420 protein-coding genes, 6 tRNA genes, 2 pseudogenes and 1 riboswitch (1 of these 429 only partly in view) are annotated in these 456603 nt (G+C 62.8%); of the genes and pseudogenes, 261 read left to right on the plus strand and 167 right to left on the minus strand.

Annotation, left to right across the window (positions count from 1 at the left end):
• Positions 1-132 precede the first annotated feature (132 nt).
• Positions 133-597, plus strand: coding sequence for a carboxymuconolactone decarboxylase family protein (locus tag IB277_RS00005; protein ID WP_034797125.1), 465 nt, complete (start codon positions 133-135; stop codon positions 595-597).
• 96 nt (positions 598-693) lie between these two features.
• Here the strand turns inward: IB277_RS00005 and IB277_RS00010 are convergent, their stop codons facing one another.
• Both IB277_RS00010 and IB277_RS00015 read right to left on the minus strand, forming a co-directional pair.
• Positions 694-1329, minus strand: a complete 636-nt coding sequence (locus IB277_RS00010; RefSeq protein ID WP_034797123.1) for a YitT family protein — start codon at positions 1327-1329, stop codon at positions 694-696.
• Positions 1330-1435: 106 nt separating this feature from the next.
• Positions 1436-2389: a methyltransferase gene (locus IB277_RS00015; RefSeq protein WP_060607105.1), complete on the minus strand. Its 954-nt coding sequence runs from the start codon at positions 2387-2389 to the stop codon at positions 1436-1438.
• A gap of 162 nt (positions 2390-2551) precedes the next feature.
• On the opposite strand from IB277_RS00015, the gene IB277_RS00020 reads away from it, so the two are divergent.
• From IB277_RS00020 to IB277_RS00030, 3 genes are all read left to right on the plus strand, one after another.
• Positions 2552-2818, plus strand: coding sequence for a DUF6460 domain-containing protein (locus IB277_RS00020; RefSeq protein ID WP_034797119.1), 267 nt, complete (start codon positions 2552-2554; stop codon positions 2816-2818).
• A gap of 2 nt (positions 2819-2820) precedes the next feature.
• Positions 2821-3324, plus strand: a complete 504-nt coding sequence (locus IB277_RS00025) for a CAP domain-containing protein (protein WP_090295008.1) — start codon at positions 2821-2823, stop codon at positions 3322-3324.
• A 308-nt stretch (positions 3325-3632) separates the two neighbouring features.
• Positions 3633-4988, plus strand: a complete 1356-nt coding sequence (locus IB277_RS00030) for an MATE family efflux transporter (RefSeq protein ID WP_090295006.1) — start codon at positions 3633-3635, stop codon at positions 4986-4988.
• Here IB277_RS00030 and IB277_RS00035 read toward each other — a convergent pair.
• On the minus strand, positions 4964-6049 hold the full coding sequence (locus IB277_RS00035; protein ID WP_060522330.1) for a quinone-dependent dihydroorotate dehydrogenase: 1086 nt from the start codon (positions 6047-6049) through the stop codon (positions 4964-4966). The two genes, IB277_RS00030 and IB277_RS00035, sit on opposite strands and share 25 nt — an antisense overlap.
• Positions 6046-6393: a DUF952 domain-containing protein gene (locus IB277_RS00040; protein WP_034797103.1), complete on the minus strand. Its 348-nt coding sequence runs from the start codon at positions 6391-6393 to the stop codon at positions 6046-6048. Before IB277_RS00040 ends, IB277_RS00035 begins: the two co-directional genes overlap by 4 nt.
• A gap of 169 nt (positions 6394-6562) precedes the next feature.
• On the opposite strand from IB277_RS00040, the gene IB277_RS00045 reads away from it, so the two are divergent.
• Together IB277_RS00045 and IB277_RS00050 are read left to right on the plus strand one after the other, a co-directional pair.
• Positions 6563-6982 carry a hypothetical protein gene (locus IB277_RS00045; protein ID WP_034797089.1) on the plus strand — a complete coding sequence of 140 codons (420 nt, stop codon included), beginning with the start codon at positions 6563-6565 and terminating at the stop codon, positions 6980-6982.
• Between the two features lie 81 nt (positions 6983-7063).
• The gene (locus tag IB277_RS00050; RefSeq protein WP_034797087.1) at positions 7064-7714 is read left to right on the plus strand and encodes a response regulator transcription factor; all 651 of its coding nucleotides are present in this window, start codon (positions 7064-7066) and stop codon (positions 7712-7714) included.
• Between the two features lie 62 nt (positions 7715-7776).
• Here IB277_RS00050 and IB277_RS00055 read toward each other — a convergent pair whose 3' ends face one another.
• The gene (locus tag IB277_RS00055) at positions 7777-11280 is read right to left on the minus strand and encodes a PAS domain-containing hybrid sensor histidine kinase/response regulator (RefSeq protein ID WP_090295005.1); all 3504 of its coding nucleotides are present in this window, start codon (positions 11278-11280) and stop codon (positions 7777-7779) included.
• 261 nt (positions 11281-11541) lie between these two features.
• Here IB277_RS00055 and mscL point away from each other — a divergent pair, with 261 nt between their 5' ends.
• A complete protein-coding gene (gene mscL, locus IB277_RS00060; protein ID WP_034797082.1) occupies positions 11542-11970 on the plus strand; it encodes a large conductance mechanosensitive channel protein MscL in 429 nt (142 codons plus the stop codon).
• A 205-nt stretch (positions 11971-12175) separates the two neighbouring features.
• Entirely contained in the window at positions 12176-13342 is a 1167-nt protein-coding gene (locus IB277_RS00065) for a pyridoxal phosphate-dependent aminotransferase (RefSeq protein ID WP_060607088.1), read from the plus strand.
• A 32-nt stretch (positions 13343-13374) separates the two neighbouring features.
• Here IB277_RS00065 and IB277_RS00070 read toward each other — a convergent pair whose 3' ends face one another.
• From IB277_RS00070 to IB277_RS00105, 8 genes are all read right to left on the minus strand, one after another.
• The gene (locus tag IB277_RS00070; RefSeq protein ID WP_034797078.1) at positions 13375-13683 is read right to left on the minus strand and encodes a chorismate mutase family protein; all 309 of its coding nucleotides are present in this window, start codon (positions 13681-13683) and stop codon (positions 13375-13377) included.
• A 451-nt stretch (positions 13684-14134) separates the two neighbouring features.
• Positions 14135-15139, minus strand: a complete 1005-nt coding sequence (gene cydB, locus IB277_RS00075) for a cytochrome d ubiquinol oxidase subunit II (protein ID WP_192370658.1) — start codon at positions 15137-15139, stop codon at positions 14135-14137.
• A complete protein-coding gene (locus IB277_RS00080; protein WP_134885723.1) occupies positions 15129-16556 on the minus strand; it encodes a cytochrome ubiquinol oxidase subunit I in 1428 nt (475 codons plus the stop codon). The genes cydB and IB277_RS00080 overlap by 11 nt, the downstream gene beginning before the upstream one ends.
• 271 nt (positions 16557-16827) lie before the next feature.
• On the minus strand, positions 16828-17997 hold the full coding sequence (locus IB277_RS00085) for a M20 aminoacylase family protein (protein WP_192370660.1): 1170 nt from the start codon (positions 17995-17997) through the stop codon (positions 16828-16830).
• 1 nt (position 17998) lies between these two features.
• Positions 17999-18823, minus strand: a complete 825-nt coding sequence (locus tag IB277_RS00090) for an ABC transporter permease (RefSeq protein ID WP_034797068.1) — start codon at positions 18821-18823, stop codon at positions 17999-18001.
• Complete coding sequence (locus IB277_RS00095; RefSeq protein ID WP_034797065.1) at positions 18820-19545, minus strand: ABC transporter permease; 726 nt, start codon at positions 19543-19545, stop codon at positions 18820-18822. Before IB277_RS00095 ends, IB277_RS00090 begins: the two co-directional genes overlap by 4 nt.
• A gap of 104 nt (positions 19546-19649) precedes the next feature.
• Complete coding sequence (locus tag IB277_RS00100; RefSeq protein ID WP_034797062.1) at positions 19650-20432, minus strand: transporter substrate-binding domain-containing protein; 783 nt, start codon at positions 20430-20432, stop codon at positions 19650-19652.
• Positions 20433-20468: 36 nt separating this feature from the next.
• On the minus strand, positions 20469-21242 hold the full coding sequence (locus IB277_RS00105) for an ABC transporter ATP-binding protein (protein WP_034797059.1): 774 nt from the start codon (positions 21240-21242) through the stop codon (positions 20469-20471).
• Positions 21243-21527: 285 nt separating this feature from the next.
• Here IB277_RS00105 and IB277_RS00110 point away from each other — a divergent pair, with 285 nt between their 5' ends.
• From IB277_RS00110 to IB277_RS00145, 8 genes are all read left to right on the plus strand, one after another.
• Positions 21528-22151, plus strand: a complete 624-nt coding sequence (locus IB277_RS00110; protein WP_060581878.1) for a TetR/AcrR family transcriptional regulator — start codon at positions 21528-21530, stop codon at positions 22149-22151.
• Positions 22152-22168: 17 nt separating this feature from the next.
• Positions 22169-23359 carry a pyridoxal phosphate-dependent aminotransferase gene (locus IB277_RS00115; RefSeq protein ID WP_090294999.1) on the plus strand — a complete coding sequence of 397 codons (1191 nt, stop codon included), beginning with the start codon at positions 22169-22171 and terminating at the stop codon, positions 23357-23359.
• Positions 23356-24963, plus strand: coding sequence for a 5-guanidino-2-oxopentanoate decarboxylase (locus IB277_RS00120; protein ID WP_034797049.1), 1608 nt, complete (start codon positions 23356-23358; stop codon positions 24961-24963). Before IB277_RS00115 ends, IB277_RS00120 begins: the two co-directional genes overlap by 4 nt.
• 165 nt (positions 24964-25128) lie before the next feature.
• Entirely contained in the window at positions 25129-25536 is a 408-nt protein-coding gene (locus IB277_RS37950; protein WP_246812690.1) for a hypothetical protein, read from the plus strand.
• Between the two features lie 111 nt (positions 25537-25647).
• The gene (gene secD / locus IB277_RS00130) at positions 25648-28188 is read left to right on the plus strand and encodes a protein translocase subunit SecD (protein WP_090294997.1); all 2541 of its coding nucleotides are present in this window, start codon (positions 25648-25650) and stop codon (positions 28186-28188) included.
• A gap of 513 nt (positions 28189-28701) precedes the next feature.
• Positions 28702-28914 carry a hypothetical protein gene (locus tag IB277_RS00135; RefSeq protein ID WP_034797039.1) on the plus strand — a complete coding sequence of 71 codons (213 nt, stop codon included), beginning with the start codon at positions 28702-28704 and terminating at the stop codon, positions 28912-28914.
• Between the two features lie 233 nt (positions 28915-29147).
• On the plus strand, positions 29148-29600 hold the full coding sequence (locus IB277_RS00140; protein ID WP_034797035.1) for an Rrf2 family transcriptional regulator: 453 nt from the start codon (positions 29148-29150) through the stop codon (positions 29598-29600).
• 144 nt (positions 29601-29744) lie between these two features.
• A complete protein-coding gene (locus IB277_RS00145; protein ID WP_192370662.1) occupies positions 29745-30755 on the plus strand; it encodes an SIS domain-containing protein in 1011 nt (336 codons plus the stop codon).
• A gap of 36 nt (positions 30756-30791) precedes the next feature.
• On the opposite strand, the gene IB277_RS00150 is transcribed toward IB277_RS00145, so the two are convergent.
• Positions 30792-31316 (minus strand): Lrp/AsnC family transcriptional regulator, encoded by a 525-nt coding sequence (locus IB277_RS00150; protein WP_034797032.1) that lies wholly within the window; start codon positions 31314-31316, stop codon positions 30792-30794.
• Between the two features lie 48 nt (positions 31317-31364).
• On the opposite strand from IB277_RS00150, the gene IB277_RS00155 reads away from it, so the two are divergent.
• Positions 31365-32552 carry an MFS transporter gene (locus IB277_RS00155; RefSeq protein WP_060607073.1) on the plus strand — a complete coding sequence of 396 codons (1188 nt, stop codon included), beginning with the start codon at positions 31365-31367 and terminating at the stop codon, positions 32550-32552.
• Positions 32553-32573: 21 nt separating this feature from the next.
• Here the strand turns inward: IB277_RS00155 and IB277_RS00160 are convergent, their stop codons facing one another.
• From IB277_RS00160 to IB277_RS00180, 5 genes are all read right to left on the minus strand, one after another.
• The gene (locus tag IB277_RS00160) at positions 32574-33902 is read right to left on the minus strand and encodes a capsule biosynthesis protein (protein WP_090294994.1); all 1329 of its coding nucleotides are present in this window, start codon (positions 33900-33902) and stop codon (positions 32574-32576) included.
• Between the two features lie 13 nt (positions 33903-33915).
• Positions 33916-35508: an LTA synthase family protein gene (locus IB277_RS00165; RefSeq protein ID WP_110818527.1), complete on the minus strand. Its 1593-nt coding sequence runs from the start codon at positions 35506-35508 to the stop codon at positions 33916-33918.
• Positions 35509-35605: 97 nt separating this feature from the next.
• The gene (locus IB277_RS00170) at positions 35606-36445 is read right to left on the minus strand and encodes an SDR family oxidoreductase (RefSeq protein WP_090294991.1); all 840 of its coding nucleotides are present in this window, start codon (positions 36443-36445) and stop codon (positions 35606-35608) included.
• An 84-nt stretch (positions 36446-36529) separates the two neighbouring features.
• Positions 36530-37945, minus strand: a complete 1416-nt coding sequence (locus IB277_RS00175) for an aminotransferase class I/II-fold pyridoxal phosphate-dependent enzyme (RefSeq protein WP_060522318.1) — start codon at positions 37943-37945, stop codon at positions 36530-36532.
• Entirely contained in the window at positions 37942-45453 is a 7512-nt protein-coding gene (locus tag IB277_RS00180; protein ID WP_110818526.1) for a type I polyketide synthase, read from the minus strand. The genes IB277_RS00175 and IB277_RS00180 overlap by 4 nt, the downstream gene beginning before the upstream one ends.
• A 408-nt stretch (positions 45454-45861) precedes the next feature.
• Between IB277_RS00180 and IB277_RS00185 the strand changes: the two genes are divergently transcribed.
• The 3 genes from IB277_RS00185 (at position 45862) to pncB (ending at position 49178) form a co-directional block, all read left to right on the plus strand.
• On the plus strand, positions 45862-47049 hold the full coding sequence (locus IB277_RS00185; protein ID WP_034797015.1) for a polysaccharide biosynthesis/export family protein: 1188 nt from the start codon (positions 45862-45864) through the stop codon (positions 47047-47049).
• A 179-nt stretch (positions 47050-47228) separates the two neighbouring features.
• Positions 47229-47828 carry a bifunctional nicotinamidase/pyrazinamidase gene (gene pncA, locus IB277_RS00190; protein WP_110818592.1) on the plus strand — a complete coding sequence of 200 codons (600 nt, stop codon included), beginning with the start codon at positions 47229-47231 and terminating at the stop codon, positions 47826-47828.
• Positions 47829-47873: 45 nt separating this feature from the next.
• The gene (pncB, locus tag IB277_RS00195; RefSeq protein WP_034797014.1) at positions 47874-49178 is read left to right on the plus strand and encodes a nicotinate phosphoribosyltransferase; all 1305 of its coding nucleotides are present in this window, start codon (positions 47874-47876) and stop codon (positions 49176-49178) included.
• A gap of 310 nt (positions 49179-49488) precedes the next feature.
• On the opposite strand, the gene IB277_RS00200 is transcribed toward pncB, so the two are convergent.
• Entirely contained in the window at positions 49489-50223 is a 735-nt protein-coding gene (locus tag IB277_RS00200; RefSeq protein WP_090294988.1) for a DNA helicase, read from the minus strand.
• Between the two features lie 325 nt (positions 50224-50548).
• Positions 50549-50623: transfer RNA gene (locus IB277_RS00205), tRNA-Thr, on the minus strand.
• 151 nt (positions 50624-50774) lie between these two features.
• On the opposite strand from IB277_RS00205, the gene IB277_RS00210 reads away from it, so the two are divergent.
• From IB277_RS00210 to IB277_RS00255, 10 genes are all read left to right on the plus strand, one after another.
• Complete coding sequence (locus IB277_RS00210; protein WP_371589643.1) at positions 50775-51026, plus strand: hypothetical protein; 252 nt, start codon at positions 50775-50777, stop codon at positions 51024-51026.
• Between the two features lie 261 nt (positions 51027-51287).
• Positions 51288-52580, plus strand: coding sequence for a UDP-N-acetylglucosamine 1-carboxyvinyltransferase (gene murA, locus IB277_RS00215; RefSeq protein ID WP_060522281.1), 1293 nt, complete (start codon positions 51288-51290; stop codon positions 52578-52580).
• A gap of 106 nt (positions 52581-52686) precedes the next feature.
• Positions 52687-53127, plus strand: a complete 441-nt coding sequence (locus IB277_RS00220; protein ID WP_034797590.1) for a DUF2948 family protein — start codon at positions 52687-52689, stop codon at positions 53125-53127.
• A gap of 43 nt (positions 53128-53170) precedes the next feature.
• Positions 53171-54475: a histidinol dehydrogenase gene (hisD, locus tag IB277_RS00225; protein WP_060522280.1), complete on the plus strand. Its 1305-nt coding sequence runs from the start codon at positions 53171-53173 to the stop codon at positions 54473-54475.
• Positions 54472-54948, plus strand: a complete 477-nt coding sequence (locus IB277_RS00230; protein ID WP_034797007.1) for a UPF0262 family protein — start codon at positions 54472-54474, stop codon at positions 54946-54948. The genes hisD and IB277_RS00230 overlap by 4 nt, the downstream gene beginning before the upstream one ends.
• Positions 54949-54962: 14 nt before the next feature.
• Positions 54963-55430: a low molecular weight phosphatase family protein gene (locus IB277_RS00235; protein ID WP_034797006.1), complete on the plus strand. Its 468-nt coding sequence runs from the start codon at positions 54963-54965 to the stop codon at positions 55428-55430.
• A 271-nt stretch (positions 55431-55701) separates the two neighbouring features.
• A complete protein-coding gene (infA, locus tag IB277_RS00240; RefSeq protein WP_004435948.1) occupies positions 55702-55920 on the plus strand; it encodes a translation initiation factor IF-1 in 219 nt (72 codons plus the stop codon).
• Between the two features lie 147 nt (positions 55921-56067).
• The gene (locus tag IB277_RS00245; protein WP_034797002.1) at positions 56068-56688 is read left to right on the plus strand and encodes a Maf-like protein; all 621 of its coding nucleotides are present in this window, start codon (positions 56068-56070) and stop codon (positions 56686-56688) included.
• Positions 56657-56905, plus strand: coding sequence for a DNA gyrase inhibitor YacG (gene yacG / locus IB277_RS00250; RefSeq protein WP_051659366.1), 249 nt, complete (start codon positions 56657-56659; stop codon positions 56903-56905). Before IB277_RS00245 ends, yacG begins: the two co-directional genes overlap by 32 nt.
• A 341-nt stretch (positions 56906-57246) precedes the next feature.
• Positions 57247-57322: transfer RNA gene (locus IB277_RS00255), tRNA-Phe, on the plus strand.
• A gap of 78 nt (positions 57323-57400) precedes the next feature.
• On the opposite strand, the gene IB277_RS00260 is transcribed toward IB277_RS00255, so the two are convergent.
• Positions 57401-58300: a LysR family transcriptional regulator gene (locus tag IB277_RS00260; protein WP_034796999.1), complete on the minus strand. Its 900-nt coding sequence runs from the start codon at positions 58298-58300 to the stop codon at positions 57401-57403.
• Positions 58301-58398: 98 nt separating this feature from the next.
• On the opposite strand from IB277_RS00260, the gene IB277_RS00265 reads away from it, so the two are divergent.
• From IB277_RS00265 to IB277_RS00295, 7 genes are all read left to right on the plus strand, one after another.
• Complete coding sequence (locus tag IB277_RS00265) at positions 58399-59469, plus strand: 4-oxalomesaconate tautomerase (RefSeq protein WP_090294987.1); 1071 nt, start codon at positions 58399-58401, stop codon at positions 59467-59469.
• A gap of 54 nt (positions 59470-59523) precedes the next feature.
• Positions 59524-60504, plus strand: coding sequence for a tripartite tricarboxylate transporter substrate binding protein (locus tag IB277_RS00270; protein ID WP_244546723.1), 981 nt, complete (start codon positions 59524-59526; stop codon positions 60502-60504).
• A 1-nt stretch (position 60505) separates the two neighbouring features.
• Positions 60506-61027: a tripartite tricarboxylate transporter TctB family protein gene (locus IB277_RS00275; protein ID WP_082566601.1), complete on the plus strand. Its 522-nt coding sequence runs from the start codon at positions 60506-60508 to the stop codon at positions 61025-61027.
• A 1-nt stretch (position 61028) separates the two neighbouring features.
• Positions 61029-62534: a tripartite tricarboxylate transporter permease gene (locus tag IB277_RS00280; protein ID WP_034796995.1), complete on the plus strand. Its 1506-nt coding sequence runs from the start codon at positions 61029-61031 to the stop codon at positions 62532-62534.
• Positions 62535-62731: 197 nt separating this feature from the next.
• Entirely contained in the window at positions 62732-63778 is a 1047-nt protein-coding gene (locus IB277_RS00285) for an acyltransferase (protein ID WP_034796993.1), read from the plus strand.
• A gap of 177 nt (positions 63779-63955) precedes the next feature.
• On the plus strand, positions 63956-65719 hold the full coding sequence (locus tag IB277_RS00290) for a flagellin (RefSeq protein ID WP_192370665.1): 1764 nt from the start codon (positions 63956-63958) through the stop codon (positions 65717-65719).
• Between the two features lie 255 nt (positions 65720-65974).
• Positions 65975-66196, plus strand: a complete 222-nt coding sequence (locus tag IB277_RS00295) for a hypothetical protein (RefSeq protein ID WP_090294984.1) — start codon at positions 65975-65977, stop codon at positions 66194-66196.
• A gap of 105 nt (positions 66197-66301) precedes the next feature.
• Here the strand turns inward: IB277_RS00295 and IB277_RS00300 are convergent, their stop codons facing one another.
• From IB277_RS00300 to IB277_RS00330, 7 genes are all read right to left on the minus strand, one after another.
• Positions 66302-67549 carry a glycosyltransferase family 2 protein gene (locus tag IB277_RS00300; RefSeq protein ID WP_089043372.1) on the minus strand — a complete coding sequence of 416 codons (1248 nt, stop codon included), beginning with the start codon at positions 67547-67549 and terminating at the stop codon, positions 66302-66304.
• 470 nt (positions 67550-68019) lie between these two features.
• Positions 68020-68406, minus strand: a complete 387-nt coding sequence (locus IB277_RS00305) for a DUF930 domain-containing protein (RefSeq protein ID WP_043613096.1) — start codon at positions 68404-68406, stop codon at positions 68020-68022.
• A 121-nt stretch (positions 68407-68527) separates the two neighbouring features.
• A complete protein-coding gene (locus IB277_RS00310; RefSeq protein WP_034796972.1) occupies positions 68528-68989 on the minus strand; it encodes a YbaK/EbsC family protein in 462 nt (153 codons plus the stop codon).
• Between the two features lie 89 nt (positions 68990-69078).
• Positions 69079-69267 carry a hypothetical protein gene (locus IB277_RS00315; protein ID WP_034796970.1) on the minus strand — a complete coding sequence of 63 codons (189 nt, stop codon included), beginning with the start codon at positions 69265-69267 and terminating at the stop codon, positions 69079-69081.
• 127 nt (positions 69268-69394) lie between these two features.
• Positions 69395-69649 carry a GlsB/YeaQ/YmgE family stress response membrane protein gene (locus IB277_RS00320; RefSeq protein WP_034796969.1) on the minus strand — a complete coding sequence of 85 codons (255 nt, stop codon included), beginning with the start codon at positions 69647-69649 and terminating at the stop codon, positions 69395-69397.
• A gap of 156 nt (positions 69650-69805) precedes the next feature.
• Positions 69806-71101: an L-rhamnose catabolism isomerase gene (gene rhaI, locus IB277_RS00325; protein WP_110818523.1), complete on the minus strand. Its 1296-nt coding sequence runs from the start codon at positions 71099-71101 to the stop codon at positions 69806-69808.
• A gap of 14 nt (positions 71102-71115) precedes the next feature.
• Positions 71116-73215: a bifunctional rhamnulose-1-phosphate aldolase/short-chain dehydrogenase gene (locus tag IB277_RS00330; RefSeq protein WP_110818522.1), complete on the minus strand. Its 2100-nt coding sequence runs from the start codon at positions 73213-73215 to the stop codon at positions 71116-71118.
• 203 nt (positions 73216-73418) lie between these two features.
• Between IB277_RS00330 and IB277_RS00335 the strand changes: the two genes are divergently transcribed.
• From IB277_RS00335 to visR, 20 genes are all read left to right on the plus strand, one after another.
• Positions 73419-74231: a DeoR/GlpR family DNA-binding transcription regulator gene (locus IB277_RS00335; RefSeq protein ID WP_034796966.1), complete on the plus strand. Its 813-nt coding sequence runs from the start codon at positions 73419-73421 to the stop codon at positions 74229-74231.
• Positions 74232-74348: 117 nt separating this feature from the next.
• A complete protein-coding gene (gene rhaS, locus IB277_RS00340; protein ID WP_060522260.1) occupies positions 74349-75338 on the plus strand; it encodes a rhamnose ABC transporter substrate-binding protein in 990 nt (329 codons plus the stop codon).
• Between the two features lie 266 nt (positions 75339-75604).
• Positions 75605-77101, plus strand: coding sequence for a sugar ABC transporter ATP-binding protein (locus tag IB277_RS00345; protein WP_110818591.1), 1497 nt, complete (start codon positions 75605-75607; stop codon positions 77099-77101).
• The gene (locus IB277_RS00350) at positions 77098-78078 is read left to right on the plus strand and encodes an ABC transporter permease (RefSeq protein WP_089043323.1); all 981 of its coding nucleotides are present in this window, start codon (positions 77098-77100) and stop codon (positions 78076-78078) included. Before IB277_RS00345 ends, IB277_RS00350 begins: the two co-directional genes overlap by 4 nt.
• A complete protein-coding gene (locus IB277_RS00355) occupies positions 78078-79082 on the plus strand; it encodes an ABC transporter permease (RefSeq protein ID WP_060522257.1) in 1005 nt (334 codons plus the stop codon). The genes IB277_RS00350 and IB277_RS00355 overlap by 1 nt, the downstream gene beginning before the upstream one ends.
• A gap of 7 nt (positions 79083-79089) precedes the next feature.
• Positions 79090-79404, plus strand: coding sequence for an L-rhamnose mutarotase (gene rhaM / locus IB277_RS00360; RefSeq protein WP_034796960.1), 315 nt, complete (start codon positions 79090-79092; stop codon positions 79402-79404).
• Between the two features lie 4 nt (positions 79405-79408).
• Positions 79409-80797 carry an FGGY-family carbohydrate kinase gene (locus tag IB277_RS00365; RefSeq protein WP_192370667.1) on the plus strand — a complete coding sequence of 463 codons (1389 nt, stop codon included), beginning with the start codon at positions 79409-79411 and terminating at the stop codon, positions 80795-80797.
• 689 nt (positions 80798-81486) lie between these two features.
• Positions 81487-83103, plus strand: coding sequence for a globin-coupled sensor protein (locus tag IB277_RS00370; RefSeq protein ID WP_110818519.1), 1617 nt, complete (start codon positions 81487-81489; stop codon positions 83101-83103).
• Between the two features lie 41 nt (positions 83104-83144).
• Complete coding sequence (locus IB277_RS00375) at positions 83145-83438, plus strand: STAS domain-containing protein (protein ID WP_034796954.1); 294 nt, start codon at positions 83145-83147, stop codon at positions 83436-83438.
• A gap of 4 nt (positions 83439-83442) precedes the next feature.
• Positions 83443-83808, plus strand: coding sequence for a response regulator (locus tag IB277_RS00380; RefSeq protein ID WP_025425897.1), 366 nt, complete (start codon positions 83443-83445; stop codon positions 83806-83808).
• Between the two features lie 19 nt (positions 83809-83827).
• Positions 83828-86119, plus strand: coding sequence for a chemotaxis protein CheA (locus tag IB277_RS00385; protein WP_034796950.1), 2292 nt, complete (start codon positions 83828-83830; stop codon positions 86117-86119).
• Between the two features lie 5 nt (positions 86120-86124).
• On the plus strand, positions 86125-86595 hold the full coding sequence (locus IB277_RS00390; protein ID WP_090294973.1) for a chemotaxis protein CheW: 471 nt from the start codon (positions 86125-86127) through the stop codon (positions 86593-86595).
• Positions 86592-87500 carry a protein-glutamate O-methyltransferase gene (locus IB277_RS00395; protein ID WP_090294972.1) on the plus strand — a complete coding sequence of 303 codons (909 nt, stop codon included), beginning with the start codon at positions 86592-86594 and terminating at the stop codon, positions 87498-87500. The genes IB277_RS00390 and IB277_RS00395 overlap by 4 nt, the downstream gene beginning before the upstream one ends.
• Positions 87497-88555, plus strand: a complete 1059-nt coding sequence (locus IB277_RS00400; RefSeq protein ID WP_110818518.1) for a chemotaxis response regulator protein-glutamate methylesterase — start codon at positions 87497-87499, stop codon at positions 88553-88555. The genes IB277_RS00395 and IB277_RS00400 overlap by 4 nt, the downstream gene beginning before the upstream one ends.
• Positions 88555-88944 carry a response regulator gene (locus IB277_RS00405; protein WP_025425902.1) on the plus strand — a complete coding sequence of 130 codons (390 nt, stop codon included), beginning with the start codon at positions 88555-88557 and terminating at the stop codon, positions 88942-88944. Before IB277_RS00400 ends, IB277_RS00405 begins: the two co-directional genes overlap by 1 nt.
• A complete protein-coding gene (gene cheD, locus IB277_RS00410; protein ID WP_034796938.1) occupies positions 88941-89495 on the plus strand; it encodes a chemoreceptor glutamine deamidase CheD in 555 nt (184 codons plus the stop codon). The genes IB277_RS00405 and cheD overlap by 4 nt, the downstream gene beginning before the upstream one ends.
• 73 nt (positions 89496-89568) lie before the next feature.
• Entirely contained in the window at positions 89569-89961 is a 393-nt protein-coding gene (locus IB277_RS00415; protein WP_034796935.1) for a hypothetical protein, read from the plus strand.
• A gap of 359 nt (positions 89962-90320) precedes the next feature.
• Positions 90321-91997: a flagellar basal-body MS-ring/collar protein FliF gene (fliF, locus tag IB277_RS00420; RefSeq protein WP_192370669.1), complete on the plus strand. Its 1677-nt coding sequence runs from the start codon at positions 90321-90323 to the stop codon at positions 91995-91997.
• 842 nt (positions 91998-92839) lie between these two features.
• Complete coding sequence (gene visN / locus IB277_RS00425) at positions 92840-93580, plus strand: transcriptional regulator VisN (protein WP_034796931.1); 741 nt, start codon at positions 92840-92842, stop codon at positions 93578-93580.
• 12 nt (positions 93581-93592) lie between these two features.
• Positions 93593-94339 carry a transcriptional regulator VisR gene (gene visR / locus IB277_RS00430; protein ID WP_060522253.1) on the plus strand — a complete coding sequence of 249 codons (747 nt, stop codon included), beginning with the start codon at positions 93593-93595 and terminating at the stop codon, positions 94337-94339.
• A 106-nt stretch (positions 94340-94445) separates the two neighbouring features.
• Here visR and IB277_RS00435 read toward each other — a convergent pair whose 3' ends face one another.
• The 6 genes from IB277_RS00435 to motA form a co-directional block, all read right to left on the minus strand.
• A complete protein-coding gene (locus tag IB277_RS00435; protein WP_043613045.1) occupies positions 94446-94886 on the minus strand; it encodes a hypothetical protein in 441 nt (146 codons plus the stop codon).
• 5 nt (positions 94887-94891) lie between these two features.
• Positions 94892-95968, minus strand: a complete 1077-nt coding sequence (gene flhB, locus IB277_RS00440) for a flagellar biosynthesis protein FlhB (protein WP_034796927.1) — start codon at positions 95966-95968, stop codon at positions 94892-94894.
• A gap of 198 nt (positions 95969-96166) precedes the next feature.
• The gene (fliG, locus tag IB277_RS00445; protein WP_034796925.1) at positions 96167-97198 is read right to left on the minus strand and encodes a flagellar motor switch protein FliG; all 1032 of its coding nucleotides are present in this window, start codon (positions 97196-97198) and stop codon (positions 96167-96169) included.
• Between the two features lie 29 nt (positions 97199-97227).
• The gene (fliN, locus tag IB277_RS00450) at positions 97228-97836 is read right to left on the minus strand and encodes a flagellar motor switch protein FliN (protein ID WP_034796923.1); all 609 of its coding nucleotides are present in this window, start codon (positions 97834-97836) and stop codon (positions 97228-97230) included.
• 60 nt (positions 97837-97896) lie between these two features.
• Entirely contained in the window at positions 97897-98832 is a 936-nt protein-coding gene (locus tag IB277_RS00455; protein WP_034797578.1) for a FliM/FliN family flagellar motor switch protein, read from the minus strand.
• Positions 98833-98836: 4 nt separating this feature from the next.
• Entirely contained in the window at positions 98837-99715 is an 879-nt protein-coding gene (motA, locus tag IB277_RS00460; RefSeq protein WP_034796921.1) for a flagellar motor stator protein MotA, read from the minus strand.
• A 182-nt stretch (positions 99716-99897) separates the two neighbouring features.
• Here motA and IB277_RS00465 point away from each other — a divergent pair, with 182 nt between their 5' ends.
• The 14 genes from IB277_RS00465 (at position 99898) to fliP (ending at position 109639) form a co-directional block, all read left to right on the plus strand.
• Entirely contained in the window at positions 99898-100677 is a 780-nt protein-coding gene (locus IB277_RS00465; protein WP_060607036.1) for a DUF1217 domain-containing protein, read from the plus strand.
• 2 nt (positions 100678-100679) lie between these two features.
• Positions 100680-101405 carry a flagellar basal-body rod protein FlgF gene (gene flgF / locus IB277_RS00470; protein WP_034796916.1) on the plus strand — a complete coding sequence of 242 codons (726 nt, stop codon included), beginning with the start codon at positions 100680-100682 and terminating at the stop codon, positions 101403-101405.
• An 18-nt stretch (positions 101406-101423) separates the two neighbouring features.
• The gene (gene fliI / locus IB277_RS00475) at positions 101424-102815 is read left to right on the plus strand and encodes a flagellar protein export ATPase FliI (RefSeq protein ID WP_034797576.1); all 1392 of its coding nucleotides are present in this window, start codon (positions 101424-101426) and stop codon (positions 102813-102815) included.
• Positions 102815-103369, plus strand: a complete 555-nt coding sequence (locus tag IB277_RS00480) for a hypothetical protein (protein ID WP_060581897.1) — start codon at positions 102815-102817, stop codon at positions 103367-103369. The genes fliI and IB277_RS00480 overlap by 1 nt, the downstream gene beginning before the upstream one ends.
• 179 nt (positions 103370-103548) lie before the next feature.
• Positions 103549-103929, plus strand: a complete 381-nt coding sequence (gene flgB, locus IB277_RS00485; RefSeq protein ID WP_034797574.1) for a flagellar basal body rod protein FlgB — start codon at positions 103549-103551, stop codon at positions 103927-103929.
• A 5-nt stretch (positions 103930-103934) separates the two neighbouring features.
• Positions 103935-104354: a flagellar basal body rod protein FlgC gene (gene flgC, locus IB277_RS00490; protein ID WP_034796910.1), complete on the plus strand. Its 420-nt coding sequence runs from the start codon at positions 103935-103937 to the stop codon at positions 104352-104354.
• Positions 104354-104695 (plus strand): flagellar hook-basal body complex protein FliE, encoded by a 342-nt coding sequence (locus IB277_RS00495; protein ID WP_034796908.1) that lies wholly within the window; start codon positions 104354-104356, stop codon positions 104693-104695. Before flgC ends, IB277_RS00495 begins: the two co-directional genes overlap by 1 nt.
• A gap of 11 nt (positions 104696-104706) precedes the next feature.
• Positions 104707-105495 carry a flagellar basal-body rod protein FlgG gene (gene flgG, locus IB277_RS00500; protein WP_034796905.1) on the plus strand — a complete coding sequence of 263 codons (789 nt, stop codon included), beginning with the start codon at positions 104707-104709 and terminating at the stop codon, positions 105493-105495.
• Between the two features lie 17 nt (positions 105496-105512).
• On the plus strand, positions 105513-106022 hold the full coding sequence (gene flgA, locus IB277_RS00505; protein ID WP_060581898.1) for a flagellar basal body P-ring formation chaperone FlgA: 510 nt from the start codon (positions 105513-105515) through the stop codon (positions 106020-106022).
• The gene (locus IB277_RS00510; protein ID WP_043613025.1) at positions 106019-107134 is read left to right on the plus strand and encodes a flagellar basal body P-ring protein FlgI; all 1116 of its coding nucleotides are present in this window, start codon (positions 106019-106021) and stop codon (positions 107132-107134) included. The genes flgA and IB277_RS00510 overlap by 4 nt, the downstream gene beginning before the upstream one ends.
• A complete protein-coding gene (locus tag IB277_RS00515) occupies positions 107131-107670 on the plus strand; it encodes a MotE family protein (RefSeq protein WP_089043329.1) in 540 nt (179 codons plus the stop codon). Before IB277_RS00510 ends, IB277_RS00515 begins: the two co-directional genes overlap by 4 nt.
• A complete protein-coding gene (gene flgH / locus IB277_RS00520) occupies positions 107667-108380 on the plus strand; it encodes a flagellar basal body L-ring protein FlgH (RefSeq protein WP_034796898.1) in 714 nt (237 codons plus the stop codon). The genes IB277_RS00515 and flgH overlap by 4 nt, the downstream gene beginning before the upstream one ends.
• Before the next feature lie 18 nt (positions 108381-108398).
• Positions 108399-108893: a flagellar basal body-associated FliL family protein gene (locus tag IB277_RS00525; protein ID WP_060522250.1), complete on the plus strand. Its 495-nt coding sequence runs from the start codon at positions 108399-108401 to the stop codon at positions 108891-108893.
• A gap of 8 nt (positions 108894-108901) precedes the next feature.
• Entirely contained in the window at positions 108902-109639 is a 738-nt protein-coding gene (gene fliP, locus IB277_RS00530) for a flagellar type III secretion system pore protein FliP (RefSeq protein ID WP_034796894.1), read from the plus strand.
• 211 nt (positions 109640-109850) lie between these two features.
• Here the strand turns inward: fliP and IB277_RS00535 are convergent, their stop codons facing one another.
• Positions 109851-111764, minus strand: a complete 1914-nt coding sequence (locus IB277_RS00535; protein WP_090294969.1) for a glycosyltransferase family 41 protein — start codon at positions 111762-111764, stop codon at positions 109851-109853.
• A gap of 369 nt (positions 111765-112133) precedes the next feature.
• Here IB277_RS00535 and IB277_RS00540 point away from each other — a divergent pair, with 369 nt between their 5' ends.
• The 22 genes from IB277_RS00540 to IB277_RS00645 all read left to right on the plus strand — a co-directional run bounded on the left by IB277_RS00540 (position 112134) and on the right by IB277_RS00645 (position 132616).
• Entirely contained in the window at positions 112134-113075 is a 942-nt protein-coding gene (locus tag IB277_RS00540; RefSeq protein ID WP_064816979.1) for a flagellin, read from the plus strand.
• 289 nt (positions 113076-113364) lie between these two features.
• On the plus strand, positions 113365-114306 hold the full coding sequence (locus IB277_RS00545; RefSeq protein WP_064816980.1) for a flagellin: 942 nt from the start codon (positions 113365-113367) through the stop codon (positions 114304-114306).
• 377 nt (positions 114307-114683) lie between these two features.
• Positions 114684-115658: a flagellin gene (locus IB277_RS00550; RefSeq protein WP_034800723.1), complete on the plus strand. Its 975-nt coding sequence runs from the start codon at positions 114684-114686 to the stop codon at positions 115656-115658.
• Between the two features lie 451 nt (positions 115659-116109).
• Positions 116110-116763 (plus strand): hypothetical protein, encoded by a 654-nt coding sequence (locus IB277_RS00555; RefSeq protein WP_060584339.1) that lies wholly within the window; start codon positions 116110-116112, stop codon positions 116761-116763.
• Positions 116760-118031, plus strand: coding sequence for a MotB family protein (locus IB277_RS00560; RefSeq protein WP_060516531.1), 1272 nt, complete (start codon positions 116760-116762; stop codon positions 118029-118031). Before IB277_RS00555 ends, IB277_RS00560 begins: the two co-directional genes overlap by 4 nt.
• Before the next feature lie 5 nt (positions 118032-118036).
• Entirely contained in the window at positions 118037-119338 is a 1302-nt protein-coding gene (motC, locus tag IB277_RS00565) for a chemotaxis protein MotC (RefSeq protein WP_034800729.1), read from the plus strand.
• Positions 119335-120750, plus strand: a complete 1416-nt coding sequence (locus tag IB277_RS00570; protein ID WP_110818517.1) for a flagellar hook-length control protein FliK — start codon at positions 119335-119337, stop codon at positions 120748-120750. The genes motC and IB277_RS00570 overlap by 4 nt, the downstream gene beginning before the upstream one ends.
• Positions 120701-121258, plus strand: coding sequence for a transglycosylase SLT domain-containing protein (locus IB277_RS00575; RefSeq protein ID WP_034800733.1), 558 nt, complete (start codon positions 120701-120703; stop codon positions 121256-121258). Before IB277_RS00570 ends, IB277_RS00575 begins: the two co-directional genes overlap by 50 nt.
• 269 nt (positions 121259-121527) lie before the next feature.
• Complete coding sequence (gene rem / locus IB277_RS00580; RefSeq protein WP_034800735.1) at positions 121528-122199, plus strand: transcriptional activator Rem; 672 nt, start codon at positions 121528-121530, stop codon at positions 122197-122199.
• Positions 122200-122290: 91 nt separating this feature from the next.
• Complete coding sequence (locus tag IB277_RS00585; protein WP_034800738.1) at positions 122291-123502, plus strand: flagellar hook protein FlgE; 1212 nt, start codon at positions 122291-122293, stop codon at positions 123500-123502.
• A 23-nt stretch (positions 123503-123525) separates the two neighbouring features.
• Complete coding sequence (flgK, locus tag IB277_RS00590; RefSeq protein ID WP_060516524.1) at positions 123526-124983, plus strand: flagellar hook-associated protein FlgK; 1458 nt, start codon at positions 123526-123528, stop codon at positions 124981-124983.
• A 2-nt stretch (positions 124984-124985) separates the two neighbouring features.
• Complete coding sequence (locus tag IB277_RS00595) at positions 124986-126032, plus strand: flagellar hook-associated family protein (protein WP_090294962.1); 1047 nt, start codon at positions 124986-124988, stop codon at positions 126030-126032.
• Positions 126033-126066: 34 nt separating this feature from the next.
• Positions 126067-126414: a flagellar biosynthesis regulator FlaF gene (gene flaF, locus IB277_RS00600; RefSeq protein ID WP_034800744.1), complete on the plus strand. Its 348-nt coding sequence runs from the start codon at positions 126067-126069 to the stop codon at positions 126412-126414.
• Positions 126411-126860, plus strand: coding sequence for a flagellar biosynthesis repressor FlbT (gene flbT, locus IB277_RS00605; RefSeq protein ID WP_034800746.1), 450 nt, complete (start codon positions 126411-126413; stop codon positions 126858-126860). Before flaF ends, flbT begins: the two co-directional genes overlap by 4 nt.
• A complete protein-coding gene (gene flgD / locus IB277_RS00610) occupies positions 126851-127261 on the plus strand; it encodes a flagellar hook assembly protein FlgD (protein WP_034800748.1) in 411 nt (136 codons plus the stop codon). Before flbT ends, flgD begins: the two co-directional genes overlap by 10 nt.
• Positions 127262-127268: 7 nt before the next feature.
• Complete coding sequence (gene fliQ, locus IB277_RS00615; RefSeq protein WP_034800750.1) at positions 127269-127535, plus strand: flagellar biosynthesis protein FliQ; 267 nt, start codon at positions 127269-127271, stop codon at positions 127533-127535.
• Positions 127536-127666: 131 nt separating this feature from the next.
• Positions 127667-129754, plus strand: coding sequence for a flagellar biosynthesis protein FlhA (flhA, locus tag IB277_RS00620; RefSeq protein ID WP_034800753.1), 2088 nt, complete (start codon positions 127667-127669; stop codon positions 129752-129754).
• Positions 129751-130503: a flagellar biosynthetic protein FliR gene (gene fliR / locus IB277_RS00625; RefSeq protein WP_034800756.1), complete on the plus strand. Its 753-nt coding sequence runs from the start codon at positions 129751-129753 to the stop codon at positions 130501-130503. Before flhA ends, fliR begins: the two co-directional genes overlap by 4 nt.
• A 4-nt stretch (positions 130504-130507) precedes the next feature.
• Positions 130508-130921 carry a hypothetical protein gene (locus tag IB277_RS00630; RefSeq protein WP_090294960.1) on the plus strand — a complete coding sequence of 138 codons (414 nt, stop codon included), beginning with the start codon at positions 130508-130510 and terminating at the stop codon, positions 130919-130921.
• Between the two features lie 80 nt (positions 130922-131001).
• Positions 131002-131556 (plus strand): rod-binding protein, encoded by a 555-nt coding sequence (locus IB277_RS00635; protein ID WP_090294958.1) that lies wholly within the window; start codon positions 131002-131004, stop codon positions 131554-131556.
• Between the two features lie 125 nt (positions 131557-131681).
• Positions 131682-132050, plus strand: a complete 369-nt coding sequence (locus IB277_RS00640) for a hypothetical protein (protein WP_034800762.1) — start codon at positions 131682-131684, stop codon at positions 132048-132050.
• Positions 132050-132616 (plus strand): hypothetical protein, encoded by a 567-nt coding sequence (locus IB277_RS00645; protein ID WP_060601879.1) that lies wholly within the window; start codon positions 132050-132052, stop codon positions 132614-132616. The genes IB277_RS00640 and IB277_RS00645 overlap by 1 nt, the downstream gene beginning before the upstream one ends.
• Before the next feature lie 67 nt (positions 132617-132683).
• On the opposite strand, the gene IB277_RS00650 is transcribed toward IB277_RS00645, so the two are convergent.
• Entirely contained in the window at positions 132684-133673 is a 990-nt protein-coding gene (locus tag IB277_RS00650; protein WP_090295131.1) for a glycosyltransferase family 2 protein, read from the minus strand.
• 140 nt (positions 133674-133813) lie between these two features.
• Here IB277_RS00650 and IB277_RS00655 point away from each other — a divergent pair, with 140 nt between their 5' ends.
• From IB277_RS00655 to IB277_RS00665, 3 genes are read left to right on the plus strand one after another with little or no spacing between them, the layout of a single operon-like run.
• Entirely contained in the window at positions 133814-135061 is a 1248-nt protein-coding gene (locus tag IB277_RS00655) for a glycosyltransferase family 4 protein (RefSeq protein ID WP_244546721.1), read from the plus strand.
• Entirely contained in the window at positions 135058-135873 is an 816-nt protein-coding gene (locus IB277_RS00660; protein ID WP_244546720.1) for a WecB/TagA/CpsF family glycosyltransferase, read from the plus strand. Before IB277_RS00655 ends, IB277_RS00660 begins: the two co-directional genes overlap by 4 nt.
• Before the next feature lie 11 nt (positions 135874-135884).
• Positions 135885-136763, plus strand: coding sequence for a DUF6492 family protein (locus IB277_RS00665; protein ID WP_060584341.1), 879 nt, complete (start codon positions 135885-135887; stop codon positions 136761-136763).
• A gap of 15 nt (positions 136764-136778) precedes the next feature.
• Here the strand turns inward: IB277_RS00665 and IB277_RS00670 are convergent, their stop codons facing one another.
• On the minus strand, positions 136779-138053 hold the full coding sequence (locus tag IB277_RS00670) for a lipopolysaccharide biosynthesis protein (RefSeq protein ID WP_090294957.1): 1275 nt from the start codon (positions 138051-138053) through the stop codon (positions 136779-136781).
• Between the two features lie 260 nt (positions 138054-138313).
• Here IB277_RS00670 and IB277_RS00675 point away from each other — a divergent pair, with 260 nt between their 5' ends.
• Positions 138314-140329: a GumC family protein gene (locus tag IB277_RS00675; protein ID WP_090294955.1), complete on the plus strand. Its 2016-nt coding sequence runs from the start codon at positions 138314-138316 to the stop codon at positions 140327-140329.
• A 251-nt stretch (positions 140330-140580) separates the two neighbouring features.
• Complete coding sequence (gene folD, locus IB277_RS00680) at positions 140581-141480, plus strand: bifunctional methylenetetrahydrofolate dehydrogenase/methenyltetrahydrofolate cyclohydrolase FolD (protein ID WP_034800773.1); 900 nt, start codon at positions 140581-140583, stop codon at positions 141478-141480.
• A gap of 48 nt (positions 141481-141528) precedes the next feature.
• Here folD and IB277_RS00685 read toward each other — a convergent pair whose 3' ends face one another.
• Entirely contained in the window at positions 141529-142560 is a 1032-nt protein-coding gene (locus IB277_RS00685; protein WP_034800775.1) for a substrate-binding domain-containing protein, read from the minus strand.
• Between the two features lie 294 nt (positions 142561-142854).
• Here IB277_RS00685 and IB277_RS00690 point away from each other — a divergent pair, with 294 nt between their 5' ends.
• From IB277_RS00690 to IB277_RS00720, 7 genes are all read left to right on the plus strand, one after another.
• Positions 142855-144213: an ABC transporter substrate-binding protein gene (locus tag IB277_RS00690; RefSeq protein WP_192370672.1), complete on the plus strand. Its 1359-nt coding sequence runs from the start codon at positions 142855-142857 to the stop codon at positions 144211-144213.
• A gap of 189 nt (positions 144214-144402) precedes the next feature.
• Positions 144403-145416, plus strand: coding sequence for a carbohydrate ABC transporter permease (locus tag IB277_RS00695; protein WP_060516515.1), 1014 nt, complete (start codon positions 144403-144405; stop codon positions 145414-145416).
• Position 145417: 1 nt separating this feature from the next.
• Complete coding sequence (locus IB277_RS00700) at positions 145418-146563, plus strand: carbohydrate ABC transporter permease (protein WP_089044685.1); 1146 nt, start codon at positions 145418-145420, stop codon at positions 146561-146563.
• A gap of 28 nt (positions 146564-146591) precedes the next feature.
• The gene (locus IB277_RS00705; protein WP_371589640.1) at positions 146592-148244 is read left to right on the plus strand and encodes an alpha-glucosidase family protein; all 1653 of its coding nucleotides are present in this window, start codon (positions 146592-146594) and stop codon (positions 148242-148244) included.
• A 49-nt stretch (positions 148245-148293) separates the two neighbouring features.
• A complete protein-coding gene (locus tag IB277_RS00710) occupies positions 148294-149382 on the plus strand; it encodes an ABC transporter ATP-binding protein (RefSeq protein WP_060516511.1) in 1089 nt (362 codons plus the stop codon).
• Between the two features lie 228 nt (positions 149383-149610).
• Positions 149611-150018, plus strand: a complete 408-nt coding sequence (locus tag IB277_RS00715) for a hypothetical protein (protein ID WP_034800789.1) — start codon at positions 149611-149613, stop codon at positions 150016-150018.
• Positions 150019-150095: 77 nt separating this feature from the next.
• The gene (locus IB277_RS00720; RefSeq protein ID WP_090294950.1) at positions 150096-150461 is read left to right on the plus strand and encodes a GFA family protein; all 366 of its coding nucleotides are present in this window, start codon (positions 150096-150098) and stop codon (positions 150459-150461) included.
• Positions 150462-150520: 59 nt separating this feature from the next.
• Here the strand turns inward: IB277_RS00720 and edd are convergent, their stop codons facing one another.
• The 5 genes from edd to IB277_RS00745 all read right to left on the minus strand — a co-directional run bounded on the left by edd (position 150521) and on the right by IB277_RS00745 (position 157554).
• Positions 150521-152341 (minus strand): phosphogluconate dehydratase, encoded by a 1821-nt coding sequence (edd, locus tag IB277_RS00725; protein ID WP_034800791.1) that lies wholly within the window; start codon positions 152339-152341, stop codon positions 150521-150523.
• A gap of 195 nt (positions 152342-152536) precedes the next feature.
• Positions 152537-153235: a 6-phosphogluconolactonase gene (gene pgl / locus IB277_RS00730; protein ID WP_090294949.1), complete on the minus strand. Its 699-nt coding sequence runs from the start codon at positions 153233-153235 to the stop codon at positions 152537-152539.
• Between the two features lie 8 nt (positions 153236-153243).
• Complete coding sequence (gene zwf / locus IB277_RS00735) at positions 153244-154719, minus strand: glucose-6-phosphate dehydrogenase (protein WP_060516507.1); 1476 nt, start codon at positions 154717-154719, stop codon at positions 153244-153246.
• Between the two features lie 96 nt (positions 154720-154815).
• On the minus strand, positions 154816-156102 hold the full coding sequence (locus IB277_RS00740) for an FAD-binding oxidoreductase (protein ID WP_090294947.1): 1287 nt from the start codon (positions 156100-156102) through the stop codon (positions 154816-154818).
• A gap of 15 nt (positions 156103-156117) precedes the next feature.
• Positions 156118-157554, minus strand: a complete 1437-nt coding sequence (locus IB277_RS00745; RefSeq protein ID WP_034800800.1) for a glutamine synthetase family protein — start codon at positions 157552-157554, stop codon at positions 156118-156120.
• A 123-nt stretch (positions 157555-157677) separates the two neighbouring features.
• Here IB277_RS00745 and IB277_RS00750 point away from each other — a divergent pair, with 123 nt between their 5' ends.
• The 3 genes from IB277_RS00750 (at position 157678) to IB277_RS00760 (ending at position 162123) form a co-directional block, all read left to right on the plus strand.
• A complete protein-coding gene (locus IB277_RS00750) occupies positions 157678-158862 on the plus strand; it encodes an NAD(P)/FAD-dependent oxidoreductase (protein ID WP_090294945.1) in 1185 nt (394 codons plus the stop codon).
• Positions 158863-159096: 234 nt separating this feature from the next.
• Positions 159097-159243 carry a hypothetical protein gene (locus IB277_RS00755; RefSeq protein WP_089044690.1) on the plus strand — a complete coding sequence of 49 codons (147 nt, stop codon included), beginning with the start codon at positions 159097-159099 and terminating at the stop codon, positions 159241-159243.
• Positions 159244-159597: 354 nt separating this feature from the next.
• On the plus strand, positions 159598-162123 hold the full coding sequence (locus IB277_RS00760) for a methyl-accepting chemotaxis protein (protein WP_192370674.1): 2526 nt from the start codon (positions 159598-159600) through the stop codon (positions 162121-162123).
• Positions 162124-162213: 90 nt separating this feature from the next.
• Here IB277_RS00760 and IB277_RS00765 read toward each other — a convergent pair whose 3' ends face one another.
• On the minus strand, positions 162214-162417 hold the full coding sequence (locus IB277_RS00765) for a hypothetical protein (protein ID WP_090294944.1): 204 nt from the start codon (positions 162415-162417) through the stop codon (positions 162214-162216).
• Between the two features lie 89 nt (positions 162418-162506).
• On the opposite strand from IB277_RS00765, the gene IB277_RS00770 reads away from it, so the two are divergent.
• Positions 162507-163388 (plus strand): LysR family transcriptional regulator, encoded by an 882-nt coding sequence (locus IB277_RS00770; RefSeq protein WP_060583999.1) that lies wholly within the window; start codon positions 162507-162509, stop codon positions 163386-163388.
• Between the two features lie 64 nt (positions 163389-163452).
• Here the strand turns inward: IB277_RS00770 and IB277_RS00775 are convergent, their stop codons facing one another.
• From IB277_RS00775 to aceA, 3 genes are all read right to left on the minus strand, one after another.
• Positions 163453-164562, minus strand: a complete 1110-nt coding sequence (locus IB277_RS00775) for a helix-turn-helix transcriptional regulator (RefSeq protein ID WP_192370676.1) — start codon at positions 164560-164562, stop codon at positions 163453-163455.
• A 269-nt stretch (positions 164563-164831) separates the two neighbouring features.
• On the minus strand, positions 164832-165071 hold the full coding sequence (locus IB277_RS00780) for a hypothetical protein (protein ID WP_034800815.1): 240 nt from the start codon (positions 165069-165071) through the stop codon (positions 164832-164834).
• Positions 165072-165191: 120 nt separating this feature from the next.
• Positions 165192-166481, minus strand: coding sequence for an isocitrate lyase (gene aceA, locus IB277_RS00785; RefSeq protein ID WP_192370679.1), 1290 nt, complete (start codon positions 166479-166481; stop codon positions 165192-165194).
• A gap of 228 nt (positions 166482-166709) precedes the next feature.
• Here aceA and IB277_RS00790 point away from each other — a divergent pair, with 228 nt between their 5' ends.
• A complete protein-coding gene (locus tag IB277_RS00790; protein ID WP_060601926.1) occupies positions 166710-168119 on the plus strand; it encodes a short-chain fatty acyl-CoA regulator family protein in 1410 nt (469 codons plus the stop codon).
• Here IB277_RS00790 and IB277_RS00795 read toward each other — a convergent pair.
• Positions 168113-169081, minus strand: a complete 969-nt coding sequence (locus IB277_RS00795; protein WP_176960279.1) for a fatty acid desaturase family protein — start codon at positions 169079-169081, stop codon at positions 168113-168115. The two genes, IB277_RS00790 and IB277_RS00795, sit on opposite strands and share 7 nt — an antisense overlap.
• A gap of 335 nt (positions 169082-169416) precedes the next feature.
• Here IB277_RS00795 and IB277_RS00800 point away from each other — a divergent pair, with 335 nt between their 5' ends.
• From IB277_RS00800 to IB277_RS00815, 4 genes are all read left to right on the plus strand, one after another.
• Entirely contained in the window at positions 169417-170511 is a 1095-nt protein-coding gene (locus tag IB277_RS00800; RefSeq protein WP_034800823.1) for a polyamine ABC transporter substrate-binding protein, read from the plus strand.
• A gap of 104 nt (positions 170512-170615) precedes the next feature.
• On the plus strand, positions 170616-171758 hold the full coding sequence (locus tag IB277_RS00805) for an ABC transporter ATP-binding protein (protein WP_176960278.1): 1143 nt from the start codon (positions 170616-170618) through the stop codon (positions 171756-171758).
• A 4-nt stretch (positions 171759-171762) separates the two neighbouring features.
• A complete protein-coding gene (locus IB277_RS00810; protein ID WP_034800826.1) occupies positions 171763-172674 on the plus strand; it encodes an ABC transporter permease subunit in 912 nt (303 codons plus the stop codon).
• Between the two features lie 3 nt (positions 172675-172677).
• A complete protein-coding gene (locus tag IB277_RS00815) occupies positions 172678-173496 on the plus strand; it encodes an ABC transporter permease subunit (protein ID WP_090294938.1) in 819 nt (272 codons plus the stop codon).
• A gap of 78 nt (positions 173497-173574) precedes the next feature.
• Here the strand turns inward: IB277_RS00815 and IB277_RS00820 are convergent, their stop codons facing one another.
• Positions 173575-175392 carry an AsmA-like C-terminal region-containing protein gene (locus IB277_RS00820; protein WP_090294936.1) on the minus strand — a complete coding sequence of 606 codons (1818 nt, stop codon included), beginning with the start codon at positions 175390-175392 and terminating at the stop codon, positions 173575-173577.
• Positions 175393-175578: 186 nt separating this feature from the next.
• On the opposite strand from IB277_RS00820, the gene IB277_RS00825 reads away from it, so the two are divergent.
• Complete coding sequence (locus tag IB277_RS00825; protein WP_090294935.1) at positions 175579-177531, plus strand: acetoacetate--CoA ligase; 1953 nt, start codon at positions 175579-175581, stop codon at positions 177529-177531.
• Between the two features lie 287 nt (positions 177532-177818).
• Here the strand turns inward: IB277_RS00825 and IB277_RS00830 are convergent, their stop codons facing one another.
• Complete coding sequence (locus tag IB277_RS00830) at positions 177819-179501, minus strand: iron ABC transporter permease (RefSeq protein ID WP_090295126.1); 1683 nt, start codon at positions 179499-179501, stop codon at positions 177819-177821.
• Positions 179502-179593: 92 nt separating this feature from the next.
• The gene (locus IB277_RS00835) at positions 179594-183292 is read right to left on the minus strand and encodes an ATP-binding protein (RefSeq protein WP_192370681.1); all 3699 of its coding nucleotides are present in this window, start codon (positions 183290-183292) and stop codon (positions 179594-179596) included.
• A gap of 230 nt (positions 183293-183522) precedes the next feature.
• Here IB277_RS00835 and IB277_RS00840 point away from each other — a divergent pair, with 230 nt between their 5' ends.
• Together IB277_RS00840 and IB277_RS00845 are read left to right on the plus strand one after the other, a co-directional pair.
• Positions 183523-183972, plus strand: coding sequence for a phasin (locus IB277_RS00840; RefSeq protein WP_034800834.1), 450 nt, complete (start codon positions 183523-183525; stop codon positions 183970-183972).
• A gap of 189 nt (positions 183973-184161) precedes the next feature.
• A tRNA-His gene (locus tag IB277_RS00845) sits at positions 184162-184238 on the plus strand.
• Between the two features lie 49 nt (positions 184239-184287).
• Here IB277_RS00845 and IB277_RS00850 read toward each other — a convergent pair.
• Positions 184288-184488, minus strand: coding sequence for a hypothetical protein (locus tag IB277_RS00850; RefSeq protein WP_060516485.1), 201 nt, complete (start codon positions 184486-184488; stop codon positions 184288-184290).
• Positions 184489-184736: 248 nt separating this feature from the next.
• Here IB277_RS00850 and IB277_RS00855 point away from each other — a divergent pair, with 248 nt between their 5' ends.
• Complete coding sequence (locus IB277_RS00855) at positions 184737-186500, plus strand: adenylate/guanylate cyclase domain-containing protein (RefSeq protein WP_060584011.1); 1764 nt, start codon at positions 184737-184739, stop codon at positions 186498-186500.
• Between the two features lie 31 nt (positions 186501-186531).
• On the opposite strand, the gene IB277_RS00860 is transcribed toward IB277_RS00855, so the two are convergent.
• The gene (locus IB277_RS00860; RefSeq protein ID WP_034800840.1) at positions 186532-187413 is read right to left on the minus strand and encodes a LysR family transcriptional regulator; all 882 of its coding nucleotides are present in this window, start codon (positions 187411-187413) and stop codon (positions 186532-186534) included.
• A 128-nt stretch (positions 187414-187541) separates the two neighbouring features.
• Between IB277_RS00860 and IB277_RS00865 the strand changes: the two genes are divergently transcribed.
• The 3 genes from IB277_RS00865 (at position 187542) to IB277_RS00875 (ending at position 191408) form a co-directional block, all read left to right on the plus strand.
• Positions 187542-189038: a CoA-acylating methylmalonate-semialdehyde dehydrogenase gene (locus tag IB277_RS00865; RefSeq protein ID WP_034800841.1), complete on the plus strand. Its 1497-nt coding sequence runs from the start codon at positions 187542-187544 to the stop codon at positions 189036-189038.
• Between the two features lie 233 nt (positions 189039-189271).
• Entirely contained in the window at positions 189272-190363 is a 1092-nt protein-coding gene (locus IB277_RS00870; RefSeq protein WP_090294932.1) for a YjgN family protein, read from the plus strand.
• Positions 190353-191408, plus strand: a complete 1056-nt coding sequence (locus IB277_RS00875; protein ID WP_090294930.1) for a M48 family metallopeptidase — start codon at positions 190353-190355, stop codon at positions 191406-191408. The genes IB277_RS00870 and IB277_RS00875 overlap by 11 nt, the downstream gene beginning before the upstream one ends.
• 80 nt (positions 191409-191488) lie before the next feature.
• Here IB277_RS00875 and IB277_RS00880 read toward each other — a convergent pair whose 3' ends face one another.
• A complete protein-coding gene (locus tag IB277_RS00880; RefSeq protein ID WP_370689548.1) occupies positions 191489-192508 on the minus strand; it encodes a Fe(3+) ABC transporter substrate-binding protein in 1020 nt (339 codons plus the stop codon).
• Between the two features lie 213 nt (positions 192509-192721).
• Between IB277_RS00880 and rirA the strand changes: the two genes are divergently transcribed.
• Complete coding sequence (gene rirA, locus IB277_RS00885; protein ID WP_034801384.1) at positions 192722-193186, plus strand: iron-responsive transcriptional regulator RirA; 465 nt, start codon at positions 192722-192724, stop codon at positions 193184-193186.
• Between the two features lie 64 nt (positions 193187-193250).
• Here rirA and IB277_RS00890 read toward each other — a convergent pair whose 3' ends face one another.
• Together IB277_RS00890 and IB277_RS00895 are read right to left on the minus strand one after the other, a co-directional pair.
• Positions 193251-193706, minus strand: a complete 456-nt coding sequence (locus IB277_RS00890; RefSeq protein WP_090294929.1) for a response regulator — start codon at positions 193704-193706, stop codon at positions 193251-193253.
• A gap of 10 nt (positions 193707-193716) precedes the next feature.
• Positions 193717-194430 (minus strand): helix-turn-helix transcriptional regulator, encoded by a 714-nt coding sequence (locus IB277_RS00895; RefSeq protein WP_051659566.1) that lies wholly within the window; start codon positions 194428-194430, stop codon positions 193717-193719.
• A gap of 647 nt (positions 194431-195077) precedes the next feature.
• On the opposite strand from IB277_RS00895, the gene IB277_RS00900 reads away from it, so the two are divergent.
• The 8 genes from IB277_RS00900 (at position 195078) to IB277_RS00935 (ending at position 202617) form a co-directional block, all read left to right on the plus strand.
• Positions 195078-196673 (plus strand): ABC transporter substrate-binding protein, encoded by a 1596-nt coding sequence (locus IB277_RS00900; protein ID WP_034800843.1) that lies wholly within the window; start codon positions 195078-195080, stop codon positions 196671-196673.
• Positions 196674-196877: 204 nt separating this feature from the next.
• A complete protein-coding gene (locus IB277_RS00905; RefSeq protein ID WP_034800844.1) occupies positions 196878-197882 on the plus strand; it encodes an ABC transporter permease subunit in 1005 nt (334 codons plus the stop codon).
• Positions 197883-197892: 10 nt separating this feature from the next.
• A complete protein-coding gene (locus IB277_RS00910) occupies positions 197893-198801 on the plus strand; it encodes an ABC transporter permease subunit (protein WP_034800846.1) in 909 nt (302 codons plus the stop codon).
• Positions 198802-198803: 2 nt separating this feature from the next.
• Positions 198804-199646, plus strand: a complete 843-nt coding sequence (locus tag IB277_RS00915) for an ABC transporter ATP-binding protein (protein WP_082566271.1) — start codon at positions 198804-198806, stop codon at positions 199644-199646.
• A complete protein-coding gene (locus tag IB277_RS00920; RefSeq protein WP_034800847.1) occupies positions 199643-200473 on the plus strand; it encodes an ABC transporter ATP-binding protein in 831 nt (276 codons plus the stop codon). The genes IB277_RS00915 and IB277_RS00920 overlap by 4 nt, the downstream gene beginning before the upstream one ends.
• A 180-nt stretch (positions 200474-200653) precedes the next feature.
• Complete coding sequence (locus IB277_RS00925) at positions 200654-201001, plus strand: RidA family protein (protein WP_060516475.1); 348 nt, start codon at positions 200654-200656, stop codon at positions 200999-201001.
• A 177-nt stretch (positions 201002-201178) separates the two neighbouring features.
• A complete protein-coding gene (locus IB277_RS00930) occupies positions 201179-201349 on the plus strand; it encodes a hypothetical protein (protein WP_089044705.1) in 171 nt (56 codons plus the stop codon).
• A 137-nt stretch (positions 201350-201486) separates the two neighbouring features.
• Entirely contained in the window at positions 201487-202617 is a 1131-nt protein-coding gene (locus IB277_RS00935; RefSeq protein WP_370689547.1) for an AI-2E family transporter, read from the plus strand.
• 18 nt (positions 202618-202635) lie between these two features.
• Here IB277_RS00935 and IB277_RS00940 read toward each other — a convergent pair whose 3' ends face one another.
• Entirely contained in the window at positions 202636-203433 is a 798-nt protein-coding gene (locus IB277_RS00940) for a response regulator (RefSeq protein ID WP_034800852.1), read from the minus strand.
• 188 nt (positions 203434-203621) lie between these two features.
• Here IB277_RS00940 and IB277_RS00945 point away from each other — a divergent pair, with 188 nt between their 5' ends.
• Positions 203622-203840 carry a NepR family anti-sigma factor gene (locus IB277_RS00945; RefSeq protein WP_060584014.1) on the plus strand — a complete coding sequence of 73 codons (219 nt, stop codon included), beginning with the start codon at positions 203622-203624 and terminating at the stop codon, positions 203838-203840.
• A 46-nt stretch (positions 203841-203886) separates the two neighbouring features.
• On the opposite strand, the gene IB277_RS00950 is transcribed toward IB277_RS00945, so the two are convergent.
• Complete coding sequence (locus tag IB277_RS00950) at positions 203887-204135, minus strand: glycine zipper domain-containing protein (RefSeq protein ID WP_034800856.1); 249 nt, start codon at positions 204133-204135, stop codon at positions 203887-203889.
• A 491-nt stretch (positions 204136-204626) separates the two neighbouring features.
• Between IB277_RS00950 and IB277_RS00955 the strand changes: the two genes are divergently transcribed.
• Together IB277_RS00955 and IB277_RS00960 are read left to right on the plus strand one after the other, a co-directional pair.
• Positions 204627-204950, plus strand: coding sequence for a hypothetical protein (locus IB277_RS00955; protein ID WP_034800858.1), 324 nt, complete (start codon positions 204627-204629; stop codon positions 204948-204950).
• Positions 204951-205011: 61 nt separating this feature from the next.
• On the plus strand, positions 205012-205209 hold the full coding sequence (locus tag IB277_RS00960) for a CsbD family protein (protein WP_090294925.1): 198 nt from the start codon (positions 205012-205014) through the stop codon (positions 205207-205209).
• A 106-nt stretch (positions 205210-205315) separates the two neighbouring features.
• On the opposite strand, the gene IB277_RS00965 is transcribed toward IB277_RS00960, so the two are convergent.
• Positions 205316-205510 (minus strand): hypothetical protein, encoded by a 195-nt coding sequence (locus IB277_RS00965; RefSeq protein ID WP_060584342.1) that lies wholly within the window; start codon positions 205508-205510, stop codon positions 205316-205318.
• Between the two features lie 224 nt (positions 205511-205734).
• Between IB277_RS00965 and IB277_RS00970 the strand changes: the two genes are divergently transcribed.
• The 3 genes from IB277_RS00970 to IB277_RS00980 all read left to right on the plus strand — a co-directional run bounded on the left by IB277_RS00970 (position 205735) and on the right by IB277_RS00980 (position 207876).
• Complete coding sequence (locus IB277_RS00970) at positions 205735-205899, plus strand: DUF1328 domain-containing protein (protein ID WP_034800864.1); 165 nt, start codon at positions 205735-205737, stop codon at positions 205897-205899.
• Between the two features lie 155 nt (positions 205900-206054).
• Positions 206055-206558, plus strand: a complete 504-nt coding sequence (locus IB277_RS00975; protein ID WP_082566270.1) for a TIGR00645 family protein — start codon at positions 206055-206057, stop codon at positions 206556-206558.
• Positions 206559-206622: 64 nt separating this feature from the next.
• Positions 206623-207876 carry an FAD-binding oxidoreductase gene (locus IB277_RS00980; RefSeq protein WP_034800866.1) on the plus strand — a complete coding sequence of 418 codons (1254 nt, stop codon included), beginning with the start codon at positions 206623-206625 and terminating at the stop codon, positions 207874-207876.
• Positions 207877-207950: 74 nt separating this feature from the next.
• Here the strand turns inward: IB277_RS00980 and IB277_RS00985 are convergent, their stop codons facing one another.
• Positions 207951-208745, minus strand: coding sequence for a 3-oxoacyl-ACP reductase family protein (locus tag IB277_RS00985; protein ID WP_082566269.1), 795 nt, complete (start codon positions 208743-208745; stop codon positions 207951-207953).
• A 51-nt stretch (positions 208746-208796) separates the two neighbouring features.
• On the opposite strand from IB277_RS00985, the gene IB277_RS00990 reads away from it, so the two are divergent.
• On the plus strand, positions 208797-209414 hold the full coding sequence (locus IB277_RS00990) for a TetR/AcrR family transcriptional regulator (RefSeq protein ID WP_034800870.1): 618 nt from the start codon (positions 208797-208799) through the stop codon (positions 209412-209414).
• A gap of 127 nt (positions 209415-209541) precedes the next feature.
• Here IB277_RS00990 and IB277_RS00995 read toward each other — a convergent pair whose 3' ends face one another.
• A complete protein-coding gene (locus tag IB277_RS00995; protein WP_110818590.1) occupies positions 209542-209967 on the minus strand; it encodes a hypothetical protein in 426 nt (141 codons plus the stop codon).
• Between the two features lie 252 nt (positions 209968-210219).
• On the opposite strand from IB277_RS00995, the gene IB277_RS01000 reads away from it, so the two are divergent.
• Positions 210220-211359, plus strand: a complete 1140-nt coding sequence (locus IB277_RS01000; RefSeq protein WP_034800872.1) for a fumarylacetoacetate hydrolase family protein — start codon at positions 210220-210222, stop codon at positions 211357-211359.
• Positions 211360-211395: 36 nt separating this feature from the next.
• Here IB277_RS01000 and IB277_RS01005 read toward each other — a convergent pair whose 3' ends face one another.
• From IB277_RS01005 to IB277_RS01040, 8 genes are all read right to left on the minus strand, one after another.
• Positions 211396-211644 (minus strand): hypothetical protein, encoded by a 249-nt coding sequence (locus IB277_RS01005; RefSeq protein ID WP_034800874.1) that lies wholly within the window; start codon positions 211642-211644, stop codon positions 211396-211398.
• Positions 211645-211770: 126 nt separating this feature from the next.
• A complete protein-coding gene (locus IB277_RS01010; RefSeq protein WP_034800877.1) occupies positions 211771-212034 on the minus strand; it encodes a hypothetical protein in 264 nt (87 codons plus the stop codon).
• Positions 212035-212058: 24 nt separating this feature from the next.
• Positions 212059-212547 (minus strand): hypothetical protein, encoded by a 489-nt coding sequence (locus IB277_RS01015; RefSeq protein ID WP_034800879.1) that lies wholly within the window; start codon positions 212545-212547, stop codon positions 212059-212061.
• Positions 212548-212564: 17 nt separating this feature from the next.
• Positions 212565-213776 (minus strand): hypothetical protein, encoded by a 1212-nt coding sequence (locus IB277_RS01020; protein ID WP_110818515.1) that lies wholly within the window; start codon positions 213774-213776, stop codon positions 212565-212567.
• Positions 213777-213838: 62 nt separating this feature from the next.
• Complete coding sequence (locus IB277_RS01025) at positions 213839-214597, minus strand: TfuA-like protein (protein WP_034800884.1); 759 nt, start codon at positions 214595-214597, stop codon at positions 213839-213841.
• Positions 214587-215753, minus strand: coding sequence for a YcaO-like family protein (locus tag IB277_RS01030; RefSeq protein WP_110818514.1), 1167 nt, complete (start codon positions 215751-215753; stop codon positions 214587-214589). The genes IB277_RS01025 and IB277_RS01030 overlap by 11 nt, the downstream gene beginning before the upstream one ends.
• 6 nt (positions 215754-215759) lie before the next feature.
• On the minus strand, positions 215760-218738 hold the full coding sequence (locus tag IB277_RS01035) for an AAA family ATPase (protein ID WP_110818513.1): 2979 nt from the start codon (positions 218736-218738) through the stop codon (positions 215760-215762).
• Positions 218739-218951: 213 nt separating this feature from the next.
• Positions 218952-219025: transfer RNA gene (locus IB277_RS01040), tRNA-Gln, on the minus strand.
• A 317-nt stretch (positions 219026-219342) separates the two neighbouring features.
• Here IB277_RS01040 and IB277_RS01045 point away from each other — a divergent pair.
• The 4 genes from IB277_RS01045 (at position 219343) to IB277_RS01060 (ending at position 224113) form a co-directional block, all read left to right on the plus strand.
• Complete coding sequence (locus IB277_RS01045; RefSeq protein WP_060516471.1) at positions 219343-220932, plus strand: Ppx/GppA phosphatase family protein; 1590 nt, start codon at positions 219343-219345, stop codon at positions 220930-220932.
• Positions 220929-221666 (plus strand): RlmE family RNA methyltransferase, encoded by a 738-nt coding sequence (locus tag IB277_RS01050; protein WP_034800892.1) that lies wholly within the window; start codon positions 220929-220931, stop codon positions 221664-221666. The genes IB277_RS01045 and IB277_RS01050 overlap by 4 nt, the downstream gene beginning before the upstream one ends.
• Before the next feature lies 1 nt (position 221667).
• Positions 221668-222048: a VOC family protein gene (locus tag IB277_RS01055; protein WP_090294905.1), complete on the plus strand. Its 381-nt coding sequence runs from the start codon at positions 221668-221670 to the stop codon at positions 222046-222048.
• A gap of 298 nt (positions 222049-222346) precedes the next feature.
• Positions 222347-224113: a penicillin-binding protein 2 gene (locus IB277_RS01060; protein ID WP_034800896.1), complete on the plus strand. Its 1767-nt coding sequence runs from the start codon at positions 222347-222349 to the stop codon at positions 224111-224113.
• Positions 224114-224164: 51 nt separating this feature from the next.
• On the opposite strand, the gene IB277_RS01065 is transcribed toward IB277_RS01060, so the two are convergent.
• Positions 224165-225574: a DHA2 family efflux MFS transporter permease subunit gene (locus tag IB277_RS01065; RefSeq protein WP_034800899.1), complete on the minus strand. Its 1410-nt coding sequence runs from the start codon at positions 225572-225574 to the stop codon at positions 224165-224167.
• 186 nt (positions 225575-225760) lie between these two features.
• Between IB277_RS01065 and IB277_RS01070 the strand changes: the two genes are divergently transcribed.
• The 5 genes from IB277_RS01070 (at position 225761) to IB277_RS01090 (ending at position 231150) form a co-directional block, all read left to right on the plus strand.
• Entirely contained in the window at positions 225761-226747 is a 987-nt protein-coding gene (locus tag IB277_RS01070) for an MBL fold metallo-hydrolase (RefSeq protein ID WP_244546717.1), read from the plus strand.
• Positions 226748-226951: 204 nt separating this feature from the next.
• Positions 226952-228454: an IMP dehydrogenase gene (guaB, locus tag IB277_RS01075; protein ID WP_034800902.1), complete on the plus strand. Its 1503-nt coding sequence runs from the start codon at positions 226952-226954 to the stop codon at positions 228452-228454.
• A gap of 83 nt (positions 228455-228537) precedes the next feature.
• On the plus strand, positions 228538-228954 hold the full coding sequence (locus IB277_RS01080) for an MAPEG family protein (RefSeq protein ID WP_090294904.1): 417 nt from the start codon (positions 228538-228540) through the stop codon (positions 228952-228954).
• Between the two features lie 142 nt (positions 228955-229096).
• The gene (gene adhP / locus IB277_RS01085) at positions 229097-230125 is read left to right on the plus strand and encodes an alcohol dehydrogenase AdhP (RefSeq protein ID WP_060602043.1); all 1029 of its coding nucleotides are present in this window, start codon (positions 229097-229099) and stop codon (positions 230123-230125) included.
• A 149-nt stretch (positions 230126-230274) separates the two neighbouring features.
• Positions 230275-231150: a dienelactone hydrolase family protein gene (locus tag IB277_RS01090; RefSeq protein ID WP_034800909.1), complete on the plus strand. Its 876-nt coding sequence runs from the start codon at positions 230275-230277 to the stop codon at positions 231148-231150.
• Between the two features lie 12 nt (positions 231151-231162).
• On the opposite strand, the gene IB277_RS01095 is transcribed toward IB277_RS01090, so the two are convergent.
• Positions 231163-232074, minus strand: coding sequence for a hydrogen peroxide-inducible genes activator (locus tag IB277_RS01095; RefSeq protein WP_060602049.1), 912 nt, complete (start codon positions 232072-232074; stop codon positions 231163-231165).
• Between the two features lie 183 nt (positions 232075-232257).
• Between IB277_RS01095 and katA the strand changes: the two genes are divergently transcribed.
• Positions 232258-233742 carry a catalase KatA gene (katA, locus tag IB277_RS01100; protein ID WP_090294900.1) on the plus strand — a complete coding sequence of 495 codons (1485 nt, stop codon included), beginning with the start codon at positions 232258-232260 and terminating at the stop codon, positions 233740-233742.
• A gap of 91 nt (positions 233743-233833) precedes the next feature.
• Here katA and IB277_RS01105 read toward each other — a convergent pair whose 3' ends face one another.
• Positions 233834-234784, minus strand: a complete 951-nt coding sequence (locus tag IB277_RS01105) for a LysR substrate-binding domain-containing protein (protein ID WP_034800917.1) — start codon at positions 234782-234784, stop codon at positions 233834-233836.
• A 207-nt stretch (positions 234785-234991) separates the two neighbouring features.
• Here IB277_RS01105 and IB277_RS01110 point away from each other — a divergent pair, with 207 nt between their 5' ends.
• Positions 234992-235288 (plus strand): DUF1127 domain-containing protein, encoded by a 297-nt coding sequence (locus tag IB277_RS01110; protein WP_034800920.1) that lies wholly within the window; start codon positions 234992-234994, stop codon positions 235286-235288.
• Positions 235289-235589: 301 nt separating this feature from the next.
• Here the strand turns inward: IB277_RS01110 and IB277_RS01115 are convergent, their stop codons facing one another.
• The 6 genes from IB277_RS01115 to IB277_RS01140 all read right to left on the minus strand — a co-directional run bounded on the left by IB277_RS01115 (position 235590) and on the right by IB277_RS01140 (position 242164).
• Positions 235590-236420, minus strand: coding sequence for a DUF937 domain-containing protein (locus IB277_RS01115; RefSeq protein WP_090294898.1), 831 nt, complete (start codon positions 236418-236420; stop codon positions 235590-235592).
• Positions 236421-236546: 126 nt separating this feature from the next.
• Entirely contained in the window at positions 236547-237920 is a 1374-nt protein-coding gene (locus IB277_RS01120) for a glutamate--cysteine ligase (protein WP_034800925.1), read from the minus strand.
• A 243-nt stretch (positions 237921-238163) separates the two neighbouring features.
• Positions 238164-238901 carry a 16S rRNA (uracil(1498)-N(3))-methyltransferase gene (locus IB277_RS01125; protein ID WP_090294897.1) on the minus strand — a complete coding sequence of 246 codons (738 nt, stop codon included), beginning with the start codon at positions 238899-238901 and terminating at the stop codon, positions 238164-238166.
• 11 nt (positions 238902-238912) lie between these two features.
• A complete protein-coding gene (locus IB277_RS01130) occupies positions 238913-240418 on the minus strand; it encodes an inorganic phosphate transporter (protein ID WP_060584345.1) in 1506 nt (501 codons plus the stop codon).
• A gap of 137 nt (positions 240419-240555) precedes the next feature.
• Entirely contained in the window at positions 240556-241062 is a 507-nt protein-coding gene (locus tag IB277_RS01135; protein WP_060516578.1) for an NUDIX hydrolase, read from the minus strand.
• 313 nt (positions 241063-241375) lie between these two features.
• A complete protein-coding gene (locus IB277_RS01140) occupies positions 241376-242164 on the minus strand; it encodes a FadR/GntR family transcriptional regulator (protein ID WP_244546716.1) in 789 nt (262 codons plus the stop codon).
• Positions 242165-242451: 287 nt separating this feature from the next.
• Between IB277_RS01140 and IB277_RS01145 the strand changes: the two genes are divergently transcribed.
• Complete coding sequence (locus tag IB277_RS01145; protein ID WP_034800929.1) at positions 242452-243726, plus strand: DUF3422 family protein; 1275 nt, start codon at positions 242452-242454, stop codon at positions 243724-243726.
• A 72-nt stretch (positions 243727-243798) separates the two neighbouring features.
• On the opposite strand, the gene IB277_RS01150 is transcribed toward IB277_RS01145, so the two are convergent.
• A complete protein-coding gene (locus IB277_RS01150) occupies positions 243799-244695 on the minus strand; it encodes a LysR family transcriptional regulator (protein WP_192370683.1) in 897 nt (298 codons plus the stop codon).
• A 106-nt stretch (positions 244696-244801) separates the two neighbouring features.
• Between IB277_RS01150 and IB277_RS01155 the strand changes: the two genes are divergently transcribed.
• From IB277_RS01155 to glcF, 4 genes are all read left to right on the plus strand, one after another.
• Complete coding sequence (locus tag IB277_RS01155; protein WP_060584051.1) at positions 244802-246241, plus strand: FAD-linked oxidase C-terminal domain-containing protein; 1440 nt, start codon at positions 244802-244804, stop codon at positions 246239-246241.
• Positions 246238-247449, plus strand: coding sequence for a glycolate oxidase subunit GlcE (gene glcE, locus IB277_RS01160; protein ID WP_089044717.1), 1212 nt, complete (start codon positions 246238-246240; stop codon positions 247447-247449). The genes IB277_RS01155 and glcE overlap by 4 nt, the downstream gene beginning before the upstream one ends.
• Positions 247450-247480: 31 nt before the next feature.
• Entirely contained in the window at positions 247481-247861 is a 381-nt protein-coding gene (locus IB277_RS01165) for a membrane protein (protein WP_034800937.1), read from the plus strand.
• Between the two features lie 111 nt (positions 247862-247972).
• A complete protein-coding gene (gene glcF / locus IB277_RS01170; RefSeq protein ID WP_110818512.1) occupies positions 247973-249268 on the plus strand; it encodes a glycolate oxidase subunit GlcF in 1296 nt (431 codons plus the stop codon).
• Between the two features lie 66 nt (positions 249269-249334).
• Here the strand turns inward: glcF and IB277_RS01175 are convergent, their stop codons facing one another.
• Both IB277_RS01175 and IB277_RS01180 read right to left on the minus strand, forming a co-directional pair.
• The gene (locus tag IB277_RS01175; protein ID WP_034800943.1) at positions 249335-250030 is read right to left on the minus strand and encodes a L,D-transpeptidase; all 696 of its coding nucleotides are present in this window, start codon (positions 250028-250030) and stop codon (positions 249335-249337) included.
• A gap of 191 nt (positions 250031-250221) precedes the next feature.
• The gene (locus IB277_RS01180) at positions 250222-250995 is read right to left on the minus strand and encodes a L,D-transpeptidase (protein WP_110818511.1); all 774 of its coding nucleotides are present in this window, start codon (positions 250993-250995) and stop codon (positions 250222-250224) included.
• 256 nt (positions 250996-251251) lie between these two features.
• Between IB277_RS01180 and IB277_RS01185 the strand changes: the two genes are divergently transcribed.
• Entirely contained in the window at positions 251252-251896 is a 645-nt protein-coding gene (locus tag IB277_RS01185; protein ID WP_060602071.1) for a DNA-3-methyladenine glycosylase I, read from the plus strand.
• A gap of 60 nt (positions 251897-251956) precedes the next feature.
• On the opposite strand, the gene IB277_RS01190 is transcribed toward IB277_RS01185, so the two are convergent.
• The gene (locus IB277_RS01190) at positions 251957-252343 is read right to left on the minus strand and encodes a DUF305 domain-containing protein (protein ID WP_034800951.1); all 387 of its coding nucleotides are present in this window, start codon (positions 252341-252343) and stop codon (positions 251957-251959) included.
• Positions 252344-252451: 108 nt separating this feature from the next.
• Entirely contained in the window at positions 252452-252880 is a 429-nt protein-coding gene (locus IB277_RS01195; RefSeq protein WP_034801425.1) for a hypothetical protein, read from the minus strand.
• A 440-nt stretch (positions 252881-253320) separates the two neighbouring features.
• Between IB277_RS01195 and hisS the strand changes: the two genes are divergently transcribed.
• The 6 genes from hisS (at position 253321) to IB277_RS01225 (ending at position 261852) form a co-directional block, all read left to right on the plus strand.
• A complete protein-coding gene (hisS, locus tag IB277_RS01200) occupies positions 253321-254832 on the plus strand; it encodes a histidine--tRNA ligase (protein WP_060584058.1) in 1512 nt (503 codons plus the stop codon).
• Between the two features lie 5 nt (positions 254833-254837).
• A complete protein-coding gene (locus IB277_RS01205; RefSeq protein WP_110818510.1) occupies positions 254838-255980 on the plus strand; it encodes an ATP phosphoribosyltransferase regulatory subunit in 1143 nt (380 codons plus the stop codon).
• A complete protein-coding gene (gene hisG / locus IB277_RS01210; protein ID WP_043618363.1) occupies positions 255977-256672 on the plus strand; it encodes an ATP phosphoribosyltransferase in 696 nt (231 codons plus the stop codon). The genes IB277_RS01205 and hisG overlap by 4 nt, the downstream gene beginning before the upstream one ends.
• Positions 256673-256818: 146 nt before the next feature.
• Positions 256819-257526, plus strand: coding sequence for a glutathione binding-like protein (locus IB277_RS01215; protein ID WP_060584061.1), 708 nt, complete (start codon positions 256819-256821; stop codon positions 257524-257526).
• Between the two features lie 87 nt (positions 257527-257613).
• Complete coding sequence (locus IB277_RS01220) at positions 257614-258837, plus strand: FAD-dependent oxidoreductase (protein WP_192370685.1); 1224 nt, start codon at positions 257614-257616, stop codon at positions 258835-258837.
• Positions 258838-259053: 216 nt separating this feature from the next.
• Positions 259054-261852: an EAL domain-containing protein gene (locus IB277_RS01225; protein ID WP_192370687.1), complete on the plus strand. Its 2799-nt coding sequence runs from the start codon at positions 259054-259056 to the stop codon at positions 261850-261852.
• A 118-nt stretch (positions 261853-261970) separates the two neighbouring features.
• Here IB277_RS01225 and IB277_RS01230 read toward each other — a convergent pair whose 3' ends face one another.
• From IB277_RS01230 to groES, 3 genes are all read right to left on the minus strand, one after another.
• Positions 261971-262420 carry a hypothetical protein gene (locus IB277_RS01230; RefSeq protein WP_034800963.1) on the minus strand — a complete coding sequence of 150 codons (450 nt, stop codon included), beginning with the start codon at positions 262418-262420 and terminating at the stop codon, positions 261971-261973.
• Positions 262421-263050: 630 nt separating this feature from the next.
• Entirely contained in the window at positions 263051-264691 is a 1641-nt protein-coding gene (gene groL / locus IB277_RS01235) for a chaperonin GroEL (RefSeq protein ID WP_034800965.1), read from the minus strand.
• Positions 264692-264753: 62 nt separating this feature from the next.
• Entirely contained in the window at positions 264754-265050 is a 297-nt protein-coding gene (gene groES, locus IB277_RS01240) for a co-chaperone GroES (RefSeq protein ID WP_004675403.1), read from the minus strand.
• 433 nt (positions 265051-265483) lie between these two features.
• Between groES and IB277_RS01245 the strand changes: the two genes are divergently transcribed.
• The 5 genes from IB277_RS01245 to IB277_RS01265 all read left to right on the plus strand — a co-directional run bounded on the left by IB277_RS01245 (position 265484) and on the right by IB277_RS01265 (position 271829).
• A complete protein-coding gene (locus tag IB277_RS01245; protein ID WP_034800971.1) occupies positions 265484-266332 on the plus strand; it encodes a TIGR01459 family HAD-type hydrolase in 849 nt (282 codons plus the stop codon).
• Positions 266333-266345: 13 nt separating this feature from the next.
• Positions 266346-267332: a bifunctional riboflavin kinase/FAD synthetase gene (locus tag IB277_RS01250; RefSeq protein ID WP_034800973.1), complete on the plus strand. Its 987-nt coding sequence runs from the start codon at positions 266346-266348 to the stop codon at positions 267330-267332.
• 244 nt (positions 267333-267576) lie between these two features.
• Positions 267577-270486, plus strand: coding sequence for an isoleucine--tRNA ligase (gene ileS / locus IB277_RS01255; RefSeq protein WP_090295116.1), 2910 nt, complete (start codon positions 267577-267579; stop codon positions 270484-270486).
• A 127-nt stretch (positions 270487-270613) separates the two neighbouring features.
• On the plus strand, positions 270614-271234 hold the full coding sequence (locus IB277_RS01260; protein ID WP_060516427.1) for a hypothetical protein: 621 nt from the start codon (positions 270614-270616) through the stop codon (positions 271232-271234).
• A gap of 115 nt (positions 271235-271349) precedes the next feature.
• A complete protein-coding gene (locus IB277_RS01265; protein WP_090294884.1) occupies positions 271350-271829 on the plus strand; it encodes a GNAT family N-acetyltransferase in 480 nt (159 codons plus the stop codon).
• A 15-nt stretch (positions 271830-271844) separates the two neighbouring features.
• Here the strand turns inward: IB277_RS01265 and IB277_RS01270 are convergent, their stop codons facing one another.
• Positions 271845-272294, minus strand: a complete 450-nt coding sequence (locus IB277_RS01270; RefSeq protein WP_089044722.1) for a nucleoside deaminase — start codon at positions 272292-272294, stop codon at positions 271845-271847.
• A 73-nt stretch (positions 272295-272367) separates the two neighbouring features.
• On the opposite strand from IB277_RS01270, the gene IB277_RS01275 reads away from it, so the two are divergent.
• The 3 genes from IB277_RS01275 to IB277_RS01285 all read left to right on the plus strand — a co-directional run bounded on the left by IB277_RS01275 (position 272368) and on the right by IB277_RS01285 (position 275975).
• A complete protein-coding gene (locus IB277_RS01275; RefSeq protein ID WP_034800981.1) occupies positions 272368-274443 on the plus strand; it encodes a pseudouridine synthase in 2076 nt (691 codons plus the stop codon).
• Between the two features lie 6 nt (positions 274444-274449).
• Complete coding sequence (gene rsmD, locus IB277_RS01280) at positions 274450-275010, plus strand: 16S rRNA (guanine(966)-N(2))-methyltransferase RsmD (protein ID WP_060516422.1); 561 nt, start codon at positions 274450-274452, stop codon at positions 275008-275010.
• A gap of 83 nt (positions 275011-275093) precedes the next feature.
• Positions 275094-275975, plus strand: coding sequence for a patatin-like phospholipase family protein (locus tag IB277_RS01285; RefSeq protein ID WP_060529841.1), 882 nt, complete (start codon positions 275094-275096; stop codon positions 275973-275975).
• Positions 275976-276043: 68 nt separating this feature from the next.
• Here IB277_RS01285 and IB277_RS01290 read toward each other — a convergent pair whose 3' ends face one another.
• A complete protein-coding gene (locus IB277_RS01290; RefSeq protein ID WP_034800989.1) occupies positions 276044-277879 on the minus strand; it encodes a monovalent cation:proton antiporter-2 (CPA2) family protein in 1836 nt (611 codons plus the stop codon).
• A gap of 147 nt (positions 277880-278026) precedes the next feature.
• On the opposite strand from IB277_RS01290, the gene IB277_RS01295 reads away from it, so the two are divergent.
• From IB277_RS01295 to lpxK, 6 genes are all read left to right on the plus strand, one after another.
• A complete protein-coding gene (locus IB277_RS01295; RefSeq protein WP_034800992.1) occupies positions 278027-279373 on the plus strand; it encodes a TldD/PmbA family protein in 1347 nt (448 codons plus the stop codon).
• Positions 279374-279457: 84 nt separating this feature from the next.
• Positions 279458-280273, plus strand: a complete 816-nt coding sequence (locus IB277_RS01300; protein ID WP_034800994.1) for a 3'(2'),5'-bisphosphate nucleotidase CysQ — start codon at positions 279458-279460, stop codon at positions 280271-280273.
• A gap of 60 nt (positions 280274-280333) precedes the next feature.
• The gene (locus IB277_RS01305; RefSeq protein ID WP_034800996.1) at positions 280334-280570 is read left to right on the plus strand and encodes a DUF4170 domain-containing protein; all 237 of its coding nucleotides are present in this window, start codon (positions 280334-280336) and stop codon (positions 280568-280570) included.
• Positions 280571-280661: 91 nt separating this feature from the next.
• Positions 280662-281975, plus strand: a complete 1314-nt coding sequence (gene waaA, locus IB277_RS01310) for a lipid IV(A) 3-deoxy-D-manno-octulosonic acid transferase (protein ID WP_110818509.1) — start codon at positions 280662-280664, stop codon at positions 281973-281975.
• A gap of 24 nt (positions 281976-281999) precedes the next feature.
• Positions 282000-282704: an HAD family hydrolase gene (locus IB277_RS01315; protein ID WP_110818508.1), complete on the plus strand. Its 705-nt coding sequence runs from the start codon at positions 282000-282002 to the stop codon at positions 282702-282704.
• 214 nt (positions 282705-282918) lie between these two features.
• Positions 282919-283959: a tetraacyldisaccharide 4'-kinase gene (gene lpxK, locus IB277_RS01320; RefSeq protein WP_110818507.1), complete on the plus strand. Its 1041-nt coding sequence runs from the start codon at positions 282919-282921 to the stop codon at positions 283957-283959.
• A gap of 53 nt (positions 283960-284012) precedes the next feature.
• On the opposite strand, the gene IB277_RS01325 is transcribed toward lpxK, so the two are convergent.
• Both IB277_RS01325 and mutL read right to left on the minus strand, forming a co-directional pair.
• Positions 284013-284246: a DUF2093 domain-containing protein gene (locus tag IB277_RS01325; protein ID WP_034801006.1), complete on the minus strand. Its 234-nt coding sequence runs from the start codon at positions 284244-284246 to the stop codon at positions 284013-284015.
• A 90-nt stretch (positions 284247-284336) separates the two neighbouring features.
• Positions 284337-286154, minus strand: a complete 1818-nt coding sequence (gene mutL / locus IB277_RS01330; protein WP_060516411.1) for a DNA mismatch repair endonuclease MutL — start codon at positions 286152-286154, stop codon at positions 284337-284339.
• Between the two features lie 381 nt (positions 286155-286535).
• Between mutL and IB277_RS01335 the strand changes: the two genes are divergently transcribed.
• Positions 286536-288254, plus strand: coding sequence for a response regulator (locus tag IB277_RS01335; RefSeq protein WP_110818506.1), 1719 nt, complete (start codon positions 286536-286538; stop codon positions 288252-288254).
• Positions 288255-288517: 263 nt separating this feature from the next.
• A complete protein-coding gene (locus tag IB277_RS01340) occupies positions 288518-289864 on the plus strand; it encodes a bifunctional diguanylate cyclase/phosphodiesterase (RefSeq protein WP_246802652.1) in 1347 nt (448 codons plus the stop codon).
• A gap of 6 nt (positions 289865-289870) precedes the next feature.
• Here IB277_RS01340 and IB277_RS01345 read toward each other — a convergent pair whose 3' ends face one another.
• Positions 289871-290809, minus strand: a complete 939-nt coding sequence (locus IB277_RS01345) for a LysR substrate-binding domain-containing protein (RefSeq protein WP_060584079.1) — start codon at positions 290807-290809, stop codon at positions 289871-289873.
• A gap of 92 nt (positions 290810-290901) precedes the next feature.
• On the opposite strand from IB277_RS01345, the gene IB277_RS01350 reads away from it, so the two are divergent.
• Positions 290902-292452 (plus strand): trimethylamine methyltransferase family protein, encoded by a 1551-nt coding sequence (locus tag IB277_RS01350; RefSeq protein ID WP_110818589.1) that lies wholly within the window; start codon positions 290902-290904, stop codon positions 292450-292452.
• An 85-nt stretch (positions 292453-292537) separates the two neighbouring features.
• Positions 292538-293104 (plus strand): annotated as a pseudogene (locus IB277_RS01355) (N-methylproline demethylase); the annotation flags it as partial.
• A gap of 75 nt (positions 293105-293179) precedes the next feature.
• Here IB277_RS01355 and IB277_RS01360 read toward each other — a convergent pair.
• A complete protein-coding gene (locus IB277_RS01360) occupies positions 293180-293818 on the minus strand; it encodes a PRC-barrel domain-containing protein (RefSeq protein WP_110818504.1) in 639 nt (212 codons plus the stop codon).
• Between the two features lie 357 nt (positions 293819-294175).
• Here IB277_RS01360 and IB277_RS01365 point away from each other — a divergent pair, with 357 nt between their 5' ends.
• The gene (locus tag IB277_RS01365; RefSeq protein WP_192370689.1) at positions 294176-295270 is read left to right on the plus strand and encodes a hypothetical protein; all 1095 of its coding nucleotides are present in this window, start codon (positions 294176-294178) and stop codon (positions 295268-295270) included.
• A gap of 63 nt (positions 295271-295333) precedes the next feature.
• Here the strand turns inward: IB277_RS01365 and IB277_RS01370 are convergent, their stop codons facing one another.
• The 5 genes from IB277_RS01370 to IB277_RS01390 form a co-directional block, all read right to left on the minus strand.
• Positions 295334-297058 carry an IlvD/Edd family dehydratase gene (locus tag IB277_RS01370; protein ID WP_192370691.1) on the minus strand — a complete coding sequence of 575 codons (1725 nt, stop codon included), beginning with the start codon at positions 297056-297058 and terminating at the stop codon, positions 295334-295336.
• 96 nt (positions 297059-297154) lie between these two features.
• Positions 297155-298039, minus strand: coding sequence for an SMP-30/gluconolactonase/LRE family protein (locus tag IB277_RS01375; protein WP_192370693.1), 885 nt, complete (start codon positions 298037-298039; stop codon positions 297155-297157).
• A complete protein-coding gene (locus IB277_RS01380) occupies positions 298039-298674 on the minus strand; it encodes a 2-dehydro-3-deoxy-6-phosphogalactonate aldolase (RefSeq protein WP_112975945.1) in 636 nt (211 codons plus the stop codon). The genes IB277_RS01375 and IB277_RS01380 overlap by 1 nt, the downstream gene beginning before the upstream one ends.
• 15 nt (positions 298675-298689) lie before the next feature.
• Positions 298690-299607 (minus strand): 2-dehydro-3-deoxygalactonokinase, encoded by a 918-nt coding sequence (locus tag IB277_RS01385; protein ID WP_060584091.1) that lies wholly within the window; start codon positions 299605-299607, stop codon positions 298690-298692.
• On the minus strand, positions 299607-300377 hold the full coding sequence (locus IB277_RS01390) for an SDR family NAD(P)-dependent oxidoreductase (protein ID WP_192370695.1): 771 nt from the start codon (positions 300375-300377) through the stop codon (positions 299607-299609). The genes IB277_RS01385 and IB277_RS01390 overlap by 1 nt, the downstream gene beginning before the upstream one ends.
• Positions 300378-300531: 154 nt before the next feature.
• On the opposite strand from IB277_RS01390, the gene IB277_RS01395 reads away from it, so the two are divergent.
• The 12 genes from IB277_RS01395 to IB277_RS01450 all read left to right on the plus strand — a co-directional run bounded on the left by IB277_RS01395 (position 300532) and on the right by IB277_RS01450 (position 312527).
• Positions 300532-301350, plus strand: a complete 819-nt coding sequence (locus IB277_RS01395) for an IclR family transcriptional regulator (RefSeq protein ID WP_060516565.1) — start codon at positions 300532-300534, stop codon at positions 301348-301350.
• Between the two features lie 195 nt (positions 301351-301545).
• Positions 301546-302286: a LuxR family transcriptional regulator gene (locus IB277_RS01400; RefSeq protein WP_034801035.1), complete on the plus strand. Its 741-nt coding sequence runs from the start codon at positions 301546-301548 to the stop codon at positions 302284-302286.
• Positions 302287-302428: 142 nt separating this feature from the next.
• Positions 302429-303202 carry a LuxR family transcriptional regulator gene (locus tag IB277_RS01405; RefSeq protein ID WP_051659571.1) on the plus strand — a complete coding sequence of 258 codons (774 nt, stop codon included), beginning with the start codon at positions 302429-302431 and terminating at the stop codon, positions 303200-303202.
• A 460-nt stretch (positions 303203-303662) separates the two neighbouring features.
• On the plus strand, positions 303663-304826 hold the full coding sequence (locus IB277_RS01410) for an Mrp/NBP35 family ATP-binding protein (RefSeq protein ID WP_034801037.1): 1164 nt from the start codon (positions 303663-303665) through the stop codon (positions 304824-304826).
• Between the two features lie 362 nt (positions 304827-305188).
• The gene (locus tag IB277_RS01415) at positions 305189-306166 is read left to right on the plus strand and encodes a magnesium transporter CorA family protein (protein WP_112770490.1); all 978 of its coding nucleotides are present in this window, start codon (positions 305189-305191) and stop codon (positions 306164-306166) included.
• 16 nt (positions 306167-306182) lie between these two features.
• Positions 306183-308084, plus strand: a complete 1902-nt coding sequence (locus IB277_RS01420; protein ID WP_192370697.1) for a potassium transporter Kup — start codon at positions 306183-306185, stop codon at positions 308082-308084.
• A 345-nt stretch (positions 308085-308429) separates the two neighbouring features.
• Entirely contained in the window at positions 308430-309551 is a 1122-nt protein-coding gene (locus tag IB277_RS01425; RefSeq protein WP_060516388.1) for a cell wall hydrolase, read from the plus strand.
• Between the two features lie 300 nt (positions 309552-309851).
• Complete coding sequence (locus IB277_RS01430) at positions 309852-310211, plus strand: AtpZ/AtpI family protein (RefSeq protein WP_034801042.1); 360 nt, start codon at positions 309852-309854, stop codon at positions 310209-310211.
• Positions 310212-310271: 60 nt separating this feature from the next.
• Positions 310272-311024, plus strand: a complete 753-nt coding sequence (locus IB277_RS01435; RefSeq protein WP_043620932.1) for a F0F1 ATP synthase subunit A — start codon at positions 310272-310274, stop codon at positions 311022-311024.
• Between the two features lie 82 nt (positions 311025-311106).
• On the plus strand, positions 311107-311334 hold the full coding sequence (locus IB277_RS01440) for a F0F1 ATP synthase subunit C (RefSeq protein WP_025426100.1): 228 nt from the start codon (positions 311107-311109) through the stop codon (positions 311332-311334).
• Between the two features lie 76 nt (positions 311335-311410).
• A complete protein-coding gene (locus IB277_RS01445) occupies positions 311411-312028 on the plus strand; it encodes a F0F1 ATP synthase subunit B (protein ID WP_034801046.1) in 618 nt (205 codons plus the stop codon).
• Positions 312029-312041: 13 nt separating this feature from the next.
• Complete coding sequence (locus IB277_RS01450) at positions 312042-312527, plus strand: F0F1 ATP synthase subunit B (protein WP_034801048.1); 486 nt, start codon at positions 312042-312044, stop codon at positions 312525-312527.
• Between the two features lie 299 nt (positions 312528-312826).
• Here the strand turns inward: IB277_RS01450 and IB277_RS01455 are convergent, their stop codons facing one another.
• A complete protein-coding gene (locus IB277_RS01455) occupies positions 312827-313477 on the minus strand; it encodes a ribonuclease HII (protein WP_060584097.1) in 651 nt (216 codons plus the stop codon).
• Positions 313478-313698: 221 nt separating this feature from the next.
• Complete coding sequence (locus IB277_RS01460; protein WP_034801053.1) at positions 313699-314856, minus strand: PA0069 family radical SAM protein; 1158 nt, start codon at positions 314854-314856, stop codon at positions 313699-313701.
• A gap of 175 nt (positions 314857-315031) precedes the next feature.
• On the opposite strand from IB277_RS01460, the gene IB277_RS01465 reads away from it, so the two are divergent.
• Positions 315032-315553 carry a glycosyl transferase gene (locus IB277_RS01465; RefSeq protein ID WP_090294855.1) on the plus strand — a complete coding sequence of 174 codons (522 nt, stop codon included), beginning with the start codon at positions 315032-315034 and terminating at the stop codon, positions 315551-315553.
• 292 nt (positions 315554-315845) lie between these two features.
• Here IB277_RS01465 and moaB read toward each other — a convergent pair whose 3' ends face one another.
• The 4 genes from moaB to IB277_RS01485 form a co-directional block, all read right to left on the minus strand.
• Positions 315846-316388 carry a molybdenum cofactor biosynthesis protein B gene (gene moaB / locus IB277_RS01470; protein ID WP_090294853.1) on the minus strand — a complete coding sequence of 181 codons (543 nt, stop codon included), beginning with the start codon at positions 316386-316388 and terminating at the stop codon, positions 315846-315848.
• A 1-nt stretch (position 316389) separates the two neighbouring features.
• Entirely contained in the window at positions 316390-317301 is a 912-nt protein-coding gene (locus tag IB277_RS01475; RefSeq protein ID WP_090294851.1) for a 4-(cytidine 5'-diphospho)-2-C-methyl-D-erythritol kinase, read from the minus strand.
• A 7-nt stretch (positions 317302-317308) separates the two neighbouring features.
• The gene (locus IB277_RS01480) at positions 317309-319144 is read right to left on the minus strand and encodes a tetratricopeptide repeat protein (RefSeq protein WP_060516379.1); all 1836 of its coding nucleotides are present in this window, start codon (positions 319142-319144) and stop codon (positions 317309-317311) included.
• 160 nt (positions 319145-319304) lie between these two features.
• Positions 319305-320321 (minus strand): polyprenyl synthetase family protein, encoded by a 1017-nt coding sequence (locus tag IB277_RS01485; protein WP_060516377.1) that lies wholly within the window; start codon positions 320319-320321, stop codon positions 319305-319307.
• Positions 320322-320428: 107 nt separating this feature from the next.
• Between IB277_RS01485 and IB277_RS01490 the strand changes: the two genes are divergently transcribed.
• From IB277_RS01490 to IB277_RS01515, 6 genes are all read left to right on the plus strand, one after another.
• On the plus strand, positions 320429-320650 hold the full coding sequence (locus IB277_RS01490; protein WP_034801069.1) for a DUF2007 domain-containing protein: 222 nt from the start codon (positions 320429-320431) through the stop codon (positions 320648-320650).
• A gap of 11 nt (positions 320651-320661) precedes the next feature.
• A complete protein-coding gene (locus IB277_RS01495; protein WP_060584101.1) occupies positions 320662-321432 on the plus strand; it encodes a tRNA1(Val) (adenine(37)-N6)-methyltransferase in 771 nt (256 codons plus the stop codon).
• Positions 321433-321605: 173 nt separating this feature from the next.
• On the plus strand, positions 321606-322472 hold the full coding sequence (locus tag IB277_RS01500) for a S49 family peptidase (RefSeq protein ID WP_110818499.1): 867 nt from the start codon (positions 321606-321608) through the stop codon (positions 322470-322472).
• Between the two features lie 34 nt (positions 322473-322506).
• Complete coding sequence (locus tag IB277_RS01505; protein ID WP_034801076.1) at positions 322507-322698, plus strand: membrane protein; 192 nt, start codon at positions 322507-322509, stop codon at positions 322696-322698.
• Positions 322699-322823: 125 nt separating this feature from the next.
• Positions 322824-323780 (plus strand): glycine--tRNA ligase subunit alpha, encoded by a 957-nt coding sequence (locus IB277_RS01510; protein ID WP_060516372.1) that lies wholly within the window; start codon positions 322824-322826, stop codon positions 323778-323780.
• On the plus strand, positions 323777-324343 hold the full coding sequence (locus tag IB277_RS01515; protein ID WP_090294847.1) for an AAA family ATPase: 567 nt from the start codon (positions 323777-323779) through the stop codon (positions 324341-324343). Before IB277_RS01510 ends, IB277_RS01515 begins: the two co-directional genes overlap by 4 nt.
• On the opposite strand, the gene IB277_RS01520 is transcribed toward IB277_RS01515, so the two are convergent.
• The gene (locus IB277_RS01520) at positions 324336-324533 is read right to left on the minus strand and encodes a hypothetical protein (protein WP_034801082.1); all 198 of its coding nucleotides are present in this window, start codon (positions 324531-324533) and stop codon (positions 324336-324338) included. The two genes, IB277_RS01515 and IB277_RS01520, sit on opposite strands and share 8 nt — an antisense overlap.
• Before the next feature lie 247 nt (positions 324534-324780).
• Here IB277_RS01520 and IB277_RS01525 point away from each other — a divergent pair, with 247 nt between their 5' ends.
• The 6 genes from IB277_RS01525 to IB277_RS01550 all read left to right on the plus strand — a co-directional run bounded on the left by IB277_RS01525 (position 324781) and on the right by IB277_RS01550 (position 332060).
• A complete protein-coding gene (locus IB277_RS01525) occupies positions 324781-325329 on the plus strand; it encodes a LemA family protein (protein WP_034801085.1) in 549 nt (182 codons plus the stop codon).
• A gap of 72 nt (positions 325330-325401) precedes the next feature.
• Positions 325402-326673 carry a 3-phosphoshikimate 1-carboxyvinyltransferase gene (locus IB277_RS01530; RefSeq protein ID WP_090294845.1) on the plus strand — a complete coding sequence of 424 codons (1272 nt, stop codon included), beginning with the start codon at positions 325402-325404 and terminating at the stop codon, positions 326671-326673.
• A 109-nt stretch (positions 326674-326782) separates the two neighbouring features.
• Positions 326783-328723: a DUF2207 domain-containing protein gene (locus tag IB277_RS01535; RefSeq protein WP_089044745.1), complete on the plus strand. Its 1941-nt coding sequence runs from the start codon at positions 326783-326785 to the stop codon at positions 328721-328723.
• Between the two features lie 112 nt (positions 328724-328835).
• Complete coding sequence (gene glyS / locus IB277_RS01540; protein WP_060516363.1) at positions 328836-331001, plus strand: glycine--tRNA ligase subunit beta; 2166 nt, start codon at positions 328836-328838, stop codon at positions 330999-331001.
• A 112-nt stretch (positions 331002-331113) separates the two neighbouring features.
• Positions 331114-331494: a cupin domain-containing protein gene (locus IB277_RS01545; protein WP_090294844.1), complete on the plus strand. Its 381-nt coding sequence runs from the start codon at positions 331114-331116 to the stop codon at positions 331492-331494.
• Positions 331495-331556: 62 nt separating this feature from the next.
• Positions 331557-332060, plus strand: coding sequence for a DUF523 domain-containing protein (locus IB277_RS01550; RefSeq protein ID WP_110818497.1), 504 nt, complete (start codon positions 331557-331559; stop codon positions 332058-332060).
• A gap of 118 nt (positions 332061-332178) precedes the next feature.
• On the opposite strand, the gene IB277_RS01555 is transcribed toward IB277_RS01550, so the two are convergent.
• From IB277_RS01555 to IB277_RS01575, 5 genes are all read right to left on the minus strand, one after another.
• Positions 332179-332700: a plant virulence effector HPE1-like domain-containing protein gene (locus tag IB277_RS01555; RefSeq protein ID WP_089044748.1), complete on the minus strand. Its 522-nt coding sequence runs from the start codon at positions 332698-332700 to the stop codon at positions 332179-332181.
• A 105-nt stretch (positions 332701-332805) separates the two neighbouring features.
• Positions 332806-334077: a phosphoribosylamine--glycine ligase gene (purD, locus tag IB277_RS01560; RefSeq protein WP_090294841.1), complete on the minus strand. Its 1272-nt coding sequence runs from the start codon at positions 334075-334077 to the stop codon at positions 332806-332808.
• 108 nt (positions 334078-334185) lie between these two features.
• Positions 334186-336555: a bifunctional diguanylate cyclase/phosphodiesterase gene (locus tag IB277_RS01565; protein WP_060584114.1), complete on the minus strand. Its 2370-nt coding sequence runs from the start codon at positions 336553-336555 to the stop codon at positions 334186-334188.
• On the minus strand, positions 336552-337592 hold the full coding sequence (locus IB277_RS01570) for a PotD/PotF family extracellular solute-binding protein (protein ID WP_090294839.1): 1041 nt from the start codon (positions 337590-337592) through the stop codon (positions 336552-336554). The genes IB277_RS01565 and IB277_RS01570 overlap by 4 nt, the downstream gene beginning before the upstream one ends.
• A 172-nt stretch (positions 337593-337764) precedes the next feature.
• Positions 337765-338961, minus strand: a complete 1197-nt coding sequence (locus IB277_RS01575) for an MFS transporter (RefSeq protein WP_192370700.1) — start codon at positions 338959-338961, stop codon at positions 337765-337767.
• A 109-nt stretch (positions 338962-339070) separates the two neighbouring features.
• On the opposite strand from IB277_RS01575, the gene IB277_RS01580 reads away from it, so the two are divergent.
• From IB277_RS01580 to ubiA, 3 genes are all read left to right on the plus strand, one after another.
• Positions 339071-339886 carry a helix-turn-helix domain-containing protein gene (locus IB277_RS01580; protein ID WP_034801113.1) on the plus strand — a complete coding sequence of 272 codons (816 nt, stop codon included), beginning with the start codon at positions 339071-339073 and terminating at the stop codon, positions 339884-339886.
• Positions 339887-340056: 170 nt separating this feature from the next.
• Positions 340057-340863, plus strand: coding sequence for a MipA/OmpV family protein (locus tag IB277_RS01585; protein WP_051659573.1), 807 nt, complete (start codon positions 340057-340059; stop codon positions 340861-340863).
• A gap of 74 nt (positions 340864-340937) precedes the next feature.
• On the plus strand, positions 340938-341897 hold the full coding sequence (gene ubiA, locus IB277_RS01590) for a 4-hydroxybenzoate octaprenyltransferase (protein WP_192370701.1): 960 nt from the start codon (positions 340938-340940) through the stop codon (positions 341895-341897).
• 401 nt (positions 341898-342298) lie between these two features.
• Here ubiA and IB277_RS01595 read toward each other — a convergent pair whose 3' ends face one another.
• On the minus strand, positions 342299-342865 hold the full coding sequence (locus tag IB277_RS01595) for a DUF6101 family protein (protein ID WP_034801118.1): 567 nt from the start codon (positions 342863-342865) through the stop codon (positions 342299-342301).
• Between the two features lie 343 nt (positions 342866-343208).
• Between IB277_RS01595 and IB277_RS01600 the strand changes: the two genes are divergently transcribed.
• A complete protein-coding gene (locus tag IB277_RS01600) occupies positions 343209-345683 on the plus strand; it encodes a DUF1217 domain-containing protein (RefSeq protein WP_034801120.1) in 2475 nt (824 codons plus the stop codon).
• Between the two features lie 69 nt (positions 345684-345752).
• Here the strand turns inward: IB277_RS01600 and IB277_RS01605 are convergent, their stop codons facing one another.
• From IB277_RS01605 to IB277_RS01615, 3 genes are all read right to left on the minus strand, one after another.
• On the minus strand, positions 345753-347186 hold the full coding sequence (locus IB277_RS01605) for an FAD-binding oxidoreductase (protein WP_060516349.1): 1434 nt from the start codon (positions 347184-347186) through the stop codon (positions 345753-345755).
• A gap of 144 nt (positions 347187-347330) precedes the next feature.
• On the minus strand, positions 347331-348305 hold the full coding sequence (locus IB277_RS01610; RefSeq protein WP_090294836.1) for an L-threonylcarbamoyladenylate synthase: 975 nt from the start codon (positions 348303-348305) through the stop codon (positions 347331-347333).
• 77 nt (positions 348306-348382) lie between these two features.
• On the minus strand, positions 348383-348982 hold the full coding sequence (locus tag IB277_RS01615; RefSeq protein WP_034801127.1) for a DUF6656 family protein: 600 nt from the start codon (positions 348980-348982) through the stop codon (positions 348383-348385).
• A gap of 317 nt (positions 348983-349299) precedes the next feature.
• A riboswitch (cobalamin riboswitch) is annotated at positions 349300-349501 on the plus strand.
• A gap of 103 nt (positions 349502-349604) precedes the next feature.
• Here IB277_RS01615 and IB277_RS01620 point away from each other — a divergent pair.
• Entirely contained in the window at positions 349605-350849 is a 1245-nt protein-coding gene (locus IB277_RS01620) for an aromatic ring-hydroxylating dioxygenase subunit alpha (RefSeq protein WP_110818496.1), read from the plus strand.
• Position 350850: 1 nt separating this feature from the next.
• The gene (locus IB277_RS01625) at positions 350851-351945 is read left to right on the plus strand and encodes a hybrid-cluster NAD(P)-dependent oxidoreductase (protein ID WP_034801131.1); all 1095 of its coding nucleotides are present in this window, start codon (positions 350851-350853) and stop codon (positions 351943-351945) included.
• A gap of 108 nt (positions 351946-352053) precedes the next feature.
• Here the strand turns inward: IB277_RS01625 and IB277_RS01630 are convergent, their stop codons facing one another.
• On the minus strand, positions 352054-353205 hold the full coding sequence (locus IB277_RS01630; protein ID WP_176960275.1) for a glycoside hydrolase family 25 protein: 1152 nt from the start codon (positions 353203-353205) through the stop codon (positions 352054-352056).
• A 78-nt stretch (positions 353206-353283) separates the two neighbouring features.
• Between IB277_RS01630 and IB277_RS01635 the strand changes: the two genes are divergently transcribed.
• Positions 353284-353538, plus strand: a complete 255-nt coding sequence (locus IB277_RS01635) for a hypothetical protein (protein WP_143034205.1) — start codon at positions 353284-353286, stop codon at positions 353536-353538.
• 83 nt (positions 353539-353621) lie between these two features.
• On the plus strand, positions 353622-354050 hold the full coding sequence (locus tag IB277_RS01640; RefSeq protein WP_034801454.1) for a BA14K family protein: 429 nt from the start codon (positions 353622-353624) through the stop codon (positions 354048-354050).
• Positions 354051-354181: 131 nt separating this feature from the next.
• Here the strand turns inward: IB277_RS01640 and IB277_RS01645 are convergent, their stop codons facing one another.
• Complete coding sequence (locus tag IB277_RS01645; protein WP_090294832.1) at positions 354182-354616, minus strand: VOC family protein; 435 nt, start codon at positions 354614-354616, stop codon at positions 354182-354184.
• Positions 354617-354692: 76 nt separating this feature from the next.
• Positions 354693-355682 (minus strand): transporter, encoded by a 990-nt coding sequence (locus IB277_RS01650; protein ID WP_090294830.1) that lies wholly within the window; start codon positions 355680-355682, stop codon positions 354693-354695.
• A gap of 289 nt (positions 355683-355971) precedes the next feature.
• Between IB277_RS01650 and IB277_RS01655 the strand changes: the two genes are divergently transcribed.
• From IB277_RS01655 to mcpU, 3 genes are all read left to right on the plus strand, one after another.
• Positions 355972-357753: an acyl-CoA dehydrogenase gene (locus tag IB277_RS01655; protein WP_090294829.1), complete on the plus strand. Its 1782-nt coding sequence runs from the start codon at positions 355972-355974 to the stop codon at positions 357751-357753.
• Between the two features lie 11 nt (positions 357754-357764).
• Positions 357765-358517 (plus strand): crotonase/enoyl-CoA hydratase family protein, encoded by a 753-nt coding sequence (locus IB277_RS01660; protein ID WP_090294827.1) that lies wholly within the window; start codon positions 357765-357767, stop codon positions 358515-358517.
• A 378-nt stretch (positions 358518-358895) separates the two neighbouring features.
• Positions 358896-360974 (plus strand): methyl-accepting chemotaxis protein McpU, encoded by a 2079-nt coding sequence (mcpU, locus tag IB277_RS01665; RefSeq protein WP_246812702.1) that lies wholly within the window; start codon positions 358896-358898, stop codon positions 360972-360974.
• A gap of 127 nt (positions 360975-361101) precedes the next feature.
• On the opposite strand, the gene IB277_RS01670 is transcribed toward mcpU, so the two are convergent.
• The 7 genes from IB277_RS01670 to IB277_RS01700 form a co-directional block, all read right to left on the minus strand.
• Complete coding sequence (locus IB277_RS01670) at positions 361102-362352, minus strand: class I SAM-dependent RNA methyltransferase (protein WP_034801145.1); 1251 nt, start codon at positions 362350-362352, stop codon at positions 361102-361104.
• Positions 362349-363119 carry a TlyA family RNA methyltransferase gene (locus tag IB277_RS01675; RefSeq protein WP_060584131.1) on the minus strand — a complete coding sequence of 257 codons (771 nt, stop codon included), beginning with the start codon at positions 363117-363119 and terminating at the stop codon, positions 362349-362351. The genes IB277_RS01670 and IB277_RS01675 overlap by 4 nt, the downstream gene beginning before the upstream one ends.
• Before the next feature lie 138 nt (positions 363120-363257).
• Positions 363258-365171, minus strand: coding sequence for a 1-deoxy-D-xylulose-5-phosphate synthase (gene dxs, locus IB277_RS01680; RefSeq protein WP_176960274.1), 1914 nt, complete (start codon positions 365169-365171; stop codon positions 363258-363260).
• A 246-nt stretch (positions 365172-365417) separates the two neighbouring features.
• On the minus strand, positions 365418-366341 hold the full coding sequence (locus IB277_RS01685) for a pirin family protein (RefSeq protein WP_060516327.1): 924 nt from the start codon (positions 366339-366341) through the stop codon (positions 365418-365420).
• Positions 366342-366506: 165 nt separating this feature from the next.
• Positions 366507-366758 (minus strand): exodeoxyribonuclease VII small subunit, encoded by a 252-nt coding sequence (locus tag IB277_RS01690; RefSeq protein ID WP_034801154.1) that lies wholly within the window; start codon positions 366756-366758, stop codon positions 366507-366509.
• Positions 366759-366760: 2 nt separating this feature from the next.
• A complete protein-coding gene (locus IB277_RS01695) occupies positions 366761-367690 on the minus strand; it encodes a histone deacetylase family protein (RefSeq protein ID WP_060516323.1) in 930 nt (309 codons plus the stop codon).
• A 62-nt stretch (positions 367691-367752) separates the two neighbouring features.
• Entirely contained in the window at positions 367753-368724 is a 972-nt protein-coding gene (locus IB277_RS01700; protein WP_090294788.1) for a zinc-dependent alcohol dehydrogenase family protein, read from the minus strand.
• 16 nt (positions 368725-368740) lie between these two features.
• On the opposite strand from IB277_RS01700, the gene IB277_RS01705 reads away from it, so the two are divergent.
• A complete protein-coding gene (locus IB277_RS01705) occupies positions 368741-369142 on the plus strand; it encodes a thioesterase family protein (RefSeq protein ID WP_034801160.1) in 402 nt (133 codons plus the stop codon).
• A gap of 188 nt (positions 369143-369330) precedes the next feature.
• On the opposite strand, the gene IB277_RS01710 is transcribed toward IB277_RS01705, so the two are convergent.
• Genes IB277_RS01710 through IB277_RS01730 form a run of 5 tightly spaced genes read right to left on the minus strand, consistent with a single transcriptional unit; the run spans position 369331 to position 373870 of the window.
• Entirely contained in the window at positions 369331-370512 is a 1182-nt protein-coding gene (locus IB277_RS01710) for a thiolase family protein (protein ID WP_090294786.1), read from the minus strand.
• Entirely contained in the window at positions 370490-371986 is a 1497-nt protein-coding gene (locus tag IB277_RS01715) for a class I adenylate-forming enzyme family protein (protein ID WP_110818492.1), read from the minus strand. The genes IB277_RS01710 and IB277_RS01715 overlap by 23 nt, the downstream gene beginning before the upstream one ends.
• Before the next feature lie 4 nt (positions 371987-371990).
• The gene (locus IB277_RS01720; protein WP_060584143.1) at positions 371991-372554 is read right to left on the minus strand and encodes a biotin transporter BioY; all 564 of its coding nucleotides are present in this window, start codon (positions 372552-372554) and stop codon (positions 371991-371993) included.
• Between the two features lie 36 nt (positions 372555-372590).
• Positions 372591-373196 carry an energy-coupling factor transporter transmembrane protein EcfT gene (locus IB277_RS01725; RefSeq protein WP_110818491.1) on the minus strand — a complete coding sequence of 202 codons (606 nt, stop codon included), beginning with the start codon at positions 373194-373196 and terminating at the stop codon, positions 372591-372593.
• A complete protein-coding gene (locus tag IB277_RS01730; RefSeq protein ID WP_192370703.1) occupies positions 373190-373870 on the minus strand; it encodes an energy-coupling factor ABC transporter ATP-binding protein in 681 nt (226 codons plus the stop codon). Before IB277_RS01730 ends, IB277_RS01725 begins: the two co-directional genes overlap by 7 nt.
• 132 nt (positions 373871-374002) lie before the next feature.
• Between IB277_RS01730 and IB277_RS01735 the strand changes: the two genes are divergently transcribed.
• From IB277_RS01735 to IB277_RS01745, 3 genes are all read left to right on the plus strand, one after another.
• A complete protein-coding gene (locus IB277_RS01735) occupies positions 374003-375199 on the plus strand; it encodes a winged helix-turn-helix domain-containing protein (RefSeq protein WP_034801172.1) in 1197 nt (398 codons plus the stop codon).
• A gap of 136 nt (positions 375200-375335) precedes the next feature.
• A complete protein-coding gene (tldD, locus tag IB277_RS01740) occupies positions 375336-376751 on the plus strand; it encodes a metalloprotease TldD (protein WP_034801178.1) in 1416 nt (471 codons plus the stop codon).
• Between the two features lie 6 nt (positions 376752-376757).
• Positions 376758-377414, plus strand: coding sequence for a hypothetical protein (locus tag IB277_RS01745; RefSeq protein WP_090294779.1), 657 nt, complete (start codon positions 376758-376760; stop codon positions 377412-377414).
• Between the two features lie 25 nt (positions 377415-377439).
• On the opposite strand, the gene IB277_RS01750 is transcribed toward IB277_RS01745, so the two are convergent.
• The gene (locus IB277_RS01750; RefSeq protein ID WP_090294778.1) at positions 377440-378717 is read right to left on the minus strand and encodes a D-alanyl-D-alanine carboxypeptidase family protein; all 1278 of its coding nucleotides are present in this window, start codon (positions 378715-378717) and stop codon (positions 377440-377442) included.
• 245 nt (positions 378718-378962) lie between these two features.
• Here IB277_RS01750 and IB277_RS01755 point away from each other — a divergent pair, with 245 nt between their 5' ends.
• Complete coding sequence (locus tag IB277_RS01755) at positions 378963-379994, plus strand: polysaccharide deacetylase family protein (protein ID WP_090294823.1); 1032 nt, start codon at positions 378963-378965, stop codon at positions 379992-379994.
• A 33-nt stretch (positions 379995-380027) separates the two neighbouring features.
• Here the strand turns inward: IB277_RS01755 and IB277_RS01760 are convergent, their stop codons facing one another.
• Both IB277_RS01760 and pdxH read right to left on the minus strand, forming a co-directional pair.
• Complete coding sequence (locus IB277_RS01760) at positions 380028-380519, minus strand: GNAT family N-acetyltransferase (protein WP_110818489.1); 492 nt, start codon at positions 380517-380519, stop codon at positions 380028-380030.
• A gap of 120 nt (positions 380520-380639) precedes the next feature.
• A complete protein-coding gene (gene pdxH / locus IB277_RS01765; protein WP_082566261.1) occupies positions 380640-381329 on the minus strand; it encodes a pyridoxamine 5'-phosphate oxidase in 690 nt (229 codons plus the stop codon).
• 72 nt (positions 381330-381401) lie between these two features.
• On the opposite strand from pdxH, the gene IB277_RS01770 reads away from it, so the two are divergent.
• The 4 genes from IB277_RS01770 to IB277_RS01785 all read left to right on the plus strand — a co-directional run bounded on the left by IB277_RS01770 (position 381402) and on the right by IB277_RS01785 (position 384824).
• Positions 381402-381854 carry an RT0821/Lpp0805 family surface protein gene (locus IB277_RS01770; RefSeq protein WP_034801195.1) on the plus strand — a complete coding sequence of 151 codons (453 nt, stop codon included), beginning with the start codon at positions 381402-381404 and terminating at the stop codon, positions 381852-381854.
• A 219-nt stretch (positions 381855-382073) separates the two neighbouring features.
• Positions 382074-383165, plus strand: coding sequence for a DnaJ C-terminal domain-containing protein (locus tag IB277_RS01775; RefSeq protein WP_090294775.1), 1092 nt, complete (start codon positions 382074-382076; stop codon positions 383163-383165).
• A 208-nt stretch (positions 383166-383373) separates the two neighbouring features.
• The gene (fabI, locus tag IB277_RS01780) at positions 383374-384192 is read left to right on the plus strand and encodes an enoyl-ACP reductase FabI (protein WP_034801205.1); all 819 of its coding nucleotides are present in this window, start codon (positions 383374-383376) and stop codon (positions 384190-384192) included.
• Positions 384193-384239: 47 nt separating this feature from the next.
• Positions 384240-384824: a histidine phosphatase family protein gene (locus IB277_RS01785; RefSeq protein ID WP_034801207.1), complete on the plus strand. Its 585-nt coding sequence runs from the start codon at positions 384240-384242 to the stop codon at positions 384822-384824.
• Positions 384825-384976: 152 nt separating this feature from the next.
• Here the strand turns inward: IB277_RS01785 and IB277_RS01790 are convergent, their stop codons facing one another.
• Entirely contained in the window at positions 384977-385237 is a 261-nt protein-coding gene (locus IB277_RS01790; protein WP_034801209.1) for a DUF1344 domain-containing protein, read from the minus strand.
• 296 nt (positions 385238-385533) lie between these two features.
• On the opposite strand from IB277_RS01790, the gene IB277_RS01795 reads away from it, so the two are divergent.
• From IB277_RS01795 to ribB, 3 genes are all read left to right on the plus strand, one after another.
• Positions 385534-388713: an EAL domain-containing protein gene (locus tag IB277_RS01795; RefSeq protein ID WP_110818488.1), complete on the plus strand. Its 3180-nt coding sequence runs from the start codon at positions 385534-385536 to the stop codon at positions 388711-388713.
• A gap of 114 nt (positions 388714-388827) precedes the next feature.
• Positions 388828-389925 carry a chorismate synthase gene (gene aroC / locus IB277_RS01800; protein ID WP_034801213.1) on the plus strand — a complete coding sequence of 366 codons (1098 nt, stop codon included), beginning with the start codon at positions 388828-388830 and terminating at the stop codon, positions 389923-389925.
• 39 nt (positions 389926-389964) lie between these two features.
• Positions 389965-391065, plus strand: a complete 1101-nt coding sequence (ribB, locus tag IB277_RS01805; RefSeq protein ID WP_060516306.1) for a 3,4-dihydroxy-2-butanone-4-phosphate synthase — start codon at positions 389965-389967, stop codon at positions 391063-391065.
• A gap of 130 nt (positions 391066-391195) precedes the next feature.
• Here the strand turns inward: ribB and IB277_RS01810 are convergent, their stop codons facing one another.
• On the minus strand, positions 391196-391726 hold the full coding sequence (locus IB277_RS01810) for an invasion associated locus B family protein (protein ID WP_034801218.1): 531 nt from the start codon (positions 391724-391726) through the stop codon (positions 391196-391198).
• Positions 391727-392092: 366 nt separating this feature from the next.
• On the opposite strand from IB277_RS01810, the gene coxB reads away from it, so the two are divergent.
• The 13 genes from coxB to rnhA all read left to right on the plus strand — a co-directional run bounded on the left by coxB (position 392093) and on the right by rnhA (position 402049).
• Positions 392093-392974 carry a cytochrome c oxidase subunit II gene (gene coxB, locus IB277_RS01815; RefSeq protein ID WP_034801222.1) on the plus strand — a complete coding sequence of 294 codons (882 nt, stop codon included), beginning with the start codon at positions 392093-392095 and terminating at the stop codon, positions 392972-392974.
• 20 nt (positions 392975-392994) lie between these two features.
• Positions 392995-394683 carry a cytochrome c oxidase subunit I gene (gene ctaD, locus IB277_RS01820; protein ID WP_034801224.1) on the plus strand — a complete coding sequence of 563 codons (1689 nt, stop codon included), beginning with the start codon at positions 392995-392997 and terminating at the stop codon, positions 394681-394683.
• A 98-nt stretch (positions 394684-394781) separates the two neighbouring features.
• Positions 394782-395738 (plus strand): heme o synthase, encoded by a 957-nt coding sequence (locus IB277_RS01825; protein WP_034801469.1) that lies wholly within the window; start codon positions 394782-394784, stop codon positions 395736-395738.
• On the plus strand, positions 395738-395878 hold the full coding sequence (locus IB277_RS01830) for a hypothetical protein (protein WP_043619862.1): 141 nt from the start codon (positions 395738-395740) through the stop codon (positions 395876-395878). The genes IB277_RS01825 and IB277_RS01830 overlap by 1 nt, the downstream gene beginning before the upstream one ends.
• 11 nt (positions 395879-395889) lie before the next feature.
• The gene (locus IB277_RS01835; protein WP_110818487.1) at positions 395890-396483 is read left to right on the plus strand and encodes a cytochrome c oxidase assembly protein; all 594 of its coding nucleotides are present in this window, start codon (positions 395890-395892) and stop codon (positions 396481-396483) included.
• 64 nt (positions 396484-396547) lie between these two features.
• Positions 396548-397426 (plus strand): cytochrome c oxidase subunit 3, encoded by an 879-nt coding sequence (locus tag IB277_RS01840; protein ID WP_034801236.1) that lies wholly within the window; start codon positions 396548-396550, stop codon positions 397424-397426.
• Between the two features lie 99 nt (positions 397427-397525).
• Positions 397526-398014: a murein L,D-transpeptidase family protein gene (locus IB277_RS01845; RefSeq protein ID WP_110818486.1), complete on the plus strand. Its 489-nt coding sequence runs from the start codon at positions 397526-397528 to the stop codon at positions 398012-398014.
• A complete protein-coding gene (locus IB277_RS01850; RefSeq protein WP_034801241.1) occupies positions 398011-398394 on the plus strand; it encodes a DUF983 domain-containing protein in 384 nt (127 codons plus the stop codon). Before IB277_RS01845 ends, IB277_RS01850 begins: the two co-directional genes overlap by 4 nt.
• Complete coding sequence (locus IB277_RS01855; RefSeq protein ID WP_110818485.1) at positions 398363-399130, plus strand: SURF1 family protein; 768 nt, start codon at positions 398363-398365, stop codon at positions 399128-399130. The genes IB277_RS01850 and IB277_RS01855 overlap by 32 nt, the downstream gene beginning before the upstream one ends.
• A 54-nt stretch (positions 399131-399184) precedes the next feature.
• Positions 399185-399550: a DUF1304 domain-containing protein gene (locus tag IB277_RS01860; protein WP_090294771.1), complete on the plus strand. Its 366-nt coding sequence runs from the start codon at positions 399185-399187 to the stop codon at positions 399548-399550.
• Positions 399551-399553: 3 nt separating this feature from the next.
• The gene (ispH, locus tag IB277_RS01865; protein ID WP_090294769.1) at positions 399554-400564 is read left to right on the plus strand and encodes a 4-hydroxy-3-methylbut-2-enyl diphosphate reductase; all 1011 of its coding nucleotides are present in this window, start codon (positions 399554-399556) and stop codon (positions 400562-400564) included.
• A 40-nt stretch (positions 400565-400604) separates the two neighbouring features.
• Complete coding sequence (locus IB277_RS01870; protein ID WP_034801252.1) at positions 400605-401585, plus strand: homoserine kinase; 981 nt, start codon at positions 400605-400607, stop codon at positions 401583-401585.
• A complete protein-coding gene (rnhA, locus tag IB277_RS01875) occupies positions 401582-402049 on the plus strand; it encodes a ribonuclease HI (RefSeq protein ID WP_034801253.1) in 468 nt (155 codons plus the stop codon). Before IB277_RS01870 ends, rnhA begins: the two co-directional genes overlap by 4 nt.
• A 49-nt stretch (positions 402050-402098) precedes the next feature.
• Here the strand turns inward: rnhA and IB277_RS01880 are convergent, their stop codons facing one another.
• Positions 402099-402584, minus strand: a complete 486-nt coding sequence (locus IB277_RS01880) for a peroxiredoxin (RefSeq protein WP_090294767.1) — start codon at positions 402582-402584, stop codon at positions 402099-402101.
• Between the two features lie 73 nt (positions 402585-402657).
• Positions 402658-403500, minus strand: coding sequence for a protein-disulfide reductase DsbD domain-containing protein (locus IB277_RS01885; protein ID WP_090294765.1), 843 nt, complete (start codon positions 403498-403500; stop codon positions 402658-402660).
• Positions 403501-403669: 169 nt separating this feature from the next.
• On the opposite strand from IB277_RS01885, the gene IB277_RS01890 reads away from it, so the two are divergent.
• Positions 403670-404275, plus strand: a complete 606-nt coding sequence (locus IB277_RS01890; protein WP_034801471.1) for a YqgE/AlgH family protein — start codon at positions 403670-403672, stop codon at positions 404273-404275.
• A 115-nt stretch (positions 404276-404390) separates the two neighbouring features.
• On the opposite strand, the gene IB277_RS01895 is transcribed toward IB277_RS01890, so the two are convergent.
• The 4 genes from IB277_RS01895 to thrC form a co-directional block, all read right to left on the minus strand.
• The gene (locus tag IB277_RS01895; RefSeq protein WP_034801269.1) at positions 404391-407300 is read right to left on the minus strand and encodes an EAL domain-containing protein; all 2910 of its coding nucleotides are present in this window, start codon (positions 407298-407300) and stop codon (positions 404391-404393) included.
• Complete coding sequence (locus IB277_RS01900) at positions 407300-407911, minus strand: GNAT family N-acetyltransferase (protein WP_090294764.1); 612 nt, start codon at positions 407909-407911, stop codon at positions 407300-407302. Before IB277_RS01900 ends, IB277_RS01895 begins: the two co-directional genes overlap by 1 nt.
• Before the next feature lie 306 nt (positions 407912-408217).
• Positions 408218-409519, minus strand: a complete 1302-nt coding sequence (locus tag IB277_RS01905; protein ID WP_034801274.1) for a pitrilysin family protein — start codon at positions 409517-409519, stop codon at positions 408218-408220.
• 16 nt (positions 409520-409535) lie between these two features.
• Positions 409536-410936 (minus strand): threonine synthase, encoded by a 1401-nt coding sequence (gene thrC, locus IB277_RS01910; RefSeq protein WP_060584171.1) that lies wholly within the window; start codon positions 410934-410936, stop codon positions 409536-409538.
• A 281-nt stretch (positions 410937-411217) separates the two neighbouring features.
• Between thrC and IB277_RS01915 the strand changes: the two genes are divergently transcribed.
• On the plus strand, positions 411218-411769 hold the full coding sequence (locus IB277_RS01915) for a hypothetical protein (RefSeq protein WP_034801474.1): 552 nt from the start codon (positions 411218-411220) through the stop codon (positions 411767-411769).
• 68 nt (positions 411770-411837) lie between these two features.
• Here IB277_RS01915 and IB277_RS01920 read toward each other — a convergent pair whose 3' ends face one another.
• Both IB277_RS01920 and IB277_RS01925 read right to left on the minus strand, forming a co-directional pair.
• Positions 411838-412944: an ABC transporter substrate-binding protein gene (locus IB277_RS01920; protein ID WP_034801278.1), complete on the minus strand. Its 1107-nt coding sequence runs from the start codon at positions 412942-412944 to the stop codon at positions 411838-411840.
• Between the two features lie 228 nt (positions 412945-413172).
• A complete protein-coding gene (locus tag IB277_RS01925; RefSeq protein WP_034801280.1) occupies positions 413173-413868 on the minus strand; it encodes an HAD family hydrolase in 696 nt (231 codons plus the stop codon).
• Between the two features lie 180 nt (positions 413869-414048).
• Here IB277_RS01925 and IB277_RS01930 point away from each other — a divergent pair, with 180 nt between their 5' ends.
• A complete protein-coding gene (locus IB277_RS01930; RefSeq protein ID WP_060603882.1) occupies positions 414049-414717 on the plus strand; it encodes a GntR family transcriptional regulator in 669 nt (222 codons plus the stop codon).
• A 20-nt stretch (positions 414718-414737) separates the two neighbouring features.
• Here IB277_RS01930 and IB277_RS01935 read toward each other — a convergent pair whose 3' ends face one another.
• Positions 414738-415418, minus strand: a complete 681-nt coding sequence (locus tag IB277_RS01935; protein ID WP_090294762.1) for a helix-turn-helix transcriptional regulator — start codon at positions 415416-415418, stop codon at positions 414738-414740.
• Between the two features lie 93 nt (positions 415419-415511).
• Between IB277_RS01935 and IB277_RS01940 the strand changes: the two are divergent.
• The 4 genes and pseudogenes from IB277_RS01940 to IB277_RS01955 all read left to right on the plus strand — a co-directional run bounded on the left by IB277_RS01940 (position 415512) and on the right by IB277_RS01955 (position 418158).
• Positions 415512-415832: pseudogene (locus IB277_RS01940) on the plus strand (NIPSNAP family protein).
• Between the two features lie 3 nt (positions 415833-415835).
• The gene (locus IB277_RS01945) at positions 415836-416186 is read left to right on the plus strand and encodes an antibiotic biosynthesis monooxygenase (RefSeq protein ID WP_090294761.1); all 351 of its coding nucleotides are present in this window, start codon (positions 415836-415838) and stop codon (positions 416184-416186) included.
• 199 nt (positions 416187-416385) lie between these two features.
• Entirely contained in the window at positions 416386-417516 is a 1131-nt protein-coding gene (locus IB277_RS01950) for a site-specific DNA-methyltransferase (RefSeq protein ID WP_034801293.1), read from the plus strand.
• Between the two features lie 240 nt (positions 417517-417756).
• The gene (locus tag IB277_RS01955) at positions 417757-418158 is read left to right on the plus strand and encodes a YkvA family protein (RefSeq protein ID WP_090294759.1); all 402 of its coding nucleotides are present in this window, start codon (positions 417757-417759) and stop codon (positions 418156-418158) included.
• A 57-nt stretch (positions 418159-418215) separates the two neighbouring features.
• On the opposite strand, the gene IB277_RS01960 is transcribed toward IB277_RS01955, so the two are convergent.
• The 3 genes from IB277_RS01960 to mutY form a co-directional block, all read right to left on the minus strand.
• The gene (locus tag IB277_RS01960; RefSeq protein ID WP_090294758.1) at positions 418216-419148 is read right to left on the minus strand and encodes a hypothetical protein; all 933 of its coding nucleotides are present in this window, start codon (positions 419146-419148) and stop codon (positions 418216-418218) included.
• A gap of 98 nt (positions 419149-419246) precedes the next feature.
• Positions 419247-419864, minus strand: coding sequence for an HAD family phosphatase (locus IB277_RS01965; RefSeq protein WP_034801299.1), 618 nt, complete (start codon positions 419862-419864; stop codon positions 419247-419249).
• A gap of 59 nt (positions 419865-419923) precedes the next feature.
• Positions 419924-421012, minus strand: coding sequence for an A/G-specific adenine glycosylase (gene mutY / locus IB277_RS01970; RefSeq protein ID WP_210336564.1), 1089 nt, complete (start codon positions 421010-421012; stop codon positions 419924-419926).
• 92 nt (positions 421013-421104) lie between these two features.
• Here mutY and IB277_RS01975 point away from each other — a divergent pair, with 92 nt between their 5' ends.
• From IB277_RS01975 to IB277_RS01985, 3 genes are all read left to right on the plus strand, one after another.
• Positions 421105-421611 (plus strand): DUF721 domain-containing protein, encoded by a 507-nt coding sequence (locus IB277_RS01975; protein WP_060516289.1) that lies wholly within the window; start codon positions 421105-421107, stop codon positions 421609-421611.
• Positions 421612-421832: 221 nt separating this feature from the next.
• Entirely contained in the window at positions 421833-422669 is an 837-nt protein-coding gene (locus IB277_RS01980; RefSeq protein ID WP_090294755.1) for a DsbA family protein, read from the plus strand.
• Between the two features lie 105 nt (positions 422670-422774).
• Complete coding sequence (locus IB277_RS01985; protein ID WP_090294753.1) at positions 422775-426236, plus strand: chromosome segregation SMC family protein; 3462 nt, start codon at positions 422775-422777, stop codon at positions 426234-426236.
• Position 426237: 1 nt separating this feature from the next.
• Here IB277_RS01985 and IB277_RS01990 read toward each other — a convergent pair whose 3' ends face one another.
• Together IB277_RS01990 and IB277_RS01995 are read right to left on the minus strand one after the other, a co-directional pair.
• Positions 426238-428007, minus strand: coding sequence for a caspase family protein (locus tag IB277_RS01990; protein WP_110818484.1), 1770 nt, complete (start codon positions 428005-428007; stop codon positions 426238-426240).
• A 59-nt stretch (positions 428008-428066) separates the two neighbouring features.
• Complete coding sequence (locus tag IB277_RS01995; RefSeq protein WP_162731934.1) at positions 428067-429947, minus strand: caspase family protein; 1881 nt, start codon at positions 429945-429947, stop codon at positions 428067-428069.
• A 317-nt stretch (positions 429948-430264) separates the two neighbouring features.
• Here IB277_RS01995 and ppdK point away from each other — a divergent pair, with 317 nt between their 5' ends.
• Positions 430265-432931, plus strand: coding sequence for a pyruvate, phosphate dikinase (ppdK, locus tag IB277_RS02000; protein WP_034801313.1), 2667 nt, complete (start codon positions 430265-430267; stop codon positions 432929-432931).
• Positions 432932-432980: 49 nt separating this feature from the next.
• On the opposite strand, the gene IB277_RS02005 is transcribed toward ppdK, so the two are convergent.
• Complete coding sequence (locus tag IB277_RS02005; RefSeq protein ID WP_034801317.1) at positions 432981-433253, minus strand: hypothetical protein; 273 nt, start codon at positions 433251-433253, stop codon at positions 432981-432983.
• A 349-nt stretch (positions 433254-433602) separates the two neighbouring features.
• On the minus strand, positions 433603-434181 hold the full coding sequence (locus IB277_RS02010; protein WP_246812692.1) for a hypothetical protein: 579 nt from the start codon (positions 434179-434181) through the stop codon (positions 433603-433605).
• A gap of 72 nt (positions 434182-434253) precedes the next feature.
• Here IB277_RS02010 and IB277_RS02015 point away from each other — a divergent pair, with 72 nt between their 5' ends.
• A complete protein-coding gene (locus IB277_RS02015) occupies positions 434254-435162 on the plus strand; it encodes a DUF1499 domain-containing protein (RefSeq protein WP_090294749.1) in 909 nt (302 codons plus the stop codon).
• Between the two features lie 25 nt (positions 435163-435187).
• Here the strand turns inward: IB277_RS02015 and IB277_RS02020 are convergent, their stop codons facing one another.
• The 4 genes from IB277_RS02020 to IB277_RS02035 are packed head-to-tail and all read right to left on the minus strand — an operon-like array spanning position 435188 to position 437488.
• Positions 435188-435784 (minus strand): DUF4166 domain-containing protein, encoded by a 597-nt coding sequence (locus tag IB277_RS02020; protein WP_162731933.1) that lies wholly within the window; start codon positions 435782-435784, stop codon positions 435188-435190.
• 11 nt (positions 435785-435795) lie between these two features.
• Positions 435796-436248 (minus strand): thiol-disulfide oxidoreductase DCC family protein, encoded by a 453-nt coding sequence (locus IB277_RS02025; protein WP_089045184.1) that lies wholly within the window; start codon positions 436246-436248, stop codon positions 435796-435798.
• A 2-nt stretch (positions 436249-436250) separates the two neighbouring features.
• Positions 436251-437174, minus strand: a complete 924-nt coding sequence (locus IB277_RS02030) for an MBL fold metallo-hydrolase (RefSeq protein WP_090294746.1) — start codon at positions 437172-437174, stop codon at positions 436251-436253.
• Positions 437175-437191: 17 nt separating this feature from the next.
• On the minus strand, positions 437192-437488 hold the full coding sequence (locus IB277_RS02035; RefSeq protein ID WP_089045186.1) for a cupin domain-containing protein: 297 nt from the start codon (positions 437486-437488) through the stop codon (positions 437192-437194).
• Positions 437489-437691: 203 nt separating this feature from the next.
• Between IB277_RS02035 and IB277_RS02040 the strand changes: the two genes are divergently transcribed.
• Together IB277_RS02040 and IB277_RS02045 are read left to right on the plus strand one after the other, a co-directional pair.
• A tRNA-Gln gene (locus tag IB277_RS02040) sits at positions 437692-437766 on the plus strand.
• Positions 437767-437889: 123 nt separating this feature from the next.
• Positions 437890-438072 carry a YegP family protein gene (locus IB277_RS02045; protein WP_034801332.1) on the plus strand — a complete coding sequence of 61 codons (183 nt, stop codon included), beginning with the start codon at positions 437890-437892 and terminating at the stop codon, positions 438070-438072.
• 63 nt (positions 438073-438135) lie between these two features.
• Here IB277_RS02045 and IB277_RS02050 read toward each other — a convergent pair whose 3' ends face one another.
• Complete coding sequence (locus IB277_RS02050) at positions 438136-438573, minus strand: hypothetical protein (protein WP_034801335.1); 438 nt, start codon at positions 438571-438573, stop codon at positions 438136-438138.
• 318 nt (positions 438574-438891) lie between these two features.
• Here IB277_RS02050 and IB277_RS02055 point away from each other — a divergent pair.
• Positions 438892-438968: transfer RNA gene (locus IB277_RS02055), tRNA-Pro, on the plus strand.
• 210 nt (positions 438969-439178) lie between these two features.
• On the opposite strand, the gene IB277_RS02060 is transcribed toward IB277_RS02055, so the two are convergent.
• Positions 439179-440111, minus strand: coding sequence for a ribose-phosphate pyrophosphokinase (locus IB277_RS02060; protein ID WP_034789183.1), 933 nt, complete (start codon positions 440109-440111; stop codon positions 439179-439181).
• Between the two features lie 289 nt (positions 440112-440400).
• Between IB277_RS02060 and IB277_RS02065 the strand changes: the two genes are divergently transcribed.
• Together IB277_RS02065 and IB277_RS02070 are read left to right on the plus strand one after the other, a co-directional pair.
• Positions 440401-440814 (plus strand): hypothetical protein, encoded by a 414-nt coding sequence (locus IB277_RS02065; RefSeq protein WP_034789415.1) that lies wholly within the window; start codon positions 440401-440403, stop codon positions 440812-440814.
• Positions 440815-441170: 356 nt separating this feature from the next.
• The gene (locus tag IB277_RS02070; protein WP_090294741.1) at positions 441171-442007 is read left to right on the plus strand and encodes a glycosyltransferase family 8 protein; all 837 of its coding nucleotides are present in this window, start codon (positions 441171-441173) and stop codon (positions 442005-442007) included.
• A 68-nt stretch (positions 442008-442075) separates the two neighbouring features.
• Here the strand turns inward: IB277_RS02070 and IB277_RS02075 are convergent, their stop codons facing one another.
• The gene (locus tag IB277_RS02075; protein WP_034789185.1) at positions 442076-442255 is read right to left on the minus strand and encodes a hypothetical protein; all 180 of its coding nucleotides are present in this window, start codon (positions 442253-442255) and stop codon (positions 442076-442078) included.
• Between the two features lie 490 nt (positions 442256-442745).
• On the opposite strand from IB277_RS02075, the gene IB277_RS02080 reads away from it, so the two are divergent.
• Positions 442746-442889: a hypothetical protein gene (locus IB277_RS02080; protein ID WP_090294740.1), complete on the plus strand. Its 144-nt coding sequence runs from the start codon at positions 442746-442748 to the stop codon at positions 442887-442889.
• A gap of 130 nt (positions 442890-443019) precedes the next feature.
• Here IB277_RS02080 and cysN read toward each other — a convergent pair whose 3' ends face one another.
• From cysN to IB277_RS02100, 4 genes are all read right to left on the minus strand, one after another.
• Positions 443020-444525 (minus strand): sulfate adenylyltransferase subunit CysN, encoded by a 1506-nt coding sequence (gene cysN / locus IB277_RS02085; protein ID WP_192370705.1) that lies wholly within the window; start codon positions 444523-444525, stop codon positions 443020-443022.
• Positions 444525-445478 carry a sulfate adenylyltransferase subunit CysD gene (gene cysD, locus IB277_RS02090; protein ID WP_060516276.1) on the minus strand — a complete coding sequence of 318 codons (954 nt, stop codon included), beginning with the start codon at positions 445476-445478 and terminating at the stop codon, positions 444525-444527. The genes cysN and cysD overlap by 1 nt, the downstream gene beginning before the upstream one ends.
• Before the next feature lie 43 nt (positions 445479-445521).
• Positions 445522-446280 carry a phosphoadenylyl-sulfate reductase gene (locus IB277_RS02095; protein WP_034789190.1) on the minus strand — a complete coding sequence of 253 codons (759 nt, stop codon included), beginning with the start codon at positions 446278-446280 and terminating at the stop codon, positions 445522-445524.
• Between the two features lie 231 nt (positions 446281-446511).
• The gene (locus IB277_RS02100; protein WP_192370706.1) at positions 446512-448425 is read right to left on the minus strand and encodes a methyl-accepting chemotaxis protein; all 1914 of its coding nucleotides are present in this window, start codon (positions 448423-448425) and stop codon (positions 446512-446514) included.
• 382 nt (positions 448426-448807) lie between these two features.
• Here IB277_RS02100 and IB277_RS02105 point away from each other — a divergent pair, with 382 nt between their 5' ends.
• Both IB277_RS02105 and IB277_RS02110 read left to right on the plus strand, forming a co-directional pair.
• Positions 448808-449197, plus strand: a complete 390-nt coding sequence (locus IB277_RS02105; RefSeq protein WP_034789195.1) for a DUF6152 family protein — start codon at positions 448808-448810, stop codon at positions 449195-449197.
• Positions 449194-449673: a DUF6644 family protein gene (locus tag IB277_RS02110; protein WP_090294736.1), complete on the plus strand. Its 480-nt coding sequence runs from the start codon at positions 449194-449196 to the stop codon at positions 449671-449673. The genes IB277_RS02105 and IB277_RS02110 overlap by 4 nt, the downstream gene beginning before the upstream one ends.
• 8 nt (positions 449674-449681) lie before the next feature.
• On the opposite strand, the gene IB277_RS02115 is transcribed toward IB277_RS02110, so the two are convergent.
• The 6 genes from IB277_RS02115 to betI all read right to left on the minus strand — a co-directional run.
• Entirely contained in the window at positions 449682-450317 is a 636-nt protein-coding gene (locus IB277_RS02115) for a flavodoxin family protein (RefSeq protein WP_060516274.1), read from the minus strand.
• 165 nt (positions 450318-450482) lie between these two features.
• Entirely contained in the window at positions 450483-451376 is an 894-nt protein-coding gene (locus IB277_RS02120; RefSeq protein ID WP_060516273.1) for a sigma-70 family RNA polymerase sigma factor, read from the minus strand.
• Between the two features lie 219 nt (positions 451377-451595).
• Positions 451596-453245 carry a choline dehydrogenase gene (gene betA / locus IB277_RS02125; RefSeq protein ID WP_110818481.1) on the minus strand — a complete coding sequence of 550 codons (1650 nt, stop codon included), beginning with the start codon at positions 453243-453245 and terminating at the stop codon, positions 451596-451598.
• Between the two features lie 229 nt (positions 453246-453474).
• Positions 453475-454938: a betaine-aldehyde dehydrogenase gene (gene betB, locus IB277_RS02130; RefSeq protein WP_034789204.1), complete on the minus strand. Its 1464-nt coding sequence runs from the start codon at positions 454936-454938 to the stop codon at positions 453475-453477.
• A 1-nt stretch (position 454939) separates the two neighbouring features.
• Complete coding sequence (gene betC / locus IB277_RS02135; protein ID WP_060603930.1) at positions 454940-456475, minus strand: choline-sulfatase; 1536 nt, start codon at positions 456473-456475, stop codon at positions 454940-454942.
• A protein-coding gene (betI, locus tag IB277_RS02140; protein ID WP_034789209.1) for a transcriptional regulator BetI crosses the window boundary here: on the minus strand, positions 456472-456603 show its 3' end. 471 nt of this gene lie beyond the right edge of the window; only the last 132 of its 603 coding nucleotides appear in the window; its start codon lies off the right edge, out of view — the gene reads right to left on this strand; its stop codon occupies positions 456472-456474. Before betI ends, betC begins: the two co-directional genes overlap by 4 nt.

Genomic DNA, 456603 nt, shown 5'->3' on the forward strand with positions numbered 1-456603 from the left:
GGACGGCCCTGTCCAGCGGAACGAAGACCATTGAGCCGATCGGCAAAAAGGCCGGTCAGAACAAAACCGAACCCAAGGAAAGCCGCCAACTCAAGGCGTTCTGCCCCTTGCGTTCTTTCATTGGAGAAGTCCATGCAGCCGCGTTTCAACTTCGTTCAAGCCGCTCCCGATGCCTACAAGGCCGCGGCCGCCTTCGACAGCTACATCGTCAAGGAATCCGGCCTGGAGCCGCGGCTGATCCACTTGATCAAGCTGCGCGCCTCGCAGATCAACGGCTGCGCCTATTGCATCGACATGCATGTGAAAGAGGCGCGCCACACCGGTATGAGCGAGCAGTGGATTCACCTGATCTGCGCCTGGCGGGAATCGCCGATCTATGACGCGCGTGAGCGCGCCGTGCTCGCTTGGACGGAATCGCTGACCAACCTTGCCCAGACCGGCGCACCCGACGCGGATTTCGAGCCGCTGCGCGCGCACTTCAGCGAGGCTGAAATCACCAAGATCACCATGGCGATCGGCGTCATCAATGTCTGGAACCGTGTCGCTGTCGGCCTGCGCTCGCAGCATCCGGTCGATCAGCCGGTCAAGGCCGCCTGATATCGCGTGAGGAACCTCCAGCTAGCCCCGAGGTCCGCTTCGGGGCTAGCTGCTCTGCATCCTAGAGCATCCGCGTTCAGATGAACGTACGGCGTTCTAGAGCGCGATGTAACGATCGGCGCGGTGGTTGATGGCCACGAACAGGTTCAAGACGACAGCACCGAGCACCGACCAGGCAACGACGGTGGGCGAAGTCACGCCGAAGGCGAAGACGAGCACGACCATGTCGATCGCAAGCTGCACGAGGCCGGCGCGAATGCCGAAGCGCTCCTGCAGATAGATGCCGAGAATACCGACGCCGCCGAGGCTGGCGCGGTGGCGGTAGAGCGCAAGCAGGCCGTAGCCGAGCAGAAGTCCGCCGAGCAGGGCCGCCCAGGCTGGCTGGATCGTGCCGATCTGGAAGAGGCGCGACTGGATGTCTGTCAGGAACGAGGTCACGCCGATGGCGATGAAGGTTTTGACCGTGAAGGCCGGGCCCAGCCGCTTCAGCGAAAGATAGAAGAACGGCAGGTTGAGCAGGAAGAAGGCGAGGCCGAAATTGATGCCGAAAGCATAGTGCAAAAGGAAGGCGACGCCCGCCGTGCTGCCGGTCAAAAGGCCGGCGCTTGCGAGGAAATAGAGGCCGAGCGCCGCAATCAGGCTGCCGGTAAAGATGCCTTGCAGGTCCTCGACGGCGGAGTGCCGGGTCGGGCTGGTGTTCCAGAGACCGAAAACGCTGCTGATCTGGGCCATGGCAAATCCTCGATTGCGATGGCTTGAGCAATGCTGCAATGCACAACAACAATCAAGAAAAATATGTCAGTTATGCTGACCTATTTTTGCGACTCTGCCTTGCGTTTTATGCAGGCTTGCGCGCCAGGAACAGGATGCCGAAGACTGGCTCTCCCGCATCCATGCGGATGACCGTGTGCTCCATGGCCACAAGCTCCAGTCCATGCGTTGCGCAGAGGCCGCGGACATAGGTCTCGCTGTGAGCGTAGCGCAGCGACGGCCGCAGCAGGAACTCCTCCCCATCGCCGGCGTCCTCCACCGAGAACGCAAAATGGCCCTGAGGGGCGAGCAGGCGCGTGGTGATGTCGAAGACACTGTCGAGATTGCCGAGATACATGAGAACGTCGGCGGCGCTGACGAGATCGGCTCGGGCGGTGGCGAAGTTGCCGAAGATGCCGGAAACCTCCGGCGAAAGAGAGAGATCGGCGCGCGCCAGCCGATCGTAGGTGGATTTCGCCTCGGCCTTGGCGAGCATATTGATGGAGATGTCGAAACCTTCGAGGAACTGTGCCTGATCCCGGATGCGCTCGCCGAAGAGGCCGGTGCCGCAGCCGAGATCCGTCACATGCTCGAAGATGAGGCCTCCCGTGTGGCTTTGCCCGATATGACTTTGAATGAGGGCTGCGAGCTTCTGCGGCACGGTGTAGCCGAGCTTTTCCACCAGGGCCTTGTCGAAGCGATCGGCATAGTCGTCGAAGAGGCGCTCGACATAGAGGCTCGGGGGCTGTTCGGGCATGGCCGCAGCGCCAAGCAGAGCCAGTTTGAGGCCGGCGCCGAAGATATCCTGGGGGCTGAGCGCCAGCGTTTTCCTCAGCGCTTCGATCGCCGCCTCTTTCCGGCCAGATTTTTCTTCATAGTCCGCGAGCCGAAACCAGCCGGCTGCCCAGTTGGGTGCCTGTTCCAGCGCTTGCGCCATGAGTTCGGCCGCACTTGCGGGCTCGCCGCCCTCGGCAAGCATTTTTGCGTAGTCGGCGCGGCGGTCGGCGATCAGGTCGCCGGAGGAGAGCTGGTTGAGCGTCATCAATGTGAGATGTTGGTTGCGATTAGCGCTTCTGACGCCGGATGCCGCAAAATACAAGCGGAATCTGGCGCGATCGGAAGCGCGGGCCGTGCCCGCCGGGGCCGGTGACTTGCGACGTTGCCGATCGCGGCTTATGTGAAGACAAACAGGAGAAGTTCGCTGATGTCGGACGGAATGAACAGATTCTTGGGTGACTCGCCGCTGCGTGTGCTGGTCAAGCTCATCGTGGTGTCGATCCTCGTCGGCTTCGTGATGAGGATGTTCGGTTGGTATCCGACCGATATCTACTTCGCCGTCCGCAACTTCCTGCTCGACCTCTGGTACACCGGCTTTGCAGCGCTTGGTCGGGTCGGCGACTATCTGCTGCTCGGCGCCGTGATCGTTGTGCCGGCCTTCGTCATCCTGCGCGTCCTGAACTTTCGGCGTTGACGATGCAGGACCGCCTTCTTCTGATCGAACGCCGCGGCCTGCTGCGTGCGACCGCCATCCTCTCGCTCAGCGCACTTGCCGGCTGCACGACGTCCAAGGTGCTGATGCCCGAAAGCGGCACCGGCAGCGACCAGACCGCAGCGAGCCTCGGTTATGTCAACAAGCTGCGCAAGGGTAAGGGCCTGACCGAGCTCGTCGCCGACCATGCGGCGTCCGTCGCTGCGATGAACCAGGCGGCGCGCATGGCCAAGGCCGGCAAGATGCAGCACCTGATCGGCTGGAACGACAGTTTCTACGACCGCATGAAGGGCCAGGGCGTGACGCTTCCGGCCGCCGAAAACATCGCCGTGGGCCAGGACGATGCCGAACGCGCCTACGACGCCTGGTACAGGTCGCCCAAGCATCTCGAAAACATGCTCGGCAATTACCGTGGCCTGGGCGTTGCCGTCGCGCAGAACGCAGCCTCCGGCAACCGTCCGTTCTGGGCGATGGTACTTTCGGGCTGATAGCGTCCGCATTCGTATGGAACTGCGCCCCTCATCCCCCTGCCCGGACAATCTCCCCGCAGGCGGGGAGTAGGAGGCTTGCCGCGCCCTTCCAATCCACTGTGACTGATATCCGGACTTTCCTTCGATCGATGCCGGGGGTGACGTTGCGTTCGCCACGTCCCTCTCCCCGCTTGCGGGGGAGAGGGCTAGGGTGAAGGGCTCTTGCCGCATTGGGACGTTTTCGCCGAGCTGCACGACGCGCTTGCATCCCCCCATGCTCATTCCCTAAAACGGTCATCTCTCACCTACCACGCCCGGACCGTTCGATGACCGCCTCTTCCGCCTCGCCGAGCGACGCTGCCGGCCCGTTCCATGTCACCCATCGGCTGATCCTGGCGATCGCGTTGCCGATGACGCTCGGCTTTCTGACTACGCCCTTGCTAGGCCTCGTCGATACCGCCGTTGTCGGCCGCATGGGGCAGGCAACCTTGCTGGCGGGCCTTGCCGTCGGCGCCATCCTGTTCGACCTGATCTTCACCAGCTTCAACTTCCTGCGGGCAGCGACCACGGGTCTGGTTGCCCAGGCCTATGGCCGCGGCGACCGGCGCGAGCAGCAGGCGGTGTTTTGGCGATCGCTGATCATTGCGCTCGTTTGCGGCACGGTCAGCCTGCTCGTTTCGCCGGTGCTTTTGTCCGGTGGCCTCTGGCTGATGGGACCGGAGCCGGAGGTGGCTGATGTCACCAGCACCTATTTTCTCTGTCGCATCCTTTCGGCACCGGCGGCGCTTGCCAATTACGCCATCCTTGGCTTCGTGCTCGGCCGCGGCGAAGGCACCATCGGGCTGATGCTGCAGACGCTGATCAACGGCATCAACATCGTGCTGTCGATCCTGCTCGGCCTGGTGTTCGGCTGGGGTGTGATGGGAGTGGCGCTCGCAACCGTTACCGGAGAGGTGATCGGCGCGCTCGTCGGCTTTGCCATCGTCTGTGGACGCTTCGACCGCAAGGATGCGCCAAGCTGGGCCGAGATCTTCGATCGCGAACGGCTGAAGCCGCTCTTCGGCCTCAACCGCGACATCATGATCCGCTCGTTCCTGCTGCTGGCCGCCTTCACGCTGATGACCCGCATCGGCACCGCCTTCGGGCCTGTGACGCTTGCCGCCAATGCGGTGCTAATGACGATCTTCCTCGTTGCCGGCTACTATCTCGACGGCCTTGCCAATGCGGCGGAACAGCTCATCGGCCGCTCGATCGGCGCCCGTTACCGCCCGGCCTTCGACCGTGCGCTGCGGCTGACGGCCGCCTGGTCGCTGGGGCTTGCACTGGTGACGACCGTTGCCTTCCTGCTGTTCGGCGGCAGGCTCATCGATCTTCTGACGACGGCCCCGGATGTTCGCGCGGCGGCTTACGAATATCTGCCCTGGGCGGCAGTGACGGCGATGACCGGCGCGCTCGCCTTCCTGATGGACGGCGTCTTCATCGGCGCCACCTGGTCGCGCGAGATGCGCAACATGATGCTGGCGGCCTTTGTCGGTTATGCCGCAGCGCTCGCTGTGCTGGTCCCCGCCTTCGGCAATCATGGCCTGTGGGCGGGGCTCAACCTGTTCCTGTTGATGCGCGGGCTGTTCCTCTTGTCGCGGATCCCGATGAAGGCGCGTCAGACGTTCCTGCCGGCCCAGTAGTCGAGACGGCTGTCGCGGATATCGCGGATCGAGGTGAGACGCTCGCGCTCACAGAGATCCGAGAGGCCACGTACGATGCGGCCCGGCAGGGCAGGGCCCTCATAGACCATGCAGGAATAGAGCTGAACCAGATCGGCGCCGGCGCGGATCTTTTCGGCCGCGGTTTCGGCCGAGCTGACGCCGCCAACGCCGATGATCGGCAGCTTCGGGCCGACACGCTTGCGCATGCGGGCAAGCACCGCCGTCGACTTTTCAAACAGTGGCTTGCCCGAGAGGCCACCGGACTCCTTCGCTTGGGCCTGATCCTTGAGGCCGTCGCGCGAAAGCGTCGTGTTGGAGACGATCAGGCCGTCGAGATTGTGTGCCAGCACTTCGGCAGCGATATCGTCCATGCCTTCTTCGGTGAGATCGGGCGCGATCTTCAGGAAGACGGGAACACGGCGATTGCTGCGCAGCGCCTCTTCGTCACGCGCGGCAAGCACCGCCGACAACAGGGCGGCGAGACTTTCGCGCGCCTGCAGGTCGCGCAGACCCGGCGTGTTCGGCGAGGAGATGTTGGCGGTGAAATAGCGGGCGACCGAGTAGAACGTATGGATGCCGCTGACATAGTCGGCGATGCGGTCGGCGCTGTCCTTGTTGGCGCCGATATTGACGCCGATCAGCGCATCGCGCGAACAGGCCTTCAGCCGCGCCAGCGCTGCGCCATGGCCTTCATTGTTGAAGCCGAGGCGATTGATCACCGCTTCGTCCTCGACCAGGCGGAAAATGCGCGGCTTGTCGTTGCCTGCCTGCGGCTTCGGCGTGACGGTGCCGATCTCGGTGAAACCGAAGCCGATCTTCAGAAGTGCTTCCGGCACCTCTGCATTCTTGTCGTAGCCGGCCGCCATGCCGATCGGGTTCGGAAAAACGATGCCAGCGACTGTCTGCGCAAGCCGCTTGTCGGCCCTGGCGGGACAGTTCGGTACGAGCCCGGTCTTCAGCGCCTTGATCGAAAGGCCGTGCGCGGCCTCCGGATCGAAGAGGAAAAGGCCGCGGCGGGCAAGGCTGGTCAGCGGGTTCATGCATCAAGTTCCGGGAAGATATGCGCGCCGTCGGCGCCGAGCGGCAGGGGCTTTTCCCAGAGAACGGCCGACAGGAAGAGGGGGGCATAGAGATGTGGGAAGAGGGCGCCGCCGCGCGAGGGTTCATAGACCAGCTCTTCGCCAAGTGCGTCGCCGTCGACGGCGACCAGAAGCAGGCCTTCCTGTCCCTCGAAGTAGCGCGCTGCCGTCTCGACCACCTGTTCACCGGTCGAAAAATGGACGTAACCGTCGGCGAGATCGACCGGCGCGCCGTCGAAGCGCCCGCTGCGCTTGGCTTCCTGCCACAGCAATGCCGGAACGATTTTGTAGATGATGGAACTCATGGTGCCCGTCTGTCCCCGTAATCTTCTGTCGTGGCCTTGCCGTAAATATCGGCGATTGTCCATCGCAGAAGGACGACGATTCGCGCATAATCGGCGGTGAAGACCGATTTCGCTCTTCTCGTTCGCGCACATGTGATGTTCCGACAAGGATCGTAACGGAGAAGATGTCATGAAAAACGCTGCTGCCATACTTCTGTTCGGTACCGGATTGGCTCTGGCCGGCGGCGCCAGCGCGCAGGATCCGTCCCCCGGACGCTACAGCATGCAGAAGTCCGACACCGGTATCGCCCGGCTCGATACCCAGACCGGCGAGGTATCGCTCTGCCAGGAGAAGGACGGCCAGTTGGTGTGCCGCATGGCCGCCGACGAGCGGGCCGCTTTTGAACAGGAGTTGGACCTCCTGACGAAGCGGGTCGATGCTTTGGAAAAGGCGGCCAAAGCCGGTGAAAGTGTCGCAAAACAGGACCTTCCGGCTGAGGAAGAGATTGACCGGGCAATGGGCATCATGGAAAGAATGATGCGTAGGTTCATGGATATCGTGAAGGATCTCGAAGGCAGCGACCCCGCTCAGGAGCCGCAGAAGACCTGAGTTTCCGGATCGGCCATGCGGGATGCGGATCGGCGCGTGGGGGCGTGCAGATTTCAGCCCGGGCTCTTGGGAGGGAGCAGCATGACACCGGACATGACCATCATCATCGCGGACGACCATCCGCTGTTTCGGGGCGCAATGCGCCAGGCACTGAGCGGCGTGGACGGCGCGCCCGCCATCGTCGAGGCCGGCGATTTCGCAGCCGCGCGCAAGGCGGCGGCCGACAACCCTGACGCCGATCTCATGCTGCTCGACCTGACCATGCCCGGCGTCAGCGGGCTTTCCGGTCTGATCGCACTTCGCGCCGAATTTCCGAGCCTGCCGGTCATGGTGGTTTCCGCCCATGACGACCCGGCGACGATCCATCGCGCGCTCGATCTCGGCGCGTCCGGCTTTCTTTCGAAATCGGCCGGCATCGAGGAAATCCGCGAGGGGATCGAGAAGGTGATGGCCGGCGAGGTCTTCGTTCCCGCGGGCTACGACCAGGCTCAGGAATACGAACCCGAGGTCGCCGATCTGCTCCAGCGCCTGCAGACCTTGACGCCGCAACAGTCCCGCGTGCTCAGTATGCTCGGCGAGGGCCTGCTCAACAAGCAGATCGCCTACGAACTCGGCGTCTCCGAGGCGACGATCAAGGCGCATGTCTCGGCGATCCTGCTAAAGCTCAATGTCGACAGCCGCACCCAAGCGGTCATCCAGCTTTCGAAGATCGGCACCGTCGCCGCCGCCTGATGCGGCCGGCCTTGGCTTTGTGATTTCTCTCGTCCCAGGCGGCCCCACAACGTGGGAGCCGTTCATTCCGCAGCCGTTCGTGCCGCCGTCGAAAGTTGCGTCAGCCAGGCGCGCATCGCCGCCGGGCGCACCGGCTTGTTCTGGATCGCGATGCCGTCACGTTCGGCCGCGGCGCGCACTTCCGGCGAGCGGTCGGCCGTCACGAGCAGCGCCGGCGTCGCTTCGCCGGTCGATGCCCGAATGCGGGCGACCGCCTCGATGCCGGTCCCGTCGTCGAGGTGATAATCGGCGATGACGGCGTGTGGCTTCTCGCCGGGCTCCACGCCGAAATCTGAACAGGCAGAAAGCGATTCCGCCGTACTGACGATACAGCCCCAACCTGACAGCAGCACCCGCATACCCTCGAGGATCCGCGGTTCGTTGTCGATGCAAAGCACCCGCAGGCCGTTCAGCGCCTCGCTTGCCTTGCTCTGTGGCACCGGACGGACAGCGACCCGTTCGCCGGCGCTGGCATCAAGTGGCAGGGTCACCTTGAAGCCCGTGCCCTTGCCGGGCGTCGATTGCAGGCTGACGGGATGGTTGAGCACGCGCGAGATGCGGTCGACGATCGAAAGGCCGAGCCCAAGACCGGACGCCGTACGGGCGCCTTCGTCGAGCCGGGCGAATTCCTTGAAGACGGTGCGGAACTTCGACTGGGGAATGCCGATGCCGGAATCGAGCACCTCGATCGTCGCCATGGCGCCATGTCTGCGCACCCCGACGAGCACCTTGCCGGCCAGGGTGTATTTGATCGCGTTGGAGACCAGGTTCTGGACGACGCGGCGCAGCAGGTTCGGATCGCTGCGCACGACGAGCGATGTCGGCATGATAATGAGTTCGAGATCCTTGGCCCGCGCCATCGGGGCGAAATCCGTCTCGATCCTTCTGAGCAGCTCGTTGAGCGGAACGGACTGTATCCGCGCCTTCATGGCGCCGGTGTCGAGGCGCGATATGTCGAGCACGGCACCAAGGATGGCCTCGACCGATTCCAGCGAGGAATCGATGTTTTCGACCAGCGTGCTGTTGTCGGACTCGCCGAGCCGCTCGACGAGCGACGAGGAATAGAGGCGGGCGGCGTTCAGCGGCTGCAGGATATCGTGGCCGGCGGCGGCGAAGAACCGCGTCTTGCCGATATTGGCCTCTTCCGCGGCCGCGCGCGCCTCGGCGAGCTCCCGGTTCACCCGGGTCAATTCGCCGGTGCGCTCGGCCACGCGCAGTTCCAGTGTCTCGTTCGCCTGCTTCAGCGCCATGTCGGCGGCGACGCGCTGGGTGATGTCGGTATAGGTGGTGACGATGCCTTTGTCGGGCATGGCGTTGGTGCGCACTTCGATGATGCGCTCGCCGTTGCCCAGTTCGAGCAGGAAGGGTTTGTCTAGCGTCAGGAAGTTGGCGACCAGCCCCTTTTCCTGATCCTTGCGAATATCGCCGCGCTTGGTGAGGATCGAGACGATATCGGCAAGCGGGAAGCCGACCTGGCCGGCTGCCTCCGGCAGGTCGAGAAGCTGGCGGAAGCGCCGGTTCCAGATGATCAGGTTGTTGGCGTTGTCGAAGACGGCGATGCCCTGGTCCATCTGCGAGAGCGCAGTCTGCAGCATATCCTGATTGTATTGCAGCGCCTCACTCGCCTGGTCGAGCAGCCAGGCCGTCTCGGACGATGTGTCGTCGCCGCGCTGCAGCGCCAGGGAAAGCACCAGCCGGGCGGAGGACGAGCCGATGGCGCTGCCGAGCAGTTGCTCGGAGAAATGCACCACGGCCATGTCGGCTGGCGCATTGTCGTCCAGCCAGCGGCCGGTCTGGCGCTCGTACGTATGGAACGAGCGCTGCATGCGCTCAGCACCCATGTAACGGGCGATCGTCGCCTTGAGGTCGCGCACCGTGACCTTGGTCTTGCGGCCGCGAAAGGCGCCTTCGGTTCGCGACCGCCGGGTGATGAACACGCCGGCCTGGAAGCGTTCGATCGGCTTCGGTGTGCGGGTCAGCGATCCGAGAACATAGGTGGCGCAGTTGACGAGCAGGCTGAGCGCCGTCGCGTTGACCAGCGGGTCGGCGTTGGGGCCGGAGAAGAGGTCGGTGAACGGCAACAGGAAGCTTAAGATCGTCGTCGCCACATGGGAATTGTCGGGTCCGCCGAGGCTCGGCAGGAAGAGCAGATAGGCCCAGACGAGGAAGCCCGAGACCATGCCGGTGATCGCGCCGCGGGCATTCGCCTGTCGCCAGATGAGGCCGCCGAGCAGCGCTGGCGCCATCTGCGAGATGGCGACGAAAGACAGAAGGCCGAGCGAGGCGAGGCCGGCGCTGATATCGGCGGAGCGGTAGTAGCCATAGCCGAGCAACAACACCACGAAGATCGCCGAACGGCGAATGTTGAGCAGCGTTCCCGCGAGGTTTTCCTGCAAGCCGCCGCGCTGGCTGAGGTTGCGGCGCAGGAACACCGGCATGACGATATCGTTGGAGATCATGATCGACAGTGCCACGGATGCGACGATCACCATCGCGGTCGCTGCCGAAAAACCGCCGATGAAGGTGATCAGCGTCAGCACCGGCAGGCCGTTGGCGAGCGGCAAGGTCAGCAGGTAGAGATCCGCGTCGCCGGAACCGGAAAAGGTGAGGATGCCGGCTATCGCGATCGGCAGCACGAAGAGATTGATGCCGATCAGGTAGAGTGGAAAGAGGATGCCCGCGGTGCGAAGCTCGCCTTCGGTGCGGTTCTCGACGACCGTCACGTGGAACTGCCTGGGCAGCATGATGATCGCGAAAGCCGACGTGACGATCAACAGCACCCAACGGGCGATAGGGGTCTCGTAGGAGAGCGCCGACTGCACGGCGGGGCTCTCTGCCGCCAGCGACCACAGGTGAGCCGGTCCGTTGAAGATGACGAAGACGATGTAGAAGCCGGCGGTGACGAGTGCCACCAGCTTGACCAGCGATTCCATCGCGATCGCAAGGATCAGGCCGTCCTGATGCTCCGTTGCGTCCGTATGGCGCGTGCCGAAGACGATGGCGAAGCAGGCGAGAAACAATGTGACGAGCAGGGGAAGATCGACGTAGCTCTGCCCGGCGCCGATGCCGTAGTCGCTGGTGTTGATCATCGCTGCGACCGAGCTCGAAATCGCCTTCAGCTGCAGCGCGATATAGGGAATGGCGCCGACCAGCGAGATCAGCGCGACGATGGCGGCCACCGCCGGGTTCTTGCCGTAGCGGGCGGCGATGAAGTCGGCGACGGAGGTCAGCTTCTCGGTTTTGGCAAGGCGGATGATCTTGCGGATCAGCGGCATGCCGAGCGTGAACATCAGGATCGGGCCGATATAGATGCCGGTGAACTCGAGTCCGCGTTCGGCAGCAAGGCCGATGCCGCCGAAATAGGTCCAGGAGGTGCAATAGATGGCAAGGCTCAGCGCATAGACGAGCGGTCTGCCCTTCAGCGCAGCGCTGTTCCTCCTGGCCCGCCGGTCGCCATAGCTAGCCACTGCAAACAGCAGCAGCAGATAGGCGAAGGCCGAGGCAAAGATGACCGAACCCGAAAGCATGCCTCATTCCTCCAGGGCGGAGCATAGGACAAGTCCGCCGGGTTGAGAATTGCCTGCCGCATGAGTCTTAAGTTCAAGGCTCGACACGAGAAATCGGTGTACAGCACAGGCTGCCTTCCCGTTCCTGCTCCATCCGCTGCCAATTGACCAAAGGCAAAGAAAGGTTTTCTCGCTGCCCGCTTTGGTTTAGTTTCCGTAAACGCTTGCAGCGCGGGACAGCGCCGCCAGCCGTTTTCAAACGGGGATAATACGGAGAGATTTATGCTGAATGAGTTCAAGGAGTTTATTGCCCGCGGGAACGTGATGGATCTCGCGGTCGGTGTCATCATCGGCGCCGCCTTCAACAAGATCGTAACGTCGGTCGTCGAGGACCTGGTGATGCCAATCGTCGGTGCGCTGACCGGCGGCGGTTTCGATTTCTCCAATTATTTCCTGCCGCTCTCGGCGAACGTGACGGCGACGTCTCTCGCCGCCGCCCGTCAACAGGGTGCCGTCTTTGCCTATGGCAACTTCATCACCGTGCTCATCAACTTCCTGATCCTTGCCTGGATCATCTTCCTGATGATCAAGGCGGTGAATCGCATGCGCGCTTCGATGGAGAAGAAGAAGGACGAAGCACCGGCCGCGCCCCCGCCGGAAGACATTCTGCTTCTCGGTGAAATCCGCGACCTGCTGAAGCAGCGCGCGTGATTTTCCTCGCGGCCCTGGCTTCGCCGGGGCCGCGAAACATCACAAAAATCGATAAACCGGTCAGATAAAGTCGCGTGATCGCCTTGGCGAAAGCGGCTAGAAGCAACGGGCAAGCTGGAGCGGTCCATGTCGCTCTAGTCCATTGGAATCTTTCACGATGATCTAAAGGCCGCGGCCTTTAACGTCGTGCATCCGGAGCCCGCCGATGACCATCCTCAGCACCATCAGTCCCCGTGCGCTTTCGGCACCTGAAAGCGGCATCGTCGAGGTGGTGAACTATGCACGCGGGCGCGATGGCCTGATCCCGCTGTGGGTCGGAGAAGGCGACCTGCCGACGCCTGCCTTCATCAGCGACGTTGCGCGCGATGCGCTTGCCGGCGGCGAGACCTTCTACACCTGGCAGCGCGGTATCCCGCCGCTGCGCGAGGCACTGTCGCGCTACTATCAAAGGCGCTTTCAGAAGTCGCTTTCGCCCGAGAATTTCTACGTCGTCGGCTCCGGCATGCAGGCGATCAAGCTCTCGATCGAGGCGATCGCCTCGCCCGGCGACGAGATGGTGCTTCTGACGCCGGCGTGGCCGAACTTTGCCGCCGCCGCCGATCTCTCCGGCGTTCGCCCGGTCTCGGTGGAGCTTCGTTTCGAACACGGCAAATGGCAACTCGATCTCGATCGGCTGCAGGCGGCGATCGGTCCGAAGACCAAGGCGCTGTTCATCAACACGCCGTCGAACCCGACCGGCTGGACCGCGACCCGCGAGGAGTTGGCCGCGATCCTGACGCTGGCGCGCAGGCAGGGGCTCTGGATCATCGCCGATGAGATCTACGCGCTCTATTATTATGGCGGCGCCCGCGCGCCGTCCTTCCTCGACGTGATGGAGGAAGGCGACCGCATCCTCTTCGTCAATTCGTTCTCGAAGAACTGGTCGATGACCGGGTGGCGTGTCGGCTGGATCGTGGCTCCACCCGCGATCGGCCAGGTTCTCGAAAACCTGGTGCAGTACTCGACCTCGGGTGTCGCCCAGTTCATGCAGCGCGGTGCCGTCGTGGCGCTCGACGAGGGCGACGCCTTTGTTGATGCCAATGTCGCCAAGGCGGCGGAGAACCGGGACGTCTTCTGCGACGCGTTGATCGCCACCAACCGGGTGGAAACGCTCAAACCCGACGGCGCGCTCTATGCGTTCCTGAAGATCGACGGCGTCACGGATTCGCGCGCGGCAGCGATCGACATCGTCGACAAGACCGGCGTTGGCCTGGCGCCGGGAACGGCGTTCGGCGACGGCGGCTCGCTGTTCATGCGCGCCTGCTTCCTGCGTGATCCGGGCCACGTGAAGGAAGCGGCGGACCGTCTCCAGGGTTACATTCTCGGGCGCTGACGGCCGTAGATTGAAAGAGCGAGGCGGCGACGTTATTCGTCGCCGGTTTCGCCAAGCAGCTTCTGCTCATGAGCGATCGCGTGGCCGATCAGCCGCGCCCAGATGTCTTCGTAAAAATCAGGATCGAGGTTGACGCGCGCAGCGTTCTTGCGGGCATTCTCGCGCACTTCCATCACCCGCGCCGGAATGTCGGCCTTCAGTTTCAGCGGCGCCTTGATCTCGGCCGCGCGGTCAATATAGCCCCAGCGCTCGGCAAACAGCGCCATCAGCGCCTGGTCGAGACGGTCGATCTCGGCACGCACGTCGGCCATGGTTTCGCATTGCGCGGGGGTTTTCTGCATCTGTCTCGTCCAATTGCCTGGATGCGGCCAAGCGCGGGCCCAGGATGTTCGAGCGTCCCTCGGCTCTCAGCAAGCGGGGCGCTTCTGCGGCGCACTGCTAACAAACGGCGAGCTATCTTGGAAGGGGCAACAGGGTCGCAGCCGGCGACCCTTGAGGTGGTCACCTCAGCAGGCGATCGCTTTGCAGGGGAGGAGGGTGCGGTCCTGTCTCCGTCTGCGGCGATCGCCTGCTGACGTGTTAAGGGAAGTTAGCTGGCCAAGCTTGAGCGAGGCTTTTTAGAACGGGATGAGGAAAAGTGTCTGCGGTTTTCCGCCCGCATCCCGCTCCAATGGATCGACTACGTTCCGATCATCAGCTTGATCGCAAGGCCGACGAGGGTGACGGCCGCCACCCCCGCGCACCAGAGGCCAACGAACCAGAGAAGCTTGCGGCCGGTTCCTGTTTCGCTGGTCAATGGTAGCCCTCCTCCGGATCGACCTTGCCGCGGAAGACCCAGTAGGAATAGGCGGTGTAGGCGAGAATGATCGGCACCAGCACCAAAGCGCCGGCAAGCAGGAAGGAGAGGCTTTCCTCAGGCGCGGCCGCGTCCCAGATCGTCAGCGAAGGCGGCACCATATAGGGGTAGAAACTGATGCCGATGCCGGCATAGCCGAGCACGAAGAGGCCCAGTGCGGCGATGAACGGCCGGCTGTCGTGGCGCTTGCGGATACCCGTGATCAGCGCATAAAGGCAGCCGAGAACGAGCGCCGGCACGATGACGCTGAAGATCGCCGTCGGATAGCCGAACCAGCGGTCCAGATACTGCGGCTCCAGGAACGGCGTCCACAGGCTGACGATGCCCATGGCGGCGACGGTGGCGAAGGAGCATTTGAGCGCGAGGTCGCGGGCCCGGTCGGCAAGGTCGCCGTGGGTCTTCATCACAAGCCAGGTGGCGCTGAGCAGCGCATAGCCGACGACGACGGCGATGCCGGTCATGATCGAGAACGGCGTCAGCCAATCCCACCAGCCGCCGACATAGGCACGGTTCTCGACCGGGATGCCCTGGACGAGGGCGCCGAGCGTGATCCCTTGCGCGAAGGCGGCCAGCATCGAGCCGCCGGAGAAGGCCCAGTTCCAGAGATATTCGGCCCGCCGCGTGCGCCAGCGATACTCGAAGGCGACGCCGCGGAAGATGAGGCCGATCACCATGGCGATGATGGGCGCGTAAAGTGCGGGCAGGATGGTGGCGTAGGCCAGCGGAAACACCGCCATCAGGCCGCCGCCGCCAAGAACCAGCCAGGTCTCGTTGCCGTCCCAGACCGGGGCGACGGAATTCATCATCACGTCACGGTCGTGCTTCTCCGGGAAGAACGGGAAGAGGATGCCGACACCGAGGTCGAAGCCGTCGAGAATGACATAGGCGAGCACCGCAAAGGCGATGATGCCGGCCCAGATGAACGGCAGATCAAACTCCATGATGGCCTCCCTTGGTGTTCGCATGGCTGCTGTGGATGGCGGGGCCCGGCATGATGCCGGAACTGCGCAATGGTCCTTCGCCGAGTTCCGGCATCGGATCGCGCGGCAATCGCGCCATCAGCCGGAGGATGTAGAAGGTGCCGGCACCGAAGACGAAGAAATAGACGATGATGAAGGCGATCAGCGAGGCAGCGACCGCGGGTGCCGCGATCGGCGCCACCGAGTTTGCCGTCAGCAGATGGCCGTAGACGGTATAGGGCTGACGGCCGACTTCGGTCGTGACCCAGCCTGCGAGCACGGCGACGAAGCCGGCGGGCCCCATGGCGATCGCGGCACGGTGCAGCCAGACATTGCTGTCGAGCGTGCCGCGATAGCGACACCAGAGCGACCAGAGCCCGATGCCGAGCATGGCGAAGCCGATGCCGACCATCACCCGGAATGACCAGAACACGATACCAACAGGCGGGTGAAGTTCTTCCGGGATCGTATCGAGACCGGCAAGCGGCGCGTTCAGATCATGCTTCAGGATGAGGCTCGAAAGCTTCGGGATCTCGATCGCGTAATCGACGCGCTTTTCAGGCGAGTTCGGAATGCCGAAGAGGATGAGCGGCGCGCCGTCCGGATGGCTCTGGTAGTGCCCCTCCATCGCCATCACCTTGGCCGGCTGGTGCTCCAGCGTGTTGAGACCATGCATGTCGCCGGCGAAGATCTGGATCGGCGCGACAATCGCCGCCATCCACATTGCCATCGAAAACATCTTTCGCGCCCGCCGCGGCGCCGTCTTGCGGATGAGGTGCCAGGCGCCGCACGCGCCGACGACGAAGGCGGTCGTGAGATAGGCCGCCAGCACCATGTGGGTGAGGCGATAGGGGAAGGAGGGGTTGAAGACGATCGCCCACCAGTCGACCGGGACGAACTGGCCCGCCTCGTTCATCGCGAAACCGGCCGGCGTCTGCATCCACGAGTTCGCCGAAAGGATCCAGGTGGCCGAGATCAGCGTGCCGACGGCGACCATGACGGTTGCCAAGAAATGCAGCTTCGGCCCGACGCGGTTGAGGCCGAACAGCATGACACCGAGGAAGCCCGCTTCGAGGAAGAAGGCGGTCAGCACCTCGTAGCCCATCAGCGGCCCGATGATCGGCCCGGCCTTGTCGGAAAAGACGCTCCAGTTGGTGCCGAACTGATAGGACATGACGATGCCGGAAACGACGCCCATGCCGAAGGCGACGGCAAAGATCGTCTTCCAGAAATTGAAGAGTTCGAGATAGACCTCGTCCTTCTTCCACAGCCACAACCCTTCGAGCACCGCGAGGTAACTCGCAAGCCCGATGGAAAAGGCGGGGAAGATGATGTGGAAGGAAACGGTGAAGGCGAACTGGAAGCGAGCGAGCAGGGTCGCATCGAAACTCTCAAACACGGGCGCAATCCTTTCAGACACGCGGATGCGACGCCTCACGGAAGCGTAGGCCGCAATGCTCTGGCTGCTGCATCATTTGTCCGGTGACCGATCGTCGATCAGGGAACCTGTCTTGGCCTCTGGCCGAGGCAAATCCTGGGGTTGCACCGGCTTTTCAGCATGCACTTGAATCTGCGCCAAATTTGCCAAACGTCAATGACAGCGCGTCCGCCACGTTGTCACACTGCGGCAATGTTGCGCTGCGGCATATTGGCGAAAGGTGAGCGGGATATCAGCGGCGCGCGAGATAGGCCTCGGCCAACTCCGTCCAGAAAGCCGCGCCGATCGGCAGCAGGTCGTCGTTGAAGTTGTAGCCGGGGTGATGCAGCGGCCTGTCGTCGTCGCTGACCTTCGAGCCGAGGAAGAAGTAGGTCCCCGGCCGCTCCTTCAGCATATAGGCGAAATCCTCGCTGCCCATGAAGGGGCGGGCGAGATCGACCACCTTGTCGGCGCCGGCGAAGCGGACCGCGAGATCGCGGACGAAGTCCGTCTCGGCCTTGTGGTTGATCGTCGCATCGTAGCTGCGCTGGTAGTCGACGGTCGCGCGCATGCCGAAGCTCGTCGCCTGCGCCTCGGCGATCATGCGGATGCGGCGTTCGAGTTCGTCGCGCACATCGGGCTCGAATGAGCGGATACCGACGACGATCTCGGCGCGTTCGGGAATGATGTTGCTGGCCGAGCCCGCATGGAAGGCGCCGACGGTGACCACAGTCGGATCCATCGGATGGATGTTGCGCGAGACGATCGATTGCAGCGCCATGACGATCGAGGCGCCGCAGACGATGGGATCTGCTGTTTCCTGCGGCTCCGCGCCATGCCCGCCGCGTCCATGCACGGTGATGCGCGCCTCGTCGACGGCGGCCATGATCGGGCCTTCTCTAAGGGCGAACTGGCCGAAAGGCAGACCCGGCTCGTTGTGAAGCGCGAAGACGGCGTCGCAGGGAAACTGATCGAACAGGCCCTCGTCCATCATGATCTTGGCGCCGCCGAAATTCTCCTCGGCCGGCTGGAAGATCAGGTGGATCGTGCCGTCGAAATTGCGCCGCTCGGCAAGCGCGCGGGCAGCACCCAGCAGCATCGTCGTGTGGCCATCGTGGCCGCAGGCATGCATGAGGCCCGAGGTCTTGCTGGCATAGTCCAGCCCGGTTTCTTCCAGGATCGGCAGCGCATCGATGTCGGCGCGGATGCCGATCGAGCGCTTGCCGTTGCCGTTCCTGAGCGTGCCGACGACACCGGTTTTCGCAAGCCCCGTCGTCACCTCGTAGCCGAGACTCTCCAGGTATTTCGCAATGAAGGCGGAAGTACGCGTCTCCTCCAGTCCGAGTTCCGGATGCGCATGCAGGTTGTGGCGAATGGCGACGAGTTCCGGCATGGCGTTGGTGATCGAGGGGGAAAGCTTCATGTCAGGCACCGCGGGTTGGTATGCGATTTTCGAAGGTGCGGAAAGCCACCACCAGAATACCGGTGAGGCACATGTAGATGAGCGCGAGCAAAAGCAGCGGCTCGTAGGTGAGGAAGGTTTCCTGCCGCACCTTGGAGATGACCGCATAGACGTCGACGACAGTCACGGTCGCGACAAGTGGCGTCGATTTCAGCTGCAGCACCGTTTCGCCATTGAGCGTCGGCAGAGCCCGATGGATGGCGCGCGGCAGCCAGATGCGGCGGAACATCGTCCAGCGGCCCATGCCATAGGCCTTCGCCGCCTCAAGCTCGCCGTTCGGAACGCCGGCAAAAGCGCCGCGCATGACTTCGCCCTCATAGGCCGCAAACGAAATGGTCAACGCCGCCACGCCATAGGGCCACGCTTCGCGCAGGTAAGGCCAGAGGAAGGACTGGCGGATCGCCGGAAACTGCGGGAACAGCGAGCCGAGACCGTAATAGAGCAGCCAGAGCTGCAACAGCAGCGGCGTGCCGCGGATCACGGTACAAAACACCTTGGCCGGCAGTTTCAGGAACCAGGGGCCGGTGACCTGCACGAGGCCGATCGGCACCGCCAGCAGGAAGCCGAGGATGGCGGTGCTGAACAGCATCATCAGGCTGACGAGGATGCCCCAGCCAAGCCGTGGCAGGTAGCGCGGCAGCCAGTCCCAGCGCATGAAGACGGCGACGGCGACGACGAAGGCGGCAAAGACCAGCATCATGAGGATGCGGTGCGGCAGGAAGAAGCTCTTCGCCGTCGGCAGGTCTTCGGGCGTAAACGCAACGGCGTGGGTGGTTTCGTCGGTCATCGGCTCTCCGCAAAACCGCGTCGGGCATGGCGTTCGAGCATGCCGATGAAGACGTTGGAGATGAGCGTCAGCGCCAGGTAGAGCGCGCCAGCCGCCAGGAAGAACAGGAGATAGGCCTTGGTCGTGCCGGCCGCCTGGCGGGTGACCAGAGTCAACTCGCTGAAGCCGACGACCGCGAGAAGGGCCGTGTCCTTGGTGGCGATCAGCCAGAGATTGGAGAGGCCGGGAATGGCATAGGGCAACATCGCCGGCAGGGTGATGCGGCGCAGAACCATGGCCGGCGACATGCCATAGGCGCGCGCCGCCTCGATCTGCCCGGCGGGCACCGCCTTGATCGCGCCGCGCAACACTTCGGTCGAATAGGCACCCTGGACGACGCCGATGACGAAGATGCCGGCCATCAGGCCGCTGATGTCGACCGGGCCAACCGAGAACAACGCCAGAACCTGATTGAGCAGGTCGGTGCCGGCATAATAGAGCAAGAGGATCAGCACCAACTCGGGCACTGCACGCACGACCGTGGTGTAGCATTCGAGCAGATCGCGCAGGACCGGGCCGCCATAGAGCTTGCCGAATGCACCGCCGATGCCGAGCGCCAGGCCGAGCGTGAAGCCGCCGACGGCGATCTGGATGGAATTGAAAAAGCCTTGCAGCAATACGCCGCCCCAGCCGGGTGCTGAAAGCGAGAGCAGGCCCCAATTGATGAGGGAATCCGCAGCCATGCGTCGTCGAGCTCCGATGGCGCCGGCCGGCGATCGCTGCAGCGCTGCGGTCTTTGTCAGACGCGACAAGCGCTGCGACGGTTCGATCGCCGGCCGATCGCGCCTTATCCGCCGTAGATGTCGAAGTCGAAGTACTTCTTCGAGAACGTATCGTAGGTGCCGTTGTCGCGGATCGCCTTGATGGCGGCGTTGATCTTGTCCTTGAGCTCGGTTTCGCCCTTGCGCAGGCCGACGCCGACACCCGGGCCGATCACGGCGACGTCTTCGGCAACGTCGCCCTTGTATTCACAGCATTCCTTGCCCTGGTCGGTCGCCAGAAACGCCTTGAGCGCGATGGCATCCGCCTGCACCGCATCGAGGCGGCCGGCAGCGAGGTCATTGTTGGCCTCATCCTGCGTCTGGTATTCCTTGACCTCGACGCCCGCCGGCGCGAAGTGCTTGGCGGCATAGGCCTGGTGGACCGTCGAGACCTGGACGCCGAGCGTCTTGCCCTTCAGCCCTTCCGGCGAGGAGTTCATCTCGACGCCCTTGGTGCCGATGATGCCGGTCGGGGTGTTGTAGTACTTGTCGGAGAAATCGATGGTCTTCAGGCGCTCGTCGGTGATCGACATCGAACTGATGATCATGTCGATCTTCTTCGACGTCAGTGCCGGGATGATGCCGTCCCAGGCAACCGGCGTCAGCACGCATTCGAGCTTGGCCTCGGCGCACATTGCGTTCATGAACTCGACTTCCCAGCCTTCCCATTTGCCGCTGGCGTCAGGCGCTGTGAACGGCGGATAGGGCTCCGCTGCGACGCCGACCTTCAGCGCTTCCGCCGACGCCGCGACGCCGCCGCTCACGGCGATCGCCGCCGCAACGGCCAGGACTTTCAATGCCTTCTTCATGCTGTTCCCCTTTTTGGTTGTTTAGCATTCAGGAATTCAGTGAATGGAACTGATGAACTTCTTGAGCCTTTCCGATTTCGGTGCGCCGAAGATCGCCTCAGGCGGGCCCTGTTCTTCGATCACGCCGTTGTGGAGGAAGACGATGTGGTTGGCGACGTCGCGCGCAAACTTCATCTCGTGGGTGACGAGGATCATCGTGCGCTTTTCGCGCGCGAGGTCCCCGATGACAGTGAGAACTTCGCCGACCAGTTCGGGATCGAGTGCCGAGGTCGGCTCGTCGAAGAGCATGACGAGCGGCTGGATGGCAAGCGCCCGGGCGATCGCGGCACGCTGCTGCTGGCCGCCGGAAAGGAAGGCCGGGTAGGCGTCGCGTTTCTCGTAGAGGCCGACGCGTTTCAGCAGGGTTTCGGCGGTTGCGACCGCTTCCGCCTTCGGCTTGCCGAGCACATGGATCGGGGCCTCGATGACGTTTTCAAGGATGGTCATGTGCTGCCAGAGATTGAAGCTCTGGAACACCATGCCGAGCTGGCTGCGGATGCGCTGGACCTGTTTGCGGTCCTCCGGCACCAGGCCGCCGCGACCGTCGGATTTCATCCGGATCTTTTCGCCATGCACGCTGACGCTACCGGCGGAGGGGAGTTCGAGGAGGTTGATGCAGCGAAGGAAAGTGGATTTGCCGGAACCGCTGCCGCCGATGATGGCGATCACGTCGCCCTGCTTCGCTGTGAGCGAAACTCCCTTCAGCACTTCCAATGGCCCGAAACGCTTGTGCAGGTCAGTGACCGCGATTGCCTGGGCCGCATCCGTCATCGGCGCGCCGCTCCCATGGCTCTGCGAGCTTTTTCTGTCAGCATCGAAACAGTTCCCCTGTCGTCTTCCGTACGGCATCTTTGGCCTGTCACGGGTTTTTGTTGGCCGGCATGGTTGCACTTGTGCCGCTATTGTTCAAGCGTATAATAATAGACGTCGTCGATTTTTTGACGCCCGCCGATCGTTCGATTTCCCGAAGGAGCCGCCCATGCTGCCGTTATGGCCGAAGCCTTTGCCGACCGCGCCTGAACAGCATTTTGGGCCGGCTCGAGAGCAGAGTGCCGCATGAACAGACGCAGTTTTCACCGCGCGCCGGAAGGCGAGCGCCGCCAGGAATTGATCGAAGCGACGCTCGACTGCATCTCGGAATTCGGGCTGAAGGGCGCAACCGTACGGCAGATCGCGATCCGCGCCGGGGTGACCGCCGGGCTGGTGCGCCACTACTTCGAATCGAAGGACCAGATGGTTGCCGAGGCCTATCGCGCCGTCATCGCCTCGCTCACCGAAAAGGCGAGCAAGGTCGAGGGCGATCCGGAAACCCGGCTCCGGGATTTCATCGCGATCAACCTCACCGAGCCGGTGGCGGACAGCCGCAGCATCTCGCTCTGGGCCGCCTTCATCAGCCAGGTCCGGGTCGATCCGGTGCTGTCGGAGATCCACCGCGAAGGCTATCTCGCCTTTCGCAATTCGCTGCAGGAACTGCTTGCCGATTTCCTTGCGACCAAAGGCAAGCCGGCCGACGCCGAAACCTGCCGGGCCTTCGCCATCGCCATCAACGGGTTGGTCGACGGCCTCTGGGTCGAGGGCTGCCTTGCCGGCGATCTCTTTCGCGAAGGCGAGCTCGTCGCCATCGCCATGTCTTCGGTCGAAGCGCTGCTCGGCACGAAGATCGGAACTGCAAAACAATGAAAACGGGAGAAAGCACCATGCGCTACGCGTCCATCACCGAACGTCTTGCCGATCTTGGTTCGGGCAAATGGTCGCTGCATATCCGTGCCCGCCAATTGAAGGCGAGTGGTGCCGACATCATCGAACTGACGATCGGCGAACCGGATCTTCCGCCGGACCGCGCCCTGCTCGATGAATGCCAGCGCGCGATGAATGCGGGGCGCTATCGCTACTCCAACGGCCGCGGTGAACCGACGGTCGTGGCGGCCGTCGCGGAGAAATACCGTCGTCGCCGTGCCGATGTGACGAACGAGAACGTGCTCTGCTTCCCCGGCACGCAGACGGCTCTCTTCGCCGTGATTCTCGGGTTGGCGGAGGCCGGCGATGCCGTTCTCGTCGGCGATCCGCTCTATGCGACCTATGAAGGCGTGATCCGCTCGACCGGCGCGCATCCGGTGCTGGTGCCGCTGAAGCCGGAATTCGGCTTCCACATGCAGGCCGAAGATCTGGAAAAAGCGATCACACCGGAGAGCCGCGTGCTGCTGCTGAATACGCCACACAATCCGACCGGCGCCGTGCTGACGGCGGAAGAAATTGCCGCGATCGGCGAGGTCGCGCGCCGTCACGATCTCTGGATCGTCTGCGACGAGGTCTATGAGGAGCTGGTGTTCGACGCCGTCTTTGCCTCGCCCTTCGACAATCCGGATCTCGCCGAACGCACGATCGTCGTCTCGTCGATCTCCAAGTCGCACGCCGCGCCCGGCTTCCGCAGCGGCTGGGCGGTCGGCCCGGTCGAGTTCACCGAGCGGCTGCTGCCGGTCTCCGAAACGATGCTTTTCGGCACGCAGCCCTTCATCGCGGACATGACGGCCTATGCCCTGACGCATGACATCGATACGGCGCGCCGGATGCGCTTGTCCTACAAGTCGCGGGCAGAGCAGATCGTCGCCGGCCTTGCCGGGGCGCCCGGCATCGAGGTGTTCGCGCCGGAAGCCGGCATGTTCATCTTGATCGATGTTTCCGGAACCGGTCTCGACGGCGATGCGTTTGCCTGGGCGCTGCTCGAAGAAGAGGGGGTTGCCGTCATGCCCGGATCGTCCTTTGGCGATGAAGCACAGAACTATCTGCGCGTCAGCCTGACCGTGCCCGATGGTGCCATCGACGAGGCCTGCCGCCGCATCTCCGCACTTGCCGAGCGGGCCAGCCTGCGCAAGGAGCGCTGCGCATGACCATGGAAAGAACGGTTGGAGAAGTCCTGGTCGACCTGCTCGAGGCCAATGGCGTCGAGGTGGTTTTCGGCATTCCCGGCGTGCACACGGTCGAGCTCTACCGGGGCCTCGCTGCATCGAAGATCCGCCACGTGACGCCACGGCATGAACAGGGCGCCGGCTTCATGGCCGACGGCTATGCCCGCGTCAGCGGCAAGCCGGGCGTTGCCCTCGTCATCACCGGGCCCGGCCTCACGAACACCATCACGGCGATGGCGCAGGCGCGCCAGGATTCGATCCCGATGCTGGTGATTTCAGGCGTCAATCGCCGCGATTCGCTCGGCCATGGGCGCGGCCTGCTGCACGAGCTGCCCGACCAGCACGGCATGATGAAGACGCTGGCGCTCTATTCGCACACGCTCCTCAATCCGGAAGACCTGCCTTTCGTCGTCGACCGCGCCTTCTCGGTGCTCGTCTCCGGTCGGCCGGGACCGGTGCATATCGAGATCCCGACCGACGTGATGTCGGCGAAGATCACGCCGCAGGCGCTGCGGCCGGCAACGGCCACCCGACCGCGCTCCGACAGCGAGACGCTGCAGCGCGCGGCGATCCTCTGCGCCGACGCCTCGCGCCCGGTCATCATCTGCGGCGGCGGCGCCCTGACGGCGGAGGCGGAAGTTGCGGAGCTTGCCGAAAAGATCGGTGCGCCCGTCGTCACCACTGTCAATGCTCGCGGCATGTTCTCGGGCAGTCCCTTGAGGGTTCCTGCGAGCCCCAGCCTGAAGGCGGTGCGGTCGCTGCTGAAGGAGGCCGACCTGGTGCTGGCGCTCGGCACCGAAATGGGCCAGACCGACTACGACATGTATGCCGATGGCGGCTTTCCGGCCCTGCGCAACCTGATCCGCACCGACATCGATGCGGCGCAGCTCGCGCGCGGGCCGCATGCGGCGCTCTCCATCCTCTCCGGCGCCAAGGCGGCGACGGCGGGCATCCTCGCCTTTCTCCCCGGTCATGCTGCGAAGGATGGAGCGGGACGGGCCGAAACGGCGCGGAGGGCGGCGCTGAAGGAACTGACGCCGAAGATGCGGGCCGAGATCGGCATCATCGACACCATCTACAAGTCTCTGCCGGATTGCACCGTCGTCGGCGACTCGACCCAGGCCGTCTATGCCGGCAACCTCTACTGTGATGCACCGCGGCAGCGTAGCTGGTTCAATTCGGCGACCGGTTACGGTTCTCTGGGCTATGCGCCGCCAGCAGCCGTCGGTGCAGCCGTCGCCGATCCGTCTCGGCCGGTCGTCTGTCTCGTCGGCGACGGTGGCTTCCAGTTTTCGCTCGCTGAAATCGGGTCTGCCGTCGATGCGCAGGCGCAGGTCATCTTCCTCGTCTGGAACAATGACGGCTACCAGGAAATCGAAAGCTACATGGTCGATGCCGGCGTTACGCCGGAGGGCGTCAAGCCTTCGGCGCCGGACTTCCTGATGGCGGCGAAGGCCTATGGCGTCGAGGGACGGCGGCTTGCTTCCGTCGCCGATCTCTCACAGGCGCTCGCCGAGGCGGCGAAGCGCAAGGGACCGTCGCTTATCGAGATCCACGAGCGGCGAACGAGCGGCATCACGGCCTGAGCAACGACAACCACGAAACGGGCCGGATTTGACTTTTCCGGCCCGGAATGGTGTTAAAGGCGCCCATGCTCGATTCCGGCCACGTTCTCTAGGTAAGGTCGGGCATTCGGGCTCAATTTTCGTCTCGCTGGCGTGCAATCGCCAGGGAAAGGGACCGCGTCCTCGATGGACCGCATGGGTGGTGGCAGCAAGAACATACAGGCCGGCCGGCTTCTCGCTGTGCTGTGGCTGTTCTGCGCCTCCTTCGCAATGCAGGTCATCTCGGTCGGACAGAGCATCCCGTCCCGTTCGGCCTCCGGTGCCCAGACCGGCAACGTCACCGACACCGGTTCGACTGACCGTCCCGCCGCCCGGCAACTCTCGCGGGCGACACCGCTTTCAGACCTTCGGTTTACGGCCGAGCGCAAGGACGCCAAGTCCGCGGCCGATGATGGCTTGCCGGCGCTCTTGCCGGCATCGCTCGAACTCGAACTTCCCCGTTCGTCGGACGGGCGGATTTTCCGCGAGTTCGCTGCGTATCTTGGCGGGGCCTCGAACCCTGGCCCCCATATTCGCGCGCCTCCCGGCGCCTGATCCACAACGCGGATTTTGGCTGGCTGGCGGCTTCGGCTGCAGCTCTGCCCTTTATGAAACAAGCCCTGACGACGCGCCCCGTGCCCGCGCAGGCTCTTCTGGAACCACAACATGCGTACATCGAAATGGGCGATTCTCGTCTATGTCGTCGTGATCATCTTCGGATGTATCGCGGCGCTTCCGAACGTGCTGACGCCGGCACAACGTGAACAATTTGCAGGCTGGCTGCCGGTCAAGCCGGTAACCCTCGGCCTCGACCTCAAGGGCGGCTCGCACCTCGTGCTCGAAGTCGATGCTGCCGGCCTTCGCAAAGCTCGGCTCGAAACCCTGCTTGACGATACGCGCCGGGCGCTCCGCGCCGAGCGCATCTCGGCCTCCTCGGCCCGCATCGCCGGCGATACCGTTACCGTGAAGATCGAAGATCCGGCCGACCGCGAAAAGGTTCTGCCGAAGCTGAAAGAGCTGGCGGCCCCTGTCGGCACGCTTGGTTTCGGCGGCGCGGCTTCCGATATCGAGGTGACCGAGAACGGCGACAGCATCAACATCGCGATGACAGAGGCCGGCCTTGCCGACCGCACCACCAAGGCCGTCGAACAGAGCCTCGAGATCATCCGCCAGCGCGTCGACACCGTCGGCGTTGCCGAGCCGCTGATCCAGCGTGTCGGTTCCGACCGCATTCTCGTCCAGCTTCCGGGCCTCGAGGATCCGACGGCACTGCGCCAGCTCTTGGGCTCGACCGCGCAGATGAGCTTCCACATGGTGGACCAGACCGTGGATCCCAACCAGCCGGCGCCGCGCGGCGTCGACATTCTGCCGGGCGCCCACGACAACAACAAATATGCGGTCGAAAGCCGCGTCGCGATTTCGGGCGAGCGCCTGGCCGATGCCAAGGCCGGCTTCGACCAGCGCACCAACGAACCGATCGTGTCCTTCACCTTCGACACGCTCGGTGCCCGCCAGTTCGCGGAAATCACCCAGGCTGCCGTCGGCCGGCCCTTCGCGATCGTTCTTGACGGCAAGGTCCTGACGGCTCCTGTTATCCGCGAGCCGATCATCGGCGGCAACGGCCAGATCAGCGGCAACTTCACCGCACAGGAAGCGACCGTTCTGTCGGCGCTGCTGCGCTCCGGCGCGCTTCCGGCACCGCTCACCGTTATCGAGGAACGCTCCGTCGGCCCGAACCTCGGTTCCGACTCGATCCGCATGGGCATCTACACCGGTCTTGCCGGCTTCGCGCTCGTCGTCACCCTCATGGTCGTGCTCTACGGCGCCTGGGGCATGATCGCCAATGTCGGCCTGGTGCTGCACACGATCCTGACCATCGCGCTTCTCGCCATGCTCGGCTCGACGCTGACCTTGCCGGGTATAGCCGGTATCATTCTCGGCATCGGCATGGCGGTGGACGCCAACATCCTGATCAACGCGCGTATCCGTGAAGAAACGGAAGCGGGTGCCGGCGCGATGAAGGCGCTCGATATCGGCTTCAACAAGGCCTACGCGACCATCATCGATAGTAACGTCACGACGCTTTCGGGCACCGTGCTCTTGTTCGCCTTCGGCTCCGGCCCGGTCAAGGGATTTGCCGTCACCATGATGCTCGGCATCATCATCTCGATGTTCACCTCGATCACCGTCGTTCGCCTGATGATGCGTGAGGTCGTCGTCCGCCGGAAGATGAAGAAGCTCGAGATCCCGTCGCTGTTCGGCAAGGTTCCGAAGCTTCCGTCCTTCTCCTTCATGAAGGGCCGCTTCGTCGCCATCGGCATGTCCGCCTTCCTGTCGGTCAGCTCCGTCGTGCTGTTCTTCACGCCGGGCCTCAACTACGGCATCGACTTCGTCGGCGGTATCCAGGTCGAGACCACCTCGAAGAACACGCTCGACCTTCCGACGCTTCGCCACAATCTCGAAGCGCTCAACATCGGCGAAGTGGCGCTGCAGGAATTCGGCCAGGACAAATCGGTCCTGATCCGCGTCCAGCGCCAGCCGGGCGGCGAGCAGGAGCAGACCGTAGCGCTCAACCGCATCAAGGATGCCGTCGTCCAGACGATCCCGGACGCGAGCTTCGAGCGAACCGAAGTCGTCGGTCCGACCGTCAGCACCGAGCTTGCCCGTTCGGGCTTCCTCGCCGTTGGCCTCGCGATGGTGGCGATCCTGCTTTACATCTGGTTCCGCTTCGAATGGCACTTCGCCGTCGGCGCGATCGCGGTCCTCTTGCTCGACATCACCAAGACGATCGGCTTCTTTGCGCTGACAGGCATCGACTTCAACCTGACGGCCATCGCCGCGCTCCTGACGATGATCGGCTACTCGGTCAACGACAAGGTCGTGGTTTATGACCGCATGCGCGAGAACCTCAGGAAGTACAAGTCGATGCCGTTCTCGGATCTCATCGACATGAGCATCAACCAGGTGATCGCGCGATGCATCTTCACCTCGATGGCCACGGCCTTCTCGCTGGTGCCGATGGCGATCTGGGGCGGAGATGCCGTCAAGAGCTTCGCCTGGCCGATGATCTTCGGCGTGATCGTGGCAACGACCTCGTCGATCTATATCGGCGGCCCGATCCTGCTGTTCCTCAATCGCTGGTGGAAGGATCGCGAAGCATCCCGCGGTGGCACAACCACGCCGCAGGCGGGCACGCCTGCTGCCTGACATCCGGCACTGGAACACAAAACGTGAAGGGGCGGCCCGACGGGCCGCCCCTTTTTTGTCCGAATGTGCTGTCTTTATCCACCCGTGCCTTGCAGACTGATTCTTCGCTTCCTAAATAGCGTAGGTCTCCGGGTCCGGAACGGGTGGATGGATTTTGCGTACATCGCCCCTTGAATTTAAAGGGTGAAGAAATTTTTTCTGCGTCTTCATCTTTTTAATTGACGGAATTGGTAGATTATTCTAGTTTGCCACTACGTGAACGCGGGGAGTCCGCCTCACGGTTGTTCATCGAACGCTCCGGCATTGCTGATGCCGGGCCAGCCAAAGGAGTGTGACATGTCCGAAACCGTCTCGACCGCCGCCTTCTTCGGCACGCGTCTCCTTTGTCGCGCAACAGAGAAAAAATGGCTCATTCGCAATCTTTGCCGAATGTGACCTTCGAACCCCTCGAACTTTATCTTTTGCCGAAATTGAAAGTTTCCGCGCCGACAGCGTGGATGGAGCGTTATTTGTATGAGCAAGCAGGTTATCGAATTTGGCGGCGAAGCCGTCGGCGTTGTTGTCCCGGATGAAGATCGCTTCAAGTTCCTGGCGGTGAAGTATCACGTCTGGGACCTGGACGCGAAGCGCTTCGGCTCGGCCGATGAAGCGCGCGCCGCAATCCGGCAGCTGTTGGCCCACCAGGCCGTCCAGGCCAAGCGGCAGAACCACAGCGCCGCTGCCTGAAGCCGCACTTGAAGCGGATGAGAAAAGCCGGTTTCGGCTTTTCTCCCGCATCCACCGCGAAGACATCCGCAAATCTTGCCGCATCGGCCGCACGCAATTGCCCGCGACATCGGTCAATTCCCCACTATAATTATATGTTGGCAGTACGTTTCTTGTGCTATGCCAATATATATTTGCATTTGCGCGGATGATTCCCGTTTTCTGGGGTGCCGCCGCAGGGAAAGCGTGCCGGAATGCTGACGAAGAAGGGAAAGTACGGCCTGAAGGCCTTGGTCGATCTTGCTCGGCTGGAGCCGGGGGAAACTGCCTTCATTACCGAGATCGCGCAGCGCAACAATATTCCCAAGAAGTTCCTGGACACGATCCTGCTTGAGCTGCGCAACGCCGGCATGCTGCGCTCGAAAAAGGGGCCCGGCGGCGGCTACTCGCTCTCGCGGCCCGCTTCGGAAATCCGTATCGGTCACGTGATCCGCACGCTGGACGGGCCGCTTGCGCCGATCCGCTGTGCGAGCCGCACGGCCTACGAGGTCTGCGAAGATTGTAACGATCCCGAGACCTGTCAGGTGCGGGTATCGATGACGACGGTCCGTGATGCCGTTGCCGCCATTCTTGATTCGATGACGCTCGAAGAATTCGCGGCCGACAAGTCGATGCCGCTGGAAATGGAAGAAAAGCGCGCCGGCTGACGAAAACGCCGCGGTTCACGCCAGTTTTCCCCCGAACTCTGCTTCCAAGACTTGGTTTGCCAAGAAAAAGCGCTTATCTGCCGTCAATGGTCTGGCGGGCAAATTCGTGCCTGTTGCTTAAGTCTTCGCAGAATTGGGGTCATCATGGGTTTGAGACATGCATCGGCGGATGATCGCACTGCACTTGCGGCTTTGGAGTCGATCGGCCGGACGCTGACGACCGCGATGGCCGGCATCAGGGCGCTGGCGGACCAATTTGGCGCTGACGAAGTTTTTGCGCGCAGCGTCGTCGAAGCCGTCGAACTGATCGGCGAAAGCCAGGGGCGCGTCGTCGTCTCCGGCGTCGGCAAGAGCGGCCATATCGGCCGCAAGATTGCAGCCACGCTGGCATCGACCGGAACATCCGCCTACTTCGTGCACCCGACCGAAGCGAGCCATGGCGACCTCGGCATGGTCACCTCGCAGGACGTGCTGATCCTGCTCTCCTGGTCGGGCGAGACGGCCGAGCTTGCCAACATGCTCACCTATGCCAAGCGCTTCAACGTGCCGATCGTCTCGATCTGCGCCAACCGCGACAGCGTGCTTGCCCGCAACTCGGAAGTGCCGATCGTCTTGCCGAAGGTTCAGGAAGCCTGTCCGCACGGCCTCGCGCCGACGACCTCGGCCATGCTGCAACTCGCCATCGGCGACGCGCTCGCCATCGCGCTTTTGGAGCGGCGCGGCTTTTCGGCCGAGGATTTCAAGACTTTTCATCCGGGCGGCAAGCTCGGCGCGCAGTTGCGGCTTGTTCGCGAGCTGGCGCATGACGGCGCCCAGATGCCGCTTCTCAGCGTCGGACGCCCGATGAGCGAGGCGCTGATCGAGATGTCGTCCAAGGGTTTCGGTGTCGTCGGCATCATCGACGATGGCGGCAAGCTGGCCGGCGTGATCACCGACGGCGACCTGCGTCGTCACATGTCCGGCGACCTGCTGCTGCAACCGGTCGAGGCGGTGATGTCGCGCAATCCGCGCGTGATCCGCGGCGACTTGCTTGCAAGCGGCGCCATGGAATTCATGCAGCAGCATAAGGTGACCGTGCTCTTCGTCGTCGACGACGGCGGGGCGCCGGTCAGCATCCTGCATATTCACGACCTGCTGCGCGCCGGCGTCGTCTGAGACTGCCAAGGCGGCCCTCCGCCTGGCGAGAGCAGCCTACCCCTTCACCACGGCGGGCCAGTCGCTCGTCGTGCCCGGCTGCACCGGCCGTTCCAGATAGGTGGAAAGCACCACATAGCTGCGCGTCGCCTTGACGCCGGGCGTGTCGTAGAGCCGCGCCAGAAGCCCTTCGAGCGCATGCGTGCTTTCTGTGCGCACCTTGAGCAGCATGCAGGTGTCGCCGGCGACCGAGTGGATCTCTTCCACTTCAGGGCATTCCTCGATCGCAAGCAGCGCCTGCGTCTTGCCCCAGCCGGTCGTGTCGACATGGACGAAGGCAAGCAGCGTCTTTCCGACCGCGTCCGGATCGATGAGCGCCGACACGCGGCGGATCGCGCCCGAACGCCGGAGCCGCTTCACCCGTTCATGCGCCGCCGGCGGCGAAAGTCCGACGCGTTCGCCAAGCTCGGCATAGCTTGTGGTCGCGTCCTCGACGAGGACGCCTAATAGTTTTCGGTCCATCGCGTCGAGGTCGCGCTCCGGCGGACGCTTCCGCCGAACGTCATCTGTATTTTGGTCCATACCGAGAATTCCTCTTGTTGCTGAATTTCATTCTGCAAAAATGGAGGAATGACGAACATCAATCAACAAATTTCGCCAGATTCGATCGACAGGACCTCGATCGACAGGGCGCGCATCCCGCCCTTCGCCTATGTCCTGACCGTCTGCATCGGCGTCATCGGCTCCAACTCGCTGGCGCTTGGACCAATCGCGCCGGAGGTGGCGCGGAGCCTCGGCACGGATGTTCCATCGGTAATGGTCGCTTCGGCCGCCTTCGGACTAGGCACGGCCGTCAGCGCCATCTTCCTTGGCCGCTTCATCGACCGGTACGGCCCTCATCGCATTCTGGCTGCCGCGCTGTTGCTTCTGGCCGCCGGGCTCACCGGTAGCGCGCTTGCGCCCATGCTGGCGTTCCTGGTCGCCGCCCAACTCGTTGTCGGCGTCGCCACCGGCATTGCGCTTCCGTCGATCTACACGCTGGCCTCGGTCATCGCGCCGGCCGGACGGGAGAGCGAGACGATCGGCCTGGTGCTGACCGGCTGGACGCTCAGCATGGTGGCCGGCGTGCCACTATCGGCAGCGATTGCTGACTTCGGAGGATGGCGCGCCGTTTACTTCGTCGTTGCCGTAGCCACACTGGTTGCTTGCGCTGCCGTCAGGCTCGCGCCGGTGCGGGAAGGTCTGGCCGGCAAGACGACGTCGCCGCTCGCGGCGCTTGGCGTGCGTGGCGCCGGACCGCTGTTGATCGCCTGTGCCGCCTTCATGGCCGCCTTCTACGGCGTTTATGCCTATATCGGCGAACACCTGCACGCAGCGCTCGGGTTGCCCCTCAGCGCCAATGGCCTCGTGGCCGTTTCCTACGGCTTCGGCTTCGGTGCGGCGGCACTACTCGACCGGCTGATCGACCGCTTCGGCGCTGGCAGGTTGCTGCCTCTGATTTTTCTCGTCGTCGCCGGCGTCTATGCGGCGATGGCCGCCGTGAGTAGCTCCTACACGGCCATGCTGGTCGTCGTCTTTTTCTGGGGCCTTGCCAACCATTTTGGTCTCAACGTGCTGATCATGCGGCTGACGGGGCTCGATCCCACAAGGCGTGGCGCGATCATGGGGCTGAACAGCGGCGTCACTTATCTGTCGCTCTTTTTGGGAACGCTTGGTTTCGGCGTGGTTTATGGCGGGGCTGGTTTTTCCGCGCTGCCCTTGGCCGCGGCCGGCCTGATGCTGGTCGCCGCAATCGCCGCAGCGCTCGCGCCGCGCTAGGTCCCCGCGATGTGAAAACGGCTACCCTTGGCGGGAAGCGGAAGGCGCGCGTTTCGCAGGCCTTTGGCGCGGCGCGGGGTCAATAAAGGCGCCAGGTTCGTTGAGGCTGCTTTCGTTCAGCCGCCGGGCAATCGCTTCCGCGCCGGCATCGGTTCCGGCGCGGGAATAAAGGTTGCCGCGCACCTGGATCGACGCGGCAAGCAGGCGGAACATTGCGACACTAAGTTCAGGCTCCGGCGCCTGGGGCGCCTGCCAGAAACCGTCGAGTGGCTGCTGGTCGGTCAGACCGGCAATATCGAAGACGGCAGTGCCGAGCACCTTGACCGGCCGCCCCTGCTTCAGGGCGTGCAATCCGGCCGTCGAATTCACCGTGACCATGCCGGCGCTCGCCTCGCCAAGCGTATCGAGATTTCCGCCGTCCAGGTAGACGACGCGCCCGCTCAGGCCAAGCGCCGCTGCTCGCTGCTCGATGAAGCTGCGCCACGGGATCAGGTCGTTGTCGAGCGGATGCACCTTGAAGACCAGGCGTGCATTCGGCGCGGCAAAGGCGCCGAACGAGGTCAGGACGTCAGCGATTGCATCCTTCTGGCTGTGGAAGGGCGAATGCGCCCTGAGCTGAAAGTCGGTTTCGAGCTGAAGCGGATAGACGAAGTAGGGGGCATCGTCCGAAAGGAGCTTCGTAACGGTCGCCACCGCTTCCGCGCTGCGCCGTTTTTCGGATAGCAGCCGGCGCACCCAGCCGGCGTATTCGGCGAGCGGATGGAAAATCCCGTGACGGCGGTAGTGCGGAAACAGGAACCAGAAAAAGACGTTCGGCAGATTGTAGAGCAGATCGTAGCTTGCATCGGCGAGGAACGTCTGGCTGTAGCGCTTGCGCCAGTCCGGCTCCGGCAGGTTTGACGCTGCCGAAAGGATCTGACCGGCGTCGTTCGGAAAATGGGAGTTCGACGACATGCCGTTGCGCTCGAGCGTCAGCCAGTCCGGCCGCAGATAGCCCATTTCGACAATCGCGACACTGACGCCGGCGTGCCGGGCGACGGCGGTGGCCGCCCTGTGGTAGGGCCGCTCTTCGCCGAGAAACAGCATATCCGTGACGCCGTGGGCCGCGATGAATGCCTCGAGATAGCCGGGCCAGGCGGCCGCCGTGCCGCGATAGTTGAAGCCGCCCTTGCGGCGCCAGAAGATCTGGTCGCCGACGTTCAGATTGATCCTCAGGCAGCGGTGGCCGAGGGCTTCGAGCCGGTCGGCGATCTTGCGGAAGATCGGCGAGGAGGGGCCCTGCAGGAACAGGAAGACCCGCTGTCTCGGCCGTGCGGCCCCACCGGCCGATGTCGTCGAAGAGTTCTCCATCCGCAGACCACCGCTAGCGCAGCGTATCCTTTCTCAGGTTCGCGTGGTTGAGAAGCGCCTCGATCAGGTTCCAGGCCTCGACGCTGCTCGGTTCGGCCGGCTTATGGGACGACCGCTTCGCCTTGGCGAGCGGCACGATCAGATAGTCGGTGCGCGGATCCGGGAAGGGGTCGGCGAAGGATTTGAGCAGCGGTGCGTGATCGCCGTAGAAGACGAGCCAGACCGGACGGTCGAGCTTGTCGAGGTGTTCGCTCAATGTGTTGAGCGCCGCATCGGACTGCTCGAGGATGGCCAGATAGATGTCGACGGGATTGGTGAGGTCGCCGACGCGGCCCGGCTCCCATGGACCGTGATTGGCCATGGATGCGACGAAGATGAAGCCGCTTTCGTCTTCGGGCAGCTTCTCGCTTGCGTCGATCACCTTCGCCGCGAGCTTCTCGTCGGAGACGTAGGGTCCGTCTCGCTCTGGGCGATGGTCGAAACCGTCGAGCATCGTCAGCTTGGAGAAGCCGAGCTGCGGCATCGCCTTGTGCCTGAGGAAGAAGGTCCGGTCATAAGGATGGATGAAGTGGGTATTCCAGCCGGCACGCTTCAACTTTCCGGGCCAGACGACGTCGGCATAGTGCGATGCGCGCAGATAGGGATAGCTGGCGTCGACATGAATATCGTCGGGCACCAGGCCGCTGATCACGGCGAATTCGGTGCGCAGCGTATAGCCGCCTTCGAACACGCTGCTGAGCCGGCCCCACTGAACCGCCTCGCGCCGCAGCCGGTCGAGCGTCGGCAGTTTCAGCGTATCGACGCCGAAGTGCCGCATGTCGATGAAGGATTCCGATTGCCAGACGACGATCAGCGGCGAGCCGTCGTCACCGATCAGATCCTGCACGGCGGCCCGGACGATCTTGGAGAGATCCGCGACGATCTTTTCGCGACGCACACCGAGCCAGATGATGAAACGGAAGACGACCGAGCCGAAGGTACCGAAGCGCACCGTGTTCATCTTGACGTCGAGGACCTTGAGCAGCCGCTGTACCAGCGCGGCCGTCGGGCGGTTCACCGGGCCGTAGAAGAGCAGGAGCCAGGGACCATAGGCGATGCCGAGCATCACGAGGATCCAGAAGGCATTGCCCCGGTCCGGCAGAATCGCCGGCTCGAAATACATGTAAAGGCCGGAAACGCCAAAGACGTAGAGGAAGGCGACGGTCCAGAAGACGACGTTCAGTGAGCTCGCATAGAAGATCGTCTTGTACTTGAACACGTCGACGACCAGCGCGATGTCGGAAAAGATCAGCGGTTCACGGATGAACTTGAACTTGGCGCGGGAAATGCCGGTGAAGATGATGAAGAAGCTCATCGTGCCCGCCGCCGCATAGAGCGGACGCCAGGATCCGGCGAAGAAACCGGCAAAGACCAGAGCGATGACAGGCAGGCGGGCAAGCACGTCGATCACGTCCTGCGTGCGTCCGAAAGGCGAAGGATTGGCGCGCCGCTCCCGCTTCGGCAGAGCGAAACGGTCGGTGAAGAAGATCACCGCGCAGGACAGCAGATAACAACTAAGCGTCAGTGTTATCGGATAGTCGTGCAGCTGAAAGGGAAGCAACGCCAAGCGGAAACCTTCATGTCTTCATGCCGGCCGATGCCGCTTTATGCGGCACAGCGTCCGCCCGACACTTAGATCTTATCGATGCTAGGTACAAGCACCGTCAGGTCCGGTGCTCGGACACTCCACGATTATGCGTCGCCGTGTTGCCGCACCGCACAATCGCCCGGTCGAACCACCAGTTGAGCAGGGGACGAACGGCGGGAGCGAAGCGTCCAAGTAGAAACAATGTCGTGCCGAAATAGACTTCGAACCGGCCGCGGTCTGTTCCCTTGACGATCCGCTTGGCCACCGCTTCGGCCGGCCAGGGCCGGACCGTGCCCATGATCCTGGCGGCTTCCGGCGGGCGAGCCGCCAGCTCGCGCTGAAACTGCGGCGTTTCCGTATCCGGCGGAAAACAGACGGAAACACTGACGCCGTGCGGACGGGCTTCTGAACGCAGCGCCTGGGCGAAGCCGTGCACGGCGAACTTGGAGGCGCAATAGGCCGAATAACCATAGATGCCGAGTAGCCCTGCGCCGGACGAGATCATCATGATCCGGCCCCGACGGCGCCGCTTCATGCTGTCATAGACCGCCCGGACCGCATGCACCGTGCCGGAGAAGTTGGTGTCCATCTGCTGCCGGAACGAAGCGCTGTCGAGCTCCTCGAACCGGCCGGGTTCGACAATGCCGGCCGATGCTACCAGGATATCGCAGGGGCCGAAGGCCTGTTCGCACCGACGGATGGCCGCTTCGACATCGTTTTCCACCGCGACGTCGGCGGCCTCGATCCGGATGCTGTCGGCGTTCGCCCCACTGGATGCGATAAGTTTTGCCTGCGCGCCTTCCAGGAGGCCACGGGAGCGGGCAATCAGCGAGAGGCGCGCCCCGCGCGCCGCGTAGATCGATGCGACCGCAAATCCGATACCGCTCGAGCCACCGGTAATGATCACATGCGCCATGCTGGTATTCCGCTCCAGAGTTCGGGAGAGTGCGAAGCGGCTCTGCTTCCGCGACCACCTGACCCGGCAGCAAATGCGATCGGGTCAGCGCGCCGAGAGCGCTTTCATCATCTGGTCGATGTCGATGCCGCCAAGGCCGAAGTTGCGTTCGGTAAGGTCGGCCAGACGCTCGGCCGTGAGTGTTACCGTGCGCCGGATCTGCTCTTCCGTGTGGTCGCTGGTGATGAAGAAGCGCAGCCGAGCCAGGCCTTCCGGGACCGCCGGGTGGATGATCGGCAGCGCATTGACCCCTTCGGCAAGCAGGTCGTTCGACAGCTGCACCGCACGCAGGGAATCACCAACCAGAACCGGAACCACGGAAAATCCGCTGCTGAGGCCGGTGTCGAGCCCCGCTTCCTTGGCAAGCTTGAGGAAGAGCGCGCCGTTGCGGCGCAGCGCCGCCGTGCGCGTCGGCTCCCGTTCCAGCACCTCCAGGCTTGTGGTTGCCGCGGCCGCCAGCACCGGCGCAAGGCCGACGCTGTAGACGAAGCCGCCGGCCGATGCCTTCAGCACCTCGACCAGCGCTTCGCTGCCGGCGATGTAGCCGCCGCAGCTCGACGTGGTCTTGGAGAGCGTGCCCATCCAGATGTCGATCTCGCGGGGATCGACGCCGAAATGCTCTGCAAGCCCGCGGCCGGTCTTGCCGAGAACGCCGAGCGAATGCGCTTCGTCGACCATCAGCCAGAAGCCGTATTCGGCCCGGAGCTTCAGAAGCGCCGGCAGGTCGGCGACATCGCCGTCCATCGAGTAGATGCCCTCGACGATGACCATGATGCGGCGATAGTCGCCGGCGACGGTGCGTAGCACGTGTTCGAGGTCGGCGACGTCATTGTGCTTGAACAGGCGTCGAGTCGCGCCCGAGAGCTTGACGCCGGCAAGGGCGCTGTTGTGGATGAACTCGTCGTGGACGACGAGGTCCTTCGGTCCCATCAGGCAGCTGATGGCGGCGACATTGGTGAGATAGCCGCTGACGAAGCAGACGGCGGCATCGACGCCATAGAAGCCGGCGATCTTCTCTTCCAGCGCCACATGCACCGGGCGCTCGCCGGCGACGAGGCGGCTCGCCGAGGCGGAAATGCCGAAGGTGCCGATGGTATCGCGTGCCCGCGCAAGCACCTCCGCATGGCGATTGAGGCCAAGGTAGTCATAGGAGGCGAAGTTGATCAGCTTCCGGCCGTCGATGACGGTGGTCGCGCCCGCCGCCGTCTGGTGCGCACGATAGAATGGATTGGCGATGCCGAGCTGCTCGCTTGCGAACTTCTGGGTCATCACCTGCTTGTATTCCGGCAGGTCTTCGAAACGGGCCTGCTGCCGGCGCGCCGGCGGCGGCATCTCCCGCTCCGAGCGCGCCATGCGGTTGCGCTCGGAGGATTGATGCGTGTTTCTCATCCGGTCCAGCAGGTTCTCTTTGAGGCTGCTGGTCATCTTGGATGCGCCTGGACCGTTTCCGTTCGTGCTCATTGGCCTTGTGCTTTTTCCTTCGCCGTTCCGACGTGCCGCTGCGCAAGTTCGCTGACAATCTTGTCGTCGGCGGGCTCGGCATCGTCGCTCTGGTCGCGCTTGCTCACCTTCTCATAGAGCTTGCGGGCGACATCGCCAACCGTCGTGTTGTCGGCGACGCCGCTGAGCGGCATGTCGAAGCCGGTGTTCTGCTGGAAGCTCATGCCGAGTTCGACGGCCATGAGGCTGTCGAGCCCGATTTCCTTCAGAACCTTGCTGCGCGTGACCGTATCCTTCGATACGCGCAGGATTGCGGCGATTTCGCCGGCGACGAGGTCGAAGAGAATGTCTTCGGCTTCCTGTGGCGACTTGCCCTCGATCATCGCGACGAGGTCCATCTTGGTGCCTTCGCCGCCCGTCGCATGCTGGTCGGCGCTGCGCAGGATGACTTCGAAGAGCGCGTTCTTGGCGACAGGCAGATTGCGTGCCGCCGACCAGTCGATCTCCGAGATCATCACGGTTGCCGCATCGACGGTGCCTGGATCGAAGGCCAGGTGGCTCTCGACCATGTCGAGTGCCGTCTGCGCCTTCAGCGCGGTCTTGCCGATGCGCTTGGCGAGGATGTCGTTCACATCCGTGTTCTGGACCAGATAGCCCCTGTCGGCGATGGCGCCGAACCCGACGGCGAGACCCGCAAGGCCGCGTGCGCGACGGGCGCGGGCGAGACCTTCGAGATAGCCGTTGGCCGCGACGTAATTCGCCTGTCCGGGGTTGCCGACGAGTGTCGTCGCCGACGAGAACAGGATGAAGTTGTCGATCTTGTCGTTGCTGGTCAGTTGATCGAGAACCGCGGCACCCTTGGCCTTGGTGTCGATGACCGGCCGGTTTCGCTCGCGGTTGAGGTTGCTGATCAGCGCGTCGTCGAGCACCATTGCGGCATGGACGATCGAGCGCAGCGGTGCCACTGCGCGCAACGTCTTGAGCAGGCGCTCCGTCGCTGCCGGATCGGTGACGTCGCAGGCATGAACCGTGGCGGATACGCCAGCCTTCGTCCAAGCTTCGATCATTGCCGTCGTTTCGGCGTCCGCCAGGCCGCGGCGTGAGCAGAGCGCGACCTTCGTCGCACCCTTTTCGACGAGCCAGTTGGCGGCAGCCAGGCCGAAACCGCCGATGCCGCCGACGACGAGATGCATGCCGTTCGGATCGACCTTCATGCCGCCATGCGGACGCTTGGCAACGCGGTGCGTGCCGGCGACCGGAGGAAGCACGACGATCTTGCCGATATGCCCGGCATTCTGCATCAGTCGGAAGGCGTTGCCGATCTCGTCGAAGTCGAAGGCGCGATAGGGAAGCGGCGTCAGCTTGCCGTCTTCGAACAGTGCTCCGATCTCGGTGAAGATCCGCTTGGTCAGCTTCGGCTGATTGACCAGCAACTGGTCGGCGTCGATGCCGAAATAGCTGACATTGCGGCGGAACGGCCGAAGGCCGATCTTGCTGTCGGCGTAATAGTCGCGCTTGCCAAGTTCAAGGAAGCGGCCAAAGGGCTTCACCAGCGCCAGGCTCTGCTCCATGGCCTCGGCGAACAGCGAGTTGAGCACGAGATCGACGCCTTCACCGCCCGTCACGGCGCGAACGTCGTTGACGAAATCGAGCGAACGGGAATCGAAGACGTGATCGGCACCCAGCATCGACAGGAAGCGACGCTTCTCGCGCGATCCTGCCGTGGCGATGACCTTGGCGCCCTTCAGCTTTGCGACCTGCAGCGCGGCAAGGCCGACGCCGCCGGCGGCGCCATGGATGAGGATCGTTTCGTCAGGCTGGATCCGGCCAAGCTCGACCATCGCATAATAGGCAGTCAGGAACGCGACCGGAACCGTCGCCGCGGCGACGGGGCTGACCGATTGCGGCAACCTGGCGACGCCGGCGCGCGAAACGACCGCGTGGGTCGAGAAGGCGGAGGATGCAATCGCCATGACGGCATCGCCCACGGCGAGGTCATCGACGCCGTCGCCGACCGCGACCACGTGGCCGGAAAGCTCCATGCCGATCGTCGCGCCTGCGAAGCCGTCTTCGAGCGCCTCTTCCGGCAGAAGGCCCATCGCCCACATTACGTCGCGGAAGTTGAGGCCGGTGGCTGCGACCGCGACGACGACTTCACCCGGGCCTGCCGAGGGGATGTCGCTTTCTTCCCAGACGATGCTGCCGACCTGAGAGCTGACGCGCTGGCGGATGGTTGCAGCCTTGAAGTCAGCCGTTGCCGCGTGCGCATTGTCGACTGGGCCAGGCACGGCGCGGATCTCCGAAAGCGCAGCGCCAGCCTCGCCTTCGAGCAGCCATTCGCGGTTTACTCCCATCGCGCCAAGCAGCGGCAATGCCGCAGCCATCTCAGCATCCGTCGTCGGTGAACCGTCGATGTCGAGCGAGTGGACGTCGAGGAACTCGTATTCGTTCTGAAGCACGCGTGCGAAAGCCCAGAGGCCGGCATTGACGCCGTCGCTTGCGACCGCCGCGCCGACCGTCCGGCTGGCGATCGGTGCGCCGCCCGGCGCGACAAGCACGAGACGGGGCCGTTTGTCGTCCGCTGGCTCCGTACCGCCGATATGCTGGCGCAATGCTTCGGCAAACGTGCCGAGCGCGAGGATCTGTGTTTGTAGAGAGGCGGAATCGTCGGTGCGCGACGCGGCCGCCGGCAAGGCAAGGAAGACTGCCCGAAGCGGTTGGCCCCCCAGCGTCTCGAGGGCTGGCAGGAGCGCGGCCTTGTCCGCAGCCGCGTCGCCGGTCAGGCTGACGCGAATGGCTGAACCAGAGGGCTCGCGCTGTTCGTGCCCCGCGATCTCCAGCAGCAGGTGGGGGACGGATGCCGGCACCGCCGCGTCTGCGGCAGCAGTTGCTGCGCCACGTGCTTCGAGCAGGATGACGTTGCCGCTTGCACATTCGCGGTCGGCAATGTCGGTGTCCCGCAGGTCGAGATCGTCGAGGCATTTCTGCCAGTGCGGCGCCGCCGCGAGGTTGCCGATCGGAAACTCCGCCGTCTGGCTGCGCGCGAACCAGCCCTCGGACAGGCCAAGCGCGAAGTCGTTGAACAGCGATGGCGCGCTGACCGCGGCAATCAGCCCACCCGTAGGGCGCAGTGCCGTGCGCAACGCTGTGCGAACCGCCACATCGTCCTCGATCAGGCCGTAGAACCCGTCGGACGCGCTGACAGCAAGATCGAAGGCCGCAAGCGTCGCGAGTTCGCCCTTCTTGAGGATGTGTACATGGGCGTCGTTTTCGAAGGCTAGCTCAAGGCCGCGCTGGGCGTTATCGCGAGCTTCGAACACGGTGAGGCTTGCACCATGCTTTTCGGCAAGAGTGGCCAGACGCTTAGTGAAACCGGCGGATACGCTGCCGAGTTCGACGATGCGCAGGCGCGCTCCGGCGGACTGTGCCGATAGGGCCGTTTCGAGAGCCTCCAGCACGAAGGCCATGCGCTGGCGGCTTGCCTCCGAATGAACCGCCTGATGGTCGATCGTGGCGTCGCTGATGAAGCTCGATCCCGAGGCCGCTTCGTCGCCCGCATGCAAGGCGTCGATGCGGGCAAGGGCTTCCGCATAGGCGTTATTGATCAGCACGGCCTCGACGGCGCGGTCAGGCCGTTCGCCGTAAAGCTCGCTCAGAATTTCAGGCACGCTCGGCAGGTTGAATTCCTGCGCGACGGTCCACACACCATCCTTGTGCTCACAGAGCCCGGCATCTTCGAGCACGTAGAGGCAGCTCGTCAGAAAACACTGGAAGGCGAAATCGCCAGGCAGATTGCCGCCCTGGATCGTGGAACGCCCCTTACCGAGCTTGAGGGCGATCTCCTGGCAGGCGCGGTAGATCGCGGCATTGAAGAGCAGCGTCGCATTGTCGACACCAGCCTCGCCGGGGGCCGGCATTGCGATCGATACCGGCACAAGGCTGTTGCGCAGAAGGCCTGGCAGGGCGACTTCCGATTGTACTGCCTCGTAGTGAAAGGACAGCGCATCGAGCGTCTTGTGCTTGCGCAGATAGGTGCGGCGGAAACGGCAATCCTCGAAATGCGCGATCGGCTCGCCCGACTGGCCGAAGAAGTGGAACTTCGCCTTGATCGAATTGGTGCTGACGCGTTCAATTTCGATCATCGCGCGCGCGATCGGCAGGCCGCCATTGACGACACGAACCGAACCGAAGCGGACGGGAATATAGGGTGCGCCACTCTTGTCGCCGGTGAATCGGTCGAAGAGCGCGACCAGCCCGTGGAAGGTCGCATCGACCGAGATCGGGTTCAGGGCATAGCTGACCAGCGGGTGTCCGGTGGCTTCGGCCGTCTTCAGCTCGACATCGACCAGGCGGTCGCCATAGGCAACCGCTTTTGCGAGCAGCTGGAAGCGAGGACCGTAGTCGAGGCCGAATTGCCGCGCCGTCTCATAGGCGCGACCCGGTGCCACCGTTGCCGTCTTGGCGAGGCCTGCGAGCGACGGATAGGCGCGGTCCCCGGCCGGCAGCGGCTTGCGGCAGCGGGCAACCGCGTGCACGGCCCAGTCGTCTTCCGACAGCCGTTCACGCGAGCGGATTTCGAGGTCGCCGGTCTCTGGCGAAAGGACGGTCGACAGCTCCATGATTTTTGTGTCGCTGAGTTCCAGCGGCCGGACGATTTCGAGATTGGTGATCTCGACTTCTTCGCTGCCATAGAACTGCTGTGCCGCAGCAACGGCGATCTCGATGAAGCCGCTGCCCGGCAGGATCGCCTTGCCGTCCACCACGTGTTCGGCAAGATCCGGGAAGAGATGGGCGTCGATATGGTTTTTCCAGCTGCCGCTGTTCGGATCGCTGCGCCAGCCGGTCAGGCGGTATGGTCTGGCAATCCGGCCGAACAGGTCGGTGGCATCAGTTGTTGCCGCTGGGCGCAGTTCGACGGGCTCGAAGGGCAGGCTTGGCAGGGCGATCGATGCATTGCGCTTGCCGAATACCCGGGTCGTATCCACGACGGCGCCGTGCGCAACGGCACGTGCCATCGCGGCCGAGATCGGATCCTGGCCGCTTTCGGCGACGTCCCTGAGCAGCGTGGGCACCACCATGCCGGGGGCTGCTGCCTGCTTGATCGTCTCCTTGACGTAGGACGACAGGATCGGGCGCGGCGAAATCTCGATGAACAGGCGGCAGCCCATTTCGATCGCGGCTTCCGCAGCCGCCTGGAAGCGGACCGGCTCGCGAACGTTCTTCCACCAGTATTCCGGATCGAGCTGCGTGCCCTCGAGCGCGGCACCCGTGACCGTCGAAAGATAGGCGAGTTCGGTGCGGCGCGGTGCGATATCGGGGATGTCCGAGAGGAAGGCATCCTTCGCCCGATCGATGATCGGATGATGGAACGGATAGTTGATGTCGAGGATCTGGACCGGGATCTTCGCCTTGCGGGCGGCATCGCGGAAGGCCGAGATCTGGTCGGCCGGGCCCGAGATCGTCACGGAATTATGGGCGTTGACCGCAGCAACGCAGAGTTCGTCAAGGCCGCGAGCCTCGGCAAAGGCGCGAGCAGCCTCTTCACCGAGCATGACGGCCGCCATCGTGCCGTGGCCGGCAAGCAGGTCCTGATGCAGCGAACGTTTCGCAACGATCGAAACGGCATCGACGAGCGACAGCGCGCCAGCGGCATAGGCCGCGGCGATTTCGCCGACGGAGTGACCGAAGACGGCGACCGGCTTGATGCCCATGGCAACCAGCGAATCCGACAGGGCGGCCTGCACCGCAAACAGCAGCGGCTGGGCGATCTTCGTGTCGGCAAGCTTCTTGTCGAGATCAGGATCGGTCAGGAGATCGGTGAGCGCGATGTCCGAGTGGAACTTGAACAGCGCGCTGACCGAGGTGAAACACTGGCGGAAATGCAGGTTTTCGCGGAAGGCTTCCACACCCATGCCCGCCCATTGCGAGCCGTTGCCGGAGAACACGAACGCGACCTTGGCGTCGCGAACGACGGCCTCGCCTACCTCACCGATATCCGAGCCGGGCTTTTCCAGGTGGCTGGCGATCGCACGGACGATATCTTCGGGCTGGTCGCTGCGAGCGGCAAACCGATGGCGCATATGGGTGCGGTTGGCACCCGATGCGGCGATCATCGCACGGGCTTCACCCTTGGAAGCATGCGCGAAAGCGGTCTTGTAATCCTTGAGAAGGGCTTCCAGGCTCGACTGCGTATGAGCGCTTGCGAGGAACACATGTCCCGAAGACGACGGGTTTGCGGCCTTTTCATCGGCGGCCGGTTCAGGATCGCTGATAACGACGTGCGCATTGGCGCCGCCGAAACCGAACGAGTTGATGCCGGCAAGACGCGCGCGTTTGCCGCGCAGAAGCTCGATCGGGTTTGCCGTGACACGGACGTTCAGGCCGTCGAAATCGATATGCTCGTTCGGCGTGTCGAAGTGCAGCGAAGCCGGCAGGTAGTTGTTCTCAAGCGCCATCATGGCCTTCAGCATGCCGAAGAGGCCAGAGGCGGGTTCCGTATGGCCAATGTTCGACTTGATCGAGCCGATCGGCACAGGCGCCCGGCGCTTGGCACCGATGACCGTTCCGATCGACCAGACTTCCGCCGGGTCGCCGACCTTGGTGCCGGTACCGTGGCCTTCGACGAAGGCCACCTGATTGGCGTCGATGCCGTTTCCTTCGTAGATCGCTCTCAGCAGGTTGGCCTGGGCTTCGCGCGACGGCAGCGAAATGCCGTTGGTGCGGCCGGCCGAATTCACGCCGGTCGCGACGATGCGCGCATAGCTGCGGTCTTTCTCGCGGCGCGCCCGGTCGGAACGGCGCAGCACGAAGACCACGCCGCCTTCGGCGCGCACGTAGCCGGCGCCGTCGTTGTCATAGGCGCGGCAGAGGCCTTCCGGCGACAGCATGCGTGCCTGGGCGAAGCCGACGAAGGGCAGGGGGTGGGCAAGGATGTTGACGCCGCCGACGATCGCCGTGTCGATCTCCCCGGCGTTGAGCGCCCGCATCGCCTGGTCGAGGGCGACCAGCGAGGAGGAACAGGCGGTGTCGACCGTCATGCTCGGGCCGCTGAGGCCGAAGATGTGCGAGATGCGGTTGGAGACGATCGACAGGGTGTTGCCGGTCATGAAGTACGGGCCAGCCGCGGCCGGATCCTCGACCGTCAGATTCGCATGGTCGAGGCTCGATGCGCCGATATAGACACCGACGTTTTCGCCGTGCAGCGACGTCGCCGAGATGTTGGCGTCTTCAAGCGCCCGCCAGGCGAGCTGGAGCAGCACGCGCTGCTGCGGGTCCATATACATGGCCTCGCGCTGCGACATGCCGAAGACGGCCGGATCGAAATCATAGAGTTGATCCAGCACGCCGGCCGCGAAGGAATAGGTCTTCCCCTGCGTGCCCATGACGGGATGCCAGAATCGCGCCACGTCCCAGCGATCCGATGGAATGCTGGTGACGGTGCACTTGCCCTGACGTAGAAGTTTGAACAACGCCGAGGGCGATTCTGCTCCAGGGGCGAGGCATGCACGCCCAATAATCTCAACAGCCATGTATGATCGAACGCTCTAAAATGCCGTTAAAGTTGCACCTGCGATTGCGCGGCGGAAGTTGAATTGCAATCGCCAATCGTCATGCTTGCGGGCTATCCCCAGCTATATTCGTTCCGCCTCATTAGTCAGCTTTTAACTTAAAGTCCCTAGCTTTCAACCCCAAAGACTGAAGATATACACGCTGTCAACGCCAGTCCAAGTCGGATTGGGCGACAAACCACGCTCAAGGTATCGAAGGTATGACCAGAAAGACGCGGGCTCAAATAAATTGCCCGTCTTGGTCTTGAGGTGACTTGTTGTGGGACGGCGATTGTGCTTTTCAGAGACCGGCGAAATTCCCTGCCGGGGGATGATGCGGCGCGGAACCATGAGCAAAATCATGGCTGTGCCGAATGTGGAGTGTCGTAGTTGAAACGAGTCAGTGCCCTTCTGCTTTGTTCCGCCCTCGTCGGGTGCCAGGCTGTGCCTGGTGAAGGGCCGCTGGCCGGAGCGATCGTCAAGGACGCCGGCCAGTCAGGCGCCGAGATCGGCCGCCAGAATGCAACGGTTTTCGACATCGTCGATGTGGACGGACGCTCCGCGCGTCTCGTTTCCGACTATGTCTCCTCGACGCTTAATCGCCGTTTCGGCATTGGCGGCGGTGTTGGCCGCGTCGTCATCGGCGTTGGCGACCAGCTTAAGGTCTCGATCTTCGAAGCCGGCAGCGACGGCTTGTTCTCGACGCAGGACTCCAAGCAGACGAGCATCGATCTCGTCGTTCAGCCGGATGGCAAGGCTGCCATCCCCTATGTCGGCCCGGTCAAGTTTGCCGGCCTGACACTGGAGCAGGCGCGCCAGGAAATTCTGGAAGCGCTGAAGCAGAAGGCCGTAGAGCCCGACGTCATCGTCACGAGCATGAGCACCGCATCGCGCAACGTTACGGTTTCGGGTGCCGTCGGCAAATCGTCGGTGGTGCCGCTGAGTCTCGTCGACGAAACGATCAATGAGGTCATCGCCAAGGCCGGTGGCCCGGTCGCGCAGCCATATGAAACCTTCGTCACATTGGTGCGCGGCAAGAAGACCGGAACGGTTCTCCTCAAGTCGATCATCGAGAACCCGTCGGAAAATATCCACGTCAAGCCGGGCGACCAGATCTTCGTGACGCGCGATCCGCGCCGCTTCACGATCCTCGGTGCGGTCAAGGCCAACCAGCGCGTCGAATTCGGCGCCAACGATCTCAATCTGCTCGAGGCGATGGGCCTTGCCGGCGGTGGCTCGGACTACACGCTCGACATGAAGGGCTATTTCATCTTCCGTTACGAAGAGCCTGATGTGGTCATGAGCCTGCTCGGTCAGCAGCGTTTCAACGAAATGCTGCGTAAGGGCATGAAGACCGACAGCGTGGGGCGCTACCCGATCGTCTACCGCTTTGACATGAGCAAGCCGGACAGCCTGATTGTCGGCCAGACCTTCCCGGTCAAGAACCGCGACGTCATCTATGCCTCGCGTCACCCGTCGGTCGATTTCTCGAAGTTCCTGAACTTCGTCGCCCAGCCGGTCGGCATCGCCAATTCCGGCTTCTCGATCGCAGATAACATCAACAATCTCGGAAACTGATCGTTTTCGATCGCATTTGTTCGAGGGCGTCGGCCATGGCCGACGCCCTTTTTGCTTATCTGCCCTTCCGATCTCGGAAGCCTGCGGAACTGGCTTGTCGTCGCTCAAATTCTGTGATTGATCTTGGACTTAAATCGATTTTGGTGATCGATAAGCAGTTGATCGTCCAGAGGTGAATGATGGCGGATAAAGCGTTGATCGTCGTGGATGTGCAGAACGATTTCTGCCCGGGCGGAGCGCTTGGTGTTGCGGGCGGCGACGAGATCGTGCCGATGATTAACGGGCTGATCGGCCGCTTCGAGCATGTGGTTCTGACCCAGGATTGGCATCCCTCCGGCCACTCCAGCTTTGCCTCCAGCCATCCCGGCAAAAATCCCTTCGAAATGATCGCCATGCCCTATGGCGCGCAAACGCTCTGGCCGGATCATTGCGTGCAGGGCAGCGCCGGTGCCGATTTCCATCCGGCGCTCGAATGGACCCGCGCTGAACTTTTGATCCGCAAGGGTTTCCGCGCGCAAATCGACAGCTATTCCGCCTTCTTTGAAAACGACCGCCGGACGCCGACCGGCCTTTCCGGCTATCTCAGGGACCGCGGCATCAAAAAGGTGACGCTCTGCGGGCTCGCGACCGATTTCTGCGTCGCCTTCTCCGCGCTCGACGCGGTGGCGCAGGGGTTCTCGACCACGGTCGTTCTCGAAGCCTGTCGGGGCATCGACCTCAACGGCTCGCTTCATGCCATGGTGACGCGTATGCGTGATGCCGGTGTCGAGCTGAACTAACCGAGATGATCTAGCCTCGCCCAAGAGGAAGGAGCAATTTCACCGATGACGAAGACCGATATCGCCAGGCGCGTCTACAATCATGCCTGGAAACTCGACCCGATCGTACGCAGCCTGCTGGACACGGATTTTTACAAGCTCCTGATGCTGCAGATGATCTGGCAGCTCTATCCGGATGTCGATGCGACCTTCTCGCTGATCAACCGCACGAAGACGGTGCGGCTCGCCGACGAGATCGATGAGCAGGAACTGCGCGAGCAACTCGATCACGCGCGCGAACTGCGTTTCTCCAAGAAGGAAATGATCTGGCTTGCGGGTAATACCTTCTATGGCCGCAAGCAGATCTTCTCGCCGGAGTTTCTCGCCTGGCTCGCCAAGTTCCGCCTGCCGGATTATGAGCTGAAACGCAGCGACGGCCAGTTCGAGCTGACCTTCCGCGGCCGCTGGGCAGAGACCACCATGTGGGAGATCCCGGCGCTGGCGATCATCAACGAGCTGCGCTCGCGCTCGGCGATGAAGGGCCTCGGTCCCTTTACCCTCGATGTGCTCTATGCCCGCGCCAAGGCCAAGATGTGGTCCAAAGTCGAGCGGCTGCGGCAGTACCCTAACCTCAGGATCTCCGATTTTGGCACGCGCCGCCGCCACAGCTTCCTTTGGCAGCGCTGGTGCGTCGAGGCGTTGAAGGAAGGGATTGGCAGTTCGTTCTCCGGGACCAGCAATGTCTTGCTCGCCATGGACAACGATCTGGAGGCGCTTGGTACCAACGCACACGAATTGCCGATGGTGGCCGCGGCCCTTGCCCGCAACGACAAGGAACTGGCCGCCGCCCCCTACAAGGTGCTGCAGGACTGGAACCAACTCTATGGCGGCAATCTCCTGATCGTGCTGCCCGATGCCTTCGGCACAGCGGCGTTCCTGCGTGACGCGCCGAAATGGGTGGCGGACTGGACGGGCTTTCGGCCGGACAGCGCGCCGCCGATCGAAGGTGGCGAAAAAATCGTCGCCTGGTGGAAGAAGATGGGACGGGATCCCCGGGAAAAGCTGTTGATCTTCTCCGATGGTCTCGACGTCGACACGATCATCGAGACGTACCGCCACTTCGAGGGGCGCGTGCGCATGAGCTTCGGCTGGGGCACCAACCTCACCAATGATTTTGCCGGTTGCGCGCCGACGGAAATCAGCGGCCTCAGTCCGATCTCGATCGTCTGCAAGGTCAGCGAGGCCGATGGCCGGCCGGCGGTAAAACTCTCCGACAATCCGCGCAAGGCGACCGGTGACCCGGCCGAGGTCGAGCGCTACCTCAAGTTCTTCGGCTCGCAGGATTTCGTGGAGCAGGCGGTCAAGGTCTAACCGCCAAGTAACGCCAAGTACGAAACGAGCGCATCAAAAAAAGAAACCGGCAGGAGCCGGTTTCAAAAGGGGATCAAAGATGTTGCGATTGTCCATCATCGCAATATCAAATCTGGCAGTGGAATCTTAAGGTTGCGTTAATATGCCAACCTGCCGTTGCATTTTGCTTCTCTAGAATACGAACATGTAGAGAAGGATGATGACGATGAGCGGCACGCCCATAAGCCAGAGAACGATACCTTTCATTGAGAAGCCTCCGCGTTGCTGCCTTTGAAACGTTAACGCAGCATCGGGAAATACGTTCCGCGTGTCAGCGAGGGAGGCTCTCGTTTCGGTTTATCGCCAGCAGCCTCGCTTCGCCCTTGTTCAAGAAGTAGGCCTTGTCGAAAAGCCGGAGATCGACGGGGTTCGGCATCCGGATATCGTCCAGGTCCGGAAGTGGTTTCACGGCGGCTTCGAAGGATCGATCGATCTGCGAGATGAAGATGATGATCAGCCCGCGTTGCCGCGCGAATGCCCTCAATTTGCGCACCTGATCGCCAAGTGCGGGATTGTCACGTCGCTGATCGAGAAGCTGGAGGTAATCGACGACCACCAGCGTGCCGGGATCGGCCTTGGACAGCTTGCCGACGATATGGTCGGCGCTGATCGTGTCGGAGCAATCGATCTCGAACAGCGGGGCAAACCGGCCATGGTCGGCCCTGATGGCCGCAAAACGCTCGATGACGTCCGTCACGGTATATTCCAGTGTGAAGAAGTAGGCGCGATGGCCGGCCCTCATCGCCTCTACGGCAAGCTCGAGGCTCTTCAGCGTCTTGCCCTGGCCGGGGCGTGCGGCGAGGACCACGAGATCTCCGGGAGCGAGCCGGGCAAGCATACTCGCCGCGGTGCCGGCAGTCGCTTGTCGTGCCGCAAGCAGGCTCCAAGTGGAGTAGCCCTCCTGAACGGCAATGCGATCAAGCGCTTCATGGAGCGGGATGGCTTCTTCACGGCACAGGCGTTTCGCCCTGCGTTTCAAATGGTAGATCGGTGCAGTCAGTTTCATCGGCAACCTCCTGGTACGAGCGATCGTCGCAGTCCCTCCTTGTGCGCATTGCCCCAACAGTCGGTTCGATGATGAGAGTGCCCGGTATGAAATCTACTTTCCCAATCGGAGGGGGGAGGCGTGGGCGCGCCCGAATCGCAGCATAACGCAGATGGCAGCAGGCGAAAATTGCATCCGATGAGAAATTCTGCGGCCTGGGGCGCGTCTTTCGCGGGCGCCGTAGATCCTGCTCGTTTGGGGCGATAGGACAGGCGAAAACATTCGCAGACCGCAAAAGCACGCGGTGCTACGAGCGAGTATCAATTTGATTTCTTTAAGAGAAAACTGGTGCTGCTAGAGAGATTTGAACTCTCGGCCTCTCCCTTACCAAGGGAGTGCTCTACCCCTGAGCTATAGCAGCATCTGGCGGCCGGTTCGTGTGTCAGCCGCATCAAGCGAGGGGGCTATTGCCATAGCTCAGCGGCGAGTGCAAGCCGCAATTCGAAGTTTTTCGCGAAGAGCTGTGAGAAAAGTCACCGGTGCTTCCGAAGACCCTGGTTTTGCGCTATGGCATGGGCATGCAAACAGACGACGAAGAAGGCGGCAAAGCCGTGCCTCCGCCTGACGAACGGCAGGCGGATGGCAAGGTGCGCCAGAAAAAGATAAAGGATACGACCGAGGCGGACCTGAAAAAGGCGCGTCTTGCCAGGACCTTGCGCGACAACCTCATGCGCCGCAAGCAGCAGATGCGGGCGCGCCGATCTGGCGCTGCCGATGACGTCAGCGGTCTTCCTGCCGCAAAAACGGACGAATCCCAAGATTAGTACGGGCAGGAAGCGGCATCGCCGCTTCGTTCTCAATTTGCCGGTGGCATCTCCATCGGCGTTCGATTGCACAGGTCCGTTAAATCGGGACCGATCGCGGGGGAAAACTGTGCAGCGACCTAAATGTTACAGCGCCAGGCGTCCGAAGGGATGCGCGGCGTTCAAGGCACTTCTAATTTCGCGGCGTCTCCACTAAAGAGGCGCCTTCAGACAACATCGGATTATTTTGGAAAGGCGGGCCAAGCCCGTTCGAGAGGCCTCATGGATCGCATCAGGATTGTAGGCGGCAACAAGCTCAACGGCGTCATCCCGATTTCGGGCGCCAAGAATGCGGCCCTGCCGCTGATGATTGCGTCGCTTCTGACCGACGACACGCTGACGCTCGAAAACGTGCCGCATCTGGCCGACGTCGAGCAGCTGATCCGTATCCTCGGCAACCATGGCGCGGATATCTCCGTCAACGGTCGCCGCGAGCGCCAGGGCGAGAGCTACGCCCGCACCATCCATTTCACCTGCCGCAACATCGTCGACACGACCGCCCCTTACGAGTTGGTCTCGAAGATGCGCGCGAGCTTCTGGGTTATCGGCCCGTTGCTTGCCCGTGAAGGCAAGGCGCGGGTATCGCTGCCGGGCGGTTGCGCCATCGGCACGCGTCCGGTCGATCTCTTCATCGAAGGCCTGCAGGCGCTTTCCGCCAACATCGAGATCGACAGCGGTTACGTCAACGCGACGGCGCCGGCTGGCGGCCTGATCGGCGCGCGCTACACCTTCCCGAAGGTGTCGGTCGGCGCCACCCATGTGCTGATGATGGCAGCGACGCTTGCCAACGGCACCACGGTGCTCGGCAACGCCGCGCGCGAGCCTGAAGTCGTCGACCTCGCCAACTGCCTGAACGCCATGGGCGCCAAGATTACCGGCCAGGGAACCTCGACGATCACCATCGAGGGCGTTCGCTCGCTCTCCGGCGCCCGTCACCGCGTTCTTCCCGATCGCATCGAGACCGGCACCTACGCCATGGCCGTTGCCATGACCGGTGGCGACGTCATCCTCGAAGACACCGACATGGCGCTGCTCGACACGGCGCTGGAAGCGATCCGCCGCGCTGGCGCCGAGATCACCGAGACCAACAGCGGCATCCGCGTCGTGCGCAACGGCGCCGGCATTAAGCCGGTCGATATCGTCACTGATCCCTTCCCGGGCTTCCCGACCGACCTGCAGGCGCAGTTCATGGGTCTGATGACCATGGCGAAGGGCACCTCGCACATCACCGAGACGATCTTCGAGAACCGCTTCATGCACGTGCAGGAACTCGCCCGTCTCGGCGCCAAGATCTCGCTTTCCGGCCAGACGGCGAAAATCGAGGGCGTCAGCCGCCTGAAGGGCGCGCCTGTCATGGCGACCGACCTTCGCGCCTCCGTCTCGCTCGTCATCGCCGGCCTAGCCGCCGAAGGCGAGACCATGGTCTCGCGCGTCTATCATCTCGACCGCGGCTTCGAGCGGCTCGAAGAGAAGCTTACCCGGTGCGGCGCGCACGTCGAGCGCGTCAGCGACTGATTTGAACGGTTGCGCCTGATACCGTTGCGGTTTCAGGCGCAACATCCTATGTCCATTTCAATTGTGGCACGGCAAGATGTGCGGCGAAACGAAAGGAATGGATGGCATGACCGGATTGAAGCTGCTGGCGCTCGACGAGGAGGATCTCGCTGTCGTCTCCGCCCACGTCCAGGATGCCGTGTTCAAGGTTTCGGGCCTGGAATACGACGCGCGTCGCAAGCAGTTTTCTCTCATCGTCAACCGCTTCGTCTGGGAGACGGCCGATGGCAAGCGCCGCTCCTTTGAGCGCCGGCGTGCGGCTCTCCTCTTCAAACGTGTGAATGCAGTGCGCTCCGTCGGCTTCGACCGGCGTGACGGCGAGGCGGTGCTCGATCTGCTGACGCTGAAGTTCGCGCTGCAGGGCGAGGGGCCGGAAGGCACGCTGGAGTTGGTTCTGGCTGGCGACGCCTCGATCGCGCTTGACGTCGAATGCATCGAAACGCAGCTTGCGGATACCGGCGGGGCGTGGGAAACCGCTTTCAAGCCCAAGCATCCCGAAGGCGCTTGACGCTGATCGACCCGACCGACACTGGCATACAAGGACGTCCCCTTTGGCAATCAGGCTCAATTTTCTCGACGGTGACTTCGAACAAAAGTTCGCGGCATTCCTGACGACCAAGCGAGAGGTGTCCGAGGACGTCAATGCGGTGGTCAAGGCGATCATCGACGACGTGCGGGCACACGGTGACGCGGCGCTCGCCGAATACTCCAAGCGTTTTGATGGCGTCGATTTCCAGACGACGCCGATGGCGGTCAGCGCCGCCGAGATCGATGCGGCGATCCAGGCGGTCGAGCCGGAAGTTCTCGGCGCGCTAAAGGTCGCCGCCACCCGCATCGAGGCGCACCATGCCCGCCAGCGCCCGAAGGACGATATCTACCAGGACGCCATGGGCGTCGGCCTCGGCTCGCGCTGGACTGCGGTCGATGCCGTCGGCCTCTATGTGCCCGGCGGCACCGCGAGCTATCCGAGCTCGGTGCTGATGAACGCGCTGCCGGCAAAGGTTGCCGGCGTGTCCCGCATCGTCATGGTGGTGCCGGCAACCGGCGGCAAGATCAACCCGGCGGTGCTGGCTGCTGCACGCCTTGCCGGCGTCGAGGAAATCTACCGCATCGGCGGCGCGCAGGCTGTGGCCGCCCTTGCCTATGGCACCGAGACGATTGCACCGGTTGCCAAGATCGTCGGCCCGGGCAATGCCTATGTGGCTGCGGCCAAGCGCCAGGTCTTCGGCACGGTCGGCATCGACATGATCGCCGGCCCCTCCGAAGTGCTTGTTATTGCCGACAAGCACAACGATCCGGACTGGATCGCAGCCGATCTCTTGGCCCAGGCCGAGCACGATGTCGGCGCCCAGTCGATCCTGATCACCGACGATGCGGATTTCGGCCAGGCGGTCGAGAGCGCGGTCGAGCGGCAGCTGAAAACGCTGCCACGCGCCGAAACGGCGTCGGCAAGCTGGCGCGATTTCGGCGCCGTCATCCTCGTGCCCGATCTTGAGAAGGCCGTGCCGCTCGCGAACCGCATCGCTGCCGAACACTTGGAGCTGGCGCTTGCCGACCCCGAACCGATGGTGGCCAAGATCCGCAACGCCGGCGCGATCTTCGTCGGTCGCCACACGCCCGAGGTCATCGGCGACTATGTCGGCGGCTCCAACCACGTGCTGCCGACCGCCCGCTCCGCGCGCTTCTCCTCCGGCCTTGGCGTGCTGGATTACATGAAGCGCACGTCGATCCTGCGGCTTGATGCCGAACAATTGCGGATCCTCGGACCGGCGGCCATCGTGCTGGCAAAATCCGAAGGCCTTGAGGCCCATGCGCGCTCCGTCGCCATTCGCCTCAATCTCGGGGACGCTGGATGAAGGCGGACCGCAACCAGCGTCTCTGCGATGTCGTTCTGGACGAGACCATCGGCCGCTCGACCCCTGACGTGGAGCATGAGCGCGCGGTTGCGATCTTCGACCTGCTCGAAGAAAACCTGTTCGAGCCGGTCGGCCATCCAGGCGGCCCCTATAAGCTCAATCTCTCGCTCGTCGACGCCAAGCTCGTCTTTGCGATCTCGACCGACAAGGGCAGCGACGTCGCCACCCATATTCTGTCGCTGACGCCGTTCCGCCGGATCGTGAAGGACTACTTCATGATCTGCGAAAGTTACTACGAAGCGATCCGCTCGGCGACGCCGAGCCAGATCGAGGCGATCGACATGGGGCGCCGCGGCATTCACAACGAGGGTTCGCAGACGCTGATGGATCGCCTCTCCGGCAAGATCCGGCTGGACTTCGATACCGCCCGCCGCCTGTTCACGCTCGTCTGCGTGCTCTACTGGCGCGGGTGAGGGCGACGACCGGCATGGCGGGAACCGAGGCTCAGCGCTTGAAAATGCCCCGCTCGGTCCTCTTCATGTGCGGCATGAACGCTATTCGCTCGCCGATGGCCGAAGCGCTCGCCAAGGCGGCGCTGCCGGCCGGAACCTATGTCGCCTCCGCCGGCGTGCGGCATGGCGAACGCGACCCCTTCGTCGACGTGGTCATGGCCGAAGTGGGCCTGAGCCTCGGTCGCCACCAGCCGCATACGCTCGATGAACTCGAGGATGACTATTTCGACCTTATCGTCACGCTGGCGCCGGAGGCGCATCACAAGGCGCTCGAATTGACGCGCTCCATGGCCGTCGACGTGGTCTACTGGCCGACGCCGGATCCGACGGTGGCTGCCGGCACGCGCGAGCAGATCGTCGATGCCTACCGCGCCGTGCGCGATCACCTGTCGACGCTGATCAATCATCGGTTGATCGGCTCCAGGAAGTCGGAAGACGCTTGAGAGTGTTGCGAAAAATCCCCGCGCGGTCCGCAGTCTCCGTCGCTTCCATGCCGGCGTAAATCTCGATCGATTTAAGACTAGAGACATGGAGCGGTACGAAGTGCTATAGCGGCTTCGCGCTTCTGATCCGACGCGCGGCACAGTAGCCCGTCACAAAAGCGCAAAAGCCGGTCTTAGATGGTTCACAAATCCTCGTCGATTGTGTAGTTTCCGGCGAATTTTTCGGGATACCTGACGGTTCCCTAAACAAAGATAGAAAGAACAGTCCTACATGGCGAAAGAAGAAGTCCTTGAATTTCCGGGCGTGGTCACCGAATTGCTTCCGAATGCGACCTTCCGCGTGAAGCTCGAAAACGAGCATGAGATCATCGCTCACACTGCCGGTCGTATGCGCAAGAACCGCATTCGCGTGCTTGCCGGCGACAAGGTTCTCGTTGAAATGACCCCGTACGACCTTACCAAGGGCCGTATCACCTACCGCTTCAAGTAAGCCGCTCCGGCTCTTAGCAATTCCTGGAGCATTTCCGCTTCTACTTCGAATCGCGAAAACGCTCTAACCTTTGGTTGGATTGCAATTCCAGACGTAAACCGCCTATCGCATTTTGCTGGAATTGCTTTGGAGTGACGGCTCGTTCCGATGACAGTGGCCAAGAAACTGATACTTGCGTCCGGTTCGCCGCGTCGCGTCGAGCTTCTGGCGCAAGCCGGCATCGAGCCCGCGCGCCTGATGCCGATGGATCTCGATGAGACGCCGAAGCGTGCCGAACATCCGCGTTCGCTCGCAAGGCGCCTGTCGGCCGAAAAGGCGCGAGCGGCGCTTGCTGCAGTCAAGGGCGAAGCCGGCTGGGACGGAAGCTACATTCTGGCAGCCGATACGGTCGTTTGCGTTGGCCGCCGCATCCTGCCGAAACCGGAACTCGTCAGCGAAGCCTCGAGCGCGCTGCATCTTCTTTCCGGCCGCAGTCATCGCGTCTACACCGGCGTCTGCCTGATCACCCCGGACAAGACCGTGCGCCAGAAGGTCGTCGACACCAAGGTGCGCTTCAAGCGCCTGTCCGGTTTCGATATCGAGAGCTATCTCGCCTCGGGCCAATGGCGCGGCAAGGCGGGCGGCTACGGCATCCAGGGCATCGCCGGCAGCTTCGTGGTCAAGCTCGTCGGCTCCTACAGCAACGTCGTTGGCCTGCCGCTTTACGAAACCGTCAGCCTGCTTGTCGGCGAAGGCTATGACGTGCACAATCGTTGGCTGGAAGGCTGAACGAGTGACCGACGAAACGAAGAAAAGCGCTTCGAACGTTGCGCCCCTGCGTGCACCGCGCCCGTGTCCGGAATGTGGCCGGCCGTCGCATCGGGAACACTATCCCTTCTGCTCCGACCGCTGCCGCAACGTCGACCTCAATCGCTGGCTCTCCGGCTCCTACGCTATTCCGGTCGCCGACGACGAGGCGAAGGCCGACGACGGCGACGACCGCTAGGCGTACCGCTGCGGCCGGACCCGCCGGTCCGGCTTTTCCTTCCCCGCATCCTCTTTGCCGCGAACGACGCCTCGAAGATCCTCGCGCGTCACCGGGTGCGGGCGATCATCTTTTTCGGCTTCCAACGGCCACTTTCCACGAAAAATGGACCAGGGAGAGGATGCGATCTCTCTGAAACTCCTCGCTTTTTCGGCGTTTCGATTGTCCACAGGATTTCGGTCAAAAAACTTTCATTTGGCGCTGGACACCGCCGAACAAGATGCTATAACCCCGCTCGTTCCCGGGGCAAACACAAGCGCCCCGATGGTTCCGAAAGGAGCCGATGCCCGAAACGGCAGGATGCCCGGATAGCTCAGTTGGTAGAGCAGCGGATTGAAAATCCGCGTGTCGGTGGTTCAAATCCGCCTCCGGGCACCATTCTTTCTTCTCGAAGATCTTGGTTCCTTCAAGCGCTGCCGTGTCGTTTCCTTGCGTCCGCTGTGCGGCTGCGCTCCTTCAATACGTCGTCCACTCCTGCACCAACATCTCGCGAAAGCGGATGGCGGCCGGTGATAGTCTGCCGCCGCGGCGTTCGACAAGGCCGATGGTGCGGCTGACGGTGGGGGCGGTCAGCGGCACGGTGGCGATAACAGGGTGTTCGACCTGGGGTGTGGCCAGCCGCGGCATCACGGAGATGCCGAGGCCCGCCTCGACGAGGCCGAGCGAGGTCGAGAGGTGGTTGACCTCGTAGAACCAGTTGAGCTGCACCTGGGCCGTTGTCAGCGCCCGGTCGAGCACGGCACGGTTGCCGCTGGTCTTGCTGACGCCGATGAGCGGGTGGCCGGTCAGATCCGCCCAGGTCAGTTGCTTCGAGGTCGCCAGCGGATGATCGCGGCGGCAGGCGAGCACGAACGGGTCGTCGACGAGCGGCGTGAAGCTGAGATCAGGGCGCGCCGCCCCAGTGATGTTGATGCCGAATTCGACCTCGCCGTTGGCGACCGCATCAAGCCCCTCATTGGCCGAGAGATCGAGGATTCGGAAGCGGATGCCCGGGAATTTCTCGTTGAAGGATTGCACAACCCTGGGAAGAAAATAGAAGGCCGCGGTCGGGACCGAGGCGATGGTGACCTGGGCGCGGTGTCGCCCACCGAGGTCGCTGATCGAGAGGATCGATTCCTCGAATTCGTCGACCAGACGCCTGACCAGTGGCAGAAGCTCCCGCCCGACCTGCGTCGGCGCCACGTGCCGGGTCGTGCGTTCGATCAACTGCGCGCCGACGGAGGCTTCAAAGCCCTTGATCCGCCGTGAAAGCGCAGGTTGTGAAAGATTGAGCTGGCGGGCAGCTTCGTTGAACGAGCCGAGGTCGAGTACGGCGAGAAAAGCCTTGAGGTCGAGGAATTCGAAATTATTGCGCATATCGGAATAATTACGCCATTCTTTGCATTTCACAACAGATTTGATCCGTGAGATCCCTCCGATCAGCCGGTTGCGGCCGGTTCGAAGGAGCATGCGGAATGGATGACTTGATCAGGATACCCTGCGTGATGATGCGCGGCGGAACGTCGAAGGGACCGTTTTTTCTGTCTCGCGATCTTCCGGCTGATCCCGTCGAGCGCGACCGCCTGCTGATCGAAATCATGGGCTCCGGCCACCCGCTGCAGATCGACGGTCTCGGCGGCGGCAACTCGCTGACGAGCAAGGTCGCGATCGTCGGTCCGTCGAGCCGTCCGGAAGCTGATGTCGATTATCTCTTCGCCCAGGTGAAGGTGCTGGAGCGCAGCGTCGATACGGCGCCGAACTGCGGCAACATGCTCTCGGCCGTCGGCCCTTTCGCCATCGAGGCCGGCCTGGTTCTGCCGACCGGCGACGAAACGGTCATCAAGGTTCACAACGTCAACACCGGCAAGATCATCGACGCCCGCATTCAGACCCCCGGCGGCGCGATCGCCTATCAGGGAGAGGCCGCCATCGACGGCGTGCCGGGCAAGGCCGCCCCTGTCTATCTGGCCTTTCGCGATGCGATCGGCGCCAAGACCGGCCGACTGCTGCCGAGCGGCAAGGCGACCGATGTCATTCTCGGTCTTGAAGTGACGCTGCTGGACGGCGCAACGCCGGTGGTGATCATCACCGCGGAGGATATGGGCTACAGCGGCTCGGAGCCCGCTGCAGCTTTCGACGCCGATACGGATTTCATGGCCCGGCTCGAGGAAATCCGGCGGGAGGCCGGAAGGCTGATGGGGATGGGGGATGTCAGCCAGTCGGTTCTGCCGAAGCCGGTGCTGATCGGGGCGCCCGCGAACGGCGGCGATCTGGCCGTACGCTATTTCACGCCCGCCAATTGCCACACCGCGCTTGCAACGACCGGTGCCGTAAGCCTCGGTTTGGCGGCAACGATCCCGACCGGCCTGGTGGGTCGGCGTTTTCCGGAGCTTTCGCTGCCGGCGACGCTCGCCTTCGAGCACCCGACCGGTGAACTGCGGGTAAGGGTCGAGAAGGCCATAGGAGACAATAGCCCGACTGTGTCTGTGATGCGCACCACGCGTCGGCTGTTTGAAGGTGCGGCTCTTGTTCGCAAAGACGCTTAGGGTCTTGCAGAGCAACGTGTCGCGAATGCATTAACGAACTGGGAGGAGAACAAAATGCCCATGAAATTTACCCGTCGCGTCGCCCTGGCCCTGTGCGGGGCCGCCATGACCATGTCGGTCGCAGCCCCTGTGATGGCGCAGGAAGCCTATCCGTCCAAGCCGATCACGCTGGTGGTTTCCTATGCCGCCGGCGGCGGCACAGATGCCATCGCCCGCGTCTTTGCCGCGCGGCTTGAAAAGGCGCTCGGCGGTCGCGTCATCGTCGAAAACCGGCCGGGTGCCGCCGCCAACCTTGGAACCGAAGTCGCCGCTGCGGCTGATCCCGACGGCTACACCCTGCTGATCGGCAATCAGGGCCCGATGGTCGTCAACCCGCATATCTTCAAGCTGAAGGCCGATCCGGGCACGGACCTCGATCCGATCGCGATGATCGCGGATGCGTCCCTCGTCGTCGTTGTCGGACCATCACTCAAGGTCAACACGCTCGGCGAACTGGTCGAGGCGGCCAAGTCCGGCGAACTGGTCTATGGTTCGGCCGGCAACGCCTCGGCCAGCCATCTCGGCGCGCTGCTGCTCGGCCAGACCGCCGGCATCAAGGTCAGGCACGTTCCTTACAAGGGCGCAGGCCCGGCGGTGAACGACCTCGTCGGCGGCCACATTGACTTCATGGTCACCACCATTCCCTCGGCGATCGGGCTGATCGAGAGCGGCACGCTGAAGGCGCTTGCCGTCACCGGCGACAAGCGCTTTGCGAGCCTGCCGGATGTGCCGACCGCCATTGAAGCCGGCGTTCCGGGCTACACGGCCTCGGCCTGGTATGGCCTCGTCGGTCCGAAGGGCATGCCGGCGGACGTAAAGTCGAAGCTCGAGGCGGCGACGACCGAGACGCTCAGCGATGCCGACGTGCTCGACAAGCTGAAGAACGACGGCGCCGTGCCGTCCTCCATGGGCCCCCAGGCCTTTGCCGATTTCATGGCCAAGGAGCGCGCGCGCTGGGGCGACGTGGTGAAAGCGGCCGACATCAAGGTCGAGTAAGATGGAAGCCACGTCCACGAACACTGAAACCGAGCCCTCCGCGGGAGGGCTCGGCCGGGAGAGGCTTGCCGGCATCGTGCTGGTCGGCCTCGGCGGGCTTGGCCTGTGGGCCGGCTCCGATCTGCCCTTCATGACCTCGGAAGGCGTCGGCTCGGGGCTGATGCCGCGGCTGCTTTCCCTCGTCATCCTGGGGCTCGGGCTCCTGCAACTGGTGCTGAGCCGAAAGGATCCGGGGCCTTCGACCGGCCGCTGGGCGATCCGCGAGACGATCCCCGTCATCCTCGGCGTCGTTCTCTTTGCCGTTACGGTGCGTGGCTATCATCTCGGTCCGGTTACCATTCCTGGTCTCGGCCTCTCGATCGCCTGTCCGCTGGCGGTCGTCGCTTCCGGCCTGGCCGCGCGCGATGCGCGCCTTGGCGAACTTCTTGTCTTTGCCGCCGTGCTAACAGCCTTCTGCATCGGCCTCTTTCGCTATGCGCTCGGGCTTTCGGTTCCCGTTGCGCCCTGGCTTCTAGGATACTGAGATGCTGGACGTCTTTATCAATCTCGGCCTCGGCATGACCGTGGCGTTCACCCTGCAGAACATCGCGCTCTGCTTCATCGGCTGTCTCATCGGCACGCTGGTGGGCGTGTTGCCCGGCGTCGGCCCGGTTGCCACAATCGCGATCCTGCTGCCGGTCACCCTCTCGCTCGATCCGACCGGCTCGCTGATCATGCTCGCCGGCATCTATTACGGCGCCCAGTACGGCGGCTCGACCACGGCGATCCTCGTCAACATTCCCGGGGAAGCGACCGCGGTCGTCACCGCCATCGACGGCCACAAGATGGCCCAGAAGGGCCAGGCGGGGCTTGCGCTCGGCCTGGCGGCGATCGGTTCGTTCTTTGCCGGCACGGTTGCCACCATCGTGATTGCCGCTCTCGGCGTTCCGATGACGCGCATGGGCCTTCTCTTCGGCCCGACCGAGTATTTTTCGCTGATGATCATGGGCCTCGTTTTTGCCGTCGTGCTGGCGCACGGTTCGCTTCTGAAGGCGGTTTCGATGATCCTCATCGGCGTGCTGCTCTCCTGTGTCGGCGCCGATATGGAAACGGGTCGCGAGCGCATGACCTTCGGCCTTGAAATGCTCCAGGACGGCATCGAATTCGTCGTGCTGGCCATGGGCATCTTCGGCTTCGGCGAGATCTTCAAGAACCTTGCCGATCCGGAATCCCGCGATGTCGTGCGCAGCCGCATCGGCCGCCTGTGGCCGACGCTGAAGGAGCTGAAGGATAACTTCCCGCCGATCCTGCGCGGCACCTTCCTCGGCTCTGTCCTTGGCGTTCTGCCGGGCAACGGCGCGATCCTCGGCCCCTTTGCCAGCTATGCGGTGGAAAAGCGTATGTCGAAGCGGCCGCAGGACTTCGGGCATGGCGCACCGGCGGCCGTCGCCGGCCCGGAAAGCGCCAACAATGCCGGCGCGCAGACCTCGTTCATCCCGCTTCTCACCCTCGGCCTGCCGCCGAATGCGGTGATGGCGCTGATGGTGGGCGCGATGATGATCCAGGGCATCGTGCCCGGGCCACAGGTGATCGAGCGCAATCCGGAACTGTTCTGGGGGCTCATCGCCTCGATGTGGATCGGCAACCTCATGCTGGTCATCATCAACCTGCCGCTGATCGGTCTGTGGGTGAAGCTGCTGCGCGTGCCCTATCGCCTCCTGTTTCCGGCCATCGTCTGCTTCTGCTGCATCGGCCTCTACTCGATCGCCAACGATGCGGCCCAGGTAATGATGGCCGCCCTGTTCGGGATCATCGGCTACGCCCTCTACAAGCTCGAATTCGAGCCTGCGCCGCTGGCGCTAGGCTTCGTGCTGGGCCGCTTGCTAGAGGAGAAGCTGCGCCAGTCGCTGATTATCTCCGGCGGCAGCCCGCTGACCTTCCTGCAATCGCCGCTGTCGGCAATTCTGCTGGCGATCGCCGTCATGGCGCTTGTGATCGCCATCTCGCCGTCGATGCGGCGAAACCGCGACGAGGTCTTCAAGGAAGCCTAAGGGTTGCTTCTAAACGTTGGAAAGGCCACGGGCACGCCGCGCCCGTGGCCTTTCTGTTTTCGGGCAGGCGCGCGAGGTATCGTCGCCGATCGGTCAAGAACATCGCTCCTCTTCACAAGTGCGCGGAAGCGGCGTAATCTCCAAGGATATTCTTAAGTAGAAATAATTTAAGTAATAGATCCTGCGGGGACAAAGGAATGGCTGCGACGGGAGCGCGCGGCGACAGGCGGGAGCAAATTGACGGGCTTCGCGTGATCGCCATGACGGGGGTATTGTACGTTCATTACTGGAACGAGCATCCCACACTTGAATCTGTTCGAGTTTCACTCTTCTTCATCATCAGCGGCTTCTTGATCGGGGTGATCCTGCTGTCGGCAAAAGACACCCAGGCAACGATCAACGTCACCAATTTCTACATTCGCCGCTCGCTTCGCCTGCTCCCGGCGCTGTTCCTGATGCTGTTCGTGGCGGCACTGTTCAACATGGATGGCATACGCAACAGCCTGGCGTGGCACACGTTTCAGATGTCGAGCCTGTATTTCGCCATCACCCAGGACTGGGAGCCCTGGGTTGCCGCGCATCTCTGGAGCCTCAACATCGTCGAGCAGTTCTACCTTACCGCTCCGCTGATCATCATCTTCCTGAGCCGGCGGCATATTTTCGTGGCCTATGTCCTCATCTTCACGATGTCGGTGATCGCCCGAACCTATAGCGACGAGCTCGGTCTTCTCGCCTGGTCAAACATCGTTCTTGCCTTTGACCCGGTGGCGGCAGGGGCGATCCTGGCGCTGGTCAAGGACAATGCCGATGTGCGGGCGGTTCTGACGAGCAAGCTCAACAACCTCGCGTCTGTCGCGATCATCGCGTCGCCTCTCTTCGTCGGTTTCAAGTTCGGCCATTCGGAAACCTATAAGTTGCTTTGCATCTACGCGCTGGCCTCGATCGTTCTGAGTTCCTACATCGGATACAAGGGCGTGTCGGCCTATCTCCTGGCAAACCCCGTCACGCGCTTCCTCAGCCGCGTCAGTTACGCGACCTATGTGTACCACATGGCGCTCTGGTGGCTGGTCGCCGAACAGTGGCCGGCGCTCTACAGGGCGGGGCCGATGACGTTCCTCATCATGAGCACCATCACGGTCATCGTCGCGACGATTTCCTGGCATCTGGTGGAAAAGCACTTCGACGCCCTGAAAGCCTTGTTCCCCGTAACCCAACCGGTGCCGCTGGCGGCCGAGCGTGCCTGACCCCGCCTGCAGGGCGAGGAGCAAGGGCGCAATTATTGCCAACCATCGGAAGGGCTGACGCAATATTTGCGCCCCGAGGCGAGGTTTCTTAAGTCGGTGTTAACCACGTATTTGGTTGTATCGCCACAATCACAGCGGCCCATGAAGGGCATTTTTCAATTTTAAGATGTCACTAATATGGTCAGCATTCTCACGAACGCTGGAGCGATTTCTGCGCTCCAGACTCTGCGTACGATTAACTCCGACATGGCTCAGGTCCGCGGGCAACTGAACTCGGGCCTGAGAATTCAGACGGCGGCCGACAACGCCGCCTATTGGTCGATCTCGACAACCATGCGCTCCGACGCCAAGGCCGTGTCTGCGGTCCAGGACGCGCTCGGGCTGGGAGCGGCCAAGGTCGAGACGGCCTATGCGGCGATGGATGCCGTTACCGGTATTCTCAGCGAGTTCAAGGCCAGGCTGGTGACGGCGAGGGAGCCCGGCGTCGACAAGGGCAAGCTCCAGAAGGAGCTCGACCAGCTCAAGCAGCAGATCCTGAGCATCGTGGATTCGGCGAGCTTCAGCGGACAGAACTGGCTGAGAACCAATGTCTCCGACATCTATGACAGCGATCTGAATCGCACGTCCGTCGCCTCCTCGTTTTCGAGAGACGCCCGAAACGGCGTGTCGCTGAACACGGCCGACTTTTTCCTGCGGGACTCCTCGCTGTTCAACAGCACCGGCGGCGGCATCCTGCAGGCCGACACGCGGGATCTGAGGACCGTCGGCGGGATCCGCTTCGTGACCTCGGTCGATGTCGACGGCTACACCACCAACAGCAACTACAACAACCGGGCGGGCCAGGCTGGCGAATTCGTGTTCCATTTCACGGGGCCGCTCAGTTTTTCGAACGCGGGCGACAAGATCACGTTTGACGTCATCGTCGACAAGGACAGCAGCTCTCAAGGTCTCTCGCTGCCGCTACACGCCGGAAAGACGACCTCGGTCACCGTCGATCGCACCACCGTCGATACGGTGCTCGGCGCCGCTGCCAACGGCGTGATATCGGACTACACGCAATATGCAGCAGTGCTCGACCACGCGGTCAAGCAGGCGGGGGCCGGCGCCACGGTCAAGACATATAGACACCCCTATGAGCCTTACGCCCCCATTATCAATCAAATCGGCTTCATGACACAGCAGAATTCCGGCCTCGACGGGTCCTATGTCGAGGTCGCCAATCTGGTCGTCAGCACGTCGAGCGGCGGCGGAGCTGGTCTCGTTGAAAACTCGGATTTCGGCGAGCGCGGATCGGAGATGACGCTGACGTTCGAGCAGTTCGAGGTCTACAAAGACGTCGTCGTATCCTTCAATTTTTCGGTGAACGGCGAAGCTCCCAGCACCCATTCCTTCGACCGCAATCAGGTGAACGCGCTGCTGGGCAAGGATACCGGCAAGATCGAAACGGTCGACGAGATGGTGACGGTGCTTCAGTCGCTCATCACCCGGCCGAACACCATCATTCAGAACAACGGCTCAGGCGGCATCCTGATAAAGTCCGATCCGGCCGTCGATCGGAAATCCGGTGCCGGAACCTTTATCGGCTTCACCAACATTGACGTGAACATCGAACCGATCGCCCGCAGAAACTTCCTTGACGTCGATATCGCGGCCAACCCGCAATCGGTCGATTCCTATCTCCACTACATCGAAGTCGTCCTGCAGCGGACCATCGACCGTGCAGCGGCGCTCGGTTCGCTGCTGTCGCGCATCGACATGCAAACGACCTTCGCTCAAACGCTGATGGCGACGATCGACAAGGGGGTCGGGCGCCTGGTGGATGCCGACATGAACGAGACATCGACGCGGCTGAAGGCCTTGCAGTCGCAGGAGCAGCTCGGCATTCAGGCTTTGCAGATCGCCAACTCCAACGCTCAGAACATCCTGCAGCTCTTCCGCTGAGACAAGCCGCAGAGGTGGATTTGGAGGGCGCGATTAAGAGGGGAAAATATCGTCGGCTCTGCCGACCTGGCTTCGACTGACCCCGGAACTTAACCCAGCCGAGACTCCTCGGCTGTCACCTGCGTTACAGGCGTGTCGCAGCTTCTGCCTATTCTGGCGCCCGGGAGGACCTGAGCGGCGCAGTTCGTCGCCGCACAATTTAGGCCGCGACGTCCGGAAAAAACGGGGGCGCGGCCGGGTCAACGAGGATTAGACATGCGTAAACTTGCGACACTCTCTCTGGCAGCTTTGGTGACTGCGACGGTCGCCGTGGTCGGCGTTGCTCCGGCATTTGCCGGCGGAAGCTACTACAAGGGCGTATCGACAACGCCCATCAACGAAGGCCACAAGAGCGAGAAGTACAACCCTGAGGCCAAGGTCGTGAACCGCCCACCGCCGCGCAACGGCGCCTATTACAAGGGCATCATGCGCAAGTAATGCGGTATCCGTGGGGCGTGCGTGGTCAAGCGGCCTTTTTGCCCGTCGCGCTACCCGGCATAACCTGCGAAACAAACGAGGGCGCCAGCGGCGCCCTTTTATATTTTAAAGCAGAACGTGGTTGAGGATGTCGCTTTCGCTGACCACTAGGTTCGGCAGGTGCCCCTTGCGAAGATAGTGCTTGCGATCGCTGTCGGCCGTGACGAAGACGGCAGTGCGGGCAATTTCGTCCGGCGTGAGTTCCGTTGTACCGGGAACGACGGCGATATGGGAGCGCAGGCCAAGGTCACGCAACAGCTCTTCGATCGCACCATGGTCTTCGACGCCGTGCAGCACCAGACGATCGATCTCGGCGACCGCGTTCGTGTGCCACATCACCGTCTGCAGGGCGACCATGAGCGGCAGAACGCCCTTTGATCGCTGCAGTTCGGGATGGTGTTCGAAGCCGCCGAGCATCAGGCGGGTATAAAGCTCATAGGCGCGGATGTAGTCCTTCTTCGCGAGCCACATGCGCAGGGCGACCGTCATGCGCAGCATGGTGAAATCCCTCACCTGCGCATCGAGATAGGCCCGGCGCTCCGGTGTTAGCCGCACCGCGCCGCGCTTGGCACCGGAATAGAGGAAATATTCAAGGCCGCCGCGGTAGCTGTCCCAGGCGGTGAGCACGTCGGCATGGCCGGCTTGCGGCCGGTCGCGAGCAATCTTCGAACGGGTGACCTGTCGGTAGAACGGCTTTCTCAGGAAGGCGACGGCGCCCTGCTCCAGAAAATGGGCGAGATAGGCGAAGGCCCAGTAGGCGAAGTTCCTGGGCACCCAGGCCGACCGTAGTGCCGACGCCCGGTAGATGCCGATTTCCGGAAACACGTGTCGCTCGCAGAGGAAGTCGAACACTTCCTCTGAAGCGCGCTTCTTGAACTTCGTGTCCTTGTCGACGATGTAGAACGGCGGATCATCGCGCTCCTCGACTTCGTCATGCGTGTACCAGGGCGCGTAGCAAGCGGTGACTTCCGGATTGAGATCCAGGTAGCGGATCGCCTCGCGCATGCCTTCGTTGATCAGGATGTCGTCGTCGGCGAGATAGAGCACATATTCGCCGGTCGCGCGGCTGAAGGCGCTGACGACGTTGGCGCCGGAACCGTAGTTTTCCGCCTGCCTGAGGTAGCGGATCGGCAGGCCCTTGGCGATGAAACGCTCGGCCACGTCGCGCGTGTCGTCCGTAGACGCGTTGTCGGAGATGATGATCTCGTACTTATAGGAGAATTGGTAAAGGTCGACGAAATAGGCGAGCGACTTCTCGAGAAAGGCTGCGCGATTGTAGGTTGGAATGCAAATGCTCAGCTTAACCTGGCTCACGCGCCTCTCCATGGTGCTTTTCTCGCGCGGTTTCCAGTCTCTTCGGACGTTGCCGTTGCCCGCATCGCCAGCCCTGGCGCTGCCCGCACGGCGCAGGTGTCCCGCGCATACAGGGAACGCCCCCTGCACATTCCTTATTCCGCTTCGATCTTGTGTGAGCCTTGTCTTGGATAGGCGATGTCGGCCCCCTCTCGGCGCCGGTCGAGCGCAGTTAACGCTTTGTTAACCATGCTGGCGCACTCTCGGATCAGGCTCACGCCGCCCCTTGTGCGACGGACCGGAGCTGCCGGACGGGATACGCCGTCGCGTTCGTTCCGATGGAGCCGAGGTAAGGGTGTACGATATGGCAGAGCACATGATGAAAATGCTGATGAGCATCATGGCCGCGCTCTCGTTCGGCTCCCTGCTCTTTCTCGTGGCCATCCTCTAGGGCTCTCTGCCCTCAAGGCCACCGCGTCCTTCGACGCCTGTCAGGGATAAAGGTAGAATTCGTCCCAGCTCTCGTGCGGCACAAGCTCACCGATCTTGTATTCGAAGGACAGGACATCCAGGTGCTCGGCGTCGGTGCGGCACTTGAACTTCAGCTTGTACCATTCGCCCTTGCTGCGGAACACAGCGCCCGGCGCCTTCATCTTGTCTTCCTTCACGACCGGTTCGGCGAAAGTATAGGCAATCACCTTGTCCGGTTTGAAGCTCGACTTGTCGGCGTTGATGCGCTCCATCGCTTCGGTGTCGCAGCGCTGCTCCAGGCGGGTCTGGGGGTCGAGCTTCTCGAACTGACGTACCAGGGACTGATCCATCGCCAGCGCCGGGGAGAATGTGGCGGCGAAGACGAGCGGGTACGCGAGTAGCTTCATGCTTGACGGACTCCTGGGAACGGAAAGGACCAACCCGGCAAATCACTGCCGGGCGCGCGCTTGCGGTTTCAGTTAAGCTTTGTGGCCATTCCAAGGCATGCCCCGTATCCGCAACGGCAAACTACGCTTCCGATACGTCGATCCACTCGGCGCCGGTCAGCTCGGCGATGCGGGTCGGGCTGATGTGCACAGCCGCATTGGTGGCACCGGCGGCCGGCACGACGATGTCGTAGGCCTTGAGCGACAGGTCGCAATAGATGCTGTGCGGCTTGGCGAGACCGAAGGGGCAGACGCCGCCGACCGGGTGGCCGGTCTCGGCTTCCACCTCGTCGAACCCAAGCATGCGCGCCTTTGTGCCGAAGCGGGCCTTGTACTTCTTGTTGTCGAGGCGGGCGTCGCCACGCGTGACGATCAGGATCACGTCGTCGCCGACGCGAAGCGCCAGCGTCTTGGCGATCTGGGCGGGCTCGACGCCGTGGCCCTCGGCCGCAAGAGCAACCGTGGCGGTGCTTTGTTGTAGCTCGATGACGTCGATATCTGGGGCGTGCTGGGAGAAGAAGTCTTTGACGGAGGTCAGGCTCATGGCGAACAGTTCACGTTATTGAAAAGGCAAGGGGCGGCCGCCGCGGCGCAAGGAGCGCTAGGGTCCTTCGTGCCGGGCGCGCAAATCTCTCAATCGTCGTTGGAAGCGTCAAGGTCTTCCGGGCGCAGACCTTCCTGCTGCGGTGGCAGGTAGCCGTGATTGGTGAACCAGTTTTCGAGGATCGCGATGATCGCCTGATCCCGTGTCTGCATTCCCGGGTGATCCGCAATGAACGACTTGAGCGCCGTTTCGATCTTGTCGGTGTAAAGAGCGTTCATGCTCGCCTCCGTCTGGCTATGTGCGATGTCCCGTCCAGCAGATCACAGTGCTACAGCCCCCTTCGCGCGTCCAGATGGAACGGCCGGGGATATCCCGGGCGCGAAGGGTACTGCGGCCGGCGATGGGTCAGGCCTGTTTGACGATGCGGATCAGCACCAGAAGGATGACGGCACCGATCGTCGCGTGCAGGATCGCTGAAAGGATGCCGGTGCCGAGGCTGATGCCGATCGCCGGAAAGAGGAAGCCGGCGATGAAGGCGCCGATGATGCCGACGACCATATTGCCGATGAGGCCGAAACCGCCGCCCTTGACAATGAGGCCGGCGAGCCAGCCGGCGACCGCGCCGACGATCAGGAAGACGAGAATGCTTTCAATGCCCATGAACGGGTCCCTTTCCGTTGAATCTCCAAGGGAAAGATAGATCAGGAATTGAAATCAGATAGGGGGCAATTTCATCGCGCAGCGATTTTTTGAGCTGTCGAGCGTGGGATGCGGCGCCGGGCCTCAAATGGCAGCCCGGCGCGGCTCGTTTCAGTGTCAGACGATACCGCCCCCGCCGCCGGCAACGGCCGGGCGCTCAGCCGCGACTTTCGCGCGGTAACCGCTCTTGCGATAGGCCGCGACAGGTGCGATTGCACCGCCGCTTTCGAGACGCGCCATCGCGAGAATAGGCTCGACGTCGGTGCGGAAGGCTACCTTCAGCGTCTCGCTCGCCATCAGCGCGTCGTTGTCGTCCTGGTAGCCCGCGAGCGCCTGGCGGTCGACAATCAGCGCCTGGGCATAGGCGCGGCAGACCTCGGTGGCACTCGTCATCAGGCTTTCGATCGGGTCGGTGACGTTGTGGCTCTGGTCGAGCATGTGCGCCGGCTCGAACCCCTTGGCCTTGCGGGTCTCCGCATCGACGAGTTCGTTGAAGACGAGGAACAGCCGGTAGGGATCGATCGAACCGGTGTCGAGATCGTCGTCACCATACTTCGAATCGTTGAAGTGGAAGCCGCCGAGCTTGCCGAACTGGATGAGGCGGGCGACGATCATCTCGATGTTGACGTTCGGCGCATGGTGGCCAAGGTCGACGAGGCAGAAGGCCTTGGGGCCGAGCTCCTGGGCGATCAGGTAGTTGCTGCCCCAGTCCTGGACGACGGTCGAATAGAAGGCCGGCTCGAACATCTTGTGTTCGGTGTAAACGCGCCAGTCATCCGGCAGCGCCGCGTAGACCGATTTCATCGCGTCGAGATAACGCTCGAAAGCACGGGTGAAATTGCTTTGGCCGGGGAAGTTGGAGCCGTCGCCGACCCAGACCGTCAGCGCCTTGGACCCAAGCTGCTGGCCGATCTCGATGCATTCGAGATTGTGCTCCACCGCTTGAGCGCGCGTGGCGGCGTCGGCATGCGACAGCGAGCCGAACTTGTAGGAATGTTCCTGGCCCGGCGCGTCTGAGAAGGTGTTGGAGTTCATCGCATCGAAACCGAGGCCGAGCGACGTGCCCTTCTCTTTTAGTTTGGAAATGTCGCTCACCTTGTCCCAGGGGATATGCAGCGAGACGGTCGGCGTCGCCCGGGTCAACTGCTGGATGACCGCGCAATCCTCGAGCCTGTCGAAGATGTTGCGCGGTTCGCCCTTGCCGGGGAAGCGGGCAAAGCGCGTGCCGCCGGTGCCGACACCCCAGGAAGGGACGGCAACACCGTAGGCGGCGACCTTCCGTTTGATCTCGTCGATCGCGATGCCGCGCCGGCTGAGCCTTTCGCCGAGGCTCTCATAATCCCGGCGAAGTGCGGTGAGCCGGCTTTCGTTCTCGGCCTCGACGGTCGCCTGGCTGATCATGGTGGTCGTCATGAAACTCTCCTCGATCAGCGGGTGAAGGACTGGGCGTTGCCCGCGTCGACATTGATGATGTTGCCGGTCGATTTCGCCGACATGTCGGAGGCGAGGAAATAGATCGCCTCGGCGATATCCTCGGGGAAGACGCTGAGCTTCAGCATCGAGCGCTCGCGATAATGCGCCTCGAGGTCGTCCACATCCATCTTGTAGGCGGCGGCGCGCTGTTCCTTCCACTCGCCAGTCCAGATCTTCGAGCCGCGCAACACCGCGTCGGGGTTCACGACGTTGACGCGGATCTGCGCGCCAGCCCCTTCGAGCGCCAGGCAGCGGGCGAGGTGGATTTCGGCCGCCTTGGCGGTGCAATAGGCAGATGCGCCGGGGGAGGCGGCAAGACCGTTCTTGGAGGCGACGAAGACGACGTTGCCGCCGGCCTTCTGCTGGCGGAAGATGCGGAAGGCTTCACGCGAGACGAGGAAGTAGCCGGTCGTCAGGATGTCGATGTTCTTGGTCCAGAGCGCCAGCGTCGTGTCTTCGATGGCGGCTGACGAGGCGAGGCCGGCATTGGAGACCAGGATATCGAGGCCGCCGAAGGCGAGCAGAGCGTCGGCAAAACCGCCCTCGACCGCAGCTTCGCTGGTGACGTTCATGCTGACGGAGCGGACGAAATCCTTGCCGTAGCGCTTGGACAGTTCGCCTTCGGCCGCCGCAAGCGCGGTCTCATCGATATCGGCGAGCACGACGCAGGCGCCTTCCTGCATCAGCCGGTTGGCCGTCGCCTTGCCGATACCGCCGGCGCCGCCGGTAACGAGCGCAATGCGGCCGGCGAGGCTCTTCGGCTTCGGCATGCGCTGCAGCTTTGCTTCCTCCAGCAGCCAGTATTCGATGTCGAAGGCTTCCTGTTCCGGCAGGCCGACATAGGTGGAAACGCCGGAGGCGCCGCGCATGACGTTGATGGCGTTGACGTAGAACTCGCCGGAGATGCGGGCGGTAGACTTGTCCTTGGCAAAGGTGATCATACCGACGCCGGGCACGAGATAGACGACCGCGTTCGGGTCGCGCATGGCGGGGCTGTCTTCGTGCTTGCAGCGCTCGTAGTAGGCCGCATAGTCGGCGCGATAGGCGGCGATCGCTTCGGGCAGCGCTGCCAGCGTCTTGTCGACATCGGGACTGGCCGGATCGAAATCGACCACCAGCGGCCGGATCTTGGTGCGCAGGAAATGGTCGGGGCAGCTGGTGCCAAGAGCGGCCAGCGGCTTCAGATCCTTCGACGTGACGAAATCGAGCACGGCCTGGCTGTCGTCGAAATGGCCGACCTTCTTCTCGTCGGCGCTGATCAGCCCGCGGATGACCGGCATCAGCTTGCGGGCGACGTCGGCGCGGGCGGCCGCGTCGAGCGCCGGCTTCACCGCGCCGCCAAAAGCAGGCTTGGTGTTCTCGGCCTCGAACCAGGCGATCGCCTTGTTGATGATCTCGACCGTCGTCTCGTAGGCTTCTTTCGCCGTGTCGCCCCAGGTGAAGAGGCCATGGCTTTCAAGCACCACACCGCGTGCGCGCGGGTTTTCCAGGCAGAACTTTTCCAGCCACAGGCCGAGCTCGTAGCCCGGGCGTTTCCACGGCAGCCAGCCGATGTCGTCGCCGAAGATCTTTGCCGTCAGCTCGCGGCTGTTCTTGGCCGCGGCAATCGCGATGATTGCGTCGGGATGCATGTGGTCGACATGCTTCTTCGGCACGTAGGCATGCAGCGGCGTGTCGATCGAGGCGGCTCGTGGATTGAGGTTGAAAGTGCAGTGCGGCAGGTAGCCGACCATCTCGTCTTCGAACGCGACACCGCGATAAATCGACTTCAGCGCGTTGAGCTTTTCCATGTAGAGAGTGGCAAAACCGTCGAGCTTGATCGTTCCGACGTCGCCGCCCGAACCCTTGACCCAGAGCACCTCGACCGTGCCGCCCCCAAGCGGATCCTTCTCCATCACCTTGGCCGAGGTATTACCGCCGCCGTAATTGGTGATGCGCTTGTCGGAGCCGAGCAGGTTGGAGCGATAGAGCAGGCGCTCGGATTCGCTCATGCCGGCAGCCTTTGCCTCGTCCCAAAGGTTTGCAAGTCGCGCACCCTGCTGCTTGTCGAGCATCTCGAATTTCCTCCCGGTCTGATATCGCGCGGCTTGGCGACCGCGCAGAGATGTGGTTGGCATCAGATCACAGGACTTGAGCGTTAAAGTCAATCAAAAACGATCAAGTTCGCGCATGCCGCGATGCACAATGAAAAAATATGATTGTTTGTGATTGACAATGGTCGATCGTGATGGAAGCATGAACGCCATCGGAGGAACGCATGCACGAGAAAGAAAGACACCGGATCATTCAGTCGGCGGTTCAGGAAAAACCCGTCGTCACCGTCCAGGAACTGGTCGATCTGACCGACAGTTCCGAGGCGACGATCCGGCGCGATATTGCAGCCCTCCACGTGCAGAAGAAGCTGCGACGGGTGCGCGGCGGCGCCGAGGCGATCAATCCGCCACAATTCGTCGGCCTTGCCGGTCGTCCGTTCAAGGTCAACGAGGGCCTGCACGCCCGCGAAAAGCAGGCGATCGCCAAGGAGGCGGTGGCGCTCTGCGAGGATGGCGAGCCGATCATCATCAATGGCGGCACCACGACCTTTCAGATGGTGCATTTCCTCAGCAATCGGCGAATGCAGGTTTTCACCAATTCCTTCCCGATCGCCGAGCATCTTTTGAAGCATTCGAAGAACACGGTGATGCTGTCGGGCGGCACGATCTACCGCGAGCAGAACATCATCCTCAGCCCCTTCGACAATGACGTGACGCGCAATTTCTATGCGCGCCGCATGTTCATGGGGGCACAGGGCTTAGGCCCGCTCGGCCTGATGGAGGCGGATCCGCTGTTGATCCAGGCGGAGCAGAAACTGATCGACCAGGCCGACGAACTCGTCGTGCTGGTGGACTCCTCGAAGTTTCACAAGCGGTCGAGCCTCATCCTTTGCGGGCTGAAGCGGATCGCCACTGTCATTACGGATTCGGGCATCGAGGACAGGCATGCCGCGATGCTTGAAAATGCCGGTGTGCGGCTGGTCGTTGCCAGCTCGAGAGCCGGCACAGATGCGGAGAACATGTCCTCGTCCGCCTGAGGGGTGGGCGAGGAGAGGGGAAGGTGACGCTCACGGCCGGAGGGGCCGGGGCATCGCCAATGGAGGAAATCGCGCCGGTGACGCTTGTCGCGTGCCGGTCATTGGGAGGAAATGAGCATGAAAATCCTGAAGTCACTGATGGTCACGGCCGCCGTTTCGCTGGCGCTGATGGCCAATGCCGCGCATGCGGAAAACAAGAAGATCGCGCTCGTGGTCAAGGCGCTCGGCATCGGCTTCTTCGAAGCCGCCAACAAGGGCGCGCAGGAAGCCGCCAAGGAGCTGGGCGACGTCGAGGTGATCTATACCGGCCCGACGACGACGACCGCCGAAGGCCAGATCGAGGTGATCAACTCGTTGATCGCCCAGAAGGTTGACGCCATCGCCGTTTCCGCCAACGACACCGACGCCCTCGTTCCGGCGCTGAAGAAGGCGATGGATCGCGGCATCAAGGTCATCTCCTGGGACTCAGGCGTCGCCAAGGATGGCCGCCTGATGCACCTGAACCCGTCGTCGAGCCCGCTGATCGGCAACATGATCATCAAGCTCGCCGCCGACAACCTGCCTGAGGGCGGCGATGTCGCGGTGCTTTCAGCAACGGCGACCTCGACCAACCAGAACACCTGGATCGCCGAGATGAAGAAGGTCCAGGGCAACTACAAGGGCATCAATGTCGTCGCGACCGTTTATGGTGACGACCTCGCCGACAAGTCCTATCGCGAAACGCAGGGCCTTATTCAGTCCTATCCGAACCTGAAGGCGATCATCGCGCCGACCTCGGTCGGTATCGTTGCCGCCGCCCAGGCCGTCACCGACGCCGGCAAGATCGGCCAGATCAACGTCACCGGTCTCGGCCTTCCCTCGGAAATGGCCGGCCACGTGAAGTCGGGCGCCTCCAAGTCTTTCGCGATCTGGAACCCGATCGACCTCGGCTACTCCGCAACGATGGTCGCCTACGACCTGATCAACGGTGCCGAAGCCAAGCCGGGTGCTGAACTGAAGATGGGCCGCATGGGTGCCGTCAAGCTCGACGACAACAACGAAGGCGCGATGGCCGACCCGTTCGTCTACGATGCCAAGAATGTCGAGGAATTCGCCAAGATCTTCTGATCCGGCGAAAGCCCCTCATCCGCCTGCCGGTCCCTTCTCCCCGCTTGCAGGGAGAAGGGACAAGCGGCAACGGTTTGCCCCCCTTCCCGACGAGGAGGGAAGAGAGCGGCATGCCCGAGCCTTCTCACCGCATGCGGGGAGAAGGTTAGGGTGAGGGGCAACCCGCGCGGGCGGATACGAGGGCATACGAGGCCCGAACGACTTCGCGTTATCGAAACGACTGAATGGTGGACTGTCTCTTGCTGCAGGATACGCTCACATCGCGGATGAAGCCCGCCATTGCGCTCGAAGGGATCTCGAAGTCCTTTCCCGGGGTGAAGGCGCTCTCTGATGTTTCGCTGGCGCTCTATCCGGGGTCGGTGACCGCGCTGATCGGCGAAAACGGCGCCGGGAAATCGACGCTGGTGAAGATCCTGACCGGCATCTACCAACCGGACGAGGGCACGATCTCCGTCGGTGATCAGGAGGTTCATTTCCCGACGGCGCTGGCGGCCGCACGCGCCGGCGTCACCGCGATCCATCAGGAAACCGTGCTCTTCGATGAGCTCTCGGTCGCGGAGAACATTTTCCTCGGCCACGCCCCGCGCAATCGCTTCGGGCTGATCGACTGGAAGAAGCTCAATGCCGATGCGCGTGCCTTGCTTTCGCGCGCCGGTGCCGATCTCGATCCGACCATCCGCCTGCGCGATCTCGGTATCGCCAAGAAACATCTGGTCGCGATCGCCCGCGCGCTGTCGATCGATGCGCAGGTGGTGATCATGGACGAGCCCACGGCCGCCTTGTCGCACAAGGAAATCCACGAACTCTATGCCCTCGTCGAACGGCTGAAGGCAGACGGCAAGGCGATCCTGTTCATCAGCCACAAGTTCGATGAAATCTTCCGCATCGCCGACCGCTACACGGTGTTTCGCGACGGAACGATGGTCGACGAAGGGCTGATCGCCGATGTCAGCCAGGACGAACTGGTGCGCCTTATGGTTGGCCGCGCTGTCGGTTCGGTTTACCCGAAGAAGGACGTGGCGATCGGCGAACCGGTGCTCACGGTCTCCGGTTACCGCCACCCGACCGAGTTCGAGGACATCAACTTCGAGCTTCGCCGCGGCGAGATCCTCGGCTTCTACGGCCTGGTCGGCGCCGGCCGTTCCGAGTTCATGCAGTCGCTGATCGGCGTCACCCGGCCATCGGCCGGTGCTGTCCGGCTCGATGGCGAGGTGCTGGTGATCCGCAGCCCGTCCGAAGCGATCCGGGCTGGCATCGTCTATGTGCCCGAAGAGCGCGGCCGCCAGGGTGCGATCATTGGCCTGCCGATCTTTCAGAACGTCACGCTGCCGTCGTTGTCGCGCACCTCGCGCTCGGGCTTCCTGAAGCTTGCCAACGAGTTCGCGCTTGCCCGCGAATATACCACGCGCCTCGACCTGCGCGCCGCCTCGCTCGATCAGGATGTCAGCACGCTTTCGGGCGGCAACCAGCAGAAGGTCGTGATCGCCAAGTGGCTGGCGACGAAGCCGAAGGTGATCATTCTCGATGAGCCGACCAAAGGCATCGACATCGGCTCCAAGGCCGCCGTGCACGCCTTCATGAGCGAGTTGGCGGCACAGGGCCTGAGCGTCATCATGGTCTCCTCGGAAATCCCGGAGATCATGGGCATGTCCGACCGCGTCATCGTGATGCGCGAGGGGCGGATCGCCGGGCGCTTCGAGCGCGCCGAACTGACGGCGGAAAAGCTGGTGCGTGCCGCCGCCGGCATTCAGGAGGCCGCGTGATGGCAAACATCCTCAGGAATCGCGAACTGCTGCTGGTCGGTGCGATCGCCGTGCTGCTGGCGCTGATCACCTGGCGTTTCCCGCCCTTCGTCGCGCCCGCGAACCTCGGGCGTGTCTACAACGACACGTCGATCCTGATCATTCTGGCGCTTGGCCAGATGGCGGTGATCCTGACGCGCTGCATCGATCTTTCGATGGCCGCCAACCTCGCGCTCTCGGGCATGGTGGCGGCGATGCTGAACGCCGCCTTTCCGGGCCTGCCGATCCCGCTGATCATCCTTGCGGCAGTTGCGCTCGGCACTTTGCTCGGCATGATCAACGGCGCGCTCGTCTGGAAGCTCGACATTCCGCCGATCGTCGTAACCCTCGGCACGCTCACCATCTATCGCGGCCTGATCTTTCTCTTGAGCGGCGGCAAGTGGATCAATGCCCACCAGATGAGCGACGCCTTCAAGGCATTGCCGCGCGACGAGCTCTTTGGTTTTCCGGTTCTCTCCTGGCTCTCGCTGGTGATGATCGCGCTCGTTTTCCTGCTGATGAGCCGCACGGCGCTCGGACGCGCCTTTTATGCGGTCGGCGGCAATCCGCACGCGGCGGTCTATACCGGCATCGACGTCGGCCGCACCCGCTTCTCGGCCTATTGCCTATCCGGCGCGCTTGCCGGGCTCTCGGGTTATCTTTGGGTGTCGCGTTATGCCGTCGCCTATGTCGACATCGCCGCCGGCTTCGAACTCGACATCATCGCGGCCTGCGTCATCGGCGGCATATCGATCGCCGGCGGCATCGGCACGGTAGCAGGCGCGGTGCTCGGTGCGCTGTTCCTTGGCGTGATCAAGAACGCCTTGCCGGTCATCAATATCTCGCCCTTCGCCCAATTGGCGATTTCGGGCATGGTCATCATTGTCGCTGTTGCCGTCAACGCTCGCGCCGAGCGGCGCAAGGGCCGCGTCATCTTGAGAAAGGCGGAGGCTGTCTGATGGCCGAGACCCACCTTACCCCACGACATATCCCCGATCGGCTGGAAGGCCGCGGCGCGCGCCTGCTGAAGAGCTGGGAAAGCCTGCTGCTTGTCGTCGCCTGCCTCATCTTTCTCGGCAACTCGCTGGCCTCGCCCTACTTCCTCGACCCGTGGAACCTCTCGGACGCGACCTTCAACTTCACCGAAAAGGCGATGATTGCCTTCGCCATGGCGCTGGTGATCATTTCCGGCGAGATCGATCTGTCGGTGGCCTCGATCATCGCGCTCGCCTCGACGGCGATGGGCTATGCCGTGCAACTTGGCTTCGACACGCCGGCGCTGGTGGTGATCGGTCTCTCTGTCGGGCTTCTTTGCGGTGCGATCAACGGCCTCTTGATCACCGGTCTCGGGTTGCCCTCGATCGTGGTGACCATCGGCACCATGAGCCTCTTCCGCGGTCTTTCCTTCATCATCCTCGGCGACCAGGCTTTCACCGGTTATCCCGACAGCTTCTCGTGGTTCGGCCAAGGCTATGTCTGGTGGGTGTTCTCCTTCGAGTTCACGCTCTTCGTTTCCCTCGCGGTCGTCTACGGCGTCGTCTTGCACAAGACAAATTTCGGCCGCGCGGTCTATGCCATCGGCAACAATCAGACGGCGGCGCTCTTCTCCGGCATCCGCGTTGCGCGCATCAAATTCATCCTCTTCCTCCTGACCGGGTTGATGGCCGGGCTTGCCTCGATCTGCCTGACCTCGCGCCTCGGCTCGACGCGCCCGTCGATCGCGCTCGGCTGGGAGCTGGAGGTGGTAACGATGGTGGTACTCGGCGGCGTCAACATTCTCGGTGGCTCCGGCACCATCCCGGGCGTCGTGCTGGCCGCCCTGATCATGGGTATGGTGACCTTCGGTTTCGGCCTGCTCAACGTGCCGGGCATCGTCATGTCGATCTTCATCGGCCTGCTGCTGATCTCGGTGATCGCGCTCCCCATTCTCTGGCGGCGCGCCCGTCAGCGTCTCGCACATTGAGGATCCGATGGAAAAATACGCGTTCCGTATGCGCCTGAACCCAGGCATGGCCGCCGAATACAGGGCGCGGCACGATGCCATCTGGCCGGAACTGGCCACCCTGCTGAAGGAGGCCGGCGTCTCCGACTACTCCATCCATCTGGACGAGGAGACCAGTCTGCTTTTCGGTGTGCTCTGGCGGACCGACGATCACCGCATGGCCGACCTGCCGTCCCATCCCATCATGCAGAAATGGTGGGCCTATATGGCCGATATCATGGAAACCCATGGCGATAACGAACCGGTGGCGGTGCCGCTGACGACCGTTTTCCATTTGGACTGAAAAGATGCGGGTTGTTGGCGTTATCGATATCGGCAAGACCAATGCCAAGGTCGCAGCCGTTGATCTCGACCGTTTCGAGGAGATCGCCGTCCGCAAGACGGCGAATGCGGTGCTGACTGATGGTCTTTATCCGCATTTCGATGTCGAGCGTCTCTGGGCCTTCCTGCTCGAAAGCCTCGCGTCACTCCATGCCGAACACGTCTTCGAGGCGATCTCGATCACCACCCACGGCGCGACCGCCGTCGTGCTCGACGCATCAGGCAACCTGGCGCTTCCGGTGTTGGACTATGAGCACGCCGGTCCCGACAGCCTCGCCGCCGAGTATGATAATGTCAGGCCGCCCTTTTCCGAGACCGGCTCCGCGCGCCTGCCGATGGGCCTCAATGTCGGCGCCCAGCTCTATTGGCAGCAGAAGACCTTTCCCGACGACTTCGCCAGGGTCGCCTCGGTCCTCACCTATGCGCAATATTGGACCTATCGACTGACAGGTACGCTCTGTAACGAGCTGACCTCGCTCGGCTGCCACACGGATCTCTGGAACCCACGGGCAGGGACATTCTCGTCTCTTGTCGAAAGCCAGGGCTGGACGCCCCTCTTCGCACCGGTGTTGAAGGCGAGCGATATCGCCGGAACGCTACTGCCAGAGCTTTGTTCGGCAACGGGCATTGCATCAGGGACCCCCGTCTATTGCGGCATTCACGATTCCAACGCCTCGCTGCTGCCGCATCTCCTGACACGTACCTCGCCCTTCTCGGTGATCTCAACCGGCACCTGGGTGGTGATGCTTGCGGTCGGTGCCGAGGCGAAGGTGCTCGATGAACACCGCGACACGCTGATCAACGTCAACGCGCTTGGCGATCCCGTACCCTCCGCCCGCTTCATGGGCGGCCGCGCCTTCCAGCTTCTGTTGGGGGAGGGGGCGCCCCCTGTGTCGCCGCAAACGGAAGAGGCCGTGGCCGGGGCCGGCCACATGCTGCTGCCGTCCATTCCCGAGGGATCCGGTCCCTTTCCGGCCGCAAAAGCGATCTGGACGACGGACGAACGGGAGCTTGGCCCCGCCGAACGCTTTGTCGTCGTCTCGTTCCATCTGGCGCTGATGACAGCCACCTGTCTCGACCTGATCGGCGCGCGCGGCGATATCGTCGTCGAAGGGCCCTTTGCTTCCAACAGGACCTATCTGCGCATGCTCGCCGCAGCGACGGGCCGGCCGGTCTTTGCCGATCCCCACAATATCACGGGTACGAGCCTCGGTGCTGCGTGTCTGGTTAAGGGATCCGCGGTCAGGACCGGGGTCGAGCCGCTTGCGGGCGAGATCGCGGAGAGCCTCGCCGCCTATGCGCAGGCATGGCAAAAGGCGACGCAGGACCATGTGTGCAAAGAAAAGCGGCCGTAGAACATCCGTCCCCGGCCGCAGAGATGCCTGGTTGTGTCAGTAAGAGACGGGCTAAAGCCCGATCAAAACACAGAGCTGCGCTTTGCCGACCGGTTGTGCTCGATGTTGAGCACGATCGATACTGCCATCATTGTCAGGATTGCTGTGAGTGCGGCGCCAATGCCAAGAACAATCATTGTTCGTTTCCTGTAAGCGCATCGTCATGATGTCGCTTTGCGTGATGCGAAGGTTTCTTCGCGCATGCAGCGCCCACTTCACTTTCGCTTCGATACGCGAGCGCAAGTCGAAGCACAATTCTAAACTCTTGTGATTGAGAACCTGTTGGTTTCGGGCGTGTTTATTACAGTTTTGTTGCAGCGCAAAAATGGCACGTGAAAACACCCTGTGAATTTTAGTGATTCCGATTAGAGGCGAGGGACCGTTAACCTTCAAGCAAGGAATTAACCATAAACATGGTCCCACACGTCGGAATGGGATAATTCACAAGTCTCCTCAAGGCATGATGCCGCCCCGCCGTACCGGTTCCGGTCCGGTATCCATTCTTCACCGAATTTACTTGCGGGATGAACGACAGCAGACGCTTTTCGGCGGAGGCTGATCTCATCGATGTGGCGTGCACGTCCGGTGGACCGTGGCTCTCCCTGATGCTCCCCAGGCAAGTTCCGAACGTGCAGCACCGGGGATCAGCGTTGAGGCAGGAAGCATCGTCAGAACAGGCAAAAAAGGGCCAGGCAGGCAGCCTGCTGGAGCGCCTGCGCTTTGCCGGGCTCGACGACGAGAGCTGCAACCGCGTCCGCGATCACAGGCAAAAGCTTTCTCCCCGGATTGATCAGGCGCTTCGCGACCTCTTCCAGCGCCTCCAGACCTATCCGGACGCCGCCCGCCATTTCGACAGCGACCGCCAGATCGACCGCCTTCAGGATCTTCAGTCGTCGCACTGGAACGTGCTGACCGACGCACGCTTTGACGGGCTTTATGCCGAGCGCATCAAGGTGCTCGCAGACACCGCAAGCCGCATGGGCCTCGACCCGCGCTGGCAGATGGCAAGCCATGCCGTCGTGCTCGAACATCTCATCGTCGGACTGATCGAAGACGCCTGGCCGCGATCCTTCCTGCCGATGGGCAAGGCGCGCCGCCGCGAACTTTGCGAGCTCGTCGCCGCTCTGGTGCGCACGACCTTCGTCGACAGCGAGATCGGCGTTTCGCTCCGCTTCAACGCCCTCCGCCAACAGCACCAGCGGCAGCTCGCCGAGCAGCGCAGCGCCGACGAGCTGGAGGTCAAGGCACTCTTCGGCGACTTTGCCGAAGGCGTGAGTCAGGGTGATCTCGGCGCGCGGTTGCCGGAAACGGCGGTCGAAGCCTATCAGCCGATCGTGGCGAGCCTGAACGCGGCACTCGAACAGATCCAGCAAAGTCTTCAGGCCTCCGATCAGCGCAGCCAGGCTGCCGGGGTACTGGTCGACCGCATGCGCGACGGCGCGACAGCTTTCACGGACAAGGCGAGCGCTGAAGCCGACGCGCTTTCCGGGCAGCTTGCCGTGCTCTCCGACATGGCCGGACGCATGGCGACCGGTTCGGGTCGGATCAGCGCCACGGAAACGAAGGCCAACGAGACCCGCATTGCCGTCGAGCGCAGCGGCGAGATCGCCGGCCAGGCGATTTCCGCCATGGCTGACATCGAGGCGTCGGCCGAAAAGATTGGCCAGATCATCGGCGTCATCGACGAGATCGCCTTCCAGACCAATCTTTTGGCGCTCAACGCCGGCATCGAAGCGGCGCGCGCCGGCGACAGCGGTCGCGGTTTTGCCGTCGTCGCTCAGGAAGTGCGTGCGCTGGCACAGCGCTCCGGCGAAGCGGCGCGCGAAATCAAGCAGCTCGTTTCCGGCACCAAGGCGCAGGTCGAGACCGGCGTCGAGATTGTCGGCCGCACCCAGGACGCGATCAGCAGCATCGTCGAGCAGGTCACGTCGATCAATTCCGCCGTCTCCGGCATCGCCCGCGAGGCGGAGCAGCAGGTCGGCGACCTCCGCGGCGTCGCGACCGAGATCGGCACGATCTCCAGGGGTGTCGAGGCAAGTGCCGCGCTGGCCGGCGAAACCGTCCGTTCGTCGGACGATCTTCATACGGTCATCGTCGAGCTCGGCGAGACCATCCGCCAGTTCCGCCTGGAGCGTCGCCATCCGGCCGCATCGGCGCGTGCCGGCCGCGAGCCCTTCCGTCACACATCCGCCGTCGTTGCCGAAGAGTCGGCCGCACCGTTGTTTGACGACGGGCTGCAGCGGCAGCTCGCCGGTTGGCAGCGCTGATATCAAGGGCAGTAGAGAGTTAGCAGTCGAGGAAGACAGGAATGGCCAGCAAGAAGACCGCCCAGAAGACGCTTAGCCTCGCTCCGGTTTTGGACCTGAATGAGGCAACGGCACTGCACGAGAAGCTGCTCGCGCTCAAGGGCAGCGATATCGTGATCGACGCTTCCGCGGTCGAGCGGGTCGGGACGCTTTGTGTCCAGGTGCTGATGGCCGGCGCCAAGACCTGGGAAGAGGAACATTTGTCTTTCACCTTCAGCAAGGTGTCGGACGCTTTCGAGAAAACGACACAGCTCATCGGGGTCGAGATCGACCACCTGATGGCAAAGGAGATTTGAGAAAATGAAGAAGCGAGTTCTGACGGTCGACGACTCCCGGACGATCCGAAACATGCTGCTGGTTACGCTGAACAATGCCGGTTTCGAAACGATTCAGGCCGAAGACGGCGTCGAAGGCCTTGAGGTCCTGGAAGAAGCCAATCCGGACGTGATCGTCACCGACATCAACATGCCGCGTCTCGACGGCTTCGGCTTCATCGAAGGCGTGCGCAAGAACGATCGCTACCGCGCCATTCCGATCCTGGTACTGACCACCGAAAGCGACGCGGAGAAGAAGAACCGCGCGCGTCAGGCGGGTGCAACCGGCTGGATCGTCAAGCCGTTCGACCCGACCAAACTCATCGATGCAATCGAGCGCGTAACGGCCTGAAGTCCGGGGATAGCCTCCAATGGATATGAACGAAATCAAAGAGATCTTCTTCCAGGAATGCGAGGAACAACTCGCCGAACTGGAATCGGGTCTGCTGAAGCTCAATGATGGCGACCGCGACCCGGAAACGGTCAATGCCGTTTTCCGTGCGGTGCACTCCATCAAGGGTGGCGCCGGCGCCTTCGGGCTGGACGACCTCGTCTCCTTCGCGCACGTGTTCGAGACGACCCTTGATTGCGTTCGTTCCAATAGGCTCGATCCCGGACCGGAAGTTCTGAAGGTGATGCTGAAGTCGGCCGACGTACTCGCCGACCTCACCAACGCTGCGCGCGATGGCGGCAGCGTCGACGAGGCGCGCAGCCGCCAGCTGATCAAGGAACTCGAGGCGCTCGCAAACGGCGAAGTTCCACAGGCGTCGGCAGCGCCGGCCGAACCGGTTGCCAAGCCCGTCGCTGCCGTGGCTCCGCCGCCCGTCAACGACGAAGGCTTCCAGCCGGTCGCCTTCTCCTTCGATGACTTCGACGCGGCTGAAGAGCCGCCGCTGATGGAAATGCCCACCTACGAGATCGTCTTCAAGCCGAAGTCCGATCTCTACGCCAAGGGCAACGAGGCAACGCTGCTTCTGCGCGACCTCTCGCGCCTTGGCGAGATGAGCATCCATTGCGACATGGGCGCACTGCCGACGCTCGATCGGCTGAGCCCGGAGAGCGCCTATTTCTTCTGGAAGATCTCGCTCAAGACCGACAAGGGCGAGGACGCGATCCGCACGGTTTTCGAATTCGCCGAGTGGGATTGCGACCTGGAAATTTCGCTGGTCGAAGACGAGGCGACGCAGTCGGGCGAAGAGCTGCCGATGCAGCCCGTTCCCTTCGACCTGTCGATCCTTGACGACGAACCGGCGGTATCGGTCGGTGTCGTCGAGGAAGAAGAACAGCTTGCCTCCCAGCAGCAGGATCGCGACGCCGCGGTTTCAGCCGCCGGCACGGCCAGCAACGTGCTGCAGATGGCGCAGTCCGCCGCCCGCGCACCGGCTGAGAAGGCAGCTCCCGCGGCCAGCGCCGCCGCCCAGAGCGCTGCCGCCCAGCAGGCCGCTGCATCGGCTGCAACGCCGACCATTCGCGTCGATCTCGATCGCGTCGACCGCCTGATCAACCTTGTCGGCGAACTCGTGATCAATCAGGCGATGCTCTCGCAGAGCGTCGTCGAGAACGACACAAACGGCACGTCCTCGATCAACATGGGCCTCGAAGAGCTGCAGCAGCTCACCCGCGAGATCCAGGATTCGGTGATGGCGATCCGCGCCCAGCCGGTGAAGCCTGTCTTCCAGCGTATGTCGCGTATCGTTCGCGAAATCGCCGACATGACCGGCAAGTCGGTCCGCCTGATCACCGAAGGCGAGAACACCGAAGTCGACAAGACCGTCATCGACAAGCTCGCCGAGCCGCTGACCCATATGATCCGCAACGCGGTCGACCACGGCCTCGAAACGCCGGAGAAGCGCCTTGCCGCCGGCAAGAGCGCCGAAGGCACGGTGCGCCTGACGGCGAAGCACCGTTCCGGCCGCATCGTCATCGAGCTTGCCGACGACGGTGCCGGCATCAACCGTGAGAAGGTGCGCCAGAAGGCGATCGACAACGACCTGATCGCCGCCGACGCCAACCTCTCGGACGAAGAGATCGACAACCTTATCTTCCACGCCGGCTTCTCGACGGCCGACAAGATCTCCGACATCTCCGGCCGCGGCGTCGGCATGGACGTGGTCAAGCGCTCGATCCAGGCGCTCGGCGGTCGCATCAACATCTCCTCGAAGCCGGGCCACGGTTCGGTCTTCACCATGAGCCTGCCGCTGACGCTCGCCGTTCTCGACGGCATGGTGGTCACCGTCGCCAACCAGACACTCGTCGTGCCGCTGACCGCGATCGTCGAAACACTGCAGCCGGAAGCCGCAGCGATCCATTCCTTCGGCTCCAACCAGCGGCTGATCTCGATCCGCAACTCCTTCTGCCCGCTCGTCGACGTCGGCCGGATCCTGAATTTCCGTGCCATCCAGGCGAACCCGGTCGAAGGCGTCGCCCTGCTCGTCGAATCGGAAGGTGGCGGCCAGCGCGCCCTGATGGTCGATGCGATCCAGGGGCAGCGCCAGGTGGTGATCAAGAGCCTCGAGGCCAACTACACCCACGTGCCGGGTATCGCCGCCGCGACCATTCTCGGTGACGGCCGCGTGGCGCTCATCCTCGATGTCGACGCGATCGTCGCCGCCTCGCGCGGGCATTCGCTGAAACCTGAAATGTCACTGGCTGCAGTCGGATAATGACAATGACCTATGCCGCAAGAAATCTGACCACGGACGGACGGGAGCTGATCGCTTTCCGCGTCGGCGATCAGGAATTCTGCGTAAACATCATGCAGGTGCGCGAGATCCGTGGCTGGACGCCTGCGACATCCATGCCGCATGCGCCATCCTATGTGCTCGGTGTCATCAACCTTCGCGGTGCGGTGCTGCCGATCGTCGATCTCTCGGCCCGGCTCGGCATGACGCCGGCCGACCCGACCGTGCGTCACGTCATCATCGTTGCGCAGGTCAAGAGCCAGGTCGTCGGCCTGCTTGTGGATGCCGTCTCCGACATCCTGACGATCACCGACGACAAGATCCAGCCGACGCCGGATGTCATCTCGTCGGAGTTCGAAAAGAGCTTCGCGCGCGGTGTGCTTGCGATCGAAGGCCGGATGATCTGTCTCATTGAACTCGAAGCGATCTTCCCGCAGGAAGAAAGGGAAGCCGCATGAGAAGTCAGCCCGTCGCTGAACAGAAACTGTCGCCGGACGAGTGCCTAGCGAGCGGCGAGTATCCGTTGACCCGCCGCGATCTTACCGAGATCGCTGCGATGATCTATGCGGATGCCGGCATCTATCTCAACGAGACCAAGGCGTCGCTTGTTTATTCGCGGCTGTCGAAGCATATCCGCAATCTCGGGCTCAAGGGCTTCCGCGAATATTGCCAGCTGGTCGCTTCGCCCGCCGGTGCGGCTGCGCGGCGCGACATGCTTTCGCATCTGACCACCAACTTCACGCGGTTCTTCCGCGAGAACCATCACTTCGAGCACCTGAAGACCGACGTGCTGCCGGAGCTCATCGCGCGCGCTAAGGCCGGCGGCCGGGTGCGCATCTGGTCGGCCGCCTGCTCGGACGGCCAGGAGCCCTATTCGATTGCGCTGACGGTTCTGTCGCTGCTGCCGAATGCGGCCGACTACGACTTCCGGATCCTGGCAACCGACATCGACCCGAAGATCCTGGCGCTCGCCCGCGCCGGTGCCTACGACGCAACCGCGCTCGAAACCGTCAATCCGGCCATGCGCAAGCAATATTTCTCCGAGGTCAACAGCGGCGGCCGCTTCAAGTGGCAGGTCGACGATCGGGTCAAGCGGCTGATCACCTTCAACGAACTGAACCTGATGGCGCAATGGCCGTTCAAGGGGCCGTTCGACGTTATCTTCTGCCGCAACGTCGTCATCTATTTCGACGAGCCGACGCAGATGAAGATCTGGTCGCGCTTCGCCGGCATGCTGAACACCGACGGTCACCTTTATATCGGCCATTCCGAACGGGTGTCCGGTGACGCGAAGGCGCACTTCGACAACATCGGCATCACCACCTACCGCCACACCGGCAAATTTCATGGAGGACGGGCATGACCACTCCCGCTCGCGTTCTCGTCGTTGACGACTCCGCCACAATGCGTGGCCTGATTACAGCCGTGCTCAACGCGGATCCAGACGTGACCGTCGTCGGCCAGGCGGCCGACGCCATGGAAGCGCGCCAGGCGATCAAGCAACTCGATCCCGATGTCGTCACCCTCGACATCGAAATGCCGAACATGAACGGCCTCGAATTCCTCGACAAGATCATGCGGTTGCGGCCGATGCCGGTCATCATGGTCTCGACGCTTACCCACAAGGGCGCTGAAGCCACGATCGCAGCACTCGAGATCGGCGCCTTCGATTGTGTCGGCAAGCCGCATCCGGGCGATCCCCATCCCTTTGCCGGTCTCGTCGACAAGGTAAAGGCGGCCGCCCGCTCGCAGCGCAAGTTCATCATCACCGGCAATAAGGTCGCGGCGCCGACTCCGGCCAATGCAAATACGGCGTCCGAGTACCGAGCCGGCCGCAAGATCATCGCCATCGGCGCCTCGACAGGCGGCGTTGAAGCCCTGATCACGGTACTGCAGAAGTTCCCGGCCAATTGCCCGCCGACGGTCATCACGCAGCACATGCCGCACACCTTCACCAAGAGCTTCGCGGAGCGGCTGAACCGTCTCTGCGCGCCGGCGGTGCAGGAGGCGACGGACGGCGCGCGGCTCGAAATCGGCAAGGTCTACCTGGCGCCCGGTGGCGAGCGCCATCTGCAGGTCGCCAACCCGACGGCACCCTGCTGCCGCCTGGTTGACCGCGACCCGGTCAACGGGCATCGGCCCTCGGTCGACGTGCTGTTCGATTCAGTCGCCGAGCTTGCCGGACGCAATGCAATCGGTGTCATTCTGACCGGCATGGGGCGCGACGGCGCCTCCGGTCTCCTGAAAATGCGGCATGCCGGAGCAAAGACCTTCGGCCAGAACGAAAAGACATGTGTCGTCTACGGCATGCCGAGAGTCGCCTATGAATTGGGCGCCGTTGAAACCCAGCTCCCCCTCGGATCCATCGGGGAGGAGGTCCTGAAAGCAGCGGCGCTCCGCAAGGAAGGAAGCGAATAATGTCCATCGCCGAAAAAATCAAAGTTCTGATCGTCGACGATCAGGTGACGAGCCGCCTGCTCCTGGGTGACGCCCTGCAGCAGCTCGGCTTCAAGCAGATCACCGCCGCTGGTGACGGGGAGCAGGGCATGAAGATCATGGCTCAGAACCCGCACCACCTCGTGATCTCTGACTTCAACATGCCGAAGATGGACGGGCTCGGCCTGCTGCAGGCTGTCCGCTCCAACCCGGCGACCAAGAAGGCGGCCTTCATCATCCTGACGGCCCAGGGCGACCGTGCCCTGGTTCAGAAGGCAGCGGCCCTCGGTGCCAACAACGTTCTGGCCAAGCCCTTCACCATCGAAAAGATGAAGGCTGCGATCGAAGCCGTATTCGGGGCGCTCAAATGAACATGGAAGCCGCCGGCAAGCGCGTGCATGTCATCCAGGGTGAGTACAAGGTCTTCAACGATCCGAACATCGTGCTGTCGACCATTCTCGGTTCCTGTGTGGCAGCCTGCATGCGCGATCCCGTGGCCGGCGTCGGCGGCATGAATCACTTCCTGCTGCCAGGTTCCGCGACGTCGCCCATGTCCGGCGGCGACGCGACCCGCTACGGGGTCCACCTCATGGAATTGCTCATCAACGGTCTCCTGAAACAGGGCGCCCGGCGAGATCGTCTCGAAGCCAAGATCTTCGGCGGCGCCAAGACGATCGCGCGGTTTTCCAATGTCGGCGAACAGAACGCCGCCTTCGCGCGCCAGTTCCTGCTCGACGAGGGCATCCGCATCGTCGGCGAGAGCACCGGCGGCGAGCACGGCCGCAAGCTCGAATACTGGCCGTCGTCTGGCCGCGCCCGGCAATACGCCCTGACCGGCGTCGAGACGCAGCGCACGGTGCAACTGGAGGAACGCCCGATCGTCGCGCCGAAGCCGGCCGAAAGCTCCATCGAATTCTTCTGATGCTGCGAGGCAGGCGCCTCGCAGGCCTGAAATACGACTTCTACCGCAGCCCCGAGCCACGTGAGACATACACATGCAGACCGACTACCTGGGCCACATGCCGCACGTGGAAGAAGCGCTCCCCGAAGTGCTGATGCGCATCGTCACCGAATTGCATGACGTCGCCTATCTGATCGAGCGGATCGAGCCGCAACTGGCCGGTGACCACGGCGCCGATGCGCTTGCCAATCCCGACAAGATGATGGTGCTGCAGGGCATCGACCTTGCCGTGCAGAAGACCCGCGGTCTGGCCGAGTTCATCGACACGATTACCGCATCGATCCCGGACGCCTGGATGGTCGACGTCACCACGGCCGTCAATCTGGTAAAGCTTGCCGATATGAAAAAGGCACTTGGCAACGGCATGTTGCGCCACGGCCACTCCCAACCGCTGACGAAGGCGGCCGGTGATTTCGAAGCGTTCTGACGCTCCCAGAGAGCCTCGCAGGACGCGGGTTCAAGAAACATCCATTTAAAATCAATGGCTTGCTGTACCGAATTCTGACGCGGCCGCGACTTTGCGCGCAGGTTTGGCTGCGTCCGGCGGTCCGTTTCGCCCCAGTGCATAAGTTTTGCGGCGGCGCCTCCGCCGCTTCGGTCGGGCGCATCAAGCCAAGTTCGCGCAAGTTTCGTTTCCTACGGTCCGGATCGGGACTGGTGGATTCGCGCGCATTGGAAGTCGATACTCGGCATGTCGATACCCAGAAAACCCGAATGTTGGAACTGCGCAGGGCGCTCGGCCGATGATCGGCCCATTGACCTTGCGATACTGGGTGCGGAAACAGAATGAGTCTGTTGGATCAACTCTCGACGTTCACGAAGAACCTGAGCAGTCTCGGGCAAGGCAAGCTGATCGCGTTGGCGGCGGCTGGCATTGTCGCGGTCGGCATGGTGCTCGGGGCCGGAATTTACGTCAACAGACCCTCGTTCGAGACGCTCTACGTCGGGCTCGAACGCAGCGATGTCACCCAGATCAGCATCGCGCTGGCCGAGGCCAACATCGACTTCAATGTCGGGGCTGACGGCGCCAGTCTGCAGGTTCCCGTTGGCATGACCAGCAAGGCGCGCCTGCTGCTCGCCGAGCGTGGCCTGCCGAGCAGCGCCAATGCCGGTTATGAACTCTTCGACAATGTCGGCTCGCTCGGCCTCACCTCCTTCATGCAGGAAGTGACCCGCGTGCGTGCCCTCGAAGGCGAAATCGGCCGCACCATCCAGCAGATTTCCGGTATCGCCGCCGCCCGCGTCCACATCGTGATGCCGGAGCGCGGCAGCTTCCGCAAGGCAGACCAGAACCCCACAGCCTCGGTCATGATTCGCGCCAGCGCCACGGTCGGCCGCAGCGCCGCCGCTTCGATCCGTCATCTCGTCGCCTCGTCCGTACCGGGGCTCGACGTCGATGACGTGACCGTGCTCGATTCGACCGGGCAGCTTCTCGCATCGGGCGACGATCCGGCCAACAGCGCCCTCAACCAGTCGCTCGGCGTCGTCCAGAACGTCCAGACCGAGCTTGAGAAGAAGATCGACAACGCGCTCGCTCCGTTCCTCGGCATGGACAACTTCCGTTCGAGCGTCACGGCACGTCTGAACACCGACACGCAGCAGATCCAGGAAACGGTGTTCGATCCGGAATCGCGGGTCGAACGCTCTACCCGCGTGACCAAGGAAGAGCAGAAGTCCAGCCAACAGCAACCGGACAATGCAGCGACGGTGCAGCAGAACATTCCTCAGGCCGCCCCGAAGGGCGGTGCCGGCCCGCAGTCGAGCGACCAGGCCGAGAAGAAGGAAGAGCAGACCAACTACGAGATCAACAGCAAGACGATCGCCACCGTCAAGAACAGCTATACGGTCGAGCGGCTCTCCGTTGCCGTCGTCGTCAACCGCGGCCGCCTGGCAGCGATGGTCGGCGAACCGGCCGATCAGGCCAAGATCGACGCCTATCTCGCTGACATGCAGAAGATCGTCGCTTCGGCTGCCGGCCTCGATACCAACCGCGGCGACGTCGTGACCCTGACCGCCATGGACTTCGTCGAGACGCAGCTGCTCGACCAGGCGGTGGCCGGTCCCGGTGTGATGGAGACGCTCACTCGCAATCTCGGCGGTATCATCAACGCGCTCGCCTTCATCGTCGTCGCCTTCCTGGTGGTCTGGATGGGCATGCGGCCCCTGGCACACCAGCTCGGTCTCGGTGGCGGTGCCGGTCAGATCCAGGGCGAAGCAGCCGGCCTCGAACTGCCCGACTTCTCTCCGGCCAATGCCGGTGCCGGTGGCGCGCTCATGGACGGCTTCGGCTCGGACTTCGGCTTCGACAGCACCGACGACCTGCTCAGCATGGGCGACGACAGCGGCGGCTTCAACCGCCGCGTCAAGGAAGGTCCGGAACGGCGCCTGGCCCGCATGGTCGAGATCAGCGAAGAGCGCGCGGCGAAGATCCTGCGCAAGTGGGCTCTCGACAAGGCGGCCTGACACTCAGAAAACAGCTTTGGAATTTCTTGCAAATCCCGCCCTCGTGGCGGGATTTTTCTTGTCCCCGCTGCCTGTGATCGCGCTTGCGGTGGATTTCGATGTTGGGAGCAAATATTGCGGGAGTCCGGCCGCCGGTTTTCATCTGGCTTCAAAATTGCTTCAAGTTTCGAAGGGAGCTCACGTGAGTCCCGGTGGAATCCCGGATGGTAATGTTTTAACGATATCTTAATTTATAGATTCCGCGCGCCCGCATGACGTGCATTGTGCTGTGTCATCTACTATGACGGTTTCGAGCAATACAGAGTTAAATCGAAATATATCTTTGTTATAGCCGAAATTAATTCTATGGCTTTCACAATTTATATATCGGTAAAATGAGCGTTGTCTGAAAATGGGCTGGTGCATTTGAGCAACAGCTATGAAAACAAAGTATAATATCGTGCGAATTCGAAATTCTCTGAACGCGCAGAACCGTCCTTTTTTGGGATGAAATTCCGGTGCTTTCCACTTGCAACGCTGCATCGGATCCCGCCTGAGGCGCGGAAATTGTGGATTTTCAGGAGAAAAATCTCTGCTTTTCAATGTGTTGCGATGCCGCGCCGGTTCTGGCAGTGGCGCAGGGGCGTTGGCAGGGGTGACTGATCACGAATCGCGACATGCCAGCGGCACGAAGTAAATAGCCAGAAGAGGGCGATGTTTTTTTTCTCGCGTCGATGTACATTTTTAGCAGTTGATTCGTGTCCTGATCTGCGACTGGTGGTGATATTCGGCTTCGGCCGGCTGTTGGCGGCGGCAGCGCAAATGCAGTTCCGGGATGTGGATCCGGCACAGGGGCTGAACTCATGGACATTTCGCAAGCAGACATTGCTGTCTGGCCTTTGCCGACGGCACCGACACGCGCACGCGGCGGCGGGTTTTCGCGCGAGCAGCTTTTGCGACGACTGGGCGAAGTCGCCGGGCGCGGTGCTCTCGGAAGCGGCCTTTCGGCGCTGACGGAATATGTCGGCGCAAGCCATTATCTGTTGGCGCGCTATGATCTGTCACAGGACAGCGGTCTCGACCATGTGGTCTGCTCGGACTGGCCTTTCGACGTCGTCCGGCGGCTTTCGGGTGTGATCACGGCGCTTCATGCCAAGACCACCGAACTGGAAAAGTGCCTCGCAGTGTTGCAGCCGTGTTTTCATGCGCTGCCAGACAATACCGAGCTTCCGCGCGGCATCAGCCGCGAATATTGCGCGATCACCTTCAATGTCGGGCGCCTGCGTTTCTCCCTGATGCTCCTGGTCCCGGAAGACGTGATCCTGTCGCAGGAGAGCCTGCGTGACGTGACGTTGCTGGCGGGCTATCTGGCAAGCTTCACCACGCGCGCCGAAGTCCGCCATGACCGCGATTTCGAGCTTACGGAGCGCGAACTCGAGTGCCTGTTCTGGATTGCCGAAGGCAAGACGAGCGAAGAGATCGCAGTGATCCTCGGCATTTCGCGCAACACCATCAACAACTACATCACCAGCGTCATGCGCAAGACTGCGACCAGGACGCGGTCGGAAGCGATTGCCTACGCGGTGCGCAACAATCTTGTGTAAGGGACGGGCGCGATGACGCATTTTCTTGGCGGCGGGCGGATCGAGGACGAGCAGAAGCTCGCGAGGAACGGCAACCGCGCCGCGCGAGCGGCCACCTTGGTCACGCGCCTGCAAGCCATGCAGCGTCAGATCAACGCCAAGCACTTTGCAGTCCTGCGGCTCAACGGCAAGGGAACCGGCAGCGCCCGAAAGCTCACCTGTGTCCTCGACAACTGGGGCGTCGCTGCCGAAGCGAACGCCCATGATCTCGTCAATGCCTATGGCGAAGAACTCGTCGCTCATCTCGACCAGTCGCTGCTGCCGGTCCTTTGGGACGGCGCCGGCGAGCACCAGGCGGCAGAGCTTTCCGAGCTGGCGCCTTTCGCGCATCGCCTGAAGGGCCGCAAGCTTCCCTATTCCGGCATCGCCTTTCCCGTCAGGCTCGGCGCCCAGGGCAACGGCTATGTCGTCTTCGCAGGCAGCTATGTGGATGCCTCCACCGAGCAGGTGGTCGATCTGCACGGCCGCAGCTGCATGATCATGACCGATCTGCTGGCGGCCGACGAGAAGCGTGTCGCACCGGCGGAAACCTTGAGCGACCGCGAGATCGCCTGCCTGCAGATGGCGGGCGACGGTCACATCAGCGAAGAGATCGCCGAGCGCATGGGACTTTCGGTCCACACGGTCAACGCCTATCTGGGCGCGGCGACGACGAAGCTCGATTCGGTCAACCGCATCCAGGCGATCGCCAAGGCAATCCGCCTCGGCTACATCAGCTGACTCTGAACTAGACGGGTCGCTCCGGCCTTTTGAGCAGCGGCGCCGACGGAATTTAACCTGCCAGCGTCAATCGCACGTCCGCACGAGACCCGTCGGAGCGGTGCTTTCAGCTCGCCAGCGGCAACTCATAGGACTTGATGAATTTCGCCTCTGCCAGGCTCCGAGCCAGGAAGGCCGTGTTCTCGTCCGGGTCGGACGAGGGGTTCTGGAAATTGATGTGGCTGATCTCGATCCCGGCCGTCTCGTTGCCGAGCGACAGGCGGACATAGATGGTCACGCCGCGGGGTTTCAGTTCGAGGTCGAGCACGATTTCCGGCTCGCTGTCCCAATCCAGATTGTAGTTGCCGCCGAGGCCGAAATTGACCGTGCCGGGCAGAAAATAGAGCTCTGCTGCCGATTCGACGAGGTCAGCGAGGCTGGCATAGGACTCGAACCGTAATAGCGCGATGAAATCGGCGGCGTCGATGAGACGCAGTTCGGTCGCCACGGGGCGAATTGCTTCAGCTACGATCTGTTCCCGCTTCTCGGAGAATTCGCACTTTTTCATCGGAGTTATGTCATCCGTTTTGGTTGCGACGCATGCACCCGGTGAATGAGCTCGGCAACAGCCTTGTAAAACACCGGTGGAATCACACTATCGACCGAGACTTGTGCAAACATGGAGCGTGCAAGCGGCGGATCTTCGAAGACCGGAACACCGTTTTTCTCTGCAATTTCACGGATTTTGAGGGCAACCAGGTCCTGGCCCATTGCGACGACCACGGGGGCGTCGCTCTCCTCGCGGACATAACGCAAGGCGACGGCATAGTGGGTCGGGTTGGCGATGACGAGCGTGGCGCGCGGCACAGACGAGATCATGCGCTTGCGCGCCCGGTCGCGCTGCATGGAGCGCAGGCGCGATTTGACGATCGGGTCGCCCTGCGCCTGTTTCATTTCCTCCTTCACTTCCTGCTTGGTCATCATCAGTTCGGTGTACCAATGGTGCCGCGACCAGAAGAGGTCGGCGATCGCCAGCACTGCGGTCGACAGCAGAATGACGATCATGATCTCGTTGAGGTCGCTCGCCATCGTCGAGAACATCGTGACCGGATCGGAAAACATCAGGTCGAGCGTGGCGAAATAGTCGTTCCAGAGCACCAGAACGACGACGACTGACACGATGATGATCTTGAACAGCGACTTGCCGAATTCGACCAGGCCCTGGATGCCGAAGATCCGCTTGAGCCCGGCCATCGGCGAAACCCGATTGAGCTTTGGCTGGATGCGGTCGAGAACCGGCACGGGCAGGTTCTGGAAGATGGAGGCGCCGACGCCGAAGACGATGAGCAGGACGAAAGCCGGGACAACCAGGGCTGTCGATTTCCAGATAAGATGGGTGATCAGTGCCACGACGTCGGTGGCGTTTTCCAGCCGCCAGGCCTCCGGTTGCTCGAAGATATCCTTGAGCGCTTCGGTGAGGGTGGCGACGCCGTCGGTCAGGAAGAAGACGAAGAAAATGTAGATCGCGAGCGTCGATGCGAACATCGTGGCTTCACGAGAAAAGGGCACGTTACCCTTTTCGGCGGCGTCGGAGATCTTCTTCTCTGACGGGGCTTCTGTTTTGCTGTCTTTATCCTGATCGTCCGACATGAGACAGGACGGCTCCCGGTTCCTCTACAGCGACGCGCGTCCGGCGGACATACGCCCTGCATTGCGCCTCCTGTAGTGGACCGAGCGCGGGAACCAGGCAAGAGTTGAGCCCCGGCATTCGCCGGGGCTCAACAGAAATTACCCTTTGGGGAGCGGTAGCCCGGCCGCTTTGTGCGGCTCGTCAGACGGAGGCAGGCCTCAGGCCGCCTGCACGTCCTTTTCCTTGAGCTCGAGCTGTCCGTTCGCAGCCAACCTGATGGCTTCCTGCGTGATCGAGCGGCGTGCGATGGCGATATCGCGCGGATTGATGCCGGCATCGCCCATGGCGAGATCGGACTCGATCATGCGGCGCTGGCGCGCGCCGATCGAGGCGAGTACCGATTCGCGCAGTTCCGACGTCGAGCCGCGCAGCGCCATCGTGATGATGTCGGTCGACACGTCGTTGAAGAGCTGAACGCGGCTGCGCTGCGGCATGTAGAGCACGTCGTCGAAGAGGAAGATCTTCGGGCGTACCTTGTTGGCGGAGGCGGTGCTGAGCGATTCGAGCGAGGCGAGCAGCGTATCGACCTGCGGCTTGTCGAGTTCGTTCATCACTTCGGCGATCTTGGCCGGGCCCGCCGAATTGCGTTCCGCTTCCATCTCGCCGATCATTTCCATGACGCGGTTTTCGATGATCGCAGCGGCCTTCGGGTTGACGTCCTTCATGTTGACGGCGCGCTTCAGGATGTCCGGGCGCTGTTCTTCCGACAGCTGCAGCAGCACCTTGGCGCCGAAGCTGGAAGGCATCATCGACAGCACGTAAGCGATCGTCTGCGCATGTTCCTTGGCAAGCTGGACGGAAACGGCAACCGGGTCGCACTCCTGCAGGCGATCCCAGATGTTGGCTTCGTAGGATTGGAAGGTGGCGCGTCGGCCGAGCAGGCCATCGACTTCGTCCGGCGTCAGGCCTTCTTCGAGAATGCTCTCGATCGCCTTGGCGTTGTCCATGAGGCCGGCACCCTCGGTGAAGAGGTCTTCGAACTCGTTGACGAGCGCTTCGAGCTCATGCGGCGGAATGGCGCGCAGCGACTGCGCCGAGGCGATGATCGACTGCAGCTCGCTCTGGGTGAAGAACTTCAACAGCTTGCTGGCGACGCCCTTGCCCATGGCAAGCAGAACGGCCGCTGCCTTGTCCGTCTGGCTGAGCGGCCTTGATAGCGCCTGAGCCTCGAAACTTTCGAAATCCATCATGGATTCATCCTTCGCCCAATCATTGGGCCCTACGACTTCTTATTGCCCTTGATCTCGATGAGTTTGACGCCGAAGCGGGTATCGTCGCCTTCGAGAACGGTAATTTCGCCACGGCCGATCACGCGACCGTTGACCATGATCTCCACCGGCTCGCCGATGCGGCGATCCAGCGCGATCGTTGCGCCTTCGCTGAGGTTCATGAGGCCCGAAACCTGCATCCGGCTCGAGCCGAGCACGATCTGGACGTCGATCGGAATGTCCATGATCAGGTCGAGATTGGCATTCATGCCGCTGCCGGGCGGTGTATCGACGGCCACATCAGCGCTGTCGAAGGACGTCGCGGCAAAATCCGTGCCGCCGAAGTCGCTCGTCGCGGCCGCGCCGCCGAGATCGGCGCCGAAGTCGCTGGAGCCGAAATCGCCGCCGAATGCGTCGAGGCCGCCAGCGGCCGGTGCGCCAAAATCACTGCCGAAATCGGTCGTGCCAAGCGTTTCGGCGCCGAATTCGGAGCCGAAAGCATCAGGCGTGTCGGAATCCTGCTTCAGGACACCGCGCAGGTCATTGATCGCCTGGTCGAGTTCCATGTCTCCGACAGCGACTTCGGCCTGTTCGTTGATGGGTGCTTTTTTGGGTGCCATGTGAGAACTATTCCAGTTGAAGCTTGCCTCAGGCATGCTGCGAGCGCGCGGCAGGCCGATTTAACTCATGATGTGGCGAAGGATGTCCTGTTCGGATCCGTGCGTATCCTTGACCCGAACCGTGTATTTCGATCCGGCGCGCCCGAATTCGCAGACATAGAGGTCGCGGCCATTGGCGTTGACGTCGACGCGAACGTCCTGGGCGTCGAGGAAGGGAATGACGTCGCCCGGTTGCAGGCGGCTGATCGTGTCGAGCGTCAGGCTTTCGAGCCGGATGCGCGCCTCGATCGTCACCGCCGAACGGCGAACCTGTTCTTCCAGCTGCTCCGTCCACTCGGCCTTCGCCTTGCGCTGCTGTCCGCTTCCCTTGGGGAAGACGATCGTTGTCTTCAGAAGCACGCTTTGCGGAACGATGATCGAGAAGGTGGAAAGCACGGGGCCGAAGCCGATCGTCATGTCGATGGCGCCGGCGTGAACGTCCTCGATCATCGGATCGGGCTTGGCGCGCGCCACGCTGTTGAGCGGGCGTTCGACGATCGGCTCGAAACCGCCGGGGGCATTGACGGCGGTCCTGAGCACGTCGGCGATCTTCTCGAACAGCGGCACGGCCACGTCGATCTCGATCTGGGAGAGCGCGCGCGGCTGCGGCTCTTCGATGCCGGCGGGCTCGGCGCCGAGCAGCGCCTCCACCAGAGCGATGATGATCGGGCTGTCGCAGCCGATCTGAAAGTCCGTGCACCAGTTACGCAGCGAAACCTCGCTGATGAGCACGCCGGTGCCCATCGACGCGATCAATTCGCGGCGCATGCCGGTCCGATGGCCGGCATAGCCGATGGTTATGTCGAGACCCGTCTCCGCTCGGCAGATATCCGGCAGGAATTCGCCGAAGACCTGGCCGAGTTCGAGGGCCAATCGACCGATCACCCGGTCGTCGCCGAGCGCGCCGGTCATGCGCGCCAGAAGTTTACGGTCGAATGCGTGAACGTTGGAGGTCATCAGATCAAGCCGCCTTGCTTTCGCCGCCGCCACCGGGGTTCATCATTTCCTGCTCGACTGCGTCGATCGACGGACGCTCGTAGGCCGAGATGGTCTTGCGGCCATATTCGAGAGCAACCTGCGGAACCGAACCGTTCATGTAGGCAAGCAGCGTCTGCTTGACGATGATGTAGAGGCGGTTCTGCTTTTCGCGCACCGATTTGACGTTGGCGACCAGCGGCGCGACGATCGAATAGGAGAGAAACACGCCGAGCAGGGTGCCGACGAGGGCGGCCGCGATCTTGGCGCCCAGAACTTCCGGCGCCTCGCTGATAGCACCCATCGCCTTGATGACGCCGAGAACGGCTGCGACGATACCGATCGCCGGGAAGGCGTCGCCCATCGTGTTCAGCGCGTGATAGCACTTCATCTTGTCGTGGGTGATGGTCTGGATTTCCTCGTCCATCAGCGCTTCGATCTCGTGCGAACGGGCGTTGCCGATGATGATCAGGCGCACGTAATCGCAGATGAAAGCGGTCAGTTCCTTGTTCTTCAGAACCGTCGGGGCCGACTGGAAGATCGAAGATTCCTCGGGGTTGTCGATGTGGCTTTCGATCTCGTTGCGCGACTTTGTGCGCAGGTCGCGCATCAGCGAATAGAGAACGCCGAGCGTGTCGAGATATTCGCGCTCTTTCGGCACCTTGTGGCGAAAGGCTTCGCCGAGCGCCTTGCCGGTATCCTTCACCACCTTCATGGAGTTGGCCATGATGAAACCGCCGACGCCGGCGCCACCGATGATCAACAGTTCGAAGGGCTGGTTGAGGACTTCCATGTGGCCGCCCATCGCCAGATAGCCGCCGAGGATACAGCCGAACGTCACAAGAAGCCCGATGATGATATTCATTTTCGATACCTGCCGCGATCTTATTTTCCGCTAACGGGATACGGTTTCATCCTTGCGTGAGGCTGGCCGGTCCTGGCGACAAGGCCACCTGGCGGAACAGGTTCGCGCAAGGCTGTCCGGTCAGGATTTGTCAGGGCAGGCTCAGGGGCTGCCTGTCTCATTCCGGCAGGGGCGGAGCGATCGTGACCACGACCTATACGAGCTACAAGCTGATTACGGCCGACTTGACGAAGTCGCTGGCCCGCGTTGCCGAGCAGCCGGATGTGGCGCGCGAGACCGCGTACTATCTGTCGAAGATCGGCGACGTCAAAACGATCGACGACTTCTTTGCCGATACCCGCCTCTACAATTACGCGATGAAGGCGCATGGCCTGGAAGACATGGCCTATGCCAAGGCCTTCATGCGCAAGGTGCTGACCGAAGGCGTCGACAACGAAGATGCCTTTGCCAACAAGCTGACCGACAACCGCTACAAGCAGCTCGTCGAATCGCTGAATTTTGCCGCCCACGGCGCGGCCGCCACATCCTTCGACCGTGCGCAGAAGGGCGTCGCAGAAAAATACACGCGCCAGACCCTGGAACAGGACGCAGGCGAAGAGAATGCCGGCGTCAGGCTTGCCCTTTATTTTTCGCGCATGGCGCCGACGATCGACAGCGGCTACGCCATCATCGCCGATGAGGCGATTGCCCAGGTGGTGCGCACGGCGCTGCAGCTGCCCGACGAATTCGCAGCGACCAATGTCGATCGCCAGGCCGAGACCTATGAACAGGCGCTCGATTTCAAGGACTTCCAGGACCCGACCAAGGTAGCCGAGTTTCTCGACCGGTTCACCGCGCTCTGGGAAACCAAAAATTCAACGGACGGTTATGATCCGCTCGCGGTCTTCGGCTCATCGAGCGGCTACGGCATTTCTTCCGATCTTCTCCTGTCCATCAACAGCCTGAAACTCGGGGGAAACTGAGCGTGCAAACCGGTCTTTACGTCGCGATTTCGTCGCAGATGGCGCTTGAAAAGCGCCTCAATACGCTTGCAGACAACATCGCGAACGCCAACACCGTCGGCTTCCGCGGCACCGAGGTGAAGTTCAACGAGATGCTCGGCGACACGAAGCCGACCAAGGTTGCCTACGTCAACAAGGGCGAGGAGTTCCTGAACACCAGCAACGGTTCGCTGACGCGCACCGGCTCGGCGCTCGACTTCGCCGTCAAGGGCGATGCCTGGTTCCAGATCGAGACGCCCGCCGGCCCGGCGCTCACGCGCGACGGGCGGTTCACGCTGACGGATACCGGCGAACTCGTCACCATTCGCGGCTATCCGGTGCTCGACGCCGGCGGCGCGCCGATCCAGCTCAACGGCAACGGCGGCGACATCACCGTCGGCGCCGATGGTGCGCTTCACCAGAACGGTGTCGCGGTCGCCTCGCTCGGCCTTTACGAGGCCGATTTCAGCAAGGGTTTCATCCGTCTCGACAACAGCGCCGTTCAGCCGGCGGCACAGGTCGAGCCGGTCGTCGACCGTTTCGATGTCGGCGTCATGCAGGGCTTCCTCGAGGAGTCCAACGTCAATGCCATTCAGGAAATGTCGCAGCTGATCATGGTCACCCGCGCCTTCGACAACATCACCGCCCTGCTGCGCGACAGCGAAGGATCGCTCGAAGAAGCGGTCAAGACGCTTGGCGGCAGCCGCTAATCTGTGACGGACATCGGCATGCAAAGCGAAGGCCAGAAAACGAGCACGGGATCGACATCTCTGGCGGCACTTGCCGGCCTGGTCGAACGCTATGCCAAACCCGAATTCTCGATCGCGCCCGGCGGTCACGTCCAGACGATCTCGCCTGGCCACTATACGGTGACTGGCCTGTCGCGGCATGTCCGGCTCGGCGATTTCGTCGCCCACAAGAGCGTCACCGGAACCCATCTCGGCGAGGTCGTTCGGGTCGAGCCGGAGCGGGTGGTCGTCTGCCCGATCGAGCCCGGCGATCCGATCGGCATCCACGACACGGTCATTCGCAAGGGCGCCTTCCGTGTCGCGCCGACCGACCAATGGTGCGGCCGCGCGATCAATGCGCTCGGCGAGCCGATCGATGGTCTCGGACCTCTCCAGCAGGGCGACGTGCGCCGCTCGATCACCAACACCGCGCCGCCGTCGATGACGCGCAAGCGAGTCGAGAAGGGCTTCCTGACCGGCGTGCGCGCGATCGACATTTTTTCGCCGCTCTGCCTTGGTCAGCGTCTCGGCATCTTTGCCGGTTCGGGCGTCGGCAAGTCGACGCTGCTCTCCATGCTGGCGCGCGCCGATGCCTTCGACAAGGTGGTGATCGCGCTGGTCGGCGAACGTGGCCGTGAAGTGCGCGAATTCATCGAGGATACGCTGGGCGACAATCTGGCGAAGTCCGTCGCGGTCGTCGCGACCAGCGACGAAAGCCCGATGCTGCGCAAGATGGCGCCGCTGACCGCCGTCACCATCGCTGAGCATTATCGTGACAACGGCGACAATGTTCTTCTGATCGTCGACAGCGTCACCCGCTTCGCCCACGCGATCCGCGAGGTCGCAACCGCGTCCGGCGAGCCGCCGATCGCGCGCGGCTATCCGGCCTCGGTCTTCACCGAACTGCCGCGCCTTCTGGAGCGCGCCGGCCCCGGCACCGAAGGCGCCGGCACGATCACGGCGATCATCTCCATCCTCGTCGACGGCGACAACCACAACGATCCCGTCGCCGACTCGACGCGCGGTATCCTCGATGGGCACATCGTGCTCGAGCGCAGTCTTGCGGAGGAGGGGCGGTATCCGCCGATCAATCCGCTCGCCTCTATCTCGCGCCTGGCGCGCAAGGCCTGGACCCCCGACCAGGAGAAGCTGGTCTCGCGCCTGAAGGCGCTGATCCACCGCTTCGAAGAGACCCGCGACCTTCGCCTGATCGGCGGCTATCGCCCGGGTGGCGATCCGGATCTCGACATGGCGATCAAGCAGGTGCCGGTCATCTACGAGGTACTGACGCAGACCGCCGGTGAGCGCCCGGCACAGGATGCCTTTTCCGATCTCGCCAACGCGCTGAAGGCGGCGGCGATGGGCAATCAGCCGGGTGCGAGAGCGAGGTGATGACCATGACCGATTATGATGCGGACGAGATGGTGCATCAGCGCAAGCGCAGCCGCATGCCGATGACCGACAAGTTCCTGGCCGCGACCGGCGTGGCGCTTGCCGCTTTCGCGACCTTCTTTCCCTGGTATGCATTCTTCCACCAGGACAAGTTCACCATGCCGCCTTTGTGGCAGGGCTCGACCCGTGATCTGCCGGAACGCGCCGCGCGCAACGTCGTCTCGGTTTCTCCGCTCGCCATGCCCGACGCGGACGGCGACACCGTGGCCGCCATCGACCAGTTGACGACGGCGACCGTGCCGGGCATCGGCGCTGGTCCGGGACCGGAAGGTACGGCTGCCGAAGAGGGGCTGTCGCAGCCCTTTCCCGGCAAGTCCGGCTTCAAGCTGATGCATGTCGCCAACGGCCGGGCGCTGATCGAGGATGCCAGCGGCATGTATATCGTGCGCATCGGCTCGGTTCTGCCCGACAACACGCGTCTTGCCACGCTCGAGCAGCGGGATGGCCACTGGGTGATGATCACCTCGTCCGGCGAAATGTACCAGGCCAACTGACGTAGACCCGCATTCCTTGCCCGTGACCGCCGCGCCATCTCTGACGGATGACGCGGCTTTCCGTCTTTTGCAGGCAATCTCCGGCAGCAGAGGCCCCGATCCCTTGGGCATCGCTTTCCGACGAAAGTCCCACGCAAGATTACCGGCCTAGGTTCGCATCACCAAGCATGGAGCTTTTGATGCAACCGATTCAGCTTTTCGAACTCGCGTCCCGGCAGGCCCAGTGGCTGACCGTTCGCCAGAACGTGGTGGCCGGCAACATCGCCAATGCGAACACGCCGCACTACAAGGCCAAGGACGTCAAGCCGTTCGAAAGCGTGCTGCAGGACGCCGGCATCCAGATGGCGGCGACCAACAAGATGCACTTCACGGACGGCCTCGCAGCCTCTCAGGTGGCTGAAGTCGGCATGGTCGACGGTGTGCAGATCCAGCAATCCGGCAACAGCGTCGCGATCGAGCAGGAAATGATGAAGACCGGCGAAATCAAGCGCGACTACGAGCTCTCCGCCGGCCTTGTGAAGGCATTTCACCGAATGATGCTAATGGCGGTACGGAAGTAAGAACCATGGATCCATTGACCTCGGCCCTCAAGGTATCGGCCTCCGGCCTGCAGGCGGAATCGACTCGCCTGCGCATCGTCTCCGAAAACATCGCCAATGCCCGCTCCACCGGCGATACGCCGGGCGCGGATCCCTATCGCCGCAAGACCATCAGCTTTGCTGCCGAAGTGGACCGCGCAAGCGGCGCCTCGCTGGTCGAAATCGAGCGGCAGGGCACGGACGATTCGGATTTCAACATCGAGTTCGATCCGGGCAATCCGGCCGCCAATGAAAAGGGCATGGTCAAGCTGCCGAACGTCAACATTCTGGTGGAGATGGCCGATATGCGCGAAGCCAACCGCGCCTATGAGGCGAACCTCCAGACCATCAAGCAGTCCCGCGACCTGATTTCCCAGACAATCGACCTGTTGAGAGCCTCGCAATAATGATCGATGCAGTTAAATCCCTCGGCGCGTTCTCGGTCACCAAAGAGACCGACGGCACCCACTCCACGTCATCCTCGTCGTCGATCTTCGGCATGCCGGCCGCCACCCAGGGCGTGCCGCAGGGGCAGAGCTTCGCTTCGGTTCTCGGCGACATGGCGAGCGACGCCATCGGCGCCATGAAGAAGGCCGAAGGCATGTCACTCGACGGCATTCGCGGCCAGGCAAACACCCGTGAGGTCGTCGATGCGGTGATGAGCGCCGAACAGTCGCTGCAGACCGCGATCGCGATCCGCGACAAGGTGGTCACCGCCTACCTCGAAATCGCGCGCATGCAGATCTGAAGGAACGAGACATGAAGGCCCTTTCCATTGCCGCCACCGGCATGAACGCCCAGCAGCTGAACCTCGAAGTCATCGCGAACAACATCGCGAACATCAACACGACGGGTTACAAGCGTGCGCGCGCCGAGTTCTCCGATCTGCTTTATCAAACCGAACGCGCCCAGGGCGTGCCGAACCGCTCCAACCAGGCGATCGTTCCGGAAGGCGCGATCATCGGTCTCGGCGTGCAGACGGCGGCCGTACGCAACCTTCACATCCAGGGCAGCATGGTTTCGACCGGCAACGAGTACGACCTGGCGCTGATCGGTCGCGGCTGGTTCCAGGTCGAGACGCCCGATGGCGAGACGGTCTATACCCGTGCCGGCGCCTTCAACAAGAATGCGCAAGGCCAGCTCGTGACGATCGACGGCTACACCGTTGTTCCGGGCATTACCGTTCCGCAGGACGCCACCGACATCGTCTTCACGAGCTCCGGCCAGGTGATGGTGCGCATCGGCAACGACCCCGCCATGCAGGAAATCGGCCAGCTGACGATCGCCAACTTCGTCAACGAGGCGGGCCTCGAGCCGCAGGGCGAAAACCTCTTCAAGCAGACGCCGGCCTCCGGCGACGCGATCGTCGGTACGCCTGCCGATCCGGGCTTCGCGCAGATCAAGCAGAAGTATCTCGAAGCGTCCAACGTCGATCCGGTCAAGGAAATCACCGACCTGATCTCTGCGCAGCGCGCCTACGAGATGAACTCCAAGATCATTCAGGCCGCCGATGAAATGGCGGCCACGGTGAGCAAGAACCTCAGGTAACGAAAGAGGGGGCAAACATGACGTTTCGCCGATCCGCAGACATCAAGGCTTCGAAGGCCGGCCGCGCCAGCGCGCGGCGGCTGGCGGCTGGCGCGCTCTTCGCCGCCGCTTTCCTGTTGCCTTCGGCAGGTTATGCGGAACGGCTGACGGCGGTGATCCCCACGCAGACCATCTATCCGGGCGAAACCGTCGATGCGAGCCGCGTCGAAGTCGTCGACGTCACCAACCCTGATCTCGCCGACGGCTACATCAGAACCCTGGGCGAGATCGACGGCAAGGTCACCAAGCGCACGCTTCTTCCCGGTCGGGTGATCCTCGCGAGCGCGCTTCGCGAGCAATATGCCGTCGAGCGCGGTTCGACCGTGCGCCTCGTCTTCAGCAATGGCGGCCTGACCATCAGCGCTGCCGGATCGCCGCTCCAGGACGCCGCCGTCGGCGAACTGATCCGGGCGCGCAACATCGATACCGGCGTCATCGTTTCCGGAACGGTGATGGCCGACGGCACTGTCCATGTGGTGGCGAAATGAAAATGCTTGCATGCAAATGGTTCCTGTCGCTGGCCGTCGCGTTCTCCATGGCGCTGACGCCCGCCTTCGGCGCATCCAGGATCAAGGACGTCGCCTCGCTTCAGGCGGGCCGTGACAACCAGCTTATCGGATACGGCCTCGTCGTCGGCCTGCAGGGCACGGGCGACAGCCTGCGCTCGTCGCCGTTCACCGACCAGTCGATCCGCGCGATGCTGCAAAATCTCGGCATCTCCACCCAGGGCGGCGAGTCCCGGACGCGCAACGTCGCGGCCGTACTGGTGACGGCGAACCTGCCGCCTTTCGCCAGCCCCGGCAGCCGCGTCGACGTGACCGTAGGCTCGCTCGGCGACAGCACGTCGCTGCGCGGCGGCACGCTGGTCATGACCTCGCTTTCGGGTGCGGACGGGCAGATCTATGCGGTCGCGCAAGGCTCCGTCGTCGTCACCGGCTTCAACGCGCAGGGCGACGCCGCAACCCTCAACCAGGGTGTCACGACGTCGGGTCGCGTGCCGAACGGCGCCATCATCGAGCGCGAGCTGCCGTCGAAATTCAAGGACGGCTTCAACCTCGTGCTGCAGCTGCGCAATCCTGATTTCTCGACTGCCGTCGGCATGGCCGCAGCGATCAACAAATACGCGGCCCAACAATATGGCGGCCGCATTGCGGAAGCGCGCGACAGCCAGGCCGTTCTCGTCGAAAAGCCGAAGATGGCGGACCTCGCGCGGCTGATGGCCGACATCGAAAACATCGTCATCGAGACCGACGTGCCTGCGCGCGTCGTCATCAACGAACGCACCGGCACGATCGTCATCGGCCAGGATGTCCGGGTCAACGAGGTGGCGGTCAGCTACGGAACATTGACCGTGGAAGTCAGCGAGACGCCGACAGTGGTGCAGCCGCTGCCCTTCTCGCGCGGGCAGACGGCGATGGAACCGAACACGACGATCAACGCGCAGTCCGACGGCGGCACGGTGGCGATCCTCAACGGTTCGAGCCTTCGTTCGCTCGTCGCCGGACTCAACAACATCGGCGTCAAGCCGGACGGCATCATCGCCATCCTGCAGAGCATCAAGACGGCCGGTGCCCTCCAGGCGGAGCTCGTGCTGCAATGATCGCAAACGACAATCATTCTCTCGGCCGGACCCGCAGGCTGCTGCTCGCTGCGGCGGTTGTCGCGTCCATGCTTTCGATGCCGGGCGCCTTTGCCCAGGACGTCACGGCGCCGCCCGCAAGCGACGCGACCCAGAACGAGATCCAGCAGTTCTGCACCAACATCGCCGACGCCGCGCGCGACCAGCGTTATGTGCTGCAGCGCAAGGATCTCGAAACGCTGCAGGCAAGCATCGACGAGCGCATCGCCACGCTCGAAAAGCGCCGCGAGGAATACGAAGACTGGCTGAACCGCCGCAACGATTTCCTGAAACAGGCGGAACTCAACCTCGTCGGCATCTACAAGACGATGAAGCCGGACGCAGCCGCCGGCAAGCTTGAGATGGTGAGGCCCGAGATTGCCGCCGCCATCGTCATGCAGCTGCCACCGCGCCAGTCATCGCTGATCCTGAGCGAAATGAGCGATGAGAAGGCGGCGATCCTTACCAACATCATCTCGAGCGCCAGCGACCCGAACACCTCGAAGGAACCATCATGAAAACGCGTCTAACGGCTATACTGACCGGGGCCGCCCTCCTTGCGGGATGTCAGAATCAAGCGCTCAACGAAATCGGTCGCGCGCCGTCGATGAGCCCGATCGGCAGCGGTCTGCAATATTCGCAGACGCCGCAGCTCGCCATGTATCCGAAGCAGCCGCGCCAGATGGTGAATGGCTATTCGTTGTGGAACGACCAGCAGGCAGCGCTCTTCAAGGACGCGCGCGCGATCAATGTCGGCGATATCCTGACGGTCGACATCAAGATCAACGAAGGCGCAACCTTCGACAACAAGACGGACCGTAGCCGCAAGAACTCGAGTGGCTTCAACGTCGGCGCCAGCGGCAAGTCTCAGACGAGCGATTTCGGCTGGTCCGGCGACCTGAAATACGGCTCGAATACCAAGACCGAAGGTGACGGCACGACGGAGCGTTCGGAAAAGCTGCGGGTGCTCGTTGCTGCCGTTGTCACCGGCGTTCTCGAAAACGGCAACCTGTTGATCAGCGGTTCGCAGGAAGTGCGCGTCAACCACGAGCTGCGCATCCTGAACGTCGCCGGTATCGTCCGGCCGCGGGACGTCGATGCCGACAACGTCATCTCCTACGACCGCATCGCCGAGGCGCGCATCTCCTATGGCGGCCGTGGTCGCCTGACAGAAGTGCAGCAGCCGCCCTACGGCCAGCAGTTCATGGATCTATTTTCGCCGATCTGATCGGCAGGGAACGGCAAGATGGAAGAACTCGATTCCAACGCTCCGAAGCCGCCGTCGAAGGTGCTGACCATCGCGGCCATCGCCGTGCTGACGCTGCTTGCCGGCGGCGGCGGCTGGCTGGTGGGCGGCCTGCTCGCACCACCGCCTCCGAAGGAGCAGGTGGAAGCGACCAAGGAGCCGGCCGCCAATGCGACCGGCGAAGAAGGCCTGCCGAAGGTAGCGACCGAAGCGAACGGCGTCGTCCAGCTCGACCCGATCACCACCAACCTTGCCTATCCCTCTGAAAACTGGATCCGCCTGGAAGTGGCGCTGCAGTTCGACGGCGTGCCTGACCCCAAACTCGCCGAGCAGATCCACCAGGATATCGCCGCCTATCTGAAAACCGTTTCCCTGCAACAAATCCAGGGACCACGCGGCTTTCAATATCTCCGGGATGACATCCAGGAGCGGGTTGACCTGCGCTCCGATGGGCGCGTAACCAATGTGATGTTCAGAACCTTCGTCATCCAATGATTCGATAAATGGTCCGGCTAGTCGCCTTTATAGTTGCCATGATGGCGATGTCCGGTATTGCCGGCGCCCAGAGCTTCCCCTCTGATATCCTGAATACGCCTATCGACGGCTCTGCCGCCTCGTGGATCATCCGCACCTTCGGTCTTCTGACCGTGCTGTCGGTGGCCCCCGGCATCCTGATCATGGTCACCAGCTTTCCGCGCTTCGTGATTGCCTTCGCGATCCTGCGCACCGGCATGGGCCTGGCGACCACGCCATCCAACATGATCATGGTTTCGCTGGCGCTGTTCATGACCTTCTATGTCATGGGGCCGACCTTCGATCGCGCCTGGCGGGACGGCATCGACCCGCTGATGAAGAACCAGATCACCGAGGCGGAGGCGATCCCCCGGATTACCGAGCCTTTCCGCGACTTCATGCTCGCCAACACGCGCGACAAGGACCTGCAGCTCTTCATCGACATCGCCAAGGAAAAGGGCCAGACGGTCGTCGTCGACGACAAGGTCGATCTGCGCGCGGTCGTGCCGGCCTTCATGATCTCGGAAATTCGCCGCGGCTTCGAAATCGGCTTCCTGATCATGCTGCCGTTCCTGGTGATCGATCTGATCGTTGCTACCATCACCATGGCCATGGGTATGATGATGCTGCCGCCGACGGCAATCTCGCTGCCGTTCAAGATTCTCTTCTTCGTCTTGATTGACGGCTGGAACCTCCTCGTCGGCAGTCTGGTGCGCTCCTTCAGTTAGAGCTGTCGCACGGACAGTGCGCGGCGCGCTGGCGACGGCGACAAATCAAAAGCTCAAAGAGAAGACGCGCATCCCGAAAACCGCGATGCGCTTGCCCTCGGCGCATGGCGCTCCGGATCATCCGCGCCATCGGGCTTTGCGATCCTCGAAACGGGACAACAAAAAGGCAGCGCCGCGGCGCTGCCTTTTGTCTTTCAGGGATGATCGCCGTTCAGCGTTCGAACGACCCGATGCGCGGCGGCAATGCCGGAACGTCGATGTGATCAGGTGCCAGTCCGCGCTTGGCGCGGTCGGCCATCATTTCGTAGCCCGTTTCCAGGTGCTGGCAGAAACGCTCCGCATCGAATAGCGGCATCCGGAACCGGTTCTCGTCCAGCCTCTTTCGATAGTCGGCGATCTTGTCACGGTTGTTGTAGAGCGCGACAGCTTCCTTGACGTAGTCCTCCGGCCCCGTGGCCACGAGTTCCGGCACGCCGATGGCGTTCAGCAGGCTCTCGCTCACGCGTGAAGCGAAGTTCGTGCCCTTGAAGGACAGCACCGGCAGGCCTGCCCAAAGCTGTTCGGATGTGGTCGTGTGGCCGTTGTAGGGATAGGTGTCGAGGCCGAGATCGGCGAGCGGAACGCGGTCGACGTGGTTCTGGTAGGCGAACTTGCCGCAGATGACGATGCGCTTGGTATCGACGCCGGCGCTTTTGAACTTGGCCAGCAGATTTGTGCGTGCATCCGCCCTGTCGCACAGCACCCACAGCAGGCTTCCGGGCGTCTGGCGAAGGATGTCGATCCAGAGATTGACCGTCTGAAGCGAAATCTTGCGATTTGCGTTGAAGGAGGCAAATACGAATGCATCCTCGGGAAGGCCGACATCCTTGCGCGACATCGCCCGGGGCCGGGCGCGCTCGTAGGGATCGTTGGGCTGGTAGGTCTCCGGCAGGCGGCAGTATTTTTCATAATAATGCGCCTTGCTGCTGTCCGGAAGCACACAAGGGTCGCCGATGATGTAGTCGAGATCGACGTTGACGGTGGTTCCAGGGAAGCCCAGCCAGCCCACCTGCACGGGAGCTGCGGCCCGGTTGAAGATGGAGACTCGGCTCTCTAGCGTATGCCCCTTCAGGTCGACGAGAATGTCGATGTTTTCCTGGCGAATCACATGCGCAGCTTCGTCGTCGGAGAGGTCGCCGATCTCGACGATCCTGCCCCATCTTGCGCGTATGTCCTGGTCGCGCGCCGCAAGCGCGCTCTTGGTATGGCAGAAGAGGGTGACGTCGAAGCGCGTCTTGTCGTGCGCCATCAACACCGCCTTCAGCAGCTTCATCGTCGCATGGTCGTCCCAGAAGTCGGCGGAAACATAACCGATGCGAATGCGCTCGCCCCAGCGGTGCGGCGCGGCGCGGCGTACTTCCGTCAGGCTGCTCGGGAACGGGTTGAGCTGTGCGCCGGCAACCCGGTTGAAGCTTTCGTCGCCACACCAGGTCGCATGATAGTAGGGCGCTTCAGCTGCAAGAATTTCGGTCTGCCCGGCTTTCAGTGCCCGTTGGATGTCGCGTTCGTGCTTCTCGACCTCGGCATAGTCGTTGGCCTCACGCGCATAGACGAGATGGGCCGACCGCAGCGTGGTGTTCTTCGGGTTGTTGCGGAAGAGATTGGCGAGCGCGTCACGATCTTGCAGGTCGTTGATTTCGGCGGTCAACAGCTTGAAGGCAAGCGCATTGTGCAGACGGTTGGTGCTCAGGGTCAGCGGAGCCTTGAAAAGCCCCAGGATTTCCTTTTCGCCGCGCTTGAGGAAGATCGAGGCGATGATGAAGGCGATCTCGGCATCTGTCTTGGCCTTCTCCAGAAGCGGCAGTCCGATGCTCAGTGCCTCGTCCTCCTGCCCGTTCGCGAAGTAGAGTTTCATGGCGTCGGTGAGGTAATCTTCCGCCCGCGAGCCGCCGGCTTCACCGGCGAGCTGGTAGGCACGGGCCGCCTCGGCCTTGAAACCGAGTTTCACGAGGACCTTCGCCAGAAGCACATAGGTCTTGGTGTCGCGGTTGATCTCCATCAGCACATTCAGCTGGTTGAGCGCGTCCGTGTACTGCCCCTTCTGGTATTGCCGGGAGGCGGTCGAAAAGATGGCTTGGGCGTTCACTAAGAGCTCCGTCGAAGAGGCGCGGCGACCGGCGCCGGCTTGCTAGTCCTTGTTCGAAGCCGAGTTTACCCGGGGGAGCTTGCCTCAGGCAGGAGCGAACCACCGTCCGACACATCTTTGCTGGCGGCAGCGGGGCTGTGATCTCTGCATCCGTGGCAGCATTAAAGTCTTGTTAAGTATAAGTTATCTCGGCCCAAGCTGCCTTGGGCATTTAATCAATTCGCAAGCTTTGCACGCGATAGTCCCTTTCACATGACGGGTTTGGTTTCTTCCGAGATAGTTGGAACCGAGTGGCATGAAGCCGATCCGCCATCACCGGGAAGTCCGGTATGTCCCCTAAATCGTCTAAAGTAATCAAGGGACACTCTAATGACGAGCATCATCACCAATTCTTCCGCCATGGGCGCACTCGCCACCCTGCGTTCGATCAACTCCTCGATGGAAACCACCCAGGAGCGTATTTCGTCGGGTCTGCGCGTCGGCACCGCGGCTGACAACGCTGCTTACTGGTCGATCGCGACCACCATGCGTTCGGACAACAAGGCCCTCTCGGCTGTTCAGGACGCCCTCGGCCTCGGCGCTGCCAAGACCGACGTTGCTTCGTCGGCCATGGAAAACTCCAAGGACGTCGTCGACGAAATCAAGAAGAAGCTGGTAACCGCCAGCGAGCCGGGCGTTGACAAGAGCAAGATCCAGAAGGAAATCAAGGAGCTGCAGAACCAGCTCGTGAGCATTGCCAAGTCGGCCTCGTTCTCCGGCGAAAACTGGGTTTACACCGACCCGAACAACGCTGCCGGCACGAAGTCGGTCGTTGGTTCGTTCAACCGCGACGCCAAGGGCAATGTCAGCCTGACGACGCTGCAGTACGACACCAACAAGAGCTCGCTGATCGAAGTGAACGCTTCGGGTGCCAACGTCACCAACGGCACGGGCCTGCTCTCCAGCAACATCTCCTACACCGACACGACCGGCGCGACCGTATCGCTGACCTTCAGCGTTCTGTCGCTCGACATCACCAGCATGACGAACGGCGCTCTGTCGCAGGCTCTGTCGGGTGTTGACTCGGTCCTGACCCAGATGACCGACGCTGCCGCCGACCTCGGTGCGCTCAACAGCCGTATCGATCTGCAGAAGGGCTTCGTCGAAAACCTCTCGGACTCGATCGAGAAGGGCGTTGGCCGTCTCGTCGACGCCGACATGAACGAGGAATCGACCCGCCTGAAGGCTCTGCAGACGCAGCAGCAGCTCGGCATCCAGGCACTGTCGATCGCCAACTCGAACTCGCAGAACATCCTGTCGCTGTTCCGTTAATCGACGGGTTGAAAGGGGGCGGGCCACGGTCCGCACCCGATGCAAGATACGAAACCGCGCTTCGCAAGAGGCGCGGTTTTTCTTTGTCGCCAATGCACTGATAAAACTTCGAAAAGTTTCTCTGGGTTTTAGGGTTCGTTAACCACGATGGTGTTTGTTGTAACCATCGAAACGACGGGTTGACCCGAACAGATTAAAGCGTCAGCAGGCATGAGGCTGACCGTCGTTTCCCGGTAATCCCGGAATGTCCCTTTCCATTTCATCTTTGCCAACAAGGGGCACTCAGCCAATGACGAGCATTCTGACCAACTCTTCCGCCATGGGCGCACTCGCCACCCTGCGTTCGATCAACTCCTCGATGGAAACCACCCAGGAGCGCATCTCCTCGGGTCTGCGCGTCGCCACCGCGGCTGACAACGCTGCTTACTGGTCGATCGCGACCACCATGCGTTCGGACAACAAGGCCCTCTCGGCCGTTCAGGACGCCCTCGGCCTCGGCGCTGCCAAGACCGACGTTGCTTCGTCGGCCATGGAAAACTCCAAGGACGTCGTCGACGAAATCAAGAAGAAGCTGGTAACCGCCAGCGAGCCGGGCGTTGACAAGAGCAAGATCCAGAAGGAAATCAAGGAGCTGCAGAACCAGCTTCTGAGCATTGCCAAGTCGGCCTCGTTCTCCGGCGAAAACTGGGTCTTCACCGACCCGAACAACGCTGCCGGCACGAAGTCGGTCGTTGGTTCGTTCAACCGCGACGCCAAGGGCAATGTCAGCCTGACGACGCTGCAGTACGATACCAACAAGAGCTCGCTGATCGAAATGAACGCTTCCGGCGCGTTCGTCACGACCGGCACGGGCCTGCTCTCCAGCAACATCTCCTACACCGACACGACCGGTGCGACCGTAGCGCTGACCTTCAGCGTCATGACGCTCGACATCACCAACATGACGGGCGGCGCTCTGTCGCAGGCTCTGTCGGGTGTTGACTCCATCCTGACCCAGATGACCGACGCTGCCGCCGACCTCGGTGCGCTCAACAGCCGTATCGATCTGCAGAAGGGCTTCGTCGAAAACCTCTCGGACTCGATCGAGAAGGGCGTTGGCCGTCTCGTCGACGCTGACATGAACGAGGAATCGACCCGCCTGAAGGCTCTGCAGACGCAGCAGCAGCTCGGCATCCAGGCACTCACGATCGCTAACACCAACTCGCAGAACATCCTGTCGCTGTTCCGTTAATCGATCGACCGAACATGACGGGCGATCTTCGCCCGTCACTTCGAAAAGAAGCCGCACATCCCCCGTGGATCGTGCGGCTTTTTCGTTTTGCGCTCCGGTATTCAATGGCCGTCAGGCGTGCCGCATGCCGCCGGCATTCGTTCCATGGGTGACGGTACGCATCTTAACGCTTCGTCCATCTTCCCTTATTTTTGTTCACCTTTGTTACCGACTTCCTAACGGCATTAACCATTTGTTAACTATGAGATCGTTACATCTTGGTTAAGAGCGAAGGGTCGCCTCCAGGGCAAAACAGGGGCGATTCGCATGATGCCAGTCCCATCGCTGCCGGTAACACTCCGGAATGTCCTTAGGAATTCATTCGGGACAGGTGACCAATGACAAGCATCATGACCAACACCGCCGCCATGGCGGCTCTCCAGACATTGCGTTCGATCAACTCCGACATGGCGGAAGTCCAGGACCGCATCTCCTCGGGCTACCGCGTGCAGACGGCTGCCGACAACGCCGCCTATTGGTCGATCGCGACCACCATGCGCTCCGACAATGCCGCGCTCTCCACCGTTCAGGACGCCCTCGGCCTCGGCGCCGCCAAGATCGACACGGCCTATGCGGCAATGAATTCGTCGATCGAGGTCGTCAGCGCGATCAAGAGCAAGCTCGTCGCGGCGAGTGAGCCGGGCGTCGACAAGCTGAAGATCGACAAGGAAATCACCGAGCTCAAGAACCAGCTTATCTCGGCCGCCCAGTCCGCATCCTTCTCCAGCGAAAACTGGCTCTACAACGCCGCCACAGCTCCGGTCGGCACGAAGTCCGTCGTGGCCTCGTTCAACCGTGACGCCAACGGCAATGTGTCGGTCACGACGCTCGACTTCGACACCTCGCAGTCGATGCTGATCGACAAGCAGAATGCGAGCCGAGGCATCCTGACCAGGAACTACGACGCCTCCCAGCTCACCTCTCCGCCCGGCACGGCGGGCGCGCGCCTGTACCACCTGATCGGCGCACCGGCGACGACGCCAATCGGTACGACGGCGGAAGTCAAGCTGACCGCATCGACGACGCCTGCCGAAATGGCCGATATGATCAGCGTCGTCGAACGTATCCTCAACCAGCTGACGGACGCCGGCTCCACGCTCGGCGCCATCACCAAGCGCATCGAGTTGCAGGAGGGCTTCATCGCCAACCTGATGGATACGATCGACAAGGGCGTCGGTCGTCTCGTCGATGCCGACATGAACGAGGAATCGACACGGCTGAAGGCGCTGCAGACGCAGCAGCAACTGGGCATCCAGGCGCTCTCGATCGCCAACACCAATTCCGAAAATATCCTGCGCCTGTTCCAGCAGTAAGGCGCAGCGGCGGACAGCGGCCGGAAGCGGCCGCCGATCCGCCAAACTGAGCCCATCACCCCGCATGCGGGTAACGGCACTTTGAGTTCTGCCACGTCGTCGGTCACGGCACCCGGTGGAAACGGTTGGACCGCGCTAATTGCCCTGGCGCGGTCCAACACATTCATTTTCGCACAAGTTTGACCGAATAGCCTTCCCTCGCAGTCCTGTCGGATGACTGCCGGCCAAAATGACCTTTGCGCCGCCGCCTGCATCAGATCGCTCCGGGAACAACCGACCCCGGATCACGCTGATGTACGTCAAGAATGCTGGGTCTGCCGTATCCGACGGTCGGGCCCGAGGGAGACATGTCAGCAGTGCCAGGAGCAATGGAAGTCCGCGCCAGGGAGCGCCGCCTCTCAAGCAGATGGGGATCGCCGCATTGCCGCAGGTCCGCTGCAGGGGGCCGGCCATGAGTGCAATGCTCTCCCGTTATCTCAAGGACTTCAGCGCACCGAAAGTCGAGCTGTCGCTGATGCCTCCGAAGTATTTCCCCGATCTGGATACCGACTATGCCGATGGCGAGCGCCTCGGCGCGAGACCAGCCATGCCGGAAATCGATATCGATGCCGAACGCCGGCGCGCCTTCGCCGAAGGGCGGGCCGAGGCGACCGCCGAACTCGTCTTCGAACAGGAAAAGCAGATAGCCGAACTTCAGGCGGCGCACGCGGCCGAACTCGAGGCGCTGACGCGGCGCTTCGAAGAGGAAACCGCGAACCGTCTCGCGCTGCGCATCGACGAAATGACCGAGGGGCTTGCCGTCGCACTCGGCGATCAGGCCGCCCGCGTGCTCGCGCCCGTCATGGGCGATGCCCTCATGCAGCGCGCCGTTGCCGATATGGCGCAGATGCTGCGCCAGGGACTTGTGGCCGGCGAAGGCTGCACCATCGTCGTCAAAGGCCCGGCGTCTCTCTTCGAGGCGCTGAAGCGCCAGCTCGGAGAAGACATGCCGTCCTTGCGGCACGTCGAATCTGACGATGTCGATCTCGCCGTCGAGATGGATGGCACCATCCTCGTGACGCGCATGGCCGCCTGGGCCGATACAGTTCGGAAAGTTCTCGCATGAGCGACGAAAACCACCACAACGGCAAGCACGAGATCATCATCGTCAAGCGCCACAGCGGCAGCCATGATGGTCACCATGGCGGCTCCTGGAAGATCGCCTATGCCGACTTCATGACGGCAATGATGGCCTTCTTCCTCGTGATGTGGCTGATCAATGCCGCCAACGAAGAGACGAAGGCGGCGATCGCTTCCTATTTCAACCCGGTGCAATTGACCGACCAGAAGCCTGCCGAACGTGGCCTGAAGGACCCGGCCAAGGATGCGCAGGGCGAAGAAACGCAGCAACGTTCGAAGGTTGACGGCGAGCAGGAAAAGTCCGGTGGCTCGGCCAAAACCGGCGATCAGCTGACGGCGACGTCGGGCGAAGAGACGAAGTACTCCGACGCCGACTTCTTCGAAAACCCCTATTCCGTTCTTTCCGAGATTGCGCGCGAGGTCGGCCAGCAGGCCAACATCAGCGTCAAGGGCGAGGGCGGTGCGGCCCAGTCCGGCCCGGCCACCGGCGCCGATGGCGGCGAAGCCTATCGTGACCCGTTCGATCCGGACTTCTGGACCAAGCAGGTCGAAGTGAAGGACGCCGGCAACACGGCCGAAACCGTTGCTGCCCTTGCCGACAAGTCGACGGAGCCCGCAGGCGCGACGCCGGCCGTCAAGAAGTCCGAGGCGGACGCGTCGCAGGAGCCGCATGAAGCGGCCGACAAGCAGGCCGGTGACGGCAAGGACACCGATACGGGAGCTGGCAAGGACCCGGCGGACGCCGCAGCCGGCGAAAAGCCGAAGACCGAGGCCGCCGAGGCCGACGCCAAGGAGCAGGCGGCCGAACTCCAGGCCGAGCTGAAGAAGCAGCTTGCCGGCGAGGCGGGTCAGCTGGCCGAGGGACTTGTCGTGACACCCGCTGAAGGCGGCCTGATGGTGACGATCAGCGAGCGGACCGATGCGCAGATGTTTGCCGTCGGCTCGGCCGTGCCGCAGAAGGAACTGGTACTGGCGATGGAAAAGATCGGCCATCTGCTGGCTGAGCGTCAGGGCGCGGTTGCAATCCGCGGCCATACCGACGGCCGTCCCTTCAAGGATGGCACTTATGATAACTGGCGCCTCTCCGCCGCCCGCGCCCAGAGCGCCTATTACATGCTCGTCCGCGGTGGCCTGAAGGAAGATCGCGTCAGCCAGATCAGCGGCTTCGCCGACCGGCGGCTGCAGATCCCCGGCGATCCCTACGCCCCGGGCAACCGCCGCATCGAGATCCTCTTGCAATCGGCTCCGGGTTAAGCACCATGCTGAGACGCCTGCGAACCGCTCTGATGGCCTGCTGTGTGCTGGCGACCCCCGTTTTAACCGGAGGTGCCAGGGCGAACGATATCGAGGAGCTCGCACCCTTCAAGATGATCCGGTCGCTGCAATATGTGCAGGACTCGGTCGTCCTTGGCGACCATTCGGCGATCGAAATGCAGCGCTTCATGCTGGGCGCCATCGACAAGCGCCTGCGTGCGGCCGACGCGGCGGTCTTCCGTGATCCGCGCAACGTCGATGCGGCGCTGGTCTATGCCATGAGCGGCGGCAATCCGGAGACGCTGAAGTACCTTGCGGATCACGATGTGGCCGGGAACTTCGATTCCCGCGTCACCGAGGCGCTGACGCAATATCTGAATGGCAAGGGCGGCCTGATCGTCGAGAGCCTGTCCAAGGCCGCGCCTGAGTACCGCAGCGCCCGCATCGGCCCGTATCTCTACCTCATCCTCGGCAACGCGACGTCGCAGCAGGATCCTGTGGGCGCGATGAAGTACTACGACTGGGCCCGTCTCGCGGCCCCGGGTACGATCATCGAAGAGGCTGCCCTGCGTCGCTCGGTTTTCCTCGCGGTTCAGGCGGGCGACGCGGACAAGGGCTTCCGCTATGCGCTGACCTATGCCCGCCGCTACCTGACCTCCCCCTATGCCAGCCAGTTCGCGGATGTCTTCGTCGAACTCGCCGTCGCCCATTTCGATGGCGGGGCGCAGGGGCGAATTTCGGAGATCCTGGGTTTCATGGACGCGCCGCGCCAGCGCGAAGTCTTCCTTCGCGTCGCCCGCCGCGCGGCGATCGCCGGCAAGCAAGAACTCGCAAAGCTCGCGTCTGAACGCGCCGAGGCGCTCGGCGCAGATGGCGCGCCGCAGCCGAAACTGCTTGCCAGCTTCTATGCCGGATTGGCCTCGGTGCCTTCCAATGACGTGTTTGCCGCGACGGCGAGCCTGGCGGCGATATCGGATGCGGAGCTTTCGCCGCGCGACCGCGCCTTGCGCGACGCTGCAAAGGCGGTTGCGGACGCCGTCGTCCGGCCACCTGTCGGTGAAAGCCTCACGCAAGCGTTTGCGTCTAAACCCGATAGACCGGTTGAGGCGAACGCGTCGGCCGCAAGCGAGGAAACTGGCAGCGGCATGAGCCCCTTTGGAAGCGGGCAGACCCCGGCGGTTGCGCCGGAGACCGTGGCCGCATCCGGCGCAGACGAGGTGGCGGACCCGAAGCACGATGGCTTCGTGGCGAAAGGACGATCGAAGATCGAAGAGATCGACGCTCTCCTGAAGGGAGAAGACAAATGAGGGCTGAGGACACCCTGCGCATGCCTCCGACACCTGTCGGCACGGGAAGCGGACGAGCGGGCGGCAAGGAGCAGGCCGGTGGTGCATCGGCCGGCGCGTTTGAAGATGCAGTGGCCAATGCCGGGCGGCAAAAAACCAACGACCAGCCGGGTTCAGGCAAAGGCGGCAACGACGCCGCTGCCGGCAGCGACGCGGAGGCGGGAGCCTTGATCGACAAGGACAATATTGCCAAGGCCGCGGGCAGGGCCGTGACACGCAGCATCAGCCTTGGTCGCAACGACCAGTTCGACGAACACGCGCTGCGCGACCATTTCCAGGCGGCCGAGCGCGGCGTTGGCAGCAAACGTGCCGTCGACAAGACCGATCCGGCCAAATCGGCTGCCGTGTCCGATGATCTGGCTCAAGTGGAGGTCGATGAAGAACTCGCCAAGCGCATTGCCACCTTGACGAAAGGCATTGGCAAAGCGCCGGCAGATGGCGCCTCGGTCGATGGCGACGTCAACGCCGGCGGCGAGGGCGCTGAAGCCAAGCAGACAGCTACAGCGATGGACGATCTGCTGACGCTGCTGGGCGGTGCCCAGGCGACGCAGCCTCAGGGACAGACGGCGGCCGCGCGCCAGGCAGCGGATGGCCAGATTGAAGGCGCGGCGCCCGTTGCCGGTGGCAGCGAGCATGGCGCGAAAGCCGAGGCACAGGCGGGCGAGAACGACCCCGACCGGCTCTTCCGCTTCGCCCGGGCTGACGGCAAGGGACAGGCCGTTTCCATGAGTCTCTCGAAGGACGGTGATGCAGCGTTCGACGCTGCCCGCTCGCAAGGCTCCGCCAAGGTCGAGAATGTCACCGTGCTCGAGGCCCGGCGTTATCTCGGCATCTCGATGAGCCCGAACACCAGCGCCGTGGCAGACGCCATCGCCGGTGAGGCCACCACTTCCCTGCAGCCAAGTGCTGCACTCGGTCAGCCGGGCGCGTGGACGCAGGCCGGCAAAACGCTCAACACCCTGAAGATCCAGCTTCACCCGATCGAGCTTGGCCTTGTCACGGCCACGCTGCGCCTGAAGGATGACGAACTGCAGGTCGAGCTGAAGGTCGAGAACGGCGACGCCTTCCGGCAGTTGCGCGACGACCAGAACGACTTGGTCAAGGCGCTGCGCGCTCAGGGCTTTGCGGTCGATCAGGTGAACATCGTATTCAACTCCGGCGGCGACACGTCGTCCGGCGGCGGGTCGCAGGCGCAGGCCCAAGCCCAGGCCGGGCAGCAGGGCCGAGAACGCGCCGATGGCAACGGCCAGGGACGACAGCAGCGACAGGACGACAGCCAATCTTCGGCGGCGGAAAGGTGGGTTGGCAATGGCGGGACGGACGATGCGGCTGCCGGCACTGAGCGCTCTCGTACTGGTCACGTCTACATGTAGCGCTTTTGCCAGCGCGGACGCAGGCGTCTGCGAGCGCGAGATCATCAGCGCAGCGGCGAAGTACGATATCCCGGCCGGGATCCTCTATTCGGTCGGGCTGACCGAAACCGGCCGCAAGGGATCGCTTCAACCCTACGCGATGAACATCGAAGGCAAGGCTTATTTCGGTAGCAGCGAGCAGGACGTTCTGACCCAGTTCGGCAACGCGCGGGCACAGGGTGCCAAGCTCATCGATCTCGGCTGCATGCAGATCAACTATTACTTCCATGGCGAGCATTTCAGCTCGCCGCAGGAGATGCTTGACCCGCGCAAGAATGTCGAATATGCCGCGCGCTTCCTGGCCAATCTCCATGCGAGGCACGAGACCTGGACAATGGCCGTTGCGCGCTATCACGCAGGCCCGAACAACGACCCGGCGCAGAAGAAATATGTCTGCCGGGTGATCGCGAATCTCGTCGCGACCGGCTACGGCAAGTGGACGCCGAACGCCACGCAGTTTTGCCAATAAGCAACCATCAATTGTATTAGCATCCCATTTGCCGCATTGTGGCGACAATGCGCGGACAATGTGACCGCAAGCGATTTGTCGTAGTCCGTTAACTTTTCCACATTATTTTAGTGCCACCTTGAGGCGGGTGCTACTAGATATAGATCAAATCGGCGAAACATGGTTAATCAATTATTAATTCCACCCAGTAACTTCCTCTAGTTGTTCATGAATCCCTCGATTCGTACCTCTCAATCAGTGCGGAGCCATACTGATTCGGAGGCGGGCGAATGATCGTAGTGGTTGATGAAAGAGAGCTGGTGAAGGACGGGTATACGTCCCTCTTCGGACGTGAAGGTATTCCCTCGACGGGTTTCGATCCCAGGGAGTTTGGAGAGTGGGTAAACGCGGCTGCCGATTCGGATATCGATGCCGTGGAAGCCTTCCTGATCGGGCAGGGCGACACCACCTTCACGCTGCCGCGGGCCATCCGCGATCGCTCGATGGCACCGGTCATCGCGATGAGCGACACGCCGTCCCTCGAAAACACGCTTGCACTCTTTGATTGCGGCGTCGACGACGTTGTGCGCAAGCCTATCCACCCCCGCGAAATCCTTGCCCGCGTCGCTGCGATCCGCCGGCGCTTGAAGGCGATCGCCAACTTTACCGACATTGGTCCGATCCGCGTTTTTGCCGACGGCCGTGATCCGGAAATCAACGGCGATGTCTTCGCCCTGCCGCGCCGCGAGCGCCGCATTCTCGAGTATTTGGTCGCAAACCGCGGCCGTCGCGTCTCCAAGTCGCAGATCTTCAACGCGATCTACGGGATCTTCGACGAGGACGTCGAGGAAAACGTCGTCGAAAGCCACATCAGCAAACTGCGCAAGAAACTGCGCAAGAAGCTCGGTTTCGACCCGATCGATTCGAAGCGTTTCCTTGGCTACTGCATCGACTGGAACTGAGCGCCACGCCGATGGGCGGGCACTGAACCAAGACAGGTTCACGCAAGGCCCGCTTCCTAGTGTCGCCGTAACAAGGAAATGAGGATCCGATATGAGTCTCTATGGCAGCATGAGAACGGGTGTGTCCGGTATGAACGCCCAGTCGAACCGTCTGGGCACGGTCGCCGAAAACATCGCGAACGCCAACACGACCGGCTACAAGCGCGCCTCCACTGAGTTCTCGTCGATGATCCTGCCTTCGGGCGGCGGCAACTACAATTCCGGCGGTGTCGAAACGCAGGTGCGCTACAGCATCTCCCAGCAAGGCGGCACCAGCTATACGACGTCGGCGAGCGACCTTGCCATCAACGGCGGCGGCTTCTTCATCGTTTCGGGCAATGGCGGTGAGAACTTCCTGACGCGTGCCGGCTCCTTCGTTCCGGACAAGAACGGCAACCTCGTCAACACCGCCGGCTTCACGCTGATGGGCTACGAGTACAAGGCCGGCGTCGATCCGACCGTCGTCGTCAACGGTTTTGACGGCCTGGTACCGGTCCAGCTCAAGGACGAGGGCCTGGTCGCCGCTGGCTCGACCAAGGGTACGATGGAAGCAAACCTGCCGTCGGGCGCGGCCGTCAACGATCAATCGAAGACCTCGATGGTTGTTTACGACAGCCAGGGCAACACCCGCATCCTCGATTTCACCTACACCAAGACAGGTCCGAACGCCTGGGGCCTGAGCGTCGTCGATCGCACATCGGGCACTACAGTCGGTACCCAGACCATGACGTTCGACGCGGCCGGCAAGCGCATCGGCGCCGTCCCCGCGACGCTGACGACGACGGCCATCAACAACCTGCCCGGTACCGGCGCCAACCTTGGTGCGATCACGATCGACACCTCCAAGACCACGCAGCTCGGTGGAGACTTCAGCAGCACCGGCGGTGGCATCGACGGCAGCAAGCCGAGCAAGATGTCGGGCTTCGAGATCGACAAGGAAGGCATCGTTTACGTCAAGTATGGCGACGGCAACCTCATCCCCAAGTTCCGGATCGCCCTTGCGACCGTCCAGAGCCCGGACAAGCTGCAGCCGCAGTCCGGCAACGTCTACTCGCAAGGGGCGGATTCAGGCGTTATTGTCACCGGTTTTGCCGGCTCTGGCGCTTTCGGCAACATCCAGTCCAAGGCACTCGAAAACTCCAACGTCGACATCGCCAACGAGCTGACCTCGATGATCGAGGCGCAGCGCAACTACACGGCAAACTCCAAGGTGTTCCAGACCGCCTCGGACCTGCTTGACGTGCTTGTCAACCTGAAACGGTAATTGAAAGAGATACGGTCCGCGTCATGTCGCTGTCCTCCGCAATATCCATCGCACAGCAGGCCTTCAGCAACACGGCGCAACAGACCGCGATCGTGTCGAAGAACATCGCGAATGCGGGCAATGCGGATTATTCGCGTCGCCTTGCCCTCTTGGGCAGCACCGGCAACGGCGCGCAGGTCGTATCCATCTACCGGGCACAGAACGAGGCGCTGCTCAAGCAGAGCATCGCCAGCATCGGCGAAGCCTCCGGCCAGGCGCGGCTTCGCGATGGCCTGGAACTCCTGAAATCGGCTCTCGGCGGTAACAACTACGAGACTGCGCCGTCAAAGCTGCTGTCGGAGTTTCGCAACAGCCTGCAGACGCTGGCCTCGACCCCGGGCAACAAGACGATTGCGGCGGCAGCGGTCACCAGCGCCCAGGACCTTGCCGATTCCCTGAACAAGACCTCTGCCACCGTGCAGAACATGCGCGAAGATGCCGACAAGGAAATCGCTCTTGAGGTCGACAAGCTGAACAGCCTGCTTGCGGACTTCGAACGGGTGAACAACGAGGTCAAGTCGGCGACTGCATCCGGTGGCGATGCGAACGATGCGCTTGACCAGCGCGACAAGATCCTGAAGCAGATTTCGGAGATCGTCGGCATCTCCACCGTTACGCGCGGCAACAACGATACGGTGATCTTCACCACCGACGGCACGGTGCTTTTCGAGAACATTCCGCGCCAGGTGACGTTCGCGCCGACAACGACCTATGACGCCACCGTCACCGGCAACAAGATCTTCGTCGACGGCGTACCGATCGCCCCCGGAAGTGGCGCAGATACGACCGCCAAGGGCAAGCTTGCGAGCCTCGTGCAGCTGCGCGACGACATTGGGCCGAAGTTCCAGTCGCAGCTGGACGAGATCGCCCGTGGTCTTGTCGAGCTTTTCAAGGAAGGCAACCCCAGCGGGGTGCCGCCGGTTCCCTACCAGCCGGGCCTCTTTACCTGGGGAAGCGCGGGTGTGCCGGCTGCCGGCACAGTCGTTCCCGGACTGGCATCGAAGATCACTGTCAACGCCCTGGCCAAGGCCAACCCGCTTCTTTTGCGTGACGGCGGCTTCAACGGCGTTGTGTCGAACCCTGGCGGTGCGGCAAATCCGAGCCCCGGCTACACGGGCCTTCTCGACGGCTTCATCAACAAGATGGGCGAGAACATGACGTTCGACCCGTCGACCGGTCTCGACGGAACCAGCAGCCTGCTAAACTTCGCGACCGGGTCGGTCGGCTGGCTGGAGCAGACCCGAAAGACGGCATCGACCGCCGACGACAACAAGCGCGCTATGCTGTCGCGCACCCAGGAAGCGCTCAGCAAGCAGACCGGGGTCAGCATCGACGAGGAACTGTCGCTGCTGCTCGATCTCGAACAATCCTACAAAGCATCGGCCAAGCTGGTGAGTACCGTGGACGCCATGATGGCGGCCTTGATGGAAGCTGTGAGGTAATCATGAAGACGTCCTACGTTTCTAATCTGGCGATCCAGACCGCCATGCGCATGACGATTCAGCAGAACCAGATGGATCTGCTGAAGGCGACCCAGGAGCAGACGACGGGTCGGCACTACGACGTCGGCTTGACGCTTGGTGCGACGGCGTCGCGCTCGCTCAACCTTCAGCGCGAGATCGACCGGCTGAACTCGATGAAGAGCACCAACTCGGTCGTAACCCAGCGCCTCTCCGGCTCGCAGGGTGCGCTGGAAACGATGGCGAAAGCGGCCGAAAAGGTGCGTGACACGCTCGTTACCTACAAGGGCAACGATGCCGCGAGCCAGCTTAAGATCCAGAAGACCGAGATCTTGGGCGCGCTGCAGACCTTCACTGCCGCCGCAAACACGTCCTTCAACGGCGAGTTCCTGTTTTCGGGCATCAATACCGACGCCAAGCCTCTCGCCGACTACACCGCTACGTCGGCGGCAAAGACTGCCTTCGACGCTGCGTTTACGGCGTTCAAGACCGCCAACAGCATCACGTCCGACGACCAGATCACCGTCACCCAGATGCAGGACTTCATCAAGAATACGGTCGAGCCGATGTTCACCGGTACGGGCTGGGATGCGAATTGGTCGGACGCATCCAGCCAGAACATGACGAGCCGGATCAGCGCCAGCGAAGTCATCGAAAGCTCGACCAACGCCAATACCAACGGCTTCCGCATGTTTGCCCTGGCAAGCGTAATCACGGCCGAGCTGATGGACAAGAACGTGACCCCCGAGGTGCGGGCGGCGATCGGTGTCGAGGCGTTGCAGTATGCAGAGCAGGGCATCGCCGGCCTCAATGCAGAGCGCAGCCAGCTCGGTATTTCGGAATCGCGGGTGAAGAAGGCGAACACCTCGATCGACGCGCAGCTCAAGCTGGTCAACACGCATGTCGCCGACCTCGAAGGCATCGATCCGATCGAGACATCGACCCGGATCAACACGCTCAAGGTGCAGTTGGAAACGTCCTATACACTAACGTCGCGACTACAGCAGATGAGCTTGCTCAATTTCCTCTAGTGTGAGGAGCCGGACAAACATGAAGGATGTCTGAATGTACCAATTTTCCTATGCCGAGATCATGGAGGACGGCGTCGCCGACTCCAAGAATCGAGAACGGCAGGTACTCGATCGCTCGATCGCGCTCATGGAAGCAGCGAAACAGCAGAAAGGGTATTCGAGAGAGGCCATCGAGGCCATCTACTTTACCCGGCGCCTGTGGATCCGTTTCATCGAGGATCTGCGTGCACCGGAGAACCAGCTGAACGAAGAGCTGCGCGCCAATCTGATTTCGATCGCCATCTGGATACTCAACGAGACGGAAAAGATCCGCAAACGCGAATCCTCCAACTTCCAGGGCATAATTGACATTACCACCATCATCAGGGATGGACTGAAATGAAGAGCACACTGCGTATCTCGCTGAAGTCGGGCGAACGGATTTTTGTAAACGGCGCGGTGCTGCGCGTGGACCGGAAGGTCGCGGTCGAGTTCCTGAACGATGTGACGTTCCTGCTCGAAAACCACGTGCTGCAGCCGGAAGACGCAACGACGCCGCTGAAGCAGCTCTATTTCATCGCGCAGATGATCCTCATCAATCCGGAAGGCGCCGAGCAATCGACCGCGATGTTCCGCAAGTCGATCGTCATGCTGCTCAACTGCTTCAAGAACGAAGAGATCCTCGCCGAACTGAAGCGCGTCGACGGGCTGGTGACCAACGGCCGCGCCTTCGAAGCGCTCAAGGCGATCCGCGGCCTCTATGCAATCGAAGACCGCATTCTCAACACGCAGGAAATCACGCCGGCAACGGTCGAGCAGATTCGCAAGGAGATCGCACCATGGCGGTAAGCGGCGTCAGCAACAACGGCTACACCCCGAATGTTTCGGCCCAGGATTCGGGCGGCGACGCCGCAAAGGCATCGCTCAACTACGAGAGCTTCCTGAAGCTGCTCGTCGCCCAGATGAAGAATCAGGATCCGACGCAGCCGATGGATGCGACGCAGCAGATTGCCCAGCTTGCGACCTTCTCGCAGGTGGAGCAGACGATCAAGACCAACAAGAACCTTGAAAGCCTGCTGCAGCGCACGTCGCTGAGCGAGGCGGACGCCGTCATCGGGCGCACCGTCACCAGCGAAGACGGCAAGACCACTGGCGTGGTTAAGGAAGTGAAACTATACTCTGACGGAATCATTGCGGTGCTGGATAACGGCAAGGAGCTTGTTATCGGCCCGGGCGTCAAGGTGAAGTGATAACTCCATGAATGAGGCGGATGCCCTCGATATTGTACAGGCCGCGATCTGGACCGTGATCGTGGCCTCAGGGCCCGCCGTTCTCGCCGCCATGGTTGTCGGCGTCGTCATCGCCTTCATTCAGGCGCTGACCCAGGTCCAGGAAATGACGCTGACCTTCGTCCCGAAGATCCTTGCCGTCATGATCACGGTTGCCGTGTCCGCGCCCTTTATCGGCGCCCAGATTTCTATCTTCACCGACATCATCTTCTCGCGGATCCAATCCGGTTTCTGAAGCCGCAGCGCCAAAGCTGTTCGCATGCGGCGGCATGAAACCCTCGCGCAAGCTTGGGTCGCTATCTCCGTCTCTATAGTGGGGCAGCGCGTGTGAATGCTGCCTTGATCTCATGATGAGACGGAAGAGACATGGCACAGCAAGCAGCGCTGATCATCCCGAAAGTAGCACCGAAGGGCCGGGACGTCGGCTTCGCGCTCGGGATCGTCGCGATCCTGTCGATCCTCTTCCTGCCCATCCCGCCCTTCCTGATCGACATGGGGCTCGCGTTCTCGATCGCCTTTTCCGTGCTGATCCTGATGGTCTCGCTGTGGATCCAGCGTCCGCTCGAGTTCTCCTCGTTCCCGACCATCCTGCTGATCTCGACCATGGTGCGCCTGGCGTTGAACATCGCCACCACCCGAGTCATCCTTTCGCACGGCCACGAGGGCCACGGCGCTGCCGGCGGCGTCATTTCCGGCTTTGCCAGCCTCGTCATGTCCGGCGATTTTGTCATCGGTCTGATCGTCTTCCTGATCCTCATCACCGTGAACTTCATCGTCATCACCAAGGGTGCGACGCGTATCGCCGAAGTCGGCGCGCGCTTCACCCTCGATGCGATCCCCGGCAAGCAGATGTCGATCGACGCCGACCTGTCGGCGGGCCTGATCGACGAGAAGGAAGCACAGCGCCGCCGGCGTGAGCTCGAGGAAGAAAGCTCCTTCTACGGCGCCATGGACGGTGCTTCCAAGTTCGTGCGCGGCGATGCGATCGCCGGCCTGATCATCACCGCGATCAACATCTTCGGCGGCATCATCATCGGTTACCTGCGTCATGGCATGCCGATCGGCGAAGCGGCCGACGTTTTCGTCAAGCTCTCGGTCGGCGACGGTCTCGTCTCGCAGATCCCGGCGCTCATCGTCTCGCTCGCCGCCGGCCTTCTGGTGTCGCGCGGCGGCACGGCCGGCTCCACCGACCAGGCGGTGGTCGGGCAGCTCGGCGGCTATCCGAAGGCGCTGATGGTCGCCTCCGGTCTTATCATTCTCCTGGCGGTCGTTCCCGGCCTGCCGTTCCTGCCCTTCGCCGTGCTCGGCGGCGGCATGGCGTTCCTGAGCTGGCTCGTGCCGCGCCAGATCGAGGCTGCCAATGCCGCGCGTCGCGCCGAAGAGGCGGCCAAGGTCCAGCAGACCAAGGAAGGCGAGCAAGATTCGGTCAAGTCGGTGCTGAAGACCGCTGAGATCGAGCTGCTTCTCGGCAAGCAGGTCTCGACCCGCCTGCTTGGCGCACACCAGGAACTCGCCTTCCGCGTGGGCAAGATGCGCCGCAAGTTTGCTGGCCAGTACGGCCTCGTCATTCCGGAGATCAAGGTTTCGGACGACATCAGCATTCCGGACAAGGCCTACCACATCCGCATCCACGGCACGACGATCGCGTCCAACACGGTGCGCGTCGGCGAAGTCCTGGTGGTCACCGGCGGCGGTCGCCGGCCGAGTGTTCCGGGCGACGAGATCCGCGAACCCGCCTTCGGCATGCCGGCGGTCTCGATCCTCGAAACCTTTACCGAGGACCTCAAGCGCGAAGGCTTCCATCCGATCGATAACGTCTCGGTGGTGTTGACGCATTTGAGCGAAGTGATCCGCAACAACCTGCCGCACCTGCTTTCCTATAAGGACGTCAAGGTGCTGATCGAGCGGCTCGATCCGGAGTACCGCAAGCTCGCCGACGAAATCTGCACCTCGCACATGTCCTATTCGGGCCTGCAGGCGGTGTTGAAATTGCTGCTTGCCGAGCGTGTCTCGATCCGCAACCTGCATCTGATCCTTGAAGCGGTCGCCGAACTCGCGCCGCATGTACGCAAGACTGAGCAGATCGTCGAGCATGTGCGCGTGCGCATGTCGCAGCAGCTTTGCGGCGACCTCGCCGACAACGGCGTCCTGCGCGTGCTCAGGCTCGGCAACAAGTGGGACATGGTCTTCCACCAGGCGCTGAAGCGCGACGCCAAGGGCGAGGTCGTCGAGTTCGACATCGATCCGCGTCACCTCGAAGAGTTCAGCGAGCAGGCGACGAAAGTTATCCGTGAACATCTCGATCGCGGCATGCCCTTCGTGCTGGTAAGTTCGCCCGAATCCCGTTCTTATGTGCGCATGATCATCGAGCGCCTCTTTGCCACCTTGCCCGTGCTCTCGCATGTCGAGCTTGCCAAGGGCCTTGAGATCAAGATCATCGGCTCCATTTCATGATCACCGACCCGGAGGGCACGGTGCTGGCGCTGTTTGCGGCCTTCTGCCGGATCGGCGGCTGCATCATGATCATGCCCGGGTTCTCCAGCGCGCGCGTTCCGATGCAGGTGCGGCTGTTCATTGCAGTCGCGGTTTCCATGGCGATCCTGCCGGTCATGTGGACGGACATCTATCCGCAGGTAACCGGCAAGGGGCACAGCTACATCTATTTGATCGCCGCCGAGACGGCGGTCGGCGCGGTCATGGGCCTTGTCGCCCGCTACTATGTCCTTGGACTGCAGTTCACCGGAACGGCGATCACCATGTTGATGGGCTTTGCCTCGCCGCCATCGTCGGACGTGATCGAAGATACGCCCGAAAACCAGGTGACCAGCTTGATCAGCTTCGCCGGCCTGATGGTGCTGTTCATGCTGGATTTCCATCATGTGATGATCGAGGCGATCGTTCAATCCTATCGGGCCATGCCGATCGGCACTCCCTTCGATCCGCAGGGTGTGCTGATCACGCTCACGGATTCGCTGGCGCAGATCTTCATGATCATGTTGAGGCTCGCGAGCCCCTTCATCATCTATGGCCTGCTTTTCAACGTGGCGATCGGCATGGTGAACAAGCTGGCGCCGCAGATCCCGATCTACTTCATCTCGCAGCCCTATCTGATCATGGGCGGCTTGTTCCTGCTCTATCTCGGTATCGCTGCGATGCTGCGCCTGTTCGGCGACGGTTTCGCGCTGGTCATGCAGGGAGGATAGCCGCATGAAGACCCGCTCGCAGAAGCTCAAGCGCCTGGTCGCCGTCCAACGCCATCTGGAGCAGATGGCGGAGGCGGATTTCATTGAGATGGTGCGGCAGCGCGAGGTCCTGGCTGAGACGATCGATGTCGTCGTCGATGCCATGGGCTCGGCTCATCCGATGCACCGCATGTTCTCCGGCCACTATTCCTCGCAGATCGGACGGCTTGTGCAGAAGGACCAGATGCTGCACGGCATCCAGCAAACGCACGAGGCGCGCATGCTGAGGGAGCGCGCGAAAGCCGACCGGCTCGAGGAAAACATGAAGGAGGCCCGCCAGTCCGAGGACCGCGAAGAGGCCGACAATTCCATCTACGACCTGATCGATCAACACGTTACGGGCAACGCGCCAGCTTCCCGTAAGCTTGACGGGCGATAGTACGTCATTCCCGGTTTGCTCCGATGGCGGAGCGGATCCGGGCCGACCAATGCCCAGGCTCGATTTTGAGAGGATTCGTCATGGCCATCTCTCCGCCCAGCGATCTGGTGATGGATGTCGTGCGCGCCGCCGACCCCACCGAAGTGCAGGAAGCGCAGGCGCGGTTGAAGGCCAACCGTGCCGCGTTCAAGGCGACGAGTCTGGCGGAAAACGGCAACGGCTTTGCCGCTGCCGTCAACGTTCTCAATCTGTCGCCGGAAGGTTCGAGCGGGCTCGGCGACCTCAACAACCGCGTCGAACAGAAGAAGATTCCGGAGACCTATCGCAAGTTCGAGGCCATGGTGCTGCAGAACTTCGTGAAGTCGATGCTGCCGACCGATAGCGAGAACGTTTTCGGCAAGGGCAATGCGGGTGATATCTGGAAGAGCATGATGGCCGAGCAGATCGGCGACGTGATCTCCAAGAGCGGTGGCATCGGCATTGCCGAACAGCTCGCGGGCGCCGAAGGCACCGATCGGGTTCAGGCATCGCTGGACGGTAACAGCCGAAACCTCGCCGCAAGCCTCGTGCAGGAATACGAGCGCAAGACGCTGACCGGCTTTACGACCGACAACGACAAGAACAAGCAAGCCTAGGGCGGGGTGGGGGAACTGCTTGCAGTTTTCCGTCCGCACTTCGCTCTAATTCATAGGAATAGATCGCGCTTGAGAATCCGGTCGATCCGACCAGAAATCATCGTGATCCAAATGGGAGTTGATTCATGGAAGCCATGGCATCCAATGACGTCCGGATCCAGAACGTGCTCGGCCGCCTGGAAATGATCCTCGACAACGAGAACAGCCGGATCGGCATCGACCCGGAATTCGATATCAAGACATCGAACGCGCACAAGAGCCGTTGCCTCTACGAACTGACGATGCTGCACCGTGACATGCTGCCGGGCGAAAACTCTTCGGCTTTCTCCTCGCATGCTCTGCACCTGCGCGAAAAGCTGTCGGTCAATTCGCAGAAGGTCGAGGCCCATCTCGAAGCCGTTCGCGCCGTCGTCGACCTCCTGAAGACCGCCGCCCAGGATGCCGATGCGGACGGCATCTATTCCGAAGCGCAGTTCCGCTATAGCGATTTCTGATGCTGAAGCTCGTTTTCACCGGGGTCTGGGTCTGCGCGGTCACGCTCGGATCCGTCTACTTCTCGATGCAAAGCGCCTCCGCGCCCGCCGTCCCGGACGGCGAGGCTGCCCGGCGCGCATCGGAGCAATATGTTCCCGGTGAGATGATCACCATTCCGGTCATCCGGGATGGTTCCGTTCAGGGCTATTTCCTGACCAAGCTTTCCTTCTCCGCCACCAAGGAGGGGATCAACAATCTTCGCGCGCCACTGCGCCAGATGGTTACCGATGAGCTCTACGATTTGCTCGTCGGTTCGAAATTCATCGACATCGCCGACACCGGTACGTTCGACCTGCCCACCTTCAAGACGACGGTAAAGGACGGCCTGAACAAGAAGCTCGGCGACGAGGTGATTACCGAGGTGCTCGTCGAGCAGCTCGAATATCTGACCAAGGAAGACGTCAAACGCGTCGCCAACAGCCAGAATGTGCCGCGGCAAAAGCCGGTCCCGATCACCGACAGGAACGGCAACGTCGCCGGCGACAAGTTGCCTGAAGGCGCCGTCAAGGCAAGCAGCGCGCACTGATGATTGTTGGAAGGGACGCCCGGGTGGGTTTCCGCTCGGCCGCTTGCCCTCGACGAGGCGGCATCCGTCAGTTCTTTTCCGGGGTGCGGTACTGCTCGTTGATGAGGCCGAGTTCCGCCATCAGCCGGCCGATCGCCACATAGAAGTGGTATAGTCCGGCCGCTGCCAGCCCGCTCTTGTTCCACAGTTCCAGCCCGCGCGGCACCGATGCGCCAAGCAGCGCCAGCGATTTGCCGAAGGTCCTGAGCCGGCCTTTGAAGCTCGGGTCACGCCGATGTTCGAGCATCGTCGAGATCGCGCCGTTCCTGAGGCTGCGCGCCCTGATCCAGGATGCGCTGGTGCGGCGGGCGGGCACGGTCTCGGCAACCCAGGCGTCGGTTGCCCAGGCGAAGGAAAACCCTTTCGCCTTGCAGCGGCTGTAGAAATCCGCATCGCCGCCGCCGATGAAGTTGAAGGCGGGATCCAGGAAGGGTTGCGGCATCGTGTCCAGCACTCCACGCGTAACGAGCACGTTGCCGGAGGAATAAAGGATGGGCACCGGCCCGGTCGCGTCATAATGGGGCGTGAAGACCGGATGGCGTTTCCACTTCTGCCCGCCATCGCCTTCGAAAACCGGAAGCTGCGGGCCGCCGACCATATCGGCACCGGTCGTTTCCTGTGCCGCGATGAGGCAATCGAGCCATTCGGGCGCCGCCACTTCGTCGTCGTCGATGATCGCGATCGCCTTGAGGTTCGGGTAGGTTTGGAGCGCCGTCGCCCAGCCGGCATTGTAGGCGTGGCAGTTTCCGCGCTGATGCGCGACGATCACGACAGAATCCGAAGGATGTCCCAGGAAGAAGTCTTTTGCCGCCGCAGCCCCGGCCAGCCCGTCGGCATCGTTTTCGACGACGACCGTGGCGTAGGAGATGTCAGGCCTTTGGGAAACAATGGTTTTCAGCGTCTTGACGACATGGTCCGGCCGACGGAACGTCGGCAGCACGACGACGAGTTCGATGTCGCCGGCGTCTTCCAGCTCTGTCCGGAAGTAGACGGAAATGTCCTGGCCGGTCGTCGTCATGGCGAAACCTGTAAAAGCAAAATTGTGTCGCAATACAGCAAATCTTCCTAAACAGATGCTGAACCCTGGCGGCATATTTTGAAAGGGGTCTTTAAGCGCTCCTTCACCCCATGCTGCTAATGAAGGCCGCAGTTCCATTCATGACGCGTGGCAAAATGCATCTGGTCCTGGTCTCTTCGCTCGTTCCCGTCGCCAATCCGGCGTCCGGTTTCGACATTGCCAACCGGGCTGTGCTCGACGGTCTGCGCGCGCTCGGTCACCGCGTCAGCGTCATTGGTTTTCTCCAGCCGGGACGCGTGCCCGCGCCCGATTGCGATATGCATTTTCTCGGCGAGCTGGAAGTCACCAATGCCAAGGTTGGAACGTGGCAGAAGTTGAGCTGGCTCGCGACGGCCTTCCTCAACCGCACGACCGTCTCATCCGGCAAGATGCTGGTGGTGTCGTCGAGCCGGATTCAGTCGATCCTCGAGAGCCTCGCTCCGTTCGACGGTCTCGTGCTCAACTCGGTGCAACTGCCGGCCGCTTTCCAGCAGGTTTTCCGCCCCCATCCGTCGATCTATGTCGCGCACAATGTCGAGGCGGATTCTGCCTTTGAGAGTGCCGAGCGGGCCAAGGGTACGGTCGAACGCTTTCTTTTCCGGCGCGAGGCGCAGTATCTCGAACGCTACGAGCAGCAACTGGCGCAGAATGCGGTGGCCGTCTGGACGTTTGCGGAGGCCGATCGCTTCGGCTTCGGCCGCGCCGTCAGCGACCGGGCCTTCGTGCTGCCTCTGGTCACCGGTTGGGATGCGGCAGTAGTGCCGACAGAAGCAGCCGAGCTCCAGCAGGACCTCGGCTTGATCGGGACCTGGAGCTGGCGGCCGAACCGATTGGGGCTCGACTGGTTTCTCGCCGAGGTCGTACCGCATCTGCCGCAGGATCTTTCGATCGCGATTGCCGGCCAGATGGACGGCATACCGGCGGTTTCCCATCCCGGTGTTCGCTTCGTCGGACGGGTTCCTGATGCACGCGCCTTCGTCACGGAAAGTGCCGTCATACCGCTCGTCAGCCGGGGCGGTACGGGCGTCCAGCTGAAGAGCATCGAGACCTTTGAGCTTGGCATGCCATCCGTGGCGACGCAGGCGTCGTTGCGCGGCATCGAGGCGCTTCCTGAGAATTGCGCCGCGGCCGAAGATCCGGCCGAGTTCGCGCGCCTGTTGGTCGACAAGGTCACCCGCGCGCGCGGCGGCGACCGCCAACGCCTTGACGGTTCGGTCTTCCATCGCGCCCAGAAGGCGAAGCTGATGCGGGTCATGCGCAATGTGCTGGCCGGCCTCGCTCCGAGTGCCTCGGCCGAGACACCCTCGGTTCCGCCCGAGCTGAAGGTCCATGACGGGGGGCGGTCGTGACCAAGACGACCGCCGGCGCGAACACCGCCCTGTCCAGGCGCCTCATCCTGGGCATGCCGGTGGTCGATTTCGATTGGGAGAGCGCCTTTGCCTTTGCGGCCGACGCGCTGTCGCGCCCGGGCGGGCAAACAACGCTCGCCTTCCTCAACGCCAACAATGCCAACCTGATGATGCGCGACGGCGAGTACCGCGAGGTCCTCGGCCGCCAGGTCGTCTTTCCCGACGGTCACGGCGTCGATATCGCTTCCTATCTCTTTTACGGCAGCATGTTCCCGGCCAATCTCAACGGCACGGACTTCGTGCCGGCGCTGCTGACCTTCATCGACCGGCCGCTGCGCGTTGCGATGATCGGCGCCCGTGCGAAGGTGCTTGCGCGCGCGGCCGAGAATTTTCGCAGGCACGCGCCATGGCACGAGTTCCTCCCCGTTTCCGACGGGTTCTTCGATCGTGACCACTCCCAGCAAGTGCTTGCCGATGTCCGGGCGCTGAACGCTGATATCCTGCTGGTGGCGATGGGAAGCCCCGGTCAGGAGAAATGGGTCGATGCCCATGTGGGGCCGCAGGACGCCCGGCTGGTCATTACCGTCGGCGCGCTCTTCGATTTCGTCGCCGAGGCGTTTCCGCGGGCGCCGAAGTTCCTGCGCCGGATGCGGCTGGAATGGTTCTTTCGCCTGGCGGTCGAGCCGCGGCGCATGTGGCGTCGCTATGTCCTCGGAAACCCGCTTTTCCTGTTTTACGTCCTCTGGCACAAGCTGTCGGGGCGGGCGCGGGAAAACGTCGCCGACACCAGCCTTCGGACGGGAACATCGTGAACGGTCAGACCATGCGCACAGCCATTGTCACAGCGTCCTACGCCAATGACTTCGAGCGCTGCCGGCTGATGTGCGAAAGCATGGACCGCAAGCTTCAGGGCGATTGGAAGCACTATCTGCTGGTTGCCGATTTCGACGTTAAGCTCTTCCGGCAACTGGAGGGCTCCAGACGCCAGGTTATCAGCGAACGCGATCTCCTGCCCTGGTGGCTGCATCCCGTCACCGACCCGCTTTCGGGCGGCCGCCGGAAGCTGTGGCTCAGCCCCTTTGGCCTGCCGCTGCGTGGCTGGCATGCCCAACAGCTTCGCCGCCTGGTGCTCGCGCGCCACATCGACGAGGCGGCGATGTTTGCCGTCGATTCCGATGTCGTCTTCCTGCGCGCCTTCGATCCCGCCAGCCTCTGGCAGGGAGAGCGGTTGACGCTCTACCGCAAGGACGGGGCGATTAATGCGCAAATGCGCTCCAACCATCTCGAATGGCTCGCCCATTCCGACAGGCTTCTCGGGATCGGCCCCTACACGTTGCCGGCCAACGACTATATCAACACGCTGATCGCGTGGCGCACCGATACCAGCCGCAAGCTGCTCGAGCACATCGAGACGCTGCACGGTCGGAACTGGGTGAGGGCGATGACCCGCACCCGCGCCTTCTCCGAATGCACGATCTACGGGCGCTTCGTCGACGAGGTGCTGGGCGGGGAAGGTCATGTTCCCTCTGATGCCGCGCTCTGTCATGTGCTCTGGTTCGAAGACAGCTACCGGCAGGATCTCTCCGGTCTCAGGGCGTTCTTGAAGGACATGGCGCCGCATCAGGTCGGCATCGGCGTGCAGTCCTTCGTCGGCCACGATCTCGACGATATTCGCCGGGCGGTGTTCGAACTCGCGGCCTGAGGCATCTGTCTTGCTTCAGATGACCCGATCAGCCGGCTTTCTGAGCGCCGAATAGGTCAGTCCGAACGAGAGCGCGTAGAGGACCAGGAAGATCCCGTTGAGCGCCGGCGCCCAGGTCGCGACGTCGGCCGTCGTCTGCAGCAACAGAACCAGCAGCCCCACCTTGACGACGCCAGCAATCAACAGGTTCAGCATGCGCCGCACAGTGCGGCCGGTCGCGTAGAGCAGTTCGGAGTGGTACTCGATCAGGTTGCGGAACGAGGGCACGAGCACGATCATCGCGACAATCGGCGCGGCTGCCGACACGTTGCGCCCGAGCCCATCGGGGAAGACCCACAGATAGAATGCCATGGCCGCGATGGCGGCAAAGGACGCAAGCGCCACCAGGAGTTCGATCGAGAGCCGGACGCGCCAGCGGGCAATCGCCTCGGGCGTTCGCATGATGCGCTGGACGAGCAAGGTGTTGAATGACCGCACCGGCAGCGCCGTCAGGTCCGCCAGCCGCATCAGGATGGCATAGAGGCCGGACACCGCCGGCCCGCCAATGGCGAGTACCGCAATCTTGTCGAACTCCGATTGGATGTAGAACAGCACCTCGGCGCCGGCGACCGACACCGAATCCGCCCAGCGCCGGAAGTAAAGCCGTGGCTGCCAGCGCAGCCGGACAGGCGGGTAGAACCAGAGAAGGGCCACCAGAAGGCCGAGCGCATTCGCAAGCAGATAGAGGTAGGACCAGGCTTCGAGCGTTTTCCAGGGGAGCAACGCAAGGAGCACGGCAGCGGCGGTGCGGATCGCCGTTCCGATCACCACGAGGAGGGCGCCGCGCCCGAAGCGACCGAGACCGTTCAGCACGATGACGGCGGTCTCCAGCCCGCGCCAGCAGAGGATCTCGGCCAGCATGAAGGCAGCAAAAGTGCCGGCAGCCATGTCGCGGGAAAAGAGGGCGAGGAAGGTGATCGCGCAGATGATTGCGATCAACGGCAGCGACAGCACCGCGCCGACCAGAAAGCCGGCGCTATAGGTGCCGACAAGCAGCGGCTTTACGGTCGCGACCCGATAGAGCGGCGACATGAAGCCGAAGGCAAGCACGCGCGATATCATGATGCCGGCGGCAGACGCGGTCGCGAACAACCCGAAATCGGCGATGGCGAGCGTGTTGGCAACGGCGATGAAATAGACGAGCGACAGCACGAGCCGGCCCGCCGAACCTCCGGTCATCGAGAGGTAAGCGTGGATGAGCGCCCGGTGGCGGAGATAAAGCGCTTTGATGCGATGGGGCACGGCCGACATTTCCAGTAGCGCGTTTCCCGCTCGATGCCGATGGAAACGCTCTATCTCCTTGATATCTCACAGTTCCAAGGGCAGGGCGCGCAAAGCGTTCGCCTGGAATTGCGCTCGTCTCTCCGTCATAGGCGGGAAAGCTTAATAAGGCGTGAGATCACGCCGTTCGCGCCGTCACTTCCCGCCGAAATTAACGATTTGTTTTCCATGTTTCCTTAGGTTGGCTTCACTATTCGGAATTCGCCGTTTCGGCAGCCGCGGGATCAGTCATGTTCAACATCGACGACGAGAAACGCCCGGTTCCGCGTGCATCGTTGCTCGATTTTGCAGCAGAGGACGCGCGCGACCCCGCGCGTGCGCGAGACAGGCGCACCGCCGACCCGCAGGGTGCAGGCTCGTCCTTGCTCGGTCGTCTGTCCGGTTCCGGTGGATCAGCCAATCAATCAGCGGCCCGGCGCGAAAACCACTCGAAAGGTCAGCCCCCGCGCGGCGAAACGGTGCGGCCGACAGCCAAGGCACCCGCCGCCCGTAACCAACCCGGCCTCGGCGGCATGCGTGGCAAGTTTGCGCGCTGGCTTGCCGATAGTCCGCCTGAGGGGGCTGCGCCGGGAGTGACAGCCGACGGGCGAGCCGCAGGTGACCGCCCGCTCGTGGATATCAAGACCGTGGTGCGCGCGGTCTGGCAGCTCCGCAAGATCATTCTCGCGACCACGGCGCTCGGCGCCGTCGGTGGCGTCCTGCTGGCGTTGTCGACGCCCAGCGTCTTCGTTTCCGAAAGCAAGCTCTACGTCGATCCGCGCGAAGTGCGGCTGACGGATTCCGACCTGTCGAAACAATCGCTCGCAACCGAAGGCATTCTCGCCATTGTCGACAGCCAGCTCGAAGTGTTGCGCTCGCGAACGGTTATGGAAAAGGTCGCGGCCAGTCTCGATCTGGAAAAGGACCCGGAATTCGCCGGCAAGGGAGCCGGTGGCGACGCGTCCGCGCGCGTCCTGAAGACCTTGGGCGAGGCAATTCAGGTCTGGCGCGATCCGAAAACCTTCATCGTCACCATTGAGGCGAAGACCAGGGATCCCGAGAAGTCGGCACTGATTGCCAACCGATTGGTGGACACGTTCCTCGGCGAGGAGACCGCCGCGCAATCCGGCTTCTTCCAGAAGACGACGGTTGCGCTCGACGCGCGTATCAAGGAACTGAAGGCTGAACTGGACGCGGCCGAAAAGGCCGTCGAGGATTACAAGGCGAGCAACGACATTGTCGGCGCCGGCGGCGAATTGATCGCCGACAAGCAGCTCCTCAGCCTCAGTGATCAGGTCGCTGCGGCCCGCAATCGCATCGCCGAGGCGAAAGCCAAGGCCGAGGCGTCCGGCAAGGTGCAGCTCACCGATGTTCTGACGGGCGCCTATCCCGAGGAAATCAGTTCGCTGGCGCTCTCCGAACTGCGCAAGCAATACGCGGCGACCAGGGCGCAACTGAGCGCCCTTGATGCGAGCCTCGGGCCCCGCCATCCGCAACGCATCGCCGTTCAGCAGGCACTCGAGTCGTCGCGCTCGGAGATCGCCAACGAGTTGCGCCGCATCGCGGCTGCGGCGGGGACCGAGCTTGACCGCGCCCAGCGAACGGAACAGGACCTCGTGCAGCAGCTTGCCGTCCAGAAGGCGCGCCAGATCGATTCCTCCGCCGAATTCGTCGAGTTGCGCGAGCTGCAGCGAAAAGCGGCGGCGACCCGCGAGATCTACGAATCCTTCCTGAAGCGCGCCGGCGAGACGCGCGAAGAGGAAAAGCTGACCGCGAAGAACATCCGGGTGATCTCCAAGGCCGAGCCGGCGCTGCAGGCAAAAGGGCCCTCCCGCAAGATCATCCTGATCGCCGCCACCATGGCGGGTTTCTTTGCCGGCCTCGGCCTCGGCGTGCTGCTCGGCATCTATCGCAGCTTGAACGGATTGTTTCCCGCAACCCGGAAGGCCGAGGACGATGAGGCGCCCGAGCCGCCGGAACCCGATGGCGGCCCCGAGCCCACACGGCGCCAGCAGCCGCAGCCTGATCCGGCTTCGGCCAAGCTCGAGCTGCCGCCGCAGTTCAGTCCGGCTGCGCACCATGCACAATCGCTGAACGCTGCCTATGCCGTTGCTCGCAGGAGCGCAACGGCGGGTCCGGTCACGGCTCAGCCTGTGCCGCAGACCGTAGACGAGGATGACGCCGACATCGCCAAGGTCCAGGAAGGCCTTCGCGCGCTGAGGTCTCGCGTCGAGCACTATTCCCGCCAGAAGCTCGCGCGCCGTTGATACGACGGGCGGAGAGGCACGCTTCATTCGCGAACGTCTTGTGAGGCTGAGACCTCACGGCTTTCGGCGAAACCACGTGCACCTCTCAGTCTTGAGAGGAAATATCATCGGGGCACTCGAAACGGCAGCCAACCTCGTTGTCGCCTCTTGCATTTATGCGTTTGGGACAGCATAGGGCGCGTTGAGGCCATCGCCTTCTCTGAGGCGAACTAGAGTATGCCGCGTGAACAGGAAGCCAGGAGGAACATGCCGTGACGACTGTGATTGATGGCAAGAAGGTCGCCGCTTCGGTGATCGAAAGCGTGAAGGCCGCGACCCGTGCGCTCGAAACGGATGCGGGTGTTCGCGCAGGTCTCGCGGTCGTGATCGTCGGCGACGATCCGGCAAGCCACGCTTATGTTTCTTCCAAGAGCAAGATGGCCAAGGAGTGCGGTTTCCTGTCGGTCCAGCACACCTTGGCCGAGGCAACGACCCAGGAAGAGCTCGCTGCACTCGTGGCTAAACTCAACGCCGATCCCTCTATCCACGGCATCCTCGTGCAGCTTCCGCTGCCGAAACATCTGAATTCCGAGCCGATCATTCAGTCGATCCTGCCCGAAAAAGACGTCGACGGCCTGCACGTCGTCAATGCCGGCAAGCTTGCGACCGGCGATCTCGAAGGCGGTCTCGTCTCCTGCACGCCGGCCGGCGCCATGGTCTTCGTGCGCCAGACCCATGGCGACGATCTCTCCGGTCTGAACGCTGTCGTCATCGGTCGCTCGAACCTGTTCGGCAAGCCGATGTCAGCGCTGCTGCTTGCCGCCAACGCGACGGTGACGACCGCCCATTCGCGCACCAAGGATCTGGCCGCCGTCTGCCGCAACGCCGATATCCTCGTTGCCGCCGTCGGACGCCCCGAAATGGTGAAGGCCGACTGGGTGAAGCCGGGCGCGACGGTCATCGACGTCGGTATCAACCGCGTACCAGCGCCGGAGAAGGGGGAGGGCAAGTCCAAACTCGTCGGCGACGTCGCCTTTGCGGAAGCCGCCGAGGTTGCAGGCGTGATCACGCCGGTGCCGGGTGGCGTCGGACCGATGACCATCGCCATGCTGATGGCCAACACCGTGATTGCCGCCTATCGCAAGGCCGGCCGCAAGCCGCCGCGCTTCTGATCCTGGCTCATATGGGATGATGAGACGCGTCGCGATTGCGGCGCGTTTTCATTTTTGCGGGGCAGGTCCGGTCGAGGCGCGCACGATGAGTTCGGCGCGCCAGAGTTCCTGCTCCGGATAGTCGCCGCGCTTCAGGATGCCGCCGATCAGCCGTGTGGCGATACGCGCCCCGGCGGCCCGCAGCGACGAGCGTGTCGTTGTCAGCGGGATGCTGAAATTTTCGGGCTTCAGCATCGGCAAGACGTCGTCATGGGCGATCAGCGAAATGTCTTCGCCGATTTTCAAGCCCGCCTGGTTGATCGCCCTGACAGCGCCAAGCGCCAGCACCGTACTTGAACAGAGCACCGCCGTCGGCGGCTGCGCGTGCTGCAGGAAGGGCTGCATGCTGCGGTAGCCGTGCTCGTCGGTCATCAGCGAATGCTGGACAAGCGCCTCGTCGAGCGAAAGGCCGTGTTCGGCGAGCGCCCGCAGCATGCCTTTTTTCCGGCGAATGGAAAAAGCCAGATATTCCGGCCCGTTGATCAGCGCAATCCGCTGGTGTCCGAGCTGTATAAGCAGCCGTGTCGCGTCGTAAAAGGCACTCGTATTGTCGATGTCGAGGAACGGATAGTCGCGGCTTTCGCCAATCGACCGGCCGTGCACGACGAAGGGGATCGAGAGCGATTTCAACATGGCGATGCGCGGGTCGTTGGCGCGCATATAGGCGAGGAAAAGCGCATCGACATTGCCGCTGGCCGCCAGGCGCCGGAAGGTCACCTCCTCGTCCTCCGGCGCGCTCGGATTGAGCACGAAGTGGAAGTCGTGCTTGACCGCCTCTTCCGCCAGCCCTGCCAGAAACTCGCCGAAATGTACGTCGGAATCGATGCCGGGCGCGATCGGCATGACCATGCCGATCGAATAGGCCTTGCCGGTGGCCAATCGCTGCGCTGCGCGGTTCGGCCTGTAGCCGGTCTCACGCACGGCCTGCAGCACGCGCTGACGGGTTTCGGCGTTGACTTCCGGATAGCCGTTCAGCGCCCGGCTGACCGTCGTCTGTGACAGGCCGAGCAGCTCCGCCAATTGCTTGAGATTGACCGCCATGGTCGGGATTCCTCTCAAAGCGCTTTGGATACCCATATGATTTTTGGTGTTTGGCCCCAGCGCCCTCCGGTTTGTGTAGCATCCGTTTTTCGAGCAACAAAGCGGAATTCAACTATTGCGCGGTGCAAAACGTTACCGCAGGGCACAAATACGTCGCATGGAGAACAGCGATGGGAAAGCTCTTGACTCCGCGCGTGTCGCAATGGTTTGTTAGCGAACTCAAAGCGCTTTGAATTTTTCGCGCATTGTCGTCTGCCCGGCGGGATCCGGGTTCATCTTTGGGAGGAGAAGAACGTGAAGAGATCATTGCTGTTGGGCGTGGCCGCCTTTGCCCTGATTGCAGGTGCAGCCGGCGCCGCCGACCTCAAATTCAAGCCGGGCGAAGATACGAAGTTCAACTGGGCGAGCTTCGAGGAGTTCAAGAAGGGCCACGACCTTAAGGGCCAGACGCTGACGATCTTCGGCCCCTGGCGCGGCGAAGACGAGGCGCTGTTCAAGAGCGTCTATGCCTACTTCACCGAAGCGACGGGCGCCGAGATCAAGTACTCCTCGTCTGAAAACTACGAGCAGCAGATCGTCATCGACACCCAGGCCGGCAGCCCCTCCGAAATCTCGATCCTCCCGCAGCCGGGTCTGATCGCCGATCTCGCCTCCAAGGGCTACCTGACGCCGCTCGGCGACGAAACCCAGAAGTGGCTGCTCGACAACTATGCCGCCGGTCAGTCCTGGGTCGATCTGTCGACCTACAAGGGCAAGGACGGCAATGCTGCGCTCTTTGCGTTCCCCTACAAGATCGACGTGAAGTCGCTCGTGTGGTACTCGCCGGAGAACTTCGAGGACGCCGGCTACGAAGTGCCGAAGACCATGGAAGAGCTGAAGGCGCTGACAGAGAAGATCGCCGCCGATGGCGGCAAGCCCTGGTGCATCGGCCTTGGCTCCGGTGGTGCCACCGGCTGGCCGGCCACCGACTGGGTGGAAGACATGATGTTGCGTACGCAGCCAGCCGACGTCTACGACAAGTGGGTGAAGAACGAGATCCCGTTCACCGATCCAGCCGTCGTCGGTGCGATCGACGAGTTCGGTTGGTTCGCCAAGAACGACAAGTTCGTCGATGGCGGTGCAGCAGCGGTTGCCTCGACCGACTTCCGCGACAGCCCGAAGGGCCTCTTTGCCTCGCCGCCGAAGTGCTACCTGCACCACCAGGCGTCGTTCATCCCGTCCTTCTTCCCCGAGGGCACGGAGATCGGCGAGGATGCCGACTTCTTCTACATGCCGCCTTACGAGAGCAAGAAGGATCTCGGCAATCCGGTGCTCGGCGCCGGCACGCTGGCGATGATCACCAAGGACACGCCGGCTGCACGCGCCTTCATCGAGTTCCTGAAGACCCCGATCGCCCATGAAGTCTGGATGGCGCAGACGAGCTTCCTGACGCCCTACAAGAGCGTCAATGTCGACACCTACGGCAACCCGCCGCTGAAGAAGCAGGGCGAGATTCTTCTGAACGCCACCACCTTCCGCTTCGACGGTTCGGACCTGATGCCTGGCAAGATTGGCGCCGGTGCGTTCTGGACCGGCATGGTCGATTTCGTCGGCGGCAAGTCGTCGGCCGACGTCGCGGACGGCGTGCAGAAGGCCTGGGACGCCATCAAGTAACAACAGATGACGGGCGGCAGCAATGCCGCCCGTTGCCGACCCGGGTTCGCTGCCAGGGCGGGACGAGGAAAAGCGTTGCGGTCTCCGTGCGTTTCCGCCCCCAACCCTTGAGAGGCCGCGCGCCCCAATGAGAACGGCGACAATCGCCAGCCCTGCACGGGGACGTGCACCCAAGGGGAGGGACATGTCATGTTTTATCAGCTAGCCGCTGCTGCGGGGTTCATGCTGGCCGGGGTGCTCGGCTGCGCTGCCTATTTCTGGGGAACCAGCCTTGTTCTCGACCTGATCTTCCCGTCCAAGGGAAAATCAGGTGTGGTCGCCTCGCGAAACCTGCGCATCACCAATGCCATCCGCCCGTGGCTGTTCCTCGCACCCGCGCTCTTTGCTCTGGCGACCTACCTCATCTACCCGGTGATCATGTCGCTCTGGTACAGTTTCCACGACCGCGCGGGTCAGAATTTCGTCGGCGTCAGCAACTATGCCTGGATGGTCAACGACGGCGAATTCCGCCAGTCGATTTACAACAACTTCCTCTGGCTGCTCGTCGTCCCGGCGCTCTCGACCTTCTTCGGTCTCGTCATCGCGGCGCTCACCGACCGGATCTGGTGGGGCAATATCGCCAAGACCCTGATCTTCATGCCGATGGCGATCTCGTTTGTCGGTGCCGCGGTCATCTGGAAGTTCATCTATGATTTCCGCCCCGAGGGTGCAGAACAGATCGGCCTGCTGAATGCCATCGTCGTTGCTTTCGGCGGCGCCCCGCAGGCCTGGATCACGCTGCCCTTCTGGAACAACTTCTTCCTGATGGCGATCCTCGTCTGGATCCAGACGGGTTTTGCCATGGTCATCCTGTCGGCAGCCCTTCGCGGCATTCCGGAGGAAACGATCGAGGCCGCCGTCATCGACGGCGCCAATGGCTGGCAGATCTTCTTCAAGATCATGGTACCGCAGATCTGGGGCACGATCGCCGTCGTCTGGACGACCATCACCATCCTGGTGCTGAAGGTCTTCGATATCGTGCTCGCGATGACCAATGGCCAGTGGCAGAGCCAGGTGCTCGCCAACCTCATGTTCGACTGGATGTTCCGCGGTGGCGGCGACTTCGGCCGCGGGGCTGCGATCGCCGTCGTCATCATGATCCTCGTCATTCCGATCATGGTCTGGAACATCCGCAATGCGGCCAAGGAAATGAAGGGGCACTGAGATGAATCCAGCGACACGTTCTCCCCTCATGTGGGTCGTCCACCTCTCGGTCTTTCTGATCGTCGCACTGTGGACGCTGCCGACCGCAGGCCTTCTGATCTCGTCGCTGCGCGACAAGGACCAGCTCGCCGTTTCCGGCTGGTGGACTTCCCTTTCGACTTCGTCGCAGAACACCGTCGTGAGAGCGCCCGGCCCCGAAAGCCAGGTGGAGCGCGACGGCAAGTTCGTGATCTCCGGCAATCTGCTCGAAGGTCAGCCGGGCCAGATCTCCGCCTTCGGCTTCAACAGCCGTGAGCCGACTGCGTTCAAGGCCGGCGAAACCGCCGAGCTCAACGACGGCGAGAAACTGACCGTTCAGGCCGACGGCAACTTCGAGATCGTTTCCGACAAGAAGATGGAAGGATCGCGCGGCCAGCGCGTCTTCGTCACCGCATCATCGCCGCCGCGCTTTACCTTCGACAACTATGTCGAAGTCCTGAGCGCCGAAGGCATCGGCCGCTCCTTCATCAATTCGCTGACGGTCGCCGTGCCAGCGACCATCATCCCGATCATGATCGCCGCCTTCGCGGCCTATGCGCTTGCCTGGATGCCGTTTCCGGGCCGTGCGATCCTGATCGCCGTGGTCGTCGGCCTCCTCGTCGTGCCGCTGCAGATGTCGCTGATCCCGCTCTTGAAGCTCTATAACGGCGTCGGCGCCTTCTTTGGCGTGCCGGCCAAGACCTATGTCGGCATTTGGCTCGCCCATACCGGTTTCGGCCTGCCGCTGGCGATCTATCTGCTTCGCAACTACATGGCCGGCCTGCCGCGCGAAATCATGGAATCCGCCCGCGTCGATGGCGCCAGCGATTTCGATATCTTCGTCAAGATCATCCTGCCTCTGTCCTTCCCGGCGCTCGCTTCCTTCGCGATCTTCCAGTTCCTGTGGACCTGGAACGACCTGCTGGTCGCCATCGTGTTCCTGGGCGCGGGGCCCGACGAACTGGTCCTGACCGGCCGGCTCGTCAACTTGCTCGGTTCACGCGGCGGCAACTGGGAGATCCTGACGGCCTCCGCCTTCATTACCATCATCGTTCCGCTGATCGTCTTCTTCAGCCTGCAGCGCTATCTCGTGCGCGGCCTGCTGGCGGGCTCGGTCAAGGGCGGCTGACATCTGAGGACTTTCGACGACAATGAGCATGACCGAAATGAGCACTTCCACTTTGCAGGCCGATCGGGATTGGTGGCGCGGCGCGGTGATCTACCAGATCTATCCGCGCTCCTACCAGGACTCCAACGGCGACGGCATCGGTGACCTCAAGGGCATCGTTACCCGCTTGCCGCATATTGCCGCCCTCGGTGCCGACGCAATCTGGATTTCGCCGTTCTTCACCTCGCCGATGAAGGACTTCGGTTATGACGTCTCCAACTATAGCGATGTCGACCCGATCTTCGGCAGCCTTGCCGACTTCGACGCGGTCATAGCCGAGGCGCACCGCCTTGGCATCCGGGTGATGATCGACCTTGTTCTCTCGCACACGTCGGACCAGCATCCCTGGTTCGTCGAAAGTCGGTCGAGCCGGACGAACGCGAAGGCTGATTGGTACGTCTGGGCTGATTCCAGGCCGGACGGCACCCCGCCCAATAACTGGCTGTCGATCTTCGGCGGCTCGGCCTGGGCGTGGGATCCGACGCGCCTGCAATATTACATGCACAACTTCCTGACCTCGCAGCCGGACCTCAACCTGCACAATCCGGAAGTGCAGGATGCACTGCTGGCCGTCGAGCGTTTCTGGCTGGAGCGCGGCGTCGACGGCTTCCGCCTCGACACCATCAACTTCTATTTCCACGACAAGCAGCTGCGCGACAATCCGGCGCTGGCGCCGGAGCGCCGTAACGCCCAGACCGCACCGGCGGTCAACCCCTACAACTATCAGGAACATCTCTACGACAAGAACCAGCCGGAGAACCTCGAGTTCCTGAAGCGCTTCCGCGCCGTTATGGACGAGTTCCCGGCGATCGCTGCGGTCGGCGAAGTCGGCGACAGCCAGCGCGGTCTGGAGATCGCCGGCGAATATACCTCCGGCGGCGACAAGATGCAGATGTGCTACGCCTTCGAATTCTTGGCGCCGGATCCGCTGACACCGGCGACGGTCGCCGAGGTTCTCCGAAACTTCCAGAAGGCGGCGCCAGAAGGTTGGGCCTGCTGGGCCTTCTCGAACCATGACGTCGTGCGCCATGTCAGCCGCTGGGGAGCGGGCGTTGCCGATCGCGACGCTCATGCGAAACTGCTTGCGAGCCTTCTGATGTCGCTGCGCGGCTCGGTCTGCATCTATCAGGGCGAGGAACTGGCGCTGTCGGAAGCCGAGCTTGCCTATGAAGACCTGAAGGATCCCTATGGCATCCAGTTCTGGCCGGATTTCAAGGGTCGCGACGGTTGCCGCACACCGATGGTCTGGGACGGTGCCACGGTCAATGGCGGCTTCGGCAGCGCAAAACCCTGGCTGCCGGTGCCGGCGGAACACCTCAAGCGCGCCGTGTCGGCGCAGCAGGGCGATCCGGCCTCGGTACTCGAGCACTACCGTCGCTTCCTGCATTTCCGCAAGGCGTATCCGGCGTTTGCCAAGGGCGAGATCGAGTTCCTGAGCACGGACGGCTCGGTGCTTGCTTTCGTGCGCAGCCACGGCAACGAGAAGCTTTTCTGCCTGTTCAACATGAGCGGCGTGCCGGCTGCGGCCACGCTGCCGAACGAGCCGGTGGCTGCATTGGAAGGGCACGGCTTCGTGTCCGAGGTCAAGAACGGAACGGTGCATCTGCCGGCCTGGGGCGCCTACTTCGCGCGGCTGGTGTGAAGGCAGATGACAACAGAGATAGACGGGAAGAACCGAAGAGGAGGGTGCAATGACGGGTCTGCTGCTTAAAGATATCCGCAAGTCCTACGGCGCGGTCGATGTCATTCACGGCATCAATCTCGACATCAAGCAGGGCGAGTTCATCGTTTTCGTCGGCCCGTCCGGCTGTGGAAAGTCGACGCTTCTGCGCATGATCGCCGGTCTCGAGGAGATCACTGGCGGCGACATGTTCATCGACGGCGAGCGCGTCAACACCGTGCCCCCGTCGAAGCGCGGCATCGCCATGGTGTTCCAGTCCTATGCGCTCTATCCGCACATGACCGTCTACGACAACATGGCTTTCGGCATGCGGATCGCCAAGGAAAGCAAGGAAGAGATCGACCGTCGCGTGCGCAACGCCGCCGATATCCTGCAGCTGACCAAGTATCTCGACCGTCTGCCGAAGGCGCTCTCCGGCGGGCAGAGACAGCGCGTCGCCATCGGCCGCGCCATCTGCCGTGACCCCAAGGTCTTCCTGTTCGACGAGCCGCTCTCGAACCTCGACGCGGCCCTTCGTGTCGCCACCCGCATCGAGATCGCCAAGCTCAGCGAACAGATGGCGGGCACGACGATGATCTACGTCACCCACGACCAGGTGGAGGCAATGACGCTCGCCGACCGCATCGTCGTGCTGTCGCAGGGGCACATCGAGCAGGTAGGCCCGCCGCTCGAACTCTATGAGCGTCCGGCCAATCTGTTCGTCGCGCGCTTCATCGGCTCGCCGGCGATGAACATCATCCCTTCGACGATCACGGCGACCGGCGCGCAGACGACGGTGAAGCTGACCGGCGGCAAGAGCGTGACGCTCGATATCCCGACCGACTCCTCGCAGAACGGCAAGATTGCGAGTTTCGGCGTTCGCCCGGAAGACCTGCAGGTCTCGACAGGCGACGACTTCCTGTTCGAAGGCACGATCTCGATCGTCGAGGCGCTCGGCGAAGTGACCCTGCTCTATATCGAGGGTCTCGTCGACAAGGAGCCGATCATCGCCAAGATCCCCGGCATCCTGCCGGTTCACCGCGGCGACAAGGTGCGCTTCACGGCCGACAAGGCCAAGCTACACCTCTTCAACGACGAGGGCCGCAGCTACCGCGTCTGAAGCAATTGCAGGAAAAGTGCGAAGCGGTTTTCCGTCCGGAGTTGCGGCCTACTTCCAAGGAAACGTGCGAAGCGGCTTTGCGTTGAGGATTGCGTAACCAAGATTCCTGGTCACGAACTTGCTCCGCCCGGTTTTTGCCGGGCGGTTTTTCATCCGGTCGTCGGACCAACCGTCTGTTAAATCTCTGCCGCTAGTCTGTATCAAAAGGGGATATGGAAAGGCATTTCGATGAACGGCGCGGCACCTGTCTTGCAGCACTTCCTGAACAAGGAAGAGTCCTTCATGTACGATCGGGAGACCAGCTTCCCGATGGAGGACACGCGAAACGAGGCGCGCATCGAATACACTGAGAAGGGCATGACGCAACTGAGCTCTCGTCGCTGCGAAATCATCAAGCTTTCGAAAAGCGGCGCGCTGATCAGCATCCTCACGCAGTACCAGCTGCCACAGAATTTCTACCTGGATATCCCGAGCGCACGCATCCAGATGGTCGGCTGCCTGTTGAAGCGGGTGCATGCCAACAACGTCATCGAGGCGCGCTTCCTGCGCATGCTGACGGACCGCGACCTCAATCGTATCTTCGTCTACAGCAGCCATCCGAACCACCGCAACCGGACGCTCGACATCTACCGCTGAGTGCCATGCTGGGCTTGACGGCTCCACGGCGCTCAATGGATGGTTGTAGTCTCAATCAACGGATTCGGACCTGAACCATGCAGCGACCCTATCGGCTTTCGTGCCATTGCGGCGATATCGCCGTCGAAGTCGACGAAGAGCTTGGTGGGCTCGTCGACTGCAACTGCTCCACCTGCCGGCGCTCCGGCTTCCTGCATTGGAAGGTGGATGCCGCAAAGGTAAAGCTCTTGACCGAAAAGCGCCGCCTGTCGAGCTACATCTGGCGCGGCCTCAACGAGGGGCACCATTTCTGCCCGACCTGTTCGACTCCGATCATGCGCAGCGGCTATCCGGATAACAAGATCTCGATCAATGCGCGCTGCATCGAGGGGGTCGATGTCTTCACGCTGGAAATCGAGCGCTATGACGGGCGCAACGACATGTTCCCCGGGCCACTGCCCTGAGCTTTTCACGATCGTTTGAAGACCAAGCGCCGCCCCAATGGGAGCGGCGCTTTTCTATGTCAGTGGAAGAGAACGCTGGCGCCCTGATCAGCCGCACCCGCGATCGCGCGGAAGGGCGCGAATAGCTCGCGGCCCATGCCGAAGTCGTTGTCCGAAAGATCCGCATGCGCGGGCACACGTGTCTTGAGTGCGATGTCCTCGACCAGCACCTCGATCGTTCCGGCAACAGCGTCGATGCGGACGATATCGCCTTCCTGGATGCGAGCGATCGGGCCGCCGTCCTTGGCCTCCGGCGTCACGTGGATTGCTGCCGGCACCTTGCCGGAGGCGCCGGACATGCGGCCGTCCGTCAGGATGGCGACGCGCTGGCCGCGGTCCTGCAGAATGCCGAGCACGGTCGTCAGCTTGTGCAGTTCCGGCATGCCGTTCGCCTTCGGACCCTGGAAGCGCACGACGGCGACGAAGTCGCCCTCGAGCTTGCCGGCCTTGAAGGCGGCATTGAGCTCGGCCTGGTCGTGGAAGATCTTGGCAGGCGCCTCGATGATGTGACGGTCCGGCTTGACGGCAGAGATCTTGATGACGGCCTTGCCGAGATTGCCGGTCAGCATTTTCAGGCCGCCCGAATGCTGGAACGGCTGATCGATGGTCGCAAGCACCTTCGGGTCAGCGCTTTCCTTCGGCGTCGGCACGCGTTCGACATTGCCGTCGGCGCCAAGCCGGACGTCGATCTTGTAGGCGTCGAGTCCCTGGCCGACGACGGTGCGCACGTCGTCGTGCAGCAGGCCGGCGCGAAGCAGCTGGCTGATCAGGAAGCCCATGCCGCCGGCGGCGTGGAAGTGGTTCACGTCGGCGAGCCCGTTCGGATAGACGCGGGCCAGCAGCGGAACGATGTCCGAGAGCTCTGAAATGTCCTGCCAGGTGAGCACGATGCCGGCAGCCCGCGCCATGGCGACGAGGTGCATCGTGTGGTTGGTCGAGCCGCCGGTCGCATGCAGGCCGACAACGCCGTTGACGATCGAGCGCTCGTCGATCATTTCGCCCGCCGGGGTGAACTCGTTGCCCATGGCGGTGATCGCCAGCGCCCGCTTGGCGGCTTCCTTGGTCAGCGCGTCGCGCAGCGGCGTGCCCGGATTGATGAAGGAGGCGCCGGGCAGGTGGAAGCCCATGATCTCCATCAGCATCTGGTTGGAGTTGGCGGTGCCGTAGAAGGTGCAGGTTCCCGGTCCGTGGTAGGACTTGGATTCCGCCTCGAGCAGTTCGTCGCGGCCGACCTTGCCTTCGGCGAACAACTGGCGCACCCGCGCCTTCTCGTCGTTCGGCAGGCCCGAGGTCATCGGTCCGGCGGGCACGAAGATCGCCGGCAGGTGGCCGAAGGTGAGCGCTGCGATCACGAGGCCCGGCACGATCTTGTCGCAGACGCCGAGATAGACGGTGGAATCAAACATGTTGTGCGACAGGCCGACGCCGGCCGCCATGGCGATCAGGTCGCGGGAAAACAGCGAGAGCTCCATGCCCGGCTGCCCCTGCGTTACGCCGTCGCACATGGCCGGCACGCCACCGGCGACCTGGGCGACGCCACCTGCCTCGCTTGCCGCCTGGCGGATCAGCGCCGGATAGGTCTCGAACGGCTGATGCGCCGAAAGCATGTCATTGTAGGAGGTGATGATGCCGAGATTGGCCACGCGGTCGCCCGCAAGCGCCACCTTCTCGGCGGGGGAACAGACCGCAAATCCATGCGCGAGGTTGCCGCAGCCGAGCACGCTGCGATGCGGACCGCTCGATGCCGCCCGGCGGACGCGATCGAGATAAGGCTCGCGGTGGGGTTTCGAGCGCTCGACGATGCGAGCCGTGATCGAGGCAATGCGGGAATCGGCGGACATGACAAATCCTGTTCCGGAGTCTTCAGACTCCTCATCTTCATCCAGTCATCGTCCGGAGCGCGGCGAGCTTGGGAGAGCGCAAGCCGCGTCCCGGCGTTTCTCAGAAACACCTGTCCATTCCGACGGGAGCGCGCCACCGGCTGAACGTGTCTCCAAAGTTCCTATCGGGCCGGTTCGGCCCAACATCATTCCGATCTACGGCGCCCAGTAAATCTGCACCGGCGACGCGGCGCGGCGCAGCATCGCGCGGATCGGCATGTCCTTTTCGTCGCCGGCATCTTCAGCCTTGGCGAGAACCGCCTTCTTGCCCTCGCCTTCGATATGCAGCACCAGAAGCCGCGCATCCTGAAGGCTGGCAAAAGTAAAGGTCAGCCGGGTTTCGCCTGCACCCTCGGCTTCCATCGTGATCACGCCGCGCGGCGTTGCCGGATCGATGGCGCGCGCGAGCTGCGATCCGCCCGGGAAGAACGATGCGGTGTGCCCATCCGTTCCCATGCCGAGGATCGCCACGTCGAACGGTGCACCGATCTTCGCCGTTTCCCGGCTTGCGAGATCAGCCGCGGCCTCCGCTGTCGGGGCCGCCTGGTAGAGCGGCAGGAAAGTTGCTGCAGCGGCCTTGTCCTGAAGCAGGTTGGCCGCCACGAGGCCGTGGTTGGAGCGGTCGCTTTCCGGCGGCACGAAGCGTTCGTCGACCAGCGTCACCGTCACCTTGTCCCAGGCGATGTCCTTCTTCGAAAGCGCCTGGAAGAATGCCTTGGGCGTGGAGCCGCCGGAGACGGCGATGCTTGCGGAGCCGCGTGCGGCGACACCGGCAGCAAGAGCGCTGCTGACCGCATCGGCAAGGCCTTGCGCCAGTGCTGCGCCGTTTTCGAATGTATGAAGCTTAGACGTCATCGGCGCACCTATATCGCGTCGTTCCAGGTCCGGCCGTCACGCTCGATCAGCGCAATTGACTGGCTCGGACCCCAGGTGCCGGCGGTGTAGCCCTGAACCTGCTGCCCGGTTTCTTCCCAGGCCTTCAGGATCGGATCGACCCACTTCCATGCGGCCTCGACCTCGTCGCGGCGCACGAACAGCGTCTGGTTGTTGCGGATGACGTCGAAGAGCAGCCGCTCATAGGCGTCCGCATTGCGCACGGCGAAGGCTTCGGCAAAGCTCATGTCCAGCGAGACGCTGCGCAGGCGCATGCCGCCCGGGCCCGGGTCCTTGATCATCAGCGACTGCTTCACGCCTTCGTTCGGCTGTAGGCGGATGACCAGTTGGTTGGCCGAAATGCGGCCGGCATTGTTGTCGAAGATCGAATGCGGGATCTGCTTGAAGGTGATGACGATTTCCGACATGCGGCCGGCAAGGCGCTTGCCGGTGCGGATGTAGAAAGGCACGCCGGCCCAGCGCCAGTTGCTGACTTCCGCCTTGATCGCCACAAAGGTCTCGGTGTTCGAAACGCCGCCTTCGAGTTCTTCGAGGTAGCCCTTGACCGGGCCGCCGGCCGAAGCGCCGGCGCGGTACTGGCCGCGCACCGTCACCTGCTCGACATTCGACGAGGTGATCGGCTTCAGCGCGCGCAGAACCTTCAGCTTCTCGTCGCGCACCGCTTCGGCGTCCATCGAGGTCGGCGCTTCCATGGCGACGAAGCAGACGAGCTGCAGGATGTGGTTCTGCACCATGTCGCGCAGCGCGCCGGCCTTGTCGTAGTAGCCGGCACGATTTTCAAGCCCGACGGCTTCCGACACGGTGATCTGCACGTGGTCGATATGGGCCGAGTTCCACAGCGGCTCGTAGAGCGCGTTGGCAAAGCGCAGCGCCATCAGGTTCTGCACCGTCTCCTTGCCGAGATAGTGGTCGATGCGGAAGATCTGCTCTTCGCGGAAAACCTTGCCGATCGTGTCGTTGAGTTCGGTCGCAGAGGCGAGGTCGCGGCCGATCGGCTTTTCGACGACGATGCGGGTGTTCTTGGTGATCAGCTTGTGATCGCGGATGCGCTCGGAGATGTCGCCGAAGATCGCAGGGCCGACGGCGAGATAGAAGGCGCGGATGCGCTCCTTGCCCTCTTCGAGGATCTTCTTCAGCGAGTCCCAACCCTGGTCGGACTTGGCGTCGACGGAGACGTAGAACAGGCGTGCAGCGAACTTCGCGACTTCCTCTTCCTTGTACTCTTCCGCCTTCAGATGTTCCTTCAGAGCATCGACGGCGAACTTGCGATAGTCCTCATGGCTGAGTGCCGCGCGCGAGGCGCCGATGATGCGCGTCGGCTCGGTGATCTGGCCTTCCAACTGGCGGTGATAGAGCGCCGGCAACAGCTTGCGCTCCGCAAGATCGCCGGTGCCCCCGAACACCACATAGTCAAATGGTTCGACGGGGATGATCTGGCTGCTCATGGGATATCTCGATCTGTTCAGGTCAGGGGCACATATAATCTAATCGATTTAAAGGCGCTAGAGTGCGGCGCAATAAAATGCCGCCGCAAGCGTTTTTCAAAACCTGTCGCGTAATGCGTACCAGCTAAGCGCGAAGAAGAGAAGGGCGGAGCGGAACCGGGTTCCGCCCGGAAAAGCCGGGATTTTCAGAGCCTTCAAGAGGTCGAGCTCGGTGTCCTTGCCGAGCGCCAGGTCCGCATAGAGCTTGCCGCAATAGTTGGAGAGCATCACACCGTGGCCGGAATAGCCGCCGATCGAGGTGACGCCCGGCATGACCTCGCGACAAAAGGGGGTGCGCGGCATGGTGATACCGACGGAGCCGCCCCAGGCGTGGGTGATCTCGACATTGGCGAGCTGCGGGTAGATCTCGCTGATCTGCCGGCGGATATGGGTGGAGATGTCGCGCGGATTATCGGCCGTATAGGCTTCGCGGCCGCCGAACAGAAGCCGCCCATCCCGCGACTTCCGGAAGTAGCGCACGACGAAGCGCGAATCGTCGACCGATTCGCCGCCGGGAATGACATCAGGGTGGTCCGAAAGCACCGTCGTCGCGCCGATGAAGGAACGGATCGGCATGACGTGGCTGGCGCTCACCGGCTCCAGGTTGCCGACATAGGCATTGCAGGCGACGAGAACGCGGTCGGCGGTGATGGTGCCGCGGTCGGTGGCAATGACGATCGCGCCACCCTGGCGGTCGATTTTCAGGGCCTTGGTCTGCTCGAAAAGGTTGGCGCCGGCAAGCGCTGCCTGTTTCGCAAGGCCGACCAGCAGCTTCATCGGGTGGATATGGCCGGTGCCGGCATCGCGAATGCCGAAGTGGTAGTGGTTCGATCCGAGCCGGCTTGCTGTTTCCTCGCGCTCCATGAAAGTCAGATGCGGATAGCCGAAGCGCGCCGCCATCGCTTCGGCATGGTCGCGATAGTCTTTTTCGAGGCTTTGCTTGTGCCCGACCGAGAGCTGGCCTGGCACGAATTCGATGTCGATCCCGTTCCCGTTCGCGAAATCGAGCACGTAACGCTTGGCGTTCTCGGCCATGTCGAACAGTGCCTGCGCCCGTTCATGGCCGAGACTTTCTTCCGTGTCGTCCGCCCAGGCGCGTTGCCCGGTGCCGAACTGGCCGCCGTTGCGGCCCGAGGCGCCGTCGCCGAAGCGGCAGGCGTCGATCAGGGTGACGTCGACGCCTTGCTTGGCAAGGTTGTAAGCCGCCTGCAATCCCGTATAGCCGCCGCCCACGATCGCGACATTGGCTTTCCGCGATCCCGGCATGGCCGGATACTCCGGTCGATCCGGAACCGTCGCCTCATACCAGGAATAACCGGGCGAGATCGGGCTTTGCCAGGACATGGAGAACCTCTGAGGTCAGACGTTGAGAAGCAGGAATTCGCGTTCCCAGGGACTGATGACCTGCATGAAGGTCTCGAACTCGCCGCGTTTGACGCCGGCATAGATGGCGATGAACTCCGGGCTCAGCACCTCGGCCAGCGACGGTGCCGATTCCAGCAGGGCCACGGCTTCGAGCAGGCCGCGGGGCAGGTCGATCTCGCCCTCGTTGGCCGTGTCCTCGGTCGGCGCCGTCGGTTCGCGCTGTTCGATGATGCCGAGATAACCGCAGGCAAGCGAGGCCGCGAGCGCCAGATAGGGATTGGCATCTGAACTCGGCAGCCGGTTCTCGATACGCCGGGCGACCGGCTCCGACACCGGGATGCGGAAGGCGGTGGTGCGGTTGTCGTAGCCCCAGGCGGTGTTCACCGGCGCCGACATGTCGGGCGTCAGTCGGCGGAAGGAGTTCACATAGGGCGCCATCATCACAAGCGTGCGCGGCACATAGTGCTGCATGCCGCCAATGAAGTGGAAGAATTCCTTCGATGCGGAACCGTCCGGGTTGGAGAACAGGTTGCGGCCGGTGTTGATCTCGACCACCGACTGGTGAATGTGCATCGCCGAGCCCGGCTGGCCCTGCATGGGCTTCGCCATGAAGGTGGCGTAGATGCCGTGTTTCAGCGCCGCCTCGCGGATGGTGCGCTTGAACAGGAACACCTGGTCGGCCAGCTCGATCGGATCGCCATGGCGTAGGTTGATCTCCAGCTGCGCCGGCCCTTCTTCGTGGATCAGCGTATCGATCTCGAGACCCTGCTTCTCCGAGAAGTGGTAGATGTCGTCGATCAGTTCGTCGAATTCGTTGATGCCGGCGATCGAATAGCCCTGGCCGCCGAGAATCGAGCGACCGGAGCGGCCTTTCGGTGGATGCAGGGGATAATCCGGATCGTCATTGGTGGCGACGAGGTAGAATTCGATCTCGGGTGCTACGACCGGCTTCCAGCCTTTCTGCTTGTAGAGATCGACCACGCGCTTCAGCACGTTGCGCGGCGTGTAGCTGATCTGTTCGCCCTGCGAGCCGACGATGTCGCAGATCACCTGCGCCGTCGGGTCGGTCTCCCAGGGCACGACCGAAAGGGTCGAGAGATCGGGCACGAGCTTGATGTCGCTGTCGCGGGAATCGTAGCGGAACTGGCCGGTTTCGTCTGGATATTCGCCCGAGATCGTGTGGCGATAGACGGCGGACGGCAGCGCCAGCGAGGTATTGGAGGTGAACTTCGAGGTCGGCATCATCTTGCCGCGCGGAACGCCGGCAAGATCGGGCGTGATGCATTCGACGTCTTCGATGCCGCGGATCTTGAGCCAGTCCGTGGCTTCCTTCCAGGTCTTTACACCTCGGAGGGAGTGGAGGGCGGGAGGTATTTTCGAAGTTTTGCTGATTTTCGTTGTTTGTTGGGCAGCACTTCTCTTGGAGGGCATAAATCACCGGTTTTGGCTTCGGATAGCGCATCATAACCACAGATTGGCAATTGGCTAGATGGGCTTGATCATTGACTTTCTGCTTTGCCCCCGGAATGGAAGGACAAACGAGCGGAGTGTTTCGTGGCTGAAAAGACAGATGTGGTCATCATTGGCGCCGGTGCCGCCGGCATGATGTGCGCCATCGAGGCGGGCAAGCGCGGCCGCCGCGTGGCCGTGCTCGACCATGCCAAGGCGCCGGGCGAAAAGATCCGCATCTCCGGCGGCGGCCGCTGCAATTTCACGAACATCCATGCGGGACCGAAGAACTTCCTGTCGACCAACCCGCATTTTTGCAAGTCGGCGCTGGCGCGCTACACCCCGCGCGATTTCCTGGCTCTTGTCGAAAAGCATGGCATAGCCTGGCACGAAAAGACCCTCGGCCAACTCTTCTGCGACCATTCGGCGAAAGACATCATCAAGATGCTGCTTTCCGAAATGCGTGACGTGCATGCCGATCTTCGCCTCGAAACGACGATCGAGAGTGTCGAGCGCCATGGTGCCGGTTTTCGCGTGATGACGGGCGAGGGGCCGATCGATGCGCAGTCGCTGGTCGTTGCCAGCGGCGGCAAGTCGATCCCGAAGATGGGGGCGACCGGGCTTGCCTACCGGATCGCCGAGCAGTTCGGTCTCGGGCTCATAGAAACGCGGCCCGGTCTCGTGCCGCTGACGCTCGACCCGGCGCAGCTCGAAGCGATCGGGGAACTGGCCGGCGTTGCCGCAGATGCGGAAGCGCGGTCCGGCAAGACGGCGTTCCGCGAGGCGGTGCTGATCACCCATCGCGGCCTGAGCGGCCCTGCGATCCTGCAGATATCCTCCTATTGGCGCGAAGGGCAGGAGATCGTGCTCAGGCTGATGCCCGACATCGACATTGCCGCGATCCTGAAAGAAATCCGCCGCACCCACGGCAAACAGGCGGTGCAGACGGCGCTCGGCGATATCCTGCCGCGGCGGCTGGCACAGTTTTTCGCCGACGGCGCAAAGCTGACCGGGCGCCAGCTTGCCGACCTCTCGGATAAGGCCATCAATCAGCTTGCTACCTCGATCCAGGCCTGGACCATCAAGCCAGCCGGTTCGGAAGGCTACCGGACGGCCGAAGTTACGCTTGGCGGCGTCGATACCAACGGGCTCGACTCCAAGACGATGCAGGCCAAGGCGGTGCCGGGGCTCTATTTTATCGGTGAGTGCGTCGATGTGACCGGATGGCTCGGCGGCTACAATTTCCAATGGGCCTGGGCATCGGGCTTTGCGGCCGGCCAGGACGCCTGATCTCCCCGCTTTTGGCGGATCGAGCTTCAGTGATTGTTAATGTATCTCGCCGAACCTTTATCCTTGTCGGCACAGCCGGCAGTTGGTGGATCGGATTGTCGCGTAAACGGAAATAACACTGTTTCTAATTTTTTGACTTTCTTCCGCCACGGCATGGCTGCAATATAACTGTGACAGGCAATGTGGGTCATCCGGACCGAACGTTGCCGGTCAATGTGACAAGGACAGGATGCCATGAACCAAATCCGCCGCCGTCCCCGCGCCATCGCGATCGCCCGCACCGATGAAAGCCGTCAGCAGAAGGCCGTGCTCACGCGCCTCGCCTTGATTGCATTCTTTGCCGTTGCTGCCCTCGCAGCCCTCCCGGCTCTTTGGTTCTGAGTTCAGGGGATCGGCCCTGAGCGGCCGTCTCTCGGGCGCATTTGACGCGTCCGCGCACGCCTACGGATTTTCTGTCGCGGGCGGAACGCGCTTATACAAATTTTAATCGTTCAAAACAGATAGTGTGACGATGTGAGTTTCGTCAGGTTCACGTTGCCGAGGAGTGGCGCCGTGGATCCGCAATGATTGCCGACGGACTGGCGGTGTGCGCCGCATGATTTTTCGAAAAACATCAGCCTGTTTGCGCATCGGGTGGCTCTCGATCGTTCGCACATTCACGCCTTGTCGTTGAGTGCGAAGACGTAGTGAGCCGTCGGGGGAGGCGAATGCGAGCTGCGAGCCAAGGTGTTTTCCATGTTCATCGATAGAATTCTTGCCCGCTTCAAGATCCAGACAAAGGTGCTGTTTTTCATCCTGCCCTTCGTCGTCAGCATCTGTGCCGTCGGTATCACCGGCCTCTATGCATCCGGCCTGCTTCAGGGACGCATGGAGATTTCCAACAGCGTGTTGCAGACCTTGAGCGGCTTCAAGGATGTCTATGCGGGCATGAACGCCTTCCTGCATTCGACAACCGAAGAAACACGTGATGCCGTGCAGTCGACGATCTCGGCGCAGAAGGACGTGCTCGCCGATACCGCTGCACAGGTTGCCGGCCAGAACGGCCAGGACGAATTGAAGGCGGCGATCGCGGCGACCAGCGACATCGAGGCCCGCATTGGCGGCCTTTGGACGCTGCACGTTGGCGAGCAGGACTTGCGCACGGCAATGAGCTCGAACCTCGACGCCTTGCTGATCGAGCGCGCCAAGATCAATGAAGAGTCGAACCGCCTGCAATACGCCGTTCGCAAGAGCGAGAACGCCGCCAAGACCATGCTGCGCGAAGCCGAAAAGCTGATGCGCGCAAGCCGCTTCTTCAACCAGTTCGGCACCGAAGTGAGCAAGGCGATCACCGTCGAGGAGAAGCTGAAGGCGGTCAAGGAACGCTTCCCGATGATCGGCCGCACCGAGCGTGACATCTTCCGCCTGCTGCCGAAGGACGAGAAGTCGCTCACCGAGACCATCACCTCGGCTTCGAGCGAGATCGGCTCGATCCTGAAGGCGCCCGCCGGACCGGAAACGCTTGCCGGCATTTCCAAATATGTCGACCGCTTCCGCACTGCGAGCTTCCGCCTGGAAGCGGCTTCCGTCGGCAAGATGCGCGACGCCACGCGGATTTTCGCCGAACTCGACGAACAGATCGTCACGACGGAATCGGTTCTGACCGCTACCCGCAGGCTGTCGTCGTCGATCACCGATATCCAGATTTCCGCCGCCACCTTCATGGGGCAGACGAACGAGGGCAATCGCCAGAAGCTGCTCGACAAGTCGCTCGCCGTTCAGCAGAACATGGCGACGCTTCGCGGTGTCGCAAGCGACGGCGCATCCTTCGACAAGATCGCCGACACGCTGATGCCGATCCTGACCGCGATGAAGAAAGATGCCGCAGCGCTTGTCGAAATCACGGTCAAGCGCACCGCGGACTTCGACGCCGCCGGACAATCGATCAACCAGATCTGGACCGATCTCACCGAATTTGCCGAACAGCAGAAGGTTGCCGCCGGGACCGAGCGCAACGAGGCGAACCAGATCTCGGTTGCCGCCACCGTTGCCGGCGTCGTCATCGCGCTTCTGGCCGGCATCGCGCTGACGCTGACGCTGAAGAAGCCGATCGGTCAGATCACCGCGGCGATGCGTCGTCTCGCCGATGGCCGCCTCGACACGACGATCGATGGCGACGGTCGCCGCGACGAAATCGGCGACATGGCTCGTGCGCTCGGCGTGTTCAAGGAGAACGCGCTCTCCAAGGTCCGCATCGAAGCGGAAAGCGAGGAGCAGCGCAGCCGCGCCGAAATCGAGCGTAGCCGCAACGACCAGGAAAAGCGCGAGCTCGATCGCCAGATCGATCTCGCCGTCAGCGAGCTTGCCGCTGGCCTCGGCCGCCTGGCCCAGGGCGACCTGTCGCGCCAGATCGACGTGCCGTTCCATGGTCGCCTCGAACAGCTTCGCCAGGACTTCAACGGTTCGCTGATCCGCCTGCAGGACACGCTCGCCCAGATCCGCGCCAATGCGCAGGCGATCCAGGAGAGCGGCTCCAGCATGCACCATGCGGCAGACTCGCTGTCGAAGCGCACGGAGGCCCAGGCCGCCTCCCTCGAAGAGACGGCGGCCGCCGTCGACCAGATCACCGTCACCGTCCGTTCCTCGGCCGAGCGTGCCGGCGAAGCCAACCATGCGGTGATCCAGACGAAACGCAGCGCCGATAGCTCGGCGACCGTCGTCACCAACGCGATCGCCGCCATGGGACGCATCGAGGAGGCCTCGCGCCAGATCGAGCAAATCATCGAAGTGATCGACGACATCGCCTTCCAGACCAACCTCCTGGCGCTGAACGCCGGCATCGAGGCGGCACGGGCGGGTGAAGCCGGAAAGGGCTTTGCCGTCGTCGCCCAGGAAGTGCGTGAACTGGCCCAGCGCTCGGCGGAAGCTGCGCGCGAGATCAAGGGCTTGATCAACAAGTCGACCAACGAGGTCAATGCCGGCTCGCACCTGGTCAAGGAAACCGGCGAAGTGCTGGCCTCGATCAGCGCCCAGATCGTCACGGTCAGCCAGCACGTCGAGATGATCGCGACTGCCAGCCGCGACCAGGCCGTGGCGCTCAACGAGGTCAACGGCTCAGTCAACCAGATGGACCAGATGACGCAGCAGAACGCTTCGATGGTGGAAGAGGCGACGGCGACGAGCCGCGCGCTCTCAAACCAGGCCGACACGCTGATGATGCTGGTCGAGCAGTTCCGGCTGGAGCCGGCGGCGGAAGACTACGACAACTACCGGGCGGCCTGAGGCGTGCGGTAGACGGTTTCGCTGGCGGCAGGCAACGCCGCCAGCCGAAAGTACGGCAACCGGTGCCGTGCGATATAACAAGGGCAGGGGCTAACATTGCACCGCGTGGCCGCAGGGCTTCGCGGTGCTTTTTTTATCGGCGTAGAGGCTGCTCTTGCGTCGCTTGGTGACCGCGGCCGCGAGTGTTGTGAAGGCCCGACGTAGAAGGCCGGGCGGTTTCGGATCGAAATCCTCGTCCCAGCGGCGCGTTTTCAGGGCCATGTCGGCGATGTAGACCATTGCCATCATTTCCATAGTGATGCTCCTTAGTTGATGGGCATCACTTCTTTTATGCAGCAAAACTAGTTTTACATACATCGGATATCGCTCTATGTTTTTCACCGATGAAAGACATGGATTGGGATATCTATCGCTGTTTCATGAGCGTGGCGCGCGCTGGTGGGCTCACCGGAGCGGCGCAGGCGCTCGGCTCCAGCCCGGCGACCGTTGGCCGGCGGATGCTGGAACTCGAGGAGCGCACGGGCCGCGCGCTGTTTCTGCGCAGCCAGACCGGCTACCAGCTTACCGGCGATGGTGAACTGCTGTTCGAGCAGCTTCAGGAAATGGAATCGGCGGCGCGCCGGGTCGAGAGCTGGCGGCAGGAAGGCGAGGGCGTAACGGTCCGCATCACCGTCGGTACCTGGATCGCCTGGCTGCTGGCGGAGAACTTTCCGGCGCTCTGCACCGAAAGGGACGGCTTCAGTCTGGCGATCACGGTCGGCGAAACACGCGCCAGCCTCGCCTATCGCGAGACCGATATCGGCATCCGCGCCTTCGAGCCCGAGGAGGCCTATCTGGCGGCGAGTCCGGTCGGCGACGTCGCCTATGCCGCCTATCGTCAAAAGAACGCGCCGTCGGGCGCGAGCGCGCGTTGGGTGGCCGTCGGCGAGGAGGAGGCGATCTCCGCCTATCTGCGCTGGCCGCACGAGCAGGTGAAAGGGGGCTGGGAGGGGCGGATCGTCGCCACGGTCACACGGCCGCGCTCGCTGCTCGATCTCGCCCGCGCCGGCGCCGGCTGTGCGGTGCTTCCCTGTTTCGTCGGCGATCTCGATCCGATGCTGGAGCGCGCCGGCGAGGAGATCCCGGCGCTCCGGCACCGGCAATGGATCGTCATGAACAATGAGGATCGGCACCGCAAGGAAATACGAACGGTTGTCGACCGCATGACCAGGCTGTTGCGTAGTCACGTGGACATCTTTGCCGGAAAGCGACCGCGCCGCAGCTGAGGCGGAGCAAGGACTGAACCCTGCTGCTGGGAACGCTACCGCCGTGGTCTTTTCTGTATATGGGTCAGCGCATCAGCAGCTTGACGAGTGCCGCCTGCGAGTTGACCCGGGTCTTGGCGTAGATGCTTTTGAGCTGCGTCCGGATCGTCTCATAGCTGACGCCGTTGGCCTGCGACATTTCCTTCAGCGTCAGGCCGGCGGCGATACCGCAGGCGATGCGGATTTCGGCGGGGGTCAGACCATAATTGTCCTTCAGATGGTCGTGCCTGAGATCGCCGAGCAGCGACGTCGCAGGCTCGACCAGAACCGCCACAGTCGGTCCGTCGAGAAGTTCGGTAAAGATGCTGGCGCTTCGCCGCACCAAGGTAATGCGGAAGGCGCCGTGCTCCGCGGTCCTGACGACACGCAGTTGCGGCTGTGCCGGTGCGCCGACCGGCGAGGCCAGAAGCTCGAGCGCCGCATTGGTTTCCGGTTCGTCCATGAGCAGGCGGCCGTTGACCGCGACCCGGAACGGTGAGCCGTTCGCCGCCATTCGCTCGGCATTGTGGTTCATCGAGCGGATGCGCAGATTGCCGCCCACATAAATCACGCCGACGCCGATCGTATCGAGCAGGGTCCGGCCCTCATGCTGCTCGGCCATCATCAGGTCGCGCCGCCGCAGGAAGTCGAAGGCGCGCTTCAGGTGAGGCGCGAGAAGCGTGTATTGATCGGCCGCCTGCTGGTTGAGTTCCGCGTTCGTCGACGAGGTGCAGGTCGACACGAGCAGGGTCCGCGTCGGGCTGCGCACGATGGTCACGCCGACGGTGGTCTCGCTGCCGGTCTGGCGCTTCAGCCAGTCATTGTAGAATTCCGATTTCATCAGCTCCGAGCGCGAGACGATATGCTCGCCGGAGAGACCGCGGCCCACCGGCACGAGAACCGATTTCGGTATCCAGGGATTGATCGCCGCGAAGTGATCGTTGAACTGGTCGATGGCATCAGAGGTAAAGCCGGAGACATAGGGCACGCACGACGCTGGCGCTGTGAGGTCATGATAGTGGAGCGCAGAGCATCCATCGGGCATGGTCGTCGTCAGCCGGTCGAGAAAATCCTGCCAGCCGCAATCGCCAAAGGCGGCGCCGTAGATCAGCTCCGTCAGTTCGGCGGTATCTGCAGGCTTCGTCGAGCGATACATGCGTGCCTTTGCCTAAGACAGGTATGCCTAATATAGTCAGGCATCACGGGTTCGATCAACCTGAAATAGCGGTGACAAGCATTCGTTGCGTGCGCTGCCATCCTGACAACGCAGAATAGCCGGCAAAGAGCCGGCTATTCCAATTTCTCCCACTTTCAACCGGTTTCGGTGAAATCAACTTTTGGTTGCTTTCACGCTCGCGGCCACAGCTGTGCGGCGGAGCACTAGCGGCGACAGCAGGATCGCCGCGAACAGCGTTGTGGCGAGCATCATGGCCGGCCCTGGGTGACGATAACCGGGATCAGCAGGTCGCCCCAGTTGCCTTCGCCGCCGTGGTGGCGGGCGGAGCGCACGAGCTCGACCGAAACGCCGGCATCGACGGCCTTCATGACGGACTGGTTGAGGCGGTGCAGGTCGTTGGCGACCATGCGGATTGCCGCCTGCTGGTCCGGGGTCATCGCCGAAGACTGTTCCTCGGCCCGTTCCTTGACGCGTGTCTGGACTGTCATTGGACTTCTCCTTGAGGTTCGAGGCTGGAGGTGCTTGCGGTTTTCCGCCCGCATCCATTTCACTTGCGAGGGGTCGGCAGGAGCGCAGCGGGCAGGGATTGCCACGCTCCCGCCGGGCTTTCACTCTGCGGCCGGGCGGAACTGATCGTGCTCGGTCGATTCCTTCATGGCTGTTGTCGAGGACTGGCCGGCGGTGATCGCCATCGAGACGGCGTCGAAGTAGCCGGTGCCGACTTCGCGTTGATGCTTGGTCGCGGTGTAGCCGTTGACCTCGGCGGCGAATTCCGCCTCCTGCAGCTCCGAATAGGCGGCCATCTGCCGTGCCTTGTAGCCGCGCGCCAGTTCGAACATGCCGAAGTTCAGCTGGTGGAAGCCGGCAAGCGTGATGAACTGGAACTTGTAGCCCATTGCGCCCAGCTCTCGCTGGAACTTGGCGATCGTCGCGTCGTCGAGGTTCTTTTTCCAGTTGAACGACGGCGAGCAATTGTAGGCGAGCAGTTTGCCCGGATGCGCCTTGTGCACGCCCTCTGCGAACTTGCGGGCCTGTTCCAGGTCCGGCTTGGAGGTCTCACACCAGATCAGGTCGCAATGCGGCGCATAGGCGATGGCGCGGGCAATGCAGGGCTCAAGCCCGTTCTTCACCTGGTAGAAGCCTTCGACCGTGCGGCCGGCATCGTAGTCGACGAAGGGGCGATCGCGCTCGTCGATGTCGGAGGTGAGCAACTTTGCCGCTTCCGCATCGGTGCGGGCGATGACCAGCGTCGGCGTGCCCATGACGTCGGCGGCAAGCCGTGCCGCGTTCAGGTTGCGGATATGGGCTGCCGTCGGGATCAGCACCTTGCCGCCGAGATGGCCGCACTTCTTTTCCGAAGCAAGCTGGTCCTCGTAGTGGACGCCGGCAGCGCCCGCCTCGATGAAGGCCTTCATGATCTCGAAGGCGTTGAGCGGGCCGCCGAAACCGGCTTCGGCATCGGCGACGATCGGTGCGAACCAGGTGTCAACCGAAAGGCCCTTGCCTTCTGAGGTCTCGATCTGGTCGGCGCGCTGCAGCGTGCGATTGATGCGCTTGGCAAGCTCAGGCGCGGCATTGGCCGGATAAAGCGACTGGTCCGGATACATGGCCGAAGCGGTGTTGGCATCGGCTGCGACCTGCCAGCCGGAGAGGTAGATCGCCTTCAGGCCGGCGCGCACCATCTGCATGGCCTGGTTGCCCGAAAGTGCGCCGAGCGCGTTGACGAAGTCGTCTTCGTGAATGAGTTTCCACAAGCGGTTCGCGCCCATTTCGGCCAGCGAATAGCGGATCTCGACCGACCCGCGTAGCCGCTTCACGGTCTCTGCGGTATAGGGGCGATCGACGCCATCAAAGCGGCCTTGCGGTGCGCTGGGAACGAGCTTGTAAAAATCAGTCATTACTTCCTCCTGTCAAAATCAAACACCCATTCGACTTTTGTCGTATGGCGACTTGTGTTTCGAGTTCATGTGACAGTTTTTACATTGCGCTGCAGTATTCGGCTATTGGAAACGGTGGTTTGCAGAGATCAAAAGGGTTATCTTGTCTTGCCTTTGACAGGGCGGCGAAGTAAATTTGTAAAAAATGTAAAGCGCCCTGCGTTGAGCGGATTGTAAAGGTAGTTACAAATGGCCGAGAACAAGATCTTTGCCGGCCCGCGGGTCAGGCGCATTCGTAACGGCCTGTCGCTGACGCAGACGGCCATGGCCGAGGCCCTCGGTATCTCGCCGTCCTATCTCAATCTGATCGAGCGCAACCAGCGGCCGCTGACGGTGCAGCTGCTTTTGAAGCTTGCCTCGGTCTACAAGGTCGACCTCGACGAGTTGCAGGGCGAAACCGGCGGCAGCCTCACGCAATTGCGCGAGGTTTTCGCCGATCCGCTGCTGTCGGCCGAGCTGCCGGGAGAGCAGGAGCTGATCGAGGTGGCGGAAGCGGCCCCCAATGCTGCCGGCGGCGTCGTCAAGCTCTATCGCGCCTATCGCGAGCAGGCAGCGCGCCTCAAGGACTTGGCTGACCTCCTGGCGGGGCAGGGGCACATGGAGGCGCTTTCGGGCACACGGTTGCCCATGGACGAGGTACGCGAGACCTTCGAGGGGCGGCCGAATTATTTTGCCGGCATCGAGGCGGCGGCGGAAGCCTTCCACGAGGCGCTCTCGCCGGGTGATGATCTCATCGGCGCGCTCAAGGCCTGGCTGAAGAAGGAGCATGGCCTCGTCGTGCGCAGCCTGCCGGTCCATGCCATGCCGAACCTGCGCCGTCGCTTCGACAGGCACTCCATGCGTCTCTTCGTTTCCGAGCGGCTGTCGCCCTACGACCAGTTGCGCGAGATCGCGATGGAGGCCGTGTCGATTGCCTGCCACGAGGCGATCACGGCCGAGCTTGGGGCGTTACGGCTTTCGACCGCGGAGGCACGCCGTATCGCTCGCTTCGAGCTGGCGCGCTATGGCGCGCATGCGCTGATGATGCCCTATGCTGCGTTCCTAGCCGCCGCACAACGGGCGAAGTACGACATCGATGTCCTGCGCGCCCGTTTCCAGGTCTCCTTCGAACAGGCGGCCAACCGGCTGACCATGCTGCAACGGCCGGGCGCCCAAGGGCTGCCATTCTTCCTGATGGAGATCGACAATGCCGGCCACCGCTTGCGGAGGGCGGGCGCATCGGGCTTCCCTCAGGCAAAGTTCGGCGGTGGCTGTCCCAAGCTCAACATCCATGCCGCCTTCTCAGTGCCGGGCCAGCTTCTGGTCGATCGTGTCGAGATGCCCGACGGCGCTGCGTTCTTGACCATCGCACGCACGCTGGAGGGTCCGCAGGCGGCGTTCCACGAGCGCGTCCGGCGCACAGCCCTGCTTCTAGGCTGCGAAGCTTCGTTTGCCGACGAGACCGTCTACGGTTCGGTGCTGCTGCCGGCGGTCGAAATCGGTGCCGGCTGTCGGCTCTGCGAGCGCCAGGGCTGCCTGGCGCGTGCCGAGCCGCCCGTTACCCGGCCGCTCGGACTTGATGAGATGGCGACCGGGCTCAGCGTTTTCGATTTTCAGTAGCTGACGGGGTGCTGGTTGGGCAGAAGCGGCGCATTCGCGGCAAAGCATTCCGCCGGTAGCCCGGTAGTATAGCCGCGGGTGATATGGGCCGTGTCCGCATAGGCCTTGTTGCGCATCAGGACCGCGTGCAGCTCCGGTAGATTGTAGAACGGCACACCGGGATACAGATGGTGCTCCAGGTGGTAGTTGATGTTGTGGGGCGCGAAGAACAGCTTCTCCCAGGCGTGCGGATAGACGGTGCGTGAGCTCGTCAGTTCGTCGCTATAGTCCATGCTGCCGAAATGCTCGGCGACGCTGCGTATATAAAGGAACAGGCAGAAGAAGGTGAGGAACGGCACCACCCAGTAGAGCGCCACTTCCCGCCAGATGCCGAAGAGCGTGAAGATCGCGGCGGCTGCGACGTAGAAGCCGACGCGCAGCAGCTTGTACTGCAGCGTTGAACGGTCGTTCTTGCCCATGCGTTTGGCCATATGCAGCATGTCGCGCAGCGAATTGACCGCGACGAGGTAACCGAGCAATTGCGTGACGCCGCGCGCAACCTTTTGCGGAAAGGTGAATTGCGGCATGCCGAGCTTCGCTGTCCAGTCCGGATCCTCGTCGCTATTGGCGTACTGATGGTGGGCGAGATGGTTTTGGCGGTAGCCATCGACCGTGGCCAGCACCGGCCATGCGAGCAGCAGGTCGCTCATCCAGTCGCTGAGTTTCCGGTTGCGGATGATGCGATAGTGCGCCGCCTCGTGGATCATGCAGCCGAGCGCATGCATGCGTCCGGCGATCAGCACCACGGCAATCAGGTAGACGAAGACATTGCCGAAATACTCGCTGACGGCGATGGCTGCTGCGATCATCGCCCAGTCGAATGCGATTGCCGCAAGGGCCTTTTGCGGCTCGAGCACCGACAGGCGCTTCAACTGCTTCGGATCGATCCTGCGGCTTTTCCCGCCGACGATCTGCTCACCCATGACGACACCTGAGATCCTGAACCGCAACTGTCGGGAAAATCGCATGGCGATCATGGTTAATCAATCGTAAATGGCGGTCCGTACAGAGGCGGCAAAGCTATGGTTAACGGTGCCGCCGCGGCCGGGTCGAAGGCGACAGGCTGAAAGCAAGGCGCCATAAGTGCCCGTTTTTCTTCGACTTGTGAAACTGATGAGCCCACAGGGCGGCGCTTCTTATCGGCACGAAAGCGCTTGAGGTTATCGAGAAAGATGCCTAACCTCCGGCCTGAACGAAGCGGATTGGACGGTGTCCCGGCGTGCCGGGCCCGATACGAAAAAACCAAGAGGGGAGTTGTATGTCCAAGCTCATCGTCACAACCCTGGCGGCAGCCGTTCTGGCCGGCTCGACCATGCTGGCCTCGGCGCAGGAGCGCGTGGTCAACGTCTACAACTGGTCGGACTATATCGACAGCAGCATTCTGGAAGATTTCACCAAGGAGACCGGCATCAAGGTCGTCTACGACGTCTTCGATTCCAACGAGATCCTGGAGACGAAGCTGCTTGCAGGTGGCTCCGGCTACGACGTGGTGGTGCCGACGGCAACCTTCCTGCAGAGGCAGATCGCCGCGGGCGTGTTCCAGAAGCTCGACAAGTCGAAGCTGCCGAACCTTTCCAATATGTGGGACGTGATCATGGAGCGTACGGCCAAGTACGATCCGGGCAACGACTATGCCATCGACTACATGTGGGGCACCACCGGCATCGGCTACAATGTCGACAAGATGAAGGCGATCCTCGGCACGGACGAGAAGCCCAACTGGGACGTCATCTTCAAGCCGGAACTGGCGGCGAAGTTCAAGGATTGCGGCATCCACATCCTCGATTCCCCGACCGACGTGATGCCTTCGGCGCTCGCCTATCTCGGCCTCAACCCGGATAGCCACGAGGCGGCCGATCTCGAAAAGGCGGCTGAGCTGCTGGCGAGCATCCGCCCCAATGTGCGCAAGTTCCATTCCTCGGAATACATCAACGCGCTCGCCAACGGCGACATCTGCCTTGCAATCGGCTTTTCCGGCGACGTCTTCCAGGCCCGCGACCGTGCGGCCGAAGCCAAGGCTGGTGTGACCGTCGACTACGCGATCCCGTCCCAGGGCGCGCAGATGTGGTTCGATATGCTTGCGATCCCGGCTGATGCACCGCACGTCGAGGAGGCGCACGCCTTCCTCAATTACATGATGAAGCCCGAGGTCGTCGCCAAGGCATCGAACTATGTCTTCTACGCCAACGGCAACAAGGCCTCGCAGCAGTTCCTCGACAAGGCCGTCATGGAAGATACCGCCATCTACCCGACGGAAGAGGTGATGCAGAAACTGTTCACGGTGACGCCCTTCGAGGCGAAAGAGCAGAGGGTATTGACCCGACTCTGGACAAAGGTCGTAACCGGCCAGTAAGAGCGGAAAACGAATTGCCCGGACCTCAAAATCCGGGCAATTTTCTTAAGGGGGCACCGGGGAAAACGAGAGTGCCCATCGGCTGTATCATTCGGGGATAGATGATGAAGTCTCTCGGCAGTATCCGGCGGTCCTTTGCCCCTTGGGCGGATCCCGCTTCCAAGCCATTCATTTCCTTTAAGAACGTGACCAAGCGGTTCGGCGATTTCACCGCCGTCGACGACCTTTCGCTGGATATTTATACGCGCGAGTTCTTTGCGCTGCTCGGTGCGTCCGGCTGCGGAAAGTCGACGCTTCTGCGCATGCTCGCCGGCTTCGAACAGCCGACGTCGGGCGAGATCATTCTCGACGGACAGAGCCTGGCCGGGATTCCGCCCTACAGGCGTCCGGTCAACATGATGTTCCAGTCCTACGCGCTCTTCCCGCATATGAACGTGGAGAGGAACATCGCCTTCGGCCTGAAGCAGGATGGCATGCCGAAGGCGGATATTGCCGAGCGCGTCGCCCAGATGTTGAAGCTGGTGAAGCTCGAAAAGTTCTCCCAGCGCAAGCCGCACCAGCTTTCGGGCGGTCAGCGCCAGCGTGTCGCGCTTGCCCGCTCACTTGCCAAGCGGCCGAAGGTGCTGCTCCTCGACGAACCGCTCGGCGCGCTCGATAAGAAGCTGCGCGAGGAGACCCAATTCGAACTGATGGATCTGCAGCAGGAACTCGGTCTCACCTTCGTCGTCGTCACCCACGACCAGGAAGAGGCAATGACCATGGCCGACCGCATCGCGGTGATGAGCCACGGCAAGGTCATTCAGGTGGCGACGCCTGCCGAAATCTACGAGGCGCCGAACTCCCGTTTCGTCGCGGACTTCATCGGCGACGTCAACATTTTCGAGGGCGCTGTTTCCGGCGCCGAGGGCGGCTATGTGCGCCTTGAGGGCACCAACGGTTTCCCGATCCGCATGGCATCGCCCGAGACGCCGGCTGCCGGCGGCAAGTCCGCCGTCGCCGTCCGCCCGGAAAAGATCCGCGTCAGCCGCCAGCCGCCGGCGCACGCGCCCGTCAACACCGTTCAGGGCGAAATCTGGGACATCGGTTATCTCGGTGACATGACCGTCTTCCACGTGCGCCTGAAGGACGGACGCGTGATCAAGGCCTCGTCGCTCAACGCGGTGCGCGCGGTCGAGGATCCGCTCGGCTACGACCAGGAGGTCTGGGTTTCCTTCGGCGAAGACGCCGGCGTCGTTCTGAAGGATTGAGGCCATGACCCGTGTCGCATCCGCCCTCTTCAGCCGCCTCGTCATCATCATCCCCTATGCCTGGCTGCTGTTCTTCTTCCTGATCCCCTTCTTCATCGTCTTCCGCATCTCGCTGTCGCAGACGGCGGTGGCCATGCCACCCTATACGCCGGTCTTCGATCTCTTCGGCGGCCTGTCCGGCATCCTTGAAAAGGCGCGGGAATTCTCCTTTGACAACTACGTCTGGCTGACGGAAGACGTCCTCTACTTCAACGCCTATGTGTCGAGCGTCATCATCGCGGGCGTCTCGACCGTGCTGACGCTGCTGATCGCCTATCCGGTTGCCTACGGTATGGCGAAAGCGCCGAAGACCATTCGCCCGACGCTGCTGATGCTGGTGATCCTGCCCTTCTGGACGAGCTTCCTGATCCGCGTCTACGCCTGGATCGCGATCCTCAAACCCGAGGGGCTGCTCAACCAGTTCCTGATGAGCATCAACGTCATCGACCAGCCGCTGATCATCCTCAACACCAATTGGGCGATCTATATCGGCATCGTCTATTCCTATCTGCCCTTCATGGTGCTGCCGATCTATTCGTCGCTTGAGAAGATGGATCACACCCTGACGGAGGCCGCGCTCGACCTCGGCTGCACGCCGTTTACCGCCTTCTGGCGCGTGACATTCCCGCTGTCGCTGGCGGGCGTCGTCGCCGGCTGCCTGCTGGTCTTCATCCCAGCCGTCGGCGAATTCGTTATCCCCGACCTGCTTGGCGGTTCGGAAACACTGATGATCGGCAAGACGCTCTGGAACGAGTTCAACGCCAACCGCGACTGGCCGGTCTCTTCGGCCGTGGCGACGATCCTGCTTTTGATCCTGGTGTTGCCGATCGTCTACTTCCAGAACGCCCAGGCCAAAGCCGACAGCGAGGGGAGGTAGGACATGGGCAACTGGTCACGCTTCAACATCGCCTCGATCGTGCTCGGCTTCGGCTTTCTCTACCTGCCGATCGTGCTTCTGGTGATCTTCTCCTTCAACGAATCGAAGCTCGTCACCGTCTGGGCGGGCTTTTCGACCAAGTGGTACACGCAGCTCTTGCATAACCAGGCGCTGCTCGATGCTGCCTGGGTGACGATTCGCGTCGCGCTGATCTCGGCGACCTTCGCCACCGTGCTCGGTACGCTCGCGGCTTTGGCGCTCGTCCGCTACACGCGCTTCCGTGGCCGCATGCTGTTTTCCGGCATGGTTTATGCACCGCTCGTCATGCCCGAGGTGATCACCGGCCTGTCGCTGCTGTTGTTGTTCGTTGCCATCGGTCTCGACCGCGGCTTCTGGACGATCACGCTGGCGCACATCACCTTCACCATGTGCTTCGTTGCCGTGGTGGTGCAGTCGCGGTTGCTCAGCTTCGACCGGTCGATCGAAGAGGCAGCCCTCGATCTCGGCGCCACGCCGGTCACGACCTTCTTCTCGATCACCCTTCCGGTCATCGCGCCCGCGGTGTTTTCCGGCTGGGTTCTCGCCTTCACGCTGTCGCTGGACGATCTGGTGATCTCGAGTTTCACCACGGGACCGGGCGCCACGACGCTGCCGATGAAGATCTACAGTCAGGTGCGGCTGGGCGTGACGCCGGAAATCAACGCGATCTGCACCATCCTCATCGGTGTCGTCGCCATCGGGGTGGTCGTTGCCTCGATCGTCACCAAGCAGCGCGAGGCGCAGCGCGAACGGGACGAGCGGGCGGCCTTCGCCCAGTCCTGAACGGTGCGAATTCGAGACTAGCGTGACGCGGCTTGTCCGCCACGAACCGACGGCTGGTGTCTCTGACGCCGGCCGTTTTCAGTTGGGTTCGCCAAGAACCGACAGGGGGGAGATCACTGCATTCGGCCAGGAACCGCCGACGAAGAAACGCAGCCTTTGCCCGGCATTCAATGTGTCGGTGTAGGTGCCTGCGAGCGCCAGGCTGCCGCTGCGGTAGGGAATGACGCCGTTGACCGAGAGATTGCCGGTCTGGCCGGCAAAGAGCGCTCGGTTCAGCCGCGCCGACCCTTCCCCGAAGCTGGCTTCGATATCCGCCGTCTGGAAGGCGAAGTTGCCATCGCTCGCCTGCGCCAGCGAAAAGAATTCGCCGGCCCGGACAAGGTTCGCAAAGGCATTTGCATCGAAGCCGGTGAGGTTGCCGTTGGCGAGCGAAAGCCTGATGCGGCCGGAAGCCTCGGCCACCTGCGCGCGCCAGAACGGGTGTTCCGTCGTAAGGTCCAGATTGACATTGCCCCGGCCGGTCGGAACCGGGCCGGTGAAACCGAAGTCAGCAAGGGCGGCAGCAAGGTCGGCATTCTTCAGCACCAGTTCCAGACGGCCACCGCCGGCCAGCCCCTCTTCCGAAGCGGCGAGCCGCCCGCTGAGCCGGCCGTTGGCATAGGTGCTGTCGGCGACGTCGATGGAGGCGCGCCCGTGATCGATGATGACGCCGGCGGCGAGATCTTCGAGCCGTAGCGGGCCTACCAGTGCCTCCTGCGCCGACAGCCGCACATCGGCACGCCAGCTGCGCGCGAACGCGTCGCCGAGTTGTTGTGTGAGTTCGTCCGGCTCCAGCGGGTCGATGAACGGCTGCAGCCCATTGAGATCGATGCGGTCGAAGGCGAGCGTGCCTTCGACGCGGTGGATATCGTCGATCGGCGTGGAGATGTCGAGGATGCCGGTCGCGTTGGCACCGCCGAGCGTCAGTTGAAGCTCGTCGAGCTTCAGCGAGGCCTTACCGCTGGTGACGTTGGCGCTGAGGCTGAAGCCGCTGTCCGGCAATGCGCCCGCCGCCTTGCCTTTGTACCAGGCGGCAAGGGCCTGCAGCGAGGCCGTCGAAACCTGCAGCCGTCCCGCGGCAGTCGGTGCAGGGGAGAGATTGCCGTTGCCTTCGAACGAGAGACTGAGCGCCGCCGAGGATAGCGACGTCTTGAGCGCCGCATCGTGGCCGGTCAGCAGCATCAGCGGTTCGTTGCATTCGAGCGTCCAGGCGACCGTCTGTCCGCCAAGGCTTCCCGAAAGCCGGGCGCTGAGCTGCTTGGTGAACGAAGGCCAGGAGACGGTTCCGGATATGCCGGAAAATTCCCGGGTCTGGTTGGTGACGAGGTCGATGATCTGCAGGCGGCCGTTTTCGACGGTGACATCGCCGAACGGCGTATCCTTCTCGGCAGCCTGTGTGTCCGGGGTACTCAGCCAGTGCGGCCGCTGCCAGTTGAGTGTGCCGTCCGTGTGCCGCTCGAGCGTGACGACGGGCTCGATCAGCCGGATATCGTCCAGCGCCGGTGTGCCGTCGATCGCTGAAAACAGGCTGAACGTCGCGGTAATGCTGCCGATATGCGCGAGCTTGCGGGACGATCCATCCGTAGTTTCGATCGTCGCCGAGCGGAGCGTCAAAGTCGGTTCCGGCCAGAAGCTGATCTCGGGATTGCCCGATATTCGGCTCTTTCCGCCGGACCAGGCGTCCAGCATATGCTCCACGGTCGGACGCACGTTCGTCGTCGAAATCACCAGAGGCAGGACGGCGTTGTAGCCGGCTGCAAGCCCGACGCCGATCGCGGCCGGCCACAGGAAATGGCGGCGCCGCAGCTGCGACAACAGGCGTACGTCGCGCATCATATGCAGAAATTTACGTCTCATGTCCGCCTGGTCGCCGTCGCTTGGGTCACGTGAGCTTGGATAGGCCTTCGGTCCTCAGAAATCAAATGCGACGGACAGGCAACAGACAGGTAAATGTCGTCCACGCGATGACGAGGCGCTTTCCGGTGCTGTTTATTTTGCGATGCAGCATGGTATAGAGGGCATGGAGCAGGAGTGGAGGAAAGCATGCACGCAGAGCAGCCGTTGTGGGTTCCAGGTCCGGAAATCCTTGCGCATAGCCCCATGGCCGAATTCATCGCCTGGAGCAGCAAACGCTTCGGCAGAACCTTTGCGGATTACGATGCCTTCGACGCCTGGTCGGTGGCCGAGCGCGGCGACTTCTGGACCGCGGTTTGGGAGCACTGCGGCGTCATCGGCGAACGCGGCGCAACAGCCCTCGTCAACGGCGACCGCATGCTCGATGCTCGCTTCTTCCCCGACGCGAAGCTGAACTTTGCCGAGAACCTTCTTCGCGAAACCGGCGACGGCGACGCGCTCGTCTTCCGCGGTGAAGACAAGGTCGAGTATCGCCTGTCGTGGGACGAGCTTCGCGCGCTCGTGTCGCGCCTGCAGCAGGCGCTGAAGGCTCAGGGTATCGGCCCCGGCGATCGCGTTGCGGCTATGATGCCGAACATGCCCGAAACGATCGCGTTGATGCTGGCGACCGCCTCGATCGGCGCGATCTGGTCGTCCTGTTCTCCCGATTTCGGCGAGCAGGGCGTCCTCGATCGTTTCGGCCAGATCACGCCGAAGCTGTTCATTGCCTGCGACGGCTATTGGTACAACGGCAAGGGCCAGGACGTCGATGTGAAGGTTCGCGCGGTCTCCAAGGCCCTTGGCGTGCCGGCGCTGATCGTTCCCTATGCCGGCGACAGCGCGGCGCTGGCGGCCTCGATCGAGGGTGGCGCAACCCTTGCCGATTTCATCGCGCCGTTTGCGGCAACAACCCTGACCTTCGAACGCTTGCCCTTCAGCCATCCGCTCTACGTGCTGTTTTCCTCGGGCACGACGGGCGTTCCCAAATGCATCGTGCATTCGGCCGGTGGCACGCTGCTGCAGCATCTGAAGGAGCATCGTTTCCACTGCGGCCTTCGCCGCGGCGAAAAGCTCTTCTATTTCACCACCTGCGGCTGGATGATGTGGAATTGGCTGGTTTCCGGATTGGCCGTCGGCGCGACCCTCTGCCTGTTCGACGGCTCGCCCTTCTATCCCGACGGCAACGTGCTCTTCGACTATGCCGCAGCCGAGACGTTCGCGGTGTTCGGCACCTCGGCGAAGTACATCGACGCCGTGCGCAAGGGCGGCTTCGTACCGGCCAACACGCATGATCTTTCCACCCTTCGGCTGTTGACCTCGACCGGTTCGCCGCTGTCGCCGGAAGGCTTCTCCTTCGTCTACGAAGGCATCAAGTCTGACGTTCAGCTTGCGTCGATCTCGGGCGGGACCGACATTGTTTCCTGCTTCGTCCTCGGCAACCCGCTGAAGCCCGTCTGGCGCGGCGAGATCCAGGGGCCGGGTCTTGGCTTGGCGATCGACGTCTGGAACGACGAGGGGCAATCGGTGCGCGGTGAGAAGGGGGAACTCGTTTGCACCAAGGCATTCCCGTCGATGCCGGTGATGTTCTGGAACGATCCCGAGGGCGCCAAGTATCGCGCCGCCTATTTCGAGCGCTTTGACAATGTCTGGTGCCATGGCGACTTCGCCGAATGGACCGAACACGGCGGTATCATCATCCACGGCCGGTCGGACGCGACGCTGAATCCCGGTGGGGTGCGCATCGGCACGGCAGAGATCTACAATCAGGTCGAGCAGATGGAGGAGGTCGCAGAGGCGCTCTGCATCGGGCAGGACTGGGAAGACGACGTGCGCGTCGTTCTCTTCGTTCGTCTCGCCGCCGGCGTCGCCCTGACCGACGACCTGACGAAGGCGATCAAGAACCGCATCCGCGTCGGCGCCTCGCCGCGCCACGTGCCGGCAAAGGTGATCGCGGTCGCCGATATCCCGCGCACGAAGTCCGGCAAGATCGTCGAACTCGCGGTCCGCGATGTCGTGCACGGCCGTCCGGTGAAGAACAAGGAGGCGCTCGCCAACCCCGAGGCGCTTGATCTTTACGCCGGACTGGATGCCCTTAAAAATTGAGGGCGCGTTAACGGATTCGCGTGATTGGAATTAACCAAGGCTTCAGACTTGCTGAAAAATCCCTAAAATTGCGGATCCGGCGGGTAAGGTCTTGTTAAGGATTGGGGGCGCATGGTCATGCCAACTTGAGGCCGATCGATGTTGGATCGGCGTTCGGCAGAGATGCCGTCGCGGACATGACGTCGTTACTTCTCGAGCGATTGTTGGTTTAGCATTCAACTATCGAGGTGGCCTCCCAGCCACCTTTTTTTTGCGTTTCTCGCCCGCCAGGCCTTGCTGAACGGGGCTCAGGAGCGGCGTTCGAGCGACCGCGACACGAGGATGACCGGGATCATGCCGGCGACGACGATGATCATCGCGGCGACCGAAGCGTCTTCGACCTTGGCCCGAGACGCGTCTTCGTAGACGAGCGTGGCGAGCGTGTTGAAGTTGAAGGGTCTGAGCATGATCGTTGCCGAAAGCTCCTTCATCGTCTCGATGAAGACGAGGAGAGCGGCGGTCAGTACCGCCGGCCGCATCATCGGCAAAAGCACGGTGCGCAAAGTCTGGCCGCCGGTCCGGCCGAGCGCGCGCGCCGCCATGTCGAGATGCGGCGAAAGCTTCTGGAAACCCGCTTCGAGCGAGCCCTCGGCCATGGTGAGGAAGCGCACGCTGCAGGCGTAGATGATCGCAAAGCCGGTGCCGGTCATCATCAACCCGGTGGAGATACCGAACGTATCGCGCATGCCGGCATCGATAATGTTGTCGAGAGCGGCCAGCGGGAAGAGCACGCCGATCGCAAGAACAGTGCCGGGCACGCCATAGCCGAAGGAGGCGAGCCGCCCGGCGATGTCGCTCACCCGAGAATGCCCCGTGCGCGCAGCATAGGCGAGCACGAAACCGAGCAGAACGGTAACCGTTGCGGTCGCACCTGAGACGAGGATGCTATGAAAGAGCGCGTTGAGCAGCCGCGGCTCGATGAACTGGTCGATGCGCTTGAGCGCATAATTGCCGAGGATCAGCACGGGTACGGCAAAGCCTGAAACCACGGGCAGCAGGCAGGCGACCATGGCGGCCCACTTCTTCCAGCCGGACAGTATGAGCCGGGCAGCATCGTGGACGGCGGACGTCGTCTTCTGGCTGGAGAAGCGCTGGCGCCGCCGTGCGGCCCGCTCGATCATCATCAGGCCGATGACGAAGACCAGCATGATGCAGGCGATCTGCGCGGCGCCCGCGAGGCTGCCGCGGTTCAGCCAGGTGTCGAAGATCGAGAAGGTCAGCGTCTGCACGCCAAGGAATTCGACCGCGCCGATGTCGTTCAGCGTTTCCATCGCCACCAGCGTCAGGCCGATCATGATGGCCGGGCGGGCCATCGGGATCTGGATGCGGAAGAACACCTTCAGCGGCCCGGCGCCGAGCGTGCGGGCGACGTCGGCGGCCGCGCGTCCCTGCATCAGGAACATCGAACGGCAGGCGAGGTAGATATAGGGATAGAGAACCGAACTCAGCACGAGCACGGCGCCGCCGAGCGAGCGGATATCCGGAAACCAGTAGTCACGGCTCGTCTTGAAGCCGAAGATCGCGCGGATCAGTCCCTGCACCGGCCCGGTAAAGGTGAAAAGCTCGCCGAACGCATAGGCAGCGAGATAGGCGGGGATTGCAAGCGGCAACACCAGTGCTGCCGACAGGAAGCGCCGCAGCGGAAACTCGCAGCTTGCGACAAGCCAGGCCGTGAGGATGCCGGCGAAGGCGGTCACGGCACCCGTCAGCGAGATCAAGAGCAGCGTGCGCCCGGTGGCGCGCGGAATGACGTTCTGCATCAGATGCGGCCAGTCGCCGCCGCCGCCCGAGATCGCCAGCCAGGCGATCGCGATGATCGGCATCAGCACGATGACCGATGTCAATCCGGCCCATGTCGCCAGCAGGGGATGCGAAAGACCGGTTCCGGCACGCGCATGGCGGCGCTTGATGCTCTGAGATGTGGACTGCAATCGATCGATTCCGCGGCATGACGGCAAGAAATGGCCAAGGGCGGCCAGCAAACTGGCCACCACAAGTCAACATTTCCTTATAGCATCCGGCCTCAGTTCGCCAAGACGCGTTGTGACGGGAAGGAAATTTCCACCAGCGTTCCCTCGTTGGGTGCCGAGGTGATCGAGAAGTGGGCGCGGTTCGCCTCCGCCATCGCCTTGGTGAGCGGCAGCCCGAGCCCGGTGCCGTCGCCACGCTTGCGCGCGCCTGTCGTCACCTGCCGGAACGGTTTCATCGCCTGGTCCAGTTCGCCGCGGGTCATGCCGACGCCGGTGTCGCGGATCCTCAGCATGACGCTACCGTTCGCCTCGTAGGAGGTCGACACCACGATCTGGCCGCCCGACGGCGTGAAACGGATGGCGTTCGCCAGAATGTTGAGCGCGATCTGCTTGATCGACCGGCCGTCGGCCACGACGTTCGGCACGGCTGCCGAAAGCGAGGTGCGGATGATGACGCGCTGGCTGTTGGCCTGCGGCTGGACGAGCGACACGGCTTCCGAGACCGCGTCGTTGATCTCGACGGCGCCGAAATCGAGTTCCATTTCGCCTGCTTCGATCTTCGAGATGTCGAGCAGATCGTTGACGATATCGAGCACGTGGCGGCCCGACCGGCCGATGTCGCCGGCATATTCGATGTAGCGCGGGTGACCGACCGGGCCGAAATGCTCGCTCGCCATCATGTCGGAAAAGCCGATGATCGCGTTGAGCGGCGTGCGGATCTCGTGGCTGACGCGGGCGAGGAACTCGGTCTTGTGGGCATTGGCCGTTTCCGCGGCGCGCTTGGCGTTCCGGAGTTCCTCTTCGGTGCGTTTCCACTGGGTGATGTCGCGGATCACGGCGCAAAAGCCATTGGAGGCCGAAAGCCGGCCGATGGTCATGAACAGCGGAATGAAGCCGCCATTCGCTTCCCGCCCGATCACCTCGCGTCCGTCGTTCAGCACACTCGCGACGCCGTGGCCGGAAAGCCCGTGCAGGTAGTCGATCACTGCCTTCTGGCTTTCGTGAGCGAAGAGCGCGGCGAAAGGTTTGCCGCGGATCTCGCCCTCGTCATAGTTGAAGAGCGCGCTTGCCGAGCGGTTCATCGAGCGGATGTCGCCGTCATGCCCGAGAATCACGACGCCATCTGTCGCGGTTTCGAGGATGGACTTGAGTTCGTCGATTTCCGTCTTCAGACGGTCGACGTCGTCACCGGAGATGGCATCGTCTGCTTTGGTCGACGGCGCGTTCGCGGCTGCCGGCGTCAGCGCCAGCATCAGCGCGCTCCGGCCGTCCCAGCGGATCGTGTGCAGCCGTGCGATGACCGGCCGCATCTGACCGTCCCTGCGGATCAGCATCATCGTGCCGTCGGGTTCCTGTTCGGTCGCCTCTTCGCCATTGGCAAAGAGTGCGTCAAGGCCGCCTTCCCGGACAAAGTCGTCGAGGTCGCCATAGGCGGTGAGCCGCAGAAATTCCGGATTGGCGTGCAGCAGCTCTTCCCCGCGATGCACGAGCATACCGATTGGCAGGCTGTCGAGGATCTCGCCGCTAAGGCCGATATCTGCCGCTTGCTGCTCGAGATGCACGTTCGCCTGTTCGTCCTCGGCTGCGCCGTCGTCGGTCTCTTCTCCGGTTTCTTCCGCGCCAGTCTGTTCTTCTGCCGCTGGCGTCGAGGAAGTGATGGCTTCGTGCGCGTCTACCGGGAAGGGTGTGCTTGCATCGGCCGCTGCGTCGCTTTCCTCTGCGGGTGCGGTTTCCGCCGGCCTGCCAAAATGCTCGCCCAATTGCCGCGCGATCTCGCGGAACGCCGCCTGTTCGCCCCGCGTCAGCGCGGTCGCCGCGCGATGTTTCTCGAGCTCGACGATCTTGTCGGAGACGGGGGGCTCAGCGTTGTCGACGAGCTGTAGGGCAGGGCGCTCTCCCTGGAAGAGATCGTCAGTTGCGGCGACCTGTTCGTCTGCGGCAACTTCGGCTGCATGGTTCGGCTCTGCCTCTGCCTCCTCGCTGGAGGTGAGGGTCTGGTCTTGGGGCGCATCACGATCCTGCGCAGCTGCGACAGGCTCGGCCTCCGTTTCGGAGGACCTCTGCGCGACGACCTGCACCTCGTCGGCGGACCGCTCCTCGATCTCAGGGCCGACGGTCTCAGGATCGACCGCTGGAGTATGCGCGTGGTCTTCCGACGGCGTCGCTTCCGCGGCAGCTTCTGCCGTCATGTCCGTTGCGGCGCCGAACGTCAGGCCGTTGGCGTGTTCGTCTTCGACGGCATCGGCAAGGCGCACGATACCGAAACCGCGAAAGCCGTCGAATTCGCGTGAGCGCGAGTAGGTGGGCAGGGCCGCCAGGTCGACCGGAACCTTGAGGCTGGTGCCCTGCACGGGCCAGAAAATCGTCTTGCCCGACCAGGTGTCGCGGCGCTGCAGCAGCGCGCCGATCTTCTGATCAGGATCGAGGTCGTAGCGTGCTGCCACGTGGTTAAAGGTGGTGCCGATCACATCGGCGGCACGCGGGCCGACGGCGGTGGCGAATTCCTCGGAAATCTCGCTGAAGCGGCCTTCGGCGTCGATCTTCCAGACGAAGCGTACCGCACGGCCGCCGGGCACGAAGGCGAAGTCGGCCTGCTCCGTTTCAGTGGTGCCGGCATCGGTCGCCTCTACCGTCTCATCCTCGCGAGTGACCTCTTCCGTCACGGGGATTTCCGCGGCAACCGGCGTGTCGGTCGCGGTCACGTCGGTCGCGACCGCAAGCGCCGGCTCGCCGTCATCTTCCGCTGGCTCCACGCCCTGCGCCGAAGTTTCCGCACCTGCGGCGGCAAGCGCCTCCGGTTCCTCCGGTAGAGCGACCTGGCCTGCAGCGACGTGGACGTCTGCGTCCTCAAGGTCGCCATCGTCCTGTGGCGCGGCAACCGCTTCGACGGACTCCGCCTGTTCGAATGCGTCGGCCAGGGCAGCGTCTTCGGCTGGTGCAGCGCTTTCGACCGGCGCTTCGGCCGGTTCGACGATATCCTTTGCCTCCGGGGCCGGTGTCTCGGCGGTCGGTTCCAGCTCTTCGGCCAGCGGCAGGATCGGCAACACTTGCGCCGCCGAGGTCTCTTCGTCCGGATCGAGCGTGCCGAGAATGGTCTCGACAGCAAAGAGCAGATGCAGCGACGGTTCGTCGGCGATCTTGCCGACCGCGGCCGGCAGGTGCCCCTTCCGCGTTGCGACTGGGCGCTTGATCAGCCAGTCGTGGTCTCGGCCGACCGTATCGACGAGCTGCTTGCGCGTCTCGTCCGACATGCCGAGATCGATGAAGCCCGGCGAGTGTGCGATGATGCCGCCGTTGCCATCGAGAACGGCCATGTGGGTGTCCGGGCCGTCGAGGCCGGCGATCATGCGCGCAGCACGATCCTCAAGCGACAGCGGCGTGCCCGAATGCGGTGCAGTAAAGAGCACCGCGTCCTCGTCCGGGCGCACGCGGATCATCTCCACGCTCACATTGAGCGGTGTGCCGCGGAAACCCGAGAACTTCCGGATCGAAAGCTGGCGCCGGTCGCCGGCGCGCACGAGCTGCGCTCCCGCGGCCTTGAGCTGACGCAGCGACAGCTCGCCCTGATCCGGTCCCGCATCGATGAAATCATAGATCGACCCGGCGCCGAAAAAGGCCGCGCCCTGGTCGTTGGCCCAGAGAATGCGCGCAAAGTCCCGCGAAAACAGGATCGCCGCGTCGCCGCGGGCAAAATGCTCCCGCACCCGCGCATGCACGGCGATATCAATGAAGGGATACTGTCTCGCGGGCATAAAGGGGGCCTATTGACGGATCGCTTGCGGGTTAACACTCTATTAATACCCGGCAGGCCCGCAAGGGTCCAGCGAGGGCCGGAGCTTCGTCACGGCTTTCAGCGCGAAAGGTTAATTCTCCGGATTTTGTGCACTGCACAATTTTATTGCAATGCACAAGCAAGTAGTTTATATAATGCGCATCAATCAACGGCGCCTCTGAAGAGGGCCAGACACCAAGGAGCGCTTTCATGGCTACCAAGAAGACCGACGACGTATTTTCCCTTTCCTCTTTCGACCCGGCGAAGTTCACCGACAGCTTCCGCGACTTCGCGGAAAAGGGTGCCGTCCAGTCGAAGGAAGCCTATGCCAAGATGAAGACCGCTGCCGAAGAGGCAACGAAGACCGTTGAAGCAACGCTCGAAAGCGCCCAGACCGGCTCCGTCGAACTCGGTCTCAAGGCCATCGACGCACTGCGCACCAATGCCGAAAACTCGCTGTCTCACATGGAAGCGCTGCTCGGCGTGAAGTCGCTGTCGGAATTCGTCGAACTGCAGACGAGCTTTGTCCGCAAGCAGGCCGAACTCGCGGTCGAGCAGGCGAAGTCGATGCAGGAAGCCACCAAGAAGGTTGCCGAAAACGTCACCAAGCCGGGCAAGGACGCCGCTGAAAAGGCGATGTCGTCCTTCAAGAAGGTCTAAAGTCAACCGACCGCGCCGGCTGAACGATGGCGACAGACCGCTGTCGCCGAATTCTGCCATCTGCGCCCAAAACCAAGAATCCGGATGGCTTGCCATCCGGATTTTTTCCAGGATAATCTCAAGTTAAGGCTTGCAAAGCGACGGAAGTCTCCGTATGTGAGCCGCCAAGCGACTGATGTCGCTTTATGTGCGGTTGTAGCTCAGTTGGTTAGAGCGCAGGTTTGTGGCACCTGAGGTCGTAGGTTCGATTCCCACCAACCGTACCATTTCTTCCCTATACGATAGGTATCGCGATTTGCGGGGCGCCTTGCTTCGTCAGAACAGCTTGGCCAAGGCTCTGAGCGCCACCACATCCTGTACGCCATTCTGATAAAGTTCGATCAGCCGGGCGGCGAGCGCCGTTGCCTCTGCCGACTGGCGCGACAGCTCTCGCTCTCTTAGTGTTTCCTTGAAGACATCGTCGATCTTGGTGAGTTCACCCGGCAGGATCGGCCGGCCCGGTATGGACACAAGCATCCTTTCACACTCCTTTGTCGAAACGGGAGCGCGAGCCGATTGCGACCGGCGTGCTCGCAGCCATCGCCTTGAGCAAGCAGCTCAATTCCCTGTGAAGGCAACGTCGGGATACCGCGCCAGGTTCCTGTCGCGGCAATACCCAATTCGGGCTAGCGCTTGGGCGCGGGTCGGATCCGGTTCGAATGGACATAGGGCTCATCCGCCGGTAAAATTTTGCCAAGAGGATTCCCAGTAAGGCGTCGCAATCCATGGCCAAAGAATCCATCACACGGCGGCTTGCCGCCATCCTGGCTGCTGATGTCGTTGGCTATAGCCGGCTGATGGAGCGAGACGAGAAAACCACCTATACGCAACTCATGGCGCGCTGGAGCGAAGTGCTGGAACCGCTCGTCGAAACCCACCAGGGCCGGGTGTTCAAGCGAACGGGCGACGGCGTGCTGATCGAGTTTTCCAGCGCGGTCAACGCGGTCGAATGTGCGGCTGCCTTGCAGCGGGCGATGATCTCCGCCAATGCGGACGTGCCCCACGATCAGCAAATCGTGCTGCGCGTCGGCATCAACATGGGCGACATCATGGTCGCCGACAGCGACCTCTACGGCGACGGCGTCAATGTCGCAGCCCGGATCGAGGCGCTTGCGAGGCCCGGCGGCGTGGCGATTTCGGACGGGGTGCACGAATATGTGCACGGCCGCATCGATCTCATTTTCGTCGACAGCGGCCATCACGAGGTCAAGAACATCGAGCGGCCGGTGCATATCTGGAGCTGGTCGCCGGACGAGTATGCCGACGCGCCCATCAAGGTCGCCGCCGAGGTGCCACCGCAGCTTCCGAGCCGGCCGTCGATCGCCGTGCTGCCGTTCGACAATATGTCCGGCGATCCGGAGCAGGGCTATTTCGCCGACGGCATTACCGAGGACATCATCACCGATCTCTCGAAGGTCTCCGGCCTCTTCGTCATCGCCCGCAATTCCTCCTTCGCCTATAAGGGCAAGTCGGCGGATATCCGCCAGGTGAGCCGCGACCTCGGCGTTCGCTATGTGCTGGAAGGCAGCGTGCGCCGCGCCGCCAACCGCATTCGCATCAACGCTCAGATGATCGACGGCACCACCGGGGGCCATCTCTGGGCCGAGCGCTACGATCGCGGCATCGAGGATATTTTCGAGGTTCAGGACGAGGTGACGCGCACCATCGTGACGGCGCTCAAGGTGAAGCTGACGGCCGGCGAAACGGAGCGGCGCGAGGGGCGCGGCAAGGTCGACCCGGAGGCCTACGATCTGCTCGTGCGGTCGCGTCAGGCGATCCTGCGGTTCGACGCGGTATCGTCTGCGGAGGCGCGCAGCATGCTCGAACGTGCGATCGCCATCGACCCGGCGCTTGCCGCGGCCTATGCGTCGCTCGCGATCATTGCCATGACCGACTACATCAACCGGTGGAACGGTGGCACCGTCGACAATATCGAGCGCGCTCTCAAGCTTGCACAGAAGGCCGTCGAGACCGACGAGCACGAGCCCCACGGCCACCACGCGCTCGCGATTGCGCTCTGCTGGAAGCGCCGCTTCGACGAGGCCGAGCGGGCCGCCCAACGCACGATCGAGCTCGACCCGAACTCCGCCGGCGGTCACACGCAGCTCGGCACGATCAGGGATTTCCTGGGCCAGTTCGAGGAGGCCTTGCCCTTCTATACCCGCGCCCACCGGCTCGATCCGCAGTTCGACCTGGCGCTGCATTTCCTCGGCCGGACCCTGCTCAATCTCGGCCGTTTCGACGAAGCCGAGATTGCCTTCAAGCGGCGCCTGGCCTTGGCACCGCGTTCGGACATGACGCGCTTCTATCTCGCCTGTCTTTATGGCCGCACCGGACGCCATGAGGAGGCGCGGCGCTACTGGCACGAGGTCTTCGAGGTCAATCCGGACTTTTCCATCGACCACTTCAAGCGGGCGATGCCTTACCAGGATCCGGCCGTCATTCCGCGGCTGATTGACGGCCTGCGGGAGGCCGGGATTTCGCTATAGGTGCGGCGCCGACGTCAGGCGCTTGAGCGCTTCATATGAAGATCTGGTGCTCCGCGGTCACCAGTTCCTGCAGGAAGGCGACGACGGTGCGAACGCGCACGAGATCGCGCGCGCTTTCGTGATAGGTGGTCCAGTAGGCACGGCGGATGGTCGTTTCCGGCAGGATACGTTTTAGTTCCGGCGCATGGCGGGCAATGTAATTGTGCAGAATGCCGATGCCGGCGCTGGAACGCACCGCTTCCGTCTGGCCGGTGGCGCTGGAGATCTCGAACGACGCGTCCCAGCTGCGCATGATTTCGGCGGAGAAGTTCAGCGACGGCGTGAAGATCAGGTCCTCGACGTAACCGATGCGGCGGTGCTCCCGGAGATCGTCGATCGTCTGCGGCGTGCCGTGCTTTTCGAGATAGTCCGCCGAGGCGTAGAGGCCGAGCGTATAGTCGGTGAGCTTCGAGGAAACGAGGCGCCCCTGTTCCGGACGTTCGATGGTGATCGCGATATCGGCCTCGCGCTGCGACAGCGAGAAAGACCGAGGGACCGGCACGAGCTGCAGTTTCAATTCCGGATAGCGCGCCGTCAGCCGGCCGAGCCGGGGCGCGAGGAAAGAAACACCGAAACCGTCGGGTGCACCGATGCGCACCGTGCCGGCGATCGCCGTGTCGATCCGGCCGATCTGCGATTGCGCCGCCAGCATTTCCGTTTCCATGCGCTCGGCTGCCGCAAGGAAGATTTCGCCCTCGGCGGTCAGTTCGCAACCGTTCGGCCGACGAACGAGCAACCGTGTCTTCATCGCCTCTTCCAGCGCAGTCACCCGACGGCTGAGCGTGGCATGATTGACGCCGAGCCGCTTGGATGCGGCCAGGATCTGTCCGGTCCGCGCGACGGCTAGAAACATTCTGACATCGTCCCAGTTCATAGTGCGACAATCCTATACAAAACCGTTGGACTTCAATTTTTGCACAACGGTTGCTGAATATCGGAAATTGATTTGTTGAAATCGTAGTGCGATCATGCCGCCACAATCAAGATCTGGAGGAACCATTCATGTACGAACTCGGTCATTTCATCGATGGCAAGCGCGTCGCCGGCAAGAGCGGCCGCGTCAGCAACATCTTCAACCCGGCAACCGGCGAAGTGCAGGGCACCGTGGCGCTGGCAAGCGACGCGGAACTTTCGGCAGCCGTCGAAAGCGCCAAGGCAGCACAGCCGAAGTGGGCGGCCACCAACCCGCAGCGCCGCGCCCGCGTCTTCATGAAGTTCGTCGAACTTCTGAACGCCAACATGAACGAGCTCGCCGAGATCCTGTCGCGCGAGCATGGCAAGACGATCGAAGACGCCAAGGGTGACCTCATCCGTGGCCTCGAAGTCTGCGAATTCGTCATCGGCATTCCGCATCTGCAGAAGAGCGAGTTCACCGAAGGTGCCGGTCCCGGCATCGACATGTACTCGATCCGCCAGGCCGTCGGCATCGGCGCCGGCATCACCCCGTTCAACTTCCCGGCCATGATCCCGATGTGGATGTTCGCCCCGGCCATCGCCTGCGGCAACGCTTTCATCCTGAAGCCGTCCGAGCGTGATCCGTCCGTTCCGATCCGCCTTGCCGAACTGATGATCGAAGCTGGCCTGCCGGCAGGCATCCTCAACGTCGTCAACGGCGACAAGGGGGCTGTCGACGCGATCCTGACGCATCCGGATATCGCTGCCGTTTCCTTCGTCGGCTCGACCCCGATCGCCCGCTACGTCTATGGCACCGCGGCGATGAACGGCAAGCGCGCCCAGTGCTTCGGTGGCGCCAAGAACCACATGATCATCATGCCCGACGCCGATCTCGACCAGGCCGCGAACGCCCTGATGGGCGCCGGCTACGGCTCGGCCGGCGAGCGCTGCATGGCGATCTCGGTTGCCGTCCCGGTCGGTGAAGAGACCGCCAACCGCCTGATCAGCAAGCTGACCCCGATGGTCGAAAGCCTGCGCATCGGCCCCTACACCGACGAGAAGGCCGATATGGGCCCTGTCGTCACCAAGGAAGCCGAACAGCGCATCCGCAGCCTGATCGACAGCGGTGTCGAGCAAGGCGCCAAGCTCGTCGTCGACGGCCGCGATTTCAAGCTGCAGGGCTATGAGCAGGGCCACTTCATCGGCGGCTGCCTGTTCGACAACGTCACGCCGGACATGGACATCTACAAGACGGAAATCTTCGGACCGGTTCTCTCGGTCGTCCGCGCCAAGACCTACGAGGAAGCCCTCGACCTGCCGATGAAGCACGAGTATGGCAACGGTGTCGCGATCTACACCCGCGACGGTGATGCGGCCCGCGACTTCGCTTCGCGCATCAACATCGGCATGGTCGGCGTCAACGTTCCGATCCCGGTTCCGCTCGCCTACCACTCCTTCGGCGGCTGGAAGTCCTCGTCCTTCGGCGATCTCAACCAGCACGGCCCGGACTCGATCAAGTTCTGGACCCGCACCAAGACCATCACCGAGCGCTGGCCTTCGGGCATCAAGGACGGTGCCGAGTTCGTCATGCCGACGATGAAGTAACTACGGGATAAAGATCCTCCCGCCTCGGGGCCTCCTTCGGGAGGCCCTTTTTTGTTGCATTCGGCGATACGGCACAACTAACTTGCGAACCGTGGGCAAGGGTCGTGAATTGATCGCTGCTCCAACGGCAGTCTGGCGGGCGGGGGCGCACCAGACGATTTGTGTTTGATCATGTGCTGTCGGAGCGCATTGCGGCGCGCCCGATGCACAAAGGATGGACGGAGGGGCCCATCATGGTCGTGGCTGAAGCGACGTCGGTTCAAGCAGCGCCGACACGCGACGTGTCGATCGATTTTCACCGTTTCTCGTTCATGGGGAGCGGCAAGGAATATTTCGGCATCTGGATCGTCAACGTGTTTTTGACGATCGTCACGCTTGGCATTTATTCCGCCTGGGCAAAGGTCCGGCGCAACCGATACTTCTACGGAAACACGGTTCTGCTCGGCCGTACCTTCGAGTACCATGCCAAGGGCAAGCAGATCCTGATCGGGCGAGTGATCGTTTTCGGCTATCTGATCCTCTACAATCTTCTGCTCACATTCGTTCCGATCGTCGGCATCGCGTTATTGTTGCTTTCGCTCTTCTTCGTTCCCTGGCTGGCCGCACGCGGGTTGCGCTTCAGCGCACGGGTGACGAGCTACCGCAACGTCCGCTTCGACTTCGTCGGCACGATGGGCGGTGCCTTCAAGGCGTTCATTCTGGGCGGGTTCCTTTCCATTATCACCTTGGGCCTACTGACGCCGCTCGCAAGCCGATGGGTTGGGCGCTACGTCGGATCGAACCTGCGCTTTGGCGGCAGGGCCTTTGAGACCAACCCGCCGTTCGGCCCGCTCTATCGCGGCATGTTCCTGGGTGTGGGGCTTGCGCTGGTTCTTGGCGTTGTTGTCTTCGCGATCTTGATGGGAACGCTTCGCGCATCGCCAAGTTTGCTCCAATCGCTGAACGATCCGAGGTGGGGATGGGTAGGCTTGGGCGCAGGATATGTGGCGTCCATGTCTTTCTACGCAGTCATCGCGTTGTTCTACAGTGCAGCCGTGCGCAACGCCGTTTGGGGGGCGACGGTTTTTGACGGAAAACATCGGTTCCTCAGCGGTCTTTCTCGGGGCCGCTACACGTGGATCGCCATATCGAACTTCGTCGTCACCATCCTGACGCTGGGCCTGCTGCGACCTTGGGCGGCTGTCCGCATGGCCCGTTACAAATGGGCCCTGACGGGCGTAACCGTCTTTGGCGCCGTCGGAACGCTGATGAGCGAAATCGAAGCGGAAGCGTCGGCGGTTGGAGCGGAATTCATGGATTTCGAAGGGTTCGATTTTGGCTTCTAGCAGCATCGAGATCGCACGTGGCGAGTGGCATCCGGCCGGTTCCAGCCGGTCGGTGCCCTCGCGGTTGTTGGAAGAGGGGGGCAGCCTTAGGGCCGTAGACGATGCGAGCACCGAACTTGCCCGTGGCACCTTGGCAAGTGTCGATATTTCCGACCGCGTCGGAGCGATACCGCGTCGCGTCGAATTTGCAGACGGTTCGTTGTTCGAAACGCCGGACAACGAGGCAGTCGATCGTTTTCTGAAGCTGAATGGCAGGGTCAACCACATCCACGAATGGGAGCGCTTTCGTCCACGTCTCATCGCCGTCGTCGCAGCCACCGTGCTGTGCGGCGTTGCCATCTATCGCTATGCGGTTCCTGCGCTCGTTGAGGTCGCCGTCCTCGTGACCCCGCCGATCGTGCCGGAGATGATGTCGAAGGGCACGATGGAGACGATGGATCAGACACTGTTCGACAAAACGCAGCTGGCGATTGAGCGGCAGGAAAGGATCCGCGACGGCTTCAAGGCAATCGCCGCCCGATCAGGCCGCGGCGAGGCCGGTTACACGCTCAATTTCCGCAAGGGCGGTGTGGTCGGACCAAATGCGTTTGCGCTTCCGGATGGCACGCTGGTCGTCACCGACGAGCTCATCGAACTTGCCGGGGACGATACCGAAACGATCGTTGGCGTGCTGGCGCACGAGATCGGCCATGTCGAGCTCGAACATAGTCTGCGGCAGATCTACCGTGCTGCCGGCGTTGCCGGCCTCATCATGATGATCGGCGGCGATATCGGTTCGGGCGTGGACGACGTCCTGGTGCAGGGCGCTGGTCTCTTGTCGCTTTCCTATTCGCGCGGCGCGGAAACTGCTGCCGACCGACACTCGGTCGAGCTGATGCAGAAGGCAGGGCGAGATCCGACGGCGGCCGCGCGCTTCTTCGACCTGCTTGAAAAGAAGCTAGACGATCACGGCGACACCAGCATTCTCTCAACGCATCCAGGGACGCCGGAGCGGCGCAAGGCGATCCTCGACTACGCCGCGGAGTTGCGCGCCAAGGCGCAATGAGCCTCCTTGAATTTCGCTTGTTGAAACGAAAACAGCGGGCCGGTGGCCCGCTGTTCGCATTCAAGCAATTGCCTTGTTGATCAGTCCTGCGGACCGTCGTTGTAGCCGACCTTGTCGACCAGTTCCGAAGCCTTCTTGCGGTTTGCGGCGATGTCGGCGAGCGGCAGTTCGTCCGGCTTGATCGTGCCGAAGGACTTCACGACGTCAGACGGCTCGGCGCCCGGCAGAACCGGATATTCGAATACCTGCTCGGCGTAGATCTTCTGGGCTTCGCCTTCCGACAGGAATTCCATCAGCTTCAGCGCGTTGTCCTTGTTCGGGGAATTCTTGGCGAGTGCCATGCCCGAAATGTTGACGTGCGTGCCGCGGTCCTTGGCGTTCGGGAAGAGTACCTTGATCGCCGCTGCCCAATCCTTCTGTTCCGGCTCCTTCTCGTTGGTCATCATCAGACCGACATAGTAGGTGTTGCCGAGTGCCAGGTCGCATTCGCCGGCCAGGATCGCCTTGGCCTGGTCGCGGTCGCCGCCGTCAGGCTTCTTGGCGAGGTTGTTCTTGAGGCCGGTCAGCCACTTCTCGGTCTCGGCTTCGCCATGGTGGGCGATCATCGAAGCGAAGAGGCCGATGTTATAGGAGTGCTGGCCGTCGCGGGTGCAGATCTTGCCTTTCCACTTGGGGTCGGCAAGCTCTTCATAGGTGATGTCGTCCTGGGCGACGCGCTCCTTGGATGCGTAGACGACGCGGCCGCGGGTGGTGAGGCCGAACCAGTTGCCTTCAGGGTCGCGGAAATGCGCCGGGATATCCTTGTTGATCGTCTCGTTGACGACAGGCTGGGTTACGCCTGCATCCTTGGCTTCGGTCAGGCGGCTGATGTCGACGGTCAGGATCACGTCGGCCGGCGAGTTGGCGCCTTCGGCCTGGATGCGCTCGACGAGGCCCTTGTCGAGGAAGAGCACATTGGTGGTGATGCCGGTTTCCTTGGTGAAGGCGTCGAGCAGCGGCTTGATCAGGTCGGGCTGCCGGTACGAGTAGATATTGACTTCACCATCGGCCCAGGCGGCGCTCGTTGCCAGCAGGGTTGCCGTCAGGGACAGAACGCCCATCGCTGCTCTTGAAACGGACATCGCTTCCTCCATTTTCTTGTTTGAGCTAAGTTAACAAAATTCCTCATCTTTCTGACCGGAGCGCTGAAAACAGTCAATCAGGAAACCGTAAACGCTCAACAAGAAGTGATTTTTCTGGCTTTTTGGAATTGTTCCAAACTACGATCCGTCCTATATGATGAGTTCGTGAACCTCTCGATGCCGGAGTGAATGATGCGTCTGACGAAGCAAACGAACTACGCGGTTCGCATGTTGATGTACTGCGCCGCCAACGGGGAAAAGCTCAGCCGCATTCCCGAAATCGCCAGGGCTTACGGTGTTTCCGAGTTGTTTCTCTTCAAGATCTTGCAGCCGTTGACCAAGGCCGGCCTCGTTGAAACGGTGCGTGGCCGTAACGGTGGCGTGCGCCTGCCGAAGCCCGCTTCGGCGATCACGCTGTTCGACGTCGTCAAGGTGACGGAAGACAGTTTCGCGATGGCCGAGTGCTTCGAGGCGGGCGAGATCGAATGCCCGCTCGTCGACAGCTGCGGCCTGAACTCGGCGCTCCGCAAGGCGCTGAACGCCTTCTTCGAAGTGCTGCAGGGCTACACGATTGACGACCTGGTCAAGGCGCGCCCGCAGATCAACTTCCTGCTCGGTCTGGAAGAAACCAAGCGTCCGCAGACCTCGGCGGCCTGATATCTCCGAGCAACGCCCGCGCAAATGGTGCGGCATGACCTGGCGGCTGAAGTGCCGCCGGGTGTTACTCTTGCGGTAGATATTCCCGCAATATGAAGTCGATCGCAGTGGGGTCGATTTCAGCCTTGTCGATGCGGAAATCGGCGCCGTACTCCTCCAGATTCTGAAAATAGGCATCGGCGAGCGATGCTGAGATTACCCCGATCGGGCCGATATAGCCCTGATGCCGGAGGGCCGGGACCGTCTCGCGGAAATCGAGCTGCGGCCGCAGACGGTTGTCGAGCAGGATCATCGATATGGGTTTGCCCGAGCGCAGGAATGCAAGCGCATCGTCGATCGTCTGGCAGTAGTGCAGCTCGATGTCGATGCTGCTCACCTTGCGGATGAGCGCGCGCAGGATCAGGTTTTCTGCCGGGTCGTCGTCAACGAGCAGGATGTGTGCTTTTCGCGTCATGACCGAATACCCTTGCTGATGGCGGGCGTCCCGTTCGTTGGGCGTGGCGGTGCGAAACGCGGCCACGCATCGGCTGCTACTGGATGATCTGCTCTCGGATTGCCTTCGCCACCATCTGGGTGCGATTGACGACGTCGAGTTTCTTCAGGATCGTTGCGGTGTGTGAGTTCACCGTGTGCTCCGACACCGAAACGATGAGCGCAATCTCGCTTGCCGTCTTGCCATGCGAGATCCACTTGAGGATTTCGGTTTCGCGCGGCGTCAGTCCCATCCCGGCCTTGTTGGCAAGCGCGATGCGATAGAAATAGTCGAAGGCGGCGATCGCGTCATAGGCGAGCGCCACATGCTCGGCCCGGCCGATATCCTCCCCGTCTCCGAGAAAGAGCACGGCATAGCGCGCGCCGGTGGAAGCTGCGTGCACCGGTACGCTGACGAGCAGTTCGAAACCGAGCTGCACCAGCAGGTTCTGGCTGGCGTCGCAGCCGGGGTCGTCCGCCCGCCATACCGACGAGATCGCCGAGCGGTGCAGCGTCTTGTAGAACACGGAGTCGCCAAAGCGATGGCGCTTGTCGTATTCCTCCGCGAGCCCGGATGGTAGGTCGTGCAATACTAGGCGGGTGGACAGCATGCAGGCGTCGTTCTCGTTGCCGAGCTGCAGAATGCCGAAATGGCTGAAGCCGTAGCGCAATGCCATGGTATGAAAAATGCGGAAGAAATCGACGCGGTTGAGCGCCTTCTCTAGCTCGTCGCGAAGGTCGTATCGCCTGTGATTTTCCAGCAAAGCCGCCACGGACTGGCTATCCCCTTATCGTCGTGCGGCAGTTTATCCCGCGAGCCGCAGCGATCAATCGGCAAAGTGCGTTGCCGGTATTGCCGACAGGCAGGGTCATGCGCGTCCCTCGGCAAGCCCACCGAGCGACTGAAAGCTGTAAAAGGCGGCTGCCGGTCCCTCCCAAGGACGTCTGGGCACGTCGAATATCTCCCCCGAGTTTTGTATACATTTTATTGCACAATCCCGTTCGGGATTTCTACCATAGTATCTTGGGATTGACGAAAACCTGTCGAGGCCGAATCGCGTGTTCGTGCGGCCAACGATCACGGCATTCTCGGTAGGGGTATTCACCCGGAACCAAGGTGGCTTCCCCGGTGTGGCATCGCGCCGCCCAAGGGGCTGGCGGGGGAGGCTGCAGACCCTGTGGAAGTGGCCGGAACGTCGTGGATTTTAGGTGCCGCGGTGTACTGTTTTGTCAGGCGATTCTAAAACAGTGGACGAATATCCCGGCTCTACCTGCGGACGAATTTTTCGCATAGACAAATTTCTGCGGCGACTTATTGCAATGCGACGCCAAATGTCGTTCCATCCGGCCTTGACCGGGGGCAACGGCATTCCGCGTCAGGAAAACACGAGAACAAAAACAAATCTGGGAAGCAAAGCTCATGAAAAAGCTCACTACTCTGTTTGCAGCGACGGCGCTTGCCACGCTGATGGCCGGCTCCGCCTGGTCGAAGACGTTCGTTTATTGCTCGGAAGGTTCGCCAGAGGGTTTTGACCCGGGCCTGTACACCGCCGGCACGACCTTCGACGCGGCTGCGCACACGGTTTACAACCGCCTGCTCGAGTTCAAGAAGGGCACGACCGAAGTTGAGCCGGGCCTCGCCGAAAGCTGGACGATCTCCGACGACGGCCTGGTCTACACCTTCAAGCTGCGTCCGGGCGTCAAGTTCCAGACCACCGAATTCTTCACGCCGTCGCGTGATTTCACTGCCGACGACGTGGTGTTCTCCTACGAGCGCCAGCTGAAGGCTGACAATCCGTGGAACAAGTACATTGCTGGCGCTTCGTGGGAATACGCAGCCGGCATGGGCTTCCCGGAAGTCATCAAGTCGGTTGAGAAGGTCGACGACCTGACCGTCAAGTTCACCCTGACGCGCAAGGAAGCGCCGTTCCTCGCCAACATCGCGATGCCGTTTGCTTCGATCCTGTCGAAGGAATATGCCGACAAGCTGCAGGCTGACGGCAAGATGGAGCAGATGAACCAGATGCCGCTCGGCACCGGTCCGTTCGCTTTTGTCGCCTACCAGCAGGATGCCGTCATCCGCTACAAGGCAAACCCGGACTATTGGGGTGGCAAGCAGAAGATCGACGACCTCGTCTTCGCGATCACGTCTGACGCTTCGGTTCGCTTCCAGAAGCTCCAGGCTGGCGAATGCCACCTGATGCCGTTCCCGAATGCTGCCGACGTTTCGAAGATGAAGGCAGACCCGAACCTGAAGGTCATGGAACAGGCCGGCCTCAACGTCTCCTACCTCGCCTACAACACCACGCAGGCTCCGTTTGACAAGCCGGAAGTCCGCAAGGCGCTAAACAAGGCGATCAACAAGCAGGCGATCGTCGATGCCGTCTTCCAGGGTGCTGCCCAGCCGGCCGTCAACCCGATCCCGCCGACGATGTGGTCGTACAACGACAAGATCGAAGACGACACCTACGAGCCCGAAGTTGCCAAGAAGATGCTCGAAGACGCAGGCGTCAAGGACCTGTCGATGAAGCTCTGGGCAATGCCGGTTTCGCGTCCGTACATGCTGAACGCCCGTCGCGCAGCTGAACTGATGCAGTCGGACTTCGCCAAGATCGGCGTCAAGGTCGAGATCGTCTCCTACGAATGGGCCGAATACCTCGACAAGTCCAAGGCCAAGGATCGTGACGGTGCCGTCATCCTCGGCTGGACCGGCGACAACGGCGACCCGGACAACTTCCTCGACACGCTTCTCGGCTGCAACGCTGTCGGCGGCAACAACCGTGCACAGTGGTGCAACCAGGAATTCGATGCTCTCGTGAAGAAGGCGAAGGAAACCTCTGACCCCGCAGAGCGCACCAAGCTCTACGAAGAGGCGCAGGTCGTCTTCAAGCGCGAAGCGCCGTGGGCGACGATCGACCACTCGCTCTCGGTCGTGCCGATGCGCAAGAACGTCGAGGGCTTCGTTCAGAGCCCACTTGGTGATTTTGCCTTCGACGGCGTGGACATCACCGAGTAATTTAGTTAACTGATCCTTAAGGGGGCGTTTGCCAAGGGCAAGCGCCCCTCTTTGCATCCACTATAGCGACCCTGAGTTCCGGCTGGAGCGCAAAAGGTCGCTGTGGCATTTCGACTTGCTGTATGCTTGGCCGTTAAGTGGGAAAGCATGCGGTGGTGCCAGCGGCGGGATACAATGCCGCGGCAACATGGCGCGGGGTTTAACATGTTCCGATTTCTCTTGGGGCGATTGGCTGTCCTGATACCGACCTTCGTCGGCGTCTCCATCATCGCCTTCTCCTTCATCCGCCTGCTTCCGGGCGATCCGGTTGCGCTGCTTTCGGGCGAGCGCGTCATGTCGCCGGAGCGACATGCGGAAATTTCACACGCACTCGGCTTCGACCGGCCGATCGTGGTGCAATACCTCGATTATCTCTGGGGCGTGCTCCAGGGTGATTTCGGCACCTCGATCGTTACCAAGAAGCCGGTCATCGATCAGTTCTTCGAACTGTTCCCGGCAACCGTCGAGCTTTCGCTCTGCGCGATCCTGTTTGCGGTCATTCTCGGCATTCCGGCCGGCGTGATTGCTGCGATCAAGCGCGGCTCGGCCGTCGACCAGGCGATGATGGGGACGGCACTCGTCGGCTTCTCCATGCCGATCTTCTGGTGGGGCCTGCTGCTCATCATGCTCGTTTCCGGCATGCTGCAGTGGACGCCGGTCTCCGGCCGCATCTCGCTGATGTACTTCTTCCCGCCGGTAACCGGATTCATGCTGATCGACTCGCTCCTGTCCGGTCAGGCCGGCGCGTTCAAGTCGGCCGTCAGCCACCTGATCCTGCCGACGATCGTGCTTGGAACCATTCCGCTTGCGGTCATCGCGCGCCAGACGCGCTCGGCGATGCTTGAAGTTCTCTCCGAAGACTACGTGCGCACGGCACGGGCCAAGGGCCTTTCGACCTTCCGGGTCGTCGGCGTCCATGCGCTGCGCAATGCGATGATCCCGGTGGTCACCACCATCGGCCTGCAGGTGGGCGTCATGCTCGCCGGTGCGATCCTGACGGAAACGATCTTCTCCTGGCCGGGCATCGGCAAGTGGATGGTGGATTCGGTGTCGCGTCGCGACTACGCCGTCATCCAGGGCGGCCTGCTCGTCATCGCCGCGGTGATCATGCTGGTCAACCTCATCGTCGACCTGCTCTACGGTCTCATCAATCCGCGCATCCGGCACTAAGGAGGGCGTCATGTCTCAAGCTGCTGCAACAAGCACCGTTTCGACCGATCCGTCCCGCCGGGCGCGATTGGCCGAGTTCTGGTATTACTTCTCCGAGAACCGCGGCGCCGTGATCGGTCTCGTGTTCTTCGTGTTCCTCGTTCTGCTCGCGGTCTTCGCACCATGGGTCGCACCGCACGATCCGGTGGCACAGTACCGCGATGCGGTGTTGGTACCGCCGGTATGGCAGGAGGGCGGCCGCGCCGGCTTCCTGCTCGGCACCGACGCCGTCGGCCGCGACATGCTGTCCCGGCTGATCTACGGCACGCGCTTCTCGCTGTTCGTCGGTGTCATCGTCACGACCCTGTCGCTCGTCGGCGGTATCGCGCTTGGCGTCATCGCCGGCTACTTCCGTGGTTGGGTCGATACCGTCATCATGCGCGTGATGGACATCATCCTCGCCTTCCCGTCGCTGCTGCTCGCCCTCGTGCTGGTCGCTGTCCTCGGCCCGGGCCTCGTCAACGCCATGATCGCAATCGCGCTCGTCTTCCAGCCGCACTTCGTGCGCCTGACGCGTGCTGCCGTCATGAGCGAAAAGACCCGTGACTATGTCGTTGCCGCCAAGGTGGCCGGCGCTGGTCATGGCCGTCTGATGTTCAAGACGATCCTGCCGAACTGCATGGCGCCGCTGATCGTCCAGGCGACGCTCTCCTTCTCGAGCGCGATCCTTGACGCTGCGGCCCTCGGCTTCCTCGGCATGGGCGCACAGCCTCCGACACCGGAATGGGGCACGATGCTCGCCGAAGCCCGCGAGTTCATCAGCAGCCACTGGTGGGTGGTGACCCTTCCGGGTATCGCGATCCTGATCACGGTGCTGGCGATCAACCTTATGGGTGACGGCCTGCGCGATGCGCTCGATCCCAAGCTGAAGAGGTCCTGATCATGGCGCTTCTCGAAATCGAAAACCTGGTCGTCGAATTCCAGACGGCCTCCGGTCCCTTCCGCGCCGTCAACGGCGTGTCGATGAAGGTCCATGAAGGCGAAGTGCTTGCGATCGTTGGCGAGTCCGGCTCGGGCAAGTCCGTGTCGATGCTGGCCGCCATGGGGCTTCTGCCCTGGACGGCGAAAGTGACCGCCGACAAGCTCACTTTCAACGGCCGCGACCTGCTCGGCATGTCGGCAAACGAACGGCGCAAGATCGTCGGCAAGGATATTGCCATGATCTTCCAGGAGCCGATCGCCAGCCTCAACCCGTGCTTCACCGTCGGCTTCCAGATCGAGGAAGTGCTGCGCATCCACATGGGCCTCGACAAGGCCGGTCGCCGCAAGCGCGCAATCGAACTGTTCGAGGCGGTCGGCATTCCCGATCCGGCCGAGCGGCTCGGCCACTATCCGCACCAGATGTCGGGCGGCCAGTGCCAGCGCGTGATGATCGCGATCGCGATCGCCTGCAACCCGAAGCTCCTGATCGCCGACGAGCCGACCACCGCGCTCGACGTGACGATCCAGAAGCAGATCCTGGACCTCCTGATGAGGCTGCAGGCCGAGCACAAGATGGGCCTGATCATGATCACGCACAACATGGGCGTGGTCGCCGAGACTGCCGACCGGGTGGTCGTGCAGTACAAGGGCCGCAAGATGGAAGAGGCCGACGTGCTGACGCTCTTCGAAAACCCGAAGAGCAACTACACGCGCGCACTTCTGGCGGCGCTGCCTGACAACGCGACCGGCGATCGTCTGCCGACGATTTCCGAACTCTTCGTCGACGAAGGAGCGGCCCAATGAGCGTGATCCTCGAAGCGCGCAATCTGGTGCGCGACTACCATATCCCCGGCGGCCTCATCAAAAAGGCAAAGACGGTTCATGCGCTGAAAGGCGTGAGCTTTTCCGTCGAACAGGGCAAGACGCTGGCGATCGTTGGCGAAAGCGGCTGCGGCAAGTCCACGCTGGGCCGCATCCTCACCCTGATCGACCCGGCGACCTCCGGCGAACTGCTGATCGAGGGCAAGAAGATCGATATCTCCAAAGGCGACATGACGCCGGAGATGCGCCGCAAGGTGCAGATCGTCTTCCAGAACCCCTATGGCTCGCTCAACCCGCGCCAGAAGATCGGCGACATCCTGATGGAACCGCTGGTCATCAACACCGACACGCCGGCCGACGAACGTCGCGACCGGGCGATGACGATGCTGAAGAAGGTCGGCCTCACCGAGCTGCACTTCAACCGCTATCCGCACATGTTTTCGGGCGGCCAGCGCCAGCGTATCGCCATTGCGCGCGCGTTGATGCTGAACCCGAAGCTGCTGGTGCTCGACGAGCCGGTGTCGGCGCTCGACCTGTCGGTCCAGGCACAGGTGCTGAACCTGCTCGCCGACCTTCAGGACGAACTGAAGCTCACCTACGTCTTCATCAGCCACGACCTCTCTGTCGTGCGCTATATCGCTGATGATGTCATGGTGATGTATTTCGGCGAAGCGGTCGAATACGGCAGCCGCGACGAGGTCTTTGCCGACCCGAAGCACAGCTACACCAAGACGCTGTTTGCAGCGACGCCGCGTGCGGATGTCGAGAGCATCAAGGCGCGCCTTGCCAAGAAGAAGCAGGCGGCCTGATCCGCCGCTGCTGATTTTTGCTGAAGAAACAAGAGAAGCCGGGCAGCCAATGCCCGGCTTCTTTGACTTGGGGGCTTGATGGTGTAGAGGTGTCGCGCCGCCTTCACTTCTCGCCTCTTGGCGGCGGGCAGCCGCTTTTTGGCCGGACCGATCGTTCGGCCCAACCTCAGGAACACGTTCATGGAAATCAAGCGTTTCGAAACCGGCCCCCGTATGAGCCAGGCCGTGGTCTACAACAACACCGTCTACCTCGCCGGCCAGGTCGGCAACGCCGGTGACGATGTCGTGACGCAGACCAAGCAGGCGCTTGCCGAAGTCGACCGTCTTCTGGCGCTCGCCGGCACCGACAAGACCCGCATCCTCTCGGCCACCATCTGGCTCGCCGACATGGCAGACTTCCCGAAGATGAACTCGGTCTGGGACGCCTGGGCACCGCAGGGCCACACCCCGGCTCGCGCCACCGGCGAAGCCAAGCTCGCGACCCCGGAATACCTCGTCGAAGTCATCGTCGTCGCCGCTGCCGCCTAAGGCCTGCGCTACGGGATTTCCCGTCTTCTTATTCCTGCGCCGCCGGACTGCCGTCCGGCGGCGTTTTTCGTTCCCATTTCAGTTCCCTTGCGCGGAACCAAACGGCGCACCGGCACGTTAAGTGTCCAATCCGAAGAAGCAGGCCAAAACCGGCCGCCACGATTGGGAGGACTGTCTATGCTTTACTGGCTGCCCCGTGTCTGTGTCCTTCTCCTGGCGGGCGTCATGATCGGTTTCGGTCTTCTTCCCTACACCGCCGCAGGTGTCGCCCATACCTTGCTCGTCATCATTCTGGGGCTTGGCCTATTGTCGCTGACCCTGCATGTCTTCCCGCCGGAACACCATTGACCGTGCAAGATCATTCACGCGATGTGCCGCAAGCCGGGCCGGAGCAAAAGGCAGGGCGGCCTGATCTGTTGACCGGAAACGCGAACGAACCGCGCGCGGCCCTGGCTGAAGGACGGCGAGGCATGATCGCGAATACGCTGCGTCGGGCGGGTGCCGCCCAGCAGCGCAAGCGTGCGCGGTGGATCGTCGAGGAAGAGGCTGCTGTGGCGACGGCGGCGCCATCGACAGCCCCGCGGCGCGACGGCATCGATCTGATGGTCGCCTGGAGTATTATCGGCCTCTTCGCCATTGCCGCATGCGCGGGCATCTACGCCATGGAAACGATCCTCCTGCCGATCACGCTCGCAATCGTCGTCGGCGTCGTGCTCGGCCGGACGGCCGACGGACTGGCGCGTTATGGCCTGCCGCCGATTTTCGGAGGGTTGCTGCTGGCGATCATTTTCGTCACCGGCCTCTCGTGGCTCGTCAATGCCCTCCTGGGTCCGTTGACGGCGCTCGCCTCGGAGGCGCCGAAGCTTGCCGAAAGCGTGGTGGCGCGGGTGATGCCGTTCATTGACCGGTTCGAGTGGCTGCGTCTGGCCGTCGCGCGCAGCGTCGGCAACGATGCGATTGCCGATACCGTCATGAAGAATGCCGGCCCGATGCTTGCCGCCACCGCCGCCGGGCTGACACCCGCTTTGGTGCAGACACTGATCTTTCTCGCAGCACTCGGCCTGTTTCTGCTCGGACGGTTGCAACTGCGCAAGGCGGTCATCCTTGCCTTTGCCAGCCGTGAGCGGCGGCTTAGCGCCATTCGCATCATGAACGGCATCGAGGATGCGTTGGCGCGATACTTCTCGATCGCCAGCGTCATCTATTTCTCGCTCGGCCTCGTTACGACGGTGATCGCTTTTGTCGGGGGTCTGGGCATGGCGCCGCTGTGGGGCCTGTTCGCTTTCGTCTCCAGCTTCATTCCCTATCTCGGCGTCACGGCGATGACGCTGAGCCTGCTGGTGGCGGGGCTGATGACGCACGAGGTGCTGTGGCTGGCATTGGCGCCGGCGGTGGCCTTCTTCGTCGTTCACCTTGCGATGGAAAACCTTGCCATTCCGGCCATCCTCGGCAACGAGCTTGAGGTGAACCCGTTCTTGATCTTCCTGGCGATCGTGTTCTGGACCTGGATGTGGGGGGCGGTCGGCGCCATGCTGGCGCTGCCGCTCTCTCTCATCGTCCTCGCCATCGTCGAGGAAATCAGCGACCAGCCGCCTGAACGTCAGCTGCCCGGATAAGGGGATGTGTTGCCCGGCCTAGCGCCGGGCAGAGCGTGCGTGCTCGTCGAAGAACAGCGCCTGGCTGATCAGTGCCTTCACCATGTCCGGATTGAACGGCTTGGTCACGAGAAAGGCTGGCTCCGGCCGCTTGCCGGTCAGCAGCCGCTCGGGGAAGGCGGTGATGAAGATCACCGGCACAGCGGCCTGCGTGAGGATCTCGTTGACGGCGTCGATGCCCGAGCTGCCATCGGCAAGCTGGATGTCGGCCAGAACCATCTTCGGAGAGGTCTTGCGGTAGAGATCGAGCGCCTCGCCGTGGGTGCGGGCGATCCCGGTGACGCGGTGGCCGAGGCTGGTCACCATATCCTCGATATCAAGCGCGATCAGCGGCTCGTCCTCGATGATCAGGACGTCCGTTGCGACCTGGTGCGAAATGTCCTCCGAGGCGACTGTCAGCAGCTTCGAAAACTCGGCCTGGCTGAGGTTCATGACCTCGGCCGCATCGGCGATGGAGAAACCCTCGACCGATACGAGCAGAAACGCCTGGCGCGGCGCCGGCGCGATCAGCGAGAGATTGGCGGCCGCCTGTTTTTCCCATGCGAACGGTGAGGCATTTTCGCTGCGGTCGATCGAGATCTTTTCGAACTGCGAGCAGAACAGCTTGTAGAGGCTGATCCGGTCGTTCGAGGCTTCCGGAAAGAGGCTGATATCCTCGATCAGGGCTTCGAGAACGGCGGCCACATAGCCGTCGCCTGCGGCCTGCGAGCCTGTGACGGCCCGCGCGTAACGGCGCAGAAAGGGCAGGTGGGGCGCAATCCGGGTCGAAAGTGACATCAACGACTTCCTTACGTGCAATGCGATTCGTTTGATTTCTGAGGATAGGGGGTATGGGGCGGAATAGATGGATGTTTTGAACACGTTTTTCGGCTTAGAGCAAATGGGGGACGTGTTCGAAACGGTGTGCCGGCGATTTCGCAAGGGCAGCAAAAGCCGTGAAGGACTAAGCGGTGGTGGGACGCAGCATGGATGAAGAAACCGGAAAGCACGGCGGCGTAGGCCAACAGCGCGGAGGCACTGCCGAAACGCTCGAAATCGGCGGCTCGATCGGCACCAGCTTGAAGGCGCTCTATCGGTCGCTGGAGCAGGAGCCCGTTCCAGAACTCTTTCTCAATCTTCTTGAAAAACTCGATGAAGCGGAGGCTGCGGCCAAAGTCCCGTCGAAGGGTGGGGTTCCGCTTTGAGGGGGAAGAAACGGGCGGCTGCCCGTTTCTTTATGAGATGCGCCGATCAGCAGGCGGCTTCGTAGCGGCGGCCGTAGCGGTCGCGATAGATGCAGCGGCCCGGTTCGTTGGCGTTGCCGATGAGCGCGCCGGCGACGCCGCCGATGGCCGCGCCCACGGCCGCACCCCTGACATTGCCCGTCGCCGCACCGCCGACGATGGCACCGCCGGTTGCGCCGATCGCCGCGCCCTTTTCTGTCTGCGTGCATGCCGCGAGGGGGAGGATCAGGCTTGCTACGATAAGTATCTTCTTCATGACGCGTTCCTATCCGAGGGTTGCTTTGTTGAACTGAGAATCAATTTTCGGTGAAATCGATTTGCCCGCGACTGGTGACGAACAGAATGACGACAATGAGGCATAGCCCGTACCCGATGCCGCGCCGTCCTGATCGACTTTTGATGTTACCTTTCGGCGCTCGCAATGAGCGAGCCGCTTGTGGTGTGTCCTTGCCTCGCCAGTATATCCTCCGTCGCTCGGCCGCGGTCGCAGCGCTTGTTATCGTTGCGAAAACGAGACCGGGGCATTTTTGTTCCATTGTTGGGGTGGCCGACGGGCGATGTCCGTCCCGGTTGTGGGCCGTGGTCGCCCGCTGAACGCTGTGGGCGAATGACGCCTCCCGGCCGTCTCTGGGCCGCTCAAACGCGCAGCTGACGCCAAGGTTCCAGGAAATATTTCGCGCCCATTCGCGGAACCGCAGATCGCACATTTCCGTTTGCTGTTGGAGTTTGACGCAAGGGAGCATGCGAATGGAACACATTGCCGCCATCATGGTCCTGGTCGGCTGCATGCAGACGACAGAGGCCTGCCGCGAAGTGCCGGCGCCCACCGTGGCTTTCGAGACCGTAGACGAATGCCGCGAACTGCTTTCGCCTGCGATCGAGGCGACATCGACGAGCTTCAAGCACGCCTACGGGGCCTGCGCGGAAGTCGATCCGGCGCTGTTCGTAGAAGACGCGACCATCGAGTGGCAGGTGAAGGCGCCTGGCCGTCTGCAGGTCGAGGTCAAGGTCGATGACGGCAGCTATGCCGTTGCCGCGCGAAGCGAAAGCGGCGCCAAGGCTCGCAACTGATTTCACCGGTAGCTCTTGGGCAATTGCGCTAGGGCGACTGCATCAACCGAAAGGATCGGAAATGAACTGGGACATTGTTGAAGGCAAATGGCACGAGTTGAAGGGTAAGGCTCAGTCGCAGTGGGGTAAGCTCACCAACGACGACCTCGATATCATCGATGGCCGCAGGGAAGAACTCGCCGGGCGGATCCAGGCGCGATACGGCGTTGCACGTGACGAGGCGGAGCGGCAGATCGACGACTGGATGTCGCGCCGCTAGGCGGTTCGCGGCAAGCAGTCAGTCTTGCTTCCCCGGAAGAACGACGCCAAGACAAAAGCCGCGCGACACCTGTCGCGCGGCTTTTTGTTTGTCATGCGCATCGCGCTTATTTCTTCTTTGCCTTGGCCTCTCGCCTGCGAAGTTCTTCAAGCAGAGACTGAAGCTTGGCGCTTTGTTCTTCGCCGTCCGTGTACAGGTCGCGCATCGTCTTTCCGATGTGAAGATTTCTATCGGAGAGATGCGTCCGCTCCCGTCCGGCTTCGGTCGCCGTTTTCCAGATATGTGCTGTCGGCATCTTCATTTCGACCCTGCGTTCCATGGATGAAGAACGTCAGAGTATTGCGAAGGTTCCGGGCATTTCCGGTGCAAACCGTGCCGATTTGGGACTCTTTCGTCTTTCATCGTAAACAGAATATTAATGTCGAGTGACGCCACGGAATTCCGCGCGCCGATTTTGATCGAGAACTGGAACAAATTGAAAGCTATCGCGTTTGCATTGCAGTGATTTAGGCAAGGAGAATTGCTATGTTATACTACGCGCTTGTCTTCCTCGTTGTGGCAATCATAGCGGGTGTACTTGGGTTTGGGGGTATTGCCGGCACGTCCGCGGGCATCGCGCAGATCCTCTTCTTCCTTTTCCTGGTCTTTCTGGTGATTTCGCTCGTTGCCGGCCTGGTGCGCCGCGGCTGAGCGGCCCTATTTGAGTTGTTAGGCATAAACAGGAAACGGGCGGCGTCACAGCCGCCCTCGATGTGTTTGGTGGCCGAATCGTCTTGCTTGCCCTTGCTGGCCCGCTTGGCTATTGATGCCCCAATTGTCGTTTTCGCCCCGGGGTATCGAACATCATGAAATCGCTGGAACTGCTCGTCGAGCGGATCATCCTGTCCAGCCGCTGGCTTCTCGTCATCTTCTACCTTGGCCTGGTCGCGGCACTTGCCCTCTACGGCATCTCGTTCGCCTTCAAGCTGCTGAAGATCGCCAGCATGGTCTTCGTCTATGACGATGCGCAGATGATTCTGGCGATGCTCGGCCTGATCGATGCAGCGCTCGTGGCCAGCCTGATCGTGATGGTGATGATTTCCGGTTACGAGAATTTCGTCAGCCGCTTCGACGAAGGCGATGCGGAGGTCTCCTTCCTCGGCAAGCTCGATTCCGGCAGCCTGAAGATCAAGGTTGCGTCGTCGATCGTGGCCATTTCCTCGATCCACCTGCTGCAGATCTTCTTAAACGCGCAGCAATATTCGAGCGAGCAGTTGATGTGGGCGACGATCATACATCTGGCCTTTGTCGTCTCGGCCGTACTGCTCGGCTATCTCGAGCAAATCATGAATGCGCTGAAGAAGAAGTGATATTGGTGCCGCGGCTTCACGCAAAGCCGCGGTTTGTCTTGATCGAGCAACGGGGCAGCCTGAGATGAAGACTGACGTAGTGGTTCTGGGCGCCGGCATCGTCGGCATTTCCACCGCCATCCATCTCGCCCGCCGCGGCAAGTCGGTGGTGCTGCTCGATCGTCGTGGCCCCGGCGAGGAAACCTCCTACGGCAACGCCGGCCTGATCCAGCGCGAAGGCGTCTTTCCATACGGCTTCCCGCATGATTTCGGCGCACTCTTCCGCTACGCGCTCAACAACACCATCGACGCCCATTACCATTTCCGCGCCCTTCCGGGCCTGGTGCCGTTCCTCGCCCGCTACTGGTGGCATTCCGGCTTTACCCAGCACCGGCGCATCGCCCAGCTCTATGCGCCGCTGATCGAGCATTCGATCACCGAACATCAGGATCTGATCGAGGCGTCCGGAGCCGGCGACCTCATCCGTAAGGACGGCTGGATGAAGGTGTTCCGCACCGAGAAGGAACGCGACGCCGCGTACAAGGAAGCGGAAAAGCTCTCGGCGGGCTTCGGCGTCAACCACCAGAAGCTTTCGACGAGCGAGCTGAAGACGCTGGAGCCGTCGATCAAGGCCGATCTCGTCGGCGGTCTGCGCTGGAGCGATCCCTGGTCGATCCGCGATCCGCACAGCCTCAACAAGGCCTATCTCGCCTACTTCCAGTCCCTGGGCGGACGGCTGATTTCCGGCGATGCGGCGACGACCGAACACGTACTCGAAGGTCCCGGTTGGCGCGTCGCCACCCCGGAAGGGCCGCTGGAAGCCCGCGAAGTCGTCGTGGCGCTCGGCCCCTGGGCCGATACGGTTACCCGCAAGCTCGGCTATCATTTCCCGCTGGCTGTGAAGCGTGGCTACCACATGCACTACGGCATGCAGGACGGCGCGCAGCTCAACAACTGGGTGCTCGATGCCGAAAAGGGCTACTTCCTGGCGCCGATGCTGCGCGGCATCCGTTTGACGACGGGTGCGGAATTTGCCTGGCGCGATGCGCCGAAGACGCCGGTGCAGCTGACGCGGGCCGAGCGGGTGGCGCGCGAATTCTTCCCGCTTGCCGAACGTCGCGACGAAGAACCCTGGATGGGCGCGCGTCCCTGCACGCCGGATATGATGCCGCTTATCGGCAAGGCGCCGCGTCACGAGGGCCTGTGGTTTGCCTTCGGCCATGCCCATCACGGCATGACGCTTGGGCCGGTCACCGGTCGGGCGCTGGCGGAAGCCATGACCGGCGAAAAGACGGTCATCGACATCGCGCCCTACCGGCCGGAGCGTTTCCTGGCCTGACACGGTCCGAAGCCATAGCATCACGAAGTAGGAAAAGGCCGGACGCTGCGTTTCCGGCCTTGTTCCTTGCCTGATCAGGCGTTGGTGCCGCCGTCGATGGTGAATTCGGCGCCCGTTACGCTGCGGCCGTCAGGCCCCGCCAGCCAGGCGACGACGCCTGCTACGTCGCTCGCCTCGTTGAAACGCGGGATCGCCATCAGTCCGCGCTGCGGGCCGGCATGTTCGCCGTTGGCCGGGTTCATGTCCGTGTCGGTCGAGCCAGGATGGACGATGTTGACGGTGATGCCCTTCGGCCCGAGATCGCGCGCCACCGCTTTGGTGAAGCCAATCAGCGCGCTCTTGCTCAGCACATAAAGGCTCATGCCCGGCCATGGGACGCGGGCGGCGAGGTTGCTGCCGATGTTGATGACGCGCCCGCCATCCGGCATGTGCGCCGAAGCGGCGCGCGTGGCGAGAAACACCGCCTTCACATTGACGTCGATCGTCCGGTCGAAATCCTCCTCAGTCACCTCGTCCACCGTTCCGGCGTCGAAGATGCCGGCATTGTTGACGAGGATATCGATGCGACCGTGTTTTTCCGCGACCGTCTTGACGGCGGCTTCAACCGCGCCCGGATCGCGGTTGTCCGCCTGGATCGCCAGTGCGCTGCCGCCATCCCCCGTGATCTCCGCCACGAGCGCCTCGGCCTTTTCTTTCGACTGGCTGTAGGTCACCGCCACGGTTGCGCCGTCGCTCGCCAGGCGCCTTGCGATCGCTGCACCGATGCCGCGGCTGCCGCCCGTCACCAGGGCCACCTTGTCTTTCAAACTCGTCACTGGTTTCTCCAAATCTGTAGTGATCGATACATATAAGGGGAAACGACTTGCCATCCGCTGTCAAGCGATTTATGTATTGATCGATACAAAAAAGGATCAGCCGAGATGAGCCGCGGGCGGCCACGCAATTTTTCGAGGGACGAGGCGCTTGCAAGCGCCATGCAGCTCTTCTGGGACAAGGGCTATGACAATACCTCGCTGTCGGATCTGACTCGGGCCATGGGATTGAACCCGCCGAGCCTCTACGCTGCCTTCGGCAGCAAGGCGCAGCTCTTCATCGAGGCCGTGGACCTTTACGGCCGCACCGACGGTGCCGGCATCTGGGATGAACTGGAGACGGTTCCGACCGCAAAGGCGGCGGTGCACGACCTGTTGAGACGCACGGCCGAGAATTTTACACAGCGTGGCGAGCCGAGAGGCTGCATGGTGGTTCTGTCGGCACCGCAGATGGCGGGTGGTGATGCGGAGGTCTGTGACGCACTGAAGCTGCGTCGGCTGGAGAAGCAGATGGCTCTGGAGCAGCGTTTCGAGCGCGCAGTCGAGGAAGGCGAACTGCCTGTGGGTGTCGACTGCGCCGCGATTGCCGCCTACGTCGCCTCGCTGCAGCACGGCATGTCGATCCAGGCGCGCGACGGCGCCACGCGGGAAACCCTGGTCGCGATCGCCGACTGCGCCGCAGCCGGCTGGGACGCGATGATATCCGCAAACATCCGGCCGGACTGACGAACGACGTCTAACGGACACAGCCGATCCGTCATTCGGCCTCATGATTTTTGTTCAGGTGAACGACGACGCGAGGGCCGGAGATCAAAAGCCTCCGGCCCACCGGTTTGCGCGTGCTCCGTCCTGCTTACGGCGCCGGCTGCGTCATTTCGGGTGTCGTGCCAGGGGTCGAGTTCGGGCTAGCGCCCTGTGTTCCCTGCTGCGGCGTTGCTTCCGGGGCCGGCTGGGTCGTCGTTCCACCGGCGGGAGCCGTGCCCGTATCGGCCGGCGGTGTGGCCTGGCCCGTCGTTCCGGTTGCCGGCTGGTCGGTGGTCGACGGCGGCGCTGCCGTGTTGGCGGTGTCGCGGCTCAGTTCGGCCGGCAGCCAGGCGATCAACGCCAGCACCAAGCCGGCGAGCAGGATGATGATGATTGGCCAGCTGCTGCGTCTGGGGGGCTCGACAGGTACGTCGCTGAGGTGCGTTTGCGCAGTGGGTTGGGGCAGCGGCTGCCCAGTCACGGGGTCGATGACCGGCTTTTCCTTGAACTCTTCGTGCTGGTTCATTGCGTTGATCCTTTCTTGATCTCCTCGTGGCCTCGGCCGGCTGCTCCTGAACCTTCCCGGGGCAGCGGTGGGCGCCGGATTTCGTGCGCTCGCGAGACAGAGCGGCGGGGCGCGCTCGGATCGGCGCGCCGTAACCGTAAACGCGTGAAAATTTGCAATGTTCCGACCGCTACAACCCAAGGGACGTTCGATCGTCGTCGCCCGCTTTACAGCGGAGGTTTCCGCTGCATGATGGTAGCGCTCACGGGAGGGTAGAACGGCATGGCGGATCCGGTATTTCAAAATGGCACCTTTGTCGGTCGCGCCTGGCGAGCCGATGTCGGCGGCCCGTCGGTAGTTGTGATCCGTGACGGCGCGCTCTTCGACATCACCTCGAAGGCAGCGCCCACCATGCGCGACCTCCTCGAACACCCGGATCCCGTTGCGCACGTCCGCTCCACCCAGGGCGAGCGGCTTGTCGCTCTCGAGGATTGCCTCGGACAGAAGGCGGATCCGTCCGCCCTGCATCTCCTTGCGCCCTGCGATCTGCAGGCGGTGAAGGCCTGTGGTGTCACCTTCGCGCGCTCGATGATCGAGCGCGTCATCGAGGAGCGGGCGGCGGGCGATGCGTCGCGCGCCGAAACGATCCGCGCCCGCGTCACAGCCGTCATCGGCGACAGTCTGCGAAACCTGAAGCCCGGTTCGCCGGAGGCGGCCCGCGTCAAGGCAGCCCTCATCGAAGAGGGCGTCTGGTCGCAGTATCTGGAGGTCGGCATCGGCCCGGACGCGGAGGTCTTCACCAAGGCGCAGGTTCTCTCGGCGGTCGGCCCGGGCGCCGATGTCGGCCTGCACCCGGCCTCACGCTGGAACAATCCGGAGCCGGAGATCGTGCTCGCGGTTTCGTCGAGCGGTCAGGTGAGGGGTGCCACCCTCGGCAACGACGTCAACCTGCGCGACATCGAGGGGCGCTCGGCGCTGCTTCTCGGCAAGGCCAAGGACAACAACGCCTCATGCGCCGTCGGTCCCTTTATCCGCCTCTTCGATGAAACCTACGGGATCGACGATGTCCGCAAGGCCGAACTGACGCTCCTGGTCGAAGGCGAGGACGGCTACCGCCTGACCGGCCGCAGTTCGATGGCCGAAATCAGCCGCGACCCGCTCGACCTCGTCGCTCAGACGATTGGCCCGCACCACCAGTATCCTGATGGCCTGATGCTGTTCATGGGCACCCTCTTTGCGCCCGTCGAAGACCGCGACGAGCCCGGCCAGGGCTTCACCCACAAGCTCGGCGACGTGGTGACGATCGCCAGTGCCGAACTCGGGTCGCTGACCAACACGGTCAGGCTTTCGACCGAATGTGCGCCCTGGAGCTTTGGCGCAGCGGCGCTGATGCGCAATCTGGCAGGACGGCGGCTGCTGTAAGGAGCAAGCTCACGGCCGAACGCGTCTGCACGGTCACTATGTCATGTCCCGCATAACCCAGAGCGACCGACCCGCATGCGCAATGTCAGGCACGGCCCGTAGGCGCGCATCATCCCGGAGCCGTATGGCCTCCACCGTATCCATGGAAAAAACCCGCCCATCCGTCTCGTTGGCGTTTGGGGTAATCCACCAGCGCCGACCCTCCTGGCAAAGTCCGGCTTCCGGATGTTCCTGGATGTACTCGATCGCATAGGCTGCATCCGCTTTTCTATCGGTATCGAGCATAAGTCTTCCTCCGCCTGATCGTTTCGGGAGAGGTGTGATCATGCGCTTGTTTGGCCGAAGCCGCCAATGTCGACCTTAGCCACCTGATGAATAGCGTGCGGCTTTCGACCGAGTGCGTACCGACACCTACTTGGGGAAAGTGATTCCCTTACTTAGGTCCTCCAGATCGTACCTGTCGTCATGCGGCGTTCCGTTGATGTCCCCAGTGATCCTCACGTCTGCGATGCCGTTGTTTGTATCAGCCGAGAATTTGAGGCTTGTGTCCTTTTTGACGCTGCGCCCGACGATAGGTTCCAACTTGTCGTCCACGCAGTAGCTGCCGGGCAATTCGTCTATCATCGTTAAATTGTTGCAGTCCTGCTTAAATTTCACGGTTGAGGTGATCGACATGACATTCTCCGTTAGAGAGTCCGGCTAGTCGCGGTTTAGTCGGCGGTCGCGATGCGCCATCGATTGGGTGATCGCATATGAGGTCGGCGACCGCTTTCCGGGCAGGTTCGCGTCTAGAATGAGCGTCTGCGCATCGCCAAAGCTAGTCGCGATTTCAATCAACTCTGTCGATGCCCGAATGCGCCACATTTGATAGGATGCACCTGCGATCGAATCGAAGCCGCAACCGACCGCTGCTTCGGCCTTCGGGCCTGTCACGATGAAGATTCGATGCGAATCCAGTCTGTAGCAATGACCGTCGAATGCGTAGCCGTAGGCCAAGACGATAGAGTAGTCGCCCGCCTTGAGGCCGCCACCATCCTTAAACAGTTGGACCCGAAGCTCGGTACTATGGCCTTCACCGATATCGAACCTGCCGTAGTCATCGTTTGCGTTGAGCTTGACGCCGTAGAGAACAAGCTCGTCCGCTTTGTATCTGCCAGTTGCCGGTGCCGGTACATGTTCGTAGTCCATCTCGTTCTCCCTCTGTTTCACCAAAGAATTTCGCGCCATCGCATGCAATCTTCAAACTGTTCGACATAGGCTCGACCACGTCCCCGATCGGCGGCCGTCAAAAAGGCTTCCGCTGCCGCTTCGAAGGTGACGTCGTCGGGTTCCAGAAACCGCCAGGAGCGAACGACGCTCTCGCCGACGATGTCTCGGGCCTCTTCTAGGGCAGCCTTGCTGGCAAAGTGCTTCAGCTCGTAGTCCGCTCTTGATGGGCGCAACGTCGCTTCGATGAGCTCTGGCGCCAGTTGCTGGCGCAGGTTGCCGAACTGGCGAGGATCGAGGTCGGACAGTCCTCGCTCGAAGAGCAGTGTCTGATAGACCTCGACCAAGCAGTCGAAGAGCCCTCCGGCAAATGGCTTGGAATGATCGTGCACTTCATGGCTGACGTCGCCCGCGCGCAGCGAATTGTTGAAGGTGCGGATCTGCCTTTCGTCGCTGAGCTCGGCGAAGCGATCGAGTTCGTTGTTGATCAAAAGGTTGCCGCCGGTGCGGCGCAGGATGCGCTCCGCGGCTGTATCGAAATGCAGCAAGCCGAGCAGCGATGCGAAGTCGGCGACCGCTTCGTGATAGGCAAAAAACTCACTGCCGGCGCCGTCGCCCTCAAGCAGGCCCAGTTCGCTGAGAAGGATCAGGTGGCCCATCTCATGGGCGACGGAATCGAAATTGAGCGCGAATCGCGACGTCACTCTCGCAGGTTCGCTTTCCCCGAATTCCACAAAGCCGAAGCCCGATTGTGCGTTGTCCCAGTCGGCAATGTGCGGAATGATCTCCAGCCGGCTCAGGGTCGGTTCGAAGAACCATCTGATTTCGCGCCCGACATAGCCCTCGAAGATATCCAGCACGCGCCGTGCGCAGGCAAAGCTGTGTGTCGCCAGAAAGGCAGGCGAGTCCGGCGTGATGTAATCGAAATGTCCGTCAGCGTCCGGTTCCACCGGCGGGCAGAGTGCGCCGGCATAGGGCGGCAGGATAGGGTAGGCATAGGGCCTCTTGGTTTCGAGCGGATCGGCGACATACATGCGCCGGTCGGACGGGCCGGCCGTAATTCCGCCTGCCGAAGGGGCGAGCCAGACCACCTCGGGTTTCTCGTAACCTGGAATGTATGGGGGTTGCGGAAAGACAAGAAAGCGCGTTCCGAGACGCGGTGAAGCGGCTCTGCCCGGGTCGGCGTCGGACGTGTGAGCGGCGGCATCCATGTTGGCCTCTCTCGCGGTTTCAATATCACCTGTGATTGTAGAATTCGATTAACTTGTTCGTACTAATCCGCTCGGAATATTTCATCGAGCAGCTCAGCGTATTGAAGATCGTATGCAAAAGCCTCGGTCATCTCGAACGCGTTGCTCTTGTCCGGGCCTTTGCGCCGAAGTTTAAAGGTGGAGATCGCCTTTAGTAGTTCGATTGCGTCAAGTTTCTTCTGTCTCGGTAATCCGATTGCGAGATGACGTCTTAATCGCTCAATATCAGGGTCGTTGTTATTATTCCTGACACTGTCGAGGATGGTGCTGTAGCTGCGCTCGGAATAATGAAGCGATCGTGCCGCCTGTTCGAGTGCAACGCGCAGTTCGTGTGTGATGATGCCCCTTCGTTCAGACTGTTTCAGTGTCAGTCTGATGTCAATGAGGGCTTCGGTGAGAGCTCTTGAACCCAGTTCGGGCGGCGCCATCGCCACAGCGACGTCGGCGTCGTCGGCAAGCCTCGTGCGCCGATACCAACGGTAGACGAAGCCATAGCCGATCATTCCTTCGTCGCTGAGTTCCGCCGCGCGGACGGCGCCCATGCTGGATGCGCCGCAGACATACACGCCCTTTGCCAAGGCCCAGAGGATCTCCTTGTGCCGAACCGCCGGCCGCTGCGCAAACTCGCCATCGATGATCGCGATCACCGCTGGACGATGTTTCAGCACGGCGCGCACGACGTCCCCTTGCCCGGCTGGCGGAAGATAGGTCGCATCGAGCTGTGCTCGCGCCTCGGCGGCACTCAGCGTTGGTCCGAGGAAGACGATCGTTTCACTCCTCAATGCTCACCTCCAGGGGCGGGGCAACCACTCTGACCACATGCAGAGGGAGCGCTTCGTCCGAGAACAGGACCACGACGACGACCGCTTTGACACCAGCGGCGACCATCGCCTCGAGAATGGCCGGTAACGGGTTTTCGCCCCCGTGCGCAGGCTCATTTTCGGGAAAGGGCAGACCGCCGCGCGACAGGGTTTCGAACCAGGCGATCAGTTCGCTTCGTTCCGGTGGGGCGTAGAAGCGGCCAATCACGTCTTCCCGGGTCGCGGCGATGGCGCCGAGGCGCGACTGGCACGCCTCGAGAAGAGCCTTGGCAAGGGCGGGGTCATGATCGATGTCGCAGCCGAAGCCAGACGCCGGCAAGGGGGCCAGCGGAACCCGCGCCGGGTCTTCCATGACATGACACCAATAGGCGGGCAGGCCACTCGGGCTTGGTAACGCCCATACGCCCGCAGCCAGCCCCGCCTGGCGCAGCCGGCCAAGGATTTCGCCGGATTTGCCTCCGCCAATGGTGTCGACACCGATCTGGTAGCGGTCGAAGAAGTGCGGCCGCCGGGTGGCCAGATGATGCGCGTGGCGTTCGAGGATCTCAAGGCAGCCGTGAATCAGTGCCTGCTGCAGGCTCGTGCCTGCGGCAAGCCCGGTGGTGTTGCGTTGAAGCCAGTGCGGATGCGGAGAGGGGATGACGTAATTTGTGTCGACCGCCGCCAGCGGCACGGGCCGGAAAGAGCCGGAGATCAGATCCCAGCCTGAAATCCAGGCGAGATCGTTGCTGTCGGCCGGCGGCGTTGCAGCCGGATGGAGATGCGACCACATCCCGTCGGCATTCATGTCCGCAAGGCTGGCCCGCCACACGCGCTCCGCCGGTATGCGCTCCGATGCCCATCCTTCAAGCGATTCCATCAGGCCGGAGATGGCGGCTTGGGCATAGCTGAGGCCCTTGCCCTGATTGACCGAAACCGAGCGCGAGGCCGGGCGGACCACCTGCACGACCGGTATGCCGATCCGATCGAGCCCAGTTACCGATCCGAGGCGGGTGATCCCGAAATCCCGTCGGAGGGCGAGAATTTTCTCCACGGTTTGCCAGGTGTCGGGAGGGGCTGGGGAGGGGGCGTTCAGCACGCCCTCGAGCGATCGGTCCTGGAACGAAACGCTCGCCATCGCCGACTAGCCGAAGTGATGTCGCAAATCGTGCCCGGCGCGCTTGGCCAGCCATTCGGCGCCCTGCGTCTCGGCCGATTGCAAGGCATATCGCAGGTCGCGCCGTGCCCGCGCAGGAGCGTCGCCGAGCGCCAGCCGCAGATGCGCCCTTCGCCGGTAGAGCTCCGCAAGCCAGAACCATTGGCCGCTCTTGCGGCCAAGCGCGATGGCGTTCTCGATCGGGACGACCGCCGCTCCGGGATCTCCCATGCGTTCCAGGATCTCGGAGTGCATGTCGCTGTGGATCGACAGATTGTCGTCGGTCCCCGTGAGCTTTTGGAGGCGCAGCCCTTCCTCGAAGCGCGCAGCGCCCCGCTCCGGTGACGAGGCCATGGCTTCCGCCCAGCCGCAGTACATATTGGCGCGCGCCTGGCTCGCCACCAGGCCATTTTCGTCGGCGAGCGCCAGCATGCGTTCGCCGAGGCTGTGCACGTCTTCATATCGCTGCTGGCAGCGACGCAACACGATTCCGTAGTAGAGCGCATGCACCATGCTGCCGACATGCTCCGTCCTGTCGGCCCACTCCAGGCATTGCCGGATGGCCGCCTCGCTCGGTTCGTGTGCGTCCGTCAGAAGGTAGGACAAGGCGCTTTCGCCAAGGCCGCAGACCTTGGCGTCGTGGCCGCCGTAGAAGGCGCGATTGCGAAGCGCCCGTTCCGCGTCATATAGGGCGATGCCCTTGCCGACGCAGTCCAGGCAGTAGTCGTGATGGCCTGCATGGAAGCTCGTCGCCCAGCCGCAATGATAAGCTTGAAGCCGCGTTTCGGGATCCCGGGCGCCCTCCATGTCGCTCACCAGCACGCGCGCCCGCGATTGTTGCAGAGAAATGTTCGGAGCGGTGAACCACCAGCCCCAATAAAGCGGCAGGCGCTCTTCGCGGTTGGCGGAGCCGTCGCGCTTGAGCAGTGAAATGGCGCGCGCGTAGGTCCGGCGGGCCAGTTGCGACCCTTCGCCCTCGAGCGCCGTCGCCACGACGCCCTGAAGCTGCAGCAGGTCCAGCAGGAACGGACGGCGATCCACGTGCCGCCGCATCGCCGCAATCTCGCGGGCGCAAAGATCGAGCGACTGGCGGGCCTCGCGCATCGCCGATCGCAGGACGCACGCCTCCGCCGCCTTCATTGCAAATTGCGCCGCCTGGAGATGGAGGCCAGCTTCGGCGCATTGCCAGGCGGCCACGGCTGGCGGCACGCTCGGCACGTCCTCCTCGCTTAGCAATTGGGCGATGCGTTTGTGGAACCTGCGCCGGTCGGTGCGAAGCAGGCTGCCATAGGTCGCCTCGTGCTGCAGCACGTGGCGGAACTGGAAGGCGTCGTTGGATGTGGCGCCTTGTTCGATCACGCCATGCGCGACGAGTGCGGCAAGGTCCGCTTCGAGCGAGGCTGCCGCTGCGCCATCGAGCAGCCGATTGAGCAGGCTGACGCTGAACTCCCTGCCGATGACGCTTGCCAGTTGGGCAACGCGGCGCGCGCTTCCAACCTTCGCGAGCTTGACGGCTAGGAGATCGTTCAGCGACGAAACGCCTTCTTCGACGAGCAGCTTCGTCCAGCTGGCGGCGGCAGGCGCGACGGAATGCCGGCTGCGAAGCAGAAGCGCGAGCTCCTTGGCATAAAGCGGCAGTCCGTCGCATTGCTGCAGAATGAAGGACACTAGGCCTGCGGGTGGCGCGCCGCCCCATACGGAGGCGACTAGGCTCTTCATCGCCGCGGTTCCGAGGCCTTGGAGGGGCAGGCTTTCGGCGGCTGCAACCGCCGTCGGTCCACGCGAGGTCTGGACCACGAGAACCGGACGATGGCGAGCGTGGCTCACCAGGTGCTCGAGCATCGTCAGGGTCATGCTGTCGGCCCAGTGCACGTCCTCGATCACGATGAGCTTGGCCGCCTCGCCGGCGCACAGGATCTGCACGGCCGCCCGGATGACATCCTTTCGGAACGCCTCGCCGGAGAGATCGGCAACCTGGATATTGCCGGCCTTGCGTCGCGAATCGCCGCCGGTAAACGTGGCGATCGCGCGCGCCGCGCGCTCATCGACGGGAAGCCCTATGCCGTGCAGGGCCTCCCGCAGTTGCGGTGCGTTGCCGCGCTGCAGGACATCCTTTCCCACGCTTGCTTCCAGAAAGCCGATCAGCGGCTGCATGGGCTCGCCGGTCATCCGTGCATCGCATTGCAGAAGAATATCGGCATCGTTTTCGCGCCCGAGCGAGCGGCGCAGTTCGGCGACGAGCCGGGACTTGCCGATACCGGCTTCCCCGGTGACGGCGACCGATCTGCCGGCGCCGCTGCTTGCGGCGTTCCACTCGATTGTGAGCCGCGCCAGTTCTTTCTCGCGCCCGCCCATCGGCGCGCCGCGCGCCGGGTTCGACCGGTCGCGGAGAGATCCGGGGCTTCTGGCAAGAGGCTGCCACAGCGCCGACGGTTCAGAGAAGCCCTTGAGAGCGGCGTCGCGCAAGAAAGTATAGTCGAACCTGTTTCGAGTGAGCTGGTAGGTTGCCTCGGCAACAAGGACCGTATCAGGCTGCGCTTCCGCCTGAAGCCGCGCCGCCAGTATCGGTGCGGTGCCGACAATATCCTTGCCGTCGGAGGAGAGGACGACGACGCTGGTTGCGACGCCGACGCGCAACTTGAAGGGTACCGTGCGCGGGCGGTGGCTTTGCCGGGTCGCCATCTCAATGAGCTCCAGAGCCGCCTGGACGGCCATTTCGGCTGCGTCCTCGACCTGCGCCGGATAGCCGAAGTAGCCGCATCCGCCGTCGCCAAGCCGCCGGCTAAGATTGCCCCCATGGCGGCGAATGATGTCTTCCGAACTGTTGTGGAGACTGGCGATGGAGCGGAGGTATTTCTCCGGGTCGTTGCTGAGCAACAGCTCGGTCGAACCGACGATATCGTAGAAAACCGCCGTCACCTGGCGCCTTTCGCCGCCGAGCTGAATTTGCGAATCGGACCCCTTCATTCTCGCCATCGCCCAACGTCAGCCGAGTTGACCACATCCCACTCCATTTGCCACGCATAGGCAAGCGACCATGGGGCAGAATATCCTAATATTCCTACCTCAGAGGTGACGGAGCTTACGGTGGGCAGGGATTTCGGCGCCGTATCGGGCCGCCAATGATGTCAAAGCGACATCCAGCGCGATCTGAAAATCAAGGATTTAAAGAGAGAAGATTGGCTGGGGAACCTGGATTCGAACCAGGACTAACGGAGTCAGAGTCCGTGGGTCTACCGTTAACCTATTCCCCAAAGCCGCCGTCGGAGCGAAGCCCGTCGGTGTGGTTGGCGGGCTTATAAACAAATCGGCGGCTGATGCAAATACCTTTTGCAAAAAAAATCGCGGCTGAAGTGAGATCGCAGCCATCGAGGGTGGCCGGAACAGGGACCCAGGTGCTCAACCCGGTGTGTTTGCTGGGTTCGGGCGCCCGACGCCTTTGTTGTGCACAAGCCGGTTCTCAAAAAAAGTTTGGCGAATGGGGGTTGCGCTGGTACAGTCGCGCCAACGAAAAATCGAGAGAGCGCCTTGAGCGGCCCTAAGGCCTTGCGCGGCGCCATGGTTGAAACAAGTGAAAGACCCCGATCACGGCGATAAGCCGTCCGAATCCGGGGCGTCGGCAGCAGGCCGCAGTGATGGATCGAAGCTCGGTCCGCGCAACGGCAAGGGCAAGCGTAAACGACGCAAGTCGTCTGCTTCGCCGTCTGCAATTGCCAGCCAGTCCGGCGCAGCCGGTTTGGCAGGGCGTCCCGCAGGAGAGAACGAAACGGAGCCGGCGCGCAAGCGCAAGCGGCGGCGTCGTTCGAAATCAGCAAAACAGCAGGCTCAGGCCGGATCCGCGTCGCAAAGCAGCGGCGTTCAGGTCGTCGATGCGTCGCTTGGCGAACGCAAGGGCCACAAGCGCAGCAAGAAGGCCAAGCACCGCCGCGGGCTCCAGGGGCGCCCGCTGACGAGCGGCGAGCGCCAGCCGGCGCAGCAGCGTGGCGCCGATGGCGGCGGCAATGCGCGGCAGACTTCTGCCGCCGGCGGCGGTCAGGCGGGCGCACAGCCGCGTTCGGGCAATCGCGGCGAACAACCGCGTGCACCCTATATCGCTGCTAGCGAACCGCCCGCGCCGCTCTATGCCGCACTTGATCTCGGCACCAACAATTGCCGTCTGTTGATCGCTCAGCCGACCCGTCCCGGCCAGTTCCGGGTGGTCGACGCCTTCTCGCGCATCGTCCGTCTCGGCGAAGGGCTCGGTGCCAGCGGCCGGCTGTCGGACGAGGCGATGGAGCGTGCCGTCGAGGCGCTGAAGATCTGCGCGTCGAAGCTCGGCGCCCGTACCATTCGCCGCAGCCGCCTGATTGCGACGGAGGCTGCCCGCGCGGCTGAAAACGGTGAAAGCTTCCTTGAGCGGGTTGCGAGCGAAACCGGTCTCGATCTCGAAATCATCAACCGCGAAACCGAGGCACGGCTTGCCGTTTCCGGCTGCTCGTCGCTGGTGGATCGCGAGACGCGCTCGGTCGTGCTCTTCGATATCGGCGGCGGCTCGTCCGAGATCGCCGTCATCCGCATCGGTGATTCGCGCTCGAACCGGCTCGCCAACCACATCACCCACTGGACCTCGCTGCCGGTCGGCGTCGTGACGCTTTCGGAGCGCCATGGCGGCCAGCATGTGACGCCGGCAAGCTTCGAGGCGATGGTGCAGGAAGTGGAAGGCATGCTTTCCCGCTTCGACAGCCCGCCTGTCGAAGCTCTGGCGAACGGCACGTCGGGCAGCGGTTTCCACCTGATCGGCACGTCAGGCACGGTGACGACGCTTGCCGGCGTGCATCTCGACTTGCCGCGCTATGATCGCCGCCGCGTCGATGGCCTGTGGCTGACGGACGACGAAGTCTCGGCCATGCAGGCGCGGCTTCTCTCCTGGGATTTCGACGCGCGCGCCGCCAATCCCTGCATCGGCCCTGATCGCGCCGATCTGGTGCTTGCCGGCTGCGCCATCCTCGAAGCGATCCGCCGGCGCTGGCCGTCGACCCGCATGCGGGTTGCCGATCGTGGCCTGCGCGAAGGCCTGCTCACCGATATGATGGCGGACGACGGCGCCTGGCGCCGCTCGCGGCCGCGCCGCCACCAGCGCGGTTCCAATGCCTCCGGCAGCCACGAAGGAAACAAACCATGACGAAACCCCCCGTCGGCGCCAACCGTAGCGGCCGCAAGCTTGGCCAGAAGGTCAAGAAGGGCAAGCTCAAGGCATCCTCCCGCCGCTGGATCGAGCGCCACATCAACGACCCCTATGTGCAGCGGGCGCAGCTCGAGGGCTACCGCGCCCGCGCGGCGTTCAAGCTCCTGGAGATCGACGAGAAGCACAAGATCCTGAGCGGCGCGCGCCGCATCATCGACTTGGGCGCTGCCCCCGGCAGCTGGTCGCAGATTGCCGCCAAGGTCACCAACTCCACCGATACCGATCCGCGCGTTGCGGCGATCGACTTCCTCGAGGTCGACCCTCTTCCGGGCGTGCGCATTCTTCAGATGGATTTTCTCGATCCGGAAGCGCCGGGCAAGCTGATGGAAGCGATCGGCGGAACACCTGATCTGGTGATCTCCGACATGGCGGCGCCGACGACCGGCCACCGCCAGACCGACCACCTGCGCACCATGCATCTGTGCGAGGTCGCGGCCTATTTCGCCGTCGACGTGCTGGCCAAGGGCGGGCACTTCCTGGCGAAGACCTTCCAGGGCGGCACCGAGCGCGAGCTGCTCAACATGCTCAAGCAGAATTTCCGTCAGGTCATCCATGTGAAGCCGGCCTCCTCGCGCGCCGAATCGGTCGAGATGTTCCTGCTTGCCAAGGATTTCAAGGGGCGCCAGCAGGCCGGCAGCGAAACGGAAACCGAAGACGAAGCGGCCAAATAACATGCTGCTTTACGTCACCGTCGGCAGCAACGATCTGACACGCGCCGGTGCGTTCTACGATGCGGTAATGCCGACCCTTGGCTACCACCGGCAGCGCCGGGACGAGACCGAGATCGGCTATGGCGCTGAGGGCGATCGCATCCGCTTTTGGGTTGTGACGCCCTTCGACCGCGCGCCTGCCACCTATGGCAATGGCGTGAGCATCGCGCTTGCCGCCGAGACCCGCGCCGCCGTCGACGCTTTTCATGCCGCAGCCCTTGCCAATGGCGGCACGGACGAGGGTGCGCCGGGCCTACGCCCGTTTCACGCAAATTTTTATGGTGCCTGGGTTCGCGATCACGACGGCAACAAGATCGCCGCCGTCTGCGAGCGGCCGGAGTAACCTGCCGCTTGGGCGCCGAGTTTCCAACGATTTCCTGATGGCGAAAGCACGCAGGCGCCACGGGGCCAGGCCGGCTTGTGCCGATCGGCCGCACTCCTGATCGCCCTCCAAAACCCGGTCCCCCCAAAGACGGCGCATCGTGGTTAATCGGCCATTAACCAGTTGAGTGCAACTCTGGTGTTACTATCTGGTCCATTAGGACCTCCTAAGGTTTAAATTTCACCGAGCGCTGGCTGCCGATCGACGATTGGCGACGGGTCGAGCACGTGCCCGGTTGGCTGCATGTGGAAGTACCTGGATGTCGATGATTTCGCTTGCCGTTCGGCTCAGAAGCCGCGCGCATTTTTCCGTCAAGAGGAATGGTGCCGGCAAGCCGGGGGTGATCATCGGCACCAGCGCCGGCCGCAGGAACCAGGCGCGGCAGCGGGTGGGGATCCTGATCGCCGGCTTTGCCGTCGTCTTTCTCGTCGTCGGCGGGCGGCTGGTTCAATATGGCCTGTCGGCGCCGGCCGAAACCGCGTCGATCGGCGGCAGCGGCCATGTCATCGCCTCTCGCCCGGATATCGTCGACCGCAACGGCCATCTCTTGGCGACCGATCTCAACACGATGTCGCTCTATGCGGAACCGCGCAAGATCGTCGACGCCGACGAGGTCGTCGAGAAGCTCGCGACCGTGATCCCCAATCTCGATTGGCGCGATACGCACCGCAAGCTCCAGTCCGGATCGGCATTCCAGTGGCTGCGACGCCAGCTCACGCCGAAGCAGCAGTCGGACATTCTGGCGCTCGGCATACCCGGCATCGGCTTCCGCCCGGAAAAGCGCCGTTTCTATCCCGGCGGCGTCACCGCTTCGCACATCCTCGGTCACGTCAATGTCGACAACCAGGGGCTGGCCGGCATCGAGCGCTATCTCGACCAGCAGGGCTTTGCCGATCTGCGGGCCGCTGGCCTTACCAGCAACGCCTCGCTCGAGCCTGTGCGGCTGTCGATCGATCTGCGCGTCCAGAACATCGTGCGCGAAGTGGTCGCCAACGCGATGACCGACTATGAGGCCGAGGCGGCCGGCGCTGTGGTTCTCGATGCAGAGACCGGTGAGGTGCTCGCCATGGCCTCGGTACCCGACTACGATCCGAACGAACCCTCGCGAACCTTGCCTGGCGGCGGCGTCGACAAGGAGTACGAAAAGGGCTGGTTCAACCGGATGAGCAACGCCACGTTCGAGATGGGCTCGACCTTCAAGAGCTTCACGCTGGCGATGGGCCTCGACGCGGGCAAGGTCAACCTGAACTCGGTCGTCGACGCGTCGCGGCCGATCCGCATGGGCGGCTTCACCATCAAGGACTTCAAGGGCAAGAACCGTCCGCTATCGATCCCGGAGGTCTTCCAGTACTCCTCCAACATCGGCACCGCGGCGGTTGCCGACATGGTCGGGATCGAAGGTCACCAGCAGTTCCTGACGAAGATGGGCCTCCTGTCCCGCATGCAAACCGAAATGCCGGGGGTCGCCATCCCGACCCAACCGCGCACGTGGAAGAAGATCAATTCAGTGACGATCTCCTTCGGTCACGGCGTGGCGACCACGCCGTTGCAGACGGCCGTCGCCGCCGCGGCGCTGATGAATGGCGGACACCTGATCCCGCCGACCTTCCTGCCGCGCTCGCCGGAGGAAACGAAGTTCGTCTCGCAAAGGGTGATCAAGGAAACGACCAGCGCCGACATGCGCTTCCTCTACAACTGGAACGGCGTGAAGGGCTCCGGCAGGCGGGCGCAGGTGGAAGGCTTCCATGTCGGCGGCAAGACCGGCACGGCCGACAAGGTCATCAACGGCCGCTATGCCAAGGACATCAACTTCAACGCCTTCCTTGCGGCCTTCCCGATGGATAAGCCCAAATACATCGTGCTGTCGATCATCGACGCGCCGAAAACCGGAGAAAACGGCGGGCGGACGGCCGCGGCCAACGCCGCTCCGATGGTCAAGTCGATCATCGGTCGGTCTGCGCCGCTCCTTGGGGTGAAGCCCCGGTTTGGAGACCTGGGCGCCGAACAGTGGCTGGCCAACTACTAAGGCCGGCACCGTTGCTGGGAAGGCACCGTCGATCAGTCGGTGCCCAAGGGATCATTTCCCCGCAGCCGTCTCGACTTCGCGCGCCGGCAGCCGGTGTCCCGACACGGAGGAGCCGGCGTTCTTCGCCATGGTGAGGAACGGGATCGCCGCGATCAGGTTGGCGGCGGCGATGATCATGAAAGCGGTGTGGAAATCGTCGAGCTGCAACGGGCCGCCGCTGAGCTTCGTCTCGATTTCGAGGATCGCGCCGGCGACCGCAACGCCGAGCGCCAGGCTGATCTGTTGCAGCACCGCGCTCATCGAGGTCGCCTTGCTGGCATCCGCATCGTCGATATCGGCAAAAGACAGCGCGTTGACGCTGGTGAAGAAGAACGAGCGCGCAAAGCCGGCGATCAGGAGGATAGTGATCAGCACCAGATAGGGCGTCTCCGGCGTGAAGAAGCCGTTGGCGAAGGTGGTGATCGCCGCAATGATCGCAGCGATGATGAGCGTGGTACGGAAGCCGGCAAAGGCCAGAACGCGCCGCGCGTAGAACTTCGTGGTAATCGCGCCGACCGCGCCGATGAACGTGATGAGGCCGGACTGGAACGGATTGAGGCCGAACCCCACCTGCAGCATCAGCGGCATCAGGAAGGGAACGGCGCCGACCGAGATGCGGAAGATCGTGCCGCCGATCGAAGCGGCGCGAAAGGCGTTGTCGCGGAAGAGCTTCAGGTCGAGGACCGGGGCCGGATGACGCCGCGCATGGCGGATGTAGAGCAGGGCCGAAACAAGGCCGATCGCTACCGAGGCGATGCCGACAACGGGGGGCAGGGCAGGCAGGCTGATCACCGACAGGCCGAAGACGATGCCGGAGGCAGCAATCCCGCCGAGCAGGAAGCCCAGCACGTCGACCGGCGGCGGATCGAGCGGCTCCATCTTCGGCAGGTAGATGCCCGACAGGATGTAGCCGGCGATGCCCACGGGCACGTTGATCAGGAAGATCCAGTGCCAGGAGAAGTAGGTGGTGATGAAGCCACCGAGCGGCGGTCCGGCAAGCGGACCCACGAGCGCGGGGATCGTCAACAGTGCCATGGCCGACACCAGTTCGCTGCGCGGTGTCCCGCGAACCAGCACGAGGCGAGCGACCGGCGTCATCATCGCGCCGCCCATTCCCTGCAGGAACCGGGAGAAGACGAAGGCGGGCAGGCTGTTCGAAATGGCGCAGAAGATCGATCCGGCAATGAAGACCAGGATCGCCGCGCGAAAGATCCTCTTGGCGCCGAAGCGGTCGGCCATCCAGCCGCTCAAGGGGATGAAGATCGCCAGCGCCACCATGTAAGCGGTCAGCGCCAACTTCAGCGTGATCGGCCCGACGCCGATGTCGCGGGCGATTGCCGGCAGCGACGTGGAAATCACGGTCGAGTCCATCTGCTCCATGAAAAGAGCGACGGCAAGGATCATCGGGACGATACGGTTCATGAAACGATGCTTCGGACGGTCAGCGATAAGCAGAAGCTAATAATGCCGGTCATGGCTTTTGTCGGGGCAAAACCGGTGATTGCGGATCAAAAGCCTGTGATCCCGACTGGCCTTTGCTGTCAAGACGCTAGTTCTGGCCGAGTTGCCGCCGATGGCAACGGATCCAACAGAAAGCGGAAACGAACCATGAGTGAAATGTCGATGAAGCGCAGGACCTTGATGGGAGCGGGAACGCTCGGCGTGCTCGCAGCGCCCTCGCTGATGACGGGCATTGCAGTCGCTCAGGAAAAATCGGAAAACACCGGCATGAAAGCCAGCCCTCCGACAAGAATGCTCAAGCTTGGCGCGTTCAAGATCGTTGTCGTCAATGACGGCACTCGCGTCAGCGACAAGCCGCACGAGACCTACGGCACCAACCAGCCGCAACAGGCGGTGGCCGAACTGCTGCAGCAGAACTTCCTGCCGACCGATGCGCTGCTCAACAGCTATTCGCCGGTTCTTGTCGATACCGGATCGGACCTCGTGCTCTTCGATACCGGCATGGGCGAGGGCGGTCGGGAGACCGGCGCTGGCCGCCTGCTCGACGGGATCCGCGCTGCCGGCTATTCGCCGGAGCAGGTCTCGGTTGTCGTGGTAACCCATATGCATGGCGATCACATCGGCGGCCTCATGGAGGCCGAAAAACCGGCCTTCGCCAATGCCCGCTATGTGATGGGCGAAGTCGAATACGCCTTCTGGAAAGATCCGGCGCGCGCCGGCACGCCAGCAGAAAACGGTCACAAGGCCGTGCTGGAAAAGGTCGTGCCGCTTGCGGAAAAGACCACCTTCATCGGCGACGGTGCCGCGGTCGTTCCGGGCATTTCGGCCATTGCCGCCTTCGGCCATTCGCCGGGGCACATGGTGTTCCGTCTCGATTCCGACGGCAAAGCGCTGATGCTGACGGCCGATACCGCCAACCACTATGTGTTGTCGCTGCAGCGGCCGGACTGGGAAGTGCGCTTCGACATGGACAAGGCGAAGGCAGCAGAGACGCGCCGCCGGGTGTTCGACATGATCGCCAGCGAACGGCTGCCCTTTATCGGCTACCACATGCCGTTTCCTGCGGTCGGTTTCGTCGAGAAGCAGGGCGAGGGTTACCGTTTCGTGCCTGCAAGCTATCAGCTCGATATCTGATCGGTTGCCGCGCCTCTTCGCGCGAAATTGCTGCTCTGCAACAAATATCGGCCGACGGCGGGACATTTCCCGGCTTTGGCTATTTTCATCCTGACATATCCGTGTTACGAGCCCTCGCCAACTTCCAAGACACGCTTTGAAGTCGCCCGGTGGACAAATCGCAGCCCGTCCCCGGGGATTTTCGCTATTTGAAGGGAATTGGCCATGGCGCGCATCATCGAAACGGCAACTGGTCTGGAGGCTTTGACCTTCGACGACGTCCTGCTCCTGCCCGGGCATTCCGAAGTCATGCCGGGTCAGACCAACATCGCGACCACCATTGCCCAGGACATCGACCTGAACCTGCCGATCCTGTCGTCGGCCATGGACACGGTGACCGAAGGGCGTCTCGCAATCGCCATGGCGCAGGCCGGCGGCATCGGCGTCATCCACCGCAACCTGACGCCGGCCGAGCAGGCCGAAGAGGTTCGCCAGGTCAAAAAGTTCGAAAGCGGCATGGTCGTCAATCCGGTGACCATCGGTCCCGACGCCAAGCTCGCCGATGCGCTCGGCCTGATGAAGCAGCATGGCATTTCCGGCATCCCGGTCGTTGAAAACGGCGGTGCCGGTGGCCAGAAGCAGGGCCGCCTCGTCGGTATCCTCACCAACCGCGACGTTCGTTTCGCCTCTGATCCGAACCAGAAGATCCACGAACTCATGACCCATGAGAACCTGGTCACGGTCAAGGAAAGCGTCGACCAGCAGGAAGCGAAGCGCCTGCTGCACGCCCATCGCATCGAAAAGCTGCTCGTGGTCGACGGCGACGGCCGTTGCGTCGGTCTCATCACCGTAAAGGATATCGAGAAGGCACAGCTGAACCCGAACGCCTCCAAGGATGCGCAGGGCCGCCTTCGTGCCGCCGCCGCCATCTCGGTCGGCGATGACGGCTTTGAGCGCGCCGAGCGACTGATCGATGCCGGCGTCGACCTGATCGTCGTCGACACCGCCCATGGTCACTCGCAGCGCGTTCTCGACGCGGTCGCCCGCGTCAAGAAACTCTCGAACTCGGTTCGCATCATGGCCGGCAACGTCGCGACTGCCTCCGGCACCAAGGCGTTGATCGATGCCGGTGCGGATGCGGTCAAGGTCGGTATCGGCCCGGGCTCGATCTGCACCACGCGCATCGTCGCCGGTGTCGGCGTGCCGCAGCTCGCTGCGATCATGGGCGCCGTCGAAGCCGCCCAGGCGGCCGGCATTCCTGTCATCGCCGATGGCGGCATCAAGTTCTCTGGCGACCTTGCCAAGGCGATCGCCGCCGGTGCTTCGGCCGTCATGATCGGCTCGCTGCTTGCCGGCACCGATGAAAGCCCGGGCGAAGTGTTCCTCTACCAGGGCCGCTCCTTCAAGGCCTATCGCGGCATGGGCTCCGTTGGCGCCATGGCGCGCGGCTCGGCGGACCGCTACTTCCAGGCGGAAGTGCGCGACACGCTGAAGCTGGTTCCCGAGGGCATCGAAGGCCAGGTCCCCTACAAGGGTCCGGTCGCAGGCGTCCTGCACCAGCTCGCGGGCGGCCTCAAGGCCTCCATGGGTTATGTCGGCGGCCCGACGATCAAGGAATACCAGGAGCGCGCCCAGTTCGTGCGCATCTCCGGCGCGGGCCTGCGCGAAAGCCACGCCCATGACGTGACGATCACTCGCGAAAGCCCGAACTACCCGGGCGCGCACTGATTGCGATTGCATTCGAAGGGCGCCGCGCCATCGCGCGGCGCCCTTCGCTATTTCAGAGTAAGCGTGTTTGAGGGAGTAGCGTAATGACGGGTTTCGAGATTTTCTGGCCGATCGTGGCTCATGTCTTCCTCGTCTTCTGCCTCTATGCTCTTCTCTCCTTCCGCCGGATGGGCCTGGTGCGCGCCGGTAAGGCGAATGCCGGCCAGTTTCGCGAAAACCGTGACGAGCCGGGCGAAAGCCTGGTGGTGAAGAACAGCATCGCCAACCAGTTCGAGCTGCCGGTTCTCTTCTACCTCTGCTGCGTGCTGCTCTACATCACCGAGGCCGACAACATCGTCTCCCTCGCTCTTGCCTGGCTCTTCGTTGCCCTGCGCTATGTGCACGCCTTCGTGCATGTCACCAGCAATCGCCTCCGCTACCGGCGCCCGCTGTTCATGGGCGGTGTTGCAACGCTGTTTGCGATGTGGGTGTGGCTTGCCGTCTGGATGGCGATGAGCTGATCCGGATAGGCGCACCGCCATTCTGACGCAGATCTGAGACAGTCTGCGCCTTCATCTTCCCGTCTTGATGCGTATCAATTACCCGATGCCGCTTTTGCGCGTAGTCTCTCCGGCGTTGGGCAACAACGCATCGGAGGACGAGATGACCGCAACGATGAAAGCCGCCGTGGTGCGCGAATTCGGCAAGCCGCTGGTAATCGAGGATGTGCCGATACCGGAGCCGGGTCCCGGCCAGGTGCTGATCAAATACGAGGCGACGGGCGTCTGCCACACGGACCTGCACGCCGCCAACGGCGACTGGCCAGTCAAGCCGAAGCCGCCCTTCATCCCCGGACATGAAGGCGTCGGCTATGTCGCCAAGCTCGGCAGCGGCGTTGCGCGGCTGAAGGAAGGCGACCGCGTCGGCGTTCCGTGGCTGCACACCGCCTGCGGCGGCTGCACGCCTTGCCGCACCGGATGGGAAACGCTCTGCGGCAGCCAGCAGAACACCGGTTATTCCGTCAACGGCACGTTTGCGCAATACGGCCTCGCCGATCCTGACTTCGTCGGCCGCCTGCCGGCAAAGCTCGAATTCGGGCCCGCGGCCCCCATCCTTTGCGCCGGCGTCACCGTCTACAAGGGCTTGAAGGAAACCGAAGTGCGTCCGGGCGAATGGGCGCTGATCTCGGGCATCGGCGGACTCGGGCACATGGCGGTGCAATATGCCAAGGCCATGGGCATGCATGTCGCCGCCGTCGATATCTTCCCGGACAAGCTGGAGCTTGCCCGAAAACTCGGTGCCGACCTCGTCGTCGATGCGCGCGACAAGGATGCGGTCGAGCAGGTGCGAGATGCGACCGGGGGCGTGCATGGTGCCCTGGTGACGGCCGTCGCGCCCAAGGCGATGGAGCAGGCCTTCAACATGCTCCGCTCCAAGGGAACCATGGCGCTGGTCGGCCTGCCGCCCGGCCAGATGTGCCTGCCAATCTTCGATACGGTTCTGAAGCGCATCACCATCCGCGGCTCGATCGTCGGGACGCGGCAGGATCTGGAGGAATCGCTCGAGTTCGCCGGTGAAGGCAAGGTCGCCTCGCACTTCACCTGGGACAAGATCGAGAACATCAACGCCATCTTCAAGCGCATGGAGGAAGGCAAGATCGACGGTCGCATCGTGCTCGACCTCAACGGCTGATCGGTGTGCGTGGGACCCTCGACCTGTGAGGGCGAAAGGAAACACGCGGCAGTAACGCAAGTTTGTATGTTCCAGACCGCCCGCCGACCTATTCTGTCGCGGGCGGTTCTGTCTGCCGCCGCGGGAGATAAGAACCGAAGGAGGCTGGCATGCAGGAACCGAAAATCACGCAGGCGATGATCGACGCCTATGACGAGTACACGCATCTGACCCTCGATCGCCGTCGCTTCATGGAAAAGCTCACCGGTCTCGCCGGTTCCGCGGCTGCGGCCGCGGCGATCGCGCCGCTGCTGGCGGCCAATGGTGCCAAGGCGGAGATCGTGGCTGCAAACGACACCCGGGTGACCGGCGAGGACATCACCTATCCCGGCGCTGCCGGCGATATGAAAGGCTATCTCGTTCGTCCGGCAGAGGTGAGCGGCAAGCTGCCGGCGGTCATCGTCATCCATGAGAACCGCGGGCTGAACCCGCATATCCGCGACGTCGCGCGGCGCATGGCGCTCGAAGGCTTCCTGGCGCTGGCGCCGGATTTCCTGTCGCCTGCGGGCGGCACGCCGACGGACGAGGACAAGGCGCGCGAAATGATCGGTGCGCTCGATGCGGCGGCAACGACCGCGAATGCGGCGGCGACCGTGGCGTTTCTGGAAGGACACGCGCAATCGACCGGCAAGGTCGGCGCCATCGGCTTCTGCTGGGGCGGCGGTCTCGTCAACCGGCTCGCGGTCGGATCCCCGGATCTGAAGGCTGGCGTCGCCTATTATGGTGCGCAGCCCAAGGCCGAGGACGTGCCGAAGATCAAGGCGGCGCTGCTGCTGCACTATGCAGGCCTCGACGAACGCATCAATGCCGGCATCGACGCCTATCAGAAGGCGCTGAAAGACAACGGCAAGGACGCGACGATCTATGTCTATGACGGCGTCAACCACGCCTTCAACAACGACACCTCGGCAGCGCGGTATGACAAGGCCGCGGCCGATCTCGCCTGGAGCCGGACGGTCGAGTTCCTGAAGGCCAAGCTCGCCTGAGCGCTGCTACGCTCAGGCCGCTGCCGCCTGGAGAATATCGTCGGCGCAGCCGCTGATCGCCGCTGCGAGCGCTTCCATGTCGCGCTCGCGCGGGCTGCTGCGCCGCCAGATAAGCCCGATCTCGCGCGCCGGTTCAGGCGCGGCGAAGGGTACGATGCGGATGGAGTTGCGCGCCGCCTCGGTCGCGATCGCGATCTCGGGGATGAGCGTCATGCCCATGCCGTTGGCGACCATCTGCAGGAGCGTCGTCATCGAGGTCGCGCCGAACGAGACGAGACGGCGCTTGCCGGCCGTGCTGCAGACGGCGAGCGCCTGATCGCGCAGGCAATGGCCCTCTTCGAGCAGGAGCAACTGTTCGACATCCACCTGGTCTTCAGTCAGCGGCGACATCAGGATGTTTCGCTCGTCGTCCGCCATTGCCATGTAGAAGCGGTCGGAAAAGAGCGGCTTCGTCGAAAGTCCGTCGGCCTCGATCGGCAAGGCGGCGACGACGGCGTCGAGCAGGCCCTCGCCGAGATCGGCGACCAGTCTTGATGTCACCGATTCCTTCAGTTCGATCTCGATTGCCGGGTAGACCTGGCGCAGGTGCGGCACCAGCCGCGGCACGAGGTAGGGGGCAAGCGTCGGGATGACGCCGATGCGGATCCGCCCTTCGAGCGTGCCGGAACTGGCGCGCGCGCTCAACTCCAGCTGATCCACCTCAGAGAGGATGGCGCGGGTACGGGCCAAAACCTCTTCGCCCTTGCGGGTCAAGAGAACGCCGCTGCGGCTGCGCTCCACCAGCTTCACGCCCAAGTGGTTCTCCATTTCCATGATCTGGGCGGAGAGCGCCGGCTGGCTGACATGGACGAGTTCGGCCGCCTTGCCGAAGTGGCGAGCGGAGGCGAGCGCATCGAAATAGCGCATCTGTCTGAGTGTAAGCATGATAGGAAAATCTTATCGATTTTTAATTTTTATGCAATTGGAGATTATCGAAGCGCCGTGGGAAAAACCTCGTGCCAGAGCGTTCGGGCTTTGATCGCCGCGCAGTTTGCGGCCGGCAGTCGCCACGGCTGCCGTCGGTCCTGTGCGACCACCCGGACGCGAAACCTTTGACAGGAGGACGCGATGTCTGATCGACCCATATTGACGACGAGTGCCGGAGCCCCGGTGCCGGACAACCAGAATTCGCTGACGGCCGGCCCGCGCGGCGGCGTCATGATGCAGGACTATCAGCTTATCGAGAAGCTGTCGCATCAAAACCGCGAGCGCATTCCCGAGCGCGCCGTACACGCCAAGGGTTGGGGCGCCTATGGCACGCTGAAGATCACCGGCGACATCTCGAAATACACCAAGGCCAAGGTTTTGCAGCCCGGCGCCGAGACGCCGATGCTGGCGCGGTTCTCGACTGTTGCCGGTGAACTGGGTGCTGCCGACGCCGAGCGCGACGTGCGCGGCTTCGCGCTGAAATTCTATACGCCCGAGGGCAATTGGGACCTCGTCGGCAACAACACGCCGATCTTCTTCGTTCGCGACGCTTACAAGTTCCCGGACTTCATCCACACCCAGAAGCGCCACCCGAAGACCAACCTGCGTTCGGCGACCGCGATGTGGGATTTCTGGTCGCTGTCGCCGGAAAGCCTGCATCAGGTCACGATCCTGATGTCAGATCGCGGATGTCCGGTGTCGCCGCTGCACATGAACGGCTACGGCTCGCACACCTTCTCGTTCTGGAACGACGCCGGCGAGCGCTATTGGGTCAAGTTCCACTTCAAGACCCAGCACGGCCACAAGCACTACACCAACGCCGAGGCGGCAGACGTGATCGGCCGGACGCGCGAAAGCTACCAGGAAGCGCTCTATGGCGCGATCGAAGAGGGTAACTATCCGCGTTGGACGCTGCAGGTGCAGATCATGCCCGAGCTCGAAGCCGAGAAGACGGCCTATGATCCCTACGACGTCACCAAGGTCTGGCCGCATGCAGACTATCCGCCGATCGAGGTCGGCGTGCTGGAGCTCAATCGTAACCCGGAGAACTATTTCGCCGAGGTCGAGAACGCCGCCTTCTCGCCGTCCAACATCGTGCCCGGCATCGGCTTTTCGCCGGACAAGATGCTGCAGGCCCGGTTGTTCTCCTATGCCGACGCCCACCGCTACCGGCTCGGAACGCATTACGAGCACATTCCGGTCAACCGGCCGAAATGCCCGGTGCATCACTATCACCGCGATGGCCAGATGAACACGTTCGGCGGCATTCAGACCGGCAATCCGAGTGCCTATTACGAGCCGAATTCGTTCAACGGCCCGGTCGAGCAGCCCTCCGCGATGGAACCGCCGCTACGCATCAGCGGCGACATGGCCCGCTACGACCACCGCGAAGGCAACGACGACTACGTCCAGCCGCGTGCGCTCTTCAACCTCTTCGATGCCGGCCAGAAGGCGCGCCTGTTCTCCAACATCGCCGCGGCGATGGGCGGCGTGCCGGGGCCGATCGTCGAGCGCCAGCTTGCGCACTTCAAGCGCGTCCACCCGGACTATGAGGCCGGTGTGCGCGCCGCCCTTCACGCGGCCCACGGCTACGAAGCCGACGCTGTCGGCGCGGCAGCCGAATAGACTCGGTATCGAGTCGGCCGCGTGCTGATCTCTGGACAAAAAAAGGCCACGCACCGGCTTGGTGCGTGGCCTTTTCCGCTTTCTGCAGCTCTTACCAGCCCGGCAGCATATGGCTCTGCCGGAGGCGCGGATAACGCGGGAAGCCCTTGATGTCGGCCTCGAGGTCGTCGTTGGCGCTGATCGGCGTGATGTTGTCGAGGCAGGCGGTGATGTGGTTGCTGATCGCGTTCGAAAGCGAGGGCGAAAGGCCCGGACGCTTCATGATGCCGATCTGCACCGGCGCCAAGGCCGGGAAGCCGTCCGCAAGCGTCAGCACCTTCATGCCGGGACGAAGCGCCGATTCCGGCAGGACAGAGACGGCCATGCCGGCCAGCACCGCGGCGGCGACGACCGTCGACGACCAGCTGGTGAACAGGATCTGGTACTCCCGACCCGTCGCATCGAGCGCGGCGCAGGCCGCCTGGCGCCACAGACAGTCGCGCCGGCCGACAGCAAGCGGGATCGGTGCGTTCTCGGGCAGCGGGTGGTTGATCGAGCTCACCCAGCAGAGCGGTTCGGTCCGCACCACGTCCGACGCGCGGGCACGCGGATTGTGCGTGACGAGCGCGATGTCGAGGTCGCCCTTGGCCATCTTCTCGGCGAGGTCCACGGAGGGCTCGCAGATGATGTAAAGCTCGACATTCGGATGCGTCTTGGCAAAACGCATGATGATCTCGGGCATGTAGCGGTCGGCATAGTCGTCGGGCGTGCCGATCCGGAGCGTGCCTTCGAGGCGATTGTCGTCGAAGGAAGCGATCGCCTCGTTGTTGAGGCGGATCATCCGGCGCGCGAAATTGAGCAGCCGGTCGCCTTCGACTGTCAGCCGGTTGCCGCGGCCGTCCTTCATGAACAGCGCCTTGCCGATGCGCTCTTCCAGGCGGCGCATCTGCATGGAAACGGCGGATTGGGTCTTGAAGACCCGGTCGGCCGCCTTGGTGAAGCTGCCCGTGTCGGCGATCGCGACAAAGGTCTGGAGCTGATCGATATCAAGGGGTGCGGACATGGCCGTAATGCATCCATAAGATTGTTTGATGAATATCATTAAAAACATTCGTTGGACTGATCAATAAGGATTTGCGATCTATCGGAAGCAAATTCATCGATCCCCGGCCGGCAATTTCGCCGGCGAATCCCAAACTCTTTGGCCCGCCCCTGCGTTTGATCTCCCCGCAGGGGATGGGCCTCTTCGTGCCTGAAAGGAGAAATTGTCATGCGCACGACACAGCACGCCCTCGATCTCGACCTCGTTGCCGGAACGCAGTCCTATGCCTCCCGCGCCGTCGGCGTGACAGGCATGCTAACGTCCGTATGGCAGCTCCTCCGAAATCGCTATGCGATCGGCCGTCTGAACGACCTGGATGACCGCCAGCTCCTCGACATGGGGCTGAAACGCGAAGATGTGCGCGAGGCGATTACCTCGCCCTTCTTCGACAATCCGGCGAGTTACCTGACACGCGCGTCGCGAAACCGGGCGAGCCTCTTCTACAAAGGGGCCCGCCACGACTGATCGTCCCCAATGGCGCATCCCGCCGCTTGAGATGTGCCAGTCGAGCATGATCCGCGAAAGCCTGCCGCCGCCGCGGGTCATGCTGCGAAATTCGGTGCCGCTGACCTCAACGGTCGCGCGCCCAAACGTTCCCCGCAGGGTAGAGCCAATAGACCCTGCCGCTTGGCCCGGTGCATGACCAAGACATGCACCGGGCCTTTTTCTTTCCGAAGCTGTTCGAAACAACGCGCTGACGCCCACACGCGCGGGCGATCGCTGCGTCCGATGGAGGCGCGGGATGTGCTGACGGGGAGGCTTGGCCTCAGCTCTTCGTGCCGGGCCCGGTCTTGTAAAGGTCGAACAGCGCCTCGACGTTCTTCTGGTATTCTTTCTGCATCTCCAGCCCGGTGTCGAACATGCTGTTCATGACCTGGGAGAATTGGGCCAGCGCCGGATTGTCGGGTGCCGGCTTCTGCGCGCCGGCGGCACCCGCCTGCATCATGTCCTGAAACGCCTTGACGAAGGGGTTGTCGGCAAAGACGTCGGCTGTCTTCGGCTTCTCTTCCTTCTTCGGGGCCATGCCGAAGAAGCCCTGCATCGCCTGGGTGAAGGGGTTGTCGAACGGGTTCGGCTGCGGTTCCGGCTTCTTGGCGAAACCGGCCGCTTCCATCCATTGCCGCATCGCGGTCGCCATCGGGTTGTTGGCAAAGGCATCGCTTGCGGCGGCAAATTGCCCGGTTGTCTGCTTGAACAGCCCGCCCATCAGCGTATCGGCCATCACAGGCAGCATCTGCTTGTAGATCTCCTGGCTGACGCCGGTGACCTGGGCCGCCTGTGCGGCGATCGCGCGCGACATTTCCTTCGAGCCGAACAGTTGCCCGAGAACGCCGTTGCCGTCGGCCATGCCCTGCGGCGTGAAGGCCTGGCTCATGTCTTCGAAGTATTTGGCGTAGTTGCCGCTGCCGAGCGCCGTCAGCAAGGCGCCGAAGTCGTAGGGGTTGGCGGTGTTGCGCTTGAAGGCCGCTGAGAAGGCCGGCAGCAGCGCCGCCGTCGCCTTCGTCATCTGCTCCTGGGCGATGCCGAACTGTTGCGCCATCAGCTCGATGGCCTTGCCGTTCTGCGCCTGCGCGAACATGTCGAAAAGCGGTGCCATCCCAGTTCCCCTTTATGGACGCGCGGCGCTCTAAGCGACGCATATCCTTGCACTATAACGGGAAATCAGGGACTGGGAACCGCTTTTTGAGAGGGCCGCGACGAGCGCCGCGCCCCTGTTCGGGCCTTAATACTGGTACTCGGCAAAGACCGGGTCTACGGAGCCGTTCCAGCGGCCATTGTAGAGCGCCAAAAGGTCTTCCGCGAGCGTTGCCTTCTTGGCCAGCACCTCGTCGAGCGGCGCCAGGAACTGGCTTTCGTCGATACCATCGCCGTTCAGCCTGTTGCGGCGCTTCAGACCGCCGCGCGAAATGGAGATGACCTCGCGGGCAACGTCGTAAAGCGTGCCGGTGCGGAACTTGGCGGCAAGCGCCTGAGCCGGCACGGCGTTGCGCATGGCGCTCACCTCTTCGAAGGTCCAGTCGCGCGTCAGTGCTTCGGCGGCGTCGAGCGCCTCGCGGTCGTAGAGCAGGCCGACCCAGAAGGCCGGCAGCGCGCAGATCCGCCGCCACGGGCCGCCATCGGCGCCGCGCATTTCGAGGAAGCGCTTCAGGCGCACGTCGGGGAACAGCGTCGAGAGATGGTTGGTCCAGTCGCCCATGTTCGGCTGCCAGTCGGCGACCTCGCCCTTGAGTGCGCCGCCCATGAACTGGCGGAAGGTGATGTGGGTGCAATCGTGGTAGTGGCCGTCGCGCACGACGAAGTACATCGGCACGTCGAGCGCCCACTCCACGTAGTCGGCAAAACCGAAATCGGGACGGAAGGCGGACGGCAGCAGGCCGGCGCGCTGGTTGTCGGTGTCGCGCCAGATGTCGCCGCGCCAGGAGAGAAGCCCGTTCGGCTTGCCGTCGGTAAAGGGCGAGCTTGCAAACAGCGCGGTCGAGAGTGGCTGCAGCTTCAAGGACACCTGCATCTTGCGGCGCATGTCCTCTTCCGAGGAGAAGTCCAGGTTCACCTGGATCGTGCAGGTGCGATACATCATGTCGAGGCCCTGGGTGCCGACCTTCGGCATGTAGCGGCTCATGATGCCGTAGCGCGATTTCGGCATGCGCGGGGTCTCATCAAAGGTCCACTTGGGGCTGCCGCCGATGCCGAGGAAGCGGATGCCGAGCGGCTCGGCGACTTCGCGCAGCACCGCCAGATGCTGGTTCGATTCCTTGCAGGTCTGGTGCAGGTTTTCGAGCGGCGCGCCGGAAAGTTCGAACTGTCCACCCGGTTCCAGCGAGATCGCGCCATTGCCCGACTGTTCGGCAAGGCCGATGATGTTGCCTTCGTCGATGATCGGTTCCCAGCCGCTTTTCGCCGCCATGCCGTTCAGAAGCGCCTGGATGCTGGCCTCGCCGAAATAGGGGACGGGGCTGTTGTCCGCCTTAAAGAAGGCGAACTTTTCGTGCTCCGTGCCGATCCGGAACCGCTCCTCCGGTTTCGAACCTTCTGCCAGGTAGGCGGTCAGGTCAGCGACAGAGGTTACCGGCGTCTGGTCGGTGGTATCTCGGGCCATGAGCGTCTTCTTTTGTTTGGGCGGCTCCCGCAGGTTAGCGGGAGTTGATGGAGGCTGCTTGAACCGTAATCAGGTGCGGTGCAAGTCAATTTCTTTCAAGATCTCATCAAAAAAAGTAGGACATTTGCTTGCTCTGGAGCAAGCACCGCGGAAATGGGTACTGGTGACCCAATCCTGCCTTGCCGGAGAGATCGTCCCCTTCTAGGGGAGCGAGCGGTGTCCGATTTGCCCGGGAACGACCGGCTATCGCCAGTCGCCGACAGTTGCCTGGATGACCGCCATGGCGGCGACGGCTGCCGTGTCGGCCCTGAGGATGCGGGGCCCGAGCGGAATGGCGGTGACGAAATCGAGGCTGTGCAGCAGCGTGCGCTCGGCTTCCGAGAAGCCGCCTTCCGGGCCGATCAACAGCGCGAGCTTCTTTTCCTTGATGCCGGCGAGGATCGGCAACGGATTCTGGCTGTCGCTGCCTTCGTCGCAGAAAATGATGCGCCGGTCGCTCTGCCAGGTGGCAAACAGGTCTTCGAGCCGGCGTGGTTCCTCGACATGGGGAATGCCGAGTACGCCGCATTGTTCGGCCGCCTCGATGACGTTGGCGCGAACCCGCTCGATGTTGCCAAGCTTGCCCTGCACATGTTGCGTCATGACCGGCTGCAAAGTGCCGGCGCCCATTTCGACGGCCTTCTGCACGAGATAGTCGAGCCGTCCGACCTTGAGCGGGGCAAAGAGATACACGAGATCGCAAGGCGCCGGCTGGGGGCGCGTCTGCTCGACGGGCGTCAGCACCAAGCGCTTCTTGCTGGCGAAGGAAAGCTCGGCCCGCCACTCGCCGTCGCGCCCGTTGAAGACGAGGATCGAGGCGCCTTCTTCGTAACGCAGCACGTTCACCAGGTAGTTGAACTGTTCCTTGGACGCCTCGTGCGCCGAGCCGGCACTCAAGGGGTGTTCGACGAACAGTCGCTGCATGCGAAAATTGGCGCGCATTGAGGAGGCCTTCAGGTGAAAATGCCGGAGAGGATGAAATAAAGTACGGCCGACAGGGCGGCAGAGGCCGGGACGGTGATAACCCAGGCGCCGATAATGGTGAGGAAATGCGAGCGACGGACGAGATGCCGGCGCCGCACCTCGGCAAAGTTGGTTTCCGCCGATTCCATGAAATCCGCCTGTCCCGTTTTTTGCCGGACATATTCGAGCCGCCGCTTGGAATTGCGGATGTACCATTCGCGGAAGAAGCCGACGCCGAAGACGGCGCCGACGGCCGTGTGCGTCGAGCTGATGGGCAGGCCGAGCGCCGATGCCAGCAGCACGGTGACCGCGGTGGCCAGTGCCACACAGAAAGCGCGCATCGGATTGAGCTTGGTGATCTCCTGGCCAACGACTCGGATGAGCTTCGGGCCGTAGAGCAGCAGACCGATCGAGATGCCGAGCGCGCCGATCGCAAGTTCCCACAGGGGCGCCGGTGATTTGTCCGTCGTGATGACGCCGTCGAGCGCCGAGACGATCGCAGCCAAGGGACCGATGGCGTTGGAGACGTCGTTGGCGCCGTGAGCGAAGGAAAGCAGTGCCGCCGCTACGATCAAAGGCAGGCGGAAGAGTCGGCGCAGCGACTGGTTGCGGTTTTCGAGCCCTTCCGATTGGCTGGCGATCCAGGGCTTTGCCTGCAGATAGACCGCAAAACCGGCGACGCCGCCGGCAGCAAGACCCACGGGCATGGTGATCGCGGCCACCTGAACCAGTGCGATCACCGCGAGATAGGCCATGAAGCAGCCGGCGGTGACGCCAAGGATGACCGGCATCCATCGCCTGGCCGCGGCGATCTTGTCCTCGCGGTAGATGATGAATTCTTTGAGGAAAGCGAGGAGGGCTGCGGCGATGGCGCCGCCGAGTAGCGGCGAGACCGACCAGCTGAGCGTGATGCCGGCGAGCGACCACCATTGCACGCTCGAAAAGCCGGCCGCCGCGATGCCTGCCCCGACGATGCCGCCGATGATCGAGTGCGTGGTCGAGACCGGTGCCCCGGAATAGGTGGCGATGTTGATCCAGGCCGCCGCGGAAGCGAGTGCCGACATCATGATCCAGACGATTGCCTGTGGTCCGAGCACGTCTTCGCCATAGACGATGCCCGCCTCGATCGTCAGCGCGACCTGCCGGCCGGCAAGCAGCGCCCCGGCGATCTCGAATATCGCGGCGATGGTGAGCGCCGTCGCCATCGACATCGCCTTGGCGCCGACTGCGGCGCCAACGTTGTTGGTCACGTCGTTCGCGCCGATGTTCATGGCCATGTAGCCGGCAATGGCAGCCGCCGCGATGATGATCGGCGCGCTGGCGGAGCTCGTCACGAAGCTCGCGGCGAAGGCCATGCTCAAGAGCAGGAACAGCCCGGCGAGCGCAGGTGCCGCAAGGCTGCGCTTGACATGTTGCGACGCCTCTTCGGCAAGGCTGAGCTTGTCGAGGTCTTTGTCTATCGTTTGTTTTGCGAGGCGTATGCGCGGCTGTGCCACTACCTGGAACTCCATTGTCACGACGGCCACTAAGGCCACAGCGACACGCATTCAAGTGGATTTGATGGACATCCGTATGGCGCAGGCCGGGAACCCGCGTCTGGCGGCGTCGAATGCTCTTGGAATGCTTGAAAAGGCTAGCCGTTCACAGCCTTCGGCATCGGGCTCGACGCGCTCCCCATGCGTTCACCGAAGGCAAGGATGAGATCTTTCAGAGACGGTTCGGCAACCCGCGAGGCCGCTTCCTTGTAGTCGACCCATTCGAGCTGTCGGCGCCCTTCCTCGGGGAAGTGCTTGCAGAGATCGTCGACTTCCAACGCGTGCACCTGCACCTTGACCGAAATCTTCAGCCCGTGATCCATGCGCTTCTGGTAGAGATAGTAGCCGGCGGTCGCCTTCTGCACATGCCCCTTGACGCCGGCTTCCTCGTAGGCTTCGCGCTCGGCCACTTCATGGGCGCGCTTGCCCTGCATCGGCCATCCCTTGGGAATGACCCAGCGGCCGGTATCGCGGCTGGTGATCAGGAGGATTTCGAGGGCCTTGGTCTTCTTGCGGATCCGATAGCAGAGCGCGGCATACTGCATGCGCGCCGGTCGACGCAGCATCAATTGGACATCCGATGCGAGCCTGTTCAAGAAGTTCAAGGTCGTCTGTGCTCCTCTCGGCGAATCAGTGGCTTTAATTGCTTTGCCGACCAGTATGGCAGCGTCCTGCAGCGTGTAAATGTCGCGGGCATTCGGCAGCCGGATATGCGGTTTGCTTTGCGCAGAACTGTGGTCCGGATACGACAGGATATGGTGTTTTCGCGGCATATTTGCAAACCGACCGACAGCCATACGTTGTCGTCGGATCACGATTGATTTCGGGGTGGAACGGTTCGAGATCGCAAGGGCGATTGATTCCGACCGGAGAGGCGGCTGCAGGGTAGAGCCGGGGGTCGGGCGCGGGCCCGATCTGTCAGTTCGCGCGGTCGCGCTGCTGCATGCGCAGTCGGGCGATGCGGTTCCATTCTCCGGTGCGTTCCGCCTCGCGGGTGGCGGCGGCGACGAAGTCGATATGGCTCTGCGAGGCGGCTTTCGCCTTCGCCGGATCCCTTGCCATGATCGCCTCGTAGATCGCTTCGTGCTGCACAAGAAGCCGGTCGCGCGCCCCCGGCGCATCGAAGACCGAATTGCGATGGAAGAATATGCCCTGCTGGAGCAGCCGGTAGCAGGCGCGCAGCGTGTGCAGGAGAATGATGTTGTGGGCGCTTTCGCCGATCGCCTGGTGCAGCTCGATATCGGCTTCGAGTTCGGCGTCAAAATCGCCGGCGGCGTGCGCTCTGCGCATGCGCTCGATGATCCGTGTCAGGATGTCCCGGTCGTAATCCGTGGCGCGGGTGGCGGCGAGTTCCGCGGTCAAGCCTTCGAGCTCGCGCCGGTATTCGAGGTAGTCCTGGGTCGCCTTGTGATGGCGCGCAATGAGATCGATCAGCGGCCTGGAGAAGATCTGCCCGACGACGTCGGCGACGAAGGTGCCACCGCCGTGGCGGCTTTCGACCAGGCCGCGCCCTTCGAGTTCCTTCAGCGCCTCGCGCAGGATCGGCCGTGACACGTCGAAGCGCTTGGAGAGTTCCCGCTCGCCAGGCAGACGGTCGCCGTCCCGCAATACGCCTTCGAGGATCAAAAGCTCGATCTGCTGCACGACCTCGTCCGCCGTGCGGCTATGGCTGATACGGGCGAAAAGGTCGATCTGGTCTTTGGTCACGTCTGGTCTCCAGATCACGAGGATTTCGGCCCGGGTTCGTCCGAAATCGCGAATGTGGTCGGTTTGCATGCGGCGAGGGCGGAAGGAGCGTCGATGCTCAGCGCCTCCTCCTGTCAGCGCCGCAATCTAGGCAGGTCGCGCAAAGTGGTCAATTTGATTGTCCACTTGGGTGCGTCCGATTGGTTGCGACTGACAAAAGTCAAACTGCGGCAATGCGTCCTTTGTTCTTTTGCTCTTTCCGTTGATAAGAAAGTTGTGATGAACGCGTGAGGGGGACAAGGCGCTTCATGGCAAAGGGTAGTTTTGCATTTCCGGTGGCGCCGATGCGCGCTTTGGCCTTGGGCGAGGTTCATTCGCGCCCCTATGCGCTGGTGACCACGCCGCGGGTGATCTTTCAGCTCGCCTTCCTGACAGATGGTGGCTCGATCGTCGATCACGCCGTGCTGTCGGAGCTTTCGCGGGCCCGCGGCATCGCGCCGCCCGGCCGTGACGCCAACCATCACGCGATGCCTTGGGGGCAGGGCACGCTGCGCTGGGAGCGTCATACCGAATTCTCCACCTATTTCTGGGACGCGCCGCCGCCGGAGAAATTCGGCGGCGATGTACCGATCCATCCGTTCGGCGACGGCTTTTCGCCGCCCGGGTCTCTGATCTCGGGCATCCGCCTGGAGATCCGGCCGGATACGCCCGAGACACGCGAGGCCATCGGCCTCTTCGATCCGACGAGCCTCTGTTACAGCGAGACCAAGAACGGCCAGGCGGTGATCGTCACCGACTTCCGCCAGAACGGTGACGGCCTGACGCAGATCCTGGTGATCGATCGCGGCATGACGGAAGCCGGTACCGGCGCTCTCGTCCAGCGCTTGCTCGATATCGAAACCTACCGGACGCTGGCGATGATGGGCCTGCCGCTTGCGCAGTCGCTGTCGCCGGAAATCCGCCGGACGGAGGACGGGTTGACGGCGGTGACCCAGCGCATGAAGGAAAACGTGCGCGAGGAGGCCGACGACATGTTGGCCGAAATCACTCGGCTCGCGGCCGATCTCGAGGCCGGTGCCGCGCTCAGCCTCTATCGCTTCGGCGCCAGCCGCGCCTATTACGGCATCGTCCAGGAGCGCATCCGCACGCTCGCCGAAACGCCGGTGCCGGGCTACGAGACCATCGGCACCTTCCTCGAACGACGTTTGGCGCCGGCCATGCGCACCTGCCAGTCGGTCGAGGAGCGCCAGGCGAACCTGTCGCGCAAGCTCGCCCGCGCCACGGCGCTGCTTCGAAGCTGGGTCGATGTCGAGCTTGAACGGCAGAACAGCGCGCTTCTGAACTCGATGGATCGGCGCGCCAGGTTGCAGTTGCGCCTGCAGCAGACCGTCGAAGGCCTGTCGGTCGCCGCCATCTCCTATTACGTGGTCGGGCTGTTCGGCTATCTCGCCAAGGCGGTCAGCCACGAGCTGCCGATCGATCCCGGTCTCCTGACCGGGCTTGCCGTGCCCTTCGCCGTTGCCGGGGTCTGGCTGATCGTGCGCCGCATTCGCCGCCACCACGAGGACAGCGAGCATAAGTAAGCAATTCCAGCAAAAGTGTGCAGCGGTTTTGCGTCCGGAATTGCGGAAAACAAAGATGCCAGGCCGGTTCGCCTACTGCTCCCAATAGGGGATCGGTCCGTAGAGTTCGGCGAGATAGTCGATGAAGAGGCGCACCTTGGCCGGGAGGAACTGGCGGCTTGGGTAGACGGCCGAAAGCGTCAGCTGCTTCGAACCTTCCCATTGCGGTAGCACCTGCACCAGCTGGCCGCTGCGCAATTCCGGGCCGATATCCCAGGTGGAGCGCAGTGCAACGCCGGCGCCGGCGATGACGGCGGCGCGCACAATCTCCGAGGAATTGGTGACGAGCGGCCCTTCCGGGTGCCAGACCAGCGCGCCCTCCGGCCCTTCGAGCTTCCAATTGTCGTTGTTATGCGCCGGCAGGCAGAGGTGGTTGGCGAGGTCGCCGATCTCTTTCGGTGCGCCGTTGCGGGCGATGTAGTCCGGCGAGGCGCAGAGCAGCCGGCGGACGGGGGCAAGCTTACGGGCGACGAGCGACGAATCCACCAGTTCGCCGATCCGGACCGCCATGTCGAAGCCTTCCGCGACGATGTCGGTGAATTCGTCCGTCAGCACGATGTGCAATTTCAGATCCGGATGGTCCTTCATGAACTTGGTCAGATGCGGCGCGATGTGCATGCGGCCGAAGGAGGTGGGCGCCGATATCCGCAGCACCCCGAGCGCATGCGACGAGCGGCCCGACGCATAGGTTTCCGCCTCCTCGATGCCGGTCAGAATGCCGAGCACCCGGTCGTAGAAGCCCTGGCCGGCTTCCGTCAGCGAAATCTGGCGCGTCGTGCGTTGAAGGAGGCGCGTGCCGAGCCGGTCTTCGAGTCTCTTGATGCGCTTGGAGATCACAGCTGGGGAAAACCCCAGCGCCCGCCCCGCTGCCGACATACTGCCGGTGGAAACGACCCGTGCAAAAATCTCAAGATCGCCTAAATTCGTCATCAATCGTTGCCATTATTTCCAAAACGGAAAAGCTCAATAGCATTTGCGAGGCCTCTGTCCTAGTGGTAAAGAAAATGAACCAATCGATATGCGGCGGGAGGAGCTGATGGCGGAGACAATCGGTTTTCTGCAGCCGAAACCAGAGGTTATCGCCCGGCGCCGCGAGATTATCGCCGACCTCTCGGACCTCCTGCCCGAGGGCTGTCTGATCAGCGACGAGCGCGGACTGAAACCGTTCGAGACCGATGCCTTCATCGCCTATCGCCGCATGCCCCTGGCGGTCGCCTTGCCGGAAACCACCGAACAGGTGGCCGCGCTCCTGAAATACTGCAGCCGCTACGGCGTTCCGGTCGTGCCGCGCGGGGCCGGTACCTCGCTTTCGGGCGGTGCCATCCCACAAGAGGATGCGGTCGTCATCGGCCTCTCGAAGATGTCGCGCATCCTCGATGTCGACCTTTTCAATCGCACCGCCACCGTTCAGGCGGGCGTTACCAACCTCAACATCTCCGAGGCGGTTTCCGCCGATGGCTTCTTTTATGCACCCGACCCGAGCTCGCAGCTCGCCTGCACGATCGGCGGCAACATCGGCATGAATTCCGGCGGTGCTCATTGCCTGAAATACGGTGTCACCACCAACAATCTGCTCGGCGTGAAGATGGTGCTGTTCGATGGCACCGTCGTCGATCTCGGCGGCAAGGCGCTGGATGCGGCGGGCTATGATCTGCTTGGCCTCGTCTGCGGCTCGGAAGGCCAGCTCGGTATCGTCACCGAGGCGACGGTGCGGTTGATCGCCAAACCGGAGGGAGCCCGCCCGGTGCTCTTCGGCTTTGCCTCGTCGGAGGCGGCCGGCGCCTGCGTCGCTGATGTCATCGGTTCCGGCATCATTCCCGTCGCGATCGAGTTCATGGACAAGCCGGCGATCGAGATCTGCGAAGCCTTCGCCCACGCCGGCTACCCGCTCGATGTCGAAGCGCTACTGATCGTCGAGGTCGAAGGCTCCGAGCCGGAGATGGATGCGATGCTCGCGAGCATCGTCGCGGTCGCGCGCCGTCACGGGGTCGCGACTATCAAGGAATGCCAGTCGGCCATGGAAGCGGCGGCGATCTGGAAAGGCCGGAAATCCGCCTTCGGCGCCACCGGCCGCATCGCCGACTATATCTGCATGGACGGCACCGTGCCGCTCAGCCAACTCTCCCATGTGCTTGCCCGCACCGGTGAGATCGTCGCGAGCTACGGCCTGCGCGTCGCCAATGTCTTCCACGCTGGCGACGGCAACATGCATCCGCTGATCCTGTACAACATCAACGACCCGGAGGATGCGGCGCGCGCCGAGGCTGCCGGGAACGATATCCTGAAGCTTTGCGTCGACGCGGGTGGCTGCCTCACCGGCGAGCATGGTGTCGGCATCGAAAAACGGGATCTCATGCTGCATCAGTACAACCAGATCGACCTCGACCAGCAGATGGCGGCGCGCGCCGCCTTCGATCCGCAATGGATCCTGAACCCGTCCAAGGTCTTCCCTCTTAAAGGGCGTCCCGCCGCATGATCGTGCATTTCGAACCGGCCAGCGAAGAGGGGATTGCGACCGTCGTTCGCGCCATGGCGGCGGACAAGGCGTCGCTCGTAGTGATCGGCGGCAACACGCGCTCCGGCCTCGGCAATCCTGTGCGCGCCGATCGGGTGCTGTCGACCCGCCGCCTTTCCGGCATCGTCAGCTACAATCCGGCCGAAATGACGATTACCGCGCTTGCGGGAACGCCACTGCGCGAGATCGGCGAGGCATTGGCCGAAAACCGGCAAATGCTCGCCTTCGAGCCGATGGATCACCGGCCGATCTTCGCCTCCTCGGGTGAGCCGACGATCGGCGGGGTCTTTGCCGCCAATGTATCCGGCCCCAGGCGCTATGTCGCCGGTGCCGCCCGCGACAGCCTGCTCGGTGTGCGTTTCGTCAACGGCGAGGGCGAGGCAATCAAGGCCGGCGGGCGTGTGATGAAGAACGTCACCGGTCTCGATCTGGTCAAGCTTTTGGCTGGCTCGCATGGCACGCTCGGCATCCTCACCGAAGTCACCTTCCGCGTCCTGCCGCTGCCGCCGGCGTCGGAGACCATCGTCGTCTCCGGGCTCAATGATGCCGAGGCGGCGGCGGTCATGGCCGAGGCAATGGCGCAGACAACTGAGGTTTCCGGCGCGGCGCATCTGCCGGAGAGCGTGCGCGGACGGTTCCTGGATGGCAACCTTCCGGATGGTGCAGCCACCGTGCTCAGGCTCGAAGGGCTGGAGGCATCCGTTGCGATCAGGGCTGAAAAGCTGACAAAGGCAGTCGGCCGCTTCGGCGCGGTGACGCGGCTTGATGCATCGCAAACAGCAAGGCTTTGGACGGAGATCCGCGACGTCAAACCCTATGCCGACGGTACCAGGAAGCCGCTCTGGCGCGCGTCCGTCGCCCCGTCGCTTGGCCATCAACTGGTAGCAGCACTGCGGCTGCAGACCGGCGTCGACGCTTTCTACGACTGGCAGGGCGGTCTCGTATGGTTGCGCATGGAGGCCGATCCGGAGGCGGAACTGGTGCGCCGTTACATCAAGGTTCTCGGTGGCGGCCACGCGACCCTCGTCAGGGCCGATGACAGCTACCGTCAGGCCGTTTCATCGTTTGAACCGCAACCCTTGCCCGTGGCACAGTTGAGCGAGCGCGTGCGCGCGAAGTTCGACCCGCACCGGATCTTCAATCCCGGCCGCATGGCCGCGATTTCCTGAGCGCATTCGCAAGGGAACAGGAGAGACAAGCATGAGCGATAAGGGTCCGCAGACACCGTTCTCCCGGGAGACCGATCGCTGGCTGGAGCCGGGCAAGATCAATGTGCAGGTGATCTATGTCCTTTATCTCGTCGGGTTTGCGGTGGGCATCACGCCGATCATCGGCGTCGTCATGGCCTATCTCAATCGTGGCAAGGGCGCGCCGTGGGTCCAGACGCACTATGTCTGGGCGATCCGGACCTTCTGGATATCGCTGCTGTTCCTGTTGATCTCGCTGTTGCTGACGGTGGTGCTTGTCGGCATCCTCGGCTTCATCGCCACCGCCGTCTGGATCGTCGTGCGCTGCGTCGTCGGCCTGCAAAGGGCCGCGCGCGAAGAGCCGATTACCAATCCCGAGGGCTGGATGGTTTAGGCCGGTATGCAACCGGAGACCGGCAAGGTCGAAGGAAGCTGAAAACAGAATGTTGCAATCGACCGCGGCGCGAAGCGCCCGGTTCCGCAGGACGAAGAGTGGAGTTCGCACTTGCAGACCAATTTTACCGCCGAGCAGCTCGCCGATCCGCACGTGGCCGAATCCGAGGCCATTCTGCGCAAGTGCGTGCATTGCGGCTTCTGCACCGCGACCTGTCCGACCTATGTTACGCTCGGCGACGAGCTCGATAGCCCGCGTGGGCGTATCTATCTCATCAAGGACATGCTGGAGAACGGCCGGGCGGCTGACAAGGAAACGGTCACCCATATCGACCGCTGTCTGTCGTGCCTCGCCTGCACCACCACCTGTCCCTCCGGCGTCGACTACATGCATCTCGTCGACCATGCCCGCGTGCATATCGAAAACACCTATCGCCGCCCGTTCAAGGACCGGCTGGCGCGTTCCGTGCTCGCAGCCGTGCTGCCCTATCCGCAGCGCTTCCGCCTGTCGCTGAAGGCAGCCGGCCTTGCCCGACCGCTCGCCGGACTGATGAAGCGCGTCGCCTTCCTGAAAACCTTTGGCGTGATGCTCGATCTGGCGCCCGCCGTCGTGGCGGAGCCCTCGGCTTCGGCCACACCCGGCGTTCATGCGCCCAAGGACAAGCGTGTCGGCCGCGTTGCGCTGCTCAGCGGCTGCGCCCAGCCCGTGCTGAAGCCGGAAATCAACGAGGCGACGATCCGGCTTCTGACACGATTTGGTGTGGAGGTGGTCGTTTCGGCTGGCGAGGGCTGCTGCGGCGCGCTGGTGCATCACATGGGCCGCGAGAACCAGGCGCTCGAAGCCGCGCGCCGCAACGTCGATGCCTGGCTCAAGGTCGCCGACGAAGGTGGACTCGACGCCATCGTCATCACCGCTTCGGGCTGCGGAACGACGATCAAGGACTACGGCCACATGCTCAGGCTCGATCCCGCCTATGCGGAAAAGGCCGCACGGGTCTCGGCGCTGGCCAAGGACATCACCGAGTATCTGGCGACCCTCGACCTGCCGGAACAGGAGGCGCGCGGCATGACGCTCGCCTACCATTCCGCCTGTTCGATGCAGCACGGCCAGAAGATCACGCTTGCGCCGAAGCAGCTTCTGAAGCGCGCCGGCTTCGTCGTGCGCGATCCGGCCGAGGGCCATCTCTGCTGCGGTTCGGCCGGTACCTACAACATCCTGCAGCCGGAAATCTCGGCCAAGCTGAAGGCGCGCAAGGTGAAGAACATCGAGGCGACGAAGCCGGATGCGATCGCGACCGGCAACATCGGCTGCATCACCCAGATCGCCAGCGGCACCAAAATCCCCATCCTGCATACGGTCGAATTGCTCGACTGGGCCTATGGCGGGGCAAAGCCTGAGGGGCTCTGAGGCAAAGCAAAAGGCCGGCCACCTTTCGGGAGCCGGCCTTTCTGGTGGGTGGAAGTTTCGGCGTCCTCAGCCGCCAAAGATCTGGCGGAAGATGTCGACGCCGCGATCGTCGAAATAGGTGTCGCCGGCCTTGCTGCCGGGGCCGATGACGATGACCTTCGTGCCGACGTCGGCGCGGTCGTAGAGATGCTCCACGTCCTCGTTCATCATGCGGATGCAGCCGGAAGACATGTTTTGGCCGATGGTCCAGGGCTGGTTGGTGCCGTGGATACGGAAGATCGTGTCGCGGCCGCCCTTGTAGAGATACATGGCGCGGGCGCCGAGCGGGTTGTCGATGCCGCCTTCCTGGGTGATCGGCAGGATGCGACCCTTGGCGGCCTCGCGGCGGCGCATTTCGGCCGGCGGCGTCCAGGTCGGCCATTCGGCCTTGCGGCCAACCTTCACGACACCCGACCAGCCGAAGCCGTCCCGGCCGACGCCGATGCCGTAGCGCGTCGCGCGGTTCGGGCCGTCGATGTAGTAGAGAAACTTGTTGTTGGTATCGACGATGATCGTGCCGGGGGCTTCGTCGGTGCGGAAGCGAACCTTGGTGCGCCAGTATTGTTTTGCCGGCTTCTTCGGAGTGGCCACGAGTACAATGTCTGACGACTGGATCTTGGGGCCTGCTACGGGCGCCGGCGTGAAAGCCGAGGCGCTGGCGGCCACAAGAATAGTGCTGGTCGCAATCGCGATTGCGACCACTTTGCTGGCATGACGCTTCATTTACGATTCCCTCTAAACCCTCGTTGCAGGCAGGCTATTCAAAACGCATCGAAGTTCAAGCCCGCGATACATCCCGTAGATCAAACGTGATCACAAAACTTGCCTGTCCTTACGCTGCTGTTGCCTGAAAATCACGCATAGGCAACAGCAACACGGGTGAGGAGAGGGGAATATTCTATGCAGTGCTGCAATTAGATGACGATAACCTTCGTCCCCACTTTCACGCGCTCGTAAAGATCGACAACGTCTTCGTTGCGCATGCGGATGCAGCCGGAGGAAACGGCATAGCCGATCGTCCAGGGCGCGTTGGTGCCGTGGATGCGGTAGAGCGTCGAGCCGAGATACATGGCGCGTGCGCCGAGCGGATTTTCCGGGCCGCCGTCCATGCGCGCCGGCAGGTAATGGCCCTTGGCCGCCTCGCGGGCGATCATCTCCTGCGGCGGCGTCCAGCTCGGCCATTCCGCCTTGCGGGTGACCTTGTGGGCGCCGGCCCATTCGAAGCCCGGCTTGCCGACACCGACGCCATAGCGCCGTGCCTCACCGTTGCCGGTCACCAGATAGAGGAAGCGGTTGTTGGTATCGATGACGATCGTGCCCGGCTTTTCCTTGCTCTCATAGGCGACCGTCTGCGGCAGGTACTGCGGGTCGAATTTCGATTTCACCGGCCGCTGGGCGCGCATGGCATTGGCCGGCTGGATCAGCGGATTGACGGCGCGGCGCTTGACCTGAGGTTTCGCGACCTGTCCCTGCTGATAGAACTGTTTTCGGGTGGCCTGCGGAATCTGCTGCCGGTAGATCACCTGCCGCGTGCGCGCCTGCTGTCCGCCGAGCTGCATCACCCAGGGGGCGGTGAGGTCGGGACTGACGACGACGGGCGGCCTGTTCTGATACCGGTCCTGTGCTCCGGCCGGGCCAGCCACGAGGGTCAGAAGAGAGGCGGCTATAAGAAGAGACTTTTTCAACATCGGACGGACTCGCTACCTTTCGCCGAAAATCACTGAAGGGGGCGCAGTCTGCCGGTGAGCGGAATGCTCGAACGGACGGGTTGCGCCTTGGCAATGGGGGCAATCGTGTCATTTGGAGGGCGACCGAATGGTAAACGGTGCCTCGTTAAAAGCCGATGGCGCCGATAAAGCTTTGGGTAGGGTTATCCGCTGCTTTAGGAATCTGGTTTGCAAATGGTAAAGGCAGGAAAATGAGCAGGATGGAGCAAAGAGGGCGATGACGGCCAAGGGCATTGTGATCGGTGAGGACGGATTTTTGCGTTGCGCCTGGCAGGGCAATCTCGACGATTATCGTCGCTACCATGACGAGGAATGGGGGCGCCCGGTCACCGACGACCGCCGGCTTTTCGAGAAGATCTGCCTGGAAGGTTTCCAGTCCGGCCTGTCCTGGCTAACGATCCTGCGCAAGCGCGAGGCGTTTCGCGCCGCCTTCGCCGGTTTCGATTTCGACGCGGTCGCAAAATTCGGCGACGCGGAAATCGAGCGTTGCCTTGCCGATACAGGCATCGTGCGTCATCGCGGCAAGATCGTCTCGACGATCAACAACGCGCGCCGCGCCCAGGAACTGAGGCAAGAGTTCGGTTCGCTGGCGGCCTATTTCTGGTCCTATGAGCCGCAGGCAGCCGAGCGTCCGCAGGTGGTGACCTATGAAGCGATCGTCGCCAATCCGACGACCCCGACCTCGACCCGCATTTCCAAGGATTTGAAGAAGCGCGGCTGGACCTTCGTCGGCCCGACGACGATCTACGCCTTCATGCAGGCCATGGGCCTCGTCAACGATCACATCGAAGGCTGCCACTGCCGCACGGTCGTCGAGGAGTTGCGTGGCAAGCTTGCAAGGCCCCAGGCCCGCGTCGCCTGATGAGTGCGCCCGTCGTCTGCCTGACGACGGGTGTTTGCCGGTGGCGTTGGGACTGCGGGTTCAGCCGCCGTTCTTGGCGAGCCACGCCTTCATCGTCCTGATCTCGCCTTCCTGCGCCTTGATGACCTCTTCGGCCAGCTTGCGCAGCGTTTCGTCCTTACCGTATTCGAGCTCCACCTTCGCCATGTCGATCGCGCCCTGATGGTGGGCGATCATGCCGCGCACGAAGTCGATGTCCGCCTTGCCGGTGTAGGTGATGTCCATGTCCTTGTGCATGCGGGCATTGGCTTCGGCGAAGGCTTTGCTCGAAGGCGAATTGTCGCCCTTCGGCATCGCGGTTTCGGTCGCTCCATGGTGCATGCTGCCGTGTCCGGACTCCTCTGCCAACGCAGGAAAGCCGAGGCAGGCGGAAAGCGCGAGGGCGGCGATCAGCGGTTTCAGCGACATGGTGTTTCCTTCCTTATCTGATGTCTCGTGCCAAGAGGCCGGCCGTGGCCGGCCTCTTGGCACTCCATCAATCTAGGGAAGGGCTGGCTGCGGATTCAACCCGTCCGTTCAGGCGTCAAGCGCCGGACGCTCGCGCGGAAAGGCGAAAATGCCCTGCAGCATGTTTTCGCCGGTGGACGCGTCGAGCGACGACCGGCCGACGCAGAAAAGCTGTGCCGCCTTCAAACTTGGCAAGCGCACGAGCGCCGTGAAGCAGAACGAAGACGGCGACGCGGTTGCCTGCTCGAGGATGTTGAGCACTGTCACGCGATCCCGGCTGTCATAGGCACGCACCAGATCGACGATGCCGCAGGAGCGGTTGGAAGCGCCGAGCAGGGCGGCGGTTCGCTCGCCCAGATGAAAGACGCCGCTGGCCAGATCGCAGCGCCATGTCTCCACGAAATAGTCGCTTTCATCGAGGTGGTCCATCCAGGCCGAATGCGCCCCGAGGTGCCCGGGTTGGATGGCTCCCGAGCCAGGTGTCATGAACCTCAACATGATGCCCTTCTTCTCGCCGCGCGGACGTGATGTCTCGTTACCGGAGACCGCCACTGCCGCAAGGCGCTTCGATGCGTTGTTTGCCATTGAAGTGTTTTCCCGATGCAGTCATTGCATCGAAAACTCGTTTGTAGGTACTCGGCCCTTGGCCGCGAAGATAGACGATCATCGGTGCAGCCGGAACGTCGTCGATCGGTCAGGCGATAAACTTTTAGTGATTGCATATCGTCTAATGCGCCTTTTGGTTGAGGTCAAGTCCTCCCCGACGCGTCGCGATGGTGCGTGTCGATCCCGATGACGCGAAGCTCACCCGTGCCAGGCTTTGACGCAAAGCGCCGGCGCATGGCCCGGGCGAACGCTTTGCGCGGTGCAAACCCTTGCCGCCCCCCACTTGATCCGATAGGGAAAGCAGCCAACAAGAGACAGTCCGGAATGCTCCCATGACCGAGAAACAGAAGAAACCGCAGAAGCTCAAGGCGCGTCTTCCGCGCGGCTTCGTCGATCGCTCCGCTGCCGATATCCGCGCGACGGACGAAATGATCGGCAAGATCCGGGCGGTCTACGAGCATTATGGTTTCGACCCGGTCGAAACACCGCTGTTCGAATACACCGATGCGCTCGGTAAGTTCCTGCCCGACAGCGACCGGCCGAACGAAGGCGTCTTCTCGCTGACCGATGACGACGATCAGTGGATGTCTCTGCGCTACGACCTGACGGCGCCGCTCGCCCGTCACGTCGCCGAGAACTTCAACGAGATCCAGCTGCCGTTCCGCACCTATCGCGCCGGCTACGTCTTCCGCAACGAGAAGCCTGGCCCGGGCCGCTTCCGCCAGTTCATGCAGTTCGATGCTGACACCGTCGGTGCCGCCGGCGTCCAGGCGGACGCCGAAATGTGCATGATGATGGCCGACACCATGGAAGCCCTTGGCATTGCGCGCGGCGACTACGTGATCCGCGTCAACAACCGCAAGGTGCTCGACGGCGTCATGGAGGCGATCGGTCTTGGCGGCGACGACAAGGTCAATGCCCGCCTGACGGTGCTGCGCGCCATCGACAAGCTCGACAAGTTCGGCCCCGAAGGCGTCAGGCTCCTGCTCGGCGAAGGCCGCAAGGACGAAAGCGGCGACTTCACAAAGGGTGCGGGCCTCAATGGCGAGCAGATCGACAAGGTCCTGTTCTTCGTCGGCATCCAGAATTATGCCGAAAGTGCCGACGAACTGGCGGCGCTCGTTTCAGGTACCGCCAAAGGCGGCGAAGGTGTCGAGGAACTCAACACCATCCGCAGCCTGGTCCTGAGCGCCGGCTACGAGGCTGACCGCATCAAGATCGACCCCTCGGTCGTGCGTGGTCTCGAATATTATACCGGCCCCGTCTTCGAGGCCGAGCTGCAGTTTGCCGTCACCAACGAGAAGGGCGAAAAGGTCGTCTTCGGTTCGGTCGGCGGTGGTGGTCGCTACGACGGTCTCGTGTCGCGTTTCATGGGTCAGCCGGTCCCGGCGACCGGTTTCTCGATCGGCGTTTCCCGCCTTATGACGGCGCTGAAGAACCTCGGCAAGCTCGGTGCATCTGACGTGCTCGCGCCTGTTGTCGTCTGCGTCATGGACCGCGACATCGAGGCGATGGGCCATTACCAGCGTTTCGTCCAGCAGCTCCGCCATGCCGGGATCCGCGCCGAAATGTACCAGGGCAACAAGAAGAACTTTGGCGATCAGCTGAAATATGCCGACCGCCGTGGTTCGCCGCTCGCCATCATCCAGGGTGGCGACGAGCGCGCCGCCGGTGTCGTGCAGATCAAGGATCTGATCGAGGGCAAGCGCCTGTCGGGTGAGATCGAGGACAATGCGGCCTGGCGCGAGGCGCGCGTGGCCCAGGTTTCCGTGCCGACGGCCGAACTGGTCGAAAAGGTGCGCGAGATGCTGGCGGCACAGGCCGAGGATCGGGCAAGGGGCTGACGACTATGGCCCTCATCAATCTGCCAGCCTTTGCCGATGCGCTGCTTGCCGACTTCGAAAGCCTCGGCGCGCTGCGTGTCGACACTCCGGTGATCCAGCCGGCCGAGCCTTTCCTCGCCATGGCCGGCGAGGATCTGCGCCGCCGCATCTTCATGACCGAGAGCGAGACCGGCGAGAGCCTGTGCCTGCGGCCGGAATTCACCATTCCCGTCTGTCTCCGCCATATCGAGGCGGTGACCGGAACGCCGAAGCGCTATGCCTATCTCGGCGAGGTCTTCCGCCAGCGCCGCGAAGGCGGCAACGAATTCTACCAGGCCGGCATCGAGGATCTTGGCGACACCGATACGGCGGCAGCCGATGCGCGCGCCGTCTCTGACGCGATGCGCATCGTCGCCAACCGGGTGCCGGACCGGTCTCTCAGCGTGACGCTTGGCGACCAGGCCGTGTTTGAAGCCGTCGTCGGCGCCTGTGGCCTGCCGGCTGGCTGGCAGAAGCGGCTGATCCACGCCTTCGGCGACCAGAAGCACCTGCAGAAGCTTCTGATCGAGCTCGCCCATCCGCGCACGGTCGGCGTCTTCGGTCCTGAAGTCGTGCGGCTGTCGATGGACGGCCTGCTCGAAGACGAGGACCGTCTCGTCGCGCATGTCGCCGCAACGATGGAAGCGACCGGCTATTCGACCAACGCTAGCCGTTCGCCGCAGGATATTGCGCGCCGGCTGAAGGAGAAGATGGAACTGGCGAACACGCGGCTCGACCGCAGGACGCTGGATCAGGTCGCCGCGTTTCTGGCGCTCGACGTGCCGCTTGCCGATGCGCCGGCCGCACTCTTCGCTTTCGCGCAGAAATCCGGCCTCAAGATCGATGACGCGCTCGCCCGTTTCGATGCCCGCGTCGCCGCCCTTGGCAAGACCGGTTCCGACATCGGCGCCATTCGTTATCGAGCGGCCTTTGGTCGTCCTCTCGACTATTATACCGGCCTGGTTTTCGAGGTTGAGCTTGCCGGAACGCATGCCGTTCTTGCCGGCGGCGGCCGCTTCGATCGGCTGCTGACCCTGCTCGGCGCCCGCGAGCATATCCCGGCCGTCGGCTTCTCGCTCTGGCTCGACCGCATCGAAAAGGCGATTGCCTCTGAAGGAGGCGCCCAATGACCATCACTATCGCCTTGCCGTCCAAGGGGCGGATGAAGGATGACGCCTCGGCGATCTTCGAACGCGCCGGCCTGAAGATCGTTGCCGTCGGCAACGACCGCTCCTATCGCGGCCGCGTCGAAGGTGCTGATGATGTAGAGATTGCGTTTCTTTCGGCGTCGGAAATCTCGCGCGAGCTCGGCAACGGCTCAATCGATTTCGGCGTAACCGGCGAAGACCTGGTGCGCGAGGGGCTTGCCAACGCCGATGCGCGCGTCGAGTTCTGCGCCCGTCTCGGCTTCGGTCATGCCGACGTCGTCGTCGCGGTGCCTGAGGTCTGGTACGACGTCGACACCATGGCCGACCTTGGCGACGTTGCCGCCGATTTCCGTGCCCGCCATGGTCGCCGTCTGGCGATCGCCACCAAGTACTGGCGGCTGACGCAGAACCATTTCTCGGGCAGCCACGGCATCCAGCTTTACCGCATCGTCGAAAGCCTCGGGGCGACCGAAGGCGCGCCGGCCTCTGGTTCCGCCGACATCATCGTCGACATCACCTCGACCGGTTCGACGTTGAAGGCAAACCACCTGAAGATACTCACCGATGGCGTGATCCTGCGTTCCGAAGCTTGCCTGGTTCGGGCGCGCAAGGCGGCTCACGACGGCGATCCGGTCGTGGCACGGATTATCGCGGCCGTTCGTAGCGTCCTTTGACGCTGCGAACGGAGCAGGCGCGGTCTTGACGATCCCGCCGGTTACAAAAATAAAGTAGGGCCCTCAAAAGGCGCGCCCTCCGCTCCTATGTAAGTGTGCGTGCGGCGTCTCTGCCGCTTCCCGCTGTTCCGTTCCAGGAGACCTTCATGGCCGATCTGTCCGCCTTTCCGATCACCAAGCGCTGGCCGGCGAAAAACCCTGATATCATCCAGCTCTATTCGCTGCCGACGCCGAACGGCGTGAAGGTTTCGATCGCGCTCGAAGAGCTGGGCCTGCCCTACGAACCGCACCGCATCGCCTTCGATACCAATGACCAGAAGTCGCCGGAGTTCGTCTCGCTCAACCCCAACGGCCGCATCCCGGCGATCATCGATCCCAACGGCCCGGATGGAAAGCCAATCGGGCTGTTCGAGTCCGGCGCGATCCTCATCTATCTCGCTGAAAAGACCGGCAAGCTGCTGCCTGCCGACGCGGCCGGCCGCTACGAAACGATCGCCTGGGTTATGTTCCAGATGGGCGGCGTCGGTCCGATGTTCGGCCAGTTCGGTCACTTCTTCAAGTTCGCCGCCGACAAGGTCGCCAACAATTCCTACCCCGTCGAGCGCTACCGTGACGAAGCCAAGCGGCTGCTCGGCGTGCTTGAAACCCGCCTTGAAGGGCGGCAATGGCTGATGGGCGACGATTACACGATCGCCGACATCGCCACCTATCCCTGGGTCGAAGGCGCGCGCAGATTCTATGGCGGTGCCGAGGTCCTGGATTACAAGAGCTTCCCCAAGGTGATGGCTTGGGTCGAGCGCGGCCTGTCGCGCCCGGCGGCTCAAAAGGGCATGGACGTGCCGCGCAAGGAATAGCAAACGGCGTGGCCTGTGCCAGAGTTGACGAAGCTCGGGCGGAAGGCTAGGCCTTGTTGTACAGATGAATAAAGGCAGGTGGGAAGCGTGTCCGGAAGGCTTGTTGTTGTCGGTGGCGGTCAGGCCGCCTTTGCTCTGGTTGCGAAGCTCCGTGCGCTCAAGGACGAGCGGCCGATCACCATCGTCGCCTCCGAAGCAAGCCTGCCCTATCAGCGCCCGCCGCTCTCCAAAAAGTATCTCCTGCGCGAGATGAGCCTCGACCGCCTGCTCTACCGGCCGGAAGCCTGGTACGGCGAGCACGCTGTCGACGTGCGCCTCGAAACGACCGTGATCGGGCTCGACCGGGCCGGCAAACACGTGACGCTCAGCGATGGCACATCGCTCGACTATGAAGTGCTGGCCTTTGCGACCGGCGCCACGCCGCGCCGGCTGCCGGCCTCGGTCGGCGGCGATCTCGAGGGTGTCTTCGTCGTTCGCGACTTCAGGGATGCCGACCGCCTTGCCGAGGAGATGAAGCCCGGCCGTCGCGCGCTCGTCATCGGCGGTGGTTACATCGGTCTTGAAGCGGCAGCCGTCGCGCGCACCTGCGGCCTGGACGTCACGGTCATCGAAATGGCCGACCGCATCCTGCAACGCGTTGCCTCCTCGGCGACGTCGGGCCTTGTACGGGAAATTCACCGTGGCCGCGGCGTCGATATCCGCGAAGGCACTGGCCTCAATCGTCTCGTCGGAGACGACGGCCGTGTCACGGCGGCAGAGCTTTCCGACGGCTCGACCCTGCCGGTCGATGTCGTCATCGTCGGCATCGGCGTGACCGCCAATGATCGCCTGGCCCACGACGCCGGGCTCGAAACCGCAAACGGCATCGTCGTCGACGCGCATGGCCGCACCTCCGATCCGGCGATCTTCGCGATGGGTGATTGCGCCGTTCTTCCCTTCGAGGATCTGCGCATCCGGCTGGAGTCGGTGCAGAATGCCGTCGATCAGGCCGAAGCGGTCGCGGCTATCCTTGCCGGCAGTGATGCCCCTTACGATCCCAAGCCCTGGTTCTGGTCGGACCAGTACGACGTCAAGCTGCAGATCGCCGGCTTCGGGCTCGGCCACGACGAAACCATCGTCAGGCTCGGCCAGCGCGAAGGCAGCGTGTCGGTCTGGTATTTCCGGCAGGGGCGCCTGGTGGCCGTCGATGCGATCAACGACGCCAAGGCCTATGTGACCGGCAAGAAGCTGCTGGAGAGCGGCATCAATCCTGACCGGGCCGTCATCGCCGATCCCCAATCCGACCTCAAGGCGCTGCTGTCGCAAGCATAGGCGGCGAACCACGCCAGGCGGCGCTTTTTGGCAGGCTGCAACTTGAAGGCGGCGTGGTTTCAAAATTCGTTAACGACGAAACTATTGTCTTGCTGGGCAATTGCCCGGCAGAGCCTCGATTTATCACTTCCTTAAATCACCTGACGCCAACACAGGCAGCTTAAGTGGAGGCGAGAGGTCTCGTTTCCCGACAGAATTTGATTTAGGCGATTGGCGATGTTCAAGGTTCTTACATGCCTGGTGGTAGAGCATAATCCCAGACTGGTCGTTTTGGCCGCACTTGTGTGCTTTCTCGCGAGTTACGGAGCAGTAACGCTGCTGCAGCGCGCCCGCGGCTCCTCGGGCAAGGCGAAAGCGATCTGGGCGACGGCCGCCGGCATCGCCAGCGGCTTCGGCATCTGGGCGACCCACTTCATCGCCATGCTCGCCTATGATCCCGGCGTCGTCCTCGGTTACCAGATGGATCTCACCGGCCTGTCGCTGGCCGTTGCCATCATCCTCACCACGACGGCCCTATTGATCGCGACCCATGTTCAGGACCGCCTCGGCTGGGTTGCTGGCGGCTTCGTTCTCGGCGGCGGCGTCGCCTGCATGCATTTTCTTGGCATGGCGGCGCTCGACGTGCCGGGCAGCATCCGCTGGAATGCGGCACTGGTCGTCGCCTCCGTGGTCGTCGGCTCGCTGTTTGACATCGCCGCTCTGCGCACGATCGCCAGTGTCGGCAAGCCGCTGAAGGCGAAGATCCTTGCCACCCTGCTGATGACGCTCGGGATCGTCGCGTTGCATTTCACCGCCATGGGCGCGGTCACGATCGAGGCCGATCTGCTGACGCCGACCCATGCGGGCATGATCCAGCCGCATCTGCTTGCCTTCGTCATCGCCGGCACCGCCTTCTTCCTGCTGTCGATGGTGCTGATCGCCGCCGGCTTCGCCCATCATGCCGAGCTTTCCGCCGCTGCTGCCGAACGGGAATTCGCCCGCTTCGTGCGCAGCGTGAAGGACTACGCGATCTATATGCTCGACACCGACGGCCGCGTCGCCAGCTGGAACGCCGGCGCCGAGGCCAACAAGGGCTATAAGGGCGAGGAAATCGTCGGCCAGAATTTCGCCTGCTTCTACTCGCAGGAGGATCAGCGCGACGGCGTACCGCAGCGGGCGCTCGAGGTCGCACTGGCCGATGGTAAGTACGAGAACGAAGGCTGGCGCTATCGCAAGGACGGATCCCGGTTCTGGGCTCACGTGGTGCTCGACCCCTTCATGGACGACGACGGCAAGCACGCCGGCTTCATCAAGATCGTCAAGGACATCACCAAGGCGAAGCTTGACGCCGACCGTATCGCCGAAGTCAGCAACAATCTCGATGTCGCGCTCGAGAACATGTCGCAGGGCATCTGCCTGTTCGACAGCAGCGACCGGCTGTTGCTCTCCAACCGTCGCTGCCGAGAGATCTTCGGTTTCTCCGAGACACTCGCCGGCAAGGGGCTGACCTTCCGCGAAATCCTCGACATCGTCTTTGCCCGCATCTACACAGATCCGGAGATGGCCCGGACCAAGGCCGAGGAGCTCTACCAGAAGCACCGGATCGAAATGGTCGGCAATGGCGGCGGCGATATCGTCGAAAAGCTCGTCAACGGCCGCTCGATCCTGACCAAGCATCGCACGCTGCCCGATGGCGGCTGGGTTAGCACCTATGAGGACATCACCGAGCGGCTCGACACCGAGGAGCAGATTACCTTCCTTGCCCGCCACGACAGCCTCACGGGGCTGCCGAACCGGCTGCAGTTCAGCAGCTATCTCGAAGAGGAGCTGGACGCGGCCGCCTGGTTCAACCGCAAGGTCGCCGTCATCGGCATCGACCTCAACAAGTTCAAGGAAGTCAACGATCTGCACGGTCACGCCGCCGGAGACTTCGTGCTGGTGACGATCGCCCAGCGCATGAAGGGCCTCCTGCAGGAAGGCGAGTTCGTGGCACGCTTCGGCGGCGACGAGTTCGCGGCGGTCAAGCGCTTCGAGGAACTCTCCGAGCTTAACGACTTCCTGCGCCGGATCGAAAAGAGCCTGCATGAGGAAATGCGCTTTGGCGATTTCGAGCTCAAGTCCGGCGGCAGCATGGGTGTCGCGATCTATCCGCAGGATGCCGAGACGGCCGACACGCTAATCAACAATGCCGACCTTGCGATGTACCGGGCGAAGGCCGCCCTCAACCAGACCGTCTGCTTCTACGAGGTGTCGATGGATGAAGCTGCCCGCCAGCGGCGCGCGCTTGCCAACGATCTCTGGGACGCGGTCGAGAAGAAGCAGCTTGCCTTGCACTACCAGGTGCAGAAGTCTGTGATGAGCGGCGCCGTCATCGGCTACGAGGTGCTCCTGCGCTGGAGCCATCCGGAACGCGGCATGGTGCCTCCGAGCGAATTCATCCCGCTTGCCGAGGAATGCGGCGCGATCCTGCCGATCGGCGAATGGGTGCTGCGCGAGGCCTGCCGCGAGGCGGCGGGCTGGGAGAGCAGTCATAAGATTGCCGTCAACCTTTCGCCGGTCCAGCTTGCCAACGGCGACATCGTCAGCCTGGTTCAGGACGTGCTTGCCGACACGGGTCTCGACCCGAACCGGCTGGAGCTCGAAATCACGGAATCGACGATCATCGACGACAAGGAGCGGGCGCTGCTGACGCTGCGCCAGATCAAGGAACTGGGCGTCACCATCGCGATCGACGACTTCGGGACCGGCTATTCGTCGCTCGAGACGCTGCGCTCCTTCCCCTTCGACAAGATCAAGCTCGACCGGAGCTTCATGTGGGAAGTGGAAGGCAGTCCGCAGGCCAAGGCGATCGTGCGCGCCATTCTTGCGCTCGGCCAGAGCCTGTCCGTGCCTGTCCTTGCCGAAGGCGTCGAAACGCAGAAGCAGCTCGATATCCTGCAAGCCGAGGGCTGCGACGAGGCGCAGGGCTATCTGCTTGGTCGCCCGGCGCCGATCACGGTGCTCTTCACGGACAAGGACGACGCGGCGGCAGCCTGAGCCGTACGTCCGCGTCTCTGCCGCACACCTTCACCGCAATCGCCCATGGGGCGATTGCGGCGGCCATATGTGATCGAGGGTTCTCTACACTCGGGCCCGTGCGCGGGCAGGGGCGGGCTTACTGGCGCAGCAGTGCGCGACCCGCGACTTCCACGAGAAAGCGTGGAAAGAAAAAGATGCCGGTGATCATGCCGGAATAGCGCTGTTCGAGGCCGGAGGATTCTCCGATGCAGAACAGCGGCTGCTTCTGGCCGGACTCCTCCAGCGCGATCGTCGTCGAAAAGCAGAAAGACGAGCAGCTCGTTGCCGCCTGTTCGAACAGTTCGAGCACGTGATTGCGATCGGCCGGATCGTAGCAGCGAACGAAGTTCAGAAGGCCGCACTCGCCGTCACGCAGGCCATGGATCGCGGCCGCCTTCTCGCCGAGCCGGAACAGGCCCGTCGACAGGTCGCCGGACCACCCCTCCGAGACGCAAAACTGCTCCATGAATTCATGATGCGGTAGGCCCGGATGCAGATGTCCCGAAGAGCCGAGGGGAGCGGAATTTGCTCTGGTGATCTTAAACACGGTCTACCCCAGCAGAGTTCCCGGAGCTGCCTTTGGCGCTCCAGGGAAACGCGTCCCAATGTGCAAACTGCGTCCGACATGACCAATACGAGAGCGCACGCCACGTGATGTGGGTGTTTTCTCAAGTAGAAAGGTCTATAGATAGTAGTGGATCTCGCCGGCGAACTTATTTCGAAGGAGAGTGTCGGCTTAATTTGCGATTAAATGCTTTTATTCTTTAGGTATAGTCTCGAAGAATTACCGGATGGGCAGCGAATACGAAAAAGCCCCGGCGATTGCCTGTCTGCCTTAAGTGTGCCGCCCAGTCTCCCCTCAATCTTCGCTCACTTGGGGCGCTGTTATAGTTCGTTTTTTTTCGACTTCAACGGTTTTTTGAAGCCTGACTACAACCGATGGGTTTTTTCCTGCCGACTGTTCGGCAGATGCTCTCCGGCGATGAGTGGCATTGATAAAAAACAAGAAAGGCGACCCGAAGGCCGCCTTTCCGATCCGGATGGATCCTTGCAATAAGGCTTTCGCCATTATCACATCATGTCCATGCCGCCCGTTCAGCGCGCTTGACGCGCTGAACCACTTTAAGTGCATGGGCGAAGCTTTATGGACGATGCTGCGATAAGGCTGTCGCCATTATCACATCATGTCCATGCCGCCCATGCCGCCCATGCCGCCAGGCATGCCAGCCGGGGCGTCCTTCTTCGGCAGTTCGGCGATCATGGCTTCCGTCGTGACGAGGAGGCCGGCAACCGAAGCAGCGTCCTGAAGGGCGGTGCGAACGACCTTGACCGGGTCGATGATGCCCATCGAGATCATGTCGCCGTATTCGCCGGTCTGGGCGTTGTAGCCGAAGTTGTCCTGGTCCTTGTCGAGGATCTTGCCGACAACGATGGAGGCTTCGTCACCAGCGTTCTCAGCGATCTGGCGGGCCGGAGCCTGCAGAGCGCGACGAACGATGTTGATGCCGGCTTCCTGGTCGTCGTTTGCACCCTTGACGGTGATCTTGACGGAAGAACGCAGCAGGGCAACGCCGCCGCCCGGTACGATGCCTTCCTGAACAGCAGCGCGCGTCGCGTTGAGAGCGTCGTCGATGCGGTCCTTCTTTTCCTTCACTTCGACTTCCGTCGAGCCGCCAACGCGGATCACGGCAACGCCGCCAGCGAGCTTGGCAAGACGTTCCTGCAGCTTTTCGCGGTCGTAGTCGGAGGTGGTGTCTTCGATCTGGGCCTTGATCTGGGCAACGCGGCCTTCGATGTCGGCCTTCTGGCCGGCGCCGTCGACGATCGTCGTGTTTTCCTTGGAGATCGAAACCTTCTTCGCACGGCCGAGCATGTCGAGCGTCACGTTTTCGAGCTTGATGCCGAGGTCTTCGGAGATCACGGTGCCGCCCGTCAGGATGGCGATGTCTTCGAGCATGGCCTTGCGGCGATCGCCGAAGCCCGGAGCCTTGACGGCAGCGATCTTCAGGCCGCCACGCAGCTTGTTGACGACGAGCGTTGCAAGAGCTTCGCCTTCGACGTCTTCAGCGATGATGAGGAGCGGCTTGCCGGTCTGAACGACAGCTTCGAGAACCGGGAGCATGGCCTGGAGGTTCGAGAGCTTCTTCTCGTGAAGGAGAACGAAGACGTCGTCGAGGTCAGCGACCATCTTTTCCGGGTTGGTGACGAAGTAGGGCGACAGGTAGCCGCGGTCGAACTGCATGCCTTCGACGACTTCGAGTTCCGTTTCGGCGGTCTTGGCTTCTTCAACCGTGATGACGCCTTCGTTGCCGACCTTCTGCATCGCTTCAGCGATGTCGAGGCCGATCTGACGCTCGCCGTTGGCCGAGATCGTGCCGACCTGTGCAACTTCTTCCGAAGTGTTGATCTTCTTGGCCTTGGCCTGGAGATCCTTGACGACTTCGGTGACAGCGAGGTCGATACCACGCTTCAGGTCCATCGGGTTCATGCCGGCAGCAACAGCCTTTGCGCCTTCGCGAACGATCGCCTGGGCAAGAACGGTTGCAGTCGTGGTGCCGTCGCCGGCGATGTCGTTGGTCTTCGAAGCAACTTCGCGGACCATCTGGGCGCCCATGTTTTCGAACTTGTCTTCGAGTTCGATTTCCTTGGCGACCGATACGCCGTCCTTGGTGATGCGCGGAGCGCCGAAGGACTTGTCGATGATGACGTTACGACCCTTCGGGCCGAGCGTGACCTTTACGGCGTCAGCGAGGATGTCGACGCCACGCAGCATCTTTTCGCGCGCGGTGCGGCCGAACTTGATTTCTTTTGCAGCCATTAGAGAAAACTCCCGGGCTCATTGCCCATTGGTTGTCATAAAAAGGGGTGGACGCCGGCTGATCAGCCGATGATGCCCATGATGTCGGCTTCCTTCATGATCAGAAGGTCTTCGCCGTTGATCTTGACTTCGGTGCCCGACCACTTGCCGAACAGAACGCGGTCGCCAGCCTTGACGTCGAGGGCAACGACCTTGCCGCTTTCGTCACGGGCGCCCGAACCGACGGCGACGATTTCGCCTTCCTGCGGCTTTTCCTTGGCGGTGTCCGGAATGATGATGCCGCCCTTGGTCTTCTCTTCAGACTCAACGCGGCGAACGACGACGCGGTCGTGCAGCGGGCGGAAGTTGGTGCTTGCCATTAGTCTAATCCCTCGATCAAATGACATTACGGATCGCTGATCGACCCGATGGATGGGTGTTAGCACTCTCATTTATCGAGTGCTAGCGATGCCGAGATAAGCTTGGGTATGGGGTGAGTCAAGGATCGGCGCCTAGATTTTTTGCTGACGGCAGGTGCCCTGGACGGGCGCGGCAGGCGCGGGCACAGGCAGCCTAGCCCCATTCTTGGCGAAATGTGGGCGATCGCGTCGATGAGTGGCATGGGCGGGATTTTGACGGTTGATAACCACGACAATGTGCTTCTGCGCGGCGGGCCGCACCTGCAGTGCATTTTTCCTGGTTCTCGAGACCGCCGGAATCCTTGGGAGGGTGCGCCTTTTTCGGGAGACGAGACTTGTAATCTCCTGCCTTCCTTGCCATGCAAGCCGGAAACCGTGTTTGCAGGAAGCCAGGATGGCCGCAAGGATCAACAGTTTTCGCGAAATCGCCAAGCGCTACGATGTCGTTTTATGTGACGTCTGGGGCGTGCTTCACAACGGCGTGCAGGCTTTCGCCTCCGCCTGTGAAGCATTGGCCGAGGCGCGCGCCGCCGGACTGACCGTCGTGCTCATCACCAATTCGCCGCGCCCGAGCCCGATGGTGAAGGTGCAGATCCGCAGTCTCGGCGTGCCCGACGAAGCCTATGACCGGATCGTCACTTCGGGCGACGTGACCCGGGCGCTGATCGCTGCCGCCGACAAGAAGATCTTCTTCATCGGCGCCGAGCGCGACCTGCCCCTGCTCGAGGGGCTGGGGACGCAGATCGTTTCCTCGGAAGATGCCGAGACGGTCGTCTGCGCCGGCTTCTATGACGACGAGACCGAAACGCCCGAGCATTACCGCGCGACCCTGACGGGCCTTGCCAAGCGCAAGATCCCGTTCATCTGCGCCAACCCGGACCTCGTCGTCGAGCGTGGTCACCGGCTGATCCCCTGCGCCGGTGCGATTGCCAAGCTTTACGAAGAGCTGGGTGGCGAGGCGCGCATCGCCGGCAAACCCTATATCGCGATCTATCGCGCCGCCCTGGGCGAGGCGAAGGCCGCACGCGGAGCGATTGACCTGACCCGTGTCATCGCCGTCGGCGACGGCATGCCGACTGACGTCAAGGGCGCGCAGGACGCGGGCCTGGATCTGCTCTATATCAGCGCCGGTATCCACGCCCAGGAATACATGAACGAAAGCCGGACCGACGAGGCGAAGCTTGCCGCCTTCCTCAAGAAGGAGGGCGCCTCGCCGAAATACTGGATGCCACGGCTCGCCTGACGGGAAGACGGAGATGACGGTTTTTCATCGCAACGAGACCCGTGATCCGCTTCCGGAGCACTTGCGCGGCGGTGTCGTCGCCATCGGCAATTTCGATGGCGTTCACCGCGGCCACCAGTCGGTCCTTAACCGGGCGCTGGAGGAGGCCAAGTCGCGCGGCGTGCCGGCGCTCGTGCTCACCTTCGAGCCGCATCCGCGAACCGTTTTTCGCCCGGACACTCCAGTCTTCCGGCTGACGCCGGCGCCGCTGAAGGCCCGCATCCTCGAAGGCATGGGCTTCGGCGCCGTCATCGAATATCCCTTCGACCGTACCTTCTCTCAGCTTTCCGCCTCGGATTTCATCCACCGCATCCTGCTTGAATGGCTGCATGCCTCGCATGTGGTGACCGGTTTCGACTTTCATTTCGGCAAGGGCCGCGAAGGCGGGCCTGCCTTTCTGATGGCGGCAGGCGGCGACAACGGGTTTGGTGTGACGCTGGTCGATGCCTTCCGTGATGAAAATGCATCCGTCATCTCGTCGAGCTATGTCCGCGCGCTGCTCGGCGAAGGCGATGTCGCCCAGGCCGCGGGCATGCTCGGCTACCGTTATCTCGTCGAAGCCGAGGTGATCGGCGGCAAGAAGCTCGGTCGCGAACTCGGTTTCCCCACCGCCAACATGCGGCTTGCACCCGAGGTGGAACTCCGACCCGGCATCTACGCCGTGCGCTTCCGTCGTCCCGACGGCTCGCTTTACGACGGGGTCGCCAGTTTCGGGCGCCGGCCGACGGTCGACAGCGACGGCGAACCGCTGCTCGAGACCTTCGTCTTCGACTTCTCCGGCGATCTCTATGGCGAAGTCTGCGCCGTGACTTTCTTCGGTCACCTGCGCGACGAATTGAAATTCGATGGCCTCGATCCGCTGGTGGCGCAGATCCGGCAGGACGAGGCCGAGGCCCGCGCGCTGCTTTCCGGCGTCACGCCACTCGGTGACATCGACCGCAAGCTCAACTTCGCCCGATAAAAGATTTCGGTCTTCGCGCGGCGGCGGACCTTTTCAAAAGGCCGAAAACGCCTTAAACAACCGGCCACCATGACCCGGCACCGTCGATTGATCATCGATCAGCGAATTATTGGCCCGGCCTTCCGCGTGCTGTGATCAGCCGGAAGGTCCGGGATTTCGGCGTTTCCGACGCCCCAGTCATCTCTCGATACCGAGCCCATTTCGTATGCGCGGCCGTTCGCGCGAAGAAGCGATTGCAAAAACCATGACCGACACCGCTGAAAAGATCGACTACTCCTCGACCCTCTATCTGCCGCAGACGGAATTTCCGATGCGCGCGGGCCTGCCGCAGAAGGAGCCGGAAACGGTGGCCCGCTGGCAGAAGATGGGCCTCTACAAGAAGCTGCGCGCATCGGCTGCCGGCCGCGACAAGTTCGTGCTGCACGACGGCCCGCCCTATGCCAACGGCAACATCCACATCGGCCACGCGCTGAACAAGATCCTCAAGGACGTCATCAACCGCTCGTTCCAGATGCGCGGTTTCGACGCCAACTACGTGCCCGGCTGGGACTGCCACGGTCTGCCGATCGAGTGGAAGATCGAGGAGAAGTACCGCGAGAAGGGCCAGAACAAGGACGAGGTTCCGGTCAACGAATTCCGTCGGGAATGCCGCGATTTCGCCGCCGGCTGGATCCAGGTCCAGGCCGAGGAGTTCAAACGTCTCGGCATCGAGGGCGACTTCGACAATCCCTACACGACGATGAACTTCCACGCCGAAGCGCGCATCGCCGGTGAGCTGATGAAGATCGCCAAGCTCGGCCAGCTCTATCGGGGCTCGAAGCCTGTCATGTGGTCGGTCGTCGAGCGCACGGCACTTGCCGAAGCCGAAGTCGAATACGCCGATGTCGAAAGCGACATGATCTGGGTGAAGTTCCCGGTCACCGAAGGTCCCGACAGCCTTGCCGGCACCTTCGTCGTGATCTGGACGACCACGCCTTGGACCATCCCCGGCAACCGCGCCATCGCCTACTCGTCGCGTTATGCCTATGGCCTCTACGAAGTGGCGACCGCCGAGAACGATTTCGGCCCCCAGCCGGGCGAGAAGCTGATCTTTGCCAAGCGCCTGGCCGATGAGTCTGCCGCCAAGGCGAAGCTCACCTTCAACTTCGTTCGCGACCTCGAGGCCGATGAACTGTCGTCCGTGACCTGCGCCCATCCGCTGCACGGTCTGGGCGGCGGCTACGCCTTCAAGGTGCCGCTGCTCGACGGCGACCACGTGACCGACGATGCCGGCACCGGCTTCGTGCACACGGCCCCGAGCCACGGCCGCGAGGACTTTGATGCCTGGATGGACAATGCCCGCGCGCTCGAAGCCCGCGGCATCTCCTCGGCGATCCCGTTCACGGTCGACGACGCCGGATACTTCACCGCTGACGCCCATGGTTTCGGCCCGGACGCCGAAGGTGGCGCCGGCCGCGTCATCGACGACAAGGGCAAGAAGGGCGACGCCAACGATCGCGTCATCAAGGCGCTGATCGCCCGTCACGCGCTCTTCGCTCGCGGTCGCCTCAAGCATTCCTATCCGCATTCCTGGCGCTCGAAGAAGCCGGTGATCTTCCGCAACACGCCGCAATGGTTCGTCTACATGGACAAGGCCTTCGGTGATGGCACGACCCTGCGATCGCGCGCGCTGTCTGCCATCGACGACACCCGCTTCGTTCCGGGCGCCGGCCAGAACCGCCTGCGTGCGATGATCGAAGGCCGTCCGGACTGGGTGCTCTCGCGCCAGCGTGCCTGGGGCGTTCCGATCGCGATCTTTGCCGACGATCAGGGCGAGATCCTGATCGACGAGGCCGTCAACGCTCGCATCCTCGACGCTTTCGAACAGGAAGGTGCCGATGCCTGGTTCACCGAAGGCGCCAAGGATCGCTTCCTCGGCAACGACCACGATCATGCCAAGTGGCATCAGGTCATGGACATCCTCGACGTGTGGTTCGACAGCGGTTCGACCCATACCTTCACGCTCGAAGACCGTCCGGACCTGAAGTGGCCGGCCGACGTCTATCTCGAAGGTTCGGACCAGCATCGCGGCTGGTTCCATTCCTCGCTGCTCGAGGCCTGCGCCACGCGCGGCCGCGCACCCTACAACGCCGTTGTCACCCATGGTTTCACCATGGATGAGAAGGGCGAGAAGATGTCGAAGTCGAAGGGCAACACCGTCACCCCGCAAGAGGTGATGAAGGATGCCGGCGCCGACATCCTGCGCCTGTGGGTGATGACGACGGATTATTGGGAAGATCAGCGCCTCGGCAAGACGATCATCCAGACAAACATCGACGCCTATCGCAAGCTGCGCAACACGATCCGCTGGATGCTCGGCACGCTCGCCCACGACAACGGCGAGGAAATTGCCTATGCCGAGATGCCGGAACTCGAAAAGCTGATGCTGCATCGCCTGGCCGAACTCGACCAGGTCGTGCGCGAAGGCTACGACGCCTTCGACTTCAAGAAGATCGCCCGTTCGCTGATCGATTTCTCGAACGTCGAGCTCTCGGCCTTCTATTTCGACGTTCGCAAGGATGCGCTCTACTGCGACGCGCCGTCGAGCCTGCGCCGCCGTGCGGCACTCGCCGTTATCCGCAAGCTCTTCGATTGCCTCGTGCTGTGGCTGGCGCCGATGCTGCCGTTTACGACCGAAGAGGCCTGGCTGTCGCGCAAGCCCGATGCGGTCTCGGTGCACCTCGAACAGTTCCCGGCGATCCCGGCGGAATGGAAGAACGATGCGCTCGAAGCCAAGTGGGAGAAGATCCGTGCGGTCCGCACCGTCGTCACCGGCGCGCTCGAGATCGAACGCAAGGACAAGCGCATCGGCTCGTCGCTGGAAGCCGCACCGGTCGTCCACGTCGCCGATCCGGAGCTGTTGAAGGCGCTGGAAGGCCAGGACTTCGCCGAGATCTGCATCACCTCGGGGATCACTGTCGAGACCACCGAAGGTCCGGCCGACGCGTTCCGGCTGGCTGACGTGGCCAAGGTCAGCGTCGTGCCGAAGCTTGCCGAAGGCCAGAAATGCGCTCGCTCCTGGCGGATCACGACCGATGTCGGTTCTGACGCACTCTACCCGGACGTGTCCGCCCGGGATGCCGCTGCCTTGCGCGAGCTTGGTTTCAAGGCTTAACGCATTGTTACCGGATGAATTGCACTCCTTGCGTTCATCCGGTAAAACCTGCCCGAAATTTGGCGGATTTCTCCGCCATGGGCGCTTGAGTGGCCGCGCTGACTGGTGGCCGGCTGGAAGGAATCTCATGGAAATGACGCGAGAGTTGCGAGTGTTTGCCAGCGTGGCCGCCATTTTGACGAGCGGCCTGGTGCTTACGGGCTGCATCGGCGGCCCGACCTACGGCACGGACAAGACCGCCGGCGAACAGCTCATGGACGACCTCGGCAGCGTCGCAAGCTTCGGCCCGCCGAAGCGGGATCCGGTCAAGTACCAGCCGCGTCCGGGTCTCGTCCTGCCGCCGTCGGCCCAGCAGGCCTCGCTCGTCGAGCCGCAGAAGTCGCTCGCCAGCCGCGAGGGGAACCCGGAATGGGTCGAGTCTCCGGAAGAGGTGCGCAACCGCCTGCGTGAAGAGGCCGACGCCAACAAGAACAACCCGAACTATGTCTCGCCGCTTGCCAAGGCAAGCGCCAACGGTCGCCGGCTCTCTGCAAAGGAGCAGCAGGAGGCCTATCGTGAAGGGCGCAAGATCGAGATGGGCGCCTATTCCGACAAGCGCCGCTTCCTGAGCGATCCGCCGCTCGATTACCGCCGCCTGCCCGAGGGTACCGAGACCGATCTCGGCGAGCCGGAGAAGGACAAGGAGCGCCGCCGCAAGAAGGAGGCGCAGATCAAGAATACCGGCTCCAAGTGGTATTGGCCCTTCTAAACCCGTTTTCGCCGTTCCCTTGAACGGCGAAATGCCTCTCTCCCTTGGATCTATGCAGTTCCGGTCGAAAGCGCGTTTGCTTGGCTGCTGGAACTGCTTGAGAAGCGCCTGAGCCATGACCATCAGCATTCGCGACGCCCGCCCGGAAGACGCCGAAACCATTCTGCGCTTCATCACCGAACTTGCCATCTACGAGAAGGAGCCCGACGCCGTCGAGGCGACGGTCGAGATGCTGCAGGCCTCGCTCTTCGGTCCCGGTGCGATCACCCGCGCGGTGATCTGCGAGAAGGATGGCAAGCCGGCTGGTTTTGCCATGTGGTTCTACAACTATTCCACCTGGCAGGCGCGCAAGGGTCTTTACCTCGAGGATCTTTACGTCACGCCGGATTGCCGCGGCTCGGGCGCCGGCAAGATGCTCTTGAAGCATCTGGCAAAGATTGCCGTCGAGGAGGGCTGCGGCCGCTTCGAATGGAGTGTGCTCGACTGGAACGAACCGGCGATCCGCGTCTACGAATCGGTCGGCGCAGAGGCGATGTCCGAGTGGACGCGCTACCGCCTTTCGGGTGTCGCGCTCGAAAGCTTCGCCGCCGACTGAAGACGTTAAGGGGGCTCACCGCTTGCCGGCAAAGAAATCCCTGAGGATATCGGCGGCTTCCCGCTCGGCGAGGCCCGAATAGACATCGGGCGCATGGTGGCAGGTGGGCGAGCCGAAGAAGCGCACACCGCTGTCGACCGCGCCGCCCTTCGGGTCGTCGGCGCCGTAATAGAGGCGACGGATGCGCGCGAATGAAATCGCCGCCGCGCACATGGTGCAGGGTTCGAGCGTGACGTAGAGATCGGCGCCGGTCAGCCTTTCGTCCTCGAGGACGGCGGCAGCCTCGCGGATGGCGACGATCTCCGCATGGGCGGTCACGTCGTTGAGCTCGCGGGTGCGATTGCCGGCGCGCGAGATGATACGGCCGTCGAAAACCACCACGGCGCCGATCGGCACTTCGCCGCGTTCGGCAGCCTTGCGGGCCTCTTCAAGGGCCGCATCCATGAAGCGTGTCGTCTCAGCCATCGCTCAAACAATAATTTCTCTTAACCCACGGGCCGCGACCTGATAGGACAGCCGCAAAAGGCAGGCAACACAAATGACATCCAAAGACAAGCCCACGCGGCCTGGCGGCAAGTCCGCTGGCCGGGACAAGAAACCGCATTTCGCCGACAAGAAGGGCGCTGCGCCGAAAAAGGCTGCAGGAGCCAAGGCTTCCGGCCCGAAGTCTTTCGGTGCCAAGGGCCCCGGCAGGAGCTTCGACGCAAAGACGTCTGATCCCAAGGCCGGCGCTTCGCGTCCGGCCCGGGAGCGCCCGGCAGCGGCTGCAGCGGCCGCCGACGAGCCGCAGCGTATCTCGAAGATCCTGGCGCGCGCCGGCGTTGCCTCGCGTCGCGACGTCGAGCGCATGATCATGGAAGGCCGCATCAGGCTCAACGGTGTCATCCTCGACACGCCCGTGGTCAACGCGACGCTCGCCGATGCGATCGAGGTCGATGGCCAGCCGATCCGCGGTATCGAGCGCACGCGCCTCTGGCTCTATCACAAGCCGGCCGGTCTGGTGACCACCAATGCCGACCCGGAGGGCCGTCCGACCGTATTCGAGAACCTGCCGGACGAGCTGCCGCGGGTTCTGTCGATCGGCCGCCTCGACATCAACACCGAGGGCCTGCTGCTCCTCACCAATGACGGCGGCCTTGCCCGCGTGCTCGAACTGCCGTCGACCGGCTGGCTGCGCCGTTACCGCGTGCGCGCCCATGGCGAGATCGATCAGGAAGCGCTCGACAAGCTGAAGGACGGCATCGCCGTCGACGGCGTGCTGTACGGCGCCATCGAAGCGACGCTCGACCGCGTCCAGGGCTCGAACGTCTGGATCACGATGGGGCTTCGCGAAGGCAAGAACCGCGAAATCAAGAACGTGCTCGGCGCGCTCGGCCTCGACGTCAACCGCCTGATCCGCATCTCCTACGGCCCGTTCCAGCTCGGCGAACTGCCGGAGGGACACGTCCAGGAAATTCGCGGACGCACGCTGCGCGACCAATTGGGACCGCGCCTGATCGAGGACGCCAAGGCGAACTTCGACGCGCCGCTTTACAATGATCAGGCGGCGACCGTTGCCGGTGAGGCTGAAGACGACGCCGCCGACACGCGCAGGCCGGAGCGCAACAACCGCTGGGAAAAGCCGGAGGACAAGCGCGAGCGTGCCCTTTCTCGTCTGGACACCCGTCGTGACGACCGCCGCGACGGTGGTGGTCGTGGCAAGGATGGTGCCCGCGGCAAGGGTGGCCCGCGCGAAGACCGCGACGCCAAGTTCGAGGATCGGCCGAAGCGCGCGCCGGCTCAGCGCGCCCGCACGGCCAATGTCTGGATGGCGCCGGGCGCCCGCCCGCTCGCCGAAAAGAAGCCGAAGTCCGTTGATGGCGATGCCACCGAGAAGTCCGCCCGTCGCGAGCGTCCGGAAAGCGCGCCGAAGTCCAAGCGCTACGGCCGCAACAAGGATGGTCTGGCGACGAAGACGACCGGCAAGTTCGACCCGGACCGCAAGGGTGGCCCGCACAGAGACTTCGACCGCGCCGATCGTCCAGCGTCTGCCGCGCCGGTCAAGCGTCGCGACGACGAGGGCGAATGGATCAGCGCCAGCGAGCCTGCCCGTCGCGGCAAGGACGAGGGCCGCGATGGCGGCTTTGGCCGACGCAAGTCGGGCGACGCGGGTGACCGCAGGTCGCGCGATCACGGTGACCGTCCTGCGCGCCGTGACGGCGGCGACCGTCCCCGTTCTGAAGGCGGACCGCGCAGCTATTCCGACAAGCCGAGGGCGCCACGCGCCGACGGTGATCGTCCGCAGCGTCGCGAAGGCGGTGAGCGTTCGTTCAGTGACCGTCCGGCTCGCAGCGACGGCGGTGATCGCCGGTTCGACAAGCCGCGGGCTCCACGCGCTGACGGTGACCGTCCGCCGCGTCGCGAAGGTGGCGACCGTCCGTTTGGCGACAAGCCTCGCGGCAAGTCGTTCGGCGGCAAGCCCTCGGGCGGAAAATCCTTCGGTGAACGCTCCGGCGGTCCGCGCGGCGGTAAGCCTGGTGGCGGCAAGCCCGGCGGTGGACGCCCCGGCGGTCCTGGTCGCTCCGGCGGCGGGCGCCCGGCTGGCGGCGGCAAGCCGCGCGGCAGAGGAAACTAAGCGGTCGTGCGGATCGTCGGCGGAGAGTTTCGGGGTCGCAGCCTGGCGACCCCCAAGTCCAACGATATCCGGCCGACCACGGACCGGACGCGCGAAAGCCTGTTCAACATTCTGAGCCATTCCTATCCGAACGCGCTCGACGGCACGCGTGTGCTCGACCTTTTCGCGGGCACCGGCGCCGTCGGCTTCGAGGCGCTGTCGCGCGGATGCCGGCATGCGCTCTTTGTCGAGCAGGGCGTCGAGGGCAGGGGCCTGATCCAGACCAACGTCGAGACGCTCGGCCTGCAGGGCCGGGCCAAGGTCTTCCGGCGCGACGCCACCAGCCTTGGCGGCGTCGGTACGATGGAGCCGTTTCATCTCGTCTTCGCCGATCCGCCCTACGCCAAGGGGCTGGGCGAAAAGGCCTTGGAGTCGGCTGCCATCGGCAACTGGCTGGTGCCCGGCGCCCTGGTGATCCTCGAAGAGCGGGCAGATGTCCAGCCGGCGCCGGTCGCCGTCTTCGAAAACCTCGACGTCAGGGTGTTCGGCGACACGCGCATGCATTTCTATCGGTTTCGCGGAGCCTGATGCCGTAATTTCGGTTGAGTTGCCGGGATAGGCTCAGCCGGACGACGCCATTTTCTCAACCCGCCCAGCGCGGAGGCATGCCGATGAAGCAGGATCTTTCGATGACGCATGGATCGGCAGGGGCCCCGGCGCGGCCCACCGTCGCGCTGGCGCTTGGCGGTGGCGGCGCCCGCGGTCTTGCGCATATCCATGTCATCGAGGCACTGGATGAACTCGGCATTCGGCCGGTCGCGATCGCGGGCTCGTCGATCGGTGCGATCATGGGCGCCGGCATGGCGGCGGGTTTGCGCGGCGAAGAGATCCGGGCCCATACACTCTCGACCGTCGGCCACCGGCGCGAAGTGGTTAACCGCCTGTGGCAATTGCGGCCATCGAGTCTTTCCGAAGCGATGGCGAGCGGCTTCCGTTTCGGCCAGTTCAATGTCGAGCGGGTGCTCAAGGCCTTCCTGCCCGAGGCCATCCCGCAAAAATTCTCCGACCTCGAAATCCCGCTGAAAGTAGTCGCCACCGACTATTACGGTCAGACGGAGAAGATCTGCGAGAAGGGCGACCTCCGCAAGGCCCTGGCTGCGTCTGCGGCGCTGCCGGCGATCTTCACGCCGGTCCGGATCGACGGGCGGGTCATGATCGACGGCGGCATCTACAATCCCATTCCCTTCGATCACCTGCGCGGCCTTGCCGATATCGTCATTGCGGTCGATGTCGTCGGCGGGCCGGATGGCGACGGCAAGGCGATCCCGAGCCGGATCGACAGCCTGTTCGGCGCGAGCCAGCTGATGATGCAGTCGATCATCGCCATGAAGCTGAAGGAGGGGGCGCCGGACATCCTGTTGCGTCCCGATGTCGGCCGCTACCGCGTGATGGATTTCCTGCGCGCCCAGGACGTGCTGAACGCAACGGCTGCGATCAAGGACGAACTGAAGCGCGCACTCGAAGAGCGGATGACAGCGCCAAGGCTTACCTGAACCTGGGTGTTTGAAGCTTGGCGCCTGAACCTTGGCAATGACGGAGCGTGCCGTCGCAGCGTGAGCGATTAGGCGCTTTCGCGCTCGTCCGCGGGAAGGCCCGGGAGGATCCGTTCGCCGGTCTCTTGCGAATGATCGACCTCGCGCTTCGGCTTGACCAGCGGCTCCGGGCGCACAGGCCGCGAGTGCAGCATGTCGCGGCCGGCGGTGATGCCCTCGGCCTCCTGTAGCACGAGGCGCGCCTCGTCGCGCTTGCGGATGTCGTCCATGATCGCGATCGCCTCGTCGTCGCCGACCCCAAGTGCCTCCAGCGTCTTGCGGCCGAAGAGCAGGCCGGACTCGAAGGTCTCGCGCAGCTCGTAGTCGACACCCTTGGCGCGCAGTTCCAGCGTGTGCAGACGATCGTAGGAGCGGGCGTAGATGCGTGCATTCGGATATTCGGATTGCACGAGATCGATGATGTGGTCGGTCGTTTCCTTCTTCTGGGTGCAGACGGCGACGATCTTGGCCCGTTCGATGCCGGCGGCGCGCAGCACGTCGAGGCGGTTGCCGTCGCCGAAATAGATCCGGAAGCCGAAGGTCGCGGCCTGGCGCACGCGCGCGGCGGAATGATCGATGATCGTCACATCGCGACCGCCGGCAAGCAGGATCTGGGCGGCGATCTGGCCGAAGCGGGAGAAGCCGATCATCAGCACATCGGCATTGGCGCCATCGAAGTCTTCTTCGATCTCTTCGTCCATCTCGTCCTGCTCGCGCATCAATTTCGGCGCTAGCATTGAGGCAAGGGGCGTCAGCGCCATCGACAGGGTCACGATTGCGACCAGCAGCGAGGCGTTGCCGTCCGAGAAGACGCCGGCGCTTGCCGCCGCCGTGAACAGCACGAAGCCGAACTCGCCGCCCTGCGGCAAGAGCAGGCTGATGCGCACGGCGTCATTGTGATGTGATCCGGTGAAGCGGCAGAGCCAATAGAGAACCAGGCTCTTCAGTGCCATCAGCAGCGGCACGGCGATGATGATCAGCTGGTAGCGCTCGACGATGACGCCGAGCTCTAGCGACAGGCCGACCGCCATGAAGAACAGAGCCTGCAGGATACCGCGAAACGGCTCGATATCCGCCTCGAGTTCATGGCGGTATGAGGACTCGGCCAGTAACACGCCTGCAAGGAAGGCACCCATGGCCATCGACAATCCGGCGAGCTGCATCATGGTCGCCGCCCCCATTACCACAAGCAGTGCGGCGGCGATCATGACATCGCGTGCGCCGGTGCGAGCGATGAGCTGGAACAGCGGATTCACAAGGTAGCGCCCGGCAGCGAAGAGCACGACGATCGCAGTGGTGGCGATGGCGAAATCCTCGAGCGGCGGCGTGGTGTCCTCGGGCGCCTGTGCCGCCAGCAGCGGGATCAGCGCCAGAAGCGGCACGATCGCGAGATCCTGCAGCAGCAGGATCGAAAAGGCGCGTTGCCCGTAGCGCGTATTGCGGTCGTTGCCCTCGTCGAGGATCTGCATGGCGAATGCCGTCGACGAGAGGGACAGTCCGAAGCCGGCGATGATGCTGCCGCCATGATCGAGGAGGCCGAGGGCATAGATGGCGTAGGAAAGCAGGATGCCTGTCAGCAGCACCTGCGCCGTGCCGAGGCCGAAGATGTCGCGTCGCATCTGCCAGAGGCGCGAAGGCTTGAGTTCGAGCCCGATGATGAAGAGCAGAAAGACGACGCCGAGTTCCGAGACGTGCAGGATCTGCTCGCCTTCGGTGATGCTTTGGGCGACAGGTCCGATCAGCACGCCGGCCGAAAGGTAGCCGAGGATCGTGCCGAGCCCGAGCCGCTTGAAGATGGGAGCGGCGATCACTGCGCCACCGAGCAGCATCAGGGCCTGGGAATAGATGATCGGTGTCGTTGCCATGCCTCAGGCTTTCACTGTTGCTGAACCCGGCCCCCAAGCGGAGCTTTCGAGAGCGCTTCATTTGCGGTGTTTGAGCGGGAATCGGGTCGATGCCCTTGATGCCTGCTTCGCCGCACAATAAATGGGGCAGGAATGAAAGGCCACACCATGTCAGACACGATCGATTCTGCCGACCTCGAAAAACGCGCATCCGAACTCGTGGACCTCGCCCGCAAGGCCGGCGCCGATGCGGCGGACGCGGTGGTGGTGCGCGGGCGCTCCCGCTCCGTCTCCGTCCGCCTCGGCAAGGTTGAAGCGACGGAAGCCTCCGAAAGCGACGACTTTTCGCTCCGTGTTTTTGTCGGACGGCGTGTCGCCAGCGTTTCGGCCAATCCGGGTTTTGACCTGAAGCTGCTCGCGGAGCGCGCGGTTGCCATGGCCAAGGCTTCGCCGGAGGATCCCTTCGCCGCGCTGGCGGACGCCGACCGGCTGGCGAAGTCCTATCCGGACCTCGACCTTTTCGACGCCACGGCGGTTTCCACTGAAACCCTGACCGAGGCAGCGCTTGCCGCCGAAGAGGCGGCACTCGCGGTCTCGGGCGTTACCAATTCCAGCGGCGCTGGGGCATCGGCCGGCATGGGCGGGCTGGTACTTGTCACCTCGCATGGCTTTTCCGGCTCCTACATGGCCACCCGCTTTGGCCGCTCCGTCAGCGCGATTGCCGGCGAGGGCACCAAGATGGAGCGCGACTACGATTATGATAGCCGCCTCTTCTTTGCCGACCTGCGCGACGCCGACGAAATCGGCCGCCTGGCCGGCGAGCGCGCGGTCGCCCGCATCAATCCGCGCCAGGTGCCGACCGCCAAGAATGTCACCGTCGTCTTCGATCCACGCATAGCCCGCGGCTTCGTCGGCCATCTGGCCGGCGCAATCAATGGCGCGGCTGTCGCCCGCAAGACGAGTTTCCTGCGCGACATGATGGGCAAGCAGATCCTGAAGTCGGGTCTTTCCGTGACCGACGACCCGCTGATCGTGCGTGGCTCCTCTTCGCGTCCCTTTGACGGCGAAGGGGTCAGCGGCGAGAAACTGGCGATGGTCGAAGATGGTGTGCTGAACCACTGGTTCCTGTCCACATCGGCAGCGCTCGAACTCGGGCTTCAGACCAACGGCCGCGGCGTGCGCGGCGGTCCGACCGTCAATCCGTCCTCGACCAATCTGGCGCTCGAGCCGGGATCGATCTCGCGGGACGATCTCATCCGCGGGGTTGGCACCGGCTTCTACGTCACCGAACTGATCGGCCAGGGCGTCAATATGGTGACCGGCGAATACAGCCGCGGCGCCTCCGGCTTCTGGATCGAGAACGGCGAGCTGACCTTTGCCGTCTCTGAAGTCACGATCGCGTCCAATCTCAAAGACATGTTCATGGCGCTGACGCCGGCAGACGACATCGACCGCAAGTTCGGCGTCGCGGCGCCGACGCTCGCCATCGAGGGCATGACGCTCGCCGGCCTCTGACAAGGCCGCTGGAAAAGCAGGCGCGGGAAGCCCGCGCCGATCCCGCCTTCCGGACAAGGGAGAGGCGGGCTGACGGGGTTTTGAATGTCTGACACAGCACCACCGGGCGCGGACTGGAAGCCGGATCTCGACGTGATCCGTGCCGCGGCGGTTGTCGCCGGCGAAACCGCGCTCGGCTATTTCCGCAAGGCGCCCGACGTCCGCTGGAAGAACGAAGGCCGCTCGCCGGTAAGCGAGGCGGATCTTGCCGCAAACGATGTGCTGAAGACGCGCTTGCTTGCGGCCCGGCCCGATTACGGCTGGCTGTCGGAGGAGACGGACGACGATCTGAGCCGGCTGTCGCGCGAAACGGTCTTCGTCGTCGATCCGATCGACGGCACGCGGGCTTTCATCGCCGGCAAGGAACTCTGGTGCGTCAGCGTCGCCGTCGTTCATCGCGGCCAGCCCGTTGCCGGCGTGCTCTATGCCCCGGCGCTCGATGAACTCTTCGAGGCGGTCGCAGGCGGCAGTGCGCTGAAAAACGGCGCCCAAATCTCGGTGCGCGAGGCAAAACCCGGGGAAACACTGCATCTGGCGGCTGCCGAGGACACGATCGGCAAGCTTCCGGCGCCCTATCGCAGCGCCGTTACCCGTATCCCGCATGTGCCGTCGCTTGCCTATCGGCTGGCCATGGTTGCCGACGGGCGGATCGACGGAACGCTGGTGAAGAAGAACTCCCACGACTGGGACCTGGCTGCAGCAGATCTCATTCTAGCGAGCGCCGGCGGCGCGCTGGCCGATCTCGATGCGCAGCCGCTCTCATACAATCGATCCACTGTCGTTCACGGGGTTCTCTGCGCGGCGGCAAAGCCGCTCTTGCCGGGCCTGATCGCCGCATCGCGGTCCATGGAGCCCCATTGACCTTTGAGGCTGAATGCCTCAAATCAACGCCCACACCCAACAAGAATAAATGGAAGTCCGATGGCTCACGACACCGAGAAAAAACAACGTCTGCACCTCGTCTTCGGCGGCGAACTCACCACGCTGACTGACGTACATTTCCGCGACCTGGACAAGCTCGATATCGTCGGCATCTACCCGGACTACGAAAGCGCCCTGACTGCTTGGAAATCCAAGGCGCAGATGACCGTCGACAACGCTCACATGCGTTACTTCATCGTCCACATGCACCGTCTGCTCGACCCGGAAAACGGCTGATGCCGATGAGGTCGGGATGCGCGGTGTTTACCCGCATGCCAGTCGCCCTTAAGTCTCTCCGGGCCGGAACGGCCGGGGAAGGTGGCCTGTCATGAGCAGCTTTCGCGCGCGCCTGGCGCTGTCCAGCTACCGCTGGATCGGCTCGGCCATCTATCCCCTCGTCTGGTCCTACCTTGCCATTCGCGCGGCGAAGGGCAAGGAGGATCCGACGCGCCGCCGTGAGCGCTACGGCCATGCCAGCGAGCCGCGGCCGCAAGGCCCTCTCGTCTGGTTCCACGCGGCAAGCGTCGGCGAAACCAACGCCGTCATCCCGATGATCAAGGAAATCAGGCGGCGCGGCATCCACGTCGTGCTGACGACCGGGACGATGACCTCTGCGCGTGTCGTGGCCGAGCGCCTGGGGTCGACGGTGATCCACCAGTATGTCCCGCTCGATTTCAAGCCGGCCGTCAGCCGTTTTCTCAACTACTGGGAGCCGGATCTGGCGATCATCGCCGAATCCGAGATCTGGCCGATGACCATCCTGGAACTCGGCCGCCGCCATATCCCGCAGGTTCTGGTCAATGGGCGCATGTCCGACCGGACGTTCGCGCGCTGGAAGCGTCGGCCGGCGCTCGCCGATGCGCTGTTCGAGAATCTCGCGCTCGTCATTGCCCAGTCCGATGTCGATGCGGAGCGCTTCCGCACGCTCGGTGCGCTGCCGGTCATGGTGTCGGGCAATCTCAAGGTCGACACCGACGCGCCGCCACACGATCCGCAGGCGCTGAAGGAGTATCGCCAGCAGATCGGCGCCCGCAAGACCTGGGCGGCGATCTCGACCTTCGACGGCGAGGAGGCGGCCGCCGGTGTCGTGCACCGTGCGCTCAAGGAGCGAACCGGCCTTCTGACGATCATCGTTCCGCGTCATCCCGATCGCAGCGACGCCATCGAGGCGGCGCTGACGGCCAAAGGGCTGAAGGTCGCCCGGCGCACGCGCCGCGATCCGCTGACGCCCGACGTCGATATCTTCCTCGGCGACACGATCGGCGAAATGGGCCTCTATCTTCGCCTGACCGAGGTCGCTTTCGTCGGCCGGTCGCTGTTTGCCGAGGGTGGTCAGAACCCGCTGGAGCCGGCGATGCTCGGCTGCGCCATCCTTTCCGGCGGCAACGTCCAGAACTTTCGCGAGACCTATCAGACGCTGGCCAAGAACGGCAGCGCCAAGATCGTGCGCGACGTCGAGATGCTGGCCAAGGGCGTCAACTATCTGCTCGCCAACGACGACATGCGTCGCTCGATGATCGATGCCGGCCTCGAAACCGTGCAAGAGATGCGCGGTGCCCTGTCGGCGACGATGAAGGGACTTGAGCCCTATATCAATCCGCTCGTCGTCAAGGCGCGTCTCAACCCGCCGACCGACAACTGATCCAGCAGGAGACGAAGCCTCGTCATGACCGCAGCCAAAGCCATAGCCGGCATCCTGTTCGACAAGGATGGAACCCTGCTCGACTACGCAAAGAGCTGGGTGCCGGTGAACTACGAACTGGCGCGGATCGCGGCAAAGGGTGATGAGGCCCTGGCCCGCACGCTGCTTGCAGCCGGCGGCATGGACGCCGAAACCGGCCACGTGCTGCCCGACAGCCTGCTTGCCGCAGGCAACACGGTCGAGATCGCGACCGGCTTCGTCGGCGCGGGCGCGCCCTTCACGATTGCCGAACTGACGACCCTGCTTGACGGCCTGTTTGCGCGCTCGGCTGAATATGCCGTGCCGGTGACCGATCTCGGCGCTTTCTTCGCCGGGCTGCACGCCAAGGGCTACCGCCTCGGTGTCGCCTCGAGCGACAACGAGCGTTCGATCCGCGAAACGGCAAAGCGCTTCGGCTTCGAGGATTACCTGCACTATGTGGCGGGCTATGACAGCGGCTACGGCGTCAAGCCGGAGCCGGGCATGGTGCTCGGTTTTTGTGCCGCGACCGGCCTTGAGCCGCAGCAGGTCGTTGTCGTCGGTGACAACAATCACGACATGCACATGGGCCGCAGCGCCGGCGTCGGCATGACGGTCGCCGTCTTGACGGGCACCGGCTCGCGCCAGTCGCTTGCGGCGGCTTCCGACCATTGCCTCTCGGACATCACCGAACTCGAAGCTGTCCTCTAGATCGAGTTGCGGCAGCGGCTTGCCGCGATTGCCTTCAGTTGTGCATCGTGATCGGCCCGGTTCAGCGCCCCTGCCGTGGCCGTATCGGTCTCCATAGCTTGCGTTTTTTCCCGTTCTGACGTTTTTTGTCGCAATCCGCCGGTTTCGACCGGCGAACAAACCGTCCCTCCCGGAAACGGAAGGACCTGAGCGGCCGGGAGGCCACGGAACAAAGATGGTATCGGAAGCGCCGCCATTCTGGTGGACCAAGGCGGATTGGCGTGCGCGCGCGTTGTGGCCGTTCTCATGGGTTTACGGACGGATTGCCGGCATGCGCATGGATCGCGCGCAGCGCGCCTCGGTGCCGGTCCCGGTCATCTGCATCGGCAATTTCACCGTCGGCGGCGCCGGCAAGACGCCGACCTCCATCGCGCTTGCGCGCGTCATCCGCGAAAAGGGGCTGAAGCCCGGATTCCTCAGCCGCGGTTATGGCGGCTCGCTCGACGTGACGACCGTCGTCGATCTGGAACATCATCGCGCCCGCGACGTCGGCGACGAACCGTTGCTTCTGGCGAAGGAGGCCTTGACCGTCGTCTGCCGCCGCCGCGTCGATGGGGCTCGTCGGCTGGTGAAGGAAGGCGTCGACATCATCATCATGGACGACGGTTTCCAGAGCGCGAGGCTGGCCTTCGACTTCGCGCTGTTGGTGATCGATTCCCGCCGCGGCATCGGCAACGGCTATCTGGTGCCGGCGGGCCCGGTGCGGGCGCCACTGTCGAACCAGCTCCGCCACGCCACGGCCCTGCTCAAGATCGGTGACGGCACCGAGGCCGACGCCCTGATCCGTCGCGCCGCCCGCGCCGGCAAGCAGATCTACGAAGCCGACGTCATAAGGCACGACGACGGATCGCTAAATGGCGTCAAGGTGCTTGCCTGGGCGGGCATTGCCGATCCGGAGAAGTTTTACCGCACCGTTCGGGAGACGGGCGCCGTCATCGAGGAAACCCGCAGTTTTCCCGACCACCACCATTTCTCCGAGGACGAAATCGCCGATCTGCTCGACCAGGCTGCAGCGCTCGGCTGCCAGCTCGTTACCACTGCCAAGGATCTGGTGCGCCTGGAGCCCGGCCACGGCCGCGCCGCCGAACTCGCCGCAGCGAGCAGGGTGATCGAGATCGATGTGCGCTTCGACGACCCGATGGCGCCGAAAAGGATCATCGAGACGGCGCTTGCCGCGGCGCGTGCCCGCAAGCTGCGCGAAGGCGCGGCTAAGTAACGGCGCCCTGTGGGTCGTGGCGCCGGAGTGCCGTTGTTGGTGTCCGGGCTTGATTAGCGGCGCTGGTTGGGCAGCGCGCCTGCGCGCTTTTCCGCCTCGAGCGAGGCTTCCGCGTCGACATAGGGCTCCTGCCGGGCGACGCTCCAGTAACGCAGTTCGTCGACGGGGATGATCTTGCCGGTCATCGCGCAGACCACGTGCGAACCCGCGAGCACGATCTGAAAGTCGCCGTCGAGATAACGGATCTTCGCTTCGCGCGAAGCGCTTCCTTCAAACCGGTTCATCATGCTCGGCGCCTGTTTCCGTCTTCGTTATTGGTTCTCTGGTCTAGCTCGCCGTCCGGAAAAATGCCAGTCGCATTTCGCCAGGCGTGAAGATCAGCTCCGGCCGAACAGCCGTTCGATATCGGAGAGCTTGAGTTCGATATAGGTCGGCCGGCCGTGATTGCACTGGCCCGAGCCGGGCGTCGCCTCCATTTGCCTCAAAAGCGCGTTCATCTCCTCGGTGCGCATGCGCCGTCCCGAGCGCACCGATCCGTGGCAGGCCATGGTCGCGGCGAGATATTCGAGCCGGCTCGTCAGCCCGCTTGCCGTATCCCATTCGGCAAGCTCGTCGGCGAGCTGGCGCACGAGACCGACGGCATCCATTTCGCCGAGCATGGCCGGCGTTTCGCGCACCGCAATCGCGCCCGGTCCGAAGCGCTCGATCGCGAGACCCAGGCGGGAGAACTCCTCCGCATGGGCCATCAACCGGTCGCAATCGTCTTCGGGCAGGTCGACGATCTCCGGGATCAGCAGCGCCTGGGCGGCGACCGGTCGCGAATGCAGCGCCGTACGCATCGCCTCGAACACCAGCCGCTCGTGCGCGGCATGCTGGTCGACGATGACGAGGCCGTCATCGGTCTGGGCGACGATGTAGTTTTCGTGCAGCTGGGCGCGCACGGCGCCGAGCGGGAACGATTGCGGCGGCGGCGGTTGCTTGGCCTCCGGCGCCGGCACGGGCATTTCCCGCTCAAACGGGGTGGCAACGCGCGCCGAAGGGGCGGAAAATGCCGCAAAGCTTGCCTGCGGCTGCTCGCCGAGGTGGCGCAGCATCGCGTCGAATTGTGTCGGCCGGGAAGGCGACGTCTCGGCGCTCCAGGGCTGCGGGCGGTAATCGCCAGAGCGGAACGCCTGCATCATGCCGCGGGCGCCCGTCGTTGCGGCGCGGTCGCCGTCGCGCGTCAGCGCCTGACGGATCGCGCCGATGATCAGCCCGCGGATCAGGCCGGGGTCGCGGAAGCGCACGTCAGACTTCGCCGGATGCACGTTGACGTCGACGAGCGCCGGGTCGAGCGTGATCGACAGCACGGCGACCGGATAGCGGCCGCTCGGGATCGTCTCGGAATAGGCGGCACGGATCGCCGACAGCAGCAACTTGTCCTGCACCGGGCGGCCATTGACGAAGACATATTGCTGCAGCGAGTTGCCGCGATTGTAAGTCGGCACGCCGGCAAAGCCGGTCAGTTCGACGTCTTCCCGCGCCGCATCGATCTCGATCGCATTGTCGCGAAAATCCTTGCCGAGCACTTGCGCCATGCGCGCCAGCCGGTCGTCGCCGGTTGCCGGGAATTCGAGTGTCGAGCGGTCGCTGCCGGAGAGCACGAAACGGACCGCCGGAAACGCGATCGCCATGCGGCGCACCACTTCCGAAATGGCGGCTGCTTCCGCCTTCTCGGTCTTCATGAACTTCAGTCGGGCCGGGGTGGCGAAGAAGAGATCGCGCACTTCGACGACCGTGCCGGTATTGGCCGGCGAGGGGCGGACCGCCTCGGTTTTGCCGCCGGTAACCGCAATGACCGCGCCTTCGCTGGCGCCGGCCGTGCGCGTCGTGATCGACAGCCGGGCGACCGAGCCGATCGAAGGCAGGGCCTCGCCGCGAAAGCCGAGGGTGCGGATGTCGAAGAGGCTGTCGTCGAGCTTCGACGTGCAGTGCCTTCGAACCGCAAGTTCGAGGTCGCCAGGTGCCATGCCCGAGCCGTTGTCGGTGACCCGCAGCAGCGTCTTGCCGCCGCCGGCGGTCGCGATCTCGATGCGGGTCGCGCCGGCGTCGAGCGCATTCTCGATCAGCTCCTTAGCGGCGCTGGCCGGACGTTCGATCACTTCGCCGGCGGCGATCTGGTTGATGAGGGTTTCTGAAAGCTGCTTGATGGCCATGGCCCATTTTCCGGGATTCGCCGCGGAAACGGAAGAGGGGACGGTATCTCGTCCCCGGCCGCGAGCGCTTGGTGCCGACACCCTTGAAAAATGATCGAGGGTTTAATCGGCCCTTAACACTCTGCTGCGATTTTCCACAACAACCTGAATGATCACGGGTTTTGTCTTTTGAGCCTTGCGGCGTAGCTGGACGCCGCACTCCCGCCGCTCGAAGAGACGCCTGCCAAGGCCACCCCAGCATGTCCCGAAATGAAACCGCCGTTGCAGCGCCGCGCGTCATTATGAAGACGCGGCAGGCCGTTGTGGCACTTTGGATGGCCGCCTGTTCCCCCTGATCTGACGATCCAGGGACACATGCGGTAGGCGAGTGAGGACAGTGCGATGAGCGATGGGGCGCCGAACGGCGCGGACATCAACAGGGTCATTCTTGAGTCGAGTTGCGACGCACTCGGCATCGCTGTGCTTGTCTGCAGCCGGGACGATACCATTCTCTTTGCCAGCCGCACGATGCTGCAATTTTTCCCGGTGCCGGCGGAAGCCCTGATGCCGGGCGCACGGCTCAGGGATTTCCTCGGTGCCGTCTATGACACCGGTGTCCGTCCGGGCACCGTCCCGGAAAACAGCCGCCGACGCACCAACCGCGAGGAATGGATTGCCGAGCACATGGCGCTGCATTGGCGCGAGCGCTACGAGAGCGTAGAGCGTGCCGGCCGCACCCGCTGGGTTTCGATGCGCAAGCGCCGCCTGTCGAGCGGCATGGGCATCCTGTCGATCAGCGACGTCTCTGACCAGAAGAAGCGCGACGAACAGCTTCAGACCGACCTGGAGCGGGTGGAGCTGACCGAGCAGATCCTCGACGCGCAGCCCAATCCCATCTGCGTCAAGGATCGCAATCTCAATTACATCGCAGTCAACAAGGCCTTCTGCCTGATCCATGACCTGGCGCAGGACGCCATCCTCGGCCGCTCAGCCTGGGACCTGGTCGAGAGCGACCTGGCGGAGCGCTTCGAACAGTCCGATCGCACGGTGCTTGAAACCGGCAAGCCGTTTTCGCAGGCCGAGCACATCGTGCGTGCCGACGGCAGCGACCTCTGGGTGCTGACCCGCAAGTACCGCGTCGGCATGCCCGGCCGCCATTTCGTCGTCACCTGCATGAACGACGTGACCGATATTGCCGTCTGGTATCAGGGCGGCGAGGAACCCTCGGGCGAGGTGACCCTGCAGATCCGCGACTACAGCATTTTTGCCGCGGCGCAGAATTTCTACGATCCTTTCCGGGCGCTGAATGTCCAGCAGCTCGTCGAGGCGGGGTCGATGATCGAGACCTTGCCGGCGCGCGGCCTGCGGGTGCTCCTGGCGACCGACGACCGAGCGCTGGAGGAGCGGCTTGTCGCCCGGCTGCGCGGCTCAGGGCTCGACGCCTGCGCCGTTCGCGATGTCGACGAATTGCACGCCTTCTGCGCTGCTGTCGACGAGGCGGGGCTGAAACTCGACATCCTGCTGCTCGACGCGGCTTTCCCCGAGCGGCAGAAGATCGCTGCCGGCTGGCGCGACAGCCCGATCCTCCCGGTGTCCGCCGATCAGGACGGGGCGGCGGTGCTTGCGGAAGTCTTCCGTGTTTGTTCCGAGCGCGCGGGTGCCGCGCTGCAACCGGAATGGTCGCTGTCGTTCGAGGCCGAAGAGATCGCGCCGCCGCCGCCGGCTCCGCAGGTCGACGTGCTCGTTGCCGAGGACAATCAGATCAACCAGTTCGTCTTCACCCAGATCCTCGAGGGGCTCGGCGTTTCGCATCGGATCGCCGCCAACGGTCGCGAGGCCGTCGAACTCTGGCACGAACTGCAACCGGCCCTTGTGCTGATGGATGTGTCGATGCCGGTCATGAACGGCTTCGACGCAACCGTCGCAATCCGGTCGGCTGAAAAGGGACGCGCACAGAAAACTCCGATCATCGGGGTTACCGCCCAGGCCTTGGATATCGACCTGCAGCAATGCAAGGCATGCGGCATGGACGACCACATCATGAAGCCGGTGAGCCCCGATATGATCGAGGCGGTGTTGAGAAAATTCATGCCGGTGAAGGCAGTACGAACGGCAGGTTGAGTAAAAGGCGTGTCAACTCGCTAGAATTGGGGAGGCCAATGGCAAATCTTGGAGCGGCACGATATCGGATTGTTAACCGCCGATTGCGATCGTCTGCCCCGAATTGCCGCTAAAGTGTAGAGCCCCATCCGTATGCCTCGCATCCACCTCGTTGCCCAAGCCCCGGTCGTGTCGGAAAGACACAGCCGGTTTGCGTCGTGGCGCACGCTGGCGGCGGGCTCGATCGCACGCCATCCCTGCCAGATGAGTGGGGGACGGCGATGATGACAGCGGAAACACCTTACCACCGTGTTGGCCGCGAGGCGCCTGCGGCCCGGGGTGATGTCGATCAACTGACCGGGCTCGGCAACGCCCGTTGCCTGCGCCAGTGTGTCCTTGATCTCGCCGAGGAGCGTGCCAGTGACCCGGCTCCGTTCACCATCGGCCTTGCCAATATCGATGGTTTCAAGCCGATCAATGACCTGTTCGGACCGGAAGCGGGCGACGAGATCCTCTGCCAGGTGGCCTATCGCCTGAAGGCCTGCGCGCCCGAGGGTGCCACGATCATCCGTTTCGACAGCGATGAATTTGCCTTCGTGTTGCCGCTGATCTTCGAGCGCAAGGGCGCCGAGAAGATCGGACAGATGCTGAAGGAGGTGCTGTCGGCCCCCTTCGATCTCGGCGACCGTCACGTTCGTCTGTCCGCCTCCTTCGGTTTCGCCGTTTATCCCTTTGCCGGAGAGGTATTCGAGGACCTCCTGAAAAGCGCCGATACCGCGCTTTATCGCTCGAAGCGCCGCGGCCGCGGGCAGATCACCGTCTACTCGCAGGAGATCGCCCAGGAGATGAAGCGCGCGACGCAGCTTGAGCAAGCGCTGCGCAACGCCATCATCGCCAACGAGGTTGACGTGCACTTCCAGCCGATCGTCGATCTGCGCAACGACGCGGTTGTCGGCTTCGAGGCCTTGGCGCGCTGGTGCGATGCCGATCTCGGCTATGTCTCGCCGGCGGTGTTCGTGCCGCTCGCCGAAGAGCGTGGTTTCATCGATTCGCTCGCCGAGGTCCTGCTGCGCAAGGCAGCCCATGCCGCGCTTTCCTGGCCGAAGGAGCTCTTCCTCTCCTTCAATCTCTCCTCGGCGCAGCTCACGGATCCGACCACCAGCCGGCGCCTGCTGTCGATCATCACCCAGATCGGCCTCGACCCGCGGCGCCTGGAGCTGGAAATCACCGAAACGGCCGTCATGGCCGATGCGGATATCGCCCAGAAGATCGTTGCGGAACTGCGCGCCGCCGGCGTCCGCGTCTCGCTCGACGACTTCGGCACGGGCCAGTCGAGCCTTGGCCGGCTACGCGACTTCTCCTTCGACAAGGTCAAGATCGACCGGGCCTTCGTCTCGCGCATTTCTGCCGATCGTGCCTCGGAGCATATCATCAAGGCGATCGTGTCGATGTGCGAGGGGCTTGAGCTCGAAGTCGTCGCCGAAGGCATCGAGGATTTTTCCGAAGCCCTGAAACTGAAGGCGCTCGGCTGCGGACTGGGGCAGGGCTACTTCTACGGAAAGCCCGCCGATGCGGTGGCGACGATGCGCTATCTTGCCGATCGCTACCGCGATCTTCCCGCCCAGGCCTGATCCGGGTTAGTCCTCGGCGCCGGACATCGCTGCGCGGTCGCGCCGCCCCTCATCCAGCAGCCAGTCACGCACCCTTTTGGCCTGCGCATTCAGTTCGCGCGATCTCGGCCAGACGACGTAGAAGGCAAGGCCCGTCTTCAGCACGTGTCCGGCGACCGGGACCAGCGCGCCCGAGCGGATCTGCGGATAGATCAAGTGTTCCCAGCCGAGCGCCACGCCTTCGCCGGATAGCACCGCCTGGATCACCAGGACATAGTCGTTGATCGAAAGCCGGCGGGCCTGTTTGGGATAGGCAAGACCGGCGCTCGCAAACCACTCGGTCCAGTCGCAGGCGCGTCGGACCGGCTCTTCCAGGTGGATGAGGTTGTGGCGTGGCAGGTCGGCGGCCGTTTTCGGCAAGCCGTGCCGCTCGATATAGGCGGGTGTGGCGACCGCGTTGACCACCTCGTCGGCGAGCAGGGCGGCATGGTAACGCGGCCAATGGCTTGGGTCGCCGCCGCGGATGCCGAGCGGGATCGGCTCTTCCTCCAGATCGAGGTCGCGCACGCTGGTCTGGATCCGGAGATCGATTTCCGGCAGGTCCTCGCGCATGCGGTTGAGGCGCGGCAGCATCCACATCGAGGCAAAGGCGGTGGAGGCCGCGAGCGTCACGTTGGTCTCGCGGCCCTTTGCGCGAATGTCTTCGGCCGACTTCTGGATGCGCGACAGGCCGACGGAGACGTCGGCATGAAACTTCTCGCCCGCTTCCGTCAGCTCGACCGCGCGGTGCACGCGATGAAACAGCGGCACGCCCAGCTGTTCCTCAAGACCGCGCACGGCGTAGGAGACGGCAGCCTGGGTCATGCCGAGCTCGTTGGCAGCACGGGTGAAGTTCTGGTGGCGGCCGGCTGCCTCGAACACGATGAGGCTTGCGGCGGACGGGAGCAGGCGGCGCAGGTTTTCCATAAACCTCGCTTATAGCATGGATCGAATTTTTCCAGCGTTACAGTGGAATTCTTCTCCCATAGCATCATCTGAGATGATGGGAGGTTATGGGCATGGATACGGCACTGGCAACGGACGCGGCGGCACCGAGACGGACACGCGGTACACGGCCGAACCGGCGCGAGGGCGCAGGACGCAGCCTCGGTGTTCCCTACATCACCAGAAACATTCCGACTTATGATATCCTCGGCGAGGAAAGCCTGCTTCGGATCGAAGCGATTGCCGATCGAATCCTTGCCGAAGTCGGCATCGAGTTTCGCGACGACCCGGTTTCTCTCGATTACTGGCGAAGGGCCGGCGCGAAGGTCGACGGCGTCCGGGTGACCTTCGAACCGGGCATGCTGAAGGAAATCGTCGCCTCGGCGCCGCACCAGTTTACCCAGCATGCCCGCAATCCGGCGCGCAATGTCGAGATCGGCGGCAACAACGTCGTCTTCTCGCCGGCCTATGGCTCGCCCTTCGTCATGGACCTCGACAAGGGCCGGCGCTACGGCACGATCGAGGACTTCCGCAACCTGATCAAGCTGGCGCAGTCGAGCCCCTGGCTGCACCATTCCGGCGGCACGATCTGCGAGCCGGTCGATGTGCCGGTCAACAAGCGCCACCTCGACATGGTCTACAGCCATATCAAATATTCCGACCGCGCCTTCATGGGTTCGATCACGGCGGAAGACCGTGCCGAAGATTCGATCGAGATGGCGCGCATTCTCTTTGGTCGCGATTTCGTCGATCGCAACTGCGTCATCCTCGGCAACGTCAACGTCAATTCGCCGCTCGTCTGGGACGGGACGATGACGAAGTCGCTGCGCGCCTATGCGCGGGCAAACCAGGCCGCGGTCATTGTGCCCTTCATCCTTGGCGGCGCCATGGGGCCGGTCACCAATGCCGGCGCCATCGCCCAGTCCTATGCCGAGACGCTTGCCGGCTGTGCGCTGACCCAGCTGGAGCGCAAGGGCGCCCCGGTCATTTTCGGCAATTTCCTGTCGTCCATGTCGCTGCGCTCGGGCTCGCCCACCTTCGGCACGCCGGAACCGGCGATCGGCAGCATGGTCGTCGGCCAGCTTGCGCGCCGGCTCGGCCTGCCACTGCGCTGTGCCGGCAATTTCTCCAATTCGAAGCTGCCGGATGCACAGGCGATGCAGGAAGGCGCGATGTCGATGCTCTCGGCGGTGCATTGCGGCGCGAATTTCATCCTGCATTCCGCCGGCTTCGTCGATGGGCTGCTCGCCATGTCCTACGAGAAGTTCGTTATGGACACCGACTTCTGCGGCGCGCTGCATTCCTATCTTGCCGGCGTGGTCGTCGACGACAACACGCTGGCCATGGACGCCTTCCTGCAGGTCGGTCCCGGCAGCCATTTCCTCGGCTGCGACCACACCATGCGCAACTACCAGACCGCCTTCTGGGATTCGGCCCTTTCGGACAACGAGCCCTTCGAGAAATGGGTTGAGGAGGGCGAGACCGACATGGCGACGCGTGCCAACCGCGCCTGGAAGAAGACGCTTGCCGAATATGAAGCGCCGCCGCTGGATGTGGCGCTTGACGAGGCGCTGATCGATTATGTCACGCGCCGCAAGGAGAGCATGGCGGATGCTTGGTACTGACGAAGCCGGCATTCTCGGTCGCCTTTCAAGGAACAGGAAACGACATCGTCGAAAGATCCGCTGCTGCAGTCTTACCGCCTGAGCCGACGACCTCGTCGTGTCGAGCTGGGATATCATCGCCGGGACGGTGAAGCCGGAGGGGCCGCTCTATGACGACAACGGCGCCTATAGCGGCATGATGGCGGCCGAGCTGATCGCGCGCGGCGGCGGCGCGCTCGAGATCGTCTCGCCCGAGCGCATGTTCGCGCCCGAGGTCGCGGGCATGAACCATGTGCCCTATGCGACCGCCTTTGCCGAACACAATGTCCGGGTGACGATCAACACGCGGGTGAAATCCGTTCGGCGGGAGTGCAATGGCCTTGTTGCGACGCTCGGTTCCGATTTTTCGGACAAGGCAACGATCAAGGGGCGCGTCGCGCCACTGGTGGTCGAGCATGGCACGGTGCCGATGGACGACCTCTATCGTGAACTGAAGCCGCTTTCACGCAAGCTGGGGGGCGTCGATTACAAGGCACTGCTTCGCGGTGAGAACCCCACCCCGCAGAAAAACCTCGATGCCCGCTTCGACATGTTCCGCATCGGCGATGCCGTCGCCAGCCGCAACATCCACGGGGGCATTTACGATGCCCAACGCGACGGAGTGCTCGTCTGACGCAAAGCCAAGGCGGCGATGCCTGGCACCGCCGCCCGTTGGAAGGCGTACTGAACAGCTTGGAATGCTACGACGTTACTGCTGCGGCTGTTCGGTACCCTGCTGCATCGGCTGTGCCGGTGCAGTAGTCGTGGTCGAAGAGGTCGTCGACGTGTCAACCGGCTGGTTGGCGTTCTGTTCGGCAACCTGCTGTGCCTTCGTCTTGAACTCCGGAGCCGCCTTCAGCGTATCGGCGGTTTCGGTGGTCGTCAGCTTCAGCTTGTCCGTGTTGGGCTGCTCGGCGATCGTGATGCGATCAAACGGAACCGCTACGTCCTTTTCACCGAGACCCAGGAAGCCGCCGACACCGATTACGGCCGCTTCCACGCCGCCATCCTTCTTCATGATCAGGTCGTTGATCTCGCCGATGCTTTCGTCACCGGCATTGTAGACGCTCTGGCCGATATAGGTGCTGGCTGCGATCTGGTCGCTTGCCTGCTCGGTCAGATAGGTGGCGTCCGATTGCGCCACATCAGCGGTCTTGGTTTCCGTGATCGGCGGTTTCGTTTCAGCCTGATCGGCCGGAGCCATGGCGTCCGGGGCGGGCTGCGCCGGCTGCATCGTCTGCGGCTGTTCCATCGGCTTGGTTGCGTCCTGCGCGAAAGCCACCGGGGCGACAGTAAGACCCGCGAAGAGCGCGCCGGCTGCGACGGTTGTTACGAGTTTCTTGATCATCTCAAACTGCCTTTCCTTGACGTTTCGATCAGGGCGCGGCCTGGCTTCTGCCGCCAGGTCCACCGCGCCGGTGATATGGTGTCAACGCCCGGGAGCCCGAACGGTTCCGGAAAAAATAGTCAAAGTTTCAGGTCGAAAGGTCCGTTGCCGCTGAACGTGACCCTCCGCCGCGATTTTCCAAGGATTGTCGGCAATCTCGCGCGGACATGTATTTTGGTTTTCGAATATATGTATTTTAGTGATCAATTATGTACTTTGTGCCATTCATGAATTCTTGAGCGTTCTTGTCGATACTTGGCAGATGGCAGGAAATAGCGCGCAGCGTCGTCACCCTGTTATCCCGGGATGGTTTTCACGATGTTTTTGCCGCGCCGCTTTCTTTCTGTTTCCTTGCTCTCCGTTCTGGCGATGGCCGGCCTTGTTCTGATCGAGCGCAATCTTTTTGGGCTGCGCTATTTTTCGGAACGGGTTCCTGGCGTCGAGCCCTACAATCTCTGGCATGCCTGGGTGGCTCTGAGCCTGTCGCTCGCGGCTGTTCAGGGCTTTACCCGCGATGCCGCCTGGCTGGGCGCGCCGGAGCTGCGGCTGGCGTCCGGCCGCGAGCTTGGGCTTTGTGTCGCCGGCTGGATGCTCGCCGTGCTGATGGCGCTGGTGTTCGTTGCCGATCCCCTCGGTTTCAGCCTTCTGGCGCGTGAAGACGGCCTGGTCGAATGGGCCTCTGCCCTGCTGATCTTCATCGCCAGCGGTTTCTTTGCGTTTGCTGCCGTCGGGCAACTGCGCGTGGTCCGTTCAGGAATGGGACGTCGCGCCTGGATGGCCGCGGCTTTTGCAGCGCTTCTGGCGCTTTGCTTCTTCGTGGTCGGCATGGAGGAGATATCCTGGATGCAGCGCGTCTTCGGTATCGCCACGCCGGAGGGCCTGCTCGCGCTCAACAAGCAGCAGGAATTGAACCTGCACAACATCTCCACCGGCTTCTCGGAACTGCTCTACTACACCGGCAGCTTCTTCCTTTTGACGCTGGCGCCCTTCGTCTGGCTCTATCTGCGCAAGAGCATCAGCCTTGGTCGGCTCGATGCTTTTGCGCCGAGCGTGCTGGTGCTGGCGGCAAGCGCCCCGATGGCCGCCTTCAACAGCGACAACTGGAGCATGTTGCCGACGCAGATGATGGTGATGATGACCGTGATCATACTGCTGATGGTTGCCGATATCGCGCTGAGGGCAGGGCACTGGCGCGAGTTCATCGTGCTGACGGCAGGCGCCATTCTGATCGTCGCGATCCAGGAGCTGTTCATTCTCCAGGCTTCCACGCTCGTGCGCCTTTGGGACCCGACCGAGTACAAGGAGTTTTTCATTGCGCTCGGGCTCGCCATCTACGGCTTTGAAACCTGGTCGCGACTGCGTTCGCCGGCCGCAAGGCTTTCGCCGTTGGGCTCCCGTCCCCTGGCCGGATAAAAATACCCCGCCTGACGGGCGGGGTATTTGAATCGCGTCTGCCTCGAACTGCGTCCGAAGCCGTCAGTGGCTTTCGCGCAGCACTTCGCTGCCGCTGCCGCCGACGAGGAAGTCGAGGTCCGCACCCTTGTCGGCCTGTAGCACCGTGTCCTGGTAGAGCTTGTAGTAGCCGCGGGTCCATTTCGGCGGCGGCGCCTGCCAGGCGGCCATGCGCGTCGCAAACTCTTCCTCGCTGATCATCAGGTTGAGCTCGCCCTTCATCGCGTCGAGGCGGATACGGTCGCCGGTCTTGACGATGGCGAGCGGCCCGCCGGCATTCGATTCCGGGCTGACATGCAGGACCACGGTGCCGAAGGCGGTACCGGACATGCGGGCGTCGGACACGCGCACCATGTCGCGCACGCCCCTTTCGACGAGGCGCCGCGGGATCGGCATGTTGCCGACCTCGGCCATTCCCGGATAGCCCTTGGGTCCGCAGCCCTTGAGCACAAGGATCGTGTCTTCGGTCACCGGCAGGTCCGGATCGTCAATCTTTGCCTTCAGCTCCTCGATCGTCTCGAAGACATAGGCCGGACCTTCATGGACGAGGAGATGCTCGCTTGCGGCCGACGGCTTGATGACGGCGCCGTTCGGGGCAAGGTTGCCCTTGAGCACGCGAATGCCGGCGGCAGCCCGCAGCGGATTGTCGAGCGGGCGGATGACGTCGTCGTTGTAGACTTCGGCATCTTCCCAGTATTTGCTGATCGGCACGCCGAAGACTGTCGGCGCGTCGGCATGCAGCAGATGCTGTATGCGGTTCATCACCGCCGGCAGGCCGCCTGCATAGGCGAGGTCTTCGATCAGATACTTGCCGGACGGCATGCAGTTGACGATGCACGGCACCTGGCTGCCGACGCGGTCGAAATCCTCAAGACAGAGATCAACGCCGGCGCGGCCGGCGATCGCCAGCATGTGCACGACGGCATTGGTCGAACCGCCGACGGCGGCGTTGGCAATGATGCCGTTCTCGAAATTCTTCTTGGTCAGCACTTTCGACAGGCGCAGGTCTTCATGCACCATCTCGACGATGCGTTTGCCGGTCATGTGCGACAGCGCCATGCGGCGGGCGTCGACGGCCGGCAGCGCCGCATTGGTCGGCAGCGACAGGCCCATCGCCTCGACGATCGACGCCATGGTGGTGGCCGTGCCCATCGTCATGCACACACCCGGTGAGCGCGACATGCCGCTTTCTGCCGCCATGAATTCCTGCATGCTCATATCACCGGCGCGTACGGCCTCGGAGAACTTCCAGACATCCGTGCCGGAGCCGATGTCCTTGCCCTTCCACTTGCCGTTCAGCATCGGGCCGGAGGAGACGACGATCGTCGGCAGGTCGACCGACGCCGCACCCATCAACTGGCCGGGGGTTGTCTTGTCGCAGCCGCCGAGCAGCACCACGCCGTCGATGCCATAGGCGCGGATCGCCTCTTCGACATCCATGGCGAGCAGATTGCGAAAGAGCATCGCGGTCGGGCGCATCTGCGTCTCGCCGAGCGAAGACACCGGGAACTCGACCGGGAAACCGCCGGCCTCCCACACGCCACGCTTCACGCCCTCTGCCAGAATGCGCAGATGACTGTTGCAGGGCGTGAGTTCCGACCAGGTGTTGCAAATGCCGATAATCGGGCGGCCGTCGAATACGTGGTCCGGAAATCCCTGGTTCTTCATCCAGGAGCGATGGATAAACCCATCCTTGTCGGTGCCGCCGTACCAGTGACGGCTGCGCAGTTCTTTCTTCTTGTCGCTCATGCGAGCTTCCTCCTCACCATGCGATCAAACGCGTGGCTGAATTGTATGACTTTTTATTGGCGCTTCGCCAAGAGTTACTCGGCCAAGAATTTCCGGTCAGAGACGGAAAGACGGTTCGAACCGGCCCTTGACGCTGACGCCGAGATCGAAGGTCTTGCCGGCATGCGGGTCCGCCGCACGCGTTGCCTCGTCCATGTCCTGCCAGGCGGATGTCACCAGCATGCGATCGGCCTTCGCTCCGATGAAGGCGGTACAGCTCGGTTGGCCCGTCGGCACGGCGTAGCGCGCGATGCGCGCGCCGTCGGGGCGGTAGACATCGACCGTGCCACTGCCCCAGCGGGCGTTCCAGATCAGACCGTCGGCATCGCACACGGAGCCGTCGATGCCGCCAGCTTCGCCACTGCCGTCGACGAGCAGGCTCGGTTCGCCTTTCGGCAGCCCGGTCGCGGCGTCGAGATCGACGCGCATCAGGTGATTGATGTCGGTATCGACGAAATAGGCGACGGTTCCATCCGGCGAGAAGCAGATGCTGTTGGGAATGGTGATGGCGGCATAGAGCTTCGTCACCTTGCTGCCGGCGACGTGATAGATCGCGCCGGAGCCCTTTTCGGCGCTGCGGCCCATGGTGCCGATCCAGAGCGAACCGGACGCATGAACCCGGCCGTCGTTCGAGCGATTGATGGGTTCGTCCTCAAGCGTGGTCAGCAGGCTGAAGGCACCGGTCCGCGTATCCCTGATGAAGAGGCCCTGGTCGGAGGCGATCAGCTGCCGGGTCGGATCGATGACGGCGAGCACGCTGCCGAGGAAGGGTAGGGCGTGCACGGTCTTGCGCCCGCTTTCTAGGTGCAGTTCATGCAGTTCCTGGCCCTTGATGTTGAACCACCAGGCGGTGCCGGTGGCCGGGTCATAGGTCGGACCTTCGCCGAGGATCGACGTCGCTTCGCAGAGAATGCTGCCGGAGAAGGGGATGGTGTCGCTCATCAGCGCGCTCCGTAGACGGCGTCGTAGGCCTTGATGGTGGCAACGGCGCGCTCGCGCACTTCAGCCGCGCTCATGCCGGGCTTGTAGAGGCTGGAACCAAGACCGAAGCTGCGGATGCCGGCCTTGGCATAGTCGCCGAAATTCGCGTCCGAAACGCCACCGACGGCAGCGATTTCCAGCTCCGGCGGCAGGATCGCGCGGATCGCGGTGATGCCGGACGGGCCGAGCACGCTTGCCGGGAAGAACTTGAGGCCGGTGGCGCCCGCCGCCGCGGCCGAAAGCGCCTCGGTCGGGGTGAGCACGCCGGGCATGGTCACCATGCCCTTTTTGGCGGCGAGAGAAATCACCGCCGGCTCGACATTGGGGCTCACCATCAGGCGGCCGCCGACATCGGCGAGTTGTTCTACCTGTGCCGTCGTCAGCACCGTGCCGGCGCCGATCAGGCATCCCTCGGGCGCCATCTTCACGGCCGTCTCAATCGAGCGGAACGGATCGGGTGAATTCAGCGGGATCTCGATCGCGGAGAAGCCGGTCTCGATCAGGGCACCAACGACGCCTGCGGTTTCCTCGGGCTTGAGGCCGCGCAGGATCGCGATCAGCGGGTACTTCATCGACGGAAAGGGAATGCGGGTCATGAGCGTGTCTTTCGTTCAGAGGGGCCAGATCGCCTGGGCGGCGGTCGAAAGGCCGGAGCGGACGGCCGTGTCGGCATCGACCACCTGAAGAGGGCAGTCGAGGCTTTCGAGCGCGGCCTGATAAAGCGTACCAAGGGATCCGGAGGCGACGAGGCAGATGCTGTCGATCGTCTTGGCTGAAGCCAGCGCGCCGGCGATCTCCAGGCCGATCAGCGTGCCCGACAGCAATGCCTTGGCGTCGGTCGCGCTTGCGCCGTGCAGCAATTGGCCTGAGCGCGCGCCGAAGATCAGGCTGGTGGCGAGCGCCGGATTTGTGCGTGCCTCGGCCACCGCCGCCGCAAAGGCGGGATGATCGCCGGTAAACGCATGCGCGTCGGCGATCGAGTGGCTGAGGATCGAGTGCTTGGAGATCACGTCGAACAATTCGCCGGTCATGAAGGTGGAAAAGCCGCTGACGGCGCCGTCTTCGAGCCGCACCCATTTGCTGTGTGTGCCCGGCATGCAGACGAGATGTAGACCGCGACCGAGGTCGCTTGCCGCGCCGAGCAATTGCGTCTCCTCGCCGCGCATCACATCCGGGTGCCGCCGATCACGCTGCGCCAGACCCGGCAGGATACGGATGTCGCGATCGAGATCCGGCACTGCCACGGCATGGGAGGCGATATCGGCGAGCGCGGCCGGCGTATCGAGATAGCCGGCCTCGACCCAACCCTGCTTGGCGCCGGCCATGCCGCAGATGATCGCCGGCAGGTGGCCTGGCGCATCGACGGCGACCAGGTGCTTTTCGAGGATCGCATGGAACCCGGCCTTGTTGGCCGTGGTCATGCCTTCGCCGCTTCGGCGCTCGGCGAGCACCGAGCCGTCCTCGCCGATGATCCACAGCCGGAAACTCGTGGTTCCCCAGTCGACTGCGGCATAATAGGCTGCCGTCATCAAAGTGCGCCTCCATCGATGATCATTGTTTGCGCGGTCATGCCCGACGAGCACGCCGACGCGAGAAAAAGGCAAGGGCCGACGAGATCGTCGGCGGTGAGGCTGCGCTTCAGGCACTGCCGTTCCTGCATGCCGGCGATTGCCGCGTCGCTCAGCCACAGCCGTTTCTGGCGCTCGGTGACGATCATGCCGGGCAGGATCGCGTTGACGCGGATGTTGTCCTGGCCGAGCTTTCCGGCGAGCGATTTGGTCAGGCCGACGATCGCGGCTTTCGCCGTCGCATAGGCCGGGATTTCGGCCATGTTGAGCAGATAGGCGATCGACGAGAAATTGACGATCGACCCGCCGCCGGCTTCGCGCATATGCGGCGCAACCCCCTGGCTCATGAAGAAGAGGTGCCTGAGGTTGACCGCCTGGCTCTCGTCCCAGCTCTCTTCGGTTACGCTTTCGAGTGGTTGGCGATCGTCGCGCGCCGCATTGTTGACGAGCACGTGGATCGCGCCGAGAGCGGCCGCCGCAGTCTGCGCGGCCTTTTTTACCGCTTCGATGTCGCGCAAGTCGGCGGGAATATAGACCGGTGCCGTGCTTGCCTTGATGGCGAGCCTTTCGACGAGGTCGAGGCTTGCCCTCTCGTCGATATCGACGAAGGCCACCCGTGCACCCTGGTCGACGAAGCCCTCTACAAGCGCTGCGCCAATGCCGGAACCGCCACCGGTGACCAGCACCGCGCGGTCTTTGAGATCATGAAATTGTGCCTTCGGCACCGGCATATTCCTGTATCCCCGATCAGTCCTATGGTGAAGAGTTGTTCCATTATTTGGAACTTGATTTTATTATATGGAATTATCACGTCGAAGCGTCTACCTTGTCAAGGTCGCGCGCCCGATCGCGCGACTGCAATCGGAAACAAACAAGCGAGCGACGATGACGGGTGAAGCGGCAGGCGGAGGGGACGAAGTGCGTGCGGAGGCTGGCACGGGCACGCTCGGCAAGGCAATCACCGTCCTGGAAGCGGTGGTCACCGCCGATGGCCCGCAGCGCTTTACAGATATTCTCGCCCGGTCCGGCCAGCCGCGCGGCACGTTGTACCGGCTGCTCAGCCATCTGGTCGAGGAAGGACTGCTGATCCAGCGCCGCGACCTCTCCTATGAGCCTGGCCTTCGGCTGCTGACGCTGGCCTATCGTTCCTGGTCCGCCAATCGCTTTCGCGACGTTGCCGAGCCTCACCTGCAGCGATTGCACGAACTGACCGGTGAGACCGTGCATCTCGGCATTCTGCGCGAGACCGAGATCGTCTATGTCGACAAGGTAGAAAGCCGCCAGACGGTGCGCATGAGTTCGCAGATCGGCAAGGCGTCGCCGGCCTATTGCACCGGCATCGGCAAGGCGGCGCTGTCCTTGCTTGGACAGCCGGAGTTGGAAGGTATTTTGGCCCGAACCGAGTTTCACGCCTTCACGCCGCACACCCATCGCTCGGCTGCCACCTTGCTGGCGGAGATCGAGGAAATCCGGCGCGACGGCCACGCTTTCGACCGCGAGGAACATGAGACGGAGATCCGCTGCGTTGCAGCACCTATCCTCATTCCCGGCAGCGAACTTGCGGCCGGCCTGTCGGTAACCGGGCCCGCCTATCGGGTGACCATGGAGCAATTGTCGGCCTGGGCGGCAGCGGTTCGGGCAGCGGCGCAAGCGGTTGGCGAGGACGCGGCGATCCGTCTTGGGCCCGGCCGTGGTGGACCTTGAATTCACTTTACGGTAAATTAGAAACATCGACTGGACGTGGCGCGTCTCGCTCGATAGCTTTAATATATCAGACTCAGGTTCGTGGATGGTCTTAGTCTGGTTCGTTTTTGGTATTGGTATAAATTTTTGACGTGATCTTCATGCGGCGTCAGCGGCCGGTTCCCGCATGGAACCGGATGTGGAGAAGGGCGGAAGATGATTGATTTCAGCGCGAATTTGTCGGCGTTGGCGCTTCCTGATGGGCGAACCATCCGTGGGCCGATTTGTTGCGAAGAGGATATCAGGCGCGTGATCGCCCAGGTTGCGGATTCCTACGGTTTCCGTGGTTTCCTGGTGCTTGCCATTCCGGAAACGGAGAGCAACAGCCTGTCCGTCAACGCCTTGATGACGAACTACCCGGCCGCCTTTCTCAAAGGCTATGACAGTGCCGGCTTGATCAATGGCAGCCCGGTGATCCAGCGGCTTCGGCGCAGCACCATCCCCTTTACCTACGACGCGCACCAGCTTGCGCGCCGCCGAGCCGACGGCAAGGGCGATGCGGCGGTCTGCGTCTTCGAGCAGGCGAACATGCCGCGCGGCCTCTATCTGCCGGTGCACGATGCGAGCGGCCACCGCGCCGCGATCGCCTTTGGCGGCGACCGTCCCGTGGTTTCCAATGACGAGCTTCAGGAGCTCAACCTTTGGGCCGGCGTGCTCTACAGCAAATACATGGAGGTGCGCGATCGCGACAAGCGCGGTGCGGGAAGCCTTTCACGCCGCGAGGTCGAGTGCCTGCGCTGGGCGGCCGCCGGCAAGACCACCAGTGAAATGGCGAAAATTCTGGCGCTGTCCGAATATACCGTCAACCACTACCTCAACCGGGCAACGCGCAAGCTGGATTCGGTCAATCGCGTTCAGACCGTCGCAAAGGCCGTGCGCGCCGGGTTGATCAACTGATCGCCGGCACGCGTCGCGCGCGAGCTGATGGCAATATCGGCCTTCACGAGGGGAAATACACAGACTTTTGGGTCGAAGCGGCAGGGATTTTCGATCATCTGTTGGCATTGGCAGGCGGCTCGGTCTATTTGATACGTGATGAATGCCATGGAACGCGCGAATGCAGGATACGATGACGACCGGGATGACTGACGCAGATCTGCCCCGGGGCGGCGATTTCGCGTCCGAGATCGCAAAGCTTGAGACCCAGTTCGATATCATCCGCTATATGCGGCGGATCACGCAGGTTTTTGGCTTCAAGACGTTTCTGATCTGCTCGATCCCCTCGATCGACGTGGAGCGCCTCGCCGCGAGCACCGTCATCTCCAACATGCCGGCCGAGCTGCTGAACAAGTATGACAGCCTGTCGATGCTGCGCTTCAGCACCGGCGTGCGCCGCCTGCGCGAGACGACGACGCCGTTCCAGGTGACGCTTGCAGCCTGGGAGGGAGAGGGCGGCAAACCGGAATCGGCGGCCGAATACATCGAGATGCTGCGCGAAAACGGTATCTTCCAGGCAAGCTACTTCCCGGTTCATGACGCCGAGGGCGGCCGCGGCGCTGTCATCCTGATGGGCCCGCTGGTCGAACTGCCGATGACCGTCACCATGGAACTGCAGATGATTGCAATCCATGTCTATAACCGCCTCGCCGAAATCGGCTCCGTGTGGAAGAGCAGCGGCGCAGCACTTTCGGAGCGCGAGATCCAGTGTTTGAGCTGGACGGCTGCCGGAAAGACCAGCGCCGAGATCGCCGGCATCCTCGGGCTCTCCGAGCATACGGTCAACCACTACCTCAACCACGTGACCAAGAAGCTCGATGCCGTCAACCGCACTCAGGCGGTCGTGAAGGCGATGAAGAAGGGCTACATCAGCTAGCCCCAAGTCGGCCCTGCGCCGCAAGCCTCTTCCTGAATGTCCTCGACCTGATGCGATCGAAAGAAGCTTGGGGAAGCCCGGCATGCTGTCGCCAAGGTTCCGTCATCTGGGCGATCTGCTCCATCCTTGGACGATTTGCAGACGGTTGCTCAGAAACTGGGCATATGCCATCGCCGGCCGATGAATGGCGGTCGAGATTATCTTTTTGAAATTGCTGCCTATTTCCGCCAGATCTGAAACTGGCACGCATCCTGCATTTCTATTGGCATGTCCAGAGGGGACTAAAAAGAAGACAGCGCCCAAGAAGGTCGCGACCGAAAGGGCCACTGCCCGCCTTAAAGGTGATCCCGGATGTACGGACACCGAGGCGGGTGGTGGCCCTTCCTTTTTCCGATATGTCGCATTGGCGAAGCGCCCCGCCTCGACTATCTAAGAGATAACAAAAGAATGAGAGGGCGCGATGCCGGAAGTCACGAAAGAAGTAGTGCTCGAAAAGTTGCGCACGGTGCGTGGCCCGGGCATGGAAGGCAATATCGTCGACCTCGGGCTCGTGTCTGATGTCTTCATCTCCGACGGCAAGGCCTATTTCTCGATCACCGTGCCGGCCGAACGCGCCAAGGAGCTGGAGCCGATGCGGGCTGCAGCCGAGCGCGTGGTGCGTGACATTCCCGGGATCACCGCGGCAATGGTCGCTCTGACGGCCGACCGCAAGGCAGCCGCAGGCAGCGCGCCGGTGCAGCGCCCGCAGCCGCAGGCACCGTCCCATGCAGGCCACTCCCACGCCCCGCGTCCGGCTGGCGGACCGCCCGCCAAGGCGGGGATCCCCGGCGTCGGCGCGATTATCGCCGTCGCTTCGGGCAAGGGCGGTGTCGGCAAGTCGACCACGTCGGTCAATCTGGCGCTGGCACTCCAGGCAAACGGCCTGAAAGTCGGTCTGCTCGATGCCGATATCTACGGCCCCTCGATGCCGCGGCTCCTGAAGATTTCCGGCCGGCCGCAGCAGATCGAGGGCCGGCTCATCCGCCCGATGGAAAATTACGGCCTCAAGGTCATGTCCATGGGTTTCCTCGTCGATGAGGAAGTGGCGATGATCTGGCGCGGACCGATGATCCAGTCGGCGCTTCTGCAGATGTTGCGCGAGGTCGCCTGGGGCGATCTTGACGTGCTCGTCGTCGACATGCCGCCGGGCACGGGCGACGCCCAGCTCACCATGGCCCAGCAGGTGCCGCTTGCCGGTGCCGTCATCGTCTCGACGCCGCAGGACCTGGCGCTGATCGATGCGCGCAAGGGCCTTGCCATGTTCCGCAAGGTGGAAGTCCCGGTGCTCGGCATCGTCGAGAACATGAGCTACTTCGTCGCGCCCGACACCGGAAACCGCTACGACATCTTCGGGCACGGCGGCGCCCGCAAGGAGGCAGAACGCATCGGCGTGCCCTTCCTCGGCGAAGTGCCGCTGACGATGGGAATTCGCGAGACGTCGGATGCAGGAACGCCGCTGGTCGCCTCCGACCCGGCAGGCGAGGTCGCGCGCGTCTACCGCGATATCGCGACAAAGGTCTGGGAACAGGTATCGGCCACGCAGCAGGACAAGAGCCGCGCCGCGCCGAACATCGTGTTCGAGTAGTTTGTCTCGAAGCGGTTCTGCCCGGCTGTCGGGCACGAATCGTTTTGCCCTTGATTCGGTTTTGATTTAAGCAAACATGCTATAGGGTGGCGCCGAACTGGCGGCGCATGCCCGCGTGCCGGATTGCAAGAGGGCATTGATTTTGCGTTTGCGTTGCGCCATATGCCTTGCCGCACTTGCGAAGGTGCCCAACTTGACGCCCTCTCGCCCGAGATCTTGGCCTCTCGCGATGACTGAGTTGAAGACTTTGTCCTGACTGGCGGAACGTCCCATCCGATGGATCTCTATTGTGGGTATTTTGTGGCGCACGATCTTTCGCCTCTTCCATTCGACCCTAAGGTTGGCATGACGAGGACGCTCGCATGATCACCGGCTATTGCGCCGATGGCACGGCCGTCGTCCTGACGCCCGCCGACCCGCCCGAGAGCTTGCGTTCGGACCTCATCTGGCTGGATCTGGTCGAGCCGAACAAGGCGGAAGATCTGATGATGGAAAAGCTGCTCGGCATTTCCATCCCGACGCGCGACGACCTCAAGGACATCGAGCCTTCGAGCCGTCTCTATATCGAGGAGAGCGCCGTGTTCATGACGGCGTCACTGGTGTTTCGTTCGGACACGGAGATACCCGGCCTGACTGACATCGGCTTTATCCTGGCGGGTAGCCGGCTCGTCACCATCCGCTATGCCGAGCCCCGATCTTTCGCCCTCTTCAAGGCGTCGATGCACCGCTTCCCCGGAAATTGCCGAGACGGCGCGGTGGTTCTGACCCGGCTCCTGGAAACGATCGCCGACCGGACCGCCGAAATTCTCGAAGAGGCCGTGACCAAGATCGACGATCTGTCGATCGCCGTCTTCGGCGACAAGGCTGCCGGCAAGCGCCGCCCGCCGCATTTTCTCGAGGCGCGCCTGCGCGACGTTGCCGGGCATCATCGTCTGGTCGCCAAGACCCGCGACAGCCTCGCCTCGCTCTCGCGCCTGCTGACATTCGTCTACACCGTTCCGCAGGTGCAGGACGACAAGGAAACGCGCGAACTCTGCCGCTCGATTTCGCGCGACATCCAATCGCTGTCCGAACATGCCGGGTTCATTTCCGGCAACATTACCTTCCTGCTCGATGCATCGCTCGGCCTGATCAACGTCGAGCAGAACGCCATCATCAAGATCTTCTCGATCGCGTCGGTCGTGCTTCTGCCACCGACGCTGGTCGCCTCGGTCTACGGCATGAACTTCCGCGTCATGCCCGAGCTGGAATGGCAATTCGGTTATCCCTGGGCGATCGCGGCGATGGTGATATCGGCCGTGATCCCCTTTTTCTTTTTCCGCTGGAAAGGCTGGCTTTGAACGCCAGTAGGTTTGCATGACCCAATCGCATGCCCCTTCCACTCATGAGCCGAAGGACCTGCGCCGTCTGCTGGTCCTCGGGCTTGGTTCGATCGGTGTCGTCTATGGCGATATCGGCACCAGCCCGCTCTATGCCTTTCGCGAAGCGTTGCGCCCGGTTTCCCATGACGGTGTGACCGATGCGGAGATCATCGGCCTGATCTCGCTGATGATCTGGACGCTGACGATCATCGTCACGATCAAATACGTGCTGTTTCTTCTGCGCGCTGACAACCAGGGAGAGGGCGGTACGCTGTCGCTGCTTGCCCTGTTGATGAAGTCCGCCAACGGCCACGCCGCCATCCTCTTCTTCATGGGCATCGCCGGTGCCGCGCTCTTTATCGGCGACGCGATGATCACGCCGGCGCTGTCGGTTCTTTCAGCGGTCGAAGGTCTGAAGCTGGTGACGCCGGCGCTGTCGGAATATGTCGTGCCGATCGCGGTGGTCATCCTGTTGATGCTCTTTGCGATGCAGTCGAAGGGAACCGCGGCGGTCTCGAACTTCTTCGGTCCGATCACGCTCGTCTGGTTCCTGGTGATGGGCGGCATCGGTTTCGTGCACATCTCCGACGACTTATCGATCTTCAAGGCCTTCAATCCCTACTACGCCGTGAGCTTCATGCTCAGCGAAGGCTATGTCGGCATCATCGTGCTCGGCGCCGTCTTCCTGACGGTGACCGGTGCAGAGGCGCTCTACGCCGACCTTGGCCATTTCGGCCGCCGGCCGATCCAGTGGGCCTGGTTCCTGATCGTCTTTCCGGCATTGACCCTCAATTATCTCGGCCAGGGCGCCTTCGTCCTGAAGAACCCGGAAGCGATGTCCGACCCGTTCTTCCTGATGTTCCCGAAATGGGCACTGCTGCCAGTGGTCATTCTGGCGACGGCGGCAACCATCATCGCCAGCCAGGCGGTGATAACCGGTGCCTTCTCGCTGACGCGCCAGGCGATCCACCTCGGCTTCCTGCCGCGCATGGCGATCTTCCATACGTCCGAGACCCATACGGGCCAGATCTACCTGCCGAACGTCAACACGCTCCTGATGTTCGGCGTCATGGCGCTGGTCTTCGTCTTCGGTTCGTCCGAATCGCTGGCGACCGCCTACGGCATCTCGGTGACCGGCGCGATGGTGGTGACGACGGTGCTTTCCTTCGAGTTCCTGCGCATGCGCTGGAACTGGTCGGCGCTTGCGGCCGCCGCTGTGCTGTTGCCGCTCTTCGCGCTGGAGTTCATCTTCCTCGGCGCCAACATGCTGAAGATCCACGACGGCGGCTACGTTCCGGTGCTGATCGCCGCCACCTTCATCATCATCATGTGGACCTGGCGGCGCGGCACCGAAATCCTGCACGCCAAGACCCGCCACATCGACATACCGCTGGCGAGCTTCATCAAGTCGATCGAGCGCAAGAGCGAACATGCGCCGGTGGCCGTGCCCGGAACCGCCGTGTTCCTGACGAGCGATCCGGAATCGACGCCGGCCGCACTGCTCCACAACATCAAGCACAACCACGTGCTGCACAATCAGAACTTCATCCTGACGATCCGCACGGCCAATACGCCGAAGGTGCCGAAGTCGGAACGGGTGAGCATGCAGCCGTTGTCGGACCGGTTCACATTGCTCGAAATGCGCTTCGGCTTCATGGAAACGCAGAACGTCTCGCAGGCGCTCGGTCTCTTCCGCAAGTCGGGCCTGAAGTTCGACATCATGTCGACGTCCTTCTATCTCGGCCGCCGCAAGCTCGTGCCCGATGCCGAGAGCGGCATGCCGCACTGGCAGGACCGGTTGTTCATCGCGCTTGCGAATGCGGCAATCGATCCATCGGACTACTTCCGCCTGCCGACCAACCGCGTGGTCGAACTCGGCTCGCACGTGATCATCTGACGTTCGCCCGGTCCTTGGCCGGGCGCGAGATGGGCCGGATATACAACGCGACGAAGCCGCCTTCCGATGGGGAGGCGGCTTCGTTGCGTTGTGGGGGCATCCACCTTTCAGCGATCGCGCATTAACCAAACATCAAGGTTAATGCTTCATTTTCAAAGCACGAACGGAGCAGTCCCGGCGAAGTGTCCGGTTGCTTGATTGTCTAATCTTCCCGCGCGGAATTCTCGACGCTGGCGCATAGCCGGCGCGGGCGAAGCCGTGCCGCCTGATAGCGTTGCGTGGAGTCGGTTGGTGCGTAAGAGTCGGAACCTGCGTATAAAGTCTCGCCTGAACCCGTCCGCCTGGATGGCGCCCGCGATCATCGGCCTTGCGCTTTATCTCGGCTTTCCCTCGTCTGCGGCCTATGCCGACCTCGCGACCTTCCTGTCCGGCATCAACCGGGGCGGCGAGCGCTGGCGCATGTATATGACGCCGTCGCCGGCCGGCTCGATCCACGAAGCCGAAATGGTGTTTGCCGATCCGGTCACCACGGGCGCGCTTGACGGCGGCGCCGGCATCACCATGCCGGACGGCAGCCGCGTCGCGCTGACCGCGGAAACCAAACATTCGGGCACGCCCGACGAAGACCGCGTCAACCGTCAGGCCAAGAAGGGCCGCGTCGTCGCCGTGACCCCGGTAACGCCGCCGAAGGATTTCTCCGCCGGCTCCATCCTGCAGCGCACCAGCTCCCTGATGGAGCCAAGCCTGGGGGAGGGGGAGAAGATGGTCTTCGCCAAGTCCCGCATCGAAGGCAAGGAGATCGAGATCGCCACCGCCTTCTACCGGAAGACGCCGCCAAAGGCGGAGCCCGGCGTTTCGCCGATGCTGGCCAAGCTCGTTACCAATGATCGCCCCGACATTCTTGCGACTGCTTACGTCCGGCCCGAGCCGGACTACGCGCGTGAATCGCCCTTCGATTCGATCCTGCGCGAAGACAGGAACGCCGGTCGCTTCATTCCCGAGATTGCGCCGGACGACCACGCCTGGGCCGCCACCGCATTGCCGGGGTCGGTCTTCAGCAAGGAAGAGCAGACCTGCCTGGCCGAAGGCATCTACTTCGAAGCCCGTAGCGAGCCGCTCAAGGGTCAGGCCGCGGTCGCGCAAGTGATTCTCAATCGCGTGCGCAATCCCACCTATCCGAAGACCATCTGCGGCGTTGTTTATCAGAACAAGGCCTGGCGCAACCGTTGCCAGTTTTCCTTCGCCTGCGACATGATACGCGACCTTATTTATTCCCGCTCGCACTGGAAGACCGCCAAGGAAGTCGCCATGGCCGTCACCGCCGGCAAGATCTGGCTGCCGGAAGTGGGCTCTGCCACCCATTACCACGCAACCTACGTCAATCCGCCGTGGGCGAAGACGATGAAGCGGGTCGGCAAGATCGGCATGCATATATTCTATCGCACCTATGGCGGCGGCTGGAGCTGATCCGCGCCCGACGCGATTCCGCCGCCTTTCCTGCGCACACGCGGAAGGGGGATTCCCGCCGGTCTCCGGCCGGAATCCTGCGGCGACCTTGTCGAAGATCGATGAACGTGTGCTTAACCCATTGAATTTCATGGAAAACATTGTCCACGATCAAGCGACCTGCACGCCTTGACTATGCGGGTGCCTAAAACTATGTTGCGCGCGACTTCAAATGGGGCCGAAACGTGGCTTGTGCGAAGGCCTATTGTATGACCGAAATCGCGGTCTGAGACCCGATAAGGACGACAAGGGAGTAGCCACGTGGCGGAGAAACCTGAAGAAAGTCTGGAAGCGCGGCTGAAGCAGCTCGGCGACAAGATTGAGGCCAAGAGGCCCAATACGCCTGATGTAGCGGAAGCCAGGGCCGCCGAAAGCCGTAAAGGTTATGCGGCGGCGATGAAGCTCTCGAGCGAGTTCATCGCCGGCATCGTTGTCGGGGCGTTTCTGGGCTATCTTTTGGACCACTTTGCGGGTACAGGGCCGTGGGGATTGATTATCTTCCTGCTTCTCGGCTTCTGCGCTGGCGTGCTGAATGTGCTGCGCTCGGCCGGTATGGTGGCGACACCGGAAGCCGGAAGAGGCGGTTCTGGGAATGACAAGAAGGACGGCGACGCCCGCTGAGGCGTTGCCCCGAAGAAAACGGTTTCCGCTCTCGGGCGGGTAGAACGAAAGAGAAGCGCGGTGTCAAACGATCCGACCCACCAGTTCTTGGTCAATAAGATTGTCCCGATCGAAATTGGCGGAATGGACTTTTCCTTCACCAATGCGTCGCTGTTCATGGTTGCGACCGTGGGTGTTGCCGCAGGCTTTCTTTATCTGACGACGTCGCAGCGCGGTCTTATCCCGACCCGCATGCAGTCGGTCTCGGAAATGTCCTACGAATTCATCGCCTCGATGCTGCGCGAAGGTGCCGGCAGCGGCGGCATGAAGTTCTTCCCGATGGTGTTCTCGCTGTTCATGTTCATCCTGACGGCGAACCTGCTCGGCATGATGCCCTACTTCTTCACGGTCACCAGCCAGATCATCGTCACTTTCGCTTTGGCGCTGTTCGTCATCGGTACCGTCATTCTCTACGGTTTCTACAAGCACGGTCTCGGCTTCCTGAAGCTCTTCGTGCCGCATGGCGTTCCTGGCGTCCTTCTGCCGCTCGTCGTCGCGATCGAAGTCATCTCGTTCCTTTCCCGCCCCATCAGCCTCTCGGTCCGTCTTTTCGCCAACATGCTGGCCGGCCACATCACGCTGAAGGTCTTCGCAGGCTTCGTCACCTCGCTCAGCGCCCTCGGCGCGGTCGGCATCGGTGGCGCCATCCTGCCGCTCATCATGACCGTCGCCATTACCGGTCTTGAGTTCCTCGTCTGCTTCCTCCAGGCCTATGTCTTCGCGGTACTGACTTGCATGTACCTCAACGACGCTGTCCATCCCGGAAGCCACTAAGGAATAACAGTCGCTTGCTTCCGGCCGGACCTCCGCCGGAAGCGCAATCCTAAGCCGCAACACCATTCGAAGGAGTTCAAACATGGAAGCGGAAGCAGCAAAGTACATCGGCGCAGGTCTCGCTTGCCTCGGCATGGCCGGCACGGCTCTCGGCCTCGGCAACATCTTCGGCAGCTACCTCTCTGGCGCGCTGCGTAACCCGTCGGCTGCTGACGGCCAGTTCGGCCGCCTCGTATTCGGCTTCGCCGTTACGGAAGCTCTGGGCATCTTCTCGCTGCTCGTAGCCCTGCTCCTCCTCTTCGCCGTCTAATATCGGCTGGAGTTTCGGCCGCGACCCGTCAAAAGGTCGCGGCCGCGCATATTCTTGAGTGCACCTGGAGGTGAGCATGTTTGTGACCGCGGCTTATGCCCAGCAGTCAACCACCACTGAAGGCGCCGAAGCACACGATGCCGCTGCGGCCGGTGAGGTGCACACCGAAACGGGTGTGGCTCACGAAGGCGAGGCTGGCTCCGGCGTGTTCCCGCCCTTCGATACGACCCATTTCGCATCGCAGCTGCTTTGGCTCGCGATCACGTTCGGCCTCTTCTATCTCCTGATGTCGAAGGTCATCATTCCGCGCATCGGCGGAATTCTGGAAACCCGTCACGATCGGATCGCTCAGGATCTCGATGAAGCGTCCCGCCTCAAGGGCGAAGCCGACGCTGCCATCGCTTCCTACGAGCAGGACCTGGCAGCCGCCAAGTCCAAGGGTCACAAGATCGCCGACGACGCCCGCGAATCCGCAAAGGCCAAGGCCAATGCTGACCGCACCGCCGTCGAAGCCGACCTTGCCAAGAAGATCTCGGCTGCAGAAGACCGCATCGCCGACATCAAGGCAAAGGCACTGGCCGACGTCGGCGCCATCGCCGAGGAAACCGCAACGGCTGTCGTCAAGCAGCTGATCGGCGGAACCGTCACCAAGGCCGAGATCACCGCTGCCGTCAAGGCATCGGCTGGCAACTGAGGAGCACTGAACTATGCATCTTGATGCAACTTTCTATGCCTTCGTTGGCCTGATCCTGTTCTTCGTCCTGATTGCCTATCTCAAGGTTCCGGGCATGGTCGGCAAGGCGCTCGACGCCCGCGCCGAAAAGATCGGCAACGAGTTGACCGAAGCCAAGCGCCTGCGCGAAGAAGCACAGGGCCTCGTCGCTGAATACCAGCGCAAGCGCAAGGATGCCGAAGCGGAAGCTGCTGGCATCGTCGCTGCCGCCCAGCGCGAAGCCGAAATGCTGACCGCGGAAGCCAAGCAGAAGACCGAGGAATACGTCGTTCGTCGCACGGCTCTTTCGGAACAGAAGATCAAGCAGGCCGAAAGCGACGCGATCAACGCGGTTCGTTCCGCTGCCGTCGATCTCGCGATCGCCGCTGCCGAGAAGGTCATTGCCGCCAAGGCCGACGCCGGCGCCCAGAGCGATCTGTTCAAGAAGGCACTTGGCGACGTCAAGGCACGCTTGAACTAAGCGCTCGGACATTCGATTGGAGAAAGCCCCGCTTCGTGCGGGGCTTTTTTTATGCCTGTCTGCAGAGACCGCGTTGGCCCGAACAATGGGTGGTGCCAGCCTCCGTCAGAGATTTGCGTAGGCGTTTCGCCACATCAGGTTTGGCCGCCGAAGTAGGACCAGTGTTCAAGAGCTAGCGTGGCGCACGTCAGCATGCGCGCCGCCGGTATGGCTTTTGACGCGAGAAAAGCTGTTGACGAGATATGTCGGAAGCGGAACCGACAACGCCTGCGTAGCGCTGGTCAGGGATTGCGCAAAGGTTAGTCGTCCCGGCGCAGCGGCCGGAAGCTCATGCGGTGCAGCGGGCAGGGGCCGTGGGTCTCGATGGCGCGACGGTGGGTCACCGTCGCATAGCCGGCATGGAGCGCGAAGCCGTAGCCGGGATGTGCGAGATCGGCACGGGCCATCATGCGGTCGCGGGTGACCTTGGCGACGATCGAAGCGGCGGCGATCGACAGCGACCGCGCATCGCCCTTGACGACCGCCTTGGCGTGGCAGGTGAGGCCGGGCGGCACGTCACGGCCGTCGACGAGCACGAAGCGTGCGTTCGAGGGCAGGCCGGCCACGGCGCGTCGCATGGCTTCAAGGCTTGCCTTGCGGATGTCGGTGGCGTCGATCGTGCCGGCCGAAGCCGAGGCGATCGACACTTCGGACGTGGCGAGGATTTCTTCGAACAGTTTTTCGCGCGCCTGCGCCGTCAGCTTCTTGCTGTCGTCGAGGCCTGCGGGAATGGCGTCCGGATCGAGGATGACGGCGGCGGCGACCACCGGTCCCGCGAGCGGCCCACGCCCGGCCTCATCCGCTCCGGCGACCGGCCAGAAGCCATCGCCCTTGGCCGAAAGCTCGAAATTGAAATCGGGCGCTTCGATGATATCGGGAAAAAGGGGAGAATCGGACGATCTGCGAGACATAAGTCTAATTCGCATGATCGACCGATTCTCTTCAAGCCCCCAGGTCCGAGTGCGGCGGCGGACGGGGGATTACCGGGGCCCACGGCGGGTAAGGGGCACCGGAACTGCTATGCAATCTGAGGCGCCCGCTATCGGGTTCGCCTGGCGGTGCGGGGCGATCATCTCTCGCCGCGCGCCGATTACGAAATTGCGGGATGGCTACCCAGGCGACCGGAAAGCCTTCAAAGAAGCGAGAGCTGCACCCCCGTTCCGAGCGGCGGCACGAAGAGATCGTCGCGCAGCTGCCGGCGCGTCGGGTTGAAGCCGAGGCGCTTGACCGCCAGGTCGAAGCGGCGGCCAATCTGCCACGCATAGGGGCCGGCGCCCTTCATGCGTTTGCCGAATTCGGCGTCATAGTCCTTGCCGCCACGCATGGAGCGGATGAGCGACATGACGTGCCGGTAGCGGTCCGGATAATTGCGCAGCAGCCAGTCGCGAAAGAGCGGGCTGACCTCGAGCGGCAGCCGCAGCAGGACATAGCTTGCTTCAGTTGCTCCGGCTGTCCTTGCTCCTTCGAGCACGCGCTCGATCTCGTGGTCGTTCAGCGCCGGAATGATAGGGGAAACGAGAACACCGGCCGGGATGCCCGCTTCGGCAAGCATGCGTATCGCCTCCAGCCGCTTGCTTGGCGTAGAGGCCCGCGGCTCCATCGTGCGGGCGAGCTTCCGGTCGAGTGTCGTGACGGAGATGCCGACGCGCACCAGTCCCTTTTCCGCCATCGGCGCCAGGATATCGATATCGCGGGTGACCATCGCTGATTTGGTGACGATCATGACCGGATGGTTGGCGTCCCGCAGCACCTCGAGGATCTGGCGCATGATGCGCCACTCCTTCTCGATCGGCTGATAGGGGTCGGTGTTGGTGCCGATGGCGATCGGCCTCACCTTGTAGTCTTGCCGCGCCAGTTCGCGCTCCAGAAGTCGCGGTGCATCCGGCTTGGCAAACAGCTTCGCTTCGAAGTCGAGGCCGGCCGATAGGCCCATATAAGCGTGCGTGGGGCGGGCAAAGCAATAGATGCAACCATGCTCGCAGCCGCGATAGGGATTGATCGAGCGGTCGAAGGAGATGTCGGGAGACTCGTTCCTCGTGATCACCGTGCGCGGCTTCTCGACCTGAACCTCGGTCTTGAACGGCGGCAGATCCTCCAGGCTTTCCCAACCGTCGTCGAACGTCTCGCGGCTGCGCGGTTCGAACCTGCCGGACATGTTGATCCCGGCGCCGCGCCCCCGGCGGCGATCGATGTCGATCCGGAGGCCCGTTGCGCTCATCATCGCTTCGGCCACATCTGCCGTGTTGGCGGGCGCAAGAGCACCCTGCCGGATCTGAGACAGCTCGGTCATTGGAATCTCCCCGGAATCAGATATTTGATCCCGTTTTGTTCTGATTATTTTCCTATCGCGAATGAGAGAACAATTCAAGAACAAAAAATTGGAATTTCGGTTTTGTCGATCAAGGCACCGCTTCGGTCGATGTCCTGGATGTAGCAATTGCCGTGCCGATGCGTTACGAGAAACCATGCTCACGATCATTATGGAAACCCGCGACAACGAAGCCGAACTGGCGCAGACGCTTGCTGTGTTGGTTGCCGGCGCGGTGGAGGGGCTGGTCAGCGATGTGATCATCCTCGATCACGGTTCGAAGGATGGTTCGTCCGATGTGGCCGATGCCGCTGGATGCCGTTTCTGCCGGGATTGGAATCTCGCCGATGTGGTGGGTTCGGCGCGTGGCGAATGGCTGATGTTGCTGGAGCCGGGCGCCCGCCCGATCGGCCGCTGGATCGATGAACTGGCCGAGTACGTGTCGATGAACAAGGCACCGGCCCGCTTCTCCGGTTCGAGACTCCATCGCATGCCTCTCTTCCGCCGGCTGACCCGGCGGGGAAAGCCGCTGGAGACAGGCTTTCTCCTGCGCAAGAACGATGCTCTTGCGGCCGCCCGCGGCAATACGGGCCTGGATGCCATGACGAATGTCCGCTCTGTCCGCAAGCTTTCGACCGAACTTGTTCCGGCCTGGGTCGCCGTCGAAGCCAGGCGGTAACGCCGGTTCGTCGCGCGCAAAATTAAAGGTGCCAGTCCCGGGGGACGGCACCTCCAAGCGGCTCTCAAATGACCTTGTTTGGCAGATTTCTATCCGGGTAGCATTCTGGCTGCCCGTCGTATCCAACATTGCATTCCGCCTGGGGGACAGAGGCGGAAGGGTCTTGCGGCGCGAGGAATAGAACGTGCGGCGGTCGTTCCTCGCTGTGTCAACGCTGGGAGACTAACGAGAGGAGAAGCGACCGTCAGTTACTAAGGTAACAGGTCGGCCAAGCCGGAACGGTCCAAGCTCTTCAGCTACGTTTCAGATGCTCGTCGAGCCGCGGCATGATCTCCACGAAATTGCAGGGCATGTGCCGGTAGTCGAGCTGTTGCTTGAGGATGCCGTCCCACGCATCGCGGCAGGCACCGGGCGAGCCCGGAAGCACGAAGATGAAGGTGGCGTTGGCAACGCCGCCGGTTGCGCGCGACTGGATCGTCGAGGTGCCGATCTTCTCGAAGGAGATACGGTGGAAGACTTCGGAGAACCCGTCCATGCGCTTCTCGAACAACGGTTCCAGCGCCTCGGGCGTCACGTCCCGCCCGGTGAAGCCCGTTCCACCTGTCGTGATCACCACGTCGATGTTGGGATCGAGCGTCCAGGCCTTCACCTGGTCGTAGATCTTCGTTTTGTCGTCGGAAACGATGGCGCGCGCCTCAAGCCGATGGCCGGCGTCACGCACCCGCGCTTCCAATGTGTCGCCCGACTTGTCGTCGGCGCGCGTGCGCGTGTCGGAGACCGTGAGGATGGCGATCCCGACAGGAATGAACGGACGCTTTTCGTCGATACCGGCCATGCTATTTCCCTTTGCCCACTGTCCTGCAGGCGAGAACGTACCACCCGGGGTAGGCCTCCGAAAGAGCGCGCGCTGTCGCAGCCGCGCGCACGTCGCTGTCGAAAAGGCCGAAGCATGTGGCGCCCGAGCCCGACATGCGCGTGAGCGCCGTTCCGGCTTCGGTCAATGCCTTGCGGACCGTGCCGATCACGGGCTCAAGGCCCTCTGCCGGCAGCTGCAAATCGTTGCGCATCGTGGCGATGGCAGAAATCCACTCGGCCGCCGTACCGGCTCTGTGAGGCGCAACGAGCGTCGGGTTCGTCTTGTTGGCGAGGGCCCGGAAGACAACCGGAGTCGAGAGGGCGACGAGCGGATTCACCAGCACGACCGGCAGCGCGGGGAAATCCGCAAGCGGCGTAATGTCCTCGCCGATCCCCTTCGCGAGCAGTGGCGTGCCGGCAAGACACATCGGCACGTCCGCCCCGAGCTGCAGCGCGATGGCGCCGAGGCGGGAGGGTTCGATCGTCGCGCCCCAAAGATCGAGAAGCCCAAGAAGCGTCGCCGCCGCATCCGCGGATCCGCCGCCAATGCCCGAGGCGAGCGGCAGGTTCTTCTCGAGATGCAGGTGGACCGGCCCGGCTGTGTCGGGGTCAAGTGCCTGCAGTTCGGCGCGCAGCAGGTCCCGTGCCTTCAGAACCAGGTTGCCGCCCGCGCCGGCATCCATCGGCAGCGCGGCGGCAAACGCGCCCGAAACCGTGAAGCGATCCGCATCCGCCGGCGAGAGACCGATGCGATCGCCGCGATCGGCAAAAGTGACGAGACTTTCGAGAAGATGGTGGCCGTCGGCGCGCTGGCCGACGACGTGAAGGGCCAGATTGATCTTGGCGGGGGCTGCACGCGTCAGCGCGAAGCCCGCGATGTCACCTTCCGACATGGAACGGTCAGGACTTCTTGTCCGGCGCCGGTGCTTCCGGGGTCACCTTCTTCGGCGCGGTTTCCTTGGCATCGGCCGAGGCGGGGACCGTTTCCTTGAGCGGCGGCAAGCCGTTCTCGATCTTTGCCTTGATCTTCGGGATCTCGGCTTCCTCGGGCTTCAGTTCGAGCGTCTGCGTCCACTGGAACACGGCTTCGAGCTTGCGGCCGACGCGCCAGTAGGCGTCGCCAAGGTGATCGTTGATCGTCGGGTCGCCGGCCATCAGTTCGGCCGCCTTCTCCAGTTCCACGACGGCGTCGTCGAAGCGGTTCATGCGGAAATAGGCCCAGCCGAGGGAATCGACGATATAGCCGTCATCCGGCTTCAACTCGACGGCCTTGCGGATCATCTCCAGGCCTTCTTCGAGGTTGATGTTCATGTCGACCCAGGAATAGCCGAGATAGTTCAACACCTGCGGCTGGTCCGGATTGAGCTCCAGCGCCTTGCGGAAGTTCGGCTCGGCCTTGTCCCAGAGCTTCTGGCGCTCATAGGCGATGCCGCGTTGGAAGAACACCGTCCAGTCGCTGCGCTTCGGGACGGAGCCGATCTGTTCGACGGCGCGATCGTAGAGTTCGCCCATCTCCTTGTAGTCCTTGGCGTCGGAAAGCACGCTGCCATAGGCGAGATAGTTGCGGATGTTCTTCGGATCGACGTCGATGAGCGCCTTCAGGTGCTTCTTCGCCTCGTCGACCTTGCCGATGCTGGCGAGGCTGAGCCCGAGCTGTAGTTCCGAAACGCGCCGCATCGGCGAGGTCTCGGGAATGGCCTTGTAGAGTTCGATCGCCTCGTTCGGTTTCTTCAGGTTTTCGGCGATGCCGCCGAGCATGACCAGGATGTCGGCGCTGTCAGGGTCGAGCCGGCGCGCGGTCTGCAGGTAGAGCGAGACGATGTCCTCGGCGCCGTCGCGGTTGAGTGCCGCACCGATCGAGAAGAGCACGGCCGCAGCGCCCTGGGTGGCGTTCTTGACCTGCTGTTCCTGCGGAACACCATTCTCGATATCGGTCCTCAGCGCCTGCAGCGGCGTGTAGTTGTTGACCATGTTTTCGCCGACGGCGACGGTATCGAGCGCCTTCTGCTTGTTGCCTTCGCGCGCCTCGAAACGGGCAAGCGCTTCGACCGCGCGCATGAAGGTGTCGGGAGCGGCACTTCCGCCCTCGCGGTCGAGAATGGCATCGTTGAGCCTGGTGCGCGCCGTCTGCTTGTCACCCGCAGCAACCGCGATCGCGCCCGCATGATAGTTCTTGAACACGCGGAACCATTCAGGACCGTCAAGGCCGTTAATCTCGGCGAGTGCTTCCTTCGGCTTGCCCTGGCCGAATTTCGCCCAGGCCGAAAGCAGGCCGTTCATCAGCCGGTCGAGATCGTTCGGACCCTGGTAGTTCAGAAGCTTCTGTGCGTTGCGATACTCGCGCTTGCGGATCGCCTCGATCGCGCGAATGACCGTCGTGATACGCTCGACGGCCGGGTCGGACTTCAACTGCTCGGCAATCTTCGCGCCTTCGTCGAACTGGCCCGCCATCAGAAGCGTGATCATCAGCCGCTGCTTGACGTCGTTGTTGTTCGGCTCGAACTGCAGCGCGATGCGGTAGAGTTCCGTAGCGGAAGCGAAGTCGCGGTCCGTATCGGCGGTGCGGGCAGCGAGAAACGCGCCGGAAAAGGTATTGACCGACTTGATGTCGAACGGCTCAGTTTCCTCGACGGCTGCGGTCTTCTCCTCGGCAAATGCCTGGTAGCCGCCGCTGACAGCAGCGAGAGCCAGCAGTGCTGCGCCGCTGAGGAGGCGGAGAATCGTCTTTTGCCGCATGTCAAACCTTTCGCGCCGATTGCTCGGCTTTCGCACCACTAAGGGTTGTTTTCGGAGTCAGCCACATATAGCCCAACGCAACTCTTGAGGAACAGAATGGCTTTTTTGGCGCAACGCGGCAAGAAAATCCTGTCGCTCGTTCTGACCTGCCCGGAGCCCGTCAGCTGACGCGATCGATGCAGAAGTCGATGACTTCGGTGAGCGCCGATTTCCAGGGAGACGCCGGCAGCGGCGCCAGCGCATCGCGGGCAATCGTGCCGTAATGCTGGGCGCGCGCGATGGTGTCGCTCAAGCCCCCATAGCGCTTGATCAGGCCGAGTGCCTTGTCGAGGTTCGCGTCGCTGCTGTCGCCGCCTTCGATCGCCTCGCGCCAGAAGGCACGGTCTTCCGCCGTCCCGCGGCGATAGGAGAGGATTACCGGAAGGGTGATCTTGCCCTCGCGGAAGTCGTCGCCGACATTCTTGCCGAGGTCGCTCGACGAGCCGCCATAGTCGAGCACGTCGTCGACGAGCTGGAAGGCGAGGCCGAGGTTCATCCCGTAGGATTTCAGCGCGTTGCGGTCCGATTTGCTGGTCTGGGCAACGATCGGCCCAACTTCGGCCGCGGCGGCAAAAAGGGCTGCGGTCTTGGCACGGATGACCTGGAGATAGTCGTCCTCGGTCGTCTCCATGTTCTTGGCGACGGAGAGCTGCAGCACTTCGCCTTCGGCAATGACCGAAGCTGCGGTCGACAGCACGTCGAGCGCGTCAAGCGAGCCGACATCGACCATCATGCGGAAGGCCTGGCCGAGCAGGAAGTCGCCGACCAGCACGCTTGCCTGGTTGCCCCAGATCGTGCGTGCGGTGGATTTGCCGCGGCGAAGGTCGCTTTCGTCAACGACGTCGTCATGGAGAAGCGTCGCGGTGTGCATGAATTCGACGCTGGTTGCGAGCTTGACGTGGGCGTCGCCCTCGTAGCCGAACATCGCAGCGGAGGCGAGCGTCAGCATCGGGCGCAGGCGCTTGCCGCCCGAAGAAATCAGGTGGTTGGCGACCTCGGGAATCATCTGAACGTCGGAGCCGGCCTTCGACAGGATAAGCTGGTTGACGCGCTCCATGTCCGCAGTGGTCAGATCAACGAGCGGCTTTACGGACGCCTGTTTGTTTTTGCTGTCTTCCAGCGGTATCACTACGCCCACACCGGGACTCCTGTTTTCATTGTCGCTTTCGACAATAGGAAGGGGTGTCCCGTGCGGCAAGAGGCGAATTGTCCCGCTTGCTGAAATAGGACAGGAAAAACCGCCGGATGAAGGAATTGATCCGTACCAACGATGCCGTCGTGCTCTCCTTTGCCGAGAGCCTGATGAAGGATGCCGGCATCGCAAGCCTCATCGCCGACCAGGGGATGAGCATTCTTGAGGGCTCGCTCGGCCTCTTGCCCCGTCGCTTTCTGGTCGCCGAGGAAGACGCGGACGCGGCGCGCCGGATCCTGATCGATGCCGGGCTCGAGGCGGAGTTGCGCCCTTGAGCACGGAGCCGATGCCGGCTGCGACCGAAACCGTAGATGCATTTCACCGCGGCAAGTTCCATGTCGTCCAGCCACTCGGCCAGGGGCATCGCTCCGGCATGGACGCCATGCTGCTTGCGTCGCTCGTTGCATCGGATCGTCCCTGCCGGGTCGCCGATCTCGGTGCGGGCGCGGGTGCAGCCGGCATGGCCGTCGCCTCGCGGATCGACGATGCGGAAGTGGTGCTGGTGGAGCGCTCGCCCGTTATGGCGGAGTTTGCCCGCCGCAGCCTGGCGCTTGCCGAAAACGCCCGTCTTTCCTCGCGCGTCTCGGTCGTTGAGGCCGACGTTTCACTGACCGGCAAGGCGCGTGTCGCGACGGGTCTGGCGGATGACAGCTTCGATCATGTGATCATGAACCCACCCTTCAACGATGCCTCGGACCGCAAGACTCCGGATGCGCTCAAGGCCGAGGCCCATGCGATGAGCGACGGGCTGTTCGAGATCTGGGTGAAGACGGCGGGCGCGATCATGAAGCCCGGCGGGCAACTGTCGTTGATCGCTCGGCCGGAATCGATCGCCGAGATCATCGCCGCTTGCGGCCGCCGCTTTGGCGGCATCGAGATCACGGCGCTGCATCCGCGGGTCGGTGAAAACGCCGTGCGCATCCTGGTGACGGCGATCAAGCAGAGTCGCAAACGGCTGGTCTTCCGCGCCCCGCTCGTCATGCACGAGGAGGGGCATCGCTTCGCAGACCATGTCGACGACCTCAACAATGGCCGCGCCGCCTATCGCCGCCGCTGATTTACCGTATGCGGCATTGCGTTCGCCGCATCAGTGCATACATGGCATGGAAGAGCCCCTGGCGGGCGATCGGGCGAAGCATTCCGCTTTTCGCCGATGAGACGCGGTCATGTCTATGATTTCCGGTCGTTCCGGCTCAAAATCATGGCATGTCCCAGCAGGCAGGAGTTGAAATGAAGACGTTCTTGAGACGGTTGTTGCCCAAGCGTTTTCGCAAGGAAGGCGTGACGATCCCCGTCGTCCGGCTCCACGGCGCGATCATGGCCGGCGGCGGTCAGTTCCGGCCGGCGCTCAACCTGGCGACAGCGGCCCCGCTTCTCGAAAAGGCCTTCGCAAACAAGGACGCGCCTGCTGTCGCGATCTCCGTCAATTCGCCTGGCGGCTCCCCGGTGCAGTCGCGGTTGATCTACCAACGCATCCGCGATCTCGCCCAGGAGAAGAAAAAGCGTGTGCTGATCTTCGTCGAGGACGTCGCCGCATCCGGCGGCTATATGATCGCGCTTGCCGGCGACGAGATCATTGCCGACCCGACCTCGATCGTCGGCTCGATCGGCGTTGTCTCCGGCGGGTTCGGTTTTCCGGAACTCCTGAAGAAGATCGGCGTCGAGCGGCGTGTCTATACCGCTGGCGAAAACAAGGTGATGCTCGATCCGTTCCAACCGGAAAAGGAAAACGACATCGCATTCCTGAAGAACCTGCAGCTCGATATCCACGATACCTTCATCCAGATGGTCAAGGCCCGTCGCGGCCAGCTGCTCGCCGACGATCCGGATATCTTCTCCGGCCTTTTCTGGACCGGCCGGCGCGGGCTGGAGCTCGGCATCATCGATAGTCTCGGCGATCTGCGCGGCGAGGTGAAGAAGCGCTATGGCGACAAGGCGCGGCTCGAGCTCATCCAGCCGGTGCGCAGCCTTTTTGGCCGCCGGCAGAGCGGCGCGGCCATTGCCGGTGCTCTGGTCGAGCCAATGGCCGCTTCCGCAGCGGCGGGACTTGCCGAAGCCATCGAGGAAAGGGCATTGTGGGCGCGGTTCGGGCTTTGATGCCTGCCCGGCCTTAAATGTCCTTGGAGGGAAAATGCCGCAACTCATCCTGCTCCTGATCGCAGGTTTCGTCTTCTGGCTCGGCTATCGCAAGTTCGTGGCGGATGCCCAGAAGCTGACGCGCCAGCGCGAACAGGCTCGCCGCGAGGAGCAGACCGGGGCGCAGGGAACATTGGTGCAGGACCCGGAGACCGGCGAATACAGGCTGAAGCGCGACGGCGAGTGAGGGCGGTCGGAACGCGTCAGTGTGGCTGCGGTCTATTTGCCCGCCCGCTGCCGTAGCGCTTGACCCCTGTCATCAGGCGTGGCACCTGTCCGGCACATTTTCCAGAAGAAATCCGGACGCGATCCATGACCACTCTGCCTGATCATATGAACCCGAAGCGCTCGTTTCAGGCTCTGATCCTGACACTCCACAATTACTGGGCCGACAAGGGTTGCGCCGTGCTGCAGCCCTACGACATGGAAGTGGGCGCCGGTACCTTCCATCCGGCAACGACCCTGCGCGCGCTGGGCCCGCGTCCCTGGCGTGCGGCTTACGTCCAGCCGTCGCGTCGCCCGACCGATGGCCGCTACGGCGAAAACCCGAACCGCCTGCAGCACTACTATCAGTATCAGGTAATCCTGAAGCCGAACCCGTCCAACCTGCAGGAACTCTATCTCGGCTCGCTCGAGGCGATCGGCCTCGACCCGCTGCTGCACGATATCCGCTTTGTCGAGGATGACTGGGAAAGCCCGACGCTCGGCGCTTGGGGTCTCGGCTGGGAGTGCTGGTGCGACGGCATGGAAGTGTCGCAGTTCACCTATTTCCAACAGGTCTGCGGCATCGAATGCTCGCCGGTTTCGGGGGAACTGACCTACGGTCTCGAACGCCTCGCCATGTATGTGCAGGGCGTCGACAACGTCTACGACCTGAACTTCAACGGTCGCGAGGGTGCCGAGAAGATCAGCTATGGCGATGTCTTCCTGCAGGCCGAACAGGAATATTCGCGCTACAATTTCGAATACGCCAACACGGCGATGCTGCATCAGCACTTCATCGATGCGGAAGCCGAGTGCCAGGCGTTGCTGGCTGCCGGAGCACCGGGCGACCACAGCAACAACCACCTGCACAAATGCGTCTTCCCAGCCTACGACCAGTGCATCAAGGCAAGCCATGTGTTCAACCTGCTCGATGCCCGCGGCGTGATCTCGGTCACCGAGCGCCAGAGCTACATCCTTAGGGTGCGCACGCTCGCCAAGGCCTGCGGCGAAGCCTTCCTGTTGACCGACGCCGGTGGCGCGAACCTCAACCGGGACGCCGCTTGAGCGTAGAACCGTCCGGCCTTGTCGTTCACATCAACGGCTGGCCGGGCACCGGTAAGCTGACGATCGCGCGCCATCTTGCTGAAAGGCTGGGCGCGCGGCTCGCCGACAATCACACGCTGATCAATCCGGCCGAGGCACTGTTTGCGCGCAGTGACCCGCTTTATCGCTCGCTTCGATCGGCGGTCCGCCAAAGCGTGTTCGAGCACCTGGAAAGGGCGGCAGCCGAACGGTCGTTCATCTTCACCGATGCGCTCTCGGACGATGCCACCGACACGCGTGCCTTCGAGGACTGCGCCGCACTCGCGCAAAAACGCGGCGCTCGCTTCGTTGCGGTCGTGATCGATTGCGACGTCGAGGAAAATCTCAAGCGCCTGACACGCGCCGGCCGGAGCAAGTTGCACAAGCTGACCGATCCGGAAGTTCTTCTGGGATTGCGGCGCGCGCACCGGCTGCTACGCGGCAGAAGCGACCGATTGATTGAGATCGATGTGTCGACGCTCGGCGCTGATGAGGCGGCAGCGGCAATCGCCGCGCGGATCGCTGGACCTTCAACTGTCAGATGACGAAGGTCGTGCCGGCGTCGTTCTTGCAGTACGGCTTCATTGTGGGATAGGCGCCGGTATAGACCTGACCGGAGTAGGTCTGAAGAGCGCGGCGAACACCGCTCGGCCGTTCCGGAGAATGGGCGCTCGCATAGGCAACGAAGAGCGCCGTAAAGGCGATCACGTTGATGAGAGTTGCGAGCGTTTTCATGGTCTTCACTTCGTTTCCGGGGTTGTTCGATGAACCGACTATCGCCCATCACCGGTCCGGTCGCCGTTCCCGATGGAACAGGAAAGCCGGTCTTTTGACGTGAAAAGGCGTGGCATCGGGAAACACAGTGTTCACGGTGCAGGCGGGAATTGGGGAGGAGCAGGTTTCTCTGGCCAAATGCTGCAGAAAGCGCTTTGAAGCTGAGAAGCGAATGCTAATCTCTGCGCGAGTTTTTGGAGGGTGCCCTATGATCGGTCTGGCAATCGCCGTCGTCGTGATTCTGTATCTGGTTTTCGTCTATAACGGTCTCGTCAAGGCGCGGCAGATCGCCGAGGAGGCGTGGTCCGGTATCGATGTGCAGTTGAAGCGCCGCGCCGATCTGATCCCGAACCTGATCGAAACCGTGAAGGGCTACGCCGCACACGAGAAGTCGACGTTCGAAGAGGTGATCGCCATGCGCAACCGCGCACAGGCGGTGCCAGCCGGCGACGTCGAGGGGCGGGCCCAGGCGGAAGGCGCGCTCTCCCAGGCGCTCGGCAAGCTCTTTGCGCTGGCGGAAGCTTATCCGGACCTCAAGGCCAACGAGAATTTCGCCGAGCTGCAGCGCTCGCTGGAAACGATCGAGGGCGAAATCCAGATGTCGCGCCGCTATTACAACGGTGCGGCCCGTGACTTGAACGTCAAGGTCGAGAGCTTCCCGTCCAACCTGATCGCCAACGCCTTCCGCTTTGTCAAAGCCGGCTATTTCGAGATCACCAACGAAGCCGACCGCGCGGTGCCGCAGGTCAAGTTCTGACCGGCACGCCTCCCGAACATTCCTCGCCGCGGGATCCCGCCGCGGCGCCATTCGCATCAAGAGACCTATTCGATGACCTCCGATAGCATGAAAAAACTGACCATCCTGCCGACCGACCACCCGCTCCGCGGTCATGTGCGCCCGCCGGGCTCGAAGTCGATCACCAACCGGGCGCTGCTTCTGGCCGGCCTTGCCAAGGGCACGAGCCGGCTGACGGGTGCCTTGAAGAGCGACGACACCCGCTACATGGCGGAAGCCTTGCGCGCGATGGGCGTCGAGGTCAGCGAGCCGGATGAAACGACCTTCGTCGTCACCAGCACGGGCAAGTTGCTCCCGCCGGCAGCTCCCTTGTTCCTCGGCAATGCCGGAACGGCGACACGCTTCCTGACGGCTGCTGCCGCGCTCGTCGATGGCACGGTCGTGGTCGATGGCGACCAGCACATGCGCAAGCGGCCGATCAAGCCCTTGGTCGAGGCACTCGGAACGCTCGGCGTCGAAGTCACCTCCGAAACCGGCTGCCCGCCGGTCACCGTCAAAGGCACCGGCGGCTTCCCGGCCGGTCGCGTCGTCATCGATGCCGGCCTGTCGAGCCAGTATGTCTCGGCCCTGCTGATGGCGGCCCCCGGCGCCAAGGGTCCTGTCAGCATCGAGCTTGCCGGCGACGAGATCGGCGCGCGCGGTTACATCGACCTAACGGTTGCCGCCATGCGTGCCTTCGGCGCCGAAGTCGAGCAGCTGAGCCCCTCCGTCTGGCAGGTCGCGCCGACCGGCTACAAGGCAGCCGACTATGTCATCGAGCCGGATGCTTCGGCGGCGACCTATCTCTGGGCTGCGGAAGTCCTGACCGGCGGCGCCATCGATATCGGCGTTCCAGCGGACGCCTTCTCGCAGCCGGATGCCCGCGCCCATGCGGTGATCGCGAGCTTCCCGAACCTGCCCGCCGTTATCGACGGCTCGCAGATGCAGGACGCGATCCCGACGATCGCCGTGCTTGCCGCCTTCAACAAGACGCCGGTGCGCTTCGTCGGTCTCGCCAACCTGCGCGTCAAGGAATGCGACCGCGTGCGCGCGCTGTCGCTCGGTCTGACAGCGATCCGGCCGGATCTGGCGCATGAGGAAGGCGACGACCTGATCGTCTCTTCCGATCCCACGCTTGCCGGCCAGACCTTGCCCGCCTCGATCGACACCTTCGCCGACCATCGCATCGCCATGAGCTTCGCGCTTGCCGGCCTGAAGATCCACGGCATCGCCATCGAAGATCCCGGCTGCGTTGCCAAAACCTACCCGGCCTATTGGGATGCGCTCGCTTCGCTCGGCGTCGAATTTACCGGCGACCGGCCTTGATACCGGGCGGGATGTGCGGCCGTGTCTGCGGTTTCCGCGCGCATCCTGTTCTCACCCATAAGAACCGGTCTCGTGTCTTGAACCTCAACCGGAAGAAAGCTTGATCCGCATGGTCCGTTTCGCTGCCGCATTTGCCGTTCTGGTGTTTTTGCTGGCAACGGCAGGCGTCGGTCGGGCGGAGGAGGTCTTCTCCGCCTATCGCTCCGTCATCGATGTCGCAAAGGACGGCACGATGACGGTGACCGAGACGATCACGGCGACGGTCGAGGGCAACAAGATCCGCCGCGGCATCTATCGCGATATGCCTTTGACCTTCACCGACGCGAAGGGCAAGCGCAGCAAGGTCGATTTCAAGCTGCTCTCGGTCGAGCGTGACGGTGAGGAGGAGCCCTATCGCACCGAGACGATCAACGGCGGCATCCGCATCTACACCGGTTCGGCCGAGGTCTTTCTGGAGCGGGGCGAGCATACCTTCCAGTTCACCTACGAGACTGGCCGGCAGATCCGCTTCTTTGACGATCACGACGAACTCTACTGGAACGTCACCGGTACGGAGTGGGATTTCCCGATCGACGAGGCGAGTGCGACCGTGACGCTGCCGGAAGGCGTAAGGGCCGAAGCGCTCGATTACTTCACTGGCGGCTATGGCGCGACCGGCAAGGATGCGCGCGCATCCAGGGACGGCAGCGAAATCTTCTTTGCCACCACCCGACGTCTCGACCCGCGCGAAGGGCTGACGATCGCCATCAAGATGCCGAAGGGCAGCATCGACAGGCCCACCTCCAGCCAGGAAAATGCCTGGTGGCTGCACGACCATCTGGCGCTCGTCATCGCCGGTGCCGGCCTTGCCGTCGTCCTGCTTTACTATAGCCAGGCCTGGCTCAGGGCCGGGCGTGACCCGGACCGCGGCGTCATGGTGCCGCGCTGGGATCCGCCGGAGGGCATCTCACCGGCGCTCGTCAATTACATCGACAACAGGGGCTTTTCCGGTGAGGGCTGGACCGCGTTGTCGGCGGCAGCACTCAATCTCGCGGTCAAGGGCCACGTGGTTCTCGAAGACCTGAAGAACGCCATCGTCATTGCCGCCACCGGCAAGAAACCCGACGAAAAGCTGCCGACCGGCGAGGCGGCCGTGATGAAGGCGGTCAATGCCGCTGGCGGCAAGCTCACCATCGACCGCGCCCATGGCACACGGGTGCAGGCGACCGGCGCTGATTTCCGCAACGCCATGGAGCGCGAGCATCGCGGCAAGTACTACCACGCCAACAGCGGTTACATCGTCGCCGGTGTCATCCTTTCGGTGTTGGCGGTTGCGGCCGTGTTCCTGTTCGGGGATCTCAGCGAGGACAGCCTGCCGCTGGTGATCGTTCCTGTTTTCATCGCCTTCTTCGTCTCGATCCTCGCAGTCTCCTTCGGCAAGTCGCTTCGCCGCGAAAGGAGCCTGATGAGCCGGATCATGTCGATCGTCGTGGTCGCCTTCATCGGCTTCGTCGCCTTCACCATCTTCTCGACCATCCTTGCGGCCGTCTTCTATTCGGCAGCCGAAACCGACGAACTGCCGCTGCTCTTCGTGATCGGTGCGATCGTGCTCGTCAACGTGCTGTTCTTCTTCCTGATGGGTGCGCCGACGCCGCTCGGAACGCGGATGATGGATGGCATCGACGGGCTCAGGCAATACATGACGCTCGCCGAGAAAGACCGGATGAACATGCAAGGCGCGCCCGAAATGTCGCCCCGGCATTTCGAGACGCTGCTCCCTTACGCCGTGGCGCTTGGCGTCGAGAAGCCCTGGACCGAGACCTTCGATCGTTGGCTGCTTGCCGCGGCGGCTGGGGCGGCTGCGGCCGCTGCCTATCAGCCGGGCTGGTATCACGGTGACGGCTTCGGCTCGAGCACCTTCGGCGATCGCATCGGCGGTTTTGCCGGATCCATGGCCGACACGATGACGTCGTCGCTGCCGCCCCCACCCAAATCGTCATCGTCGGGCTTTTCTTCCGGCGGCGGCTTCTCCGGCGGCGGCGGTGGTGGCGGTGGTGGCGGCGGCTGGTAAATCCGCCTCGCACTTGCCCTTGGAAAACCAAATTCATCGCGGCGCTTGGTGACAATCTTGCCAGAGATTGCTAAGTCCGCCGCAACCGTCAGGAACAGAAAAAGTCACTCCCATGCCCGATCTTCTTATCGAACTCCGCTCCGAGGAAATTCCTGCCCGCCTGCAGCGCAAGGCGGCCGGCGACCTCAAGAAGCTGCTGACCGATGCCCTGGTCGAAGCGGGCCTGACCTATGAGGGTGCGCGCGAGTACTGGACACCGCGCCGGCTGACGCTTGACATCCGCGGCCTCAACGCCCGTTCCGCCGATGTTCGCGAAGAGCGCAAGGGTCCGCGCACCGACGCCAACGAGAAGGCGATCGAAGGCTTCCTGCGCGGCGCCGGCCTTTCCTCGATCAGCGAGGCGCACGTCCATAGCGACCCGAAGAAGGGCGACTTCTACGTCGCCCATATCGTCAAGCCGGGCCGTCCCGCCGAAGAGATCATCGCCGAGGCGATGCCGGATATCATCCGCAATTTCCCCTGGCCGAAGCCGATGCGTTCCGGCGTGGCATCGGCCAGGCCCGGCGCACTGCGCTGGGTCCGCCCGCTGCAGTCGATCGTCTGCACCTTCGGGTCGGAAACCGAGGAAACCCATGTGATCCCGTTTGAAGTCGACGGCATCGTCGCCTCGAACGTCACCTATGGTCACCGCTTCCATGCACCGGAAGCGATCACGGTTCGCCGCTTTGCCGACTATGCCGAGAAGCTGGAGAAGGCGAAGGTCGTTCTCGATGGCGAGCGCCGCAAGGAAATGATCCTGGCCGACGCCCGCAATGTCGCCTTCGCCAACGGCCTCGAGCTCGTCGAAGACGAAGGCCTGCTCGAAGAAGTCTCCGGCCTCGTCGAGTGGCCGCAGGTGCTGATGGGCAGCTTCGAGGAAGCCTATCTCGAAATCCCCTCGGAAATCATCCGACTGACGATCAAGACCAACCAGAAGTGCTTCGTCACCCGCGCGCCGGGCGCCGACACGCTCTCCAACAAGTTCATCCTGGTCTCGAACATCGAGGCGAAGGACGGCGGCAAGGAGATCGTGCATGGCAACGGCAAGGTCGTGCGCGCCCGTCTTTCGGACGCAGCGCATTTCTGGCACCGCGACCAGGGCAACTTGCCGGACCTCGAAACGCTGGAAGCATCCGCCAAGAAGTTCAATCTGGACCTCGGCAAGCCGCTCGATCAGCGCATGGCCAAGCTCGATGCGCTGAACGTTACCTTCCATGCCAAGCTCGGCACCCAGGGCGAACGCGTCGCCCGTATCCGCGCGCTTGCTGGTGAACTTGCCAAGGTCACCGGCGCCGACGCCAAGCTCGTCGACCGCGCCGTCGTGCTGGCCAAAGCCGATCTGCGCACTGAAGCCGTCGGCGAATTCCCTGAGCTTCAGGGCATCATGGGGCACAAGTACGCCCTGCTTCAGGGCGAGAACGGATCTGTCGCCACGGCGATCGAGGACCACTGGAAGCCGAATGGTCCCTCTGACCGTGCGCCTACCGATCCGGTGGCAGTGACCGTTGCGCTTGCCGACAAGCTCGACACGCTCGTCGGCTTCTGGGCGATCGACGAAAAGCCCACCGGTTCGAAAGACCCCTTTGCGCTGCGCCGCGCCGCACTCGGCGTGATCCGCCTGATCCTGGAAGGCAAGGCGCGCCTGGCGCTGTTGCCTGTATTCGAAACGGCACTCGTCGCCCTGCGCGCGCAGAAGCCGGCGCTTGCGGACGACATTTCGGCCGATCTGCTCTCCTTCTTCCATGATCGCCTCAAGGTCTATCTGCGCGACCTCGGCGCCCGTCACGACCTGATCGACGCCGTGCTGACGCCGGAAGCCGACGACCTGCTGATGATCGCCCGCCGCGTGGAAGCGCTGACCGCCTTCATCACCGACGAGGAAGGCCGCAACCTCTTGGCCGGCACCAAGCGCGCCACCCAGATCCTCGCAGCCGAAGAGAAGAAGGGCACCGCCGTCGCCGACGCCGTCGATGCCGGCCTCTTCCGTCTCGACGCCGAGAAGGCGCTGCACCAGGCTGTCGAAATTGCTTCGGCTGAAGCACGCGATGCGATCGCCAAGGAAGACTTCCGTTCGGCCATGGAAGCGCTGGCCAAGCTGCGCGAACCGGTCGACCAGTTCTTCAACGACGTACTCGTCAATGACGATGATGCGGCAATCCGTGCGAACCGTCTGGCGCTGCTCGGCCTGATCCGCTCGGCCACCGGCACGGTCGCGGACTTCTCGAAGATCGTCGGCTAAGGCCGGGTCGCCGCCGGGAGACCGGCGGCCTCACACCCGCGCACAAACGTTCAAGCGGCTCGCTGCCCGGCGACCTATATGCTGTCTCCATCACGCAAGATGGAGACAGCCGATGACTATCGCGACAAAGGCCTACAAGCCGATCAATTTTGCCGAAAAACTCTCGCTCTTCAGCGATCAATGGCAACCGCGCGTTCTTGCCGAACTCAACGACTACCAGTTCAAGATCGTGCGCATCGAGGGCGACTTCATCTGGCACGATCACAAGGATACCGACGAGGCCTTCATCGTCATCGAGGGCACGCTGCGGATCGATTTTCGCGACGGGTCCGTGACGCTCGGTCCCGGCGAAATGTACGTCGTGCCGAAGGGCGTCGAACACAAGCCCTATGCGGAGCACGAGGTGAAGATGCTCTTGATCGAGCCGCGCGGCACGCTCAACACCGGGCATGAGGGTGGCGAACGCACCGCGCAAAACGACCGCTGGATCTGATCCCTTGTCCGGGCACTGCGATCGCGCTTGCTGACCGGCAGGGCGCCGGAGTAGAGAAAGGCATGCCCGCAAAAATTCTCGTCAGCGCCTGCCTCATGGGCCATGCCGTCCGCTACGACGGCCAGTCGAAGCCGCTCCTGCACCCGGCGATAGACCGCTGGCGCGCGGAAGGCCGTCTCGTGACCATCTGTCCGGAAATGTCGGCCGGCATGCCGGTGCCGCGTCCGCCGGCCGAGATCGCCGCCGGCGCTGTCGGCAAGGACGTGCTCGCCGGCAAGGCGAGGGTGGTGGAGATAGACGGCGGCGACGTCACCGAGGGGTTCATACAGGCTGCCGAAAACGCTCTTTCGCTTGCCAGGCAAGCCGACTGTCGCTTCGCGCTCCTGATCGATGGCAGCCCGTCCTGCGGGTCGGGTTTCGTCTATGACGGGAGCTTTTCCGGCGCGCGCCATCCGGGTGAAGGCGTAACGGCCGCCTTGCTCCTCGCCAACGGCGTCGAAGTCTATTCTGACAGACAGATAGAGGCGCTGGTCACGCGGATCGATGAATTGGAAGGCTCGCAATAAAAAGATTGCGCCCCCGCTTCTCTCAGGGGCGCAATCTCTCGCTCTTACAGCGATACGCCCGTCAGCCTTTAAATGCAGGGGACGGCTGAGCGGGGCAGGGAACTTTCCCGATAGGTGATCAGTCTAGCCGAAGTTCGAGGGTGGACGGATCAAAATCCTGTGAGCTCTCGTCGGCCACGGGCACAGCCACCATGGACGCGCCGATCGGGGTCACCGCGGCGGTCTTTGCGGTCTGATCGATGGAAAGAAACTCCGGCCTGGAAGCCTGCGGGTTCTGGTCGTTTGCGATGTTCGAGACGGTCACCGTTGCAGCATCGTCGGTTTCGGCCGCGGCCGTCTTGATCATCTCGTGGGACGGCTTGCTGACGAACACCACCGGCGATCCGCCGAGCCAGGCCTCGGTGCGCACCATCTTCATCTCGCCGTTGATTTTCTTGAGCTCGATCGTCTCGTCGCCCGCCGCGATCGTCGGGACGACGTAGGTGACCTTCTTCCGCGACTGCAACGGCGGGCAATCGGCGCAGGAAACCGTGGAGACGCTGGCATTGTCGGTCGTGCCGGAGGCGATCGCTTCGATCGACGACGCCGCGGCGTTGCCAGCAGCAAGCCCAAGGACGGTGGTGATCAGCAACAGGCGCATCGTTTTTCTCCCGGATCGGTACCGGCGAGAATATGCACGCTCCCTTACTTTCCCGTCAGGAGAATTGGTAAAAATAGAATGATCCGCGAATTGACCGGTTTCCAGTCAGGCCTTCTCGCGCGCAACCGCGCGCCAGCCGATATCGTGCCGGTAGAAGCCGTTGTCCCAGGAAACGGCCGACAGCGCCGCGTAGGCCCTGTCCTTGGCCGTGCCGGCACTTGCCCCTGTCGCCGTGATGTTGAGCACACGGCCACCGGTTGCGACCAGGCCTCCGTCCTTCATCGCTGTGCCGGCGTGGAACACCTTGGTGGTGTCGGATGCTGCGGGGAGGGCGTCAATCGGCGTGTTCTTCGCGTAGCTGCCCGGATAGCCCTTGGAGGCCATCACGACGGTCAGCGCCGTCTCGTCGCGCCATTCCACAGTCATGCCGGCGAGCGTGCCGGTCGCCGCGGCATAGAGAAGCGGCAGAAGATCGCTCTTCATGCGCATCATCAGCACCTGGCATTCCGGGTCGCCGAAGCGGACGTTGTATTCGATGAGTTCCGGTCCTTTGGCGGTGATCATCAGCCCGGCAAAGAACACGCCGGAGAAGGGATGGCCGCTTTCCGCCATGCCGCGCATCGTCGGCTCGATGATTTCCTTCATCGTGCGCTCGATCATCTCTGACGTCATGACCGGGGCCGGCGAGTAGGCGCCCATGCCGCCGGTGTTCGGTCCGGTATCGCCGTCGCCGACGCGCTTGTGGTCCTGGGCCGACGCGAGCGCCAGCGCCGTTTTGCCGTCTGAGAGGCAGAAGAAGCTTGCCTCCTCGCCATCGAGATAGGCTTCTACGACCACTTCGGCGCCGGCGGCGCCAAAGGCGCCGGCGAAACAGTCGTCGACGGCGGCGAGCGCCTCGTCGAGCGTCATAGCGACGGTGACACCCTTGCCGGCGGCGAGACCATCGGCCTTGATGACGATCGGTGCGCCCTGTTCACGCACATAGATCTTGGCGCTCTCCGCATCGGTGAAGCGGCCATAGGCGCCGGTCGGAATATCGTAGCGGGCGCAGAGATCCTTGGTGAAGCCCTTGGAGCCTTCAAGCTGGGCGGCGGAGGCAGAGGGGCCGAAGACGGCGATATCGGCTGCGCGCAGCACGTCGGCGATACCGGCGACCAGTGGACCCTCAGGTCCGACCACGACGAAATCGATCGCCTCCTTGCGGCAGAAGTCGGCGACCGCTGCATGGTCGTCCGTGTCGAGCGCGATGATTTCCGCTTCTTCGGCGATGCCGGGATTGCCCGGTGCGGCATAAAGCTTCGTCAGTTTCGGCGACTGCGCGATCTTCCATGCAAGGGCGTGTTCGCGCCCACCCGATCCGATCAGAAGAACCTTCATTGCAGCCCCCGATATCCCGAAAAATGTTGCGCTGCGGTTAGGACGGCAGGGCGGCAAGGTCAAGGGAAAACGGGAGTTCGGGCGGCGATTCTCGCAATCGCCACCATCTCAGGCGATGGCCTGGCGGCTCTGTTGCTCGTCCAGCGCTTCGTCGTGCGCATAACGCGCGGTGCGTGTCAGCGCCCAGATCGCCAGATCCTCGATCGGCAGCGGCTTGCTGATGAGGTAGCCCTGGAACAGGTCGCAGCCGGCAGCCGTCAGCATGGAGAGTTTCTCCGGCGTGTCGATGCCTTCGCCGACGACCGCGACGTCCTTGGCGTGGCAGAGCGCGATCAGCGCCTTCAATACCGGCAGGGAATGCGACGCGGTGAGGTTCGACACCAGCGCCCGGTCGAGCTTGATGGTATCGGCGGTGTATTCGATGATCTGCTGCACGGACGTGTAGCCGGCGCCGAAATCGTCGATCGAAAGCCGGAAGCCGTTCTGGCGGAGCGCATCGATGTTGCGGCGAAGCTGGTCGCTGAACTTGACGGCGAAGGTTTCGGTAAGCTCGATCTCGATCGAGCGTGCCTCCAGCCCATGCCGTTCCAGGCAGTCGGCGAAGTGGTCGGCGATCGCCTTGGAATGCAGTTCGGCCGAGGAAATGTTGATGGCGAGCACTGTTTCGGGGCCGAACAGGGCCTTCAACTGGCCGCAGTCGGACATCGCCTTGTTGATCACCCACCAGTCGATCTTGGTGAAGAGCCCTGAGCTTTCGGCGATCGGCACGAATTCATCCGGGGTGACATTGCCGAGCACCGGCGAGTACCAGCGCAGCAGCGCCTCGCAGCCGGTGACCCGGCCCTCGGTATCGACCATCGGCATGTAGACGAGGTGGAACTGTTCGTCCGGATCGAGCGAGCGCAGCTCGTCCTGGATCTGGCGCAGCCGCGTGCGCTTGTCGTGAAGCGCGCGCGAGTAGCGGGCGGAGCGGTTCTTGCCGCTGGTCTTGGCCTGATACATTGCCGCATCGGCATTCGCGATCAGTTCGGTGAGGTTGGTGGCGTCATCCGGGCAGATCGCAGCGCCGATGCTTGCGGTCACCGGATAACGCTTGTCGGAGACTTCGAAGCCGTCCTCGAACAGCGAGAGGATGGCGCCCGAGATTTCCCGGACCGTTCCGTCGCCCGGGCGCGAGCGCACCAGCACGGCGAATTCGTCGCCCGAAAGGCGCGCGAGGATCGCCGGCCTTTGGCCGCGGCGCTCGGTGATCACGTCGACCCGCTCGGCGATGCGGGCCGCCAAGGTTTTCAGGAGTTCGTCGCCGATCTCGTGACCATGCTTGTCGTTGACGAACTTGAAGTTGTCGATGTCGATGAACAGCAGGCTGCACTTCTCGCCGGCCGCGATCGCCTCGCGAACGACGCCGGCGGCGAGTGCGTTGAAGTGGCCACGGTTGCTGATCCCGGTCAGCGTATCGGTCCAGGAGCTGCGCTGCACGAGCTTCAGCGATTGCACCGACTGGCGGTGCAGTTCGCGGATGTTTTCGGTGAGGCGCCCGATCTCGCCCTTTTCTTCCATATCGCGGATTTCGTCGCGCGCACCCACCATCACGGCCATCACATTGGCGTCGAGAGTGGCGATCGGATCGGTGATGAAGCGGCGGATCAACATGATGATCAGCCAGATCGAGAACAGGCTCATGGCGACGGCGCCGAGCGCCAGCAGGATTTTCTGCCGCGCCATCAGCGCGTCGAAATGCTCGCTCGAAACGGTGAGCGTCGCATAGAGCGAAGGTCCGAGATGCACGCTTGCCGAAAGGTCGTCGGTGATGGCCTGCGGCCAGGGCTGCAGAACGATGTCGGATCCGTATTCCTTTTTCAGCGCCTGCTGCATGTCGAGGAAGCGGTCGGGCTGGATCGCGACCTGGACGAGCAGGGCGTTCGATTTCTTGCTCGGCAACGGCCGGGTAAAGGCAATGGGGTCGAGGAAGAAGGAATAGACGATGCGCGGTCTCTGGCCCGCTTCGTAGAGATAGGTCCAGTCGGCGAGCTTGTCTTCGCGGATCAGCCGGCGGGCGAGGTTGAGCTGTGCCTCGTCGATCTCGGCGAACGGATCCCAGCTGTTTTCAAAATAGTATTCGGACTTGAGTTCCGAACTCAGAAGCGCGAGCGAAACATAGCCCGTCGGATCGTCGAGCAGCGATTTGACGCTCTCCTGCAGCCGGACGCCGAGCGCATTGGCCCTGTAGCTCGCATCGGTTTCGGACACGTACTGGCGCAGCGAATTGCCGTTCAGCAGCGCATTGAGAAAGCCCTTGCTGCGGCCGATCTCGTTCTGGAAGACGGCGGCCGCATGTTCAAGGCGCTGCGACAGCTTGGCATGCTCGAGCGCGCGAATGGAGCGGCTCTGCGTGACGTGGACCGAGACCGCCGCCAGCAGATAGCCGGCAAGCACCACGGGAAAGATCAGGATGAGCGCGCGTTTGCCGAGGTTCACTGGAAATTCGCCAATGTGCTGATGATACGCCGGCGCAGTTGCACCGACTCTGTGGACAGTTCCTGTTGATACTGGCTCTTGGCCAGAATGTCGGGCGAGGGGTAGATCGCCGGGTCGGAGCGAACCTCTTCCGGCAGGAGTGCGTGGGCCGCCCGGCTTGCCGTCGGCATGTTGAGCGCCAGCGCGTTGGCGGCGGCACTTCCTGGCGAACCGAGATAGTCGAGCAGCGCCAGCGCCCGATCCTTGTTTTGCGAATTGGCAACGACGGACATGCAGTCGAGCCAGGAGAGTGTGCCTTCCTTCGGAACCGCATAACGCCACACGCCAGGGGTGCCGGCCTTGGTGTTCAGCACGTGCTGGTCGCCGCTGTAGCCGAGCGCCATGTAGATGTCCTTGCTGACTGCAGGGTTCTGGATCGCGCTGATGATGTATTCGTAGGTGAGCACCGAAGGGGCCTGTTCCTTCATCAGCGTAAAGGCGGCCTTCAGCGTGCTGCTGTCGTTGGTATTGATCGATTGGCCGAGCAGCATCAACGGGGCGACGAAGGCCTCGTTGTGGTCGTCGTACATGGCCACATGCTTGGCAAGCGCAGCGGCAGGGCGCATCAGATCCTGCCAGGAGGTCGGCGCTTCGGCTAAGACGTCGGAACGGTAGAGAATGCCCATCGTACCCCAGAGATAGGGCAGGCCCCGGCCGGAGCAGCGCTTGCGCCAGCTCTCGTCATAGTCCCTGAGCGAGGCGACGTTGGTCTCGTCGATTTTTTCGAGAACGCCCTTGCGACCGAAGAGGGCGGCGCTGTTTTCGCCGGTCACCACCAGGTCGACGCGGCTGTTCGGATCGGCCAGCACCTCGTCGCGGGTATCGCCGCTGTCGTAATAGACCTGGTGCACTGACACGCCTGTAATCGACGACCAGCGGTCGAGGATCTTCTGGTCGATATAGGATTCCCAGATGAGCAGGTTCAGGGTCTCGGCCGGTGCCGCCGTTGCAAAGAGCAACGTCGCCAGTAAGGCCGGAATCGCCGTTCGCCCCTGCATTGTGTACCCCTGCCCAAGCCCGTCAGACGACCGTAGCGCGCAAAAATTGATGAATGATTACGTAGGGCTGCGACGAGTGGCCGGGGTGCCGCGTGCCGTTTGCCGAGCAGAAGAAAACCGGGCGCCGCATGGCGGCGCCCTGTCCGATTTTCTGTTTTTTCTGCCGGAGCGGCTATCGCGTCGGGATCTTCGGCAGGAGGATCGTCAGGATGCCGAGCAGCGGCAGATAGGAGCAGATCGTGTAGACGAACTCGATGCCCTGCCGGTCGGCGAAGATGCCGAGTACGGCAGCGCCCATACCGCCGAAACCGAAGGCGAACCCGAAGAAGACGCCGGCAATCAGTCCGACGCGACCGGGAACCAGCTCCTGGGCGAAGACGACGATCGCCGAGAAGGCCGAGGAGAAGATCAGGCCGATGATGACGGAGAGCACGCCGGTCCAGAAGAGGTTCGCATAGGGCAGCATCAGCGCGAAGGGGATGACGCCGAGGATCGAGAACCAGATGACGAAGCGGGCGCCGTAGCGGTCGCCGATCGGGCCGCCGAGGAAGGTCCCGGCTGCGGCAGCGCCCAGGAACAGGAACAGCATCAACTGCGCCTGCTGTACGTCGATACCAAATTTCTCGATGACGAAGAAGGTGAAGTAGCTGGAGATGCTCGCCATGTAGACGTTCTTGGTGGCCGTCAAAAGCACGAGCACGGCAACAGCCCACATCACCCGGCCCTTCGGCAGAGGCAGCGCCCGGCTCGGCGCAGCGCGGCTCATGGTCGTGCGGCGATGGCGGACATACCAGGTGCTGACCCAGGAGAGCACGAAGAAGCCGATGATCGCGACGATCGAGAACCAGCTGAGGCTGCCCTGGCCGAAGGGGATGACGATGAAGGCGGCGAGCAGCGGACCCATGGCGCTGCCGGCATTGCCGCCCACCTGGAACAGCGACTGCGCCAGGCCATGGCGGCCGCCGGAGGCGAGGCGCGCGATGCGGGAGGACTCCGGATGGAAGATCGCCGAGCCGACGCCGATCAGGCTGGCAGCAACCAGAAGGACCCAGAAATCATGCGCATTTGCGAGCAGGATCAGGCCGCTGCAGGTCGACAGCATGGCAAGCGGCAGGGAATAGGGCAGGGCCCAGCGGTCGGTGATGATGCCGACGGCCGGCTGCAGCATCGATGCCGTCAGCTGGAAGGTAAAGGTCAGGAGGCCGATCTGCACGAAGTCGAGCGAGTAGTTCGCCTTCAGCAGCGGATAGAGTGCCGTCAGCAGCGACTGCATGATGTCGTTCAGCATATGGCAGAAGCTGACTGCCAGGATGACGGAGAAAGCCGTCTTCTCCGGGGAGAACCCGGAAGTTGAAGTCACGGTAGACATGGGTGATTCCTTGCCGTCTCGAAGGTTGTGTGCGGCGTGGCCTATCTCTACTGAGGTTGCGGTTGGCCTGCTTTTGTGATCTGGTCGATTTCTTTCGTGAGTGGGCCAAATGCCGATCCGCCGATATCCGCTGCCGCAGCTTCCCGATGACGATCACTTCCGGAACCTCGACTGGGTCGAGACGGGAAACGCCCCGGTGCTCGCGCTCGGACGGGATTACAATGCCGGCCTCCTCGTGCCTTTTCACAAACACACCCGGACCCAGCTGTGGTGGGCGCGCGGCGGCGTCGTGCTGATGCGCACCGAGCGCGGGCGGTGGATGGTGCCGCCCGGCCACGCTTTGTTGATCCCGGCGGGCGTGGAGCATTCGGCCGAGATGATCAGCGACGTGCGCATGCACTCGATCTATTTCGCGCCGGACCTTTTGCGCGCCGAGCGGCCGATGGTCATGGAAATCAACCCGCTGGCCGGCAGCCTCGTCGATGCGCTCGTCAGCGTAGAGAACGAGGCGATGTCGGAGCGGCGCGAACAACTGGTGACTGATCTGCTTTTGGAGGAAATCGGCCGGCTGCAGGAGCGCCCACTCGGCCTGCCGTTCCCGCGCGACGAAAAGCTTGCGGCGCTCTGCCGGCAATTCCTGCAGGCGCCGTCGGCGGCCGCAAGCATCGACCAGTGGGCCGACAGGCTGGGTCTCAGCCGCCGCTCGTTCACGCGGCTGTTTCGCAACGAGACGGGCGTCAGCTTCGTCACCTGGCGCCAGCAGGCCTGCATCTTCGCCTCGCTGCCGCTTCTGGCCGACGGCGAGCCGATCATCAATGTGGCGCTCGATGCCGGTTATGAGAACGTCGCGGCCTTTACGACGATGTTCCGCCGCATGCTCGGCAGCCCGCCGAGCGTCTATCTGAAGACCTATCTCGGCCAGTGACCGCGGGCAGCTACGGCGCTCATGGGAAACGAAAGCTGAATTGACCTGGTTAACGGAATCGTAGGAACAAGGGCCAATAACTCGCCCTGTGCCGTTCCTGCCCACTCCCTCCTTCGGCCCGACGGCACGGCCAATTTCGCCCCGGCGAATGAATCTTCCGGAGTTGTTTCTTGCGTATCCGTTCTCTTGTTTTCCTTTCTGGAACCCTTTTGCTGTCGGCAAATGCCGCCTCCGCCGGTGACGGCCAACATTTCTGGTCCGGTGACTGGTACCTGAAGGTCGGCGCCACCGGCTTTTACGGCCCGAAATACGAAGGCGCTTCCAAGCGCATGTTCCAGGCGGCCCCGCTGATCTCGCTCGGCAAGGCCGGCAGCACGGTCCGCTTCTCCTCGCGCAACGACAACATGTCCTATGCGCTGGTCGACCAGGGCAGCTTCCGCGCCGGTCTCGTCGGAAAGCTGATTTTCGAACGCGATGCCGGCACGTCCAGCGACCTCAAGGGACTTGATCCGGTCAAGTTCGGCGGTGAAGCCGGCGGCTTTGCCGAGGTCTACCCGACCGACTGGCTGCGTGTGCGCGCCGAAGTCCGCCAGGGTATCCGCAGTCACCACGGCGTCGTTGCCGATGTCGCGGCGGACGCCTTTGCCGATGTCAGCAGCAATGTCCGCATTTCCGGCGGCCCGCGCCTGTCGGCAGCCAGCAGCGGCTACTACACGGCCTATTACGGCGTGAATGATCGCGAGGCGACGGCCTCCGGTCTCAGCAACTATACCCCGCATGGCGGCGTCGGCTCGGCCGGTGTCGGTGCTGCGATCACTTGGCAGGCAACCGAAAAGCTCGAGACGAGCGCCTATGCCGAATACAAGCGCCTGCTTGGCCCGGCGGCCGATTCCAGCCTCGTTCGCGAACGCGGCAGCCGCAACCAGGTTCTCGTCGGTCTGTCGGCCACCTACCGCTTCGACTTCACGCTTCCCTGATCAGGCGTTTTCCTCCCGTGGTCGGCGGCGATCTCGCCGCTTGACCGGCCGGGCCTGCGGCGTCAAACAGGGATATGAACACAATCTCTGCCGATTCCGGCCGCGTTCAGGACGCGCCGTCCAACAACTGGGTCTATCGCGTGCTGCCGCGTGCGCTCTGGCCCTATGCGCAGCTTGCCCGCTGGGACCGTCCGATCGGCTGGCAATTGCTGCTGCTGCCTTGCCTCTGGTCCGTGGCCCTGGCGTCGGGTGTGTCGGCGAGTGCCGGTCAATTCTCCTTCGGCCGCTTCCTGTTCCATTGCTTCCTGTTCACTGTCGGCGCCATCGCCATGCGTGGTGCTGGCTGCACCTACAACGATATCGTCGATCACGACATCGACATGGAGGTTGCCCGTACCCGCTCGCGGCCGCTGCCGTCGGGGCGTGTCTCGCGCCTTCAGGCCAAGGTGTTCACGGTGCTGCAGGCACTTGTCGGCCTTGTCGTGCTGCTGCAGTTCAACACCTTCTCGATCGTGCTCGGCATCCTGTCGCTGGCGATCGTCGCGATCTATCCCTTCGCCAAGCGGTTTACCGACTGGCCGCAGTTCTTTCTGGGATTGGCGTTTTCCTGGGGCGCGCTGATGGGCTGGGCGACCGAATTCGGCACGTTGTCGGTTGCCGCCGTTCTGCTTTACGGCGCGGCCATCGCCTGGACGATCGGTTACGACACGATCTACGCTTACCAGGACAAGGAGGACGATGAACTGATCGGCGTGCGCTCGACGGCGCGGCGTTTCGGTGAAAACCCGCGCCCCTGGCTGATCGGCCTTTATGGCATCGCGACGCTGCTCGTCCTTCTGTCGTTCGTCGCAGCCGGCGCCGGTGCCGTCGCCTATGTCGGCCTCCTGATTGCAGCAGCGATGCTGACCTATCAGAGCCTCGTCCTGAACATCCATGATCCTGCACAGTGCCTGGCGCTGTTCAAGTTCAACAGCATCGTCGGTCTGATCGTCTTCGCCGGGCTGGTGCTGGCGCTTCTCCTGCGCCTGATATGAAAAATCCTCCGTTGCGGCGGAGGATCGTCTTCATTGCCCCATGGTCGGCCCGCCTGTTGCGGGCCGCAAAAATCTCAGGCCCAGCTGATGTCGCGGGCGGCCTTGCGCTTCCTCGCCTCGTGACGCGCACGGAAGCTGGACAGGACGGCGGCAACGACTGAGGCGATGTGCTTGCGCATCGGGTTTCTCCTTCTTTCGTGGTCTTGGCTATGCAGCCCATATGGCACGAAGAAGGCGACGCAACTGTTTCCGGGGGAACATTCGGTAAATCGTCGGGGGAGGCGGCGACGACCCCAGTGCATGCGTGCACGAAGAAAATGTCCCGACAGATCTGACCTCGCCAAACGCGACAGCCGGCCGCAGGGAACGGCCGGCTGTCGCGCTGGAGGTAGGCTCTTCAATCAGCTGCGGGCGATGATCTCGCGCCCGTCGATCTTCATGTGTACGCCAAGCGTGCCGGTGGAGCGGCGCACGAGGAAGCGCGGGCGGCGCTCTGCGAAGAAGGAGTGGCGGCGGCGCGGCTTGACGGGCGCGGTGCGCACGTCGCCAAGGTGCTCTTCGAGCGGCCTTGCCACGCCATCCGCTTCGACCATGAGCATCGGAATGCGATAAGCTTCTGCCCAGGCGCGCCAGTCGGCTGCGATGTCGGACAGGTCGTGTGCGACGAGCAGCGGGACACAGAGGTCCGGGTCGTCGTGATGAAGTTCCAGCGTCACTGTAACGTCTCCGTCGCCGTGATCGATCGCGCGAGCCGCGACCCCCTTGAATGCGCGCGCCGGCAGTGCGATCGAAAGCGGCAGGCCGCTCGATGGTAGCACCTTGCGCAGAACCGCGCCACGCTCGTCCAGGCTGATCGTGACATTACCGGTGTGACCGCGCAAGGCGTAGCTCGCCTGCTGTGGAAAGCGCTGCGGATCAAGACGGAGCGTGTTTTCGACCCATGCGGGTTGAGAGAGTGTGTTGCGCATTTCAATCGCCCTTGTTTTTCCTTGAGAGCCGGTTTCCGGTCTTCTCGTCGGGACTTTTCGTCCTCTATGAGCGGGAGAATAGGCGGCGCCCTTTCCGAACGACTTAAAATTCGCGGTTAAGAAAACTTTGCGTTTCTCGATGGTTAGCAAAAGCCGACCGGTCAGGGTTTCCGTTTCGTCAACAGCGCGGCCGCATTCGTTCGGATCAGGCGCACCTTTGCCGTCGTTCGACCTGCCGGGAAAAGCCACACGCAAGCCAGTCCTGCAATCATGACGCGTCAGAATTCTGTTTCGGGGCTCGGGTCCAGCCTGTCCCCATGGGTAACCGACAAGGCGCCAGGGCATGGTATCGACCTATCTCGACTACAGTCGCATCACGCGGGACATGAGGAGCAGCCTCAACCGCATTGCCCAGCAGCCGCAGATCGCGCGCGAAGCGGAGTATTATAAAGAGAACATCGGCAGCGTGAAAACTGTCGAGGAGTTTCTGAACGACTATCGACTCTACTCATACGCGATGAAAGCGCATGGCCTGGAGGACATGACCTATGCCAAGGCCTTCATGCGCAAGGTGCTGGAAAGCGATCTTTCGGACGAAAGCAGCTTTGCCAACCGTCTCACCGATGAACGCTACCGCAACTTCGCGCAGGCCTTCAGCTTCAGCTCGTCGAAGCCGGTGGCTCAAACCAACGCACAGCAGGATGCGCTGATCGGTCTCTACAACGAGCGGATCGCCAGCCTCGACACGGCCATGCGCGGAGAGATGGCCTATTTTGGCGCGGCCATGGATCTCGTCACCGATGTCGACAAGTTCCTCGGCAACGAACGACTGCGTTCGTTTGCTTTCACCGTCTTCGATATTGACCCGAAGACGTTCAACTACACCGAGGTCCGCGACGCGCTGACCAGCGACCCTGCCGCTCTGACCGCAAGCCGCACGGCCGCTGTGACGAGGCGGGAAGAAGCGCTCAAGCTGCAGACTGACCTTCAGACGCGGCTCAAGTCCCTCGGGGAGATTAACAGGCTGACGTCCGAACTGGCGGAGGCGCCCGCTGCCGACAAGCCGGCGATTCAGGCCAAGATCGACGAGCACAACGCGATCGTCGCCGATCTCGATGCCAAGCTTCCGCCACGCGACCAGGCGCCCGCGCTGCTCGCATCGCTCGGCGAGGAATTGAACACGCTGAACGGGCGCATCCGCAATCTCGAAACCTACATCAAGTTGGCGGAAACCTTTAACTTCAACGCTGATGGCAGCGTGCCGGCCGGCGAAAAGGCGATAAGCGACGCAAAGAAGACGGAACTCAACAACATCTACGTCTTCAAGAAACCGGGCGAAACGCCGCTCGGCGGCGCGCGCCTGACCGGCGCCGGGGCACTGTTGAACAAGGAATATTACGAAGGCAAGATCGCCGGCGTCACCAGCATCTCCGAGCTGACCAGCGACAGCCGGCTGTTCAACTACCTCGTCACGGCCTTCGGCCTCAAAGCGTCGACGACCGTGCCGTCGACGATCGAAAACATCCTCACCAGCGACATCAACGACCCGAACAGCTACGTCAACACGCAGGGCGGCGAGTACAATGCCGCCTTTAAGGAAATGCACAAAGCCTTCAACTTCCGGCCCGACGGCACGCTGCAGCCCGGCAAGACGGCGCAGGACGCCGATCAGTTGAAGAAGACGTCCGACGGCTACATGGTCCGCTACAATGACAAGGGCGATGCCGAAGACGAAGCCTTGGTCAAGCGCTTCAAGCTGCTGGTCAATTCGATGGAGTCGGTCGACAAGCTGCTGGCCGACAATGGCGTACTGAAGTTCACGCTCAGCGCCTTCGGTCTCGAAGACGAGGGCCTGAGCAAGCGTGATCTGAAGCGCATTCTGACGAGCGATCTCAACGATCCCAGAAGCTACGTCAACACGCTGCGCGACGAACGCTACGTCAAGCTCGTGAAAGCGTTCAACTTCAATCCGGACGGGACTCTCGGCGCACCAAAACTCGCCCAGAGCGACGGCGACATCATGAATACGGCGCGGGCCTATATCGTCGCCAAGTCCCGCTTCGGCACGGACGACGAGAAGAAGATCGCGAAGGAAAAGGCCCAGGAAGAAGCCAAATATTACACCTCCGAGATCGCGAAGATCGAAACGCTGGATGCCTTCCTCAAGAACCGCCGGCTGGTCGACATGGTTCTCGTCGGCGCAGGTATCGATCCGGAGACGGTCAAGTCCGACTATCTCAGGAGTATGTTTACGTCGGATCTCGAAGATCCGAAGAGCTTCATCAACACCGACCCGAATGGGCTGAAGTATCGCGAGATCGTCTCGTCCTTCAACTTCGACAAGGACGGCAAGATCGTCAGGGGCGAGGCAGGGCAGATCCAGACCCGCCGCGGTCTCGTCACCACCGTTGATCTCTTCCTCAATCAGTCGCTCGAAGAGAAGGAGGGCGCCGATAACGGCGGCATTCGCCTGGCGCTCTATTTCAAGCGCAAGGCCTCGGACATCAACACGGCCTACGACATCCTGGCCGATCGCGCCCTGTTCGAGGTCATCAAGACCGCCTACAGCATGCCGGAGGGCTTGCAGAACGCCAAGATTGAGGCCCAGGCGGCCTTTATCGAGCGCACCGTCAACATCAAGGAACTGCAGCAGCCGGGTCAGCTTGAGAAGCTTCTGCAACGCTTCACGGCGCTCTACGACGTCGAGAACAACCAGGATGTATCGCCCGGTCTCGCGATTCTGACTGGCGGCGGCAGCGCTGGCGTCAGTGCCGAGACCTTGCTGTCGCTCTCGCAATTGCGCGCAGGCGGCCGCTGACGCACGCCGTCTGACGGTCAGCCCAAGACTGTTGTTGCATCGCCGCGCACCGCGCGAAACGGCGCGTCGTCAACCGTCGGCGCGCAGCACTTTATCGGGGTTCATGATACCTGCAGGATCGAACGCGTGCTTGATGCGTTGCATCAGCTCGATTTCGATCGGCGCCCGGACCTCGGCGAGTTCGTCGCGCTTCAACTGGCCGATGCCGTGCTCGGCGGAGATCGAGCCGTTGTAGCTCAGAACGATGCCGTGGACGATGGCGTTGATTTCGCGCCAGCGGTCGAGGAAGGCCTGCTTGTCGGCGCCGACTGGCTGCGAAATGTTGTAATGGATGTTGCCGTCGCCCATGTGGCCGAAGGAGCAGATGCGGGCGCCGGGGATCGCTTTCACGACGGCGGCATCCGCCTCCTTCATGAAGGCCGGAATGCTGGAGACGGGCACGGAGACATCGTGCTTGATCGAGCCGCCCTCGGGCTTTTGTGCCGGCGACATGCTCTCGCGCATGTGCCACAGCGCCTTCGCCTGTGTCTCGTTGGCGGCAATCACTGCATTCTCGACGAGGCCGGCCGCATATCCCTGCTCCAGCAGGTCCTGCACCATCCGTTCCGCGCTTTCGGCGCTATCGGACGTCGAGATATCGATCAGCGCGTACCAGGGATGGACCGTTTCCATCGGATCACGAACGCCGGGGATGTGCTTGGTGGTGAATTCGACGCCGAGCCGCGGCATCAGCTCGAAGCCGGTCAACGCCGGCCCGCAAAGGCTGGACGCCTTTTCGAACAGAGCGAGCGCATGCTCGACGCTGCCGACTCCGGCAAAGGCGACCTGATGCCCGAGCGGCTTCGGGAAAAGCTTGAGCACGGCGCCGGTGATCACGCCGAGCGTGCCCTCGGCACCGATGAAGAGATCGCGCAGGTCGTAACCGGTATTGTCCTTCTTCAACCGGCGCAGCCCGTCCCAGATTTCGCCGGTCGGCAGCACCACTTCGAGGCCGAGGCAGAGCTGGCGCATATTGCCATAGGCAAGCACGGCGGTGCCGCCTGCATTGGTGGAGAGATTGCCGCCGATGCGGGCTGAACCTTCCGAGCCGAGCGACAGTGGGAACAGGCGATTGTGCTCGTCCGCCGCCTTCTGGATATCGGCGAGGATACAGCCGGCATCGGCGACGATGACATTGCCGACCGGATCGATGTCGCGAATGCGGTTCAGCCGTTCCAGCGAAAGAACGATGTCTGCCTTGCCCTCCCGCGGGATCTGCCCGGCGACATGGCCGGTGTTGCCGCCCTGCGGCACGATCGCCGTGCGGGTGGCGCTCGCGAGCTTCATGATGCGCGAGACCTCGTCGACGTTGGCCGGACGCAGGACCATCGGCGTCGTGCCGCGGTAAAGTCCGCGCGATTCGACGAGATAGCGCGCCTTGTCGGCTTCGTCCGTCAGCACGTTGGTGTTGCCGACGATCTCGGCGAAGGAAGCGATGAGTTCGGGAGAGGGAAGGGTGGTCATGGGCCTCACTTCGCATTGCGCCTGCGCGCGCTATCGGATCGGTCGATCTGAGGATCTGGTCCTCGGTTCCTGGTCGGCGGCGATCATAACCGCAATTGGTGCCGTTCGATGAGGGTGGGTGCGGAGAAGATGCCGCACACTATCTTACCCTCGTGGTGCCGCCGCCCGTTGTAACCGGTCGATGATGGCTTCCCCCAACCCGTCCGAAGGGATCGGCCCGAAGGCGATGGTCTCTGCGCCGCTGGCATCCGCCCGCTTCATATAGTCGAAGAGATTGGCGGCGGCTTCGCGCAGATTGCCAGTCGGGCTGAGATCGAGAACGACGGCCGCCTGCTCTTCGCCGGCGATCCGATTGCCGCCGAAACGGATCAAGGCTTCGCCGGCATGCACCTCGGCGGCATCGAGCCGGACGGCAGCGCCGGGCGCGTAGTGCGAGGCGAGCATGCCCGGCGCCTCGATCGTCGCTCCCGCCGTCTCCGGCCGGGTCACCGGACGGCCAAGCAGGCGTTCGATCTCGGCGGCATCGAGGCCACCCGGCCGAAGCAACCGGATCTCGTCGCCGTCGACCTTGATGATCGTCGACTCAAGGCCGATTTGGGCCTGGCCGGCGTCGAGGATCAGCTTCAGTTTGTCGCCGAGATCGGCTTCCACATGGACCGCACTGGTCGGGCTGATTTTGCCCGACGTATTGGCACTGGGCGCGGCCAGTGGTCGCCCGAAGTGAGCGATTACCCGGCGCGAGAAACCGTCGGGCATGCGGATGCCGAGCGTGTCGAGGCCGGCGGACGCCAGCGCATGAACCGTGCTGTCGGCGCGCTGCCGAAGGATCAGCGTCAGCGGGCCGGGCCAGAAGGCTTCGGCCAGCTGCCTCGAAATCGGATCGAAATGCACATGGGCTTCGGCCATCGCCATGTCGGAAACATGCGAGATCAGCGGATTGAAGCGCGGGCGCCCCTTCATCTCGTAGATGCGACTGATCGCATCGGGATTGGTAGCGTCGGCGGCAAGGCCGTAGACCGTCTCGGTCGGAATGGCGACCGGCTCGCCTTCGGCAAGAACGGCGCAGGCGCGCGCGATCGCGCGGTCCGGTTCTCTATCCGTGTCGATGATCTCAGCCATGCCGTTTCCTTTCCGACGCTTCCTTAACGGACGCACCGGAAAAACAGAACGATTTTCTTTGAAGGAACCGGTTCGGCTCAGAGGCTGCGAATGATGCGACGCAACGCGTCATCCTTGGCGCCAAGCATCAGTACGTTTTTCAGCGCGACCTTGGGATCATCTGTGCGAAACAGCAGCCCGTTGTCACGAAAGTTGCGGTTGATGACCATTTGCCCGGCTTGGGCGCCCGGTTCGATGGCGACGGCGAAGTACATGCGTGAATAGCCGGGCTGGATACTCTCGAAAAAATGCGTCTCGTCGCCCAGGTTGCAGAAGAAGTTGGCGAAGTAGAAGGACCAGGTGATGTCCTTGGAGGGAGTAACCGGCGTACGCGCCGCCGTCACGTGACAGTAGCCGAGATGCGGCCGGCCGACGAGCGTGCGGTGGAAGATCATCTTCGGGAACTGGATCGAGTTGTGGAACCCGTTGATCCGCTTATGGGTCGTGTCGCCGGCGGTGCTGAGCTTCTTGCCCGTCCTGTCTGCGACTTCCTCATAGCTCAAATACCGGCGTTCGCTCGGCAACCATTGCCTGCGGTTGATCCGGCCCGTGCGCAGGAATTCGGTATGAACCGCCACCTTCGGCGGGATTGTCGGCAGCTTCTCGGCTGTCGCGTCGTAGTATCTCAACTTTGCCATGATCGTCAGCGCGCCATCTGCCTGCCTGCAGGACCTCTCTCGTCCGCCGGCTAGGCTAGCGGCTCATGGTTAATGAATGATTTCGTCCTGGCTGCATCATTAGCGTTCTCTATCTGACGCGATGTCGCAAACGGGCGAAGCCCTCCCGCATCTGCGCCGACCGCGCCGCAAAAGTCGGCAATTGCCCAAGATGTGATCTATCTATATGTTTGCAATGTAAAAATTCTAAGACGGTGGCCTTTTGTGGCGGTTTTTTCCGTGTCGTCATTCTGGAATTGGATGTCGCTATCGGGCAGCTGCCAAGGTGACTTCCGCGATTACATATCCTTACTCAAGGTGCCGTCTTCGAAGGGAAGATGGAGAATTGGGAAGCCGGTCAAATCCCGGCGCTGCCCCCGCAACGGTGGTGGAGCGAAAGCCTCGGCAAAGGCCACTGGACGGTTCGTCCGGGAAGGCGCCGGGCAGGTCCGAAAGGACGGCTCCTGAGCCCGGAAACCAGCCTTGACGGACATAACCGTAACGGGTTGCGGCGGGCAGCCGGATCGGAGCCTCAAACGCATGGGCGTGCGCCCGTGCGGGTTCCTGTCCTGCCTCTCCGAAACATGGCGCATGAGGACAGGACATGGACACCAGAAACGATATGCTTCGAAAGCTGAAGGGCAGGCAGGACGGCTACAGCCTCGACCGGGCCTTTTACATCGATCCCGACTACTACAGGCAGGATCTGGAAAACATCTGGTACAAGGATTGGCTGTTTATCGGCCATGACTGCGAGATCCCGCGGGCCGGCAATTACTTCACCGTCCAGGTCGGCGACTACCCCGTTGTCATCACCCGCGACCGCCAGGGCGCCATCCGGGCGCTGCACAATTCCTGCCGCCACCGCGGCTCGCGCGTCTGCACGCAGGCGAAAGGCTCGTCGGCAAAGCTTGTCTGTCCCTATCACCAGTGGACCTACGAACTCGACGGCTCGCTGCTCTTTGCCCGGCAGATGGGAGAGGATTTCGACAAGGCCGCCCACAGTCTGAAGCCGATCCATTGCGAAACGGTCGGCGGCTACATCTTCATCAACCTGTCGGAAAAGCCGATGGATTTCACGACGTTCCGCGACATGGCCTTGCCCTATCTTGCGCCGCATCGGCTCGGCGAAACCAAGGTCGCGTTCGAAAGCACCATCATCGAGAAGGGCAACTGGAAGCTCGTCTGGGAAAACAACCGCGAATGCTACCATTGCGCCGCCAATCATCCGGAACTCTGCCGCACCTATCCTGAGGCGCCGACGGCGACCGGGGTGCAGGGCGCCAAGGATGATCCTGTGATCGCCGAACATTGGGCGAAGTGCGAGGCCGAGGGCCTGCCGAGCGAATTTAAGATGTCGCCGACCGGTCAGTTCCGCGCCGCCCGCATGCCGCTTGTCGACAATGCCGAAAGCTACACCATGTCGGGCGCCCGCGCCGTCAGGCGGGCCCTGTCCGCCGACGTCTCCCAGAGCCAGATCGGCACGCTCTTGATGTTCCACTATCCCACCACCTGGAACCATGTGCTCGCCGACCACGCCATCACCTTCCGGGTGCTGCCGCTCGGGCCCGAACTGACTCAGGTGACGACGAAGTGGCTCGTCAACAAGGATGCGGTCGAAGGCGTCGACTACAATCTAGATGAACTGACGCATGTCTGGACCGAGACCAACGACCAGGACCGTCAGATCGTCGAGGAAAATGCCTTCGGCATCCGCTCACCGGCCTATGAGCCCGGTCCCTATTCGCCCGAGCACGAGGGTGGCGTGATGCAGTTCGTCGAGTGGTACTGCAAGTTCATGGAGCAGCGCCTTGCCGGCGACGCGGCTCCGCTTTCAAGGGTCGCCTGACATGCAGATGGCCTCTTCGTTTCACCATTTCGACGCGCTCCACGTCTGGATCGACCGGCAGCAGATGCTCGAATGCACATCGGCGGTCGTCGAGACCGCCGATGTCATGACCTTCACCTTCCGGGCCGAAAAGCCCGCCTGGTTTCGCTATCTGCCCGGGCAATTCGTGACCCTCGAACTGCCCGTCGCCGACGAGCCAGTGATGCGCACCTACACCCTGTCGTCGACGCCCTCGCGGCCGCTGTCGATCGCCGTGACCGTCAAGGCGCAGTCAGACAGCATCGGCACCCGCTGGATGTTCGAGCACCTGAAGCCCGGAATGAAACTCCGCGCCTTTGGCCCGCTTGGCGATTTCAGCTTCGTCCGCCATCCCGGCGACAAATACCTGTTTATCTCGGCCGGCTCCGGCATCACGCCGATGATGTCGATGACGCGCTGGATGGCGGACTGCGTGCCGGAGACGGATGTGACCTTCATCTCCTGCGCGCGTCGTCCGGAGGACCTGCTGTTCCGTTCGGAGCTGGAGGTTCTGGCGACGCAGATGTCCGGGCTGAACCTCGGCTTCATCGTCGAGGGACATGAGGCACGCCACGGCTGGCACGGGCTTCGCGGCCGCATTGATGGCGCCAAGCTGCCGCTGCTTGCGCCCGATTTCATGGACCGCACCGTTTTCTGCTGCGGCCCCGAACCGTTCATGCGCGGCGTGCGCGAGATGCTGAAATCGGCCGGTTTCGACATGGGCCGCTACCACGAGGAGAGCTTCCAGCCGGCCGCCGCACCTGCGGCGGAAGAGATTGCCGTGCGCGCCGGCGCCGGTGACGAGGGCGAGGTCCAGGCCGCCAAGATCGCCTTCACCATGAGCGGCAAGGAGATCGAGGCCAAGCCCGGCCAGACGATCCTGCAGGCGGCGCGCGCCAACGGCGTGCGCATCGGCGCTGCCTGCGAAGGCGGCATCTGCGGCACCTGCCGGGTGATGAAGGTCTCAGGCGAGGTGGATATGAGCCACAATGGCGGCATTCTCGACGACGAGATCGATGAGGGCTACATCCTCGCCTGCTGCTCGCGACCGCTCGGAGACGTCCAGATCGAAGCTTGAAGGCTTTAATGATGTCGCGCAAAAGTGTGCAGCGGTTTTGCGGCAACGACATGCATAACAACAAGCGCTTAGTGCCTGTCGCGTGAATGCTTTTTCAAGCGAGAGGCTTTAGGGCGCGTTGCAGGGGATCGGATTGGCGGAAACGCTTGCCGGGGCGTCGGTGCCGGCCTCCGTCTTGGAGCATGCGCCCTGGGCGGCATCATTGCCGGCGATCGCCACCTGCAGGGCACGTTCCTGGCGGGCGAAATCGATCGAGCCGGTCACCAACATGTCGACGCCGCTGCCGGCGCCGCTCGTAGCGTCGGCGCGGCTCACGAGCAGCGGCTCGCTAAACATCGCAGTCGCCCTTGCCACCGCCAGCATGCCCGTTCCCCGCTCGGCTTGGGCGACGAGCATCAGCGGCAGTGGCTTTTCCGGCAGCAAGGCGCCCTGTGCCCAGATCGCTTTCAGCGCCGGCGGCGACATTGCCGCCACATTCACGTCGATGTCGTCAAGCGTTCCCGGCACGCGGTAGGGGCAGCGGCGCTTGCCGCAGTTGATGCCCGAGGAGAACTGCCACAGCGCGTAACTGTCCCAGTTGCCCATCGGGAAAACCTGGCGGATATCCGGTTTGTAACGGGCGTACCAGAGCGGCAGGCGCGACAGCAGCCGGTGTTTGGCCCGGTGCGCGGCGATGTATTTGGCGGTGATGTGGTTGGTATAGAGGATCGGGTAGCGCCCGGTCCGGGTCTTGATGTGCCCGGCGAAGATGGCGGCGTCCTCCAGCGACATGTACTTGTCCGGATCGATGCCCTCGAGATCGAGCACCATCAGCTCGTCGTCGCGCGGATCGGCGTAATCGAGGAAATGGTTCGCCTGGTCGACGGGATTGCCCGGGCGGGCAAGATGGTAGGCACCCCACAGCAGCCCGTGCGAACGGGCAATCATCCGGCGGGTCTGGTAGAGCTCGCGGCTGACGGCGTATTTGCGCCACATGGTCTTGCAGTGGTTGAAGGTGTCGCCGTTGTGGTCGCCGGTGCAGGAGAAGCTTTCGGGCAGGCCGTCGGAGGCCTTGGCGATGAAACCGGAAACGCGCTTGTCGCCAAGCATCGTTTCCCAGTCGATGCTGTTCATCTCATAGGCGTCGACGATGATGGCATTCGACTTGGTCTTCCAGGGCTCCATTTCACCGGCGCGTGCGATCGCCGCCGCGAAAGCCAGACCGATGAAGGTCGCGAGGCGCAGAATCATCCCTGTCGTGGAGATACACCGCTTTGCCATTCTCTGAGATTGCCGACAGTATCGTTAACGCATCGTAAATCCCAGCCCCCGAGCGGACTGTGCGGGAGCGACGCGCGAATGTATACCGACCTGTGGCTGTATATAAGCAATTGCTTTCATGTTCGCGATCTGACGATCAGCCGGGAAGGCGTTGGTCGACGATGCGGCAATGCCTTGCTGCAGCAACGGGTGCTGGCCGCGCCACCTGATCCCGCAGGAGGCGGAAGATGGAACAAAACCGGTGACTTATGCGTTATCGGTCGATTTCGGATTTCCCGGCTGAGGGACATCCCCGTATCGGCCTCGGTCCGGGTGAAATCATGGAAAGGTTGAAATGCCGCGGCAACCCGAAACCGGGCCGCGCAAAATGCGTTCGGTGATGGAGGGATTTTATGAAGAACGTGCTGAAGTCCGGGATGAGCCGGTGGTTTTCCGTGGCCGTTGCGGTGGCTGTGCTGGCGACGTCGGCCGCCCCGTCGCAGGCCTTCACGCCGACACCGCCGCGCCTTGAGCGGCAGAGCGATGCACAGAACGTCCAGTATCGCCGACCGGGCATGGAGCGTCGTGGCGGCTATTACTACTACAACGGCTACCGCGGTTATAACTACCGCCGCCCTGGCTATCGCTACTACAATGGCTGGTGGTATCCGATGGCAGCCTTCGGCACCGGAGTGATTATCGGTGGAGCGATCGCCCAGCCGCCGCGCTACACGCGTCCTGCCCCCGTCTATGGCAGCCGCCATGTGCAGTGGTGCTACGACCGCTACCGCTCATACCGGGCCTACGACAATACCTATCAGCCCTATGGCGGCCCGCGCCGCCAGTGCTATTCGCCCTATGGTTAAAGGGTAGGCAGGGCCGGGCGCTTCCGCTCCTGGCCCTTTTTCGCCTGGGATCACATGAGGCCGCCATAACTGCGAGCGATGGGCCTGGCCGATGATCGCGCCGTGCCTGGCGAAAACTTGTCCTGCAGTGGCTAAAGTTCTTGGGCGAGCCCGATGAGCAGGCCCTCGGGACCGCGGATATAGCAAAGCCGATAGGCGTCCTTATACTGGACCACTTCGCCGACCAACTGCGCGCCGCGTTTGCGGAGCCGCTCAACCGTCTCGTCGACGTCGTCGACCGCGAACATGACTCGGAGGTAGCCAAGCGCATTGACCGGGGCAGTGCGGTGATCGGCGACGACCGGTGGCGCGAGGAAACGGGAAAGCTCGAGCCTGCTGTGGCCATCCGGCGTGCGCATCATGGCAATTTCGACATGCTGATCGCCGAGCCCGGTGACACGCCCGGCCCATTCCCCGTCGATCGTCGCCCGCCCTTCGAGCTCAAGGCCAAGTTCGCGGAAGAAATCGACCGTCTCTTCGAGGTCTTCGACGACGATGCCTATGTTGTCCATTCGCTTGAGCGCCATGTTTCCAATCTCCACGGTCTACGGGGACGTCGCTCCAAACAACACCGAACGCCTGGGGAGGGTTCCGAACCGCGTCTCAGAGAATGCCGATCCGCCGGAGAATCCACCAGGCAAAGCCCATGGAGAGTGCGATGAACAACGCCGCATAGAGCGTGCCGGTGCCGTCGGCGAAGGGCAGCGCCCCGGTGTTCATGCCGAAGAAGCCGGTGACGAGCGTCGGCGGCAGGAGGAAGGCGGTCATCAGCGACAGGATGTAAAGATGCCGATTGGTCTCCGACGAGATCTTGCTGTCGATCTCTTCATGCAGCAGACGCGCGCGTTCCTGCAGCGCGAAGACGTCGCGGTCGACCGCTTCGAGCCGGTCGGAAAGCCGCTCGGCGGCGTCGATGAACCCGGGCGGTACCTCGTCCTCATCCGATGCGCCCGCCCGCCTGAGCAAGGCGAGGATCGTGCGAAGGTGCCGATGCAGCCGCACCACCGTGCGCCGCAGCGGCGCAAGCCCCGGCTGCTGCCGATGCCCGGCCTCGCCATAAACATGGTCCTCGATGACGTTCAGATCCTCGGTCAGTTCCAGAACCAGCGAGATCAGCGTGCGCTGGAATTCGACGACGATCATCTCGAAGAGGTCGATCGGCCGTGCGCATTTCGTGCTCTTTTCCACCGCTGCCTTGACGCGGTCGATGCTGCGCAAAGGATGCAGGCGGGTGGTGATGATGATGCGGTCGCTCACGGCGAAATGCAGCCAGCCGATCGTCTTCGTCACCGCGTCGAAGGTGCGCTCGAAATCGACGAGCGTGCCGTGCACGATATCGTCCGAAACGGTGATGGCCGCCTGGGTGTCGTGGCTCGTCAGCGTGGCGATTGCGAGCGGCGGCAGGTTGCCGATCCGCTCGATGAGCGCAGGCGTTCGCGCGTCCGAGAGCGCGAGGTGAACCCACACCCATCCTTCCCCGGATAGCAGGCTGTCGATCGAGGCGTCGGTGGCGATCCGCTGGCAGCGGCTTTCACCCGGCAGGAAACGATAGGCCCAGACGATGCCGGGTATTTCGGTGGAAATCAGGTTCATCTGAACGCCTTGTCCAGGGTCCGCCGCCTGTTCCGATCCATCGTTGGCAACGGGAGGGAGGAACACGCAGCCATTCAAAGTGCTAAAGTGACAGTCGCGCGTCCAGCGACGACGCGCGGCACTATCTGTCTTGGCTTCTATGCGCCGTTGATGACAGTTTTGTTACGGGCGGCCGTAGCCCGATGTTCGGGAAGCCGACGGCAATTGACGTTGACGTTTACGTAAAAATCAATAGTGTTCGGCGCACGAGGCCGCGCCCGGCGCGACCTGGCTATCTGGGAGGATCATCATGTACAAGGCACCCGTCGACGAGATCGCATTCACGCTGAAGCACGTGGCAGGCATGGGCGATGCACTGCAATCGGGCGCGCTGGGTGATCTCGGTGAAGACCTGGTCGATGCCATCCTTTCGGAGGCCGGTCGGTTCGCGACGGAAGAGGTGGCGCCGCTTGGCGACATCGGCGACAAGCAGGGTTCGCGCCTCGTCGAAGGCAAGGTCGAGACCCCAGACGGTTGGCGCGATCTCTACCACAACTGGATCGCCGGCGGCTGGAACGGGCTGACGGCCCCGGAAGATTTCGGCGGCCAGAACCTGCCGCATATGCTGCACGTCGCCGCCATGGAAATGTGGAACGCCGGCTCCATGGCCTTCGCGCTTGGCCCGACGCTCACCATGGGCGCCGTCGAGGCGCTGGAAAAGCACGGTTCCGATGAGCTCAAGGCGACCTATCTGCCGAAGATGGTCTCCGGCGAATGGACCGGCACGATGAACTTGACCGAGCCGCATGCCGGCTCCGACCTCGGTGTGCTCAAGGCCCGCGCTGAGCGCCGCGACGACGGCACCTACCGCATCTTCGGCCAGAAGATCTTCATCACCTGGGGCGAACACGACTTCACCGACAACATCGTCCATCTGGTGCTGGCGCGCCTTCCGGACGCGCCGGCCGGCACCCGCGGCATCTCGCTGTTCCTCGTGCCGAAATTCCTGGTCAACGCGGACGGTTCGCTCGGCGAGCGCAACGATCTCTTCTGCCATTCGCTCGAACACAAGCTCGGCATCCATGGGTCGCCGACCTGCACGATGATCTATGGCGACGGCAAGTTCGGCGCTGAAAAGGGCGCGATCGGCTATCTGATCGGCGAGGAGAACCGCGGCCTCGCCTGCATGTTCACGATGATGAACAACGCCCGCCTGGCCGTCGGCATGCAGGGTGTGGCCATTGCCGACGCCGCGACGCAGAAGGCGATCGCCTTTGCCAAGGAGCGCACTCAGGGTAAGGCGCCTGGCTGGACGGGGCAGGGCATGAGCCCGATCATCGAGCACCCGGATGTTGCCCGCATGCTCCTGACGATGAAGGCGCTGACGCAGGGCTCGCGCGCGATTTCCTACGCCTGCGCCCACGCCGTCGACATGGGGCATGCAGCCGAAGGCGAAAAGGCGAAGTTCTGGCAGGAACGCTCCAGCCTGCTGACGCCGATCGCCAAGTCCTTCTCGACCGACGCCGGCGTCGATGTCGCCTCGATGGGTATCCAGGTGCATGGTGGCATGGGCTTTATCGAGGAAACGGGTGCTGCCCGCTATCTGCGCGACGCCCGCATCGCGCCGATCTACGAGGGTACCAACGGCATCCAGGCGATCGACCTCGTCACCCGCAAGCTGCCGCTTTCCGATGGCGGCCACGTGCGTGGCTTCATTGCCGAGTTGCGCGAGATCGCCGCGGCAGTTCGTGCCTCGAACCGCGACGGTTTTGGCGAGACGGCTGCACGCCTCGATGCGGCGCTGGACGATCTTTCGGCCGCGACCGAGTGGCTGATTGCGGCGGTTGCCGGCGGCAAGCTCACAGAAGCACTCGCCGGCGCCACCGCCTACCAGCGGCTCTTCGGCCTGGCGCTGACCGGCGCCTATCTCGCAAAGGGTGGTCTGGCGGAAGTCAGCGATGGCAAGGACGATCAGCGCATTGCGCTCTGCCGCTTCACCGCCGAAAACCTGCTGGCCGAGACTGCCGCACTGAAAGACCGTGTCGTCAACGGTGCCGACAGCCTCGCCGTCGCTCGCGCTGTTCTGGCCTGAAAGGACCCATCATGACCGACCACGTGCTCATCGAACGGCCGGAAGCCCACCCCGGCGTCCAGGTGATCCGCTTCAACCGGCCGGAAAAGAAAAACGCCATCACGCGCGACATGTACGCGAAGATGACCAATGCGCTGACGGTCGCTTCTAGCGATCCGGCCGTGCGCGCCACCGCCTTTCTCGGCACCGATGGTTGCTTCTCCGCCGGCAACGACATGGCCGACTTCCTCGCCTTCGCCATGGGCGGTTCCATGGGCATAGAGGTGATCGAGTTCCTGAAGGCACTCGCGACCGCAACGAAGCCTGTCGTTTCGGGCGTCGACGGTCTCGCGATCGGCATCGGCACGACGATCCATCTGCATTGCGACCTGACGATTGCGTCCGAGCGCTCGGTCTTCAAGACGCCCTTCGTCGACCTGGCGCTGGTGCCGGAAGCGGCCTCCAGCCTGATCGCGCCGCGCATCATGGGTCACCAGCGGGCCTTCGCGCTGCTTGCCGCCGGCGAACCGCTCACCGCAGGCGAGGCCGTGGACGCGGGACTTATCTGGAAGATTGTCGGCGCGGACGCGGTCGAGAGCGAAACCCTGGCGCTTGCTGGCCGGCTCGCCAAGAAGCCGCCGGAGGCGCTTCGCATCGCCCGCGATCTCGTCCGTGGCGACCGCAGCGACGTGCTGGCGCGTATCGACGAAGAGGCGAAGCACTTCGCCGCGCAATTGAAGAGTGCCGAGGCGCGGGCCGCCTTCGAGGCGTTCATGCGCCGCTAAACCAGTTTGGATTTGTGATGGGTGAGACGGGTGCCGCTGTGCACCCGTTTTGCATTCGGGGGCAAGCTCTTACCCGTCCGGCGGTAAAGATCCCGTTGCCGCCGCCATCGCGAACTTGAATAGATCAATTTTAATTTGTTCTTAAATACCGGTCGCTAGCGTCCTGCGCGATAGGCCCATCCCTATTTTGGGATGGCCCCAGCCGCATGAAGCAGGGCTGGCCCCGCCTTCGGGCATGTTCAACGTTTTCCCGTCAGCCTCTGCGCGCCGTCTTCACGGACGGACGAGGGATGCTGCGCGAAAATCATCAAGAGCTCATGTCCGGCGGTCGCCGCCGGCACCCATTGGGAGCCCACCTTGTCCAAGCGATCGAACCTCATGACGCGCATTCTCGTTGCCGCGTCCTGTGTCGTCGTCGGCGCTTTCGCCGGCTTTTCCGTTTACATTGACAGCCTGCAGCGCGACACGACCACCAAGGCCGTCGAGGAGAACATTGCCTCCTCCGGCACCCAGGCCGCGCAGAGCGTCGCCAAGTGGCTGAACGGCCGCGTCACGCTGACGGCGATGGTGGCTGATGCCACCGGCAACGTCGCGGATGACGGTGGGGTCCAGCCGATCCTGAAGAACGACGTTCTCACCAGCGAATTCATGTCGACCTATGTTGGCAACGAAAGCGGCAAGTTCATCACCTGGCCCGACAATCCGATGCCGGCAGGCTATGACCCGCGTCAGCGCCCCTGGTACCAGCAGGCCATCAAGGCTGACGCTCGCGTGCTGACCGAACCCTATGTCGACGCGTCCAGCGGCGCGCTGATCATCAGCGCCGCCGTTCCGGTCAAGCGCGACGGCAAGCTCTATGGCGTTGCCGCCAGCGACTTCTCGCTCGATACCCTGGTGACGATGATCAAGGGCGTCGATGTCGGCGGTGAAGGCTTTGCCTTCCTCGCCAGCAAGGACGGCCAGATCCTGGTTCATCCCGATGCCAAGCTGGTCACCAAGTCGCTCGCCGATGCCTTCCCGATCGACACACCGGCAATCGGCTCCGGTATCATGAACACCGAGCTCGACGGCAAGCCGATGCTGGTGAGCTTCGTTCCGGTCCAGGGCCTGCCCTCAGTCGAATGGTATGTCGGCTTCGTCATCGACGCCGACGCCGCCTATTCGGCGATCGATCAGTTCCGCATTGCCGCGACCATCGCCACGATCCTTGCGGTCGGCGTGATGCTCGTCTTCCTCGCGACCTTCCTCAACCGCCTCGTCATCCGCCCGGTTACGGACATGACCAGCGCGATGGAGAAGCTCGCTTCGGGTAACCACAACGTTGCAATCCCCGGCGAAGAGCGGACCGACCAGATCGGCTCGATGGCCGCCGCCGTCGCCGTCTTCAAGGCCAATGCAGTCGAGCGCGCCCGCCTCGAAAGCGAAGCGGATGCGAACCGTTCGCTGTCGGAACGCGAGCGACTGGAACGCGAAGCGCAGAAGGCGCGCGATGCTGCCGAAGTGCAGCAGGCTGTCGATGGTCTGGCAACCGGCCTCGGCCGTCTTGCTGACGGCGATCTGGCCTATCGCATAGACAATCCCTTTGCCGATCGTCTCGATCGCCTGCGCGCCGACTTCAACAACTCGGTCGCCAAGCTGCACGACACGCTCTGCGCCGTCGGTGCCAATGCCCGCGGCATTGATGCCGGCGCGACGGAAATCCGCTCGGCCGCCGACGATCTCGCCCGCCGCACAGAACAGCAGGCAGCCTCGGTCGAAGAGACCGCCGCGGCACTCGAGGAGATCACCACGACGGTCAAGGACTCGGCTCGCCGCGCCGAAGAGGTTGGTGCGCTGGTCGCCCGTACTCGTGCCGGCGCTGAGAAGTCCGGCGAAGTCGTTGCCAACGCCGTAGATGCGATGCATGCGATCGAGAAGTCCTCGGGCGAGATCTCCAACATCATCGGCGTCATCGACGACATCGCCTTCCAGACCAACTTGCTCGCGCTGAATGCCGGCGTCGAGGCGGCCCGTGCCGGTGAAGCCGGCAAGGGTTTTGCGGTCGTCGCCCAGGAAGTGCGTGAACTCGCCCAGCGCTCGGCACAGGCCGCCAAGGAGATCAAGGCGCTGATCACGACCTCGGGAAACCAGGTTCGAAACGGTGTCACGCTGGTCGGCGATACCGGCAAGGCACTGGAGACGATCGTTGCCGAAGTTCATGAGATCAACAAGCATGTGAGCGCGATCGTGACCGCGACGCGCGAGCAGTCGACCGGTCTTCAGGAGATCAACACGGCCGTAAACACCATGGACCAGGGCACGCAACAGAACGCGGCCATGGTCGAGGAACAGACGGCGGCAAGCCATGGCCTGGCGTCGGAAGCAGCCTCGCTCAATGCGCTGCTCGCCCAGTTCAACCTCGGAGAAGGGCAGGGCTCTTACGCAGGTGGGGGTGGATACCGCCGCCGCGCGGCGTGACGACGGATCGGCGTCCGCGAGTCATGCTAAGACGAGTGCAAAAACAAGAGGATAGCACGCAAGCGTGAATCAGTCTGGCAGACGCTTCAAGTCGAACGATAACGAAGGCCCGGGAAACCGGGCCTTCTCATTTCTCCAGCGTGACCACCGCCTCGACATGGGCCGACCAGAGGAACTGGTCGATCGGCGTCACCGAGGTGATGCGGTACCCGGCGGCAACGAGGATCGAGAGGTCGCGCGCAAGCGTCACTGGATTGCAGGAGACGGCGACGACCTTCTTGACGCCGGAGCGGGCGATCTCGTGACACTGCACGTCCGCGCCGGCGCGTGGCGGATCGAAGACGACCGCGTCGAAGACCTTCAGTTCCTGCGCCATGAGCGGGCGGCGGAAGAGATCACGCTTCTCGATGGTGACGGGCTTGAGCCCCTGCGTGTTGCGAGCCGCCAGATCAAGCGCCTTCAGCGCCTTGTCTTCGCCTTCGACCGCATGCACCCGCGCCTTGCGGGCGATGCGCAGCGCAAACGTGCCGCAGCCGGCAAAGAGGTCGGCGACGCGCTTGGACTTGCCGAGATGGTCGAGCACCAGCTTCGCCATTGCCTCTTCGGCCTGCGCCGTCGCCTGGGTGAAGCTGCCGGGCGGTGGCGAGACGGAAACACCGCCGAAATCGATGACAGGCTTCACCGGCTCGACAATGATCTCGCCATTGAGGCTGACGCGGGCGATGCCGCGCTCACCGAGCACGGCTTCGACCGTGCGGCGGCGCTCGCGGTCGTCGAGCTTCTTGATGCCATCGACCGAGAGGTCGAGGCCGGAGAGCGTTTCGAGCACGGTGATGCGGAACGGCTCGGCATTGACGGCCATGGCCGCGCCGACTTTGGCAATGGTGGCGAGCTTCGAGACGATACCCGGGCTCGCGATCGGACATTCCGAGATCGCGACGATATGGTGGCTTTCCGCCTGGTTGAAGCCGAGAAGCAGATCCTTCTCGGTCTTGCGGGCGGTGAAGACCGCGCGGCGGCGTTGGCCGGGCTCGGCGGTGATGAGCGGCGCCACCTCGGGTGTGAGCCCTTTCGACTTCAGGGCGGCGATCACCAGATCGCGCTTGAAGCCGTGGTAGAGCGTGTCGGAGGCATGTTGCATCGTGCAGCCGCCGCAGGTGCCGTTGATGCCGTCCGGCCCGAAGTGCCGACAGTGCGGTTCGACGCGCTCGGGTGAGGCTTCTCTCACCGACATCAGCGTGCCGTGCGATTTGTTGACGGCGAGCGCGACGCTTTCGCCGGGCAGGGTGAAGGGTGCATAGATCGGCCCGTCAGGACCTTCGGCAATGCCGTCGCCCTGAGCGCCCAGCCGCTTGATGGTGACGGCTTCAGTGGTCATGGCTTCTTGCCTGCCAGCAGGTATTCGACATTGCCGTCGCCGCCGGCAATAGGCGAGGGGATGAGCCCAAGGCTCTGCCAGCCCATGTCCTCGACGAGCCAGCGCTCGAGTTCGGCGGCGACATCAGGCGCACTGTCGGGATCCTTGAGCAGGCCCGCCTTGCTGATCGCGTCGCGACCCGCCTCGAACTGAGGCTTCACCAGCAGGATGCAGTGCGAACCGGGAAGCGCCATGTCGAGTGCCGGCGGCAGCGCGAGCTTGAGCGAGATGAACGAGACGTCCGAGACGACGAAGGTGACTTCGCGGTCGTCGATGTCCTCCTCGGTCATCGCGCGTGCATTGAGGCCCTCAATGCTGGTGACGCGTTCGTCACCTTCGATGCGCGGATGGATCTGGCCATGGCCGACATCGATCGCAACCACGTGCTCGGCGCCGCGCTTCAACAGCACTTCGGTAAAGCCACCGGTCGAGGCGCCGATATCGAGACAGCTTTGGCCTGCGGGGTCGAGCCCGAAATGATCGAGTGCCGCGACCAGCTTCAGCGCGGCGCGCGAGACATAGTCCTGCGCCGGGTCATCGATGGTGATCGTCACGCTCTCGGCAAACATCGACGCTGCCTTGGTGACCGTGCGGCCGTCGACCTTGACGGTCCCGCGCTGGATTGCGTCACGGGCACGCGCGCGGCTTGCGACCAGCCCCGAGTTCAGCAGCAGCTGATCGAGGCGGACCCGGTTCTTGTGTTCTTCGTTCTGGCGATCTTCTGACATGTGTTTCTCATGGCGACTTGCCGCCGCAATGGCAAGCCCCCTGTGCTCGCAGCCATCGAGCCCTTCCTGCAATTCCGTCCGGAAAAGCAAAAACCCCGGGGACGAGCCGGGGTTTTTGCTTGAAGTCGCACGGAAGCCTCAGCCGGCAGCGCCGATGCCGATATCCTGCTTTTGGCCGAGTGCCTTGAAGACGGTCGAGACGATGCCGGCGCGGTCGAGGCCCGCGGCGGCATACATCGCCTCGGGCTTGGCCTGTTCCATCCAGACGTCGGGCATGACCATCGGGCGAACCTTGAGGCCGCCGTCGAGCAGGCCGTCCTCGGCGAGGAACTGCAGCACGTGGCTGGCAAAGCCGCCGATGGCACCTTCCTCGATGGTGATCAGCACCTCGTGGTTGCGGGCAAGCTCGCGGATGAGGTCATGGTCCAGCGGCTTGGCAAAGCGCGCATCCGCGACCGTGGTCGAAAGGCCGGCGGCGTCGAGGTCTTCGGCGGCCAGCAGACAGTCGGCAAGGCGCGTGCCGAAGGAAAGCAGCGCCACCTTGGAGCCCTCCTTCACGATACGGCCCTTGCCGATCTCGAGGATCTGGCCCCGCTCCGGCATCTCGACGCCAACGCCTTCGCCGCGCGGATAACGGAACGAGATCGGGCCGGCGTCATAGGCAGCAGCCGTGCGCACCATGTGCTTCAGTTCCGCCTCGTCGGCAGCCGCCATCACCACGAAGCCGGGAAGGGTGGCGAGATAGGTCGTGTCGAACGAGCCCGCATGCGTCGGACCGTCGGCGCCGACGAAACCGGCACGGTCGATCGGGAAGCGCACCGGTAGACCCTGGATCGCCACGTCGTGGACCACCTGGTCGTAGCCGCGCTGCAGGAAGGTCGAATAGAGCGCTGCGAACGGCTTGTAGCCTTCGGCGGCAAGGCCGGCGGCAAAGGTTACGGCGTGCTGCTCGGCAATGCCGACATCGAAGCAGCGCGACGGATGGACCTTGGCGAACTTGTCGAGCCCGGTGCCGGACGGCATGGCAGCGGTGACGGCGACGATCTTGTCGTCGAAGCCGGCTTCCTGCGTCAGCGCATCGGCGAAAACAGAGGTATAGGCGGGCGCGTTCGGCTTCGCCTTCGCCTGGGCGCCAGTGATGACGTCGAACTTGTTGACGCCGTGGTACTTGTCGGCGGCAGCTTCCGCCGGCGGATAGCCCTTGCCCTTCTGCGTCACCACATGGATCAGCACCGGACCCTTGGCGTTGTCGCGCACGTTGCGCAGCACCGGCAGCAGATGGTCGAAGGAATGCCCGTCGATCGGGCCGATATGGTAGAAGCCCATCTCTTCGAAGAGCGTACCGCCGGTGACGTAGCCGCGGGCATGCTCGACCGCGCGGGTGATCGCGCGATCGACGGTCTTGCCGAGATACGCGGTCAGTTTCTTGCCGACTTCGCGGATGCCCATATAGGTGCGGCCGGAGGCAAGGCGCGCGAGATAGGCGCTCATCGCGCCGGTCGGCGGCGCGATCGACATGTCGTTGTCGTTGAGGATGACGATCAATCGCGCGTCGAGCGCGCCGGCATTGTTCAGCGCCTCATAGGCCATGCCGGCCGAAAGCGCACCGTCGCCGATGACGGCGATGACATTGCGGTTCTTGCCGTCGAGATCGGCTGCGACCGCCATGCCGAGGCCGGCGGAAATCGAGGTCGAGGAGTGCGCGGCGCCGAAGGGGTCGTATTCGCTCTCGGCGCGGCGGGTAAAGCCCGAGAGGCCGCCTTCCTGACGGAGCGTGCGGATACGATCGCGGCGGCCGGTGAGGATCTTGTGCGGATAGCACTGGTGGCCGACGTCGAAGATCAGCCGGTCATGCGGCGTGTTGAACACCTTGTGGATGGCGATCGTCAGCTCGACGACGCCGAGGCCCGCGCCAAGATGCCCGCCGGTGCGCGACACTGCGTCGATCATTTCTGCCCGGACTTCTCCGGCAAGCTGCGGCAGATCCTTGTCGTCGACCTTCTTCAGATCGTCGGGATAGGTCACCTTGTCGAGCAAGGGAGTAGCCGGCATCGGATTGGTTGGCAGTTGTGTCACGCTGCATGCCTCATGCGCGCCCCAAAGGTCGGGCGCGCGATAGTTGGTGGGTACCGTCGAAGCGGCTCTTTAGACGCAATCGTTGCTGAATGCAAAATTAGGCGTTCCTGCGTCGTCAACCAAGAGACTAGCGCATGATTCTGTGAATCGAAATCGATTCAAGCGCCATGAGGCAATGTTGCGCGGTTTTCCGCATCCATCCTGTGCCACTTTAGGTCGCGGTCAGCCCTCGGGCAGCGGAACGAATTCCTCTTCGTCTCCGGGCACGATGTCGAAGCGTCCGCTGCGCCACTCTTCCTTGGCTTTCTCGATGCGCTCCTTCGAAGACGAAACGAAATTCCACCAGATGTGGCGGGACGACCCGAGCGCAGCACCCCCGAAAAGCATCACGTGACAACCCTGCGGTCCGGCCGTGACCGTGATCTCGTCGCCGGCGCGGAAGACGAGCAGTTGGTTGTCTGCAAAATGATCACCGGCAATGATCGCCTCGCCGGAGAGGATATAGAGCGCGCGCTCTTCCCATTGCGCCGCGAAGGGGGCGCTCTTGCCGGGTGCAATGTTGAGATCGACATAGATCGTGTCGGTGAAGACCGAGACCGGCGACTTCGCGCCCTCGAAGTTGCCGATCACCACCCGCGCCTTGATGCCGTCGTCGCTCATATGCGGCAGCATGCGCTCTTCGGTATGGCTGAAGATCGGGTCGATTTCTTCCTTGTGATCGGGCAGCGCCAGCCAGGTCTGCAGGCCCGAGATCGAACGGTCGTGGCCGCGCTGGTTCTCCGGCGAGCGCTCTGAATGCACGATGCCGCGGCCGGCCGTCATCAGGTTCACGTCGCCGGGACGGATGACCATCTCGGTGCCGAGGCTGTCGCGGTGCTTGATCTCGCCGTCGAAGAGATAGGTGACGGTCGAAAGGCCGATATGCGGGTGCGGGCGCACGTCGATCGCCTCGCCGGCGCGAAGCAATGCCGGGCCCATGCGATCGAAGAAGATGAAGGGGCCGACCAGGCGGCGCTTGGCCGTCGGCAAAGCGCGACGAACCTGCAGCCCGCCGATATCGCTGGTGCGCGGAACGATCAGATGTTCGATGGCGTCGCAGGCGGGCTTGTCGCCGGCGAGCGGGTCGGGGCCTGGAAAGAAAGACATGGCGCGTGCTCCCGTTTTTGCTGTCGCTTCAAGTCCTAACGCCTATGACATCAGGCGGGTAGGGGCGAAGCAAGGACGCAGTGTTTCCGCGCGACGATCAATCCGATCTTGGCAATTCCGGGAAAAGCGTGAAGCGGTTTTCCGCCCGGAATTGCGATGAAACGATCAGTCGGCGTCGAGCGGCTCCACGCCCTGCGGTCTGCCGGCGCGGTCGAGGCGGATCTTTTCGATGCGGTCCTCGGCGGCCTTCAACAGCGCCTCGCAATGCTTCTTCAGCGCTTCGCCGCGCTCGTAGATCTCGATCGACTTGTCGAGGGCGACATCGCCGCGCTCCAGCGCCGAAACGATCCGCTCCAGTTCCTCGACGGCCTGCTCGAAGGAGAGGGCGGAAACGTCCGGTTGCGTAGTGGTGTTCATGCTTACCCTCTCATCAGTCTCAAGATGTGCAGGCCGGCCGATTCGGCCAAGCCCTGAAGGTCATAGCCGCCTTCGAGCAGGCTGACCATGCGGTTGCCGGCGCTGCGATCGGCGATCTCGTGCAGACGCCCGGTCGCCCAGTCGAAATCCTCGGCGACGAGATTGATCTGCGCCAGCGGATCGCGGTGATGCGCGTCGAAGCCGGCGGAGATCAGGATGAAGTCCGGCCGGAAATTGGTGAGTGCTGAAAGCACGCGGCTGCGGAACGCCTCGCGGAAATGTTCACTGCCCATGTTCGGCGACAGCGGCGCGTTGACGACATTGCCCTTGATACCCGTCTCGTCCTTGGCGCCGGTGCCGGGATAGAGCGGCATCTGGTGCGTCGAGCAGAAGAGCACCGAGGGGTCGTCCCAGAAGATGTCCTGCGTGCCGTTGCCGTGGTGCACGTCCCAGTCGACGATCGCGACCCGCTCTGCGCCGTGGACCTTCTGGGCATAGCGGGCGGCGATCGCCACCGTGTTGAAAAGACAGAACCCCATCGCCTTGTTCTTTTCGGCGTGGTGTCCTGGTGGCCGCGCCGCGACGAAGGCGTTGTCGGTCTCGCCGGTAAAGACGGCGTCCACCGCTGCGGTCGCTCCGCCGATCCCGGTTAGCGCCGCGTCGAGGCTCAAGGGGCTGGCATAGGTGTCGGCCTCGAAATGGTTGAGGCCTTCCTCCGGAATGGCGCGCCTGACGGCAGCGAGATGCTCTTCCGGATGTGCGAGCAGGACGAGATCCTCACTCGCCTTCTTCGCCTCGATCCGCTTGAGATCGGAGAAGTTCGGATGTTCGAGCGCAAGGTTCAGCGCCTTCAGCCGGTCCGGCCGCTCAGGATGCCCTTCCGGAACCTCGTGTTCCAGAAAGACCGGATTTTCATAGAGGAACGTGGTCATGCCCGGAACCTAGTGCGCCCACCCTGCAAGGTCCATGGCGAGCCGGTCGAAAAGCGCAATTTTCAACAGCGCGGATCGATGAGCAGCTTGCCGTCGCGGCTCGGATCCGCCTGATGCGCGAGCGCCGCGTCGAGCTTGCTCAGCGGATAGATTTCGGCGATGCGGCTGGAAAAGAGACCCGATCGCAAACCTTCGAAACTCTTGGCAAAGGCCGCTTCGATCACGGGTCGCCCGGCCGAATGCACCCAGGTCCGCAGCCACAGGAAGGAGAAGCGGATGTCCGGCCGCGCCTGGATCGCCGCCTGCGGCACCGGAACGCCGCTGAGCGCCCCATACTGGATGAAGGCGCCGCCCGGTTCGAGCGTGCGCAGAATAAGATCGCCGGCAAACGGACCGCCAACGGCGTCGATGATTGCGTCGAGGCGAAGCTGCGGCACGCGGCCCTCGTCGCCAAACACGATGTGGCCGGGGACCTCGGTTGCCAGCCGCTCGGCGCTGCGCGCGCTGCGGACGATCCCGGTGGCATCCGCGCCTTCGCCGGCCAGCAGCTTCATCAGCATGCCGCCGATCGCCGACCCTGCCGCGGTGACGCCGATACGGCGGCCACCGAGCGGGCCGAAATGTTGGCGCAGCGCCTCGACCAGTTGCAGCGCCGTCAGCGGATTGACGTAGCAGGTGGCCGCATCGGTCTCGCCGATGTCGTCGGGCAGGGCGAAACACCATTCGGCCGGCCGGATCAGATATTCCTGCCAGAGACCGCTGGCACCGATGGGCACCACGCGATCACCGGGTTTCAGCGACGTCACGCCAGGGCCGACGCGCGTCACCGTGCCGAAGCCTTCGAAGCCCGGCACGAAGGGCAGCGTGGTGCGGGCGCTATAGGCGCCAGTCACCGGGATGAGATCGGACGGGTTGATGGCGGCAAGCGACAGCGCCACCTCGACTTCGCCCGCCGCAGGCGCCACGCGCCCGGCATCGACCATCGCAATCACTTGCCGGGGATCACCGAACTGGCTAACGAGGGTGGAGCGCATCGTCAGGGAGCCTCGCATGGACGGCAGGGAGCTGGAGAACGTCACGGAAATCCGTATTCCGTTTCGCGATATAGACATGCACGGCCACATGCACAATGCCGCCTATTATGCCCACGCCGAGGCCGCGCTTTCCAGCCTCTGGCGTCACCGTCCGCATGTGGTGAACGAGCCGAGCTATCTCGTGCGCCGCTCGGCCTGCGTCTATCACCGTGGTCTGCGCTACGACGAACCGGCCCGTCTTACCGTCAACGTGGCGAAGGTCGGCGGCAGCTCGATCAGTTTTGTCGTCAAGGTCGAAGCACGCGGCCAACTTGCTGCCGAAGTCGAGGTCGTCTGGGTCGCGGTCGATCCGCAGCGGCACACGCCGCTGCCGCTGCCGACGGCGACGCGCGAATGGCTGGCGGCCTACTCGGTCTAGCCAAAGCAATTCCAGGAAAAGCGCGAAGCCGTCACAATAGACGACGCTCCAGCTTTCATGGTGTTTTTGGCCCGTCCAGGCAAAAGGCGCCACCCCCTCTGCCCGGCAGGGCAGAGGGGGTGTCTATCTTGTTACCAGACCAGTGTCGCGTACTATCCGAAGCGGTTTTCCGTCCGGAATTGCGCCGCCTAAACCGCGCGAAACAGGGTGACAATGCCCATGCCGCCGCCGACGCCCATCATCGCCAGTCCTTCCGTGCCTTTCGGCGATGCCAGCATCTGCGAGAAAAGCCGGACGGTGAGGATCGCCCCCGAGGCGCCATAGGGATGGCCGAGTGCGATGGCGCCGCCGTCGAGATTGACCCTTTCCGCGGCGATATCGAGTTGGTCGAGGCTGCCGAGCACCTGCGAGGCGAAGGCCTCGTTGAATTCGATGAAATCGACCTTTGCCGGATCGAGCGCGGATTGCCGTGCCTTCAGCTTCTGCATTGCCGGGACCGGGCCAAGCCCGAGCAGATTGGGATCGACGCCCGCGGTCGCCGCATCGACGAATTCGAGTGCGAAGGAGACGCCAAGTCGTTGGGCCTCGGCAAAGGTCGTCACCAGCACCACCGCCGCGCCGTCGTTGATCGGGCAGGCATTGCCGGCCGTTACCGTCCCGCCCTCGACGAAGACCGGCTTTAGCCGTTGCAGCGTCTCCAGCGAAGCATTGGCACGAGGGCACTCATCGCGCGACACAGAGCCTGCCGCCGTTTCGACCGGCACGATTTCGCGGGCGAAGCGGCCGGCAACGGCAGCCTCGACCGCGCGACGGTGGCTTTGAAGCGCAAAGGCGTCCTGACGCTCACGGGAGATCTTGCAGGCGGTCGCGACGTTTTCGGCGGCGACGCCCATATCCGGATCACCGGTCTCGTCTGGTGCCATGCGGGCGCGCTTGACCGGCGCGAGTTCGCCGCCGCGCTCCAGCGGCGGTCTCAGGCGGATATGCGCACGGCTGGCGCTCTCGGTGCCGCCGGCCAGATAGAAACGGCCGGCGCCCGCCTGGATCATCCGTGCGGCAAGGGTGATCGCCTCCAGCCCGGAACCGCATTGGCGGTCGACGGTGACACCCGGCGTCGAGACCGGCAGGCCGGCTTCGAGGGCGGCGAGCCGGGCGAGATTGCCGGCGCTGTTGGCGGCGTTGCCGAGAAGAACGTCGTCGATCTCGCTCGCCTTTACACCGGTATCGCGGAGAATACGGGCGATCAGCGGTGCCGCCAGCTGCGACGGTTCGATATCGCGAAGCGTGCCGTTGACGCGGCCGATCGGTGTGCGCAGAGCAGCGATAATGACAGGTATGCGTGCCGGGTCAGTCGATGAGTTCGAGAGCATCGTTTCCATCCGCGATCCATTGTCTGAGCGTGCCCGCCGCCACCTTGCCCGACTGCGTCATCGGCATATTCAGGCAGAGCCAGATGCGGCGCGGATGCTTATAGCGCGGCAGGTGGGCGGCGAGATGACGCTCAAGCGCTTCTCGATCAAACATACCGCCTTCCGGCTCGATGACGGCGACGAGTTCGCTGCCGAGATCCGGGTGGTCGAGCCCGAGGACGAGAGCGGCGTGCACGCCGGGATCTGCGGTCAGCGCGGCTTCCACTTCCTGCGGGTAGATGTTGTTGCCGCCCGAAAGCACCATGCCGCCGGACCGGCCGAGGAGGTGCAGGGTGCCGCACTCATCGAGGAAGCCGAGATCGCCGACCGTCGCCAGCGACCCGAGACGACGGAAGCCGGCACCATCGGTGGTGCCGACATACCCGTCGGATATGAGGGCGCTGTCGACGAAGATCGTGCCCGTCTCACCGGTTGGCATTTCGCCCCCCCTGTCGTCGCGAATGCTGAGCGCAACACCCGGGAAGGCACGGCCGACGGCGGTGGCCGAAGCGGTGTCGCCGTTGGTAGCAACACTGATGAAGCCCAGTTCCGAGGCGCCGTAATATTCGATGATATCGGCTTGAGGAAACGCGAGTGCCGCGCTGTCGCGATCGTTTTCGGTCAGCTTGGCGCCGGCGACGGTGATCTGGGCGACGGATGTTTGCGACCGGCCGGCGGCTGCAGCGCAGAGCCGCCGCAGCATCGTCGGCACCAGCGCCAGTCGCTTGACCTCTTTCGCCTCGACGATGGACATCGCCCGGGAGGCCTCGAAATGCGCGGCCCCGATGAATTCGGCGCCGGCGACAAGGGTTTCGGCAAGCGCATAAAGTGTCAGCCCGTGCGCGAGCGGACCGGGCGCAAAGGTGCGGGTGGCGCGGTCGATGCCGAAGAAGGCTTCGCCCGTGGCCAAGCTCCTGCGCCACGAACCGCGATCGCGGATGATCGCTTTCGGCGTTCCTGTTGTGCCAGAGGTGAAGACGATCAGGAATGGTTCCGTGTCGTCGCCGATTGCGAGCGGCTTTCGCTCGTTGCCGTCGGTCTCGCGAAAGGTTCGCGTTTTGCCGCTTGCGGGCGCATGGAGCGAGAGGTTGGCGCCATCGGCCCTGACAATGAGATCGGGCGACAAGCGATCGTGCATCGTCTGGCGCGTCGCCTCCGGCAGATGCGGATCGATCAGCGCGACGCAGTTGCCGCTGCTGGTGGCGGCAAGGCAGGCAGCGGCGAAGAGCGGATGATTGCCCGTCTCCAGTGCGATCAGGCGAGAGCGGTCGCCGAGCACGCTGCGGCGTTCGGCAACCAAATCTCCGAAACGTTCGGCAAGTGCGCCGGCGATGCGTGCGAGGTCACCAAAAGTGAAAACCCGGCCCTCGATTTGGAAGGCCGGGGCATGCGGATGGTCTTGCGCGTGGCGATGGATCGCGGCGGCAAACGGCATCGGCTCAGGCGCGGGCCGGCAACAGCGGATAGCCGGCGTAGACCGCGCGTGCGGCAAGCGTCGCGATCGCAGCCTTCAGCAGGTCGCCCGGAATGAAGGCGAGCGAGCCGGCTGCAACGGTCATGAGCGGGGTGCCGGTGACGGCGGAAACCCAGGGCATGCCGATCGCATAGAGCACGACGATGCCGCCGAGGACGGAGGCGAGGAAGAAGCCGATGAACTGGCGCGTTTCGGCCTGGCCTTCGCGCACGGTGCGCTCGGCGATCAGGCCGGTGACGAAGGTGGCAACGACCCAGCCGATGATGAAGCCGCCCGACGGGCCGGCAAAGACCGCAAGGCCGCCGCGGCCGCCCGAAAGCACCGGCAGGCCGATGGCGACCAGCAGCAGGAACAGCAGGAAGGCGAGCGCGCCGCGCCTGGCGCCGAGAATGCAGCCGGCGAGCATGACGCCCATGGATTGCGCAGTGATCGGGACCGGAATGAAGCCGAGCGTGATCGGCGGAATGAAGCCGAGCACGACGACGATCGCGGCGAAGAGGGCGATGAGCACGAGATCTCTGGTATTCATGTAGTTCCGCTTCCCTGTTTTTTAGAATTCGCGAATTTATTGACGGCGAAATCCGCGCGCGTCAATCGCGGCAGCAATCGTGTCGGCATCTTTCAGCGTCAGGATGATCAGCGGCCCTATGATCGTCAACGGCCGGACGGGCAGTCCGCGGGCGCGATGGGCTTCGCGGATTGCCTGATAGCGCGCAAAGATATCCGGGACGAAGCGCAGTACGAGCCCGAGCGCCAGGCTGACATCGGCCGCCTTCAGCCAGCCCAGCCGTTCCAGCGGGCTCAAGAGGATGGTGATCTCGTCCATGAAGGCGCTGATCGTCGTCGTCGCCGTGACGGCGGCTGCAAACAGAACCAGCGCCATCAGCCGCAAGGTTAACGTGGCGACCTCGGCAACGGACAGGTAAAAGAGATTGACGGCCGCCAGAAAGAAGATCGTCAGGAAGACGAAGCCGACGCGCTTCAGCGCCTCCTTGGGCGTGAGGCCGGCGGAGAGATAAAGTGCGGCGGCCACGATGAAGGCGATCGCCTGAACCGCGAGCGAAGCGCTCAAAAAAAGTCCGACGCTCGACGCCACGAGTGCCATCAGCTTCACCCTGACCGGAAGCCGATGGAGCAAGCTGTTACCCTCGATGTGCAGGCTCGTCAGCATCCGGCGATCTCGTGATAGCGGCGGATCGCGTCTTGCGGGTTGCCGTCGAAAGCAAGGCAGCCCTCGTGGAAGAGCAATAGCCGTTCGACATTCTCGACGAGCCCGAGATCATGGGTGATCACCACCGTATCCTCCGGCAGGTCGTCGATCGCCGCGGCGACACGGCGGCGGTTCTTGAGGTCAAGCTGGTTCGTCGGCTCGTCGAGGATCAGGATCTTCGGATCGGTAACGACGACGCTCGCCATGGCGACGAGCTGCGTTTCTCCGCCCGAAAGCTCATGCACGCGCCGCCTTGCCAGGTGTTCGATACCGAAGCGCGAAAGTGCTGCCTGCATGCGGCGGTCGACTTCTTCGCGCGAAAGCCCGCGGCTTTTCAGCCCGAAGGCGATGTCCTCGGCGACGATCGGCATGATCAGCTGGTTGTGCGGGTTCTGGAAGATGAAGCCGGCCTCGGAAAGCACGGCGCGGTCGTCTTTGATCGTATCGAGCCCGTTGACCGTAACGCCGCCGGAGGAAGGCTTCACCAGACCGTTGATCAGCCGGGCGAAGGTTGTCTTGCCGGAACCGTTGAGGCCGATGATGCCGATGCGTTTTTCGTTGAGCGTGAGCGTCAAGGGGTGCAAAGCCACCCGCTCGCCGAAGCGGACCGCGCAATCGGTAAAGCGGATGTCCATTCCGTTCCTCGCTGTCTCCGGCCCGCGCCGTTTTCGGGTTGCTCTATAGGCCAAGTGCGACAACAAGGGCAATGCAGTCCGCGGACCGATGCGGCATTTGAATTATGGGAATAAAAGCCTATTGTTATCGTCATGACGATTCGCCTTTCCAACAGCGACGCCCGTCGCATCTTCCTCGCCAAGCAGGGCCTTTCAGGCGCGCCCAACCGCGCGCTCGGCAAGGAAGGCCTCTTGAAGCTCATCCACGACATCGGCTTCGTGCAGGTAGACAGCATCGCCACGGTGGAGCGCGCCCATCACCAGATCCTGTTTTCCCGCAACCAGACCTATCGTCGAGAGCATCTGACGGCGCTGCTGGAGGACGATCGCGACCTCTTCGAGCATTGGACCCACGATGCCTCGATCATTCCAAGCAGCTTCTTCCGCTATTGGAAGCACCGCTTCAAATGGGAAGGTGAGACGATCGTCGAGCGGTGGAAGGCGTGGCGTGGCGAAGGCTTTGAAAAAGGCTGCGACGACACTTATCAGCGTATTGCCGAAGGCGGCCCGGTGCTCGCCCGAGACTTGAAGGAAGCCGAACACCAGTCTGGCGGCTGGTGGAACTGGCATCCGTCGAAGACGGCGCTGGAAGTGCTGTGGCGCACGGGCAAGCTGGCGATCGCGCGGCGCGAGAATTTCCAGAAGGTCTACGATCTCACGGAAAGAGTGATCCCGCCGCACCACAACGAGGATGACGTCAGCCATCCGGAGTTCATCGACTGGGCTTGCCGCAGTGCGCTGGAGCGTCTCGGCTTTGCCACCCATGGCGAGATTGCCGCCTTCTGGGATCTGGTGTCGCCCGAGGAGGCCAAGACCTGGGTGGCGGAACATCGCGACGAACTCGTGGAAGTGCAGATCGAAGCGATCGATGGTGGACGCCCGCGTGTCGCCTACGCCTTCGCTGGATTCCCGGACGCACTTGGCGATATCCCTGAGCCGCCGGGCCGGGTGCGGGTGCTGAGCCCCTTCGATCCGCTGCTGCGCGACCGCAATCGTACCGAGCGCCTGTTCGGGTTCTATTATCGCATCGAGATCTTCGTGCCCGAGGCCAAGCGCGAATATGGCTATTACGTCTTCCCGCTGATCGAGGGCGACCGGTTGATCGGCCGCATCGACATGAAGGCGGACCGCAAGCGCGGCAGCCTCGATGTCCGCAAGCTCTGGCTCGAAAAGGGCGTCCGCGCCTCGGCAGGGCGCCTGGAACGCATCGATGCCGAGCTCGATCGGGTTGCCCGCTTCGCCGGCGTCGAGCGGGTGGAACGGCTCGACGGCTGGAATACGTCGCTGTAGCGACTTGAGCTGCTGCATGCTTGTGTCGATCAGTGCGGATCGCGGAAACATGCGGCCTGTGATATTTTCCTTGGCTTGAACCCGCCGCCTTCCTAAATGGAGGCGATAGAAATTCCTGACGCGGGAGCGTGCCACTATGAACACCGATCTGATGAGCCTCTTCGATGCCGACGAGGCAACGGTCCGCAAGGTTCTCTCGGAAACGCTCGCCGGTGCCGACGACGGCGAACTGTTCCTCGAACATGCGCAGGCCGAGGTGCTTTCCTTCGACAACGGCCGGCTCAAGGGCGGCAGCTTCAATACCGACCAGGGTTTTGGCTTGCGCGCCGTTGCCGGCGAAGCGGTCGGCTACGCGCATTCCGGCGAACTTTCGCTTTCGGCGCTCCGCCGTGCTTCCGATGCGGTGGCGCAGGTGACGCGCGGTTATGCCGGTTCCTATGCCGCAGCCCCTCAGCGCACCAACAAGAAACTCTACGGCGACGAAAACCCGATCGGCGAACCGAGCTTCGAGGCGAAGGTCGCGCTGCTCCAGGAAATCGACGCCTATCTGCGCGCCAAGGATCCGAAGGTCCGTCAGGTGACGGCGACCATCGCCGCTAGCTGGCAGGTCGTCGACATCCTTCGCGCCGATGGCCACCGCGTCCATGACGTCCGGCCGATGACCCGCATCAACATCTCCGTCGTCACCGGCGAAGGCGATCGCCAGGAAAGCGGCTCCTTCGGCACCGGCGGGCGTCGCGGCTTCGGCGATTTCGTCACCGCGGAAAACTGGAAGCAGGGCGCCGACGAGGCGCTGCGCCAGGCACTCGTCAATCTCGAAGCGATCGATGCGCCCGCCGGCACCATGGACGTGGTGCTTGCCTCCGGCTGGCCGGGCGTCATGCTACACGAAGCCGTCGGCCATGGCCTGGAAGGGGACTTCAACCGCAAGAAGACCTCGGCTTTTGCCGGCCTGCTGGGCCAGCAGGTGGCCGCCAAGGGCGTGACGGTCGTCGACGACGGCACCATCGAGGCCCGCCGCGGCTCGATTTCGATCGACGACGAGGGCACGCCGTCCGGCTACAACGTGCTGATCGAGGACGGCAAGCTCGTCGGCTACATGCAGGACCGGCAGAACGCCCGGCTGATGGGAATGCAGCCGACCGGCAACGGCCGTCGCCAGGGCTATGCCCATGTGCCGATGCCGCGCATGACCAATACCTACATGCTCTCCGGCGACAAAACGCCGGAGGAAATCATCGCCTCGGTCAAGAAGGGCATCTATGCCGTCTCCTTCGGCGGCGGCCAGGTGGACATCACCTCCGGCAAGTTCGTCTTCGGCTGCACCGAGGCCTACCTGATCGAAAACGGCAAGATCGGCGCACCGGTGAAGGGTGCGATGTTGATCGGCAACGGTCCGGACGCGATGAAGCGTGTCACCATGGTCGGCAACGACACCAAGCTCGACACCGGCATCGGCAATTGCGGCAAGGCCGGCCAATGGGTACCGGTCGGCGTCGGCCAGCCGCATCTGCGCATGGATCAGATCACCGTCGGCGGCACGCAGGCGTAAGGTCCGATGGCGGTCTTCAAGCTGTCCTTTCTGTCGCCGAAGACCGCCACACCGACGCACGAACTGCGGTTTGATCGCGATGCCACCGAGATCGCGCGGGCGTTGGACCTGCAAAACGGCGTCTTCCCGGATCATGCCTGCTACCGTCTGGATCAAGACGACCTGACGCTGCTGGCGTCGGCCGTCGGGCTTGCCTTGCCAGAAACAGGCGAGGAAGCTGAGCTTCGGCGGCCGCATGCGCTCGATACCGTGCCCTATCTGGTGCACACCGGCTATGAGCTTCCGCTGATGCTGGAAGGGCGCAAGCCCTTCGCCTTCTTCAGCGACGATGCCGCGTCGCCCTGGCTTGCCGAAACCAAAGAGTTGTTCGCGCCACACGTTGCCGACGGAACTTTGCTTGCGGACATGTTCGAGTTCTCGCGGATGTGCCCGACAACGACCGGTGGCGAGAAGGAGCAGAGGGTTCTCTACCTCACCTATGCGTTGCCGGGGGAAGAGTGGCGTTTCGAGCGCTTCAGGCAACGCTGCCACCAGCTCTTTTGCAATTGGCGCCCATGGACGGCAGAAGACGAGCGCGAGGAGGGGCTGCTGCTTGGCTATAGCCAGGAGCAGTGCGACTGCTGGCTCGCCAACCGCTTCCGTAGAGCCGTCGTGCAAGAGTGACGAAGGCTCTGAGACCGGCGGCCAATCAGCCGCGCGACGGCAGCATCATGCAGTCATAGGAGCGCTCTTTGAGGGCATCGCAGGCTGCTGCTGCCGCGTCGCGGCTCGAAAAGCCGACGAAGCGGGCGCGGTAGATCGCTTTGGCACCCTTACCGACGGCTTCCGTGTAGGGCGTGGCGCCCGCGAGCGGCGCACCGGCTTCCGAGCGCGCCTGCGCCAGCAGCATGCGCGCAGCCTCTGCGGATGGCGCCGCCGAAATCTGGATCTGCCAGCCGCCTGACGCAGCCGGAACTGCAGCCGTCGTTTCGATCTCGGCAAGCTCCGTCGGCCGTTCCGCGGGGATGGCGGCCGTCGATGTCGCTGTAATCAGGGCAGCAACCGAATCCCGCTTGGCCCGCTGCGGTGCGGTGTAGGGCATCGGAACCTCGGATGTCGCGACCGCGGCTACTTCGACGGGGGCTTCAATCGTCTTGCCGCCGCGCTTGGATGCCACCAGCTGCCGTCCGCCCTTGGCTGCCTTGCCGACATGGCGATCGAGAAGGGCCGCCATCTTGGCGTCGCGGCTGCGCGCCGTCTTGCCGCCGAGAACGACGCCGACCACCCGGCGATTGCCGTCCTTGACGGCGCTGACGAGGTTGAAGCCGGAGGCATTGGTGTAGCCGGTCTTGATGCCGTCCATGCCGTCGTAGCGGTACATCAGGTTGTTGTGCCCCCGCACCTTGCGGCCGCGGAAATTGAAGCTTTCGGTCGCAAACAGCCGGTACTCCCTGGGGAAGTCGCGCATCAGCGCCACGGCGAGCGTCGACATTTCACGCGCCGTCGTCACCTGCTTGCTGGCAGGCAGGCCGGAGGCATTGATGAAGATGGTCTTGCTCATGCCGAGCTGACGCGCCTTGGCGGTCATCATGCGGGCGAAATTCGCCTCGGAGCCGCCGAGCTTCTCGGCCATCGCTGCCGCGGCATCGTTGCCCGAGCGCACGATCATGCCGAGGACCGCCTCGCGCACCGTGATCGTCATGCCGGATTTGAGGCCGAGCCGCATCGGCGGCTTGGCGGCCGCCGCCTTCGAAACCTTGATCTTGCTGTCCCAGGAAAGCTTGCCGCTCTTCAGCGCCTCGAAGGCCATGTAGACCGTCATCATCTTGGTCAGGGAGGCCGGATGGTTGAGGACGTCGGGGTTTTCCGATGAAAGGACCTTGCCGGTGCGCGCATCGAGCACCAGCGAGGCGCTTCCGGCGACGGCTGTCGCCGTCCCGAGCGCCAGTGCGAAGGTCGCCAGCAGGAGGCAGCGCAAAGTTTTCATATCGATCCCCGTCGAGTGGCGCCCTCGGCAAGGCGCAAAGCTGTTTCGTTTTGTGACAAGATCCGTGTCTTTGCTGCAACTTTAGGGCGGAATGTGGCGAGCCGACCTTGTTTTCGAGGTTGTGGTAAATGGCCGATGAACGCTCTCCCCGTTCAACAAGGTTTAACGCCCTCGCCGTTAACTTTCCAGGCTGTTAGTCCGCGCCGGAACCTCGCGGGCCAGATTTGGGGGCGACCATCAAGGGCATGATCAGGACAATTGTTCGCCGCGCCGCAATTGCCGGTGGGCTGGAAGTCGCGGGGGGGCTGAGCCGCGCCGGGCTGATTGCCGGCGCGCGTGGGCAGGGGGCGATCTTTACCCTGCATCATGTCCGGCCGAAATCTGCCCGTGCCTTCGATCCCAATGCGCACCTGGAAATCACGCCGGAATTCCTCGATGTCGCGTTGAGGACGCTGAAGCGCGACGGCTATCGCTTCACCCCGCTCGAACACTTGCCGGAGGCGCTGGCCGCCAAAGGTGGGCCGGTCGCCTGCTTTACCCTTGATGACGGCTACCGGAACAATCTCGAGCACGCGTTGCCGGTCTTCCAGCGCCATCAGGCGCCATTCACGGTGTTCGTGACCGGCGGGTTCGTCGATCGCACCCATACGCTTTGGTGGGAGACGCTTGCCGATATGCTCGCAACGAGCGAGAAGCTGCGCTTTGACTTCGGCCGTGGCGTAGAAACATTGCAGGCGTCGACCGCGGCCGAAAGGCATGCCGTCTTCAATCGCATTGCGGCGTTCATTCACGGCCATGATGAGGCAAAGGCGATCGCTTCCTTGAACGCTGCAGCCCTCGATGGCGGCATCGATCCGCAGGCGATTACCGAACGCCTCACACTGGACGAGGCCGGTTTGCGGCGCCTGATCGAAAGTCCTATCGCGAGCCTCGGCGCCCACACGATCAGCCACCGCGCGGTCGCGCGCCTGACGGATGCTGAGGCGCGGCGGGAGATTGAGGGATCGCTGCGGCGCGTCGAGGCGATCACCGGTCGGCCGCCCCAGACTTTCGCCTATCCCTATGGCGACGCACCGGCGCTATCCGCACGCGACCACCGCATCGTCGCCGATTTGGGTTTCACCCTGGCCGTCACCACCCAACCCGGCACGCTCATCGCTCGCGCGAAAGCCAGCCTTTATGCGCTACCGCGCATTTCTCTGAACGGCCATTTCCAGCGCGCCCGCTACGTTTCGGCTCTGGCCTCCGGCATACCGTTCCGCCTGGCGGCCGGCTAGAAAAGGCGACTTGGGCAGCCGAGTGCTTCGACGTCAATTGAAGGCAAAAGCCATGAGAATGCTGTCCTGGTAAACACCGTCGTGTTTCCAGTCGCGAACACGACGGCCTTCGATCTGGAAGCCAAATTGCGCGTAGAGTGCCCGGGCAGCGACATTTTCGTGGAGGACGGAGAGCTCGATGCGTTCCAATCCGCGTTCACTAGCGCGTTGCATCGCCAGTTGCAGGAGCCGGCTGCCGATTCCCTTGCCGCGATAGGCGGCCAGGAGCCCCATGCCCAACGTCCCGACATGGGCGCGAACAGGTGAGGCATCCAGCCGGATATCGCACCAGCCGACCACTTGATTGTCGACCCCAACGATCTGGGGTGCCTGGGCGCGATGCAGGTCGGCCATGTATGTGGCAAAGCCGTCGAAGGGTGGGGCGCTCAGCCGTGAAAGCCACCGCCCTTCCTTGGAGACGTCATCGAGGCAGCGGTGACAGCCGGCTATATCGTCGAGCGTCGCGTCACGAACATCGATCGTCATCAAAGAGCGCTCAACAGAAACGAGCGGCTCAGGCCGGGCAAAGGGACGAGTGATGCCCGGCAACGTGCGTGGCCGGGCATCGATTTCGCGCCTCTCTTGCGGGAGGCAGGCATCGGTGCCTTAAGGGTACATGCGCACTTTTTCCCAGCCGCCTTCCGGCGCCTCACGACGGAATTCCATCCGGTCGTGCAGCCGGAACGGACGGTCGTGCCAGAATTCGATCGACGTCGGGCAGATGCGGAAGCCCGACCAATAGCTTGGGCGCGGGATTTCGCCGAGCGCGTGGCGGGCCGTGTATTCGGCAACGGCCTTTTCCAGCGCGAAGCGGCCTTCGAGTGGCCGCGACTGCTTCGAGGCCCAGGCGCCGATGCGGCTGCCGCGCGGCCGGCTCTTGAAATACTCGTCGGCCTCCTCGTCGGTGACGATCTCGACCGGGCCGCGCACGCGCACCTGCCGACGCAGCGATTTCCAGTGGAAGCACATCGCCGCCTTGCGGGCGCCGAGGATCTCCTCACCCTTCTGGCTTTCGAAATTCGTGTAGAAAACGAAGCCGCGCTCGTCGAAACCCTTAAGCAGCACCATGCGGACATTCGGCAGTCCGTCGGCATCGACGGTTGCGAGCGCCACCGCATTCGGGTCGTTGATCTCGCTACCTTCCGCGTCCTTCAGCCATGTGCCAAACAGGGAAAAGGGTTCATTTGATTCGGTGAAGTCACCGCTTGTTAACTCATTCGCCGCCATATTGCGTTCCAATGCCGTGATGTCTGGCGCGGAAATACTTCGGGATGAGCCCGACCGGTGTTTCCGCATCGAAAATGTCGGAGCCTGGTATGTTGACCTTGTCGAGAAACGTGCGGCTCCAGCGAGTCTGACAGGATTGCCGTGCAAGACATAGCAAAGTGGATCGACGCCAAGAAGGGGTATTCCTTCGCCTTGCTGCGTAGCGCGGCAATTTGCCTGCCGGTCCTGGCGCTGTCCGGCTGCATGGGGGCTGGCCTCGACCTTTTCGGCAGCGGAGTCGACCGCACGGTTTCGACGGGCACAGTTCCCGTTGCCAAGACCTCCGATGGCCTTTCCGATGCGGTGATGGTTCGCAACGCCGTGACATCGGCCGAGCTCAACAGCGGCGCCATTAATCCTATTCCCTGGGCCAATGCGACCTCCGGCAGTGCCGGTGTCATCAGCAGCATCCAGGAAGACCGCGCCAGCGGCATGCTCTGCCGCCGATTCACCACGACGCGTCATTCCTACGAAGGCATCGCCAAGTTCGACGGCAGCACTTGCCAGGGCGGCGACGGCGCCTGGTATCTGACGAGCTTCGGCCCGCGCGCCTGAGCGAGCGTTCGACGCAAGCCGTTGAAATCGGTGATTAACCACGTTTTGGCAAATGCGCGCATGACGGCCGGCGTTGCCGTCTCAACGGCCACATGAGGCCGCGTGGCTAACCACTATTTAGCAACTTCTCCGGATCATCGGTGTTCAGTGGACGGGCGACAATGGCGCCTGCAATCGGGGCAAAGGCGGGCATCAGGGAGAGGCCGCCGATCAGAGAAGATGGTAGAAACCATGCGTGATCCCTATGTGATCCTCGGGGTGCGGCGCAATGCCGGGCAGGATGAAATCAAGGCCGCCTGGCGTTCGCTGGCAAAGGCTGTGCATCCGGACCATAACCAGGACGATCCCAACGCCGCGGAGCGTTTTGCCGAAGCCGGCAAGGCCTATGAGCTGCTGCGCGACCCGAAGCTCAGAAGCCGCTACGACTACGCGCGCCGCGAAGCCGAGCTTCGTCGCATGGAGGCGATGAAGGCAAAGATGCGGCCTCAGGAAGAGGCGCCGGTCGACGCCGAGACCGCCGAGGACGCCATTTCACAGATTTTCGGCGCGGAGACCCGCAGCAAGTCGGCCCGCCCATCGCCGAAGCCGACGCCGAAACCATCGCCCAAGCCGGCTGCGGCAGCAAAGGAGCCGGAGCGCCCGGCCCAGGCTTCCGAAAGCAAGCCGGAACCAGCCCCCGAACCGCAGCAGGAAAACGCTCTCAAGACAGAGACTCCGCTGATGCAGCGTGCAGCAGCACCGGCCGCCGAGCTTGTGGCGGCGATCGTCCGGCGCATCCGGGGTCGCGCGGCAAAGACGGCCGAGAAGGTCCCGGATCTTCCCGTCGATCTCGCCGTCAGTATTGACGATCTGATCAATCGCCAGCGCCTCAGCGTCGAGCTTCCCGACGGCGAAAGCCTGAAGGTGCAGATCCCTCCGGGCGCCGTCGACGGTCAGAGCATTCGTCTGGCGGAGCAGGGCTATCGGGTGACCGGCATGACCCGTGGCGACGTCGTCGTCACGCTCAGGGTCGACCAGGGCGGGACGTTCCGCGCCCGCGGCCTCGATCTCATGACCACCTTGCCGATCGATCTGCAGGGCGCCGTGCTCGGCTGCGAACAGGTGCTCGAAACCCCGGTCGGGCAGGTTACGGTGGTCGTGCCGGCCTGGTCCGGCTCCGACAAGGTCATCCGCCTTGCGGGCAGGGGGATGCCCGGTGCTTATGGTACGCATGGCGATCTGCTGGTCGAATTGCGGCTGGTCCTGCCCGAGGCGCCCGACGACAAGATCACCGATCTGATGAAGTCGCAGCGCGACGGCCTCTATCTGTGACAGGCCATTTGTGACAGTTCGCTGACACACTGAACCAATATTACGGGGACTAACAGTTCCTGATCTCAGCCGTGCTTGAACCACCCTTGCGGCTATGCCATAGGCAATTCTCGACATTTTGCCGCACCCGTTCTCGTGGGGCGTCTGTGACATTTTTGATCTTTGGCACCGGCGACGGCCGATGCTGGAATAGTATTGGGGACTTACCATGGCTCAGGCATCCGGTCTGATGAAGGGCAAGCGCGGCGTCATCATGGGCGTTGCAAACAACCGTTCCATCGCATGGGGCATTGCCAAGGCCATCCACGCGCAGGGTGGTGAAGTTGCGTTGACCTATCAGGGCGACGCTCTGAAAAAGCGCGTCGAGCCGCTGCTCGCGGAAATCGACGGCTTCATGGCCGGCCATTGCGACGTCAGCGACGAAGCCACCATCGACGCGGTCTTCGACGCGCTTGAGAAGAAGTGGGGCAAGATCGATTTCGTGGTGCATGCGATCGGCTTCTCCGACAAGGACGAACTGACCGGCCGCTACGTCGATACCTCGGCCGACAACTTCGCCAAGACGATGCAGATCTCGGTCTACTCCTTCACTTCGGTTGCCCGTCGCGCTGAAAAGCTGATGACGGACGGCGGATCGATGCTGACGCTGACCTATTACGGCGCCGAAAAGGTCATGCCGAACTATAACGTCATGGGTGTCGCCAAGGCTGCCCTGGAAGCAAGCGTCAAGTACCTCGCCGTCGACCTCGGCCCCAAGAACATCCGCGTCAACGCGATTTCTGCAGGCCCGATCAAGACGCTGGCCGCCTCCGGCATCGGTGACTTCCGCTATATCCTCAAGTGGAACGAGTACAACGCGCCGCTGCGCCGCACCGTCACCATCGAGGAAGTCGGCGACGTCGGCCTCTACATGCTTTCGGACCTGTCGCGCTCGGTTACCGGTGAAGTGCACCACGCCGACAGCGGCTACCATGTCGTCGGCATGAAGGCTGTGGATGCGCCCGATATCTCCGTGATCAAGGACTGACCGAACCGCCAAGTCGGATTCGGCAGCCTGCAGCCCGGAGACATGTTGTGCTGATCTATGTGATCCGTCACGGACAGACCGACTGGAACGCCGAAAGCCGGCTCCAGGGGCAAAAGGATATCCCTCTCAATGATTTCGGTCGCCAGCAGGCGACCGGCAACGGCGTGGCGCTTGGAGGCATCCTCGGCGCCGATGCCCGGCATTTCGACTTCGTCGCCAGTCCGCTCGGCCGCACGCGCGAGACCATGGAGCGTGTCCGGCGGGCCATGGGGCTCGATCCGGACGCCTACCGCACCGACGAGCGGCTCAAGGAAGTTTCCTTCGGCGATTGGGAAGGGCACACGCTGCCCGAACTCAAGCGCTCGGCGCCACAGAGGATCGCCGAGCGGCGCGCGGTGAAATGGGACTTCATTCCGCCCGGTGAGGATGCCGAGAGTTACGAAATTCTGTCCTGGCGCATAGCCGCCTGGCTCAGGGACGTGACGAAGCCGACGGTCTGCGTCAGTCACGGCGGCGTCATTCGCGTGCTCTTCAAGCTTTTCGGGGAAATGGAAGCCGAGGAGGCCGCGACCGCGGCGATCCCGCAGGACCGCCTTCTGCGCATCTCCGGCAATGCCATCGGCTGGGTCTGATAGCCTGAAGCGTCGGGCGTAGATTGGCGCAACGACGCGCCAAAGCGCTTCACATGGATGCCCGCGCGAGGGGCATCCGATAAAGGTCATTTTTCAGAAATGTGGAAATCCGGTTCGGGCGAACCGCGCAGCGGCCTGTAAGGCCGCGCTTTCTATTGAACGATTTCGAGATCGTTGATGACCCGCTTGCCGTCCACTTCCGTGTAGAAGACGAGAACCTTCACGCCGGCCTTCAGGCCTTCGAAATTGAATTCCTCAGGCGCCTGATAGTTCTTGCCGTCGTCAAGCGACAGGCTCAGCCTTTCGGTATCAACACCCGTAATGGTAGCTTCAACGTCGGCGCTTTCGGCAAGGGCGGACAAGGGCGAGAGCAGCCCTGCGGTGGCCATGAGTGCGGCAATAACAAAACGCATTCTTCTTGCCCTCTTCAACGTTTCTGCGAACATCCTTGTCACTCCCCTTTGATCCCCGATTGTGGCAAAAATTGCCTTGCGGCGTGGCTTTTGGCCGGACGCCCCCGCTTTTTTGATGGTCTATCCGAACTCTGGAGACTGGACGGCGGTACCGTATTTTTCAAGCGGGCAGGGGCCGAACTCCGGGTATCGGCGGTGTGGTTTCCCCATGAATTATAGGGTTTGCCAGGGAATTGTGACGAAAGCCAATCTTAAGACTCGCTCGCTACCTTTGGTTGGGGATCGAGGGGAAGAGATTGAAGATCATTGACGTTCTGCGCCAGCGCATTCGGGCCGCCGCCAGATTTGCGAAACCGTCGCTCATTCCTGCGGCGATCGCGGGCCTCGTCGTGTTTACGGGCGGGCATGTCTATGAGCGGCAAAACCGTGAAAACTTCCAGAACGACCTCAGGATCGACGTCGAGAACGAACTGAACCTCATTGCCAACCGCCTGCAATCGGAGGTTAACACCAGCATTGCCGCGCTGAACGGTTTTGCCAACAGCATCGGCGTGCATCCGGCCATGACAACAGACGATTTCACCGTCATGGCGACGAAGCTCCTCCTGCAGAATCCGCAGATGGTGCGCGCCTCGGCAGCGCCCGGCGGCGTCGTGCGGATCGCCTTTCCGCGCGAGAGCCAGCAATGGTTCGTCGGCAGCGACTTCAACCGATTCGGCGCGACAAGACATGCCATCGAGCGTGCGTCCTCGACGGTCAGGCCGGTGATGATCGGCCCGATCCGGCTGCCAAGCGGCCGCAATGGTTTCGAGCTGTTCCTGCCAGTCTTTTCCAAGGTCCAGGGACGCATGGAGCGTTGGGGTTACGTCGAGGCCATACTCGACGAGAAGGCGCTGTACCGCGCCGCGCGCCTGCTCGAGTCGGGCGGCGGGGCGCCGGAACTGGCGCGGGACCACCGCCATGTCGACGTTCACCTGGCGATCCGCGATATTTCCGAGCCGGACCGCATACAGGATGCGTTCTATGGCGACGACGCTCTTTTTCGCGCCGCGCCGGTCAACCGCCGGTTGGAGCTCGCAGGCGGCGTGTGGGAGCTAGCGGCCATGCCCGTCGGTGGATGGCAGCAGCTTCCCGAAAACAGCAGCTTCATCCAATTGGCGATCGCCGTCGCCGTCACGGTGGTGGTTATCCCGATCCTCCTGGCTGGCGGCCTGGTCAACGAGCGACAGCGCAACATCGCCAAGCTGAAGGCGCGGGAAGGGGAGGTGATGACGCTGTCTCACCGCCTGAACCTCGCGCTCGACGCGTCGAAGATCGGCATCTGGGAAATCGACGTCGAGAGCCAACAGCGTTCCTGGGACGACCGGATGTTCCACCTGCATGGACTGGAGGTGCATCTGGACGAGCCCACGTACGACGAGTGGCGCGCGACCGTGCATCCTGACGACATAGGTATTGCCGCCAATGCGCTGTTCCGTAGCCTCGATGACGGCCTCGAGTACCGATCGCAGTATCGTGTCATTCTGCACGACGGTACGGTGCGCCACATCCGCAATGTCGGGTCCAGCCACCGCGGCGCCGATGGCCGCGCCAAGGTCACCGGTATCAGCTGGGATGTCAGCGACGATGTGCTCAAGAACGAGCGGCTGAGTGCGGCCAAGGCACAGGTCGACCAGCAGAACCTTGAGCTCGAGCAGGCGCTGAAGGGTCTCTACGAGCGTGAACAGGATCTAGAACTCCTGTCACGACGTCTCGACCTCGCTCTTGATTCCTATCGCTGCGGCATGTGGGAGGCCGATCTCGACAACAACGTCGCCTATTGGGACGAGCGCATGCATCAGCTCTACGGGCTGGTCTATACCGACGGTGCCACCAACGAGCAGACATGGCTTCAAGCGCTGCACCCCGATGACCGGCAGCCGGCGCTCAACGCGGTCAATCGCGCCATCGAAGCGGACGAAACCTATGTGCATCAGGTGCGGGTGATATTGTCGGCCGGAGCGGTTCGCCACATCCGCTCGGTCGGCAAGCTGCACGTCGCGCCGGACGGTGCACGGAAATTCGTTGGCATGGCGCTCGATGTTACCGACGACGTGCTGATGACGGAACAGTTGCGCGCGGCCAAGGCCATGGCGGACGCAAAGAACGCCGAGCTGGAGCAGGCCCGGGTTCGCATCGAGCACAACGCACTGCATGACCCGCTGACAGGGCTCGGCAACCGCCGCATGCTCGACAAGGCGCTGGAGCGACTGACCCTGGACGCCGGCAGCGACCGTGAGGACATCGCCATCCTTCATATCGATCTCGACCGGTTCAAGCAGATCAACGACACCCTGGGTCACGCAGCCGGCGACGCCATGCTGATCCATGCCTCGGAGATCCTGCGGGCGAACACATCGTCGGGCGACATCATTGCCCGCATCGGTGGCGACGAGTTCGTTGTCGCCGTTACCGGCGAACAGGGCGAGGCGACGCTTGCTGCCCGTTGCGACCGGATCATTGCCGCGATGCGGCAGCCGGTCGACTACAACGGATTTCCCTGCCGTTTTGGTGTCAGCATCGGCGTGGCAGTCGGGTATGGCGCCGACATCGACGCGCGCAAGCTGCTCGTCAACGCCGATATCGCGCTCTACCGCGCCAAGGAGGCGGGCCGGAACCGCTACCAGTTCTTCACCGAGGTGCTGCAGGCGGAAGTGGTGACCGCCAAGCGCATCGCCGACGAGATTTTGGAAGGCATCGAGCGCGACGAATTCGAACCTTGGTATCAGCCGCAGTTCGATGCGACGACGCTCGCGCTTTGCGGCGTCGAGGCACTGGTGCGCTGGAGGCATCCGCGCGAGGGCATATTGACGCCGGATCGTTTTCTCGGCATCGCCGACGAACTCAACGTGACGGCGATGCTCGACCGTCTCGTTCTGGAGAAATCTCTCACCGATCAGATGCGATGGGCAGCGGCCGGCATTCGGGTTCCCAAGATTTCGGTCAATGTTTCGGCCAAGCGGCTGCAGGACGACGACCTGCTGTCCTCGCTTGAAGGCTTGAGCATCACGCCCGGACAGATCTGTTTCGAACTGGTGGAGTCGATATTCCTCGACGAAAGCGACGATATCGTCGCCGCCAACATCGAGGGCATCAAGAAGCTCGGGATCGATATCGAACTCGACGATTTCGGCACCGGCCATACCTCGATCGTCAGCCTTTTGAAGATCAAGCCGAAGCGGTTGAAGATCGACCGCCAGCTCGTCGTTCCGGTTTTGAGCGCCCGCAGGGAGCAGGCGCTGGTGCGCTCGATTATCGAGATTGCCCGCTCGCTCAATATCGAGACCGTGGCCGAAGGCGTGGAAACCATGGCGCATGCCGAAATGCTCGGCATTCTGGGCTGTGATGTGCTGCAGGGCTACGCATTTGCCCGGCCGTTGAGCGCGGAGAAGTTTCTCGCCTTTGCAACCGAACGCGGCTTGCGCCTGGCGTCGTGATGAAGGACGTCGCGTCAGGTCGCAAAAGCCTTTCCCCATCTCCGGCTTTCCACTAAGAGAAGGCATCCGCGTACAAAACGTACGGCCGTTGCTTGCTTAGGGTCGGTTGCCTTCATGTCGCATAACACTTTCGGTCATCTCTTCCGCGTTACCACCTGGGGCGAAAGCCACGGGCCGGCGCTCGGCTGCGTCATCGACGGCTGCCCGCCCGGCATCCGTTTCACGCTCGCCGAACTCCAGGTCTGGCTCGACAAGCGCAAGCCCGGCCAGTCGCGCTTCGTGACACAGCGCCGCGAGGACGATCTGGTCAAGGTTCTCTCCGGCGTCATGTTCGACGAGGACGGCGAGACGATGATCTCGACCGGAACGCCGATCTCGATGTTGATCGAAAACACCGACCAGCGCTCGAAGGACTATTCCGAGATCGCCAAGCGCTATCGTCCGGGCCACGCCGATTACACCTACGATCTGAAATACGGCATCCGCGATTATCGCGGTGGCGGCCGTTCCTCGGCGCGCGAGACCGCGGCGCGCGTCGCTGCCGGTGGTGTCGCCCGCAAGGTCGTGCCGGGTCTCGTCGTGCGCGGCGCGCTCGTGCAGATCGGCAAACACAAGATCAACCGCGCCAACTGGGATTGGACCGAGGTCGACAACAACCCCTTCTTCGCACCGGATCCGGAGATCGTGCCGGTCTGGGAAGAATATCTCGATAGCATCCGCAAGTCCGGATCCTCGATCGGCGCCGTCGTCGAAGTGGTTGCCGAGGGCGTGCCCGCCGGCATCGGTGCGCCGATCTATGCCAAGCTTGACCAGGACATCGCCTCGAACCTGATGTCGATCAACGCCGTCAAGGGTGTCGAGATCGGCAACGGTTTCGGTGCGGCCGAAATCACCGGCGAGGAAAACGCCGACGAGATGCGCATCGGCGCCGATGGCAAGCCTGTCTTCCTGTCGAACCATGCTGGCGGTATTCTTGGTGGCATCGCCACCGGCGAGCCGGTGATCGCGCGTTTCGCCATCAAGCCGACCTCGTCGATCCTCACCGAGCGACGCTCGGTCGACAGCGACGGCAACGAGGTCGATGTGCGTACCAAGGGTCGCCACGATCCGTGCGTCGGCATCCGCGCCGTGCCGATCGGCGAGGCGATGCTTGCCTGCACGATCGCCGATCACTACCTGCGTGACCGTGGCCAGACCGGCCGCCTCAAGTAATTCGGCTTCAACCGGCCCAGACAATTCGGGAAGAACACCATGTCCTATGATCAGAAGCGTGTCGTCGATGCCATTCGCGCCTTTGAGGCCGGCGAAATCGTCGTCGTCACCGATGACGACGGCCGCGAGAACGAGGGCGACCTGATCGTCGCGGCGGTGCATTGCACGCCGGAAAAGATGGCCTTCATCGTGCGCCACACCTCGGGCATCGTCTGCACGCCGATGCCGCGCGAGGAGGCCAAGCGCCTGAACCTCAACGCCATGGTGGCGGAAAACGATTCCGCGCACACCACCGCCTTCACAGTCTCGGTCGACTTCAAGCACGGCACGACGACGGGCATTTCCGCCGACGACCGCACGCTGACGGTACGCAACCTCGCCAATCCCAATGTCGGGCCGACGGACTTCGTTCGCCCCGGCCACATTTTCCCGCTGGTCGCGCGCGAAGGCGGCGTTCTCATGCGCTCCGGCCATACGGAAGCTGCCGTCGACCTCTGCAGGCTCGCCAGCCTGCCGCCGATCGGCGTCATCTGCGAACTCGTCAATGACGACGGAACGGTCATGCGTGGGCCGCAGGTGGCGAGCTTCGCCGACACCCATGGCCTGAAGCAGGTTTCGGTCGCCGATCTCATCGCCTATCGCCAGCGCAAGGAAACGCTGATCGAGCATGGCGGCTCCTTCGATATCGAGACGCCCTATGGTGCGGCCAAGGGACATTCCTATTCTCTGCCCTGGGATCCGATGCAGCATCTCGCCGTCGTCTTTGGCGACATCCGTGATGGCGTCGATATCCCGGTTCGCCTGCATCTCGAAAATGTCGGCGCCGACGTCTTCGGCAGGGACTGCCAGATCGACCGCATCATGAAGCGCATTGCCGACGAGGGCAGGGGGGTCATCGTCTATCTGCGCGAAGGCTCGGTCGGCGTCGGCGTGTCGCAGACGGCGCGCAAGGGCAAGCACGAGCGCGAAGCGCACGACGAGGCGCAGGCGCGCGAAAACGAGTGGCTGGAAATCGGCCTCGGCGCGCAGATCCTGAAGGATCTCGGCATCAGCTCCATCAGGCTGCTCGCTTCGCGCGAACGCCACTATGTCGGCCTCGAAGGCTTCGGCATCAAGATCGTCGGGACCGACATCATCTAAAGACGCGTCGCTCTCGCATGCATCAGGCCCGGATCATCGATCCGGGCCTTGTTTTTTATGCTCGGCGGCGGCCAACAAAAAAGCCGCGCTCGAAGCGCGGCTTTTTGTTTGTCTTTGAATTTGTCGCCGTTCAGGGCAGCGCGTCGTAGCCTTCGCCGAAGCCCTTGAGGTCGACAGGGATGCCGATGCCTTCTTCGGGCGACTGGAAGACGATGAAGGTCGCCGTCGCACCGGAACGGAAGGTCTTCAGGAGTTCGTCCTCGAGCACCACTTCTGCGTAGCAGCCGTCGGAGAAGCAACGCACGAAATAGGCGCGGCCGATATCCTTGCCGTCGACGTTCAGGCCGAGGCCGTTCGGCAGAAGCACGCCGAGCGGAGCGAGTACGCGCAGGATCTTGGCCTTGCGATCCGCAGTCTTCAAAACGACCACCGACAGGCCAACTTCCGGCCGGTCTTCGGCGATGACGTTTTGCATCAGCGCGCACTGGTCAGCGGAGGCGCCCGGCGGCTGATCGCAGACGATCGACCATGCGCCATGGTTGGACTTGACCGTGCCGGGTGTTCCCGCGGGCTGCTGGGCCAGGCTTTGAGCCGGGAGAGCGAGAACGGCAAGGCCGAAGGCGGCGAAGGCCGACAGTCGGGAAAAGAGGGGCAGGCCCATGTAAACCTCAAAACGTCGAATCATCAGGGCTATTCTTGAAGCGCGCAGGAATAAATGAAAAGCCCTGCGGGGCACATTCCAGCGCCATATGGCGGAAATTGGGCGGGTTGGGCGCCCTATCCGGCGCGCCGCCGTCAAAGCGCTGTGCAATCGGATCGCCAAGCGCGCAGAAGAGCCCCTATAGGTGGTTTCGCCACGGGTTTCGAGGGGTGCCTGTGTGAAAAGCTGCGTTTGTGCAAAAATGCCGCATGGGGTTGATTGGTCAGATGTTGCGGCATCGGACAAACTGTGGTTTGAAGCGCAGCAGTATCGCAGGGATTCTGCGTTCCGGTTTGATCCTGATCAAGCGCATTGGGGAGACACATTGTGAAAAACAAGGCTTATGCAGTTCTGGCAGCGCTTGCCTGTCTGCTTTTTGCTTCGAGCGCCTTTGCTGACAAGCCTGTCGAATGGCAGACGAATTTTCAGACGGCCGCTACGGGCATCATGGAAGAAATCACGTGGTTTGAACATTATACCCTGTGGTTCATCATTCCGATTACTCTCTTCGTTCTCCTCCTTTTGATCATCGTTGTGATCAAGTTCCGCGAAAGCGCGAACCCGGTTCCGTCCAAGACCAGCCACAACACCGCGATCGAAGTCGTCTGGACCGTCGGTCCGGTCGTCATCCTTCTTTTCCTCGCCATTCCGTCCTTCCAGCTCCTGACCGCGCAGCTGACGCCGCCGGCCAATCCGGACCTGACGCTCAAGGCGACCGGCAACCAGTGGTACTGGTCCTACGAGTATGAGGTCGGCGAAAGCCCGCTCACCTTCGACAGCATCATGATGAAGGAAGAAGATCGCGCGACGCTCGGCAAGGAAGACAAGAAAGAATATCCGCGCCTGCTCGCCGTCGACAACGAAGTCGTCGTGCCGGTCGGCAAGACGGTTCGTGTTCTCGTCACCGCTGCTGACGTGATCCACGCTTTTGCAATGCCTGCCTTTGGCGTGAAGATCGACGCCGTTCCCGGTCGCCTGAACGAAACCTGGTTCAAGGCCGAGCGCGAAGGTCTCTACTACGGCCAGTGTTCCGAGCTCTGCGGTAAGGACCACGCTTACATGCCGATCGCCATCCGCGTGGTTTCGCAGGAAAAATACGACACCTGGCTCGCAGCCGCCGCAACGAATGTTGGCGATGCGAACAAGGCGCTCATGGCGTCCATCGACTCGGCCAAGACCGTCGACGTCGCCGCTAACGCCGCACAGTAATCGGAAGGGGAGCTCGACCCATGGCTGGAACAGCCGTTCATCACGACCAACGCCATGATCACTCCGATCATGGCCACGCAGACCATGCGCATAAGCCTTTGAGCTTCTTCCAGCGCTGGTTCCTGTCGACCAACCACAAGGACATCGGCACGCTCTACCTGATCTTCGCGATTTTCGCGGGCATCATCGGCGGCACGCTGTCCATCTTCATGCGCGCCGAGCTCCAGGAGCCAGGCATCCAGATCTTCCACGGCCTGGCGCAGATGGTTTACGGCTTCGAGGGCGATGCTGCCATCGACGGCGGCAAGCACATGTTCAACGTGTTCACGACCGCGCACGCGCTCATCATGATCTTCTTCATGGTCATGCCGGCGCTGATCGGTGGCTTCGCCAACTGGATGGTTCCGATCATGATCGGTGCGCCGGACATGGCGTTCCCGCGCATGAACAACATCTCCTTCTGGCTGATCATTCCTGCCTTCCTGCTCGTGCTGCTTTCGATGTTCGTCGAAGGCCCGGCTGGTGCCTACGGCGCAGGGGGAGGGTGGACGATCTATCCGCCATTCTCGACATCGGGCATGCCAGGACCGGCGATGGACTTCGTCATCCTCGGCCTGCACATTGCCGGCGCGTCCTCGATCCTCGGTGCGATCAACTTCATCACCACGATCCTGAACATGCGCGCTCCGGGCATGACGCTGCACAAGATGCCGCTCTTTGCCTGGTCGGTTCTGATCACCGCCTTCCTGCTTCTGCTCTCGCTGCCGGTTCTGGCAGGCGGCATCACCATGCTGCTCACCGACCGCAACTTCGGCACGGCCTTCTTCGCGCCTGAAGGCGGCGGCGATCCGATCCTGTTCCAGCACCTGTTCTGGTTCTTCGGTCACCCGGAAGTCTACATCCTGATCCTGCCGGGCTTCGGCATCGTCAGCCACATCGTTTCCACTTTCTCGCGCAAGCCGATCTTCGGCTACCTCGGCATGGCCTACGCCATGGTCGCGATCGGCGCCGTCGGCTTCATCGTGTGGGCACACCACATGTACACCGTCGGCATGTCGCTCGACACGCAGCGCTACTTCGTCTTCGCGACGATGGTCATCGCTGTTCCGACGGGCGTTAAGATCTTCTCGTGGATCGCGACGATGTGGGGTGGTTCGATCCGCTTCACGACCCCGATGGTCTGGGCGATCGGCTTCATCTTCCTGTTCACCGTCGGTGGCGTCACGGGCGTTCAGCTCGCCAACGCCGGCCTCGACCGCTCGCTGCACGACACCTACTACGTGGTTGCTCACTTCCACTACGTTCTGTCGCTCGGCGCTGTCTTCGCAATCTTCGCTGCCTGGTACTACTGGTTCCCGAAGATGACCGGTTACATGTACTCCGAGTTCGTCGGCAAGCTGCACTTCTGGGTCATGTTCATCGGCGTGAACCTGATCTTCTTCCCGCAGCACTTCCTCGGCCTCGCAGGCATGCCGCGCCGTTACATCGACTATCCGGATGCCTATGCCGGCTGGAACATGGTTTCGTCCTACGGCTCCTACATCGCAGCCGTCGGCGTCCTGATCTTCCTCTTCGGCGTCTTCGAAGCCTTCGCCAAGAAGCGCGTCGCTGGCGACAACCCGTGGGGCGAGGGCGCGAACACTCTGGAATGGCAGCTGTCTTCGCCGCCGCCGTTCCACCAGTGGGAACAGCTCCCGCGCATCAAGTGACGGGCAAAGAACAGAAGCCGCCGGTTCCGGCGGCTTCACCCCGCCGGGCAACCGGCGACACACGGCCCTTGCGGCCGGGACTTTTGCAGGGACAGGACATGACGGTCATCGACAATCACGAAGCAGTCGGCATGGAAGGCGTACCGCGCCTGTCCGAAGCCTCTGCGCGCGATTACTTCGAGCTTTTGAAGCCGCGTGTCATGTCCCTGGTCGTCTTCACGGCATTCGCCGGGCTGGTGCTGGCACCAGGACACATCAATCCTTTCATCGGTTTCATCGCCATCCTCTGCATCGCCGTCGGCGCTGGCGCCTCGGGCGCGCTGAACATGTGGTATGACGCCGACATCGACGCGGTCATGACCCGTACCGCCAAGCGCCCGATCCCGGCAGGCAAGATCCTGCCGCAGGAAGCGCTGGCATTCGGCCTGACGCTGTCTGCTTTTTCCGTGATCATCCTCGGGCTCGCCGTCAATTGGCTCGCAGCCGGGTTGCTCGCATTCACCATCTTCTTCTACGTGGTCATCTACACGATGTGGCTGAAGCGCTCGACGCCGCAGAACATCGTCATCGGCGGTGCTGCCGGCGCTTTCCCGCCGATGATCGGCTGGGCCTGCGTGACCGGCGCCGTGTCGGTGGAGAGCATCGTGCTTTTCCTGATCACCTTCCTGTGGACCCCGGCGCACTTCTGGGCGCTCGCCCTCTTCAAGATGGGCGACTACGGCGCCGTCGGCGTACCGATGATGCCGAATGTCTGCGGCCAGGCGACCACCAAGAAGCAAATCGTCATCTACGCCGTTCTGACTGCACTTATCGGCATCTGTCCCACCTTGCTCGGTTTTGCGAGCATTGGTTACGGCGCAGTCGCAGCGGCCCTCGGCCTTGGCTTCGTGTGGTACTCTATCGGCGTGTTGCGCATGCCGGAATCAGATGAGCGCATGCTGCCGGCCAAGAAGCTCTTTGCCTTCTCGATCATGTATCTGTTCGTGATCTTCTCCGCCCTGATGGCGGATCACCTGATCGTCAATATCTGGCTGAATGCCGGGAGTATTGCCTGATGGAAACCGTCAAGCTCACTGATGCCCAGAAGAAATCGCGCCGCGGCCGCAACATCGCGCTCGGCTTCGTGCTCTTCGGCCTCGTCGTCCTCTTCTACATCGTCACGCTGATCAAGTTCGGCAACGGCATGGTCAACTGAGGCGAAATGGCATGACGAAACCACCGCAGACCACAAGCTCGCAGCGCTCCAACCGCGTCGTCGTCGGCACTTGCCTCGCTTTCGTTGGCGGCATGGTGGGCATGGCCTATGCGGCTGTACCGCTTTACGACATGTTCTGCCGCGTCACCGGCTATAACGGCACGACGCAGCGCGTCGAGCAGGCGTCCGACGTCATCCTCGACGAGAAGGTCAAGGTCACCTTTGACGCGAACACTTCGGGGGGCCTGCCCTGGGAGTTCAAGCCGGTCCAGCGCGACATCGACATCCGCATCGGTGAAACGGTGCAGGTGATGTACAAGGCAAAGAACTTGTCGTCGAAGCCGACGACGGGCCAGGCGACCTTCAACGTCACGCCGATGCAGGCGGGCGCCTATTTCAACAAGGTCCAGTGCTTCTGCTTTACCGAGACGACCCTGCAGCCGGGAGAGGAGATGGAGATGCCGGTGGTATTCTTCGTCGATCCGGACATGGTCAAGGCGGTGGAGACCAAGGACATCAAGACGCTGACCCTTTCCTACACCTTCTATCCGCGCGAACCGTCGAAACCGGTCGCGCAGGTGAAGACGGAAGAGAACAAACTTTGACTGGAGGTCCTTTTCGGCTATGCCGGAAGGGCGACAAGAGAGAGACATATCGGGGATTACTGACATGGCCGGTGCGCATCAGAAGAATCACGACTACCACATCATCGACCCGAGCCCCTGGCCGCTGCTTGCTTCCATCGGCGCCTTTGTCATGGCGTTCGGCGGCATCTGCTACATGCGTTACCTGTCGGGTAGCTCGCTGAAGATCTTCGGCCTCGAGCTTGCCAACGTCTGGATCCTGCTCGCAGGCCTCATCATCGTGCTCTACACCATGTACGGCTGGTGGTCGGACACGGTGAAGGAAGCGCACGAGGGCCACCACACCCGCGTCGTTTCGCTGCATCTGCGCTACGGCATGCTCATGTTCATCGCTTCTGAAGTGATGTTCTTCGCGGCCTGGTTCTGGGCCTTCTTCGATGCGAGCCTGTTCCCGGGCGAAGCCATCCAGGCAACCCGCGCTACCTTCACCGGTGGCGTCTGGCCGCCGAAGGGCATCGAAGTGCTCGATCCGTGGCACCTGCCGCTCTACAACACCGTCATCCTGCTTTTGTCGGGCACGACGGTGACCTGGGCGCATCACGCGCTGCTGCACAATGACCGCAAGGGCCTGATCAACGGCCTGACGCTGACGGTCGTGCTCGGCGTGCTGTTCTCCTTCGTCCAGGCGTACGAATACGCCCACGCTCCCTTCGCCTTCAAGGACTCGATCTACGGCGCGACCTTCTTCATGGCGACCGGTTTCCACGGCTTCCACGTTCTGGTCGGCACGATCTTCCTGCTCGTCTGCCTGTTCCGTGCACTGCGTGGTGACTTCACACCGAAGCAGCACTTCGGCTTCGAAGCGGCCGCCTGGTACTGGCACTTCGTTGACGTCGTCTGGCTGTTCCTGTTCTTCTCCATCTACATCTGGGGAAGCTGGGGCGCGCCGATCGCGCACGGCTGATAGCGCGAGCATCTAAGTCAAGGAACAGGGCGGTTGCAGTCATGCAGCCGCCTTGTTCTTTTGGTGGTGTGCCGCCGATCGGCTTGATGGGAGACGGAAATGAGGTTGGCCTTGGTGGCTGCTACGCTAGTGGTATCCGGCGGTTTTCCCGCTGCGGCGGCCGATAGCGCGGACAGGGTTGTCGTGCACAAGGAGCGGCGGCTGTTGCAGCTCTTCCAAGGTGACCAGGTGATCCGTGAATACACGGTTGCGCTCGGCGGCAACCCCATCGGTCACAAGCGTCAGGAGGGAGACCAGAGGACGCCGGAAGGGCTCTATTCTCTCGACTGGCGCAATCCCGGCAGCGGTTACTACAAGTCCATCCACGTCTCTTATCCGGCGCCGGCCGATGTCTCTGCCGCTGCCGCGAACGGTGTCGATCCGGGCGGCATGATCATGATCTATGGCCAGCCCAATTATTTCGGCTGGCTGGCCTTTTTGACGCAGCGCTTCGATTGGACGAATGGCTGCATTGCCGTTACCAATGCCGAAATGGAAGAAATCTGGGCCATGGTTCCCAACAACACGCCAATCGAGATCAAGCCGTGAGTGAAGACAAGGCACATTTCCCGCCGGTTGACCCGGTGATGACCGGGATCAAGGGGCTTTGCCCGCGCTGCGGCCAGGGCAAGCTTTTCGACGGGTTTCTGAAGGTCAAGCCCGCCTGCGCAAGCTGTGATCTCGACTACAAGTTCGCCGATGCCGGCGACGGTCCGGTGGTCTTCGTGATCCTGATCGTCGGCTTCATTGTCGTCGGCGCGGCGCTCTGGGCGGAGGTCAACTTCAACCCGCCGCTCTGGCTGCATTTCATCTTGTGGATCCCGCTTGCGGTGATCTTCAGCCTCGGCCTGACGCGGATGCTGAAGGGTATCCTGATCAACCTGCAATACCGCAACAATGCGCGTCCCGGCGAGATCGACCGTGGCTGAGATCGCGACCAGCAAAAAGCGTGGCCTGATCGGCCGCATCGGCACGTTGCTGCTGCTCGTCGCGACATTTGCCATTCTTGTCTCGCTCGGTACCTGGCAGATGCAGCGGTTACACTGGAAGGAAAGCTTGCTTTCGGCCATGGCCGAGCGCAGGTCTGCGCCGCCGGCGACGCTTGCCGAGATCGAGAAGATCCTCGCTGATGGTGGCGACATCGACTACCGCACGGTTTCGGTGACCGGCGGGTTCGACCACACCAAGGAGCGGCATTTCTTCGCGACGTTCAATGGCCGCACCGGCTATTACGTCTTCACGCCGCTACGGCTGGACGACGACCGTTTTCTTTTCGTCAATCGCGGTTTCGTGCCTTTCGAGCAGAAGGATGCGTCGACCCGGCTTGCCGGCGAGCTTCCCGCCTTCGTCGGCGTTCATGGTCTTGCAAGGCCGAAGCTTGACGGAAAGCCGTCGTCGCTCGTTCCCGACAACGACCTCGCCAAGAACATCTTCTACTGGAAGGATCTCGACACGATGGCGTCTTCCGTCGGCCTTCCCGCCGACAAGGTCGTGCCGCTGTTCGTCGATGCCGATGCGACGCCCAATCCGGGCGGTCTGCCGATTGGCGGTGTCACCCAGTTCGACCTGCCCAACAACCACCTGCAATATGCGCTGACCTGGTATGGGCTGGCAGCGGCTCTGGTGTTGGTCAGCGGCATCTATGCAATGCGCAGCGAGCGATAGTCTCGCGTTTGCCGTCATGCTAACCGTGTGGGACGAACGGCGGTGGGAGCAATTATGACGATCATTGCAAACACATTGATTGCTTTGACCGGCTTGCTGCATATCGGTTTTCTGGTGCTGGAAATGTTCCTGTGGACCGGGCCGAAGGGAAGGGCCGTGTTCCGCATGACGGCCGAGCAGGCCGAGACAACACGGGTGCTCGCGGCCAACCAGGGGCTCTACAACGGCTTTCTTGCCGCCGGTCTGTTCTGGTCGTTGATCCAGGCGGAAGCCGCCTTTGCCTTTCAGCTGAAGGTGTTCTTCCTTGTGTGCGTGGTCGTTGCCGCTATATATGGCGCGTGGTCGGTCAAGCCGCGCATCCTCCTCATCCAGGGCGGCCCGGCGATCGCAGCGCTCGTTTTCCTACTAATGGCATCCTGATCCATGGCATCATCAGCGGCAGAAAAATCCCCGATCACCATCCGCCTTTGCGGCCCGCGCGGCTTTTGCGCCGGCGTCGACCGCGCGATCCAGATCGTCGTCCTGGCGCTGAAGGAATTCGGCGCACCGGTCTATGTCCGCCATGAGATCGTCCACAATCGCTACGTCGTCGAAGGCCTCGAAGCCAAGGGCGCAATCTTCGTTGAAGAGCTCGACGAGATCCCGCCGGAGCACCGCAAGCAACCGGTCGTCTTTTCGGCGCATGGCGTGCCGAAATCGGTGCCCGCCGACGCGGATGCCCGCAACCTTTTCTATCTCGACGCCACCTGTCCGCTGGTCTCGAAAGTCCACAAGCAGGCGATGCGCCACAACCGCCTCGGCCGCCATGTCGTCCTGATCGGCCATGCCGGCCATCCGGAAGTGATCGGCACTATGGGCCAATTGCCTGAAGGCACGGTATCGCTGGTCGAGACCGTCGAGGACGCCGACGTCTATCAGCCGCCGGACCCGGACAATCTTGGTTTCGTCACCCAGACGACACTGTCGGTCGACGACACCGCCGGCGTCATCAAGCGGCTGCACGAGCGCTTCCCGAACCTGACGGCGCCCGCCGCCGATTCGATTTGCTACGCCACCACCAATCGCCAGGAGGCGGTGAAGCAGGCAGCACCCGGCTGCGACCTGTTCCTGGTCGTCGGCGCGCCCAACTCGTCCAATTCCAAGCGGCTTGTCGAGGTGGCCCTTCGGGCCGGCGCGAAAAAATCCGTGCTGGTCCAGCGGGCGTCGGAAATCGACTGGGACGCAATCGGCGATATCTCTACGGTCGGCCTGTCGGCCGGCGCGTCTGCGCCGGAAGTAATCGTCAACGAGATCATCGAGGCGTTTCGCGAACGCTACGACGCTTCGGTGGAACTTGCCGATACGGTCGAGGAAAACGAGAACTTCCTCGTCAACCGCGAGATCCGCCACGTGCCGCTGACGGCTGCCGACATGGCCTTCGTCAACGGCGAATAAGCCGCATTCCCTGCCCGCATTTTCTTGAGAGTGGACACCCTTGGCCGTTTACACCGATATTACGGAAGACGATCTCGCCCGTTTTCTCACCGCTTACGACGTCGGCCAGCTGACCTCCTACAAGGGGATCGCCGAGGGTGTCGAGAACTCCAATTTCCTGCTGCACACGACCAAAGGCTCCTACATCCTCACGCTCTACGAAAAGCGCGTGAATGCCGGCGACCTGCCGTTCTTCCTGGGCCTCATGCATCATCTGGCCGAGCGTGGGCTGTCCTGCCCGCTGCCGCTGCCGCGCGCCGATGGCGAGCTACTCGGTGAGCTCTCCGGCCGCCCTGCCGCCGTCATCTCCTTCCTTGAGGGCATGTGGCTGAGAAAGCCCGAAGCCAAGCACTGCCACGAAGTGGGCAAGGCGCTGGCGGCCATGCACGTCGCCGGCGAAGGCTTTGCGCTGAAGCGCACCAATGCGCTCTCCGTCGGCGGCTGGCGGCCGCTCTGGGTCAATTCCGAAGCGCGCGCCGATGAGGTTCAGGCAGGTCTCAAGGACGAGATATCGGCGGAGCTCGAACATCTGGAGCGCCATTGGCCGAAATCGCTGCCGGAAGGCGTCATCCACGCCGATCTCTTTCCGGACAACGTCTTCTTCCTCGGCGACCAGCTCTCCGGGCTGATCGACTTCTACTTCGCCTGCAACGACTATCTCGCCTATGACGTCGCCGTCTGCCTCAATTCCTGGTGCTTCGAGAAGAACGGCTCCTACAACATCACCAAGGGCATGGCGATGCTTTCGGGCTACGAGAGCGTGCGCAAGCTGACGCCCGCCGAGGTCGACGCCCTGCCGCTGCTTTGCCGCGGCTCGGCGCTGCGCTTCTTCCTGACGCGCCTCTACGACTGGCTGATGACGCCCGCGGGCGCGTTGGTGGTCAAGAAGGATCCGCTCGAATATCTGACGAAGATCCGCTTCCACCGGGCGATTACGTCCAGCGCCGAATATGGCCTGCGCCGGGACGGGGGTCAGGCATGAAACATGTCGATATCTTCACCGACGGTGCTTGCTCGGGCAATCCGGGGCCGGGCGGCTGGGGCGCTGTGCTGCGCTATGGCGAGGTGGAAAAGGAGCTGTCCGGCGGCGAGGCCGAGACCACCAACAACCGCATGGAGCTGCTGGCGGCAATCTCGGCGCTCGACGCCCTGAAAAGCGCCTGCGAGGTCGATCTCTACACCGACAGCAAATATGTGATGGACGGTATCTCCAAGTGGATCCACGGCTGGAAGAAGAACGGCTGGAAGACTGCGGACAAGAAGCCGGTGAAAAACGGCGAGCTCTGGCAGCGGCTGGACGAAGCCAATCGCCGCCACAAGGTGACATGGCACTGGGTCAAGGGCCATGCCGGTCATCCGGAAAACGAACGCGCCGACGAGCTCGCCCGCAAGGGCATGGAACCCTACAAGAAGGGGCGTCGTTCGGACTCACTTCTCGTGAAATGAAAAAAACGGGCCGCTGAGGCCCGTTTTTCATTTGCACTCGCTTCTGCGCTCAGAGCTGCTCGAGCATGGCGGCGGCGCCCGAAACGGTCGCCTGGCCAGGGCTTTCTTCGAGATTGAGCGACTTCACCACGCCGTCCTCGACGAGCATCGAATAGCGCTTGGAGCGCACACCGAGCGTGCCGGCCGACAGGTCGATGTCCATACCGAGCGCCTTGGTGAAGGCGGCGTTCCAGTCCGAGAGGAAGTGAATCTTGCCCATGCCGCCCGACGTGGTCGCCCAGGCACCCATCACATGCAGGTCGTTGACCGAGACCACGGCGATGTCGTTGACACCGCGGGCAAGGATCGCGTCGCGGTTTTCGAGATAGCCGGGCAGGTGGTTGAGCGAGCAGGTGGGCGTGAACGCGCCGGGAACGGCAAAGAGCACGACGCGCTTGCCGGCAAAGAGCTGATCGGTGGTGACCTCGACGGGACCGTCGGCGGTCTTTTCCTTGAAGGTTGCGGCTGGCAGCTTGTCTCCGACGGCAATGGTCACGGCACTCTCCTTGCGTTGCTTGCGTCTCGCTTCTCCGCACTCGTCGGAGAACTCGGCGGACTATAGATGCGCCCTAATCAAAGGCAAGGGTCGTCTCCATGCTGCGGCCCTGGGCGCGCACAGTCAAAACGATCGGCTTGCCTTTGAGTTCCCTGTCCTTGCCCGTGAGCCTCACCGGAACGGCTGCGTTTAACGCCCTGTCGCCTGCAGGCTGGATCTCGGGCTTGCCGAACGAAATGCCTGAAGGTCCGGCGAGAAAGAGTTCCGGATCCTTGTCGTCGGCGGGCAGGCGAACCGACAGATGCATCAGCGCCTTGTCGGCATCGTAGCGGCTCGCCGTCACCGAGAAATCAGCCGACGGCGCCTCCGGCAACGCGGCAACGGCATCGTCGATCCGCGCGCCGTCGAGCGGATTGTCGAAGCCGCCTTGCTTGATGGCGAGCGTTAGCTCGCCCTGAACCGGTATGCAGATGTCCTCGCAGATGCCGAGGAACACGGAGGCGCGAATGGTAACGTCGCCGCTGCCGTGGACGCGCTTCAAGGTCAGCGGAAAGGCGACCGGCCTGTCATAGCCGATGTAGCGCACGACACCGTCGTCGAACGTCTTGGGCACCGGGAAGCCGATCTTTTCCAGCTCCACGTCGCCTGCCGGGTCGAGCGTCACCTGCGGGGGAATGCCGCTTGCACCCGGCTCGCGCCAATAGGTCTTCCAGCCAGGGTTGAGCTTGACCTCCAGCGTCGCCGGGATCGTGCCATCCTCTTTGGGCTGGGCGGCGACCAGACGGATCATGCCGCCGGGGGAGGTGACCCACTCGCTGGTGGCCGCGTTGGCGCCGAAGGGGAGAAAAAAACAGCCGGCAAGGCTTGCCGCGCCGATGAACTGGGCCATTTTCTGGTGGGTGAAGCACTGGATCATATGGCAAGCAATATCGCTTTTGCCAAAACCGCTCCAGACGCTGCGACGGACGCAACGATCATAATTGCTTGATCGGACACGGCGAAGTGAACGCCGTGCGTGCAATAATTATGGGCCGCGACGCTGAGGCGCTTTTCATTTCGCGGCGAATTGATAGGCTGTTCGCATGATGGCTACTCCGATGGCGCAAAAGAGACGCGAGCGAGGCTTTCTTGACGGTCAGTTCCTGATCGCCATGCCCGGGATGTTTGACGCCAATTTCGCTCGCACGGTCATCTTCATCTGCGCCCATTCGGACGATGGCGCCATGGGCTTCATTCTCAACCGGCCGCAGCAACTGACCTTCCCCGACGTGCTGCTTCACCTCGATCTTCTCGATGAGGACGAGGCGATCCGACTCCCGCAGGTAACACGGGATTTCCAGATTCAGGCGGGCGGTCCGGTCGAGACCGGGCGCGGCTTCGTGCTGCATTCCGACGATTATCTGAGCGATTCCAGCATTCCCGTCAGCGACGATATCTGCCTGACGGCGACGCTCGACATCGTCCGCGCCATTTCGCGCGGGGAGGGGCCTGTGCGCGCGACAATGATGCTCGGCTACGCCGGGTGGGGACCGGGCCAGCTCGAATCGGAAATCACCCAGAATGGCTGGCTCACATGCCCGGCGCGCGATGAACTGATCTTCGACAAGGCGCTTGACGACAAATACGATCGGGCGCTGGCGCTGATGGGTGTCTCGGCCGCGATGCTCTCCATGGATGCCGGCCACGCCTGATTGGCGGCTGACCGACCTTTCCCAGATCCTTGATGCAGAAATGAAAAGCCCGTCGGATTGTAACCGACGGGCCTGGAGACGTTGGTCTGCGCGCTGAGCGGCGTCGCCTTGGCGATTACGCCCGCTTCATCAGTGGAAAGCGTTCCTTCAGCAGGCGCTGGATCGATTCCGAACCGATCGGCGGACCGAAGAGGAAGCTCTGCCCATAGTCGCAGCCCATCTGCGACAGCTGGATTGCGTCGTCCTCGGATTCGATGCCCTCGGCCACCACCTGCATGTCGAGCTCGCGCGCCATCGTGATGACGGAGCGCAAGAGGATGCCGCGCTTGTCGCTTGGGTCGCGCACCAGCGCCTTGTCGATCTTGATCGTGTCGAAGGGGAAGCGGGTGAGGTAGGAGAGCGATGAGTGGCCTGTGCCGAAGTCGTCGAGTGCCAGCTTGAGACCGGCTTCCTTCAGCTTTTCGAGAACGAGACGGGCCTGCTCCGGATTTTCCATTACCAGCGATTCCGTCAGCTCCATCTTCACCTTGCCCGGGTCGCAGCGGTTCTTGGTGAGAATGGCACGAACGTCGTCATAGAGCTCGTTGTTGAGAAGCTGCGCGCTCGAAAGGTTGATCGAGACGAAGATCGGCAGGTCGCCGGTCTGCAGCTGCCATTCCGTCAGGTCACTGGTCGCCCGGTCGAAGGCGAACATGCCGAGCTGGTTGATGAGGTCGGAATTCTCGGCGATCGGGATGAACTCGGTCGGCGAGATGTTGCCACGCTTGGGGTGATCCCAGCGCATCAGGGCCTCGAAGCCGGCGATCTCGGCATCGTTCAATCGCACGATCGGCTGGTAGACGAGAGAAAGTTCCTTGCGCTCGATTGCCTTCTTGAGATCGGCTTCAAGCTGCATGCGGTCCGAGCCGGAGGTGCGGAAGGCCGGGCGGAAAGGCTCGACGCGGTTGCCGCCTTCCTTCTTGGCCCGGAACATCGCGAGCTCTGCGTCGTCGAGAAGCCCGGTCGCACTCTGTTCCTGGTCGAGCCAGGAGACGAGCCCGATCGATGCCGTCAGGTTGATTTCGCGGTTGCCGTAGTTGAGGGGCACCATGATCGCCTTGCTCACCGCATCGGCGAAATCGGCGACTTTGGCCGGATCGCGCTCGGACATCAGGATCAGGCCGAACTGGTCGCCACCGAGGCGGGCCAGCGTATCCTGCGGGCGCAGCAACCGGCGCAGGCGCCGCGTCAGCGCGATGAGGATGTTATCGCCGGCGGCAATGCCCAAGAGATCGTTGACCTGCTTGTAGCGGTCGATGTCGATCGCAAGCACCGTCGGGCGGACCGAGTTGCTGCCGTCGGCCATCAAGAGCATGGCCTGCAGCCGGTCGAGGAAGACCTGACGGTTCGGAAGCCCGGTCAGATTGTCGAGCAGGGCGTTGTGCAGCAGCCGTTCGACCGAGTTGCGCTGTTCGGTAATGTCGATGATCGTGCCGACGCAGCGGATGATTTCGCCGTTGGCACCAAGCACCGGCCGGGCACGGATCGAGAGCCAGTGATAGTGGCCGTCCTCGGCGCGTACGCGGAATTCATGGTTCAGCTTGCCGCGGCGGCGTTCCAGCAACACGTCGAGCGTGGCGCGGAAGCGGTCGCGATCGTCAGGGTGAAGCCGCGGAAGCCAGTTGCGCAAGGGGCCGTGCATGCTGCCGAGCGACAGGCCGAGCTGCGTCGAGATATCGGGCATCGTCACCACCCGGTCGCGGGCGACGTCCCAGTCCCAGACGGTGTCGCCGGAGCCGGTGAGCGCCAGCGACTGGCGCTCGAGATCGGAGAACAGGCCCTGCTGGTAGCCGCTGCCGGCGACCGCGTGCTGCATGACGGTAAAGCCGATCAACAGTACGATCAGCACGAGACCACCGCCGAGCGCCGGCTGCACGATGTCGTTGGCGAGCTGGCCGGTGACCGTCAGCCAGGCGCCGAAGAGCCAGACGAGGATCAGCAGCCAGGCGGGAACGAGAAGGATCGCGCGGTCGTAGCGGTTGAAGCCGAGATAGGCGATCAGGACGATGCCGACCGTGCCGGTCAGCGCGAAGGAGAGGCGGGCGATGCCGGATGCGATCGCCGGGTCGTAGACGGCGACGCCGAACAGCAGGCCGAGGCCGAGGATCCAGGCGAGTGTCGCATAGCCGAGATGCTGGTGCCAGCGGTTGAGATTGAGGTAGGTGAACAGGAAGATCACGAGGCCGGCCGCAAGGAAGACCTCTGTGCCCGCGCGCCATATTCGCTCGTCCCCCGCCGTCACGCTGATGAGCTTCGACAGGAAGCCGAAGTCGACGCAGATATAGGCGAGAACGGCCCAGGCAAGGGCGGCCGTTGCCGGCAGCATCGAGGTTCCCTTGACGACGAAGAGGATGGTCAGGAACACCGCAAGCAGGCCGGCAATGCCGAGCACGATGCCGCGATAGAGCGTGAAGGCGTTGACCGTGTCCTTGTAGGAGTCCGGCTCCCAGAGATAGATCTGCGGCAGTTCCGGTGTTGCCAGCTCGGCGACGAAGGTGATGATGACGCCCGGCGCCAGCGTGATGCGGAAAACGTCCGCCTCGTCGCTCGGTTCGCGGCTGAGCGCGGAGCCTTCGCTCGGCGTGATCGAAAGAATGCGCTTGGAGCCGAGGTCCGGCCAGAAGAGCTTGGAATTCACCAGTCGGAAATGCGGTGCGACGATCACGCGGTCGAGCGGTTCGGCCGAAACGTTGGCGAGCGCGAACACAGCCCAGTCGCCCTGATGGTCCGCACTGTTGGAGCGCACTTCGATGCGGCGCACGATGCCGTCGGTTCCGGGTGCTGTCGAAACCTGAAAGGCTTCGTTGCGGCCGCTGTAGATTTCGGTCGTTGCCGTCAGGTCGAGCGCCGTGTCTTCGCGCGAAATCTTGACCGGCTCCAAAGCCTGGGCCGCGCCGCCGAGCGCACAGAAAATCGTCGTGAGCGTTATCAGAAACGCTGCCAGCTTGGAGGCTGACCAGGCGAAGGGCGAGCGGGCTAGAGGCATCAAAGGGGCATATTCCTGTTCGGTAGGGCATCGTCGGACAGGAGAGAAAAGAGCAGATGGTCTCGCCACTGGCCGTTGATTCTCAAGTACTGTCTTAAATAGCCTTCACGCTCAAAACCGGCCTTTTCAAGGAGCCGGATGCTTCTTGAGTTGTCCGGAATACAGGCTGCTTCAATACGGTGCAACTCAAGGGTCGAAAAGATGTAGGGGATCGCGAGCCTGAGGGCCGCAAACATGTGGCCTTTGCCCGCGTGGCGCGCGCCCATCCAGTAGCCGATCATGCAGTTTTGCCCGGCGCCGCGGCGAATGTGGCCGATCGTCAGTCCGCCGAGCAGGACCTCGCCTGGCTTGTGGAAAAGGAAGAGCGGCACCGCCTGGCCGGAGGCATATTCCTGCTCGTTGCGGACGACCCGGCCGCGGAAGGCGCCCTCGGTCATTTCGTCGGTGCGCCAGGTCGGCTCCCACGGCTCCAGGAAGGCGCGGCTGTCGCTTCTGAGCTGATACCACTGGCGATAATCGGAATAGCGGGGGAGGCGGAGCAGGTAATTCTGGTCGGCGATTTCGACCGTCTCCGGCTGCCGCGACAGGAACCGAAAAACCGATCGTGTCATAGCTGCCTCCGAGGCCGTTCCGTTTACGCGCGAGGACCTTGTACCATCCGCCCGACGGCACGTCTTTGCGCCGTCACAAATCGAAACGTTGCACAACTTTGCGCGCAAATCGAATCCGATTTTGCGAAAAGTCGCAAAGACTTCACCATTCGGACATGCGGTCATCATCCGTTGCGCGCCGGCTGGCCGAACGCAGTTTCCAGGCGACGCTTGAAAGCGCCTTCCGTGCGAAATTGCGCAATGTTTGGGAGGCCGGGATCGCTTCATCGTTTTGATGAAATGGAGCCCGGCCGTTCAGCCTTCGTCTTAGCTTGCGACGGCGTGCGGGACGGCGGCCTTGCCGGTCAGCGACGACAGGATGTCGCCCATCGGGGCAAGCTGTTCCAGCGGGCCGATCGCCGAAAGCGTCGGCGTGGTGTCGAAGAACAGCCGACCGGCAAGGTCGGTCAGGCGCTCGATGGTGATGCCGGAGAGGCGCTCCATCAGTTCTTCATTCGGGATCGGGCGACCGTAGAGCATCATCTGACGGGCGATCTGGCCGGCACGGGCCGCCGGGCTTTCCTGACCCATCAAAAGCTGTGCGCGGATCTGGGCACGGGCGCGCTCGATTTCCTGCTGCTCGATGTTCATCGAGGATTTGCGCAGTTCATCGACGATGACGGGCATCAGCTCCGGCAGGTTCTCGCCGCCGGTCGCAGCATGCACGCCGAAGATGCCGGTGTCGGAGAAACCCCAGTGGAAGGCATAGACCGAATAACAGAGGCCACGGTGCTCGCGCACTTCCTGGAAGAGGCGCGAGGACATGCCGCCGCCGAGAATGTTGGCGAGGATCTGCGAGCAATAGAAGTCGCGCGCGTGGTAGGCCTTGCCTTCAAAGCCGAGCAGCACCTGCGCGTCCATCAGGTCGCGGGTTTCGCGGCTCTCGCCGCCGGTGTAGAGGGCAGTTTCGAGCACGGGCGTTGCGATCGGTGTGCGCGGCAATGACGAGAAGCGTTCTTCGACCTGGCGAACAAAGGATTCGTGTTCGACGGCGCCGGCGGCGACCACAAACATGCGGTCGGTCGTGTAGTTGCGGCCGAGATAGTGCCGGATCTGGTCGGCGGAGAACGACATGACCGTGTCCGGCGTGCCGAGGATCGGCCGGCCGACGGTCTGATTGCGATAGGCGGTCTCGGCGAAGCGGTCGAAGACGACATCGTCGGGTGTGTCGTCGGCAGCGCCGATCTCCTGCAGGATCACGTGCTTCTCGCGGCGCAGTTCTTCCTCGTCGAAGCTGGACTCGGTCAGAATGTCGGCGAGAATATCGACAGCAAGCGGCACGTGGTCCTTGAGAACCCTGGCATAATAGGAGGTCGTTTCGGTGGAGGTCGCAGCATTGACCTCGCCACCGACGTTTTCGATCTCTTCGGCAATCTGGCGGGCGGTGCGCCGCGCGGTGCCCTTGAAAGCCATGTGCTCCAGCAGATGGGCAATGCCATGTTCGCCGAGAGTTTCATTGCGCGAACCGGACTTGATCCACACGCCGAGCGCCACACTTTCGAGATGCGGCATGTGCTCGGTTACCACCGTCAACCCGGAAGGGAGCCGGGTGCACTCAACTTTCATCATACGTTTCTTCTCGTTCTTACCCCCGGAGACGGGTACGCTCGCCGATAAAGGTTTCGACGGTTTTCAGGTCCGGATCCAGGATATCGAAACGCTCCTCCCTGTTCATCAGGTCAGCAAGCCACGTCGGAAGCGCCGGGTCAATACCACTTGCCGATTTTACCGCGTCCGGGAATTTCGCCGGATGGGCGGTGGCAAGCGTCACCATGGGAGCGGATGCCTTCTCGTGTTTGGCGGCGACGAAGACACCGACGGCGCTATGCGGATCGAGCAGATAGCCCGTGTCTGCAAGCGTCTTTGCGATCGTCTTGGCGACTTCTTTCTCCGAGGCGCGACCGGCGCGGAACTCCTTGCGGATCGCCTTCAGCGCCTTTTCGCGGATGGTGAAGGAACCGGACTGCTTCAGCCCGTCCATCGCCGAGCGGATTTCGCCCGGGTCGCGATCGTTCGCCTCGAACAGAAGCCGTTCGAAGTTCGACGAGATCTGGATGTCCATCGACGGTGCGGTGGTCGCCTTGACGTCGCGCATCTCGTAGCGGCCGGTCTTCAGCGTGCGGGCGAGAATGTCGTTTTCGTTGGTGGCGATGATCAGCTTGTCGATCGGCAGGCCCATGCGCTTGGCGACGTAGCCGGCGAAGATATCGCCGAAGTTACCGGTGGGGACCGTGAAAGAGATCTTGCGGTCTGGGCCGCCGAGCGCGACCGCCGTCGTGAAGTAATAGACGATCTGGGCCATGATGCGCGCCCAGTTGATCGAGTTGACACCCGAAAGCTTGACACGGTCGCGGAAGGCGGCGTCGTTGAACATCGCTTTGACGAGGTTCTGGCAGTCGTCGAAGTTGCCGTTGACTGCAATCGCATGGACGTTCGATGCGCTCGAGGTCGTCATCTGCCGCTGCTGCACCGGCGAGACTTTGCCGTGCGGGAAAAGAATGAAGATGTCGGTGCGCTCACGACCGGCAAAGGCGTCGATGGCGGCGCCCCCGGTGTCGCCCGAAGTCGCGCCGACGATGGTGGCGCGCTCGCCGCGTTCGGAAAGCACATAGTCCATCAGCCGGGCGAGCAGTTGCATCGCCACGTCCTTGAAGGCGAGCGTCGAGCCATGGAAGAGCTCCATGACGAAGGCGTTCGGTCCGGTCTGCACCAGCGGCGCCACCGCCGGGTGGCGGAAGGTGGCATAGGCCTCGTCGATCATTTCGCGGAACTTGGCCGCCGGGATCTCGCCATTGATGAAGGGTTCGAGCACGGTAAAGGCAATGTCCTGGTAGGATTTGCCGCGCAGGCCGCGAATTTCCTTCTTGGAAAACTTCGGCCATTCCTTGGGGAGATAGAGACCGCCATCGCGCGCAAGACCGGCAAGCAGCGCGTCGCAGAAGCCGAGAGGAGCGGCTTCGCCGCGCGTCGAGATATACTTCACCATCGTTGTCCTTCGTCCCACCTCAAGGATTGCGGCGACCTTGGGAAACGTCGTCGCGACACGCTCGTCTTATTGCGTCAGTCCTTGACAGAGTCTGCATCTATTCTTGTCACCGACCCAATTTCCGGTCGCAAAACTAGCTTCGGAAAATTCGGAAGGGACGGACTGACCCAATCGATTTTTCAGTTTGTCGCTGCTATAGACGATGCCCGAAGGCCATGAAAGGTCTTCCGGCCGAGATTTCGGTCAAGGAGTTTCAACCGGTCCAGCAGAGGTTGTTCAACGTGTTTGGCAAAGTTTCCCGGCCTGTTCTCGCAATATCTTTTCTCGCAGTCCTAGCCGGCTGCAATAAGACGCAATCCGGTGGGGCGATCGACGCAGGCGGCAGTGCCGCTGCTCCGACGCCGGCCGTCGTTCAGGCCGCATGCCCGCAGGTCGTCATTCGTGACGGCACAAATGTGCATGCCAGCTACGCAAAGGGGGCCAAGAACGACCCGACGAAGCTCGTCTATCAGGCCTCCCTGGCAGACACCACGCGGCAATGCGTGCAGAGCGAGAGCGCGTTGACGATAACCGTCGTGGTCCAGGGCCGCGTCGTCAGCGGTCCTGCCGGTGGTCCCGGCAAGGTCACCATGCCGATCCGCGTGGCTGCAACCGACGAAGACAAGACGCTCTATTCGGAACTGACGCAGCATGCGGTGGAAATCCCCGCAACCGGTTCGGCCCAGTTCGTCTTCACCAAGGCCGACGTGACGCTGCCGGCCGGCGCCGGATCCAATGTCACCGTCTATGTGGGCTTCGACGAAGGCCCGCCGGCCAAGGGCAAGAAGAAGTAAGCAGCGGCCTATGCCGCAAAAAAAACGCCGGGGCTTGCCCCGGCGTTTTCATTTCCGTCGTGTGCGGCTTATTCAGCCGGAACGCTCTTGCCGCCTTCCCACTTGTAGAGCGAGAAAGCCTGCGAGGTCAGGTCGCCGGCTTCGCTGTAGGTCAGCTTGCCGAGAACCGTGTCGATGGCTTCGCCAGACTTGATCGCAGTTGCAACCGCGGTCGCGTCTTCGGCGGAGCCTGCCTTCTCGATGCCGGCCTTCAGCACCTGGACGGCAGCATAGGCGTTGAGCGTGAAGGCTTCGGCCGGGATGTTCTTCGCCTTCAGCGCTTCGACAGCCGGAGCCGAGGCGGGGTTGCTGGTCGCGTCGCTGGCATTGGTGTAGACCGTGCCGGTCGCAGCTTCGCCGCCGATTGCCCAGAACTCGGTGTTGGACAGGCCGTCGCCGCCGAAGATCTGCGCCTTCACGCCCTGGTCGTGCATCTGGCGTGCCAGCAGGCCACCTTCCGGATGGTAGCCGCCGAAGTAGACGACATCGACGTTTTCCGACTTCAGGCGGGTAACGATCGCGCTGAAGTCCTTGTCGCCCGGGTTCAGGCCTTCATAAACGACTTCGGTGATGCCGCCGGCATTGATCGCCTTCTTGAAGCCGTCAGCAAGGCCCTTGCCGTAAGGCGCCTTGTCGTGGAGGACGGCAATCTTCTTGTCCTTGAGGTTCTTGACCACATAGGCAGCGGCGACTTCGGCCTGCTGGTCGTCGCGGCCGCAGGTGCGCAGCACGTTCCAGAGACCGCGGGTGGTGAGGTCAGGCGTGGTTGCCGTCGGTGTCACCATCAGGATGCCGTTTTCGGCAAGGATGTCCGAAGCCGCCATCGAGGTGCCCGACAGAACCGGGCCGACGACGTAGCGGATGCCTTCACCAGCAGCCTGGTTGGCAACCGAAACGGCCTGCTTCGGATCGCCGGCGTCGTCGAGCATCTTCAGCACGATCTTCTCGCCATTGATGCCGCCAGCCTTGTTGATCTCGTCTGCAGCCGTTTCCGCGCCGTTCTTAACCTGCTCGCCATAGGCCGCGACCGGGCCGGTGAGCGGCGTGATCACGCCAATGGTGATGTCGGCGAAGGCGAGCGGGCCAAAGGCGACGCTGGCCGCCAGGGTCAGGCCGGTCAACATTGAAAGACGCATTGTGTTTCCTCCTAAAAATACCCCGATGGGGCTTGCTTGGTACGGCCCTCGTGCGCGGCTCCTCGAAAACCGGGAAGATTTTCTAGGGGACGTGACGCCACTGCAATGTGTCATCATGTCCCCCGGCGTCTAATTGGACGTCTGCCGTGTTGGCCGAAGGCTTCTTTCCCGCTCCGGCCGAAAGCCGGAGCGAAAGGGGCATGGCGGTGTGCGACCGCCTGCGGCCAATCAGGCCGTCATCGACTCCGACCATGCGGAAAGGGCCGCGATCACGCCCGGCAACGCCGTCATGCGCGAAATCACCGTTTCCGCACCCGCTTCGGTCAGCTGGTCGGCATGCGAGGGGTGGGTGTGCGAACCGCCGGTGAAGCCGACGACGCGCATGCCAGCGGCACGTGCACCGTGGATGCCGTGCACGGAGTCCTCGATCACCAGCACCCGCGACGGGTCGACGCCCATCTGCTTGGCGCCGTGCAGGAAGATATCCGGCTTCGGCTTGACGCGGTCGGCGCCGAGGTCGCGCGCGGAATAGATGTGTCGGCCGAAATGGTCCTTGATGCCGACCTTGCCGAGCATCATGGCAAGTCGCGCCGAGGTCGAGTTGGAGCAGATGCAGTGCGGCAGCGTCAATTGCGCCAGCATCGGCTTGACGCCGTCGATGATGTTGAGGTCGCGGGCAAGGCGCTCGTCGAGGATGACGTCGACCTTGCTGATGAGCTGGGCCGAAAGCGGGATGCTTGCTTCCTTCTCGATTTGCAGCAGCGTGTTGTGCCAGGTCATGCCGGCAAAACGCTCCGCCATTTCCTCGACGCTGATCGGGTAACCCGCTTCTGTCAGCAGTGCTGCTTCGACTTCCGATGCGATGATTTCGGAATCGACGAGAACGCCGTCGCAATCAAAAATGATGAGATCGATACCGGTCATATGGAACAGTTCCCTGGGAGGAGAGGCGCCGCAGGCGGGGGGAGGAATGTTCGCGCGGCGCGGGGCTTTCGTACGGCAGAGCTTTTATACGATGGTAGGCCAAAGCTCAACCATTGGAAATTATCGAAACCGCCCGTGCGCTTGCTCGACAGTATTGTTTCGCGGCTCTATCAGTAGGCGATGGAAAAGCAGCAGGACGACACGCTCGCAAGTCGCATCAGCAAGGCCCTGGCCGAGCGGATCATCTCCGGTATGCTGATGCCCGGGGAGCGCTTGCGACAGGATCATATCGCCGAGGAATTCGGCGCGAGCCACGTTCCCGTTCGCGAAGCCTTTCGACGGCTGGAGGCCCAGGGCCTTGCCGTCAGCGAGCCGCGCCGCGGCGTTCGCGTCGCCTCCTTCGACCTGAAGGAGGTGAGGGAGGTCGCCGAAATGCGCGCGGTGCTGGAGGTTCTGGCGCTTCGCCATGCCATCCCGCATCTGACGCCGGCGATCCTCGATCGGGCCGAGATGGCCACGGCCGCCGCCGATACTTCGCGCGACGTGCGCTCCTGGGAGGCGGCAAACCGCGCCTTCCATCGGCTGATCCTCGAACCCTGCAGCATGCCGCGGCTGCTGGCGGCGATCGATGATCTGCATGCAGCGAGCGCCCGCTTCCTGTTTTCCGCCTGGCGCACGAGCTGGGAGGCGCGCACCGATCACGATCACCGCGCGATCCTCGCCGCCTTGCGCGAAGGCCGAGGCGACGAGGCGGCAAAGATCCTCGAACGCCATGTGGGCTGGATCGGCAAGACGCCGGTCAGGACCGCCGCGGGCGAAACCCGCGAGGCCTTTTCCATCGTCGGCTAGAATGGTTTTGCTGGCAGCAGCTACTGCGGAAACAGCTCGGAAAAAGCCTTCTCACCGTTGGCGGTGAAGCGGATGGCGCGGCTGTTCGCCTCGCGCTTGGCCCAGCCCTTGTCGATGAATAGCGTCAGCAACGCTTCGCCAAGCGAACCGGCCAGATGCGAGCGGCGCTCGCTCCAGTCGAGGCAGGTGCGGCAGATCGGGCGGCGGGATTTCTTGAGTGCTGAATAGTCGATGCCGAGCGCCTCGATCCGGTTCTGCCCGTCGGGCGTCAGCGCCAGGTCGTCGCCGGTGACTTCGATCTGCTTTTCGGCAATCAGGCTGTCATACATGCGCACGCCATAGTCGCCGGCCAGGTGATTGTAGCAGACGCGCGCTTTTCTCAGCGCCGGATCCTTCGGCCCGGGGCGGTGCCGGTTCATGCCGCGGCTGGCGGCAAAGCCCATCAGGTTCTCGAGCATCAGCCCGACTTCGTCTTCTGCCAGCTGAAAATATCGGTGACGGCCTTGCTTGCGCTGGCTGAGCAGACCGCCGGCCTCGAGCTTGGCCAGGTGGGAACTGGCGGTCTGCAGCGTGATGCCGGCATGGGTGGCAAGCTCGGTTGCGGTCAGCGCACTACCCCCCATCAGCGCCGTCAGCATGTTGGCGCGGGCGGGATCGCCGATCAGCGATCCGATGAGAGCGATGTCTGGACCTTCCTTCATACTTCGATCGTAGTCGAAGCATCCGCGTCGAACAAGGAGGCATAGTCACTCCATCGAAGGCTTGACGCCTTGCCCGACCACAGGAAGACGACGATGATCACCTGCTTCATCCGCTATGAAATCGATCCCTTCAAAAAGGACGAGTTCGCCACCTATTCGCGCAACTGGGGCGAGGCGATCCCGCGCTAAGGCGCCGATCTCATCGGCTATTTCGGTCCGCATGAGGGATCTGCGACGACGGCTTACGGCGTTTACAACATCGAGAGCCTCGCGGCCTACGAGGCCTATCGCGCCCGGCTCGCCGCCGATCCGCTCGGCCGGGAAAATTATGCCTTCTCCCGCCGCGAGCGGTTTATCCTGAAGGAGGATCGTATTTTCCTGAAGAACGTCTCGATGCCCATCGGAGGAAAGTGAAACATGATTGCCGTCATCTTCGAAGTCCTACCGGCCGAGGGCCGGCGTGACGCCTATCTCGGCATTGCCGCCGACCTGCGTCCGCTGCTCGACGACATCGATGGCTTCATCTCGATCGAGCGGTTCCAGAGTCTGGCCAATCCCGACAAGGTGTTGTCCCTGTCTTTCTGGCGCGACGAGGAGGCGGTGAAGGCCTGGCGGAACGGCGCCGAACATCGTGCCGCCCAGGATGCGGGGCGCCACGGCGTCTTTGCCGATTACCGCCTGCGCATCGCCTCCGTGATCCGCGACTACGGGCTGAACGAGCGCCGTGAGGCCCCCTCAGACAGCCGCGCCTTTCACGACGCCCGGTGAAACGGCGTCCGCGACGCTTGAACGGGGCGGCGGGAGGCGGGTGAAAAGCCCGTTCCCGCCTTTCCTGTCCACTCCAGAAGACCTCTCTAACATAGCGCGACTACGCACTTTTTCGAAACGGCCTTCAGGCTTTGGTAACCATCTTCGGTAACCATACGCTCCATGATCCGTCCCGAGTAAGCGTATTTGCGAGTTGTCCATGTCTTCAGTTGTTTCGCTTGCCGAAGTCTCCCGTTCCACCCGTCCGTTGGGCTGGCTCGACAGCATCATCAAGGGTGACTGCGTTGCCGCGCTCAATGCGCTTCCCGACAATTCGGTCGACGTCGTTTTCGCCGACCCGCCCTACAACCTCCAGCTCGGCGGCATGCTGACCCGTCCTGATCAGTCGGTGGTCGACGCCGTCGACGACGAATGGGACCAGTTCGCATCGTTCGAAGCCTACGACGCCTTCACCCGCGCCTGGTTGCTCGCCTGCCGCCGCGTGCTGAAGCCGACCGGCACCCTCTGGGTGATCGGCTCGTACCACAACATCTTCCGCGTCGGCGCCATCCTGCAGGACCTGCACTTCTGGATCCTCAACGACATCATCTGGCGCAAGACCAACCCGATGCCGAATTTCAAGGGTCGGAGGTTCCAGAACGCTCATGAGACGCTGATCTGGGCGACGCCGAACGCCAATGCCAAGGGCTACACCTTCAACTACGATGCGATGAAGGCGGCCAATGACGACGTGCAGATGCGCTCCGATTGGCTGTTCCCGATCTGCTCCGGTCACGAGCGCCTGAAAGGTGACGACGGCAAGAAGGTGCATCCGACCCAGAAGCCGGAAGCGCTGCTCGCCCGTATCATGATGGCTTCGACCAAGCCGGGCGACGTCATTCTCGATCCCTTCTTCGGTTCCGGCACGACCGGTGCCGTCGCCAAACGCCTCGGCCGCCACTTCGTCGGCATTGAGCGCGAGCAGGATTACATCGACGCGGCATCGGCACGCATCGACGCGGTCGAACCGCTCGGCAAGGCGATGCTCTCGGTCATGACCGGCAAGAAGGCCGAGCCGCGCGTCGCCTTCAACACGCTGATCGAAAGCGGGCTGATCAAGCCCGGCACGGTTCTGACGGACGCCAAGCGCCGCTACAGCGCGATCGTTCGTGCCGACGGCACGGTCGCCTCCGGCGGCGAGGCCGGTTCAATTCATCGCCTGGGCGCCAAGGTCCAGGGGCTTGATGCCTGCAACGGATGGACCTTCTGGCACTTCGAAGAGGGGAACACCCTGAAGCCCATCGACGAACTCAGAAGCGTCATTCGAAATGATCTGGCAAAACTGAACTGATCAACCAGTTCCGCCGGATCCTTCGAAAAGCGCTCTAACCGGTTTTTGTACCTTCAGTCCCGGAAAGAGAGCTTTAAATGCCCGGAATCCTCAATGTGAGGATTCCGGGCATTTGTATGTTTGGGCCATCCGACGGAGCGTTTGAAGCGCCCGGCAGGGCCCTGAGGTCGATTGCCAATCTTCGCATCCGCTCATAGGGTTCGGACAGAGCAACTTCATCCGAACAAGAGTGTTAACCGCATGGCCGTGCCCGATCGTCTCCAGCGCGTGAAGCAATGGGCGCGGCAAATCAAACGCGACGTCGTTGCGCTCTGGTTCGCCGCGCGAGATCGTCGAACGCCGTTTTCGGCGAAATTCGTTGCCGGCACTGTGGCGGCCTACGCACTTTCGCCGGTCGACCTGATCCCCGATTTCATTCCGATACTCGGCTACCTCGATGATCTTATTCTCGTTCCGCTCGGCATCCTCTTGGCCGTACGTCTGGTGCCGCCAGCGCTGATGGAAGAATTCCGAGAGCGGGCGGCGGCATTGGAAGGACGCCCGTCCAGCCGCAGCGGCCTCCTCGCGATCCTGAGCATCTGGTTCGCGGCCGCAGTCGTTGCGGCCTGGCTGGCATGGGGCTTCATCGCGGCCAGGCCCTGACAATGGGCGGCGGCGACCCGTGCCGCCGCCGCGCGCCGAATGGAGGATACGCCGCCTTTAGAGAGCCGGCGTTCCCTGTGGGCGCAAGTGGTAGAGGGTTCGGGCGCCCTTATCCTCGAAGCCGCAACTGGCGAGCACAGGCTCGAGGCGTGCTCTTTCGTCTTCCTGTAACTCGACGGTGGCGACCCTGATATCGGGATAGGCCGCGGGTATGCGCTGAAGCAGGGCGGCAACCAGGGCAATCAGCCCGCAAGACGGGGCATGGTGTTCGGTGATGTGGATCATCATTTCATCGCTCCAGACAAAGGCGTAGGCCTCGGCGACCACGAGGTCGTGATGTTCCAGCCACTGCATCAGCAGCCCGCCCTCATCCCAGTCAGCGATACGTTGGGCGACGGAGTCCGCGTCCCAGGTCGTGGTGCAGGTTTCTCCACTGCAGTCCGATATCCCCGCGCGTGTGAGGAAGTCCACGAACTTTGCGAGGAGATCTTCTGGGAGAGGCGCCTGGACGGCGTAAACGACGGCACCGTCCTTGGGTTTTGCGATTGCGGCCGGCCAGCGCTTGGGTGACGCCTGCCAGGTCCTGAACAGATCCCGAAGCGCGGTCGCGCCGGTCATTTCGACGACCTGCTGGTTGAGGGCGGTTTTTCGGGAGTGCCAGATGATGCCTTCTGAACCGGCCTCTACGGCTGCAAGCCGAAAGAGCCGCGCGAGAATTTCGGCGTCGTGCAGGTCGTGCGACGGCATGGCGTGCCAGCCTCGATCGGCCGCTCTCTTGTCGTCGCCTTCAGTCGGCGGCCGAAGGCTGAGCCAGCCCGCCAGTTTGGCATCGCGTCTGGCGACGACGAAACGGGTATCTGAAAACCGTTCTCCAAACTCTTCCGGAGGCACTTCGTCGCGAAAGCTGGCCTCGGTCGTCGCGTAGAGCTCGTCGATGAAGGCGTCCTTGGCGGCGCCGTCTCGAACTACTGAAAATTCTAAACTATTCATATATTGCCTCTGCGATTACGCAATCGCAGGTAGTAAATATGATTCGTGGCGGAATCGTGCCGCCACGAGCAGGAGCCATCGTCGATCGGCAGTTCAGCCTACGGATGAATGCCGTAGCCGGCGAGATCGGCCTTCAGCTTTTCCGGATCGACGAAATGCACCGCATGCCAGCCGGCAAGCCGCGCGGCTTCGACGTTGGGAATGCTGTCGTCGATGAAGAGGGTGGCCGATGGGTCGAGATCGAAGGTCCGCGTGTGCGTCTCATAGATGGCGATATCGGGCTTGATCAGCTTGACGTCGCCCGAAACGGTGACGCCGCGTGGCAGCGTCAGGAAGGGATAAAGGACCTGCGCCTCGCGGAACGTGTCGGAGGCGAAGTTGGTCAGCATCGTCACGTCGCGTCCTTCGGCGATCAGTCGCTCCAGGAGTGACACCGTCTCCACATAGGCGTGCGGCACCATCTCCTGCCAATATTTGCGGAAGGCGCGGATCTGTTCTTCACGCTCGGGAAAGTCCTTGATCAGCAGCGCTTCCGCCTCTTCCCAGGAACGGCCGCGGTCCTGCTCGATGTTCCAGTCGTGGGTGCAGACATTGGCAAAGAACCACTCGCGCTCGGCCTCGTCGGGGATGATGCGGCTGTAGGGCAGGTTGGGGTCGTAGTGGATAAGCACCTTGCCGATGTCGAAGACGATGTGGCGGATATCGATGCTGCTCATGAACGTATTCCCTGCTTGAACTTTCGGAGTTGGAGCGGGACGGGTGGGCCCGTACCGTGCTAGCGTTCCGCCTTGAAGGCATGCGGGATCGCCTGGGCGATCGCCTTCTTCATCACCGTCGGCAGCGCCTGGGCACTCAGCGAGTGAACCGGCTCCCACCAGCCGTTGCCCTGCGTCCCGGCGCGCGCGACATTGGCGCGGTAGACCGAGAGACGCAACTCGAAATGCGTGAACACGTGGCTGATGGTGCCGCAATCTTCCCAGGCCGCTGCAAAGGGTTGGGAGGCAAGCGAGGTGTCGCCGTCCTGCCGCGATGTCCAGTCGGTGCCGGGCACTTCGGTCATGCCGCCAAGCAGGCCCGTCTCGGCCCGCTTGCGCAGATAGACCGCGTTGTCGGCGTCGATCGCGACGAAGGCGGCGCCGCGCCGAAGCGGCTTGTCCTTCTTCTGCGCCTTGCGCGGAAAGGTTTCCGGATCGGCGACGACAAGCGCGCGACAGTGGGCGCGGAAGGGACAGAGCGAGCAGGCGGGCCGTTTCGGCGTGCAGAGCGTCGCGCCGAGATCCATCATCGCCTGGGCGAAATCACCCGGCCTGCTCTCAGGGGTGAGCGCGGCGACGCGGGCCCGCATCTCGGGCTTTGCCGCCGGCAGCGGCGTTTCGATTGCATAGAGGCGGGAAATCACCCGCTCGACATTGCCGTCGAGCACGGCGCTTCTGCGATTGAAGGCGATCGCCGCGACCGCGGCGGCGGTATAGTCGCCGATGCCGGGAAGGGACTTCAGCCCGTCCTCCGTGTCGGGAAAGCGGCCGCCATGATCGTTCGCGACGGCCTCGGCGCATTTCTTCAGGTTGCGGGCGCGCGCATAATAGCCGAGCCCGGCCCATGCCTTCATCACGTCCTCATTCTCGGCGCGCGCAAGGTCCTCGACGGTCGGCCACAGTGACAGGAACTTTTCGAAATAGGCTTTTACCGCCTGCACCGTCGTCTGCTGCAGCATCACTTCGGAAAGCCAGACATGGTAGGGATCGGCGACGATGCCTCGGCGTGCCATCGGCGGCGAAACCCGCCAGGGCAGGTCGCGATGGTGCCTGTCGTACCATTCCAAAAGCAGGGGTGCGGCGTCCGCCGCCGGTATCGTATCGTGCATGATTTGCCGGGAGTTCCGTTTCCGGCCTATACTTGGCGAAGCGGAGCCGCGGCATCAAGGCTCAATCGACATTGCCTACAGAAAGTCCATACGTGAGCGAGCAGAAGACCCGGAAGGGCGTCGTCCAGATCAGCGAAGTCGCGAACGGCCTGATCGACCCGGTGCTCGCCAAGCGGGCAGGCATCAACACCATGCTGCTCGGCTCCTGGGACGAAATCGCCGGCGAGGACTTTGCCGATTGCACGCGGCCCGAAAAGATCGCCTGGCCGCGACGGGCCTCCGAGATCATGGGCGAGGGCGGCCATCAGCCGGGCGTCCTGACGGTTGCCTGCGAGGGCGCGCGCGCGCTGTTTTTGACCCACGCCCAGGGCGAATTGATCCAGCGCATCAACGGCTTCTTCGGCTTCTATGCGATCGGGCAGCTGCGCATCGTTCAAAAGCCCGTCTCCCAGCAGCCGAAACACCGTGGCAAGCCCAAGCCGCTGACCGGTGAACCTGCACGGCGGCTCGAGACCATGGTCGAAGGCATCGAAAGCGAGGAGCTGAAGGCCGCCTTGCGTCGGCTGGGGACCGCCGTGCTCAATCCCCGGCGCCGCTAAGGCACGGCGCGCAAAACTATGCAGCGGTTTTCGCGACTACGAGACGCGAAAACCAGAGGCTTAAAGCGCAAGCAGCGAATCGGAAAGATCGCGACGCGCTTTTGGGCGGCCATCGCTCGGTCACAATTCTTTGAATTCTGTTGACGCCGCGCCACTTGCCGCCCTGCGCGGGGCAAGATATCGAATCCGCACTGCAATTCCCTCCGAACACGGGTCAAATCATGTCCGCTTCCGCAATGAACCTTACCAAGCGCCTGCTCAGCGGTGCCGCCATCGCAACTGTCGCCCTGGTGCTTGCTGCCTGCAGCGACGAAAAGAAGGAAACGGCCTCCACCACACCGGCCGCGACCACCGAAGCCGCCAAGGCTGAAACCAAGCCGGCAACGGACGCGACCACGACTGCATCGACGACCGCGACCCCGGCCACCGCCGAAGCCAAGCCCTCTGCCGGCACCGAAGTCGCCCAGACGACGGCTGCTCCCGTCAAGGTCGAGCTCCCCTCGTCGGAAGGGTCCGTCGACGTCGCCAAGCTGATGGAACCGGGCGCCCTGCCGGAAATGGCGATCGGCGACGCCAACGCGCCGGTGACGATCGTCGAATACATGTCGATGACCTGCCCGCACTGCGCCGCCTTCCACAACAACACCTTCGAGGCGATCAAGACCAAGTATGTCGACAGCGGCAAGGTCCGCTTCGTGCTGCGCGAATTCCCGTTCGATCCGCGCGCGGCGGCTGCCTTCATGCTGGCGCGCTGCGCTCCGGAAGGCCAGTACTTCCCGATGATCTCGATGCTGTTCAAGCAGCAGCAGCAGTGGGCCGCAGCCCAGAATGGTCGCGACGCTCTGCTGCAGATGTCCAAACTCGCTGGTTTTACACAGGAGAGCTTCGAGGCCTGCTTGACGAACCAAAAACTTCTGGATGATGTGAATACTGTTATGCAACGGGGCGCCAAGGAATTCGGGGTTCAGTCGACGCCGACCTTCTTTGTCAATGGCGAGCACTATTCGGGGGACATGTCGGTTGACGTTATGTCGGCCCTCATCGACAGCAAGCTCTGATCCTTCGCTTTTCCTGAAAACGGGCGACGGCAGCAGCTGTGCGCCCGTTTTTCTTGTCTGGGCTGATGGTAGAGGGGGGGACCTCGTAGCCCCAGCGTCCGCTCCATGAAGTTCAACAAGCTTCGCCTGCTCGGCTTCAAGTCCTTCGTCGAACCGACCGAATTCATCATCGAGCGCGGATTGACCGGTGTCGTCGGACCGAACGGTTGCGGCAAGTCGAACCTCGTCGAAGCCTTGCGCTGGGTGATGGGGGAGAACTCCTACAAGAACATGCGCGCTTCCGGCATGGACGACGTGATCTTTTCCGGATCCGGCAATCGTCCCGCGCGTAACACGGCCGAGGTCGGCCTTTATCTCGACAACAGCGACCGCACGGCACCCGCTGCCTTCAATGACAGCGACGAGATCCAGGTCAGCCGCCGCATCGAGCGCGAGCAGGGCTCGGTCTACCGCATCAACGGCAAGGAAGCGCGCGCCAAGGATGTACAGCTTCTCTTCGCCGACGCGTCGACTGGTGCACGCTCGCCGTCGATGGTCGGGCAGGGGCGCATCGGCGAACTGATCGCCGCCAAGCCGCAGGCCCGTCGCCAGCTCCTGGAAGAGGCGGCCGGCATCTCTGGCCTGCACTCTCGCCGCCACGAAGCGGAGCTGCGTCTGCGTGCCGCCGAGACCAATCTCGAGCGTCTCGACGACGTCACCTCGCAGCTCGAAAGCCAGATCGAGAGCCTCAAGCGCCAAGCGCGCCAGGCCAACCGCTTCAAAATGCTTTCGGCCGATATCCGCAAGCACGAGGCGATCCTGTTCCATATTCGCTGGGTGCAGGCCAAGGAGGCGGAGGGCGAGGCGACGAGCCAGCTCAACCAGGTGACTGCGCTGGTCGCGGAAAAGGCGCAGCAGCAGATGCAGGCGGCCAAGGACCAGGCGATCGCCAGCCTGAAGCTGCCGGAGCTGCGCGAAAACGAAGCGAAGTTCGCCGCCGCCCTCCAGCGTCTGCAGATTGCCCGCTCACAGCTCGAAGAGGATGCCGGCCGCATCCTCAGGCGCCGCGACGAGTTGCAGCGCCGGCTGGCGCAGCTTGCCGAGGATATCGCCCGCGAGGAGCGCCTTGTCGTCGACAATGCCGGCATTCTTTCGCGTCTCGACGAAGAGGAAGCCGAACTCAGCGACATGCTCGCGGAGGCCGACGACCGTGCGACGGAAGCGCGCGAGCGCCTCGAAGACGCAAACGAAAAGCTCGCCGGCAGCGAGGCGCTATTGGCGCGTCTAACGGCGGAACGCGCCGAGGCACAGGCCGGCCGCAACCAGCTGGAGCGCACGCTGCGCGACCTGTCGGAGCGCCAGGCACGTCTTGCCCGCCAACTTGGCGACCAGTCGCGCGATCTCGATGAACTCGACCGCCAGATGGCGGCCCTTCCCGATCCGCACGAAAAGCAGGGTCAGGTCGAGGTCGCAGAAGCTGCGCTGGAAGAAGCCGAAAGCAATGTGCTCGCGATCGAGGAAAGCCTCGCTGAAGCGCGGCGCATGGAGGTCGAGGCGCGTCAGCCCGTCGATCGGACGCGCGCGACGCTGAACGGCATCGAGACCGAGGCACGCACCATCCGGCGCATGCTGGAGGCGGTGGCCGGTGGCGCCTATCCCGCCGTCGTCGAGGAGATGAAGGTCGACCGGGGCTTCGAGACCGCATTGGGCGCGGCCCTTGGCGACGATCTCGACTCGCCGCTCGAAACCGACGCGCCGGCCCATTGGCGCGCGCCGGGGGATCATGTCGGGGACGGCGATTTGCCGGAAGGCGTGAGCCCGCTGATTGCCCATGTGAAGGCGCCCGACGCGCTGACCCGCGCCCTGAAGCAGATCGGCATCGTCGCAAGCGAGGCGGAAGCCGAGCGGCTGCTGCCCCTGCTGAAACCCGGCCAGAGCCTTGTCACCAAGCAGGGCTCCGTCTGGCGCTGGGACGGCCACGTGACTGGCTCCGAGGCGCCAAGTGCTGCCGCATTGCGGCTGGCGCAGAAGAACCGGTTGGCCGAACTCGATACCGAGGCCGACGGCGCCGCTGAGGCGCTGCGCCTCGCGGAGGCCGAACTTGCCTCTGCGGGCAGTCGCATCCGCGCCGAGGACGAGCGGTTGCGGCTTGCCCGCGACGCGCAGCGCATGATCACCCGACAGCTCGGCGAAGCCCGCGACGCGCTCGCTGCCGCTGAACGCGCCTCGGGCGACCTTGCCCGCCGCCGCGCGGTGCTTGCCGAATCGCGCAGCCAGATCGAGGCGCAGGTCGAAGAGGTGGCCGAGCAGATCGAGACGGCCAACGACGCGCTCGCCGATGCGCCCGATCTCTCCGAACTGGAACTGACGCTGCGCACACAGACGGCCGATGTCGCAGCCGATCGTGCCGCCGTCGCCGAGGCCCGTGCCGCCCATGATGGCCTGGCGCGCGAGAACGAGGCGCGTCAGCGGCGCATCGCGGCGATTGCCAGTGAACGACAGACCTGGAAGGCGCGCGCGGCGAGCGCCGATGAGCACATCGCGACCCTGCGCGACCGCGAGGCAGAAGCCCGCGACGAGGTCGAAGAGCTGATCGATGCGCCCGACGAGTTCGAGGACAAGCGCCGGGCGCTGATGAACGAGTTGCAGAAGGCGGAAGCGGCCCGACGCGAAGCGGCCGATCTGCTTGCCGAGGCTGAAAACCGTCAGCGCGAGGCGGACCGGTTGGCGGCAACCGCGCTCTCCGAACTGGCGGAATCGCGCGAAAAGCGCGGCCGCGCCGAAGAGCGGCTGGTCTCCGCCCGCGAACGTCGCGTCGAGATCGAGGCCCGCATTCAGGAAGCGCTCTCCTGCGCGCCGCACGAGGTCATGCGATTGACGGGGCTTGCCGTCGACGAGGCACTGCCGGACATGCGCAACATCGAGCGCGAACTCGAACGGCTGAAGATCGAGCGCGAGCGGCTTGGTGCCGTCAACCTGCGTGCCGAAGAAGAACAGAAGGAGCTTTCGGAAAAGCTCGCCCTGCTGCTCAGAGAGCGCGACGACGTCATCGAGGCGATCCGCAAGCTCAGGAGCGCCATCCAGAACCTGAACCGCGAGGGCCGCGAGCGCCTGATCGCCGCATTTGACGTCGTCAACGTACAGTTCCAGCGGCTGTTCACCCACCTCTTCGGGGGGGGCACGGCCGAGCTGCAACTGATCGAGAGCGACGATCCGCTGGAGGCCGGCCTTGAAATTCTCGCCCGCCCGCCGGGCAAGAAGCCACAGACCATGACGTTGCTTTCCGGCGGCGAGCAGGCGCTGACGGCGATGGCATTGATCTTCGCCGTGTTCCTGACCAATCCCGCGCCAATCTGCGTGCTGGACGAAGTCGATGCACCGCTCGACGACCACAATGTCGAGCGCTACTGCAACCTGATGGACGAAATGGCGGCGTCGACCGAGACACGCTTCATCATCATCACCCACAACCCGATCACCATGGCCCGCATGAACCGCCTGTTCGGCGTGACCATGGCCGAGCAGGGCGTCTCCCAACTCGTTTCCGTCGACCTGCAGACGGCGGAACGCCTGCGCGAAGTCGTCTGATTCACTCAAATTCGGCGATGAAACCGGATACCGGCCGCGATGGGTCGCGCGCTTCCCAGGTGTCGACGTAGGCGGCGAGGGGGACCTTGTTTGCTCGATAGGCTGCGTAAAGCGTTGCCGCCCCAGCCTTTTCCGGCGGCCGCCTGAACCACCTGCCGAAGGTGACGGCAGCGCCCGTCGTCCATCTCCACCCTTCGGCACTGCCGTTCTCGTTGGAGAGCCCGAGCCATGGCCCGACCCGCCGGTGCTCGCCGCCTTCGAACGAACTGCTGAAGAACCGGTCATCCGTATTCGCGAGTGAGGCGACGAACGTATTTTCATCGCTGGAATCGATCGTGGCAAGGTGACCGCCGCAGCGCTCGACGATCGCCTTCGCTTCCTGCCAGCCGACTTGCTGCCCGTCATAGACCGCTGCATAGAGGTGTCTGGCAAAGGTGCCATAGGTCAGTGGTAGAGGCGAAAGACACCGCACCATGGCGATCACCGGTTCGTCCTCCAGTCCCTCGAGATCGGTGGCGTCATAGCGGCGTGCGCTGGTAGCCGAGAGAATGTCCTGATCGATGCGGGCAAAGGTGAGACCCAGGCTCGCTCCGGTCTCCTGATCGAGAAATCCGGATTGCTTTAGCCCGCGGGCCGCCTGAAATGCCGTGACCGCCCTGCGTGTCTGGCCACCGAAGGCGCCGTCCGTCGCGCCCGTGTCAAAACCCTTGCTCTGCAGGGCCTGTTGCGCGGCTGCGCGCTTGTCCTTGCTATCGAGCATCTTCTGTTCCTGTGCCATCGCAGCCAGGGATGATCTGAAGTCGTCGCTTTTGCCGAGCCGCTGAATGGATTGACGCGCCGCGTCGGCGTAGCTGCTCTCGCCATGTTTGGCGATGAAGCGCTTCCAGGTCCTGGCCGTGTCCACGCGCATCGCCTTGTTGAAGTCGAGCGCGGCGATATCGACGTTGTCAACTTTCAAGGGTCGGGGCGCTTCAAGCGTGGCGCTGCCGTCGAGGTAGAATTCCAGATCGAGAGAGGAGAGGATCTGCGGCGACTGTTTGCCGCCCGTTGCCGAGCGCACCTCACGGATCACGCGCTTGAAGGCGGTGCCGATTTCGATCCCTGGGCCGGAGAGGTTGGTTATCAGCGCCCGGGTGAAGGGCGAATGCCCGTCGGTTCCGTCAGCCGCTACCTGTCCGGGCGCCGCAGCAAAGGCAACGAGCGTGCCGGCGCCCTGTGTCTCGATCGGTGCCAGACCTCTGGTGGCGCCGCCGCGGCTTGTGCCCGCCACGTCACGATTGAGTCTGTCTGCGAGCGGATTGTTGCGGCAGGCGTCGAGGAAGATCAGGGAGATTTTCGCGCGTTGTTCCAGCGCGTTCATGATCTCCGACAGCGGCATGGTTTCTGCCGGAACGTCAAACTCGCTTTCGAGCCGCGCATCGGTGCCAACAAGGAAATTCTCGCCCCGCAACTGCATGCCGTGGCCGGCGTAGTAAAACAGGGCGACATCGTCAGGCCCGATCTTGCGCGAGAAGTTTGAAAGTGCGCCGGCAAGACCACGGCGATCGGCGTTGAGGATCAAGTCGGTTTCAAAACCCTGGCCTTTGAGAAAGACATTGAACGCTTCAGCGTCGCGCGAGGCGTTGGGCAGGGTTCCCGCAAGCACATAGTTGCTCATGCCGATGACGAGCGCCAGCCGCTTGCCGTTTCCTTCGGCGGGGGCATTCCCTGTGGTGAAGGGCACGATCAGAGCGCAAAGAACCAGCCATAGCAGCTTCACACGCCAGTTCATGACCTTGCCTCCTGCTTATGATTGACTCAGCCGTGCAGGTGTTGAATTGCCCCAAGCGGTCACTCGAATTCGAGGATCAGACCGCCCGTTCCATCGGTTGGCCCCATATCGTCCCAGCTATCGACGTAGACGGATTTCGTGTCGGCTCTGCCGTTGCGATGGGCGTAGTACATGCCGATATCGTCGCCCTTCTTGCCTTCGTTCGGCATGTCCTGGAACCATTTCGTGTAGGTCAGGGGCGCGCCGGTGTCCCAGCGCCAGCCGCCTCTGGGCTCCTTGCCCTGTGGGTCCTGCGTCAGGCCGATCCAGGGGCCCATCTTGTAGCTGACATTGCCTGAGGGGTCGTAGCCGGTGTTGAAAAAGGTCTGATCGGCGTTGAAAAGCGATGCGACGAAGGCGTTCTCCTCTTGAGACGAAATCGACGCGAGGTGCGCTCCGCAACCGCCGGCGATCCCCCGCGCATAAACGGCCAAAATTATTCCCGTCCGCACTGCGACATAGAGGTGCCCTTCGAACACGCCATATACGGTTTCGAAGTGGCGCAGGCAGGTCAGCGCCCGCAGGACGGTTTGATCGGTCTCTAGCCCCTCGAGGTTGGCAACATCATAGCGTCGGGCCTTGGGCGTGCTGTACAAGCCCTCGGCTCTGTCGTTGACTTTGATGCCGAGGGCCTCTGCCGTGCGCTCGGTGATGAAGCCGCTTGCGGGCTGTTGGTTGGTGCTCTGGAACTTCTTGATCGCTTCCCTGGTCTGTCCACCAAAAACACCATCGGCCGTGCCCGCTGCAAATCCGCGTGAGGCGAGTGCCACCTGGACGTTTCGTCGCTTGTCTTTGTCCGGCAATAGCCGCGCTTCGACGGACTGCGGCAGATGCGACTGGTTACGCACGGCGGCGGGCTCGATCTGGGCCAGTGCCTGTCGTCCGAGGTCGGCATATTCGCCGGTGCGGTGTTTTTCGACGAAGAAGTGCCAGATGCGCGCCGTTCCGATCTTCAGCGCCTTTTTGAAGTCCTTCTCTGCCTCAAGCGCTTCGGGATCCATGGCCGGCACAGTGAGTGCCGGCTGCACCGGCTGAACCGCCGCAGTCTGCGGCATGGCCGTCTGTACCGCCGGGGTTTGCACCGCCGGGGTCGTCTGGGGCGCTGCGGTTTCCGGCCCGAAGTAGAACTCTAGCGACAGGGATGACAGGATCTGCGGCTGCTGCTTGCCCTGCGTCTCCTTGCGCACGTCACGCACGACCCGCTTGAAGGCGGTGCCGACCTCGAGGCCGGCGCCCGAGAGATTGGCGATCAGCGCCCGCGTAAAGGGCGAATGCCCGTCGGTGCCGTCGGCCGCTACCTGCCCGGGCGCGGCGGCAAAGGCCACGAGCGTTCCGCCACCCTGCGTTTCGATCGGCGCCAGCCCGCGGGTCGCCGCACCGCGGGTCGCACCTTCGACTTCGCGTGTCAGCCGCTCGGCGAGCGGATTGTTGCGGCAGGCATCGAGGAAGACCATCGAGATGCGGGCACGTTTTTCCATCGCGCCGATGATCTCGGACAGTGCCACGGTCTCGGCCGGCACGTCGAACTCGCTTTCGAGCTTGGCATCGGTGCCAACAAGGAAATTCTCGCCGTGCAACTGCATGCCGTGGCCGGCGTAGTAAAACAGGGCGGTATCGTCGGGCCCGATCTTGCGCGAGAAGTTTGAAAGTGCGCCGGCAAGACCACGGCGATCGGCGTTGAGCACGAGGTTCGTTTCGAAGCCCTGGTCCTTGAGAAAGGTGTTGAAGGCTTCTGCATCGCGTGAAGCATTGGGCAGCGTTCCAGCGAGCACGTAGTTGCTCATGCCGACGACGAGCGCCAGCCGCTTGCCGTTTCCTTCGGCAAAGGCGTTTCCCATGGTGAAAAGGACCATGAGCGCCGCCGAAAGGAGCCAGGTTGTCAGATTTGCACGCCACCTCATGACCGACCCTCCGAGCCATCGAGACGGAAACGGATTGCCATGACGGGATATTCCTGGATGCACCCCCATCGCACATCTGTATATTAGATAATTGTTATGTTTCGGGCAATGTCGGATCGGGCCGCCTGGCGCAGCCTTTTCAGGAATTTCGGCTGCAATTTAAAGCCACCGACACGATTTGTGGGAGGTCAAGCGCGATGTGTAGCAATGTTACAGAAAATGATGCGCTGCAGCATAAATCTTCGCCGGGTGCATTTTCAGCCTGAAGCATATACTGTAAATCGTCACTAAAGACTGTTTCTGGGTGGAGAGCAGGCATGACGAAATGGGTTTACACCTTCGGTGGGGGCAAGGCCGAGGGACGTGCGGGTGATCGTGAGCGCTTGGGTGGCAAGGGCGCCAACCTTGCCGAGATGTGCAACCTTGGCCTGCCGGTTCCGCCGGGCCTGACGATCATCACCGATGCCTGCAACAGCTTCTTCGACAATGACAGGCAGATGCCGGATGGCCTGCGCGACCAGGTGCGCGAGGGGATCAGCCGGATGGAAGAGGTGACCGGCCGCGTCTTCGGCGACACCTCCCGTCCGCTGCTGCTTTCGGTTCGCTCAGGCGCGCGCGCGTCCATGCCCGGCATGATGGACACGGTTCTCAACCTCGGTCTCAACGATCAGTCGGTACATGCGCTTGGCCATGACGCCGGTGATGCCCGTTTTGCCTGGGACAGCTATCGTCGCTTCATCCAGATGTATGGCGACGTCGTCATGGGCGTCGACCACGACGTCTTCGAGGAAATCCTCGAGGACGAGAAGGCGCGCCTCGGCCATGAGCAGGATACCGAGCTTTCGGCGGTGGAGTGGCAGAGCGTCATTGCCCGTTACAAGGAAGCGATCGAGGAAGCGCTGGGCGAACCCTTTCCGCAGGATCCGGAAGTGCAGCTCTGGGGCGCGATCGGCGCCGTGTTTTCGAGCTGGATGAACCCGCGGGCGATCACCTATCGCCACCTGCACGCCATCCCCGCCGCCTGGGGCACCGCCGTCAACGTCCAGGCAATGGTCTTCGGCAATCTCGGCAATTCGTCGGCGACTGGCGTTGCCTTCACCCGCAACCCCTCGACCGGCGAGAACGAGCTTTACGGCGAGTTTCTGGTCAATGCACAGGGCGAGGACGTCGTTGCCGGCATCCGCACGCCGCAGAACATTACCGAAGCGGCGCGCCTTGGCTCCGGCTCCGACAAGCCCTCGCTCGAAAAGCTGATGCCGGAAGCCTTCGCCGAGTTTCGCTCGATCTGCGATACGCTCGAACGCCACTATCGCGATATGCAGGATCTGGAATTCACCATCGAGCGCGGCACGCTCTGGATGCTGCAGACGCGCTCCGGCAAGCGCACCGCCAAGGCGGCGCTGAAGGTCGCGGTCGATATGGCGGAGGAGGGGCTGATCTCCGAACAGGAGGCCGTTGCCCGCATCGATCCCGCCTCGCTCGACCAGCTGCTGCACCCGACGATCGATCCGCATGCGCGCCGCGACATCATCGGCTCGGGCCTTCCGGCCTCGCCGGGGGCTGCGACGGGCGAGATCGTCTTTACCTCGGAGGAAGCGGTGCAGGCCGACAAGGAAGGCCGCAAGGTCATCCTCGTCCGCGTCGAGACCAGCCCTGAAGATATCCACGGCATGCATGCCGCCGAAGGCATTCTGACGACCCGCGGCGGCATGACCAGCCACGCCGCCGTGGTTGCCCGCGGCATGGGTACCCCTTGCGTTTCCGGCGCCGGCAGCATTCGTGTCGACCTTCGCAACGAAACGCTGACCGCCGGAGGCGTGACGCTCAGGAAGGGTGACGTCATCACCATCGACGGCTCGTCCGGCCAGGTGCTGAAGGGCGCGATCGCCATGCTGCAACCGGAACTTTCCGGGGACTTCGGCAAGATCATGGCCTGGGCGGACGCCACCCGCCGGATGACCGTCAGGACCAATGCCGAAACGCCGGCGGACGCGCGCGCCGCTCGCTCCTTCGGCGCCGAAGGCATCGGACTCTGCCGCACGGAACATATGTTCTTCGAGGACGACCGCATCAATGTCATGCGCGAAATGATCCTCGCCGACGACGAAGAAGGTCGCCGTTCAGCGCTCGCCAAGCTTCTGCCGATGCAGCGCTCGGATTTCGCCGAGCTGTTCTCGATCATGCACGGCCTTCCGGTAACGATCCGCCTGCTCGACCCGCCTCTGCACGAGTTCCTGCCGAAGACCGACGAGGAGATCGCCGACGTTGCCGGCGCGCTCTCGCTCGATCCGTCGGAACTGCGCCAGCGCGTCGATGAACTGCACGAATTCAATCCGATGCTCGGCCACCGTGGTTGCCGGCTGGCCATCTCCTATCCGGAGATCGCCGAGATGCAGGCGCGTGCCATCTTCGAAGCCGCCGTTGAAGCGGCGCACGAGACCGGAGCGGCCGTCGTTCCCGAAATCATGGTGCCGCTTGTCGGCCTCAAGGCAGAGCTCGATTACGTCAAGGCGCGCATCGATGCGGTCGCCAAGGAGGTGATCGGTGAGGCGGGTATCGACATCGACTATCTCGTCGGTACCATGATCGAATTGCCGCGTGCAGCCCTGCGCGCCGGCGTCATCGCCGAAGCGGCCGACTTCTTCTCCTTCGGCACTAACGACCTGACGCAGACGACCTTCGGCATCTCGCGCGACGACGCCTCGCAGTTCCTGGCGACCTACCAGCAGAAGGGCATCATCGAGCAGGACCCCTTTGTCTCGCTCGATTTCGACGGCGTCGGCGAACTGATCCAGATCGCAGCCGAGCGTGGTCGTCGCACCAAGAACGGTCTGAAACTCGGTATCTGCGGCGAACACGGCGGGGATCCGGCCTCGATCCGCTTCTGCGAGGACGCCGGCCTCGACTACGTCTCCTGTTCACCCTTCCGCGTGCCGATCGCCCGGCTCGCCGCGGCCCAGGCCGCGATCAACGGCAAGGGGTAACGTCTATCGCCAGCGCCGCCCAAGCGGCGTTGGCTCGGCATGATCCGCTTTACCTGGCCTGGACGATCACCGGTCGTGAGACGATGACCGGCCGGTCCCAGCCCCACATCATCATGTCGTTCTGGTAGCGGAATGCGCGCGATTCGGCGCGGCGGTCGAGCTCGATCCGCTGCAGGCAGGTGGCAAACGCATCGGTGCCGCGGCGGAAGCCGTAGGACGCGCAGGTGTTGCCGTCGGCGATGCGCCGTTCCTCCGGCGTCATCGTCTGGCATGCCGTCAAGAGAAGCGCGGCTGCGATAAGGATGGACAGTCGTTTCATCATGGTTCTCGCGCCTCCTGGGCGCAACCGGATCGTGTGAGGCCGTACCGGTCTGCGTCTCGCCGTGAGCAATCGAGCGGCACACCACTCAACGCCTCGAATCACAATCAATATAGGGACTTGTATCGAGAATCGAAACGAACGTTGCCAATTCGGTGTCGTGTCGCGGTTGTAGGCGAGGGCACCTCACACCCGTCGTTGACGGGTGTGTGTGTGAGCCTGTTCCGGAGGGGGGCGGGGTGTGATCCCTGCGCGATTGTCCGATTGCGCGTAATCCGCTGCCAAAACGCATTCACCGTCGCTGGCGGCCTCGCCCAGGGGTATGGTTAGAGTTGTCCCTGTGAGAGGCCCGCTACATGCGTTCCAGCACGCCGACAAAGGATTCGGCGAAGCGCTCGAGGTCGCGCGTGGTGTCGCTGGGATGTTCGATACGGACGGCTCGGCCTTGTTCGTCGAGGCAGGCAAACAGGATCGAAGCGTCGCCTCCGGCATCAGGCAGACGGAGCACGGCAATGCTGCGGCAGTCTTCGATCAGATCAGAAGCGGGCAGGGCAAACAGAAACTCACCGCCGACGTTGTCAGCAACCGCGCGGACGAAGCTGGTGAAATCGGCATTGTTGCCGGAGAAACCATCGAGGGAGAGTTCGAGCTCAAGGAGCCCCATGGGGATGCCGCCGTCTCCGGCCGGAAGGGCAGAGGGGGTGGCGATGGCCACGGCTGCTTGCGATGCGCCCATGTCGGTTCTCCGTCGATTGCCGAGCGCCCTCGTTTGATGTTGCGCGCTGGCCGTTGCCTCCGATTGAAACTCCGCGTGCCCTTTAAATCCCGGGCGCGCGGGCACATTCCCATGTGTTGATAGGTGGTTAACGAGAATGGCGATTTTGCGGCGAACTGTAAGGTAGGCCCGGAGCGCGGTGGCGGACTGCCGCATTGCCTGTTCCCTCGGCTCGGGGCATGGTCTAAGAATGCGGTCTGTTTCGCGGCAGGGAATTGATTCAACTATATGATGGTCCGGTACGAGCGCCCCTATTCCTTTGCAGCCCACTGGGCGCGCCGCTTCGCCCGTGTCTCGTTCCTGCTCTTTGCGCTCTCGCTGCTGGCGCACCGCTTCGGTCCGCTGACGACACCGCATTTCCTCGCCCTTGTCGGCCTCGCCGGCGTCTTTGCGCTGATGGGCGTGCTGTTTGCCGTCGTCGGGTTGGCGCGCTTGTGGCAGGTTGCGGCGATTGGTGGCCTGGCGTCTGCTGCGGCGCTTGTCTACGCCGCGCCGACGCTCGGCTTTATCGGCTATGGCGTCGTCCAATATCTGACCCGCCCGGAAATCTACGACGTCAGCACGGATACGGTGACGCCGCCGCCGTGGCTCAAGGTGCCGCAGGCGGAAGAGAGCTGGCTGAAGCGCAAGGCGGCGGTAACGCCTCAGGACCGTGAAGCGCAGATCCTCGCCTATCCGGCTCTGACCGGCCGGCGCTACGATGGCGCACTCGACCGCGTCTATCAGGGGGTGCGCAACGTCATCGAACAGAGCCGCGTCGGCATCACCGAAGAACTTGGTGTCGAGAACGCCCGCGCCGATCTGGAGGATCTGGCAGTACGGCCGAATGCGGGCGCGGATACGAACGCCGAACCGGAAAATGTACCCGTTCCGGCGGCGCGCCCGGAGATGGCTCTCGAAGGCGCGATTGCAGGGCGCCGCGCCAGCGATGTCGTGCTGCAGGGCGAGTGGCGCACGCTGATCGCGGGTTTTCGTTTCGATGTATTGATCCGGCTGCGCGAAGAGGCGGAGACCACCTTCGTCGACCTGCGCGTCGCCTCGCGTTACGGGCCTCATGATCTCGGCATGGGCGCCGCCTTCGCCGATCAATTCCTGCGGGCGCTCGATGCCGAGCTGTTGGGCATTGCCGGCGACTGATCGGCGGAGTGCCCGCCAGAAAACGTCATTCGTCTACGAGGGCTTTGCGACCACCCAAGTCGGCTGTCGGCTCGCCCGCTGGCCGTAGCCAGCCGCGATAACGCACGATCAGGCCGGTCAACGGGCTTGCGACCTCCACGTGGAAATGAAACAGGCCGTCACGATCCTCCTCGAACGTCCGGCCACCCGGCGCAAGCAGTAAAGGAAGCGGAAGGCCGAGAAAGGACCAGGCGCGAACCGAGAGATGCAGGCGGTTTTCGGCGGGCTCAAGCGCGCACAGGACACGGAACGGTCCGAAATCTTCCGCGAGCAGTGGTTCGTTCCGCCTCTCGGCCTTCCGTTGCGAGCTGCGCAGGACTTTCCCACCGAAGCGTCGGGTCCAGACTTCCCGACCACTGCTGCATGCGAAGTGGATTTCAACAGGGACGTCAGCGCCTGCACCGGGAAAGCCGAGCATGGAGGCGACGAGCCGAGCCCCTATCGAGCTGCCGCGCTCGATGACCGCACGTCCGCGAAAGGTGGCATGCCCCTCTGACAGGTGGTGCAGGGCGCGGATCGACGCGGGCAGGTGGTTCCATTGCCGGCCGAGGATCTGGCGGTAAAGGCTCTGTTTTTGGACCATGTCTTCCATCGTCATGCGATGAAGCGCCCACGCTCCTCAGGCGTCGGCACCATGCAGCTCTGGCGGCGGCCGGCGATGCGGTAGCGGTTTCTCGCCACGAGATCATAGAGCGGATCGCGAAGGACAGCGGGCAGGATCCGGCAGATGTTGGCGAGCGACCACGGCAGACCCAGCCGCGCAAGCGTGCGGATCGATCCGTCGGATTTGACGCGGGCGATGCCGTCCTCGATCAGCATGTTGCTCTCGAAATGGACGGTATCGAGCCCGTAGTGCCGGTAGAGCGCTTGGCCTAGCGGCGACTGTGCTGTCAAATAGCGATATTGCGCCCGTCGGTCGTGGCGAAGCAGAAAGCGCACCCAGCCGGAACAAAAGATGCATTCGCCGTCGAAGACGATCACCGGCTTGTCGTCGGCAAAGGTGGGCACGGAAGCATCATTGCGATAGCTGTAGGCCTCGCGCCGCATGATCAGCCCGCTCCGCCGGGCGCCAGCCGGTAGGCGCCGAGAAGCGAGGGCGGGCCATCGGTTTCGATCCGTCCCTGTTCGATCAGGTCTTCGAGATGGGCGAGCACCGAAAGTGCCGCCGCCCCATGCAGCCGCACGTCGGTGGACGCATAGATGACCTTGACCATGTCAGGGATATGGCTGTCGCCGGCGCGGATGCGTTCGAGCACGGCACGCTCGCGCATCTTGCGGTGGGCGCGCAGGCCGCGAAGGAAGGAGGCAGGCGCGATCACAGGTCCGCCATGGCCGGGCAGGTAGAGATGCTCGTCGCGGGAAAGCAGCTTTTCGAGCGAGGCCATGTAATCGGCCATGGCGCCATCGGGCGGCGCGACGATCGTCGTCGCCCAGGCCATGACGTGGTCGGCGGAAAAGAGAATGCCGGTGCCATCGAGCGCGAAGGCCATATGGTTGGCCGTATGGCCGGGCGTGGCAAGCCCCGTCAGGCTCCAGCCGTCGCCCTCGATGCGCCCGCCGTCGGCAAGCCCGAGATCGGGGACGAACTCCATGTCGGAACTCTCGGCGAAAGGATTGCTCTCGCCCGCATGCAAGGGACGGGCGGAGCGATGCGGGCCTTCGCCGACGACCACCGCACCTGTGGCAGCCTTCAGCCGGCGCGCCAGCGGCGAGTGGTCGCGATGCGTGTGGCTGACGGCGATATGGGTGACCTCGCGGCCGGCGAGCGCCGCCATCAGCGCCTGGAAATGCGCCTCGTCATCGGGACCGGGATCGATGACGGCAACGGAACGTCTTCCGACGATATAGCAGTTGGTTCCGTGAAAGGTGAAAGGGCCGGGATTGTTGACCGTGATGCGCTGCACATCGTCCGCAACCGTCACGGCCTCGCCATGGGCCGGCTTGAAATCGAGATCGAAGTCCGGGCCCTGCATGCGTCTCTTCCTGGATTTCACTTGTATTCGATCTCGATGAACGACATCGGCTCGTTGCCGGCATTGACGACGTTGTGAGCCATGCCCGCCTCACGGCGGTAGGCGGCACCCTTGGCGATATCGACCCGCCGGCTGCCCGCCTCTTCCTCGAGCAGGAACTGGCAGTCGGTCATCGGCACCACCACATAGCCGAGCCCGTGCACATGGTGACCGGTGTCGGCGCCGGGCTCGAAATCCCAACGGGTGATCCTGACGACCGTGTCGTCGACGAGTACGGTTGGAACGGCAGGGGGGCGGGCGCGAAACTGGCTCATGAAATTCTCCATCTGCCGGGACAATAGGAGGTGCGGTCAGCGAAGGGAAGGGTACATCCGGTACCCACGGCGCGCGCCCTTCGGCGTCGTCGCCAACAAATCCGCCGAAAATTCAACTTAGTGCCAACTTAGTGATTGTGACGGGCGGCGAGCTTTGATAATCAGGCGCTCGATTTGGCGGACGTATTGTCCCGTCAATCCGTTGGGGCGTCGCCAAGCGGTAAGGCACCGGTTTTTGGTACCGGCATTCCCAGGTTCGAATCCTGGCGCCCCAGCCACATTTTTCCAGGCAGTTGATCCATTGGGCGGGCGATCGCGCGCCGGATTTGCATGCACTCTTGTCAAGTCATCTTGCAACTGACACGCTAGTTTCGTTGATTCCAACATGTGTGAGGGAGAAGATGGCTCACAAATTCGAAATCTACAAAGACAAGGCTGGCGAGTTCCGTGTTCGCTTCAAGTACAACAGCGAAGTGATGTTCTCGACCGAGGGCTACAAGACCAAGGCCAGCGCGCAGAACGCCATCGACTCGATCAAGAAGAACGGTCCCGACGCGCCCGTCGAGGACAACAGCGCCGGCTGAGTTCGACGCAATCCCCTAGAAAAAACCCGCCGATTTTCACCGGCGGGTTTTTTGTTTGTTGGTTTAGCCTGCAGTTGCCGCCGGCTTGGTCTGGGCCGGGGCGCCGAGGAACTCTTCGCACCAGCTCGGGCCTTCGGCACGCTTGCGGTCGCCGGCAATGTGGATCGAGCGGATGACGTAGTCGGACGAGACGGTCAGTTGCACCGCGCAGCTCAGATACTCGGTGCGCGCCGAGGAAATGCGCTTGCCGCGCTTGCCGTCCTTGGTGGTTTCGTACTGCGCCGGGATCTTGCGGGTCTTGTAGCCGCCCTTCCAGCTATAGACCGTGGAGCTGCCGCTTTCGACGTCGGAGATCGGCGGACCGTACTGGGCGAAGAAGCCGCCGGCCGGCTGGCCGAGCCAACGGGCTTCGACTGCGTTCCTGGAAATCCCCGTCCCGGTCGTCGTGCAGCCGGCGAGCACGAGCGCGAGGCCCGCCACCGTCATCATGCGGAAGTTCATGTTTCTGCCCCTTTGGCTCTCGTTCTGAAATCGGCATGGCACGGAAGCCCGTATCCCCTGGCTTTCCGCGCTTTCCGTTGAGCCTCTAGCGCCAAAAGAGACGAAAGGAAATGCACGCAGCGGTTCCGGTTCCAGGAAATTATGAAGCGTTGCAGAAAGTCCCTATCACGCGCATCTCCGGGGCGCCGTTGGTGCTGACCAGGGCCATTTTGCGCCTACGTTTTCCACCGTCACGATTTTTTTGGAAAAGGCGCAATGTTTTTCGAGATAGGCGCTTGTGAAATCAAAATGCCTGTTCTATAGAGGCGCCGCTGGTCACGGAGTGTAGCGCAGTCTGGTAGCGCACCACGTTCGGGACGTGGGGGTCGCAAGTTCGAATCTTGCCACTCCGACCAGCCAAATCAACCGCTTAGCCGATCTTTCCCGAAATATGCGCCAAAGCGCGGATCGACTGCGGACTGCTTCAATCATCACTTCTATAATGCATTTGTATCTTGCGCCGCGTGACGCTGTGGTCTTTTCGGATGAGCGGGCGGATTACGTTCTTTTCTCACCGGCAAACGCCGCCTGGCTCAATCGAAACGGCTTTGCACTGTTCGCGTGGTTCAGTCGAAAAGGCTTGAAACGCTTTGCTCTCGCGCGGTTCGGGCAAGGGCTTCTCCGAGCAGCGGCGCGACGGTGACGCGGCGGATGTTGGCGGTCTGGCGTTGCGCTTCGGTGTCTTGAATGGAATCGGTCAGCACCAGTTCCCTGAGGTTGCTGGCGCCAATACGCTCGCAAGCCCCCTCGGAAAGCACGCCGTGGGTGATGTATGCCGAGACCTCTCTGGCGCCCGCTTCCAGCAAGGCGTCAGCCGCATTGATCAAGGTCCCGCCGCTATCGATGATGTCGTCGATCAAGAGGCAGGTCTTCCCGAAGACGTCACCAATGATGTTCATGACCTCCGACACGCCGGCGCGGGGGCGCCTCTTGTCGACGATCGCAAGATCGGTGCCAATGCGCTTGGCGATGCCGCGAGCCCGCGCCACGCCGCCGACGTCAGGCGAAACGATCATGAGATTCCCGACGTCGTAGCGCTCTTTGATGTCGCGGGTCGTCACCGGCGCCGAATAAAGGTTGTCGGTCGGGATATCGAAAAAGCCCTGAATCTGGTCTGTATGCAGATCGAGCGTCATAACGCGATTAACACCCGCGCCGGCGATCATGTTGGCGACCAGCTTCGCCGAAATCGGTGTGCGGCCGGTGGCGCGGCGGTCCTGACGGGCATAGCCGAAATAGGGGATGACGGCGGTGATCCGGCGCGCAGACGAACGGCGCAGCGCATCGGTCAGGATCAACAGTTCCATGAGGTTGCCGTCGGCAGGAGCACTGGTCGACTGGAGGATATAGACATCCTCGCCGCGCACGTTCTCGTGAAGTTGAACGTTGACTTCCTGGTCGGCGAAGCGCCCGACCGTACAGTCCGTGAGGGGAAGATTGAGATATCTGGCAATGGCTTCGGCAAGGGCGCGGTTGGAGTTACCGGTCACCAGCTTCATGAGCGCAATCCTGTTACAGGGAGCCTTTAAGGCAGCTTTAGAGCCTCGCTGGTGGATTCACAACCAGTGCTGCACACTTTTGTGACGCAACCGGTTTGGGGTTGTTTGAGATGGCTATTCGCGACGCTGCACTCCGGTGCCTTAATGTCTGCGCAAATGCCGTTCGTCGCCGCTTAAAAGCCGTTGGTCGAATAGAGGTGTATTCGCAACGGGGTTGCTCTGTCGGCATGCGGGCGAAGCCTCTAGGTTCCCGCCATTCAATCACGGACGACGGGGAACGGGAATGTCGATCAAGCATCTATCCATTGCGACGGTTCTGCTGGTGGCCGGCCATTCGGTGGCGGCGGCGCAGAGCTGCGAGAAGAATTTCAAGGCGAGCGGCGTTCCGCTGGTGACGCCTGTTTTCTATAAGACCTGGCAGGAGTTCCCGAAGCTGAAGCCCGAGACCGCTCTGCAGCGGATGGCGCGGGGCGTCGCGGCGGAAGGCTTTTCCGGGATCGAGATCAACAAGGCACTCGGAACCATCGAAGCTTACCAGGATACGGCAGGCTCCGGGCGGCTGCAGACATTGCGAGTCGTCGCCCGCAAGCGCGGTTCAGGCACGCGGGTTGATGCGATGTTTGATATTCAGGTGGGGCAGGTGGCCACCAAGCAGGTGGTGCAGGAAGGCCTTTGCAACATCATCCGGTCCGCGACCGAATAGGTGCCGCGCGCAGGTCTTTTACACGATCTGCGCGAGATTCTGCGGACAAACAACTATTATCTGCTCTGCCCACTTGACGCGGAAGCATGGTGTGCGAAGTCATTCGCCATGAAGAGAAGCACACCAGTGCATCCGCGTGTTTTCGGGTAAGAGATGACCTATTAATTTCATTGATACTTCCGTCGCATATTGCGCGACACCATGAGCGTGGCCCTCGCTTGGCGAGGGTCACGCCATTTCAAATGAAAGCAATCAAAGCGTCTACCGGTATGTCCGGTCGAGCGAGATCTTGCTTTTGGCCTGGACACTGCATGCGGCCCTGTGGCTGCGCGTTGCATTGCTGAAATTGACTTTAAATGATTGTTGCATGCTCGATCGACAGGCGCTTCGCGGAACTCGCGGGTGTCATGCTTTACTCGTTCGAAAAGAACGGTGGCATTCCAGATGCGCAGGTCTTTATCCTAGGTGACGGGCTGCGGGCGTCCGACAAGGAGATGCTGCAAGCCTGTGCCAAACGGAAGCTGTGCTTCATCGATGTCGAAGGCGACATTCTCTCAAAAATCTCAGGCCTGAAGACGACGAGCTACTGGAGCCGCGCTACCTACGCTCGACTGTATCTGCCGGAATTGCTAGCCGACCGGCACGACCGTCTGCTCTACCTGGACGCTGACACGCTGATCAAAAAGAGCCTGGCACCACTGGCCGATCTGTCGTTTGAGGGCAGGGCCGTTGCAGCCGTTCCCTATGATGACCCGACGCGTTTCAATCCGTCGCTCGGCCGAGAGGCGAACACACCCTACTTCAACGCGGGAGTCCTGCTGGTCGATATCGATGCCTGGAACGCGCAGGACTACACGGCTCGCATTGCCAGGCTGCTTCAGGCGCGTTCGTTCGATTTCTTGGATCAGGACGTACTGAACCTTACGACCGAAGGGAATTTCGTTCATCTCCCCGGCCACTGGAATGCGCAGAAGGGGTGGGAAGACTATTCTCAAGCTTCCATCGTGCACTTCACTCACGCCAAGCCGAACACGAAAGAATGCGAGCACCCGGAGAAGGCGACGTTTCTGGAGTACCGGAAACAAACGCCCTGGCGTTCGGCGCGACTAATCACAAATCGCGACCGGCGCATTCGCACGCTGCTGCTATCGATCAGAAAGAAGTGGCAGTGGCTCTCGGCGTTTGCTCGGTAGCTGCGCTTGACTTGTGTAGGGGCGGTGCGGTGCGGGCCGCATAGCACCGCCGCCCGCCATGCGCTCGGTCAGCCCCGCTTTTCCAGGCCGTTCAGCACGGATTGCGCGGCGGCCTGTGCCTCCAGCATCGACGTGAAGTTGCCTTGGGCGGGGTAGGTGACGCCGCGGAACTTGATGACGAAGCACCATTTGCCGTTGATGCGTTTCTCGACCTTTACGGTGGTTTCCGGTTGCTTGTCGGTGCTCACCCTGTCGTCTCCCTGATTCGGCATTCTTGCGCCAAGGCCGCCCAGATACGCCGAGGAGAGCGGTTCTGTCCACCGCAGGGTGCGCGACCGTCGATGCAAATGTTCCGGGCGAGGGGGTGAAGGCGAACGTCGCGTCCGGTTTCATTAGTCCATAGTCAGGCGGACTGTCCCACGGCGTTCGGAAACGGTGAAACAGCCCTATCGATCCTCATGATCGACGCGCCAAGTTACGAATGCGGCGTTGGATTGATAGTCGTGATCGCGCGAGGCTTGCGTCATGGTGAAGCGATTACCAGCGTTGTTTCATTTTGAAACAGCGCCTCTCCGGCTTGATAACGCCGCAACGGAACCTTGACCTCGGCGATCGCGGCGCCGACGCAGGCCGTTTATTGTTCACATGGAAACGACGTGTTCGCAGATTGGTGTCTTATCAGCGTGAACAATCGGGGCGATATTTCCATCAACACTTGTTTTTGCCCGAGAGGCTCAGATGTTGAAGGAACCAATTTTTAACTTTCGCGAGATCGCCATTTGGTCCGCTATTCTTGGCAGCGTCGTCGGCTACCAGCTTTGGCAGCACGCCGATCCTGCGCCGCTGACGATCACTCTTCCTGCGATCGAGCAGCAGCTTTGATGGATGCCTGCGGAGTTGCGCCTCCGGCAAGCTGTCGAAATGCGTCCACGGCGATCACCACTGGTTCTCAGCCGTCCATGCAAAATAAAAAGGGGCCGCTCCGGCCCCTTTTTGCTGCGTGCGATGTCGCTCACCCGTCGATGTCGTCGATGATCTCCACGGCCCTGCCGGCGGAGACGCGGCGGACTTCGGCTTCCTCGCGGCGACCGGCGAAAAGTTCGGTCGCCATCAGCTGGTCGGCAAGGTCGGCCGGCAGCGAGAGGATGACGCGGGCGTCTTCCGTGTGGATGCCGCCGAGCGCCGAGCGCTTGGCGGTGATCATGCCGCCCGCCACCGTGTTGTTGGTGTCCGGATCGATCAGGATGAACGCGCCGGTGGTGCGGTTCTGCTCGTAGGTGTCGAAGATCGCCTGCTCGTCGAAGGCAAGATGCACCTTGCCGATGGCGTTCATCGGCAGCTGATCGGCCTGGTTCCACTTACCGGTCTGGAGGTCAAGCTGGCTTGCCGGCTGCACCTGGACGCGCTGGCGTCGGCTGCCACTCTTCAGCCAGTAGCGCTTGCCGGGCTGGATGCCTTCGGCTTGCAGCGCGACGAGCTGGGCGTCGAAGGAAAGACCGGTCAGCGGCTGGCTGTCGATCGCGACGATCATGTCGCCGCGCGAGACGTCCACCTGGCGGTCGAGCACGAGCGTGATCGCGTCGCCGGCGACCGCTGCGTTGCGCACGAGATCGAAGGTGACGATCTTGGTGACGTTGGCAACCATGCCCGAGGGCAGGATGACAACACTGTCGCCGGGTTTCACCGAGCCGCCGGCAACCGTGCCCTGATAGCCGCGGAAGCTTTCGCCGGGCCGCGAGACGCGCTGCACCGGCAGGCGGAAACCAACGGTCTGGGCCGAACGGGTGGTTGCCAGCTCCAGTACCTCGATCAGCGTCGGGCCGTCATACCAGGGCATCGAGGCGCGGCCGTCGTAGACGACGTTCTCGCCCTTTAGCGCCGAGACCGGGATGGCGATGACCTGGCGCACGCCAAGCGACAGCGCCAGCTCGCGGAACTCGTGGCTGATCTCTTCGAAACGGGCGCGGTTGTAGTCGGTGAGGTCGATCTTGTTGACCGCCAGCACGAACTGCTTGATGCCCATCAGCGTCGCGATCGTCGCATGCCGGCGGGTCTGTTCGAGCAGTCCGACGCGGGCGTCGACGAGCAGCACGGCGAGATCGGCGGTCGAGGCGCCGGTCGCCATGTTGCGGGTATATTGCTCATGACCGGGCGTGTCGGCGACGATGAACGAGCGCTTGTCGGTCGAGAAGTAGCGATAAGCGACATCAATGGTGATGCCCTGTTCGCGCTCGGCCTGCAGCCCGTCGAGCAGCAGCGCGAAATCGGGAAGGCCAAGATCGTTCTGCTTGCCTTTGGAATCGCGCTGAAGCGTCGCTGCCTGGTCTTCCTTGACCGCCTTGGTGTCCCAGAGCAGGCGGCCGATCAGTGTCGACTTGCCGTCGTCGACCGAGCCGCAGGTGATGAGCCGAAGGGGACGGCTGTCACGGGTGGCGCGCGCCGGCTCCTGCGCCGGGAAAGCGAGAACTTCGCCAGCTGCAACGTGCTCGACGGCATTCGCGGTTGCGGTTGCGGTCATCAGAAATATCCTTCGCGCTTCTTCTTTTCCATCGAGCCGGATTGGTCACGGTCGATGGCGCGGCCCTGGCGTTCGGAAACGGTCGCGGTTTCGAGTTCGGAGATGATGTCGTCGAGCGTCGTCGCGGTCGAACGGATGGCGCCGGTCAGCGGGAAGCAGCCGAGCGTGCGGAAGCGGATGACTTCTTCGCGCTTGGTCTCGCCAGGCAAAAGTTCGAGGCGCGGGTCTTCGGCGAGGATCATCATGCCGTCGCGTTCGACGATCGGGCGCTTTTCAGCAAAGTAGAGCGGTACGATCGGAATGTCTTCGGCCTGGATGTAGCGCCAGATATCGACCTCGGTCCAGTTGGACAGCGGGAAGGCGCGCACGCTCTCGCCCTTGCGGATCATGCCGTTGTAGACGTTCCAGAGTTCCGGACGCTGGTTGCGCGGGTCCCAGCGGTGGTCGGGCGTGCGGAAGGAGTAGATGCGCTCCTTGGCGCGGCTCGCCTCTTCGTCGCGACGCGCGCCGCCGAAGGCAGCATCGAACTGGCCGGCGTCGAGCGCCTGGCGCAGTGCCTCGGTCTTCATGATGTCCGTATAGAGCGCCGAACCGTGGGTGAACGGCGTGACGTTCTCGGCGGCACCGCGCGGATTGACGTGCTCGATCAGGTCAAGGTCGTAGCGCTCGACGATCTCGTTGCGGAACGCGATCATCTCGGCGAATTTCCAGCCGGTGTTGACGTGCAGCAGCGGGAAGGGAACGCGGCCGGGATAGAAGGCCTTGCGTGCCAGATGCAAGAGAACCGAGGAATCCTTGCCGATCGAATAAAGCATGACCGGGCGCTCGAACTCGGCGGCCACTTCGCGGAAGATGTGGATCGCTTCGTTTTCCAGCGCCTTCAGATGCGGATCGAGCGGCGGCTTGGCACTCTGCGGATTATGCAGTTCCGTTTCCGGATGGATGTGGGGCATTTCAGTCTCCGGGAGGATTTGTCTTCGGATGAGCGCGCCAGCCTCAGGCGGCGCTGCTCGAATTGGGGATGATGGAGCTTGCGGCGGCCTCGGGAACATGCAGACCACATTCGCGCTTCTCGTCGTTCTCCCACCACCAGCGGCCGGCGCGTTCGGGCTCGCCGGGCTTGATGGCGCGGGTGCAGGGCTCGCAGCCGATCGAGGGATAGCCGCGGGCGTGCAGCGGGTTGACCGGAACGGCGTGCGTGGCGACGTAGCTGTTGATGGTCTCGATGTCCCAGTCGGCCAGCGGATTGATCTTGATCAGGCCGCGTTCGGCATCTGCCTCGGCAAAGGGCGTGGAGGCACGGTTGCCCGACTGGCCGCGGCGCAGCCCGGTAACCCAGAAGCTTGCTCCTTCGAGTGCGCGCGCAAGCGGCTTCAGCTTGCGCACGTCGCAACAGGCATGTCGCGCTTCGACGCTTTCATAGAAACCGTTGAGACCGTAGCGCGCCGCATAGGCGTCGATGTCGGCCTTTTCCGGATGGTAGCGCTTGATCAGGATGTCGTAGGCTTCTTCCGTCTTGTCGATCAGCGCCGCGGTCTCATCGAAGAGACGACCGGTCTGAAGCGTGACGACATCGACGGCAAGCTTGTTCTTGCCGATCGCGGCGGTAATCACCTGATCCTCGATGCCGAGCGAGGTCGTGAAGACTGCCCGCCCTTCAAGGCTTGCAACGAGCGCCAGCCGCCCGGCGAGATCCAGGCTTTCGAGCCTCTCGTTCAGTGCCTTGGCGGTGGTTTCGAGGGATGACGTGGTCATGGCTGCGTCCTGTTCCAACTTGGGCGGAATATCGCAGCCGAACAGGACAATGGACAGAAATAGCGGTTTCTAATGCTGTTTGTTTGGAGCAAATCTGCCTCTCAGATCGAAAAGCAGCGAAAAACCGAATATAGGCTAGTAATTTACTAGATTTAATACTGTATGTGGCAAAAGCTAGAGACGCGAACCCTGCGGCTCGCGTCTCCTTGTTTTGCGGCCGAAGCCTGATCGTCAGAACTCCGCCCAGCCGTCCTCCTGTGGTCGCGCGCCGCCGCGATAGGCGCCGGCGAGCTTGCGGGTCAACGCACGTGCGGGCGAGGGGGCTGCACTTTCCGTGGCACCACTTGCCACGAGGCGTGGTCCTGCCGAAGAGCCGATGCCGGTCCTGAAGCGCATCAGGAGGTCGTTGAGCGCGCCGGCCTCGCGGGCAAGGCTGTGGCTGGCGGCGGTCGATTGCTCCACCATCGCCGCATTCTGCTGCGTGCCCTGGTCGATGGCATTCACCGCCGTATTGATCTGCTGGATGCCGGCTGCCTGTTCGCGGGCGCTTTCGACGATCGCCGTCACGTGGTTGCTGATCTCCTTGACCTCGGCGATGATGCTTTCGAGTGCCGCGCCGGTCTCTCGCACCAGGGTGACGCCGGATTTGACCTGCTGGCCGGATGTGGCGATCAGCACCTTGATCTCCTTGGCAGCCTGAGCCGAGCGCTGGGCAAGCTCGCGCACTTCCTGGGCGACGACGGCAAAACCCTTGCCCGCCTCACCGGCGCGAGCCGCCTCGACGCCGGCGTTGAGCGCCAGGAGGTTCGTCTGGAAGGCGATGTCGTCGATCACGCCGATGATGCTGGAGATCTCCCGCGACGAGGCTTCGATGCCGCTCATGGCGGTGACGGCATTGCCGACGATTTCGCCGGATTTCTCCGCAGCACCACGGGTGCGGATGACAAGCGTGCCCGCCTCTTCCGCGCGCCGGCTGGCATCGGCGACGGTGGTGGCGATCTGGTCGAGCGCGGCTGCGGTTTCCTCGACCGAGGCGGCCTGTTGTTCCGTGCGCTTGGAGAGGTCGCCGGCGGCGGAGCGGATTTCGCTGGCGCCGGCATTGATGCTGCGGGCATTCTCCCCGACCGAGCGCAGTGCCTCTTCGAGGTTGGTGACCGAGCTATTGAAGTTGGTTCGCAGCGCGTCGAGCCGTTCTGCAAGCGGCGTGTCGATGCGGAAGGTCAGATCACCTTCGGCAAGGCGATCGAGACCAAAGCCGAGCGCGCTGACTGCCGCCCGGACCTCGGCCGCCTCTTTCGCCTTCTGTGCCTCGCGCTGTTCACGCTCGCGTTCCGACAGCGAACGACCGGCTTCGGCCTCTTGCTCCAGCCGCTCGCGTTCCAGCGCATTGTCTCGGAAGACGGCGACAGCGCCGGCCATCTGGCCGATTTCGTCGCGGCGACCTTCGCCGAAGATCAGTGCCTTGAGATTGCCGGCGGCAAGCTGGCGCATGGCTTCGCGCAGGCTCGTCAGCGGGCGCAGCAGGCCGGCAATGACGAACCAGACGGTCGCGCCAAGCATGAGCAGGGCGAAGCCTGCAATCACGCTTTGCCAGAGTGTCAGGTTGTCCTTCTCGGCATTCGCCGCTTCGAGCTCGCCGTTAGCCTCGGAAAGCTGCAGCTTGATCAAGTCGCTGATTGGCGCGGCGAGGGGATCGACTGATGAGTAGAGCTTGGTATCGACAAAGCGTTCGAGTTCGGCCTTGTCCTGACGTTGCATGATCTGCACGAGATCGCGGATCGACGCATCACTTGCGATGCGCGCCCTGTCGAAAATCTCGGTCAGCGTCTTTTCCTCCGGCGTGAGCCGTGTGGCTTCGTAGGTGCGCCAGCGCGTATCGATGGTCGCAAGCGCCGTGTCGATCGCTTTTGCGCCGGCCGCCCAGTCCAGGGCGCCGCTGCGGACCTTATGGGTCGTGTCGACGATTTCGACCGCATACATGTCGGACACCGTCTTCAAGTGGTCGACCGGCAGCAACCGGTCGGCGATAATCGATTCGGTGCGTTTGGAGATGGAAGTCAGCGCACTGAAGGCCGTAACGATCATGACCAGCATGGCGACGGCGAGCAGGGACAGACAGACGAGCAGGCGTGCTTTGATTGTCATGAATAACGCTCCGCGGTTGCCCGCAAGGCAAATCATCCTCGGCCGATGGCCGCGGGCACGGCCGCAAAGGCATCGGTAAGTGAGCTCGCCTTGGCAGGGGAGTGATGTCGATGATGGGATGGAGCACGCGATATTACGCGGCGAAACTGCCGTCATGGCATGTTCGCCCAGCGTTCACTCCGTCTCATATAGACATAACAACCGGAGATTAAGAATGGCTAAATTTTAAGCTGTTGATTAAAGTTCGCGCAACCCAAGATTATCGCAACCATAGGCGGTGGCTGTCTGCGATGCTCAAGAAGTGTTGAAGACCGCGTCCTTTCGCAAACCGCTCTTCGGGTTCAAGCTGCCACCTCTCCGAAACAGGCGAAGGAGCAGGGACATGTTGAATGCCATTTCACGCCGTGGCGTTGTCGCAATCATCCTGACGGGGCTTCTGGTTACCGGCGCCTATGCCCATCACGGATGGTCCTGGGCCGAGGCCGACCAGATCGAGCTCAAGGGCACCATCCGCGAGATCTCGATGGCGCCGCCGCATCCGACCTTACAGGTGGAGTCGTCCACGGATGGCATGTGGCACGTCGAACTCGGCAATCCCCGCCAGACGGAGCGCTCAGGCTTTGTCGAGGGATCGGCCAAGGCCGGTGACGAGATCATCGTTCTCGGCAACCGTTCGCTCGACCCGAACGAAAAGCGCATGAAGGCGGTGCGCATCACGGTCGCCGGCAAGACCTATGACATCTATCCGGAACGCATCCGGGCCGGTGGATGAGCGGCGCGGAACTCGTCGAGTGGATCGCCGGCTGGCCGGTGGGCGCGGCGCTCAGACGCTCGGCGATCCTCTATCTTGTGGTCAACGCGGCTCATATTCTCGCGATCGGCCTGCTCATCGGCGCGATCGTACCGCTTGATCTGAGGCTGCTCGGGCTTGTCGGTGATGCGCCCGTCGCGGTGCTTGGACCCTTTCTGGCGCAAGCGGCTGCGATCGGCCTGGCGATCGCGATCGTCACCGGCTTTTGCCTCTTCAGCGTCAGGCCTTCGGCCTATCTCGCCAATCCGGCGTTTCTGACCAAGCTCGCGCTGCTGGCAATCGGAACGCTCAATGCACTGTCGGTCCGCGCGGGTACGGCCTGGTCGGTCGCGCGCGCAGGGGGAGCGGTTGCGTTGCGCCTGCGTGCGCAGGCGCTTGCCTCCTTGGTCACATGGCTGGGTGCTCTGCTCGCCGGCCGCTGGATCGGCTTTCTCTGACGCTGATCCTATCGCTCGCCTGCCGTTCTCCACGCAGGAAGGGCAGGCTCCTGTTCGACCGTTCTTCCTCGCACGAACTGCAGCGTTGTCTCGGCCACGCGTTGGCCGAGATGACTTGCCGTCTCAAGATCGGATGGTGGCGGCGCCAGATCGGCGCCCTGGTCGACATAGGACTGGGCGCCGGCGCCCAGCCAGAAGCCAAGCCGGTTGAGATCGTCAGGTGATCCTTTGGTCGAGTGGTTGGCCGGTGGTAGGTCGAGGTTGATCCAGTGCATGCCATGCTGGGCAGCAAAGAGAGCAAGTTGCATCAGCGTCGCGAGTTTATCGCCCGAGGCGGTTCCCGAGTTGGTGAAACCGGCAGCAAACTTGTTTTTCCAAAGGTAGCCCTTGGCCATCACGGCACTGGAACTCGCTTCCTGAAATGACTTGAACGCGGCTGACTGGCCTCCGACATAGGTCGGCGTGCCGAAAATGATCGCCTCGGCCGAGCGGAGATCGTTCCAGCGTGCCGGTGCATCCTCAACCGCTAGGAGCAGACCTTGTGCGCCGTCGACGCGCTCGATACCGGCTTTAACAGCCCTGGCCTGGCGTGCCGTGTGCCCGTATCCGCTGTGGTAGATGACGGCAATGCATATGTTGCTCATGGTTTGGTCTCCTATGGTTTGGTGTTGGGCCTGCCGAGCGAGTAGAGGCACGCGCCTTCGGCGCGTGGCAGGTTAAGTTTGTTTGGAGCAGGGGCGATCAGCAGAGCTGTCGGCTCTGGTGCCTGTGCGCGGGGGCGCGATCGTTAGGGCGCGGTCACCCGTCGCTCAATGAACGGCCGGAGCATCGAGATATGTCAGCGCTTCTGGGAGGTGTTTTAGCTTGTCCGGATTGCGCGTGACATAGATGACGGTGATTCTATCCCGCTCGATCTCGATCGCGGTGGTCTGCAGGACCCCGTCTTCGATGGTGATAAAACCAGGCAGCCCATTGATGAATTCGTAACGCACGAGCCGCGACATCGCCCGGGCAAAGATCAGCCTCAGCGAGGCGTGCAGCATTATCACCTCGTCTATTCCGACGATCGGCCGTCTTGGCGCCACTGTCTTGCCGCCGCCGTCGGCATAGACGATCGCGCCGGTCGCAAGCAGCGAACGAAGCTTGTGCAAATCGCCGCCACGGGAAGCGGCAAAGAAGGCGGCGGCGATTTCCATGCCCTGTTCCCGTGGCATCGCAAATCGGCGGCGGGTCTCGCGGACATTGACACGGGCACGGCTGGCCAGTTGACGGCAGGTTGCTGCCTTGCGGCCGAGCGTCTCGCCGATTTCATCGAAGCTGACACCGAAGACGTCGTGCAGCAGGAAGGCCGCTCGTTCCAGCGGCGACAGGCGTTCCAGTGCCATCATCAGAGGCAGGGTAATGTCGTCTAGTTCGTCGCACTGCTCGACGACCGGTTCCGGCAGCCATGGCCCGAGGTAGGTTTCGCGCCGCCGCCGTGCCGACTTCAACTGGTTGAGGCAAAGGCGTGTCACGATCCGGCCCAGAAACGCCGATGGTTCTTTGACGGCCGCACGGTCGGCGTTCAGCCAGCGCAGGAATGCTTCCTGTACGACATCTTCGGCTTCGCTGACGGAGCCCAGCATGCGATAGGCGATGCGGATCAGTCGCGGGCGTACCGCGCCGAAGGTCGTTCTGACGTCTTCGTCGGTCATCCCGGCCATCACGCGCCCCGCTGCGATATGGCGCGGCCGGCCCCGAAATGGCTAGCGCGCACACGGGGCCATGATGGCATCACCGCTGCGGCGTTCCCATGCGGATCGGGCTTCGCTGTCATCTTCGTCTCCTTCATCTCAAGCACTCGAGAAGACAAGACAAGATAACACCGGCGAATGTGACATGCGGCTGTCGGTCGCCGGCAAAAAAGTTCGCCTTGCGGCGAACTATCTGTCGCTGACCTGCCAGCGCGGGTTGATCCACGGTTCCTGGTTCGATCTGGCGAGGGGCTGCTTGCCGAGAATGTGGTCGGCCGCCTTCTCGCCGGTCATGATCGACGGGCTGTTCAAGTTGCCGTAGGTCACGTGCGGGAAGATCGAGCTGTCGGCCACACGAAGGCCTTCGACACCGATGACGCGGGTCTCCGGATCGACCACCGCCATCGGGTCGTCCTTGGCACCCATCCGGCAGGTGCCGCAGGGGTGGTAGGCGCTTTCCAGATGCTCGCGCAGGAACGCGTCGATCTGTTCGTCCGACTGGACTTTCTCGCCCGGCTGGATCTCCGGACCGCGATAGTGGTCGAAGGCTTTCTGGCCGAAGATCTCGCGGGTGAGGCGCACGCAGTGGCGGAACTTCTCCCAGTCCTCCGGGTGGCTCATATAGTTGAAGCGGATGACGGGGTCGGCCATCGGATCGGAGGAGCGCAGCGTGACGTTGCCGCGCGACTTCGAGAGGTTGTAGCCGACATGCACCTGGAAGCCGTGGGTGTTGGCGGCCGCCTTGCCGTCGTAGCTGATCGCCACCGGCAGGAAGTGGTACTGGATATCTGGCTGCTTGACGCCGGAGGCCGAGCGCAGGAAGGCGCAGGCCTCGAACTGGTTGGAAATGCCGAGGCCCTTCTTGAAGAACAGCCACTGCGCGCCGGCAACGCCTTGCCAGAACCAGGGCAGCCAGGAATAGAGCGACACGGGCTTGGTCGAAATCTGCTGGAAATAGAACTCCATATGGTCCTGAAGGTTTGCGCCCACGCCTGGTCGGTCAACCTTCACCTCGATGCCCATGTCCTTCAGGTGCTCGGCCGGGCCGATGCCCGAGAGCATCAAGAGCTTCGGCGAATTGAACGAGGAGGCCGAGACGACGACCTCACGGTTGGCCTTGACGACCTCGATCTTGCCGCCGCGCTCGATCTCGACCCCACTCGCCCGGCCGTTCTCGATGATGATCCGACGGGCGAAGCAACGCACGAGCGACACGTTCTGCCGCTTCATCGCCGGCTTCAGATAGGCGTTTGCCGCCGACCAGCGCCGGCCCTGCCAGACGGTCTGCTCCATCAGCCCGAAGCCTTCCTGCTTCGAGCCGTTATAGTCATCGGTGAGTTCGAAGCCGGCTTGCTGGCCGGCCTCGATAAAGGCATGGAACAGCGGATTGTGGACCGGGCCGCGTTTAACGTGCAGCGGTCCGTCGGTTCCGCGCCAGCCGGCTTCGCCGCCGTGGCTGTTTTCCATGCGCTTGAAATAGGGCAGCACATCCGCATAGGCCCAGCCGCGCGCGCCGAGTTCTTCCCAGCGGTTGAAGTCTTCCGCATGGCCGCGCACATAGACGAGGCCGTTGATCGAGGAGGAGCCGCCGATCACCTTGCCGCGTGGCGCGGTGATGCGGCGGTTGTTGAGGTTCGGCTCAGGCTCAGACAGATAGCCCCAGTTGTAGCGCTTCATGCTCATCGGCCAGGCAAGCGCTGCCGGCATCTGGATGAACGGCCCCGCATCCGTGCCGCCATATTCCAGCACCAGGACGGTATTCTTGCCGTCTTCTGAGAGGCGATAGGCGAGCGCCGAGCCGGCGGAGCCGGAGCCGATGATGATGTAATCTGCCTGCATAAGCGTCGTCTTTCTCTAGCGTCTCTAGAACCGGCTGGTCTTGCGCTGCTCTCTCGGCCCCTCATTCCCGTGCCTGTCACAGGAAGTCAGCCAAGCGACGTCTGTCGCTTGAAGACTCTTGTGCGTCACCGATGTGGCGCTGCTGGATCCCCGGAGCTCGCTACGCTCGCCCGAGGATGAGGGAGGTAAAACAGCCGCCTCTCAAGGGGGGCGGCCGCAGCCCCAATACTCAATACGGCGCCTGCACCGGTCCCATGCCGACATAGACGGTCTTCAGCTCGCTATAATGGTTGAGCGCCGCGACCGAATTCTCGCGGCCGAAGCCGGATTGCTTGGAGCCGCCGAAGGGGATTTCCACCGGGCAGAGATTGTAGGTGTTGATCCACAGCGTACCGGCCTCCAGCTGGTCGACGACGCGGTGGGCGCGGGTAATGTCGGCGGTGAAGACGCCGGCCGAAAGGCCGAATTCGGTGGCATTGGCGCGGGCGATCACCTCGGCCTCGTCGTCGAAGTCGAGCACGCACATGACAGGCCCGAAGATTTCCTCGCGCGCGATCGTCATCCCGTCGGTGACGTCGGCAAAGACCGTCGGCTGGATATAGGTGCCTTCGGCATTGACCGCATTCGGAATGCCGCCACCGGTCACCAGTCGCGCACCTTCGGCCTTGCCCTTCTCGATATAGGAGAAGACCTTGTCGCGCTGCGGCGCCGAGACCATCGGCCCGAGCTGCGTTGCCTCGTCCATCGGGTCGCCGATGACGATCGCCTCGGTGCGGGCTTTGAGCCGCGTCAGGAACTGTTCCTTGATGCCCTTGTGCACGAAGACGCGGGTGCCGTTCGAGCAGACCTGCCCGGTCGAATAGAAATTGCCGAGCATGGCGCCGCCGATGGCGCTTTCGAGGTCGGCATCGTCAAAGACGATCAGCGGCGACTTCCCGCCGAGTTCCATGGTGACGTGCTTGAGTTCGGCCGCTGCTGCACCCGCCACCTTCTTGCCGGTCGGGACCGAGCCTGTCAGCGACACCTTGGCGACGTCAGGATGGTTGACGAGCAGGGGCCCGGTGGTGCGATCGCCCTGGATGACATTGTAGAGGCCCTTCGGCAGACCGGCTTCGACGAGAATTTCGGCGATCTTCAGGGCGCCGAGCGGCGTGTTTTCCGAGGGCTTGAAGACCATGGCGTTGCCGGCGGCGAGCGCCGGCGCGCCCTTCCAGCAGGCGATCTGCTGCGGATAGTTCCAGGCGCCGATCCCGACGCAGACGCCAAGCGGCACGCGCTTGGTATAGGCAAAGTCGCCGCCAAGCGGGATGTAGTCGCCATTGAGGGCGGTGGCGATGACGCCGCCGAAGAACTCGAAACTGTCGGCGCCGGAGGTCGGATCCGCGACGATCGTCTCCTGGATCGGCTTGCCGGTGTCGAGCGTTTCGAGCTCGGAGAGCTCGCGGTTGCGCTCGCGCATGATCTCGGCGGCGCGCTTAAGGACCCGGCCGCGCGCCGTCGGGCTCATAGCCGCCCATTCCGGCTGGGCGCGCTTGGCAGCGGCAATCGCCTTTTCGACGATCGCCGGCGTTGCCGCATGCAGCCGGGCGATCACTTCGCCGGTCGCCGGGTAGATGCTCTCGATGACAGTGCCTTCGATGTCCTCGACATATTCGCCGTCGATGAAGTGCGAGGCTTGCGGTTGGGCTTTCATGTCATTCTCCCCGCGGATAGCGTTTGGATTCCTCGAGATTGTCGAGGTTCATATGGTTGCGCATGTAGCGCTCGGATGCCTTCTGCAGCGGCTGGTGATCCCAGGGGTAATAGGCGCCGTTCCGGAGCGCCTCGTAGACCACCCAGCGCCGGGCCTGGCTTTCGCGCACGGCCGCATCGAAACCTTCCATGTCCCAATGGGCGGCGCACATGTCCTGGAACGCCTGCAGGGTTGCCGCCTGTACCGGCGTTTCGGGCTTGGCAGCGAGGTTTGTCAGTTCCAGCGGATCCGCTTCGAGATCGTAGAGCTGGTCGGGATCGAGCGCACAGTGGATGTATTTCCATTTGCCTTCGCGGATGGCGACCAGCGGCGCGTAGGAGGCTTCCGCCGCATATTCCATCAGCACCGGCTCTGAGCGCTCCTCGCCGTTGATCATGGGCACCAGGCTGATGCCATCGGTCCAGGGCTTGACCTCGTCCATGGTAATGCCGGCGAGGTCGGCAAGCGTCGGCGTCACGTCGAGATTGGAGGTCGGCGCCAAATGCAGGCCGGGCGTCACACCCGGTCCGGCGACCATCAGCGGCACGCGGGCAGAACCCTCGAAGAAGTTCATCTTGAACCACAGGCCGCGCTCGCCAAGCATATCGCCGTGATCCGAGCAGAAGAGGATCAGCGTGTCGTCGAGCATGCGGGTGCGCGTCAACGTATCCAGAAGTTCGCCGACCTTTTCGTCAAGATAGGAAATGTTGGCGAAATAGGCGCGGCGCGAGCGGCGGATGTTGTCTTCCGTCAGGTCAAAATTGACGTAGTCGCAGGAATGCATGATGCGCTTGGAATGCGGATCCTGCCGGTCGTCCGGCAGCATGCCGACCTCGGGCAACAGATGCTCGCAATCCTCGTAGAGGTCCCAGAACTTCTTTCGCGCCACGTAAGGGTCGTGCGGGTGGGTGAACGAGACTGTCAGGCACCAGGGGCGGCGCTCCGCGTCATCGTTTTCGCGCGACAGCTGGTAGAGCTTCTGGTTGGCAAGGAAGGCGACCTCGTCGTCATATTCCATCTGGTTGGTGATCTCGGCGACGCCGGCGCCGGTGACCGAGCCGAGATTGTGGTACCACCAGTCGATGCGCTCGCCGGGCTTGCGATAGTCCGGCGTCCAGCCGAAATCGGCCGGGTAGATGTCGGTCGTCAGCCGTTCCTCGAAGCCGTGCAGCTGGTCCGGGCCGACGAAATGCATCTTGCCCGACAGGGCCGTGTAGTAGCCGGCGCGGCGCAGGTGGTGTGCATAGGTCGGGATCGACGACTGGTACTCGGCGGCGTTGTCGTAGACGCGGGTGCGACTCGGCAGTTGCCCGGCCATGAACGAGGCGCGGGCAGGGGCGCAGAGCGGCGACGAGGTGTAATTGTTGCGGAACCGGGCCGAGCGGGCGGCGAGTGCCTTCAGGTGCGGCGCATGCAGGAACGCGGCCGGTCCGTCGGGAAAGAACTTTCCGTTCAGCTGGTCGACCATGATGATCAGGATGTTCGGTCTTGCGGTCATGCGGCCGTTCCCTGGTATGTGAGCCGATCGATGTGCGAGGTGACATAGTCTTCGGTGAGCGCGATCGAAGCCTCGATGCTGATCGGCGCGGAGCGCAGACTCTGGCGGATATAGAGCCCGTCGATCAT

The organism is Ensifer sp. ENS07, from assembly GCF_014852185.1.
Lineage (GTDB): Bacteria > Pseudomonadota > Alphaproteobacteria > Rhizobiales > Rhizobiaceae > Ensifer > Ensifer adhaerens.

What these genes read in the sequence shown, in the direction of transcription:
- IB277_RS00005 (WP_034797125.1), top strand. Translation starts at nt 133, where the DNA reads ATGCAGCCGCGTTTCAACTTCGTTCAAGCCGCTCCCGATGCCTACAAG.
- IB277_RS00010 (WP_034797123.1), bottom strand. Translation starts at nt 1,329, where the DNA reads ATGGCCCAGATCAGCAGCGTTTTCGGTCTCTGGAACACCAGCCCGACC.
- IB277_RS00015 (WP_060607105.1), bottom strand. Translation starts at nt 2,389, where the DNA reads ATGACGCTCAACCAGCTCTCCTCCGGCGACCTGATCGCCGACCGCCGC.
- IB277_RS00020 (WP_034797119.1), top strand. Translation starts at nt 2,552, where the DNA reads ATGTCGGACGGAATGAACAGATTCTTGGGTGACTCGCCGCTGCGTGTG.
- IB277_RS00025 (WP_090295008.1), top strand. Translation starts at nt 2,821, where the DNA reads ATGCAGGACCGCCTTCTTCTGATCGAACGCCGCGGCCTGCTGCGTGCG.
- IB277_RS00030 (WP_090295006.1), top strand. Translation starts at nt 3,633, where the DNA reads ATGACCGCCTCTTCCGCCTCGCCGAGCGACGCTGCCGGCCCGTTCCAT.
- IB277_RS00035 (WP_060522330.1), bottom strand. Translation starts at nt 6,049, where the DNA reads ATGAACCCGCTGACCAGCCTTGCCCGCCGCGGCCTTTTCCTCTTCGAT.
- IB277_RS00040 (WP_034797103.1), bottom strand. Translation starts at nt 6,393, where the DNA reads ATGAGTTCCATCATCTACAAAATCGTTCCGGCATTGCTGTGGCAGGAA.
- IB277_RS00045 (WP_034797089.1), top strand. Translation starts at nt 6,563, where the DNA reads ATGAAAAACGCTGCTGCCATACTTCTGTTCGGTACCGGATTGGCTCTG.
- IB277_RS00050 (WP_034797087.1), top strand. Translation starts at nt 7,064, where the DNA reads ATGACACCGGACATGACCATCATCATCGCGGACGACCATCCGCTGTTT.
- IB277_RS00055 (WP_090295005.1), bottom strand. Translation starts at nt 11,280, where the DNA reads ATGCTTTCGGGTTCGGTCATCTTTGCCTCGGCCTTCGCCTATCTGCTG.
- mscL (WP_034797082.1), top strand. Translation starts at nt 11,542, where the DNA reads ATGCTGAATGAGTTCAAGGAGTTTATTGCCCGCGGGAACGTGATGGAT.
- IB277_RS00065 (WP_060607088.1), top strand. Translation starts at nt 12,176, where the DNA reads ATGACCATCCTCAGCACCATCAGTCCCCGTGCGCTTTCGGCACCTGAA.
- IB277_RS00070 (WP_034797078.1), bottom strand. Translation starts at nt 13,683, where the DNA reads ATGCAGAAAACCCCCGCGCAATGCGAAACCATGGCCGACGTGCGTGCC.
- cydB (WP_192370658.1), bottom strand. Translation starts at nt 15,139, where the DNA reads ATGGAGTTTGATCTGCCGTTCATCTGGGCCGGCATCATCGCCTTTGCG.
- IB277_RS00085 (WP_192370660.1), bottom strand. Translation starts at nt 17,997, where the DNA reads ATGAAGCTTTCCCCCTCGATCACCAACGCCATGCCGGAACTCGTCGCC.
- IB277_RS00090 (WP_034797068.1), bottom strand. Translation starts at nt 18,823, where the DNA reads ATGACCGACGAAACCACCCACGCCGTTGCGTTTACGCCCGAAGACCTG.
- IB277_RS00095 (WP_034797065.1), bottom strand. Translation starts at nt 19,545, where the DNA reads ATGGCTGCGGATTCCCTCATCAATTGGGGCCTGCTCTCGCTTTCAGCA.
- IB277_RS00100 (WP_034797062.1), bottom strand. Translation starts at nt 20,432, where the DNA reads ATGAAGAAGGCATTGAAAGTCCTGGCCGTTGCGGCGGCGATCGCCGTG.
- IB277_RS00105 (WP_034797059.1), bottom strand. Translation starts at nt 21,242, where the DNA reads ATGACGGATGCGGCCCAGGCAATCGCGGTCACTGACCTGCACAAGCGT.
- IB277_RS00110 (WP_060581878.1), top strand. Translation starts at nt 21,528, where the DNA reads ATGAACAGACGCAGTTTTCACCGCGCGCCGGAAGGCGAGCGCCGCCAG.
- IB277_RS00115 (WP_090294999.1), top strand. Translation starts at nt 22,169, where the DNA reads ATGCGCTACGCGTCCATCACCGAACGTCTTGCCGATCTTGGTTCGGGC.
- IB277_RS00120 (WP_034797049.1), top strand. Translation starts at nt 23,356, where the DNA reads ATGACCATGGAAAGAACGGTTGGAGAAGTCCTGGTCGACCTGCTCGAG.
- IB277_RS37950 (WP_246812690.1), top strand. Translation starts at nt 25,129, where the DNA reads ATGGACCGCATGGGTGGTGGCAGCAAGAACATACAGGCCGGCCGGCTT.
- secD (WP_090294997.1), top strand. Translation starts at nt 25,648, where the DNA reads ATGCGTACATCGAAATGGGCGATTCTCGTCTATGTCGTCGTGATCATC.
- IB277_RS00135 (WP_034797039.1), top strand. Translation starts at nt 28,702, where the DNA reads ATGAGCAAGCAGGTTATCGAATTTGGCGGCGAAGCCGTCGGCGTTGTT.
- IB277_RS00140 (WP_034797035.1), top strand. Translation starts at nt 29,148, where the DNA reads ATGCTGACGAAGAAGGGAAAGTACGGCCTGAAGGCCTTGGTCGATCTT.
- IB277_RS00145 (WP_192370662.1), top strand. Translation starts at nt 29,745, where the DNA reads ATGGGTTTGAGACATGCATCGGCGGATGATCGCACTGCACTTGCGGCT.
- IB277_RS00150 (WP_034797032.1), bottom strand. Translation starts at nt 31,316, where the DNA reads ATGGACCAAAATACAGATGACGTTCGGCGGAAGCGTCCGCCGGAGCGC.
- IB277_RS00155 (WP_060607073.1), top strand. Translation starts at nt 31,365, where the DNA reads ATGACGAACATCAATCAACAAATTTCGCCAGATTCGATCGACAGGACC.
- IB277_RS00160 (WP_090294994.1), bottom strand. Translation starts at nt 33,902, where the DNA reads ATGGAGAACTCTTCGACGACATCGGCCGGTGGGGCCGCACGGCCGAGA.
- IB277_RS00170 (WP_090294991.1), bottom strand. Translation starts at nt 36,445, where the DNA reads ATGGCGCATGTGATCATTACCGGTGGCTCGAGCGGTATCGGATTTGCG.
- IB277_RS00175 (WP_060522318.1), bottom strand. Translation starts at nt 37,945, where the DNA reads ATGAGCACGAACGGAAACGGTCCAGGCGCATCCAAGATGACCAGCAGC.
- IB277_RS00180 (WP_110818526.1), bottom strand. Translation starts at nt 45,453, where the DNA reads ATGGCTGTTGAGATTATTGGGCGTGCATGCCTCGCCCCTGGAGCAGAA.
- pncA (WP_110818592.1), top strand. Translation starts at nt 47,229, where the DNA reads ATGGCGGATAAAGCGTTGATCGTCGTGGATGTGCAGAACGATTTCTGC.
- pncB (WP_034797014.1), top strand. Translation starts at nt 47,874, where the DNA reads ATGACGAAGACCGATATCGCCAGGCGCGTCTACAATCATGCCTGGAAA.
- IB277_RS00200 (WP_090294988.1), bottom strand. Translation starts at nt 50,223, where the DNA reads ATGAAACTGACTGCACCGATCTACCATTTGAAACGCAGGGCGAAACGC.
- IB277_RS00210 (WP_371589643.1), top strand. Translation starts at nt 50,775, where the DNA reads ATGGGCATGCAAACAGACGACGAAGAAGGCGGCAAAGCCGTGCCTCCG.
- murA (WP_060522281.1), top strand. Translation starts at nt 51,288, where the DNA reads ATGGATCGCATCAGGATTGTAGGCGGCAACAAGCTCAACGGCGTCATC.
- IB277_RS00220 (WP_034797590.1), top strand. Translation starts at nt 52,687, where the DNA reads ATGACCGGATTGAAGCTGCTGGCGCTCGACGAGGAGGATCTCGCTGTC.
- IB277_RS00230 (WP_034797007.1), top strand. Translation starts at nt 54,472, where the DNA reads ATGAAGGCGGACCGCAACCAGCGTCTCTGCGATGTCGTTCTGGACGAG.
- IB277_RS00235 (WP_034797006.1), top strand. Translation starts at nt 54,963, where the DNA reads ATGGCGGGAACCGAGGCTCAGCGCTTGAAAATGCCCCGCTCGGTCCTC.
- infA (WP_004435948.1), top strand. Translation starts at nt 55,702, where the DNA reads ATGGCGAAAGAAGAAGTCCTTGAATTTCCGGGCGTGGTCACCGAATTG.
- IB277_RS00245 (WP_034797002.1), top strand. Translation starts at nt 56,068, where the DNA reads ATGACAGTGGCCAAGAAACTGATACTTGCGTCCGGTTCGCCGCGTCGC.
- yacG (WP_051659366.1), top strand. Translation starts at nt 56,657, where the DNA reads ATGACGTGCACAATCGTTGGCTGGAAGGCTGAACGAGTGACCGACGAA.
- IB277_RS00260 (WP_034796999.1), bottom strand. Translation starts at nt 58,300, where the DNA reads ATGCGCAATAATTTCGAATTCCTCGACCTCAAGGCTTTTCTCGCCGTA.
- IB277_RS00265 (WP_090294987.1), top strand. Translation starts at nt 58,399, where the DNA reads ATGGATGACTTGATCAGGATACCCTGCGTGATGATGCGCGGCGGAACG.
- IB277_RS00270 (WP_244546723.1), top strand. Translation starts at nt 59,524, where the DNA reads ATGCCCATGAAATTTACCCGTCGCGTCGCCCTGGCCCTGTGCGGGGCC.
- IB277_RS00275 (WP_082566601.1), top strand. Translation starts at nt 60,506, where the DNA reads ATGGAAGCCACGTCCACGAACACTGAAACCGAGCCCTCCGCGGGAGGG.
- IB277_RS00280 (WP_034796995.1), top strand. Translation starts at nt 61,029, where the DNA reads ATGCTGGACGTCTTTATCAATCTCGGCCTCGGCATGACCGTGGCGTTC.
- IB277_RS00285 (WP_034796993.1), top strand. Translation starts at nt 62,732, where the DNA reads ATGGCTGCGACGGGAGCGCGCGGCGACAGGCGGGAGCAAATTGACGGG.
- IB277_RS00290 (WP_192370665.1), top strand. Translation starts at nt 63,956, where the DNA reads ATGGTCAGCATTCTCACGAACGCTGGAGCGATTTCTGCGCTCCAGACT.
- IB277_RS00295 (WP_090294984.1), top strand. Translation starts at nt 65,975, where the DNA reads ATGCGTAAACTTGCGACACTCTCTCTGGCAGCTTTGGTGACTGCGACG.
- IB277_RS00305 (WP_043613096.1), bottom strand. Translation starts at nt 68,406, where the DNA reads ATGAAGCTACTCGCGTACCCGCTCGTCTTCGCCGCCACATTCTCCCCG.
- IB277_RS00310 (WP_034796972.1), bottom strand. Translation starts at nt 68,989, where the DNA reads ATGAGCCTGACCTCCGTCAAAGACTTCTTCTCCCAGCACGCCCCAGAT.
- IB277_RS00315 (WP_034796970.1), bottom strand. Translation starts at nt 69,267, where the DNA reads ATGAACGCTCTTTACACCGACAAGATCGAAACGGCGCTCAAGTCGTTC.
- IB277_RS00320 (WP_034796969.1), bottom strand. Translation starts at nt 69,649, where the DNA reads ATGGGCATTGAAAGCATTCTCGTCTTCCTGATCGTCGGCGCGGTCGCC.
- rhaI (WP_110818523.1), bottom strand. Translation starts at nt 71,101, where the DNA reads ATGACGACCACCATGATCAGCCAGGCGACCGTCGAGGCCGAGAACGAA.
- IB277_RS00330 (WP_110818522.1), bottom strand. Translation starts at nt 73,215, where the DNA reads ATGCTCGACAAGCAGCAGGGTGCGCGACTTGCAAACCTTTGGGACGAG.
- IB277_RS00335 (WP_034796966.1), top strand. Translation starts at nt 73,419, where the DNA reads ATGCACGAGAAAGAAAGACACCGGATCATTCAGTCGGCGGTTCAGGAA.
- rhaS (WP_060522260.1), top strand. Translation starts at nt 74,349, where the DNA reads ATGAAAATCCTGAAGTCACTGATGGTCACGGCCGCCGTTTCGCTGGCG.
- IB277_RS00345 (WP_110818591.1), top strand. Translation starts at nt 75,605, where the DNA reads ATGAAGCCCGCCATTGCGCTCGAAGGGATCTCGAAGTCCTTTCCCGGG.
- IB277_RS00355 (WP_060522257.1), top strand. Translation starts at nt 78,078, where the DNA reads ATGGCCGAGACCCACCTTACCCCACGACATATCCCCGATCGGCTGGAA.
- rhaM (WP_034796960.1), top strand. Translation starts at nt 79,090, where the DNA reads ATGGAAAAATACGCGTTCCGTATGCGCCTGAACCCAGGCATGGCCGCC.
- IB277_RS00365 (WP_192370667.1), top strand. Translation starts at nt 79,409, where the DNA reads ATGCGGGTTGTTGGCGTTATCGATATCGGCAAGACCAATGCCAAGGTC.
- IB277_RS00375 (WP_034796954.1), top strand. Translation starts at nt 83,145, where the DNA reads ATGGCCAGCAAGAAGACCGCCCAGAAGACGCTTAGCCTCGCTCCGGTT.
- IB277_RS00380 (WP_025425897.1), top strand. Translation starts at nt 83,443, where the DNA reads ATGAAGAAGCGAGTTCTGACGGTCGACGACTCCCGGACGATCCGAAAC.
- IB277_RS00385 (WP_034796950.1), top strand. Translation starts at nt 83,828, where the DNA reads ATGGATATGAACGAAATCAAAGAGATCTTCTTCCAGGAATGCGAGGAA.
- IB277_RS00390 (WP_090294973.1), top strand. Translation starts at nt 86,125, where the DNA reads ATGACCTATGCCGCAAGAAATCTGACCACGGACGGACGGGAGCTGATC.
- IB277_RS00395 (WP_090294972.1), top strand. Translation starts at nt 86,592, where the DNA reads ATGAGAAGTCAGCCCGTCGCTGAACAGAAACTGTCGCCGGACGAGTGC.
- IB277_RS00400 (WP_110818518.1), top strand. Translation starts at nt 87,497, where the DNA reads ATGACCACTCCCGCTCGCGTTCTCGTCGTTGACGACTCCGCCACAATG.
- IB277_RS00405 (WP_025425902.1), top strand. Translation starts at nt 88,555, where the DNA reads ATGTCCATCGCCGAAAAAATCAAAGTTCTGATCGTCGACGATCAGGTG.
- cheD (WP_034796938.1), top strand. Translation starts at nt 88,941, where the DNA reads ATGAACATGGAAGCCGCCGGCAAGCGCGTGCATGTCATCCAGGGTGAG.
- IB277_RS00415 (WP_034796935.1), top strand. Translation starts at nt 89,569, where the DNA reads ATGCAGACCGACTACCTGGGCCACATGCCGCACGTGGAAGAAGCGCTC.
- fliF (WP_192370669.1), top strand. Translation starts at nt 90,321, where the DNA reads ATGAGTCTGTTGGATCAACTCTCGACGTTCACGAAGAACCTGAGCAGT.
- visN (WP_034796931.1), top strand. Translation starts at nt 92,840, where the DNA reads ATGGACATTTCGCAAGCAGACATTGCTGTCTGGCCTTTGCCGACGGCA.
- visR (WP_060522253.1), top strand. Translation starts at nt 93,593, where the DNA reads ATGACGCATTTTCTTGGCGGCGGGCGGATCGAGGACGAGCAGAAGCTC.
- IB277_RS00435 (WP_043613045.1), bottom strand. Translation starts at nt 94,886, where the DNA reads ATGAAAAAGTGCGAATTCTCCGAGAAGCGGGAACAGATCGTAGCTGAA.
- flhB (WP_034796927.1), bottom strand. Translation starts at nt 95,968, where the DNA reads ATGTCGGACGATCAGGATAAAGACAGCAAAACAGAAGCCCCGTCAGAG.
- fliG (WP_034796925.1), bottom strand. Translation starts at nt 97,198, where the DNA reads ATGATGGATTTCGAAAGTTTCGAGGCTCAGGCGCTATCAAGGCCGCTC.
- fliN (WP_034796923.1), bottom strand. Translation starts at nt 97,836, where the DNA reads ATGGCACCCAAAAAAGCACCCATCAACGAACAGGCCGAAGTCGCTGTC.
- IB277_RS00455 (WP_034797578.1), bottom strand. Translation starts at nt 98,832, where the DNA reads ATGACCTCCAACGTTCACGCATTCGACCGTAAACTTCTGGCGCGCATG.
- motA (WP_034796921.1), bottom strand. Translation starts at nt 99,715, where the DNA reads ATGAATATCATCATCGGGCTTCTTGTGACGTTCGGCTGTATCCTCGGC.
- fliI (WP_034797576.1), top strand. Translation starts at nt 101,424, where the DNA reads ATGCAAAGCGAAGGCCAGAAAACGAGCACGGGATCGACATCTCTGGCG.
- IB277_RS00480 (WP_060581897.1), top strand. Translation starts at nt 102,815, where the DNA reads ATGACCATGACCGATTATGATGCGGACGAGATGGTGCATCAGCGCAAG.
- flgB (WP_034797574.1), top strand. Translation starts at nt 103,549, where the DNA reads ATGCAACCGATTCAGCTTTTCGAACTCGCGTCCCGGCAGGCCCAGTGG.
- flgC (WP_034796910.1), top strand. Translation starts at nt 103,935, where the DNA reads ATGGATCCATTGACCTCGGCCCTCAAGGTATCGGCCTCCGGCCTGCAG.
- IB277_RS00495 (WP_034796908.1), top strand. Translation starts at nt 104,354, where the DNA reads ATGATCGATGCAGTTAAATCCCTCGGCGCGTTCTCGGTCACCAAAGAG.
- flgG (WP_034796905.1), top strand. Translation starts at nt 104,707, where the DNA reads ATGAAGGCCCTTTCCATTGCCGCCACCGGCATGAACGCCCAGCAGCTG.
- flgA (WP_060581898.1), top strand. Translation starts at nt 105,513, where the DNA reads ATGACGTTTCGCCGATCCGCAGACATCAAGGCTTCGAAGGCCGGCCGC.
- IB277_RS00510 (WP_043613025.1), top strand. Translation starts at nt 106,019, where the DNA reads ATGAAAATGCTTGCATGCAAATGGTTCCTGTCGCTGGCCGTCGCGTTC.
- IB277_RS00515 (WP_089043329.1), top strand. Translation starts at nt 107,131, where the DNA reads ATGATCGCAAACGACAATCATTCTCTCGGCCGGACCCGCAGGCTGCTG.
- flgH (WP_034796898.1), top strand. Translation starts at nt 107,667, where the DNA reads ATGAAAACGCGTCTAACGGCTATACTGACCGGGGCCGCCCTCCTTGCG.
- IB277_RS00525 (WP_060522250.1), top strand. Translation starts at nt 108,399, where the DNA reads ATGGAAGAACTCGATTCCAACGCTCCGAAGCCGCCGTCGAAGGTGCTG.
- fliP (WP_034796894.1), top strand. Translation starts at nt 108,902, where the DNA reads ATGGTCCGGCTAGTCGCCTTTATAGTTGCCATGATGGCGATGTCCGGT.
- IB277_RS00540 (WP_064816979.1), top strand. Translation starts at nt 112,134, where the DNA reads ATGACGAGCATCATCACCAATTCTTCCGCCATGGGCGCACTCGCCACC.
- IB277_RS00545 (WP_064816980.1), top strand. Translation starts at nt 113,365, where the DNA reads ATGACGAGCATTCTGACCAACTCTTCCGCCATGGGCGCACTCGCCACC.
- IB277_RS00550 (WP_034800723.1), top strand. Translation starts at nt 114,684, where the DNA reads ATGACAAGCATCATGACCAACACCGCCGCCATGGCGGCTCTCCAGACA.
- IB277_RS00555 (WP_060584339.1), top strand. Translation starts at nt 116,110, where the DNA reads ATGAGTGCAATGCTCTCCCGTTATCTCAAGGACTTCAGCGCACCGAAA.
- IB277_RS00560 (WP_060516531.1), top strand. Translation starts at nt 116,760, where the DNA reads ATGAGCGACGAAAACCACCACAACGGCAAGCACGAGATCATCATCGTC.
- motC (WP_034800729.1), top strand. Translation starts at nt 118,037, where the DNA reads ATGCTGAGACGCCTGCGAACCGCTCTGATGGCCTGCTGTGTGCTGGCG.
- IB277_RS00570 (WP_110818517.1), top strand. Translation starts at nt 119,335, where the DNA reads ATGAGGGCTGAGGACACCCTGCGCATGCCTCCGACACCTGTCGGCACG.
- IB277_RS00575 (WP_034800733.1), top strand. Translation starts at nt 120,701, where the DNA reads ATGCGGCTGCCGGCACTGAGCGCTCTCGTACTGGTCACGTCTACATGT.
- rem (WP_034800735.1), top strand. Translation starts at nt 121,528, where the DNA reads ATGATCGTAGTGGTTGATGAAAGAGAGCTGGTGAAGGACGGGTATACG.
- IB277_RS00585 (WP_034800738.1), top strand. Translation starts at nt 122,291, where the DNA reads ATGAGTCTCTATGGCAGCATGAGAACGGGTGTGTCCGGTATGAACGCC.
- flgK (WP_060516524.1), top strand. Translation starts at nt 123,526, where the DNA reads ATGTCGCTGTCCTCCGCAATATCCATCGCACAGCAGGCCTTCAGCAAC.
- IB277_RS00595 (WP_090294962.1), top strand. Translation starts at nt 124,986, where the DNA reads ATGAAGACGTCCTACGTTTCTAATCTGGCGATCCAGACCGCCATGCGC.
- flaF (WP_034800744.1), top strand. Translation starts at nt 126,067, where the DNA reads ATGTACCAATTTTCCTATGCCGAGATCATGGAGGACGGCGTCGCCGAC.
- flbT (WP_034800746.1), top strand. Translation starts at nt 126,411, where the DNA reads ATGAAGAGCACACTGCGTATCTCGCTGAAGTCGGGCGAACGGATTTTT.
- flgD (WP_034800748.1), top strand. Translation starts at nt 126,851, where the DNA reads ATGGCGGTAAGCGGCGTCAGCAACAACGGCTACACCCCGAATGTTTCG.
- fliQ (WP_034800750.1), top strand. Translation starts at nt 127,269, where the DNA reads ATGAATGAGGCGGATGCCCTCGATATTGTACAGGCCGCGATCTGGACC.
- flhA (WP_034800753.1), top strand. Translation starts at nt 127,667, where the DNA reads ATGGCACAGCAAGCAGCGCTGATCATCCCGAAAGTAGCACCGAAGGGC.
- fliR (WP_034800756.1), top strand. Translation starts at nt 129,751, where the DNA reads ATGATCACCGACCCGGAGGGCACGGTGCTGGCGCTGTTTGCGGCCTTC.
- IB277_RS00630 (WP_090294960.1), top strand. Translation starts at nt 130,508, where the DNA reads ATGAAGACCCGCTCGCAGAAGCTCAAGCGCCTGGTCGCCGTCCAACGC.
- IB277_RS00635 (WP_090294958.1), top strand. Translation starts at nt 131,002, where the DNA reads ATGGCCATCTCTCCGCCCAGCGATCTGGTGATGGATGTCGTGCGCGCC.
- IB277_RS00640 (WP_034800762.1), top strand. Translation starts at nt 131,682, where the DNA reads ATGGAAGCCATGGCATCCAATGACGTCCGGATCCAGAACGTGCTCGGC.
- IB277_RS00645 (WP_060601879.1), top strand. Translation starts at nt 132,050, where the DNA reads ATGCTGAAGCTCGTTTTCACCGGGGTCTGGGTCTGCGCGGTCACGCTC.
- IB277_RS00650 (WP_090295131.1), bottom strand. Translation starts at nt 133,673, where the DNA reads ATGACGACGACCGGCCAGGACATTTCCGTCTACTTCCGGACAGAGCTG.
- IB277_RS00655 (WP_244546721.1), top strand. Translation starts at nt 133,814, where the DNA reads ATGACGCGTGGCAAAATGCATCTGGTCCTGGTCTCTTCGCTCGTTCCC.
- IB277_RS00665 (WP_060584341.1), top strand. Translation starts at nt 135,885, where the DNA reads ATGCGCACAGCCATTGTCACAGCGTCCTACGCCAATGACTTCGAGCGC.
- IB277_RS00670 (WP_090294957.1), bottom strand. Translation starts at nt 138,053, where the DNA reads ATGTCGGCCGTGCCCCATCGCATCAAAGCGCTTTATCTCCGCCACCGG.
- IB277_RS00675 (WP_090294955.1), top strand. Translation starts at nt 138,314, where the DNA reads ATGTTCAACATCGACGACGAGAAACGCCCGGTTCCGCGTGCATCGTTG.
- IB277_RS00685 (WP_034800775.1), bottom strand. Translation starts at nt 142,560, where the DNA reads ATGGCGGTCAATCTCAAGCAATTGGCGGAGCTGCTCGGCCTGTCACAG.
- IB277_RS00695 (WP_060516515.1), top strand. Translation starts at nt 144,403, where the DNA reads ATGTTTTATCAGCTAGCCGCTGCTGCGGGGTTCATGCTGGCCGGGGTG.
- IB277_RS00700 (WP_089044685.1), top strand. Translation starts at nt 145,418, where the DNA reads ATGAATCCAGCGACACGTTCTCCCCTCATGTGGGTCGTCCACCTCTCG.
- IB277_RS00705 (WP_371589640.1), top strand. Translation starts at nt 146,592, where the DNA reads ATGACCGAAATGAGCACTTCCACTTTGCAGGCCGATCGGGATTGGTGG.
- IB277_RS00710 (WP_060516511.1), top strand. Translation starts at nt 148,294, where the DNA reads ATGACGGGTCTGCTGCTTAAAGATATCCGCAAGTCCTACGGCGCGGTC.
- IB277_RS00715 (WP_034800789.1), top strand. Translation starts at nt 149,611, where the DNA reads ATGAACGGCGCGGCACCTGTCTTGCAGCACTTCCTGAACAAGGAAGAG.
- IB277_RS00720 (WP_090294950.1), top strand. Translation starts at nt 150,096, where the DNA reads ATGCAGCGACCCTATCGGCTTTCGTGCCATTGCGGCGATATCGCCGTC.
- edd (WP_034800791.1), bottom strand. Translation starts at nt 152,341, where the DNA reads ATGTCCGCCGATTCCCGCATTGCCTCGATCACGGCTCGCATCGTCGAG.
- pgl (WP_090294949.1), bottom strand. Translation starts at nt 153,235, where the DNA reads ATGACGTCTAAGCTTCATACATTCGAAAACGGCGCAGCACTGGCGCAA.
- zwf (WP_060516507.1), bottom strand. Translation starts at nt 154,719, where the DNA reads ATGAGCAGCCAGATCATCCCCGTCGAACCATTTGACTATGTGGTGTTC.
- IB277_RS00740 (WP_090294947.1), bottom strand. Translation starts at nt 156,102, where the DNA reads ATGTCCTGGCAAAGCCCGATCTCGCCCGGTTATTCCTGGTATGAGGCG.
- IB277_RS00745 (WP_034800800.1), bottom strand. Translation starts at nt 157,554, where the DNA reads ATGCCCTCCAAGAGAAGTGCTGCCCAACAAACAACGAAAATCAGCAAA.
- IB277_RS00755 (WP_089044690.1), top strand. Translation starts at nt 159,097, where the DNA reads ATGAACCAAATCCGCCGCCGTCCCCGCGCCATCGCGATCGCCCGCACC.
- IB277_RS00760 (WP_192370674.1), top strand. Translation starts at nt 159,598, where the DNA reads ATGTTCATCGATAGAATTCTTGCCCGCTTCAAGATCCAGACAAAGGTG.
- IB277_RS00765 (WP_090294944.1), bottom strand. Translation starts at nt 162,417, where the DNA reads ATGGAAATGATGGCAATGGTCTACATCGCCGACATGGCCCTGAAAACG.
- IB277_RS00770 (WP_060583999.1), top strand. Translation starts at nt 162,507, where the DNA reads ATGAAAGACATGGATTGGGATATCTATCGCTGTTTCATGAGCGTGGCG.
- IB277_RS00775 (WP_192370676.1), bottom strand. Translation starts at nt 164,562, where the DNA reads ATGTATCGCTCGACGAAGCCTGCAGATACCGCCGAACTGACGGAGCTG.
- IB277_RS00780 (WP_034800815.1), bottom strand. Translation starts at nt 165,071, where the DNA reads ATGACAGTCCAGACACGCGTCAAGGAACGGGCCGAGGAACAGTCTTCG.
- aceA (WP_192370679.1), bottom strand. Translation starts at nt 166,481, where the DNA reads ATGACTGATTTTTACAAGCTCGTTCCCAGCGCACCGCAAGGCCGCTTT.
- IB277_RS00790 (WP_060601926.1), top strand. Translation starts at nt 166,710, where the DNA reads ATGGCCGAGAACAAGATCTTTGCCGGCCCGCGGGTCAGGCGCATTCGT.
- IB277_RS00795 (WP_176960279.1), bottom strand. Translation starts at nt 169,081, where the DNA reads ATGGGTGAGCAGATCGTCGGCGGGAAAAGCCGCAGGATCGATCCGAAG.
- IB277_RS00800 (WP_034800823.1), top strand. Translation starts at nt 169,417, where the DNA reads ATGTCCAAGCTCATCGTCACAACCCTGGCGGCAGCCGTTCTGGCCGGC.
- IB277_RS00805 (WP_176960278.1), top strand. Translation starts at nt 170,616, where the DNA reads ATGAAGTCTCTCGGCAGTATCCGGCGGTCCTTTGCCCCTTGGGCGGAT.
- IB277_RS00810 (WP_034800826.1), top strand. Translation starts at nt 171,763, where the DNA reads ATGACCCGTGTCGCATCCGCCCTCTTCAGCCGCCTCGTCATCATCATC.
- IB277_RS00815 (WP_090294938.1), top strand. Translation starts at nt 172,678, where the DNA reads ATGGGCAACTGGTCACGCTTCAACATCGCCTCGATCGTGCTCGGCTTC.
- IB277_RS00820 (WP_090294936.1), bottom strand. Translation starts at nt 175,392, where the DNA reads ATGAGACGTAAATTTCTGCATATGATGCGCGACGTACGCCTGTTGTCG.
- IB277_RS00825 (WP_090294935.1), top strand. Translation starts at nt 175,579, where the DNA reads ATGCACGCAGAGCAGCCGTTGTGGGTTCCAGGTCCGGAAATCCTTGCG.
- IB277_RS00835 (WP_192370681.1), bottom strand. Translation starts at nt 183,292, where the DNA reads ATGCCCGCGAGACAGTATCCCTTCATTGATATCGCCGTGCATGCGCGG.
- IB277_RS00840 (WP_034800834.1), top strand. Translation starts at nt 183,523, where the DNA reads ATGGCTACCAAGAAGACCGACGACGTATTTTCCCTTTCCTCTTTCGAC.
- IB277_RS00850 (WP_060516485.1), bottom strand. Translation starts at nt 184,488, where the DNA reads ATGCTTGTGTCCATACCGGGCCGGCCGATCCTGCCGGGTGAACTCACC.
- IB277_RS00855 (WP_060584011.1), top strand. Translation starts at nt 184,737, where the DNA reads ATGGCCAAAGAATCCATCACACGGCGGCTTGCCGCCATCCTGGCTGCT.
- IB277_RS00860 (WP_034800840.1), bottom strand. Translation starts at nt 187,413, where the DNA reads ATGAACTGGGACGATGTCAGAATGTTTCTAGCCGTCGCGCGGACCGGA.
- IB277_RS00865 (WP_034800841.1), top strand. Translation starts at nt 187,542, where the DNA reads ATGTACGAACTCGGTCATTTCATCGATGGCAAGCGCGTCGCCGGCAAG.
- IB277_RS00870 (WP_090294932.1), top strand. Translation starts at nt 189,272, where the DNA reads ATGGTCGTGGCTGAAGCGACGTCGGTTCAAGCAGCGCCGACACGCGAC.
- IB277_RS00880 (WP_370689548.1), bottom strand. Translation starts at nt 192,508, where the DNA reads ATGGGCGTTCTGTCCCTGACGGCAACCCTGCTGGCAACGAGCGCCGCC.
- rirA (WP_034801384.1), top strand. Translation starts at nt 192,722, where the DNA reads ATGCGTCTGACGAAGCAAACGAACTACGCGGTTCGCATGTTGATGTAC.
- IB277_RS00900 (WP_034800843.1), top strand. Translation starts at nt 195,078, where the DNA reads ATGAAAAAGCTCACTACTCTGTTTGCAGCGACGGCGCTTGCCACGCTG.
- IB277_RS00905 (WP_034800844.1), top strand. Translation starts at nt 196,878, where the DNA reads ATGTTCCGATTTCTCTTGGGGCGATTGGCTGTCCTGATACCGACCTTC.
- IB277_RS00910 (WP_034800846.1), top strand. Translation starts at nt 197,893, where the DNA reads ATGTCTCAAGCTGCTGCAACAAGCACCGTTTCGACCGATCCGTCCCGC.
- IB277_RS00915 (WP_082566271.1), top strand. Translation starts at nt 198,804, where the DNA reads ATGGCGCTTCTCGAAATCGAAAACCTGGTCGTCGAATTCCAGACGGCC.
- IB277_RS00920 (WP_034800847.1), top strand. Translation starts at nt 199,643, where the DNA reads ATGAGCGTGATCCTCGAAGCGCGCAATCTGGTGCGCGACTACCATATC.
- IB277_RS00925 (WP_060516475.1), top strand. Translation starts at nt 200,654, where the DNA reads ATGGAAATCAAGCGTTTCGAAACCGGCCCCCGTATGAGCCAGGCCGTG.
- IB277_RS00930 (WP_089044705.1), top strand. Translation starts at nt 201,179, where the DNA reads ATGCTTTACTGGCTGCCCCGTGTCTGTGTCCTTCTCCTGGCGGGCGTC.
- IB277_RS00940 (WP_034800852.1), bottom strand. Translation starts at nt 203,433, where the DNA reads ATGTCACTTTCGACCCGGATTGCGCCCCACCTGCCCTTTCTGCGCCGT.
- IB277_RS00945 (WP_060584014.1), top strand. Translation starts at nt 203,622, where the DNA reads ATGGATGAAGAAACCGGAAAGCACGGCGGCGTAGGCCAACAGCGCGGA.
- IB277_RS00950 (WP_034800856.1), bottom strand. Translation starts at nt 204,135, where the DNA reads ATGAAGAAGATACTTATCGTAGCAAGCCTGATCCTCCCCCTCGCGGCA.
- IB277_RS00955 (WP_034800858.1), top strand. Translation starts at nt 204,627, where the DNA reads ATGGAACACATTGCCGCCATCATGGTCCTGGTCGGCTGCATGCAGACG.
- IB277_RS00960 (WP_090294925.1), top strand. Translation starts at nt 205,012, where the DNA reads ATGAACTGGGACATTGTTGAAGGCAAATGGCACGAGTTGAAGGGTAAG.
- IB277_RS00965 (WP_060584342.1), bottom strand. Translation starts at nt 205,510, where the DNA reads ATGAAGATGCCGACAGCACATATCTGGAAAACGGCGACCGAAGCCGGA.
- IB277_RS00970 (WP_034800864.1), top strand. Translation starts at nt 205,735, where the DNA reads ATGTTATACTACGCGCTTGTCTTCCTCGTTGTGGCAATCATAGCGGGT.
- IB277_RS00975 (WP_082566270.1), top strand. Translation starts at nt 206,055, where the DNA reads ATGAAATCGCTGGAACTGCTCGTCGAGCGGATCATCCTGTCCAGCCGC.
- IB277_RS00980 (WP_034800866.1), top strand. Translation starts at nt 206,623, where the DNA reads ATGAAGACTGACGTAGTGGTTCTGGGCGCCGGCATCGTCGGCATTTCC.
- IB277_RS00985 (WP_082566269.1), bottom strand. Translation starts at nt 208,745, where the DNA reads ATGGCAAGTCGTTTCCCCTTATATGTATCGATCACTACAGATTTGGAG.
- IB277_RS00990 (WP_034800870.1), top strand. Translation starts at nt 208,797, where the DNA reads ATGAGCCGCGGGCGGCCACGCAATTTTTCGAGGGACGAGGCGCTTGCA.
- IB277_RS01000 (WP_034800872.1), top strand. Translation starts at nt 210,220, where the DNA reads ATGGCGGATCCGGTATTTCAAAATGGCACCTTTGTCGGTCGCGCCTGG.
- IB277_RS01005 (WP_034800874.1), bottom strand. Translation starts at nt 211,644, where the DNA reads ATGCTCGATACCGATAGAAAAGCGGATGCAGCCTATGCGATCGAGTAC.
- IB277_RS01010 (WP_034800877.1), bottom strand. Translation starts at nt 212,034, where the DNA reads ATGTCGATCACCTCAACCGTGAAATTTAAGCAGGACTGCAACAATTTA.
- IB277_RS01015 (WP_034800879.1), bottom strand. Translation starts at nt 212,547, where the DNA reads ATGGACTACGAACATGTACCGGCACCGGCAACTGGCAGATACAAAGCG.
- IB277_RS01020 (WP_110818515.1), bottom strand. Translation starts at nt 213,776, where the DNA reads ATGGATGCCGCCGCTCACACGTCCGACGCCGACCCGGGCAGAGCCGCT.
- IB277_RS01030 (WP_110818514.1), bottom strand. Translation starts at nt 215,753, where the DNA reads ATGGCGAGCGTTTCGTTCCAGGACCGATCGCTCGAGGGCGTGCTGAAC.
- IB277_RS01035 (WP_110818513.1), bottom strand. Translation starts at nt 218,738, where the DNA reads ATGAAGGGGTCCGATTCGCAAATTCAGCTCGGCGGCGAAAGGCGCCAG.
- IB277_RS01050 (WP_034800892.1), top strand. Translation starts at nt 220,929, where the DNA reads ATGACGAAACCCCCCGTCGGCGCCAACCGTAGCGGCCGCAAGCTTGGC.
- IB277_RS01055 (WP_090294905.1), top strand. Translation starts at nt 221,668, where the DNA reads ATGCTGCTTTACGTCACCGTCGGCAGCAACGATCTGACACGCGCCGGT.
- IB277_RS01060 (WP_034800896.1), top strand. Translation starts at nt 222,347, where the DNA reads ATGTCGATGATTTCGCTTGCCGTTCGGCTCAGAAGCCGCGCGCATTTT.
- IB277_RS01065 (WP_034800899.1), bottom strand. Translation starts at nt 225,574, where the DNA reads ATGAACCGTATCGTCCCGATGATCCTTGCCGTCGCTCTTTTCATGGAG.
- IB277_RS01070 (WP_244546717.1), top strand. Translation starts at nt 225,761, where the DNA reads ATGAGTGAAATGTCGATGAAGCGCAGGACCTTGATGGGAGCGGGAACG.
- guaB (WP_034800902.1), top strand. Translation starts at nt 226,952, where the DNA reads ATGGCGCGCATCATCGAAACGGCAACTGGTCTGGAGGCTTTGACCTTC.
- IB277_RS01080 (WP_090294904.1), top strand. Translation starts at nt 228,538, where the DNA reads ATGACGGGTTTCGAGATTTTCTGGCCGATCGTGGCTCATGTCTTCCTC.
- adhP (WP_060602043.1), top strand. Translation starts at nt 229,097, where the DNA reads ATGACCGCAACGATGAAAGCCGCCGTGGTGCGCGAATTCGGCAAGCCG.
- IB277_RS01090 (WP_034800909.1), top strand. Translation starts at nt 230,275, where the DNA reads ATGCAGGAACCGAAAATCACGCAGGCGATGATCGACGCCTATGACGAG.
- IB277_RS01095 (WP_060602049.1), bottom strand. Translation starts at nt 232,074, where the DNA reads ATGCTTACACTCAGACAGATGCGCTATTTCGATGCGCTCGCCTCCGCT.
- katA (WP_090294900.1), top strand. Translation starts at nt 232,258, where the DNA reads ATGTCTGATCGACCCATATTGACGACGAGTGCCGGAGCCCCGGTGCCG.
- IB277_RS01105 (WP_034800917.1), bottom strand. Translation starts at nt 234,784, where the DNA reads ATGTCCGCACCCCTTGATATCGATCAGCTCCAGACCTTTGTCGCGATC.
- IB277_RS01110 (WP_034800920.1), top strand. Translation starts at nt 234,992, where the DNA reads ATGCGCACGACACAGCACGCCCTCGATCTCGACCTCGTTGCCGGAACG.
- IB277_RS01115 (WP_090294898.1), bottom strand. Translation starts at nt 236,420, where the DNA reads ATGGCACCGCTTTTCGACATGTTCGCGCAGGCGCAGAACGGCAAGGCC.
- IB277_RS01120 (WP_034800925.1), bottom strand. Translation starts at nt 237,920, where the DNA reads ATGGCCCGAGATACCACCGACCAGACGCCGGTAACCTCTGTCGCTGAC.
- IB277_RS01125 (WP_090294897.1), bottom strand. Translation starts at nt 238,901, where the DNA reads ATGCGCGCCAATTTTCGCATGCAGCGACTGTTCGTCGAACACCCCTTG.
- IB277_RS01145 (WP_034800929.1), top strand. Translation starts at nt 242,452, where the DNA reads ATGGCAAAGGGTAGTTTTGCATTTCCGGTGGCGCCGATGCGCGCTTTG.
- IB277_RS01150 (WP_192370683.1), bottom strand. Translation starts at nt 244,695, where the DNA reads ATGACGAATTTAGGCGATCTTGAGATTTTTGCACGGGTCGTTTCCACC.
- IB277_RS01155 (WP_060584051.1), top strand. Translation starts at nt 244,802, where the DNA reads ATGGCGGAGACAATCGGTTTTCTGCAGCCGAAACCAGAGGTTATCGCC.
- glcE (WP_089044717.1), top strand. Translation starts at nt 246,238, where the DNA reads ATGATCGTGCATTTCGAACCGGCCAGCGAAGAGGGGATTGCGACCGTC.
- IB277_RS01165 (WP_034800937.1), top strand. Translation starts at nt 247,481, where the DNA reads ATGAGCGATAAGGGTCCGCAGACACCGTTCTCCCGGGAGACCGATCGC.
- IB277_RS01175 (WP_034800943.1), bottom strand. Translation starts at nt 250,030, where the DNA reads ATGAAGCGTCATGCCAGCAAAGTGGTCGCAATCGCGATTGCGACCAGC.
- IB277_RS01180 (WP_110818511.1), bottom strand. Translation starts at nt 250,995, where the DNA reads ATGTTGAAAAAGTCTCTTCTTATAGCCGCCTCTCTTCTGACCCTCGTG.
- IB277_RS01185 (WP_060602071.1), top strand. Translation starts at nt 251,252, where the DNA reads ATGACGGCCAAGGGCATTGTGATCGGTGAGGACGGATTTTTGCGTTGC.
- IB277_RS01190 (WP_034800951.1), bottom strand. Translation starts at nt 252,343, where the DNA reads ATGTCGCTGAAACCGCTGATCGCCGCCCTCGCGCTTTCCGCCTGCCTC.
- IB277_RS01195 (WP_034801425.1), bottom strand. Translation starts at nt 252,880, where the DNA reads ATGTTGAGGTTCATGACACCTGGCTCGGGAGCCATCCAACCCGGGCAC.
- hisS (WP_060584058.1), top strand. Translation starts at nt 253,321, where the DNA reads ATGACCGAGAAACAGAAGAAACCGCAGAAGCTCAAGGCGCGTCTTCCG.
- IB277_RS01205 (WP_110818510.1), top strand. Translation starts at nt 254,838, where the DNA reads ATGGCCCTCATCAATCTGCCAGCCTTTGCCGATGCGCTGCTTGCCGAC.
- hisG (WP_043618363.1), top strand. Translation starts at nt 255,977, where the DNA reads ATGACCATCACTATCGCCTTGCCGTCCAAGGGGCGGATGAAGGATGAC.
- IB277_RS01215 (WP_060584061.1), top strand. Translation starts at nt 256,819, where the DNA reads ATGGCCGATCTGTCCGCCTTTCCGATCACCAAGCGCTGGCCGGCGAAA.
- IB277_RS01225 (WP_192370687.1), top strand. Translation starts at nt 259,054, where the DNA reads ATGTTCAAGGTTCTTACATGCCTGGTGGTAGAGCATAATCCCAGACTG.
- groL (WP_034800965.1), bottom strand. Translation starts at nt 264,691, where the DNA reads ATGGCTGCAAAAGAAATCAAGTTCGGCCGCACCGCGCGCGAAAAGATG.
- groES (WP_004675403.1), bottom strand. Translation starts at nt 265,050, where the DNA reads ATGGCAAGCACCAACTTCCGCCCGCTGCACGACCGCGTCGTCGTTCGC.
- IB277_RS01245 (WP_034800971.1), top strand. Translation starts at nt 265,484, where the DNA reads ATGGCCGCAAGGATCAACAGTTTTCGCGAAATCGCCAAGCGCTACGAT.
- IB277_RS01250 (WP_034800973.1), top strand. Translation starts at nt 266,346, where the DNA reads ATGACGGTTTTTCATCGCAACGAGACCCGTGATCCGCTTCCGGAGCAC.
- ileS (WP_090295116.1), top strand. Translation starts at nt 267,577, where the DNA reads ATGACCGACACCGCTGAAAAGATCGACTACTCCTCGACCCTCTATCTG.
- IB277_RS01260 (WP_060516427.1), top strand. Translation starts at nt 270,614, where the DNA reads ATGGAAATGACGCGAGAGTTGCGAGTGTTTGCCAGCGTGGCCGCCATT.
- IB277_RS01265 (WP_090294884.1), top strand. Translation starts at nt 271,350, where the DNA reads ATGACCATCAGCATTCGCGACGCCCGCCCGGAAGACGCCGAAACCATT.
- IB277_RS01270 (WP_089044722.1), bottom strand. Translation starts at nt 272,294, where the DNA reads ATGGCTGAGACGACACGCTTCATGGATGCGGCCCTTGAAGAGGCCCGC.
- IB277_RS01275 (WP_034800981.1), top strand. Translation starts at nt 272,368, where the DNA reads ATGACATCCAAAGACAAGCCCACGCGGCCTGGCGGCAAGTCCGCTGGC.
- IB277_RS01285 (WP_060529841.1), top strand. Translation starts at nt 275,094, where the DNA reads ATGAAGCAGGATCTTTCGATGACGCATGGATCGGCAGGGGCCCCGGCG.
- IB277_RS01290 (WP_034800989.1), bottom strand. Translation starts at nt 277,879, where the DNA reads ATGGCAACGACACCGATCATCTATTCCCAGGCCCTGATGCTGCTCGGT.
- IB277_RS01295 (WP_034800992.1), top strand. Translation starts at nt 278,027, where the DNA reads ATGTCAGACACGATCGATTCTGCCGACCTCGAAAAACGCGCATCCGAA.
- IB277_RS01300 (WP_034800994.1), top strand. Translation starts at nt 279,458, where the DNA reads ATGTCTGACACAGCACCACCGGGCGCGGACTGGAAGCCGGATCTCGAC.
- IB277_RS01305 (WP_034800996.1), top strand. Translation starts at nt 280,334, where the DNA reads ATGGCTCACGACACCGAGAAAAAACAACGTCTGCACCTCGTCTTCGGC.
- waaA (WP_110818509.1), top strand. Translation starts at nt 280,662, where the DNA reads ATGAGCAGCTTTCGCGCGCGCCTGGCGCTGTCCAGCTACCGCTGGATC.
- IB277_RS01315 (WP_110818508.1), top strand. Translation starts at nt 282,000, where the DNA reads ATGACCGCAGCCAAAGCCATAGCCGGCATCCTGTTCGACAAGGATGGA.
- lpxK (WP_110818507.1), top strand. Translation starts at nt 282,919, where the DNA reads ATGGTATCGGAAGCGCCGCCATTCTGGTGGACCAAGGCGGATTGGCGT.
- IB277_RS01325 (WP_034801006.1), bottom strand. Translation starts at nt 284,246, where the DNA reads ATGATGAACCGGTTTGAAGGAAGCGCTTCGCGCGAAGCGAAGATCCGT.
- mutL (WP_060516411.1), bottom strand. Translation starts at nt 286,154, where the DNA reads ATGGCCATCAAGCAGCTTTCAGAAACCCTCATCAACCAGATCGCCGCC.
- IB277_RS01335 (WP_110818506.1), top strand. Translation starts at nt 286,536, where the DNA reads ATGAGCGATGGGGCGCCGAACGGCGCGGACATCAACAGGGTCATTCTT.
- IB277_RS01340 (WP_246802652.1), top strand. Translation starts at nt 288,518, where the DNA reads ATGACAGCGGAAACACCTTACCACCGTGTTGGCCGCGAGGCGCCTGCG.
- IB277_RS01345 (WP_060584079.1), bottom strand. Translation starts at nt 290,809, where the DNA reads ATGGAAAACCTGCGCCGCCTGCTCCCGTCCGCCGCAAGCCTCATCGTG.
- IB277_RS01350 (WP_110818589.1), top strand. Translation starts at nt 290,902, where the DNA reads ATGGATACGGCACTGGCAACGGACGCGGCGGCACCGAGACGGACACGC.
- IB277_RS01360 (WP_110818504.1), bottom strand. Translation starts at nt 293,818, where the DNA reads ATGATCAAGAAACTCGTAACAACCGTCGCAGCCGGCGCGCTCTTCGCG.
- IB277_RS01365 (WP_192370689.1), top strand. Translation starts at nt 294,176, where the DNA reads ATGTTTTTGCCGCGCCGCTTTCTTTCTGTTTCCTTGCTCTCCGTTCTG.
- IB277_RS01370 (WP_192370691.1), bottom strand. Translation starts at nt 297,058, where the DNA reads ATGAGCGACAAGAAGAAAGAACTGCGCAGCCGTCACTGGTACGGCGGC.
- IB277_RS01375 (WP_192370693.1), bottom strand. Translation starts at nt 298,039, where the DNA reads ATGAGCGACACCATCCCCTTCTCCGGCAGCATTCTCTGCGAAGCGACG.
- IB277_RS01380 (WP_112975945.1), bottom strand. Translation starts at nt 298,674, where the DNA reads ATGACCCGCATTCCCTTTCCGTCGATGAAGTACCCGCTGATCGCGATC.
- IB277_RS01385 (WP_060584091.1), bottom strand. Translation starts at nt 299,607, where the DNA reads ATGACGGCAGCCTATTATGCCGCAGTCGACTGGGGAACCACGAGTTTC.
- IB277_RS01390 (WP_192370695.1), bottom strand. Translation starts at nt 300,377, where the DNA reads ATGCCGGTGCCGAAGGCACAATTTCATGATCTCAAAGACCGCGCGGTG.
- IB277_RS01395 (WP_060516565.1), top strand. Translation starts at nt 300,532, where the DNA reads ATGACGGGTGAAGCGGCAGGCGGAGGGGACGAAGTGCGTGCGGAGGCT.
- IB277_RS01400 (WP_034801035.1), top strand. Translation starts at nt 301,546, where the DNA reads ATGATTGATTTCAGCGCGAATTTGTCGGCGTTGGCGCTTCCTGATGGG.
- IB277_RS01405 (WP_051659571.1), top strand. Translation starts at nt 302,429, where the DNA reads ATGCCATGGAACGCGCGAATGCAGGATACGATGACGACCGGGATGACT.
- IB277_RS01410 (WP_034801037.1), top strand. Translation starts at nt 303,663, where the DNA reads ATGCCGGAAGTCACGAAAGAAGTAGTGCTCGAAAAGTTGCGCACGGTG.
- IB277_RS01415 (WP_112770490.1), top strand. Translation starts at nt 305,189, where the DNA reads ATGATCACCGGCTATTGCGCCGATGGCACGGCCGTCGTCCTGACGCCC.
- IB277_RS01420 (WP_192370697.1), top strand. Translation starts at nt 306,183, where the DNA reads ATGACCCAATCGCATGCCCCTTCCACTCATGAGCCGAAGGACCTGCGC.
- IB277_RS01425 (WP_060516388.1), top strand. Translation starts at nt 308,430, where the DNA reads ATGGCGCCCGCGATCATCGGCCTTGCGCTTTATCTCGGCTTTCCCTCG.
- IB277_RS01440 (WP_025426100.1), top strand. Translation starts at nt 311,107, where the DNA reads ATGGAAGCGGAAGCAGCAAAGTACATCGGCGCAGGTCTCGCTTGCCTC.
- IB277_RS01445 (WP_034801046.1), top strand. Translation starts at nt 311,411, where the DNA reads ATGTTTGTGACCGCGGCTTATGCCCAGCAGTCAACCACCACTGAAGGC.
- IB277_RS01450 (WP_034801048.1), top strand. Translation starts at nt 312,042, where the DNA reads ATGCATCTTGATGCAACTTTCTATGCCTTCGTTGGCCTGATCCTGTTC.
- IB277_RS01455 (WP_060584097.1), bottom strand. Translation starts at nt 313,477, where the DNA reads ATGTCTCGCAGATCGTCCGATTCTCCCCTTTTTCCCGATATCATCGAA.
- IB277_RS01460 (WP_034801053.1), bottom strand. Translation starts at nt 314,856, where the DNA reads ATGACCGAGCTGTCTCAGATCCGGCAGGGTGCTCTTGCGCCCGCCAAC.
- IB277_RS01465 (WP_090294855.1), top strand. Translation starts at nt 315,032, where the DNA reads ATGCTCACGATCATTATGGAAACCCGCGACAACGAAGCCGAACTGGCG.
- moaB (WP_090294853.1), bottom strand. Translation starts at nt 316,388, where the DNA reads ATGGCCGGTATCGACGAAAAGCGTCCGTTCATTCCTGTCGGGATCGCC.
- IB277_RS01475 (WP_090294851.1), bottom strand. Translation starts at nt 317,301, where the DNA reads ATGTCGGAAGGTGACATCGCGGGCTTCGCGCTGACGCGTGCAGCCCCC.
- IB277_RS01480 (WP_060516379.1), bottom strand. Translation starts at nt 319,144, where the DNA reads ATGCGGCAAAAGACGATTCTCCGCCTCCTCAGCGGCGCAGCACTGCTG.
- IB277_RS01490 (WP_034801069.1), top strand. Translation starts at nt 320,429, where the DNA reads ATGAAGGAATTGATCCGTACCAACGATGCCGTCGTGCTCTCCTTTGCC.
- IB277_RS01495 (WP_060584101.1), top strand. Translation starts at nt 320,662, where the DNA reads ATGCCGGCTGCGACCGAAACCGTAGATGCATTTCACCGCGGCAAGTTC.
- IB277_RS01500 (WP_110818499.1), top strand. Translation starts at nt 321,606, where the DNA reads ATGAAGACGTTCTTGAGACGGTTGTTGCCCAAGCGTTTTCGCAAGGAA.
- IB277_RS01505 (WP_034801076.1), top strand. Translation starts at nt 322,507, where the DNA reads ATGCCGCAACTCATCCTGCTCCTGATCGCAGGTTTCGTCTTCTGGCTC.
- IB277_RS01510 (WP_060516372.1), top strand. Translation starts at nt 322,824, where the DNA reads ATGACCACTCTGCCTGATCATATGAACCCGAAGCGCTCGTTTCAGGCT.
- IB277_RS01520 (WP_034801082.1), bottom strand. Translation starts at nt 324,533, where the DNA reads ATGAAAACGCTCGCAACTCTCATCAACGTGATCGCCTTTACGGCGCTC.
- IB277_RS01525 (WP_034801085.1), top strand. Translation starts at nt 324,781, where the DNA reads ATGATCGGTCTGGCAATCGCCGTCGTCGTGATTCTGTATCTGGTTTTC.
- IB277_RS01530 (WP_090294845.1), top strand. Translation starts at nt 325,402, where the DNA reads ATGACCTCCGATAGCATGAAAAAACTGACCATCCTGCCGACCGACCAC.
- IB277_RS01535 (WP_089044745.1), top strand. Translation starts at nt 326,783, where the DNA reads ATGGTCCGTTTCGCTGCCGCATTTGCCGTTCTGGTGTTTTTGCTGGCA.
- glyS (WP_060516363.1), top strand. Translation starts at nt 328,836, where the DNA reads ATGCCCGATCTTCTTATCGAACTCCGCTCCGAGGAAATTCCTGCCCGC.
- IB277_RS01545 (WP_090294844.1), top strand. Translation starts at nt 331,114, where the DNA reads ATGACTATCGCGACAAAGGCCTACAAGCCGATCAATTTTGCCGAAAAA.
- IB277_RS01550 (WP_110818497.1), top strand. Translation starts at nt 331,557, where the DNA reads ATGCCCGCAAAAATTCTCGTCAGCGCCTGCCTCATGGGCCATGCCGTC.
- IB277_RS01555 (WP_089044748.1), bottom strand. Translation starts at nt 332,700, where the DNA reads ATGCGCCTGTTGCTGATCACCACCGTCCTTGGGCTTGCTGCTGGCAAC.
- purD (WP_090294841.1), bottom strand. Translation starts at nt 334,077, where the DNA reads ATGAAGGTTCTTCTGATCGGATCGGGTGGGCGCGAACACGCCCTTGCA.
- IB277_RS01570 (WP_090294839.1), bottom strand. Translation starts at nt 337,592, where the DNA reads ATGCAGGGGCGAACGGCGATTCCGGCCTTACTGGCGACGTTGCTCTTT.
- IB277_RS01575 (WP_192370700.1), bottom strand. Translation starts at nt 338,961, where the DNA reads ATGTCTACCGTGACTTCAACTTCCGGGTTCTCCCCGGAGAAGACGGCT.
- IB277_RS01580 (WP_034801113.1), top strand. Translation starts at nt 339,071, where the DNA reads ATGCCGATCCGCCGATATCCGCTGCCGCAGCTTCCCGATGACGATCAC.
- ubiA (WP_192370701.1), top strand. Translation starts at nt 340,938, where the DNA reads ATGAACACAATCTCTGCCGATTCCGGCCGCGTTCAGGACGCGCCGTCC.
- IB277_RS01595 (WP_034801118.1), bottom strand. Translation starts at nt 342,865, where the DNA reads ATGCGCAACACACTCTCTCAACCCGCATGGGTCGAAAACACGCTCCGT.
- IB277_RS01600 (WP_034801120.1), top strand. Translation starts at nt 343,209, where the DNA reads ATGGTATCGACCTATCTCGACTACAGTCGCATCACGCGGGACATGAGG.
- IB277_RS01605 (WP_060516349.1), bottom strand. Translation starts at nt 347,186, where the DNA reads ATGACCACCCTTCCCTCTCCCGAACTCATCGCTTCCTTCGCCGAGATC.
- IB277_RS01610 (WP_090294836.1), bottom strand. Translation starts at nt 348,305, where the DNA reads ATGGCTGAGATCATCGACACGGATAGAGAACCGGACCGCGCGATCGCG.
- IB277_RS01615 (WP_034801127.1), bottom strand. Translation starts at nt 348,982, where the DNA reads ATGGCAAAGTTGAGATACTACGACGCGACAGCCGAGAAGCTGCCGACA.
- IB277_RS01620 (WP_110818496.1), top strand. Translation starts at nt 349,605, where the DNA reads ATGGACACCAGAAACGATATGCTTCGAAAGCTGAAGGGCAGGCAGGAC.
- IB277_RS01625 (WP_034801131.1), top strand. Translation starts at nt 350,851, where the DNA reads ATGCAGATGGCCTCTTCGTTTCACCATTTCGACGCGCTCCACGTCTGG.
- IB277_RS01630 (WP_176960275.1), bottom strand. Translation starts at nt 353,205, where the DNA reads ATGGCAAAGCGGTGTATCTCCACGACAGGGATGATTCTGCGCCTCGCG.
- IB277_RS01635 (WP_143034205.1), top strand. Translation starts at nt 353,284, where the DNA reads ATGTATACCGACCTGTGGCTGTATATAAGCAATTGCTTTCATGTTCGC.
- IB277_RS01640 (WP_034801454.1), top strand. Translation starts at nt 353,622, where the DNA reads ATGAGCCGGTGGTTTTCCGTGGCCGTTGCGGTGGCTGTGCTGGCGACG.
- IB277_RS01645 (WP_090294832.1), bottom strand. Translation starts at nt 354,616, where the DNA reads ATGGCGCTCAAGCGAATGGACAACATAGGCATCGTCGTCGAAGACCTC.
- IB277_RS01650 (WP_090294830.1), bottom strand. Translation starts at nt 355,682, where the DNA reads ATGAACCTGATTTCCACCGAAATACCCGGCATCGTCTGGGCCTATCGT.
- IB277_RS01655 (WP_090294829.1), top strand. Translation starts at nt 355,972, where the DNA reads ATGTACAAGGCACCCGTCGACGAGATCGCATTCACGCTGAAGCACGTG.
- IB277_RS01660 (WP_090294827.1), top strand. Translation starts at nt 357,765, where the DNA reads ATGACCGACCACGTGCTCATCGAACGGCCGGAAGCCCACCCCGGCGTC.
- mcpU (WP_246812702.1), top strand. Translation starts at nt 358,896, where the DNA reads ATGACGCGCATTCTCGTTGCCGCGTCCTGTGTCGTCGTCGGCGCTTTC.
- IB277_RS01670 (WP_034801145.1), bottom strand. Translation starts at nt 362,352, where the DNA reads ATGACCACTGAAGCCGTCACCATCAAGCGGCTGGGCGCTCAGGGCGAC.
- IB277_RS01675 (WP_060584131.1), bottom strand. Translation starts at nt 363,119, where the DNA reads ATGTCAGAAGATCGCCAGAACGAAGAACACAAGAACCGGGTCCGCCTC.
- dxs (WP_176960274.1), bottom strand. Translation starts at nt 365,171, where the DNA reads ATGCCGGCTACTCCCTTGCTCGACAAGGTGACCTATCCCGACGATCTG.
- IB277_RS01685 (WP_060516327.1), bottom strand. Translation starts at nt 366,341, where the DNA reads ATGTCTTTCTTTCCAGGCCCCGACCCGCTCGCCGGCGACAAGCCCGCC.
- IB277_RS01690 (WP_034801154.1), bottom strand. Translation starts at nt 366,758, where the DNA reads ATGAACACCACTACGCAACCGGACGTTTCCGCCCTCTCCTTCGAGCAG.
- IB277_RS01695 (WP_060516323.1), bottom strand. Translation starts at nt 367,690, where the DNA reads ATGACCACGTTCCTCTATGAAAATCCGGTCTTTCTGGAACACGAGGTT.
- IB277_RS01700 (WP_090294788.1), bottom strand. Translation starts at nt 368,724, where the DNA reads ATGCGCTCCACCCTCGTTAGCCAGTTCGGTGATCCCCGGCAAGTGATT.
- IB277_RS01705 (WP_034801160.1), top strand. Translation starts at nt 368,741, where the DNA reads ATGGACGGCAGGGAGCTGGAGAACGTCACGGAAATCCGTATTCCGTTT.
- IB277_RS01710 (WP_090294786.1), bottom strand. Translation starts at nt 370,512, where the DNA reads ATGCTCTCGAACTCATCGACTGACCCGGCACGCATACCTGTCATTATC.
- IB277_RS01715 (WP_110818492.1), bottom strand. Translation starts at nt 371,986, where the DNA reads ATGCCGTTTGCCGCCGCGATCCATCGCCACGCGCAAGACCATCCGCAT.
- IB277_RS01720 (WP_060584143.1), bottom strand. Translation starts at nt 372,554, where the DNA reads ATGAATACCAGAGATCTCGTGCTCATCGCCCTCTTCGCCGCGATCGTC.
- IB277_RS01725 (WP_110818491.1), bottom strand. Translation starts at nt 373,196, where the DNA reads ATGCTGACGAGCCTGCACATCGAGGGTAACAGCTTGCTCCATCGGCTT.
- IB277_RS01730 (WP_192370703.1), bottom strand. Translation starts at nt 373,870, where the DNA reads ATGGACATCCGCTTTACCGATTGCGCGGTCCGCTTCGGCGAGCGGGTG.
- IB277_RS01735 (WP_034801172.1), top strand. Translation starts at nt 374,003, where the DNA reads ATGACGATTCGCCTTTCCAACAGCGACGCCCGTCGCATCTTCCTCGCC.
- tldD (WP_034801178.1), top strand. Translation starts at nt 375,336, where the DNA reads ATGAACACCGATCTGATGAGCCTCTTCGATGCCGACGAGGCAACGGTC.
- IB277_RS01745 (WP_090294779.1), top strand. Translation starts at nt 376,758, where the DNA reads ATGGCGGTCTTCAAGCTGTCCTTTCTGTCGCCGAAGACCGCCACACCG.
- IB277_RS01750 (WP_090294778.1), bottom strand. Translation starts at nt 378,717, where the DNA reads ATGAAAACTTTGCGCTGCCTCCTGCTGGCGACCTTCGCACTGGCGCTC.
- IB277_RS01755 (WP_090294823.1), top strand. Translation starts at nt 378,963, where the DNA reads ATGATCAGGACAATTGTTCGCCGCGCCGCAATTGCCGGTGGGCTGGAA.
- IB277_RS01760 (WP_110818489.1), bottom strand. Translation starts at nt 380,519, where the DNA reads ATGACGATCGATGTTCGTGACGCGACGCTCGACGATATAGCCGGCTGT.
- pdxH (WP_082566261.1), bottom strand. Translation starts at nt 381,329, where the DNA reads ATGCGGAAACACCGGTCGGGCTCATCCCGAAGTATTTCCGCGCCAGAC.
- IB277_RS01775 (WP_090294775.1), top strand. Translation starts at nt 382,074, where the DNA reads ATGGTAGAAACCATGCGTGATCCCTATGTGATCCTCGGGGTGCGGCGC.
- fabI (WP_034801205.1), top strand. Translation starts at nt 383,374, where the DNA reads ATGGCTCAGGCATCCGGTCTGATGAAGGGCAAGCGCGGCGTCATCATG.
- IB277_RS01790 (WP_034801209.1), bottom strand. Translation starts at nt 385,237, where the DNA reads ATGCGTTTTGTTATTGCCGCACTCATGGCCACCGCAGGGCTGCTCTCG.
- aroC (WP_034801213.1), top strand. Translation starts at nt 388,828, where the DNA reads ATGTCGCATAACACTTTCGGTCATCTCTTCCGCGTTACCACCTGGGGC.
- ribB (WP_060516306.1), top strand. Translation starts at nt 389,965, where the DNA reads ATGTCCTATGATCAGAAGCGTGTCGTCGATGCCATTCGCGCCTTTGAG.
- IB277_RS01810 (WP_034801218.1), bottom strand. Translation starts at nt 391,726, where the DNA reads ATGGGCCTGCCCCTCTTTTCCCGACTGTCGGCCTTCGCCGCCTTCGGC.
- ctaD (WP_034801224.1), top strand. Translation starts at nt 392,995, where the DNA reads ATGGCTGGAACAGCCGTTCATCACGACCAACGCCATGATCACTCCGAT.
- IB277_RS01825 (WP_034801469.1), top strand. Translation starts at nt 394,782, where the DNA reads ATGACGGTCATCGACAATCACGAAGCAGTCGGCATGGAAGGCGTACCG.
- IB277_RS01830 (WP_043619862.1), top strand. Translation starts at nt 395,738, where the DNA reads ATGGAAACCGTCAAGCTCACTGATGCCCAGAAGAAATCGCGCCGCGGC.
- IB277_RS01835 (WP_110818487.1), top strand. Translation starts at nt 395,890, where the DNA reads ATGACGAAACCACCGCAGACCACAAGCTCGCAGCGCTCCAACCGCGTC.
- IB277_RS01840 (WP_034801236.1), top strand. Translation starts at nt 396,548, where the DNA reads ATGGCCGGTGCGCATCAGAAGAATCACGACTACCACATCATCGACCCG.
- IB277_RS01845 (WP_110818486.1), top strand. Translation starts at nt 397,526, where the DNA reads ATGAGGTTGGCCTTGGTGGCTGCTACGCTAGTGGTATCCGGCGGTTTT.
- IB277_RS01855 (WP_110818485.1), top strand. Translation starts at nt 398,363, where the DNA reads ATGCGCGTCCCGGCGAGATCGACCGTGGCTGAGATCGCGACCAGCAAA.
- IB277_RS01860 (WP_090294771.1), top strand. Translation starts at nt 399,185, where the DNA reads ATGACGATCATTGCAAACACATTGATTGCTTTGACCGGCTTGCTGCAT.
- ispH (WP_090294769.1), top strand. Translation starts at nt 399,554, where the DNA reads ATGGCATCATCAGCGGCAGAAAAATCCCCGATCACCATCCGCCTTTGC.
- rnhA (WP_034801253.1), top strand. Translation starts at nt 401,582, where the DNA reads ATGAAACATGTCGATATCTTCACCGACGGTGCTTGCTCGGGCAATCCG.
- IB277_RS01885 (WP_090294765.1), bottom strand. Translation starts at nt 403,500, where the DNA reads ATGATCCAGTGCTTCACCCACCAGAAAATGGCCCAGTTCATCGGCGCG.
- IB277_RS01890 (WP_034801471.1), top strand. Translation starts at nt 403,670, where the DNA reads ATGGCTACTCCGATGGCGCAAAAGAGACGCGAGCGAGGCTTTCTTGAC.
- IB277_RS01895 (WP_034801269.1), bottom strand. Translation starts at nt 407,300, where the DNA reads ATGCCTCTAGCCCGCTCGCCCTTCGCCTGGTCAGCCTCCAAGCTGGCA.
- IB277_RS01900 (WP_090294764.1), bottom strand. Translation starts at nt 407,911, where the DNA reads ATGACACGATCGGTTTTTCGGTTCCTGTCGCGGCAGCCGGAGACGGTC.
- IB277_RS01905 (WP_034801274.1), bottom strand. Translation starts at nt 409,519, where the DNA reads ATGATGAAAGTTGAGTGCACCCGGCTCCCTTCCGGGTTGACGGTGGTA.
- thrC (WP_060584171.1), bottom strand. Translation starts at nt 410,936, where the DNA reads ATGGTGAAGTATATCTCGACGCGCGGCGAAGCCGCTCCTCTCGGCTTC.
- IB277_RS01920 (WP_034801278.1), bottom strand. Translation starts at nt 412,944, where the DNA reads ATGCGTCTTTCAATGTTGACCGGCCTGACCCTGGCGGCCAGCGTCGCC.
- IB277_RS01925 (WP_034801280.1), bottom strand. Translation starts at nt 413,868, where the DNA reads ATGACCGGTATCGATCTCATCATTTTTGATTGCGACGGCGTTCTCGTC.
- IB277_RS01930 (WP_060603882.1), top strand. Translation starts at nt 414,049, where the DNA reads ATGGAAAAGCAGCAGGACGACACGCTCGCAAGTCGCATCAGCAAGGCC.
- IB277_RS01935 (WP_090294762.1), bottom strand. Translation starts at nt 415,418, where the DNA reads ATGAAGGAAGGTCCAGACATCGCTCTCATCGGATCGCTGATCGGCGAT.
- IB277_RS01945 (WP_090294761.1), top strand. Translation starts at nt 415,836, where the DNA reads ATGATTGCCGTCATCTTCGAAGTCCTACCGGCCGAGGGCCGGCGTGAC.
- IB277_RS01950 (WP_034801293.1), top strand. Translation starts at nt 416,386, where the DNA reads ATGTCTTCAGTTGTTTCGCTTGCCGAAGTCTCCCGTTCCACCCGTCCG.
- IB277_RS01955 (WP_090294759.1), top strand. Translation starts at nt 417,757, where the DNA reads ATGGCCGTGCCCGATCGTCTCCAGCGCGTGAAGCAATGGGCGCGGCAA.
- IB277_RS01960 (WP_090294758.1), bottom strand. Translation starts at nt 419,148, where the DNA reads ATGAATAGTTTAGAATTTTCAGTAGTTCGAGACGGCGCCGCCAAGGAC.
- IB277_RS01965 (WP_034801299.1), bottom strand. Translation starts at nt 419,864, where the DNA reads ATGAGCAGCATCGATATCCGCCACATCGTCTTCGACATCGGCAAGGTG.
- mutY (WP_210336564.1), bottom strand. Translation starts at nt 421,012, where the DNA reads ATGCACGATACGATACCGGCGGCGGACGCCGCACCCCTGCTTTTGGAA.
- IB277_RS01980 (WP_090294755.1), top strand. Translation starts at nt 421,833, where the DNA reads ATGTCCGCTTCCGCAATGAACCTTACCAAGCGCCTGCTCAGCGGTGCC.
- IB277_RS01985 (WP_090294753.1), top strand. Translation starts at nt 422,775, where the DNA reads ATGAAGTTCAACAAGCTTCGCCTGCTCGGCTTCAAGTCCTTCGTCGAA.
- IB277_RS01990 (WP_110818484.1), bottom strand. Translation starts at nt 428,007, where the DNA reads ATGAACTGGCGTGTGAAGCTGCTATGGCTGGTTCTTTGCGCTCTGATC.
- IB277_RS01995 (WP_162731934.1), bottom strand. Translation starts at nt 429,947, where the DNA reads ATGAGGTGGCGTGCAAATCTGACAACCTGGCTCCTTTCGGCGGCGCTC.
- ppdK (WP_034801313.1), top strand. Translation starts at nt 430,265, where the DNA reads ATGACGAAATGGGTTTACACCTTCGGTGGGGGCAAGGCCGAGGGACGT.
- IB277_RS02005 (WP_034801317.1), bottom strand. Translation starts at nt 433,253, where the DNA reads ATGATGAAACGACTGTCCATCCTTATCGCAGCCGCGCTTCTCTTGACG.
- IB277_RS02010 (WP_246812692.1), bottom strand. Translation starts at nt 434,181, where the DNA reads ATGCGGCAGTCCGCCACCGCGCTCCGGGCCTACCTTACAGTTCGCCGC.
- IB277_RS02015 (WP_090294749.1), top strand. Translation starts at nt 434,254, where the DNA reads ATGATGGTCCGGTACGAGCGCCCCTATTCCTTTGCAGCCCACTGGGCG.
- IB277_RS02020 (WP_162731933.1), bottom strand. Translation starts at nt 435,784, where the DNA reads ATGGTCCAAAAACAGAGCCTTTACCGCCAGATCCTCGGCCGGCAATGG.
- IB277_RS02025 (WP_089045184.1), bottom strand. Translation starts at nt 436,248, where the DNA reads ATGCGGCGCGAGGCCTACAGCTATCGCAATGATGCTTCCGTGCCCACC.
- IB277_RS02030 (WP_090294746.1), bottom strand. Translation starts at nt 437,174, where the DNA reads ATGCAGGGCCCGGACTTCGATCTCGATTTCAAGCCGGCCCATGGCGAG.
- IB277_RS02035 (WP_089045186.1), bottom strand. Translation starts at nt 437,488, where the DNA reads ATGAGCCAGTTTCGCGCCCGCCCCCCTGCCGTTCCAACCGTACTCGTC.
- IB277_RS02045 (WP_034801332.1), top strand. Translation starts at nt 437,890, where the DNA reads ATGGCTCACAAATTCGAAATCTACAAAGACAAGGCTGGCGAGTTCCGT.
- IB277_RS02050 (WP_034801335.1), bottom strand. Translation starts at nt 438,573, where the DNA reads ATGAACTTCCGCATGATGACGGTGGCGGGCCTCGCGCTCGTGCTCGCC.
- IB277_RS02060 (WP_034789183.1), bottom strand. Translation starts at nt 440,111, where the DNA reads ATGAAGCTGGTGACCGGTAACTCCAACCGCGCCCTTGCCGAAGCCATT.
- IB277_RS02070 (WP_090294741.1), top strand. Translation starts at nt 441,171, where the DNA reads ATGATTGTTGCATGCTCGATCGACAGGCGCTTCGCGGAACTCGCGGGT.
- IB277_RS02080 (WP_090294740.1), top strand. Translation starts at nt 442,746, where the DNA reads ATGTTGAAGGAACCAATTTTTAACTTTCGCGAGATCGCCATTTGGTCC.
- cysN (WP_192370705.1), bottom strand. Translation starts at nt 444,525, where the DNA reads ATGACCGCAACCGCAACCGCGAATGCCGTCGAGCACGTTGCAGCTGGC.
- cysD (WP_060516276.1), bottom strand. Translation starts at nt 445,478, where the DNA reads ATGCCCCACATCCATCCGGAAACGGAACTGCATAATCCGCAGAGTGCC.
- IB277_RS02095 (WP_034789190.1), bottom strand. Translation starts at nt 446,280, where the DNA reads ATGACCACGTCATCCCTCGAAACCACCGCCAAGGCACTGAACGAGAGG.
- IB277_RS02100 (WP_192370706.1), bottom strand. Translation starts at nt 448,425, where the DNA reads ATGACAATCAAAGCACGCCTGCTCGTCTGTCTGTCCCTGCTCGCCGTC.
- IB277_RS02105 (WP_034789195.1), top strand. Translation starts at nt 448,808, where the DNA reads ATGTTGAATGCCATTTCACGCCGTGGCGTTGTCGCAATCATCCTGACG.
- IB277_RS02110 (WP_090294736.1), top strand. Translation starts at nt 449,194, where the DNA reads ATGAGCGGCGCGGAACTCGTCGAGTGGATCGCCGGCTGGCCGGTGGGC.
- IB277_RS02115 (WP_060516274.1), bottom strand. Translation starts at nt 450,317, where the DNA reads ATGAGCAACATATGCATTGCCGTCATCTACCACAGCGGATACGGGCAC.
- IB277_RS02120 (WP_060516273.1), bottom strand. Translation starts at nt 451,376, where the DNA reads ATGGCCGGGATGACCGACGAAGACGTCAGAACGACCTTCGGCGCGGTA.
- betA (WP_110818481.1), bottom strand. Translation starts at nt 453,245, where the DNA reads ATGCAGGCAGATTACATCATCATCGGCTCCGGCTCCGCCGGCTCGGCG.
- betB (WP_034789204.1), bottom strand. Translation starts at nt 454,938, where the DNA reads ATGAAAGCCCAACCGCAAGCCTCGCACTTCATCGACGGCGAATATGTC.
- betC (WP_060603930.1), bottom strand. Translation starts at nt 456,475, where the DNA reads ATGACCGCAAGACCGAACATCCTGATCATCATGGTCGACCAGCTGAAC.